General features: G+C 50.3%; 335 protein-coding genes, 8 pseudogenes, 1 riboswitch and 1 other annotated feature (2 of these 345 running past the window's edge). Of the genes and pseudogenes, 169 read left to right on the forward strand and 174 right to left on the reverse strand.

What is annotated here, in order from left to right; genetic code table 11:
• Positions 1–522: the 3' portion of a carbohydrate ABC transporter permease gene (locus RAC89_RS24810; RefSeq protein WP_306616422.1), read on the forward strand. 297 nt of this gene lie to the left of the window's left edge; the window shows 522 of its 819 coding nt (coding positions 298–819); the start codon falls outside the window, past its left edge; it ends in the stop codon at positions 520–522.
• Positions 523–557: 35 nt separating this feature from the next.
• On the forward strand, positions 558–1,397 hold the full coding sequence (locus RAC89_RS24815; protein WP_306616423.1) for a helix-turn-helix transcriptional regulator: 840 nt from the start codon (positions 558–560) through the stop codon (positions 1,395–1,397).
• 50 nt (positions 1,398–1,447) lie between these two features.
• Here RAC89_RS24815 and RAC89_RS24820 read toward each other — a convergent pair whose 3' ends face one another.
• On the reverse strand, positions 1,448–2,383 hold the full coding sequence (locus RAC89_RS24820) for a phytanoyl-CoA dioxygenase family protein (RefSeq protein WP_306616424.1): 936 nt from the start codon (positions 2,381–2,383) through the stop codon (positions 1,448–1,450).
• Between the two features lie 277 nt (positions 2,384–2,660).
• Between RAC89_RS24820 and RAC89_RS24825 the strand changes: the two genes are divergently transcribed.
• From RAC89_RS24825 to RAC89_RS24985, 33 genes are all read left to right on the forward strand, one after another.
• A complete protein-coding gene (locus RAC89_RS24825) occupies positions 2,661–5,069 on the forward strand; it encodes a glycoside hydrolase family 31 protein (RefSeq protein WP_306616425.1) in 2,409 nt (802 codons plus the stop codon).
• 41 nt (positions 5,070–5,110) lie between these two features.
• Positions 5,111–7,321 (forward strand): helix-turn-helix domain-containing protein, encoded by a 2,211-nt coding sequence (locus tag RAC89_RS24830; RefSeq protein ID WP_306616426.1) that lies wholly within the window; start codon positions 5,111–5,113, stop codon positions 7,319–7,321.
• A gap of 612 nt (positions 7,322–7,933) precedes the next feature.
• Positions 7,934–8,932 carry an ABC transporter permease gene (locus RAC89_RS24835; RefSeq protein ID WP_306616427.1) on the forward strand — a complete coding sequence of 333 codons (999 nt, stop codon included), beginning with the start codon at positions 7,934–7,936 and terminating at the stop codon, positions 8,930–8,932.
• Between the two features lie 39 nt (positions 8,933–8,971).
• A complete protein-coding gene (locus RAC89_RS24840; RefSeq protein ID WP_306616428.1) occupies positions 8,972–9,871 on the forward strand; it encodes a carbohydrate ABC transporter permease in 900 nt (299 codons plus the stop codon).
• A gap of 47 nt (positions 9,872–9,918) precedes the next feature.
• On the forward strand, positions 9,919–11,505 hold the full coding sequence (locus RAC89_RS24845; RefSeq protein ID WP_306616429.1) for an extracellular solute-binding protein: 1,587 nt from the start codon (positions 9,919–9,921) through the stop codon (positions 11,503–11,505).
• A gap of 15 nt (positions 11,506–11,520) precedes the next feature.
• A complete protein-coding gene (locus RAC89_RS24850) occupies positions 11,521–12,834 on the forward strand; it encodes an alpha-L-fucosidase (RefSeq protein ID WP_306616430.1) in 1,314 nt (437 codons plus the stop codon).
• A 30-nt stretch (positions 12,835–12,864) separates the two neighbouring features.
• Entirely contained in the window at positions 12,865–15,606 is a 2,742-nt protein-coding gene (locus RAC89_RS24855; protein WP_306616431.1) for a hypothetical protein, read from the forward strand.
• Positions 15,603–17,270: a hypothetical protein gene (locus tag RAC89_RS24860; RefSeq protein WP_306616432.1), complete on the forward strand. Its 1,668-nt coding sequence runs from the start codon at positions 15,603–15,605 to the stop codon at positions 17,268–17,270. The genes RAC89_RS24855 and RAC89_RS24860 overlap by 4 nt, the downstream gene beginning before the upstream one ends.
• A 113-nt stretch (positions 17,271–17,383) precedes the next feature.
• Positions 17,384–20,530, forward strand: coding sequence for a glycoside hydrolase family 2 TIM barrel-domain containing protein (locus RAC89_RS24865; RefSeq protein ID WP_306616433.1), 3,147 nt, complete (start codon positions 17,384–17,386; stop codon positions 20,528–20,530).
• A 73-nt stretch (positions 20,531–20,603) separates the two neighbouring features.
• Positions 20,604–23,306 carry a glycoside hydrolase family 78 protein gene (locus RAC89_RS24870; RefSeq protein ID WP_306616434.1) on the forward strand — a complete coding sequence of 901 codons (2,703 nt, stop codon included), beginning with the start codon at positions 20,604–20,606 and terminating at the stop codon, positions 23,304–23,306.
• A 106-nt stretch (positions 23,307–23,412) separates the two neighbouring features.
• Positions 23,413–25,215, forward strand: coding sequence for a cache domain-containing sensor histidine kinase (locus RAC89_RS24875; protein WP_306616435.1), 1,803 nt, complete (start codon positions 23,413–23,415; stop codon positions 25,213–25,215).
• A gap of 97 nt (positions 25,216–25,312) precedes the next feature.
• Positions 25,313–26,671, forward strand: a complete 1,359-nt coding sequence (locus RAC89_RS24880) for an ABC transporter substrate-binding protein (RefSeq protein ID WP_306616436.1) — start codon at positions 25,313–25,315, stop codon at positions 26,669–26,671.
• Positions 26,672–26,742: 71 nt separating this feature from the next.
• Positions 26,743–27,612, forward strand: coding sequence for a carbohydrate ABC transporter permease (locus tag RAC89_RS24885; RefSeq protein WP_306616437.1), 870 nt, complete (start codon positions 26,743–26,745; stop codon positions 27,610–27,612).
• On the forward strand, positions 27,609–28,430 hold the full coding sequence (locus RAC89_RS24890) for a carbohydrate ABC transporter permease (RefSeq protein ID WP_306616438.1): 822 nt from the start codon (positions 27,609–27,611) through the stop codon (positions 28,428–28,430). The genes RAC89_RS24885 and RAC89_RS24890 overlap by 4 nt, the downstream gene beginning before the upstream one ends.
• A gap of 35 nt (positions 28,431–28,465) precedes the next feature.
• Positions 28,466–30,097, forward strand: coding sequence for a response regulator (locus RAC89_RS24895; protein ID WP_306616439.1), 1,632 nt, complete (start codon positions 28,466–28,468; stop codon positions 30,095–30,097).
• Positions 30,075–31,799, forward strand: coding sequence for a glycoside hydrolase family protein (locus RAC89_RS24900; protein ID WP_306616440.1), 1,725 nt, complete (start codon positions 30,075–30,077; stop codon positions 31,797–31,799). The genes RAC89_RS24895 and RAC89_RS24900 overlap by 23 nt, the downstream gene beginning before the upstream one ends.
• Before the next feature lie 40 nt (positions 31,800–31,839).
• Positions 31,840–32,526, forward strand: coding sequence for an aspartate/glutamate racemase family protein (locus RAC89_RS24905; RefSeq protein WP_306616441.1), 687 nt, complete (start codon positions 31,840–31,842; stop codon positions 32,524–32,526).
• On the forward strand, positions 32,526–33,785 hold the full coding sequence (locus RAC89_RS24910; protein ID WP_306616442.1) for a ribulose-bisphosphate carboxylase large subunit family protein: 1,260 nt from the start codon (positions 32,526–32,528) through the stop codon (positions 33,783–33,785). Before RAC89_RS24905 ends, RAC89_RS24910 begins: the two co-directional genes overlap by 1 nt.
• 5 nt (positions 33,786–33,790) lie before the next feature.
• On the forward strand, positions 33,791–35,224 hold the full coding sequence (locus tag RAC89_RS24915; protein ID WP_306616443.1) for a four-carbon acid sugar kinase family protein: 1,434 nt from the start codon (positions 33,791–33,793) through the stop codon (positions 35,222–35,224).
• Positions 35,225–35,671: 447 nt separating this feature from the next.
• Positions 35,672–36,619, forward strand: a complete 948-nt coding sequence (locus RAC89_RS24920) for a carbohydrate ABC transporter permease (protein WP_306616444.1) — start codon at positions 35,672–35,674, stop codon at positions 36,617–36,619.
• Between the two features lie 11 nt (positions 36,620–36,630).
• A complete protein-coding gene (locus tag RAC89_RS24925; RefSeq protein WP_306616445.1) occupies positions 36,631–37,452 on the forward strand; it encodes a carbohydrate ABC transporter permease in 822 nt (273 codons plus the stop codon).
• 28 nt (positions 37,453–37,480) lie between these two features.
• Positions 37,481–38,935: an ABC transporter substrate-binding protein gene (locus RAC89_RS24930; RefSeq protein ID WP_306616446.1), complete on the forward strand. Its 1,455-nt coding sequence runs from the start codon at positions 37,481–37,483 to the stop codon at positions 38,933–38,935.
• An 84-nt stretch (positions 38,936–39,019) separates the two neighbouring features.
• Positions 39,020–40,843: a cache domain-containing sensor histidine kinase gene (locus RAC89_RS24935; protein ID WP_306616447.1), complete on the forward strand. Its 1,824-nt coding sequence runs from the start codon at positions 39,020–39,022 to the stop codon at positions 40,841–40,843.
• Entirely contained in the window at positions 40,824–42,383 is a 1,560-nt protein-coding gene (locus RAC89_RS24940) for a response regulator (RefSeq protein WP_306616448.1), read from the forward strand. The genes RAC89_RS24935 and RAC89_RS24940 overlap by 20 nt, the downstream gene beginning before the upstream one ends.
• 129 nt (positions 42,384–42,512) lie before the next feature.
• A complete protein-coding gene (locus tag RAC89_RS24945) occupies positions 42,513–43,856 on the forward strand; it encodes an ABC transporter substrate-binding protein (RefSeq protein ID WP_306616449.1) in 1,344 nt (447 codons plus the stop codon).
• Positions 43,857–43,924: 68 nt separating this feature from the next.
• Entirely contained in the window at positions 43,925–44,791 is an 867-nt protein-coding gene (locus RAC89_RS24950; RefSeq protein ID WP_306616450.1) for a carbohydrate ABC transporter permease, read from the forward strand.
• Positions 44,792–44,865: 74 nt separating this feature from the next.
• Positions 44,866–45,675 carry a carbohydrate ABC transporter permease gene (locus tag RAC89_RS24955; protein WP_306617774.1) on the forward strand — a complete coding sequence of 270 codons (810 nt, stop codon included), beginning with the start codon at positions 44,866–44,868 and terminating at the stop codon, positions 45,673–45,675.
• 104 nt (positions 45,676–45,779) lie between these two features.
• Positions 45,780–46,757: an AraC family transcriptional regulator gene (locus tag RAC89_RS24960; RefSeq protein WP_306616451.1), complete on the forward strand. Its 978-nt coding sequence runs from the start codon at positions 45,780–45,782 to the stop codon at positions 46,755–46,757.
• 14 nt (positions 46,758–46,771) lie between these two features.
• The gene (locus RAC89_RS24965; protein ID WP_306616452.1) at positions 46,772–47,761 is read left to right on the forward strand and encodes a Gfo/Idh/MocA family protein; all 990 of its coding nucleotides are present in this window, start codon (positions 46,772–46,774) and stop codon (positions 47,759–47,761) included.
• An 18-nt stretch (positions 47,762–47,779) separates the two neighbouring features.
• On the forward strand, positions 47,780–48,580 hold the full coding sequence (locus RAC89_RS24970; protein WP_306616453.1) for a sugar phosphate isomerase/epimerase family protein: 801 nt from the start codon (positions 47,780–47,782) through the stop codon (positions 48,578–48,580).
• A 58-nt stretch (positions 48,581–48,638) separates the two neighbouring features.
• Positions 48,639–50,090, forward strand: coding sequence for a sulfatase family protein (locus RAC89_RS24975; RefSeq protein WP_306616454.1), 1,452 nt, complete (start codon positions 48,639–48,641; stop codon positions 50,088–50,090).
• 47 nt (positions 50,091–50,137) lie between these two features.
• The gene (locus RAC89_RS24980) at positions 50,138–51,139 is read left to right on the forward strand and encodes a Gfo/Idh/MocA family protein (RefSeq protein WP_306616455.1); all 1,002 of its coding nucleotides are present in this window, start codon (positions 50,138–50,140) and stop codon (positions 51,137–51,139) included.
• A gap of 183 nt (positions 51,140–51,322) precedes the next feature.
• On the forward strand, positions 51,323–52,336 hold the full coding sequence (locus RAC89_RS24985; protein WP_306617776.1) for a C40 family peptidase: 1,014 nt from the start codon (positions 51,323–51,325) through the stop codon (positions 52,334–52,336).
• 70 nt (positions 52,337–52,406) lie between these two features.
• Here RAC89_RS24985 and RAC89_RS24990 read toward each other — a convergent pair whose 3' ends face one another.
• The 4 genes from RAC89_RS24990 to RAC89_RS25005 all read right to left on the reverse strand — a co-directional run bounded on the left by RAC89_RS24990 (position 52,407) and on the right by RAC89_RS25005 (position 56,744).
• A complete protein-coding gene (locus RAC89_RS24990) occupies positions 52,407–52,940 on the reverse strand; it encodes a hypothetical protein (RefSeq protein WP_306616456.1) in 534 nt (177 codons plus the stop codon).
• Between the two features lie 97 nt (positions 52,941–53,037).
• Entirely contained in the window at positions 53,038–55,398 is a 2,361-nt protein-coding gene (locus tag RAC89_RS24995) for an EAL domain-containing protein (RefSeq protein ID WP_306616457.1), read from the reverse strand.
• Between the two features lie 211 nt (positions 55,399–55,609).
• Positions 55,610–56,020: a DUF1259 domain-containing protein gene (locus RAC89_RS25000; RefSeq protein ID WP_284645648.1), complete on the reverse strand. Its 411-nt coding sequence runs from the start codon at positions 56,018–56,020 to the stop codon at positions 55,610–55,612.
• Positions 56,021–56,129: 109 nt separating this feature from the next.
• Entirely contained in the window at positions 56,130–56,744 is a 615-nt protein-coding gene (locus tag RAC89_RS25005) for an acetylglutamate kinase (protein WP_306616458.1), read from the reverse strand.
• Between the two features lie 246 nt (positions 56,745–56,990).
• On the opposite strand from RAC89_RS25005, the gene RAC89_RS25010 reads away from it, so the two are divergent.
• Positions 56,991–58,910: a hypothetical protein gene (locus tag RAC89_RS25010; protein ID WP_306616459.1), complete on the forward strand. Its 1,920-nt coding sequence runs from the start codon at positions 56,991–56,993 to the stop codon at positions 58,908–58,910.
• A gap of 216 nt (positions 58,911–59,126) precedes the next feature.
• A complete protein-coding gene (locus RAC89_RS25015) occupies positions 59,127–62,666 on the forward strand; it encodes an OmpL47-type beta-barrel domain-containing protein (protein WP_373430104.1) in 3,540 nt (1,179 codons plus the stop codon).
• 65 nt (positions 62,667–62,731) lie between these two features.
• Here RAC89_RS25015 and RAC89_RS25020 read toward each other — a convergent pair whose 3' ends face one another.
• On the reverse strand, positions 62,732–64,042 hold the full coding sequence (locus tag RAC89_RS25020) for an ABC transporter substrate-binding protein (RefSeq protein WP_306616461.1): 1,311 nt from the start codon (positions 64,040–64,042) through the stop codon (positions 62,732–62,734).
• A gap of 236 nt (positions 64,043–64,278) precedes the next feature.
• Between RAC89_RS25020 and RAC89_RS25025 the strand changes: the two genes are divergently transcribed.
• A complete protein-coding gene (locus RAC89_RS25025; protein WP_306616462.1) occupies positions 64,279–65,313 on the forward strand; it encodes a LacI family DNA-binding transcriptional regulator in 1,035 nt (344 codons plus the stop codon).
• Positions 65,314–65,417: 104 nt separating this feature from the next.
• Here RAC89_RS25025 and RAC89_RS25030 read toward each other — a convergent pair whose 3' ends face one another.
• Both RAC89_RS25030 and RAC89_RS25035 read right to left on the reverse strand, forming a co-directional pair.
• The gene (locus RAC89_RS25030) at positions 65,418–67,742 is read right to left on the reverse strand and encodes a right-handed parallel beta-helix repeat-containing protein (protein WP_306616463.1); all 2,325 of its coding nucleotides are present in this window, start codon (positions 67,740–67,742) and stop codon (positions 65,418–65,420) included.
• Positions 67,743–67,972: 230 nt separating this feature from the next.
• Complete coding sequence (locus tag RAC89_RS25035; RefSeq protein WP_306616464.1) at positions 67,973–68,857, reverse strand: LysR family transcriptional regulator; 885 nt, start codon at positions 68,855–68,857, stop codon at positions 67,973–67,975.
• A 215-nt stretch (positions 68,858–69,072) separates the two neighbouring features.
• Between RAC89_RS25035 and RAC89_RS25040 the strand changes: the two genes are divergently transcribed.
• Positions 69,073–70,047: an NADP-dependent oxidoreductase gene (locus tag RAC89_RS25040; protein WP_306617777.1), complete on the forward strand. Its 975-nt coding sequence runs from the start codon at positions 69,073–69,075 to the stop codon at positions 70,045–70,047.
• 117 nt (positions 70,048–70,164) lie between these two features.
• Here RAC89_RS25040 and RAC89_RS25045 read toward each other — a convergent pair whose 3' ends face one another.
• Positions 70,165–74,061, reverse strand: coding sequence for an Ig-like domain-containing protein (locus tag RAC89_RS25045; protein ID WP_306616465.1), 3,897 nt, complete (start codon positions 74,059–74,061; stop codon positions 70,165–70,167).
• A 215-nt stretch (positions 74,062–74,276) separates the two neighbouring features.
• Here RAC89_RS25045 and RAC89_RS25050 point away from each other — a divergent pair, with 215 nt between their 5' ends.
• The 7 genes and pseudogenes from RAC89_RS25050 to RAC89_RS25075 all read left to right on the forward strand — a co-directional run bounded on the left by RAC89_RS25050 (position 74,277) and on the right by RAC89_RS25075 (position 83,197).
• Positions 74,277–74,699: a GtrA family protein gene (locus RAC89_RS25050; protein WP_306616466.1), complete on the forward strand. Its 423-nt coding sequence runs from the start codon at positions 74,277–74,279 to the stop codon at positions 74,697–74,699.
• Between the two features lie 393 nt (positions 74,700–75,092).
• Positions 75,093–77,699: a glycosyltransferase family 39 protein gene (locus RAC89_RS25055; RefSeq protein WP_306616467.1), complete on the forward strand. Its 2,607-nt coding sequence runs from the start codon at positions 75,093–75,095 to the stop codon at positions 77,697–77,699.
• A complete protein-coding gene (locus RAC89_RS25060) occupies positions 77,630–78,145 on the forward strand; it encodes a dolichyl-phosphate-mannose--protein mannosyltransferase (protein WP_306616468.1) in 516 nt (171 codons plus the stop codon). The genes RAC89_RS25055 and RAC89_RS25060 overlap by 70 nt, the downstream gene beginning before the upstream one ends.
• Before the next feature lie 32 nt (positions 78,146–78,177).
• Positions 78,178–79,167 carry a glycosyltransferase family 2 protein gene (locus tag RAC89_RS25065; RefSeq protein ID WP_306617779.1) on the forward strand — a complete coding sequence of 330 codons (990 nt, stop codon included), beginning with the start codon at positions 78,178–78,180 and terminating at the stop codon, positions 79,165–79,167.
• A gap of 171 nt (positions 79,168–79,338) precedes the next feature.
• Positions 79,339–79,851 (forward strand): annotated as a pseudogene (locus RAC89_RS31775) (3-keto-alpha-glucoside-1,2-lyase-like domain-containing protein); the annotation flags it as partial.
• A complete protein-coding gene (locus RAC89_RS25070; RefSeq protein ID WP_373430105.1) occupies positions 79,834–81,144 on the forward strand; it encodes a right-handed parallel beta-helix repeat-containing protein in 1,311 nt (436 codons plus the stop codon). The pseudogene RAC89_RS31775 and the gene RAC89_RS25070, both read left to right, overlap by 18 nt.
• A gap of 19 nt (positions 81,145–81,163) precedes the next feature.
• On the forward strand, positions 81,164–83,197 hold the full coding sequence (locus tag RAC89_RS25075; RefSeq protein WP_306616469.1) for a pectate lyase family protein: 2,034 nt from the start codon (positions 81,164–81,166) through the stop codon (positions 83,195–83,197).
• A 102-nt stretch (positions 83,198–83,299) separates the two neighbouring features.
• Here RAC89_RS25075 and RAC89_RS25080 read toward each other — a convergent pair whose 3' ends face one another.
• Positions 83,300–85,642 carry a helix-turn-helix domain-containing protein gene (locus tag RAC89_RS25080; protein ID WP_306616470.1) on the reverse strand — a complete coding sequence of 781 codons (2,343 nt, stop codon included), beginning with the start codon at positions 85,640–85,642 and terminating at the stop codon, positions 83,300–83,302.
• Positions 85,643–85,946: 304 nt separating this feature from the next.
• Here RAC89_RS25080 and RAC89_RS25085 point away from each other — a divergent pair, with 304 nt between their 5' ends.
• From RAC89_RS25085 to RAC89_RS25100, 4 genes are all read left to right on the forward strand, one after another.
• Positions 85,947–87,509 carry an extracellular solute-binding protein gene (locus RAC89_RS25085; protein WP_306616471.1) on the forward strand — a complete coding sequence of 521 codons (1,563 nt, stop codon included), beginning with the start codon at positions 85,947–85,949 and terminating at the stop codon, positions 87,507–87,509.
• 75 nt (positions 87,510–87,584) lie between these two features.
• Positions 87,585–88,484, forward strand: a complete 900-nt coding sequence (locus tag RAC89_RS25090; protein ID WP_306616472.1) for an ABC transporter permease — start codon at positions 87,585–87,587, stop codon at positions 88,482–88,484.
• A gap of 19 nt (positions 88,485–88,503) precedes the next feature.
• On the forward strand, positions 88,504–89,373 hold the full coding sequence (locus tag RAC89_RS25095; RefSeq protein WP_306616473.1) for a carbohydrate ABC transporter permease: 870 nt from the start codon (positions 88,504–88,506) through the stop codon (positions 89,371–89,373).
• 57 nt (positions 89,374–89,430) lie between these two features.
• Entirely contained in the window at positions 89,431–93,957 is a 4,527-nt protein-coding gene (locus tag RAC89_RS25100) for an Ig-like domain-containing protein (RefSeq protein WP_306616474.1), read from the forward strand.
• A 60-nt stretch (positions 93,958–94,017) separates the two neighbouring features.
• Here RAC89_RS25100 and RAC89_RS25105 read toward each other — a convergent pair whose 3' ends face one another.
• Positions 94,018–94,575, reverse strand: a complete 558-nt coding sequence (locus tag RAC89_RS25105; RefSeq protein WP_306616475.1) for a DJ-1/PfpI family protein — start codon at positions 94,573–94,575, stop codon at positions 94,018–94,020.
• Positions 94,576–94,807: 232 nt separating this feature from the next.
• On the opposite strand from RAC89_RS25105, the gene RAC89_RS25110 reads away from it, so the two are divergent.
• From RAC89_RS25110 to RAC89_RS25125, 4 genes are all read left to right on the forward strand, one after another.
• On the forward strand, positions 94,808–96,325 hold the full coding sequence (locus RAC89_RS25110) for a spore germination protein (RefSeq protein ID WP_306616476.1): 1,518 nt from the start codon (positions 94,808–94,810) through the stop codon (positions 96,323–96,325).
• Positions 96,315–97,436 (forward strand): Ger(x)C family spore germination protein, encoded by a 1,122-nt coding sequence (locus RAC89_RS25115; RefSeq protein ID WP_306616477.1) that lies wholly within the window; start codon positions 96,315–96,317, stop codon positions 97,434–97,436. The genes RAC89_RS25110 and RAC89_RS25115 overlap by 11 nt, the downstream gene beginning before the upstream one ends.
• 49 nt (positions 97,437–97,485) lie before the next feature.
• Complete coding sequence (locus RAC89_RS25120; protein WP_306616478.1) at positions 97,486–98,571, forward strand: GerAB/ArcD/ProY family transporter; 1,086 nt, start codon at positions 97,486–97,488, stop codon at positions 98,569–98,571.
• A gap of 119 nt (positions 98,572–98,690) precedes the next feature.
• Entirely contained in the window at positions 98,691–99,830 is a 1,140-nt protein-coding gene (locus tag RAC89_RS25125; RefSeq protein WP_306616479.1) for a response regulator, read from the forward strand.
• Between the two features lie 18 nt (positions 99,831–99,848).
• On the opposite strand, the gene RAC89_RS25130 is transcribed toward RAC89_RS25125, so the two are convergent.
• Complete coding sequence (locus tag RAC89_RS25130) at positions 99,849–102,914, reverse strand: hybrid sensor histidine kinase/response regulator (RefSeq protein ID WP_306616480.1); 3,066 nt, start codon at positions 102,912–102,914, stop codon at positions 99,849–99,851.
• A gap of 276 nt (positions 102,915–103,190) precedes the next feature.
• Here RAC89_RS25130 and RAC89_RS25135 point away from each other — a divergent pair, with 276 nt between their 5' ends.
• The 3 genes from RAC89_RS25135 to RAC89_RS25145 all read left to right on the forward strand — a co-directional run bounded on the left by RAC89_RS25135 (position 103,191) and on the right by RAC89_RS25145 (position 110,638).
• A complete protein-coding gene (locus RAC89_RS25135) occupies positions 103,191–105,209 on the forward strand; it encodes a bifunctional diguanylate cyclase/phosphodiesterase (RefSeq protein ID WP_306616481.1) in 2,019 nt (672 codons plus the stop codon).
• 355 nt (positions 105,210–105,564) lie between these two features.
• On the forward strand, positions 105,565–106,248 hold the full coding sequence (locus RAC89_RS25140; protein ID WP_306616482.1) for a class D sortase: 684 nt from the start codon (positions 105,565–105,567) through the stop codon (positions 106,246–106,248).
• 253 nt (positions 106,249–106,501) lie between these two features.
• Complete coding sequence (locus RAC89_RS25145; protein WP_306616483.1) at positions 106,502–110,638, forward strand: collagen binding domain-containing protein; 4,137 nt, start codon at positions 106,502–106,504, stop codon at positions 110,636–110,638.
• A gap of 88 nt (positions 110,639–110,726) precedes the next feature.
• Here the strand turns inward: RAC89_RS25145 and RAC89_RS25150 are convergent, their stop codons facing one another.
• Positions 110,727–111,869 carry a GNAT family N-acetyltransferase gene (locus tag RAC89_RS25150; protein ID WP_306616484.1) on the reverse strand — a complete coding sequence of 381 codons (1,143 nt, stop codon included), beginning with the start codon at positions 111,867–111,869 and terminating at the stop codon, positions 110,727–110,729.
• 158 nt (positions 111,870–112,027) lie between these two features.
• Between RAC89_RS25150 and RAC89_RS25155 the strand changes: the two genes are divergently transcribed.
• From RAC89_RS25155 to RAC89_RS25175, 5 genes are all read left to right on the forward strand, one after another.
• A complete protein-coding gene (locus RAC89_RS25155; RefSeq protein ID WP_306616485.1) occupies positions 112,028–113,791 on the forward strand; it encodes a cache domain-containing sensor histidine kinase in 1,764 nt (587 codons plus the stop codon).
• Positions 113,788–115,326 carry a response regulator gene (locus tag RAC89_RS25160; protein ID WP_306616486.1) on the forward strand — a complete coding sequence of 513 codons (1,539 nt, stop codon included), beginning with the start codon at positions 113,788–113,790 and terminating at the stop codon, positions 115,324–115,326. The genes RAC89_RS25155 and RAC89_RS25160 overlap by 4 nt, the downstream gene beginning before the upstream one ends.
• 94 nt (positions 115,327–115,420) lie before the next feature.
• Positions 115,421–116,746 carry an extracellular solute-binding protein gene (locus RAC89_RS25165; RefSeq protein WP_306616487.1) on the forward strand — a complete coding sequence of 442 codons (1,326 nt, stop codon included), beginning with the start codon at positions 115,421–115,423 and terminating at the stop codon, positions 116,744–116,746.
• Between the two features lie 103 nt (positions 116,747–116,849).
• Positions 116,850–117,725 (forward strand): carbohydrate ABC transporter permease, encoded by an 876-nt coding sequence (locus RAC89_RS25170; protein WP_306616488.1) that lies wholly within the window; start codon positions 116,850–116,852, stop codon positions 117,723–117,725.
• 105 nt (positions 117,726–117,830) lie between these two features.
• Positions 117,831–118,616, forward strand: a complete 786-nt coding sequence (locus RAC89_RS25175) for a carbohydrate ABC transporter permease (protein ID WP_306617781.1) — start codon at positions 117,831–117,833, stop codon at positions 118,614–118,616.
• Between the two features lie 125 nt (positions 118,617–118,741).
• Here RAC89_RS25175 and RAC89_RS25180 read toward each other — a convergent pair whose 3' ends face one another.
• Positions 118,742–120,652 (reverse strand): beta-N-acetylhexosaminidase, encoded by a 1,911-nt coding sequence (locus RAC89_RS25180; RefSeq protein ID WP_306616489.1) that lies wholly within the window; start codon positions 120,650–120,652, stop codon positions 118,742–118,744.
• Positions 120,653–120,799: 147 nt separating this feature from the next.
• On the opposite strand from RAC89_RS25180, the gene RAC89_RS25185 reads away from it, so the two are divergent.
• The 6 genes from RAC89_RS25185 (at position 120,800) to RAC89_RS25210 (ending at position 129,770) form a co-directional block, all read left to right on the forward strand.
• A complete protein-coding gene (locus RAC89_RS25185) occupies positions 120,800–121,924 on the forward strand; it encodes an amidohydrolase/deacetylase family metallohydrolase (RefSeq protein ID WP_306616490.1) in 1,125 nt (374 codons plus the stop codon).
• On the forward strand, positions 121,878–122,981 hold the full coding sequence (locus RAC89_RS25190; protein ID WP_306616491.1) for a DgaE family pyridoxal phosphate-dependent ammonia lyase: 1,104 nt from the start codon (positions 121,878–121,880) through the stop codon (positions 122,979–122,981). Before RAC89_RS25185 ends, RAC89_RS25190 begins: the two co-directional genes overlap by 47 nt.
• 1 nt (position 122,982) lies before the next feature.
• Positions 122,983–123,738 (forward strand): 2-dehydro-3-deoxy-phosphogluconate aldolase, encoded by a 756-nt coding sequence (gene dagF, locus RAC89_RS25195; protein WP_306616492.1) that lies wholly within the window; start codon positions 122,983–122,985, stop codon positions 123,736–123,738.
• Positions 123,731–124,747 carry a sugar kinase gene (locus tag RAC89_RS25200; RefSeq protein WP_306616493.1) on the forward strand — a complete coding sequence of 339 codons (1,017 nt, stop codon included), beginning with the start codon at positions 123,731–123,733 and terminating at the stop codon, positions 124,745–124,747. The genes dagF and RAC89_RS25200 overlap by 8 nt, the downstream gene beginning before the upstream one ends.
• A gap of 11 nt (positions 124,748–124,758) precedes the next feature.
• On the forward strand, positions 124,759–125,472 hold the full coding sequence (locus RAC89_RS25205; RefSeq protein ID WP_306616494.1) for a GntR family transcriptional regulator: 714 nt from the start codon (positions 124,759–124,761) through the stop codon (positions 125,470–125,472).
• Between the two features lie 248 nt (positions 125,473–125,720).
• Positions 125,721–129,770 (forward strand): FIMAH domain-containing protein, encoded by a 4,050-nt coding sequence (locus RAC89_RS25210; RefSeq protein WP_306616495.1) that lies wholly within the window; start codon positions 125,721–125,723, stop codon positions 129,768–129,770.
• Between the two features lie 66 nt (positions 129,771–129,836).
• Here RAC89_RS25210 and RAC89_RS25215 read toward each other — a convergent pair whose 3' ends face one another.
• On the reverse strand, positions 129,837–131,009 hold the full coding sequence (locus tag RAC89_RS25215) for an ROK family transcriptional regulator (RefSeq protein ID WP_306616496.1): 1,173 nt from the start codon (positions 131,007–131,009) through the stop codon (positions 129,837–129,839).
• 307 nt (positions 131,010–131,316) lie between these two features.
• On the opposite strand from RAC89_RS25215, the gene RAC89_RS25220 reads away from it, so the two are divergent.
• The 45 genes and pseudogenes from RAC89_RS25220 to RAC89_RS25425 all read left to right on the forward strand — a co-directional run bounded on the left by RAC89_RS25220 (position 131,317) and on the right by RAC89_RS25425 (position 169,667).
• A complete protein-coding gene (locus RAC89_RS25220) occupies positions 131,317–132,771 on the forward strand; it encodes an extracellular solute-binding protein (RefSeq protein WP_306616497.1) in 1,455 nt (484 codons plus the stop codon).
• Positions 132,772–132,832: 61 nt separating this feature from the next.
• The gene (locus tag RAC89_RS25225) at positions 132,833–133,789 is read left to right on the forward strand and encodes a carbohydrate ABC transporter permease (RefSeq protein WP_306616498.1); all 957 of its coding nucleotides are present in this window, start codon (positions 132,833–132,835) and stop codon (positions 133,787–133,789) included.
• A 24-nt stretch (positions 133,790–133,813) separates the two neighbouring features.
• Positions 133,814–134,650, forward strand: coding sequence for a carbohydrate ABC transporter permease (locus tag RAC89_RS25230; protein ID WP_306616499.1), 837 nt, complete (start codon positions 133,814–133,816; stop codon positions 134,648–134,650).
• 111 nt (positions 134,651–134,761) lie between these two features.
• Positions 134,762–135,436: an HAD-IIB family hydrolase gene (locus RAC89_RS25235; RefSeq protein WP_373430106.1), complete on the forward strand. Its 675-nt coding sequence runs from the start codon at positions 134,762–134,764 to the stop codon at positions 135,434–135,436.
• Between the two features lie 30 nt (positions 135,437–135,466).
• Positions 135,467–136,495 (forward strand): Gfo/Idh/MocA family protein, encoded by a 1,029-nt coding sequence (locus RAC89_RS25240; RefSeq protein WP_306616500.1) that lies wholly within the window; start codon positions 135,467–135,469, stop codon positions 136,493–136,495.
• Positions 136,482–137,492 (forward strand): Gfo/Idh/MocA family protein, encoded by a 1,011-nt coding sequence (locus RAC89_RS25245; protein WP_306616501.1) that lies wholly within the window; start codon positions 136,482–136,484, stop codon positions 137,490–137,492. The genes RAC89_RS25240 and RAC89_RS25245 overlap by 14 nt, the downstream gene beginning before the upstream one ends.
• 100 nt (positions 137,493–137,592) lie before the next feature.
• On the forward strand, positions 137,593–138,648 hold the full coding sequence (locus RAC89_RS25250; RefSeq protein ID WP_306616502.1) for an SGNH/GDSL hydrolase family protein: 1,056 nt from the start codon (positions 137,593–137,595) through the stop codon (positions 138,646–138,648).
• Between the two features lie 212 nt (positions 138,649–138,860).
• On the forward strand, positions 138,861–139,022 hold the full coding sequence (locus tag RAC89_RS25255) for a GrpB family protein (protein ID WP_306616503.1): 162 nt from the start codon (positions 138,861–138,863) through the stop codon (positions 139,020–139,022).
• Positions 139,023–139,404: 382 nt separating this feature from the next.
• Complete coding sequence (locus RAC89_RS25260) at positions 139,405–139,596, forward strand: hypothetical protein (RefSeq protein ID WP_306616504.1); 192 nt, start codon at positions 139,405–139,407, stop codon at positions 139,594–139,596.
• Positions 139,593–140,099 carry a hypothetical protein gene (locus RAC89_RS25265; RefSeq protein ID WP_306616505.1) on the forward strand — a complete coding sequence of 169 codons (507 nt, stop codon included), beginning with the start codon at positions 139,593–139,595 and terminating at the stop codon, positions 140,097–140,099. The genes RAC89_RS25260 and RAC89_RS25265 overlap by 4 nt, the downstream gene beginning before the upstream one ends.
• A gap of 160 nt (positions 140,100–140,259) precedes the next feature.
• Positions 140,260–140,415 carry a hypothetical protein gene (locus tag RAC89_RS25270; RefSeq protein WP_306616506.1) on the forward strand — a complete coding sequence of 52 codons (156 nt, stop codon included), beginning with the start codon at positions 140,260–140,262 and terminating at the stop codon, positions 140,413–140,415.
• A gap of 41 nt (positions 140,416–140,456) precedes the next feature.
• Positions 140,457–141,257, forward strand: coding sequence for a hypothetical protein (locus tag RAC89_RS25275; protein ID WP_306616507.1), 801 nt, complete (start codon positions 140,457–140,459; stop codon positions 141,255–141,257).
• A gap of 949 nt (positions 141,258–142,206) precedes the next feature.
• Positions 142,207–142,509, forward strand: a complete 303-nt coding sequence (locus RAC89_RS25280) for a hypothetical protein (RefSeq protein WP_306616508.1) — start codon at positions 142,207–142,209, stop codon at positions 142,507–142,509.
• 571 nt (positions 142,510–143,080) lie between these two features.
• Positions 143,081–143,404 (forward strand): DUF7666 domain-containing protein, encoded by a 324-nt coding sequence (locus RAC89_RS25285; protein ID WP_306616509.1) that lies wholly within the window; start codon positions 143,081–143,083, stop codon positions 143,402–143,404.
• Positions 143,405–144,092: 688 nt separating this feature from the next.
• Positions 144,093–144,245: pseudogene (locus tag RAC89_RS31780) on the forward strand (NUDIX domain-containing protein); the annotation flags it as partial.
• Between the two features lie 6 nt (positions 144,246–144,251).
• Positions 144,252–145,076, forward strand: a complete 825-nt coding sequence (locus RAC89_RS25290; protein ID WP_373430059.1) for a MerR family transcriptional regulator — start codon at positions 144,252–144,254, stop codon at positions 145,074–145,076.
• A gap of 88 nt (positions 145,077–145,164) precedes the next feature.
• On the forward strand, positions 145,165–145,929 hold the full coding sequence (locus RAC89_RS25295; RefSeq protein WP_306617785.1) for an SDR family oxidoreductase: 765 nt from the start codon (positions 145,165–145,167) through the stop codon (positions 145,927–145,929).
• 157 nt (positions 145,930–146,086) lie between these two features.
• The gene (locus RAC89_RS25300; protein WP_306616510.1) at positions 146,087–146,785 is read left to right on the forward strand and encodes a response regulator transcription factor; all 699 of its coding nucleotides are present in this window, start codon (positions 146,087–146,089) and stop codon (positions 146,783–146,785) included.
• A gap of 3 nt (positions 146,786–146,788) precedes the next feature.
• A complete protein-coding gene (locus RAC89_RS25305) occupies positions 146,789–147,724 on the forward strand; it encodes a sensor histidine kinase (RefSeq protein ID WP_306616511.1) in 936 nt (311 codons plus the stop codon).
• Positions 147,725–147,905: 181 nt separating this feature from the next.
• Complete coding sequence (locus RAC89_RS25310; protein ID WP_306616512.1) at positions 147,906–148,829, forward strand: ABC transporter ATP-binding protein; 924 nt, start codon at positions 147,906–147,908, stop codon at positions 148,827–148,829.
• Positions 148,822–149,520: an ABC transporter permease gene (locus RAC89_RS25315; RefSeq protein WP_306616513.1), complete on the forward strand. Its 699-nt coding sequence runs from the start codon at positions 148,822–148,824 to the stop codon at positions 149,518–149,520. The genes RAC89_RS25310 and RAC89_RS25315 overlap by 8 nt, the downstream gene beginning before the upstream one ends.
• 124 nt (positions 149,521–149,644) lie before the next feature.
• Positions 149,645–149,980 carry an NAD-dependent epimerase/dehydratase family protein gene (locus tag RAC89_RS25320; protein WP_306616514.1) on the forward strand — a complete coding sequence of 112 codons (336 nt, stop codon included), beginning with the start codon at positions 149,645–149,647 and terminating at the stop codon, positions 149,978–149,980.
• A gap of 588 nt (positions 149,981–150,568) precedes the next feature.
• Positions 150,569–150,883 carry an immunity 53 family protein gene (locus RAC89_RS25325; protein ID WP_306616515.1) on the forward strand — a complete coding sequence of 105 codons (315 nt, stop codon included), beginning with the start codon at positions 150,569–150,571 and terminating at the stop codon, positions 150,881–150,883.
• Positions 150,873–151,100: a DUF6199 family natural product biosynthesis protein gene (locus RAC89_RS31865; protein ID WP_483874688.1), complete on the forward strand. Its 228-nt coding sequence runs from the start codon at positions 150,873–150,875 to the stop codon at positions 151,098–151,100. The genes RAC89_RS25325 and RAC89_RS31865 overlap by 11 nt, the downstream gene beginning before the upstream one ends.
• 69 nt (positions 151,101–151,169) lie before the next feature.
• The gene (locus RAC89_RS25330; RefSeq protein WP_306616516.1) at positions 151,170–151,682 is read left to right on the forward strand and encodes a hypothetical protein; all 513 of its coding nucleotides are present in this window, start codon (positions 151,170–151,172) and stop codon (positions 151,680–151,682) included.
• 219 nt (positions 151,683–151,901) lie between these two features.
• The gene (locus RAC89_RS25335) at positions 151,902–152,624 is read left to right on the forward strand and encodes a metallophosphoesterase family protein (protein WP_306616517.1); all 723 of its coding nucleotides are present in this window, start codon (positions 151,902–151,904) and stop codon (positions 152,622–152,624) included.
• A gap of 211 nt (positions 152,625–152,835) precedes the next feature.
• Positions 152,836–153,855 carry a serine hydrolase domain-containing protein gene (locus RAC89_RS25340; RefSeq protein WP_306616518.1) on the forward strand — a complete coding sequence of 340 codons (1,020 nt, stop codon included), beginning with the start codon at positions 152,836–152,838 and terminating at the stop codon, positions 153,853–153,855.
• Positions 153,856–154,203: 348 nt separating this feature from the next.
• Complete coding sequence (locus tag RAC89_RS25345; RefSeq protein WP_306616519.1) at positions 154,204–154,731, forward strand: histidine phosphatase family protein; 528 nt, start codon at positions 154,204–154,206, stop codon at positions 154,729–154,731.
• 170 nt (positions 154,732–154,901) lie between these two features.
• Positions 154,902–155,375: a GNAT family N-acetyltransferase gene (locus RAC89_RS25350; RefSeq protein WP_306616520.1), complete on the forward strand. Its 474-nt coding sequence runs from the start codon at positions 154,902–154,904 to the stop codon at positions 155,373–155,375.
• A gap of 141 nt (positions 155,376–155,516) precedes the next feature.
• Positions 155,517–155,776 (forward strand) — a binding site (T-box leader).
• Between the two features lie 15 nt (positions 155,777–155,791).
• Positions 155,792–156,310, forward strand: a complete 519-nt coding sequence (locus RAC89_RS25355; RefSeq protein WP_306617786.1) for a DUF5662 family protein — start codon at positions 155,792–155,794, stop codon at positions 156,308–156,310.
• A 213-nt stretch (positions 156,311–156,523) separates the two neighbouring features.
• A complete protein-coding gene (locus RAC89_RS25360) occupies positions 156,524–157,093 on the forward strand; it encodes a GNAT family N-acetyltransferase (RefSeq protein WP_373430107.1) in 570 nt (189 codons plus the stop codon).
• Positions 157,094–157,294: 201 nt separating this feature from the next.
• Positions 157,295–157,378, forward strand: a pseudogene (locus RAC89_RS31785) (hypothetical protein); the annotation flags it as partial.
• Between the two features lie 33 nt (positions 157,379–157,411).
• Complete coding sequence (locus RAC89_RS25365; protein WP_306616521.1) at positions 157,412–157,807, forward strand: NUDIX hydrolase; 396 nt, start codon at positions 157,412–157,414, stop codon at positions 157,805–157,807.
• A gap of 102 nt (positions 157,808–157,909) precedes the next feature.
• A complete protein-coding gene (locus RAC89_RS25370) occupies positions 157,910–158,908 on the forward strand; it encodes a phosphotransferase (protein ID WP_306616522.1) in 999 nt (332 codons plus the stop codon).
• 71 nt (positions 158,909–158,979) lie between these two features.
• Positions 158,980–159,438, forward strand: coding sequence for a GNAT family N-acetyltransferase (locus RAC89_RS25375; RefSeq protein ID WP_306616523.1), 459 nt, complete (start codon positions 158,980–158,982; stop codon positions 159,436–159,438).
• Between the two features lie 307 nt (positions 159,439–159,745).
• The gene (locus RAC89_RS25380; RefSeq protein WP_306616524.1) at positions 159,746–160,669 is read left to right on the forward strand and encodes an alpha/beta hydrolase family protein; all 924 of its coding nucleotides are present in this window, start codon (positions 159,746–159,748) and stop codon (positions 160,667–160,669) included.
• Between the two features lie 63 nt (positions 160,670–160,732).
• A complete protein-coding gene (locus RAC89_RS25385; RefSeq protein ID WP_306616525.1) occupies positions 160,733–160,948 on the forward strand; it encodes a bacteriocin immunity protein in 216 nt (71 codons plus the stop codon).
• A 216-nt stretch (positions 160,949–161,164) separates the two neighbouring features.
• On the forward strand, positions 161,165–161,731 hold the full coding sequence (locus RAC89_RS25390; RefSeq protein ID WP_306616526.1) for a GNAT family N-acetyltransferase: 567 nt from the start codon (positions 161,165–161,167) through the stop codon (positions 161,729–161,731).
• 185 nt (positions 161,732–161,916) lie between these two features.
• A complete protein-coding gene (locus tag RAC89_RS25395; protein ID WP_306616527.1) occupies positions 161,917–162,408 on the forward strand; it encodes a GNAT family N-acetyltransferase in 492 nt (163 codons plus the stop codon).
• Between the two features lie 178 nt (positions 162,409–162,586).
• On the forward strand, positions 162,587–163,402 hold the full coding sequence (locus RAC89_RS25400) for a hypothetical protein (RefSeq protein ID WP_306616528.1): 816 nt from the start codon (positions 162,587–162,589) through the stop codon (positions 163,400–163,402).
• Between the two features lie 39 nt (positions 163,403–163,441).
• Positions 163,442–164,248, forward strand: coding sequence for a metallophosphoesterase (locus RAC89_RS25405; protein WP_306616529.1), 807 nt, complete (start codon positions 163,442–163,444; stop codon positions 164,246–164,248).
• A gap of 805 nt (positions 164,249–165,053) precedes the next feature.
• Entirely contained in the window at positions 165,054–165,392 is a 339-nt protein-coding gene (locus tag RAC89_RS25410; RefSeq protein WP_306616530.1) for a hypothetical protein, read from the forward strand.
• A gap of 184 nt (positions 165,393–165,576) precedes the next feature.
• Positions 165,577–166,002, forward strand: a complete 426-nt coding sequence (locus RAC89_RS25415) for a hypothetical protein (RefSeq protein WP_306616531.1) — start codon at positions 165,577–165,579, stop codon at positions 166,000–166,002.
• Positions 166,003–167,185: 1,183 nt separating this feature from the next.
• Positions 167,186–167,407, forward strand: a pseudogene (locus RAC89_RS25420) (group II intron reverse transcriptase/maturase); the annotation flags it as partial.
• Between the two features lie 205 nt (positions 167,408–167,612).
• Positions 167,613–169,667: a family 78 glycoside hydrolase catalytic domain gene (locus tag RAC89_RS25425; protein ID WP_306616532.1), complete on the forward strand. Its 2,055-nt coding sequence runs from the start codon at positions 167,613–167,615 to the stop codon at positions 169,665–169,667.
• A 721-nt stretch (positions 169,668–170,388) separates the two neighbouring features.
• On the opposite strand, the gene RAC89_RS25430 is transcribed toward RAC89_RS25425, so the two are convergent.
• Together RAC89_RS25430 and RAC89_RS25435 are read right to left on the reverse strand one after the other, a co-directional pair.
• Complete coding sequence (locus RAC89_RS25430; protein WP_306616533.1) at positions 170,389–172,395, reverse strand: methyl-accepting chemotaxis protein; 2,007 nt, start codon at positions 172,393–172,395, stop codon at positions 170,389–170,391.
• 488 nt (positions 172,396–172,883) lie between these two features.
• Positions 172,884–173,654 carry a DeoR/GlpR family DNA-binding transcription regulator gene (locus tag RAC89_RS25435; RefSeq protein WP_306616534.1) on the reverse strand — a complete coding sequence of 257 codons (771 nt, stop codon included), beginning with the start codon at positions 173,652–173,654 and terminating at the stop codon, positions 172,884–172,886.
• A 228-nt stretch (positions 173,655–173,882) separates the two neighbouring features.
• Here RAC89_RS25435 and RAC89_RS25440 point away from each other — a divergent pair, with 228 nt between their 5' ends.
• A complete protein-coding gene (locus RAC89_RS25440; protein WP_306616535.1) occupies positions 173,883–174,833 on the forward strand; it encodes a metallophosphoesterase family protein in 951 nt (316 codons plus the stop codon).
• Positions 174,834–174,935: 102 nt separating this feature from the next.
• Here the strand turns inward: RAC89_RS25440 and RAC89_RS25445 are convergent, their stop codons facing one another.
• From RAC89_RS25445 to RAC89_RS25495, 11 genes are all read right to left on the reverse strand, one after another.
• Entirely contained in the window at positions 174,936–176,444 is a 1,509-nt protein-coding gene (locus RAC89_RS25445) for a glycoside hydrolase family 32 protein (RefSeq protein WP_306616536.1), read from the reverse strand.
• A gap of 3 nt (positions 176,445–176,447) precedes the next feature.
• Positions 176,448–177,431 (reverse strand): carbohydrate kinase family protein, encoded by a 984-nt coding sequence (locus tag RAC89_RS25450; protein ID WP_306616537.1) that lies wholly within the window; start codon positions 177,429–177,431, stop codon positions 176,448–176,450.
• Between the two features lie 23 nt (positions 177,432–177,454).
• Positions 177,455–178,294, reverse strand: a complete 840-nt coding sequence (locus RAC89_RS25455) for a carbohydrate ABC transporter permease (RefSeq protein ID WP_306616538.1) — start codon at positions 178,292–178,294, stop codon at positions 177,455–177,457.
• Positions 178,295–178,307: 13 nt separating this feature from the next.
• Complete coding sequence (locus RAC89_RS25460; RefSeq protein ID WP_306616539.1) at positions 178,308–179,231, reverse strand: carbohydrate ABC transporter permease; 924 nt, start codon at positions 179,229–179,231, stop codon at positions 178,308–178,310.
• Between the two features lie 21 nt (positions 179,232–179,252).
• Positions 179,253–181,061, reverse strand: coding sequence for a GH32 C-terminal domain-containing protein (locus RAC89_RS25465; protein ID WP_306616540.1), 1,809 nt, complete (start codon positions 181,059–181,061; stop codon positions 179,253–179,255).
• Positions 181,062–181,206: 145 nt separating this feature from the next.
• Entirely contained in the window at positions 181,207–182,820 is a 1,614-nt protein-coding gene (locus RAC89_RS25470) for a response regulator (protein ID WP_306616541.1), read from the reverse strand.
• A 7-nt stretch (positions 182,821–182,827) separates the two neighbouring features.
• Positions 182,828–184,609 carry a cache domain-containing sensor histidine kinase gene (locus tag RAC89_RS25475; RefSeq protein WP_306616542.1) on the reverse strand — a complete coding sequence of 594 codons (1,782 nt, stop codon included), beginning with the start codon at positions 184,607–184,609 and terminating at the stop codon, positions 182,828–182,830.
• A gap of 132 nt (positions 184,610–184,741) precedes the next feature.
• On the reverse strand, positions 184,742–186,073 hold the full coding sequence (locus RAC89_RS25480) for an ABC transporter substrate-binding protein (protein ID WP_306616543.1): 1,332 nt from the start codon (positions 186,071–186,073) through the stop codon (positions 184,742–184,744).
• Between the two features lie 138 nt (positions 186,074–186,211).
• Complete coding sequence (locus RAC89_RS25485; RefSeq protein WP_306616544.1) at positions 186,212–186,391, reverse strand: hypothetical protein; 180 nt, start codon at positions 186,389–186,391, stop codon at positions 186,212–186,214.
• A gap of 583 nt (positions 186,392–186,974) precedes the next feature.
• Entirely contained in the window at positions 186,975–193,091 is a 6,117-nt protein-coding gene (locus tag RAC89_RS25490; RefSeq protein ID WP_306616545.1) for a pectinesterase family protein, read from the reverse strand.
• 84 nt (positions 193,092–193,175) lie between these two features.
• A complete protein-coding gene (locus tag RAC89_RS25495; RefSeq protein WP_306616546.1) occupies positions 193,176–193,988 on the reverse strand; it encodes a MerR family transcriptional regulator in 813 nt (270 codons plus the stop codon).
• A 182-nt stretch (positions 193,989–194,170) separates the two neighbouring features.
• On the opposite strand from RAC89_RS25495, the gene RAC89_RS25500 reads away from it, so the two are divergent.
• Complete coding sequence (locus tag RAC89_RS25500; protein WP_306616547.1) at positions 194,171–196,495, forward strand: helix-turn-helix domain-containing protein; 2,325 nt, start codon at positions 194,171–194,173, stop codon at positions 196,493–196,495.
• Positions 196,496–196,545: 50 nt separating this feature from the next.
• Here the strand turns inward: RAC89_RS25500 and RAC89_RS25505 are convergent, their stop codons facing one another.
• The 7 genes from RAC89_RS25505 to RAC89_RS25535 all read right to left on the reverse strand — a co-directional run bounded on the left by RAC89_RS25505 (position 196,546) and on the right by RAC89_RS25535 (position 205,515).
• The gene (locus RAC89_RS25505) at positions 196,546–198,069 is read right to left on the reverse strand and encodes an extracellular solute-binding protein (protein WP_306616548.1); all 1,524 of its coding nucleotides are present in this window, start codon (positions 198,067–198,069) and stop codon (positions 196,546–196,548) included.
• A gap of 95 nt (positions 198,070–198,164) precedes the next feature.
• Positions 198,165–199,667, reverse strand: coding sequence for an extracellular solute-binding protein (locus RAC89_RS25510; protein WP_306616549.1), 1,503 nt, complete (start codon positions 199,665–199,667; stop codon positions 198,165–198,167).
• A gap of 403 nt (positions 199,668–200,070) precedes the next feature.
• The gene (locus tag RAC89_RS25515) at positions 200,071–200,997 is read right to left on the reverse strand and encodes a TauD/TfdA dioxygenase family protein (RefSeq protein WP_306616550.1); all 927 of its coding nucleotides are present in this window, start codon (positions 200,995–200,997) and stop codon (positions 200,071–200,073) included.
• Between the two features lie 26 nt (positions 200,998–201,023).
• The gene (locus RAC89_RS25520; protein WP_306616551.1) at positions 201,024–202,574 is read right to left on the reverse strand and encodes an extracellular solute-binding protein; all 1,551 of its coding nucleotides are present in this window, start codon (positions 202,572–202,574) and stop codon (positions 201,024–201,026) included.
• Positions 202,575–202,613: 39 nt separating this feature from the next.
• Positions 202,614–203,480, reverse strand: a complete 867-nt coding sequence (locus RAC89_RS25525; protein WP_306616552.1) for a carbohydrate ABC transporter permease — start codon at positions 203,478–203,480, stop codon at positions 202,614–202,616.
• A gap of 18 nt (positions 203,481–203,498) precedes the next feature.
• Positions 203,499–204,461, reverse strand: coding sequence for an ABC transporter permease (locus RAC89_RS25530; RefSeq protein ID WP_306616553.1), 963 nt, complete (start codon positions 204,459–204,461; stop codon positions 203,499–203,501).
• Between the two features lie 136 nt (positions 204,462–204,597).
• A complete protein-coding gene (locus tag RAC89_RS25535; protein ID WP_306616554.1) occupies positions 204,598–205,515 on the reverse strand; it encodes a TauD/TfdA dioxygenase family protein in 918 nt (305 codons plus the stop codon).
• Positions 205,516–205,943: 428 nt separating this feature from the next.
• Here RAC89_RS25535 and RAC89_RS25540 point away from each other — a divergent pair, with 428 nt between their 5' ends.
• Positions 205,944–206,924, forward strand: coding sequence for a hypothetical protein (locus tag RAC89_RS25540; RefSeq protein WP_306616555.1), 981 nt, complete (start codon positions 205,944–205,946; stop codon positions 206,922–206,924).
• Positions 206,925–207,097: 173 nt separating this feature from the next.
• On the forward strand, positions 207,098–208,324 hold the full coding sequence (locus RAC89_RS25545) for a multidrug effflux MFS transporter (RefSeq protein ID WP_306616556.1): 1,227 nt from the start codon (positions 207,098–207,100) through the stop codon (positions 208,322–208,324).
• A gap of 99 nt (positions 208,325–208,423) precedes the next feature.
• On the opposite strand, the gene RAC89_RS25550 is transcribed toward RAC89_RS25545, so the two are convergent.
• From RAC89_RS25550 to RAC89_RS25585, 9 genes are all read right to left on the reverse strand, one after another.
• Positions 208,424–208,816, reverse strand: a complete 393-nt coding sequence (locus RAC89_RS25550) for a VOC family protein (protein WP_306616557.1) — start codon at positions 208,814–208,816, stop codon at positions 208,424–208,426.
• A 189-nt stretch (positions 208,817–209,005) separates the two neighbouring features.
• Entirely contained in the window at positions 209,006–209,626 is a 621-nt protein-coding gene (locus tag RAC89_RS25555; RefSeq protein WP_306616558.1) for an NAD(P)-dependent oxidoreductase, read from the reverse strand.
• A 249-nt stretch (positions 209,627–209,875) separates the two neighbouring features.
• Entirely contained in the window at positions 209,876–214,795 is a 4,920-nt protein-coding gene (locus RAC89_RS25560) for a chondroitinase-B domain-containing protein (RefSeq protein WP_306616559.1), read from the reverse strand.
• A gap of 18 nt (positions 214,796–214,813) precedes the next feature.
• Positions 214,814–216,562 carry an S-layer homology domain-containing protein gene (locus RAC89_RS25565; RefSeq protein ID WP_306616560.1) on the reverse strand — a complete coding sequence of 583 codons (1,749 nt, stop codon included), beginning with the start codon at positions 216,560–216,562 and terminating at the stop codon, positions 214,814–214,816.
• A gap of 11 nt (positions 216,563–216,573) precedes the next feature.
• The gene (locus RAC89_RS25570; RefSeq protein ID WP_306616561.1) at positions 216,574–218,583 is read right to left on the reverse strand and encodes a CBM96 family carbohydrate-binding protein; all 2,010 of its coding nucleotides are present in this window, start codon (positions 218,581–218,583) and stop codon (positions 216,574–216,576) included.
• A gap of 56 nt (positions 218,584–218,639) precedes the next feature.
• The gene (locus tag RAC89_RS25575; protein ID WP_306616562.1) at positions 218,640–222,575 is read right to left on the reverse strand and encodes a fibronectin type III domain-containing protein; all 3,936 of its coding nucleotides are present in this window, start codon (positions 222,573–222,575) and stop codon (positions 218,640–218,642) included.
• Between the two features lie 295 nt (positions 222,576–222,870).
• Positions 222,871–223,155 carry a DUF4183 domain-containing protein gene (locus RAC89_RS25580; RefSeq protein ID WP_284645767.1) on the reverse strand — a complete coding sequence of 95 codons (285 nt, stop codon included), beginning with the start codon at positions 223,153–223,155 and terminating at the stop codon, positions 222,871–222,873.
• A 105-nt stretch (positions 223,156–223,260) separates the two neighbouring features.
• Positions 223,261–223,821, reverse strand: coding sequence for a DUF4183 domain-containing protein (locus RAC89_RS31790; RefSeq protein ID WP_373430061.1), 561 nt, complete (start codon positions 223,819–223,821; stop codon positions 223,261–223,263).
• Positions 223,822–223,991: 170 nt separating this feature from the next.
• Positions 223,992–224,504 carry a hypothetical protein gene (locus RAC89_RS25585; protein WP_306616564.1) on the reverse strand — a complete coding sequence of 171 codons (513 nt, stop codon included), beginning with the start codon at positions 224,502–224,504 and terminating at the stop codon, positions 223,992–223,994.
• Positions 224,505–224,815: 311 nt separating this feature from the next.
• Between RAC89_RS25585 and RAC89_RS25590 the strand changes: the two genes are divergently transcribed.
• Complete coding sequence (locus tag RAC89_RS25590; RefSeq protein ID WP_306616565.1) at positions 224,816–225,244, forward strand: SRPBCC family protein; 429 nt, start codon at positions 224,816–224,818, stop codon at positions 225,242–225,244.
• A 60-nt stretch (positions 225,245–225,304) separates the two neighbouring features.
• On the opposite strand, the gene RAC89_RS25595 is transcribed toward RAC89_RS25590, so the two are convergent.
• Together RAC89_RS25595 and RAC89_RS25600 are read right to left on the reverse strand one after the other, a co-directional pair.
• Positions 225,305–226,345 carry a Cfr family 23S rRNA (adenine(2503)-C(8))-methyltransferase gene (locus RAC89_RS25595; RefSeq protein ID WP_306616566.1) on the reverse strand — a complete coding sequence of 347 codons (1,041 nt, stop codon included), beginning with the start codon at positions 226,343–226,345 and terminating at the stop codon, positions 225,305–225,307.
• 241 nt (positions 226,346–226,586) lie between these two features.
• The gene (locus RAC89_RS25600) at positions 226,587–228,071 is read right to left on the reverse strand and encodes an Lsa family ABC-F type ribosomal protection protein (protein ID WP_306616567.1); all 1,485 of its coding nucleotides are present in this window, start codon (positions 228,069–228,071) and stop codon (positions 226,587–226,589) included.
• A 519-nt stretch (positions 228,072–228,590) separates the two neighbouring features.
• On the opposite strand from RAC89_RS25600, the gene RAC89_RS25605 reads away from it, so the two are divergent.
• Complete coding sequence (locus tag RAC89_RS25605) at positions 228,591–229,850, forward strand: MBOAT family O-acyltransferase (RefSeq protein WP_306617790.1); 1,260 nt, start codon at positions 228,591–228,593, stop codon at positions 229,848–229,850.
• Positions 229,851–229,873: 23 nt separating this feature from the next.
• Complete coding sequence (locus RAC89_RS25610) at positions 229,874–231,154, forward strand: DHHW family protein (RefSeq protein ID WP_306616568.1); 1,281 nt, start codon at positions 229,874–229,876, stop codon at positions 231,152–231,154.
• A 122-nt stretch (positions 231,155–231,276) separates the two neighbouring features.
• On the opposite strand, the gene RAC89_RS25615 is transcribed toward RAC89_RS25610, so the two are convergent.
• On the reverse strand, positions 231,277–233,517 hold the full coding sequence (locus RAC89_RS25615) for a methyl-accepting chemotaxis protein (RefSeq protein WP_306616569.1): 2,241 nt from the start codon (positions 233,515–233,517) through the stop codon (positions 231,277–231,279).
• Positions 233,518–233,789: 272 nt separating this feature from the next.
• Between RAC89_RS25615 and RAC89_RS25620 the strand changes: the two genes are divergently transcribed.
• Complete coding sequence (locus tag RAC89_RS25620; protein WP_306616570.1) at positions 233,790–237,395, forward strand: S-layer homology domain-containing protein; 3,606 nt, start codon at positions 233,790–233,792, stop codon at positions 237,393–237,395.
• Positions 237,396–237,485: 90 nt separating this feature from the next.
• On the opposite strand, the gene RAC89_RS25625 is transcribed toward RAC89_RS25620, so the two are convergent.
• The 4 genes from RAC89_RS25625 to RAC89_RS25640 form a co-directional block, all read right to left on the reverse strand.
• Complete coding sequence (locus RAC89_RS25625; RefSeq protein WP_306616571.1) at positions 237,486–237,662, reverse strand: hypothetical protein; 177 nt, start codon at positions 237,660–237,662, stop codon at positions 237,486–237,488.
• A 179-nt stretch (positions 237,663–237,841) separates the two neighbouring features.
• Positions 237,842–238,441 carry a hypothetical protein gene (locus tag RAC89_RS25630; protein WP_306616572.1) on the reverse strand — a complete coding sequence of 200 codons (600 nt, stop codon included), beginning with the start codon at positions 238,439–238,441 and terminating at the stop codon, positions 237,842–237,844.
• 238 nt (positions 238,442–238,679) lie between these two features.
• Positions 238,680–239,513 (reverse strand): RMD1 family protein, encoded by an 834-nt coding sequence (locus RAC89_RS25635; protein WP_306616573.1) that lies wholly within the window; start codon positions 239,511–239,513, stop codon positions 238,680–238,682.
• Between the two features lie 76 nt (positions 239,514–239,589).
• Positions 239,590–239,862 (reverse strand): hypothetical protein, encoded by a 273-nt coding sequence (locus RAC89_RS25640; RefSeq protein WP_306616574.1) that lies wholly within the window; start codon positions 239,860–239,862, stop codon positions 239,590–239,592.
• A 104-nt stretch (positions 239,863–239,966) separates the two neighbouring features.
• Between RAC89_RS25640 and RAC89_RS25645 the strand changes: the two genes are divergently transcribed.
• Positions 239,967–240,782: a carbonic anhydrase gene (locus RAC89_RS25645; RefSeq protein ID WP_306616575.1), complete on the forward strand. Its 816-nt coding sequence runs from the start codon at positions 239,967–239,969 to the stop codon at positions 240,780–240,782.
• A gap of 133 nt (positions 240,783–240,915) precedes the next feature.
• Complete coding sequence (locus tag RAC89_RS25650) at positions 240,916–241,428, forward strand: CBO0543 family protein (protein ID WP_306616576.1); 513 nt, start codon at positions 240,916–240,918, stop codon at positions 241,426–241,428.
• A gap of 127 nt (positions 241,429–241,555) precedes the next feature.
• Here the strand turns inward: RAC89_RS25650 and RAC89_RS25655 are convergent, their stop codons facing one another.
• From RAC89_RS25655 to RAC89_RS25695, 9 genes are all read right to left on the reverse strand, one after another.
• Complete coding sequence (locus RAC89_RS25655; protein WP_306616577.1) at positions 241,556–242,104, reverse strand: DUF3231 family protein; 549 nt, start codon at positions 242,102–242,104, stop codon at positions 241,556–241,558.
• Positions 242,105–242,281: 177 nt separating this feature from the next.
• Positions 242,282–243,376 carry a vWA domain-containing protein gene (locus RAC89_RS25660; protein ID WP_306616578.1) on the reverse strand — a complete coding sequence of 365 codons (1,095 nt, stop codon included), beginning with the start codon at positions 243,374–243,376 and terminating at the stop codon, positions 242,282–242,284.
• Entirely contained in the window at positions 243,367–244,347 is a 981-nt protein-coding gene (locus RAC89_RS25665; protein ID WP_306616580.1) for an AAA family ATPase, read from the reverse strand. The genes RAC89_RS25660 and RAC89_RS25665 overlap by 10 nt, the downstream gene beginning before the upstream one ends.
• A gap of 26 nt (positions 244,348–244,373) precedes the next feature.
• Positions 244,374–244,853 (reverse strand): DUF6530 family protein, encoded by a 480-nt coding sequence (locus RAC89_RS25670; RefSeq protein ID WP_306616581.1) that lies wholly within the window; start codon positions 244,851–244,853, stop codon positions 244,374–244,376.
• Between the two features lie 220 nt (positions 244,854–245,073).
• On the reverse strand, positions 245,074–248,262 hold the full coding sequence (locus RAC89_RS25675) for a hypothetical protein (RefSeq protein WP_306616582.1): 3,189 nt from the start codon (positions 248,260–248,262) through the stop codon (positions 245,074–245,076).
• Between the two features lie 55 nt (positions 248,263–248,317).
• Positions 248,318–249,790 (reverse strand): glycosyltransferase family 2 protein, encoded by a 1,473-nt coding sequence (locus tag RAC89_RS25680; RefSeq protein WP_306616583.1) that lies wholly within the window; start codon positions 249,788–249,790, stop codon positions 248,318–248,320.
• On the reverse strand, positions 249,787–250,860 hold the full coding sequence (locus RAC89_RS25685) for a HEAT repeat domain-containing protein (protein WP_306616584.1): 1,074 nt from the start codon (positions 250,858–250,860) through the stop codon (positions 249,787–249,789). Before RAC89_RS25685 ends, RAC89_RS25680 begins: the two co-directional genes overlap by 4 nt.
• On the reverse strand, positions 250,857–252,503 hold the full coding sequence (locus RAC89_RS25690; protein ID WP_306616585.1) for a response regulator: 1,647 nt from the start codon (positions 252,501–252,503) through the stop codon (positions 250,857–250,859). Before RAC89_RS25690 ends, RAC89_RS25685 begins: the two co-directional genes overlap by 4 nt.
• A 156-nt stretch (positions 252,504–252,659) precedes the next feature.
• On the reverse strand, positions 252,660–253,112 hold the full coding sequence (locus RAC89_RS25695) for a GNAT family N-acetyltransferase (protein WP_306616586.1): 453 nt from the start codon (positions 253,110–253,112) through the stop codon (positions 252,660–252,662).
• 222 nt (positions 253,113–253,334) lie between these two features.
• On the opposite strand from RAC89_RS25695, the gene RAC89_RS25700 reads away from it, so the two are divergent.
• Positions 253,335–254,531 (forward strand): MFS transporter, encoded by a 1,197-nt coding sequence (locus RAC89_RS25700; RefSeq protein WP_306616587.1) that lies wholly within the window; start codon positions 253,335–253,337, stop codon positions 254,529–254,531.
• 131 nt (positions 254,532–254,662) lie between these two features.
• On the opposite strand, the gene RAC89_RS25705 is transcribed toward RAC89_RS25700, so the two are convergent.
• The 9 genes from RAC89_RS25705 to RAC89_RS25745 form a co-directional block, all read right to left on the reverse strand.
• Positions 254,663–256,996 (reverse strand): S-layer homology domain-containing protein, encoded by a 2,334-nt coding sequence (locus RAC89_RS25705; protein ID WP_306616588.1) that lies wholly within the window; start codon positions 256,994–256,996, stop codon positions 254,663–254,665.
• Between the two features lie 682 nt (positions 256,997–257,678).
• Positions 257,679–258,935, reverse strand: coding sequence for an FAD-binding protein (locus RAC89_RS25710; RefSeq protein WP_306616589.1), 1,257 nt, complete (start codon positions 258,933–258,935; stop codon positions 257,679–257,681).
• Positions 258,936–258,961: 26 nt separating this feature from the next.
• Positions 258,962–259,867: an NAD(P)-dependent oxidoreductase gene (locus RAC89_RS25715; RefSeq protein WP_306616590.1), complete on the reverse strand. Its 906-nt coding sequence runs from the start codon at positions 259,865–259,867 to the stop codon at positions 258,962–258,964.
• 123 nt (positions 259,868–259,990) lie between these two features.
• Complete coding sequence (ahpF, locus tag RAC89_RS25720; RefSeq protein WP_306616591.1) at positions 259,991–261,520, reverse strand: alkyl hydroperoxide reductase subunit F; 1,530 nt, start codon at positions 261,518–261,520, stop codon at positions 259,991–259,993.
• An 11-nt stretch (positions 261,521–261,531) separates the two neighbouring features.
• A complete protein-coding gene (gene ahpC / locus RAC89_RS25725) occupies positions 261,532–262,095 on the reverse strand; it encodes an alkyl hydroperoxide reductase subunit C (RefSeq protein ID WP_284645794.1) in 564 nt (187 codons plus the stop codon).
• Between the two features lie 422 nt (positions 262,096–262,517).
• Positions 262,518–263,624, reverse strand: coding sequence for a Ger(x)C family spore germination protein (locus RAC89_RS25730; protein WP_306616592.1), 1,107 nt, complete (start codon positions 263,622–263,624; stop codon positions 262,518–262,520).
• A complete protein-coding gene (locus tag RAC89_RS25735) occupies positions 263,605–264,699 on the reverse strand; it encodes a GerAB/ArcD/ProY family transporter (protein WP_306616593.1) in 1,095 nt (364 codons plus the stop codon). The genes RAC89_RS25730 and RAC89_RS25735 overlap by 20 nt, the downstream gene beginning before the upstream one ends.
• 21 nt (positions 264,700–264,720) lie before the next feature.
• Positions 264,721–266,061 (reverse strand): spore germination protein, encoded by a 1,341-nt coding sequence (locus RAC89_RS25740; protein WP_306616594.1) that lies wholly within the window; start codon positions 266,059–266,061, stop codon positions 264,721–264,723.
• 574 nt (positions 266,062–266,635) lie between these two features.
• Positions 266,636–267,094: a PCYCGC motif-containing (lipo)protein gene (locus tag RAC89_RS25745; RefSeq protein ID WP_306616596.1), complete on the reverse strand. Its 459-nt coding sequence runs from the start codon at positions 267,092–267,094 to the stop codon at positions 266,636–266,638.
• Positions 267,095–267,286: 192 nt separating this feature from the next.
• Between RAC89_RS25745 and RAC89_RS25750 the strand changes: the two genes are divergently transcribed.
• From RAC89_RS25750 to RAC89_RS25780, 7 genes are all read left to right on the forward strand, one after another.
• The gene (locus RAC89_RS25750; protein WP_306616597.1) at positions 267,287–268,498 is read left to right on the forward strand and encodes an MFS transporter; all 1,212 of its coding nucleotides are present in this window, start codon (positions 267,287–267,289) and stop codon (positions 268,496–268,498) included.
• A 346-nt stretch (positions 268,499–268,844) separates the two neighbouring features.
• Positions 268,845–270,449, forward strand: a complete 1,605-nt coding sequence (locus tag RAC89_RS25755) for an extracellular solute-binding protein (RefSeq protein ID WP_306616598.1) — start codon at positions 268,845–268,847, stop codon at positions 270,447–270,449.
• A complete protein-coding gene (locus tag RAC89_RS25760; RefSeq protein WP_373430108.1) occupies positions 270,439–271,389 on the forward strand; it encodes an ABC transporter permease in 951 nt (316 codons plus the stop codon). The genes RAC89_RS25755 and RAC89_RS25760 overlap by 11 nt, the downstream gene beginning before the upstream one ends.
• A 35-nt stretch (positions 271,390–271,424) precedes the next feature.
• Complete coding sequence (locus tag RAC89_RS25765; protein WP_373430109.1) at positions 271,425–272,264, forward strand: carbohydrate ABC transporter permease; 840 nt, start codon at positions 271,425–271,427, stop codon at positions 272,262–272,264.
• Positions 272,265–272,355: 91 nt separating this feature from the next.
• On the forward strand, positions 272,356–274,590 hold the full coding sequence (locus RAC89_RS25770; protein WP_306616602.1) for a helix-turn-helix transcriptional regulator: 2,235 nt from the start codon (positions 272,356–272,358) through the stop codon (positions 274,588–274,590).
• Positions 274,591–274,986: 396 nt separating this feature from the next.
• Entirely contained in the window at positions 274,987–275,982 is a 996-nt protein-coding gene (locus tag RAC89_RS25775) for a zinc-dependent alcohol dehydrogenase (protein ID WP_306616603.1), read from the forward strand.
• A 235-nt stretch (positions 275,983–276,217) separates the two neighbouring features.
• Entirely contained in the window at positions 276,218–276,598 is a 381-nt protein-coding gene (locus RAC89_RS25780) for a helix-turn-helix transcriptional regulator (protein ID WP_306616604.1), read from the forward strand.
• A 91-nt stretch (positions 276,599–276,689) separates the two neighbouring features.
• Here the strand turns inward: RAC89_RS25780 and RAC89_RS25785 are convergent, their stop codons facing one another.
• The 3 genes from RAC89_RS25785 to RAC89_RS25795 form a co-directional block, all read right to left on the reverse strand.
• Entirely contained in the window at positions 276,690–276,821 is a 132-nt protein-coding gene (locus tag RAC89_RS25785; protein ID WP_306616605.1) for a hypothetical protein, read from the reverse strand.
• A gap of 113 nt (positions 276,822–276,934) precedes the next feature.
• Complete coding sequence (locus RAC89_RS25790) at positions 276,935–277,483, reverse strand: GNAT family N-acetyltransferase (protein ID WP_306616606.1); 549 nt, start codon at positions 277,481–277,483, stop codon at positions 276,935–276,937.
• A 161-nt stretch (positions 277,484–277,644) separates the two neighbouring features.
• A complete protein-coding gene (locus RAC89_RS25795) occupies positions 277,645–279,831 on the reverse strand; it encodes an alpha-galactosidase (protein ID WP_306616607.1) in 2,187 nt (728 codons plus the stop codon).
• A gap of 424 nt (positions 279,832–280,255) precedes the next feature.
• Between RAC89_RS25795 and RAC89_RS25800 the strand changes: the two genes are divergently transcribed.
• The gene (locus tag RAC89_RS25800) at positions 280,256–280,837 is read left to right on the forward strand and encodes an MgtC/SapB family protein (RefSeq protein ID WP_306616608.1); all 582 of its coding nucleotides are present in this window, start codon (positions 280,256–280,258) and stop codon (positions 280,835–280,837) included.
• Between the two features lie 286 nt (positions 280,838–281,123).
• Here RAC89_RS25800 and RAC89_RS25805 read toward each other — a convergent pair whose 3' ends face one another.
• Positions 281,124–283,106: a methyl-accepting chemotaxis protein gene (locus RAC89_RS25805; protein WP_306616609.1), complete on the reverse strand. Its 1,983-nt coding sequence runs from the start codon at positions 283,104–283,106 to the stop codon at positions 281,124–281,126.
• Between the two features lie 487 nt (positions 283,107–283,593).
• Between RAC89_RS25805 and RAC89_RS25810 the strand changes: the two are divergent.
• Positions 283,594–283,831, forward strand: a pseudogene (locus tag RAC89_RS25810) (alpha/beta-type small acid-soluble spore protein).
• A gap of 296 nt (positions 283,832–284,127) precedes the next feature.
• Here the strand turns inward: RAC89_RS25810 and RAC89_RS25815 are convergent.
• The 18 genes from RAC89_RS25815 to RAC89_RS25900 all read right to left on the reverse strand — a co-directional run bounded on the left by RAC89_RS25815 (position 284,128) and on the right by RAC89_RS25900 (position 307,609).
• Positions 284,128–284,379, reverse strand: coding sequence for a YolD-like family protein (locus RAC89_RS25815; RefSeq protein ID WP_306616610.1), 252 nt, complete (start codon positions 284,377–284,379; stop codon positions 284,128–284,130).
• A gap of 378 nt (positions 284,380–284,757) precedes the next feature.
• On the reverse strand, positions 284,758–285,981 hold the full coding sequence (locus RAC89_RS25820; protein WP_306616611.1) for a multidrug effflux MFS transporter: 1,224 nt from the start codon (positions 285,979–285,981) through the stop codon (positions 284,758–284,760).
• A gap of 160 nt (positions 285,982–286,141) precedes the next feature.
• Positions 286,142–287,692 (reverse strand): stalk domain-containing protein, encoded by a 1,551-nt coding sequence (locus tag RAC89_RS25825; protein WP_306616612.1) that lies wholly within the window; start codon positions 287,690–287,692, stop codon positions 286,142–286,144.
• A gap of 319 nt (positions 287,693–288,011) precedes the next feature.
• Positions 288,012–288,890 (reverse strand): pentapeptide repeat-containing protein, encoded by an 879-nt coding sequence (locus RAC89_RS25830; RefSeq protein ID WP_306616613.1) that lies wholly within the window; start codon positions 288,888–288,890, stop codon positions 288,012–288,014.
• A gap of 323 nt (positions 288,891–289,213) precedes the next feature.
• The gene (locus RAC89_RS25835) at positions 289,214–290,074 is read right to left on the reverse strand and encodes an alpha/beta hydrolase (RefSeq protein WP_306616614.1); all 861 of its coding nucleotides are present in this window, start codon (positions 290,072–290,074) and stop codon (positions 289,214–289,216) included.
• 178 nt (positions 290,075–290,252) lie between these two features.
• The gene (locus RAC89_RS25840; RefSeq protein ID WP_306616615.1) at positions 290,253–291,578 is read right to left on the reverse strand and encodes a sulfatase family protein; all 1,326 of its coding nucleotides are present in this window, start codon (positions 291,576–291,578) and stop codon (positions 290,253–290,255) included.
• A 58-nt stretch (positions 291,579–291,636) separates the two neighbouring features.
• A complete protein-coding gene (locus RAC89_RS25845; RefSeq protein WP_373430062.1) occupies positions 291,637–292,590 on the reverse strand; it encodes a formylglycine-generating enzyme family protein in 954 nt (317 codons plus the stop codon).
• Between the two features lie 24 nt (positions 292,591–292,614).
• The gene (locus RAC89_RS25850) at positions 292,615–293,154 is read right to left on the reverse strand and encodes a chromate transporter (RefSeq protein WP_306616616.1); all 540 of its coding nucleotides are present in this window, start codon (positions 293,152–293,154) and stop codon (positions 292,615–292,617) included.
• Positions 293,155–293,173: 19 nt separating this feature from the next.
• Entirely contained in the window at positions 293,174–293,821 is a 648-nt protein-coding gene (locus RAC89_RS25855) for a chromate transporter (protein ID WP_306616617.1), read from the reverse strand.
• A 13-nt stretch (positions 293,822–293,834) separates the two neighbouring features.
• Positions 293,835–295,274, reverse strand: a complete 1,440-nt coding sequence (locus RAC89_RS25860) for a sulfatase family protein (protein ID WP_306616618.1) — start codon at positions 295,272–295,274, stop codon at positions 293,835–293,837.
• 59 nt (positions 295,275–295,333) lie between these two features.
• Positions 295,334–296,203 carry a carbohydrate ABC transporter permease gene (locus RAC89_RS25865; RefSeq protein ID WP_306616619.1) on the reverse strand — a complete coding sequence of 290 codons (870 nt, stop codon included), beginning with the start codon at positions 296,201–296,203 and terminating at the stop codon, positions 295,334–295,336.
• 1 nt (position 296,204) lies between these two features.
• Positions 296,205–297,161, reverse strand: a complete 957-nt coding sequence (locus RAC89_RS25870; protein WP_306616620.1) for an ABC transporter permease — start codon at positions 297,159–297,161, stop codon at positions 296,205–296,207.
• A gap of 259 nt (positions 297,162–297,420) precedes the next feature.
• The gene (locus tag RAC89_RS25875; protein WP_306616621.1) at positions 297,421–299,226 is read right to left on the reverse strand and encodes a cache domain-containing sensor histidine kinase; all 1,806 of its coding nucleotides are present in this window, start codon (positions 299,224–299,226) and stop codon (positions 297,421–297,423) included.
• Positions 299,227–299,258: 32 nt separating this feature from the next.
• Complete coding sequence (locus RAC89_RS25880) at positions 299,259–300,281, reverse strand: response regulator transcription factor (RefSeq protein WP_306616622.1); 1,023 nt, start codon at positions 300,279–300,281, stop codon at positions 299,259–299,261.
• 173 nt (positions 300,282–300,454) lie between these two features.
• Positions 300,455–302,704 (reverse strand): glycoside hydrolase family 3 C-terminal domain-containing protein, encoded by a 2,250-nt coding sequence (locus RAC89_RS25885; RefSeq protein WP_306616623.1) that lies wholly within the window; start codon positions 302,702–302,704, stop codon positions 300,455–300,457.
• Positions 302,701–304,356: a sulfatase family protein gene (locus RAC89_RS25890; protein ID WP_306616624.1), complete on the reverse strand. Its 1,656-nt coding sequence runs from the start codon at positions 304,354–304,356 to the stop codon at positions 302,701–302,703. The genes RAC89_RS25885 and RAC89_RS25890 overlap by 4 nt, the downstream gene beginning before the upstream one ends.
• A gap of 11 nt (positions 304,357–304,367) precedes the next feature.
• On the reverse strand, positions 304,368–305,915 hold the full coding sequence (locus RAC89_RS25895) for a sulfatase family protein (RefSeq protein WP_306616625.1): 1,548 nt from the start codon (positions 305,913–305,915) through the stop codon (positions 304,368–304,370).
• A gap of 170 nt (positions 305,916–306,085) precedes the next feature.
• Positions 306,086–307,609 carry an extracellular solute-binding protein gene (locus RAC89_RS25900; protein ID WP_306616626.1) on the reverse strand — a complete coding sequence of 508 codons (1,524 nt, stop codon included), beginning with the start codon at positions 307,607–307,609 and terminating at the stop codon, positions 306,086–306,088.
• 278 nt (positions 307,610–307,887) lie between these two features.
• On the opposite strand from RAC89_RS25900, the gene RAC89_RS25905 reads away from it, so the two are divergent.
• Positions 307,888–308,898: a DUF3231 family protein gene (locus RAC89_RS25905; RefSeq protein WP_306616627.1), complete on the forward strand. Its 1,011-nt coding sequence runs from the start codon at positions 307,888–307,890 to the stop codon at positions 308,896–308,898.
• 601 nt (positions 308,899–309,499) lie between these two features.
• Positions 309,500–310,072, forward strand: a complete 573-nt coding sequence (locus tag RAC89_RS25910; RefSeq protein ID WP_306616628.1) for a hypothetical protein — start codon at positions 309,500–309,502, stop codon at positions 310,070–310,072.
• Between the two features lie 19 nt (positions 310,073–310,091).
• Here the strand turns inward: RAC89_RS25910 and RAC89_RS25915 are convergent, their stop codons facing one another.
• Together RAC89_RS25915 and pckA are read right to left on the reverse strand one after the other, a co-directional pair.
• Entirely contained in the window at positions 310,092–310,535 is a 444-nt protein-coding gene (locus RAC89_RS25915; protein ID WP_306616629.1) for a cell wall hydrolase, read from the reverse strand.
• 150 nt (positions 310,536–310,685) lie between these two features.
• Positions 310,686–312,215: a phosphoenolpyruvate carboxykinase (ATP) gene (gene pckA, locus RAC89_RS25920; protein ID WP_306616630.1), complete on the reverse strand. Its 1,530-nt coding sequence runs from the start codon at positions 312,213–312,215 to the stop codon at positions 310,686–310,688.
• A 206-nt stretch (positions 312,216–312,421) separates the two neighbouring features.
• Between pckA and RAC89_RS25925 the strand changes: the two genes are divergently transcribed.
• Positions 312,422–314,029, forward strand: coding sequence for an ATP-binding protein (locus RAC89_RS25925; RefSeq protein WP_306616631.1), 1,608 nt, complete (start codon positions 312,422–312,424; stop codon positions 314,027–314,029).
• A gap of 22 nt (positions 314,030–314,051) precedes the next feature.
• Positions 314,052–314,765, forward strand: coding sequence for a response regulator (locus RAC89_RS25930; RefSeq protein ID WP_306616632.1), 714 nt, complete (start codon positions 314,052–314,054; stop codon positions 314,763–314,765).
• Between the two features lie 93 nt (positions 314,766–314,858).
• Here the strand turns inward: RAC89_RS25930 and RAC89_RS25935 are convergent, their stop codons facing one another.
• The 4 genes from RAC89_RS25935 to RAC89_RS25950 all read right to left on the reverse strand — a co-directional run bounded on the left by RAC89_RS25935 (position 314,859) and on the right by RAC89_RS25950 (position 318,777).
• Positions 314,859–315,638 carry a class I SAM-dependent methyltransferase gene (locus RAC89_RS25935; protein ID WP_306616633.1) on the reverse strand — a complete coding sequence of 260 codons (780 nt, stop codon included), beginning with the start codon at positions 315,636–315,638 and terminating at the stop codon, positions 314,859–314,861.
• Position 315,639: 1 nt separating this feature from the next.
• On the reverse strand, positions 315,640–317,166 hold the full coding sequence (locus tag RAC89_RS25940) for a tripartite tricarboxylate transporter permease (protein ID WP_306616634.1): 1,527 nt from the start codon (positions 317,164–317,166) through the stop codon (positions 315,640–315,642).
• A 12-nt stretch (positions 317,167–317,178) separates the two neighbouring features.
• Positions 317,179–317,640: a tripartite tricarboxylate transporter TctB family protein gene (locus RAC89_RS25945; RefSeq protein WP_306616635.1), complete on the reverse strand. Its 462-nt coding sequence runs from the start codon at positions 317,638–317,640 to the stop codon at positions 317,179–317,181.
• A gap of 78 nt (positions 317,641–317,718) precedes the next feature.
• Positions 317,719–318,777, reverse strand: a complete 1,059-nt coding sequence (locus RAC89_RS25950; RefSeq protein WP_306616636.1) for a tripartite tricarboxylate transporter substrate binding protein — start codon at positions 318,775–318,777, stop codon at positions 317,719–317,721.
• Between the two features lie 263 nt (positions 318,778–319,040).
• Here RAC89_RS25950 and RAC89_RS25955 point away from each other — a divergent pair, with 263 nt between their 5' ends.
• Together RAC89_RS25955 and RAC89_RS25960 are read left to right on the forward strand one after the other, a co-directional pair.
• Positions 319,041–320,180, forward strand: a complete 1,140-nt coding sequence (locus RAC89_RS25955) for an MFS transporter (RefSeq protein WP_306617794.1) — start codon at positions 319,041–319,043, stop codon at positions 320,178–320,180.
• The gene (locus tag RAC89_RS25960; protein WP_306616637.1) at positions 320,177–320,419 is read left to right on the forward strand and encodes an HPr family phosphocarrier protein; all 243 of its coding nucleotides are present in this window, start codon (positions 320,177–320,179) and stop codon (positions 320,417–320,419) included. The genes RAC89_RS25955 and RAC89_RS25960 overlap by 4 nt, the downstream gene beginning before the upstream one ends.
• Before the next feature lie 225 nt (positions 320,420–320,644).
• On the opposite strand, the gene RAC89_RS25965 is transcribed toward RAC89_RS25960, so the two are convergent.
• Positions 320,645–323,359: a phosphoenolpyruvate synthase gene (locus RAC89_RS25965; protein WP_306616638.1), complete on the reverse strand. Its 2,715-nt coding sequence runs from the start codon at positions 323,357–323,359 to the stop codon at positions 320,645–320,647.
• Between the two features lie 109 nt (positions 323,360–323,468).
• Here RAC89_RS25965 and RAC89_RS25970 point away from each other — a divergent pair, with 109 nt between their 5' ends.
• Positions 323,469–324,218 carry a lipase family protein gene (locus RAC89_RS25970; protein ID WP_306616639.1) on the forward strand — a complete coding sequence of 250 codons (750 nt, stop codon included), beginning with the start codon at positions 323,469–323,471 and terminating at the stop codon, positions 324,216–324,218.
• A 31-nt stretch (positions 324,219–324,249) separates the two neighbouring features.
• Here RAC89_RS25970 and RAC89_RS25975 read toward each other — a convergent pair whose 3' ends face one another.
• From RAC89_RS25975 to RAC89_RS25985, 3 genes are all read right to left on the reverse strand, one after another.
• Positions 324,250–324,501 carry a YolD-like family protein gene (locus RAC89_RS25975; RefSeq protein ID WP_284645850.1) on the reverse strand — a complete coding sequence of 84 codons (252 nt, stop codon included), beginning with the start codon at positions 324,499–324,501 and terminating at the stop codon, positions 324,250–324,252.
• Positions 324,502–324,788: 287 nt separating this feature from the next.
• Complete coding sequence (locus RAC89_RS25980) at positions 324,789–324,935, reverse strand: hypothetical protein (protein WP_306616640.1); 147 nt, start codon at positions 324,933–324,935, stop codon at positions 324,789–324,791.
• A gap of 15 nt (positions 324,936–324,950) precedes the next feature.
• Positions 324,951–331,862 carry an OmpL47-type beta-barrel domain-containing protein gene (locus RAC89_RS25985; protein ID WP_306616641.1) on the reverse strand — a complete coding sequence of 2,304 codons (6,912 nt, stop codon included), beginning with the start codon at positions 331,860–331,862 and terminating at the stop codon, positions 324,951–324,953.
• A 255-nt stretch (positions 331,863–332,117) separates the two neighbouring features.
• Between RAC89_RS25985 and RAC89_RS25990 the strand changes: the two are divergent.
• Positions 332,118–333,663, forward strand: a pseudogene (locus tag RAC89_RS25990) (IS1182 family transposase).
• A 105-nt stretch (positions 333,664–333,768) separates the two neighbouring features.
• Here the strand turns inward: RAC89_RS25990 and RAC89_RS25995 are convergent.
• Both RAC89_RS25995 and RAC89_RS26000 read right to left on the reverse strand, forming a co-directional pair.
• Positions 333,769–335,073: an ABC transporter substrate-binding protein gene (locus tag RAC89_RS25995; RefSeq protein WP_306616642.1), complete on the reverse strand. Its 1,305-nt coding sequence runs from the start codon at positions 335,071–335,073 to the stop codon at positions 333,769–333,771.
• Between the two features lie 28 nt (positions 335,074–335,101).
• Positions 335,102–337,378 carry a hypothetical protein gene (locus tag RAC89_RS26000; protein ID WP_306616643.1) on the reverse strand — a complete coding sequence of 759 codons (2,277 nt, stop codon included), beginning with the start codon at positions 337,376–337,378 and terminating at the stop codon, positions 335,102–335,104.
• 170 nt (positions 337,379–337,548) lie between these two features.
• On the opposite strand from RAC89_RS26000, the gene RAC89_RS26005 reads away from it, so the two are divergent.
• Positions 337,549–338,328, forward strand: coding sequence for a helix-turn-helix domain-containing protein (locus RAC89_RS26005; RefSeq protein WP_306616644.1), 780 nt, complete (start codon positions 337,549–337,551; stop codon positions 338,326–338,328).
• 46 nt (positions 338,329–338,374) lie between these two features.
• Here RAC89_RS26005 and RAC89_RS26010 read toward each other — a convergent pair whose 3' ends face one another.
• The 20 genes from RAC89_RS26010 to RAC89_RS26105 all read right to left on the reverse strand — a co-directional run bounded on the left by RAC89_RS26010 (position 338,375) and on the right by RAC89_RS26105 (position 362,874).
• Positions 338,375–339,532 carry a glycoside hydrolase family 88 protein gene (locus tag RAC89_RS26010; protein ID WP_306616645.1) on the reverse strand — a complete coding sequence of 386 codons (1,158 nt, stop codon included), beginning with the start codon at positions 339,530–339,532 and terminating at the stop codon, positions 338,375–338,377.
• A gap of 407 nt (positions 339,533–339,939) precedes the next feature.
• Positions 339,940–341,817 (reverse strand): rhamnogalacturonan lyase, encoded by a 1,878-nt coding sequence (locus RAC89_RS26015; protein ID WP_373430063.1) that lies wholly within the window; start codon positions 341,815–341,817, stop codon positions 339,940–339,942.
• Positions 341,818–342,162: 345 nt separating this feature from the next.
• Positions 342,163–342,468 carry a metal-sulfur cluster assembly factor gene (locus RAC89_RS26020; protein WP_306616646.1) on the reverse strand — a complete coding sequence of 102 codons (306 nt, stop codon included), beginning with the start codon at positions 342,466–342,468 and terminating at the stop codon, positions 342,163–342,165.
• 14 nt (positions 342,469–342,482) lie between these two features.
• Positions 342,483–343,715 carry a hypothetical protein gene (locus tag RAC89_RS26025; RefSeq protein ID WP_306616647.1) on the reverse strand — a complete coding sequence of 411 codons (1,233 nt, stop codon included), beginning with the start codon at positions 343,713–343,715 and terminating at the stop codon, positions 342,483–342,485.
• A gap of 22 nt (positions 343,716–343,737) precedes the next feature.
• Positions 343,738–343,962, reverse strand: a complete 225-nt coding sequence (locus tag RAC89_RS26030) for a DUF2249 domain-containing protein (protein WP_306616648.1) — start codon at positions 343,960–343,962, stop codon at positions 343,738–343,740.
• Positions 343,952–344,260: a DUF2249 domain-containing protein gene (locus RAC89_RS26035; protein ID WP_306616649.1), complete on the reverse strand. Its 309-nt coding sequence runs from the start codon at positions 344,258–344,260 to the stop codon at positions 343,952–343,954. The genes RAC89_RS26030 and RAC89_RS26035 overlap by 11 nt, the downstream gene beginning before the upstream one ends.
• A gap of 246 nt (positions 344,261–344,506) precedes the next feature.
• A complete protein-coding gene (locus RAC89_RS26040) occupies positions 344,507–344,899 on the reverse strand; it encodes a hypothetical protein (protein WP_306616650.1) in 393 nt (130 codons plus the stop codon).
• 11 nt (positions 344,900–344,910) lie between these two features.
• Positions 344,911–346,302: a sensor histidine kinase gene (locus tag RAC89_RS26045; protein WP_306616651.1), complete on the reverse strand. Its 1,392-nt coding sequence runs from the start codon at positions 346,300–346,302 to the stop codon at positions 344,911–344,913.
• Positions 346,299–346,970 (reverse strand): response regulator transcription factor, encoded by a 672-nt coding sequence (locus RAC89_RS26050; protein WP_306616652.1) that lies wholly within the window; start codon positions 346,968–346,970, stop codon positions 346,299–346,301. Before RAC89_RS26050 ends, RAC89_RS26045 begins: the two co-directional genes overlap by 4 nt.
• A 209-nt stretch (positions 346,971–347,179) precedes the next feature.
• On the reverse strand, positions 347,180–347,476 hold the full coding sequence (locus RAC89_RS26055) for a DUF2325 domain-containing protein (RefSeq protein ID WP_306616653.1): 297 nt from the start codon (positions 347,474–347,476) through the stop codon (positions 347,180–347,182).
• 165 nt (positions 347,477–347,641) lie between these two features.
• Positions 347,642–348,520 (reverse strand): MBL fold metallo-hydrolase, encoded by an 879-nt coding sequence (locus RAC89_RS26060; protein WP_306616654.1) that lies wholly within the window; start codon positions 348,518–348,520, stop codon positions 347,642–347,644.
• A gap of 293 nt (positions 348,521–348,813) precedes the next feature.
• The gene (locus tag RAC89_RS26065; RefSeq protein WP_306616655.1) at positions 348,814–350,577 is read right to left on the reverse strand and encodes a glycoside hydrolase family 2 protein; all 1,764 of its coding nucleotides are present in this window, start codon (positions 350,575–350,577) and stop codon (positions 348,814–348,816) included.
• 20 nt (positions 350,578–350,597) lie between these two features.
• Entirely contained in the window at positions 350,598–352,931 is a 2,334-nt protein-coding gene (locus RAC89_RS26070; protein WP_306616656.1) for a glycoside hydrolase family 43 protein, read from the reverse strand.
• A 10-nt stretch (positions 352,932–352,941) separates the two neighbouring features.
• On the reverse strand, positions 352,942–354,957 hold the full coding sequence (locus RAC89_RS26075; RefSeq protein WP_306616657.1) for an alpha-L-arabinofuranosidase C-terminal domain-containing protein: 2,016 nt from the start codon (positions 354,955–354,957) through the stop codon (positions 352,942–352,944).
• Between the two features lie 22 nt (positions 354,958–354,979).
• Entirely contained in the window at positions 354,980–355,873 is an 894-nt protein-coding gene (locus tag RAC89_RS26080) for a carbohydrate ABC transporter permease (protein ID WP_306616658.1), read from the reverse strand.
• Between the two features lie 14 nt (positions 355,874–355,887).
• Positions 355,888–356,844 carry an ABC transporter permease gene (locus tag RAC89_RS26085; protein ID WP_306616659.1) on the reverse strand — a complete coding sequence of 319 codons (957 nt, stop codon included), beginning with the start codon at positions 356,842–356,844 and terminating at the stop codon, positions 355,888–355,890.
• A 27-nt stretch (positions 356,845–356,871) separates the two neighbouring features.
• The gene (locus RAC89_RS26090; protein WP_306616660.1) at positions 356,872–358,461 is read right to left on the reverse strand and encodes an extracellular solute-binding protein; all 1,590 of its coding nucleotides are present in this window, start codon (positions 358,459–358,461) and stop codon (positions 356,872–356,874) included.
• Positions 358,462–358,576: 115 nt separating this feature from the next.
• Entirely contained in the window at positions 358,577–360,181 is a 1,605-nt protein-coding gene (locus tag RAC89_RS26095) for a response regulator transcription factor (RefSeq protein ID WP_306616661.1), read from the reverse strand.
• Positions 360,182–360,217: 36 nt separating this feature from the next.
• Complete coding sequence (locus RAC89_RS26100) at positions 360,218–362,002, reverse strand: sensor histidine kinase (RefSeq protein ID WP_306616662.1); 1,785 nt, start codon at positions 362,000–362,002, stop codon at positions 360,218–360,220.
• Between the two features lie 17 nt (positions 362,003–362,019).
• Complete coding sequence (locus tag RAC89_RS26105; RefSeq protein WP_306616663.1) at positions 362,020–362,874, reverse strand: helix-turn-helix transcriptional regulator; 855 nt, start codon at positions 362,872–362,874, stop codon at positions 362,020–362,022.
• Positions 362,875–363,016: 142 nt separating this feature from the next.
• Between RAC89_RS26105 and RAC89_RS26110 the strand changes: the two genes are divergently transcribed.
• Entirely contained in the window at positions 363,017–364,528 is a 1,512-nt protein-coding gene (locus RAC89_RS26110) for a sulfatase family protein (protein ID WP_306616664.1), read from the forward strand.
• A gap of 77 nt (positions 364,529–364,605) precedes the next feature.
• On the opposite strand, the gene RAC89_RS26115 is transcribed toward RAC89_RS26110, so the two are convergent.
• From RAC89_RS26115 to RAC89_RS26125, 3 genes and pseudogenes are all read right to left on the reverse strand, one after another.
• A complete protein-coding gene (locus tag RAC89_RS26115; RefSeq protein ID WP_306616665.1) occupies positions 364,606–365,211 on the reverse strand; it encodes a pentapeptide repeat-containing protein in 606 nt (201 codons plus the stop codon).
• 255 nt (positions 365,212–365,466) lie between these two features.
• Positions 365,467–366,201 (reverse strand): class I SAM-dependent methyltransferase, encoded by a 735-nt coding sequence (locus tag RAC89_RS26120; protein WP_306617798.1) that lies wholly within the window; start codon positions 366,199–366,201, stop codon positions 365,467–365,469.
• Positions 366,202–366,252: 51 nt separating this feature from the next.
• Positions 366,253–366,510: pseudogene (locus RAC89_RS26125) on the reverse strand (hypothetical protein); the annotation flags it as partial.
• 216 nt (positions 366,511–366,726) lie between these two features.
• Here RAC89_RS26125 and RAC89_RS26130 point away from each other — a divergent pair.
• The 5 genes from RAC89_RS26130 to RAC89_RS26150 all read left to right on the forward strand — a co-directional run bounded on the left by RAC89_RS26130 (position 366,727) and on the right by RAC89_RS26150 (position 372,358).
• Positions 366,727–368,484: a sigma-54-dependent Fis family transcriptional regulator gene (locus RAC89_RS26130; RefSeq protein WP_306616666.1), complete on the forward strand. Its 1,758-nt coding sequence runs from the start codon at positions 366,727–366,729 to the stop codon at positions 368,482–368,484.
• Positions 368,485–368,611: 127 nt separating this feature from the next.
• Positions 368,612–369,571: a 2-keto-3-deoxygluconate permease gene (locus tag RAC89_RS26135; RefSeq protein ID WP_306616667.1), complete on the forward strand. Its 960-nt coding sequence runs from the start codon at positions 368,612–368,614 to the stop codon at positions 369,569–369,571.
• A gap of 91 nt (positions 369,572–369,662) precedes the next feature.
• Positions 369,663–370,973: a four-carbon acid sugar kinase family protein gene (locus RAC89_RS26140; protein ID WP_306616668.1), complete on the forward strand. Its 1,311-nt coding sequence runs from the start codon at positions 369,663–369,665 to the stop codon at positions 370,971–370,973.
• A complete protein-coding gene (pdxA, locus tag RAC89_RS26145; RefSeq protein WP_306616669.1) occupies positions 370,966–371,964 on the forward strand; it encodes a 4-hydroxythreonine-4-phosphate dehydrogenase PdxA in 999 nt (332 codons plus the stop codon). Before RAC89_RS26140 ends, pdxA begins: the two co-directional genes overlap by 8 nt.
• 130 nt (positions 371,965–372,094) lie before the next feature.
• Positions 372,095–372,358, forward strand: coding sequence for a hypothetical protein (locus RAC89_RS26150; RefSeq protein WP_306616670.1), 264 nt, complete (start codon positions 372,095–372,097; stop codon positions 372,356–372,358).
• 123 nt (positions 372,359–372,481) lie between these two features.
• Here RAC89_RS26150 and RAC89_RS26155 read toward each other — a convergent pair whose 3' ends face one another.
• The 5 genes from RAC89_RS26155 to RAC89_RS26175 form a co-directional block, all read right to left on the reverse strand.
• Positions 372,482–373,009, reverse strand: a complete 528-nt coding sequence (locus RAC89_RS26155; protein ID WP_306616671.1) for a DUF3231 family protein — start codon at positions 373,007–373,009, stop codon at positions 372,482–372,484.
• Positions 373,010–373,057: 48 nt separating this feature from the next.
• Complete coding sequence (locus RAC89_RS26160) at positions 373,058–374,764, reverse strand: GMC family oxidoreductase N-terminal domain-containing protein (protein ID WP_306616672.1); 1,707 nt, start codon at positions 374,762–374,764, stop codon at positions 373,058–373,060.
• Positions 374,757–375,413, reverse strand: a complete 657-nt coding sequence (locus tag RAC89_RS26165) for a hypothetical protein (protein WP_306616673.1) — start codon at positions 375,411–375,413, stop codon at positions 374,757–374,759. The genes RAC89_RS26160 and RAC89_RS26165 overlap by 8 nt, the downstream gene beginning before the upstream one ends.
• 122 nt (positions 375,414–375,535) lie before the next feature.
• A complete protein-coding gene (locus RAC89_RS26170; RefSeq protein ID WP_306616674.1) occupies positions 375,536–376,468 on the reverse strand; it encodes a pectinesterase family protein in 933 nt (310 codons plus the stop codon).
• Positions 376,468–378,393, reverse strand: a complete 1,926-nt coding sequence (locus RAC89_RS26175) for a GDSL-type esterase/lipase family protein (RefSeq protein ID WP_306616675.1) — start codon at positions 378,391–378,393, stop codon at positions 376,468–376,470. Before RAC89_RS26175 ends, RAC89_RS26170 begins: the two co-directional genes overlap by 1 nt.
• 320 nt (positions 378,394–378,713) lie before the next feature.
• Between RAC89_RS26175 and RAC89_RS26180 the strand changes: the two genes are divergently transcribed.
• On the forward strand, positions 378,714–379,400 hold the full coding sequence (locus RAC89_RS26180; protein ID WP_306616676.1) for a hypothetical protein: 687 nt from the start codon (positions 378,714–378,716) through the stop codon (positions 379,398–379,400).
• A 354-nt stretch (positions 379,401–379,754) separates the two neighbouring features.
• The gene (locus RAC89_RS26185; RefSeq protein WP_306616677.1) at positions 379,755–380,504 is read left to right on the forward strand and encodes a hypothetical protein; all 750 of its coding nucleotides are present in this window, start codon (positions 379,755–379,757) and stop codon (positions 380,502–380,504) included.
• Here the strand turns inward: RAC89_RS26185 and RAC89_RS26190 are convergent.
• The 10 genes from RAC89_RS26190 to RAC89_RS26235 all read right to left on the reverse strand — a co-directional run bounded on the left by RAC89_RS26190 (position 380,491) and on the right by RAC89_RS26235 (position 392,844).
• Positions 380,491–383,343: a cellulase N-terminal Ig-like domain-containing protein gene (locus RAC89_RS26190; RefSeq protein ID WP_306616678.1), complete on the reverse strand. Its 2,853-nt coding sequence runs from the start codon at positions 383,341–383,343 to the stop codon at positions 380,491–380,493. The two genes, RAC89_RS26185 and RAC89_RS26190, sit on opposite strands and share 14 nt — an antisense overlap.
• A 55-nt stretch (positions 383,344–383,398) precedes the next feature.
• Positions 383,399–384,184 carry a carbohydrate ABC transporter permease gene (locus tag RAC89_RS26195; protein ID WP_306617800.1) on the reverse strand — a complete coding sequence of 262 codons (786 nt, stop codon included), beginning with the start codon at positions 384,182–384,184 and terminating at the stop codon, positions 383,399–383,401.
• 109 nt (positions 384,185–384,293) lie between these two features.
• The gene (locus RAC89_RS26200) at positions 384,294–385,169 is read right to left on the reverse strand and encodes a carbohydrate ABC transporter permease (RefSeq protein WP_306616679.1); all 876 of its coding nucleotides are present in this window, start codon (positions 385,167–385,169) and stop codon (positions 384,294–384,296) included.
• Between the two features lie 72 nt (positions 385,170–385,241).
• Entirely contained in the window at positions 385,242–386,555 is a 1,314-nt protein-coding gene (locus RAC89_RS26205; protein ID WP_306616680.1) for an ABC transporter substrate-binding protein, read from the reverse strand.
• 107 nt (positions 386,556–386,662) lie between these two features.
• Positions 386,663–388,144 carry a response regulator transcription factor gene (locus tag RAC89_RS26210; protein WP_306616681.1) on the reverse strand — a complete coding sequence of 494 codons (1,482 nt, stop codon included), beginning with the start codon at positions 388,142–388,144 and terminating at the stop codon, positions 386,663–386,665.
• Positions 388,116–389,927 (reverse strand): sensor histidine kinase, encoded by a 1,812-nt coding sequence (locus RAC89_RS26215; protein ID WP_306616682.1) that lies wholly within the window; start codon positions 389,925–389,927, stop codon positions 388,116–388,118. The genes RAC89_RS26210 and RAC89_RS26215 overlap by 29 nt, the downstream gene beginning before the upstream one ends.
• 506 nt (positions 389,928–390,433) lie before the next feature.
• Entirely contained in the window at positions 390,434–391,096 is a 663-nt protein-coding gene (locus RAC89_RS26220; RefSeq protein ID WP_306616683.1) for a hypothetical protein, read from the reverse strand.
• 38 nt (positions 391,097–391,134) lie between these two features.
• On the reverse strand, positions 391,135–391,263 hold the full coding sequence (locus RAC89_RS26225) for a hypothetical protein (protein ID WP_306616684.1): 129 nt from the start codon (positions 391,261–391,263) through the stop codon (positions 391,135–391,137).
• Positions 391,264–391,350: 87 nt separating this feature from the next.
• A complete protein-coding gene (locus RAC89_RS26230; RefSeq protein WP_284645887.1) occupies positions 391,351–391,527 on the reverse strand; it encodes a hypothetical protein in 177 nt (58 codons plus the stop codon).
• A gap of 96 nt (positions 391,528–391,623) precedes the next feature.
• Entirely contained in the window at positions 391,624–392,844 is a 1,221-nt protein-coding gene (locus tag RAC89_RS26235; protein ID WP_306616685.1) for an AraC family transcriptional regulator, read from the reverse strand.
• Positions 392,845–392,971: 127 nt separating this feature from the next.
• On the opposite strand from RAC89_RS26235, the pseudogene uidA reads away from it, so the two are divergent.
• Positions 392,972–394,771 (forward strand): annotated as a pseudogene (gene uidA / locus RAC89_RS26240) (beta-glucuronidase).
• Positions 394,772–394,843: 72 nt separating this feature from the next.
• Here the strand turns inward: uidA and RAC89_RS26245 are convergent.
• From RAC89_RS26245 to RAC89_RS26260, 4 genes are all read right to left on the reverse strand, one after another.
• Entirely contained in the window at positions 394,844–396,121 is a 1,278-nt protein-coding gene (locus tag RAC89_RS26245; protein WP_306616686.1) for an ATP-binding protein, read from the reverse strand.
• A 189-nt stretch (positions 396,122–396,310) separates the two neighbouring features.
• Positions 396,311–397,048, reverse strand: a complete 738-nt coding sequence (locus RAC89_RS26250) for a YheC/YheD family protein (RefSeq protein WP_306616687.1) — start codon at positions 397,046–397,048, stop codon at positions 396,311–396,313.
• Positions 397,049–397,222: 174 nt separating this feature from the next.
• Positions 397,223–398,302 carry a Gfo/Idh/MocA family protein gene (locus tag RAC89_RS26255; protein ID WP_306616688.1) on the reverse strand — a complete coding sequence of 360 codons (1,080 nt, stop codon included), beginning with the start codon at positions 398,300–398,302 and terminating at the stop codon, positions 397,223–397,225.
• An 11-nt stretch (positions 398,303–398,313) separates the two neighbouring features.
• On the reverse strand, positions 398,314–399,084 hold the full coding sequence (locus RAC89_RS26260) for a sugar phosphate isomerase/epimerase family protein (RefSeq protein WP_306616689.1): 771 nt from the start codon (positions 399,082–399,084) through the stop codon (positions 398,314–398,316).
• A 140-nt stretch (positions 399,085–399,224) separates the two neighbouring features.
• On the opposite strand from RAC89_RS26260, the gene RAC89_RS26265 reads away from it, so the two are divergent.
• A complete protein-coding gene (locus RAC89_RS26265; RefSeq protein WP_306616690.1) occupies positions 399,225–400,052 on the forward strand; it encodes an AraC family transcriptional regulator in 828 nt (275 codons plus the stop codon).
• 55 nt (positions 400,053–400,107) lie between these two features.
• Here RAC89_RS26265 and RAC89_RS26270 read toward each other — a convergent pair whose 3' ends face one another.
• From RAC89_RS26270 to RAC89_RS26280, 3 genes are all read right to left on the reverse strand, one after another.
• Entirely contained in the window at positions 400,108–400,920 is an 813-nt protein-coding gene (locus RAC89_RS26270; RefSeq protein WP_306616691.1) for a sugar phosphate isomerase/epimerase family protein, read from the reverse strand.
• Between the two features lie 12 nt (positions 400,921–400,932).
• Positions 400,933–401,931, reverse strand: coding sequence for a hydroxyacid dehydrogenase (locus RAC89_RS26275; protein ID WP_306616692.1), 999 nt, complete (start codon positions 401,929–401,931; stop codon positions 400,933–400,935).
• A 150-nt stretch (positions 401,932–402,081) separates the two neighbouring features.
• Positions 402,082–403,389: an ABC transporter substrate-binding protein gene (locus RAC89_RS26280; protein WP_306616693.1), complete on the reverse strand. Its 1,308-nt coding sequence runs from the start codon at positions 403,387–403,389 to the stop codon at positions 402,082–402,084.
• 243 nt (positions 403,390–403,632) lie between these two features.
• On the opposite strand from RAC89_RS26280, the gene RAC89_RS26285 reads away from it, so the two are divergent.
• Complete coding sequence (locus RAC89_RS26285) at positions 403,633–404,475, forward strand: AraC family transcriptional regulator (RefSeq protein ID WP_306616694.1); 843 nt, start codon at positions 403,633–403,635, stop codon at positions 404,473–404,475.
• 89 nt (positions 404,476–404,564) lie between these two features.
• Here the strand turns inward: RAC89_RS26285 and RAC89_RS26290 are convergent, their stop codons facing one another.
• Complete coding sequence (locus RAC89_RS26290; RefSeq protein WP_306616695.1) at positions 404,565–405,392, reverse strand: AraC family transcriptional regulator; 828 nt, start codon at positions 405,390–405,392, stop codon at positions 404,565–404,567.
• 132 nt (positions 405,393–405,524) lie between these two features.
• Here RAC89_RS26290 and RAC89_RS26295 point away from each other — a divergent pair, with 132 nt between their 5' ends.
• Positions 405,525–407,642 (forward strand): beta-galactosidase, encoded by a 2,118-nt coding sequence (locus RAC89_RS26295; RefSeq protein WP_373430064.1) that lies wholly within the window; start codon positions 405,525–405,527, stop codon positions 407,640–407,642.
• A gap of 143 nt (positions 407,643–407,785) precedes the next feature.
• On the opposite strand, the gene RAC89_RS26300 is transcribed toward RAC89_RS26295, so the two are convergent.
• Complete coding sequence (locus RAC89_RS26300; RefSeq protein WP_306616697.1) at positions 407,786–409,105, reverse strand: ABC transporter substrate-binding protein; 1,320 nt, start codon at positions 409,103–409,105, stop codon at positions 407,786–407,788.
• Between the two features lie 206 nt (positions 409,106–409,311).
• Between RAC89_RS26300 and RAC89_RS26305 the strand changes: the two genes are divergently transcribed.
• Together RAC89_RS26305 and RAC89_RS26310 are read left to right on the forward strand one after the other, a co-directional pair.
• On the forward strand, positions 409,312–410,322 hold the full coding sequence (locus tag RAC89_RS26305; RefSeq protein WP_306616698.1) for a LacI family DNA-binding transcriptional regulator: 1,011 nt from the start codon (positions 409,312–409,314) through the stop codon (positions 410,320–410,322).
• Positions 410,323–410,599: 277 nt separating this feature from the next.
• Complete coding sequence (locus RAC89_RS26310) at positions 410,600–413,041, forward strand: glycoside hydrolase family 95 protein (RefSeq protein WP_306617802.1); 2,442 nt, start codon at positions 410,600–410,602, stop codon at positions 413,039–413,041.
• 85 nt (positions 413,042–413,126) lie between these two features.
• Here RAC89_RS26310 and RAC89_RS26315 read toward each other — a convergent pair whose 3' ends face one another.
• Together RAC89_RS26315 and RAC89_RS26320 are read right to left on the reverse strand one after the other, a co-directional pair.
• Positions 413,127–414,770: a glycoside hydrolase family 13 protein gene (locus RAC89_RS26315; RefSeq protein ID WP_306616699.1), complete on the reverse strand. Its 1,644-nt coding sequence runs from the start codon at positions 414,768–414,770 to the stop codon at positions 413,127–413,129.
• Between the two features lie 128 nt (positions 414,771–414,898).
• Positions 414,899–418,147, reverse strand: coding sequence for a hypothetical protein (locus RAC89_RS26320; RefSeq protein ID WP_306616700.1), 3,249 nt, complete (start codon positions 418,145–418,147; stop codon positions 414,899–414,901).
• Positions 418,148–418,494: 347 nt separating this feature from the next.
• On the opposite strand from RAC89_RS26320, the gene RAC89_RS26325 reads away from it, so the two are divergent.
• Complete coding sequence (locus RAC89_RS26325) at positions 418,495–419,868, forward strand: extracellular solute-binding protein (protein ID WP_306616701.1); 1,374 nt, start codon at positions 418,495–418,497, stop codon at positions 419,866–419,868.
• Positions 419,869–420,252: 384 nt separating this feature from the next.
• Positions 420,253–420,663 carry a DoxX family protein gene (locus RAC89_RS26330; RefSeq protein ID WP_306616702.1) on the forward strand — a complete coding sequence of 137 codons (411 nt, stop codon included), beginning with the start codon at positions 420,253–420,255 and terminating at the stop codon, positions 420,661–420,663.
• A 78-nt stretch (positions 420,664–420,741) separates the two neighbouring features.
• On the opposite strand, the gene RAC89_RS26335 is transcribed toward RAC89_RS26330, so the two are convergent.
• The 7 genes from RAC89_RS26335 to RAC89_RS26365 form a co-directional block, all read right to left on the reverse strand.
• On the reverse strand, positions 420,742–422,253 hold the full coding sequence (locus RAC89_RS26335) for a sulfatase family protein (RefSeq protein ID WP_306616703.1): 1,512 nt from the start codon (positions 422,251–422,253) through the stop codon (positions 420,742–420,744).
• Between the two features lie 21 nt (positions 422,254–422,274).
• A complete protein-coding gene (locus RAC89_RS26340) occupies positions 422,275–423,153 on the reverse strand; it encodes a carbohydrate ABC transporter permease (RefSeq protein WP_306616704.1) in 879 nt (292 codons plus the stop codon).
• A 25-nt stretch (positions 423,154–423,178) separates the two neighbouring features.
• Positions 423,179–424,159, reverse strand: coding sequence for an ABC transporter permease (locus RAC89_RS26345; protein ID WP_373430065.1), 981 nt, complete (start codon positions 424,157–424,159; stop codon positions 423,179–423,181).
• A gap of 15 nt (positions 424,160–424,174) precedes the next feature.
• Positions 424,175–425,716, reverse strand: a complete 1,542-nt coding sequence (locus RAC89_RS26350; RefSeq protein ID WP_306616705.1) for a type 2 periplasmic-binding domain-containing protein — start codon at positions 425,714–425,716, stop codon at positions 424,175–424,177.
• Between the two features lie 176 nt (positions 425,717–425,892).
• Positions 425,893–426,780 carry an AraC family transcriptional regulator gene (locus tag RAC89_RS26355; protein WP_306616706.1) on the reverse strand — a complete coding sequence of 296 codons (888 nt, stop codon included), beginning with the start codon at positions 426,778–426,780 and terminating at the stop codon, positions 425,893–425,895.
• A gap of 220 nt (positions 426,781–427,000) precedes the next feature.
• A complete protein-coding gene (locus RAC89_RS26360; RefSeq protein ID WP_306616707.1) occupies positions 427,001–427,618 on the reverse strand; it encodes a DedA family protein in 618 nt (205 codons plus the stop codon).
• Between the two features lie 84 nt (positions 427,619–427,702).
• On the reverse strand, positions 427,703–428,563 hold the full coding sequence (locus RAC89_RS26365) for an AraC family transcriptional regulator (RefSeq protein WP_306616708.1): 861 nt from the start codon (positions 428,561–428,563) through the stop codon (positions 427,703–427,705).
• A 145-nt stretch (positions 428,564–428,708) separates the two neighbouring features.
• Between RAC89_RS26365 and RAC89_RS26370 the strand changes: the two genes are divergently transcribed.
• The 5 genes from RAC89_RS26370 (at position 428,709) to RAC89_RS26390 (ending at position 434,153) form a co-directional block, all read left to right on the forward strand.
• Complete coding sequence (locus RAC89_RS26370; RefSeq protein ID WP_306616709.1) at positions 428,709–429,971, forward strand: TolB family protein; 1,263 nt, start codon at positions 428,709–428,711, stop codon at positions 429,969–429,971.
• Between the two features lie 68 nt (positions 429,972–430,039).
• Entirely contained in the window at positions 430,040–431,578 is a 1,539-nt protein-coding gene (locus RAC89_RS26375; RefSeq protein ID WP_306616710.1) for a spore germination protein, read from the forward strand.
• A 33-nt stretch (positions 431,579–431,611) separates the two neighbouring features.
• Complete coding sequence (locus RAC89_RS26380) at positions 431,612–432,820, forward strand: Ger(x)C family spore germination protein (protein WP_306616711.1); 1,209 nt, start codon at positions 431,612–431,614, stop codon at positions 432,818–432,820.
• A 3-nt stretch (positions 432,821–432,823) separates the two neighbouring features.
• Entirely contained in the window at positions 432,824–433,057 is a 234-nt protein-coding gene (locus RAC89_RS26385; protein ID WP_306616712.1) for a hypothetical protein, read from the forward strand.
• Between the two features lie 19 nt (positions 433,058–433,076).
• Entirely contained in the window at positions 433,077–434,153 is a 1,077-nt protein-coding gene (locus RAC89_RS26390; protein WP_306616713.1) for a GerAB/ArcD/ProY family transporter, read from the forward strand.
• A 62-nt stretch (positions 434,154–434,215) separates the two neighbouring features.
• Here RAC89_RS26390 and RAC89_RS26395 read toward each other — a convergent pair whose 3' ends face one another.
• Positions 434,216–435,805: a methyl-accepting chemotaxis protein gene (locus RAC89_RS26395; protein WP_306616714.1), complete on the reverse strand. Its 1,590-nt coding sequence runs from the start codon at positions 435,803–435,805 to the stop codon at positions 434,216–434,218.
• 110 nt (positions 435,806–435,915) lie between these two features.
• Positions 435,916–436,004, reverse strand: a riboswitch (cyclic di-GMP riboswitch).
• 179 nt (positions 436,005–436,183) lie between these two features.
• Between RAC89_RS26395 and RAC89_RS26400 the strand changes: the two genes are divergently transcribed.
• A complete protein-coding gene (locus RAC89_RS26400; protein ID WP_306616715.1) occupies positions 436,184–436,495 on the forward strand; it encodes a Dabb family protein in 312 nt (103 codons plus the stop codon).
• Positions 436,496–436,788: 293 nt separating this feature from the next.
• Here the strand turns inward: RAC89_RS26400 and yicI are convergent, their stop codons facing one another.
• From yicI to RAC89_RS26435, 7 genes are all read right to left on the reverse strand, one after another.
• A complete protein-coding gene (yicI, locus tag RAC89_RS26405) occupies positions 436,789–439,122 on the reverse strand; it encodes an alpha-xylosidase (protein WP_306616716.1) in 2,334 nt (777 codons plus the stop codon).
• A gap of 20 nt (positions 439,123–439,142) precedes the next feature.
• Positions 439,143–440,027 (reverse strand): carbohydrate ABC transporter permease, encoded by an 885-nt coding sequence (locus RAC89_RS26410; RefSeq protein WP_306616717.1) that lies wholly within the window; start codon positions 440,025–440,027, stop codon positions 439,143–439,145.
• A 15-nt stretch (positions 440,028–440,042) separates the two neighbouring features.
• Positions 440,043–440,933 (reverse strand): ABC transporter permease, encoded by an 891-nt coding sequence (locus RAC89_RS26415; protein WP_284645926.1) that lies wholly within the window; start codon positions 440,931–440,933, stop codon positions 440,043–440,045.
• 67 nt (positions 440,934–441,000) lie between these two features.
• The gene (locus RAC89_RS26420; RefSeq protein WP_372516758.1) at positions 441,001–442,656 is read right to left on the reverse strand and encodes an extracellular solute-binding protein; all 1,656 of its coding nucleotides are present in this window, start codon (positions 442,654–442,656) and stop codon (positions 441,001–441,003) included.
• Positions 442,657–442,854: 198 nt separating this feature from the next.
• Complete coding sequence (locus tag RAC89_RS26425) at positions 442,855–444,327, reverse strand: response regulator (protein WP_306616718.1); 1,473 nt, start codon at positions 444,325–444,327, stop codon at positions 442,855–442,857.
• Complete coding sequence (locus RAC89_RS26430; protein ID WP_306616719.1) at positions 444,324–446,069, reverse strand: sensor histidine kinase; 1,746 nt, start codon at positions 446,067–446,069, stop codon at positions 444,324–444,326. The genes RAC89_RS26425 and RAC89_RS26430 overlap by 4 nt, the downstream gene beginning before the upstream one ends.
• A gap of 201 nt (positions 446,070–446,270) precedes the next feature.
• Positions 446,271–447,356 (reverse strand): Gfo/Idh/MocA family protein, encoded by a 1,086-nt coding sequence (locus RAC89_RS26435; protein WP_306616720.1) that lies wholly within the window; start codon positions 447,354–447,356, stop codon positions 446,271–446,273.
• Between the two features lie 252 nt (positions 447,357–447,608).
• Here RAC89_RS26435 and RAC89_RS26440 point away from each other — a divergent pair, with 252 nt between their 5' ends.
• Entirely contained in the window at positions 447,609–449,483 is a 1,875-nt protein-coding gene (locus RAC89_RS26440; protein WP_306616721.1) for a DUF2264 domain-containing protein, read from the forward strand.
• A 49-nt stretch (positions 449,484–449,532) separates the two neighbouring features.
• Here RAC89_RS26440 and RAC89_RS26445 read toward each other — a convergent pair whose 3' ends face one another.
• Positions 449,533–450,777 (reverse strand): ABC transporter substrate-binding protein, encoded by a 1,245-nt coding sequence (locus RAC89_RS26445; protein WP_306616722.1) that lies wholly within the window; start codon positions 450,775–450,777, stop codon positions 449,533–449,535.
• Positions 450,778–450,938: 161 nt separating this feature from the next.
• On the opposite strand from RAC89_RS26445, the gene RAC89_RS26450 reads away from it, so the two are divergent.
• Positions 450,939–451,748, forward strand: coding sequence for an AraC family transcriptional regulator (locus RAC89_RS26450; protein WP_306616723.1), 810 nt, complete (start codon positions 450,939–450,941; stop codon positions 451,746–451,748).
• Here RAC89_RS26450 and RAC89_RS26455 read toward each other — a convergent pair.
• From RAC89_RS26455 to RAC89_RS26465, 3 genes are read right to left on the reverse strand one after another with little or no spacing between them, the layout of a single operon-like run.
• Positions 451,735–452,346, reverse strand: a complete 612-nt coding sequence (locus tag RAC89_RS26455) for a histidine phosphatase family protein (RefSeq protein ID WP_306616724.1) — start codon at positions 452,344–452,346, stop codon at positions 451,735–451,737. The genes RAC89_RS26450 and RAC89_RS26455 overlap by 14 nt on opposite strands.
• Before the next feature lie 25 nt (positions 452,347–452,371).
• Positions 452,372–453,781, reverse strand: a complete 1,410-nt coding sequence (locus RAC89_RS26460; protein ID WP_306616725.1) for an MBL fold metallo-hydrolase — start codon at positions 453,779–453,781, stop codon at positions 452,372–452,374.
• Positions 453,782–453,799: 18 nt separating this feature from the next.
• Positions 453,800–455,182, reverse strand: a complete 1,383-nt coding sequence (locus tag RAC89_RS26465) for an FAD-dependent oxidoreductase (RefSeq protein ID WP_306616726.1) — start codon at positions 455,180–455,182, stop codon at positions 453,800–453,802.
• 213 nt (positions 455,183–455,395) lie between these two features.
• On the opposite strand from RAC89_RS26465, the gene RAC89_RS26470 reads away from it, so the two are divergent.
• Positions 455,396–455,707 (forward strand): hypothetical protein, encoded by a 312-nt coding sequence (locus RAC89_RS26470; RefSeq protein WP_306616727.1) that lies wholly within the window; start codon positions 455,396–455,398, stop codon positions 455,705–455,707.
• 57 nt (positions 455,708–455,764) lie between these two features.
• Here the strand turns inward: RAC89_RS26470 and RAC89_RS26475 are convergent, their stop codons facing one another.
• A complete protein-coding gene (locus tag RAC89_RS26475; protein ID WP_306616728.1) occupies positions 455,765–456,115 on the reverse strand; it encodes an HIT family protein in 351 nt (116 codons plus the stop codon).
• A gap of 326 nt (positions 456,116–456,441) precedes the next feature.
• On the opposite strand from RAC89_RS26475, the gene RAC89_RS26480 reads away from it, so the two are divergent.
• A complete protein-coding gene (locus tag RAC89_RS26480) occupies positions 456,442–456,759 on the forward strand; it encodes a transposase (RefSeq protein WP_306612350.1) in 318 nt (105 codons plus the stop codon).
• 11 nt (positions 456,760–456,770) lie between these two features.
• A complete protein-coding gene (locus RAC89_RS26485) occupies positions 456,771–457,625 on the forward strand; it encodes an IS3 family transposase (protein ID WP_306617806.1) in 855 nt (284 codons plus the stop codon).
• 696 nt (positions 457,626–458,321) lie between these two features.
• On the opposite strand, the gene RAC89_RS26490 is transcribed toward RAC89_RS26485, so the two are convergent.
• Entirely contained in the window at positions 458,322–460,133 is a 1,812-nt protein-coding gene (locus tag RAC89_RS26490) for an alpha-L-fucosidase (protein ID WP_306616729.1), read from the reverse strand.
• Positions 460,134–460,150: 17 nt separating this feature from the next.
• Positions 460,151–461,373 carry the 3' portion of a cache domain-containing sensor histidine kinase gene (locus RAC89_RS26495; protein ID WP_306616730.1) on the reverse strand. The gene runs 601 nt beyond the window's last position, so the window shows 1,223 of its 1,824 coding nt (coding positions 602–1,824); its start codon lies off the right edge, out of view — the gene reads right to left on this strand; its stop codon occupies positions 460,151–460,153.

Consider the following 461,373-nt stretch of genomic DNA (forward strand, 5'->3'; position numbering starts at 1 on the left):
CTTCACCGTTTCTTTTACTTCTTCATTATTTTGGGGATCGCCATGCCGGTCAATTTCGTGACGCTTACTAAGGTCATGCAGTTTACGCACTTAAATAATACGCAGCTCGGCATTATTATTTTGCTTGCGGTTCATTCGATTCCGTTCACCGTATTCCTGATCTACGGCTTTATCGGCACTGTGCCAAGAGAGCTTGACGAAGCCGGGATCATGGACGGCTGTCCGCCGTTCAAGCTGTTCTTCCTCATCGTGCTTCCACTGCTCAAGCCTGTGGTTGTCACGGTAGGCATTTTGAATTTCATGGGAGCATGGAATGACTTTGTGCATTCTCTCTACTATTTAAACAGCTCGGACAAATGGCCAATGACGCTGGCGGTTTACAATTTTTTCGGCAGGTACCAGGTGAACTGGAATCTCGTATCGGCGGATATTGTGCTGACGACGCTGCCGGTTATCCTGATTTATCTTATGGGACAGCGCTACATCATTGCAGGGATGACCTCGGGTGCAGTCAAAGGCTAGGTTGTGGGGATTCCGCGGAATAGGAGGGATTGAATATGTTTTTTCACGATCTTCGCATGGAAAAGGAGCTGATCTTCGAGCGCAGGATCGACAGCGATGTGGAGCATGAGCTCCACATGCACGATTTGCTCGAAATCAATGTGCTCCTTGAGAATCGGGCGGAATTCAGGCTTTTGAACGAATCGTATGCCGGCGAGCCCGGGGACGTATTCATCTTTCGCCCGTATGAGCCGCATTACAATTTGACCGTGGACGCCGATAAGCCGATCAAGTGGATTATGGTGCTGTTCTCTCCCTCCATTGTGAGGATGATTCCCTACGGGTACCGACTGCTGTATCCGTTCTACACCGCCGCCTCGGCGCCGCACATTCCTGCGGCGTCCTTCTACGCACAGAGCATTCAAGCGGCGGCGCGCGCGGCCTTCGAGGAGCAGGAGAAGCGGCTTCACGGCTGGGAATCGAAGCAAATGATGCATTTTATCGATATTTTGGTCCATATTTACCGGTATTCCTTAGACTGCTTGTCGGAAAAGGAGCAAGCGGAGATAGAGACGGGCGTGGTGGCGACGGTGGCTTACATTCTGAGGCACATTACGGAGGATATTGATATTCGGGAGCTAATCGAGATTTACGGCAAGGGGAAAACGAATTTTTACACCGGCTTCAAGCAGGCGGTAGGCGTCACCCCGAATCAGTTTATTCACCGGCTGCGAATGCAGATCGCCATGTATTTGCTCAAAACGACGGACAAATCGATTACCGACATTGCCTTCGAATGCGGGTATCATTCCATTCATTATTTCAATAAGCATTTCAAACAGTACCGCAATCTTTCTCCTAGGGAATACCGCAACCGGACGAAGAAGGCAATATAGTGAGGGCTGTCCCGAAGTCTGCGTATGGCGGATACGGGACAGCCCGCCGTTTATCGGGCGGCGTTGAGCGTACGAACCACCTTCAAGTGCTCTCTTTCCGCCTCGGAGTACTGAGCCTGAAGCTGATCCCAATATCTCGGCGGCGTGACGGGGGTGCCGGCAAAGGAAAAGCCATTCTCATCCAGACGGAGAGGGCCGTTCAGATTCGTTGCATCGAAGCCAAGCTCAACCCTCTTATCCAGCATCGTTCGGAGCAGCCGATAACGGTCCTCGCTCCAGCCTGGAAGCTCCTTCGCCCAGGCTTCGGGGGCATAGCTGTCCTGATACACTTCTTCATTCAAGTAATGAATATAGAAGATGCGCCGCTGCCGGTCGGAAGGATTGAAGGCAGAGCCGTGCGGGGTGGAGAGACAATGAAACAGGACATCGCCAGCTTCCATCTCCAGCGGAACCGCACCGCAGCGGTTGTAGAGATCCTCCTCGGACACCTGCTTCAGATCGACGTGCCCGACCAGATGCCGTCCGTGGATCGCCCAGACGCAGCCGTTATCCGGACCCGAATGGTCCAAATAAATATCCGTCGTAAAGTTCGGAATGCCGAACGTCGTCGAACGGCTTCGCGCCCCGTAGGGAGGATCCTGATGCCAGTGGACCGGGGCGCCGGAATTGGCAAGCTTTACGACGAGGGAATCGTTCCAAGGATAGAAGGAATGGCCGATGATTTGCCCGATATTTTCGAGCAGCTCCTGCTTTACCGTGACGGCGAGGAAGATGTCGTCCCGCTGCCACATTTTCTCAGACCGCCAGTAGGTTTGGCTGCCGTCTCTCGTATAGTAGCGGTGATCCGAGCCTGTTCGGGCCACGCCTTCCGCCTGCACGGCGTCCGCCGCTTTTTGCAGCAGCTCCAGCTCCCTGCCTTTGAATAAACCTCTCATGATCAAATAGCCGTTCTTATGGAAATCTTCAATCTGTTCTTGTGTGAGCATTCTTTCACTCCACTCCTTCGCAAAAGGTTCATTGTCAAGCTCAAGGTTATCGTAGCATACGGAACGTGGGGATACCTTTCTAACTTAAGGGATGCATTTGCAATTTTGTTCAGCGTCAGACGTTTCGGACGGCTTTGAACAAAATCACAAAAACGGACATCGGTCCAGACAAGTTTGCCGGTTATGGATTCGTTATACTTATCACATCGATGGATTAGAGGATGCCGCAGTCCTCGAAACGTGTGATTTCAACTTAGGGGGAAGGAGTCTGTTCATTATGAAAATCATTGGGTATGAACGCGGTGAACGAGGCTTGATCCTCGAAACGACGAAGGGACGGATCCAAATTGAGACTTACAGTCCCTCCATTTTGCATATCGTCTATACGCATGAGGAGGAATTCAGTACCAAGGAGAGCTTGGCCGTGGTGCCTGAGGCGTATCAGGGTGCTGAGTGGAGCCTGACGGAGTCTGAAGGGACGATCGAGCTGACTACCACAAGGCTTCAGCTTAGCATTCTGAAAGCAACGGGAGCGTTTCGGTACCGGGATCGGAACGGGCGCCTGCTCGCCAAAGAGCCTGACCGGGGCGGCAAATCCCTCGTAGCGACGGAGGCGGTCCGTTACGTCTATGACGATACCTCGTCGGTAACCACCAGCATGTCGGCCGATGGGGTACGTGTCCAGGCGGAAGCCAAGGACGCGATCGTACGCAAAGCCTACCACACCAAGCTCGAGTTCGAGTGGGCGGAGGGAGAGGCGCTGTACGGGCTCGGCTCGCACGAGGAAGGTATCATGAATTTGAGGGGAACAAGCCAATACTTGTATCAGCAAAATATGAAAGCCGTCGTGCCTATGCTGGTTTCGACAAAAGGGTACGGGATCCTCATGGACAGCTATGGACTGATGACTTTTCATGACGATGCTCACGGCTCTTATTTATGGACCGATACGGATGACGAGCTTGACTATTACTTCATCTATGGACCGGAAATGGGAGAGGTAGTCTCAGGCTTCCGAACGCTCACAGGCCGTGCACCCATGCTCCCGAGATGGGCGTTCGGCTACGCGCAGTCGAAGGAGCGCTACAAGTCGCAGGACGAATTGATTAACGTCGTTAAGGAATATCGGGAGCGACAAATTCCTATAGACATGATCATTTTGGACTGGATGTCCTGGACGGGCAATCTATGGGGACAGAAGTCCTTTGATCCCGAACGTTTTCCTGACCCGGCGGAAATGATGAGAACCCTTCATTCGATGGATGCGAAGCTGATGGTATCCATCTGGCCGATCATGAACAACGACGGTCCGAACCACCGGGAGATGAAAGAGCATAACACGCTGCTCGGTAACCAAGCGACCTATGACGCCTTTAGTGAGAAGGCACGTCAGCTCTACTGGAAGCAGGCTTACGAAGGGTTGTTCTCGCATGGGATCGATGCATGGTGGTGCGACTGTACGGAGCCCTTCGAGGCCGATTGGAAGGGCGAGGTCAAGCCGGAGCCGGAGCAGCGGCTGGCCATCAATACCGGCCGGTCCAAGAAGTATTTGGATCCGGAATACATCAATGCTTATTCCCTGATGCACTCCAAGGGGATTTATGAAGGACAGCGGGAGGTCACGCTGGAGAAACGCGTCGTGAATCTGACCCGCTCCGCTTACTCGGGTCAGCAGCGCTACAGCGCCATCACCTGGTCCGGCGATACGTGCGCCAAGTGGGAGACGCTGCGCAAGCAGGTTCCCGCGGGCCTGAATTTCTGTGCCGCCGGCGTACCTTACTGGACCTCGGATATCGGCGCATTCTTCGTTGCCAAGAAGGAGCAATGGTTCTGGGACGGTGATTATGACCGAGGCTGCGACGACCCGGCTTACCGGGAGCTTTATCTGCGATGGTTTCAGTACGGCGCCTTCCTGCCTATGTTCCGCTCACATGGGACAGATACGCCGAGGGAGGTATGGCGCTTCGGGGAACCCGGTTCCGTAATCTATGATACGCTCGTTACATTTATCAAGCTGCGCTATCGACTGCTTCCCTACATTTACTCCCTTGCCGGTATGGTGACGCTCCGGCACGATACGATGATGCGTCCGCTTGCCTTTGATTTCCGCGCGGATGAGAACACGTACGATATATCGGATCAATATATGCTCGGACCGGCGCTCCTGGTCAATCCGGTGCTGGAGCCTGTGGGCGAAGCTCAGCGCTTCTGCCGGTCCGTTTATTTGCCGCGAGGAACGAAGTGGTATGATTTCTGGAGCGGGGAACAGCACGCAGGCGGGCAATGGGTTAACGCCGACGCAGGTCTGGATACCATGCCTCTGTTCGTGCGCGCCGGCTCGATTGTACCGGTAGGACCGGACGTTAAGCACAGTATGGAGCTGCAGGATGCACCTTGGCAGCTGCTCGTTTATTCGGGGGAAAGCGGAAGCTTCACCATCTATGAAGATGAGGGAGATAGCTATCGGTATGAGCAAGGTCAGTACGCCGCCACAACGATTCGCTGGGATGATGAAGCCTCAATATTGACGATTGAGGACCGGGTAGGCTCGTATGCAGGAATGAATCCCAAGAAAACGTTTCTCGTTCATAAGGTAACGGAAGGGCAGGGCTTCGTTAAGCTTACGGCGGATCCAGTCGGCCAACCGATTATCTATGAAGGAAAGACGGTGCGAATTCAGCTGTAGCTTTGACGGAGCTTGGCCGCGAAAAGGAGGGGAGGAAGGCTGTGAGTCGGCATCAGACGATGTTTTACCGCTTTTTGCTGTCCTATCTGGTGATCCTGCTAATTCCCATTCTTGTTGGAGTGTATGCGTATAACCGGACGGTAGACGTCGTCAGAAACGATGCGGCGCAGCTGAACCTCTCCGTCCTCGAGCAAAGCAAGGACACGATGGACCGGCTGTTTGAAGAAACGCAAGATTTGGTCTCGCGATTATCGATCGACAGTCAGACACAGCTGCTGATGGAGACTGCCAAATCGCCTTTAACCGCGGAATCGATATACGAGCTGGCTCAGCTGCGAACCGGCTTGAGGAAGACGGTGTTCAATAAGCTGATAACCGATGTGCACATTTATTTTGACCAGAGCCGCTATGTTGTTTCTCCGGAAACCGTCAGCAGCGTGTCAGAGATGCCGTTGCGCTTCAATAATTCGCCGTATGGGGGATGGCTGCGAGATATGCTGGGCGGGTCGAACCGGGAGAGCCGGTATATCAGCATCGAGGAATTGACGGTGTACGGGCAGAGCCGCAGCGGGCTGGTTTATGTGAACCCCCTGCCAGCTGGCTATTCAAGCAAGAAGGAAGGCGCTATCGTCGTCTACTTGAACCAGCGTCATATTACCAATATGCTGGAACGACTCGTGATCGGCGATCATGGCTTTGCTTATATTCAAGACTCCGCGGGGACAATCATTTCCTCCTTGCATGGGGAAGGCGGACCTTGGGAGCTGCTTACCCTGCCGAAAGAGTCCGCTAACGGATACACCTTCCAAACCATCCATGAGCAAAGCATGCTGGTCACCTATTCCACCTCCGCACAGAACGGATGGACCTATGTCGCGGCGTTTCCCTCTGAGCTGGTGATGGAGAAAGCCGGCTATATCAAAAGGATTACCTGGACTCTCGTTCTGCTCGCCCTCCTCATCGGGGGCCTTGTCGCACTGTACTTATCTTATACAAACAACAAGCCTCTGCAAGAGCTTCTGATATCGGTGAAGGAGCTCGACGGCATCATGAAGCTGCAGCTGCCCTTCTTGAGGAGATCCTTCATTGAAAGATGGCTGAGGGGAGAGTTCCATTCCTTCGAGGAATGGGAGGCGCACGCGGCCCAAGCGCAGCTGAACGACCAGCAAACGCGATATACAGCTGCCGTCATCAGGATTCATGCCACGAATGAGCGGGGGGAAGTGGACACATATGCTTTCGATGGCGCTCGATACGACAGATCCAAGCTTCTTACCTGCTGTCCGGAGCAGGAGGGCCATCTCCATGAAATAAAGCGGGGCAAGCTGGTCCTTGTGATCCCGGTGGAGGAACGGCTTGGAGTAACCGAAGCCGCCAAGGACATCAGTTGCAGGCTGTCGAAATGGCAGGAGCACCTCAGGAACGAGCTTCAGCTGACGACGGCAATAGGGGTCGGATCCATCTGCGATGATCCCCTGCTGCTGTGCAAATCATATCAGGAGGCGGAGCAGGCAGTGGAAGGGCGTCTCTTGGAGAACCTTCATCGTGTGGTATGGTTTCAAGCGATGGCTGGCAGCTCCTCGTCCTATTATTATCCGCTGGATGTTGAGCTGAAGCTTATGAATCTGGTGAAAACAGGCGATAGGAATGGGCTCGATCTTGTGCTCGAGCAGATTGAAGTACAGAACGTGGAGTACCGCCAACTATCTCTCAGCAAGAAACGGCAGCTGCTCTATGAAATCAGAGGCACGCTTTACAAGCTTTCCGACCAGCCGGAGGGAGGGACCTGTCCATTCCGGGAGGAAGTGGAGGCACTGGAGCGGTTGGAGGAGGAAGGGGAGTTTGACTTCTCCCATCTGGCATCCTTGGCCAGGTCTATGTGCAAGCGAATGGCGAACCAGCAGCAATCGAAGGAGCGGGTAGAGCTGTTCGAAGAGATGAAGCGGATGTTGAACTCAGGCTTTACCGATTCCGGTTTGAGTTTATCGGTTCTGGCCGACCGGTTCCGGCTATCGGAAAGCGCGGCCTCTGTCTTCTTCAAGGACCAGTCCGGCATCCCCTTCTCCGATTATTTAGAGCAGCTTCGACTTGAAAAGGCATGTTGTCTGTTGATGGAAACGACTCTACCGATCCAAGAGATTGCCGTTCAGGTCGGCTACAATAGCGATAAAGCGTTTCGCCGGGCGTTCAAAAGGGTCGTTGGCATCCAGCCGACCTCCTATAGAAAAACAATTCGTGCTGTTGAGCATTAGCTTACACAGGTAGAAAGCCTTGGTACCAAAGTGGGGAATTACCACCGGCATGCCAAGGCTTTTTAGCATGAATGGTTGGAGGTAGTCTATGAGAAAATCCGCCACGCGTCCAACAAGGGATGCAAAGGTGCAAAAGTGCAGAAATCCACGAACCCAAGTGAAGCTCAGAAGAGGATTTGTGAATAGGCATCTTTGAGAATTCATTATGGCTGAAAACGAGAAAATGCCCATGGAATGTTGTATTTACGCAGAAATCTAACGGGCCCTTATCCATATTATGGTATAATTTTGTATTTTTGCAGAAATGAAATGTTCTGTACGCAGCTGAACAGGCCCTTTCACCGGCCGCGCCAAGCATGAAGTTGACCCGAGAGGATGAGGCCAGATAATGCTGCATCCATATCGTTAAAGAAAGGTGTGCTGCTGCTAAAGAATGGTACCTTATCGGCATTGCAGGGGCCCAGCCTAAGGCGAAGGTACCGTGAGCGCTGCGGTTTCGCCGGTGAAGATGAATGGTGTGCAGGGGGAATGAACTGTTCCTTTACGAAAGCGCTCGCATCCTTTACGTTTGGTTTAAGCGCTTTCACATTTGATGCTTGGAGGAGACAGGAGATGAGCATGGTACATGAAACGGGTTCCCGTTCCGCCCTGGCCCGTCCGCGGTGGATGAGCCGCTGGCTTGCCGACTGCCTGACTAGAGCGAAGAAACAAAGATTACTGCTGCTGCTTTTGCTGCCCGGTGTGCTTTATTTCATTATCTTTAACTACATCCCGCTATACGGCGTGCTGATTGCCTTCAAGAACTTTAAGATGCAGGAGGGGCAGAGCTTCCTATCCGCGCTGGTCAGCTCCCCTTGGGCGGGAACCCTTGGTTTGGATCATTTCAAGCAGTTCGTTCAAGGGCCTCACTTTGAAAAGCTGATGGCGAATACGTTTCTGCTGGGCCTTTATTCCATTGTGTTCGGCTTCCCGGCTCCCATCTTATTTGCACTGCTGCTGAACGAGCTGAGACACAAATACTACAAGTCCTTCGTGCAGACCATCAGTTATCTCCCTTATTTTCTTTCCGTTGTCGCCGTGGTCGGAATGATGAAGATGGTGCTTTCGCCGGGAGATGGCATTGTCAACGTAGTGCTGCAGAAGCTGGGTTTTGAGCCGGTTTATTTTATGTCCATGCCGGAATGGTTCCGTACGCTGTTCATTGGTTCCGGGATCTGGACCGGGCTGGGCATGGGCGCCGTGATTTACCTTGCAGCCTTGTCCAAGGTGGATTCGGATCAATACGAATCCGCGGTCATCGACGGAGCAACCCGGCTCCAGCAAATATGGCATATCACCCTCCCCGCGATCAAGCCCGTCGTGATCATCATGCTGATTTTGAATTTGTCCGGCGTGCTGCAGGTCGGCGCTGAGAAAATCATCCTGATGTACTCGCCGCTAACCTACGATACCGCAGATGTGCTGTCCACGTACGTGTACCGTCGCGGTCTGGTGGAGCTGAACTTCAGCTTCGGGGCCGCCGTAGACTTATTCAACGCAGTAATCAACGTACTTTTCTTAGTAACAGCAAACCATCTAGCTAGGCGATTTACTGAGGAAAGTCTCTGGTAGTTCGGTGCTGCCTGCACACAAGGGAAAGGAGTGAAACATTTGGTTAGAGATACGACGTGGAGCTCGAAGGCTCTTGATTTGGTTGTCCACACGATCATGATTCTAGTGCTGCTCATTACCTTGCTCCCTTTACTCCATGTGCTATCCATTTCTTTAAGCGACCCCAAAGCCATCAGTGAAGGCAAGGTAGGGCTATGGCCCGTCAGCGTGAATGTGCAAGCATATTTTACGATTCTGTTTGAGAATGTGCATGTGCCGAGATCCTTTCTGAACTCGGTTCTTATTACAGCGGTCGGAACCCTGCTGAACGTGATGATTACTACGGTTACCGCTTATGTACTAGCCAAGAAAGATCTGCTGTTCAAGCCGTTCTTCATGGCTCTGGCCATTCTGCCGATGTTTTTCAGCGGCGGCACGATCCCGATGTTTCTTCTGGTCAAGTCACTCGGAATGATGGATACCATTTGGTCCGTCATCGTTCCCCAGCTGATCAGCTCCTGGTGGCTGGTCATCATGATTTCCTTTTTCAAAAATTTTCCCAAGGAGCTGGAAGAGGCCGCGCGGATCGACGGGTGCAATGAATGGAAGAGTCTTGTGAGCATCGTACTGCCCTTATCGAAGGCAGGCGTGGCAACCATTGCCTTATTCTACGCCGTCTCCCATTGGAATTCTTACTTTTCCGCGCTTCTCTATTTTCGCAGCTACGACCATTATCCGCTTCAGCTCATCTTACGGGAAATCGTGCTGCAGAACACACTGGCCGACACTTTGGCGGTGCAGGGCAACGTAGAGCTGGCAAAGGACCTGAAGTCTGATCTCACTCCCCAAAGCGTTCAATACGCAACCTTAGTCGTATCGATTGTGCCCATGCTTGCGGTGTATCCGTTTATCCAAAAATATTTCGTTCGCGGCATCATGATCGGATCGTTGAAGGGCTAAGGGATTGCATGTCGCATCAACCAATTTCATGTAAAGGGGTAGGACCTATGCAGCGTAACAAACCATGGACAGCGGCCATCAGCCTGATTGCGGTACTGTCGACGATGATTGCCGGATGCAATTCAGCCCAGGAAAATGCAGGCAAGGACGGGAGCTCTCCGGGAAGCAGCTCGAGCGGAACGGAGAAAAAGCCCGTTGAAATTACGGTGGCCAGCCAAAACAAATACGCACCTAACAAAATACCGAACGCTTACATTGAGGAAGTGGAGAAACGCTTTGGCATGAAGTGGAAATACGAATCCATTCCTTTATCGGCCGGCATGGAGAAATACAATGTCATGTTCGCGTCAGGAGATTATCCGGACTTCATTCCCAACATGAACAGCTTCAACACGGTGAAAAAATGGGCCGCCTCAGGGTATCTGCTGCCGATTGGGGATTACATCGACAAGCTGCCCAATTATCGGAAGCTGTTTACCGAGGAGCAATGGAGGCTGCTGGTCGACTTCTCCAGTATCAACGGCAAGCTGTATACGCTGCCCTCTATTAACGGTGTATCGGATCCGATGGTTTGGATTTACCGCAAGGATGCCTTCGATAAGGCCGGGATTGCGCAATTCCCGAAGACGACCGAGGAGCTTTATCAAGCTTTGAAAAGGCTGAAAGCAGCTCATCCTGATTTTGCCGGTATCGGTGTTCGCGGCGGCTCCGGCAATACGGGTATCAAGGCGCTAATGAGCGGATTCCAGAACGCGTATCGTCTGCCAAAGGACTTAGGAGGCGCAGACGGCTGGGCGGGCTTCTGGAATGATCCGGATGCGGGCAATCAGGTGGTGTTCGGGGCTGCTACCCAGAAGCATCGGGATATGCTCATCTATTTGGCTAAGCTCTATAAGGAAGGGCTTATAGATAAGGAATTTGCTACCTTGTCGGAGCAGCAGTGGACGGAGAAGAGACTGAACGGCAAATATTTGATCGACTTCCAATGGGTCTCACAGGTAGCCGACTTGACCGAGAAGATGAAGAGCAAGCCTGAGGTCGTCTGGGATTACTCCAGATCGCATTTGCAGGCGGGGGCTCAGCCGGGGCTCGAATTCCGTGCCATCCCGGTGGCCCTCTTCGGGCCTGTGTTCAGCAGCAAGCTGGCGAAGCAGCCTGAGAAGCTGGAGGAGCTGCTTAAGTATATCGATTGGTCGTCGACAGAGGAAGGCCAGCTGTTTCACATGATGGGAATCGAGAATGTCACTTACGAGAAGAAGGAGGGAATCGTAGGGTACAAGGAGGGCTTCGACCGCAAGCGGGTCGCTACGGAATATGGCTTCGATTGGTTCCTGAGCAAGAGCTCCGAAGCGCTGAAGGGCGATAAGCTTGCGCAAAAATCGAAGGAAGCCTGGGCCGTCTACGAGAAGCTGCCCTATGTTACCCCTAAGGTCGCTCCGCTGACAGAGGAAGAATCCGGTACGGTCAACGCAACCATGAGCGCAATCAACGATGTGGTGTATCCTTTTGCCACCAAAGCGGTTATGGGGATGCTGGATGTGTCGAAGGATGAGGTGTGGAACAACTATCTGAAGGATTTGGATAAGGTAGGCTTGCAGAAGGTAGGAGACATTTATAAAAAATATTGGAAATAAGGGAGGCTTCCGTTCATGATCGATGAAACTTGCGCTAGCACGGAACCGCTAAGGGGCAACTCCGACTGGTTCGTCCATGACCGGTTCGGCTTGTTTATCCACTGGGGATTGTATGCTCTCGGAGCGAGGCATGAATGGCTGAAGGGCCGGGAGTTCATGTCAAATGAGCAGTATGATCGATACTTCAAGCGCTTTGACCCGGATCTGTACGACCCCGAGCTTTGGGCGCAGACGGCAAGCGATGCCGGCATGAAATATTTCGTTGTGACCACCAAGCACCATGAGGGCTTCTGCCTTTGGGATTCGAAGCATACGGACTACAAGGCTACCCATACGCCGGCAGGGCGCGACCTTCTGCGCCCACTCGTGGATGCTTTCCGCAGCCGGGATATGAAGGTGGGGCTGTACTACTCCCTTCTGGATTGGCATCATCCGCACTACACCGTCGACGTGAAGCACCCGATGCGTTATGACGCAGTCTATGTGGAGCAGGATAAACAGCGTCAGTTTCAGCGGTATGTGGATTATATGCTTCACCAAACACAGGAGCTGCTGACGGACTACGGCAAGATAGACTTAATGTTCTATGATTTCTCTATTCCAGCGGAGGAAGGCTTTGCGGGCAAAGGCAAGGACGACTGGCAAAGTGAGAAGCTGGTGAAGCTGATTCGGTCGCTACAGCCGCATATTTTGCTGAACGACCGTTTGCAGGTCCCTGGAGATATTACGACGCCGGAGCAATATCAGCCCCGATCCGCCCTGCAGATCGACGGGAGACCCGTGGTGTGGGAAGCCTGCCATACCTTCAGCGGCTCCTGGGGCTATTACCGTGACGAAGAAACCTGGAAGAGCGTCGAGGTGCTCGTCAAGATGCTGATCGACAATGTGAGCAAAGGCGGCAATCTGCTCCTGAACGTAGGACCCACGGGACGCGGAGAGCTGGACGAACGAGCGCTGGACCGCCTGAAGGGTATCGGCGAGTGGATGAGGCGGCACAGCCAGTCCATCTATGGCTGCACCTCGGCACCGGAAACGTTCGTTTGTCCCCAGGATTGCCGTTATACCTACAATCCCAAGACCAACCGTTTGTACCTGCACGTTTACAGCTGGCCTTTCAAGAGCATCCATTTGGAGGGGCTGGCCGACAAGGTCGAGTATGCTCAGCTGTTGAATGACGCCTCCGAAATCCGGATGACGCACGGAGCGCGGGAAAGCTCCATGGCGGAGGGAGCCTTCCGCGAGGGAAGAAGCGCGGACTTGCTGACACTAACCATACCCGTCAAAAAACCGAATGTCACGGTACCGGTTATCGAGCTGTTTCTAAAATAGAAATAAAGATACGTAAAGGAGCTCTGAACCATGGAAATGATCCATCTGGCGGTACAGCAAGACGCAGCACTGCGGATCGAATACGGAGTCGGGCTGCTGACGGCAGCACTTCGGGAGAAGGGCCTGGCTTTCCAGGTCGACGAGCCCTGGACGGCGGATACGTACCGGGATCGGAAGGGCTGGAAAATTTATATCGCCAACCGGACGGAATCCGACTTGATCCGTACGCTGGAGGAGCAGGAGGTGCTGTGCTACCATACCCGGGCGCCGGAGGGAGAAGGTTATTATTTGGCCTCTCTCCCGGGGCAGCTCCTTGTCGTTTGCGGCGGCAGTGACAGCGGCACTCTGTACGGCTGTCTGGAGCTGGCGGACCTTATCCGGAGGGAGGGGCGGTTCCCGCTGGATCTGGCCTATTCGGACGCACCTTCCTTCGCTCTGCGCGGTCCGGCGATCGGACTCCAGAAAACCAAAGTAGAGCCGCCGCGCAGGACCTATGAGTACCCGGTTACCCCGGACCGCTTTCCGTGGTTTTACGACCGCTCGCTCTGGGAGGATTTCCTGAATATGCTGCTGGAGCAGCGCTGCAACGTCATCTATTTATGGACGGGACATCCGTTCTCTTCCTTCGTCAAGCTGGACGAATATCCGGAAGCGCTGGAGGTAACGGAAGAGGAATTCCGGTTGAATGTGGAGACGTTTCGTTGGGTGACGGAGGAAGCGAACAAACGGGGAATATGGATCGTGCTTAACTTCTACAACATCCATATTCCGCTGCCCTTTGCGCAGAAGCACGGGCTGGATTTGCATCAGCCGAAGCCGCTGCCGCTGACCGCCGATTATTATCGGAAATCGATTGCAGCCTTTGTCCGCAGCTTCCCGAATGTCGGCCTGATGGTTTGCTTAGGGGAAGCTCTGCAGGGGCATGTATACGGCGTGGAATGGTTCACCCAAACCATACTTCCTGGGGTAAACGAAGGGCTGAAGGAGCTGAACCTGAAGGAGAAGCCTCCGATTATCCTCCGGTCCCATGCCATCCCTGCCGAGCAGGTCATGGCGGAGTCGCTTCCGTTATATCCGAATTTGTATACGGAAGCCAAATACAACGGAGAGTCGCTCACTACCTATACACCGCGGGGGCGCTGGCAGCAGATTCATCGGCACCTGAGCTCGCTTGATTCGATACACATTATTAATGTTCATATTCTTGCTAATTTGGAGCCTTTTCGCTTCGGAGCGCCTTCCTTTATCCATAAATGCATGCAGGCCGCCAAGTATCGGCTCGGAGCGAATGGAATTCATTTGTATCCGCTCTTCTTCTGGGACTGGCCGTATTCTCCGGATAAGACTTCGCCGCGGCTCCGCCAAATCGACCGGGATTGGCTCTGGTATGCCGCCTGGTTCCGGTATGCATGGAGCCCCGTCCGCGATCCGAAGCTGGAGCGCTTGTACTGGATCGGGGTGCTTGCCCAGCGTTATGAGGATCGGGAAGCGGCCGAGGCAATTCTGGAAGCCTATGAGGCGACCGGACAATGCGCGCCGAAGCTGCTTCGCCGGTTCGGCATCACGGAAGGCAACAGGCAGACCATGAGCCTCGGCATGACCATGAGCCAGCTGACGAATCCCGAACGATACCTTCCGTGGAAGGAGCTGTGGGAGTGCCAATCCGCACAGGGGGAGCGCCTCGAGGAATATGTGCTGAGGGAGCTTAGCGGGCAGCCCCATGTGGGAGAAACGCCGATGGATATTGTCGAGGAGGTGGAACGTCACGCGGTCCATGCGTCGAACTCCATCAAAAAGGCGTTAGAGCGTGTGAGCCGCCAACGTGAGGAGGTGGAGCGACTTGCCTCCGATATCGAAGCGATTCGGCTCATGGTGTTCTCCTACACGAAAAAGATTCTGGCGGCAATCCAAGTGCTTACGTATAAGCATACGGTTAACGGACAATTTTTGAGCGGTGTAGACCTTCTGGAGGAGGCCGTTGCTTTCTTGAATGAAAGTCTCGCCAGCTATCGGGAGCTCGCCGAGCTGACGGACGGCACTTACCTCTATGCTAACAGCATGCAGACGCCGCAGCGCAAGGTTCCGTTCCCTAACGGGGAGACGTTTGGGCATTGGCGTGATTGCCTGCCTTATTACGAAGCCGAGTACCGGAATTTAGCGGAGAATGTGCGTCAGCTGAAGCAGGGGATGTTGCCTCAAGCGGTTCAGGATTTCGAGGAAATTACACCGTATGCACCTGCGCCATTCCTTCTCCATACGCAAGGTGCGGAAGCTTACCGGGTGGAGAAGCGTGCCACGGTGTTTACCGACGGGGATCTGTTTATCACGAATCATGCGGAGGAAATCGAGGGGTTGATCGGCGTTCGGTTCAGTCAGAAGGCGGCTGCAGGCGAAGGCATCAGCCTGGATATCGAGTTCCAAGTGCCCTCCCGGATCCTGATCGGCTACTTTAACTCCCCCGATTCCCAGTGGCTTAAGGTACCGGATCTGGAAACGAACACCCATGCCGATGACCGGGGAGGTTTGAGCCCGATCCTTACGAACGGAGTGCAGGTATACGCTTATCCTTCCGTGAATATTCATGCTTTACAATATGAGCCTGGCCGGCATACCCTTGTATTAGGTAAAGGCGCTTATGTTGTGCTTGGCGTGATTACGGCGGACCAGATGCTTCGGCCGAGAACCGTTGGAAATCATCATGTGAGTCTGGAAACGCTTGACTGGCTCTATGAGCCGCAGAAGAACCATTCCAAAGCGGAGGTTATTTCATGAAAGACAACAAGCCTCTCAGGCAGCAGACGAAGCTGGGCCTGCAGGGTACGGTGTTAGGCTTCCTTGATCCTTGGGCAGGAGAAGCCTCCGATCGATTGATGCGGACGGGAACCGGGATGGTATATCCATCCCAGGACCCGAAGCCGGGCAGGGAGGAATTCGTATCCCAAATGAAGAGGCTCGGGGCCGACTTCTATGTTCATCACGTGTTTCCGGACGGAGAAGGGCTGACCGGGCATTCCGAGCTTCTCGAGGACATGGTCCGTTATGACATGGAGGTTTGCCTCGGTAACGAGTACGGCAATATTAACGGTCCTTGGGTAGATGGAACGAACCGGTATGATGTGCCCGACGGTCCCCTCCTTGAGGCAGCCCGAACGGGTAAGCTGATCGGGCTGCTTTACGATGAGCCGGAGCATCTGCAGATCAACGCGGGTCAATATCGGAAGAATCAATGGCTGCCGCATTGGGGAAGCATGTCGGGGCTAACCCTGGAGGACTCAGCCGAGCGGATGGCTTCCGTCATCGCTCAGCGCGTCGAGCACGTTGAAATGCTGTTGTCGCCTCTAGATACAACACCCAAGTCGGGTGCGTTGATCTCGGAGCAGGTTTTCCCAACCTTGTTCCATGTTGCCGCCCGCGGCGGGATGACGCTTTGTCCCAAGGTAATGAAGGAATCGTTCCAGCCGCTGCAGCTGTCTACAGCGCTCGGGGCGGCGAAGCAGTACGGGAGGGATCTGTGGATCTGCGCGGATTTGTGGGGGCCGGATATCGGCCATTGGTTCACGAGGGTGTCCGGGTTTCCGGGGCATTCCCCGGAGGAATTCGCTTCAGCGCTTCGCATGGGCTATTACATGGGACCAACCCACTTATTTACGGAGAACGTCGATGCCTTGATGACCTATGGCCCCAAGGGCTTCGAATTAACCGAATTCGGCGAAGTCTGGAAGGCATTTGCCCTAGATTTCGTGCCTAAGCATCCTTTGCCGTATGACCACAAGCAGGCTTCGGCCGATATTGCGCTTGTCTGCTCTGACGACAGCAATTACGGTCAGCATGCCAGGCTGTTCGGAAGCAGGGAGCAGGAGGCGCCTCACGCCACCTCCAAACTCTTCGAGGCATGGCATCTGCTTAGTCACGGCTCTATACCTGCACACGGCAGCTGCATGCATATCCCCGGCTACGATTTTCCAAGACATAAGCTGAAGGCAGCCGTACCGAGAGAAGCCTTCCCGCTAACCCAAGGCTTGCCTGAACCGCTGTTGCCGGAGGGCATACATCCGCTCTTTTATCCGAGCAATAATGTACTTGTCTACGATGAGTTTGTTTCGGAAGCAGCGCTGGGAGAGCCGAAGCTGATCTTGCTGGCTGGCAGCCGTGTCCCTGCCAAGACCCTGCAGCTGCTTCGGAGAAAGGCGGAGCAGGGCGCTTCGGTCATTGTAGACAAGTCGCTGGTTCCAGCGGAATGGAAGGAATCGAGAAGACTCGGGAGCGGCTCCTGGACGGTCACGTCAAGCTTCTTAAGCGAGGAGGCGAAGGAGGCTGCGAACCCGTGCCTGGGGGATGCGACCTGCTGGAGACAGCGCTTCGGAAGCGCAGAGGTACGCATGTACAAAGGGGATGCAGGCGGGTTTACCCTTGACCTAGAGCTCGTCTGCAAGTAGGGATTTTGAACATAAAAGGTCGGTTTCCTCTATGTACCGCAACCAGCGTCATTAGATATGCTGGGGAGGAGTAGTTACCATGACATCCTCAACCGAGTAGGTGAAGCCGCATCATGACTGCAAGTAATGAAGTGAAAGCAGACTGGCAGGATCTCGAGATCCTATCGAAAAATACGTTGCCTCCGCGTACCCCGTTCATTCCCTTTGCAGATCGGCAAAGCGTGGTTACTGGAGAAGCGGGCCCCCTTCGCGGGGCTTCGCCCTATTATCGTCTATTGAACGGGAAATGGGCGTTCTCCTATGCGGAAGCGCCTTCCGAAGCTCCGGAATCCTTCTATGCTACGGCATATGACGATTCGGGCTGGGATTCGATTCCGGTTCCCTCTCATTGGCAGCTTCTGGGCTATGGCCGGCCTCATTACAGCAGCTGTCCATACCCCTTCCCGATCGATCCGCCGCACGTGCCTACGAGAAATCCCGTCGGATGTTATCGGACTGCATTCCGTATCGAAGATACTTGGCTCGAACGGGAAGTGCAGCTTGTGTTCGAAGGGGTGGATTCCGCCTTTCACGTGTGGGTTAACGGGCAGCTCGTCGGCTACGGCGAGGGCAGTCATTACCATTCGGATTTTCTTATTACCGATTATGTCAAGAGCGGCGATAATGTACTGGCGGTGCAGGTATTCAAGTGGTCAACGGGAAGCTATTTGGAGAGTCAGGACAAGTGGAGGCTGAGCGGCATTTTTCGTGATGTGTACCTTCTGTCGACGGCGCGGGTCAGCTTGCAGGATGCAGCCGTACGTACCCGGTTCGATGATGGAGATTACACAAAAGCGGAGCTGGAGCTTAAGCTCGATGTGGTCAACAGGTCAAGGACGCCTGTGGATTCATATCGCCTGGAAGTGAGCCTCATGGACGGGCAAGAGCTGCTGTGGGAACGATCCGCAGGGGAAATCATCCGGCTTTCCCCAGGAGAAACGGTAAGTATTCGACATAAGGAGCCGGTGGAAGCTCCGCGCTTGTGGACAGCGGAAACACCAAATATGTACACGCTGGTCTTCACCCTGTACGATGCGAGGAATCAGGTGGCGGAAGTGAAAAGGCTTGATGTAGGCTTCCGGGATATCCGAATCGCGCAGGGAAGACTGCTTGTCAATGGGTGTCCAATTACTCTTAAGGGCGTCAATCGTAATGAATTCCACCCGGAACTGGGCGGGGTAATGACGCTTGAGCAAATGACGCAGGATATGGTTCTAATGAAACGTCACAATATCAACGCGGTTCGGCTGTCTCACTATCCGAACGATTCCCGATGGCTTGACCTGTGCGACCGATACGGTCTTTATGTCATTGCTGAAGCGGACCTGGAGACGCACGGCTTCCACTTTGTTGGAGATGAGGGCTTCCTGTCTTCTCATCCGGATTGGAAGGAAGCGTATGTGGACCGTATGGTTCGCTTGGTGGAAAGAGACAAGAATCATCCTTCGGTCATTCTCTGGTCGCTCGGCAATGAGTCGGGCTATGGGACCAATCATGACGCAATGGCGGCGTGGGTTCGACAAGCCGACCCGACAAGGCCGGTCCTCTACGAACGGGCGTACGATGCCGAGGTGGTTGACGTGGTTAGCCGTATGTATCCTTCCGTAACGACTCTTATAGAGGAGGGGCAAAAGGAGGATCCGCGGCCATTTCTTATGGTGGAGTTCGGTCATGCTATGGGGAATGCGGTGGGCAATTTGCAGGAATACTGGGATGCGATTTATCGATATCCGAGACTGCTTGGCGGCTTGATTTGGGAGTGGTGCGATCTCGGGATCCGGCAAGTAACGGAACAGGGCGAAGCATGGTATGCGTATGGCGGCGACTTCGGCGATGAGCCGCACAGCGGACATTTTTGTTTGGACGGATTGGTCTTTCCGGATCGACAAGTCAAGTCTTCGCTATTAGAGTATAAGAAGGTGATAGAGCCGGTGAAGGTCGAGCTGCTCTCTCTGCGAATGGACGAACAGGTCGAGTTTCTGCTTCACAACCGGTATGATTTTTTGCCCCTGTCTCATTTGGCAGGAGAATGGAAGCTGTATTGTAACTCCGTAGTTGTGGCACAGGGAGCCTTACCTGAACTAACCGCTCATGCGGGGGAGAAGCAGCGGGTTGCCCTTTCTCTGCCGGCTCAACAGATGCTTGCCCCAGGCGAGTATTGGATCCATCTTTCCTTCAAGCAGCGCAGCACAACACTGTGGGCCGAGAATGGCTATGAGGTAGCTTGGTGCGATGTGCCTCTCAAGAAAGTGGAAGCGCTTGCAACAAAGCTGGCTTTAGCGGGCATGCCTGCCCTAGAATACCGCATTCAACAGGATGGCTTCGCGATCAAGGGGCTTGATTTTCAGATCCTTTTTAACCGCGAGACAGGGGCTATCGATTCATGGGTTCATCGCGGCCTCGAATTATTACACCAGGGTCCGCACGTGAACCTGTGGCGAGCGCCGATCGATAACGATGTCCATCTGGCCAAGGAATGGCTCAAGGCGGGCTATAACCGGCTAATCTGCGAGCTTCGGCATATTTCTATTGAACCGCAAAGCGATCAGCTGATTCGGGTCCGTACCGAGCATCGGCTTGGAGCCAAGGGGGAAGGAACCTGCTTTAACTCCATGATCAGCTGGTCGGTGTACGGTAACGGGGAATTGCTTGCAGAGGCGCAGCTGATCCCGATTACCCATCCCACGAGGAAGCTTCCTCCTCTGCCAAGGTACGGGCTGGAGCTCTCCATGCCGGTCGCCTTTCACCGGATGAGCTGGTTCGGGCGAGGGCCGCATGAATGCTACGCGGACAGAAGGGAAAGCGGTAGGCTCGGGGTATTCGAGGGAACCGTGCGGGATCAGTTCGTGCCGTATTTAAAGCCGCAGGAGAACGGCAACAAAGCGGAGGTGCGTTGGTGCACGATGACGAACGAGCGGGGAGAGGGTTTGCTTTTCGCCGGGCTGCCTCTATTCGATATCAGCGCGCATCACTATACGACGGAGCAGCTAGGTTCCGTGAAGCACGTTCATCAGCTGACCCCGGTGAATCAGACGATTATAAAGCTGGATGCGGCACAGAGCGGGATCGGTAACCATAGCTGCGGTTATGCCCCTACTTTGGATGACTATCTACTTGACGCGGAACGAACTAGGGAATTCAAGCTCCGCATGAGACCGATCACGATGAACGACGACTCGCCTATGAGGCTTGCGGGCCTGCGGCTTCCTGAAATCCAATGAAGTGTTCGCCACGAATCTACAGAATCCTCAGTTAATAGCCTCTATAATATAAACCGAAACGGAGGTCTTTACGATGACGATCAAAGTCGCAGCTTGCCTGACGGAATATTCGACGAATCCCCTTGGAATCGATACGCTGCAGCCGAGATTGTTCTGGCGTCTTGAATCCGCGGAACGGTCGGCTTCCCAGACCGCTTACCAGGTGCTTGTAGCTAGGAGTAAGGAAGCGCTCGCTCAAGATCAGGCAGACATGTGGGACAGTGGTAAGGTAGATTCCGACCGTTCCATCCACATCTCATATGCCGGAAAGCCGCTTCAATCCGATACGACCTACTACTGGAAGGTGAGGGCGTGGGATCAGCACGGTGAGGCGACCGAGTGGAGCGAGATCGCTTACTGGTCGATGGGGCTATTACAGCGGGGAGAATGGAAGGCCAAATGGATCGGACGAAGGACACAGTCCGGTTCCGAGCTTCAACCATCCCCCTATTTTCGCCGAAGCTTCCGGCTGAAGAAGCCGGTGCATCGTGCTTTCGTGTATGCAACGGCGCTTGGACTCTATGATTTGCGGCTGAATGGAGAGCGTATCGGGGACCGGTTTGCTCCCGGCTGGACGGATTACCATACCCGTGTTCAGGTGCAGGCCTATGACATCACCGGGCAGGTGACACAAGGAGATAACGCCTTCGGTGTGATTGTGGGAGACGGCTGGTATTCCGGAACGGTAGGATTTCTCGGCAGAGCTGTGTATGGCGAAAGGCCTTTTTTCCTTCTGCAGGCGCACATCGAGTACGAGGACGGAACCACCGACCGGATCGTGACGGACTCCAGCTGGAGAACAACTGTCGGTCCGATCAGGTACTCGGACTTTATCAAGGGCGAAGCCTATGACGCGCGGCTTGAAATGGACGGCTGGGACCGTTGCGGCTATGAGGATGGTTCATGGGAAGCGCCGGAGGTTCGTGCTGGCTATAACGGACTGCTGGTGTCGTCCCTTGAGCCTCCGGTCCGGATCACCCGCTCCTTAAAGCCCGTCTCCGTAAGAGCTACGGAAGCAGGCACCTATATCTACGATATGGGTCAAAATATGGTGGGCTGGACGAAGCTGCGGGTGCAGGGGGAAGCGGGAACAAGCATTATCATCAGCCATTCGGAAATGCTGAATCCGGACGGTACCTTATATCTCGAAAATTTGCGAAAAGCCGTACAGCAGGAGCAGTATACGCTCAAAGGGCAGGGCTTTGAGGAGTATGAGCCGCATTTTACATTCCATGGCTTCCGGTACGTTGAGCTGATTGGCTACCCGGGTGAACCGGATCTGGATACCATCGTAGGCCAGGTTGTGCATTCCGATACACCGGTTACCGGACAGCTGGAGACGTCCGATCCCATGATCAATCAGCTGTACTCCAATATTACTTGGGGTCAGCGGGGCAATTTCCTCTCCGTGCCGACCGACTGTCCGCAGCGCGATGAAAGGCTCGGATGGACAGGAGACGCGCAAATCTTTGCCCGCACCGCATCGTATAATATGAACGTATCCCGCTTCTTCACCAAATACATGCAGGACGTGATCGATTGCCAGCAACCTTCCGGCGCGTTTACAGACGTTGCTCCGGATGCAGGCTGGATCCGCCATAAAATGTGGAACACGCGGCTGAATTGGTTCGCTCCCGATAACGCCGGATGGGGAGACGCAGGGGTCGTTATCCCGTGGACACTGTATTTGATGTACGGCGATACCCGCATTCTCGAAACGAATTATGAGGCCATGAAGCGTTGGGTCAGCTACTTGCGGGACCATACTGAAGATTTGATTCGACCCGATTATGCGAACTACGGAGACTGGCTCTCCATTGATGCCGATACGCCGAACGATGTGCTGGCCACGGCCTACTTTGCCTACAGCACACAGCTGCTGGGGAACATTGCAGGCGTGCTGGGGCACAGTGCAGACCAAGCGTATTACGAATCGCTTCACGCCGACATCGCTCAAGCGTTTCAGGGGGCATTCGTCAGCGGAGACGGAAGGATCCACGGTGAGACGCAGACCGTTTACGTGCTTGCCCTGCAGTTCGGGCTGCTAACCGAAGGACAGCAGGGACAGGCTATAGAGCATTTAGCCGCCAACATTCGGGAACGGGGTGACAGGCTGTCAACCGGCTTCCTCGGGGTAGGCTACTTGCTTCCCGTGTTAACGGATCACGGCCGATTGGATGCAGCCTATACGCTTCTGACACAAGAGGCGTTTCCGTCGTGGATGTATTCAATTAAGCACGGCGCTACGACAATATGGGAGAGATGGGACGGCTGGACCGAGGAGAAGGGCTTCCAGACGCCTTCCATGAACTCCTTCAATCATTACTCTCTCGGCTCTGTAGGCGAATGGATGTTCCGCTACATGGCAGGCATCGAAGCCGATCCGTCGGAGCCCGGCTTCCGGCATACGATCATCCGGCCAAGACCGGGCGGACGATTGAGTGCCGTCAAGGCGGCTTACGAGTCTTTGTACGGCAGCATTAAGGTCGAGTGGGCGCTCTCGGAGCAGGGCGCATTGAAGTTGAGCGTGGAAGTGCCTGCCAACACAGCTGCGACCGTATGGATTCCGGGAACGAAGGTTTCCGTCAACGGCAGCCGCCTCGAAACCGGAACGGCTGTGGAAGGCGTCCGTTCACTGAAGGCAGCGGAAGGCTGCGAGCGGTACCGCATCGGTTCGGGCAGCTACTTGTTCGAAGCCGCTCCAACTGGGCTGGCGAGAACACAAACGGCGATCTAAGGACTAATGGAATAAGAACAGTCCGGACACGGAGTTAAGGAGCCATCACGCTCCGGCTCCCGGCTCCGGCTGTCTTCGTTTTCGAGCAAAGGGGAGATATCAATTCATGTGGAATACCCTACGCACCAAGCTTTCCGGCATTAGAACCGTGCTTCTGCTGAGCTACTTCGTCATCATTGTGCTTTGCATCTCCTCAGTCGGTACCCTTTCCTTCTATATTTCTTATCAATCGATGGCCGAACGGGTGGAAACCGCCAGCGCCCAGATGGTTAAGCAGATGGAGAAGAACCTGGATAACGAGTTCCATAACAAACGAAACGTCCTTCTTGCCCCTTATTACAGCCAGGAATATATTGACAGCATCAATGCTTACGCTACGATGGAGGACCAGACGAAGTTTCTGTTTCGCCGCCAGCTCGGCGATTTGTTCCTAAAAGGCTTCACCATCACCCCCATCCCGGATTTTGTCCGGTTCCAAATTTACTACAGCAGCGGGGAGCTGATCAACGGCTCCGACCATCTTCCGCAAGAGAGCCCTTCGAAGGTACGGGAGTCCTCCTGGTTTCAACAGACCATCGCCAAGGACGGCAAAATGCACTTATTCCGTTCAGGACCGAACTCGGAAGCGGCGCAAGAGGGCGCATCCTATTCGACCTCCCTCCTGATTCGCGACTTCGCGAATCCTGTCGCTTACATTATTGTCAGGGCCGATTACAGCCAGCGTCTGTTTCAAAGCATTGAACAAAACGACGATTTGACGGATTCGAGCGAAATCTGGATCTTGGATGAATCGGATCAATGGGTCTACGCTTCGAGCGGCATCAATGCGGCTGGGCCGGACCAGGATATTCTGTCACAAATGAACGGCGAAGGCGGCCGATTCTGGACATCCGGGGACGCCGACCGCAAGCTGGTGTCCTACACCAAGTCGGCCTATTCGAATTGGAAGACCGTTCTCGTCATGCCTAAACAAGAAATTTTCAGCCCGCTTGATCCCATCAAGACGGCGGCTTTCTATACAGGAATTGTCGTATTCTTCGTTACATCGCTGATGTCTCTTTTGTTCGGCCGGTTTATCACCAGTCCTATCCTTCAGCTGCATAAAACCGTGAATCACATTAAGCGGGGGGACTTCTCCATCCGCGCAAACATTGACCGCAGCGACGAAATAGGCCGGATTGCCATGAATTTCAACGCCATGCTGGACGAGCTGCAGAAGCTGATCGAGACCAAATACGTGTATCAAATTCGGCTGCAGGAGGCGCAGCTGGCGGTGCTGTACTCGCAGATCAATCCGCATTTTCTGTACAATACGCTGGACAGCATTAAAGCAATGGCCGACTACCACCAGGTCGACGAGATCGGGGAGATGGTGCATTCGCTTGCCGACATGTTCAGGTACAATACGAAAAGCAGTGACGAAGTGGTTACGCTGGGGGAAGAGCTTGTCCAGATCCGTGCCTATATGAATATCCAAAGAATCCGTTTTGACGACAGGATCGGTTTTGAGCTTCAGATCGATTCGGCTCTGTATGACTTCCCGCTGCTCAAAATGACGCTTCAGCCGCTTGTTGAGAATGCCGTCTCCCATGGTTTAGAGCGCAAGCGCGGGAAAGGGACGATACGCGTTGGAGCCGAGCTGAAGGCAAACAGCTTCGTGTTATCGGTCGAGGACGATGGGCTCGGCATGTCGGAAAGGCGACTGGAGCGCATCCAGGCGGGACTGCGTTTGCCGCTGTACCAGGATGAGCATGCGTATTCGTCAAAAGACGGAGGCATCGGAATCCGCAACGTCCATACCCGCTATGCGATCCGCTACGGGGAGCGATACCGGTTTGATATTTCGAGCCGCAAGGGAGCTGGGACCCGGATTACGATTACCCTGGAGCTGGACGGAAGGGGAAAGTAGGAATATTCAACATCATTGGTCGGTATTGTGAATGGGGTTCATCGAAGCGCTTTCATATAATGGATTTGTAAGCGATTACTATGGAGGGGTTGAAGAGATGAAAGCAATGAATCACGTGAAAAAAGCAGTCAGGCTCACTACACTCTGCTCGATGGCGGCGGCTCTGGCTGCATGCGGACAAACCGGAGGCGGTACGCCTGCAGCGTCGCCGGGCGGCAACCAAGCGCCGGCCACGGCGCCGGCCAAACCGAAAAGTCCGGTCACCCTCAGCTTCGTGATAGCGAATACGGTGGACGCAGCGCCTTTTCAAAAAATATTTCAAGAATACGAGAAAAAAACAGGCAATAAGGTGGAGCTGCAGGCGCTGCCCGGGGGCGACTTCGACAACATGATCAAAACGCGGTTCTCGACCGGAGATTTCCCGGACCTGTTCCTAATGCAGCCTGGCACGAAGCAGAATGTGAAGCTGAGAGCGGAAGAGACCTTGCGTGAATGGTCCGGGGATGCCGATGTTTGGAGCCGTGTCATTCCATCGATGAAGGAGTTTCAAACGACGTCCGCCGGAAAGATATACGGTGTTCCATTCGGCGCCACCGGTGCCTATGGCGTTTTTTACAATAAGGAAGTATTCAAGAAAGCCGGCGTCGAGCCTCCGAAAAACTACGCCGATCTTATTGAGATCGCCAAGAAGCTTAAGGCCTCCGGTGTCGTCCCCTTCTACGAAGGCGTGAAGGACGGCTGGCCGGCGCAAATTTTCTATTTGACCGGCTGGGTTTCGAACGTGGATCCTGCTATCAAAGATGCCGGTGTAGCCAAGCTGGAGAAGAATGAGCTGAAGCTCGCCGACATTCCGGAGCTCAAGGATTTGTTCGTCAAATCGAAGCAGCTGAAGGAGCTCGGACTTTACCAGGACAATACGCTTGCCGGAACGTACGACGAGCTGCAGAATCGGATGGGCGAGGGGAAGGTTGCGATGGCCTTCATGCTGGACGGCATCATCCCGCAGATGGAGAAGAAGTTCGGCAAGGACTTTGTTTCGAATCAAATCGGTTTCTTCCCGTTCCCCTCGGCCTCGGATGCAGGAACCGCGATGATTACTCCGCCTAACCAGCTGATGGTTCCGACGAAAGCGAAGCATGCAGCGGAGGCGGCCGAGCTGATTAAATTCATGATTTCTCCGGAAATGGTCAATCTGTATTACCAAAACCAGCCGGGCATCCCGATTTTCCAGAATGCAACCAGCGAGCTGTATCCTGTTCAGAAAACGGTCAAAACGTTCATCGATTCCGGCAAGGCGAAGGTCAACGTACAAAACCGACTGACGCCAACCTTTGCCGACTTCCAGAAGACGCTGCAGACCTTCTTTATCGACGGCGATGTTGATAAGGCGCTTAAGGAGTTTTCCGGAAACTACGAGAAGGATGGCAAGGCAAAGCGTCTCCCGGGCTTTGAATAAAGAGCGCGTAAGCGGCCGGGGGGATCGAGAACCCCGGTCGTAGAACGCAGGTGGAAGGGAGGAGGAGAAGCTTGGAGAGGCGCAAATACCCGCTATATTTCTCGTTTCCTGCGCTGGCGGTATTTCTGTTATTTTTCATCACCCCGACACTGATCGGGTTCTACTACAGCTTCACGGACTGGAACATCAACGCGGACACGATCCGATTCACCGGACTTGACAATTATCGGGCCTTGTTTGAGGAGCCGAGGTTGAGAACAGCCTTCGTGAATACACTGATCTTCTCCGCTTGCGTGACCGTCCTGCAGAATGGTTCCGGTTTGGCGCTTGCTATGGTTCTGAACGCAGCCTTGAAGCTGCGCAATGTACTGAGGATGATCTTTTTTCTGCCTTATGTCATTTCGCCGATTGTCATCGGATATATTTTCCGCGCCATCTACCATCCGGAGCACGGCATTGTCAACCAAATCCTGCACGGTGCAGGTTTGGCGGCATTAGCTCAGGATTGGCTGAATGATCCGAACTACGCGCTGTATTCCATCATTGTTACCGACGTTTGGCGCGTAGCGGGCTTCTCCATGGTTGTCTACTTGGCCGGACTTCAATTTATTCCGAAAGATTTGCTGGAAAGCGCATCGATCGACGGGGCAGGCTATTGGAGCAAATTCCGGTCGATTCAATTTCCGCTGCTGGCCCCCGCGTTCACCGTGAACGTGCTGCTCTCGATGATCGGCTCAATGAAGGTATTCGAGATGGTGATGGTGCTGACGGAGGGGGGACCGGGCTATTCGACGGAGGTGTTCTTCACCTACATCCGAAGCATGTTCAGCACCGGGGAGTTCGGCTATGCGACAGCCGTTAATTTGATGCTGTTCCTGCTCGTAACCCTGGTAGGACTGCCGGTTCTGCACGCAATGAAGAAGAGGGAGGTGGAGATGTGACCAAGGAACGAGTCGGCTTAATAGTCCTTGAGTTAATCGCCGTGGCTTGCGCGCTGGTGATTATTATCCCCTTCTTTATGATTCTGGTGAATTCCTTCAAGGACATTCGCGAATCGGCGCTTTTCGGATTAAGTCTGCCGTCAACCTGGCATTTCAGCAATTATGCGGACACCTTCTCGCAAGCTAATATTTTTCGGGGCTTTAAGAACAGCATTCTGATTTCGCTCAGCGTTGTCGTCTGCGTTAATCTGCTCGCCTCTATGGCTGCCTTCGTCATTCAACGGCGTGACGACAAGCTGCTCAGGGCCGCCTACTACACTTTTATTATGGGGCTGATCGTGCCGGTATCCATTGTTCCGACCATCAAGCTGATGGGCGATCTGCATATTCGGGGCACGTATTTCAGTCTTGTTATGTATTATACGGCTGTGCTCCTGCCGTTTGCCGTGTTCCTCCTTGTCGGGTTTATGAAGTCCATTCCTCGGGAGCTGGATGAGGCGGCGCTGCTGGAAGGCTGCAGCTATTTCCGGCTGTATTGGCAGGTAGTGCTTCCGCTGCTGCTTACTGTCCTTGTTACGGTAACCATTGTCGTCATGGTTTCGGTGTGGAACGACTTTTTCGGCCCGTTCTACCTCATGACCGACAGCACCAAATGGACGATTGTCCTGCAGATCTTCAATTTCGTCACTATGTACAGCACCAACTGGGGCGTTGTGTTCGCCTTTATGGTCATTGTCGTTACCCCCGTGCTGCTTGTATATTTGCTGCTTCAGCGCTTTATCATCGACGGCTTGACGGCGGGTTCGCTGAAGGGATAGCCGGCTCCGGACGAACGCCTTGGGAGGGGATCGGGATGCATAAGGTCATGATAGTGGATGATGAGAAGTGGATCCGGCGCGGATTGATCCAGTCGATCGATTGGGAGCGGTTCGGGCTGGAGCTGGCGGGAGAGGCCGGCGACGGGGAAGAGGCTTACGAGATGGCGCTTGCCGTCAAGCCGGAGCTTCTCTTCCTGGATATGAGGATGCCGGGTCTTGACGGCAAGCAGCTGCTCGGACTGCTGAAGCACGCTCTGCCCCAGACGGTAACGATAGTCGTCAGCGGCTATTCCGACTTCGAGTATACCAAGGAAGCAATCTGCCAGAAAGCGTACGATTATCTCCTGAAGCCGGTGAAGAAGGAGGAGCTTTCCGCTGTGCTGGACAAAGCGGTGCGCGAGCTGGAACGCCGAAGCCAAGAGCAGCGGACGGGGCCTGCCGGTGCAGAGGAATGGCTCAGCCGGTATTTGCTTCATAGCGGGGATTCGGTGCAGCCGAGCGGCAAAGTCGATGAATGGATGCCTCCGGAGGACTGGCAGGCTGGAGATTATGCCGTTACGGTATGCCGTCCTGATGTCTTCCTCGATACTTGGGAAGAGGCGCGCGCCGTAAAGCCGCTCCTGCTTGAGCAGCTGGAGCGCCACCGGCCCTTCCTGCTTGGGGGCAGCTTGTTATGTACTGCCACCTCTTCTCCCGGTGATCCGAGGGAAACGGTCATTGCCTTCTGCGCCTCCCGGCTGGGGCAGCCGGAGCTAAACCAGCTGTACCAGGTCATGCAAGCCGCGATGCGGCGTGCAGGGGACGGCAGCTACAGCTTTGGGTTTAGCCGGATCAAGCGAGATCCTCTCTTTCTAGGGGAGGCGTACCGGGAAGCTCGGCAGGCGCTTCGCAGCCGGAGACTCTCCGCTTCCGCCTGTGCGCTGTTCTTCGATGAATCTCCCTCCGCGGCGATGAGTGTTGCGTATCCCTTAGAGCATGAGAATGCGCTTTGGCTTGCCTTGCAGTCAGGGAATGGCGAGGCTGCGGCCCTGGAGTTTGACCGGTGGCTTGAGGCTTGTGTTAAGTCATCTTTTACGGTAGAGCAGCTGCAGCACAATACAGTCGTTCTCATCCATGCCATGAACAAGCAGCTGCAAATGAAGGGTTGTCTGCTGGAGGAGATATGCGGCCAGAAGCTATCCGACTTGACGGAGATGGTCCTTCGCCGGAATGATGCCGCTTCCGTGCGGAAGCTTTTCGCTCAGGAGCTGTTTCCCGCCGTACTGTCACACCATCGAAGGTCCTCCGAGAAGCAAAGCGAGATGATCGTAGCCGAGCTTCGCAAGCTGATTGAAACGCAGTACGACCGGCCTTTATCTCTTCACCAAATTGCAGGCAGCCGTTACATGAATCCGGATTACCTGAGCCGGCTGTTCAAGAAGGCGACCGGCACGAACTTCGTCGATTATTTAGCAGATGTTCGTATTCGCAATGCCAAGGATCTGATGCGCATGTCCAACTATAAAAATTATGAGATTGCTCAAAAGGTAGGCTATGAGGACTACCGTTATTTCAGCCAAATCTTTAAGAAAAAGGTTGGCATGACGATCGGCGAATACCGCAGCCGATTCGACGCAAACCTACCGTTAGGAGGAGAACCCCCTTATGACCAAACGCTTCATACCTGATACGCTGATGCTGGAGGAACGCGCCGCCCACGCCATTAATGCGATGGTGGGCATGGCCGATCATGATCACCAGTGCATTCCGTTCTTTGCCGCGAATCTGATGCATAAGCCCGCCTTCATGACTCACGGCGATTGGGATTACGGGTCAAGCCACGGACGCATGATCGACGGATTGATTCTTGCGCGCCACATGTCCGGGGAAACCTTCGGACGCGAAGTGGAGGAGCGGTACCGGGCCAATCTGCTCTCCTTCTTCAAGGAGGACGGCATGAGCTACCGGCAGATCAACCCTACGCGAAGCTGGGAGCCCAACGCCAATCTGATTGACCAGCGTGCAGTGATTCTATCGCTGACGACCTGGTTTATGGAAACTGGCGATCCAAAGGTGAAGGAAGCCGCCGATCGCCATGTCGCTGCACTGAAACGGATTGCTGTGAAAGAGCGGGATGTATGGTATTATCCGGCATCGGAATATAAAGAAGGCGGCTGGCCGTCCGCCAATGCCGTGCAGCTGCGGCTCGCTCCGGATCCCGCGGCCTTCTGCGGAAGGCTTGTCATGCCGCTGCTGAAATACCACGAGCTGACGGGCAATCAAGATGCATTTGAGCTTTGCGAATTTTTCACGGCGCTCATTGTGGAGCGAAGCGGCGTGTTCCTGCCGGACGGCAGCTTCAACGATTCCCTCGCCTATCGCAGCGGCCATTTCCACACGCGGCTCGGTACACTGGATGCCATTGCTCGCTTCGGCGCTTTTACAGGTGACGCCGCCAAGATTGCCTGGGTCAAAAAATGCTACGACTGGGCGCTCACCAAATGTACGGCCTTCGGCTGGACGCCGGGTGATTTGCAGGAGCAAGCCTATGAGCATGAAACGTGCTCGCTGGTGGACCTGATCGCGATAGGGATTACCTTGGCGAAAAGCGGCTACGTTGAATATTGGGGCATCGTAGAGCGGTTTTTGCGAAATCATCTCGCAGAATCGCAGCTGCTCGATTTAAGCTGGGTGGAGCAAACGGACGATAAATCGAACGATATTTTATATAACAAATCGTTCTATAAGGTGGCTGAGCGCACGCGCGGATCCTTCGCCGGCTATTCGGCGCCTAACGATTTTGTATGTGATGTCAATGAAGGGCGCGGGCACACGAACGACCTGCAAATTTGCTGTCTGGGCTCTGGAACACGCGGGCTGTTTATGGGCTGGAGCAACACGATTACCGAGAAGGATGGGGCGGTCAGCGTGAATTTCCTGCTAAACCGCGGCTCCAAGTGGCTCGATGTAAGCAGCTATTTGCCTCATGAGGGGAAGGTTGTGCTGGACGTTCACACCGATCTGCCGAGGCTGCAGATTCGCATTCCCGAATGGGCGGGCTTCACAAAAATCCGATTCGTTCGCGAGCGTAACGGCGAGGTCGTCGAGGGCACGGGGAAGGAGCCGAGCCGCTGGGTCAATAAGCAGTTTCTGCTGTTAGGAGCCGCGCAGGCGGGCGAGAGGATTACCGTGTCATTCCCGCTGAGCTATCGGAAAACGATCGAAAATGCAGTGGGCCAAACGTTCGAAACGGAGTGGCGCGGTGACGACGTGGTCGGCATTACGCCGCAAGGGAAGAAAAAGCCGTTATACAGCGGACGCCAAGTGTTTGATACCGCTCCTATGCGGGAGGGGGACTACCGGAGGCTGGAGAAGGAGTTTGTTTGGTAATGGTTTGTTCAAATATGAAATGGTAGCGGAGGGGAACCTTATGAAAACTGTGGTTGCCGTGTATACCGGCCAAGGCTTGGCGGACCCGCTTAAGGCGGTGTTCCAAGAGCTGCTTCCGGACTGCCGGCTTGTCAATATTATCGATGACAGCTTGATCGGCGACGTTGTAAGGGCAGGGCAGGTTCCTCCGGCTGTGGCTCGTCGATTGACTCAATATTACCATCATGCAGAGGAGCTGGGCGCCGATGTCATTCTCAATACCTGTTCCTCTGTCGGAGAGGTGGCGGATGCCGCCCGCCATCTCATCGGAATCCCCATCGTGAAAATCGACGATGCCATGACGGCGCTCGCAGCGGCGCAATATGAGCGAATCGCCGTGCTGGCGACGCTCCCGTCTACGCTGGAGCCGACGCTGCGTCTGATCCGCAGGCATGCGGATGCGGTCGGACGACAAGTGACGCTGGTCAATGGACTCGCGGAAGGGGCCTTCGACGCACTTGTATCCGGCCGCCCGGACGAGCATGATCGCCTTCTGCTGGAGACGGCCAAACGCACCGCAGAGGAGTCGGATGTGATCGTGCTCGCTCAAGGCTCTATGGCCCGGATGGAAAAAGCACTGGCTGAAGCCACCGGCAAGCCGGTGCTCTCCTCCCCGCGCCTTGGCGTAGAGCAGGTCAAGGAAGTTCTCTCGCACGGCGGTGCTTGCAACCGAAGGGGTGAGGGGTGATGTCTCAGGAGAGGGTCACGGCCATTTATCTCGTGGAGACGCCTTATTCGCTGGAACGGGCTGCCGCCGTCATTGCCGGGGAGCAGTCTACAGGCACTTTCACTGCCGTGCCGGGAGAGACAGATGAGCTGAAGGAGAAGCACGGTGCTCGGGTAGAGCGAATTGAGCCTCTGGGGGAGACGGATCGTCCGTCTCTTCCCGGCGCAAAGACGCCAATCGCCCATGACGGCGTATACCGTCAGGGGCATGTGACCGTGTCGTTTCCTCTGCACAACTTCGGTGCGTCGATTCCGAACCTGATGTCTGCGGTAGCCGGCAATCTTTATGAGCTGCAGGAGCTGTCGGGTATCCGGCTGCTGGACCTGGATCTGCCCACCGCGTTCACAGCGAAATATCAAGGGCCGAAGTTTGGCATTGAAGGAACCCGGAGGCTGGCAGGTGTATGGGAGCGCCCGATTCTGGGCTCGATCGTGAAGCCGAGCATCGGCCTCACCGCAGAGGAGTTGTCCGGGCTGGTCGGCCGTCTCGCCGGAGCGGGCCTCGACTTCATCAAGGACGACGAGCTGAATGCCGATCCGCCTTACTGCCCCTTCGAGGTGAAGGTGAAGGCCGTCATGGAGGCGGTTGACCGGGCGGCGGATCGCACCGGCCGTAAGCTGATGTATGCCTTCAACATTACCGGCGACTACGATGAAATGAGGCGGAATCACGATCTGGTCGTAGAAGCGGGCGGCACCTGCGTTATGGTCAGTATCCTGAGCATCGGTTTAGCGGGGCTCGCTGCGCTCAACAAATATAGTGAAGTTCCGATTCACGGTCACCGAAATCAATGGGGAATGCTCACCCGCTGCCCTCAGCTAGGCATCGAATTCACAGCATTCCAGAAGCTCTGCCGTTTGGCTGGAGCCGATCATCTGCATGTCAATGGACTGAACAGCAAGTTCTATGAGAGCAACGCCTCGGTCGTTCGTTCCATTCTGGCTTGCACGGCACCGCTATTAGGAGGCTATCAGACACTCCCGGTCATCTCATCGGCACAATGGGCCGGAACCGCTCCGGCGACGTATGAGGCAACCGGCTCCGTCGACGTGATGCATCTGGCCGGCGGCGGAATGCTGGCCCATCCGGACGGACCTGCAGCTGGCTTCCTGAGTATGAAGCAGGGCTGGGAGGCCGCCGTGCAGGGCATTCCTCTGGCGGAGTATGCCGCCGGCCACGAAGAGCTGGCGAGCGCGATCCGCAAATACGGGGGGAGCTGATACCGATGGAGGAAGCTATGACGAAGGGGCGGAAGGTTAAAGCTCGACGTCTCCTTTGCTATTACGGCGATGATTTTACCGGCTCTACGGATGTGCTGGAAGCGCTGTTTCGTGCAGGTCTCCGTACGGTTCTGTTTCTAGAGCCTCCGTCCGAGGAAATGCTGGGCGGACGATTCGAGGCCGCCGATTGCTTTGGGGTGGCGGGCATCGGTCGTTCTTTGCCGCCGGAAGCGATGGAGCGGGAGCTTCGCCCTCTGTTCGAAATGCTGCAGCGTGCGGGTGCTGCCGTGTTTCACTACAAGGTGTGTTCGACCTTCGATTCCTCGCCGGACACCGGAAGCATCGGTAAGGCGGCTGAAATCGGCAGAGAAGTATTTATGAAAAAGAAGGGTGGGTATATTCCTCTTCTGGTAGGTGTACCGTACCTTAAGCGCTATACCTTGTTCGGTCATCATTTTGCTGGAGCAGGAGGACATGTGTATCGATTGGACCGGCATCCCACGATGTCGCTTCATCCGGTAACTCCTATGAGGGAATCGGACCTTCGGGAGCATTTAAAACAACAAACCAAGCTGCTAACGTCCCTACTCGATATCGTGGCGCTCGACGGATTGTATCCTGATGTCCGCGGGCGCCTCGAAGCTATCGTACAGAACGAGCAGCCGGATTTGGTGCTGTTCGATGTCCTGGATGAACGCCGACTCGCGACAGCAGGTCGATTGATCTGGGAGCAGGCGGATCAAGGCGAAGGCATATTTGTTATCGGCTCCTCCGGGGTGGAGTATGCACTTACTTCAGCCTGGAGAGAAGCAGGATTGATTCCGGCTGAGGAACGGCTTGCCCCGACGGCGCAAAGCGTTGACCGGCTCCTCGTTGTTTCAGGGAGCTGTTCGCCAATTACGGAAAGGCAATTGAAACGCGCCTTCGAGGCGGGTTATGCGGGGATTCGCGTTCCGGTGACGGAGCTAATGAAGCCGGAGAAGACCCCTGTGGTTATGGAGAAGCTGCGTCAGGAGACGCTTCAGATCCTCAAAGAACAGCGGAGTGTCATCCTTTATTCGGCGGCCGGGCCTGCGGATGCCAGCATCGGGGAGCTGCGGGACTTGCTGACGAGCCGAGGACTGCGTCCAGAGGATAGCAGCGCAATGCTTGGCGCATTGCTTGGAGCGTTGGCCAGGGAGCTAGTCATGGAGGCCGGCCTCACCCGCATCGTTATTGCAGGGGGAGATACGTCGGGCTATGTTACCCGGGAGCTGGGCATCTTTGCGTTGGAATGCAAAGCGACGCTTGAGCCGGGCGGGCCGCTTTGCCGTGCGTATTCCCATCACGCGGCGATCGACGGGCTGGAAATGGTGCTCAAAGGCGGTCAGGTGGGCAGCGACGGCTTCTTCGAGCATGTGCGGCTTGGAGGCAAGCCCGTTAATGCATCGGAAGTATAAATGGTAAGCCAGGTCGCATAAGCGGCCTGGCTATATGGCTTTGCACGATTTGAAGATTACAGGGGAAACGGTGAAGCAGTGCTCATCCCGTCTGGGGTGCAAAGCTGCTAAAGTGCAACAATCCTTAACCCTAAACGAGGTTCAGAACGAGATTTGTGAGAATACGCATCTTTGAGAGATCACAATGGCCGAAACCGAGGCAAATGGTCTTGAAATGTTGTATATTCGCAGAAATCTCTTTGATTTGGATACATTTCTTGGGAAAAGCTGCCTTTTTGCAGAAATGTGCTATTTTAACTGCATAGCGCTTTCCTTAATTGGTATGCGTAATCCGCCCGCATGACCGAATCGCCAAGAAGAATGGCGCAATAGACAATGAAGAAACCCGGTCCTCCCGGTATGATAAAGCTATGCAAGGGATGTCAACGATGGAGAGGAGGGAGGGCTTTGAATAAACACCTGATCCCCGAAGCTGCCGATCCGGTCCGAACCGAAGAGGCCTCCCGGTTGAAAAAGAAACGGCTTATCAAAAAGCATGTGACCGCCTACGCCTTCCTCATTCCCATTTTCGTATCCATGGGACTATTCAAATATTATCCGCTGTTCACCGCCATAGTGAAATCGTTCTATCAGTGGAACGGGGCGAACCTCAATACGTTCCTCGGATGGCAAAATTATGCGAAGCTTTTTCAGGACCCCACTTTTTACGTTTCGCTTAAAAATGCAGCCGTGCTTACGGTGATTTTCGTCCTGATCCAGCTCACCCTGCCGCTTTATGCCGCCATTGGGGTGTTCCACTCGCCTAAGAAGCTGCAAAGTATATACCGGGTGCTGTTTCTGATCCCGATGGTTGTGCCTCACGTGATTGTTTTCTTGCTGTGGCGCTGGATATATATGGGCAACGGAGTGCTGAATACACTGCTGAGACAGCTCGGTTTGGAAGCCTGGGTGCATGCCTGGCTCGGGGAAAGCGCCACGGCCCTCGGCGCCCTTCTGTTCGTCAATTTTCCGTGGATCGGAGGAATCTACTTCCTCATCTACCTGGCAGGGCTCATTACGATTTCCAAGGAATTATTCGAGGTGGGGAGCATCGAGGGAATGAATGCCTGGCAGCGGTTTCTGCATATCGAACTTCCGCTGATCAGGAATCAGATTCGGCTGGTCGTCATTTTGGCTTTCATCCATCAATTTCAGAGCTTCGAGAATGTTCTGGTGCTGACCAACGGCGGACCGGGCTTCTCCACATTAACGCCCGCCTTATATTTGTACAAAAAGGGGTTCGAGTATAATGAGCTCGGCTATGCTTCCGCTATCGGTGTGGTGGTCTTCCTTATTCTTTTCTTGTTTACGCTTACGACGAACCGTTTCATCAAACGAACGGAATCTTTGGATTAGGAGGCGCTCTGATGCGAACATGGTCATTAGGCAGGGCCGTAAACCAAATCTGCCTTGCCGGGCTTCTGATCCTGACGTTATTTCCGTTCTACATGCTGATGATCACCTCATTGAAGCTTCAGGATCAAATTGTCCATCATTTCTGGTACCCGGTGCTCCCGCTGCATGCAGACAACTTTGTGTCGGCTTTTCTGCAAACGGCTCCCTTTATAGGAAACTCGCTGTTGATCTCTGCCGGAATCATCGGTTGTGTGCTGCTCAATTCCACGCTCGCCGGCTATTCCTTCGCGAGGTTCACGTTCTTCGGCAAAGAGCCGTTGTACTACCTGATCCTTCTCCTGATGATGGTGCCGGGCTTTCTGCTATTGATTCCGCAATTCATCCTATTTAAGCAGCTCGGGCTGCTCAATACGTATTGGGCGCAAATCCTAGGCCCCATGGCCGGGGCTTCGGCGCTGGCTACGATGCTGATGCGGACCTTCTTTGAGGGCATCTCCGGAAGCTTGATCGAAGCGGCTGAAATCGAGGGGGCCGGAGAGCTGCGCATTTTTGCCCAATTCATCGTACCGTTATCCAAGCCCGTGATCGCAACCGTAGCCATTATTAACGCGCTGAACGGCTGGAACAACTATATATGGCCGCTTGTCGTCACCTCGGGCAATAGGGTGAAGCCTATCATCTTGGCACTAAGCAATATGAAAGGGCCTTTGGATCAGGTTCAAGGAATCCAGTTTGCAGGGTACGTCATTGCATCGCTGCCGCTGCTCATATTGTTCGTTGCTGCGACGAAGCCGTTCATCAGCGGAATTACCGCCGGTGCCGTGAAAGGCTAACCAATTCTATACGGAAGGGTGCTTGCCCATGAGTATCAAACGTTCCATCCGAAGTCTCATTCCCCTCTGTGTTACCCTGCCCCTGGTTCTTTCCGGGTGCGGTGAAGCTTCTTTAACAGATTCCTCCGGCGGGGACAACACCGGCGGCAGTAAAATCGAGCTTAACGTCATGGTCATGTCGGAGGCGGGCGGCGATCAGACGGAGCAGCAGGTATGGGAGGAGACGGTGCGTTCTTATAGGGAGAAACGGCCGGATGTGGAGATCCGCCTGCAGCTGCAGAACTTCGGGGGCGTCGAACAGCACAGGGCCTGGGTCACGACTCAACTGATCGGAGGAACGGCGCCGGATATTTTTACGACCCGATATATTTGGGATCAGGAGGACTTAAAGAAAGGACTGCTTACGGATCTTACCCCTTACTATACGAAGAAGCAGCCCCATCTTGGCGATAAAGCTTGGTCGGACATTTTTCCCAAGGCGCTGCTGCAGCGGCTGATCGGTGATAACCAGACATATGCCAGCGTGCCTACAAGCGTAGACTCGGTTCGTGTTCTGTACAATAAAAATTTATTCGACAAGGCCGGTATCACCAAGCCGCCGCAAACGTGGAACGAATTCCTCGCCGCGCAGGAGAAGCTTAAGGCGATCGGCGTGACTCCCTTCGGATTTCCAAATACGAAGCCGGGCGATTACAGCTACAGCTGGTCGGTGCGCATCTTGACGGAGGAGCTGATTGCAGGTCAATACGAGCAGCTGGATACGAACAAAAGCGGCTTTATCGAAATCAACGAATATGTGAAGGCCGTAGACGAAGGGACCGTAGACATCACGAAGCCGCCTTACAAGGACGTGTTTCCGATCATTAAGCACTGGAGCCAATATTGGCCGAAAGGCTATAACGGCATCGATTTCGCCAGCTCCTCGGATATGTTTCTGCGCGGCGAAGTCGCCATGGTGATGCGAACCTCAGGACAAAGCAAATCGCTCTTCGAGTCCAAGGCCCGCGGCTTCGAGATGGCGGCTTTCCCGCTTCCTTACTTGACCAAGGAGAATCATCCGCAGGCCCTGGGCAAGCTGATGGAAATCGGCGGCGTGCCTGCAGGGAACCTCGCTATTCCCAAATCCATCAAGCCGGAAAAGCTTGACGCAGCCATTGATTTCATGGCCTATATCACCTCCGCCAAAATACAAGGGAACCATGCGGAGAAGCTGTATCGTACGCCGGCGACTACGACGGCGGAGCTGCCGGATCATCTGAAGGGCTTCGCGTTCGTAGGCGACCCGATGAAGCTGAACATTTACGGCGGCGAGGTGGATAAGAACGTGACCGAGAACAATCAGAAGCTGGGGCAGCTTTATTTGGAGGGCTCGATTCCTTTGGAGACGTACGTAGGTGACCTTAAGAAGGTAATGCAGGCCGGAGTGCAGCAGAAGAAGGAAGAGAACAAATGGAATGCGCAGAATCATTACGGAATAAAGTAATAGACAGGGGATACGGATTGCCTAAAGGGTGACGGGTATCCCCATCTTTGTTCTTCCAGCACACTAAGGACGGAGCCCTTGCCTATGCTAAAGACGAAGATGTTCCTTTCCTTTTCCATGGTATCCTTGTTTATCGTCGGGATCACCTGCGGCATGTTCTACATCAAATATACCCGCGATATTATGCACCAAGCATCCTCTTTATCCTCTATCATCTCCAGGCAATTTTCAGAAATGGTCGATTTGTATATGCAAAATATCGAAGAGCTTTCTCTATCCGTATCGATTTCTCCTGCCGTCCAAAGCGCTCTAATGGATTATAAGAGAGCCGGCGATTCCTTCGAAAAGGAGCTGATCGGCTATAGATTGAGCCCGTTTTTATTTGATTTTTCCTATCCTAAGCCCTATGTTCAAGGCATTTCGATTCATACTTTGGACGGTTATCTGTACTACTATGTCAAAATGGTCGAGAAACATCCCGCCGCTCCTTATCCTCGGGAAAAGCTTCAAACGCTCGTGGAGGAGCTGGAAAGCAAAAAGTTTATTCTGCAAACCTCCGTCAGCGGTGAAGGCATAGGGGAACCGGCCAAACGGATCGTCTCGTTCCACCGGCGCATTCATCGCATTCCTACGCAGCAGGCCATCGGAGTAGCCACGATCCATATCAACGTTAATGCCTTTAAGGCGCTGGCACTCCCGAATCTGCAGGCGGATGAGCTGGGAACCCAAATGACCATGCTGCTCCTGGACGAGCAGGGGGAGATCATTTATGAGAACGGAAGCGTAGGGGGGGAAGGCTCGCGTCCGATGTTCCCTATGGATTCGCTGAAGCCCGGGCAATCCGCAGGCGAGCTGGTGTGGAGGAGCAAAGCTTACTTTTATACTTATGAGGCTTCCGGTTATACCGGCTGGCATACCGTTTCGCTTATCCCGAAGACGATAGTGCTTCACAAGCAGCAGAACATCCGAAACCTGATTGTTGCCGCCGGACTGGTTACCATGCTTCTCGTCGCCTTGGTCTCCTATACGCTGTCGCATCAAATTACACTTCCCCTCCGTAACATGATGCGTAAGATGTCCAGTGTGGAGCTTGGCAATTTCAACCAACGGATGGAGTATACCGGACGGAACGAGATCGGCAAGCTAAGCCGGATGTACAACCATATGCTGGACAGCATCTCGCGTCTCATTCATGAGGTCTATGAGTCCAAGCTGGCGGAGAAAAATGCTCAGCTTGCCGCCCTCCACGCACAGATCAATCCGCATTTTTTATTTAACACGTTAAACATTATGAAATCGATCAGCCGTCTGCGGGGCATCGAGGAAGTGGCCGAGATTTGCGTATCGCTGGCCGGTCTGTTCCAATACAGCATGAAGCAGCTCGACAGGCCCGTCATACTTCTGGAGGAGCTGGCACACCTTCAGCACTATTTCAAAATCCAGCAGCACCGGTTCGGTGACCGTCTGGAGCTTGAATACCGTATCCCGGATTCGCTGATGAAGGCCAGACTGCTGAAGCTGACCCTTCAACCGCTTGTTGAGAACGCTGTTAACCACGGCCTGAAACGAAGGAAATCCGGCGGGAGAGTTCATATCCAGGCGGAGGTGCGGGAGGGTATGCTGCTCCTGACCGTTTCGGACAACGGGGACGGCGTCGAGCCGGAACGGCTTACCGTCTTGCAGCGGTCACTCGGTACGACCCATGCGCTGCAGGGTTTAGAAAGGGAGTCGAGCGGCGTTGGCCTGCTGAATATTCATCAACGGATTCAGCTGTTCTACGGCAGGGAATACGGAGCGTTCATCGAGAGCAACCCCGGCTCGGGAACGACCGTTACCCTTAGGATGCCTTTATCGTTCGCAGAACAAGAGGAGGAGGCTGAAGAGAGCTATGAACATCTTTCTGGTTGAGGATGAATATTGGGCATTGGCGGAGCTGGTTGAGCTGTTCCGGGTCTATGAGCCGGAGCACCGGATATATTCATTCTCCAATGGGGAGGAAGCGCTGGAAGCAGCGGGGGAGATTCTTCCGGATCTCGTGCTAACCGATATCAACATGCCCGGTATGGACGGACTGGAGCTGGTGAAGGAGCTGAACCTTCTGGACCCCTCCATTAAGAAAATGATCATCAGTGTCCATGACCAATTCGAGTATGCGCGGATGGGCATGAAATTCGGTGTCGTGGATTTTTTGGTTAAGCCCGTTTCCAAGGAGGCTCTGTACAAGGCTGTTGATCAAGCGCTGCGGCAGCTGCTGGAGGAAAGGAAGAAAACGGAGGAATGGTTTCATGTCTCCTTGACACGGATGCTGCTCACGCCGGAGCTGCCGTCCGATCCCAGGTTATTAGGCTTTCACGAAGAAGCCTGTCTGCTAATCCTCGTATCCGGTGAGGCTGATGAGGGCAAAAGCCAGCTTACGAATTCGATGCAAACTACCGAGAGGCTGATGACTTTGCTATGCGTTCCTGCCAAGGAGGATTTCGTAAAAGTAGATTTGGACGGCAGGCATAAGGTCTTCCTTAGCAGGGCGGCGGCTTCGCTTCGGCAGGAGATTGTAAAAACCCGGTTAACAGAGTGGGTGGCACCGCAGCATCACGGCCCTGAGGCCTTGCATATCGGCTTTGTTCGGAAACCGGCAGGACAATCTTTGTTCGAAGTCTTGGAACGGCTTAAGAAGCATCTGGAGGAGCACAAGCTGTTTGAATTTCCGACGATCGTATCGATGAACGAGCAGCCTGCGGATGCAGACCTGGGCGGCGTCTGGGATCGCATCCGGATTCTGGAATCGCACTATCGCAAAGGAGAGCTCTCCAAAGGAAAGGATGTCCTCATGCGTCTGCTGAACGAGCTGCGCCGTCATCGTTTGACCAAACGGCAGCTCGATTTGTTGATGAACGACATGTTCTATTCGCTCAAATTCAATCTGTACCGTTCTCGAACCGGCCATCTTCCTGTTCCCGATCTTCATGACGATTCGCAGTTGTTTCAGCATATTTATTACTACGACAAATTGCTTTCTCCCCTTCATGACAAGCTGGTAGAGCTCTATGGGGCGGAGGACAGGAAGGAGGCCAGTCCGAAGGAGCTGATCCCCATTCTGCTGCACCTTATCCATTTGGAATACCGTAACCACATGTCCCTGCAGCAGTTCGCCCAACAGCATCATGTCAGCTTGGGATACTTGTCCCGCATGTTCAAGGAGCAAACCGGGTTCACGTTCTCCGACTATGTTACGGAGCTTCGTATCCGTAAAGCCAAGGAGCTGCTGTGCGGTGGCGCCTGCGGGCTGCAGGAGGTGAGCAGGCTCGTGGGTTACGAGGATCCCAAGTATTTCAGCGCGCAGTTCAAGAAGCTGGTGGGCATGACACCTCATCTGTATGCTAAGCAGGCGATGTCCGCATCAATGGAACCGGAGAGCAGCGAAGGAAAAAATGTCCCCCTCAATCGGTAAAATCGTATGTATTCCCGTGTAAGCTTATCTCCTACAATGAAATTATCATTCCATGGGTACAGCACCCTGGATGCCGGGTGGGCTTCACGGCCGCCTAGGTTAGGTTTCACTTATGGGGAGGGTATTCGTATGAAACGTAAACAAATCGTTGCCTTCATTACTTGCGCAGCACTGCTGTCCACAGCCGCTGCGGGATGCTCCCAAGGCCAGACTACAGGAGGAGGGGCTCCGGGGGACAATAAAACGGCTCCGGCGGATAGCAAGGGACCTGAACTGAAAACGCTTACGTTGTTGACCGGGACGACGGGAACGGCATATCCGGCCCTTCAGGCCGTAGCCGCGGAAGCGGAGAAGAAGCTGAACCTCAAGATCAAATTCGATGTGAAGCCCGACGGAACGGAAGGTGATAACCTGGTGAAGACGAGGCTGGCCACCGGAGAAATGTCGGATATTTTATACTACAACTCGGGCTCGTTGTTCCAGGCGTTGAACCCGGAAGAGAATTTCGTCGACCTCACGAAGGAGCCTTATATGGATAAGCTGCTTGATTCCTTTAAAGTAACGGTCAGCTCCGGCGGGAAGGTATTTGGCGTGCCCGGCGGCTCCTCCAATGTGGGCGGGATTCTCTATAACAAACGGGTTTATAAGGAGCTTGGGCTTACGGTACCCAAAACATGGTCGGAATTCATTGCCAATAGCGACAAAATCAAAGCGGCCGGCAAAACGGCTGTCATCGGCTCCTATAAGACAACCTGGACCTCCCAGCTCTATGTGCTTGCGAACCATTACAACGTTCAGGCGCAGAACCCGAATTTCGTTAAGGACTACACCGAGAACAAAGCCAAATATGCAACGACGCCGGCGGCCCTACGCGGCTTCGAGATGACGGCGGAAACGTTCAATAAAGGTTACATGAATAAGGATTTCCTCGCAACCACTTACGACGGGGCGCTCAAAATGCTGGCGGAAGGCAGCGGTGTCCAATATCCGATGCTGACCCACGCGGTCGATGCGCTGGCCCAGAACTTCCCGGATAAGGTGAACGATATCGGCGTATTCCCGGTTCCAAGCGACAATCCCAGCATCAACGGGTTTACCGTATGGCTGCCGAACGCGCTCTATATTAACAAGAAGAGCAAGAATGCGGATGCGGCCAAAAAGTTTCTGGAGTTCCTGGTCTCTTCGGAGGGCATGAAGATCTATATGACCAAGAGCAAAGCTAACGGACCTTATGTCATTAAGGGCATTAACGTTCCGGACGACGCGTATGAGGGGATTAAAGAAATGCAGAGCTATTTTGACGCGGGTAAAACCGCACCTGCACTCGAATTTGTCTCACCGGTGAAAGGTCCGAACCTGGAAAGCCTGCTTATTGAGGTCGGCACCGGCCAGAAATCTCCCGCCGACGGGGCAAGCGATTATGACAAGGACGTCAGGAAGCAAGCACAGCAGCTCAATTTACCGGGCTGGTAAGCAGCAGAATACCAGTAGCCGCGGTTTCCCCTTCCTTGGGCGGGACCGCGGTTCAAGGAGGGAATGGGATGACCTTAGCGCAGAAGAAGATGTATTCTTACTTATTCCTGCTTCCGGCAGGAGTCATCTACTTCGTGTTCTATTTGCTTCCGACGATCATGTCGCTGTTCTTTAGCATGACACGGTGGACATTAACGAAGTGGCAGTACATCGGCTTTGACAATTATGTCATGTTCTTCGAGGAAACGTCACTGCGAATCGGGTTTAAGAATACGTTGATTTACGCCGTCGTCACCTGCGGGCTGAAGGTGGTCCTGGCGCTGCTCTTGGCCACGCTGCTAACCTCACGGATCTGGTTTAAGGATTATTTCCGCTCGATGGTGTTTTTCCCGACGCTGCTCAGTACGATTGCCGTTGGGATTGCCTTCAGCACGATGATGCATCCGACGCAGGGGGTCATTAACAGCGCTTTGGCCTCCATCGGCATTGAAGGCCCGGACTGGCTCGGCAATACGAAGCTTGCCTTGTACTCCGTTGCCTTGATTGACGTCTGGAAGGGGGTAGGGATCGCCACCGTAATCTACATCGCAGGCATTATGTCCATCCCCCAGCACTATTACGAGGCGCTCCGAATCGACGGGGGCAGTGCTTTCCGAAGCTTTTGGCACATTACGCTGCCGCTTAGCCGGCCTGCAATGAATTCGGTTATTATTCTTGCGTTTATCGGAGGGCTGCGCACCTTTGATTTAATCTGGGCGACGACACGAGGCGGCCCGGGCTTCTCCACGGATCTGATCGCCTCCATTATTTACAAGCAGTATCAGGCGGGCTTTTACGGCTTGGCTACTGCGGGCAATGTGATCTTGTTCATCGGCATCTCGCTGCTGGCCTTCCCGCTGTACATGTTCCTCAACCGACGGGAGGTGGAGCTGTGAGCGGCACCGTTCGAGTATCGCAGTCCGTCTTGGCAAAGCGAAAAGCCGGCGTCCTCTCGTTCTTCAGCCGATCGATGGTGACGCTGGTGATGCTCGTATTATCTACAGTCATTTTTTGGTTGCCCTTTTATTTTGTTATTGTCAATTCGTTCAAATCGAGTGTGAAGGCCGCGGATATGACGATGTCCTGGCCGGATACGCTGCACATCATTGAAAACTATACGGCCGTGCTTACCGCTTCCGATCATATGCTGATCAGAGCATTTTACAACAGCACGCTGCTTACCGTTCTGTCTCTAACCGGTCTTGTCTTTGTCAGTTCACTTGCCGGTTTCGTGCTTCAGCGCAGGGAGCGGAGCAGGGGAGCGGCCACCCTTAACTTTCTCGTCCTCGCGGGTCTCATGATTCCCCCGGCTGTAGTGCCGACGATCTGGGTACTGAATTCCGTAGGGCTGTTCAAGACGCTTCCCGGCTTGACGCTGGTAGAAATCGCCCTTCATTTTCCTTTCTGCGCCATACTGTATAAGGCTTTCACGGCTACCGTTCCGCGCGACATCGACGAGAGCGCGTTCATTGACGGCTGCGGGGGCTTCAAGCTGTTTACGCACATCATCTTCCCGTTGTTAAAGCCGGTTTCCTCCACCATTATCATTATTCAATCGGTCAGCATCTTCAATGACTTTGTAAACCCGCTGTACTTTTTGCCCGGAGCGGAGAACGCAACCGTACAGCTGACGCTATACAATTTCATGAGCATGTATCTGACGAATTGGAATTTGCTTTTTGCCGATGTGGTCTTGATTTCCATTCCACCGCTTATCTTATTTTTATTTTTCAATAAAAGGATCGTAGCAGGGATGACGGCGGGTGCCGTGAAAGGATAAGGAGGTCGTTTGGCGTAATCGCCTATGAAATTGGCGGATTTCACAATGCGGAAAGCGCTGGATTCCATTATGATAAATGTAGCAGGAAATGGAAAGGGAGGAAGATGGCTACTACGCAGGAAGCGCCTGCCTTACACAATTACAAGCACGAGCATGGCGTATTCCGAAGAAACGAAGGAGGATCCATGGTACGCCAGCTGCACAAGGCACAGTTTTTTCATGAAAGTGAATGCCCCTTCAGCATCGGTTCCTATGTTCATGACAAGGAAATTACGGAACATTCGCATGACTTTGTTGAACTGGTGTACTTAGCGGACGGTCAGGCTGAGCATTGCTTCGAGGGACAAAGCTATCCGATCCGGGCCGGCGATGTCTTCATCATCAATCCGGGTGAGGTGCACTCGTACCGGACGATGCCCGGTCAGCGCATCGAGCTCATCAATTGCTTGTTCATGCCTGAGCTGATCAATGAAGCGCTTCTGCGCGAATTGGGGGTTTCCCGCTCCATGGACTACTTCTACGTATATCCCTTTCTCGATGCACGAGAGCGCTTTCACCACAAGCTCAACCTGTCCGGTCCCAAAGCGGGGGAGGTCAGCGCCCTGCTTAAGGCCATGATCGTCGAGTGGGAGCAGCATCGCCCCGGTTACCCGACGGTCATCCGGCTGCAGCTGCTTCAGCTGCTGATCATTCTGTCCCGATTTTATGCCGAGGGATGCAGCCAAGAGCACAAGCCGCTAGAGAAAGAGCGGACGGTTTTGATCCGCAGAATCAACGGTTTTTTGGAGCGGCACTTTGACCAGAAGCTGGCGGTGCCGGATTTATGCGATTTTTTCAATATCAGCAACCGGCAGCTGAACCGCATCTTCAAGCAAGAGACCGGGCTGACGGTAACGGAGCGCATTCATCAAATTCGTATCGAGCGAGCCAAGCAGTATTTGCTGGACGGTCATGAGAAGGTGATCGAGATCGCCCATAAGGTCGGCTACGAAGATCCGTCTTTCTTCACACAGCTGTTTCGGCGCAAGGTCGGCTGTCCCCCGGGGCAGTACAGGGAGCTGTATACCAAATCCAGTTCATAAACGGAGGTAGTGATATGACGTTGCAGGTTGGGGTCGTCGGGGTCGGGAATATCGGATCCATTCATGCGGGGGTGTATAAGGAGCATCCGAAAACGGAGCTTGTGGCCGTATGCGATATTATGAAGGAGAAGGCCGACCGGGCGGCCGAGAAATTCGGCTGCCGCGCATTCTACAGCGTGCAGGAGATGCTGGACAGCGGGATCCGGCTGGACGCTTGCAGTGTAGCGACGAAGGGGGAAGAGAACGGCGGGGAGCACTTTGAACCGACGATGCAGCTGCTCGGCGCAGGCATTCCGGTTCTCGGAGAGAAGCCGATCTCCAACCGGATCGAGGAAGGAGAACAAATGGTCGCGCTTGCCCGGGAGAAGCGGCTTCCCTACGGCGTGAATTTGAATCACCGCTTCACTCCCGCGGCGGAGCGGGCCAAGCGTTGGGTGGAGGAAGGGCGTCTCGGCAAGCTGCACATGATCAACATGAAAATGTGGATCAATAATCCGGTGGAGACCTCCCCGTGGTTTCATTTGCGGGCGCTTCATCCGCATTCGTTCGATGTCATCCGCTACTTCTGCGGCGACGTGAAGCGTGTAGCTGCCTTTATGATGAAGGGAGAGGGCAGAACGATTTGGTCCAATGCCCAAATCATCATGGAATTCGAGAACGGCGCCATTGGCAACCTGGTCGGGAGCTACGATGCCGGACCGAGCTATGGGCTGGAGCGCTGCGAGCTGGTCGGGTCCAAGGGCCGATTCGTGCTCGAGGATGCGTGCGAGCAGCTTACCTTTTATCCGCGGCAAGGGATTGAGACGGAAACCTACAGCTGCCTTGGCGGTATGAAGGCCTTCCCGGAAACGTTCAAGAGCCGTATTAGTGATTGGATCGAGCAGTTGGACGCCAAGGTGCCCTTCGACCAAATCAACGGCTCCGGAGAAGATGCACTTCGGGCTCAATACATTATTGAGGCTGCGATCCGCTCCTTTGAAACATCCAGTATCGTCGAGCTTTAATCATAGGGGGATGAAACGATGATTCGATTAGGAATAAACTCGGTGTTGTTCAAGGAATACGATTTCGCAACCGCAGCTAAGCATATTCAGCTCTGCGGGTACGACGGAATCGAGCTGGCGGCGATTAAAGGCATGTGCGAGCATCTTGAGCTGGAACGTTGGAGGGAGCAAGCCCCGCAAATCAAGGCGATCACAGAGGAGCTTGGCCTTGCGCTTCTCTCGATGGAGGTAGCCTCATTGGATGAGCAGCGGCTTCAGCTGGCATTCGAGGCTGCTCGCGAGCTCGGTATTCCTAACGTAAACGTCGGGCCGGGGGGCAAATCGAACGTGGACGAGGACTTGTCCGCTTCGATCGATAAGCTTACGCGGATGGCGGAGCTGGCCGGTGAATATGGGGTGACCTTGTGTGTCAAAGCGCACGTAGGACAGTCGGTCTACAATACGCCTACTACGCTTCGCGCGATGGAGAGCATTGACTCGGCCGCGTTCGGGATCGATATGGATCCGAGCCATATTTATCGCGCCGGCGAGAATCCCGAGGAAGCGCTGGCCCAGGTGGTCAACCGGGTACGCCATATTCATATCCGGGACTGCAAGGGGCGCCAGGCGGGTCCTGGTCCCATCGAGGCCCAAGCCTGTGGACGCGGAGATATCAACCTGATCGATTACTGCAAGGTGCTAGTGGAGAGCGGTTATGACGGTCCGGTCAATCTGGAGGTGATCGGGGCGAACGGTCATTCTCTCGCACAGCTGTCCGTTGTCGCCGCCGAAAGCCGCGGATATCTGCATGCGGTATTGAAGTCTCTTGGAGCCAGATAAGCTCGCTAAGCTGTAATTCATCTCTAGTTATCAGCCTAACGAAAAGGAGTCCTGTCCGATGAAGAAAAAACGGCCCAACCTGCTATTGCTCGGAATTGACAGCCTGCGGAGAGATCATATGAGCAGCTACGGTTATTCCCGCCTAACGACCCCGCATCTGGATCGATTGAGTCAGGAGGGGGTGCTGTTCGAGCAGCATTTTTCACCAAGCATCCCCACTACTCCGGGGTATGCCTCAATGCTCACGGGAATGGACTGCTTCGGTACGGATGTCGTTGCGCTGCGGCACGGCGGTCCGCTCGGCGAACATGTGAAGACGCTCGCGGAGGTACTGGAGGAGCAGGGCTATAATACAACCTGCGTCGGCTTCACCGGCAACCCTTCGGCACGCGGCTTTCAGACGTATCTGAACTATGAAGCATGGCTGCCGGACGAAACGGGACGCTGTCCCAAAGCGGAGAACCTGAACGAGGTCACGCTGCCCGAGCTGAAGAGGCTTGCGGCTGAAGAACATCCGTTCTTCTTATTCCTTCGTCACATGGACCCGCACACTCCTTATTTGCCTCCGAAACCGTTTGAGCGGCTTTTTTACGGCGGGGATGAGAAAAATCCGAATAATCGCTCCTTGGATGCTTTATATGATTTTAAGCCGTTTGTCGAATATTTCACCTCTTGGTTTCCCGAAGGCTGCACGGACAGTTCGTATATTGATGCTCAGTACGACGGGGCTGTCGCTTACATGGACGCATCCATTCAAGCATTGTTCCGGCAACTGGAGGAGCTTGGTCTGGAGGAGGAAACTTTGGTTGTCGTGACCTCAGATCATGGGGAAACCTTGAACGAGCATGAGTGCTATTACGACCATCACGGGTTATACGAATCGAATTTGGTCGTCCCCCTGATCCTGCGTTACCCCGGCAAGCTTCCGTCCGGCAAGCGGGTAAGCAGCCCCACGCAGATTAAAGACATTATGCCGACCTTACTGGAGCTTATGGGCATCGATACGGACATCTCCTTCGACGGCAGGTCCCTACTGCCGCTCATCCGGGGAGAGGAACGCGTCCCGGAGAGCGAAATGTACATCACCGAGTGCACCTGGATGCGCAAGCATGGCTGGCGCACCCCGGAGTGGAAGCTGATCGTAGCGCTGGAGCCGGATCTGCACTTCAAGCCGGAGGTAGAGCTGTACAATCTGATCCGGGATCCGCTTGAGCTGAACAATGTAGCTGCAGAAGAACCGGAGCTCGTACAGCTGCTGACAGCACGAATGGAGTCGCATATCGCTGCACGAGAGCGGGCGACCGGACGCACCAACCCGATGTACACGAATCTGAACTGGCACGGGAAGGGGTGCGGTCCTTTCACGTCCTCCCAGCAGGCCTATGATTCCATGCAGATTCGTTCAGCTTCCTCGGCAAGAAAGCTGCAGGCCAAGGAGGCGGAGAAGGAAGCGGGCCAGGGAGCCGAAACGGTTGCGGCAGCCCGTGAGAATTCGTCGGAGAAGGCCTGATTCGGCAAGAGCGAACCGGCGAAATAACGAATCGAGGAGAGGGCGAAATGCAGAAGGTTGCGGTTGTCGGGCTGAATAATATCGGGAGGATCCACTGCCGTTCTTACGGTGAGCATCCCGATGCTGAGCTGAAGGCCGTTTGTGATCTGGATCGGGAGCTGGCAGACCGGGCGGCGGCACTGTTCGGAGCGAAGGCGTACTATGACGTGAACCAGATGTTAGAGCAGGAGGAGATCGATCTTGTCAGCGTGGCTACCGGCGGAGTGGAGAACGGTTCCCACCACCATGGCCCGGCGATGGCGGCCATCGCGGCAGGCAAGAGTGTTCTTGTGGAGAAGCCGATCTCCAATGATCTCGGGGAAGCCCGGGAAATGGTCAGCTTCGCGAGGGAAAAGGGGGTCCGACTCGGGTGCAACCTCAACCATCGATTTACCCCTATGGCACGTAAGGCGAAGGAATGGGTCGATGCGGGTGACCTAGGCTCTCTGCTGTTCGTGAACATGAAGCTGACGATAGGCAACGCGAAGGAAACCAGCCCGTGGCTGCACATGCGAGCCCTGCACCCGCACTCCTTCGATGTGCTGAGGTATTTCGCAGGAGATGTCAAGCGGGTTCAAGCTTTCATGACGAAGGCACCGGGGCGCTCCATGTGGTCCACCGCCTCCATCAATCTGGAGTTCGCCTCCGGCGCCGTCGGACACTTGGTAGGCAGCTATGACATGGATAACCGGCATCCGATTGAAGCTTGTGAGGTAGCGGGACATCGGGGGCGCTTTGTGCTCGATAATGTTTATGAGTCATTAACATACTATCCCCACGGACAAGAGGAGCTTCGAGTCTACCGCAACCCCGTGCTTGGTGGCTTTCCAGGCTTCGACGCGACCTTTCGATCCCGTATCGCGACGTTCATTCAGCAGCTCGAGGAAGGGGTCGCTCCCGATCGAATCGAGGCTTCCGGCGCAGACGGGCTAGCCGTTCAAGAGATCATTGAAGCGGCTATTCAATCGCAGCTTGGTGACGGCAAAGTGATAGATGTTGGTCGATGGTAGTTTACATAATAATAGTTATGTAATCTATGAACGTAGAGGCATGGGATACGGCGTTTCGCCGTCCTCCATGCCTCTGCTGCGTGAATTGGCAATATTTAAGGGATTTCTTCCAAACTTGGTTATGTTATAGTAAATATGCCAGCCGGCAAACAACTAGACCAAATGGAGGAAACTGCAGTGAAAATGACAAAGCTCAAAGTCATGCGTTTAACGGCATTCCTATCCACAGCTATAGTGGCCGGGACAAGCTTGATACCTCAAGGACAAGCCTTTGCTGCCCAAATCGGAACTATTGAAGACGGTGTGTATTTCCGCACCGCACCAAATACGGATTCTCGAATCATTCGTATGCTGAAGGAAGACGAGAAAGTAACGATCGTCGAGAAAGTGAACAATTATTGGTATAAGGTCAAAGATAAAAACGGCGATGTAGGCTATGTATCCTCCAACTCTAAATACATAAACGTATCGCAAAGCTCACAGCAGTCTAGTCAGACGGGTACAATCGTCAGCGGTGTCAATATGCGCGCCGGTTCCAGCACGGACTCCCGTGTGATTCGCATGCTGAAAGAAGACGAGAAAGTAACGATACTCGATCAGGTGAACAGCTATTGGTATAAAGTGCGCGACAAGAATGGGGATGTCGGTTACATATCGACAAGCTCGAAATACATTAAGGTATCTGGCAGCTCCTCCGGCGGTTCCTCCGGCGGCTCGTCAAGCGGCGGTTCCTCCGGTAACCAAGGCAGCGCATCGGCCAGAATTGAGAAGGTGATAGCGCTCGGCTACGATTTCTTGGGTACTCCATATGAATTCGGCTCCAATCGAAACAATACCAATACCTTTGATTGCTCTGATTTTGTTCGGCATATCTTCAAGGAAGCAGGCGGTATTACGCTGCCTTCGGACTCGCGTAAGCAAGGCGACTGGGTAAAGGAACACGATACGATTACAACCAATTGGAAGAACTTGAAACGCGGCGACTTGATGTTTTTCATGTCCTACCGCGGAACGGGCTCAGACGATTACCCGAGGTCGAATAAATTAGGACAAAGAATTACGCATGTCGGGATATACTTAGGTGACGGAAAAATGCTGAACACTTGGTCCAACGATTCCGGTGGAGTTCGTGTGGATACGATCGATAACAAGCATTGGGAATACCGGTTTATGTTCGGCGGCAGCGTCATTAAATAATAGGGACTACATAACATTTCATATAAAAGAGCCTGCAGACGTCATGTCTGCGAGGCTCTTTTTCTAATTCCTAGCGGCTCTTTTCTTTGGCGGATAAGGGGTTTCGCAGGTCAAACTCGACTTTGTTGTACCCGTTGCGACCGACGTCCTTCAGGGCACCTTCCTGCCACCTCTGATAAACATAAATAATAAGTGATAAACCGACCATGATCAAGAATACTTGAAAATCATTGAGCCGATTCAGCCGGAACAGCCAGCCCTCAAACAAATAGGGGCTAAGCACAAAGCTCTGCATAGCACCAATGATCACATTCGTTATAAGAAAAATCCAAAATTTACGGTACGTAAAATAAAAAATCCAGATGGTCCCTATGAAAAATACACCGTATACAAAGGAGATGTTGGTGATTTCCCCCCCGGGTGCAATGCTTACGAGCATTTCCCACCAATTAAGAGAATAGGCGATTTCAAAAACGATGGTAACCAGTAGAGCGGTGAAAGTGGCAACGGGAAAATATTTTTTGACCACTTCTTTTTTTAGAAAAAAAAGGGTGAGCCAGGGCACAAGTAATGCGGCCCAAAGCGTGATTACGGTTAGCGACATATGTAAGCCCTCATTTGTTTTTACTAGTAGTTATTTCCATCCCAATAGGAAAATAATCCCTTACGAATGCAAAAAAGGATGTACCTTAAGGCATTGCTTAAGTACATCCTGCTAACGCTTCTTGAATTTGATTCGGCGGAACCGGCTTACTGATATAGTAGCCTTGTATTTGATCGCAGCGGTAGGATTTCAGAAGCTCCAGCTGCTCCACCGTCTCCACACCTTCGGCTACAACGGTCATATCCAGTTGATGAGCCATCTCGATTAGGGTAGAGATGATGACCTGGTTACGCGGGTTATCCTTCAATTGGTCAATCAAGGTTTTGTCAATCTTCATAATATGGATGGGAAGCTGGCACACGTATTTCATCGAAGAGTACCCTGCCCCAAAGTCGTCAATAGAAAGCGTAAATCCGAGTTCACGCAAACGCAGGAAAACATCGATAATCTCATCGAACTTTTCAATGGCGAAGCTTTCCGTTACTTCCAGCTCAAAATGATGCGGGACTGCCTTCTCCTCCATAAAAATGAGCTGCAGTCTCTCAACAAATCCTGGCTCCAGCAGCTGGATACCGGAAATATTAATGGCCACCAGGAGGGACATATCCGGATTCCGGCTTTGCCATTCAGCGTATTGACGGCACGCTGCCCGGATAATCCATTCTCCAATATCGTGAATCAATCCTGAGGATTCAATGATCGGAATGAATTCGTAGGGCGATACGGCTCCTAGCTCCGGATTCGTCCACCGGAGCAGAGCCTCGACTCCAGTCATTTTATCAAGTTGAAGGTTCCACTTCGGTTGATAATGCAAGGAAAGCTCCTTGTTATCGATGGCGGTTTTCAGATGCTGTTCGATCTTCAATCTGCGGGTTCTTACCGTATCAAGCGATTCGGTATACAAGCGATAGTTGTTTTTACCGGCTTCCTTCACATCCAGCATGGCCGTGTCGGAGTAGTGAAGCAAGCTTTCCGCCGTGTCGCCATGCTCCGGATAAAGACTAATCCCAATACTCGCTGAAATCATAGTGCGGCAGCCTTCAAGCTCGAAGGGGGACCCTATGGTTTCCTTGATCACCTGTGCCAAATGCTCTACCTTACTGGCTTTCCTGTTGCGGAAAGTAATGATACAAAACTCGTCTCCTCCCATGCGGCAAAGCACATCGTCTGCATCGATGCAATCCTGCAATCTTTCGGCCGTACTGATTAACAGCAAGTCACCGGCCCTGTGCCCCATCGTATCGTTAATCAATTTGAATCGATCCAAATCAACGAACAATACGGCAAAGGGAATATTGCGGTGTATGTAATCCTCCAAGCATTGATAAAACGCCTTGCGATTGGGAATGCCGGTTAACGTATCATGCCAGGCTTGATAGTGGATTTCCGTTTGCGCCTGCTGAAGAGAAGCCATCATGTGATTGAAGGATCTTTCAAGCATAGTCATTTCATCATTGCCGGATTCCTGAAGGCGAATCGAGAAATCCTGATGATTTTTAATGCGATTCATCCCAATCACGGTGTGCTGAAGTCTAGTAAACAACGTTTTCTGCAGAACGATAATAATAATGAGAAAGAACAGTAAAGCGGAAAGTGCATAATAAACTAAATAAAAGTTGATGCTCCTTTGGGCTTCCTTATATAAGTCGCGGGGCTTTTCAAACTGCAGAACGAGCGCCGGCCGATTCTCAAAGTCGGTAAGCAGGCAGAAGCCGCGGTTTACATCTTCATCCGTTTCCGTCCAGAACAGCGCATCACGTTTGCCGGGCAAGTATACAGGGACAGCTTCGGCAGGCGGACGGTAGGAGGGATCCACCACCTTGATTTGCAAGGGCATGTCCGATTTTTGAGCAATATATTGAATGTAATTTGCATCGAGAAACCGGGCAAACAGCAGCGTTCCCCGAACGGGACCTAGGTTGTCGCTGGTCAAAATCGGATAAGACGCGGCAATGATCGGCTGGCCGTCGATCACCAGCAGCCCTTGCTTTCGAGCCAAGGAATCGGGTTGTTCGAGAAAGGCGGAATGATCCTTTAGCAGCGCATCGATGAACTTGGACGGATAATTCAGCGGCCGGAAGCCTGCATAATCATATGCTTTCGCGAAATAGACCTCCTTCCGGCTGTTCATAAGCAGTACAACGTTCAAACGGCTGGAGGTAAACAAGGAATCCGTGTAGTTTACTGTCAGATAAGGGTCGTTCGGCGTGGGAATGGGTGTTCGGTTAATGAAGCTGTACGTATCGTCCCATCCGGCATAATTGATGGCAATCGCTCCGAGATTCGTATATTCGTCGTAATAGGCAAGTAGGCTTTGTTTCATGCTCTCGTGCATAGTACTGCTTTCCATCTTCTTGTAATTTTCCAGCAGCGTATTTTCGGAAATGAGATAAAGAACGGAGAACAAGATCAGTGTTGTCACCAGTATGTAGAGCATGATTTTCCTGCGTAGCGGCATAGTGATTTCAACCCCCGATGACATTCCATTGATGTAATTGTTGATAACACATTACGTGACTTTTAGCTCATTATAAACGACAAATTATGACAAGGCAATGGGGTATGAGCTGCTTTTGAAAATGCTTCCTTAGAAAGATATAACAACTCGCAGGGGAAAGTTGAAAAGGGGCCAGCCTATGGCAGACCCCTAAATGAACTTTGTGCATCAATTAACCGAGGAAAGCGATGGAACGCTTCGTTTTCCGCGCAAAGGCGATTGGATTGTCGATGGCTTCCCAGTGAATGTACATTAACCTGGGACTATCATTCAACCAGTGATTATGCAGAGCAGTCACTTTGATTCCATTTCTTTGGAGATTGCGAATCAACCGATTGGCCTGATTTTGAAATACAGCTGTTTCTCCCAAGCATAAAGCGCGTCCGGAGCTGTCCAGTGACTCGAAGGAGAACAGCTGATAACGGACTAAAGGAGAATTCGTGCGTCTGCCAAGAATCGTAGCGTTTAATCTTCTGGATCGACTTACAAAGCATACAGGTCCCGGATCGATTTCATGCTCTCCACCTAAAATCCTTGAGAACTGATTGCACAATCTTCTGAAGCGCGGGCTAACGTTAACCATGCTGGTAATCTACCTCCCCATTGTGGATGAGATATTGTATAAGAATAAGGGGGGAAGCGATTGTGCATGAGCCTACACATACCATATTTTGGCATTTGCCCTATTGGGATTAGTAGTACCAAGCCCTGGAAGCAGAAAAGACCGTCGGAAACTGCTCAGCGATCCCGCTCGTCATCACGTCGGCCATCATTAAAGCTCGTGGTTCGACTCGGTCATTTGTAGCGACGTTTTCTTCATAATTTCCGGCAATTCGAGCTGCCACTTCGCTGCTGAGAAGGTTCAGATGCTCATGCATCATAGCAGTCCATTGGGCTCTAGACCAAAAAGGATTGATATTGCTTAGAAATTCGGCTATAGCATCGGCGTTCCTAAACCATCTTTTTTGAGCAGCTTGAGCAGCAACCGTATTTCCCGCCTGAAGCGCTTTGACGAGTTCGGCAGCAATCGTGAGATGTTCCCGAAGCAGCTGGGCAAATTGCGCTGCGATACGTGAGCCGTAAAGAGGCCCAAGGACGGCGGCAAAATCGGAAGGGTTTCTCAGAAGCCTGGCTGTCGTAACATTCTCATCCGGAAGACGCCCAACGATGCTATTTACCGTTAGTCTCGTCCAATACACATGCTGTTCCCATAAAGCCCTCAGTTTTTGGTTTAACTCTACTTTCGACGGTGTCCAAGCAGCAGAATATGACTGACGATGGATAAATGAGATCGGACCATAATTCACTGGCGTAACGCTCCTTTTTACTACTTTCCTTCAGTATATGGGCGAAAAACACAAGTGTGCTATTGCCTTGCATAGGTTTGACGCTTTAATACCAAGGTGGAATAGTGAAACGAAGATATATCGCCCGGTACCTACAGGTGCCGGGTTTTTGTTCATTAATACAACTAAAACGCAACTGGATAGAGGCTTATAGACTGTATTATGATCGAAGTGCAAAGCTGCAATCTATTGGATGCGGAGGAACCCATGATGATTATTGATGGAAGCGGGAATGCGAGCAAGCCCTCAGAAATGTCGCCCGCCGGCGCGGCGCCGGTCCCCGCCCCCGATTTCAGCCGGATACGTCCGGACGATTTCGCCGATGAAGATTACATTTCCCCACAAGTATGGTTGAACGACCGCAGAGGAATCCCGTATTACTTCAAGCACTTTCACACGGTGGCCAATGCAGTGCGGTTGGAGGGGCCTCATCGCGGTTTCGTCGATATTGCGGTGCATCGCAGTCCAGAGCATAACTACCCCTATAATGCGCGAGTACAAGAGAATCACCTCTGGTTTGCTTATTTCTACACCAATCCTTCGTCATGGAATCTGTACTACGGCATGCCCCAGGTCCAATATCGGCTGGAGGCGGTACTGGAGCACCTGCTAACCTTGCAGGGACCGGAAGGAGCGTTCTCCGAGTACAGCCCGGGAGGCTACAACTTGCCGGGAACGTCATTCGCACTGCAATTCCTCGGTCAAACCGTCCGACTGCTGGAGGAGGCGAAGGAGTCTAATCCCGACTTCCCGTTCATTAACGAGAATCTTTATACCAAGGTATTAGATGCGAGCCGTAAGGCGATTGAACACGTCTTGCATGACAGTGCGCATTGGAAGCACGGCACCGGGTTCACCAATCAATATACATTGATGTGGTCGGCAACCGCCGCCTACTTGGCCTTCCGTCCGGATGGGGCAATCGAATCGAAGCTGCGTGAGAGGATGACCGAATCTGCGAGCGCCTTCATCAGCCCTGCGGGATTTTATTATGAGAATCACGCTTTTGATATGAACTACAACATGGGGGTTCATATTCAGAATATGATGGCGGACTATTACTATTTCAAAGATACTCCGTTAGAGCAAGAAATGATCGAGAAGGAGAGCAGATTTATCGAATGGCTGTCCTACAATCTGGTGCGGGAGCCGGACGGATCATTTTTCACTTCCAATGCTGCTGTTTCCGGGCGTACGGAATCCGCTCACTATGAGAGAAAGGATATTCCGTTAGCAGAGAAGCTGCCGCTGGCTAGAGCCTTTGTCAAGTCGCAGGAAGAGGTGGCTTTGGAGATTCAGCAAGCGAAAAGCGAGATCGTGAAGGACGGCAGCTGGCCTAATGTTCCGGAGCTGCAGAGGAAAGGCGGCAGTGCGTTCAATCCGTACGGCCTGTACAACCGCATCTTGTACCGCTATTATCCCACGGAAGCCGAACGTGCGGAGGCGATCGCCAAGCTTCCGTATCTCGCGAGCGAAAGCTTCAACCATCACCGCAGCGACGACCGCAGCGGTCTTCAGTTCACCTACGTGCGGCGACCGGATTATTATGCTGCGTTTAATGCGGGACCGTGTAAGGTGAACGCTCAGGTATTCGGGATCGGGCTGCTATGGCACCCCCGGGCCGGAATAATACTGTCCAGCCAGACCGAAGCTGCATCCATGAAAGCAGGCAGAGGGCTCTCATGGGGCACGAAACATCATAACAGTCCGCGTGTGTACGAGAACGGAGATGTTTGTCCGCGGTACTATGTTGACGGTCAAGAAGTGATGCCTATATGGGGATGCAGCGATATCGCTTCAGGCGATATCGCGATGAGATACGAGCTCGGGACCGAGGGTCAGAAGACCGTTCACTTCGGAGAAGAGAGCATTTCGGTGACCGTCCGACATCCGAACCGGTTCGAAGAATATCTTCCTCTTATGGCTGCCCCGGGGGATCAGATCGACCTGGAGCAAGGCAGTATTGTGCTGAATCGTGGGGATACCAATATACGAATTACCTTCGATGAGGGTGCTGAAGCCGAGCTTGTACCTAGGAGCTTTCACATGTATTCCTATCAAATGCAAATGCTTATACTGAAGGCTAGTCAAACGCTCCAGTATACTATCAAGATGGGATCGCGCTAAGAACGGTCCGAATCAAGACGCAGAATCGATAGCTTACGACTATTTTGAATTCTGTGTCTTACTCTACTTATTATTTTGTAAGCACTTACTTTAACATATATGGCTTGTGCTACAATATCGAAAAGTGCTTTTTACTATAGAAATGAGGTGATTTACTAGTTTAAGGAAATAAAAGAAAAGGATAAGCGAAATGAAATAAAGGAGGCTTGCACGTTGATGAGGATGAAACGGTCCCTAACTTTAATGTCCTTGCTTACGTTATGCATTTCGATCTTGGCGGCACTGCTATCCCCAATTCTCTTTACCCAGCCGGTGAGTGCAGGCGAGGAGCCTGTTGTCGTTGTGGACGAAAGCGCCGATACTTCGAAGCTGTTCTATAAAACAAACAATGTGGCGGTAAGCACAAGCAGCCCGGAGAGGTATGGAGGGGATAACTCCAGATTTTACAAGTCGTCGAGCGGGGAGGCTTATGTGATTTATAAGACTCCGGATGCAGACACACGCATTTGGAGCGGCTTCCAAATTGTGACGTGGTACAATCGAAGCGGTGCTGGTGTCATGCCCGGGGATATGTCGTTCGAGGCTTCGCCTGATCATACAGTGTACACACCAATTCAGGGAGTAACCAAGTCCGTCAGCACGGATCCGTTGGTCGGAGGCTGGGGGAAGGTGACCTGGGAAGCGACGGCTTTGCCGCCCGAGACTCGTTATGTCAAGATTGTGTTCGGAGATACGACAGCGCACCCGAGCAACTGGGCGATTCAAATCGGTAAATCCACTTTGTTCTCGGTATATAACCGGCAGGCGCTGCAGGACGAGATTGACACGTCGCAAACGCTGCTAAGCAGTGCTGTGGTCGGGGAGGGCCCCGGGGAGTACCCTCAAGCGGCGGTTACCGCGTTTGCTTCGGCGATTGAGACAGCTCAATCAGTGAATGCGAATCCTGATGCTATACCGGGCGACCTGCAAGCAGCCTTTACCCAATTGAGGCAAGCCCGCACCACGTTTAAGGATGCCGTCAACATGGCGCTGAACTGGCCTGCAGGGGCCGCTATTACGTCAGCCTCATCAAGTCTCAGTCACATTACGGTCACGTGGCCTGCCGTCATGGAAGCCAATCCATCTTCAAGCGTCGTTTACCATGTATACCAGAATGGCAGCGAGAAGGCTTCCGTTACCGGAACGACCTATACCTTTACAGAACTTAAGCCCCAAGCCAAGTATGAGTTTAGCGTTGTGGCCAGCCTAGGGAATCATGCTTCCAAACCGCTCGGTCCGGCTGTTCTCGCTACCAGCGACATTGGACTCGTTCCGGCTCCTGACTTCAGCTTAATCGACCCGGATGATTTTGCCGATGAGGATTACATTTCACCGGAGGTGTGGGTCAACGATCGCCGGGGGATTCCCTATTATTATAAGCATTTCCACACGGTAGCGAATGCAGTGCGGCTGGATGAGCCGGATCGCGGATTTATCGATATTGTGGTTCACCGCAACCCGGATGATAATTTCCCTTATAATGCGCGTGTTCAGGAAAATCATCTGTGGTTCACCTACTTCTACACGAACCGTTCGTCATGGAATATTTATTATGCCATGCCGCAGGTGAAGTATCGTCTGGAGGCTGTGCTGGAGCATCTCTTAACCTTGCAAAGTCCGGAAGGGGCGTTCTCCGAATATAGTCCGGGAGGCTACAACTTGCCGGGGACGTCGTTTGCTCTCCAATTTCTCGGTCAAACCGTCCGCTTGCTGGAGGAGGCTAAAGCGGCGGATCCCAGCTTCCCGTCCATTGATGATGCGCTATACAATCGGGTGATCGAGGCGAGCCGAAAGGCTATCGTTCACGTTTTAAACGACAGCGCTTTCTGGACCCATGGCACCGCCTATACGAATCAATATACGCTTATGTGGTCGGCGACCGCCGCTTATTTGGCTTATCATCCCGATGCGGCGATCGAAGCGAAGATGCGCGAACGGTTCGATCAATCCTCAGGCGCCTTTATTAGTCCGGCCGGCTTTTATTATGAAAACAGCGGATATGATATGGGCTACAATATGGGGGTCCACATCCAGAATATGATGACGGACTATTATTATTTCAGAAATACCGATCTGGAACAGAAAATGATTATTAAGGAGAGCAAGTTTATCGATTGGCTGTCCTACAATCTGGTGCGGGAGCCGAACGGATCGTTCTTTACGTCGAATGCGGCGGCATCCGGGCGTACAGACTCGGGCCATTACGAAAGAAAAGATATTCCTCTCGCGGAGAAGCTCCCGCTCGCCAGAGCTTTCGTCAAAACGCAGGAGGAAGTTGCGGCGGAGATTGTCAAAGCCAAAAGCGACATTGTGAAGGACGGCATCTGGCCGAATGTGCCGTCTCTGATCTTGAACGGAAACAGCTCCTACAATCCATACGGACTGTATAACCGGATCCTGTACCGTTACTACCCAACGGAGGCCGAGCGTGCGGCGGCGGTTACCCAGCTACCTTACCTTGCTAGCGAGCGATTCAATCACCAGCGTAATGACGATCGCAGCGGACTGCAGTTCACTTACGTACGGCGTCCGGATTATTACGCGGCATTTAACGCGGGGCCGCGCAAGGCAGCCATGCAAGCCTTCGGTCTCGGACTGCTGTGGCATCCGCAAGGCGGCATCATGCTGTCCAGCCAGACCGAATCCTCGTCAGCCTCAACAAACCGCGGATTATCTTGGGGCACGAAGAAGGCTTCGGCCGGCCGGGTTTATGAGAACGGGAATGTGCTTCCGGTCTATCGAATCAACGGACAAACGCTGCAGCCGGCCGTCGGACATGGCGATATAGCGCAGGGCGAGGTGGAGGTTCAATACCAGCTCGGTTCGGCCGGGACGAAATCCGTTACCTTCCTCGAGGACGGTATTTCGGTACAAGTTACCCATGCGGAGCCGTTTGTAGAATATGTACCGATCACGGTAGGAGCGGACGATCAAGTCTCGTTGAGCAGCGGAAGCTTCACGCTCGTACGCGGGAATTCCGTGCTCCAAATTACCTTCGACCAAGGTGCCGTCGCGACTCTGGAGCAGAAGAGCTACCGAATCTATGACAAACGGATTCATATGCTCATGCTGAAGGCTAGCGGCTCATTGTCCTATACGATAACGATGTCCACCGACGATTCGGCGCCAATTACGAAGGCGACTCTGGAGCCTGTCGGCGAGAGCGGCTGGTATACGTCCGAGACTGCGGTAACACTGGACGCGACGGACGAAGGTACCGGCGTGTCGCGTACCGAATACCGGCTGAACGGAGGGGAGTGGAAGCCCTACGAAGGGGCTGTTACCCTCGCTTCCGAGGGGAGGCATGTGCTGGAATACCGCAGCTCTGATCGGGCTGGAAACACAGAAGAGATTCGCACCGCTTCGGTACAGATCGACTTAACGGCTCCGACGATTGTTGTTGTACCGGACCAGGCAAAGCTTTGGCCGCCCAACGGGCGTACGGTGCCGATTCGGATGAACGTGCAGGAGGCTGACCGTATCTCGGGTATAAGCTCCGTTACGCTGGATTCTATTGAAAGCAGCGAACCGGACCCTGAAGGTGCGGCGGAAGCGGAATATGGTACGTACGATACCGAATTCCTGCTGAAGGCGGCAAGAGCAGGCGAGGGAACGGGGAGGGTGTACACCATTACCTATACGGCAACGGACCGGGCGGGGCACCAGAGCAGCGGCACGGCCACGGTCACGATTCCACACGACGCAAGTAATGAATAGTTCAATACACTGCATGCCGAAAAAAGCGTTTGGTCATGTGACCAAACGCTTTTTCCAAACCATTGTTACTTGGGCTTTGCCGCCTTCGCTGCCTTGGCCGTTTCGATGGCTTGGTTGATCTGCTCCTCGAAGCTTCTTAGTGCCGTGTTCGAATCCGTCTTATCCTTAACCATGGTTGCGAAGGAAGTGCCGAAGTCGACGCCGACATCGGTCAGCTGGGAATCCCGCGGCTCCGATGGAGGTGCATCTGGATAATAGAATAGGGCACCTACGTTTTTGCCCTGCCATTCCGGAACATTTTGCCCGAACGCCTTCTTCACGGCAGAGCTCTTAAGAGTGGTTCCCTGTCCATTCTTGGACAGAAGCGTCTGCATTTCCTCGGAGAGCATATAAGCGATGACCTCGAAGGCCTCGTCCTTGTACTTTGACGTCTGGGCGACGAACAGCGACAAGGTAGCGGGCTTGAACCCGACATTCGGCTTCTCCTTCAGGCTTGGAACCGACACCACATCCCAATTGAGCTGAGGGTTGGCGCGAACGGCGCCGATAATGCCGGGATGGCTGTTGACCATGGTTGCGATCGTTCCCTTAGAGAAATCGCCGAGGGGTGCGATGACGGCATTCGGGATATCGAAGAAGCGCTTCAAGTTGTCATACAGCAGCTTGTAGCCGTCATTATGAATAGTTGCTTTGTCTTCCTTCGGATGGAGAGGGCTGAGAGACAGCTGGTTATTCAGCATAATATTGTTGGGCTGCGTTGTAAACCCTTGATACGTAACCGCTCCGTCCGTCCGGGTCAAAGCCCGGGAAAGCTCATACACATCGTCCCATGTCATGCCGTCCTTCGGGTATGCGACGCCAAACCGGTCGAAAATATCCTTATTGTAAAATAAAGCATACTTATTCATTGTTAAAGGCAGGCTGTATAGCTTCTTCTCACTGCTTTGGGCAAGCGTATGGGCCAGCACGTTGGGCTCGATGGCATCCAGATTGAAGTTATGCTTCTTGACCAGATCCTGCAAGTCGTAGTGGAAGCCGTTCGTAATGACCCTGCTTGTGGTAAATGCGGCAGATTCATAAATAATGTCCGGCAGCGTACCCTGTGCGATCAAATCGGCATACTCGCTTCCTTTCCCTCTGTTTATAAAGTTCAAGGTAATATGGGGAAATTTTGCTTTTAAGGCATCCTGGATCGCAGGGTCCAATGTAGCCTCAAGCGTACTTTGCGCGAAATACCAGGTCAGAGTTACCGGATCCTTCGACTTCGGTGGAGCGGGCTCCCCTGTTGATTTGACCGCTTCGCCTCCGCTGCAGCCGGACATTAAAGCAACGCTCAAAAGGCAGCTTACCCAAACGGCTTTTCTCTTTTTTACCATGACAATCAACCTCCGTTTTTCAATAGTGTTCAGCAGGTCCCTGTCAATAAATCTCATTGGTGTCTGTGTCATGCGCGCTTTTCTAAACGAAAACGCTGTCATTTTCCAATTCAGCAGTTCATTCGTTCAGCAGATGAAACGTGTTCTAGCGGGGGATAACGTTATGGTACAATAAAATATAAGCATGATATAGTTGAGTTTTTGTTGAATATAAAATGAAAGGGCATGTGTATCCTATGGCCAGAAAAAAGTCTGTCACTTTGCCTATGTTAGCCGAAAAGCTGGGGTTAAGCGTGTACACCGTATCCAAAGCGCTGCGCGGGCTTCCCGGGATGTCCGAGACGACAAGAAAAGAAGTCATACAACTGGCCAAGGAGCTCGGATATTTGACGAAGGATCAGGAGCGAAGCCTCCTATATGAGGGAATTCCACGGCTCTCCATTCAGCAAAGGCGTTTCCTGTTGGTTACCAGCTCACATTATTCTTATACCATTCAGCAATTGTTCATTGGCTTGAAGGAAAGGATGCTGGAGCTGGGCCACAAGGTTGATATCGTCTTCATGCCGCAGTCGCTGTCACCCGAAGGGTTCGAGGATTGGGCGGAGCAAGAGGGCATCGTGTACTCGGACGGATTGTTTATTGCCCCGCTGATTCCTGAGCCGCTGGAGGCCTTACTGCTTGAGCTGAAGCATCCGCGGGTACTGATTAATTTTCCACCTCTAGGTGCTAAGGTGGACAGTATCATTTGGGATATTCACGAAGCCACCATTCAATCGGTGCATCATTTAATTGCAAACGGTCATCGCAATATCATGTACGTTGGAGATACGACCAAAACCCGAGGGTACAAGCATCGCTGGGACGCATTTCAGCTGACGATGAAGCAGGCAGGCATTGAGGTTGAAGAGAGCAGCCATTTTATCGGGCTCTCCACGATTGATCCGAAGTGGATTGCGACGTTCCAAAGTCATCTTGAGCGCAACAATCCGACGGCACTGATCTGTTCTTCCCAATCGACCAATTTGTCCTGGCTGTTCTATGCCTGCAGCGAAGCCGGCCTTAAGATACCCGGGGATATGTCGATTATCCTTATCGATTACCTGCAGGCCAGCATCGTTCCGGATATTACACGTCCCGTGCTGTTTATGCAGGAGACGGGGTACCGGGCCGCCGACCGAATGCTGTGGCGGATCGCCAATACTCAAATGCCTTACGAGCATATTCGCGTACAAGGCACGTTCTACAATGGGTCGACCGTCAGGAATTTGTGAATGGAAATATTGCAAGCCACAGAAGCCGCCGTACTGATGCCTAGAGGCCGAACCTGAACCGGCATGCTGGTTCAGAGTCGGCCTCTGTAGTAAACAGAAAGCGATTAAGGTGCTTCTACCTTCAACTGATCAAAGTAAAAGCTCCCTGTATGTCCATCGCCAATGCCAAGCCGAACGCCGCCCAGATTGGCCGCAGCGCTGCGGAAGTCGGCATTCGCAAGACGGCGGATCCCGTCCACATACAGATCGAACTTGTCGGTATCGGTATTCATCACCAACAGCAGCTCATACCAAGTACCCGCCGTAAAGCTTTGCAGGGTAGTCAGTGTGGTACCGTTATAGGCCTTAATGGAGCCGGAATCGAAAGCTACACTTATAGCCGGTGTTCCTGAGCCGTCGAGAATATAGGGAGCCATCTTCCAGCCGCCCGTCTGCTCAGGGCGAACCCGAAGCTGAAGGGAGACAATCCCGGCGGAAGGTGCCCATGTTATTTGGGCATTCGTCGTTGTTGCGGAGACGGACTTGCTCAGCAGCACGCTTTTATCCGTCGTGCTCGGCATATTGGCTGTTTGTACACTGCCGCTGCCGGTGGTAACCGTCCATCCTGCAGGTATTGTGCCGGCTGTTCCTCCGTCGAAGTCTTCCTCCAACAGGACGATGGGGGATTCCGTGTAGGCGGAGCTAACGCCTGCTTCGCCCTTGACCGCGGGATCCTGCGTTTCGTTTCCGGACCATAGATTATTCATGGCCCCGACACCAGTCTGCTCGTAGGTCAGAGCTGCACCCGATGCTGTATCGATCGATGATTGGACATTGTTTTGTACACGGATGTACTCGCTATAATTGTCGAGATAGAGACCGGCGACAGGGTAACCCATTGCATAGGCGCTTTTGCTCAAATCATGGATGTAATTTCGATCGACAATCGTTCCGGGCTGCCGGCCCAGCGTATAAATGGCTCCTCCGTCATCGTGAAGCTGCATCACATGATGGATGCGATTGGCGCGGATTCGGTTCTTCCGCATCCCGGCTTCACAATTGCAGCCCGCCTGGCCGCCAAGCTGTATCCCCATATAAGGAGAGTACGAGATCTCGTTGTGCTCGATAACGACGCTTTGAACAAAATAGCCTACTATGCCTATGCCATTCGTATACTGCTGTCCAACGCGCGAGACGGTGTTGTTGCCGATCAGCACCTGTGATGTCAGATCGGTGATGGAAGCCGTTTTGGGGGAACGAAGTTCGATACCGTTAGCTGCAATAGCTTCGAAGGTATTGCTTACAATTTGGCTCATCTTGATCCCATTGCCGAGCTTCAGCCCTGTGGCTCCAAGCTGTCGGAAGGTATTGCTTGTAAAACGGAGCTGGTAGCCGTAAGTGGCCTGGACGCTTCCCGGAACTGTTAAAGAGGTGATAGGGGAGACGGCTTGGGTAGCCACAAGGCCGCTGCTGCTTGGACCGTCCCAACCGCTGTGCCGAAAGGTCAGTCCACTGAATTCGAGGTGATGGATCGGATTCGCGGCCGTTCCGTTCAGCTGCAGCAAGACATCCACAACGGGAGCGGTTACCGTCGCACTTGCCATATTTTCACCGCTCCGCGGCTTGTAGTAGAGGATATTGGCGGAACGGTCCAGATACCATTCTCCGGGGGAATCAAGCATTTCGTAGGCGTTCTCAAAGTGATACGCATTGGAGGTATAGAAGGGAACGGATTTTGTAAAAGCGCTGCTTTGCTCCGGCGAGAGAAAGCTGACATAGGCGTAGCTCGCATCCGTCGTAAATGAAGCGATTCTTAGCCGGTTATGATACCAATGGGGCTGAAGCACCATCTCGACCTGATTGAGATGATTCCATGAAGATATCTCTGCCTTGTTGATTTTGTATTGTCTGGTTGTTACATCGGCGCTGATCGCGTCGTAGTAGGCGCCAAGCGAGTTGGCGTCGGTCAGGTTCGGCGTACGGGCGCGAACGGCGGCCGTCTCTCCTACGTACAGCTGACGGAATCGGGAGGTGACGCCGGTTTTCTTGTAGATGCCTGCTATGGAGTCATGCAGGGTCCAGCCTCCGGTAAGCGATTGTCCTCCCGAGATGACGGGGGTTTCGCCGGTGTAGTTTTTCCAGACGACCCGGTGGCCGTTCATACCTGAATCGCGATAATCGAGGACCAACGAATCTGTAAGCGTATACAATCCGCCGCGAAGCATAACGACAATGTCCCCGGTCATGCTGGGATTAACCGTGCGCACTTTGTCCCTAACCCCTGTCAGGGAACATGGGGCCGATACGGAACAAGCGGTGCCGCTTCCGGTTGGAGAAGCGTAGTAGGTCGCCTGGACGGCGGCTGCAGCAGGAGCTTCTTCCGGCAAAATGCCGACAGAGGCCAGCAGCAGGGCGGCCGTCACGGTAAGACCCATTTTGTTTATCCTCATCCATTTTCCTCCTTCATTTTTTGGTGAATCCGCCGAGAACCCAAGTTCAGATCTTCTTATCGCCTCCCTTTTTCTGGATTAACACCAGTTTATCGTTAACGATTCCAGCCGGCAATCTACAAGAATATTGTATATTCCGTTTTGGCGGAGCCGGAGTGGGGCGTTCCGCTCTCATTATCTCGAAACTATCATCGGGAATATCCGAATCCACAACCGACAATCGTATTCCGTCAGCGCTGTTGATCGAAAAATTGCACAATAAAATCCCGAAATGCAAGCGCTGCTTTTGATAAATAATGTTTATCGTGCCACACTAGAAAAAAGGAGCTTTGGCAGGCAGGGCTATCGATTCCAAGAAGCAGCAGTTCAGCTAATGGCGAGTCATCGCTCTTGTTACATGCGCCTACCAATGAGAGTCCGAGCCCAGCCTTCACCAGACTAATCTTGGCCGCCGGGTCGCTTACCTCACAAACATAATTGGGCTTCATGCCGGCTCTGCGGAACAGCTCGTCATCTCTCACCCGATAGATGTGGTCCTTAGTATACCCAATAAGGGGCTCCCCGGCCACTTCACTAAGATCAATGCGGACTCGCCGTGCCAAGCGGTGTCCTGGGGGAACGGCGATAAACACATCTTCCTTCATCACAGCCTGATCACGCAATCCCGGTCGGGAGAGAGGAAGTGCCGTAAAACCGAAATCGATCCTTCCGGCCTCGAGCAGCTCCTCCATTTCCTCGGCAGTAGCCTGTGTCAGATGAAACTTCACGCCGGGATGCAAGGAAAGAAATGCTCCAAGAGGACCGGTCAGACGATTGACTGTAGGAGTAGCCAAGTAAATGCTTCCCTGCTCAAGGCCAGCCATATCGGCAATTTGCCGTTTCCCTTCCTCCAAAGCGCTTAGTGCGGTCTCCGTTTTCTCCAAAAATATTTTTCCGTATGTATTCAGCCTAATCTGCCGTCCATGACGGTCAAAAAGAGGGACTCCGACAGCTTCCTCCAATCGAGCAATTGTTTTGCTTAGTGCAGGCTGTGCAATATGAAGCTCCTCCGCCGCCCGGGTCATATGTTCAAGACGAGCCACGGTACGAAAATACTGTAATTGAAGCAGTTCCACGACTAAACACCCCTTTATATACTTCAAGGAATAAAGAGCATAATTCAAGATGTATTTTTAATTATAACAAACATCTCCTACAATAATAACCGTACTTGCTGTTATGAATGCAACCATGTGCAATGTTGTCCTAGGGGAGATTCGTTCGGCTCTTATTGTTGTACGTTACTGGACTCATTATGGATAAACGGGGAAAGGACGATCGATTCATGAACATGAGAGCAGCAGGGTTTAACAGGTTTGGGGGACCGGAGGTTCTTGAAGTGATGTTGTTTGAAAAACCGGAACCCGGTGTCGGCGAGGTGCGAGTTCGTGTAATTACAGCCGGTGTACAGCCTGCGGATTGTGCAGTTCGGAGGGGGTGGACACCGCCGGGAGCGGAGTTACGATTACCCGCCATTCCGGGCAATGAATTTGCCGGTATTGTGGATCGGATCGGGGCGGGTGTAACCCATTTTCGAGCCGGCGATGAGGTGATCGGGTTTCGTCTGTTGAATGCTTATGCGGAATATGTAACGGTATCGGAGCTTCAGCTTGTTGGTAAGCCAAAAGGTATGCCATGGGAGGAGGCCGGCGGATTCTCCGCATCGGGACAGACGGCGCATACGGCGTTAGAGGAGCTCCGCATCGCTCCGGGTGAAACCTTGCTTATTAACGGAGCGGCCGGAGCGGTCGGCACTGCAGCGGTGCAAATCGCCCAAGCTCAAGGTGTTAAAGTCATCGGTACGGCAAGCCCTGGTAACCATGCGTATCTAACAAGTCTAGGAGCTATCCCTGTTCCATATGGGGAAGGGATGGCGGATCATATCCGGGCACTTTTCCCTGAGGGAGTTGACGCTATGCTGGATGCTGCTGGCGGGGACGGACTGGTGATTGGCACAGGACTTGTCCATAATCGTAATCGGGTTGGAACGATTGTAGCTTTCGACGAAGCGGAGGTGCTGGGCATTATCGGTATACGAAGCAAACGGTCGGCAGAGAGACTGGCTGCTTTGGTGAAGCTGTATGAGGCTCATAAGCTTCGAATTCATGTCCGAAGCGTGTACCCGCTGGATCGGGCTGCAGACGCTCACCGCGAGGTGGAGCTGGGTCATGGGCGCGGCAAGGTAGTGATCAGGATAGGGGACGTCGACGAATGGCTTCTTCGTAAGAACACTGCCGCTGCCGATACACCGACGCCCTCGCGATGATCGTTCCCTGTGAATCCCGCATCGGTGTAGGAAAATTTTTACTGAATATTAGAAATGTATTCAGACAGCAAAGAAACCGGCTGCCCAAGGAATGCTTGGTGCAGCCGGTTTTGCTGATTATTTGTTATGGCCGTGCCTTGTCGCGACAACCTCCCAGATGAGTGGATCGGCGTGATTACCGGCTAGATCCTGGGCCTCCAGTACGATTCTGTTGCGCCCTTGATGGAGCGATATGACGAACGAATAGGTCAAGTCAGGAAGAACGATGACCGGAATGCCGTCCACAGTGAGTCTTCCGGGCTCACTGAGCTGGCCGACAAGGGTATAGCTTCCTTCCGGCACTTGATCATCCATCCCATTATTGTTCACGCGGGGATTACGGATCGAGATGGTGGGTGCCGTAGTATCGCGCGTCATCGTGAGACTTGCAGGTGCAGCCTGATTGCCTAAGGCATCGACGGCCTCCACTGCAATCACATTCAAGCCTTCGTTCAGCTGAACGGTGTGTGTGAAACGAAGCGCTGGATCTACCGCAACCTCCGTTCCATTGACCGTAACCTGAGCCATCCGGTTCACACTCCCGCTGAGCGTGAAGTATGTTGCTTGGGTTACGGTGGCGCTAGGCGTATCCAGTTGGATTACTAACGGGCTTACTGTCTGTACGGTGGCCGGGGTTGAATAGGTGCCTTCAATGGAGTTATTCACAGCGGCAACAGCATATCGATACGTTCGATCGTAAGCCAAGGTATTGTCCGTGTAGCTGAATTCGTTTTGTGCAGAAGCCAATAGTGTAAAGCGGCCGTTCTCGCCTTCGCTGCGATAAATATGGTAAGAGGTCGCTCCCGCTAGCGGCTCCCATTCGATTCGGGCTGAGTTGCCGTATACTGCGGCGGTAACCCCTGAAGGAGCACCGATGGCCGGTACACCTACCCGAACATCATCAATATATTCATTGACCTTGTGTGTAGCGGATGACAGGAAATCTACCGCACTCAGACTGGCGGCATTCGGCCAGCCTTTGTTCTTATGGAACGGAATTATTCCTGACGATACGCCATTGATAAATACTTCGGCTGACTGGGTTTGCACATTAGCGATAACTTTGATTTTGTACCATGTATTCGGCTTGAATTCGTTATTCGTCGGAAGCGGCGCCGCCTTCCCGTTGCTATCGTCCGATTTTCTATAATAGAAGCAGTAGGAGGTAGGACAGCCTGCGCCGTACCCGGAGAACAGCTCGACATAATGCTTGCCGAACGGCACATCCAAGAGTCTGAGGACGCGAGGGTAATCCGCACCTTCGGTTTGCATAATGCTGGCTTCCGCTATGATCACACCGGTTTGGGCAGGAAAGCTCTTGGATGCGCGAGTTTGGCTCGTGCTGTTATCGTATAAATTCAACAGCTGCTTGGAGTTGTTGCCGGCAGGCGCCGCGGGAACGGCATCCACCTTGACATGATTCAGCTCGGTACCCGGTGTAGGTCTGAAATCATAACCTTCCGGTATGGTTCCGATGGCTGTATCTTCAAAGTCATTATTAATTAAATAAACGGCGGCAGGCATCCCAAGCAGTGCTCCGTTCCGTTCCTCCGAGCTTTCCAGGCTCGGCCCGTTAGCATTGAGTGCTTGGATGACATAGAAGTAGTTGACGCCCGCTTCCACCTCCGCATCCGCATATTCCGTCGCCGATACGGTTGCTACCGTCTTGTAAGGCCCGCCGGGGGTTAAGCCTCGTTTCACTTGATAAGCAGTTGCTCTTTCTGAAGCGGACCAGGTTAGTAGTAAATCATTCGGGCCTCGGGATAATGAAACGTTCGTTACCTTATATGGAAGCGGAGGGAACTTGTTGAACTGAATTTGCGAAAAGAGCGATTTATTATAGTTCTCAATCAGGTTGTTTTCTTTGGCGGCATCCGCCATCAACCCGATGTAAACCTCGTTAGCCTCCAGCTTCATAGAGGAAATAGGAGTCCAGGAGATTCCCTGCTGGGAAATGTAGCCTGTAACCGTATCACCGAACTTCACTATCCTCATATAGAAGGGAGGATTAATGGAAGGCAGCGGCGGCGTCTCGGCAATCGCTCCGCCTTCGGTGTCTCTGCTGTAAAATTCCGCTACGTGACCGTCGCCCCTTACGGCAAGCCCCATGAGCCCGAAGCGGGATCCGGGAGACAGGGATTCCCTGATCATCACACCTGCTTTGGCAAGCGGAGTCGTGTGTGTAATTTTATCAATACGAGCAATGAGTTCACCGTCACCCGTCAGCTTCTGATAGGCATAGTGGAACGACTCGACGGGACCGCTGATGTTGCCTGCACTTTTTACGGTTAGAACACCGTCTTGGAGATTCGCGTGCCCTGGTAGTCCGGGGGAGCCGATATCGACGGAGCTCCAGGGAGAAATATCGCCGGAAGCGTTAATATGGACCGGAACGGCTGACGAATCGGTGGCAGTTCCGCTGTTATCGATGGCCTTGGCCACGAGATAATACGTTCCTTCCGGTACATCCGTCCAAGTGAACTGATACGGCGCGGTGTCGTCTTCACCCATCAGTACGTCATTACGGTAAAATTTTACTTTGCTGATGCTGCCGTCCGGGTCGAACGCATTCGCCTCCACGGCCAAGGTGCTTCCTTGAGCGGATATGCTATTTATAGTCGGCGTGGTAATTCGAACGACCGGATTTTGCGAGCCGATGCTGACGATGGAATTCAAGTATTCCTCCAGATTCGTATAGCCGTCCCCATCCGCATCGGCGTTCCGGTCCGCCGCTTCATTCGGATCCAAGCCCTGAGAGATCTCCCAGGCATCAGGCATGCCGTCGTGATCCGTGTCCGCCGGTGCAGGAGAACTCAGTAATTCCGGCCAGCCACCAACCTCTACAGGACTGTTAATCTGACGTCCCGTTCGATTCTTAATGTCATTAATGATTCGCGCATCCGCGGAATCTCTCTTCGGCAGAATCGCTCCGGCCTGGTCTAGAACAAGCTCATAGGCTTCCTGAGCCGTATGGGTAGTGACGGTATGGAAGGGAACAGGCTCCGAGAGTTTAACATTCCCCGGCTCAAAATCGAATACGCCCGCCCAATTATCCGCCGTAACCCGGGGAGAGCCTTCAATATAGTTACCCTCTATGTACCATCGGCCAACGCCGCCGATATCATCTAGGACAAGCTCCCTTGCATCTAGCACGGTATCCGGGCCGTATTTATTATAATTGTTCACCATGTTGACGTAAGCGCCGTTCCCGCCGTAAGCGGTTTTATAATTCCAGTTGTAAACGATATTGTTTCGGTAGTCCATATTCCGTTTATCTTCTTCCGTTCTTCCTTTAAAGCGGGGGTTTCGGCTGCTGTTGTGAACCAGAATGTTGTGATGATAGGAGTTGTTACCGGCGCCCCAAAGCCCGCCAAAGCCGTGCCTTCCTTTCTCATGCTTCGACATGTGGAGCGCCTCGCCGACGATGGACCATTGAACCGTTAGATTATCGCTTTCTTGCGGGGAAAGCACCTCATCGATTGCCCATGTGATGGAGCAATGGTCGATCATAATATTTTTGCGTTTGTCGATCGTCATCGCATCACCCGCCGAAGGGGTTCGGTCCCCCATCCGGAAACGCATATAACGAATGATAACATTGTCGGCTTTAATATACGTCGAGTGATTGTTCACGCTGATGCCGTCTCCCGGGGCCGTTTGCCCTGCGATCGTAATGTTCGAGCCGGTAATGTTCAGCGGCGAAGCCAGATCGATGTTACCGGAAACACGGAACACAACGGTCCGGTTTCCTTTACTGACCGCATCCCGTAAAGAGCCGGGTCCGGAATCGTTGAGGTTGGTCACCTCATAGACCTCGCCTCCACGACCTCCCGTTGTATACATACCGCCTCCTTCCGCACCGGGGAAAGCGGGCAGAGCGGAGAGGGGGGCTGTATCGGATGCAAAAACGGGTACCGCACCGACAAGTAAGGCTACGGATAATAAGGATGAACAAGCAAGCTTCTTTACCTTCACATGATGCCTCCTTCGCAATTAATTTAATGGAATAATTTACCTTCAATTGAAAATTATACAGTAAATCGCTAGTGCTCATTATAGGTGTAACATTTTATTTTATAGGGCTACTATGCAGAAACTGGTGTATAATGGGTCGTAACTGCATGCCCCCGGCGCTTTAAGGACATGATCAAGATGAGGTGATGGTGTTGGTGTTGCCGGTCTCAAAACAAATGCAAAAGACAGTCCGTCAATTGATCAAATTTCATACCGTCGGATGCCTCAATACGTTACTGGACATTGGTCTCTATTTGATATTAACGAAGCTCGGCGTAGCTTATATGATTGCACAATGTATTTCTTATGCCGGCGGGACCTTGAACAGTTATGCGATGAATAAACGATGGACCTTTCGAACCCAAGCGAACCCGGCACAATATGCCTGCGGGGCCTTATTTCGATTTCTTACACTGAATGCCGTTTCGCTTGGAATCTCTTCCTTGGTGCTAACCCAATGCTTGTATAGCCTGGGTTGGTCTAACGTGACAAGCAAGCTTGCGGCCACTTGTGCCGGGATGCTCCTTCAATTTATCGGCAATAAATACTGGGTGTTTCGTGAACGGAAGCCTGTATTCCAAGATTCCATAAATTCCTAATCTAATGATTATCTTACATTTTTGATTATCGTTTATTTGCTCTCGCAGCCCTATGGGGGCAAGGGATCACGCTGCTTACCCGATCGTTACCGCAGCGAAATTTTCTTATCAAATGATTATGCTCCATGCGAATGCTGCCCCCTCCTACATCCCCTTATCCAGAAACCGATGAAAACCAAGGAAGTTAAATAATGTGTATTGTGAGTAATGATAAGCAAACCTATAATTCGTTATGAAAGGGGATTCATTCCATAATTAACCAACTATAGAAAAGTGCAGAGGAGGGAGATTATTTCCATAATCGGTTTTGTCGGCCTGCTCTACATTGCTTTATATCATGTATTGACTCGCAGAATATCCTATAGCCCAGTGCAAGGGCAAGATGAGCATTCCATGAAAGCACTCTATCTGTATTTGAGTATCGGAATTCTTCTACGCCTTGTTATTGCCGGATTGATCACGGGCTACGAGGCGGATATACAAACCTTTACCGCCTGGGCCCATACCGCCTCAACCCAAGGGTTATCCGCCTTTTATTCTCAGGGAATCTTTGCCGATTATCCTCCGGGTTACATTTATGTACTCTATATTCTAGGTACAATCCGCCGATTATTCAATATTCCGTTCGAGTCAGCCTCCATGGTGATGCTGCTGAAGCTTCCGGCTATTATGGCGGATATCGTATCGTCCTACCTGTTATTTCGGTTAGCAAGAAGGCGGTTTGGCGAAACGGCCTCCGCCGGCATTGCTCTGCTGTACTTATTTAATCCGGCGGTCCTGGCCAACTCCTCTGCTTGGGGGCAAGTAGACTCCGTATTTATGCTAGGGGTTCTTATTCTTATTCAATTTTTAGTACAAAAGCGGCTGTCTGCAGCATTTGTTGCCTATGCAATCATACTGGCGGTCAAACCGCAAGCATTGCTGCTCGGACCCTTACTGTTCATGTATTTGGTACGAAGACGAAGCTTCCAGGGTCTTGCTGCGGCGTTCCTAAAGGGAATCGGGACGTTTGCTCTCATATTCTTGCCGTTCATCATGCAGAAGGGACTTCACTGGATTGTTCAGCTGTATGCGGGTACGCTGTCTTCTTACCCTTACGCAAGCTTGAATGCGTACAATATATGGGCGTTAACCGGCAATAATTTCGCTCCTCTCGATCAGACTTTTCTTTTCGTTTCCTTCCAAGCCTGGGCAATTCTGTTCACTTGTGCTGTCATCGGCTATGCTGCATTTCTGTATGAGAAGGGAGCAAACCGTTCTTTCAAGCTGCCCTTGCTGGGAACGCTGATTCTTACCGGTGTTTTCCTGTTCATGACGAAGATGCATGAACGGTATCTGTACTATGCTTTGCTTCCTTGTCTGTTGAGCTTTATCTATAGCAGGGATCGGCGTTTGTTGTACATTTTCATCGGACTCAGTCTAACGCAGCTGATGAATGTAGCTCAAGTTCTCCTTGAAAGCTACCGGAGGGTGTACTTTATCCCTTCATGGGATCCGCTCCTGATCATAATATCGCTAGCCAACATTGGATTGTTCGCATACCTGTGTTATGTGTCTTGGACCATGCTCCTTCGCGACGATACTAGGCTATTGGAATCCGGAAGGAACAAACCGAGTGTTCCACCATCTGGAAAGAACTCCCCCGGAAGCCCATTAGCGATCCGCATAGTACCCAAGGAATTCAAGCTGCAATGGAGTAGAAAGGATACGTTCCTTCTAGCCCTTTTGGTCTGCGCTTATTCCGTCCTTTCTCTGGTCCAGCTGGGCTCCACGAAGCTTCCGGAGACGTACTGGAAGCCTGCATCGGCAGGTGAGGAGGTTACAATTGATTTGGGCAGCCCCCTCACGATCGACCGGTTGACGCTTTTGCCCGGCATAGGGGAAGGCTCCTTTACCTTGGCCTTTTCTGCGAATGGGCGGAATTGGACGGGGAGCATGTCCCGGGAGCTGACTGTTCCGAACGTTTTCACTTGGCAGATCATGGCCCCAAGCCAGGATGCCCGATATGTCAAGATCAGAGTAGATCGACCGGGCTTCACGCTCTATGAGCTTGCTTTTTATGAACCGGGGCGGAAGACTCCTATACTTGTTGTTGGTGTAGATGAGAGAATAAATACGCTATTCGATGAGCAAGAAAAAGCAGCATATCAGGCATCATTTATGAACGGTATGTATTTTGATGAGATTTATCATGCCAGAACGGCCTATGAGCACACGGTAGGTATGGAGCCTTATGAATCCACGCATCCCCCCTTGGGCAAGCTGCTGATTGCTGCGGGAACGTTACTCTTCGGCATGAATCCCTTCGGCTGGAGGATCGCAGGGGCGGTTTTTGGCATCTCTATGCTGCCGGTCATGTATTTGTTTGGCATGCGAATGTTCGGACAGACGCGGTATGCCTTCGCTGCAACGCTGCTGCTGGGCTTTGACTGTCTTCATTTCGTGCAGTCGCGAATTGCGACGATTGATGTATTCGCAGGCTTCTTCATTCTGCTGATGTTTTATTTCATGTATCGTTATTGTACAACCAGCTTCTATGAAGTTTCGTTACTGAAATCGTTTATTCCCTTGGCTTGGTCGGCATGTTCTTCGCTTTGGGCGTCGCTACCAAATGGATCTCGCTTTATGCCGGCAGCGGGCTTGCAATCCTGTTCTTTCTCTCGCTCCTCCTGCGATACCAGGAATATCGTGAGGCTCGGCGTCAGCTTGAGAGGCGGAACGCCAAGCCCGCGAAGAGAAGGCATGAACCAGTGGAATCGATTCGGCACAAGGTTCAGGTGTTTCCCGCGTATGCCTGTTTCACCATTCTATGGTGTGCAGGCTGGTTCGTACTGGTCCCGGCGATCGTATATGCTGCATCGTATATCCCTTGGTTTCAAGCAGCCAGAACGGGTCGCACCTTATCGGATTTGCTTACTTATCAGAAGCATATGCTCAGCTATCATGCCGGACTACAGGCAACCCATCCCTTCAGCTCGTCTTGGTGGCAGTGGCCTCTGATGAGCAAACCGGTTTGGTACTATGGGGGGACCGAGCTGCCCGGTAACCGCGTTTCCAGTATTGTTGCCATTGGAAATCCCCTCGTGTGGTGGGTGGGACTCCTATCCATGATTACAGTAGCGGCTGCTGCGTGGACCCGTCGTCAATGGATCCCTCTATTTCTGCTCATTGCTTTCTTGTCTCAATATGTCCCTTGGATGTTTGTCGCCCGTATTACCTTCCTTTATCATTATTTGGCCATGGTTCCCTTTATCATTTTAGCCATTACGTATGTCAGCCAAAGACTGATTGAAGCGATTCCAGCTGCGCAGAAATATTTTTATGCTTATTTGACCGCTGTGGCCGCCGTGTTTCTTCTTTTTTATCCGGTACTTACAGGGCTTACCGTTCCAAGAGCGTACGCCGTTCACCTGTTACAGTGGTCTAAGCATTGGATTTTTTTCTGAACTTTCATACTTAAGCGGAGAGGATGAAGACGATGACCGGTGATATTCGTTATTCCGTGATCGTGCCTTTGTTTAACGAGGAAGAGGTACTCCATGAAACGTATTGCCGATTAACAAGGGTGATGGAAACACTCGAGGAGTCCTATGAGATCCTCTTCATCGATGATGGCAGCAGGGATGGAACCAACCGGATAGCTAGTGAGCTTTGTCGGAGCGACCCGCACCTGCGACTCCTAACATTCTCCCGAAACTTCGGACATCAGATTGCTATCACCGCAGGGGTGGATTATGCCCAAGGACAGGCGATTCTCATTATTGACGCCGACCTGCAGGACCCCCCTGAGGTAATGCTTGAGATGATCGCGTTATGGAAGCAGGGATACGATGTTGTATACGGTCAGCGAATCCGCAGAAAGGGAGAGACGCTGTTTAAAAAGTGGACGGCTCGCATGTTCTATCGGTTTCTCCGATCCCTCACAAGCTTCGAAATCCCGGTAGATACCGGAGATTTCCGTCTTATGGACCGTAAAGTTTGCGATACGCTTCGAGGCATGAGGGAGAAGAACCGGTACGTTCGGGGCCTGGTGAGCTGGATCGGCTTCCGTCAGACTGCAGTACCTTACGTGCGCGAGGAGCGCTGGGCAGGGGTAACGAAGTACCCTCTTAAGAAGATGCTGCGCTTTGCCTCTGACGCGATAGCCTCCTTTTCCTATAAGCCTTTAAAGCTGGCGTCTTACTTAGGTTTTTTATTATCGTGCATCAGCTTCCTGTACTTCATGATTGTCCTCTGGCAAAAGCTGTTTACGGATTCCACGGTGACCGGTTGGGCGTCGATTGTGGCTTTGAATTTGTTCTTTAACGGAGTAATGCTTATGATTCTTGGCATTATCGGGGAGTATATCGGACGAATTTATGACGAATCGAAGGGGAGACCCTTGTACATTATTCAGGAAAAAATGGGCTATGACGAAGCCGCTTTGTCCGATCGGAGCCGGTGGAAGGAGAAGGTCGTTCATCTGTAAGGTATATCCTTTGGAGGAGGTGGTTGCATTACTCGATGAATATATGAGCTACAAGGAAGGCGAAAGGAAACCCATTCGTAAGGAGGAATTCAAGTGAAAAGAAACAAACATGTTCGTAAACAAACGTCTCTCTTGATGGCATTGACGTTGAGTGCTTCCTTGTTCGGAAGCATGCTGCCTGTTCACGCCGCCACTTTGTTCAGCGACGATTTCAATGATGGCAATGCTGCGGGCTGGACTACCACAAACGGTTCCTGGTCGGTGGTTCAGGACAATGGGAATTATGTCTACTCCCAATCCAGTACCAGCTCGGAAGGGCGTGCCACCTCCGGATCACAGGCTTGGACGAACTTCAGTGTTTCTGCTGATGTAAAGGTTAGCAATTTCAACGGAAATCGGGTGATTGTCGCCGGGCGTTACAAGGACGGCAATAATTACTATGGTGCGACTCTGAGCGAGTCAGGTTTGGAGCTCCGGAAGAAGGTAAGCGGAACGACGACCGTTCTAACCGCCAAGTCCAAAGCGATCTCGGCGAATACGAACTACCAGGTAAAGCTGGAGATGTCAGGTACGACCATCAACATGTACGTCAACGGAGTGTTGGAGTTAACAGCGACAGACAGCACGATCACGAGCGGTGCCATCGGTTTAATCGGATGGAAATCCATAGCTCAGTTTGACAACGTCAAGGTGGATGATTTCTCAGGTACTACACCTACACCTACACCTACACCTACACCTACACCTACTCCAACGCCTACACCTACACCTACACCTACACCGAACCCCTCATCGGTTATTTATGTCGCTCCGAACGGAACCGATGCGAACGATGGAAGCATCGGTTCTCCGACGACCCTTACCAAAGCGATTACCAGCATCGCTCCGGGCGGCACGATTTATATGAGGGGGGGCACTTATTCTTACTCATCACAAATCACGATTGCTCGTGGCAATGACGGTACCGCCAGCGCGAAAAAATCCATCGTAGCTTACGGCAGTGAAAAGCCGGTGCTTGATTTCTCTTCGCAGTCCTACAACGCTTCGAACGTCGGACTCAACGAGCGAGGGCTTCAAGTGAATGGTCATTACTGGATAGTCAAGGGGCTTGAAATCAAAGGCTCGGCGGATAACGGCATCTTCGTGAGCGGAAACTATAACCGGTTGGAGAATCTGGACGTGCATCATAACCGGGATTCGGGCGTGCAACTCAGCCGGTATGCATCGACAGCCGCCAAGAGCGAATGGCCCAGCTATAATGAGATCATCAATGTATATTCCCATGATAACTTCGACCCGGATAACGGTGAGGATGCCGATGGTTTCGCTGCCAAGCTGACGATCGGACCCGGCAACGTATTTGACGGATGTATCGCAGCATACAACGTGGATGACGGCTGGGATTTGTATACGAAAACGGACACCGGCGCGATCGGTGAGGTTACGATCAGAAACAGTGTCGCTTACCGCAACGGTCAAACCTCGGACGGCAGCTCGACAACAAACAGCGACGGAAACGGTTATAAGCTGGGCGGCGAACAAATTGCAGTAAACCATAAGGTCATCAATTCCGTAGCCTTCGAGAACAAGAAGCATGGTTTTACCTATAACAGCAATCCCGGATCGATTACATTAACCAATAATACTTCCTATAATAACGGGCTGAAATCGGGCAGCAACTTCGCCTTCGATATTGGAACCCATGTATTCACCAACAACCTGGCCTATAAAGCAACGGCGAGCGACAAAACAAGCGGCACCGATGTACAAAGCACCAATGTATGGTGGAAGAACAACGTGAGTACGAACGGCAAAGGTCTCGTTGCCGGCAATACAGACTTTATCAGCCTAACGCCCGCTGTCACGCGCAATGCGGACGGTTCCCCGAATCTCGGCAGCTTCCTCAAGCTTGCGGACGGAAGCGATTTGAAGGGTGCGGGCTTGAACGGCACCGATATCGGCTATATTCGAAATTAACGATCAGGAGGAACCATTCATGAATATAAGTTGGAAAAAAGGAATCGCTGTCCTTACCTCGCTTGTATTGACCGCTTCCTTACTGACCGCGGTGATACCGTCAAACACGGTTCAAGCGGCAACCTTGTTCAGCGATGATTTTAATGATGGAGATGCAAATGGGTGGGCTACAACAAACGGATCATGGTCCGTTATTCAGGATAATGGCAACTACGTTTATACTCAGTCGGATACCGGATCGGAAGGGCGTGCCACGGCGGGAACGCAATCATGGACGAATTACAGCGTAACGGCCGACGTGAAAGTGATGAATTTTAATGCGAACCGAATAATTGTCGCAGGACGCTACAAGGACGGTAATAATTACTACGGCGCAACATTAAGCGCGTCGGGGCTGGAGCTTCGCAAAAAGGTAAGTGGAACAACAACGGTTCTAGTCAGCAAGTCGAAGACGATCTCAACCGACACGACCTATCAAGTCAAGCTGGAGATGTCCGGAACAACTATCAACATGTATGTCAACGGAGTGCTTGAGCTGACGGCGACGGACAGCTCCCTAAGCAGCGGTGCGATTGGACTTATCGGCTGGAAAGCCGTCGTGCGGTTTGATAACGTTCAGGCAGCTGATTTTACAGGCACGACGCCAACGCCTACACCAACTCCGACACCGACACCTACTCCGACACCAACACCAACGCCTACTCCGACGCCACCACCGGCAGGTACTTTAGCGCAATATAACTTGACCGGCTTCTCTGCAGGAAATACGGGCGGGGGGAATGTCTCTGAAACGAATACGGCACTTTACCGAAAGGTGTATAATGCCACCGATCTTGCCCTTGCTTTGAAGAGAAACTCCGGGGTGAAAGTCATTGAGATCATGAACGACCTTAACCTCGGCTGGAATGAGGTTCCCGCTGAAGCAAAGGTAATGCCATTCTCGCAGCATTCCACCGCATTAACGCATCCCAAATTGATTCAAACCGGCGTGAGCAAAATTTACATTGATTCCTTTAACGGGCTGACGATTTTCTCGGCCAATGGAGCGAAGATTAAGCATGCTGCTTTTACGATCAAATATAGCTCCAACATTATCATTCGCAATTTGGAGTTTGACGAATTGTGGGAATGGGATGAGAGTACGAAAGGGGACTATGACAGAAACGATTGGGACTACATCACGGTAGAGGGCAGCACCAGCAAGGTATGGATTGACCACTGCACGTTCAACAAGGCCTATGACGGCCTGGTCGATGTGAAAAAGGGAAGCAACGGGGTTACCATTTCCTGGTCCACCTTCAAAGGTGACGACCTTAGTCCGACCAGCTTCGGAACCCAGCAATTTAATGCACTTGAGGCGAATCGCGCTTCGTATCCGATGTATAATTATTTGCGGACGCTCCTGAGCAAAGAGGATATTATGAAGATCGCTGCCGGACAAAAGAAGGGACATTTGGTTGGGTCGACCGAGTTTGCATCCGATAATGCCGCATTGCAGGTAACGCTGCATCACAACTATTACAAGGATATCCAGGATCGGATGCCGCGTTTACGGGGTGGCAATGCTCATGCTTACAACATTGTTATGGATGCCTACGATGCCCATGAAGCCAGTAAGCTCCTGACGACCGAAATGAAAACGGCCATCACTGCGAAGGGCTTTAAATTTGGCGTAACGAGCAACGGTGCTATTTCCACTGAAGATGGGGCTGTGCTACTGGAAAATTCCCACATTATCGGTGTAATGTCGCCGGTACGAAACAATCAGGCTGATCCTTCAGACCCTAGCTATACCGGTAAAATCCGTGCTTTAGATACGATTTATTCCTTAGACGGTACAAACTTCAGGGGCAGCAGCGATTCAGCAGGCAGCCCGCTTGCACCTGTACCGGCTCCGGTCAAAGTCTTCTCATGGAATGGCTTCAGTACCTTGCCGTACAGCTATTCACTGGATGACCCGTCCACGTTAAAGAGCCGATTGACAGCAGCTGACGGCTCCGGTGCAGGGAAGCTGAACTGGTCCAAAGTAAACTGGCTGAAAACCAGCTATTAACGGATGAAATATCGCGCCGAAGAGCGGGAGCTCAACGGCGCGATATTTTTTTCACGGGTGCATATCTATGCAATTAATCGTATTTATATAAAGAAAAACAACTCATTCCGGTTGTTCCTTCCCCTGTGCAAGAAGCTGGTCCGCCGCTTGCTGATGACGAAATTGCCCTGGTGTTAGCCCGCTGCGGGATTTAAATAATTTGCTGAAGTAGCTGACATTGGCGTAACCGATCTCACGGCATATCTCCTCCATGGAGAGGTGGGGCAGCTTCAATAACTCCATGGCCCGCTTAATCCGGAGCTGGATCAAATAGTCGTTCACGGTCATCCCAGTAGCATCCTTGAAAATTCGACTTAAATAGGACGAGCTGCGCTGCACGTATTCGGCGATCGTATCTACCGATATATTCTTGTTGAAATTCTCATTCATATAATCCGTCGCAAGCTGCAGAGTAACATCCGTCATCTTGGAACGCTTCTCCCGATGATAAGCGATGATCCGGCTGCACATGTCTAACAGGCACACTTCCATGTCCTGTAATGTTTCCGCACGAGCCAGAGCGTCCGCACAGGACGGCCGCTCGCCGAACGCCGCGGACATATCGCCCCCGGCTTGAACCAATGCCTTCACGATTTCCCCGCTCAATTGAAAATATAACTGCTGAATGTTCGCTTTACTCAGTTTCTTTTCAATCACGGTACGGGTGACTTGCCGGATAGCGGCGGTGCACACCTCCATGTCCGTTTGGAGCAGAGCCTGCAGCAGCTTCGTTTCCAGCCCATACGGGTAATAATAAGCTTCTTCCTCCGCCTTCCCAATGTCCAGAATAGAGTAAGGAAGAATTTCGCCTTTGCCAATGTAGATTTTCAGATTGAGTGCTTCCAGCGTATCCTCATAGGCAGCTCTTACCGATGCCTTTCCCGAATAGACCCGGCTGACGGCAATCGTTACGGACAAACCGTAACGTGCAAGCAACTGCTCCTTCAGCTCTTTAGCCTGCTCTAACGGGTAGTCCTCTTCCTCCGATGGAACAGAGAGGAGAATCACCGTCCGTTTATCATCCTTGGCGAAGATCTCGCCATTAACCCGCGCCTCCAGCTCTTCCATAAGCCCGTAATGGAACAAGTGGAAATGGAATGCACCGTCCGGTCCCTTCAGCGGATAAGGCTCCTCAAGCTCCATGGTCAGTACGGCAAACCGGGTGAAATCCACCCGAAGTCCCAACAGCTCCGCCGCGTGCTCCGAACCGCGATCCGAGCCGCTTTTGCCGCCCCCTTGGATCAAATCGTTTAAATATTTCTCCTTAATAGCTGTACGATTATCGGTTAGCAGGGAGTCGACCTTCCGTTTCTCCCTCATCAGCGTCTCCTTGTTGCGGGTCAGCTGCTCAAAGATATGACGGATGAAGCCGGCCTCATCACCCGCAGGCGGGGTTCCCATAGCGTTATCCCGGTCTGTTGACTCGGAGCCGCTAATATACGAAATCACGCTTTGAAGCGGCCGATACAATCTTCTAGATAAATAAAAGGAGATGGCGAAAGCAGCTGTTATATAAATCACGGCCACGACGAATACGATGTACTTAATCCGGTTCATCCCTTGCAGGAGCACAGAACGCTCGGTAATATCGACAAAGCTCCAGCCGGTCAGCCCCGAGGTCGTATAGGAAACGATCCGGTTGGAATCGTCGATATAGGAGCCGCTCCCGGCGGACAGCCGCCCTAAGTCCAAGCGCTTGAGCAAGGCCTCCCCCGTGGCGCTTTCGGAAAACAGTATCTCCCCGCGCGGCCCCAGTACCAATGTGGTACCTTTCTTATTATGGTAATGGCTTAAAAAGTCGGCGAACAGCAGATCCAGCTTCAAATTGATCACAATGGCACCCTCCACCTGACCGATCAACGGCATTTTCTGGATCAGTCCGGCAGCGGGACGGTCCGGGGCGAAGCCGTTCGGCCTCCCTGTGATCCAAAGCGTGCGGGACTCCGATTCCTGCTTCCATACATCCAGCCAGGAGCTGTCCGCAAAGGTGGAAATAGGGGAGGTCTTTACTTCAGGACGTGAAGTCACGACAAGCCCTAAGGGGGCGTAATACAAATAGATGGAGTCGATGTAAGGACTGATTTTTTTCTGCTCCTCTACAAAGCCTGCTAAATCAATCAGGGAACCGACGCTTAATCTGCCGTCGATCGTGTGGTACAAATAAGATTGAGTCATGATCATACCGATGGCTGCATTTTTAATGGCAGCCAGCTCCTTATGAATGAGCTCCTGTTGCTGTGTCAAGATCGACTCGTTGTACCCGATGGAGTTTTGGATGCTGTTGTCCGCCGAGATGGAATAAGTGACCGTAGCGATGAGGATGACAGTGACGACGGCTATAGCGGTCATGGATAGAAGCAGTTTAACGAACATCGTGTTATTGTTGGTTGATCGGTATCTCCACATGGCAATCACCCCTTATCTCCATGGTAGCGTTTGCATAATTGAAGGACATATAGACACACTGACAGGGAAATTATACCATAGTTACGAAATCTGAATAGAGGATGCCCGGAAAACATACGAAAAACAGAATAACATAAACCGTTTCCTACAGGGGTTATGGCCAAAAACATAAATAGAATCGAAATAAAGGATTGTAAAGCTCAAAACGTAAGACTATCGTAGAGATTGTAACCGCTCCCATCACTCGGCCGGGTGCTTTACCAGGATGCGGATCATTCAAACGCGGTACAGGGGGGAGATTCCTTTGCATAAAAGAGTTCAAACGATAAGCTGTGCCGTTCTGTCGGCTAGTATGGCAGCCGGCTTGTTAGCGGGCTGCAGCTCGGACGGAAATGAAAAGACCATGCCCGGTAGCAATCCAAGCGTAAGCTCCGGTTCCGCCAAGCCCGTGGAAATCACTTGGGGCATTCACTTTCAGGCCTCAGGAGTGGTGACCGATTCTCCGGTGCAGAAGTGGCTCGAACAAAAATTCAACGTGAAAATCAAACCTGTGAAAGTGACCGATGCCAGTATCGCTTCCGGAGAAATTCCGGATATTTTCATGCTGGGTGATCCCGCAAACGTAGCGGCCTACCAAAGCCAAGGCGTACTAATGAGCCTTGATCAGAGCATGTTAAAGGAAAACATGCCTGAGTATTATAAGGATATCGAAAAAAACAACGCTCTTTTTCAAACCGTTACCTTCGGCAATAAACTCTGGGCCATCCCCATGTTCATTGACCTGAAGCCGTATGATCTGGCCATGCTGTGGCGTAAGGATTGGCTGGATAAGGTCGGCATCGAGAAGGCTCCCGAGACGCTGGAACAATTCGAGAAGGCCGTCTATGCCTTTGCACAGAACGACCCAGACGGCAACGGCAAGAAGGATACCTACGGCTTGACCGGTACGGCAACGTCGACATGGTCCTCCGGCTTTTATTCCATCTTCGGAGCGTTCGGCGTGGAGCCGACGATGTGGCATGAAAGGAACGGACAAATCATAAATGGCTCCATTATGCCTGAGACGAAGGAAGCCGTGGCCAAGCTCCGGCAGTGGTATGCCGATGGAGTGATTGACCCTGAATTCATAACCGATACACAGGATTCGTACAGGAAGAAGCTGTACAACAACCGGATCGGAGTCATCGAGGAGCAGATTAGCAAAGGGGCGCTTCCTGATTCCTCAACCGTGACGGAAATGAAGTCCTTGAATCCGAACGCCAAGCTGGTATTTACCAAGAACCCGAAGGGTCCCGGCGGCGACGGCTCGTGGGACTGGGGGGTTAAGAGCAACTTTGTCGTCATCGGCAACAAGGTGAAGGACCAGCCGGAGAAGCTTCAAAAGCTGTTTGAAATTTTGCGGGCTCAGAGCAGCGATGAGGAAACCATCAATATGACCAGCCTTGGGGTGAAGGGAACCCATTGGGACTTCGCGGAGAACGGCGCAACCTCCGGTGCCACGAAGTTCTTGGCCGGCTTCGAGAAGCAGGAGCAGCGCGACCAAACCGGCGTTCGTCTCTTTTCGCTCGGCAATATCACGACCCAGACATATCGCGAGAAGTATTCCAATCCGAAGCTGAACGACGCGATCAAAGCCACTTCCTCCGCCCCGCGGTGGACCGATGCGCTTTTGTTCTCGGCACTGCCTTCCGACGCGAAGTATAAGAAGGACCTGACATCACTGATGCAAAAATATTTCGCCCAAATCATCAGCGGGGAGCTGCCGCTCAGCGATTTCGATAAATTTGTAACGGAGTGGAGGGCCAAGGGCGGCGACCAGCTGACCAAGGAAGCCAACGAGATGTACCAGAAGCAATTCAAAAAATAACCCGGGCACGGCTGTTCCGCAAGGCCGGATTAGGCTCTTGCGGGCTTGCCGGTCCGTGTTTCAAGGAAGTGTAGCATGAGAACCATTACCAAGCACGGTGAGCTGCTCGCGCTGTTTCTGTTTTCTTTTGCTTTTTTCTTCATCTTCAAATACGGACCGCTGTACGGCGTGATCATTGCATTTAAAGATTTCCGGGTCGTAGACGGCATTTGGGGGAGTCCGTGGGTTGGATTCCAGCATTTTGCAGAGTTGTTTCGTAATGGCGACTTTTACCGTCTTCTAAAAAATACCCTTCTCCTGAATCTGTATATGCTGATGTTTGCCTTTCCTGCTCCGATCGTTCTGGCACTCTTGCTGAATGAGGTGCGGTCCCGGTATTTCCAAAGATTCATTCAAACGACGATGTATTTGCCCCATTTTGTATCATGGGTCATCATGTCGGGTCTTATCATTTATTTTCTCTCGCCGACCTCCGGGGTTATTGCTGAAATTGTGGGGTGGTTCGGAGGGAAGCCTGTATTCTATATGGGGAAAAAGGAGTACTTTCGAACCATCGTTGTGAGCTCCGCTATTCTCAAGGATTTGGGCTGGGGCTCGATCATCTACTTCGCCGCCTTGTCGGGAATCAATCCGGAGCTGCAGGAGTCGGCTATCATCGACGGAGCGAACCGCTGGCAGCGAATGACCAGGATCAATATTCCGTCGATCATGCCCACGGTAGCGATCATGTTTATCTTAAGTCTGGGAGGTTTCTTAAGCGCAAATTTCGAACAAATCATCAATCTGCTCAACCCGGTCACCTATGAAACCGGCGATGTCATCGATACTTATGTCTATCGTGTCGGTCTGCAGCAATTCCAATATAGCTACACGGCGGCCATCGGCCTGTTTAAGTCGCTTGTGGGACTACTGCTCATATTGGGATCCAATCTCACGGTGAGGAAGCTCAGCCGCGGAGAGAGCGGGTTATGGTAGAAGCAGGGGGAAGTACGTCATGAAGGCAAAACAATGGCAGGACCTTATCGCTCCAGCTATCATCTACGCTATGTTATCGTTATTGGCGCTGATCGTTGTGTATCCGTTTATCCACGTGATTTCGGTATCCTTCAGTGGCCGCGGGGAAGCGCTCCGCAGCGGGTTTCATTTCATCCCGCGGGATTTCGAATGGGCAGCTTATAAGGAGCTGCTGGAGTATCCGTTCATCTGGACGGGCTACATGAATACGCTGTTCCGTATGTCTGCAGGCACGCTCCTGACGCTGCTGGTTACCGTCTGCGCCGCTTACCCGCTCTCGCGTCCCGATTTCCCCATGAAGCGTATTCTGGTGCTGCTTCTTCTCTTCACGATGATTTTTGACGGGGGTATTGTGCCTAACTATTTGTTAATGAAGGAGCTGCACCTGCTGAACTCACGATGGGTCTACGTGCTGCCGACAGCGGCTAATGCTTTCCAGGTGCTTGTGATGATCTCGTTTTTCCGATCCATACCGGACGCGCTGATTGAAGCGGCCCGCATTGATGGTGCTAGGGATATGAGGATCCTGTTCCTCATTGTACTGCCGTTGTCAATTCCGTCGCTCGTAACCATAGGGCTCTGGTCGCTGGTTCACCATATCAACGCTTTTATGGATAATCTGCTGTACGTCACCGATCAGTCCAAATTCGTTCTGCAGCAAGTGGTCCGGCAAATCCTCATTGAAAATAAGCTGGATCCGTTCACGACAGCCACCGATACGACTCCTCCCGCCCCGGAAAGTCTGAAAATGGCTGCAGTCATCGTCTGCACTTTACCGGTGATTGTGTTGTATCCGTTTTTACTTCAATACTTTGAGAAAGGAACGATGATTGGATCGGTAAAGGGCTAGAGCCGGGGGACCAAACGGGTCCCTTTCGGAAGTCCAATTCGACTTGGAGGGATGAAGATGAGAAGAAGAAAGATTATTGTCTTATGGGTCATTGCCTTGCTGCTGTTTTGTTTCCCGTTCACCGGAGCTCAAGCGGGGGAATTCTCGGACTCGGGTGCCACCTATTATGTATCGGTAACCGGAAGTGATTCCAACCCGGGAACACTCGAGGCTCCCTTCCTTACCTTGGAGAAGGCTAGAGATGCCGTGCGGCAGCTGAAGCAAAGCTCCGGGCTCCCTGACGGCGGCGTCACGGTCTATTTAAGAGGCGGCAGCTACAACCGTACCGGCAGCTTCCTGCTGGAGGAGCAGGATTCCGGAACGGCGGATAAGCCGATCAAGTACCAAGCCTATCCCGGAGAATCGGTTCGGTTGAACGGAGGCAAAAAGCTGGAGAAGAGCTGGTTCACCCCGGTAACGGACTCTTCCGTCCTTAACCGAATCATCAGCACGGACGCCAGAGCGAAGGTGCTTCAGGTCGATCTGATGGGCCACGGCATTACCGATTATGGCGTCATCAGCCGTCATGGTTATTACAAAGCAAATGACGTCAGCCAAGTCCCTCCCATGGAGCTGTACATCGACGGCCAAGGCATGACGTTGGCCCGCTGGCCCAATAACGGTACCGTCCAGATGGGAAATATACTTGATCCGGGCCCGACTCGTAAGGACCCCGATCTGCAGACAAGAGGAGGGACTTTCGCTTACACCTATGAACGGCCGGAGCTTTGGACACAAGCGAATGATATATGGCTGGATGGCATATTCGGGTACAGCTGGGAATGGTCGTACAACAAGGTCGCGGCCATCGATACGGCCAATAAGACCATTACTTTAGCTTACGGGGAAATGAGCGGTCTGTTCAAAAATTGGTACCCCGATTTCCATTTTGCTCAGAATTTATTGGAAGAGATCGATATGCCCGGGGAGTATTACATCGACCGGAGCCGTGGCATTTTATATTTCATGCCGACGGCCGCTTTTCAAACGGATGCACCTGAAATTACCGTCTCTATGCTGAAGACACCGCTTATTAATGCCGTTAACACGTCTTATGTGACCTTCGAAGACCTGATCCTAGAGAACGGAAGGGATTCTGCAGCAGTAATTATGGGCGGCAGCCATGTTAGGTTCTTGCATTGTGAAATCCGCAACTTCACGAACGGCGGCGTGCTGATCAACACCCAAAGCAGGTGGCTGTACAACGACTTCGCCAAAGCGACAGGGGTGAACCATGCCGTCATCAGCAGCCATATTCACCATATCGGGGGAACGGGAGTCATTCTAAACGGAGGCGATCGGCTTACCCTGGAGCCGGGCAACAACGCGGTGGAGAACAGTCACATCCATGATTTTGCCTACTACCATAAAGCGTATAACCCCAGCGTAATCCTGACGGGAGCAGGGAACCGCGTATCCCACAGCGAAATCCATGACGCGCCCCATCCCGGAATCCTGATCTTCGGCAACGACCATCTGGTGGAATACAACAACATCTATGATGTATGCAAAACCTTCTCGGACCTCGGCGCGATCTATATGAATCTGGGCGCTTCGCCGCATGAACGGGGATCGGTGATCCGCAGGAATTACTTCCATCACATAGGAGAGGGCAAGGCCGGCGTGCAGGGAGTCTATCCTGACAATTTCACCATGGGATTGACGATTGAAGAAAATATTTTTTACCGGATGGGCAATTCCGCCATTCTTAACAACGGAGGTGCTCATATCCGTACCCGCAACAACCTCTTTATCGACGCGAAAGTTCCGTACGATTACGCGGATCTCTACTTGGGCAGCGGCCCTGACCAGCAAATCTCTAAAAATTACATGCCCCAGTGGAAGGCTCTGTTCGAAAAATATAACAACTTTGCCGGAATGCCGCATTTAGTGAAATACCCCGAGCTGGCAAACTTCTTCACAGAAAACCGGTATTATCCGGACACCAACACGTTCCAGAATAATGTCGTGTACAATCCGACGAAAACGAGAAGCAGCACTACGAACGCGCAAGGGGCGTATGATAAATTCAATCTGGTCCAATACGCGAAAAACTGGATAACGGACCGTGACCCGGGCTTCGTGAATCTAGCAAGCGGTGATCTGAATCTAAAACCGGATGCGGAGGTATTCCAGCAGATCCCGGACTTCCAAGCGATCCCTTTCCATGAGATCGGCATCCACGGCAAGACCGGACCCTATCTGTCTCCGGAAGTGATTCCTGTACAAGAAGTCAAGCTGTACGATGAGAATATCACTATCGGCATCGGCAAATCGTATACGCTGTACTCGGCCGTGCTTCCTTGGAACGCCACAAACCCGAAACTGCAGTATACTTCCAGCAACCCGTCGGTCGTGAAGGTGGATGAGGACGGCAAGCTGAAAGGAATCAATCTGGGGAGCGCGATCGTCACAGCGGTCTCTGCCGACAACCCGATCTTACAGGATGAGGTGATCGTTACCGTCGAGGTCGGCGATGGAATCATGGATTATACGGATTTTGAGAACGGACGGAACGGATGGCCGAGTGATCCGAATCGGAGTATCGTCGAGGTTGACGGAGGCAACCATATGTATAAACTTCTGAAGGGTGCTACTGCACTGAATGAGAACGACTTCAGCGATTATGAGCTGACCTTCACGCTGAAGACCCCGGCTGAAATTCCGGAATTAGCCACATTCTATGTGTTCGACAGGCTGAATCCGAGCGGCAGCGGCGGCAGAATCGGATACCGGAAGTTCGCGGACGGTACCTCCTCTTGGATTCTTTATAATGCGGCTTGGGGTACGGTTAAGCAGAACACGCTTACCACCCAGGATCTTCTCCCGGATACTGTCTACCACATTAAGATGATCGTCAAGGGGGCGGAGATCAGTGTTTACGCCAACGGCAAGCTTAAGCTGAAGGCCTCCGACCCGACATTCAATGCTTCCGGTAAGGTCGGATTCTATGCCGGCGGCTTCAGCTATCTCATGTTCGACGATATCAAGTTCTCCGTTCCCACGACAGAGGTTGCCGGCTTGCTGCTGGATAGGAGCAGCATCAACATGGTAGTAGACGAACGGCAGAAGCTCCAGGTCCAATTCGATCCTTCAGATGCTTCCAACCGTTCCCTCCTCTGGCATTCCATCCATCCGGAGGTTGCCACTGTCGATGCGGAGGGTACGATAACCGCTCTTGCGAAAGGGGAGACCGAGATCATCGTTACATCAGCTGCCAATCAGGAAGCGACAGCTACCGTCCGGATCCTGGTATCGGACATTTTACACTATACTGATTTTGATTCGGGAGCGAACGGGTGGCCGGTCGATCCGAATCGCAGCGTTGTTACGGTGAACGGCAATAAGATGTACAAAATCGTAAAGGGAGCCTCCGCGCTTCATCCGAAGGTTTTTACCAGCTATGATCTAAATTTCAAGCTGAGGACGCCTGCAGCGATGCCAGACCTGGGAACCTTCTACGTCTATGACCGTTCCGCCTCCGGCAGCTCGGGCAAGATCGGATACCGGAAATATGCGGACGGCACTTCCCAGTGGATTCTCTACAATGCGGCATGGGCTGTGCTGCAATCAAAAAATTTAGCTTATGAGGATTTGAGCCCGAATACAGAATATCAGGTTCGAATAAGTGTCGATGGGGCCTCAATTCGGGTGTTTGTGAATGGCGAACTGAAGCTGGAGGGAATGGATCCCAAACACAATCCGTCAGGAACGGTGGGCTTCTATGTGGGCGGCTTCAGCGAATTTTGGTTTGACGACATCAAATTTACGCTGATAGACCGGACCGCCCCCGTGACCACGGCTTCGATGACGCCGGCGACGCCTGACGGTACGAACGGGTGGTATACTACCCCCGTGACGGTTGCCCTGCATGCCTCTGATGAGGGTTCCAGTGTGACAAACAGCGTGTATAGCACGGATGGCGGCGGGACATGGGCGACTTATACCGGCCCCATCACGTTCAGCCAGGATGGCCAATACACGATGTTATATCGTTCTGTTGATTTGTCGGGGAACAGAGAAGCCGCTCAATCCCTAAGCTTCAAGCTGGATAACGGGGTCCCGGTGCTATCCGTCGCTCAGCCTGCTGCCAGAGCCTATGCGGACTCGGAAACCTTGACACTATCCTGGGCAACAGCCGATGCGATGTCCGGCGTGGCGCCCGACAAAACGATCGCGTACCTGGACGGTGTGACTGTGGAGCAGGGATCCGCTGTTCCACTGTACACGCTGCCCTTAGGCTCCCATACGTTTAGGGTAAACGTCAGCGATGCTGCCGGGAATATGCAGGATACTTCAGTAACGTTCTCTACATATGCCGATGTAAGTTCACTAAAGACATTGATCGACGAATTCACTGAAAGGTCCTGGATTGACAATACGGGGATTGCTAACAGTCTCATTCAGAAATTAGATACCGGTCAAACGGAAGCCTTTCTACATGAGGTTCAAGCGCAGACCGGCAAGCATATCCGAACGGAAGCAGCTTTGTATCTACTTCGGGACATCCACGCAATCCTTGCGAGGAAGAGGATGGAAGAATAATAGCAAAGAGGAGGCTGTTCCACTTGGGGAGCCTCCTCTTTTCATACTTTATTGTCAGTTTTATTGGAGCAGCTTGAAAAACTCCCGCATGAAGCCGGGCAAATCCGGCCAAGCATGGCCGGTGACCAATTGGCCGTCCACATGCAAGGCTTCCGGGCCGTATACCGCGCCGAGCCTCTCTACGTCATGGCGGCAGGCCGTATAAGCCGTCATTGTCTTGCCTTCAAAATACCGGGTATCCTGCAAGGCGGAAAACACCTGAGCCGCATGGCATATCGCCCCGACCGGCTTGTTCTCCTCCAGGAAGTGGCTAAGAATTCGCGGAAGCTCCGCATGGTTGCGGATGTACTCCGGTGCCCTTCCTCCAGGGATGATCAATCCCGCATAATCGGCCGGGTTCACATCTGCGAAGGCGATATGAGCAGGCAGCAAATGCGCCGGTTTTTCCGTATACGTCTCCCAGCCCTCCACGAAATCGTGAACAACGGTATTCAGCACCTTCTTCGCCGGAGCGGCAATAACCGCTTCATAGCCTTCCTCCAGCACCCGGAAATAGGGGTAATACACCTCTAATACCTCCGCTGCGTCTCCCGTCAAAATAAGGATCTTCTTAGACATTAACGATTCACTCCTTGGAAATTTATGGGCACCCAACATCTATTATGATATTGTATCAACGGTATTGTAAATGGGTGGGAATTGTCGAAAGTTCCCGGGTCGCAAAAAAGGAGAGAAGCAAGAAGGGGAGACTATCATGAGGTCATATCGTTTTGCGAAAAAAATGTATAAAAGTGGATTAAATACAAGAAAATACTTACATGATCCCACCTTACATCTGGAGACGGAGTTCATGAAGCAAAAAAGAGCCGGAACCGCAAAATCGGATTTGAAAAGTAAATTTAATGACATTAACGAATTATTGAAGATGTCCGCCCGATCCGGCGATTTCATTAGTACAAAAATTTCTATGCCAAATCAACCGATCAGCATCTCCTATTACAAAACGCTAATCGACCAAAAGTTGCTGCAACAGCATGTAATTCACACTCTGCAAACCCGCTCCTTGGATTCTGAATATAAGACTCTTGACGAGATCAAGTCTTGGATTCCCATCGAAAATATAGAAATTACCGACAAGGTCTCGCGCATTCAGTCGAAGCTGCTCAAGGGGTTTGCTCTTGTTCGACTTCACGAAAATGATGCTGCGTTCGCGTTAATTAACGTTTCGAGCAAACAAGGAATGCGAACAAATAACGATACGGAAAATGAGTTTAGCGTTGTCGGCCCTAAGGTCGGTTTTGTGGAAGACATCGATACGAACATTCGTTTATTAAGAGATCAAATCAATATCCCGAACTTGATCGTTAAAGAATTTACCATAGGAAGCATTTCTCAAACCAAAGTGGCCGTAGTCTATATCGATGGAGTGGCCAACGAAAGGTATATCGGGATCGTTGAACAAAGGCTATCGGATATTGATTTCGAGGTCGTATTTGATTCCACCCAGTTGGATCAAATCATGTCCGATAATTCCTTAACCCCATTTCCATTATTTCTATCCACTGAGCGCAGAGACCGGGTGGTTTACGCTTTGATTAGCGGTCAAGTTGCCATCATTAGTGACGGTTCTCCGTATTTTGTAACGGGACCCTCTACTTTATTTGATTTTTTCATTTCCCCTGAAGACTACTATCTTCCTTGGATATTAGGCTCGTTTTTCAGATTGATTCGATTTTTTGGAGTTATCTTTTCACTATTTGCGACATCCATGTATGTTGCCATTACAACGTATCATTATGAGGTAATTCCGAAGGATTTGCTGGGTCCGCTCATTTTCTCCAGACAAAACGTTCCGTTTCCTCCCTTTATCGAGGTGCTTTTCTTAGAAATTACGATCGAGTTTCTTCGCGAAGCAGGAGCTAGGCTGCCAACCAAGATTGGCCAAACACTCGGTATCGTCGGAGGTATTGTCATCGGACAAGCTGCGGTCGAAGCAGCCCTAACGAGCAATATTTTAATTATTATTGTCGCCTCATCAGCCTTAGCCTCCTTTGCGACACCCATATATAAAATGTCGAATACAATACGCTTTTTGCGCTTTCCGATCATTATTCTCTCCGCCATATGGGGAGGATTAGGGATGTTTATCGGAATTGGGTTTCTGCTTGTTCATATCACGCGCTTACAATCACTGGGTTCTCCTTATTCGGTTCCGATTGCTCCACTTAGATTCAGAGACTTCGAAGACAGCTTTATACGGTCTTCTTATCAATTTCTAAATAAAAGACCCAGCTATCTAAGGCCGAAGACAATCCATAGATATACGCCTGATTCTGTTAAGACGAGTAATGATTTCGATGAAGAATGAAGTTGAGGGAGCCATGTTCTACCGTGTAATAAGGCTGCTATTGATCGTATTTTTAAGTATCGGCTTAACCGCTTGTACCCCAAATAATATTGTGAATAAGATTGAACTTATTCAAACCATTGGTTTCGACACCTCAAGGACCGGAGTTAAAAGCACGGTACTGGTTTCCAGATATATGGAAAAGGGGCAGCCGGACCTGCAGCTATTGGACACGGAATCAAATTCCATTTATGATACGGTTCCGAGATTAAATACGAAAACGCCACAGCCCATTGAGTATGGTCAACTAAGGATGGTACTGTTCGGCAAGCATTTTTCGGAAAATGGAGTATCCAATGAGCTTGAAAGCTTAATTCGAGATCCGAAAATCTCATCGCGGCTTCAGCTTGCCGTCGCGGATCGTGACGCTTCGGAACTGATGGAAATCATCCGCAAATCCAAGAAGCCGTATTTTTTATCGGATATGATTGAGCAAAACATGAAGTCCGGGAATGTACCATCATCCAACCTGCATACCTCTTTATTTAACTTTTACGGTGAAGGCCGTGACATGTTTTTGCCGCGGGTTACAGTGGAGCGGGGAAACGTGAAGATCGACGGATTAGTGTTGTTTCGAAATGATAAAAAGGCTGCCGAAATCGACATTAAAGATACTTTCTTGTTAAAGATGCTGATCGAAGACTCGAAGGGCGGAAGCTATATGGTTCCGCTCGAAAGTATCCTAGCGGATTCAAAGCCGAACGAATTTATTCTAGTGAACAGTATTCACTCCAAAGCGAAATATAGCATAAACTCAACAAACTTGGTTCCGACTGTATCCATTCATCTCAGGATGCAGGTGAGTGTAACGGATATTACAAGCAGGATCGATCTGATGTCCCAAGAGACGCTGTTGGAGCTTGAAAAAAACATGGGTTTATTTTTTCAAAGCAAAGCCAGCGCGCTTCTATCATTCTGCAAGAAAAACCATGTGGATCCGATTGGTTTGGGGGATTTCATCCGGAGCAGGTCAACACAATGGAATGCTGAGCATTACAACGAGATCTACTCCGAGCTCACAACCAACGTAAGTGTTGAAGTAAAAATTGTAAATACCGGTACAGGCGAATGATCCATTGAATTCTGTTAGTTATGAAATAAACCGGGGGGTATTTTCTGCTGTGAGCAATGGCGTTCAAGAAAGACACTTGATATCTCCATACCTCATTTTTACGGTTCTGTATGTCAGTATGGTTGGGGTAGGAGTTCTCAGCTTTCAAAAAGAATTGATGAAGCATGCAGGATATAATTCTTGGATTTCCGTGCTTTTGATGGGGGGGAGCATACATATCGTAATATGGATGATATATAAAATTATGTCATCCCATCAAGGTTTGGACGTCACATCCATTCATCAAGCTTGCTTCGGTAAGCTGTTGGGATTTTTGTTGAACCTGGGGCTAGCCGTCTATTTTTTTAGTAGTGCCTTTATCGAGTTTCGCACCTATTTGCATGTTATTCAAGTGTGGGTATTTCCGGTAATGAAGGTTTGGCCCTTAAGTATTTTAATTGCAGCGTTAATCTACTATACCGTTTCCGGTGGATTTCGATCGGTTGCCGCACTCAGTTTTTGGGGGCTGATGCTTACGATTTTTTTTATCATTCCCCAGATACTGCTGGTTTTACCTTATGCACACCCTCAAAACCTGCTGCCTCTTTTTAACCATTCGATAATCGATATTATGCATTCAACCAAAAGCATGTTGTTTCAATTCATGGGAATTGAAGCTCTTCTCCTATTTTATCCATTCATCCGTACACCTGAAAAGTCTCAAAAGTGGGCCCATTTCGCAGTATTGTTTACAACGGGTCTGTACTTGGTTATTCTTACGCTTACGTTTATGTATTTTAGCGAAGGCCAGCTTCGCAAAATTATTTGGCCAACGTTGAGTATGATCATGATATTTGAAGTGCCCGTACTACAAAGATTAGAATACTTAGCTATTTCCGTTTGGATCATCAAAATCATTGCCAATATTTCTTTAAGTATATGGGTAGCATGCCGTGTTATGAAAAACTCTTTGCGAATCAGACCTCGTTTAAGCTTGCTTGGGATTCTTGCCGGGATCCTGGTGTTAACGATTTGGGTGAAGGATAGCGATAGGATTCATTGGTTTTCCGAAAGCTATCAGACTGTCGGGTTGTATTTCATTTACGGTTATATCCCATTACTCTTTGTAGTTACACAAGTTAAGAAAAATCACTAAACCTCCAATCAGCCAATGTTTACTGTAGGTTCCGTTCCAGCTATATATCCACTTTCTTCAAGAATTGATATAATTGGAATAGGAATACAGGATAAAATATTGGGTAATAAGGAGTAATTATGAAAGTAATACTGGTGGATGACGAGAATTTAGCCTTGAGCTACTTGGAATATCAGCTGATAAACAGCGGCTATGGTCCGATTGAAATTATGGGTAAATTCACCAACCCCTTTGAAGCTAAACAATTCGCAATGAAGAATGACAGTCTTCAAGTTGTCTTTTTGGATATCCATATCCCTGAGATAAGCGGACTTGAATGGGCTGAGCAAGCCTTAGAATGGAATCCCCATTTACATATTGTATTTGTAACCGCCTATGACCAATTCGCCATTTCGGCTTTTGAGTTGAATGCTTTGGATTATTTATTGAAGCCCGTTAAGAGGGAGCGGTTAGTCAAAACCCTGCAGCGTGTAGAAGAGCGTCTCCGCGAGGCAACTGCGCCGTTACATCGTAACAAAGCCGGGCTGCGAGTAACCATGCTCCAACAGCTGCTGATCGAGGAAAAACCGGGGCAGCTTTCACCATTACGGTGGCGAACAACAAAGGCTCAAGAGCTGTTTGTTTATTTGCTTCAGCATCGAGGTCAGATCATACGTAAGACAACCCTTGCCGATCTGCTCTGGCAGGGCTTCGAGCCGAATCGCGCGAATTCCCAGCTCTATACGGCAATCTATCATATCCGCAAGACATTAGAGCCGTTTGCACATCATCTGGAAATAGCTAGCACGTCGGAGGGCTACATGCTGTCCCTCCGGGATGTCACATTGGATGTGGAGGAATGGGAAGGGCGAATCGGTGCCAATGTGCCGATTACTGCGGAAACCATCCAAGAGCATGAGCAGTCCATAAGCTTATATAAGGGAGATTACCTGGAAGAATGCGATTATTGGTGGATTGAAGGGGAACGGCACCGGCTGAAGATGTTATGGATTCGAACCGTCCTGCAGCTTGCCTCCTGGTATGCTTCCTGCACTATGTATGACCAGGCCATAGAGAAGTATGCAGAAGTAACTCGGCGTCATCCCCAAACGGAGGAGGCGCACTTTGCCTTGATGAAGTTATATGCCGATATGGGTCAGTCCCAATCGGTACATCGCCAATATGAGCAGCTCCTGAACGTATTGTGGGAGGATCTTGGCGCAATGCCCAGCCATGCCATCACAAATTGGTATCAGCAGTGGAAGAGCAATAAGGAATGAACCTTTGAGGTTCATTCCTTATTTTGGTATTCTAAAGGTTACGGTCGTACCTTGATTCAGCTTGCTCTCTATCTCCAGTCCTCTGCCGTACAGCTGTTTAAGGCGCCGGTTCGTATTGCGAAGTCCAATTCCACCCTGATCGCTTGTCGGGGAATCGAGCGCTTTTCTCATCTGGTCGGTATCCATTCCTACACCATTGTCGCGAACCGAGATATTTATATCATTATCGTGACGGGCTATTTGGATGGATACTATCCCTCCAGAGGAACGGGTTAATAATCCATGTCTAACCGCATTTTCCACTAACGTCTGGATAGAAAGCGGAGGCACTTGAAAATACAGTTCATCCTCAAGCATCCACTGAACCTCAAGCCGCTCCCCGAAACGCTCTTTTTCAATATACAAGTAACTTTGAACAAGCTCAAGCTCACGTTTAACGGAAACCACGCTGTCGGTATTGTGAAAGTCAAAGCTAGTCCTCAAATAGTTGCTGAAATGCTCCAACAACGCCTGCATTCTGGAGATATCTATTGTTCCTAGAGCGGAAATGGTGTTAATGGTGTTATAGAGAAAATGGGGCTGAATCTGGGCTTGCAGCCATGCGGCCTCAATCCGTAACCGCTCTTCTATCGAAATTTTAAGCTCTGTCCATGCACGAACACGGGACTTCAATTCCAGTGAGCTTACCGGTTTGGTCACATAGTCGTTGGCCCCCGATTGGAAGCCCGCTTGGATATCTTCCGGTCGGCTGCGCGCTGTTAACAACAAAATAGGAAGCTCGGAAGCCGAGTATCGTTCCCGAATGATTCGGGCCAGCTCGTACCCGGACATGTGCGGCATCATCGCATCCATAATCAATAAATCAAAATCAGCCTGCTCCAGGTTGGCCAATGCCTCTGCGCCGCTAAGAGCGGTACTGACCTCATAATGCTGTCCGCCAAGCATATCCGACATGATTTGTAAGTTCACAGGATCATCGTCAATTACCATGATCTTAGGCCAGTTTCGAATGAGAGTCTCCGTCATCCCTCCGTGTTCCGGAGAAGCCTCTGCGGCAGCGGCCGACTCATCCATAAGGAATTGCGGGATATATTCCAAGCGATTTGTCTGCTCATCTTCCCCGGACAAAGGAATTGTAAACATGAAGGTCGAGCCTTCACCAAGGATTGATGTCACATGCAGCTCTCCGCTCTGGAGTTCGACAAGCTGCTTGCAAATGCTTAACCCAAGCCCGAAACCGCCATAGGAGGACGTATTTGTATTCCCCTGTTCATAAGGAAGAAACACACGCTGCTGCGTATCTTCGTCCATGCCGATTCCCGTATCGCTGATTTGGATCCGTGCCATTCCGTTTACAAGATCGGCGCGGATCGTAATCCTTCCTTCATCGGTAAATTTAACGGCATTATGCAGCAGATTAAACATAATTTGCGTGAGCCGGTGCTCATCTGCCTTGACAGAGGGAAAGCGATCCGGTATATCCACTATTAATGTAATGGGCTTGCCTTCAAGCAGGAACCGAATCATCTCAACCGTTCCGGAAACAACAGATTGAACCCTTACATTCCCCAAGCGTAATTGAAGGGCTCTGTCCTTCAAACGTACAATATCCAGCAAATCATCTACCATCAGGGACATGCGCCGGGCGACCGAGACCTGCAATTCCAATCTAGTTTTTTGCGCTTCATGGACAGGGTGATTCGGATCGTCCAGCAGATTTTGGGCAATGTTGATAATACCATGAAGCGGATTACGCAATTCATGTGACGTATTGGCCAAAAATTCGTCTTTCACTTCGTTTGCCTGCTTAAGCTCTTCGGCAAGCTCCTTCGTACGGGCAACAGAGCGGAAGAAGCGTTTAAACCAGAAGGCGGCAAAGGCCAGCACCGTGAAAATTAGGTCGAACGGATAATGCATGAGTTCGTAAGAAAAAATTCTGGGACTGAATAGGGTCCAGAAAATATTCATTCCAAGACTGGTGCAGCATATCAGCAAATAAATAACGTCCTCTTGTTTTCTGACGGCGGCCCGAAGAATACTGCTTGAGACGACGACGGATAGAACCAGCACAGCAACTAATAAGCTGCTCATTGTAGGCAGCGTGAGTTTGGATGGGAACAAGGCGACAAAGCCGGCATAAGCTGCGCAAAAAATAGAAAACCAACGGACCGCCGGGATATTTCCGTGTTCCGGGAACATATTCTTAAACAGCGGGGGCAGGAAGGCCATTACACCAATATAAGAAAGCAGCGTAATCTTAACGGTTACCTCGAACGATTGAGGAAACCAAAGAAAAAGCAGCCTGTCGTCTGCCGCTATAACGCTTATCAGAGCACAAAAGATGGTTAGTGCGAAGTAATTCAGCCCTCGATTTCCGGCACCAAGAAAATAGAGCATCAGCGCATACGATGCGTGTACGAATAAGACAACACTCAGCAGCAGCTGAAGGGTAACAGAGAGTAGGGTTCGGTGCTCGACGGCTTCCTGAGTTCCGAATCGGATGGATTTGACGATTCCACCTTCGCCCGCATGGTTGGAAACGGGGATCCATATGTCTAAGCTGCTGCTATCTCTCGGCAAGGTTACGGTATAGGGAATTCTACGGGCCTCGTAGGAGTCGGGGGCCTCTGCAGGAAGGCCTGTACCACCCGCCAGCTTTCCGTTTACATAAACAGCCGAAGCATTTTTAATCCCATTCGTTCGGATACTATAGGAATTTTCTTCATGCTCATCCAGCAGAATACGAAGTCGATAAGTGCCGTAACGAAACGAAGTAATCTCTGAACGTGCCTTATCAAAATAGGCATCCCACGCGCCGGGCACAGCAATATATGAATTATTCCCTTGGTGCACTTGTTCCCGTGAAGCTTCCTCCACAGAACTGACAATCCGATTGGGGTAAAATTCCCACTCGCCGTCTAGAACGATAGTTCGGTCTTTCGGAAGCGTCCAGCCTCGAAGGTCGAGGACTCCTCGCTCCACTTTCGGATGAATCACCGGCTGCTGCAGACTGACCACAGACAAACGCAATGCCGTGATTCCGATAATAAAAACGGTGATGATCAGCACCATCTTCCTTCTCATAAGAACATCATTACCCCAGTCATATAAAATGTGCAAGTTTAGTTAGCCTGAACTGAAATTACCCGGGATTCGTATCCTGGAAAGGCTCATCATATACCCTTGCCCTATTGTACACTCCGAGTTTCTAATATTTCTAGTATTTTTCGCTATGGAAGATTGTCGAGAAATTGTAGAGGTGACTATGGCATAATAAATGAAACCGTCAGACATGCCTCAAGAACTGGAATAGATGGGATCAACTGTTGTGATTGTCGTACAACAGCAGGAGTGAATGATATGCACATCGAGGGCAGTTACAATTATTATATAGTCGCTTTATCGGTAGTGATTGCGATCTTGGCATCCTATTCCGCTTTGAACATAACCGCGAAGATTTCGCATGCCCACGGAAGAAGCCAATTTTTTTGGCTGCTCGCAGGGGCGTTTGTTATGGGTAACGGCGTATGGTCCATGCACTTCGTCGGCATGCTGGCTTTCCATCTTCACGCAACGGTGGAATACAATATATGGCTTACTTTACTTTCCATGCTGGCCAGTGTCATCTCCTCGTTCATAGCCTTCTATATCACCATGCCCAAAAACATCAATTGGGTTAAAATTGCCGTAGGCGGTCTGATCATGGGTGCCGGAATTGTCACCATGCACTACATGGGAATGGAAGCTATGATCATGACTGTCGACCTGTCTTACGACAAGAAGCTTTGGACCGCCTCGGCGATCATCGCTTTTGCAGCTTCTTATGCCGCGCTGTTTTTGTTTCTACGCTTTCGCAGTCAACCGTCGGCGAGTTGGCTTAAGTGGCTGTCTTCTATAATAATGGGTTTTGCTATCTGCGGGATGCACTATACGGGGATGAAGGCGGCCCAGTTTCATGGACACGACGGGATGATGGAGCAAGCCCCTTCCGTTGACATCTTCTTGTTATATGGTGTAACGGTTACTGTATTTATCATTTTTTTCATTTCTTGGGGTGCCATCTATTTTGACAGGCATGTTCTTGAACGAATGGCCTATCAGGACACTATCACCGGTCTGCCGAACCGTAATGAGATGAACCGTTTTTTTGCTATGCATAATGGGAACGAAACGATAGGCATTCTCTTCCTGGACCTCGACCGGTTCAAAGCTATCAATGATACCTTAGGGCATAATATCGGGGATTTGCTTGTTCAAGAGGTTGGTTCCCGATTGAGGGAATTTATTCGCACAGACCAGGTTGCATTCCGAATCGGCGGGGATGAATTCTTGATTATCGTAAAGAACTGCAATCAGGAGCGGGCGGAGATTGTAGCTGACAAAATCCTGAAAAGCATAAAGCAAGTATATTATATCGATGGAAATGAGCTTTATGTTACGGGAAGCATCGGAATCAGCATCGGCACGATTCAGGAATCCGACAAGCTGCATCTGCTCAAGACCGCTGACACGGCGATGTATAAAGCCAAAGGACTTGGAAAAAACCAGTATTGCGTTTACACGGAGGAAATGGGCTTCCAAGAGGTCCGCAGGATGGAATTAGAAAAGGATTTGCAGCAAGCGCTGGAACATAGGCAATTCTATATCGTTTATCAGCCGAAGTGGGATGTGAGAACGAACCGATTATACGGGTTCGAAGCGCTGATTCGCTGGCAGCATCCGAGATTGGGTCTTATTTCGCCGGGAGAGTTCATTCCGATTGCGGAGGAGACGGGACTTATCGTTCCCATGACCAGGTGGACGCTGGAAGTGGCATGTCAGCAAATGAAAGAATGGCAGTCGCAAGGAATTCTGCAGCCGGTATCCGTGAATCTCTCGGTGCGTCTATTCCACTCCGACAGCTTGGCGGAAATGATCGAGCACACATTGAATACGGTAGGCCTTGAGCCGCGGTATCTCGAATTGGAAATTACCGAGTCGATGGTATTTTTCGATATCAACGACATCATACGCCAGCTTCAAAGCCTACGGAACCTTGGGGTTAGGGTTTCCATGGATGACTTTGGTACCGGATATTCTTCCATCGGGCTGCTGGATCGCCTCCCGATTGATGCATTGAAGCTGGACCGGTTGTTTACGAACGATCTGAATACACCAAGCAAAAGGGCTATTATTCATGCGATTATCCTAATGGCCGAAAATCTCAAGCTTGATGTGATCGCCGAAGGCGTCGAGCATCAGGAGCATATCGATTTCCTGACACAGCTCGGCTGTTATGTGATGCAGGGATATTACTACGGCAAACCAATGGACCATCAGAATATGGAGCTGTGGCTGGAGCGCTACAAAAAAACGAAGCATGATTCTATGGATGCATGACATTGTACTAAGCTTGTAACAGTGGAAAAGTAAGTTTCCATTCCATTACCTAATGCGAAGTTGTGATAAGATTATGGTGAATATTGCCCATTTTATTAAGCTAAACAGCATAACGATAATGAACCGGCATGGGAGGTTTGCTGTCACCTTGGAAGGTGTTACCTCTAACGGGCGGACCCACGAATTAGTGGTCGGAGAATGGAATTTGTACAAAGAGGCGCTAATATGTGCAAGAGGGTTTGCAGCATTGTTTCAGTTTCCCATTAAGGGGATCATAGACCAGGCACCGCCCAAACGCTGATGCCCGAACTTCGCGAGTCCATACTCCAAATCAAATGATTGCGGGAAGGTACCCATGAAAAGAAACGTATTGTCTGCGCTTCTTATTGGTGCAGGTGTATTCATCATTGCTTTTCCAAGTATTGTGGAAACATATCATGATCGTCAACAGCAAGCTCTGATTCAAGAGTGGCAGAACGCCTTTGAAACGATTAAGAATGTCGAGGACTCTTCTCTGGAACCAAGTGAAGCTGTTTCACCGCTCGGGGATGATGCAACCGGTACTACCGTTTCCGACGCTCCCGCATCGAAACGCGAACGGGTTCCGTTAAGCGAGAACATGGTCGGTTTGCTGTATGTCGACAAGATCGATTTGAAGCTTCCCATCTTAAAGGGGGCGAGCCCGGAAAATTTGAGAACGACGGCTGCCAGCATTGAAAATACCGGCAATGTCGGTGAAATCGGCAATTTCGCTGTTGCCGGCCATCGTAACCGTACCTTTGGCCGTAATTTCAATCGGCTGGACGAACTCGCACCCGGCGACGCCATCGATGTCGACAACGGAAAAGAGACATTCCGCTATCAGATTACGGAGAAGCTGTACGTTGAACCGCATGAGGTTTGGGTTCTGGAGCCGAAGGGAACGGAGAGGGAAATTACGCTTGTAACGTGCCATCCGGTGGATACGGGTACACACCGCTTGATTATTAAAGGAAAAATCATTGAGAATGTGCAGTATGGAGTTGAGATCGCCAGCTAAATATGCGATTTAATAGACGTGCCGTTTTTTTTCTTCTTGAAAAGAAACGGCTTTTTCTTTTCCTTTTTTGACATTTTTTATTCATTGTAGAGATCTTGTAGAGATGCGTTGGGTACAATCTACATTGGCATCTTAGAGAATGACGTAAGGAAGCTTTGAAAGCGAGTGGAAAGGGAGGGGAACGCCAAAGTATAGTCAGATAAAAAGACGTAATATTCTGGTAGGAGATTGACCGAACGGAGGGAAAGAGCTTTTGAAACGGAAAGGGAATCCTGTGGGTACGCTCGTGCTCACCATTCTGTTCATGCTGCAAACGTTGTTCGGGCCTGTCCTGCTGCCCGCGGCTCACGCCGCCGGTGCGGAAATTACGGAGAACATACTCAAAAATTTGAAGGTAACGATTACGGACCAGCATCAATCCGTAACCGTGTCCGTGTATGACGATCCGCAGGTCGCGCTGCTGAACATCGATTGGGAGCAGAACGCAAAGGTTAGACTGGACTACGATTGGGCACTGCCGAACGGCCATGCTTATACAGCCGGTGACACCTTCAGGTTTCAACTGCCGGAGCAGTTTAAGCTGTTCTCCGGAAGCTTGAACTTCCCGCTGGAAACGGGAGAAGGCAGTGTAGGCAGCTTTGTCGTCAATCATCTGACGAATCAAGCGGTCATGACGTTTAACAACCAAATCGAAGAGCTGGAAAACATTCAAGGCTCCCTTTGGTTTGAAGCGGAATTCGACAAGACCAAATTCCACAACGATGTCACACAGCAGATCGTATTTGATGTAAAAGGCAATACCTTCTTTGCCTTTACGATGCATTTTAAACCGAATGTAGGCAGTACCATTGAGAAAAAAGGTTCTGCCAAGCCAGGTTCGTACAACGCAAAAACGATCGACTGGACCGTTGACGTCAATAAAGTGACGGACGTTGTATACGGAGCGGTCGTGACGGACGAGCTCCCTGACGGACTGACGCTGGTACCGAATTCGATGAAAGTCTTCGAATTGGATGTGAAGCTGGACGGTACCGTTATCCAAGGAGCTGAAGTCAACCCGAACGACTACACGATCGGAAAGACGGCCGGCAACAAAGATTTTACGGTAACCCTGGGGAATATTGCGAAGGCTTACCGCGTTGCCTATTCTACGGATATTGTCGACCTGCAAAAGCTTACCTTCAACAACACGGCAACCTTCTCTCATAACGGTAACCCAAGCGGCGTCAGCAGTACGGCTCCAGTTACGGTACAGAGAGGTAGTCATTTAGCCAAAAAGTCAAGTGAGTATGATAGGGAAACGCAGCGAATCACCTGGGAGATCGAGTACAATTACGACGAAACGGAAGTTACCGTTCCTGAACTGATTGACTTATTCAATACGTCGCAAGAGCTCGTACCGGGTACGATCCAAGTGTTTCCTGTAACCTTGAACGGCAGCGGGAATGCGACGAACGGTGCTCCATTGACAGCTAATACGCATTACACCGTGGATCCCATTGCCGAAAACGATCCGGAAGCAGAGGAGAACCTGCATGGCTTTAAGCTGACCTTCGCCAATGCCCCGATCCAGTCTGCTTACAAGATCATTTATCAAACGCGCTCGATTGACCCGGTGAAAGAACCCGTAACGATCTCCAACAAAGTCACCGAGCTTAATCATGGACCGGGTGTTGTAGGTACAAGGCCGATTCAGCCGCTGGTTATCGAGAACGCCTGCGGACCGATCGATTACGCAGCGCAAACGATCGGCTGGGAAATCAAGCTCCATGGCGGTATCAATGATTTGCCGGCAGGGGTCAAGCTTTCTAATATGCCGGGCGCCAATCTGGAGTTACTCCCGGGAACGCTGGAAATTCGCGACGCGGGCAATACGATAGTTAATCCGTCGGTTTATCAGGTCGTTTATAATCCCGGACTCAACGAACCGTTCACGATTACGTTTTCGAATCCGATCGCCGATAAGTATACGGTGGTTTACAAGACGAAATATGTTGATTTGGCCGGCGGCATCACCAGCTTCACCAATCAGGCCAAAGTAGAGTGGACGGGGCACGAAGCGTATAACAGCACGTACAAATCCGTGACTCGGAACTGCAGCCCTGTAGCGAACGTGCAGAATAACGGGTTTAAGAAGGGCCAGTATAACGTCCAAAACAAAGAAGTTACTTGGGAAGTCGGGGTAAACTACAACAGCATGAATATTCCCGACGCCATCATTACGGATGAGCTGCTCCAAGGGCAGAAGCTGGTGGCCAATTCAATTGAAATCTATCCGATGACAATTCAATCAAACGGCGCTTACGCTGTCGACAAAAGCAATCCAGTGGCTGGGTTGACCAATAACAGCACTGATACGAAGGTCGACATCGGCTTGGGACCGATTAGCACCCCGTACTTCTTGACCTTTAAAACCACGTACAACGGGGCGTTAATTAACGATTCGAAGATATATAACGCCGGCAAGCTGATGAACGGGTCCGTACAGGTAGGGAAAGATTTGACTGCCGATGTAACGGTTCCTCACGGCGGCGAGTATGTATTCAAGTCAGGCACACAGAACGGTTCCAATATCAAGTGGACCGTACATATTAACCGAGGTCTCTCTTATGTGCAGCAGGCCCGGGTGGTTGACAAACCAAGCGCCAACCAGCTTCTGCTTGAAAATACCTTCAAGCTGTACGCTACCAGCATCGCGGCGAACGGTACTGTAACCAAGGGGGCGGAGCTGCCGGCTTCGGCCTATGAGCTTAAGATTCAAACGGATACCCAAACAGGAACTCAAACGTTTGAGCTCAAGTTCAATCAACCCATCGATACGGCGTATATCCTTGAGTACGAATCATTGATTGATGCGGCACATGGAGAAGTCGTGTCCAACGAAATTGTTTTCAAAGGCGAGAACGCCGTTGAAGTTACGAAATCCGTTGAGGATGAGGTTGTCGTTTCCTTCTCCTCCGGCGGAGGAACGGGAAGCGGGATTAACCGGAAGCTAACCGTTATCAAAGTGGATGTTGACAATGCCGCTCTGAAGCTTCCGGGAGCCACCTTCAAGCTGGAGCGGCTAAAGGGCAGTATTTGGGAGGACCGCGGTACCAAAACTACCAACGCAAGCGGAGAAGTCGTATTCGACAAGCTCCTGTCCGGCACGTACAGGCTGACCGAGACCGCTTCACCAGCCGGTTATGTACTGAATGCGATACCGCTCAATTTTACCGTTCTGTTGAGCGATGGCGACAAGACGCTTAAAGTCGAAAACGGGAAAGTCCCACTGCCGGCCGATCGTAAACTTACCATCGAGAAAGTGGACGAAGACAATGCCGCATTGAAGCTTGCCGGGGCCTCCTTCAAGCTGAAGCGACTGGCAGGCGGGACATGGACGGACGTTGCCGTTGGTACGACGAATGCGAGCGGCAAATGGTTATTCGATCAGCTGCAGCCAGGTGATTACCGTGTAACGGAAACTGCCGCACCTGCAGGATATGTTCTTAATGCTTCACCGGTTAATGTTACTATCACAAACAGTGATAAGGATATCGTTGTCGGGAACAAGAAAATCGTTGTCGCTCCAATGACCTACAAGTTAACCGTTGTGAAAGTGAAAAAGGATGACCCTGCGTTCAAGCTTGCCGGAGCCTCCTTTAAGCTGGAAAGACGGATCAACGGGACATGGACCGAATTTGCTGTAGGAACGACGAATACGAACGGTGAGTTGTTATTCGACAATCTGCTTCCAAGCGAATATCGAGTGACGGAAACTGCCGCACCTGTCGGGTATGTGCTTACTGCATCGCCGTTCCATGTGACGGTCACGAACAGTGATATCGGCATTGTTGTGGAGAACGAAGAGAAGAAAGAGCCGACGACTCCTACAACTCCGACAACTCCAACAAGCCCTGCGGAGCCGACCGACTCAACGGATACAACAGACCCGACAAAGCCGACGGCTCCAACGGATTCTGTAAGTCCGACAAAACCGACGACTCCAACCGATTCGGCCAAGCCAACGATTCCAGCGGATCCAACCAAACCGGTTGAACCAACGGATTCAAAGACTCCAATGGAATCGCCAAAACCAACGGATCAGCCGGCTTCGGAAGAGGAATCGAATGAAACTCACACCAATCCGGCGGAGGACACTCCTGTTGGGGAAAATGTTGGCTTAGCTGAAAATGAGTCCAATGTAAAGGATTTGGCTGTCAGTACTACAGACCAGCCGGGTGAAGAGTCCGGTAAATCCAATGTACTTCCATCAAGCCAAGGCGGTAAACCTGCCATGCTTCCGAAAACGGGAGAAAGCAGCCCTATCATTCCGAACGTTATCGGCGGGCTGCTGATCTTCATCGGCCTGGTTATTTTCCTAAGACGTAAATCCGGTCGTTTGGTGTAACAAGCAATGGTATAAATACGATAGTTTTAACAATGAAAGATGCCTCCTTGGAGCGGTTTGCTTCAAAGAGGCATCTTTTTGTTGATCGTTAAACGTAGTTAAGCCCCGAAGCATAAGGGAACGGCACCGGAAACAGCTTGGCCAGCTGCCTGAGCGCGTCCGCATCCGCCTCGAGCTGCGGCTCGGCGTCGAAAACGAGCGAGACGAACTGACGGGCATCCAGCTCCAATGTATGTGTGCCGGCCGATAACCGAACCGCACCTGCTTCGAGCGGCTCAACCCGAACCGATTGGCTGAGCACATCCCAATAAGGCGCAAGCTGGCGGAACAGCCGCTCCGCATTGACAACGAACAGTGTAACGCTATTGTTACGTTCGGCGCTTGGCGAATCCTGAAGCGCTTGCGCCAGTTCGGTATCAAAACGCGAAACAGGCACGTCCAGCTCTGATAGTTCGTATCGTCCTACCGCTTCGGCGAGAAGGTGTGCGACCATTGGGGCCGATCCGGCCCATTCGATAGCAAGCGGACCCCTTTTCGGCTCGAGGCCATCCGGTACGGCGACAACAGCAAATGCGGCAATGCCGTTAGTCCCTTGCTCCTCCGCCACTAATACGCGGTGACGCAGCTTGACGCAGCTCGCAAATGACTCGGCGTTCATCATGCGAGCCAGCTCGGACAAGCTCTGCTCATAACGGATCGTGCGTGCAGAGGCTAAAGCATGAATCCTGAACCAATCGGTCTGCGCAAGCTCCCGTACGGTTACATGGCCTGCTTCATTCGGGTACCGGCTGTTAATTGCTGCGGCGGTCTCCGGATTCAGTGTAAAGTGAGTTACGTTCCCGAACGGGTAACAGCGGGCACGTGTGTAGAGTGAGCGGTCCCCGGAGACGAGCAGCAGTGAAGCACCTGCCGCATCGATATGCTTCTTGACCGCTTCCAGTAGCTGTCCGGCATAGCCCTTGCCGCGATGATCCGGGTGCGTGCACACAGAGCCCAGCGAATAAACGCGAAGCTGTGCGTCCCCAATCGCGATGATCGCAGGCACGACACCCATGAAAGCAACAAGCTCGCCGCTTTCGAACACGCCAAACGACTGCTCCAATTCGCGGGAAAAAACGAGAGGGAACGCTTCAGCCATAGACTTTTGTTCCCCGTCGCGAAAGGTTGCGTCAGCAAGCCTGGCAGCTGCCTCCATTTCTTGCGGACGAACGATTCTGATTTCGGTTGTCATCAAACCCACTCCTTTTTTTCGACGTTGCATCTGTCCAAATAGTAACACCAGAATCGAAAAAAGCAAAAGAAAAGTTTGATTTTATTTAAAAATGTTTGTATATATTAAGGCATATGTGAGCTGGTTCAGTGAATGAAAGTCCACAATGGGGGAATCATATGACGCGCTGGTTAGGAAGATCTCTTCATCGTAAACTGTCCTTTTTTCTGCTTATTTCCATCCTCGTTCCCATGCTGCTGCTCGGCTATTTCTCGTTTACGATGGCTTCTAACGTGACGGAGGAGAATGCGAAGCAATCCGCTATGAGCATTCTAAGACAAATCGATACAAACCTGGAATTTATCGTCCAGGATGCCGAGAACATGTCGTTGTTTCTGATCGGCCACAAAGAGGTGCAGCAGTACTTGAGCAGCGCTGAGGAGAATGCGGTCAAACAGACGCAAATGATCGAATTTTTATCCAATCTCGTTTATTCCAAGAAGTATATTTCCGACATCACTATTTACCCCAAATACATCGCCCACCCGGTATCCAACACGACCATATTCGAGTCCGGGTTACCCGATATAACCAAGGAGGATCCGGGCTATTTCGACAGGCATTCCAAATGGTGGACAACCGTGTATGAGAATCATACCGCCGCAGGTGTAAAACGGGTCATTTCTTTAGTGCGGCCCATTCGCAGCACGAACAATTTTGAGCAAATCGGCAAACTCGTCATCAGCCTGGACGAAGCCGTCGTAGAGCGCATGCTCAAGCAATCCGGCCTTAATGGCGAAGGCTACGCGATGCTGCTAGATCCAAAGGGCGGAATCCTCTCCAGCGGGTCCCGCTCTTCGTTCCGCGGTCCGGTCGAATCTGTGTTGACGGGGCTGATGCCGCTTACACAGATAACAGGGTCCTTCAACTATGGGGACCCTCCTGATGAGAAAACGATCCTCTATCTCACCGTTCCGGGGGTGAACTGGAAGCTGGTCGGAGTCATTCCGCTGGCTGAGTATAAGGCACAGAACCGCTACGTGCTCACCCTTACGGCGGTAGCGGTCGGCATCGCAGGGCTGCTCATCGCGTCGCTTGTCGTTTTTTTCGTGCAGCGGGTAACCCGTCCGCTTCGAATGCTGACGCATTTTCTGAAGGATACCGATCCGGAGGAGCCGATGCAAATGTATCCCGTTGAGTCCATGGACGAGGTAGGGCAACTGGTTCGCAGCTATAACAAGCTGGGCGAACGTATTGAACGACTCACCGGGCAAGTGAAGCACAACGAATCGCTCAAGAAGGAAGCCGACATGCAGGCGCTGCAGGCGCAAATCAACCCGCACTTTTTATACAACACGTTATCTTCGATTCACTGGATGGCGCTGATGAACAAAGATATGAAAACCGCTGAGATGGTCGGCAACCTGAGTGACTTTCTCCGCTTCAGCTTAAACAAGGGAGCCCAGTTCTGCTCTGTCGAGCAGGAGGTGTCTCATGCCCGTCACTATGCGAATATCCAGTCCATCCGCTTCCCCGACAAGTTCGAGGTACACTTCTTTATCGACCCTAGTCTTCACAGCCATATGATGCTGAAGCTGCTGCTTCAGCCCTTAATTGAAAATGCGCTCATCCACGGCATCCAAAAAAAGGAAGGGAAAGGCGTCATCCATGTGCATGCGGTTATGCAGGGGATGCTGATGACGTTCGTTATCGAGGATACTGGTGTCGGCATAGAACCGGGCAAGCTTCAGGACATCCGGGACCGGCTGACTCCGCCGGATGACCGTACGGTTATCGTGCAAGGAAGCTACGGGCTGCGGAATGTGCATCAGCGTCTATTGCTTCATTACGGCCACGAAGCAGGGCTTCGAATCGAAAGCACGGAAGGGATCGGCACGCGTGTCATGTTTACAATACCTGTAACGGAGGAATCCGCATCATGAGAATATTAATCGTCGACGACGAAGTGATTATCCGCACCGGTCTCAGCACCGTCATTAACTGGGAGGAGCTCGGCTTCGAGCTGCTGCCTCCCGCCGCTTCCGCAGAAGAGGCGCTAGTGCGCATTCCTGAGGAGCGGCCGCATATCGTGCTGACCGATATCCGTATGACCGGCAAAGACGGCTTGGAGCTGACAGCCGAGGTGAAGCGGCAGCTTCCGGATACGGAAATCATTATTTTGACCGGGTATGATGATTTTGCCTATGCACAGCAAGCGATCCGCGAAGGCGTCAGCGACTATTTGCTGAAGACGAGCTCCCCGAACGAAATCATCAAGGCTGCAATGGAGGCGAAGCAGCGTCTGCTGAAGCGGTGGGATGCCCAAAAGCAGGATTACATTCAGCAGACGGCTTTTCGGGGAAGCTTGCTCGAGAAGCTGCTGTCGGATGGGGGACTGGACGGGGCCTCGATAGCCCAATTCCCTCAGCTGCTGCCGAAGCTCCGCATGAACGCAAAAGTATTCCAAGTGCTGATCATTGCGGCTTCCGGTTGGGGCGATGCAACGAATTACGCAAGTGCGCTTCATTTTGCTGTGGACAATATGGCCGCGGAGCTGCTCGATTGTGAAACACTGCTTCGCAAGGATTACGTGGTCATCGTCCTATCCAGTGATGCAACCATTGACATGAATAAAGTTAAGCTGGAGCTTGGAAGAATCAGCCGGAAGCTGAAATGTAAGCTGTTCATCGCCGCCGGCTCGAGCGTGCATACGCTCTGGGACCTGAAGATATCATATAGCGAGGCGTCATTCGCTTTTACATTCAAAGGTTTCCGGGGTCAGGAAGACTATGTCACCTACGATGATGTGAAAGGGAACAAAGGCGGAAGAACCATATGCTCGCAAGAGGAGGAGGAGCAGCTCGTTTCCCATCTCAAATCCGGCAGTGCCATCGAGCTGAGGCATTGGGCGAATCAAATGATCGAAGCTCAGCTTGCTGACCCGGCCGTAACGCCTGCCTCACTGCAAGCCTTTACGGACTCGATCGTTATTTCGGGACACCGCTGGTTGGAACGGGTAACGGCGGCACTCGGAGGCGAGGAGAAGCTGCCTGAACAGCTGATGACGGACTCGCACGAGATGTCGGAAAGGCCGGAGGAGAAGCTGTTCAAGCATCTGCAGTCGCTGATGGATAAATACCATGAGCTGCTGGCGGGGGAGAGGGTCTCGTATATAAAGCGAGCAATAGCGTATATCGGCGACCATCTGGACAAGAACGTAACCTTGCAGCAGGTCGCGAAGCATGTGCATTTGAATCCGAATCATTTTAGCGAAGTATTTAAACGGGAGACGGGTCTGACTTATATTGAATTTGTTACGCGAGAACGCATTCGCCGGGCGATGGAGATGCTGGACGATTCTCCGATCAAGATCAGCGAGGTGGCGCGGCGTGTCGGATACGAGGATGTCAAATATTTCAGCCAATTGTTCAAGAAGATTTCGGGGAAAACGCCGTCGGAATACCGAACGAAGTCCTGAATATTATCCCCCCTGCGTCCGAAGTTTATCCCCTGCCCAGAAATATACAGAGCCCCTATACTAAAAATGTAACCACACAAGGGAGGTCTCGCTAATGAAAAGAACAGTAAAAACCGCTGCAGCTCTTACACTTACGACATCGCTGCTTTTGGCCGGATGCGGCACGAATAACGCCGATACAGGGAAAACTGCCGAGGGGGGCAAGGGGGAGAAGGTCAAGCTCTCCATCTGGCACAACTATACAGGTGACGATCAGCGTGCAAAGACAATGCGTTCCATCATCGAGCAATTCCAAAAGGACCACGCGAACATTGAGCTTGACGTTCAAGCAATTCCTCCGGACGGCTACAGAACACGTCTGAAAACCGTTGCAGCCGCAAACGAAATGCCTGATCTGTTCGTGATGTGGCCGGGTGTGATGACGAAGGAATTCCAAGCAGGCAACCTATTGCAACCGATCAATGCGCTTCTGGACAGCAAGCAGGAGTGGAAAAACGGCTTCCTGCCGGGCTCCTTCGACGGCTTTACAATTGACAATAACATCTATAGCGCGCCAATGGCATTGTCTCCTACATCGATTTTGTACTACAACAAAACGATTATGGAACAAAATGGGGTACAGGTGCCGAAAACTTGGGACGACCTGCTGAACGCCGTAAAGACGCTGAAGGAGAAAAAAATCACACCGATCGCTTTGGGCAACAAAGCGGCTTGGCTCGCGCAATCAAGCATCCTTAGTTCGTTAGCCGACCGCGTTACCGGCACCGAGTGGTTCTTGAAAGCGGCTGCGCAGAACGGTGCGAGCTTCACTGACCCGCAATTTGTGCAAGCGCTCCAATACTTACAGGATCTCGGCAAGGCGGGCGCCTTCCAGGAAGGCTTCAATGCAATCGATAATACGCAAATGGAGCAAATGTTCGCCCAAGGTAAGGCTGCGATGATGATTGACGGCGGCTGGGCGCTGACGAACTTTGCCGCAAACGCCTCCAAGGAAGCGATGGCCCAAATGGGTGCAACGGTTCTGCCTTCTATACCGGGCGGCAAGGGGGATCCCAATACGCTGTCCGGAGTCGTAGGTACCGGTCTTGGACTTAGCAAGAACGTTACCGGCGCTAAGAAGGATGCCGCGTTCGAGCTGATGTATGCGATGGCGGGTCCGGATGCGCAGAAGCGGGTACTGGAAAGCAACCAACTGGTCAGCTATAAGGTAACGCTCGATACGAGCAAGGTCACACCGATTTTCGCGGAAGTATATAAGCTGGTTAACAGCGTAAGGACGACACCCGTTTACGATGGAGTATTGACCTCTGCCGGAGCGGAAGCGGTTAATAACGGCATACAAGAGCTGCTGATGGGCGGCAAGCCGGCCGATATCGCTAAGAAAATTCAGGACGCGCAAGCCAAATCGCTCGGTAAATAACTCAGGCGATCCTAAGCTCCAGCCCCATTTTGTCGCGGTTTCAGCTTTCCTTCTTCCGAGGGCTTGCTGAAACCGTTCTACCTTTAACGAAAGGAGCAGCTTTATGACGACTTCCGCCCGCATGAGGGGTTTCATCACCCTAGGACTTCTTCCCGCATTGCTCTTATATTTGGTATTCGTCATTGTCCCAGTTTTTTGGTCGGCGTACTATGGCTTATTTGATTGGAAAGGCATAGGCGCAGCAAAATTCATTGGCTTCGGAAATTACCTGGAGGTTCTTCAGGATCCTATATTTTGGCTTTCCTTCAAAAACAACATGCTTGTAGTGGCCGCCTCGGTTTTCGGACAAGTGCCGATCGCACTTCTTTTGGCATTATTCCTGCTTAAAAATACATGGTTCCACCGGTTTATCCGTTCCGCTGTCTTTATGCCGATGGTGTTGTCCTCGGTTGTCGTAGGTATTATATGGGGTTACATTTATCACCCGGAGATCGGTATTCTGAATTTCCTTCTGGAGCGTCTGGGACTCGGCTCGTGGAAGCAGCAATGGCTGTCCGATTCGCGAATATCGATGTATGCACTGATGGTGCCGATTATTTGGAACTATATTGGTCCCTATCTGATCATGTTTATTGCCGCCTTGCAAAATATATCCAGCGAAATTGAGGATGCGGCGAAAATCGACGGTGCCGAGAATGCGCGCAAGCTGTTCTCCGTTACGCTCCCCATGATTTGGGATACGATCAAGGTCGCGGTCGTGCTCTGCATCTCAGGCAGCTTGAAAGCGTTCGATCTGATTTATATTATGACAGGCGGCGGGCCGGCGCACTCGACGGAGCTGCTCGCCTCCTATATGTACAACAACACGTTTTCGATTTACCGGTTCGGTTACGGCAGCGCCGTGTCCACTACCATAATATTGCTGAGTCTGATCTTGATTGCAGGCAGCCAATATTTGATGAAACGAGATTACCGTTAAGAGGAGGCTCCGATAATGAAAGCACACGTTCATTCCGTAAGGGCATCCTCCTTGAACAGGACAGGAAGCCTCCGCAACTGGAGGGTCGGTGCCGCCAATGTTCTGATGGCGATATACGCCGTGGTCACGCTATATCCGCTGCTTTGGCTGTTCGCCAGTGCACTGAAAACGAACGACGAATTTTTCTCCCGTCCGTTTCAGCTTCCTACCGTTTGGCAGTGGGAGAACCTGTCACGGGCCTGGAAGGTATCCGATATGAGCACAGGCATGCTCAACTCCGTGATCGTGACGTTAGCGTCACTTGTGCTGACACTCGTGATTGGGGCACTTGCCGCCTATGTGCTCTCGCGGTTTCAATTCCGCTTTAAGCTTTTCTACATGGGCTTGTTTCTGCTTGGCATGCTAATCCCGATTCACAGCACACTTGTTCCCTTGTTCATCTTGATGAACAAGGCGCATTTGCTGAACACTTATTGGGCGTTAATCCTGCCTTATACGGCGTTCGAGCTGCCCATTGCGATATTTATCGTACAGGCTTACATGAACACGTTTCCGAAGGATATTGAAGAAGCAGGAATGATAGACGGGACCGGCTATTGGGGCATTTTCACAAAAATTATGCTCCCGTTATCCGCTCCGGCGCTGTCCACGGTGGCGATCCTGGCCTTCTTGCGCTTCTGGAACGACTTCTCGTTTGCGCTTGTGTTCATCAGCAAGCCGGCGTTAAAAACGCTACCGCTCAGCTTGTCCGTATTCGCCACGGGTTATATGACCGACTACAAGCTGACCATGGCCGCTTTATCTATTGCTGTGATCCCGACCATCATTGTCTACCTGATCTTTCAGGAGCACATTATGAAGGGTATGATCGCAGGGGCAGTTAAGGGGTAGGTTCTTAAAATTATACAGCCTTTGTTTGATCCTCTGATCAGACAAAGGCTGTTCGTTTTCCATTGGCGAATCTTTACGATTTGAAAGCAAAAGGGAACCCGTTTCTCAACGGGCCCCCCCAATATTTAGAATGGGTTCATGACATGGAAGAATACGTTCGGCGATGCCATCCGGTAATAATAACTGCACCAGCCGGTACCCTTGTGGTTGAACCGGTTGACGGAGCTGTACACTAACCGTTGCTGCTCCAGTTCTTCGATTCTATCGATGCGGCCCTCGACATAATCGAGCAATCGGACTGCCGCCGTATCCAACCGGCTCACTAACCCGCCATAGCGGATGTCGAGCACCTCCCAACCGAACGGCTTGAACATCCGGAGCCACTGGCTGCGATGGGCTTCACGCAGTTCCCGGACGGCGGCCGTTATTGCGGGCAGCTCATCCGTCGCCGCACGCCGCAATGCTTCGGTGTCCCGTGCATCGTAAGCCCGCTTCAATTCGATGCCGACCTCGCTTTTGCGCTTCAGGACGCCACACAGCTTCTGTGGAACCTCAAACACGTAATCCAGCTCTGCGTCCTTGTCACGACGGCTCAAGATGTCTTGCTCCAGCTTAGCGTAGTGGCGCGACATCTCCAAGCCCTCGATCTGTTTGTCGAAGAGCCCTAGCAGCACGTCCTGGTACAAAAGAAACTTGGATGGATTGCTTTGCTTCCGGTTGTCCGGCTCCGAGCCTGGCGTTTCGTCCAAGTACTTGAGCCGTAAGAAAGCATCTGCATCGATGCCGGTACAAAACTTGACTCGCTCGGCAAGATACCCGGGTTCCGGCTGATCCTCCAAGTAAGCATGCTCCGCGTAAAGCTGCAAGCCTAGGAGGGCAGCGAACGGATTGCCCTCCATTCCGTCATCGCCCCACATGGTCGCGTACACCTCTCGGATGCCTTCCCGTTTGCATATCTGCAGTGCAGTGTCCGAGGCCTTCAGCGATAAGCCATAATTGACGCCGAACGTATTGAAGATCCAGACCGCGCCGGCAAATACCAAATTACAGCCAAGAGGGCGATGCTTCGCAATCAGCTTCTCGTAATCCTCCTGCTCCGTATGGACATAATCCCAATACACCATGTCTACATCCTTGGGGATGCTCCGCGCCATGTCCTCCGGTATGTTCGTGTCTTCATCGTAATATTCACTGCCGTTCCCGGAGGCAAGCTTCAAGAACATATCACTCCACATCATCGGCTTTAAACCACGGCGACGGGCGCTTTCCAGCACCTGTTCCAGATGTCCCGTCATGATCTCGAAGCGGTTCTTATACCCGTTCCGGTCCAAATATTTGCCCCGGCCCAGCTCTTCCGCTTCGTCCATGCCGATATGGATCTTGCGGCTGCGGAACGGTGTGCTGGCTGCTTCGATCATGCGGTCGACAAGCTGGTCAGTCAAGCTTTCGCCTACAAGCAGCGCGCCTTTCGTATCCCGGTAGTGCGACACCGGCTCCCACTTTAGGAATTCCTCCAAATGCGCTAACGTCTGGATGCTCGGGAACGCCTCAATGCCAAATTGGTCAGCGTAATCGTCAATTTCCTTCAGCTCTTCCTTCGAATATCGGCCCCGCATATAACCGAAATAGGGCTCCCCGTCGATCTCATAAGTGTCCTCCATGTACAGCATAACAGTATTTAGCCCCATCAGAGCCATCTTATTCAGCATCTTTTTCAAGCTGTCAACGGTCAACACGCCGTTGCGCGACAGATCGAACATCGGTCCGATCGTATCGAACTGCTGCTGCTCCCGGATCCGAAACGGATGACCCTTGGAGCCGTACTGCAGAAGCAGACCGAGCCCGCGGAAAAATTGATGCTTTCGTCCATACCGAATACAAGCTGATCCTCGTTCAAGGGCAACCTCCAGTTCTCCACCTGAAAGCTCTATCCGAACTGGTAGACCGTCCTCCGCTTCGGTAAACCTCAATTCTTGAGACAATGCCTGAATTCCAGGCCGTAGAGCGGCCAAATCCCCATCCCAACGTAGCTTCATCTACATATCCTCCTGAAAAATCATTCGATTTCGCACCAAACATTATAACGTTATATTGTTTTTTTCAATTTCTATGCTAAACTAAGATATAGGGGAATGCAATAGGTTTTAAGATTTTCATTATCGTTTCAGAAGGGGGTGAAATGTATGCACGATCGGTTCGTCTTGCGTAATTTGAAGCTCGTGAATGGGGAAGAGATAGATATCGTCATTTCCGACGGGAAGATTGCTCAATTGGCGCAGGCGGGATGCGGAGAGGGAAATGCTGTTATTGATTGTTCCGGGCAATACGTATCGAGCGGGTGGATTGACCTGCATGTTCACGCCTTCCCGGAGCTCGAGCCTTACGGTGACGATATCGACGAAATCGGAATCAAGCAAGGAGTAACCACGATCGTGGATGCCGGAAGCTGCGGAGCGGACAGGGTTGCAGAATTGGCAGCCAGCAGAGCGCGCGCCCGTACCCACATGCTTGCGTTTTTGAACATTTCACGCATCGGGCTGGAACGTATTGACGAATTATCCAATCTTGCATGGATCGATGAAGCCAAGGTGCTGCAGGCGGTTCAAGAACATAGCGAGTTCATCGTAGGATTAAAGGCGCGTATCAGTAAAAGTGTGGTCTGCGACAATGGTCTGGAGCCATTACACAGGGCGCGGGCGCTGTCGAAGATCACCTCGCTGCCGTTAATGGTACACATTGGTTCCGGACCACCCGGTATTGAGGAGATCCTTCCTTTGCTGGAGACAAAGGACATCATTACCCATTATCTCAATGGAAAAGCGAACAATCTTTTTGATGACGAAGGTAAGCCGCTGCAAGTGCTGTTGGATGCGATCGGGCGCGGCGTTCACCTGGATGTCGGCCACGGCACAGCAAGCTTCTCCTTTAGGGTTGCCGAAGCGGCCAAACGCCATCGGATCCGGTTAGGTACGATCAGCACCGACATTTATCGCGGGAATCGGTTAAAGGGTCCGGTGTATAGTATGGCACACGTTCTCTCCAAATTTCTTTACCTCGGCTATTCGCTCGAGGAGGTAATTGCAGCGGTCACCACCTATGCGGCCGAGTGGTTGGGGAAGCCCGAGCTGGGCTGTATTCAAGAGGGAGGCGCCGCAAACTTGACCCTATTTAAAGTTTGTCATGAGACAACGGTGCTGCGGGATTCCGAAGGGGAGCAGCGAATATCGGATAGGAGAATAGAGGCCAAAGGAGTTGTTATTCATGGCGAGTTCATTAAATGCCAAATACGGACTGAAACGAGTCATTAATGCAAGCGGACGGATGAGCATATTAGGCGTATCCGCACCTACGGACACTGTGATGAATGCGATGAAGCAAGGCGGACAACATTATGTGGAGATCGCCGATTTGGTCGAGAAATCCGGAGAGTATATCGCACGGATTCTCGGATCGGAGGCAGCGGTCGTCGTGAACTCGGCGTCCAGCGGCATTGCGCTGTCTGTTGCCGCAATCGTGACCCAAGGCCATAAGCGCCGCAGCGAGCGCCTGCATCAAGATCCCATCGCCAAGAATGAGATCATTATCCTGAAAGGGCATAATGTGCAATATGGCGCGCCTGTGGAAACCATGGTCTACTTAGGAGGCGGAAAGCTAGTTGAGGTGGGTTACGCCAATGAAGGAAAAGCCGAGCACATTGAAGAGGCGATTGGGGAAAACACGGCTGCCATACTTTTTGTTAAATCGCATCACGCCGTACAGAAAAATATGATTTCCGTAGAGGAAGCTTGGGAAATCGCGCAGCGAAACCGCATTCCGCTTATTGTTGATGCCGCGGCGGAGGAGGATCTTCAGAAGTATGTTACCTGCTCGGACCTCGCGATCTACAGCGGCTCGAAGGCCATTGAAGGCCCGACCTCAGGCATTGTCGGCGGCAAGCGGCTTTACATCGATTGGCTTAAGGTTCAGCTGCACGGAATCGGACGAAGCATGAAGGTTGGGAAAGAAACTACGTTCGGACTTCTTCAAGCTCTGGATGAATATATGGCCAAAGAAGACCGCAGCGAGCAAGAGAAAGCAGCGCTGAACACTTTAATGCCGTTGGCGGATTTGGACGGGGTGCAAGTTACCGTTGTCCAGGACGAGGCGGGCCGCGCCATATTTCGTGCCCGGATTCAGATTGACCCGGTGAAATCAGGCACGACCGCCAAGCAGGTTGTGACGGAGCTTCGGGATGGTGAGATCGCGATCTATACACGTGATTACGGCGTGAGACAAGGCTATTTCGATATCGATCCACGTCCGCTTCAAGGGGACGATATGCAGGTCATTGCAGCCAGAATTCGTGAAATCGTAGGAGGGAAGTAAGATGGCAAGCTTAGCGAAGCGATTGTACAAAAACAGGGCTGCCTTAAACGTTCTGGCAAACAGCGTGGAGAATGCCAAGGAGGTATTTGAGGCTGCGGAGGGTTACGTGCTGATCGGCGTGCTCTCGAAGGATTACCCGACAGTGGAAGCTGCCGTAGCAGCCATGAGGGAATACGGCCAAGCGATCGACGAAGCGGTTTCGATAGGGCTTGGCGCCGGCGATAATCGTCAGGCAGCTGTCGTCGCAGAAATCGCAAAATATTACCCGGGCAGCCATATTAATCAGGTCTTTCCAGCCGTTGGGGCTACGCGTGCAAACCTGGGTGGCCATGACAGCTGGATTAACAGCCTGGTGTCTCCGACCGGCCGCCCCGGTTATGTCAATATTTCGACCGGCCCGGTTAGCGCCGCGTTGAACGAGCATGCAATTATACCTGTGAGAACAGCCATTGCCCTTGTACGCGATATGGGCGGCAATGCGCTTAAATATTTCCCAATGAATGGCTTGAGCCGTGAAGATGAGCTGCGCGCCGTCGCCGAGGCTTGCGGGGAGGCGGGCTTTGCACTTGAGCCGACGGGCGGTATAGACAAGGATAACTTCGAAGCCATCCTGCGCATTGCGCTGGAGGCGAACGTACCTCAGGTCATTCCGCATGTCTATTCCTCCATTATTGACAAAACCTCCGGCAAGACGATGACGGAGGATGTCCGCTACCTGCTGGATAAGATGAAGAGATTGGTTGATCGTTATGGCTAAAAAAATCGCAGCCTTCGGTGAGGTCATGATGCGTCTGCAGGTGCCGGGCTATGAGCTTCTGTCGCAGGCGAGCCAGCTAAGCTATTCTTTTTCCGGTACGGGCGTGAACGTAACCTCGGCGCTTGCGCGCTTTGGGCATACGGGCTACCTAGTGTCCACCTTGCCGGCCAATCCCCTCGGTGACGCCGCAGCGGCATATCTTCGCAAGCTAGGAATCGCTACTACTTTTATGAAGCAGAGCGGCAAATCCATTGGGATGTACTTTTTGGAAAATGGGTTCGGTACACGACCAAGCAGAGTCACGTATACGAACCGGTTGGAAAGCAGCTTTAATACTGCACCGGAAGACACGTACGACTTTACCGCCATTGCCGGACAGCTGGATGTCGTCCATTTTTGCGGGATAACGCTTGCCATGAACGATACGGTCCGTGCTCAAATGAAACGCTTCGCACAAGCGGTCAAAGCCCGCGGAGGAACCGTTGTCTTCGACTGCAATTACCGGCCTTCGCTTTGGGGGGAGAACGGCTATGCGAAGGCGAAGCCTCATTACGAAGAAATGCTGAATTGGGCTGATATCGTCATGATGAATGAGAAGGATGCGATGTTCATTCTCGGTATGCCCACATACAAGGAATCCCGCAGAGAGCAGCTCATTCATTTGATTCCCGCCGTCGCGGAGCAATTTCAAATTGCCGTCATTGCCGGCACGCACCGTTCCATTAATGGCGACAACACGCATTCTTTGCAAGGATTTCTGTATAAACATCAAGGCTTTGCCTTTTCAAACAAGCTCACCTTTCCTGTCTATGATAGAATAGGGGCAGGAGATGCCTATACGAGCGGAATTATTCATGGGGAGCTCAGTCAGTATTCTCAGGAGAAAGCCGTCAACTTCGCAGCGGCGGCCGGCATGCTGGCGCATACCATTGCCGGCGATACGCCGATGTCGTCCGAGAGCGAGATTCTTCGAGCCATGACAGAAGCCGTAGGCGATGTAGAAAGGTAGCGGATGCAGCAGTGAGTTTATCTCGAAAAAGCAAACCTTTGTATTTGCAGATCAAAAATATTATTAAAGACCGGATATTGCACGGGGTGTATCCTATTGAGAGCAACATTCCTTCCGAGCCCCAGTTAGAGCAGGAGTTTGCCGTCAGCAAAATTACCATTCGCAATGCCGTTAGCGAGCTTGTACAAGAAGGCTACTTGGAGAAGAGCAGCGGCAAAGGTACGAAGGTCATCCGAAATACGTCGACCTCCAAGCTTTCCACCTGGAAACGTTTCACGGAACTTTTGGTCGAGGAAGGCCATAAAATTCAAAAGCAATTACTGCGAACGGAAGCGGTAAGCCATGAAGAGGGGACGCTGCTGCACCGATTATTCGGAGAACGCAGCCTTCGCATCGAGCGGCTATATTTGCTAAACGGCGCGCCTTATATTCATTACACACATTATTTGACCCTGCGCAAGGGGGATATGGAGCTGTCCGATCTGGAAGCCCAATCGTTATATGGATTGCTTGAGGAAAAGGACGTTCCCTTAGCAAAGTTTCGGGATCAATTCACCGTTGCTTTGGCTCCGCCCTTTGTGGAGCATGCCTTGCGTGTGGAAAGTTCTACGCCGTTATTAAAGCGCACGCGCTATTCCTATGACGATACCGGGGAGCTTATCGAATTTAGCGAAGGATATTATAATACGGAAATGCAGCAATACATCGTGGATTATGATGTTTAGGTAAGATGAATGGTTACAACGGAAATGAGCTCTTCCCAAGCGGGTTTGAGCTCTTTTTTCATAGCTTCTGACGCCCGAAGGCCCCATAAATATTTAATAATACGGATTGCAGGAAAATAATTACATGGAACGAATATATACTTTGTAATAAATAAATCAATTGGATTAATAAAATGAAAGGAGTCATGGAAGAAACGCATTTTATATTACTTTGCCGTAAGCAAATGAATAAGGAGATGAGAAATGCCTTGAGAAAATCATTGTTAACCCGCTGCTTCACTTGTTTGATGGTATCCGCCTTGACCGCGGGCACCATGATACCTTTGAATACCCAGGTATCAGCCGCTTCATCAATCGTCAAGAGTTCTTTGCCGGCAATGTTAATTACCGAGCTAGTCCCCGACTCGGGTGGAGATGTGAGCGGGGAGGATCCCTTCGAATATGTTGAAGTATACAATAACAGCGATCAGCCGATCGATTTTAAGGATTATTCCATTCTCTACCGCTACCCCGGAGAACCGGGAAACGACCTGTTCTGGCGACCCTATACCAATGAAACCATTATCATTCAACCAGGGCAGGCCATGGTGTTCTGGGCGGTGACGCCAGCTGGAGAGACGAAGACAGTGGCGGATTTTAACAGTCATTTCGGGACCTCATTGATTGAGAACAGGGATATTGTCCGTATACCCGGCGGTTTAAACAATTTGCGGGAGCGTACAATTGTAGTAGCCACAAACACGGGACATGATATCGTCCGGGCCAGCTATAACCAAGGGGTATTGGACACGCAGACGGATATGGGCATTGTGTACGGTGCTCCCGCGCCGGGCAGCCTCGATATGCAAAAAGTCAGTGCCAAAAGTGCACCGGCTTCGCCTGGCACCTTATCTCCGGGGCAAGCTCCCGCAGAGCCGGTTCAAACGATGCCTGACTCGATAGCTCCGACGATTCGTGATATCTCGAATTTGACGGGAATCGATCTGATTCAACCGATCGAGCTTACTGCGGAAGCAAGTGATGACCGGCTGCTCGCCAGTGTTGCACTGCATTATAAAACTAACAAGACGACAGATTTCAAGAAAGTTCTCATTGCCCGCAGCGCGGACGGACGATTCCGCCACTCGCTCGAGATGATGGAATGGTTCGCAAGTCCGACGCTGGAGTACTATTTTTCCGCCTCGGACGGCACGAATGCAGTATCGACCACGCCCCGTACATTAGCATTGGCCGGCAACGAAAAGAGCCCTTCACTGAATGTAAAGCATGATGATGTCCTGACAGGGGAACGTACGTTGATCGGATCGGCAACGGGCTCGACCGAAGGCATGGGCCTGGCCATCGACGGTGCGCAGGCATCTCCTCTCGAGAAAGCGATCGAGAAGACCGCCTATTTTGTATTTGAGGCGGATGATATCGACAAAGGGCAGAACGTGATCACAATGGGAAGTGAAACCTTGCATCTCATCCCGTTCGCAACCTCCGATTATAAAACCATCGTCGTCCCTGTACGACCTGAGCTGTTCCGTTATGGGCAATCCAATGCAATCGCGATCCGGGCCGGATCGGTTACACGTCCCTATTACGAAGATCAACCGGAGCCGGGCTTGGATGACTTCAATATCCGGAATGTACGTCTGGTACTCGCAGACGGTACCGTAATACGAGATCCTAAATACGCTAACCCTGCAACTGTGCTGGATATGGGGGATAACGGCCGTTTCCTGCCTATCGTCTACTTTCAATTCGCAATACCCGCTGCTTATTGGAAAGGATCAGCGTATCGTTGGAACACGCTAGCCGTCCCTGATGGCCGTCATACCGTTGAGGCCGTAATGCCGGACGGAGGTCGTGTTGAGGCGAATGTCATTGTGGATAATCAAGGACCGGTCTTCACTACGAACATGGTTAACGGAAGTGCTTATAAAGGTGCATTCGTTATTCAAGCACAAGCAATTGACGCCGCTTCGGCTGTAGCTTCCTTTGAGGCTGCTTTGGACGGAACGGCCATCCGGCTCCCCTATGCGACTTCCTCCGCGGACTTGTCGCCCGGTGAGCATGTGCTCACCTTAAAGGCGGCGGACCTCGCAGGCAAAAGCAATGAGCAAACAATTCGATTCACAACTTCTGAAGAACATCCATTACAGCCTCTTCTTGTGAAGCCTGTCAACCAAGCGGAGGATGTCGCCACGGAAGCCGTTCTACAGGTGTCGGTATCCGATCCCACCGGTGATCCTCTCCAGGTAGGATTTTATCAAGGAAAGCGACTGAATGCGGCCGATTCCAGAGTAACCGTCTATTCCCATGCAGCGGATGTAGAACCACCGTTATCGTTGTCCCTTCCGGGGGAAAATCAGCTTACAGGCCAGGATAAATCGGCGATAGGGGCTTCGGATAATCAATATTTCACCTCGGAAGCAACGGAACAATTTCCGTACCAACGCTTTGCCGTGGAGGTTGGTAACGGCACGGGTGCCGGCGATCTCATCGAGCTTCGTTGGGAAGGCCATTCTTTAAAAGGCCGCAAGGTCGGGTTGTATGCTTGGAACTTTGCAACCGGCAGATGGGACTCCCTTAGCGCGGTCGTCGCATCGTCTGAGGAGGATTTTACTTTATCTGCAAGCTTCGATGCGGGGGATTATGCTCGAGACGGTATGGTTCAAGCTTTGGTGCAGGATGAAATTCCTCGTCGCGACCAGTACGACTTTACGATCGGATGGCTGCCGGATACGCAAATTTATGCCGAAATACTTCCGGAGTATTTTGAATCGCAGGTGAATTTCCTTCGGGACGCTAAAGAATCCATGAATATTCAATATGTTGCGCATATCGGTGACATTGTGAATTCCGCCGGTATTGAGGGGCAATGGGAACGTGCCGACCGTTTCATGAAGGTGCTGGAGCAAGCCGACATTCCTTACGGTGTTGTAGCGGGTAACCATGACGTATTCGACGGCGGTGCTACCTCGGAGCCCAACTATTCCGCTTTTTCCAAATGGTTCGGAGCGAGCCGTTTTGAGAATAAGCCCTTTTATGGTGAATCGTACAAAGACAACCGAGGTCATTACGACCTCATCTCAGCCGGTGGCAACGATTTCATTTTCGTGTATATGGGCTGGGGAGTGAACAACGAGGACATGGACTGGATGAACAGTGTGCTGAAGCAGCATCCGGATCGCAAAGCAATTATTGTTGTTCACGAGTATTTACAGAACAATGCCGCCCGTTCCGCCACCGGGAACAAGATTTACCAGGGAGTAGTCGTTCCGAACCCGAACGTCGTCATGGTCTTGAGCGGCCATTTTACCGGCAGCGCACTTCGCACGGATCAGATCGACGATAATAAGGATGGGAAACCCGACCGTAAAGTATATCAGATGCTGAACGATTATCAGGGCATTCCCAATGGCGGAGACGGATATTTGAAGCTGCTCCATTTTGATACGGAATCGGATACCGTGTACGTGAATACCTACTCTCCGATGCTGGAAGATTACAATTACTACGAGCCTAGCAAGGATGAATTTACGCTTTCGCTTGAGCTTGCCCCGCAAGTGAAAAGAGTTGCCACAGATTTGTTCGAAGTGAAGGTGTATTCGAACGATCAGATCGGTATGGTTGAGGCGAACAGCGGTATGAATGCGGAAGTGGTTTGGAATGGATTAAAGGGAAGCCAAATGTATGAGTGGTACGCTCTAGCGAAGGATGGCTTCGGGGGGACAACGTATTCGGATATCTGGTCGTTCCGAACCCGCCTCACGGTTCCCGCACCGGAGCTGCCGAAAGTCCAGAAGGTCACGGCCACATCCGCGGAGCTCCTTTGGAATCCGGTTCAGGCATCTGACGGTTCGAGTGTTACGTATCTTGTGTATGGAAATCACGGGACCGCCGCTTCGGTTACTGACCATGTATATAGCGTTATCGGTCTGCAGCCGGATACAACGTATACGTTCCACATTACCGCTGTGCATCCTTCGGGTATTTCCTCAAGTCCTAGCGCGCCTGTGACCTTCACAACGCAGATGAACCTCGACGCGCTTCAGGAGGGGGTTCAGCGCTTCATTTCTGACGGTAAGCTGCTGCACCCGCTCTCGAAGCAACTGGAGCAAATGCTTCTTCAAGCAGAACACCATGATCAGAAGGGGCAACGGGACCAAGCTGTGAAGAAGCTGGAGGATTTCCTTAAGCACTTGAACAACCAAGGGCAAGAGAAGCATATTACTCCAGATGCGATGCAGTGGTTAATCCGGAAGTCACAGGCATTGAAGCAAATATGGCAAGGTCAGTACAATCCGTAAGAAAATAGCAGAAAAACGAAGATCCGCATCCAGCAGCTGGAGCGGATCTTTGCATTGTATAGGTCATTATAAAGACAATTGATCAATAGGAATTTTGAACACATTCTGCAGTACCAGTCCAACGGCAAGAGCGGTACCGTCGGGCGAATCTTCTTTGTGAATGAACGCTAAGCTCCGGCACGTTTCGGGTACATTCGCAAGCACTTGCGCCTCCAGCTCACTGATCAATACCGATCCCAAGGCCTTCAGTACACTTCCTGTAATTAATACACGATCCGGGTTCAACAGTGTAACCGTATTGGCTATCGTATTCGTAATAGCCGCCATCAGGATACCCGCCAGCTGCACGGCCTCCGGTTCCTCCGAACGCAGCCGTTCTGCAAAGGATTCGAGAGTAACCCCGATATTTTTACCTATCCCATGGGCTGAAGCGAGGGTAGTCAAGCAGCCTTTCCCCCCACAATAGCAAGGGTAGTCGAAGGGAGCGGAGAATGTCTTAATATGTCCTACTTCGCCTGCCACGAAGCTGGATCCCGTCACCAATTGTTTCTCGACAACAATCGCGCCCCCGATGCCGCGGTCGAATTTGAAGGTTACGTTATTCCTGGAGAGGGCCAGAGAACCGCCCATGTTTTCATTGAGAGCGAGCAGGTTGGTGTCATTCTCTAAATAAACCGGTACGGTAAATTCCTCCTCAAGCAGCTCCCCAAGGGGAATCCGTTTCCAGCCAAGGCCGGGCGAACGAAGCAGCATTCCTTGACTCGAGTCGACAAGCCCATGGACACTGACGCCGATGCCCTTCAGCTCGGAGGTATTCGGTACTTTCTCCACCAGGTTGTTTAAAACACCACGTACCACTCGCAGCAAGTCTTCCTCGGACGAGTAGCCATTCTCCCGAAGCTCGAACGAGGCTAATCTTTCATTCCGAAAATTATAGAGGGCCCCCTTGGCGGAAGATCCGGATAATTCCAAGCCAATAGCACAGTACCGGGAAGCGCTAATTAACAGAGGGACTCGTTTGCGCCCGCTTCCGCTCTCTAGTGCCTGGGGCTCGCCCTCAATGATTACCTTGTCTTGTAAAAGCCGATTTACGATATTCGTCACCGTTTGCGTGCTAAGTCCTGTTTTCTGGGCAAGCTCAACACGGGATATCGGGTATTCGGAGAAAATCAGATGCAGCACTTTTTGCTGATTAATGGATTTTAACAGGGTATGGCTTGTGGACTTTACATTGGACATGGTTTGGCCTCTCTCCCTAACACACGGTACGAATCGGGTCTCTTACCACTTAGTTTATCATTCTCGCAGTCTACATGAAAAGACGTACTTTGTCGAAACATTCTTATTGATTAGATAGAAAAATAAGGATATTATATAATAAATATAATTGATTTATTATCCTACAGGCAAATTGTAACCGCATTCATTCATTTGATACTCTTAAAACTTTACATTGTGAATACAATTCCATGCAAGAGAGATAACAATTTACCTGTAGAATGATTAATAAATCAATTGATTTTACTAATTCAAAGGGGGTATCACAATGTCCAAAAATTATGGAAAGCTCACGATTTTAAGCTTGGTAGTCGCATTGTCCTCATCTGTACTTGCCGGGTGCGCCGGGGGGGCGCAAGAACAACAGCCGGCTCCCCAGCCGGGCACGAACTCGAAGGCGGAGGTCTACGATAACGGTCTGCCTAAGAATGATAAGGTAACTCTAAAGGTCGGATTTTTCATGGGGGGCTATGGGCGGGAATGGTTCGATTATGCCATCAAGTCCTTTACAGCGAAATATCCCAACGTCTCGTTCGATGTGACCGCTTCGGCGGACATGAAGAATATCCTGCAAACCAAAATCTCCGCAGGCAACGATAACGATATGTTTGACTTCTTCAATACTACGCCTCCAGCTGGAGCTTCCGGCATTGTATCGCTTGCTGAGGCTGGTAAGCTGGAGCCGTGGGACGATTTGTTTGACCGCAAGCTGCCGGATGCATCCACCAAGTCCTTGAAAGAGATGATGTTGCCGGGAATGTTCGAGTCGTTCACGCGTGTCAATGGGAAAATCTATGAATTTGCGACGGCAAGCTCCTTTGGGGGATTATTCTATAATAAAACGCTTTTCGAAAAAAACGGCTGGAATCAGAGTCCAAGAACCTGGGCCGAGTTTAACGAGCTTCTGGAGAAAATAAAAGCAACCGGCGTGAGCCCCATTACCTTCCCGGGCATTCATCCGAATTATTATGATTGGGCATTCGGGCCGGCTAAGCTTTTCGAATTAGCCGATATGAAGGGCGGCGCAGATAAGGCGATTGAAAACTTCAAAACCTATACCGGTCCTCAGTATACAAGTCCGGAAAGCCTCGAGCATTGGAATCGACTCTATGAGCTCGGCAAGAAAGGGTACTTTCCTGAAGGCCTGCCGGCTTTAACCCATACCCAATCCCAAATGCAGGTGATCCAAGGGCAAGCGGCTATGGTAGCGACTGGAAGTCACGTAGAGAACGAAATGAAAAAGTCAACGCCGGAGGATTTCAAGTGGGGCTTCATGGCCGTTCCATTCGTAGAGAACAAAAATCAAAAGATCTGGGTAAGAAGCGGTATCACGAACTTCCAGTATCTGTGGGCCGGCAAACCGGATTTGAACAAGAAATGGTCGAAGGAGTTTATCCTTTGGTTAATGACTTTGGAAAATCAGCAATTTGCTGCGGAGAAGTCCGGTGCACTTCCGATGCGTAAAGATATCATCGACGATGCAAGCAAAGTCGTCAAGCTGTCAAGCTCGGCTCAAGCGATCCTGAAGTACATTAAAGAAACCGATGCACGTACGTATAAAGCACACAGAACCATCAGCATCTCCGATCCGAACCTTGCCAAGGCGACCAAAATGGTGGAAGAAATGACAGTTAAGGTCGTTCTCGGCAAACAGGATCCGAAGCCGACTCTGGAGGAAGCGGAGCAGCTTCTGCAGAAAGCGGTGCAAGCCCAGAAGAAATAATCGGGTGACGGGCGGAGAGGCTCATCTCTCCGCTTTCCCTCATGATAGGAGTTGAATTCTTTTGTCCGATCAGGTCTCCACTGTACTGAAAGATCAGCGTACCTTGCCGTCCCGCAAGCTGGGGTTGGATAAAGCAAGCACGCAAAAGTGGCTGTTTCTTATTTTGGCCATCGTCCCTCCCTTTGGCGGATATCTGCTTTTTACCCTGTTCCCGAACATCTTATCCGTGTACTACGCCTTACTCGATTGGGATGGGCTGACCGAGCCCAAGTTTGTCGGCATTCAGAATTTCGTTACAGCATTACAGGACGAATATGTATGGCGTGCTCTGGGTCATAACGTCATTTTTATGATTACCATTCCTGTCCTGGTTGTCCTCATCTCTTTGCTGCTTGCCTATTTGGTTACTTACAAATCGTATTTCGAGAATGAGTTTTTGAAGATACTGTTCTTTTTTCCTAACGTTTTGTCCATCGTGGTGGTCGCTTTGCTCTGGGCGTTCATTTACGATGGCACGTATGGCTTGCTTAATGGTGCTTTGAAGCTCCTTGGTATGGATATGAAAAACTTTTATTGGCTTGGCAGCGAAGACACGGCGATTTGGGCGCTCATTCCGCCATGGGTATGGGGGGGCGTAGGCTTATATGTAATCATCTTCGTCAACGCAATGACGGCCATACCCAAATCGTTATATGAATCGGCCATACTTGAGGGCGCTAATCATATGACCCGTCTATTCTCCATCACGCTTCCTCTGATCATGCCTGTGGTTCGGGTAAGTGTACTATTCCTGGTTGTAGGAACACTCAAAACCTTCGAGCTCGTTCTGATCATGACGAACGGCGGTCCTTCCGGATCGACGGATGTCATCGGTCTCTATATGTTTAATCTTGCTTTTGGGAAAGAGTATATTAACTACGGTTACGCATCGGCTGTCGGTATGATCCTCTTCGTCATCTTGGTTACGGCGAAGCTGCTGATGGATAAATTTTTGCCGAACCGGGGTGTGGAGTACTAGTACGGAATAGAGGAGGGGAAACGCTTGAAAGAAAAGCGAACGTTCATGGACGTCATCTGGCGTCTGTTATTATACTGCTGGGGAATCACCATCTTGTTTCCGCTCATATGGGTTTTCTATGAATCTCTCAAAACGAATCCGGAATTTTTCAAGGATTTATGGAGTCTGCCCAAAAAAGCACAGTGGTCAAATTACGTCATCGCCTGGACGGAATACGGCTTCGGTCAATCGCTGCTGAATACGCTTTATTATGTAGGCGGAAGCCTGGTGCTCAGCCTTTTCTTCACAACGCTGAACGCCTATGCTCTTACCCGGGTAGAGTTCAAGGGGAGGAGCTTGATCTGGGGCTTGATCATGCTTTCCTTATTCCTGCCTGGTATTAATGCACTGGTTCCCCAATATGTTGTCATGAGAGAGCTGGGATTAACGAATAGCCTGACCGGCTTGATTCTGCTGTCTTCATTAGGGGAGAGTGTATTCTACTTAATGCTTCTTGGGGGATTTATGAAGTCCCTGCCGAAGGATTTGGAGGAAAGCGCGCACATCGACGGAGCTTCGATTTTTCAAGTATTCTGGAGGGTCATTGTGCCCTTGTCCACACCGGGGATTGTCACTGTAGCCATATTCAAGTTTCTGGGGTATTACAACAACTTTATGGGACCGTTCATTTATTTGAGCGACCCGAAGAAATATACCATTGCCGTGCAAATGTATCAAGCCAACAAGATGATGGAATATACGACGGACTGGGTAACCTTGTTTGCCGGTGTTAGTATCGCTATGGTTCCTTCAGTGATCGTATTTATCCTATTCCAAAAAATGATCATGCAAGGCGCGACATTAGGGGCAGTTAAAGGATAGGTTTCTTTATCCGTTTTTGGCCTTAGAGGAGACGAATGAAACGATGGCAATGGCAAATTATCGCTTCTTGCACTTGATTTAGACGGCACTACCTTAACAGATGATAAAAGGATCACAGAACATACTCGTCGCAAAATCTATGAAGCCGTCGACGCAGGGGTGACGGTCATTTTCTCCACAGGACGTGGGCGGCAGACGGCAGGGCAACTCTGGGATGAGCTCGGGCTTAACGCTCCCATGGTGCTTCTGAATGGAGCGGAGCTCTGGAAAGGTCCCAAACAGGTGTGGGAGCGGCATTTTCTTAGCCGTGAGGAGGTTCGCCAGCTGCACGCCATAGCAGTTAGAGTCAATGCCGGCTTCTGGGGCTACAGTGTCGAATGTCTTACTGGGGATAAGGACTGGACGGACGCGATGTTTGATTTGGACTGGATGAAGTTCGGCATTCGTCATGAGGATTCGGATGTTCTGAACGAGCTTCGCGACCAGGTTCGGGCCCTGGGGTCCCTAGAAATCACAGCCTCCGCATCCATTAATATGGAAATTTCAAGAGTAGGGATTACCAAGGAGTACGGAGTACGGAGGATATGTGAGTACCTTGGAATCGAGATGGAGGAGGTCATGGCGATCGGCGATCATCAGAATGATTTGAAGCTTATTCGAGCAGCGGGCTTCGGAGTGGCCATGGGCAACGCTGAAGAAGTAATCAAGCTTGCGGCGGATGCCGTGACGACAACCAATGAGCAAGACGGAGTGGCGACAGCGATAGAACGCTACTTATTCGGATAATCAATTTACATTTATGAGGAGTGCTGCAACATGAAGATTGCTGTGGTCGGCTGTGGAACGATGGGCCGTACACACGGGGCGGAGCTAGCCAGAATGCCGGGTGTCCATTTGGTTGGGTTTTGTGACATTCAAGAGGATGCTGCTCTCTTGCTTTCGAAAGCATATGAAACAAAGGCCTATTCTGATTTTGATCAAATGCTGGCAGAAGCAAATCCCGATATCGTAGATATTTGTTTGCCTACGAATTTACATAAAGAGTATGTCCTTCGGGCGGCTCGGAAGGGGAAGCATATCATTTGTGAGAAGCCGATCGCTATGGCCCCGGAGGATGCGGAGGAAATGATCGAGGAATGCCGGAAGCAAGGCGTCCGATTGTTTATAGGACATGTGGTGCGGTTTTTCCCGAGCTACGCGGACATTCGCCACAAGGCTGAACAAGGGGTCGTGGGCCGTCCCGGTGTACTTCATGCAAGACGAATGGGCGGACATCCGGGACTAGCCAAAGACTGGTACAACCACAGTGACATCAGCGGTGGAGTCATCCTAGATCTGATGATTCACGATATTGACTTTGCCCAGAGTATCTTCGGCAAGGTTGATTCGGTTTATGCTATGCACCGTAAGGGCGAAGGTCTGGAATACGCATTGGTTACTTTGAAATTTGAAGGCGGGGAAATGGCTCATCTAGAAGGGTACTGGGGCTATCCTGGGCCGTTCACGACCAGCGCCGAGCTTGCCGGGAGCGGAGGCGTCATTCGCTTTAACAGTGAGGAGTCTCTATCGATTCGCGTATGCAGGAAGACAGAGGCCGATAGCGAAGGACCGACGGTTGCCGTTCCGAAAAGCCCTACAGTTCATAGCCCATACTATCTTGAATTGGAGCATTTCATTGCATGTCTCCGTTCCGGACTTGAGCCGACGGTAACGGCAACGGATGCACTTAGCGCACTGCAGATCGGTCTTATGGCTATAGAATCAGCGGCGACGGGCCGTCCCGTGAAAATGAAAGAATATCGCAGCAAAAGGAAGGGAGAGGAACGTCAGCATGTCAAACATTAAGGTAGGGATGATCAGCTTCGCACACGGACATGCGGGCGGCTTTTTTGCACAGCTGCAGCGTTTGTCGGGAGTCGAAGTAACGGCTATTGCTGATGTGAATCGCTCCAGAGTAGAGCGTTACTTGACGGCGGATGAACGCATCCGGTATTATGCAGACTACCATGAACTGCTTCGGAGTGATTGTGATGCCGTGATCATCTGCTCTGAGAACATTCATCATGCAGAGATGACGATCGCCGCAGCGAAGGCGGGAAAGCATGTGTTATGTGAGAAGCCGTTGGGTCTTTCCATTCGTGAGATGAATGAAATGATCGATACCTGCCGAAGTTATGGGGTCCAGCTGATGACGGCGTTTCCTTGCCGGTTTCTTCCGGCCGTAATTCGGGCCAAAGAAGCTATCGAACGCGGGGATATCGGAGCGATCGTAGCGGTCAAGGCGACGAATCGCGGCACGATGCCGGGCGGCTGGTTTGTAGAACCGGCGCTATCGGGTGGCGGGGCGTTACTGGACCATTCCGTCCACGTTATGGATCTGCTGCACTGGATTCTGGACAGCCCGGTAAAGGAAGTTTACGCCGAGTCAGGGACGCTATTTCATGACATCCCTGTAGAGGATGCGGGCTTCGTTCACGTAACATTCGCGAGTGGGGCCTTTGCCTCCATTGATACCAGCTGGTCACGACCGAAAGCGTTTCCTTATTGGGGAGATGTCACATTGGAGATTGTCGGTACGAAAGGACTACTCTCCGTCGATGCTTTCGCACAAATCAACGAAGTGTATAGCGACGAAAGCCTCAAACCTAAGTGGAGCTACTGGGGAGACGATATGAACCGCAGCCTAGTGAAGGCATTCGTTCAAGCGATCCGCATGAACGAAGAAGTCCCCGTTACCGGGGTCGACGGTATGCGATCCACACTCGTAGCGTTGGCGGCATACGAGTCCGTACGCAGGGGATCGCCCGTTGCATTGGACGAAGCCTACGATTTCAATGGATAGTCCGTCCTAACGAACATAACGATACCGATGATAGGGAAGGTGAAAGTCCTTGGCTGAGCCAACACGGCAAACAGGGAGCATATCTCATTTAGATGAAAATATGAGGGTCCAAGAGCTCACGGGGGATCGCATGCACTGGTATTCCCCTCTCGAAGGAAACTTTCACGTTGCCGGATTCGCTTGGCTGCAGACCGATCGTGTTTATCGTCGGCTTCCATTGAAGCCCGAGGTTATGGTGCGGCCGGCCGTGAATGATCTCGCAAACTGCACCTCCGGCGGGCAAATCCGCTTCCAAACCGACTCCAGAAAGGTGTCCGTGCGAATCCGGCTTACCGGTGTTCCGGATATGTACCATATGCCTCCTACAGGAGAGGGAGGCATAGATGCGTACATTGGCATACCCGGGAGTATGGTCTACGCCGGAACGTCACGTTTCCCATCCGGTCAACTGGGTTACGAGAGTGAGCTTTTCGCTGGCTTGACGAACGAGGTACGCCAATTTACTCTCAATCTGCCCTTGTACAAGGGGGTCGAAGATATATGGATCGGTCTTGAGCCCGGGGCGATCGTCACTGCGCCTGCGCCTTATGATTCCAAGGAGCGTATCATTCTTTACGGTACCTCGATTACTCAAGGAGGCTGCGCCTCGCGTCCCGGCATGTCCTACTCCAATATCCTAAGCAGGAGAATCAACCGAGAGTTCATCAATCTGGGATTCTCGGGGAACGGCAAGGGGGAGCCGGAGCTTGCCCAGCTTGCTGCGCAAATTGGGGACCCTGCCTGTCTGGTTCTTGATTACGAAGGTAATTGTAGCACGGAGCTTTATTGCCGCACGTTACCTGAGTTTATTAGAATCTACCGGGAGGTTCATCCTTCCATCCCGATCATGGTAGTTTCCCGTATTGCGTATGGCACAGAGGCGCATAAACCGGAGGTGCTGCGAAGTCGATTGGAACGCAAGCAATTTCAGTCAGACCTTGTGCAACGGCTCCGTGAAGCGGGAGATACCTTGTTATTCTCCGTGGATGGATCGGAATGGCTAGGCCCTGAGCCCGCGGAAGCTACTGTAGACGGTGTGCATCCGACGGATCTCGGCTTTATGATGATGGCGAACGGCTTGGAGCCAATCCTTCGAGATATACTTACGATGAGGTGATTAACTTCAGTCAATAACCGTGAAGAAAAGGAGGCAGCCGGAATGACCGGTTGCCTTTTCTTCGCTATGTTTAATCCTACACATGTAGAAGCCGGCGCGATAGTAACCGGTGGCATTACTGCGACACCGGGCAGTATAATTCCATTTACTGTGGTACAATATGGGAAATCAGGAAATCAAAAACGGAGTGTCGTTTTGAAGCAAGAAGTTGCATGGGGAACGAAAAGTGGCCTTTCGAATACCAGCAGGAAGAACTAAAAATTAGGGAAGTATTGGCGGCCAAGCCCATTATTGATTTTATGGTCGGAGTAAGTGATTTAAAAGAAATTGAAGCATTTATTGAACCTTTAGCATCTAATGAGGACCAAAGCTAAGGAGATATTTGGAAATTCTACAAGATGAACGGATTGTTTGAGGGATATATGGGAATAACTGTATCTGTATCAGCTAACTATTCCTCAAAGGATGATTGCAATGTCCCTCGCGGTTCTGTCTTTAATGGCATGGATTGTGATGATTGTATTCGCGATTGTACCCAAAGGGTTAACGCTTAGGGAAATGGTTTTTCTATACTTCGTGATAGTAATCTTAACTATTACTCTATTTACTATACTTGATGTCAATTTGAACTGGGTTCCACTCACTCGAAGAGTAGAAGGTTCCTTTGCCATGTATATCTGTCGTTTTATCGTAATTCCTCTTCTAGTCCTGATGGCCGCATGTGTCCTCCTTTCACACTTAAAAACGAAATGGCGAGTGGCATTATCAGCGATCATCGTAATGGTATTATCCGGGGCAGACCAGATTTATTTGGGGCTTGATCTCATGGAATATGCGAATTGGAATGTATTCTATTCCGTTCTGATGTACGGGATATTTGTGGTCCTCATTTGGCGGATTGCCCATTGGTATAAAGGACTGGATAAGGAGGTCTCAAGTAAATCTTGAACGACATTCAGTACGATCATTCTTCTTTCAATATGAACGAGTGGTTTATCGTCATTGCACTCTTCTTTGGAGCCTTGATGGTGTTATGGCTGCCACGACGTTTTTCAAAAAAGACGGCCGGCGTATACCTCATGTGTGGCGTGTTTTGTGGCTTTTTTTTCGATCATACATTAAGTGTGCTTCCGGTTAGTTATTATGTAATTAATGATACTTCCCACTTTGAAGTGATGGACTTTTTTTCTCATGTGATGTATGCACCATACAGTTTTCTTTTCTTTTATCTATATGACTTATTCCACGTCAAACCGCATAATTCACTGGTCTACATTCTGGTGTGGGCATTTGTAAGTGCTGGGTTCGAGCGGTTGAGCGTTATCATTGGGATTTTTCATTACGAAAATGGATATAGCATCTATTATTCTTTCGGAATTTATTTAATGGTCTTAAGTCTTTGGGTGACTATATATCATGTCTTGAAAAATTATGGAGACAAACAATTTTAGCTTTTTCGGCTGTTTCATGAGGGAGCAGATCGCCGTGTCGGCAGCTGCACCCTGGTTCGCGTTAGAAGTGAACGTATTCTCACGCTAAACGAATGGACAACGGCTACACATGCACAATAAATAACTTTAGGTCAACCAAGATATAACGGGAGATGGTACCATGACGGCTTATGAGAAACCGCCCTTGACCATGAACGAAATCGAAGAAGTATTGCGTGACCATCTCGGGCCTGGTGCGGCAGAGATTACGCCGATGTCCGGCGGAAATTTGAGCAGCGTGTTTACGAAAGAATCGAATTTTATACAGATCATTTAATTGAAAACCCGTTTACCGGTTATAAAGTAGATGTTATGGGAGTGAGTACACTAGAGGCCTACGCTGTTGCATTTGAGGTTTTCGTTTCTCATTCTATGGAAGATAAAAAGAAAATGAATTTCAAACTAAATGGTTTACCCTACATTGAGTTGATTCCAATACCAGGACCAAATAATTCATTTAGTTTTTCAATTTCAGATTTACATATTGATGATTTCTTTAATGATGCTTGGGGAAATGCTTTTGACACCTTCTATAGTTTGGAAAAGGAACGAATTATGGATGCAGTAAACCTTGAACTTCAGGAACTAGCCCTACAGGAAGTTATGCTTATGGCCGACCGAGAGCGAAAGGAAAAGATTAAAATAAGTAAGAAGGAAGTCCAGTTGCAGGCGATAGAAGAACTTGTAGATGCGTTGCTTGATCAGGATACACGGATACTTACATCTGAGGAACCGGACAACCGACTCACAAAGATGGATTTCTTCTTTAGAATGCCATATAAAATCGATCCTCGTGTAGTACGCATTAACAGTGTAAAAGTCATTAAAAAGGGTGATTTGGAGTACTTTCTCGCTTACCCAACAGGTTCAGATGAAAAAACGGGCGGAGTATTCCTAAACCCTTCACATACACTAAAATCTATTATAGAAAAGCTAATGCCGTTTTATCCTATAGAGTTAATTACAGACGTAAATCATCAGGGCAAGAGAAGCGCAGTTAGCCTACGTATCTCGAATCTTATCGAACCAAATGAGTATGATCGTGTATACATAGATCAATTAAGTAATATATTGAAAAGCTTGAAACATTCATTGATAAATGATGAGACTTTAAAATGATATCTTCAAAAGACACTGCATACCACTTATCAGACTTTAACCACCACGGGACGATGCTTTATAGAAGATAGTGAATGGGAAAGGAGATGCGAATGTGAACCGAGGACGATATGGCTTAATTATTGCAGAGGACAGAGAAAAAGCGAGAGAAAATTTAATAAGGCTGATCTTGCAGTGGACGAAGATATGAGAAAAAGAGACTGTCATTCTCTTATGATAGAGGTTATTGACTCGGGTAATCCAGCCCTTCCGGAGAGGATTGTATCCTGATGTGAACCAAGTTCTAAACTAAAAGCACTCCAAGGCAATGCCGAATCGAAAAACAGAACGAGCCTACCGAGGCTGAATTGATGCAAGAAGCTGACCAGATACGTGCCAGTCGGGAGCGACGTCTATATGGAAATATATTATAGCCGTGAAGTATTGCCCGCGCGTAGTCCACGGATTTTCAAATGTTTAATTTCGCGTCTCGATGGATAAATTATACCATATAGAGTATTTATGGCGATTAAATAAATGGAAAAGAGGACAGCAAGTATGGGGGATTCCTACGTCTTTGGTGGTGGTAGCATACTTTTTTCCCGGAGCATCGAAAACGAAACCGGACGGAAGTGATCGGTTTAGAACTGACATGATGAGAGTAAGAGAGACATGGAAAATTCCCTTTGTGGAGTTAAATCCAATAGAATTAACTCAACAAGAAGCAAATGAAATTAATTTGCAACAATGAGATATAGATTGTGCTAATCCTTTCTTAGCTAGTACTTCAGGCGCAAATAACCCCGCTCGCGCACAGATGGCCCGAAGAAGATATTGGGATGATGTTAAACTCAATCTCTTTGGGAATTGGATCTCTCTTTTTTATGTACCCTTTCCTATATTTCCAGACGGTAAAACCATTGGATGTGCGTATTCTCAAGTCGGAAACCCTGTATATCATTACATTATTATGACGGAGGATTCGAACAAACCGGAAAATCAAAGTTGTTTGGCACATGAAATTGGACATATTCTTTTTGGTACGGTTCCCGGTCAAAATAACCATGATCCAACCGGTCCAGAAACTCCAACGTTAATTCAAAATGATGATGGAACTACAACTACAATCTTGCCTAGACATAGTTTGAAACCAGATAATGTGATGTGGTCGCCATCTGGAAACAATACTGTTATTGAACCTAGTCAGCGTGAAAAAGCATTAAAATCGAGAATACTAACGTCTATAACACCGCCAGATGTATGGGATAATTGATGGCCAGTATAATTAGATTACATAAATTAATATTGGACTCGCATTCTTGTTCAATTCAATGGAGCACACTTTAGTTTACGGCTTGGTCTACAGGTATTTATGAACTCAGCGATGATAAGACAACAGAACGGCTCCCATATGGCGTCAAACGGAAGAAAGCACTAAAGTTAACAATTGAAAGATGCCGGCATCCGCTGACTTACTCTTACATTAGTCTACAAAGCGGACGCACTGGCATCGAAAATCGAAACACATCAATGAAAAAAAGCAGTTCATCCCTAGCGGAGAGGAGCTGCTTTTTTGCATTGTTCCACGGGAGGGGAATCGGCTGCCAGGACTGAAATCGTGTTAGACTGGAAAATAAAGTTCTAGACTAACGCGGCGGCGCGAACTAACGGGTGCCGCGCAGGGGGCGCCCACAGGGTTGCAAGAGTTTTTGCAACTTGTACTCAACTTGTCCGGACTTTCTTGTCACTAATGAATGGATGTCTTATCGTTGGTTGGACTCTGATCAAAGGAAGCAGTTTCAAAAGTAATATCGCTGCGGAACACACAAGGGGGATAGTAACTCATGTTTATCAATGCAGTGAACAATAAACTATCGTCGAAGAATTTCCAAAGTTTTAGTTTCGAAATAGGTGGAACGTACATCCATGACAAAGGATATCATTTTGTAAAAGATGATCCGTCAATCATTTTTGGGCACCCTGGATTTGAAAATCCAAATGAATTTAGATATCTTGAAGTTGAGCCTTTAGAAGAACCTTACGAACCTTATAATGATGGGACCTATATAGCCAGAAAGATAAAAATAATAAGGGAAATACCAATTGGAGAAATAAGAGTGATGACTAAAAATAAAGGTTGGTTTAATCAAAATAATGATGGATCTTAGTATTGAAGAAGGCATCTGGTTTGGATAATTTGGAGCTCGCCGTTGGCTGTGTTGTAGAGGAGAATTCCTCCCCCGGTTCATCAACTTGTCCAAAGTCTACTTTAAGTCAACTCTGGCATCTGGGATCATACCGGTGAAGCAAAAGGGAAATGAATTTTTATGTGGCACCTATAAATTAGGATTAGTAAATGAATGGAATTTCAAATTAATCTCCATTGATGAATCCTCAGTACGCGCCTTTTGTAGTGGAAGCATTCAACACATTAGAGTAGGTCATAGAACGGCAAGCCCTAGTCATCCATCCTTTGAGATTGAATTCAGTACAAAAAAAGAAAAATGACATGTGGCAAATAGTTTCCGTTCGGCGATATTCTTAGCTTGGTTGAATAACTACTGATTGTTAGCTGCTACAGGCAATATAAAGTTACTGGAGGGCATAGGCTTAAAGGTCGAGAGTACAAGACCTTACATACGAGCCGCAGCGCCGGTATTATTGATGGGTCATAATTATCACAGAACTCAGTAGTGAGTTAGGGAATTCTTCTTAAACTAAAAATCAATTTTAATAGCGCATTTTAAGCTTATTGGAAGGTATGCCTAAAGGAATTTGCTCGTAAGATGGCCGCGGCCGTTAAGCTAACGGGAGGATAGTTTCAATTGTCTTTAACCAGCCCAATAAACCGGATGGATTGGTCCTGGTGGCAAGGTTGATTTTCCTGAAAGCCTCACTGAGGGGGCTATTCGAGAGGTTTGGGAAGAGACAGGGTTAAAGGTGAACGATTTAGTTTACAAAGGTTTAGATGAATACGTGGACCCGAAAAAAAAAACTCCGAAAAGGGGTGTTTGGATGTTCAAGATTGGAGCGTTTGCGAAACTGAGCGGTGTGACGGTGAAGACGTTGCGCCATTATGACGAACTCGGCTTGTTAAAGCCTGCGCGGGTAAATGAAGAAACGGGTTATCGTTTTTATACAGCGGAACAGCTGCTAACCATCCGTCGCATTGCAGGGTTCAAAGAGCAGGGCTTAACACTCGAGATGATGCGACCGCTGCTGGCCGAACGTGCCACTCTGATGCAAGTGGAGCGTACGCTGCTTGAGAAGCGGAAGGAGCTGGAGCTCCAGATACAAGAGGCTCAGAGACAAATTGCTGAGGTCGATGATCGCCTCGTGCGTATTGAACGGCATGCAGCGGCTGCAGAGGAAGGTATGTTCTCGTTTCGAAGTGTGGAGCCGATTCTCGTCGCTTCCGTCCGGGAGTTATTGCCGAAAGGCCAACTGTGTCTGCTGCTCGATGAACTAAAGCAGTATGTCCGCTCACATGGCGAAGAGTCGGACAGGGAGATGACGATCGTATGGCATAGAAGGGCCAATTGCGATGAAGAGCCTTCGGACATCGAGGTCGCTATTCCTATTTCGAAATCGATCCCTATTAGCCGCAGAGTGACGATTCATGAATTGCCCGGCGTTAAGGAAGCGGCTTCTTATATCCATCAATGCGACCCGTATAAAGATAAGTGCAAGGCAAGTGAGGCGCTGCGGGCATGGATCGCTAACCAGGGCTACCGTCCGATCGAGACGATTCCGGTCCGGGAGATTTATCTAACGGCAGACAAAGATATTTATGGCCAGTTGCGAATCGCTGAGGCGGTCGTGCCGGTTGAACGGATCTGAAAAGAAATGGGAACCACTCTTGACTCTCCCCTTATGGGGAGGGTTTATCATAACATTAACAAATAGATAAGGAGTGGATTACATGAATATGAAGCGTTTAGAAGGCCGAATCGCAGTCGTCACAGGAGCTAGTCGAGGGATCGGGAGAGGGATCGCACTGCGCCTCGCAGCTGAAGGTGCTCTTGTCGCCGTACATTACGGCACACGGAGGGACGCGGCGGAGGAGACGATCTCCGCGATCGAAGCAGTAGGCGGCTCAGCCTTCGCCGTCGGCGCAGAGTTGGATTCCCTAGGCGGAATCGATCAGCTCCTTCAGAGCTTAGATGAGGAACTCATCCGCAGGACCGGCAGCATCCAATTCGATATCTTGGTCAACAATGCCGGCATCGGCACATCCTCGTCATTTGAAGAGACGAGAGAAGAGGACTTCGATCTGCTGTTCGCGGTCAATGTCAAAGCGCCATTTTTCCTCGTCCAGCAATCACTCGGACGCTTGCGTGACGGTGGTCGCATTATTAATATCTCATCCGGAGTGACACGCATTGCCTATCCGCATATCATGACCTACAATCTAACCAAAGGCGCTCTCAATACGTTCACCTTGCACCTGGCACAGCTTCTGGGTCCGCGGGGCATCACCGTGAACGCAGTCATGCCCGGTATCGTCGATACGGACGTCAACGCGTCTTGGCTGCACACGCCTGATGGCCGTAAGTTTGCCGTTGAGATGTCGGCGCTTGGACGTATCGGAGAACCCTCAGATATCGCGGACATCGTCGCCTTCGCAGCGTCGCCGGACGGCCGATGGATAACGGGACAGATGATCGATGCAACCGGCGGTTCACATTTGTAAGCTATGTTAGGAAAAGAGCTAATGTGGGCGAAAGAACAGCGTGATCCTACTTCCACAATGTGTTAAAATTGAAACAAAGTTTCTTTTCCCAGGTGATCGGCACTTCATCATCCTATAAAGCGTATCAATCAGAGCATGCTTAGGAGGAATTTAAGATATGCCAAAGCGAATTCTGCTCGCAGAGGATGACCATGAAATCACCCAGTTGATTGAAAGTCATCTAAAACAGGAGAATTACACGGTTTTTTCGGCTCTTGACGGCGAGGAGGCTGCGGCTTTTATTGAAAAGGAGACGGTCGATTTAATATTGCTTGATTTGATGCTCCCCAAGATCAACGGCATGGATTTGCTTAAACGAATCCGGGAATCAAGCGTTGTCCCCGTCTTGATTATTTCTGCAAAAGGTAGCGACCTCGACAAGGCGCTAGGCCTTGGCTTTGGTGCGGATGATTATCTAAGCAAGCCATTCTCCATGATAGAATTGACCGCTAGAGTGCAGGCTGCGATTCGAAGGGCGACGCAATATACGCAAACGGAAAGCAAGCCGGCCGATCTGCCTACGATTTCGTTTAAGGATCTCATCCTCGATTTACATATGTTTTCCGCGAAAGTTAAAGGAAAGAGCGTACGGCTTACCTTAAAAGAATTTCATATTTTGAAGCTGTTTCTAACCCATCGGAGCAGAGTTTTCACTAAGGAGCAAATTTATCAACTGATTTGGGAAGACGATTATTACGGGAACGAGAACGTCATTAATGTTCACATCCGGAGACTACGGGAGAAAATCGAAGAGGATCCGTCAACCCCGCAATATATTCAGACGATTTGGGGAATCGGATACAAGATGGGCGACTAGGATATGGTTCTTCTATTATTAATCATAATTGGCGTATTGGCAGCTATCATTGGCTGGCAATTTGTTGCCCAAAGGAAATTCAAACAGAATATCCATGAAATTATGCAGAACATCTCAGACATCATTGAACATGAAACGGCCGAGAAAGTGCTGGTTCCAACCGACCAGGACACGATTCGGCAGTTGCTCATCCAGATCAACCGTCTCCTGGATTATAACCAGAAGATCATTGCGGACTATGCCAAAACAAAGGACAGCCAGCGGAAAATGATCTCCAATATGTCCCATGATTTGAAGACTCCGCTGACCATCATTTTGGGTTATACAGAAAAACTGAATCAGGCGACAACGTTGACCAGGCAAGAAGAACGGCAGATTCATGTGCGGCTGAACGATAAAGTGAACAGTCTGATCGCATTGGTCAATCAATATTTTGACCTTGTCAAGATCGAATCGGAAGACTACGAGATCCCTTTAAGCAAACTATCCCTGAGCGAGGTTTGCCGGCAGAGCGTGCTTGAGTTTTATGACCTGCTAATGTCAAAGAACCTTCGTGTCGAGCTTGAAATACCTGAACGCCCCTTTTATATCCTTGGTAACGAGCATGCCCTGCATCGAATATTAAGCAACCTAATATCGAATTCCATTCGGTATGGAAGTGACGGAGGAGTTTTTGGGTTAACGGTTCGGGATGAAGGAGAATTCGTTGCCGTTGACGTTTGGGACCGGGGCAAAGGAATTGCAGAGATGCACCAGGATCGCGTATTCGAAAGGTTATATACCTTAGATGATGCCCGAAATCCGCAATTTCAAGGAAGCGGGCTGGGCCTTAGTATCTCAAAACGTCTAACGGAGGAAATGAAAGGGACGATCCGTCTAAGCAGCTCGCCTTTTGAGAAAACGACCTTTACCTGCAAGTTTAAGCAATTAACTTATTAACGTTTTATGAGATGTTCTGTTGCTGCTGAACATCTCTTTTATTTTTGTTTTAAAAGTGAACAGAAAGCTGTTCCATTCTTAAGAAACAAGTAAGGAATGGGAAAGAAAAAACTCGATTCTGTAGTCTATGATAGAAAGTAGCAACAGGAAGTGCAGTGAAACCAAGGGAGGTTCAGATAAAATGAATACGGTCATTCGAACTTTTGAACTGACAAAAGCAGTAAAAGGAAGAACCATCGTATCCAATGTCAATCTTAACGTAAAAAAAGGCGAAATCTACGGCTTGCTGGGACCTAACGGCGCTGGTAAAACCACGATTATGAAAATGCTCACTGGGCTCATCATTCCAACCTCAGGAGAGATCATGCTGTTTGGCAAGAAACTTGTCGAAACCTCCAAAGAAAGCTTGAAGCGCGTTGGGAGCATAATTGAATACCCAATCTTTTTTGAGCACCTAACGGCAATGGAGAATCTTCAGATTCACTGTGAGTACTTGGGCTTTTATGATAAGAAGGCTATTTACCAAGCGCTGGATCTGGTTCAATTAAAAGGAATCGAAGATAAAAAAGTGAAGGATTTCTCACTCGGCATGAAGCAGCGTCTGGGGATTGCCCGAGCCGTGATTACTAAGCCGGAGCTGATCGTACTGGATGAACCGACCAATGGATTGGATCCGATAGGCATTAAAGACATGAGGGACCTGATTCGAACGCTAAACAAGGAATATGGAATCACGTTTCTCTTTTCCAGCCATATCTTAGGGGAAATTGAGCAGGTCGCGGACAGAATCGGCGTCATTCAGCAGGGACAATTGATCGATGAGGTGTCATTGTCAGACATTAGACAGCGGAGGACCGATTATATTGAGCTTGTAACTTCGAACGTGCAAAGATCAGCTTTTTTACTGGAGCAGGAGCTTCATATTTCCAATCTAAAAATCGTACAGGACAAGAGAATCCGCATCTATGATGCAGGTATCTCTACCGGGCAAATCTCAAAGCTGCTCATTTCGCAAGATATTGAAATCGAAGAGATCCGGAAACATACTAGTACGCTGGAAGACTACTTTTATCATCAAATCCAAGGAGGAGATAAGCTTGCTTAAGCTGATTGAACTCGAATGGAGAAAGCTAGAGCAGAAAAAAGTGATCGGTGAAGTTATGATTTATTGGGTCATTCTTATGTTTTTGCCGGTTTTCTTTCTCGAGGTTGTGTTTACAGATATGCCGACGGTTCGTTTTGGCGAGAGCTACGCTGCAGCGATTGAACTGATGTTGCCGATCCAGATGGGGTTCCTTTTGTTTGGAGCGTCTTTAATCAATCATGTATTTATTGAAGAGTATAAGAAAAAAACAATGGCTCTTTCCTTTGGATACCCTCTAAGCCGACGAAGACTCGTTATGGCGAAAGTACTGTTTATCGCATTGGCGGTTTTCTTTGGTACGCTAGTATCCTTTGTGCTGGCGGGTATCACGACCTATGGGCTTGATCAGGTACTTGATGTGATTGATGGGAAGCCGACGGCAGCAGACCTGATAACTTATGCAGTCCGGATGATTATTCATTCCATTGTAGTCGCGCTCGCCTCGTTGATTCCACTATTTTGGTTTGGGATTTGGAAACGGGCGGTCATCCCAACGGTCATTTGTGCCATTACCCTCATGCAGTTTCCAAATTTTCTTGGTCTTCTTCGGATCACGCTGAATCCGGATCTGCTTTATGCGGCACTTAGTCTTTTAGGTGTGGCAAGTGTCTACTTGTCCGTTAAACTGGTAAATAAATTGGGGGATCTGTAGTATTGCAAGCTGATCCCGCACATTGGATCGTACCATGGTAGTGAATGGGGAATAGGATCCCGTGTTCGCCAATCATTTATTTACAGATAAATAAATTTTTTTGGATTTATGGGAGGAAGCGTTCATGAAGGCATTTGTGACAGGAAGTACGGGACTGTTAGGTAGCAATCTGGTCAGATTGTTGGCGCAGGAAGGTTGTGAGGTGAAGGGCTTAGCAAGATCAGCTTCTAAAGCAAAAATGCAGCTCGGAGATACAGATGCACAGATCATCACTGGCGATATCAATGACCCGGATACTTTTGTTTCGGACTTATCCGGCTGCGACGTCTTATTTCACACGGCAGCCTATTTTCGGGAATCATTCCAATCGACGAAAGATCATTGGCCCATGTTGGAGGAAACCAATATTAATAATACATTGAACCTGTTCGAAATGGCAGTTGAAAAGGGCGTCAGTTAGAAGAGGAAGTTCCTAACTTATTGAGGGCGGGTTTGCTTATCGTTATGCTCCCTGTATTTGGAATGTTAATTAGTTTCTTTGTTAAATACAAAAGGCATGGGTACGGTTGGATTCTTAGTCATTTCGTACTTTTCACAATGTGTGCATTATATTTTACTAGAATACTCGAAACAAGAGCGTTCACTAGTTCTGCTTATAATTCGTTGGCATTTGCGACGATGGGGATTGTCTGGGCTATAAGCATCTCCTTTTTAGTTATGGGTCTTCTCGAAATAAGCAAGAGGAGTATAAGCAAAAGTGATTAAGCTATCGGAGAACGTTAGTTCAACTACAACTGATGAAATCAACAATATAGAAAACTAAAGCAAATCAAAGAAAAAATAAGCTTGTTCCACCCGGATTCGAGCTTGTTTTTTCAGTGTTCCACGGAATGTACATCCGCCGCCAGGAGCTTGCGCTTTTTCTCTATAAGGGCTTGTGCGGCCTTTAGTGAATATGTTAACTGCGTTCATTTTTTTGGGTAGCTTCCAGTGGGCCGTGGTACAATATGGAAAGATAATAACTACTTTCCGTAGGATGTGTTCCTAGATGTTAAACAATCTCAAAAAGCTGCAGACATGGTACCTTTCGCAATGCGACGGTGATTGGGAGCATATGTATGGAATCAGAGTCTCAACCGTTGATAATCCAGGATGGTATGTTGAAGTCAATATTGCTGGAACGACCCTTGAAGGAAGGTCCTTTGAGAGCATAAGAATTGATCGGGAAGATAGAGACTGGATCTTCTGTAGGGTAGAAAATAATACCTTTATAGGCGCGGGTGGTCCCTCAAATTTGGACGAAATTCTGGGGGTCTTTAATAGTTGGTCATGTGACAATAGTGGGGGCATAAATGGTAGATAGAATACTGTTCACATTTTTTGTATTACCGATACTAGCTTGGGGCTTATTAAGTGTACTCAATCCACAACTAGCACTGAAATATACATTGGGCAATCTGTTTAAGAATGTGCAACCCAATTCAGACTATATTAGAAACACTAAAGTTTCCGGAATTGTATCAATAATTTTCGGGATATTCCTAGTTTTTTGTATTTTTTCTGGGGGCTTTGGACTATGATTCCGCGTCCAATAATGGATGCTATGTTAACTGCTTTTGCCCGGTAATAGAGAAAGGTGATTATACCTAATGACAACTATTCAGTTTCTTCATGAGAAATTACTAAATTCAAATAAGCCTTTAAAATATTCGATTAAGGATATCGACGAATTTTTGAAGACCCAATATAAAGCAGTAGAGATTGGAATAGAAGAGGTTGACGATCTAAAGAAAGACCCTCTTGCGAATTTCAATAACATCGTGAAATGTTATGAAATCTCGAATGCTGAAGTATTAAGCTGTTCGTTTTCTCCAGATGAGGTTCGTATTCAAGGTGAGATAGAACGATGTAACATGGCTTATCCGCCACCTGCTAATGAAAAAGAAGCAATGTGGCAGAACATCCAACACGGGAAACTACTGCGAGTAGTCCTAGAAAGTGAGGATGGGCATATCTTAAGTGGCTTTACGATACAAGGACTATGCGAGAAATTAATAGATCAGTTATTCATCTTTAGGGGAATCGACAAAAGTGATTGTGTTCTAGGTAATTCCATATACGAAGGATACTTGAAACTTCTGCACAAAGCCGGTTATATCTGAGTAAGATTGCGTCCGACATCGTGGGATATGTCAACTCCATTACGTTAACGGCGAACGATAGCGCAATAACTAGGGTGCGGATCGCCGCGCGGCAGCTGCTCCATGATTCGCGTTAAGCTAAAGGACAGATTTGCGGAAAGTTATCAATTTAACGGAAGGATAAAGGAACTGTTGCATTGATATCTAATCCAAAACTTAAACGTAGTGTTGGAGGTACAGATGATAAAATTAGCTGTAATAACTGATATTCATGGAAACAGCCCCGCATTAGCGGCAGTACTTCATGATATTTCTTCTAGGGGTGTTGATCACATTTATTGCCTGGGGGATGTGGTCGGTATTGGACCCAATTCCAACGAAGTACTTGAATTGTTATTGTCACGAACCGATGTTTCTTTTGTTATAGGTAATCATGATGTAGCGGTAATAGCCGCTTTTCGTGGTCAGGAGGCTCCAGAAGGGCACCAAAGTATACGGCACCATCACCAGTGGTTGGCCGACCGAATCAACCCAGTGTACATCGAAGTGATGAGTAAATGGACAAAGCAACTAATCATTAATCATTTCGATAAACAACTGCTATTCACTCATTATCATCTCACCCCAGATGGCTGGTTTATGGATATTGAAAAGAACCCGACAGAGGAGAATTTAGATCGACTTTACAACGAAACCAATTATAAACTGGTTTGCTTCGGACATCATCACATTGTCCATGACTTTGTTGCAAGCAAAAGAGCTTATTTTAATCCTGGTGCATTAGGATGTTACGACAAACCGCTTGCAAGATACGGTATTGTTACATTAACAGAGAATGCGTTCAACGAAGAGTTAATCGAAGTGCCCTACGATAATACGGAGTTTTTGCAATCTTATCATCAACTGCTGGTACCCGAACGGGAATTTATTCTGAAGATATTCCATGGTGGGCAATTGGCGTAGAAGCGATTTGTTGCACTAACGGGAGAGGTTAGTTCAATGATTTTAAACAACTTTATTTCTTGCCCAGCCAGCACCATGGGCCGGGTTTACTGCGTTTCTTGCGGCCATTTTAAACAACTTTATTCTCAGGGAAACAAGAAGACCTTTCCAAAATCAAGAAGAATCGCTATTATGTATACGAACAGGCATTCTATCTCTGGGGGTAAAGCATATGGGTTTCTTTAATGAGTTGGACCAATACACAAATGAAATTAAAAATCGTATTGCTGCTTCGGCAGCTGCAATATGCGTTATGAAAGATAACAAAATCGTACATGAATGGTACTCTGGATTTCACCATTTCCATAATGGTGCCAGGAAAGTGGATGAACTTTCTCAATTTAATGTTTATTCAACTAGGGTTACATATGTTGGTCTTGCCGCTGCTATCGCCATACATGAGGGTGCAATAAAAAGCCTCGATGAACCAATTAGAAGCTATCTTATGAATTATGACAGCGAAGTTCTCGGTAACACAACAATAAGGCATTTAGTTACAAGAACAACAGGCTTACAATTCCAAGGAAACGGCGTATTACGTAAGTTTGAAGAGGGTATGTCCTTCGAAGGGAAAAGGCCTGAAATATTGGCATCTATCATTAAGAATGCCACAGGAAAGACTGTTGCTGAAATAATAAATGAACGAGTTTTCAAACCACTAGGTATGACTCAAACCGAATGGAGAACCGCTGGTAAGGAGACTTTAGTGTGTGATATTAATGATCCCAATAGCTACCCAACTTTAAGACTTGAATCAAATGAAGGTAGTGACCGTAATCTCTATGTAAGCGCAAGGGAACTTGCCCTATGGGGGAACTTACATCTTAATGAAGGGTCCTTTCAAGGGAATCAGATTCTTCCCAAGGAATTATTTGAATGTGTTACGTCTGTTCTGACCCCTTCTTCGTTAGCGCCTCACTTACCTAGGCTTGGATCTTTTTGGTGGATTCAAGATAAGAATGTCACAAACTCTGAAATTGGACCCGAGCTTCCTGAAGGGACTTACCAAATTCTCGGTGCGTCAGGTTGTTCATGTACTGTTATACCTAAACATAAAGCAGTGGTTGTAAGGATGACAAATAGTCTGTGGACTTTTGGAGGAAAAAATGGATTTGATTATATCTCAGATATTCAACGGTTCGGCAACCTCAGTGAGATGGCGTTAAATCAATACTCTAAACTCACTTACTGACTTAACGGGATACGATAGTTTTCATAAAACAATCAGACGAGACTGACTGCCGGTAAGATCGGCGGTCTCATTAAGTTAATGGGAAACGCTAGTTCAATCATCACGTTACTATTTGTTTTGTCCGGATGCCTAAGAGAATGCAGATGGCAGTTGGGGAATCTTCGGAGGCGGCCCTGGTATTGGGGCCTCCCTGCAATTTTACTTAATTACGTATAACTCTAGTTAGACGAAATCGTTTAAACGGGAACATATGTATGCACGATAGTTGAACCAAACCAGGGAGCAGCCGCGCTGCTCCTTAAGGGCGAATAGATTAATACAAAAAATGGATATGTGAGGAAGATTCTAATGACGCAGTTTTATCTCATTCGCCATGGTGAACCTCAATGGGACATAAATGAAGAGTATAAATTAAAGGGGCATGGTCGGGATTTGGTACCTCTTACGAAAAAAGGAGTTAGCCAAGTTACTTTGACAGCAAAAGACAAACGTTTAAGAGAAGCAGAAATTATTATTTCTTCTCCATACCCAAGAGCACTTCAAACGGCTGCTATTTTATCTAAGGAACTTGGTTTAGAAATATCGGTTGAATTCGACTTAAGGGAATGGCAACCGGACTTAACATTTGAATATGATTCGTTGCAAAGGCTTAAAGAACTTGGGGATGATTACGATGCTAACAGTGGAATCTATCCTCCAGGTGTAACTAAACTTTGGGAGTCCAAGGAACTTCTGAAGAACCGGATAGAGAAGGTAATTGATAAGTACCTTGAATATCAAAAGGTGATTATTACTGGACACGGCATGGCTTTTCGTACCTTGGTAGGAGAAATAGGCGAAATTCCACATGCTTCAATTATTGAGTATTACAAATAGAAGTAAGTAGCAGCATTACGCTAAAGGGAGACGATAGTTTAATCCTACACAAGCTGCCGCGACAACGACCGGCAGCTTTATTGCGCTATCGGACAATATACTGGAATAAAATGTTACTATTTGTTATGCGTTCATGAGAGTGAATAAGAACTTAACGCGGGGGCGATTACTTGATACAAATAGCTAATACATCTGAGGATGTAGAGTACATAATTGAAGCACATCGAAGAATCTACACAGATGAATTCCAATATGATTTTGACTTTGTCAATTTTATTGCAGATGCTATATCTGAATTCTCAAATAATCGTTGTGAGGGAATGGATAACATTTGGCTATTAAAGATTGAAAATGACCCTAAAGGGTCAATTGTCATTATGAAATATGAAGAAGGTACAGCTCAGCTGAGATGGTTTTTAATTGAATCAGAATACAGGAATATGGGCTATGGGAAGCCCATGCTACAGCGTGCTATCCAATTTTGTAGTGATGCAGGATACAAGAAAGTGTTTCTTTGGACTAATAGTTCATTAAAAGCAGCAAGGGTATTATATCAATCGGTTGGTTTTGAAATAGTCAAAAGTAGAACCAGAAAACTCTTGAACCAAGAGCTTATTGAGGAAAAGTGGGAGTTGCTTTTATAAGTAACCCATTCTAACGAGGAACGTTAGTGGAACAATCAAGGGAGCAGTTCACCGCAGCTGCTCCCATATTACATTGAAGTAACTGGAGGATACTTGCACCATTAAGTATTTACAAACCCATTTCCCAACTGGTAAAATTACACAAATGCGGTGACGGGAAGAGTAAATAAGTTGTACTTTAACAGAGAGCTCCGGTAGATGAAAAGGAGTAAAGGAGAACTTATTGAACCAAGACCCTGAGCATCACATCGGAACTTGAGCCATTCAGGGGATGGTGTGACAGGAGCTCCTGTTACAGAGCTAGAGTATTACGCATGCACTGTTATGCCGTACTCGATAAGGCTCGTCTGAAGACAGAGTAGCGAACTGGGGTGGCACGACGACGAAATCTCGTCCCCAAGAAATAAATCTTGGAGGTGGGATTTTTTATTTTTTTAGTTATTGAAGAATTCTGTAGCCTTGAGAATCATAGGGTCTTTTCATGTGGAATGAAATATATTCTGGAGAGGAGTATAAATCCATTGATAAGGGCTTACTGGAGGTATTTTCTATATATCCTTAACCACAAACTTAATGTTCTGATCGAATGTTGGAAGGAGGGTTTGTATATCGAGGGTATTATTCATGATATATCTAAATTCTCACCAGCTGAGTTCTTTCCCTACGCCAAAAAATTTTATTCTGGAAAACCCTTAAACCAAGAGGATGAGTTAAATTGGAAATATGCCTGGCTCCGCCACCAACGTAAAAATAAGCACCATTGGGAGTATTGGGTGATTAACCCCAATACAAAGGAGGCATTGCCCATGCCAAAGAAGTATGTAGTCGAGATGGTGTGTGATTGGCGTTCCTTTTCAAGAAAATGGGGGAGAAAAGTAAAAGAGTCTAATCTAAACCTTATAGATAAAATAGTGGTTCATCCGGAAACGAAATGAGAGCTTGAACTTCTGACATCCACTCAACGGAATCCATTGAGCTAACGGCGAACGATAGCTCAATAATCAGGGAGCAGTTCATTTCTAGTAGCTGTTCCCTGTTTTCATTGAATTAACGGCTAGATTTGTTCAAAAAAATTCATGTTGATGGGCCATCCAGAACATGGTAATATCTATTCAATTTATACATTGTTTTGGGGGGACGCCATGTCTATTAACCCAATATTGCTTTCATTTCCTGAAGAGTTTGAGACTGATCGATTAATTATTCGAGCTCCTCGATGGGGGGATGGTTCCCTCGTGAACGAGGCAATCCACGAGAGTGCAAGTGAGTTGCGTCCTTGGTTGCCCTTCCTAAGGCACCTCCCTTCAGTTGATGATTCAGAATCGTATGTTCGCAAAGCCAGACTTAACTTTTTGGAGCGCACAGATTTGGTTTTACACATAATAGATAAGCTAACAGGGGATTTTGTTGGAAGTAGCGGGCTGCACCGTTTTGACTGGAATGTTCGGAAATTTGAAATTGGTTACTGGCTGCGAACATCGCAAACAGGAAAAGGGTTAATGACCGAAGCAGTTATCGGAATCACCAATTTTGCAATAAATACCCTTGAGGCGAATAGAATCGAAATACGATGTGATCGGCGAAATGCGTCAAGTATTCGGGTTGCGGAGAGAGCTGGTTTTATGTTGGAAGGTACACTACGTAATCTAAGTTTAAACGAATCAGGTAACTTGACGGATATAAAGGTATTCTCCAAGGCTAAGGGGTATGAATTCTGAGAAGGAGGATTCCGCTAACGAGTTCATTCTACGGCTGGATAGCGAACCGCCAGGTATTGTTGGCGTAGTAATGTTAAGACTTAGACCTACTGGCTTTGCCTGATCAGAGCGAGAAATAATTTACTCGCAACATGTATTTAAAGGCCTGCAGAAGTAAGATAAAACTGGCTATAGATTTCCTTATGAGGGGGTGGATTGTTATTGAGATACAGCTTTTGTCCCAAATGTGGGGGGGCCCTGCGACTTAACGAGAAGAAAAGGCTGGTCTGCAGCGAGTGCGGATTTGTTTTTTATCAAAATCCTACGGCAGGCGTAGCTATGATCCTCATTCGAAACGGCAAGGTGTTACTTGGTCGAAAGCGTGGGCGCTACAGCGGGCAATGGTGTGTGCCGTGTGGTCATGTGGAGTGGGGAGAGGACGTGTATGAGGCGGCGAAGCGTGAAATGCAGGAAGAGACGGGGCTGCACATAGAGCTTACCTCCCTTTATACTGTCTGTTCCCTTTATGGTGAGCCGTACATAGGCACTGAATGGTATAATCCCGAACAGCAGAGCGTCATGATCTGGTTTATGGTTAAAGTGACCGGCGGCGAGCTTAGTGCGGGAGACGACATCGACCAAGTGGGCTACTTCTCTTATGACGATCTCCCCCGGATCGCTTTTCCCGCACACGAAATCGTGATTCGCAAATTGCATGAGGAGCAGTTCATATAACGAGCTGCAACTGAATTTCGGGATTTTTACGCGCTGGCTTTGCGCTAACGGCGAGCATACTACACTGAAATGGAAGAAATTAGGGAGAAGGGTGGATAATGAATGGACCCTCGTCAAATTGAGATTTTATGTAATGAATTAGGGCTTGGTAATATAGCAGTAGCCCCTACTGCGTTATCTGGCGGTTTATTACATCGTATGTATTCAGTACAAACCACCTCAGGTAAATATGTAATCAAAGCGTTAAACCCGGAAATTATGAGCAGACCAACGGCTATGCAAAACTTTATTAGGTCAGAAATTATCGCTAATCGTGCTGCAAACTATGTTCCAGCTCTACCAGCTAAGAAGTTTAATGGAGTTTCTGTACAACAAGTGGGTAAGCAATTCTGTCTCGTATTTGAATGGACGGATGGCAAAAACCTAAAGCCAGGCGAAATAAATACGGATCATTGCATAATAATGGGTAGCATTCTTTCGTCTCTACATACTGGGGATTTTTCAGACCTTGGGATAATGCTTAATTCCTCTGAAGAACGGGAACCAACTAATTGGAACTTCTATTTGTATAAAGGGCAACAAAGTAATGCAGAATGGACAGGTTTATTGTTACAAAACATTGAAATGCTTTATGATTGGAGCGCCGAAGCGATAAATTCTGCCAAGCAAATTTCATCAGACATGGTCATTAGTCATGGAGACTTAGACCCAAAGAATGTTTTGTGGGATGATAAACCAGTCCTGATAGATTGGGAATGTGCAGGATACAGAAACCCTAAACAAGATTTAATTGAAACGGCTATTTATTGGTCTGAAAGTGAGTCTGGCGAGATTAACAAAGACAAATTCTTATCTTTCATAGATGGTTATAAAGGAACAACACAGGACCAAATTCATGCCAACTGGAGAATGATATTGGCAAGTGGATTTTTAGGGAAGTTGGACTGGCTAGAATATAGTCTGAAGAGGTCTTTATGGATTGATTGCACGGATCAAGATGAACAGAAAGCTGGGACTGAACAGGTTGCTGGAACTATACTAGCTATTAAGCGATATGCAGAGGAAATTAATAAAATTGAAGAATGGCTAAAAGGAATATAATTGCTCGGTAGATTACGCTAACGAAGAACGTGGCCTAAAAATAGTCAACGGTATCAATGGAGGATAAACCGATGATGATAAAAGAAATTAATGATATGTACAAAGAGCAAATTAAAGATTTTCGAGGATCAATTATCATATCCAGAGGACAAGTACATTCGTTAGATAAATTGCCAGGATATATTGTATTAATCGATGATGAAATAAGGGGACTACTAACATATAACATTTGTAAAAAGGAATGTGAAATTGTCTCTCTTGACAGCATGGTTGAGGGGCAGGGTATAGGGACTAAACTGATCGATTTAGTTATTGAGAAGGCGAAGGCAGTTAACTGTCAACGAGTTTGGTTAATTACATCAAACGACAATTTAAAAGCTATTCGTTTTTATCAAAAACGGGGTTTTGACATAAAGGCAGTTCATCAAAATGCGATCACTGAAGCAAGAAAAATAAAGCCTTCAATTCCGATGATTGGATTCGATGGGATACCTGTTCGTCACGAGATTGAATTTGAAATATTATTATAATGTTGAAGCTGCGGGTAACGAATGGCTTCATTACGCTATCTTGGAACGAGTTCAACTACCGGTTGCTGGATCAAGAAATGGATGGAATAGAAAACAAGAGCATATTAAAGAAAAAATAAGCTCGTCCTGCTTGGATTTTGAGCTTATTATTCAGTGTTCCACGGAGGGCCAATCGACCGCCAGGAGTAAATTTGGACAGATCCGTGGCTTGCGCTTTTTCGCTATAAGAGCTTGCGCGGCTGCTTTTAGATGATATGTAAACTGTTATTTTATTGGATGGTAAATTTTTATTAATTAAAGGATATTTATGGAAAACAATGAATTTATTCTTATCGATGATTCTTATTGCAAAAAATCGCTACAAGGAGGGTTAGTGGTGCCGGAAATTAATAAAGAAGATGGTTTCATTTTGCATCAAGAACGTATCGAGCTGATACCAAGCTACCACTCAGATCACACTGAGGCATTTCGTCTTTATTACCGAAGTGACGGACTCAAAGTAGTTGGATTTATTGTAAAACCCAAAGAAATGACGGGGAAGGCACCGCTATTAATTTATAACCGCGGCGGCGCTGAAAATCGCTCGTTGATAGAAACCAGGCATCTATCAACGTTTTTTTCTTTTTTAGCGAGAAAGGGATACGTTGTTATCGCCTCTCAATACAGGGGAAATGATGGAGGGGAAGGATACGACCGTTGGGGTGGCGATGATATTAATGATGTATTGAATCTTGTAAATGTAGCAAGGCAATTACCTTATGTAGATATCGAGCGGAAAGTTATGCTCGGTCAGTCAAGAGGTGGCTTAATGACGTATTTAGCGATTAGGAAGCCGCTAGATCTTCGAGCAGCCGTCATCATGAGCGGACCGACTGATTTGGTTGATCTATACCATAAACGCGATAAAGAAATGAAGAAGATTCTGGAGCGATTAGTGGGGAAACCCAATATAGACGTCGATGAGTACAAGTTACGCTCGCCGATCGAATGGGCTGATGAAATCAATGTCCCGTTACTGATTATCCATGGCAGGAACGATAAAATGGTTCCTGTAGAGCAAGTCAGAGAATTCGTACAAAATTTAAAGGTGCTTAATAAAGATTACAAGTATGTTGAATATCCTAATGGAGACCACTACCTTAGAGATGAGTGGAATGAAGTCAGGAATGAAATAATCGAGTTCTTTAATAATAATTTAGAGCAATCAATGCGGCTGCCGCAAGAAAGATAGCCTGCTTTTTTGTGTCCAATAATGGATGCTATGTAAACTAGAGTATCCGGAAAGGTGATATCTATGAAGCACCAGTTGAGTAAAGAAGAAATGATCGATTTAGTAAGAAAGATAATGAATTCTGAAGGATCTGAAGCAGAAATAGATATTATGATTGATCTCCTCAAAAAAAGCGTGCCCCATCCAGAAGTAAGTAATTTAATATTTTGGAATGAAGAAGAATTAACACCAGAACAGGTTGTTGAGCAAGCTATAAGTTATAAGCCAATACAGCTATAGGGTAGCCGTTTAATTGCGTCCGACTTCGTGGGATATGTCAACTCCATTACGTTAACGGGAAACGATAATTCAATCACACCACGGCAGCCGGCCAACTGATCGGTTGCCGTTTGCCTTGAAGTAACGGTAAGAATACTTATAACCAAAAGTAACCAACCAGATGCTAAGATTTAGGTTAAAATTTAATGAGTATCCTTAATAGTTGGAGGTATGCCCATGCGAAATATAGATTACAGCAACTATTTTTGGCAAGATGAAGAGATAAGGTTGCGTGCGATACAACCAGAAGATTGGGAAAGTCACTATATCAATCGATTTGATACACCTGCACGGCGCCTTCTAGAGTGTGCAGTTGAATTGCCACCAACGTTCGCAGAAGCAAAATCTTTTATAGAGCGATTTTCTGACTTTTCGTCAAACCGTCTTATGTTTACCATTGAAAATTTGGATGGTGAAAATGTTGGTGGAATTAATTTAAACAGTATTGACGAAAGAAACGGTACGTTTAGCATTGGGATCCAAATTGACAGAGATAATCGAGGGAAGGGTTACGGTACTAGGGCCATAAATATACTCTTAAAATATGCTTTCTTTGAGCGCAGGCTTAATAAATTCAATAATTTCGTTCTTGAAGGGAACGAGGCCTCGGCTGCAATGCTTAGGAAAGTAGGATGTGTTCAAGAAGGAGTACGTCGCCAAGTGTACTATACCAATGGAAGATATTATGATTCCATCTTGTTTGGATTGACCAAGGACGAATATGTTGAACGACTTCAGCTTTGAACTAACTGCGAACGATAGCATCATGACGAACAGTCATCCGGCAACTTTGATGTCTGTGAACCATCGGGGTGGTTTAGGCAGAGTTGTATACCAAGATAGTGAACAATGTTTCATTTAATATTTAGATTATCAATAACAATCATACATAGATTCAAATTTTTAAACAGAAAAGAAGGTATTGACTGATGAATTCGTATACAATCAGACCAGTAACAGAGCAGGATACACCATTTTTGTGGGAAATGTTGTATGAATCTCTATATGTCCCAGAAGGTCAAATACCCTTTAACCGAAATGTGATTTATGAACCCTTCTTATCTAAGTATGTGGAAGGTTGGGGTAAAGAAGGAGATCTGGGATTCATTGCAGTAAATGGCGATGGCCTCTTATTGGGCTCAATTACTGCACGATTTTTTATTGAAGACAAAAAGGGATTTGGATATGTTAGTAATGACATACCAGAACTAGGCATGGCATTAAGGGCGGAATATCGAGGAAAAGGAATTGGAACTGCATTATTAAAAATGCTTATCAATGAAATGAAAGAGAAAGGGATAAAGGGAGTATCATTAAGTGTAGACCCAGGTAATTTGGCAGCAGTGAAATTATATCAACGATTCGGTTTTATAAAAGTTGGAATGTTTGATACATCAATAACTATGGTTGCATACCTTTAAATCATTGAGCTAACTGGGAACGATAGCTCAATCAAGACGCGGCTGCTGGCATTATTCGGTAGCCGCGTTAAGCTAAAGGGCAGATTTCTGCAATAGGAGCTTTTATTGGTAATGACCAAAAGATGGATGGATATGGTAAAATCTTTGTAGGAATTTTACATGGGGGAATTACATGCCAGTGAGTAAAGTAGAGTTTCTAGAGAATGTAAAACTATTGATACAAATGCATTCCGTTGGGCATCTCGGTGGAGAGGTAATGCCTGAGGATGTTCTTTTAGGTATTGTTCCCGATGAAGAATTAATGAACGTGTTGACTCTTGGGATGTCTCTAAATTATCAAAGAAACTCCTACGCGTTATGGCAGTCGATTGTACAAGCTTATACCGATGTTAACTCCCGGTGGGTGTTTAATCCAAGTGCTGTCTGCAGGGGTAGCATAGACGATTTACGAACCGCGCTGATAAATCACCGTGTTGCTCTACAACCCAATCGTCACCCGGAGATTTGGAAAAAAGTCGCAAAGGGAATCGCTGAATCTTCTCTTAGGGGAGATGTATTTGGATTAATCGATTCAGTTCAATTTGATATCGCTGCTTTAAAAGAGATTATGCAGATTAAGAGGAAGTCTGAGTTCCCTTATCTTTCTGGTCCTAAAATCTTCAACTACTGGTTATATGTTTTGGAGTCATACACTGCAGTCAAGTGGAAATACCGTAATCTTATTACAGTAGCTCCTGATACACACATCTTACAGGCAACCGTAAAATTAGGACTTTGTTCTCCGGAAGTATTAAACGGGTCGGCAGAAGATAGACAAACGGTTGCCGAGGCGTGGGAAAAAGCACTTTCCGGTAGCGGATTGTCCCCAATTGATGTACATACACCTCTTTGGTTGTGGAGCCGTGCAGGATTTCCTGTACTGTCTACAAATGTGTCGCCGTTAACGGGAAAAGATAGCTTCATAAGATCCAGGGCGAGGCCGACGCAGCCTTGAGGTGTTGAATATTGTATTTAATAACAGGGAAGCACTCTGATGAAAGGAATTACTGGAATGGTCTTCATTATGTTCTTAATTTTCTTCGTGTTTTTTACAATTCAAACTTTGTGGGTAAAATGTTCAATCCATAAACTGGAGACCTCATCCCGGGTCAGTCTTACAGTCGTTCAGTTATCTGACCTGCATGGTCGAATACAATTTATCAACGGTTCATTAAGCAGCATTGTAAACAAGGTAAATCCTGACTATGTCTTTATTACCGGAGACCTGGTTTCAAAGAAAAGTCAAATATACAACGTATTAAGGGAAATTCGCAAATTAAATTGTCCCAACATATATTTTGTTCCGGGTAATTATGAGCGAGAAGGATTAGTTGGATTCAGAAAAAAGTTGTATTCTGATGAAGAGTACAGTTTTATATTGCGAAGCCTTCAAGAGCAAAACGTTTCTGTATTATCGAACAGCGGGACACAATTAGAAACCAATCAAGGTAAGTTTCTATTATATGGCTTTGATAACTCCATATATGGAAATGAACGACTGACCTTAAACATTGAAGAATTAAACTATGATTATTTTATAATGCTCGCACATTCTCCCAATATTATAAACTTTATTGAAGAAAAAAAACTCCCTTATGATTTGTTATTAGTAGGGCACACACACGGAGGCCAGATAAGGTTTCTGAATCGAACTATTGGAGCATATAAAAATTACCATGTCGGGCTTAGGAAGTTAGACCAACGTAGAAACTTTTACATTAACCGGGGCCTAGGTACAGTGAAGATTCCTATCAGAATGGCATGTTTCCCTGAGATTGCAGTTTTTAAAATTGGGTTCTAATAGAGAACTAATGGTCAGCCGTTAAACTAACGAAGAACGATAGCACAATAAATAGGGGAGCAAATAGCCGCTGCAGCAGCCCCCTTATTTCAGCAAGCGGACCTGTGCCGCAAGTGGCTTCTTTTAGCTGATGGGAAAGTTTGCGTCCTATTAATCCCAAATAGTCCTATAATATTAAAACGCACTGATCACCATTTCAGACGATCAATGTTATCCTTGAAGGATTTATCCTCTGAATCATTTTCTTTTTACAAGAAACGCGCACCCGTCGTATGCGGATAGAATGTAGATGATGCGCGGCCACCTGCATCGCAGAGCGTTAACCTCGTCGGCTGCTGGGCGCACACAAGGGGAAAGTTCGATTCTGGCTCTTCTCGTGGAGATTCCCAGAGCGGCCGATCAAATAACCATGGGGCGACCGCTTCTCAGATTTCGTATTTTAAAATACTGGCTCAAATCGTTTTAGAATTTGCGGGTTTTTATGTTATAATTTGTAAAGCGGGCAGCTTCAGATCACTACTGCTTTCGCCTTTATCACCGTCTTTGATGCAGGGTTACTGTTAGGTGGCAACTCAATCTATGGTTAAAATGGGGTTAGGTAGATGCCCGAGGTAAACCAAGGGAAGTATGTGACAACTCGGAAAGATCATACGTGTAAGCGGTGCGGCGGCGTGATCCCGAAGGGTTCTAAAGTATATGCAACATCCACATACAAGCTTCTAGGGTCTAACTGGACCATATCACGTACACCACTAACCGATTATTATCATGAGGTTGGTAGGTGCAGATAGGGAGAAAATTCTTAATGATTTTTAAAGAAAACTTAGGTTCTTACTTCCATTTATTGAATGGCAAGTATAAGCGATTAACCCGCCAATTTGAAGCCGATCTCCCAGAATTTCACTCTCAAGATGAGGCATTTCATTTCTTCAAGCAGCTCTTTGGTGAGGACATCAAATTGAGCGACATCGATCTCGTTGACGGTCAAAAGCTATATCATTACACACTGGTTGTAAATCGCCCGGCATATGAAACAGGTATACAAGATCTTGAAAAACAAGGATACTCGACCGGTGTTGATTTCATGATGGCAACGCATGAGATTCAGATCTATGAAAATGGGAGACTGCATATCACATTTTAGGGGAGATAGGGCTAAATGAAGGGTAGAACTAGCCGGCTCCTACTTTGACCCCATCGATAATAGTGCCTCATGATCCGGTGCAGAATGCAGGCAAGCCTCGATGATACCTTACTGTGCTGGATGGCTTGGGAGCCGAAGCAGATGAGTATACGTTCTTTGAGCAATTCGATAGAGAGGAAAATATATGACGACAAATTGTAATTGCTTTTTGAAGGTAGAAGAGTGGGCTTACGATGATTCTATTGGCTATTGGTATGCCGTTAGATCATGCGAAACATGCGGTTACTACTGGGAAGGGCCGGATTATTCGAAGTCAAATCCTAACATACACCCAACAGACGGAAAAATAGGGAATAAGTTTTTCAGAATCCAAGATTCGTACGATCCAAAGGAAAGAGAGTACTTCCATATTTTTTGTTATGATGAACAAAACCGGTATGGTGCCCCCGTTAAATTAAAAGAAGTCGAGGATATCTATCAGTTTTGTGAGCTGAATAAGTACTCCCACTCTGCGATCCGAGTAATAGACCCTACTGAAGACGCGATTACGCTAGAAGTTATTAATGGTAAATATGTATTTCCGGAGGAATGGAAACGATTTAACGAGTAGTGAATTCCCAGGAGAATAATTGAAAAAGATGCTTATAGACTTACGGAGGCGCCGCATTACGTTCGCCGATTCGTTAGCAGCGGCGCCGGCGGAACGGAGCAAGGCATGCAGCCGATGGCAGGGAAGACAGCGGAAGCGGGATTGTCGGACTAAGCAGTATTTACTCTTCATTTCTTCTAAATTACGCATAACTCTAGTTAGACGAAATCGTTTAAACGGGAACGTATGTATGCTATTCTGTATATACGCAGCACACATTATTTAATGTCATTAACAATTACACAGTCATCGGATTATACAAGCCGGCTTCTATAAATATTTGCTGGGGTGTTTGCCCTCTTTGATAAGCTTTTAAAGCACTTAGTTCAAATTCTGGCGAATACGTGATCGCCTTGTCTGACACATGCAGTACATTTGGATCGCTTCTAGCTGTCTGATCTCAAGCGGCGTAAAGCGACGTCTGTTCATTGTGGACTTATTGCTTTCTGTCATTTAAACCTCGCTCCTCTCTGACAACATCCATTATAAACGGAAATGACCCAGAGGGTGGGCACTTTTTTCAAAGTGTCCACCTTCCGGGTCACAGTTCAAGGATAACAGCCTTACGCTTTTATTTCCGTAAGCGTGCAACGGTTGGCGATCCGCACCTTAGGCGATGCCAATCTCACCAGGCTTTAGGAAGGATGGATCGTACACTGAAATTGGTCGACTCCAACAAAAAGTAATGAACCTGAGAACAGAGAGGGCCAAGGCGGCCCTCTCTGTTTTTTGTGTGTACGCCCAGCATGGGCGTCATCTTTAGGGTGAAAGTCCCGAACGGGGGCTGGCGAGCGCCTACCGTTAGCCAAGGGCAAGGGTGTCCGTCGTGAGGCGGAATCTGAAGGAAGCCGGAGGCAAATGCACGGGCCAAGGTACACGAACCCAATTGGAGGCAGTGTCAGTCGGATGAGTTGCCACACCACAACGAAATCCTAAGCCGCCAAGGACTGAGGCTGTAAACTTGGGTGGTCGCGGGCAGACAGATGGCGTTCTTATCTGGGGAGGCCTGCGGAGCACGCGAAGTCACTTCGTAACCGCGGCTGAGAAGCCGCGCTGAATCCGCAGGAGTCAGCAGAGGCCATAGTACGGGTAGTACGGGACGCCGGAAACCGGAAGGGCCAAACCGAAAGGAGAGAGGAAACCGATGCGTTCGTATGAAGAGCAACGACAGCAGAATATCTCGCAAGAGAGCTCGCGGCAAAGAGAAGCGGTGAAGCCGTCAGGGTATGCCGGAGTGCCGAGTTCTTCGTCGGCACAAGTCGCCCCTTCCCCTCGCGAAGTACAGAGCGACTTGTTAGAGAAAATGCTCGAGGGAGAAAACCTTCGGCTCGCCTACAAGCGAGTGGTTCAGAACGGAGGAGCGCCCGTGTGAAACGCGCATTGTCGGAGTATGGACAGGGGAAGATGGTTTCGACTTCCTAGGAATGCATCATCGAAAGACGAAAGCTGAGACATCCAAAGGCAAAGTATACTTTATTTTCTGCCCTTTACTTTGACCCCTGGGCCCGCCTTTTCAAATAAAACCGATTTTTCTATACATCGGACCTTCATTTTTTTGACGCAACCGGCACGTGTACTTCCGCAGAACGTTTAATCTGGATAAACAGCCGCTGCAGGCAAATCTCAGGATCTCGGCCGACGATTATTACAAGCTGTACGTCAACGGGCGTTTTGTAGGCCAGGGTCCGGCGCAAGGCTATCCCTTTCACTATCCCTACAACGAATGGGACCTGATGGAATATGTAACGGCAGGCAATAATACGGTGGCTGTCCATGTTTATTATCAAGGTCACGTGAATCGGGCCTATAACAGCGGTGACTTGCGCATGGGGATGATTGCCGAGCTGTCTACGGAGCAAGGAATCGTTCTAGCCTCCGACCCTTCATGGAAATATATGATTGCCGGGCAGTACGGCACATCGGGGACGATCGGCTACCACACGCAATTCCTGGAGGATATCGATCAGAGGCTCTGTATCCGGGATTGGCACATGCCAGATTATTCCGATACATCCTGGGCATTTGCGGCGGTCAAGGAGGATGCGGATTACATGCTTGTACCTCAACCTACACCGGCTTTAGACGTGTACCGCAAAGCGCCGGCAAGTGTCATCGAACTGGAGGCAGGGCGTTATCTGATCGATTTCGGACAAGAGCTTACCGGTCAATTTGAGCCGAAGGCTTGCGGCAAACCGGGACAGCAGGTGGAGCTTCGCTTCGGGGAAGAGCTGGACGGTGAGCGTTACGTCAGATATGAGATGCGCTGCAACTGCAGGTACGTGGAAACCTGGACCTTGTCGGGACAAGAGGATACGCTTGAGCCTTATGAGTATAAAGCGTTCCGATATGTTGAGGTGATCGGGCCTGCCGGGGTGATCCGGCCGGAGAGCTTTACGGCGATCGTCCGCCACTACCCGCTGGATGAAAAGGCCTGCCGCTTCGAGTCAGAGGACCGGATGCTGAAGCAAATATGGGATATGTGCAAGTTGGGTGTACAATTATGCGCGCAGGAAAACTACGTCGATTGCCCATCCCGCGAGAAAGGGCAATTTTTGGGAGATAATACGATCATAGGGCACACCCATATGTACATCAGCGGAGACTTGCGGCTGTTTCGTAAGGCAATCCGCGATTTCGCGCTTTCGGTTCAGGTTTGCCCCGGGCTGCTCGCCGTTGCCCCCGGTAATTTTATGCAGGAGATTGCCGATTTCTCTCTTCAATGGCCGATGCAGCTTCTGAACTATTACCGTCACAGCGCAGACCTCGAATTCCTGAAGGAAATGCATCCTGTTGCAGAAGGCATCCTCACATATTTCAGGAAATATGCACGGGAAGACGGACTCCTTGAGAACGTGAAGGAAAAATGGAATTTGGTCGATTGGCCGGACAATCTGCAGGATGGCTACGATTTTCCATTAACCCGGCCGGTAAGTGACGGATGCCACAATGTCATCAATGCGTTCTACTATGGCTGTATTCGAACGGTCCAGGAGATTCGGGATATTTTGAACGTTGCTTACGAGGATGAGCTGCCGGCGCTTAAGCAGTCTTTTGCTGCTGCCTTCTACCGTTCCCAAGAACGATTGTTTGCGGATTCCACGAGCTCGGATCATTGTTCGCTTCACGCCAACATTTTCCCTCTGCTGTTCGACATGGCGTCCGCCGAGTCGGTGGAATCCATTGTTTCACTGATTGCACGAAAAAAATTGGGTTGCGGTGTGTACATGTCCTATTTCCTTCTCAAGGCACTTGCTGTCCATGGGAAAACAGAGCTGATCTATGAGCTGATCTTGTGTGAGGATGAGCGTTCTTGGGTCAATATGGTGCGCGAAGGGGCGACCTCGTGCTTTGAAGCCTGGGGCAAGGATCAGAAGTGGAACACAAGCTTGTGCCACGGCTGGGCGAGCTCTCCGATCCCAGTACTGATTGAGGATATTATCGGCCTGAAGCCGACGAAGCCGGGCTGGTCAGAGATTCAATTCGCCCCGCGAATTCCGCAGGGGATGAAGGATTTTCAACTGGGGTTTCAAACGCTCAGCGGGTCAATTCGTATTGATTACTCAGCCGACAAGCTTGACATCCATGCTCAAGAGGGGATTTCGATCATAGAGAATAAAGCTGTGTAACCCCCGGTCAGAATATGCGGCAAATACCTTTTCAAGTAACGGTGCTGTTGGGGTCTGGGGTTACAATGGTCAAAGCAATTTAGTCTGTCTGCAGAAGAGAGTGAAAACATATATCGACCTGTTCAGATCGATATTAGTAATGTAATATCTATAGTTTCTAACGGCTACAATGTACTATTCAGATAGATGATCAAAACAAGAGAGTTTATTACTCCTTCTAAATTAAAATAAACATTGATAATATAAGAAAGAAACCTACTATGATTCAGTAGGTTTTTTGTTTTTTGTTTATTGGTAAGAATGGAGTTGGTCCATCTAATCGGACAATGTTTATGTCGTCCGACAGCATAGGTGATATATGAAGAGCAGATGGCCAAAGTGCCAAATTAGGTTACATAATGCATATTATAGGACTCTGTAGATGGATATCATAATAACGATTTCGTCTAACTAGAGTTATATGTAATTAAGGGAAAATTTGGACCCACAGCAACGGGCTGTAGGTCGCACTACTACCTCCTTGCAAGTCACCCTTCCATTTCCAAATCCATTGGCAGACATAGCTGATCCATGGTATATTGAATAAACAAAGAAACCTCTCCTTTCAATGGTTGCTCGACACTTCCATTTTACCAAGGATTGGTTTCTTTTTGTTTTACAAAATTGGGAAAAAGGGGCTTCCCCCGTCATCTATGATGACTTTTGGGACAGCCCCTAGAGTTTACAATTTGAAACGACTCACTGACTCATTCAGCTCATCGGCCATTTTTGACAGTGCATTGGCTGAAGCAGTTACCTCTTCCATAGAAGCGAGTTGTTCTTCTGTGGCTGCCGATACGGATTGCGTTTCTAAGTTATTTGCTGCTGCGATATCAGCTAATGAATGAATACTGGTGACCATCCCGTTGATGCTGTCGGAAATATACTGTGTATTTTGCTCTATTTCTTGGACTACCTGGGAGACGGAGGAAATATCCGTAACGATTTCCCCAAACAATTGACCTGCATAGCTGACCGCTTCCGCACCGGTCTCAAATTCCCCGGCTACCACGTTCATTTCCTCTTTTGCCTTCCCGGCATCACGTTGAACAACAGATATGAGTTCGGATATTTGTTTGGCTGAGTGTCCCGTCAATTCGGCTAATTTGCGAATTTCCGCAGCGACAACCGCGAATCCACGACCCGCCTCTCCCGCACGAGCGGCTTCAATGCTTGCGTTTAATGATAAAATATTCGTTTGCTGAGCAATACTTGAAATCATGTTCACAATGTTACCGATTTCGATGGATCTCGCGCTCAATGCATGAACACTTGCGGCCAGCACATGAAGGGTTTGTCCAACACTTTCCATCTGTACCACCGCATTCATCACCGTATGTTCCCCTTGCTTAGCTTTAGAAGACGTAACTACTGCTGAAGTTGCGGCTTCTTTGGTTCTATCTGCGATGGCGCTGAGTGTGCCGCTTAACCCGTCAATCGTTTGAGCCCCGTTTTGGATGTTGGTAAACTGTTGTTCAGCGGCCTCCGCCAAGGTTTGAGCCGATCCCGCGATGTGTTCCGTCACCTTAGAGCTTTGTTCGGCTCCGGCCAAGAGCTGCTGTGAAGAAGCAGCAAGCTGATGGGATGTTTCATAAACTTCCAGCACCATAGACTTAAGCGATGTGACCATGGTATTGAAGCTTACCCCAGCCTGTCCAATTTCATCCATCCCCTTAACGGAAGTTTGGTGGGACAGATTTCCCCCTGCGACGATGTCAATTGAATGCTTCAAATGAACAATCGGCTTTGACAGTCGAGAAGAGATGATATAGGAAGCGATCAAACCGACAATTACGATCATGACGGATATGAGAATGGCTTGGTTCCTTAAATCATAGATCGGTCTGAGTAATTCATCCTCTGGGGCACTAAGTACAAGCACCCAATTGTTCGCTACTTTGTGATAATACCCCAGTCTATTTTGACCGTCTAAGCTAAACGTTAGGATCCCTTCTCCTCCTTTAGTACCATCCGTAAATGCGTTTGTGAGTTCGGTAACATTAAGGTCCTGTACGGTTGATTTCATAATGTTTTCTTTTACCAGGTGATAAATCATCTTGCCGCTTGAATCAAACAGCATGGCATATCCCGTTTGCCCAAATTTCGCTCTCGCTACGGTGTCGGTGACTTCCGCAATAGGTAAAGAGGCAGTGAAGCTGCCGACCACCTGCTTATCCTTCATTAGGGGACTGCCTAAGATAACGGATAAAGAGCCGTCAACAGTGGAGATCACTGGGTCTGAGATGGTTAACTTTCCTTGGGCCAAGTCTTTCATGAACGGACGGGCCGAAATGTCGACAGGGGCTCCCTTATGATTCGTACTGAGCTTACCTGTTAATTCATGAGTAAAAATAATAGCCGTCAGCTCAGAATTTTGTGCTTGAGCTTCCTTTACATACGCTAACTGCTTAGCTGAGTCCCCGTAGTATTGCGAGCCACCCTTGGCGATAGAATGCAATACAGATAAATTCGAGTTTAAAAATGCATTGAGCTCATTGGCAACGGCCTCCGCTTCAAGGTGAACATCTACCCTGATAGCCTCATTTACAATCCTCGCGCTATTCTCATAATTCAAAACGGATAAGACAATTAAGCTAATGACTAACAAGGAACCCGTAAAAGCAGTGATCCGCATGGCAATGCTTTTGAATTGAAAGCGCATCCATTTGTATTTGTCTCTTTGAAGCACATTTTTTCCCCTTTCAGTAGATGAAATCGTTAGATGATACTAGGGAAAAAGCAAACGTTCCGCTAGTAAAAATTAGCAAAATATAACACGATCATTATATCTAAACTTGTCGCTTTCAGTCAATATATGTCGAAATGGAATATAAGAAAAGCTTCTATCGAAGCCCTCTCAGGGATGTACATTCGTGAGCAAGAGGTAACTTTTCTTGAAACATTAGAATCCTTGAGCTCCGCTCAAAACTTATAAATTCTAATGTTATAAGAAAAGCTTCTATCGAAGCCCTCTTAGGGATGTACATTCGTGAGCAAGAGGTAACTTTTCTTGAAACATTAGAATCCTTGAGCTCCGCTCAAAACTTATCTAATGTTATCAAAAAAGAACAGCCCCCATTCGCATGGGAGAGCTGTTCCAGTTCCTTACACCTATAATGGGATCGAACCGGGGGGCCTCCTTTAATGGCCTTAGGGAACTTTTGCGTCGACGCTTCCTTAACGGCTGATCCTCCCTTCGATCCCAAGGGCCGAGAACGTTTCCAGCCATTCCTCTGGACAACCCGGATCGGTTATCAGCATCGAGACGTCCTCAAGCTTAGAAATTTTTGCAAAGGTGGATTTGCCGAATTTGCTGTGATCTGCAACGACAATGGCCTGCTCGGCTCGCTCCATCATTTTTCGTGATATAACCGCTTCCGCCAAATGATAGTCGGTAATACCGTCTGCCATTGAAATGCCGCCTACGGAAATAAACGCTTTCGTTACCTTAAATCGATCCAGCAAATGTTCCGTTAACGACCCCGTGGCCGCATGGTACTGCAAATTGATTTCTCCACCTACGAAAATCAAGTTGCCCTTAAACACTTCCATAGCAAGATTTAAAATCGGAACGGAATGCGTAATGACCGTAAGATTGTGGCGGTCCTTTAGATGCGGTAAAATTTCGATCGTGGTGGTACCGTTGTCGAGCATAATCGTTTCGTTGTCTTCCACCAAAGAAGCGGCAAGTTTGCCGATGGCGGCTTTCTCCTCTTTTCTCATCTGGGTTCGCTTGAGAAAGGGAGGCTCAACCAGCTCCATTCGTATTTTTACGGCGCCTCCGTAGACCTTGCGAAGCTTTCCTTCCTTCTCAAGCCTGTCCAAATCACGGCGAACTGTCTCCGTTGAAACGTTAAGCAGCTGTGACAGATGATGTACCTGTACTTTTCCTTCCGTATTAAGTCGCTGCAGGATGGTCGACCTGCGATCCTCGTAAGTTAACGACATCAGAGCCCCCAATGACGAATCTTATAGAAATGATGATGTTTTTTGTTGTTTTTAATAGTTTAAGATTTCGAATATTACCTGTCAATATCTTCTGTTTCTCGAAGTTTTCAGTTAAAAAATTCGATTGACACATTTTAAGGAAACATTATACAATTGTCAGAAATCAACACGATGCCACACGAAAACATATAAATACGCCATGAACAATAAACTCGGAGGTTGCTGCTAATGCGTCATTCACTTGCTTTCCGCCAAGACGGCACGTTTACGATCACACAATTTACCGATATTCATTGGAAAGACGGAGGCCCAGCGGATCAACGCTCACGACGGCTTATGGAGATTGTGCTTGATGAAGAAAGACCCGATCTTGTTGTATTCACCGGTGATGTGATCTATACCGGCGACGTCACTCCGGGGAGGCCTGTATGCGATAACCCGGAACAGGCCTTACGGGAGGCCGTTCATGCGGCGGAAGTCCGTAACATTCCATGGGCGATCGCCTTCGGCAATCACGATACCGAAAAGGGCATATCCCGAGAAGCGCTTATGGAAATCGTCCAGTCCTTACCATATTCCGTTACTGAGCGGGGGCCGAAAGAGGTGAGCGGCGTAGGAAACTATGTACTGCACATTGAAAATGATAAAAACTTGCCCGCCGCAGTCCTTTATTTTTTCGATTCCGGGAACCTTTCCCCAGTTCCTCGGATTCAAGGCTATGACTGGATTCGCAGCGATCAGGTGCAATGGTACATGGCCGCCTCCCGTAAGTTACGCGAGCGTAACCACGGAAATGCGTTACCTTCACTTGCTTTTTTCCATATTCCGCTTCCCGAGTATAGAGAAGTTTGGGATACGAAAGTTTGCTACGGCAACAAATTTGAAGAAATAGGCTGCCCGCGCGTGAATTCGGGTTTGTTCGCTTCCATGGTTGAAATGGGAGACGTCATGGGTACCTTCACCGGCCACGATCACGTTAACGATTATTGGGGCGAGCTGCACGGCATTCGGCTCTGTTACGGCCGGGCGACGGGTTATAATACATACGGAAGAGAGAATTTTCCGCGCGGAGCGAGAATGATTCGGCTGCACCAAGGACAAAGTGACTTTGAGACATGGCTGCGCCTTGACGATAACACTGTCATTCGCAACCAGCCCGAGCATCTTCCGGGTGTTTAGCTCCGTAATTGATGCCTAGTTATTATAGATAAGCAAAAGCCAGGGACTGTTTTCCCTGGCTTTAAGTAAAACTAGTTTAACAAGATGATGCCCGATGTAAATTTATACATTATCCCAGATGGAATGTAACCGCCATGCCGTAAGTTCCAGCAGCTCGGCGTTCCCATTTCGTGAAACGAGTTTTACACCTAATGAGCTGGGATCCGGATAAATACGATTCGTAATTGTTCGTTGACCATCGTTTGCAAACAGTTCTATAGAGGAACGGTCCAGGAAAATATGCAGCTTGATTCGTCCATCGTTCATCGGCTGCAGATCAGCCTCACTGATACCCCCGTCTCCCTTACCGGCACGGGTACGGTCCATCTTAAGCTTTCGTTCGGCTGCGGAATAGACGATTTCCGTGAACTCCTCCTGATTCGTCGAGGAGCGGACCTGCAGGCCGAATTCAGCTTCAGCTCCTGATGCACTTGCATCAAATATGGCCACTATTTCCAATGCATCCCCGAGTAATCCGTCAACGAGAGCTACGGTATCCGAAGCGAACGTTCGCCGGCTGAGCTCGTACCGCTCACCGCGCAGTGACTGCAGTTCCTTCACCGGTACCATCCGCAGCGTACCGTCCTCCGACAGCTTCAGCTCCCGGGGAAGGGTAAATGCCCCCATCCAGCCTTCCTCCTGCTCCGGCATCCTCGCTCCCCAAATGTTCATCCAGCCGATCAGAATTCGCCTGCCTTGATGGTCCAGGAACGTCTGGGGTGCATAGAAGTCGAAGCCGTAGTCAAGCCGTTCGGATGTGCTGTACTGCAGCTTGCCCGTGGCGTAATCCATAGTGCCGGACAAATACATCGTCTTGGTTGCTCCCATATTCATAGGTGAGATGACTAGGACATGCCTATCTCCATCTCCGAGCGGAAACAAATCCGGGCATTCCCACATGTTGCCCATTGTGCCGTCGCTCTCAGCGGCCACCCCCATATAGTGCCAGCTTCTCAAATCCTTCGATGTATAAAGCAGCGCCTTTCCCAGGCCGTCCTTCCCATATCCGAGCACCATATACCAATCCTCGCCGCGCTTCCATACCTTCGGGTCGCGAAACCCGAAGCCGCCCTCCGACGGCGGTCCGGAAATCACCGGATTATCATACGGCTTCTCGAAGTGTACACCGTCCTTACTTGTCGCAATGCACTGTACTTCCTCGGGGCTACGGCCATCCACATGTCCCGTATAGATCAAGGTCAGAACGCCATCCTGTTCAATCGCGCTTCCCGACCAGCAGCCATAGCCCCCCTCCGTACCCAGATCATATTCTCCCGACGGAGCGATAGCGACTGGAAGGTGCTCCCAGCGGACTAGGTCGCTGCTCTTGGCATGTCCCCAGTACATTGGCCCATGCTGCGGCTTGTAAGGATAATGCTGGTAAAACACATGATATTCCCCTTGATAATGAATGAGTCCGTTCGGATCGTTCATCCATCCTGCCGGCGGCATCAAGTGGTAGTGCAAGCGAAAGCCGTCCTGCGGTATCGCCTTCGACAGCTCTTGAAGCGCTTCATTCGCCGCATTCACCCGTGCTCGATGAGACCCTGGCAATTCAATTTGGTTAGTCATGAGTTATAACATCTCCTTCATTTCATGATGTGCCGATAGGAGGTCGTGAATCTCATCTGGTCCGGCCAAGGCCGGAATGGCGCCCTTGCGCGTCGTTGCCAAAGCGCCCGCCGCATTGGCAAAGGCGACAGCCTTGAGCAGATCCCCTTCGCTCCACCCGGGGATCGGCTTCTTTTGCTCCAGTACCTGGTAAAGAAAAGCCCCCAGGAAGCCGTCCCCGGCTCCCGTCGTATCCACAACCTTTACGGGAAATGAGGCGACGCCGCCCCATAATTTCTCCGTACAGTAATAAGCTCCACGAGGTCCTGCCGTAACCAGCAGCAGGCTGATCGTGTATTGCTCGATGAGCTGCGCCGCTCCGGTTGCCAGCTCCTCTTCCCCTGTCAGAAAGCGCAGCTCCTCCTCCGAAACCTTCACCACGTCAGCTAAGGCTAAACCTGCTTGAATCGTCTTCCTCGCGTGGTCGATATCCTTCCATAGGGAAGGTCGCCAATTGGGGTCATATGAGATCATCGCTCCCCGGCTCTTGGCTCTTCGAACGGATTGCAGGGTAGTACCGCAGGCCGGCTCGGAGGTCATGGAGATGGAGCCGAAATGGAAAATGGCGGTATTCTCCAGCAGGGACGGCTCTACCTCCTCATATTGCAAAAGTTGATCGGCCCCCGGCTGGCGACAGAAATGAAACGAGCGGTCTCCGGTCTCATCCAAGTGAACGAAGGCCATCGTCGTATGTGCTTCGGCTGTGGTCACCAGCCCTTGAACCGATATGCCATAACTTCGCAGCGCCTCATTTAAATAGACTCCAAAGGGATCGCTGCCTACCTTTCCGACGAATGCCGCTTTCCTGCCAAGCTTCGACAGTGCCGCGGCAACATTGACGGGCGCTCCACCCGGATTGCGTTCATAAAGCGGCTGTCCCGCTTCCGAAAACCCTTGGGGTGTGAAGTCGATCAAGCATTCGCCCAGTGTTACAATATCGTATTTCATGTTGATAGCCTCCATTATTCTCTTTATCCTTTAATGCCCGACATGGTGATCCCTTGGATGTAATAGCGCTGAAGGAAAAGAAACAGCAGCAGAATCGGCACCGTAGAGAGCGTATTGGCAGCCAGCAGCTTGGACCAATCCGTGCCTTCCGTAGAGGAAAGGGCGGAGATGGCTACCTGGATCAGCTGCTTTTTGTTGTCGTTAATGACAATCAACGGCCAAAGATAGGCATCCCAGTTGCCTAAGAAGGTCACAATGCCAAGCGTAATCAGTGCAGGCACCGCCGCGGGAAGCATAATGGTCACGAATGTCCGCGGTAAGGATGCTCCATCGATTCGCGCCGCCTCCAGAATTTCATCCGGGATTTCCGCGAAAAATTGCCTCAGCATGAAAATTCCGAATACAGAAAGCATGGAAGGAACAATGACGGCCTTGTAAGAGTTCAGCCATTCCAATTTATGCAGGAGCAAATAGTTCGGTACAAGCGTCACTTCCCCGGGAATAATCATCGCTGACATAAACAAAGCAAACAGTGCCGGCTTCAGGCGAAATCGGAGCTTGGCGAAGGCGAATGCAGCCATCGAGTTAATGACTAGTACCGCAGCGGTGATGACGGCAGCAACCCAAAACGTATTGCCGATATAACGGAGAAACGAGGTGCGGGCGCCGAACATGACGTTCTCATAGTTTTTCCATGTAAAATCGATGGGGATCAGCATGTGGATATTCAGAGTAGAAGCATATTTGAACAATTCCTGATAGGGGCGAAGCGATCCGAATACCATCCACACAATAGGGAGAATCGAGACCGCTGCGCAAAGCAGCATGACAGCATATTTGACAACTAAGAGCGGTTTTTTCATGGTTTCCTTCCCCCTATTCCTCGGTATCCTCTCTAAAGAGCCTCATTTGAATGATGGAAATCGTTAATACGATGGCAAACAACACCAAGGCGGCAGCAGTCGCATAACCCATTTGCATCTGCTGGAACGCAAGCTTGTAAATATAAAATACGACCGTTTCCGTAGAGCCGTTCGGCCCTCCGTTCGTGAGCACAAAAACCAGTCCGGACAGCTTGATCGCATCGATCGTGGTAATAATAACGACAAAGGCGATAGTCCGCTTCAGCAGCGGAAGCGTGATGCTGACAAACTGCTGGATTTTGGAAGCCCCGTCGACCCTTGCCGCTTCGTACAGATCCCCCGGAATGTTATTTAAGCCTGCGAGGAAGATAATCATGAAAAATCCCGCAGCCTTCCAAATCCCAAGACCAATGACGCCGTTCATCGCCGTTTCGGGATTGGATAGAAAGCTCGTAATGGGCAAGCCCACCGTTTTCAATATCGTGTTCAGCAGACCGAACTCTTTATTGTAGATTAACTTGAATACAGTAGCCGCCACGCCGGTAGAGATGACCACCGGGATAAAATACGCGGTCCGGAATAATCCCGTCATCCGCGCAGGCTTCTGTATCAGCAGGGCAAGACCTAAGGAAATGATGGTTTGGATCGGTATCACCACGGCGGCAAAGTAGAAAGAGTTCTTCAAGCTGTTGTGGAATGCTTTGTCATGCCATAAGGCAATATAATTGTCCAGCCCGATGAAGGACTTCTTGGATGCAACGAGCGAGTAATTCTGAAAGGAGATGATGAACGCTTGAAGCATTGGGTAGAAAACAAATACAATCAGTAAAAGCAGCGCAGGCAGAATGAACCAAAGAGCGGTCGTTTGCTCGTGTCGATGAAATCGCTTGGCTGCTCGCTTTTCTTTTGTCGCCGACAGTGTAGTAGGTATTTCCATGACGTAGCCCTTCCCCCAGGATTATTTTTTTTCAAAAACAAACACATTCAGAACGCTGGCCACCGAGCCGTCTCCCGTAACAGCCTTGATCTCCGCTTCTCCGGCTTTCAGTCCGGTTACGTCGGCGTTCGTTATCCCCGTTCCCTTCACAGCGGCAATCTCCGGATCACTGCTTTCCCACTTCAGCTCCTGTACCGCCGACAGGGGAATCACCGCAGCCTCCACCTGTCCAGTCTGACCGACCTCGACATCCAGAACGGGCTGACTCAGCACTACGCGGAGCGGAGTTGTTCCGCTCGGGTCCTCATCGCGCCATATGGACTTCATGGGATAATAGCGGAGCTTCTCCAAGGTAACTTTACCCTCCGAAACGAAGAACTCCAATCCATTGCTAACGGCATTCGGGAACAGGATAGACGAAACCACGGCTTCGCCGTCATTGGCGAATACTTCTAATGTCGATTCATCCACGAAGAAGCGAAGCTTAAGCTTTCCTTCATGTGGCTGTACGGGGGCCTGCATAATCTCGGCAAAGCCGCTTTCGAAGGAAGAGATGCCTGATTTCGTACGGTCAACCGTAAGCTTCGAGGCGGCGGCATCGTAGCCGACCAGTGTCTCTTGCCCTAATCCTGTCCTAAGCTTGAATCCGAACCTCGAGCCGCTGCCCACAGTAAATTCTGCCTCCAGCTCATAAGAGGTTCCCTTCATTCCGGCAAGGGGATTGCGACCGGGAACCAGCTCCTGCCGGGACAGCTGGACAGCTTTGCCGCGCAGCTTCGTCAGCTCTTTGACCGGAAGCTGAACGAGCTTAAGGCCGGTCCCCGGGATATCCCGCAGCCTCAGCTCCCGCGGGATGGATAAATTGCCTTTCCATGCGGCGGTCGGCATCTGGAACGGATATCTCCAATTCGACATCCACCCCGTCCAGATTCTCCTGCCGTCCTTAGCGGGGATATCGGAGAAGGATACCGCTGCGTAGAAGTCCTTGCCATAGTCGGTCCATAACGTTTGATTCGGTGGGTTCTCGTTTTTGAACGTCTTCCCGTCGAAGGCGCCGACGAAATATTGGGCGGTGGAGCCCTTCGTTACGGTGTTATTTCCAATGGAAACGGCAAGTACCCATTTCTTCTCCTTCTTGCCTTCCACCGGCAGCTCGAACAGGTCCGGACATTCCCATACCGCCGCATGTGAGCCCTGACCTAGGCCGAATTCGCTTTGCAGCTTCCACTCCTTCAGGTTTGCGGAGGTGTAGAACTGGACCTTCTGATCCACCGAGACGACCATGACCCAAGAGCGGGTGGGCTCATGCCAGATCACTTTAGGGTCCCTGAAATCCTTCAGGCTGGGATTAGGAATGACAGGATTGCCTGCGTATTTCGTCCAGGTCCGTCCCTTATCCGAGCTGTATGCGATGCTCTGCGATTGCTCCCCGTTCTTGAAGTGAGTAAATATCGCAACCAGTCCGGGCTTTCCCTGAAAAAAAACGCTCGTATCTTTCCAATCCACCACGGCGCTGCCCGACCAGATTTCACCGAGCGAGTCCCGCGCCAGCGCTACGGGCAGATGCTCCCAATGCAGGAGATCCTTGCTCACCGCATGCCCCCATTGCCCGCTGTTTTGATAAAACTGGTGATACTCCCCGTCGTAAAACACCATGCCGTTCGGATCGCTCATATGGCCTGTCGGAGGCGACAGATGATATTGCGGGCGGAACGGCTCCGTATAATGATTCGGCTCTTTGCTTCCCGCCGCATCCGTGCAGCCCGATGCCAATATACTGAAGAGGAGCAGCGTACCCGCCGATGAACGTTTCATCTTGTTACTCCACATCTTGAATCTCCTTCGCCAATGGTTTCCCTCATTGTATCGAAGTTTCTCACGCATTCATTTCAATATGATCAGAAATTTTGTTTTAACTTGCTTATGCATGACGAAAAAGCCCCACTCCTGGGTCTAGGAGTGAGACTTGATGATGCTATTCCTGTCCGAGAAGCTCTTCCCGGTATTCCTTCGGACTCATGCCAAAGTACTTTTTGAATGCGGTGCTGAAATAGCTGGAGCTGGAATAGCCTGCGATCGTGGCAATATCCGTAAGCTTCAACCGCTTTTCCTTCATCAGCTCCACTGCCTTATCCATCCGCAGCTTCAATACGTAATCGCTGAAGGTGAGCCCGGCATTTTGCTTGAACAAGCCGGACAGGTAAGTTTCATTGATATGGAACATTTCAGCTAAGGAAGACAAAGAAAGCTCGTAGGAGAAATTCTCGTCAACGTACCTTCGGACAGCTTCCGCGAGCTGCTGGCCCTGGGAGAACCGGGTCTTCCTGACCTCTTCCATAACCAGCTGCGCCAGCTCCTCCAGCTGCTGAAACACTTGCTCTTTGGAGCTTGAGTCCCTGACAGCCATTTGGCAATTCCATAAGTGCCTCTGAAGGGAAGAGTCGCCGATCTCGAATTTTTTGGCAATGGTACTGAACAGCAGGATAATTCGAAACGTAAGGAAGGTGAAGGCAAACATAGGCGTATCCGAACCGGTGTGAAAGATCGTTTGCAGATGCTTCTGTAACCCCGCCGTATCCAGTCCTTCGATCGCTAGGGTCAGCTTGCGTTCCATGTCGGGAGACAAGGAATGCTCCAGTCCGGAGAGCGGCTGCTTCCCCCCGGGAGATTCGACGACCGTTCCTTGACTCCATGCCAGCATGCAGGAAGCATAGGCATCCTTCCACTTGGCTAACCCATTCACGGATTCCCCCATGCCGATAACCGTTTCGACGCGAAGGTACTGTTTAATATTGCGCCGCAGCTCACCGGTCAGCTCGGCAGCCGCCTCCCCTTCATCCTTCCCTCCCTCTCGAACGATGAGGAAATACATCATGGAAGGGTAATGATAGTCGTATAAGGGATAGACCTGCGACCATGGCTCCACTGTTTCCCTACATACCATCCCGAAGGCGAGGCCAAGCAGATCCTTGCGTTCGCTCCAATCGTCCAGTCTCCCTTTCGGTATTCTCATTTCTACCACACAGAACCGGACGTGCAGCTCATCCGCAGCCAAGGCGCCCAGCTGCAAGCGATGCAATCTTTCCTTCATGTCTGATAAGCTGGACCACTCCTCCTTGACAAGCTTCCAGATCATCTGCTCCTGAAGCGTTCGCCAATGCTCGCTGTTTTGGATTTGGTCCAGCCGCTCGGTTTGACTCTTCGTTTGGTCTTCCTTCAGCTCATCGGCCAGCTTGCTAAGCAGTACGGTTAATTCGCTTCGGACGACCGGCTTCAGCAGGTAATCCTTGACGCCGTATTGAATGGCCGCCTTCATATATTCGAAGTCGGAGTAGCCCGACAAGACCACGATTTTAATGTCGGGATATTGCTTCTTACATTCCTTGATGAAAGCGATCCCGTCCATTTGCGGCATCCGCACGTCGGAAATGATCACATCCGGCAGCGGCTGCTTCTGAAGAAGCCTCAGCGCCTCCAGTCCGTTCGACGCTTCGCTTTCGATCCGGTAGCCCGCGGCAGCCCAGTCAATCTTCGCTTTGATGCTGTTGCGTACCCCTATCTCATCGTCAATCAGCATGATCTTGTACATGTGTAAATCACCCCCTTATCAACGGAAGCTGGAGAATAATTTCCGTACCTTGTCCCTCTGCAGAATGAAGGATGAACTCGAACTCGGGCCCATAGTTCAACCGGCAGCGGGAGAGGACGTTGCGAAGCCCAATGCTGTACCCTTCGTTGTTAAGGATTGCGATGAAATCATCCTTGCTTCCTTCCTCCTGCAGAAGGCGGATCTGTTCCTCGGGCATGCCGATTCCGTTATCGCGCACGGACAAATACAAATGGTCATCTACTATTGATGAACGGATGCACACCTCGGCAGGCCCGTCCTTCTCCAGGCTGTATTTTACAGCATTCTCCACAAGCGGCTGCAGGATGAACTTGGTGATCAGCAGCCTTCTGCTCTCCTGATCCTCCTGTACCTCCATGCGCAACCGTTCCCCATGCCTCAGCCGGAGGATAAATAGATAATCGCGGATGTAGTCCATCTCTTCACCGACTTGAACCAAATCGCTGTTCAGATTAAGCGAATACCGCATCATTTTCCCTAACGCTTCCGTTGCATCCATGACAAGCTCTTCCCGCTTTGTTGCGGCCAAACCACTGATGATCTCCAGCGTATTGTTGTAAAAGTGCGGGTTGATCTGCAGCAGCAGCGCTTTATATTCCGCGTTTCTTCTGCGCAGGTTCATTTCATATTCCGTTTCGATCAAGTATTTCAGGCGCTGCGTCATTTGGTCGAACACGCCGGCCACGTAGCCCACTTCGCTGCCTTTGACGGGTAAATCCTGCATAAGACCAAGTGCGGTGGCGAACTCCCCACGCTTCACATGCTTCATAGCGAGAGCCATTCTGCTGAGAGGTCTGGTAATACCGTAGGAAAGCCGGTAGGCTACGGCCAAGGCAAGCAGAAGCAAAAGCGCGCTGACGAGAACGATCATCTGGCGCGTCTGATGAATCTGGGCATACAGCTCCTCTTGAGGCACGGTGCCGATGAGGGTCCAATTTTGCCCGGCAAGCTGGCGAAAGAAGATCGAGTAAGTAATTCCCTGATGCTCGATAGGAAAAACACCGCTTGCCTGCAGCGGATAGCGAAGCTTCGCTTCGACTATGCCGATCCGGAGCAAATCCTGTTTAACGGACAAATCTTGATTCAGGATGCTTTCCCCATTGTCCGCGAGCAGAAACACCTCGCCTGTTTTCCCAAAGTGGATTTTATCAATCGCATTGCGGAGCAAGGAAGTAGGGTAATTCACTTTGAGAACGCCTACGTTACGCAAGTTCTGCAGATGCACCATAGGAACAATCAGACTGTTCACGTGGCGAGAGCGCAGCAAATCATCCGCCTGGTCAGGTTCTTTATGTGCTGAAGTCCATCTCCTGCCATCGGATGTATAATCTTTATACCAAACGCTATTCAAATAAGTGCGGTCTTGCGTCCAAATACCGCCCCCTTCCTTAGCAAAGGCAGAGAGTGTAATGCCGTTCGAGTTGTTAATGGTATACGAGGATAAGTGCTCCCGCATTCTTTGCTTGGCCATAATCTGCTCTTGCACGGCTTGCCCCTGTTGGAGAAGCGTGGCCGCCCATTCTTGCGTTACTCTGCTGCTCATCGCTTGATTGCCGATATCCTCGACCTGCGTCAGCAGTGTGTTCACGTGGGAGGCGAACTGTTCAATCGTCTGCGAGGCTGAGGATTCTACGGAGGCTTGAATCAGCCGGGAAGATTGCTCGCTTAGAAAATAAGCCATCGCAGCGAAGGGAATAATCATGAGAATGGAGAAAGCCGTCATCAGACGACTGCGTAATGAGTAAAACACCGGACAGCCCTCCCTGCAATTGCATTAGTAAGCTAAGTCGATATTGAAGAGTTACGTCCATTATAGCAGAAAGAGGCGTTCAACAGGTTGAACCGCCTCTTCTGTATCGTTTGTCAGCCGGAGCTAATTAGCTTACTTCTGCATTCCCAAATCCGAGTAGGCCTTGTCGATCTTCTTAATAGCTTCGGCGGTGGATGCATCGATATTTCGTTTGCCGATAACCACTTCTTCAAACAGCGTTTTCACGGCCTCCGACATTTGAGGGAAGATCGGCGTGATCGGACGAGGTCTTCCGTATTTCTGATTTTGCACAACGAAGACGTTCTTCGGATATTGGTTCAACTCCGGAAACTCCTTCGCAGCCGAATAGCGAGACGGAATGTCCTTGGTCATGGTGCTGTACGCGATTTGTCCTTCCTTGCTGGTGACATAATTGACAAATTTCCAAGCCTCATCCGGGTTTTGGCTTTTGGCTGAAATGCCGAGCGCCCAGCTTCCGTTGGCTACCGCTTGCTTCGTTCCCTTTGGCAATGGCGCAATGTCGTAATCCTGACCCAGCTTGAAGTTCGGGAACTTATCGGCGAGGTAAGCGAGCGACCAGGAACCGTCCACGGTCATGCCCAGCTTCCCGTTCGGGAACGGATCCGGCGGATATTCCAATGCGGAAACACCGTGCTTGTTGTACATGTCCGCATAAAACTGCAGTGCTTGCTTCGTCTCCTTCGAATCGAGAAAGCCTTTAGACGTTTTGCCTTCCGGGTCCATGATCTCCCCGCCGAATTGCCATAAGATCGGATATTTGAAATAAGCGGTAGCTCCCGCGTTGTTAAAGCCCTGCGCCGGATCGATTCCGAATATCCCTGCCGCCGGATCGTTAATTTTCTTCGCTGCCTCCAATACCTGCTCCCAAGTCCAAGGCTCATCCGGATTTTTGGAAGGAAGCGGGATGCCCTTGGCTTCGAACAGCTTTTTATTATAGAACAGCGCTATCGACGATTCCGTCAGAGGTGCCATATAAATGTCGTTTTGGTACGTATAAGTGGCCAGCGTCGATTTGGGGATATCTTCCATGTTACCGTCCGCTTTGAAATAAGCCGTCAGCGGCTTGAGCGCCCCTGCATGCGCGTAGGAGCCTAATGTCGGAGCGTCGAGCGCCATAATGTCCGGCGGGCTGCCTGAAGCGATGGAAACCCTGAGCTTTGTGTCGTAATCCGAATATGGAATTGGAGTCATTTCGACCTTAATGTTGGGATTTTTCTCCATAAAAGAAGCGACAAGCTTGTCATAAGCTGCGTTTTCCGTGTCATTCCCGGAGTTTCTCCAGAATGTGAGCGTTACTTGCTTATCCTTGCCCGCGGTTGCGTTGCCGCCTGTAGTGCTCTGGTTGCCGCCTTGATCCGAGCAGCCTGCAAGCAAGCTAACCGCCAGAATGGAGGCACAAACGATTTTCAATTGTTTCTTCAATTCCTTTCCCCTCTTTTCTGTGATGGTGAACTTCTTAACTGAATCTTAGCAAAAGGAAAGGCGGAATAAATTCATTATTCTCTGTTCCTTACTTTCAATTTGATTGTGACAACCTTTGGAGCGGGAAGCAATATTTGTTCATAAAGAAATCATTCCGGCCGTCACCGCCCATTTGAACAAGGAAATCCGCCGGGACAGGCGGAACCTTTCCCGGCGGATACCTTCGTTGTTGTTAGAGCTGCTGCATGCCGTTAATGCCAAGGATGCTGCCAGCAGGATGGACATGTCGGACAGCGATACTTTGTTGACCAATTTCATTTGAATATCCTCGCCTACTAATGTGAGTATACTAGATACCTAAGTATGCCGTCTTGCCTTGTTTTGTCTTACCACGACTTTACATCGTTCATGACAGGTGCTTTCCGGTATTACCCCCTTAACCGTTTTTCCCCTTTTTTGCCTAATTGCCTGATAAAGGTTGTCCCTCATCTACCCTTAAGAGAACCAACCATCAGCCCTTGCACAAAGAATCGTTCTGTCCATGATGCGGACCATCATGAGCCGTAGCGGCACCAGATTGGGGTTGTCGATTTACAGCATCGCCGGAAACCAGGCGTTCTCCCAGTGTAGCGAGTGCAGGCGTTGACAGCGGCAGAATGATCCGGAAGAAGATGGTCCACTCGAAAGGACTCAAGAGGTCGGATGGCTTTCGCTTGCCCCTATTTTGCTTAAGATGACCACGGAGCAAAAATGACAAATAGCCGGGCAAGGATGAACCCCTGTCCGGCCATTTTTTCCACGAACTACAGCGTGATTTTGCACTCCAAACGATCCTTTAATTTCTAAGGCACTTGCGCATGGTTTCGAATCTCTACGGTGCCAAGTTCAAACGCCAGGACGATCACCGTTTGTTCACCGGTGATATTGGCCTTTGGCTGGGAGCTTCCTTCCTGCTACCCGGGACATCGCCGGCAGAATTTCTGCCCGGATTGTTGTCCCGGTTGTCGTGGTCGGTTTTTACCGTTACGCTTGGGCCGATGATACTCCAATTCCCAGCTGCATCCGCAGCTTTCACCGCATAGGTGTATTCGGTGTCCTTAACCAAACCGGTGACATTGAAGGTGTTCACATTGCCAAGAGAAGCTATTTCCGTGTACGTAGCGCCTGTCACCGTATAAATATTGTAGCCGGTCACTCCGACATTGTCGGATGCACCTGTCCAGGTTAAGGTCAATCCGGTTTTCGTTACATTGGACGCAACTAACGTTCCATTGGTCCACACAGGAGCTGTTGTATCCGGTGTAGGATTTGTAGTTCCGGATGTCACTTCAACACCGTCAACAACCAATTTGATGTCGCTAAAGGTTATATCCGCATTACGTGCGACAAACATACCTACGTATACGTAATCCGAATCGATGCTTGTGAGTTTAAAATCAAACCCTCCGGTGATAGCTGCTTCATTTCCAAACTTTGCTGCATAACCGTCTGAATTGCCTGTAATAGAAAGACTCACGGTATCTCCCTCAGAAATTGGGTTTACAGCGGTTCCACCCTGGGTAAGTATGCCGCTCTTTCTGGCGAAACTATTCCAGTATCCTCCTGTCGCTGCCTTTGTGAGCTTTAAAGGTGCTGCTGCGACATAATCACCCATAGTCGAGTTTATATAAGAATCGATATACATTTCGTCCCTGGCCATCAGACCAAAGGATACTTGATCATTGAGATCAAAGCGATTGATTTTAGCTTTTGCTGTTAGAGCAAATGTACTGTTGGCAGGTACTTTATAATAGTACATGGCAAATCCATCCGTACCGCTGGCTATTTTCCCTTTATTATTTGCTACTGCAATATGCATGTTTCCATTGCTGTCTGTTTCGAGGATATGATTTGCAGGACTCGGACTACCGCCAACATCGCCGAATACCGTCCCTTTCCAAATACCATGATCACTCCACAAGGTACTTTGCGGCAATTCACCGGTATACTGCGGTTCTTGGTAGTTAGGATTTGAAACTAACGTATCTGCTTTTGTTGGCGCTGCGGCATGGATCACATGCTCTGCAAGTCCGCTTACACCTAATTCTTTGATTGCATTTGTTACAAGATATGCATTATATTTACCGCCCCAGATATTGGTGTGTGTATTATCCACACTTGACGGCTTCGAAGACGTCCATGCATGCAGATACAGCGATTCACTCGAGCCTAATTGGTCATATAGATTTTTGGTCAATGCAGTCATATCAACTACCGGGATATTCAACGCTGTTCCCAAATCCCTAATGGCCTGCGGGTAATCTCCGCCTGCAAAATCCCCGGTCGTTGCCGTAATATGAAGATTTGAATGACTCCACACCCCTGTATCGGTCCTTCTAACAATAGGTGTAGTAAGTATTACTTGAGTTCCCGCCGCCTGAGCCGGTTTGATGTAGTTTTCATATAATGAATTCGCAAACGAGCCTTGATCCAAATAGGTTCCGTTCGGATTTGTATACCTTTCCGCTTCTGGTTTTTCATCATTATGGCCAAACCCGATGAGTAAGTAATCTCCGTTTTTCATTCCGCTGAGCAAGGTCCGATACTCCGGATTGACGGTATAGCTCTTGGAGCTTCTTCCTGACAAGGCAAGATTTTGTATGGTGAAGGAGCCATCCAGATAATTTCCAATCTGAGTACCCCATCCATACCTTGGATAATAGTAATTATCCGCAAAAGAGCTTACGGTCGAATCCCCGACTATCCAAATCGTTGAAGCAGGAGTATCTTTTGCTGTAATAGTCAACTTTATTGTAACTCCTGCGGCAAAGCCATCTACTGTTCCGTGAACGTCCATCGTTCCCACCTTTGTAGTGTCAACCGCATCCCAGGTGACACCAACATCCTTTTGAGTTCCATCACTGTATACTGCTGTTACCGTTTGCGGAAGCGCAATCGTTCCGCCTTGTATTACTGTCTTATCTGCAGGCTGTACGATTGAAGTTATGATTGGTTGTTGCGATGCAGCGGAAAGAGCATCAATAAGGGCCTGCGTCTCACCGGTCCAATACGTATTTAGCTGATTTGTATAATTACCGCCTGCATCAGGGGTAAATACATTTACTTTACTGCGTGAATCCACTTCAAATTGTACGCTATTCTTACTGTCTACGCCACCTACTCTTACAGGTGGGATAACGTAGTTAGAGATGTTAAATCCAAGGCCTTTTATTTCGTTAGCAATGAAGCCGCCGTTATAAAAACCTCCGATTTTATTATTATGAGTTGAATCTGCAGGAACCATGATGGCCTTTGCTGAAGGGGAGCTTCCATTATTTGCTGCAGGATCATTCTTGTATGCCTTCTCAAAGGAAGCTTTGGTTAACTCAAACATACCAATAACTTGAACTCCCTGCTCCTCACCTAACTGTTCAACAGCTCTTACATAAGCATTATTGGAAGTCGTAATCGTTCCTGTTGTGGCATCCGTAGCATCATGATGAGGTCTTATTGTGCCATCCGCGATAAAATACTGTCTTGCGACTGGGGTAACTAAAACAGGTGTTGCCCCCGCATTTCTTGCTACATCAATATACTGCTGCAGATACCACTTGAAGGTACCGCTTGTATATGGATAGTATTCTGTGCCGTACTGTGCTGCAAGAGTGGCCGGAGTTGGTTCTTTCACGCCCGGATTTGAAGGATAAATGCCATTAGCATCCGGTTCTCCCATAGAAACAAATCTCTCTAAGAGATATCCTTGTTGATTTGCCGAATCGTTATGTCCAAACTGAATCAGCAAATAGTCGCCTGCTTTAATAGTATTAGCAATTTTATTAAGACTTCCCTCATTGATAAAGCTTCTTGAGCTTCTGCCTCCGTTGGCATAGTTGACAATATTCACTTTATCCGAATTAAAAAAGCTCTGTAAATATTCCCCCCAGCCTCCGGTATCTGATGTCGGACCGTAAGTCTTAACCGTTGAATCGCCTGCTATATAAATATTTACACGCTGGCCATCCGGAATTTCATTTCCTCCGCCGCCCGATGACCCAGCTCTAACCAGATTGTCAAGCTGAATAGACATCGGTGTGCCCTTTAAACCGTTTACGGTTTCCGGCGTAACAACGGCCTTGATATAATAGCCTACATCGGCGCTCGTCATTTTGTAGGTTTTGGAAATATACGGTGTTGTTGCATGGATCAACGTCTCCGTACCATCCGGACCTACCCGGTACCACTGAAGTAAAGAACTGTCGTTTAAGTTATCATTAGGATTATTAAATTCATAACCTAAGCTAATGGTATTTCCGGTGTAAGGGATATTGATATCATCATCCGTTGTGAAGAAAGGAGCAATTTTAAAAGTTGGCGCTAACCCACTGTCAGCTGTATAAAATGACGGCGTCCAACCTCCAAAATAATCGGCAATATGGATTGCGGCTGCTTGCGCCTCAGTTAACACGGATGCTCTTCTTTGGGATGTATCTACTGCTGTACCGTTATAAGTTGTATTGTATTCTGCAAAATGAGCGTTTTCAGGCGGGCCGCTCATATCCGTCCAGCCTCTGGGGTCAATGATGGAACCGTTCTGAAGCTTGGTATTCAAAAAGGTTACTCTTGCACCTGCTCCCCAAGGTCTCCCGAAGAAACCTGAAGCCTGCATAAGTTTACCGCCGGCGGTCACTGCACTGTTCCTAAATAGATATCCATAGGATGCCGTATCCCTTGCCGCTGTAATATAACCGCCTACAGCCTTGTCACTGTAACCGGCGAAATTCAATGTTACATTATCAAATACTACATTGCCATCGCCAAATATATAGTCTGTGTTGCCTTCTATAAAAGAGTTCTTGAAATAACTGCTATTCGTGCCGCTTCCGCCTGTGTAAAGTGTGTCCTGGCTTCCAAGGAAGCTGCAATTCACGAACTCTGCACGGTTTCCCTCGATAATTATTGCTGCGGCTCTTTCTGTAGCTGTTTTCGAAGTAACATCAGTAAAAGCCTTTCTGTCAACATTAATCGTACTTGCGGATGGTATATTGGCAAGCTCCACAACATCTGCTATTTCCTCATCCGTCATATATTTATTGAAGGAATTTTCAAATATTATGTTTTGAGCCTTGAAGTCGGTAGCCGTACTGGTGAGATAAACGGTACCCCCCCATTTACTGACAATATTTTTGGAATACTTATCAAATGCATTCTCTGCGTTATAGAAACCATCGGCTCCGGCGCTGTAATATTTATAACCGATTCCGTAATACCACGTAATTTTAACCTGTGTGCTCGGATCGCTGGTTGGATTTGGATTCGCATTTACAAGTGTAATATAGGGGGTTTTGATGATAAGCTGTGCCCTGTATACACCCGGTGCGATATGAATGGTGATTCTATGAGCTTCATCTGTCGGGTTCATTCGGGCTGCAGCAGCAAGAGCATCTTTCACTGTACTGAAATTATTCGTCTTCGAGCTGTCGCCAACATACAAATCCGAAACCCAGGCAAGCGGCTCTGGAGCCGTGTTGTTAACAAACAGAATATCCTTTGCGGTATCCTGCCCATTCATAAACACGTGGGAGCTTGTGCTATAATTTTCGGAACTAACAGCCGAAACGCTGTACGCACCGTCTCTAAGACTTACCGTATATCCTCCGTTTGAAACGGTCCCGGCATACATGTATCCATCATCCACATTTGTAAATGTAATACTTGAAATTTGAGCTGTAGTGGATAATCCCTGGAATAAACCTGTTGCAGTATGTACCGCCTTTTTAGCAACGGTAATATCTTGAACGGTGTCAACGCTTACATTAATGCTGCCGCCATCCACGATTTCATAATCGTTGACACCTGAAATAACGGCTGTATATGGTACTCCATCCTGAACATCAGCTGCAAATGTCATAGCATTAGTATTTACTGCAGCTGTAACCGGTGAAGTGAGGCTACCTGCTGGAGGAGTAAATTTGATTTGTAATTTACTTACATCATAACTGCCGTCGAAGCCCTTAATATTACCGCTTATGTTGACCAGCTTGTTTGCCACAACATCAAAGCTAACACTTTTTCCTGCCGAAATATCAGAAATGGATGTACTTACAACCTTGGTTTCATCGGAAATTCTGTAACTGGTTATATTCTTGAAAGTTGTAATATAATCAAAGCCGGCAGCAAGCACTGCGTTAAAAGTATTGTCAGCATTCACATCTACGGTTGTCATATCGCCTGTTTTCTGATTCGTAAAATGAAGTGCGTAGCCTGGAGAAATATCACTGCCGTTTACATTCACAATCCCACTTACCTTGACTCCAGGCGTTCTAACAACCCTTTGGAAATATGGCTTTCCGCCAGCACCAGCCGTAACATAAATTTGATAGGATCCGGAATATTGCGCTGTGAATTCAACCTTCTGTGCAGATGTAGTAAAAGCAGCCTTACTATCCTGAACTTGTGTAACATCCGGCTTTACTGTTACGGTTGTACCGCTTACACTGATGGCCGCGTGAACCATGTGAATGGTTTCATCCCCATTGCTTGTTCCGCCATAAACCGTAATTTTATCTCCTGCCATAACATTATCAACGGTCAAAAATCTTCTCCCGGTACCTCCTGTACCATTAGCGTAATAAGCTCCGTTTGCGTTATATCCATCATCATAGCTATGCTTTTGAGTTCCCCAGAACCCAGAGGAATTTATACCAACGGTAGTACCATCTGACTCATAATAGTATGACCTATCGCTTGTAACCGGATTGGCTATCGTTACATCTCCAAATGAAGTGGTTACAAACGTACCGGATTTAATCGTCGTTTTACTGTTAAGAACTTCCGCTGTAATATGATTGTTGTATAAATCTCCCGAGGTTTGGATTCCTCCAAAATCCCAAATGTCAACTTTCCGGTCGTTAGATGTTTCACTGGCAAATACACCAACGTTGTTAAAGGTTAAGGTGAAAAACATGAAGAAAGTCAGTAATGTGCTAATCGCTTTCCTTGACTTCATTTGAGAGCTAATTTGCGGCTTTTCCTTCTGCACGTATCAGTTCTCCCTTCAATGTATTGTGTGTCCCTTGCGATGGTTATTATAAAGGTTGACACTATGTCATAGTCAATAAAGCGTTTACACTTCTGTTATGGGAATACCAACTAAAACGTACTGCATTTCCTGGTTATCTTCTATCACATTGGCAATGACAATTCCAATAATATCCCCATTCATTTTCAAGTTATGGTCCTTCATATACTTAGTAGGTTCTTTCAGCAAATCATCTTTTACGTTTCTTTCCTTATTTACCGGGAATTTAGCGACACTAATGAGGGATTTCCGTTGTTCATATCTTTCCGTATATTCATTCTCTTTTATTTGATATCTATCCAAATGGGCCGTTTTAATAGCCCAACCCGCATTTAGAACGATACGGTCTTTTTCTACATCTTCTTGTCTAATCAGATACATTCGCACGACTTCCGGCGACGAGTATAAATAATCCTGGATGGCTGTTATTCTTTGGGGTTCCGTCAATATTTTATCCCCGCTTTGATAAAGTACATAGGAAAGAGCGTTGCAATCCCTTATGTAGCATAGTTGTTTTATTTCATCGGCTTTTTTCATGAGAACCAAATCATCTTTAAGTCTATGTCTTAAATTTGTTAAATAGCTAATTTGCTCGTCAAACTCCTTCATTCGCTTCTCGTATTCAGAGATTAAGCCTGCCATATCGCTGTTCTTCATATTTGCTATTTCGATATGTGTAAAACCATACTTCCGTAATAGTCTGACATTCATGAATGTCGATAGATCATCTTCATTGTAGTATCGATAATTGCTGTTTTCAGATCTTTTGGACGTGATATAGCCCATCTTTTCATATCTTCTAATTGTATTTGTTGTAACGTTAAGCAGAGTGGCTAATTCACTGATCTTGTATTTCATAAACAGCCCCCCATCACGATTTCAATTATCTTACGCTGCTTCCTATTATATCCTCATATGTTGCAGCATGAAATACTTCCGCTCATGTGCCATGGAGACCAAGTATGAGTTGCTTTTATATTCCAATGAAATTTATAATATCGATAGACCCGGAGTAAACTTGAGTAGGAGGCCAGGCCGGCATGCGTACTGCCTTATTACAGCGAATGAAGCTATGGTTCTCTTCCAATGATTATGCGAAGCTCGCTGCTCTGTGCTTTGCGTTAGTTTCTCTTCCCCTAATTACCTTAGGTCTCTTTTCATACTTCAAATCGGCAGGAATGCTAGAGAGCAATGTAAGCCGGGAAAAGGTGCTCCACATTGCCCAAATCCAATCCAATATAGAACAAATGCTGAAGACAATCGAGCTTTCCGCTACGCATTTCTTGAGCTCCCAGTCCTTGAAATCAGCCTACTATGAGCCTTTATCCCCTATTCAATTCGAAAAATATAATGAGATAAAATCAGAGTTGAGCCATCTCCAGACGATGGACAACAAAATTACCGATATAGCGATGTACAGTGGTGAGGGCAATTGGGTGATTAATAACAGCGGTCTTTACCGGCTGGACACGTATCCGGGGGCATCTATGCTGCTTCGTATAGCCGAGCAATCGAATGCGACCGAGTGGAAGGTCATTTCCGGGGGAAACGATAACCGGCTTGGATGCGCCGCTAATACTGTTCATTTGGTTAAGAAGCTGCCTTTAACGGCATATGAACAAACCGGATTATTCCTTGTTACGGTCCCTTCCTGCAATCTACTGGATACTCTATCGTTTGACCGTTCCTCCGAATCGGTATTAATTCTTGATAACACGAATCAGGTATTCGCAGGGGAAGGCCAGCTGTCCGACGCGCTCAGAGCTCAAGTCGCACAGGCCGTTATGTCGCAGTCGGGGCAATCGTTCACAGGTCAGCTTACGGCGACCGTAGACCGTGTGAATTACGCGATCACGTATCGTAAATCCAGCTATAACGGCTGGACCTATGTATCAGCGGTTCCTCTCAATCACTTGCTGAAGCAGACCCGAGAAATTGGCTGGTTCACTGTTACTCTTTGCTTGTTGCTCTTAGCTTTCTTTATTTTCTTATCGTGGAGATGGTCCAAAAAGCTTTATCTCCCTATTGTGAACCTGTATAACCTCTTGGCAAAGCAAACTAATGAAACCAGGCAAGCCAAGGGAGAGCTTCACTACATCGGTGATCAGCTGCAGAGGCTGCTGCACACCAAAACGGAGCTGGAAAGCAAGCTTTACGGGCATTTGGAGCAATCCAAAACACTGTTTATGGTTCGCTTGCTGCAAGGTCATCTAAAGGAAGCGGAAATCATAAGAAGCCTGACGTCTTTAAGGATGGCACAACCGGCTTCGCCCTATTTCGCCGTTGTTGCCGTTAGGATCCACGCCTTGGAGAAGGCGGGTTACGAGGCGAAGGACCACGATCTCCTCCTGTTTGCCATCAACAATATTGTAGGAGAGCTTATCCCGTCGGAGAAAAGACTGCATCCTATTGTTTTAGCAGATACCCAGGTATCACTGATCTTCAGCGATCATTCGGAGAAGGAAGCTTTCATGAGTGAACTGAGCGCTTTCGCTGCGCTTATTTCCAAGACAGTTCTTGAATACTTAAGGCTTGAGGTTAGTATCGGCATTAGCAGTCCCGGGGCTGAATGGAAGGACGCGCACCGGGTGTATCAAGAGGGAATGGAAGCGTTAAGCTTCGGAAGCCGTCTTAATGAAGGGCATGTCACGTATTTTGAGGACCTGGGTGAGGATCACGCCCTTCACTATTCCTTCCCGCACTTAATAGAAGCTGAATTGTTCGATGCCATTAAGCGATTGGATCAAGAGTCCGTAAAAGAAAACCTTCAGTTGCTGATAGAGGATGCCTTCCCTCCGAATAGTAGCCCCTCCGCACCTTATCCTTTTGTGCTGAACCGGCTTTTGATCAACCTGCTCGGACTTATGCAGAGCTTGGGGATTCGTTCGGAGCCGACCGGGGACGAGCATCATTCGATGTTTGACAGGCTGTTTGAGCTGAGATCGGCCGAAGAGGCCGAGGGCTGGTTCCGTACAACATTGATAGATCCGCTGATGATGCAGATCCAAGACCGAACGGAATCGAGACACCAGCTTATCACGAAACATATGGTACAAATGATACAAGAAGAGTTCGAAACGGATTTATCGATCGAAACCTGCGCAGAACGTCTGCATTACAATGCAAACTACTTAAATTCGATATTTCGCAAGGAGATGGGTCTGCCCTTTGGGGCTTATCTGGCCCAATACCGGCATCAGATGGCCAAGGTGTGGCTGGCCGAAACGACGATGTCCGTCAAGGAAATCTCGGAACGGCTGCGCTATAATAATTCCCAAAATTTCATCCGCTCCTTCCGCAAGGCGGAGGGGGTCACTCCCGGCAAATATAAAGAGTCCCTAGGTACGGAGCAAAGTAACGAATGATCCCTAAAGCACCGCCCTCTTAGGAGGAGCAGGTGCTTTAGAATGCTCAGCTACATCTTCAAAACTGATTTGCCATACTCGACGGTCAGCTCTTCCGTCATGCGGTCTCCGCCAAGCTTGCGCCATTTCTCCACTTCCTTCCGGAATCCCTCCTCATCAATCAGCCCGAGAATATACCGGTAAGTAGCGTCAGTGACGATTTTCTGGAGTTCTGTGCCCTTTTCCGCCTGAGTAGGGGATATGAGTCCCGCTGTAGGGTCATACACAGCTATGCTCTGGTTATCCAGGATAAGCCTGTCCACTTTAGCCTGCAACGCGTCGGTCTGCTTCCACTCCCAATAACGGAAGTTGATAGGCCTTAGCACATTCATATACGGATTTAGCTCGCTCTCCCTTAACGCTCTCGTCTCTTCATGCAGTTCTACAGCTCTCTGGCCTGCCCGTTTATAATGTCGATCCTCCACACCATAGGTGACAAGGTTATATACCTCCTCCGTCAATAACCGATCGAAGAACGTAAGCAGCTCGCGAAGCTCGGTTTCGCTCTTTACGCTTGATTTAGGAAAAAGGTAAAGCCCTCCGAGTCCCGTCGATGCCCATATCCGATCACCTTTAGGCCCGCGAATGCGGTTCAGCACCTCCACCTCGGCTTTTGGATTGAACTTCTTTAATCTATCTCGCGTCGTCGGAGCGAACAAATTGCCGATCATGATTCCCCCTTGACCTTGATAAAACATCTCTTCCTGCTGGGACTTGCTTGTCACGGAGAAATCCGGGTTTATCAATCCTTCTACATAAAGGCGTCTCATGAATTTCATGGTATCCAAATACTCTTTGGTCATGAACTCCGGTATCAGCTTGCCGTCCGACACCCCCCACCCGTTCGGTGTACCGAAATAGGAGGAGAGGTTCTTAAATGCGCCATAGATCAAATCGTTTCGATCCACCAGACCGTAGGTATCCTGCTTTCCGTTCCCGTCGGGATCGTTCTTAGCAAAGGCTGTCATGACTTGGTACAATTCATCTATGGTCCGCGGTTCCTGCAGCCCAAGCTTATCAAGCCAATCCTTCCTGTATTGTATTCCCTGGCGTGATACCTCCAGCTCCCAATACAACCCGTACACTTTGCCGAAGTAAGCGCCGTTTTGCAGAAGGTCCGGCTTCAAATATTTCATTAGGTTTGGATAATCCCGTAAGTAGGGAGCGATTTCCCAGAATACCCCGGAACGAATCGCGTTGACAACAGAGGTTGACTTCAAATCGGTTGCCATGACCTGTACGATCTTAGGCAGCGTCCCCGTTACAATAGCGGCATTCAATCGGTCCGTGTAAACATTGCCTGGAACCCAAGTAAAATCCAGTTCCGTATTCGTCTTCTCCTCCAGCAGCTTCTCCACGAGCTCTTCCGGAGGGCTGCTTCCATACAATATGGCCATCATAGTGATGTTGGGGATTTGACGTTGTTCTTCTACAGCGTTTAATTCTCCGCCGCCGTTTGAAGAACAGCCTGTGACGGCAAGCAATCCGCAAGCGGCTGTGAGGAGGGCCCTTCGCTTTTTTCCGCGGGTAAGCATAAGCATCTTCACCTCCGCTGATGGTTGTTTCAGTATATTATAACAAATTGAAAGCAGACAGAAGGAATGAATTCCCCTCCGTCTGCTTCTATAGCTTATTTTTTCGTTGTGACCGCCTTTAGCGCGGCATTGTATTCCTCCATCATTTTTGCTCCGCCTTGCTCCTGCCATTTCTTTACCGCCGCTTGGAAGCCTGCCTCATCAATACTGCCCAACATATATTTGTAGCTTGCATCCTTGATGATCTCCTGCAGCTGCGCGCCCTTCTCGATGAATGTCTTTGACTCCAAAGGTGCGGTGGGATCGTTAATGGCAAACTTGGTAGCCTCCGCCGTAAGCTGGTCCGCCTTCTCCGCAACCGGCAAGCTGTACACCTTCGGTTTAATGTTTGTAATCCTGGCCAGAGTTAATCCCATATAGCCTTGAACGTCCTTCTCTAGAAGCTTGGCATCCGTGACCGGCTGCACTTTTCCATCCTTCATGTTATAATGCGTGCCTTCTACACCGTAAAACATCAGGTTGGCAATTTCGGGATCAAACAGCTTATCGCAGAAGGCGAGGATCTGTTTCAGTTCTGCCTCGTTCTTCACCGAGGACTTAGGGAACAAAATGACGGTGCCATAGCCCGGTACAGCCCAAACCCCAGGCTTGCCGTTCGGTCCCACAATGCCGTTTACAACATCATACTGAGCTTCTTTAATCGCTTGCTGCGTCTTGGTCTGCATGGTTTGTACATCCGGCATGGAACCGATATAGACTGCCGATTTGCCGTTGTACATCATACCCTGCTGATCCGCTTTACTCGTTACCGGGAAATCCTGGTTAATGAGCCCTTCCTTATGAAGACGTTTCACAAAGTTCATCGTATCCACGTACTCTTTGGTCATAAACTCGGGTACCAGCTGCCCATTAACGATTCCCCAATTATTCGGTGTTCCAAACCAGGAGCTTAACGTTTTGAAGGAGCCGTAGATAAGATCGTTTCGATCGGCTAATGGAATGGCTACACCGGATTCTTTAAACTTCTTGAGCATGTTATAGATGTCATCCGTTGTTTTCGGAGGCGTGATGCCGAGTTTGTCCGCTAAATCCTTCCGATAAATAATCCCTTGCCGCGTGAGCGGTACCTCCTGATATAAAGAGTAAATTTTTCCCTCAACGGCAGTATTCTTCAATACATCTGGGTTCAGCTTGCTCAGGTTCGGATAATCCTTGAGATATGGACCGATTTCCCAGAATTGCTGACCTTTTATTGCATCTTTCACATGGGTAAAAGAGGCCTGGTTACCAAGAAACGAAATTTGAGGCAAAGTGCCCGTCGCAAGCGAGGCTTGAAACTTCTCATCATAAGCGCCGCTCGGTACGAACTGAATATCCAGCTGAGTATTGGTCTTTTGTTCAAGAAGCTTCTCCAGCGTGTCCGAGGGAACCTCCGGTGTATGCAGCACTGCCATCATACTAATCTTTACGGGTTGGTTGGCTGCGCCTCCTTCTTTGACTGCAGAGGGAGCTTTGTCACCGTTTCCACAGCCCGCTGCGAACAAGATAGAAGCTAATGTGATTCCGCCGATACTTTTCCATCTCTGATTTCTTTTCATTGCTTGACCTCCAGTGAATTCGTTTATCGGATGCACAAGCCTTTCTTTTTTGTCTGAGAAAGCGGCTCGTCTTGCATCCCCTGTCTTTAACTCGGTTCCACATTTACATTCTACAAGCGGCCAACGCTTGGAGGATATAATCATGTTCGCAGAACGCGTATCGATGAAACCGCCGGAGATAATCAGCAATGCAGATTTGGGATGTACGGCTTTGATTGCTATGAATATTTTATAATGATTTCCCCCGCCATGAACAAAGATAAACCTTTATCTTATGAAATGATTATCCGCTTACCATGACAATGAACAGCCTCATCGAACAATGAAAAACGACCAGCCGAAACCTTGACTGGTCGTTAAAGCAGATAACGACTTGTTGGCTGTCGGTATCCCTATTAGTAGTTCACCAGGGTCTGTCACCTACAATAGCCACACGCTCCGCTACCCTGCGGTTCGGGAAATAATCCGATGCCGCGTAATGCTGTGTCGCTCTGTTGTCCCAAAAGGCAATGGAATTGGGCTCCCAGTGAAACCGGACCTGAAATTCCGGCAGCTGAGAATGCCGGAACAGATAGCCGAGCAGCGATTCGCTCTCCTCCGGCTCCAATCCGACAATCCGTACCGTAAAATTCGGATTGACGTACAGTGTCTTTCTGCCCGTTTCCGGATGGGTACGAACGACCGGATGCTCCGCTGCGGGGAATTCAGCCTGACGCTGCTCCAGCTCCTCAGGGGACAGCCTGACGCCGAAGACGTGGGTGAAATCATGAATGGCCGTTAAGCCGTCGATTCGCTGCTTCACATCGTCCGGAAGGTTATCATAAGCGGCGGCCATGTCGGCCCACAAAGTATCGCCGCCCAAAGGGGGAACCTCCTTCACACGGAGAATCGCACCAAGGGCGGGTGTAAGCCTCCAGCTTACATCCGAATGCCAATTGTTCTCATGGCCCGCTGTTTTGTCATTTTTGGCGAATCGCACGACATCCTCTGAATTGCCTTGCGGCAGAAAAGGATGGGTTTCCAGCTCACCCCACAGACGGGCGAAGTCCCTCTGCTGTTCACTCGTAATATCCTGATTCCGGAAGAAAATCACCTTCCATTCCAGCAAAGCCCGGTTCAGCTCATGGCGAAGCTCAGGAGATACGGGCTGGCGCAAGTCAACGCCCTCAATTTCGGCGCCGATCAGCGGCCCTAAAGGCTTTACATGAAACAGCGTGTACGGCTTCTCTTCCGTTCCTTCCGGCAGGCGTCGGATGATACGGGGTCCTCCCTTTAGTCCTCGATCGGGAATCTGCAGCGGTCGCTCGTAATTGGTAACAGTTTCTGTCATAGAACATTCTCCTTTTTCATCTGTATTTATTTTTTAGTACCTTGTTTCTTGTATTCGTCGCTGATTTCTTTCAGGATCTTGTCACCGCCGGCTTGACGCCACTTTTGGCCGAGCTCGGCAATCCCCTTGTCAACGTCAAGCTTGCCGTTTAGCAGGTTTACAAAGTACTGGTTATATACTTCGTTCACCGCTTTGCCGAATTCAATCTCCGCCTCGGTCTTCTTGGTTACCAGATTCGGTACGAAATATTGGGAGGCCACCTTGACCGAATCGAGTGCCCGCTCAATTCTGGGCTCAGTTTGCGGCAAGTAGTTTTCGTCAATCGGCCAGGTGACGTTACCCCAAGCGAGTGGATGTGCCCAGCCGTTCCCGGCGAAGCCGTCCTTTTCCCGTTCCGCCTCAATGTAGTTGATTTTGTCTCCCTGCTTGGTGTAATGAACACCTTCGATTCCTAACTGCAGAAGATTGCGGCCTTCCTTGGATAAAAGGAAATCGATAAATTGGGCCGCCTTTTGCGGATTCTTCGACTTCTTGGTGACACCCGTAAAAAGGGCTGATTTCGAACGTGTAGCCATTCCTTGTTTACCCTCCGGTCCGGCAGGAGGCGGCGCGTAGCCGAGCTTTCCTTGCGGATTGACCTGCTGTAGGCTGCCTTCAATACGGCTTACGTGCCGGAACAAGGGTCCGTCCATGAGACCGGCTTTGCCTTGGAAAAACTTCTGTTCCTTGGCCGGACGGTCATAAACGATAAACTCAGGATCTATCAGCTTCTCCTCGTACCATTTTCTAAGCTCCTGAATTCCTTTTTTGAAGGACGGATGCTCGAAGCGTGGAATCACTTCCCCCTTTTCGTTCAGAGCATAGTCGGCATAGGGTAGACCGTGTGCGTACAGAACAAAATCGAATGCCGTCAACAGGTCTCCGGCATTAGGCTTATTGGTGATATAACCGAAGGTGTCGGCCTTGCCGTTTCCGTCCGGGTCTTTTTCCACAATGGCCTTCAGCGTGCTGCGAAACTCCTCCAACGTTTTGGGATGTGCAAGCCCCAGCTTATCGAGCCAATCCTGCCGGAACTGTACGGTGTAGTTGGATTTCTCCGCTCCGCTGACGAACGGATAGCCGTAATATTTCCCATCCACCGCCGTCCATTGCAGGCCATTGTCCAGTTTGGCTTTCAACGCCGGCGTATCCTTCAGGTAGTCGTTCAGAGGAAGAAGAATGCCTTCCTTGATCCACTGGGATACCGAGGCCGAAGGGTACTGGGTGGTTACGACATCCGGAAGATCGCCGCTGGCAATCGCTACGTTGATTTTGTCATATGAAAACTCCGGTACGATTTTGACCGTCAGCTTGATGTTCAGCCTCTTGTTAATCTCCGCGATGATGCGGTCATTAGGTACCAGCGGCTTCGCCCCTTGATCCCCGGTCGTCAGATACACAAGCTCATACGGCTCATTCGGGCCGGCCGTCCTCGTTGACGCCTGGTTCTGGTTCGAGCATCCGGCTGCAATGACCAAGACGGCTGTTCCTAAGCCGATAACCCGATTTCTCTGTTTAGAAAACTGTGATTTCTTCATCTTTCTTCCTCCATGCAAGGTTATATTTTTTTGAATGAATTACTCCTTGACCCCGCCGATTAAAACACCGTTAACGAAATATTTTTGGAAAAAGGGATAGATCAGCATGACCGGAATCGTCGCCGCCATGACCGTAGCCATCTTGATCGACGGCCCCAGCAGAAACAAGCTGTCTCCACCGCCGGAGTACGAGGACTCGTTCTCGAACAGCATGCTCCGCAAGAACAGCTGAAGCGGCCAAAGATCCTTATCGCTGATGAAAAAGATGGCATTAAAAAACTCGTTCCAACGGGAGACCGCATAAAACAGCGTAATGGTGGAAATCGCCGGCATGGATAAGGGAATGACGATTTTGAAAAGAACTCCTAAATCATTGCAGCCGTCAATCCGCGCCGCGTCGATCAGACCGTCAGGCATGGAGTGGAAAAAATTTCTCATGATGATCAGGTTATACGTGTTCAATGCACTTGGAATGATTAACGCCCAAACGGAATTCATCATTCCCAGGCTTTTCACGATAAGGTATGTCGGGATGATACCTCCGCTGAACATCATCGTAAAAACAAGGAGAAACATAATGACGCGATGCCCCTTCAAGTCAGGCCTGGAGAGAGCATAGGCTGCCATCACCGTCAGAATCATATTGAGTGCCGTACCCACAACGGTAACGAACAGAGTCACCCCGTACGATGTCCACAGCTCCTTCATGGAAAATAGGTAGGCATAAGCCTCGAGCGTAATCGATTGGGGATAGAGATGAATGCTGGCACGAAGATACTCTTCAAGCGAAATGACGGATACGACCAGGGTGTCCCAGAAGGGATAGACCGTGATAACGGCCACTATCGCTAGGAACACGATGTTGAACGAATCGAAAAGCCTTCCTGCCGCACTGGTGCGGTTCATGGTCTTTACCTCCTTTTGTCAATAAACACCTTGTTCTCCCAGCATTCTCGCAAGCTTATTGGCAAGCACAAGCAGGGCAAAATTGATAATGGATTTGAACAATCCTACGGCTGCCGCAATGCTGAATCTTCCTTCGGTCAAACCAATGCGGTATACATAAGTGTCGATAATATCCGAGACGCTGTATACGCCGGGATGGTAAAGCACGAAGATTTGCTCGAAGCCGGCCTCCATAATTCCGCCCAACCGCAGAATGAGTACGAGTATGACCGTGCTACGGATCATCGGTATCGTCAAATGAATCAGACGCTGCCAGCGATTCGCCCCATCGATGACCGCCGCTTCGTACAGCTGAGGGTTGATCCCCGCCAGAGCCGCCATATAAATAATAGTGTTCCACCCGAACTCCTTCCAGATCATCGAAAATACGAGCGTGCTGCGAAAATACGATTCATCGCTTAGGAAGCCTATCGGCTCAATCCCGGCCGCCTTCAGGAGGTTGTTGACCATTCCGTTGTCCGTAGACAGCAAATTGATCAAAATTCCCCCCAGAATAACCCAGGAGATGAAATGCGGCAGGTAGATCACCGTTTGAACCGTTTGCTTGAACAGCTTTGCCCGAACTTCATTTAACAGTAGGGCAGCGATAATCGGTGCGGGAAACCCGAAGGTGAGCCGGTAAAGGGAAATAATGATCGTATTTCGGATGACCTGCCAAAACTTATCCTGTGTAAACAAATACTCGAAATGTTTAAAGCCGGCCCAGTCGCTGCCAAGAATGCCCTTCGTAATACTGAAATCCTTAAAAGCAATGACCGCCCCGTACATGGGAATATAATGAAAAACCAAATAGTAGAGCAGCGCCGGTGCCAGCATCAAATACAGATATCGATTGAACCAAACGTACTGCAAAAGCTTATGTCTGCTGCGGACCCTCTTGCCCGGCAAGGGCTTGATCTTCACTGCAAGCTCGTGACTCACGATCTATTTCTCAACTCCCTTGGTGTTCTTGATTCGGTAAAAAAAAGACACAACATCCCTGCGGAATGCTGTGTCTCCGGTAATCCGGTCAACGATGATAACGAAGTATAGATAAAGGCATGTATCCTTTGATGGTTTAGGCCGATTCCTCTTGCTCTGAGCCCGGCCGCCTTGTTACGCTCTTCCGTCCGTCGATGCTGACCGGGACATCACCGGCTACGGTAACACGGCGCACGACCCGATGCTGATTGCCATAATCATTGATTGCATAATGCTGGGTTGCCCGGTTATCCCAAATCACGACATCACCTGCAGACCAGCGCCAGCGCACCGTGTTCTCCAATTTGGTTACGTGACTTTGCAGCACCGCGAAGAGATGTGCGGAATCCTGTGAAGGAAAGCCAAGAAATTTCTTCACAAAATGACCGAGAACGAGAGTTCTTTCTCCTGTTTCCGGATGCACTCTGACTACCGGATGCTCGGTTTCATAAACCGTCGAAGCAAAAACCTCTTTATGCCGTTTGAGTTCTTCAGGGGTCGCTGACTTCCGCCCGGATGCATAATCATAGTCGTTTGTGTGCAAGGCCCATAACTGATTGGCAAGCACCTTCAGTTGTTCGGGTAATTCCTCATAAGCCGCCGCCGTGTTTGCCCATACAGTATCTCCCCCGCTTTCCGGAACTACGACGGCCCGCAGAATGGAAGCCTTCGGATAGTCTGCGACGAAGGTTACATCCGTATGCCAGGAGTCCGCACGGCCGCCGTGGTTGGAGTCAAGCTCCAACAGGTAGCCGGTGCCTTGCCTGATTGGAACAGTTGGGTGCGCCACCGGTTCCCCGAACAAGCTTGCTAACGCTTCTTGCTGTGCATCATCCAAATGATTCTGCCCGCGGAAGAATAACACCTTGTACTTCAGAAGCGCCTTATTTAACTCTTCTACTACTTCGGCGCCGAGATCCGCCGATAAACGAATACCTGTGACGATCGCCCCGATTTTTCCGGCAGCCGGCTGGAAATGAAGTCCGCTTTTGTTTTCTTTTACAAGTTCGCTCATGTTTTTTCCTCCCTAATGGATAAGTAATGCAAATGATTGTATCCCGCATGATACCTTGTCGGGCCCCCAACGAAAAAAGGAGACGCAACACTTAGTTAAAAGTGCGGTCTCCGGTTGTCCGGTAGATAATATATAATTCCGATATGTTTACTGCACTTTGATAATAACATGTAGGCAGTTACCCGTCAACCACCTTTTTCCAATGATTTTAAGACACCTGGGTAGGTTAAAGTACAATTCCCTACCTTTATATGATGAGCAAATGTCCATATTTGAACAAATGATTCTAAAAACTACTTCATGGAATATAATTACATCGACATCAACCAGACCGACAACGGTCGATTCTGGAAGCTAAAAGTGAGCACAGGAAGGGAGGGAACCGGACGCAGTAAAAGCAAAATATGATTTACTGGGAGGTTCTATTGATGATGAAGAACATGCTTACTAGAACGGTTAAAAAGACTTCGAGAACCGGCAGACGGTTTATTCTCTCCGTTGTCCTCCTTCTCTGCATAGTGATCATGATACCCGTCTCAGCTAGTGCGGCATATTACAACACCTACTCCACCGTAGCAACGCTGGGCAATGCGAATGATTGTTACGTCGCACAGGGATTTGCCGTCGGTTCTACCTACACTTATTCCGTAAAAATAAACAATGATGAAACCAAGGCTGTCATTTACCGCACCAATATGAACGACGGAACCACTGCACTCATGACAAACGGCGACAACGGGACCACCTACGCCACTTATCTTGGTCATGCCAACGATGTGGTGCTCAGTACAATCAACGGGGAATATTATATGTTTGTGGTCACCATGAATAAAGGCAATATGAGTCTCGTGAAACTAAAATATGTTGGGGCTACCTATTACAAGGTTGGTAATTACACAATTCAATACAATAGTGCAGACGCGTCAATGTCGGGTGTGAAAATTACCAGCAAAGACGCCAACAACATCTATTTCCTCTTTAAATCCGGTAAAAACTTTTACAAGGGCACGCTTCCGCTGACTGCAAACAGCGGTACCATAAATGTAACCAGCGCCTTTAGCATAAATATTGAAGATGCGCTGGTAAATGGCAATACCGTTTCTAACATCACATCATTTGCGTTCCAGGGCTTCGGTTATTACAACAATTCGATATATGTACCGATGACCTATGAAAACGTCAGTATTGTACTTGTTTATCGTAATATATCTTCTGCCACGGGTACAATTTATGCAGATAACAACCTGTCATTCCGCATTACTTCTTCTACCTATTCGGATCTTTTTGAGATCGAGAGCGTCGGTATCGCCAACGGGGATAAACTTTGGTTCAACACCAATCGAAGAACAGCACCGGGTGATACCGCTAACGACGGCGTGCATTATTTCAACAACTACAGTGCCTCCTAGATAACAGTGGAAACCGTTTCTTTTACATGAAGTTATCTCCTATCCATTCAAACTCCATGTCATGTTTTTTTCACCAAAACTGTTGTCAAAACGAGTACAGTTATGATATGGTGTAACAAACATAGAGAGAAGAATTCCGGATATGGAATGAAGACATAGGAGAAACTTATTTGATGACTAACAAGAACAGCCGAAATACCGTTAGACTTGCTTTGCTCCTTGGTTTATTTTCGACACTTGGACCTTTTACCATCGATATGTATTTGCCCGCTTTCCCTCAAATTGTTCAGCGTTTCGGGACGACAGCATCCCTCGTCCAGCTCAGCCTAACCGCCTGCTTATTGGGGCTTGGCATCGGACAGCTGGTTATGGGTTCGCTTAGCGACGTCTACGGCAGGCGGAAGCCGCTGCTCATTTCCATGGTAATCTATGTTGTGGCAGCTTTAGCTTGCGCAATCTCACCGAATATTTGGCTGCTGATTCTATCACGGCTAGTTCAGGGGTTTGTTGCGTCGGCGGGTATCGTTATCTCCCGTGCGATTGCTCGCGATTTGTTTAACGGTCACGAGCTTACCAAATTTTTCTCGCTTCTTTTGCTTGTCGGAAATTTGGGCCCGCTTGTGGCGCCGGTTACCGGAAGCGGTGTTCTAGCGCTCACAAGCTGGGTCGGCGTATTTATTGCTTTGGCGCTGCTTGGAGTTTACCTCCTTGCCATGACCAAATGGAGTCTCCAAGAAACGCTCCCTGTCGAGCGGCGCAGTCCCAGCAATTTCACTCAGCAATTGCGAAACTATGGAACGCTTCTGCGTGACCGCTCTTTTACGGGCTATATGCTCGCGCAGGGGATCATGATCGCGGGGGTATTCGCTTACGTTTCCGGTACTCCTTTTATTTATCAAAATATTTACGGAGTTTCCCCTACGGTATTTGCCCTGTTGTTCGGATCCAATGGCATCTCCTTGATTATCGGTTCGCAATTGGTCGGTCGAATGGCTCACCGTGTGTCGGAGCAGACCTTCCTCTTGTTCGGTTTAGGGCTTGCCGGCGCAGCCAGCATCGCCGTTTTATTGGTTGCGATGCTCCACGGACCGCTCTACGCACTCGTTATTCCGCTCGGTTTCTTCGTAGCGGCCATCGGTATTACATCCACGGCTGCTTTCCCTCTTGCGATGGAGAGCCAGGGCCATATGGCCGGCAGTGCGGCAGCACTGATGGGAGTTATCCCCTTTTTGCTTGGTGCAGTCGTTTCTCCGCTGGTCGGCATTGCTGGAGAAAGCACGGCTGTTCCACTCGGTGTCATTATTTTGACAACAAGCGCGGCAGCGATGCTGTCCTACTTTCTTTTAGTAAAACGAGTTTCGATGAAAGAAACAAGTGGAGCAACTAGGAAACATGGATAAATAAATCGAAGCGGCCAGACACTGATAGCGAGGTGTATGGCTGCTTTTTATATTGTATTGCACTTCCATAAGCCAGCGGACGCAGGAGCTAATAAAGCTTCAGGGAAGGTTCACTTGCCAGGAAACGCCGAACCTATCCACGACCCAACCGAATTTTTTACTGAATCCATAATTGCCTAGTGGCATTAAAACCTTGCCTCCTACAGGCAAATCTTCATATAACCTGTCCATTTCATCATCCGTATCGCAAGTCACGAAGATTGAGAACGAAGGTGTGAAGGTAAAAGCATGCTTAACATGACTGTCAATGCACATGAATTCTTGTCCTTTTAAAGTAAAGGTTGCTTGCATGACACTCCCTTCAGTACCTGGTCCTTCCGGTCCATAACGGACAATGCTTGTCACGGATGAATCCTCGATCAGCGAAACGTAGTAATTCATGGCTTCTTCGGCGTTACCTTCAAACATGAGAAACGTTGCGACTTTTTTCATATCCTACAGCACCTCCTAGTTGGGTCAGGTTTTTATACAGTACCAATATGCTGCTGAAATGCCTGTTTGCCATCATTGCTCTGCCGGGCACCACATTTAATGAAAAAGGTCGTTCGACTATGATGCCTATCTTAGTATTGCCTTTTTTTGGTGTGTGCTATGTGATAACTATCAAAGCTCTAGATTGTTCTAATAAGCGATGCCAACCCTGGTGCGGTTATATTCTGCGCTGTTGATTTGGCGGTAGGCGAATTCTGCCGTATCTGAGACCGATATCGAAGTTCCACCTTCCGGTAAAAAATCGCTTTCAACGCGATAAGTTCCAAGCCTATCTCCATTGGGCAAGTAAGTAGGACATACGATCGTCCAATCCAGCTCTGAATGTTGGAGCAGTTCATAGACACGACGATGCTCTTCTGCTGCAAATGTGCTTCTCCGGAGGGATTCCGATGACTGATAGCGATACAGATCCGGATTCGTTCGGCTGCGCAGAATGCCGGCTGTACCGACGGAGACGATCCGCCGTATCCCCTGCTGGTTCATCTCTTGTATGACTACATTCATCGATTCCGACAGAGTTGTTGCCCCGTCCGTCCCCAGAGAGCTGAACACTGCATCGGCACCTTGCATGGCAATTCGTATATCATCCTTGTTTATTGCATTACCTTGGATAACAGTCAACCATCCGCCGGTAACCGCCAGCGTATTCGGTTCGTGCACTAATGCAACAACTTCATGCCCATCCCGAAAAGCATCGGCAACGATCCGGCTGCCGACGCGGCCAGTGGCGCCCAGAATCAACAGCTTCATTAAATAACCTCCAACGCTCACGACTGTTCATTATTTAGTTATTGTATCACAGAATCGTTCCCAAAAGGGCGCAGCAAAGAGAGGCATCCCGTGGTTCTTCGGCACTCTCGAATTCCGAAGCCTGTTGCCATTCGCTCAACCAAGCCTTCATTCATTTTCGCATCGGAAGGGCCTTCGCTTCCCTATTACACGGGAAAAGCCCTTCGCTGCGGACATGACGTCCGGAGCGAAGGGCTTTGATGCTGTAAGCTAATTCGGAAACCGGATCGGCTCTGCCAGCGGCTGCATACCGGTGAAGCTATTCCACACGAAAAGCTTCACATAGTGTCCTGTTACTTCTTCCGGCAAGTCGAAGCCTGCCCCGAGCCTTACCGATTGCCCGGCAGCTACCGCCTGCTCGGCAAATCCGATTCGGCTGACCGAATGATCCGGCCGATAAAGCGCCGCCACAAACACGGCATTCTCCGAACCGCCCGCAGCGACATTCTCCAGCGTTGCCGACAACCGCAGGAAGCTCCCTCCGTTCAGCGCCGTAACTGGGAGGCCATTCAGATCCACCGCTTGGAATTGTACAATTCGCAATGCCGGCACTTGAGGCTGCCCGCCGCCGGCACTCCGGAGGATCTGAAGAACTGGGTGCCTGCCGCTATTGGCCTCTTCCTTCGAATAAATGTTAACGTTGCCGTTCTGGCCGATGGTATCTGCAATCATCAACGTTGCCCATCCGTCGCTTTGGGCGCGGATAAAGTCAGATACGTCGACCGAATATTTCTTGATATCTGCGCTATCAATCGTGAAAGAGCCTAGCAGAAAGGCCGTCTCTCCAACTCCAGCCACGTTCACCAGCTGCTCCTCCCGATTCGGTGCGTTGTTCCACGTCAGCTCTGATTCCGTCCAAGCATCATTAGTAATGCCGAATACTTGAAGCGTCACTGCCGTTGTATTGCTCCCTGTTCGTGCGTGTACCTCGAAGGAAGCTTGCTCGGCCTGATGCGCATTCGTTACCGGGAACTTGAAATAGGCTATGCGCCCCTTGGTTCCATCCTCGCTTCGTTTCACATTGAAAAATTTGAACCAGTTTCGATCAGCTGCATTCGATGCCGTTTTGTCCGGATCCTCTACCCCATAATTTGAGTCCGGCCGTTCGATATCGATTTTAGCGTCGTGTGCAGCAGCAACCGTTTCCGTTTCCCCGGGCTCTTCTCCTCCAGGCAGTGTATTATCCTGCAAATTAACTCCCGTATTGCCGGCAATCGTATTGCCTGTCATGGTGACGCCGGTACCAGCGGATAAGAGCACGCCGTTCGTATTCGACGTGATCAAGTTATTTTCAATGCGCACATCCGTCGGAACGCCTGCTCCCACGCCTCCCGCACCCGGGTCGCCCGGATCCTGCTCAAGAACGATACCCCAGAAGCCGGTCGCCGGGTTGCCCGTGATCGTGTTGCCGCGAATCACAGTCCTCGGCCCGTTCTGAATCAAAATCCCTCGTGAATTGGCCGGTTCTATCGTGCCGCTAATTGTATTGGACTCGATTAACGTATCCGGAGACCCCATATGAACCTTAATACCCTCGCGCGAATTGGAAATGGTATTGTTGACAATGTGGTTAAAAGGTCCTGAAGCGTCGTGATTGCTTGGCGCTGTGCCGCCTGTGTTGCCAAGCGCGATACCGGCCCCTGTCAGCACCCCGGAAATCTGGTTGCCGTGAATTTTATTCAAGTATTCATCCTCTCCGTGCAGGTCGATTGCATCCAGCCTCGAATCGGTGAAGACGTTGTTACGGATTTCATTGTTATGCGCGTAATACTGAATAATGATGCCGTGCCGCATGTAGGGTCCTACGAACGTGCTGTTCTCTACAACGTTGTGGCGAGTATCGTTGGCATAGCCAAGCCGGTCCGTTTTGGGAATGCCCTGAATGGAGACGCCATAGCCCGCACCGCCCCCGCCAACGTCGGTCATATTCTGAAACCGCGCATTACGGACTACAATATCGCGGCTTTTGCTGATTCTGACGCCCATCTTCTGGAACTTTTCTACGGTGACTCTATCAATCGTTATGTTATAAGAAGGCTGGCCAAGACCGTCCTCCAAGACGATGCCGTATTCCGGCCCCCCTCGTTCAGGGTTGTTGACTTGATGATTCGTCGAGTAGGTTCCGCTAAAGGTCGACGTCAGGGTAAGATCCGAGATAAGGATATCACGCTTAGCGTAACCGCTGATCATCTTGCTATTGGAGGCGCTTCGGTCAAAATGGGATCGCAGGACGGTGCCCGTTTGGCTCTCTCCCCGTAAATGGACACCATTCTTCAGACCGATATGCGACGTTCCGTCGTTCGGCAGCGTGCCGATCAGATCGTAAACACCAGTAGGGAAGTAAACCTCATCTCCAGGTTGCGCAGCTTGAATCGCCGCGTGGATCGCCGGCACGTCGTCAAGCCCATCGTTAGGTACGGCGCCGTAGACGGTAACGTTAATCGTTGTGCCCGTAACCCTGCTAGGCACATGCAGCGGGTACGGTTCGCCGTTCGCCTTGAACATGCCGGCCACAGTGTAAGGCGGCACATCCTCCCGCACCTCTGGCGGCGGAGGGCTCAGCGGTAGAAGCACAGGATTACCGCTCGAGGAAGGCCCATAGATGTGTACGACCGTCAAGCTGTTCCATGCGTTAGCTGTATTACCGTACCCGACAATACGAACATAACGCGCTTGCCGATCGGCGAAATCGAAGGGCTCAAGGTTCAACGTCGTACCCCCGCTCTCACCGGAGAAAACCTTTTCCCAAGCGCTGCCGTTCTGGGATACCTCGATGTCAAATATCGTACGTCGGGCATTACCGCTGTGGAACGCGGCACCAATATAGCTGACCGTCTTGATCGAGCCAAGATCGAACTGGATCCACTCGCCTTGCCGTTGACCGTCGATGATGGTACTTTGCGCAGACCACCGGGTCGTCAGGCTGTCATCGAGCACATTTTCCGGAAAGTTGCCGTCATGGCTGCTTGCGCTTACCTCTGCAATGTCGTATTTGACGGCGGTTTCCGCTGGTGGCTGTTCTTCGTTGTCCGACGAACCGTTGACCGGTGCCGGTATTTCGTGCGCGCCAACATGCAGGGCTGAGCTTCGCCCGCTGTCTTCCGTATAAACGAACGGATAGGAGCCGGCTGCCGCGTTCAGCGCCGGACTGTTCGCGCCCGGTCTGAATTCACCCTCCCATAGGACGAGCAACGGATCGATTGTCCGAATTTGGCTGTCGGTGGCTATGATCCCCAGCTCGGCGCTTCCCTTCGGATACATGATATTGCCCTGCCAGATGAAGCCCTCCGTCAGAGCGGAGCCTGTTGACTTGAAATCAACCAGAGTATTCCGATCGCCAACGACGATATTATTGGCGAACGTTATATTTTGCGGCGGTCTTGTGTAATTGTTGTTGTTGGTAAAGCCAAGCTCCAGGTGATAGCGGTTGTTGACCAATGTATTATGGGCAATGACAATATTCCGCGGACGGAAATGCTTCGACAGATCGGTGGTGGACCCGTAGTCCGCGTCACCGTTCGTAATCGTTATCGGGGCATCCCATTTCGTACCTGTCAGCCCTTCAAAGTAGTTGTTAAAAATTTTATGATCATCCCCGTAAACGCGAATGCCGCCGGTCCCTGTTGGATTGCCGTTCTGGTCGAGTCCTTCGCGGTCATTGCCGAGAAACCGGTTACCGTATACGAGCGTGCCGTTCCCGTGCCGCAGCGACAGCGTGCCGAGAGATTCCTTGAACGTATTGTAACGGATCGTATTGCGCCCGCTCTTGACCGAAATGATTTCAGGATCGGAATCCGTCCGTTCAAAAAGGTTGTGCTCGACCGTTGTGAAAGAGTCATACAGCGACAGCTTGCTTTCTCCGATACGGATCGGCTCCGATTCATTCGTCTGTCGTGGCAGTGTGTTTCGGAACGTATTGTGATCGATCCGGTCGTATTGGGAAATGCCGGTGAAGCCCGGATTGTCGCCGCCGATAACGATAAATTTACCTGTGTCCAGCTTGTTTTCGAAAATGTTATGGTCGATTCGGTTATGTGAGCTGTTCGCTCCATCAATTTGCACCCAGGTCGACGAACCCGTATGCGGTGGATTATGGAAGACATTGTTTGTTAGCCGCACGTGCCGGTTATTCGTCAATCTGGCTGCATAGCTTCCTTTGTTCTCAAAGAGAAAACCATCCAGAGTCAAGTAGGAGGAGCCGCTAATGTATAAGGTGCCTCCCGTGATGACCGCCATACCCTGCTGCAGCGCCTGAATACGAATGGGCCGATCCTCCGTTCCCTGCTTGTTGGAAATGGAGGGAAACGTATAGCTTCCGTTAGCGAGCTGGAGAAAATCGCCGGGTCTAAGGTCGTTGATAGCGGCCTGCAGCTGGCTATTGTTCGTAACCGTTATGGTTCGATCGCCAGGGTCTGGCGGGTCCGTACCCGGGTCTTCCGGACCCGGGCCACCGCTCCCTTCTCTTGTTACCAGCACGTCGTCATAAAGCGCTGTATTCCCCGCGTAACCTGAGCCGCTGTTGTTATACAACCCAATCGCCCCGCGGGTTAAAGCAGCATCTGTCGCTTGAATGACCAGCTCCCCGTTCACATACCCTTTCAGCTCAGAGCCGTTCAGGGCAAGGCGCAGCTCATAAACCTTGGATTCGTCAATTGTGCTGCTGACCACTACAGTCGATAGCGTCGATTCGGAATTGTTGATGCGCTTGGTCAAGAGCACATCGTCCTTCGTAGTGCTTCGGCGAATCAATAATGTGTAATAATTGTTTTTATCCACATATCTTGCTGCAATACCAACCCGTGCTGTGCCGGTCGTCGGCGTCCCGGTCAGCATGACCTTGGCGGAGACAGCGTAATCCGCCCAATTCATATCGCCCCGCGATACCACATACGTCGTTCCTGTCGCGTTCTGCCTCAGCATAGGCGACTCCCGTGTTTCGAGATCCCATACACCGTTGCCGGTGCCGTTCGACCAGACGGACCCTACCGGGCTGGACGGGTAGCTGTTGAAATCATCCTGAAGCAGAACAACGGATTCGGCGCGAGCAGGAGCAGCAAACGGCAGGGGGAAACCCGCCAGAACAAGAGCGGCGGCAAGAAGTATTCGCACCAATCGGGTATATCGATTCATACTCGCAACCCCTCCCCATTAACGGTTAATAAATTGCAGCTGCACAAGCATTCGTTTTACCATGACAGCTGCTTCCGCCCGTATTGCGTGAAGCTGCGGAGCGAAGGAGCCGTCGGGCCTGCCGCTTACGATACCGTCCTGCACGGCCGTTGAAACAGCTAATCGCGCCCACTCGGATATAGAGGCAGCATCGGTAAACTCATTGTCCGTGCCCTTGGCGGAGCCGGCTTTTCCTACAACAGATATCGCCCTTACAATCATCACTGCCGCTTCCTCTCGAGTAACTGGACGCTGCGGTCCGAAGCTGCCGTCTTCGTACCCCGAGATAAGCTTGTATTTGGCTGCCGTTGCCACGGACGGCGCAAACCAGTCGCCAGACTGAACGTCAGAATAAGGAGCAGCAACGGAAGCGGTGGTAAGTCCAAGCGCCCGGACGAGCAGAGCCGCGAATTCGGCTCGGGTCACCTGGCCGTGCGGAGCAAACTCGTTTGCGGATACACCGTTTACGATGCGCTTTGAGGCAAGCATCTCAACGTCGCCTTGAGCCCAGCTTCCATTCAGATCCGCGAATGACTTGGGCATCTCGATAACAGCGTATATGCTGTTGCCGTTGCGCTTCAGTACGGCATTCCATTGTCCGTTGGTCTTCACAAATACGGTCGGTACAAACGCAAATTCTTTGGTTGCCGGGTCGTAACGCAAGCCGGTGGCCGCTGCCGGGTTAACCTCTCGAAGTAACGGCACGCTACGGTTCACATACTGGCTGCCAAAATCGTTCCATTCCACAGTTTGGCCGCCGCTTGTCATCGTCACCTTGTACTCGATCGCGGCTGAAGCAAGCGTCGGTCCGAACACCGCGTTGATATCCTTCTCCACCGGAGCCGGTGCCCTTCCGACGGCGATACTCAGCCGGCCTTGCGGATCCATTCTACCCGCCAGAGCGGATAAAGGAAGTTCATATGTGCCGCTTCCTGTCGCGACAGCAAGGGACGCGGTTGCATGCTTTTGGGCAAGGCTTTCGAGTACGCTTAAGGGCAGCTGTACATCGACGGACTCGTATGCGGATACATCAATCGTTAATACATGATTGCCGCTGCTGATCCAATTGATCGCCGGACCGAAGGCTTCGCCTGTCAGTACGATAACGGCCACCGATTGGCCGTCTGCACGCTTTGCTTGTTGGACGGCTGCCTCATTCGGCCTTACAATCGGCTCTTGCGGTCCAGCGCCTCCGATACCGGAGCCGCCACCGCCGTTGCCGGAGCCGCCACCTCCGTTACCGGGATCGCCACCTCCGTTACCGGGATCGCCACCTCCGTTGCCGGGATCGCCACCTCCGTTACCGGGATCGCCACCTCCGTTGCCGGGATCGCCACCTCCGTTGCCGGGATCGCCACCTCCGTTGCCGGGATCGCTACCCTCTGTTGGCGGAATGACGAACGTCGTTGTCTGCACCTCAGTTACTCCACTGCCCCCGACCGTAACCCGATAAGTGCCCTGGACACTCGGATGGGGACGGTACGTGAAGGTGTAGGTTCCGTTCTCTCCGCTGGCGGTCTGGTCCAAATAATCGATCGTTCCAGCCGGAGATGTAACCATCACCGTCACCTGCTTACCGGCTCCGGAGGCAATCGTACCCGATATCGTCACCTGTCCGCTGCCTGCGGCTGCAGAAGCCTGCACGCTCACCTGCGCCGCCAGAGCGGATACCGGAAATACCGGGCAAATGAGCAATAACGAGATGCACAAAGCGTATAACCTTTTCATCGTATTCCTCCTCATGGGTGATCGAAATAGGTTCGGATATGGTACAGTTCCTCCGATGACCCGTTGGCAGCATCCCGCACGGACACCTCGACCGTATAGTCGCTATCGGATGGCTCGAACTGACCGTTCCACTTAAATTCCGCAGTGCTTCCCGCCCTAACCGTTCTGCGAACCGAGCCTCTCAGCACCTCCTCTTTGTCCGCATTGGACTTCAGGACCCGGAATTGCATAACGGTGTCGAACGAATCCACTGTCAGATTTTCGAGCATCCCACGCAGTTGGATGAACCCTACCCCATCCAGGCTGACCACCCGGTCGCCGGAGAGCGTGTGGAACGATACGTCCCTGACGAGCAGAGGGTAAATGGGCATTGCCGCTACCGGTACGCTGAAGCCGCTTTCGAACGCAGCATTACGAGCGCGCACCTTATACGTGTAGGTTGTGTCGTTTACAACATCTGTATCGGTAAACTCGAGACCCGCCGTCTGGCCGGTAAGAGTGAAGCCGCTTCCGTTATCGCGATAAACCTCGTAGAGCGTCGCTTGATTCGACGCGTTCCATGTTAGGTGTACCCGCTTACTGGAGGCCACTGCCGCAAGTCCCTCTGGTACGGCGGGTGTTTGGAGCTCTTGTATGGTCAGCATCAGGAGCGGCGGTTTATCGAGAGCATGTTCCTTGGTGGCATAGTTCGCCCCCCTGCTCACACCGGAGCTCGATTGCATATAAAAGCTGGCAATCCCGTCCGTCTGCCCGCGTACAAACTCAGTGGCTGGAAACGAAATATAGGTTCCGACGGCATCCGCATTCACTCTAAACTGCCCGAGCGGCACACCCGTCTCCTGAGGACGGTTTGCATCGGTGATGGTCCCTTCCTGCCAGGAATCGTCTTGAATGCCGTAAAGCGTGACATCGTATCCGTCCGCCGGCGTACTGCTTTCGAGTGCGGTTACGTAAAGCTTCACCGCTGCATGCTCAAGCATTCCGCTATATTCAGGGATAGGAAACTTCATGTATGCACGGCGTATATCCGAGCCGGACGAATTGCTCTTCACGTTCATTGTAGTCTGTGAGCCGAACGGTCCGCTGCCAGGCCTCGTATAGGAATCAGCCGCTGCTTCAGTAACCAGCTGAAGCCCAGGTGCCGTAACGGTTACAGGCTCGCTGAGCGGCGAAGCGTTACCGCTCTCGTCAACGGCCAAGACCCGATACACGTAGCTGTTCCCGGGGTTAAGCCCCGTATCGGTGTAGGACGCTGCAGCAGCCGTTCCTCGAACCGCCCCGTCCCGGTAGACGGCGTAGGTCACGGTTCCCGAATTGTCGGTGGACGGCTGCCAGGTCAACGTTACGCTGCCTGGCCCCGACCATTCCGCTTGAGGTGTACCCGGTATGGTAGGGGGCAGCGTATCGGGCTGCGCCCCTTGCCAAGCCTTGACCATCAGCAACGGAGGAAAGGCGTGCTCTTTGGTAGCATAGTCAGCGCCTCTACTCGCTTCAACTCCGCGAATGCGGAAGCTGACCGTGCTATCTGTCTGGCCCTTAATAAAGTCGGTTACATCCGCTGTTACATAGCTTCCGACGCTCGACTGCGTCACGGTTACGACTCCTAGAACCGTTCCCTGATCGGCAGGCGCGTTCGCGTAGGTCATGCCGACTTCGCTCCAGCCGTCATCGGACATGCCGCGAATTTCGATCTGATACATTCCTCCTGCTGATACAGTAGCTGATTCCATGGATACAACATATAGCCGCAGCTCCGCCTCGTACACACTGCCAATCACGGAGGCAGTATCAAATTTCACGAAAGCGTCCCGGTTCTCCGTTGTCGTCCGCTTCACTTTCATGCGGTCATTCGCTCCATATTTCGTGTCTGCGGTTGCGCCCCCTTGGACCCATGTATCCGCAGATGCGCTCAAGCTATACTCGAGAGAGGGAACACCTGCTTCAGCATGAGCCTGCTGAGGTGCTAAGGCTATATTCAGCATCAACAGCATGCTGAGAAGTAACATCATTGATTTGCGCATCGCTACTCTCCTTTCGACATGCGGCACCAAATCGCCGAATATCCGATCGGCCCGCCTCATGGCATCACCCTCGTTTCCGCTAGCGGCTCTAATCCCATGAGCTCGTTCCATACAAATATGCGAAGCTTTAATCCGTCCGAATTATGCTCAGGAATCGACAGACCTGCAGCATACAAATCTGTCTCCCAGCCCGAAATATCCCCGGTCACGGCCGAGATCCGAAGCGTTCGGCCAGCGCCGTCCTCCAGGGCAACGATAGCGGTTGCACGGCGGGCTTCAGGCGAATTGTTCGTCAGCGGGACCGTGATTTCCAGCCAGCCGGATGCAGGCAAGCCTTCCACCGGCTCTCCCGCCGCATTCTTCATGAGAACGGCCCCAACCGTGACAGCCGGCAAGGAGGATGCAGCAGTCCCGTACACCTCGATCTCGGAAATACTGTTCCAGCCGCTGGACGAATTGCCGTAGCCGAGCAGGCGAACATATCTGGCATTGGCTTGGTTTAACTCGTAAGCCTCGAACCCCGAGGTCAAACCGCTTGTTTCCGCATTCGAGATGACTCGCGTCCAATTCGTGCCGTCAGCCGACACGTCGAGGCTGAAATACGACTTGCGGACTTGACCGCTGTGATAAGCGATTTTGATATGGCTCAGACTGCGGATTGCCCCCAGGTCGAGCTGCAGCCGCTGGGCTGTTCGACTTCCGAGTGTGCCTTGGCTCAGAGCAGACCAGCGTGTAGCGAAGTCGCCATCCACTACATTACCGGGTACATTCCCGTCATGCTCGTCAGCAGTTACCGCAATGATGTCAAGCTTCTCCGTCCCTGTTCCTTCACCGAGCGCAGCGAACTGCCAATTGGACAACGCCGATCGGTTCCCCGCCGCATCATACGCTTTCATCGCCATGAAATAAGTACGGCCCGGCAGCAGCGGCTGCACCGTTACCGATTGAACGCTGCCTGCGGACAAGGGGGTGGGAACGGAAGTCACTCGCACAGCAGACTCGAAATTATCCTCTGTAATAGGATTGGTGCTGTAACGTAGATCATAGCCGGCCGCTGTACCCACATAGCCGTCATTGCCTGTCGCTGTCCACTCCAGCACAACGGAATCAGCCGATGCAGACACTACACGCAAATCGGTGATGGCTGCCGGCGGAACAACATCCTCCGCTATTGGCATAGTCAAGGCTGCCACGTTGGATAACGCCGCCACATTCCCGGATTCATCCCCCGCGCGTACTGCAAAATAGTAACTCGTATTTGCAAATAATCCTCCGATTTCGAAAGCTTCCACTGTTCCTTGGGATCCCGGTGTCGGCTCCCCGGCGGCCTTCACAGCCTCATCCCAGTTATCATCTGTTATCGGGCTCGTATGATAGCGTACATCGTAGTAGTCGGCTGTGCCCGTTGATCCGCCGTTGCCGGGTGCCGTCCACTGGAGCCGCACTCGTTCCGGGGAGACCACGTCTGCAGACAAATCAGATACCGCTCCCGGCGGGACCTTATCGGTAACTCCTGCATCCTGCAGCAAGAGTACGAATTCAGCCTCTCCCGCGGTCGTCTGAAATGCAACGAAGCTACCGTTCACTACGAATGCCGCCGGTTCCGCATTCAATAGAACCTGCTGTACCTGCTTCCCGGCGGGAACACGCAGGCTTACCGCCGCACCGCCCTCCGGTGTGAAGATTCGACCTGTGTGACGATCTCTACGGCTCACATCCGCTGCGACTGTTACCGGAGCTGAAGCACGCAGCCATTCCGTATTGCGGTAACGCAGCGAGCTTGCCTCCCGAACCATGTATTGCAGAGGAAGCCCGGAATCCCTTACATAAGCGAATGAGCCGTTGCTCTCCACATGCCCGACTTGAGCGTTGCCGTTCCCTCCCTTCAACATGTAAGTGTCCAGATTGCCGTCTATCGCTACCGTTCCGCCCGTTCGAGTGCTGTTGCTTAGATCTTTTACTTCCGGAAGTGCCGCTGCGATAGGCATCGGGATAAGATTCTGCAGGAAATCCGCAGCTGCCGCTTGTTTACTGGCTTCCACGTAGCCTTGCACGGTGTAGTCATCCTTCACGTACGACACCTCTCCAGTCCGGTCCGTGAAGGCAGCATTGTCAGCAAAAATCCAAGCGCCCAGCTTCGCTGCCGAACCGTAGACACTGTTCGGGTAAACCCATTGACGGAAGCCTCCGCTTCCGCTCATTGCGCCTTTACCGCCATGGACATATACGCTGAAGTCTCGTGGTGTCCCGTTACGGCTTCGGAGTTGATCAGCAATGACGAAATATTGCTGGCCCGGAAACGCCACCGCACGGTCCATATACCCCAGGCTTTCACTGTCAGGCGGAAACAGCAGCGGGCTCTCCCCCTTGGTCGTATCGTTCTGAATGTCTATGAAGCGAGCCGACTTTTGTTGAAAATCAAAAAAATCGGTATCCATGCTGTACAATGAGGGCGGAGTTTCATTCTGCGCAAAATCAACCGGCCACTTGCCGTCCAATGTCGCAGTATTATGAGCGGGCGCGGTCCGATACCAGGTTCTCCGCTCCGCATCACCGTACGCCGAACGTGAATAGCCGGCATCGCTGGCCATCATCTGGTTTTCGGCATGAATAATGTAGCTCAGATGGTCAAAATGGTTATGGTTGTCCGCCTCGGCTACACCTTGAAACAGCAGATATCGGCTGGAAGGATCATTCGTCAGCCAGTTGTTACGGAAGATGGTCTGCCCGCCCTCGAGAAAGAAGCTCGTTCCTGTACCTGTAGGGGCTATGGGTTCAATCGAAGGCTCGTAGGTCAAATATTTGTCCAGATCCATCGTGTCGTCGTAGCTTGCGCCTGTATTGTTGCCGAACTCACCGCCCCACGGCGATGTATCCGTTGTCATATACCGCCATTGGAACAGATTGCCCCATTTGGCGTCCGGGTGGAGCGAAGTATGGTCTTCCTCCGTCATGAACTGCCCTGCTACCGTGTGAAGAAAATTGTGGCGCAGGAAGGAATCCGCGAAGTTTGGCATCCAGCCTTTGTTATTAGAAACGTGAAATTCCCAAAGAAAAGCTGGCTTGAACAACCGGAATTGATCGACGCCGGACACATTCTTGTAATGGTAAAGGAACGGCACAAAATTGATGTGCGAATAAATGTAATACTGGGAGCCTTCCCGATAGATACCGTCGGAGCTGAAGAAATAGGACAGGTTCGAGTTGGCCGACTCCAGTGCTTCTTTAAGCCAATCGGATGGCGAATTCATTCCCGGCTTTGAATAACTGGACAAGGCTAGCGCCAGCGAGCCGAGTCCCCAGGCAGGCTTCGAGCGATGGTTATGGGGACGCGGCCCCCATCCTCTGTCATTCCCGCCATCGACACGGATCCAGATATTGTCATACAGCGTCTGCGCCTCGAAGGCGAGACGGTCACGGATCTCGGCGTCCTGCTGCGGGGTCAAATGAGGCTGCATCCAATCATAGGCGGCAGCGAAGTTTTGTGCCCAATTAGCCCGATAGGTCTCATCTATGGGCGAGCTCGATACGTTCGGATCGATTTCCGCACACGTATAAATGGGGCCGTCGTACGCACGCAGCAGCGCTTGAACAGCCCTTTCTTTGTGTTGCTCATTGCCCTCCATTAAGTATAGGAACGCATTATACTTCGCGATACGGGCCATGTCTCCGTAATAAGCATGAACGACATTCCCGAACACACATCCCGGCGCTTGCGGAAGCTCCATAGTTAAGTAAGGGCTGGTTCGAATCGAATTCCACAAGGACGCCGCATAAGGATCAGCCAGCCGCTTGGCATATAACGCTCCGACCCCTCCCGTGTCAAACCACAGCTTCGGATGCGACTCCTGCCCGGGCAGCACAGGCGTCGAATCCGCCACAAAACCGCTGTAGCTTTCGTAGTTGACTGACGCCTGCACAGTCGATGCCGACGCAAGCACTTGAACGATGGCCAATAGGAAACAGATCGTCCGGAATATCGGTTTCTGCAATTTACTCACTCCCCATTCGTATATGTAAGCGCTTTAAAATCAGCTTTATTTTACTGGATATATGTGCCAAAGTGTGATGCGCTAACTTTATATGGAGTTGTGCTTATTTTAGGTTGGCATGACAAACCTTTAATCACCTTTTCGTGTCCGTCCCTCAGCTTGAGAGTTGCGTTACAGCTTCATTTAATACAAATATTGTGATGGTAGTCTTCATGTAAGAGGCACGACCAACGAGCATAAATAAAAACAGAGAGAACATGTCCCCTCTGTCTTTTTCCGAATACAGTTTAATTTTTTAAGAGACTATGAATTGCACGACGATTGGAGTTCCTCCATCAAGAGCATCGCCGCCAGGAATGGTTATGGTTGTGGTTGTTACGGAGGAAGTATCGGCTGTTTGCATAATACCGTTAATATACAGGTTGTAATAATTGTACGTGCCTGGAAAAGCCGTGGCAGCCGCACCGGCATCGTTCGTAAAAGCCGTAGCAGCAATTGCAAACGTAGCCCCGGTACCGGTCCCTGCGCCTATTGTTGAAGTATATCTTCTAGTGTTTTGATAAGGAGTAACAATTGGCATCCTACCTCACCTCCCTTCTTGATACAACATATTCGATTGATTCATAGAGGTGAGGGCTTATAGAAACTGATATAAATGGAATCTGTTTGCCTTCCGGTTACTATATTAGGTTACTAGGACCGAGAATTGAACGATTTCCAAAGTCAGTGGCGTACCTTTATAGATACTCATACCATCTGGATACAAAGTCAGTGCATTTGGACTTATATTGTATGCGTTGCCGGCCTGCATAATCCCATTAATAAATAAGTTATTATAGCTATTGGGACCAAGACCTTTGAAAGAAGTTACTATATTCCCCATATTATCTACGAACAGGTCAGCGGGAATATTCAAAGGGCCTATAGAAGTCAAATCCTGACTAGCGTTATAATAGTATCTATACACCACCGGAATGATAGATACATCTGGGAGAGGCCCCGCCGGTCCTTGTGGGCCAGGTGGACCTTGTGGACCTTGTGGACCTTCATAACCCAATGGACCACGCGAACCCCGTGGCCCTTTCGGACCTGGAGCACCCCTTTTTCCTTGTTTACCTCGCGGTCCCCTGGAACCACGTTTCCCCTTTCGTCCAGGAACCAGAATGCAAATCACTTTGGTTACCCATTTCCTTCGATTTGACTTTCGTTTTTTTAGGTTCTTTTTACGGAGTTGTTTACGTTGCATTCTGAAGCAATAAGTGCACTTCAAATGACACACCTCCTTTACAAACAACGGTTACCATTTCTCATTCAATTCTTATGCTATGTGTTCGACAGATTTAGGGCATGGATATTTATCCATTATTTTCCATTTGGCGAGATGTTTCTGGTAAAATAGGCATCCGCTCCATAACATTATTCTGATGAAGCGCTGCAATAATTGCTTTGAGGCTTAGTCACGAATCCCGTTGCTTTTCTTATTTTAAAGACTTTAATCAACTGATCCTTCAGAGAGGCATTACATGTAACCTCAATAATAACCTCGCTTTTGCGGCTGGAGGAAAGCTTTAATTTCTTCTTGTTTAACGCTAATTCGATGATCAATCCCAAAAAGAAACCGCCTGCCAGGCCCAGTAGCCCCCAAATGACCGGTCCCCAGTACAACACGAATCCATAGATAGCTCCAAGAACAGCTAAGATTGTTCCGCCCATCATTGCCCCGTCCAGAATGCTTCTGCCATCGACACGATGAATGGAATCAACGATATTTACTTGAGACTCAAGGTTTTCCAAAGGCAATGCGACGATATTGCGCGGTGGAACTCCCAGCTCTCCCAAATCATGGATTGCCATCTCCACGAAGGGCGAATGCTCAAATGTGGCAACGATTTGAACGGTATCGGTTTCATTTGTGTTTAGGTGTGCCATGTTTGCAGCCCTCACTCTAAGGTATCGAATTTGTTCAATATCATACAAAGTGTTGTTTTCATTTACCGATGCGTATGCCTGATAATATCTTTCCTTTGGAATAGCGAGCTTTTATGTTACCTGACTGAAAATCCTGATTTGGCATAGGTTTTCTTCTCCTGCCGCTGGAAATCTTTATGTATTTTCATCTGAAAGGATTAACGCACATTGAATCTACTGCTGGCCGCTATCCTATCTAAAATTTACTAGCATCCCCCCCAAACCAAATGGTACAATTATCCATAACCACAAATAAAGTGAGGCGATACATTATGGAATCAAGTAATCACGTGACAATAACAGTAGAAACGACAGTTAATGCCCCCGTTGAACAAGCATGGGAATATTGGACAGAGCCGCGGCATATCACGAAATGGAGTTTTGCCTCCGAGGACTGGCATGCACCTAGTGCCGAGAATGATGTAAGAGTTGGCGGAACATTTGTTACTAGAATGGAAGCCAAGGATGGAAGCTTTGGATTTGACTTCGGCGGAGTTTATGATGAAATAAAAGTTAACGAGCTTATTGCCTATACGCTTGGAGATGGAAGAAAAGTTACGATCAACTTTATTAGCCAAGACAACAATACTAAAATTATTGAAACATTTGATGCAGAAGGAACCCATTCCGTTGAGCAGCAGCAAGCAGGCTGGCAAGCATTCCTAGATAATTTCAAAAAATATTGTGAAATTTCTAAATAAGGATAACATAAAGCCTTCCGGGAGGAAGGCTTTTGTTTTACTTTTTTATCCATATTCATTTCATTTCAAATACTGTTTACCGTAAAGCTGTCCGCATGCCGCGTTAATGTCCGATCCGAATTGCGTTCGGATGGTCACTTTGATCCCTTTTGACTTCAGAATCCGAACAAAGCTTTCGATCCGCTTAGAATCCGACGTCCGGTAACTTTCTGGAGTAACTTCGGTTGAGTTATAGGGAATCAGGTTTACGTGATAAAGATGTTCCCCTGGTCCCCTACCCCGTAACAACTCGGCAACCGCTTTCGCATGCGCCGTCGAGTCATTGACTCCTCGGAGTAAAAGATAAGCAATATACACCTTCCTCCCTGTATGTCGAATATGATGATCCAACAAACGGAGGACGTCTCGGATTGGAAACCGGTCGTTGATCGGCATCAGCTCACTCCGTTGATCGTCAAACGGCGAATGCAGAGAAAAGGTTAGATTGACTTGGGGATACTCCCTTGTCAGCTTGTCGATCCCCGGCAACAAACCGATGGTGGAAATCGTAATTCGTCGATGCCCTAATCCAAAAAGGCCTGGATCGGCCAAAATATTCAAAGCATCAAAGATATTCGGGTTGGCTAGCGCCTCCCCCATACCCATGAATGAGACACTGTCTAAGCTGTGACCATTCAAGTGAAAGTAAAGCAATTGGTCGGTAATTTCGTCGGCCGTCAAATTTCGTTTCAGACCTATCGTACCGGTAGCACAAAACCTGCACCCAAACCCGCAGCCGCACTGAGTGGAAATACAATACGATTTCCACCCATGCTCATATTGAAGGCGTACGGCCTCAATATGTTCATCGCCAGCCACAGCAAACAACACCTTGCTGACCTGACTCGATGTGAGTTCCTTTACCGGAAAGATGCTGCAGACCCGCGGACCCATCGTCTCCATCAATGCTTCACGCAGGGATTTGGGCAGTATGACCATTCGTTCGAACTCGCCGATTTTCCCCTTGAAAATCGCTTCTGTAATTTGTGAATATCTATATGAGGGTTGCTTCAACTCGGACAATACTTGGCGAATCCTTTCATATTTCGAGACTGGCTTCATGTCTTCTCCTTACCGCCGGAGAAAACGTACCAAAGCAGCCATTAGCCAGCGCCTTAACTACGTCATTATCCAATTACGAAGAGAAAGCACGATGCATTTGCAGACGGATCGCTACGTGCATTTATCGATATAATGGTACTTCTCCGGCATTTTGTTTTTGTGAACCGCATCCTTTGAAATGAACCGGTTCACAAAATCATCTACGACCTCAATCATCATCACTTTCATCCTCCAGGAAGGGTTAGTCTGTAAGTTCTACAATCTTTGTCGCGATATGCTTGCAAAATTCGCTGTCATGCTCCACGAAAAGGATTGTCGGAGCGTGCTTCAGAAGCAGCTCTTCGATTTGAATTCGAGAAATGACGTCGACGAAATTCAGCGGTTCGTCCCATACATGCAAATGAACCTGCTCGGAGAGGCTTTTCGCGATGAGCACCTTCTTCTTCTGGCCGCCGCTAAAAGATGAGATGTCCTTTTCGAATTGCAAACGCGAGAAATCGAGCTTCCGTAAAATCGATTTAAACAAGCTTTCGTCAATCCCGTTGTTTCTGGCGAAATCCGACAAATTGCCGCGCAAATGCGAAGTGTCTTGCGAAACGTAGGATATTTTCAATTGGCTCCCGATTCGTAACGCCCCGGAGTAAGGGATATCCTCGCCGCAGATCAGTTTGAGCAAACTGGATTTGCCTGAACCGTTGGGACCGGAAAGCACAATGCGATCCCCTTGCTCTATAGTGAAGCTGACGTCATGGCAAACTTTCTTCTCGGCATAATGAATCGATACGCGGTCAAGCTCGACAAACTGGTGTTTGTGATACGTCAGTTGTGATATTTTCAGGCTTTCTGAGCTTTCGACGTTCTTAAGCAGCTGAGATCTATCCTCGATTGCGGATTGTTGTCTTTGCTCTATCGATTTGGACCTCTTCATCATTTTGGCTGCCTTGTGGCCGATGTAACCTTTATCTACCTTGGAACCGGAGTTGCGAGTCCCGTTTTTTGTTTTTTCCACTTCGTGCGACCAATTGCTCGTCCGGTTGGCCGCATCGGACAACCGCTTGATGTCCTTCCTCAGCTTATCGTTCTCGGCGAGCTCGAATTGGTCCTGCCGTTGTTTGTTCTCCCACCAATCGGAAAAATTTCCTTTCTGGATTTCGATATTGGTCTTATTGATCGCAAGAATATGGTCCACGCAGTTATCCAAGAACGCCCGGTCGTGCGATACCAGAATAAATCCGCTCTTATCGTTCAAATAATCGCTGACCAGCTTTCGAGCATGAAGGTCCAGATGATTGGTAGGCTCGTCGATGAGCAAAAAGCTGTTTTCCTTCAAAAACAGGGCTGCGAGCAGCACCTTCGTTTGTTCACCATTGGACAAGGTCCCAAACGGTCGATATAATACCTCCTCCGTCACTTTCAAAAGCGACAGCTCACGCAAAAGTTGCCAGTGCTCGTAATCCGGATAGATGTCGGTTACGATATCAATGGTATTGTGCTCTTTGTTCTCAACGTGGAATGGGAAATACTCGAAACTGACGTTTGCCGATATGGTTCCACTGTACTCGTACTTACCAAGCAACAGATTGAGAAACGTGGTCTTGCCACGGCCATTCCTCCCGGTAAAACCCAACTTCCAGCCAGTATCCATTTGAAAACTAACGTTCTCAAAAATGTTGTCGTAATTGCCTTCATAGGCAAACGTAAGGTTCGTGACTTTAATCAATGACATATTGGACCTCCAATCAAAAAAAATAGAGCTACAAGAAAGTTACCTTTCTTGTAGCTCAAAAAATACGGATAATCCACCCCCGGAACAAGGGAGATTACAATATATTTAATGAGTGAAAAGAATAAGGTAACTTTCTTGCCAATAAAGAATAAAACAATCCGCTTTATTCTTTAAACCAGGCAAGAAATATTACATTATCCTCTTCATCTCCATTCGTTACGTTTAGCGATATCTTATCATATCCTTTTCTTTATTTCAACGTTCCATAAAATGGTTATCTAATAATAAAAACCAACGAATAGATTCGGAACGATAGTTACAATAATATCCATATACGGTTCCGATGAGGTGTGAGCAATGGTCTTCTCCAGCTTAGTCTTCTTGTTTGCCTTTTTACCATTAGCACTGATTTGCTACTACTTCTCACCCCCAAGGCTTAAGAACCCTGTACTTCTTCTGTTCTCGTTAGTTTTTTACGCATGGGGCGAGCCGCTTTGGATCATCGTTCTCTTGCTTAATGTGCTCCTTGGATGGTGCGGAGGTCTGCTCCTGGATAAGCAAGGCGGCGGTCACTCAGCTAAGAGGAAGGCCATTCTTGCCATCTCCATCCTGTTCCAAGTGGCGCTGCTGTTCCACTTCAAGTATGTGCCCTTCCTTTTGGAATCGTTGGCTGCACTGACCTCGATAAGAATACCTTATGAGGATCCGGGACTCCCAATCGGCATTTCCTTTTTCACGTTTCATCTCATATCGTATCTTGTGGATGTATACCGCGGTGAAGCGCCGGCGCTGCGCTCCTATGCCAAGCTTCTCCTCTATATCGCCATGTTTCCGCAGCTTGTGGCTGGCCCCATCATTCGTTATGCCGACGTGCAGCAGCAACTATCCCGGCGCACCGTCACGTTAGAGGAGTTCAGCTATGGTATCAGCCGCTTCGCGGTCGGTTTGGGGAAGAAGGTCATTCTCGCAAATGCGTTGGGGGAGCTGTCGCCTCTGTTTTTGGACGGCAATCTTCAGCAGCTTTCGCTCGCAGGGGCGTGGTTCGGTATTGTGCTGTTTGCTTTGCATATTTATTTTGACTTCTCGGGATACTCGGACATGGCGATCGGTCTAGGTCGAATGTTTGGCTTCAAATTTAAGGAGAATTTCGATTACCCCTACATCTCTAGGAGCGCTACGGAGTTTTGGCGACGCTGGAACATCTCCGTTGGACGTTTCTTCCGAGATTATGTCTACATCCCAATGGGAGGCAACCGGCGCAGACCGTGGCTGAACCTGTTTGTCGTGTGGTTTGCGACGGGCTTATGGCATGGAGCAAGCTGGAATTTCGTGCTTTGGGGATTATACTTCGGAGTCTTGATTGCACTGGAAAAAAGCATTCTCCTACGGTTCCTCACAGCAATGCCCAGGTGGGTATCGCACTTGTATTTTATCGCAATCGTACTGATCGGTTGGGTGTTCTTCTATTTCGAATCCATGACACGGGGCGTGTATTATTTGCGAGTTATGTTTGGATTGACGGCAGCACCGTGGATCGATGAAGAGCTGCTGATTCATGTTCAGAATAACGCCGTTTTGCTGATCCTGGCTCTTATTGGATCTACCCCGCTGCCAGCTGTGCTGCATGATACCCTAACCTCGGGGAACAGGCCGCCTCCGCTTGTTCAAGGGGTATATCGGCATGCGCTGGTTCCCGCGGTATGCTTTACCTTATTGGCGCTATCCGCATTGCTATTGGTTGGCCGGAGCTACGTACCGTTTTTCTATTTCCGATTCTAGGCGTAAGGGGAGGTTCACAAAAGATGCGCACCGGTTCGATTCTGCAAATTTGTTTGTTCCTCGCCTTCCTGGCGGTCGGAGCTTCACTGTCTGTACCCTTCGGGAGAAGCGCAACCCTCTCAGAGATGGAAAATCGCGCCTTAACCGTTTTTCCTGAACTAACGGCACAAACACTATGGTCCGGAGCGTATTTCCGTCAGCTGGAAAACTTTATTGCCGATCATGTCGCCTTCCGGGATAGGCTCGTAGATGTCAGCAAACTCGTCCTATCCTGGCGCGGCTTCGTAGGCCGGGAGCAGACGTCGATCATAAGCTCACAGGCAAATAATACGTCGGAAACTGCTGTTAAACCGGAGCTGAAGCACACAGTCGAACCGGGTGTGACACTGCCGCCTGCTATTCTACCGGCAGAGACGGAAGCGGAGCCTGAGGTTAAGGGACATGTACTGGGCAAGGTGCTCATCACGGGAGACCGGGCTATGAACCTGTTTACCTATGATTCGGAGGCGGGACGGGCCTATGCCGATGTGATGAACCGGTCGAAAGAAGTGCTTGGAGTCCCTGTGACCGTGCTGTTAGCACCGACGGCGGTGGAGTTCCTTACGTCAGCTAAACTTAAGAAGCTCTCCTCCTCCCAGCGGGAAGCTGTAGAGGCTGTGTATTCACGCCTCCACCCGTCCATAGCAAGGGTTGATGCGATAACTGCGCTTCAGCCGTACGCCCGTGAAGAATTGTATTTTCGCACGGATCATCATTGGACAGCAACGGGTGCTTACTATGCCTATTCAGCCTACATGAAACTCCGAAACGAAACGCCTTTGCCTCTAAGCAGCTATCGGGTGGAGAAGATATCAGGCTTTCTGGGGTCGCTCCATGCTGCCACGAAGAATCGGCAGCTGGGAGACAATCCGGATACCATCACGGTTTACCATCCACCGGTGCAGACGGAATACACCGTTCATTATACCGGGCCATTGACCCTGCCTCTCCTGGATATGGGCCATGCGACACGCAAAAACAAATACCGGATCTTCCTTAGCGGGGACCGCCCCTGGGGTGTGATCCGAACCGATGCGGAGCGCACGAAAAGGCTCCTAGTGGTGAAGGACTCTTACGGGAATGCCTTTATCCCCTTCCTTACGGCACATTATAAGGAAATTTATGTGGTCGATCCGCGGCAGTTTGATCGGAAGTTATCCGAATTTCTTCGGGAACATCCCGTGGATGAGCTGCTGTTTTTGAACAACGCAGAGGTTACTATGGACGGGGGATTCGCTGAGCAGCTGAAGAGACTGGTTGAGTAACATATTGTTGACTAACTTAAGGGATAAGACTAGGAAAAAGGCTTCCATGCATTGAAGATAAGCGTATGAGCGTATCTTCAACGTAGGAAGCCTTAGGTTTTGTAGAAGCTGTCGATTGAGGACTATACGGCAAACCCTTTTAGAGAATCGTTCAGCTTGGCGGACAGCGCTTCAAGCGCCTTCGTCGTTTCCACCAAGCGGTTGCTGGAATGATATTGCCGGTCCACCAGTCCTGCGACGCCTTCCGTTGAAGCAGTGAATTGCTCCGATAAAGCGCTGACCTGCAGCAGCATTTCATTTAATTCTTGACCGGCCTCCACCGATATTTGCAGAGAACCCCAGACCTCATGAAAGCGCTCGGCGAATTGCTGCATGGAAAGCATCACCTTCTGGAAGATCTCCTGAGAATTGTCGGATGCATTCAGCTGTCGTCTGAAGATCGGCATCGACTCCGAGACCAGCTCACTGGTCTCTTCCATATAGCTATGGATCCGCTCGATGATTTGCCCGGCTGATTCGATGGAGTTATGCGATTGTACGGCCAAATTCCGGATCTCCCCCGCGATGACCATGAAGCCTTTGCCCGTTTTTCCCGAAGAGGCAGCGACAATACCCGCGTTCAACGATAATATATTAATCCGCTTCGAAATGCTCTGCAGAAAATCCATGACGACGGAGATAGACTGTGTGCTTTCCCTCAGCCGTTCCATCTTTTGATTCAAGTCGGTAATTTTGGCTTCGACGATCTGGCTTTGCTCCGAAAGCACCTGCATCGAGGAAAGTCCTTCGTGACTTGCAGCTTCCATCTGCTCCGAAGCCTGCATCATATGCGTGTTTTTCTCTATGACGTCATTCAAACACTGATGCAGCTTTCCAATCAGCACACCGCTTTTTTCGGCGTCGCTTGCCAGATTACTTGCGCCGATTGAAATCTCGTTCATAGTGGAGGCGATTTCTCTTGACGCCGACTCGTTCGATTCAACCAGTCCGCGAATTTCTTCCGTGGAGTGGAGCAAAAGATTGGCGGACTGGCTTGTGCTGCCTACAATCCCGTTAATCCGATCCATCATACTATCAAAGCTTGTCCCAACAGAGCCGATCTCGTCGGAACGGCGAAATTGCAGTCGAACGCCCAGATCGCCTTGCTCGGCAAGCTGCATCTTGCGCTGTGCGATAATCATCGGCTTCCCGAACGTAAGGTAACCCCACCAGCCGAGAAGGCAAGCCGCAATTACGGAGCCGCCGAGCAAGTAATAGAATCGCTCCAGAATCTTCTGGGCATCCTCCAGTAATTTGGTTTCCGGTATGGCGCCAATCAGCGTCCAGGGTTGATTGCGCAGCGTAGTGCCGGCCAACAAGTATTTGTTTCCCTGGGCATCGGTATAATCTGCGATCCGGGTGTCCTGATTGGGGGAATGCTTCACGGCGGCCGGATCCCCGAATTCCGCCTGAGGGCGGTTTGTGAAATAAGTTGTTCCGTCTTGTCCTATCAAATGAATCTCCCCGATGCCGCCGAAGGTGATCGGGCTCAGCATTTTTTCGAAATAGGATAGCTTGAATTCCGTGACGATGACGTCGGCCCACACGAGGTCCTCTGGACTCCAAAAGGCTCTTGCCATGGCGAATACCGTTTCGGGAGCCTCGAACAAAAATGAGCCCTTCTGCGGTTTGGAGAAAACGACTTTGCCTTTAGCGGCGACGGCTTCCTGAACTAGAGGCAGCTGGTAAGGATTCGCTTTTGCCTTGTACGCTGTAATACTGCTGATTTGAATCTGATCATCTCCGTTGTGGCGAATCATCGAGGAGGAGAACACCATATCCGAATTCGTCATGACGGAGCTTTGCATGTACTCCCGAAACGCCTTGTCCGCTTCTGTTCTCAGCTTGTTCAGCTCGGTTGACTTCTTTAACAGCTCTGTTTGTTCCGATTCGAGCCGGGTTAGCGCAATCGGCTTCGGCGTGTTCGGCTTCAGCTCCGAGTTCACTTTTTCAATCTCGGCTTTTATGGCGGCGAGACGCTGCAGCGTTCTCTCGTATTCCGCCAATTCAACCGGGCTGTCAGGAAGCAGCTTGCGGCGCTTTTCCGTCAAAGCTTGATTGTTTACTGCGAAGATGACGGTGTTGTTGAACACACCCTCCATTTGCCTCTCCCAAAGATCGACCTGCTTCGCGGCGTCGCGGGTTACTTGGTCGGCGTTGTTCCCGACCTTTTCTTTCAAGGCTTGCGCAGAGATGCTGTATACCAGCCAACCGGATAAAGCAAAGCTCGCTACTATACTAACGAGAAAAGCAAGAAACAATTTAAATCCGATCGAACGAAGCCGCACCCTCGAGGTCTGTGCCTTCCGAATCCAACGGAGCATCGAACTAACCCCCTTATTTTATTTTGAAAGCCATTATGCAAAGATGCTTGAGATTGTTAAATAAAGCGCTTTCTTTTTAAATATAACCTAACCTATGTGAAGATAGTGTGAATATTTTTCGTGTAAATCCGTCAAAAAATGGGCGTTACCAAAAATTACAAAGTAAAAATATATTTTAAAATCGACAAAAACCGACATTATTTTGTTACATTTAAGAAGGTAGAAATAGATTACATAAGCTAGCTAGCTTTATGACAACCGGAGGTGTGTGCGTGGTTAGATTTAAGGGTCGTGTATTGAAAGTTTTGTTGACGACAACGGTGGTTCTGCAGATTACAAATGTTCTAATCACAGACGGGACGCATAGTGTTCACGCGGAGGGGCCGGCGGATCCAGCACCGGTCGTTAATCCGGTCGGAATGCCGAACGGAAAGAAGGTGTTGTTTGACAACACCCATGGCCAAACCGCAGGTGCAGCGGACTGGGTCATCGACGGTGGATTTTCCGATTTTGCCAATGGGCTTGCTGGAAGAGGCTATTCCGTAAAGGAATTACGCAAGACAACGCCGATTACACTCGCTGACCTCCTAGATTATGATGCGTTTGTGATCGGTGAAGCTAATATTCCGTACAAAGCATCGGAACAAGAGGCAATGGTCCAGTATGTCCAAGGTGGCGGCAGTATTTTCTTTATCGCCGACCACTACAACGCAGACCGCAACAAAAACAGGTGGGATGCTTCGGAAGTGATGAATGGGTACCGCCGCGGCGCGTGGGACAATCCGGCAAAGGGCATGACTGCCGAGGAGGCCGCCTCTTCCGCAATGCAGGGGGTGCAGAGCTCGGACTGGTTATCCGATCATTTCGGCGTACGCTTTCGTTATAATGCACTTGCCGATATTACTACCGGTCAAATCATTGTCCCTCCGGATCAGTCCTTCGGGATAACACAAGGCGTGAGCAATGTCGCGATGCACGCTGGCTCAACGCTTGCCATTACAGATCCTACCAGGGCAAAGGGCCTCATCTACTTGCCGCAAACGAACGCAAAATGGGTTAATGCCGTGGACCAAGGCGTATACAATGGCGGCGGCATGGCAGAGGGTCCTTACTCCGCGATTGCCAAGGCAGGTGCGGGAAAGGCAGCGTTCATCGGCGATTCCTCCCCTGTGGAAGATGAAACGCCTAAATATTTACGGGAAGAGACAGGTACTTCTAAAACTACCTATGCAGGGTGGAAAGAAGAGCAGGATTCCACTTATCTCCTCAATTTGATCGACTGGTTAACGACGGATGAGCCGAACATCACAAGTTTGGATCAATACCCTGGACTTGAGCTTGATCAGCCGACCCCATTACTGCCTTTCGAGAATCCACCCGATTCTACGGAGCCGCAGGCAGAACCGTGGGCAGCACCCGCTGCAGGCTATAAATGGTATGACCCGTCTACGTTCAAATCGGGTTCTTACGGTTCTGCTGTTGCTGTGACGAATCCGACTTTCTCGTTTGTATCGCAGTCGCCGATGCCAAGCAATGAGCAGGCGTTCCCGGTACGTGTTGTTATCGACAATATGGCTCCGGGCGCTACCTTATCGAACCTCAACGTTGGGGCTTATAATCCAAGCGGCGGAGCGCAGCTCGGTATGATCAGCCTTGACGGCGGTGCAACCTGGCCGACAAGCCCAGGCTATAGTGCTTCATTTGCCGTTACTGCTAACGCTAAGGGGCATGCCGTTAGAGAGGTACTGATAAAGCTTAAAGGCACCCCTGCCTCCGCTAACTTCCGGATCAGGCAGGGCTCAAACGCTTTACTGACAAAGACGGTGCCGGCCGACGCCACTGCACAGCCGCAGGAGCTTCCACCGGATATCCCGCCGGTCAGCACGATCGTTATGGCAAGAAGTAAAGCGAGCGGTACGACCGTCAGCATCGAAGGGATAGTGACTACGCAGCCTGGAGCATTCGGTGACCAGTCGTTCTACCTGCAGGATTCTACAGGAGGAATATATGTTCCCCAAAATACGACGGGTTATAACATTGGTGACAAGGTGCTGGTCAGCGGAGATTTGACTTTGTTTAACGGCGAACTGGGGCTTGCAAGCATCCACCACTTGGCAAAGACCGGAACCGATGCCATTCCTGTACCCGAGACGGTTACTTCCCTGCACGCCTATAACCAAGGGCAATTGGTATCGCTGGATCAAGTTGTCATCCAAACTTTGAGCGACGCAGCACCCGCCGGTTCTTTTGAATTTGATGCTGTCGCGGCAGACAGCACAACAACACGAGTACGAGTTGATGTACGAACGGGCCTTTCGAAGGATATTTTTCTACAATCGTATGGACTTGGGGATAAGGTAACAATCTCCGGCGTTGCTTCTGTCGATAATAGCACGTTCCAGCTGAAACCCCGAGGACTAAGCGACTTCGTGCAGATCTTGCCTGCAAGCCCCTCGGTCGGCGGAACGGGCAATTCGTCGGGAAGCGGAAATGCGCCGGCCAGCACTGTAACCGGTCTAACCATTTCGACCCTAGAGGGACCTGTATATGCAGGGAACTCCAAACAGCTCTACGCGAATGCCCAACTATCGTCGGGTTCATCAATGGATATAACTTCGTCGGCAGTATGGGAATCCAGTTTACCCGGAGTGGCCACTGTGTCCGGAACAGGTATTGTTTCCGCACTCAATGCAGGGACAACTGTGATAACCGCCACATATGAGGGGCATTCGTATCCTTATTCATTACAAGTTCTGCCTGCATTAGGGACGAATCCAAATCCATCGCCGACAGTCACGCTCGCAGGTCTTAACGCAACGCCGGCAACTTTTACACAAGCAGCAGGGTATCCTTCAGGCAGTACGGTCATCCGGGCAGTCTATCATGACAACTCGACTGCAGTGATTTCCAACCAGGATGTTATTTGGAGCTCCCAGAACGCGAATATCGCTTCCGCTAGCGAAACCGGCATGATTTCTTTCAACTCCGTAGGGTCTACCGTGATTACAGCTACTTACGGCGGACAGCAGGTGTTTATCTCTGTAACAGTACTTCCCGCGGAAATCTCGCCTACGGTATTTGTTCCGGAGGAATCGTCGTCCACATCCCAGGATGCATTAACCCCGGCTCCAGTACGGACCGCACCTGTATTACCCGCAGCTCCGGCAGTTCCGCCAGGTCCTGGGGCATCTATAAATGCTGGTGCACCAGATAAGGCACAGGCCGGTACTCCGATATTCCGAAATGAGATTACCGTGACAGAGAAAGTAGTCCATTCCATTAGGACCAATGTAGCCGAATCGTCCACGGAGGAGAAATCCATACCGGCGGATACGGCAGGGCATTGGGCTGAAAAGACGGTTGGCATTTTCGTAAAGCTGCATATTATCGAGGGCTATGAGGATGGGACAGCCAAACCGGATGCGACGATTACCCGTGCAGAATTTGCTCAGATTATTTCGCGCGTATTCGATGTCAACAGCTCCGCTCGCCCAGTAGTCATGAATGATCTAAGCGGTCATTGGGCCAAGAACGCCATCGAGAAGCTGGCTCAGTCGGGTGTTCTTAGCGGTTATGGCGACGGTACCTTCCGTCCGGACAAGGCCATTACCCGAGAGGAAATGATAATAATTCTCTCCCGTTTAGTCAACTTGAGCGTCGTACAGAAGGACGAGAGCAAGGGCTTCTTCAAGGATCTTCAGGAGTCTTATGCGGAAGAGGAAATTAAGAACGCGGCTGAAGCAGGCATCATCAACGGGAAGCGTGAGGACACGTTCGACCCTAAGAGCGCATCCACACGCGCAGAAGCACTTCAAGTGATTCTTAACACGCTTAACTTGAATCCTGAAGTGAAGACGCTTCTCGACACGATGAAATAAGCGCTGGAGGTGCGACGGGGCTGATAACCCCATCTCCTCTCACAGAAGTGAACATTTTGCCCTTTCGCTTCCCTATGGAAGTCGGAAGGGCTATGTTTGCGTCCGGGAATTTACGTCCGTTTCATTTATCATGTTCGGTTCAAACCCTTTTGCGGCTTCCACAAGATTTCCCTCTGTATTTAAAACAAAGCTGGTTGGCTGCAACCCAAAGCTATCTACGTCACCTACCGCTGCCTTCCCCGTTTCGGGATTGTTATCTTTCGCCATTTGTCAAATCTCCCTTCTTGATTTTTCCCTAATGGATAGAATCCCCAATCATCGGATCTAATTATGTAATTCCTCCTCAATACAACAGATACGTTTTGTATCCATAACATTACGTCAATTCCTGTCGGCCCGTGTTCCCCTCTTTCCATAAGCACGCTAGTGCAAAACAGCCTGCCTCTCTAAGAGGTAGACGTTCGCGGAGTCAGGACACCTTCGGGGCTGCAAGCCAGATGCTTACGCCGGCTTCGATCCAGCAGCGGGTATTTGAAAAGCAGCCCCTCGTACACCGGCTGAAGCTCGGGATGCTCCCAGAAGTCTTTTGGCGTAATCAGTCCGGCAGGACGATCCCATAAGCCAACTCCCGACTGCTGCAGCACCTGCGCCACAAATTGCGAGCAGAAGTACGCATGCCGCGGCGCCAGCTCAATCTGCAGTAGCACACCTAGTAATCCGATCAGATTGTACCGATACCGGTCTTGATTTTTCCGAAAGATGTGAAGGAGCCGTTGGATGTTGTCTCGTTGTCTTTCTGTGATAGAGAGTCGCAAAAGTGCACATCGGGTATTGGGAAAATGAGCATAAGTTCCTTCAGTAACGGTCTCTCGGATGAAACCGCCTGACCAAGGATTGGTCGGGTGTTTACGCCCGAAGCTGTAAAGCTCCTCCAGCTCAGCATCCAAAGCAAGCGAAGCGTGCGTGTAGGGAGACGCCGTGCAGGCTTGAATCATTTTTGCAAATCTCGTCCCCGTCGCCGTCAGCAGAATATAAACCTCACTCATTTTTCATCCCCCCTTTCGTGCTGCATCCTCTTGCCTGAAGGAATCGGTGTTAACGCTCCGGCACTGCGCATCTACTTCTCACCGTTCAAACCAACTGTCACCATTGTAGGTTCCATTTCTTAACAGAATGGTAGGGGAAATCTTAATAAGTTATTAAATTAGACTCCGGCTGCAATATTCATATCAACACTACAAAAAAACAAGGGCAGGTCCTGTTTTGGACTCTGCCCTTGCTCTTTCATAATAAACCGATGATCTGCAGCACAGTAAGAATAACCTCAATTACAATGAGAGTCACTATAACCCATTCCACGAACAGTCCGCGGATCGAATGACTGATATTCGAGAACCCCTCCAAGATGTGATAAAGAGTATCCGTCTTGTTCTTGAGAATTTTATATCGATCGTTTAATTCGAAAAATTCCAGCATTTTGTCATAAAGCTCATTAGCCGAGCTGTTAGTCCACGTGATCTCCGGCTTATCCAAAATCATAATATAGGCAAGTGTATTATATTCATGGCGTACAATTCTTGCCGTCATCCTCGCCAGCTCCTTGTTGCCAATGCCCAGCTTCCCCCTCTCCAATCTATCGATCATCGTTTCGAGGTTATCCTGGATATTGCTTAGCTGCTCCTCCGTCTTTTCCAGTGCAACGGATTTGGCCAATACGGTAGAGATCAGCTCGGGATAAAAGCTTTCATATTCAGGAACCGCCACGAATTCATCCGTCATTTCAATGGTATCGGCTACCTCCAGATGCAGCCGGTAATCGTCCGTATAATGAAATACGGATTGGAAGTCGATGTCATTTTCAAACGTATGTATAAACTTTAAAAAGCTCGTTATTTCTTTATCACCGGTATGGTTGATGAAGACAATACTGCCGAAGGAAAACACAAGCACTTGCTGCGTCGGCCCTATTGAATAATTCATAATGGACCCAAGGAGCTCCCCTTTTAGCACTAGTGGCTGCTCCCATGTATATCTTTTGGGAATCCCGCAGTGGATTGCGATTTTATTCAGGTCAATTTCATTCGTAATCGCTATTGCTTTAAAGGTAATATCTTTCATTCTCACGACTCCGTTCGGTCAGGCTTCTACTTCATTGTTAGTATTACCATGACCTGCCAGTTCGCAAACCATCAAGTTAGCTTTCATGGCTTCGGACCATGAATTGCTTTAGGAGAGCCTGGATTTGTTCCATGACCATTCGTTCTGAATCCGTTTTAACAAAAAAGCAGTGCCGGCTCCAGTCAAGAAGAAGAGCGGCCCCCCTTATATCTCCATTCTTTGCTTGCTCTACAGCGGCCAGTACCTCCGTTTCGCTTGGTACTCTTTGATGTTTGCGGTAAAAGCCAACCATTTGGGATACGGAATGATAATTGTACTTCATTGTCATAATGAGATCACCAGGACTCATTCTAGCACTTTATTGCCATAAGAGCCTTGTCTAATATATTCCATCAGATGATTATGCCCTGCCGAGGCCGTATAACAGACGAAATCGGATACATAATATAATCCATGAAAAGAAAATATTGCACACTTATTACAGTCACGTCGCTTAGTCTCTTGTTCTTCGTTAGCCAGTCCGCAGCGGCCATTGCACCTGTAAGCCCGAGAGCGGAGGCTCCCCCTGCCACAAAGTGGTCTTATGAGGGGGTAACGGGGCCTGCGCATTGGGGAAAATTAGACCCGGCCTTTGCCGTATGCGCTAACGGTAAAGAGCAATCTCCCATTTCCGTTGATCCGCAAAAAGTAACCAAACTAAAAAACAAGGAGAGCATCCAGTATCATTATCAACGCACTTTGTTTACTGTAATGAATAACGGTCATACCATTCAGGCAAACGACCCGTCCGGCTCTAACTCGATTGTCCTGGAAGGGAAGCCTTATAAGCTGCTGCAAATGCATTTTCATAAGCCTTCTGAGCACGAAATAAACCGTAAACCGTATATGATGGAAGGCCACTTGGTTCATCAAAACGCAGAAGGAAAGCTTGCGGTGGTGGGTTTTCTGATTGAGGCAGGGAAAACAAACGAAGAGCTAGCGGAAATGTGGAATAAACTGCCGAAGCAGCAAACGGAATCCGATATCAAACTCGAACGAGAAATCGATTTGAGCCGCCTGCTGCCTGAAGATCGGACGAGCTATCTATATAACGGATCCTTGACCACTCCTCCTTGTACGGAGGGGGTGAGCTGGATCTTATTAAAGCAGCCGATTCAAATGTCAAAAGAACAAATTGAGGCCTTCGGTGCGATTTTCCCGGACAATCATAGACCCGTCCAGCCTTTGAATCAAAGAAAAGTGATAGAGAACGAAGCAAATCGGAAGTGAAAAGATAACTGTAAAAGCCGGCCGTGATGGCCGGCTTCCTTTTTGAACTATGGTTCCCCCGTTTAGGGCACAAGTATGGTTCCCTGAATATATGGCAAGACTTCAAGGTAAAACCCTTAAAGGATATGACACCATGTATTTACTCATTGTCGTGTTGGTTTATTGCCTATTCGCCAAGATATTCATTGATTGGAAACGATGGAGGGAGTTCTACCCTACCATTCAGTTTTATATCATTTGCAACCTGCTGTATAACCTCATCTTCTATCAGCATACGCTGTGGGCTTATAAGGCGGTCACCGTCAGGTGGTTAAATCATACGCTCATTGATATCGCATTTTCATTCTTCATTGTCCCGGTTGTTCTCATGATCTACCTTCAGTATTATCCCAAAGGAAGTAAACAATTTTTTTATGTATCGATGTGGGTAGCCTATTTCACCTTTTTAGAATATCTCTTTTATCTTAAGGGACTTTTTATCTTTGCTAATGGCTGGAATATCGGTTGGTCTGCCGTATTTAATATCATAACCTTCAGCATCATCCGCATTCATCATCGGAACACGCTTCACGGCTTGATCATATCCGTTCCGATCGTTGTTATCCTTTTATTTCTGTTCCACCCAGCCATACACGAATTAAAATAAAAGGGAGTGAAGCCGGCGAATGGAGATATTGTCCACTCCATTGTTCTTTATTCTCTTGTTAAGCACCTATCTGGCGATGGGCTTTTACCTATGGAGTCGGAGAAAGTAAAGTGTAGATCTAAGTATGTTACGCATGCGGGGAACCTGACGGGACAAAGAACGGCGGAACCCGAATCCAACCTCGTTTACGCATCACTTGCTTTAATTTCCCGGAGAAACTAATCTTCTCGGTCTGGAACTCGAGAAACATGACACCTACATCCGTACGAATCGATTGAGTGACGATTGTGGCGGCTTGCATGATCAGGCTTGCGATTTTCAATGATAACTCGTTAGCAATGACATCATCCGTTAATTTGGCGCCAAGCGGCACATCACGCGGTTCTGAATGAGGCAAATCTTCAGGCGAGGGAGGCAAGGATATCCCTTCCTTCAGCAAAAATTTATGGAGCCGTTCTCTCTGACTGTTTCCAAGCTGCAAATCTTCTTCAAGCAAAGACTTTAATTCACGGTCTGTGGTAGTGTTGATACCGTATTGTACGGAAGTTTTGGCTAGTTCAAGTCCTGCCAGATAAATCCAAGACCCCATCACTTCCCCGGCATGAAGCGGCTGGTCATCTTTTTCAGCTACCATTGCTTTTATAGTATCGATTGTTGTTTCAAGGATATTTGTCAATTGGTTAGCCTCCCTAGATTGGTAATTCATTAATATTGTTTTGCGTCGTGCGCTTTGCTATTCAATTATTTTACACCGAAACCGAGCAGGGAATGTACGGCTGACAAATACCCTTAAAAAACAACCTATGGAATAAATCAAAGGGCACGCTTAGCGCTGCCTTCATTCCTCATCCTCTCACAAATACCTGGAGATATACCGTACCATTTCCGCAGGGAATCTGTTTAAATCCGTAATATTCAAAAATCGTCCGTCCCCGTATATACTGCCGATGATCTCCTTGTCTTGACCTATGGCAGCAGCCACAAAACGTACACCTTTTCGTTCAAATTCCGCCATAGTTTGCTTCATGTCTTGAGCAGCAGCCTCCCCGGTATAGGACTCCATGGCTTTCGGTTGACCATCACTGATACTGATGAGCAGCTTTGTCTGTCCTTCGGCTCCCGCCAATCTGTCAGCCATGATCCGAAGTGCCATTCCGTCCCGATTGTTGTTTCTGGCACTTATCCCCATTAACCGATACCGATCCCGGCGATCCGGTTTCGCAAAATCCGCATAGGAAAAGATCGACATCTGCTCCAGCCGAGATACATCCGCTGTATCACCGGAAATAAGAACCGGAATATCACATAACATGCAAAACTCATAAATTGCGATTGCAGCTCGCTTCGCAGCTTCCAGCCTCCCCGCAGCTATCATAGATTTGGATTCATCGACTCGAACACCCACAACCAAAGAGGGAGAGTCCGACGGCGGAAGCTTCCTGGAAAAATATCTGAAGTCCAAATAGCCCAGACTTTCGGCTCTAAATTGATTGCCATAATAGTGACGGCCTGCAAAGTCCGTAGAGATTTCATGCTCAATGAGCGGTATGGTTTTACGGGCGATTTCTCTTATCACAGGTAGAAGATTCTTGCTCATGCTTTCATACTCTTTTTGATTTTCCGGCGTATAATCCGGACGGTGAACGATAAGCTTTACGTTGTTATGAATCGAATGAGCGACAATTTCTCTTGCTTCCTTGTTCAACTGCTTACGGAATGCCTTTTCATTCTGCTTGTTTTGGGCCTCTTTGTTTTGTTCAGTAGACACAGCGAACGAAACATGGTCGCCAAACTCACTTCGTATCCCCTCTTCAGACTTATCAAAATGGATACTTTGGTTGCTGGAGTTCTCGTCACTCTCGGTAGACTTTACTAGCGCGATCCCCTCCACGTTGTCATCCGTTTGCGCCTCTTTATATTCAAGCTCTTCCGAAGTGGTTACATCCACCGTCCCGAGAATTCGTTTTTTTTTAATCCAGCGTCCAGTTCATCCAGTTTTGTCATCAGTCCGCGAGATTGAATGGCTTCTTCCAACATCTTGATTTCTTCCGGATCAGTAGTGATTTTGTAGATTACTTTATGATACAGAGAGTCTTTCACGGAAATCCCTGCAGAGACGGCATCCGTCCAGTAGAAAAAGGACCGCATCCCCGCCACACCTTTGATCGCATTGGCTTTGGCTGTCTGATCCAGAACGATGATGGTGTCGGCCAATATTCCCAAAACGGTCTGATCCTGAAATCCCACCTTCGCGATCGCACGTTCGATCATGACCTCCTTGGTCGGCATATCCATCTTTTCTGTGTGTTGGATTCGGTCACGCAATGCTTCATTTAAGGGTCTGGTTCCTGAATAATTGCGATTTGTCGTAACCACGACAACGAAATCGGGATGTCTGCGGATGATTTCCGTGGGAAGGTTGATACTGCCGTCAGGTTCCAGTGCGGAGTTAAGAGCCATAAGAACAGCTGCATCGCGGATGACGGTCGGCTCCTGGATTTCTAACAGGTACCCGTTCTGATAGGCTCTTACAATTTCGGACGGATAGAAACGATACTCCACCGGAGATGGTTCCGATTCATCTGACGCTTCATTATTATCCGATGTGATGACCGGAAGAATTGCACCTATCACATCAGATTTGTCCATATCGGCAAAGCAAGTTACTTTCGTATACGGCAATCCGAACTCTGCCGATAACGCCTTCGCCAATTGTGTTTTCCCTGATCCTGCATCTCCTTCCAGCAAAATAGTTGAGATTTTCATCTCCTCTTTGCTCCAATTCCGTTTCACCTCTTTGCAAATTCGCTTCTCTGCAGCACTAACTTTATGAGAAGAAGGCTTTTTCCACACTAGAGCTTGTTCCGTCTCTGACAATTGTCTACCCGGAGATAAAAGATAGGGTTTGTTCTCATTCACAGTGCTCACCGCCTTCCCCTTATTATTTAATATCCCAGTTCCTTCAAAATCCCGGACAGCGTACGCAATCTCTCACCGATCATTTCTCCGTCATCGCTTAAAGCCTGGTGAAACAACCGAATATCCTCGCGAATCTTTTCATTTTCTGTACAAATCGATACGTTCATGGCTCCCCCTTGAATACCAATGCGATCAATGGCAGGCTTCTCAGGATTGTAAAGATGCTCATAAATATACGCTTCCTGAAAGTATTCCAAAGATCTGCAAATCAGTATGGATAGATCAAGAACACGGTGGAGTGGCATTTCCTCAGATTGTTCAGACCACTTCTGGTCGGTACATCTCCAGATCCTCGCAGATAGTTCAGCCTTTCCTCTGCCGTTCCCCGTTGTTAAACCTAAGGAAAGACCTTTCGCATCGGAGTGACCTGTATGACGTCCGTCGATCTCATGATAGTTATCCGTAATAACAACGGACTTATGGTTGTGTAATGATTGTATCTTCATCGTTTCCCCTCCGTGAATGTCCAAAGATTATAAAACAAAATCTTTCTCAATAGACATTATATATTTTTGTTTGTTTATTAGCAATCATATATTTATTTTGTTTGTTTTAAGATAGAAATTGGTATCATAAGAAAAAAGAAAAAGCCTCCCGCAGCTACGCAATTCGTTGCTGTGGGAAGCTAAAGTCCATATTTACCTATAGATAATTGGAGGCGATCCATTATCTCAGCGACTGAAAATACTGTCCAATCGTGTGAAACCCATCCTTATAGCGCTCCTGATATGTCGGCTGGCTCCAGGTTTTCCATGGAATGGTCCAGGGAGCACGGTTCCCTTGCTCCGGCAGACTGCCGAGCAACGCCCCGTCCCGATCCAGGGCCAATATAGATACCGCTATGCCCTCCGACCGCACTGTCCGAAGCATGTCCCTCCCCAGGCTGACGTTAAAGCTGCGCGGGTCGTCGATGACCGTGCCTTGGGTCGGATCCGATACAAGCAGGCGGCCCCATGGAATTCGGACCGATACGCGGTTTCCTTCCGAGTGCCAATGATTGGCCGAGTTCGTAAGCGGTCCGAACTTCAGCTTGCTCGACTCCTCGTACTGCGCCTCGATGCGGCTTCCGTCCTGTCTCACGCGCTTCTTCTGAATCTCCGTTCGCATGACCTCGAAGTGTCCTTCTTCTGCCGCCTGAGAAGCATAACGTCCTGCCGTCATGTTGTAGGAAGGTATGACCTGAAGCATCCCTGTATCTGTGCCGCTCAGCACCAACTGAAACTCCATGCCCGATGGAGCCGTCTCCGGCCGGGTCGGCGCATATTTGTGCTCGCCGCGAACGCGGTCATACGTATCCAGTCCGATGCGCAGCTCATGCTTCGCCGGGTCGAACGGCTCCTGCAGCTTCAGGTCTATATAAAGATACGAGGCGTCAGATCGAAGCTCCGCTCGCTGCACTATTCCTTGCTTAGCTTCCGCAATAGCGCCGGGAACGGTTGGCTTCACCGATTCCATAGCTACCAGCCCGTAATTTTGCTCCGGGTCGATCGCGTTATGCCACAGCACGTGCCGATCGTACGGGATCATATAGGGTTCGGTTACCCATGTTTTCTTTGCCCACTCGTCAAGCCACTCAAAAACTACACCCCCAGCATAGCCTTCCCGCCGGATCGCCTTCAGCATGCGAACGATGCCTTGCCCCTGCTGCTCCTCGGTCATACCGCCATGATTATAGCCGTCAGGGTTGGAATGTGCATTGCCCATGCCGGTAGCAAGCCCGAATTCCGCCACAAGCGCCGGATATTCTTGGTGCATGCGCATGAATTCCTGCAAGTAGCCGCCGTAGCGAAGCCGTCCCTCTTCGTCGTGATAAGCATCGTACGCGACTTCATTGTTCATGAAATCCGGATAATTCGGATAGATGTGATAGGCTCCGAACAGCCCGGCCTTCATCTTCGGTCCATGCTTCAAATGCCGGATATCGACCGTCGCACTGTCGTTGAACTCCTGCGACTTCATCCCCTGCTCGTTCCACTCCGACGTATGCTCGATAGGATCCAATGTCGGCCAATTCACGACGGCTACAGGGTGCTGCCAGCCATACTTCTTCTCCTCGTAAGTGAGCGCATAATCTGCGCTGGCGGCTAGCCATGCTTCCGTCGGACTCGCTCCTGAGGTCGTCAAGTAATCCCCCTGGAAAGAATATCCCGGATTGAGTTTATCCGTCGCCTTCACTTCCTCCGGCTCAAGCTCGCGCCCCACCAGATAGCCCAGCACATATGACGAGACATCGCTCCGATATTCGCCGTAGGCTCGACCTTGCCGCGGCGGGATGGAAGCTTGTCCGTGTATGGCATCGATAACACGCTCCATCTCTAACCGATACTCCGTCATATAGGCAGTCGACAAATAGTTATGATTCTCCGGGTTCTCTTCCGGCCAAATTTCCTGCAACAGCCAGATCTTCCGCTCCGGATGCAGCCCGTTATAGCGTTCCAACGCTCGATAGAACGGCGGAGGCAGCAGCGTATAGACGCGAATGGAGTTAGCATTTAGCTCCCCCATACCCTCCAGCCACCGGTAATACGTCGCTTCATCCTGCGGGAACTCCGTAAACCACTTACCCGGCAGCGCTGCTCCCAGATTAACACCCTTCACGAACATGTCGGACCATGTATCTCCAGTGAACGTCTGAAGCATACGTCCCTGTGTCCGCGAAACGAGCTTGGCGCCCTGCGATACATCCGGAGCAGAAGCGGCTGCCGGATTATGGCTTGACTTGCGCTGCTCCGCGTCGGCGAGGATACCGTCCATGAGTCCCACATAGCTGTGCCAGAAGAAGGAATTTTCGTTGCCCAGCGTATCGCGTGTAAACCAGCGCTTCAGCTTGGAGAGTCCCGCATAGTGATAATAGTTCGGGACAGCCGAATGGTCGGCATAATCGCCTGCAAAATAATACGTCGCATTCGCTCCGAACGCACTGCGCACGACGGCTGGAAACCTTAGCGGAATACCCTGTTCAGCCAGCTTCCTTGCGCCAGCCTCAGTCGCATCAAGCGAGTACTCCGCCAACACCTTGCCGCCGCTCATGGGCTCAGTGATATCGAACCAGTAATTGTAGTAGTGAGAACCGGAAAGGCCGGTCAGCTTGCTGCCTTCTTCTGTCCACACATACCGGCTCCCCGCCGCGCCGATGTCCTTGCCCATCTCCAGCACCACAATATCGTCCTGTTCCCCTACGAAGAGAAAGCCGGGACCTTCAAAGCCCCACTTCCCTCCATGTTTACGTTCATACGAGGCTATCGCCCAATTCGGCACCTCACCGCCCGGCTTCAGGTCGGGAATGTAACGGCCCATCCAACCGCTCCAGCGGACGCGCAGCAGCTCGTACAATTGCTCCCGTTCCGGATCCGTCGTCGGACTGCCGAATGCATTGAATTCGGCTATGAAGGAAACCGGCTTCTTAGAGGACAGAAAGGCTCGGAACGCGGCCACATCCTCCTTCGTGACCCCGCCGTATAAGCTCTTGGAGCGGTTGCCGTCCGGATGGTGCCCAAAGAACTCCTCTTCATAGACGCCATAGGCATCCGTCATATAGAGAAGATCCGTTGACGCCAGACCTTGAGCGTCGGGTAAGGGTCGAACCTCATATTGCCTGTCCGCTTGCGGATGGAAACCGTAATAGTCCTGTTCGTAGTTGAACTTGCCCCCCTCCGCTTTGGTAAGCTTCCGATGGTTCAACAGCCACATCAATCCCTTATGCTCCCTATAAGATGTGTCAGGGACCGTCTTATCATATATCGTCACCACCAGTGACCTCTCCTCTTGGATCATCCAAACGATCCAAGGCAGCGCGATCAGCAGCAGCAAGCTTACCGCCGCCCATAACGGGCGCGGGAGCCCTTTTCTTCTCAAAAGCGCGCCTCCTTCTTGCAGTTATTGTGTTTGTAAGCTTTGGAGCCTCGATTCATTATCCGGGCGGTGCTGTGCTCTTGCGCGAATCCATTACGCCGGCCTTGCGCGCCATATCCCCCCAGCCGTGCTTCTTGCCTCTGATTGCTTCGAAAAGTCCGATTAACCGCCACCAGGTCATGATCGGGCGGTACCAGAACGTCTCGGACGCCGAATAGAGAAACAAGCGGATCAAGTGCGAGGGCAGCGGATATTTGCGCATGCTCCACTCCTCAAGCAGCACCGCGCCCATGGAGAGGAAGGAGCCGTAAATGAGCAGCGCGACGAACAGAAGCGCGGCCATCGGATAATACACGTCACCGAGAATCACATTGATCACTACGTTGATATACCCTAGCAACTCCACGAGCGGCCCAAGCAGCTCTACGAACAAATAGTAGGGCATCGCCACCAGACCGATGCGGCCGTATCTTGGATTCAGCAGCATTTTTTTATGCCGCCAGATGCTCTCGAACAGCCCCCGGTGCCATCGGGTACGCTGCCGCTTGAGCACGGCCATCGACTCCGGTGCTTCCGTCCAGCAGACCGTATCCGGGATGTAGACGATCTTGGCGTTGCTCTTTCTCTCGCGGATCAGGCGGTGAAGCCGGACGATCAGCTCCATATCTTCGCCTACCGTACCGACCTCATAACCCCCTGCAGCGATTACCCAATCCTTGCGGAACACGCCGAACGCGCCGGATACGATCAACAGCACATTGTATTTGCCCAGAGCAATGCGCCCCATGAGGAAGCCGCGCAAATATTCGATCACTTGCATAATCACAAGCTTGTTGCGAGACAATCCGATCCGGTCTGCGGCCAAATGCCCGCTGACGATCTCGCTGCCGTTGGCAATACCGACGCTGCCGCCGGTGCAGATGACCTCTTCCCCCGGACGCGCCTCCATAATGGGCCGGACTACCTTCAAGAAAGCATCCTGCTCCAGCACCGTATCGCCATCCAGTGAAACGAAATAGGGATACTTGGACAAATTGATGCCTGCATTGAGCGCATCCGACTTGCCGCCATTCTCTTTGTCGATCAGGAACAGGTTCATGTGCATGCGAGAACGGTAAACCCGCCGGATGGGCTTGACCTCCTTGCGCAGTCCGCTCCAGACGATCTTGCCCTTCATTTCTACCATATCGAATTCCGCTACGACCCTCTCGACGGTGCTGTCCTTCGAGCCGTCATTGACTACAATAATTTCGTACTCCCGATAGTTGATGCTGAGCAACGAGCGAATACTGGAGACAATGCCCACTTCCTCGTTATACGCAGGCACGATTATGGATAGCGGCGGCGTAAAGGCGGAATTCAGCGCATCCTCGTAGACAGCGGCGCCAAGTCCTCTCTCCGCGCGAATCTGTTTGGCCGATGCGAAGAAAAGCAGCATATAGAAGACGGATACGCAGATGACATAAACCATCAAGAGCACATTCAATCCATCCAACAGCGAGTAAAGCCACTCTGCATTGCCTAAATTCATTCCATCGCCACCAGCCTTTCCACAGCCATTTCCCTTGCATAGCGGTCCGGGTGCTGCTCCGCAATTCGCTGGAGCGTCTCGGGGCCATATTTAAATCTCGAGATCGATTTGGCGGTTTCGATTCGCACCAGATAATGGCTGTCACCGATCCAGTGCTCCAGGTAGGGGAGGAAGCGGTCATCCCTCAGGCTGCCCATGAGCCGAATCGTCATCAGTCGTTCAAACCAAGCGGCAGGCGAGCTTTCGTCAAGGCGAACGGCCAAGGCCTCTAACGCTTCATCACTCATCCAGCCGAAGTTCGCAATTCCCTTTAAAGCGCGGATGCGCTGTTCCCCATCCTCTGAGATCAGCATGCGTTCGAACAGCGAGAGCACACTCTCCGTCCTGGCGTTGCGGATGCGCAGTACATCCAGCAGATGTCCCTGCAGCCGTGAAGGTAACGAATCATACCTCTCCGCGAGATGAAGCAGCGCGGATTCCGACAAGACCAGCAGCATCTGGCGAATGACAAATACGGGAAGCTCCCGCCTGTCATCCGTTAGCCAAGCCATTGCCTCCTCCCGCTGAAAAGCGGCTATAACCCGGCAAATCATGAACCACTCCTGCTCGTGCAGCTTCTTGTTCTCCGACAGCTCCAGCAGAAGCGGCGCGACCTCCGTCATCTTAAATCTTACTATGGAGTACATGGCATTCATTCGTACGGAGCGTTTCTTGCTCCTCAGCTTCCGGCGAAGCCTTTCCGTTAAATACGTATGAGCATATTCGAGAATATAACCGTGTTCGGTTTGGGAACGGGTCAGCTTCTGCCGATGGAGCAGATAGCGCTCGTAGATATCGTACTGCAGCTCAGTCCGCGGAACGGCCCGCCTGGAAATATCGCCGGCCACCAAATACCGGTCCATTGCGGACCCTTCCGCGGCGATCTCCTCGAGCTCTCGCTTCTGAAGCGCGTCCTGTCGCAGCGTATATAGCTTCACGACGAGCAAATACAAGAATAATAAGATCAGCAGCGTAACGATGCCAAGCGTGGCATAGAGGGTGTAGCGTAACACTTCCTGGACGTCCGTCATTTCACAATCCCCCGAATAAAGCGACGGATGCGCGCTTCCAGCTCCGGCAGGCTGAACGGCTTGGTCAAATAGTCGTCCGTGCCTTCCTCGAGCGCGGTGACGACATCCTGATCGGCGTCGACCCCCGTGAGCATCAGGATTTTGTATCGGCGTCTGTCATAATGCGCCCGAAGCCGTCGCAGCACCTCCATGCCGTTCATCTTCGGCATCAGCTTATCCAGAACAATCAGGTAGCTGCCAGGCTGGTTATGCCATGGATCCTCGAAGAACAGCTCGCCGTCGGCATACACTCGCAGATCGATCTGTACGTCGGCCCCACCGATATCCCTAAGCTGGCGGGCCAGCAGCTTGCATAGCAGCGGGTCATCGTCGATGATAGCCAGCTTTATCGCCGTCTGCTTCACGGCTACCGCCTGCTGCGTCTCGAAGCTCCGAACCGTATTGCCGCCCTCTCGCTTCGCCTGCTGCAGCGCCGCTTTCGCCCTCTCGAGCCAAACCTCCGGCGCCTCCCCAGAGGGGCGTATCTCCGCCACGCCTACCGACAAGGTGCGCGAGAATGTCCCTTTCGATGTCTGAAGCCGACTTTGCGCCATGCGGTTGACCAACGCCTCCGCCAATTGCTTACCTCGCTCTTCGCCTGAGAACCCCGTCAGTATGTAGAACCTGTCGCCATAGTCGCGGAAAAGGACGCTGCCGCTCCCGCCAATCTCCTCGGCCAACTGAACGAACTGGTTCAGCAGCCGGTTGCCGTGCATGTGTCCGTAGGTGTCGTTTACATCGGCGAAGCCGTCGACGTCCGCGCAGAGCAGGGCAAACGGCTGCCCGCCGCTCGCTTCCGCAGTTACCCTGCGCTGCATTTCCATAGGATAAAAACCAAGCGTATAGGCTCCGGTCAGAGGATCCCGTAGCAGCAACTGCTTCAGCTGCTGGCGTCTAACCAGCAATCGCCGCAGACGAGGCACGAGTTCCTCCAAATCGACAGGCTTCGGGCAGAAGGCGTCGCCGCCGCCTTCATAGCATCGAATGCGCGTCGCCTTATCGTTCTTGCCGCTCATCATGACGATCGGGACGAAGCTCACAAGCGCCTGCTCGCGGATCGTATCCATGATCTCGAAGCCGCTGGTATCCCCCAGTACCGCATCCAGCATGACGCAGTCCGGCCGCATCTCGAAGAACAGACGAATAGCCTGCTCGCCATCGGTTGCGGTCACAACCATCCAGCCCTCCGCCTCCAGCGCATCCTTGATCAGCTGCAGCAGTGCCGCATCGTCATCTATTAATAAAATAACGTGTTCCTTTTCCCTGACGGCTTCCCGCACCACGTCGGAAGCTTTTGCGGCAGGAAGCACGGCGATCCCGGCCTCCTCTGCCGGATACCCACCCGCTTTGGTTTCGTCAGCCAATGAGAGCAGCCCGCGAAGATACGCCCCAAGCTCCTCCTGCGGCCACTGTCGATCGCTCTCCTCCTCAAGCTGCTGCAGCAGCTCGCCCGCAACCTCGGAGAATCGAGGCAGCCCTATCGTACCTGCCGTTCCGCGTACGGAGTGCAGGAGGCGGTAAACCTCGCGGTGCGGTATAGTTGCAGCACGCTGCCCCGCTTGCAGCCAGGCGGTCGTCGTTTGTTCCAGCTGTTGTAAGAACATGAGCTGATACTTATTGAGCAAACGGAAGCACACTCATTTCTACTTGTAGATTAGAATGATTTCATTATACTAGCAAACCCGACGGATGAATATATGCCGCTGGGACGAGTCGAAATTTGGCACAATTTGTCTGAATCTCCATGGGTGAAATCCCTTCTATAAATCCTGGGAAAGTCGAATCATATCTCTACAGCGTATCCCGTTCTCATAGATTTCCTCCGGATAATGTCTGGTGAAGAAATCCATATCAATCCCAACTATTCTGAAACCGCACTTTTGATAAAGGGCTAATTGTCCTAAGCTCGAATTTCCGGTGCCAACCTCTATTGTTTTAAAGCCCTTCGAAGCAGCTGTTTGAATGGCATGCTGGACCAGCTGCTTCCCAACACCTCTGCCATGCATTGGCTCCGTAACGGCAATGTTAACCAGTTCAACCGTTGCAGGTCTTGTAGATAAGAGCACGTAGGTTCCAATCATTTGATTGTCAGCTTCGGCTATATAACAATCCCCTCTTTCTACATAGTCCTCGATAAGCTCTTGCGAAGGGTCTGCTAATAGCAATAGTTCCATCGGATAGTTTTCATTACGCTCTAGTTTTCTGATTTTCATTTATTTATCACCTTTACAAATATTGTCATCAACGCTCTGAATGCTAAAGAATTTCGGCCTTACTGTCAATCACCGTAAAGAAAGGCAACCGACACAAATTTTTAACGTAATAGGGTTGCTTATTTTCACGATAACACAAATAATAGGATTCATGCTGTCAGACGCGAGTAGGAAAAAGAATCATTCCGGCATCATGAAATCGTTGAAAGGAACAGACATCCAATGGAATTACTACAACCAGGAATTAGGGAAAAGGCTGCCCGCAGCTCGTCTTCCCTCGCTTTATTGTCTTTAACTGCCGGCGCATTTGCGATCGGCATGACCGAATTTGTTATTATGGGCCTGCTGCCCAATGTCGCCGAGGATCTGCACGTGAGCATTTCGGCCGCAGGCCAGCTTATCACGATGTATGCGCTGGCTGTTGCCGTCGGCGCTCCTTTATTGACCATGCTCACGCACAAAATCCCGCAAAAAAAACTGCTCTGTTTGCTTATGGGTTTATTCATTCTCGGAAACGTCATATCGGTGATCGCCCCGAATTATGCAGTCTTACTACTCGCCCGGATGATCACTGCCCTGACGCACGGGACGTTCTTCGGTGTCGGGGCCGTCATTGCATCCAGCCTCGTCTCTCCCGAGAAACGGGCCGGCGCCGTGTCCATGATGATGGCCGGCCTCACCATCGCGAATATTATCGGCGTTCCTCTCGGCACCTACATCGGTCAGCATTGGGGTTGGCGCGCCTCCTTCGGCTCCATTGCCCTAATGGGAGCCGTAACGCTGATTGGCATCCTGGCCTTTATCCCGCGGCTCAAGCAGGATCCGCCCTCAAGCGCATTGCAGCAGTTGGCGGCACTGCTTAACCGAAAGCTGCTCGTTTTCCTGCTCATCGCGGTACTGGGCAACGCCGGTCTTTTTTCGGTGTTTACCTACATTACGCCATTGCTTGTTCAAATTACAGGGTTTGCCGAGCATAGCGTCACCTGGATCCTGATTCTGTTCGGCTGCGGAGTAACTGCCGGCAATATCATCGGCGGAAGGCTGGCGGATTGGAAGCTTATGCCTTCCATACTTGGTATTTATTTTACCATTTGCGTCATTCTGACGATATTTACCTTTACCGTACATCATCCGATCGCCGCTATCGTTACGATCTTCCTTTGGGGGGCTGCTTCCTTCGCGGTATTCCCGGGGATGCAGGTGCGAATTATGAGTTTGGCTCGGTCAGCGCCAGCGCTGGCATCCACCACAAGCCACTCGGCGGGCAATTTAGGCAACGCGACGGGCGCTTTTATCGGTGGCATGGTCATCCTTCATATGCCGATGACCTCGCTCCCTTGGGTCGGCGCCATGCTGGTTGGACTTGCCTTGCTGCTTGGCATCGCTTGCTATATATCGGATCGTAAAGCTTCCACTTAAAATCAAAGGAGCTGCCTCAAGTCGTTCAATTGAGACAGCTCCCCTCATGGTCTTTTTTTTTATATAAAAAAGGAAGCGTCCCAGAAGTAGAAATACTACTTTTGAGACACCCCCACGAATACATAACAGTGCTATTCTAAGGATTCGTTCAGGCTGTTCAATGCCTCTTTGATAGCCGGGCTTAAACGATAGGTGTTGATGATCGTTTGGATCGATTCGGCACGTGTTGCTCCACCATTTGGGTCAAACGTTTGATTTGTCTTTCCGGTAAAAATCCCCAGGGCGGTTGCCTTTTTGATTGCATCCGCACCATAAGCTTGGTCTAGATCGGTAAATTGTACATTCGAGGAATCGCGGTTAAGTATAAGGGCGTTTAATACACGTGTGATCATGAGCGCCATTTCTTGGCGGGAGATCGTTTGTTCAGGCCGGATCGTACCGTCACCGTAACCGGACATGACACCAACGCTTACAAGCTTCATTAAATATTCAGATGACCAATGGCCGTTAATATCATGGAATTCAGAGAAGTCCTCCGGCCTGATGGTAACCGCTCTTCCTGCCATATCAACAAAACCTCTTGCAATCATGGCTGCAAATTCCGCACGTGTAATTGGGACATCCGGTTCAAACGTTCCATTAGGGTACCCATTAATAACCCCAAGCTTGGTTAATTTTTCGACGGATGGAATCGACCAGTGCCGGTCAACATCACTATACTCTATTTTATTAAGAACAGCGCCTTTGCTGAGGATGTCAGCCGCCCTTGATTGCACACCGGAGATGACATTGTTATCTGTTCGCACAACCTGGCTTCTAAAGATATCGTTAGGATCCTGGAAGGGTTCGTTCGATTTCTCCGGAGTTCCCGGCCTTTCCGGATTGGCAGGTTCAGTGTTTATCGGCTTAGGAGCCTGTTCCCCGCCTGTAGCTACGGGAGCCGCGGATGGCGAGCTTTCCGCCTCGGAGGTAGGTACAGGTTCGCTAGGAGGGTTACTATTAACTCTTCCCAGTGTAATTGTCCCCGAATCGACGCTTTGCCCTGCAGGCACCGTCACACTCTTACTGTTGCCGGCAAAGCCCGATGCACTTGCTATGATCGTTTGATCCCCTGCCGCAACATTGGTCAATTCAAAAGCGCCCAGCGCATTTGTTGTTGTGCTGACCTGTCCGATGCTGACAGATGCTCCGCTGATCCAGCCATGATCCGTACCGTAAACTCGACCTGTTACCGTCCCCGTCGTTTGTCCGGGAGGATTGGTCGGTGGGTTTGATGGTCCCGACGGAGTTGATGCCCCCGGAAAAACCAGCAAATAATGAGTATTCGTAAGCGTTTCATCCATAGCCGAGACATAGTGCTGCGGGAAGAAGAAAGGATAGATAACATAGGACCCGCTGGTCATAATAATGTTATTATCGTGAACAGCAAACGCCTTGGCAGTATATGTAACTGTCATCCCGGTATCCGATGCACCCCGAGGTATGTCGAAAGTAATCGTCTTATTGACCTCATCAATCACACCAGCATGATTATCAAGTGCTAATGAAGTAATCGTTCTATCCTTAATCAGATACCTAACGTTCACAAAGTAGTCCCGAGTACCGGAGATACCGTCAACTCGTACGGTAGCTGTTAATTTAACCAGATGATCCAGATCATCCATAGTTCGGTACACATACCCCAGCGGAGAAATAACAGACGGCTCGCTGGACACCCAAGATACGGACGAGGAATATTTGCCGCCAATAGGTAACGTGATGCCTCGGCTTCGAACCCCCTCAGCAGTATCCCCATTCTCGAATCGGATCTGTAGTTCATCCAGTGCTTCACGAAGCTTGTCTTCTGCTGTTGGTTCGGCTTTTACAACATTGACCGTAAATTCTTTAGTTACCGGAGCCTCGGCACCGGCGGAAAGTGTAGCTGTCAATGTGACTTGCTTATCGCCCCCAACATAAGGAGGTCGTTTAACAACACCCGTGTTAGAAATAATTGACGTGTCGGATGAAGCCCATGTAATAAAGGTACTGTTCAGCATAACGGGTAATGTAACGCTTGACTGGACATTATCTTTGTTTTGTCCAGCCGAGAAGGAAATTTGGAGTGTTTCTTTGGTATTCTGTAAGCTGTTGTAAGTATCCCATGTTACTGTTACCGGGAAGGAGGCAGATGTTTTGCCATCCCGGGCTGCAGTAATGTTCGCAATACCTTCCGTTAGGCCTGTAACAATACCGCCCGAAGACACGGTGGCAATAGCTTCATTGTCCGAATGCCAAGTAGCAGTTGTGCTGATATCGGTAATTGAAGCATCCGTCATCATGCCATTGGCGGTTAACTGAACCCCTCGGTTAGGTGAAAATCGGGTGGGTCCAACAATGTAAATAGAGTTTGCTGTAGGTGCAGCTGCCAATGCGATGTTAGTGTCAAGGTAAGTAAACACCGGAACACTCAGCATTGATGCCACCATAGCTGGAACTAACAAGCTTGAAACCAATTTCGATGCTCTTCTGCGTAGTCTCAATGAAATACACCCCAAAAATTATTATCTACTTTAGGTCAATAATTGCGTGTGAAAATCCTAAATAATACAGATACGATTAGATGAATTCTTTTTATAGACCTTTCATTGTAAGTTTACCTCGCCTCCTAATCTTCTTGTTGAATACATTTTACATGTTACATCATTCTACTTTTTTCGACAACTATAATATCACATTACTGCATCCTGTGACGATATAAAGATATTAACCCTTCATTTCGGGACCTTCTTCCTATATTTGAAACACCTATAAAGTCCGTAAATAAATATCACCGACACTACTATCGGTGTAATTTCAGGAAGCATGATTAGAGCAATGAGAACATCCTAATACAGTAATAAATCCAAAATTCCAAACACAAAAATAGAAAGAAGCAGGGTTTGAAATTTATTGTAAATAAGATATATACGTGTGGGTAAGCTCCCTATAAACCTCATGTAAACAACCTCTTCCCGGATTCGTTGTACAAGCAGTACGAAACAACTTTCATATAGTTACAATTATCATTCCATCTGCACCTCTACTCTTCTATGGGTACATTATGTGGGATCGGAGGTGTAAAAATAACAAAAGCCGGCCATTGCGGCCGGCTTTTTGCGTTATCAATAGTTACATCAAATACTTGCTCAAATAATCGTTTCGGAACTTTCCGTGCGGGTCGCATTGCCGGACCAATTGTTGAAATTCAGGCAGCTTACTATATAGCGATTGCAGCCTTTCCGCCGGCATGGTAAACAATTTCCCCCAGTGGGGGCGGGCATTGAAGGGGGCCAGCTGGTTTTCAAGCAGCGGCAGCACTTGCCGGACCGCTTCCCAATTCGGTTTCCATGTAAAGTGGATCCCGACCGAATCCTGTTCGTAACAAGGACTCATCCATAGGTTATCTTGAGCAATCGTACGTACCTCGGAAACATATAGCAATGGCGATATGGAATCCCTTATACGGTCAATTTCACATAATGCCTGATATGCATCTTGCCGCGACACGAAATATTCGCTTTGCAGCTCTTCTCCGGCGCTTGGTGTGAAATCCATACGGAAATGCGGCATTCGTTCGTGCCATGGTCCTGGAATACCCAGCTGTTCGGTACAATTCTCCGCGGTACAGCCCGGTACCGGATGCCTATGGTTTGCAGCCAGTGTCGCCCCGAAAAAATCCTTCTCCGCAGTACCGGAATCGGGCTCGCCCATTCTCCGCTTTTGCCAAACCTGGTTGAATATCGGTTTTTTCCAATCCGTGAATAAGCTGACGCTATAAGCGCTGGAGAAAATTTCGTCAAAATTCTCTTTCAGCTGTGCCAGAGGCAAGTTCTCGTAGACGAATTGCAGCATATCAAATGCCGGAACGACATCGAAGGTCATCTTCGTCACTACGCCCAATCCCCCCAAATTCACCACGGCCCCGGCGATGCCCCTATCTTCTAGATCACGTGAGAACATGACGGTTTCCCCGTCCGCATTGACCATTTCAAGCGAATGCACGGCGGTAGCTAAATTGCCGTTTCGATCACCGGAACCATGTGTCGCGGTGGCACATGCGCCCGCAACGGTAATGTGCGGTAGCGAGGCCAAATTATGCAGCGCATAACCGTTATCGTGAAGATATCGACAAAGCTCCCCGTACCGGATTCCGGCTTCGACCGTTACCCTATGATGTACTCGATCCAACGTGATTACCCGGTTCAGCTTCTGAAGAGATACAAAGCTGTCGGTTGAGTCGGCAATCCCGTTAAATGAATGACGTGTACCAAGCACCTTGATATGTCGGCTCCGCGCCACCACTTCTTGAAGCTCCTCGACATGCTCGGGAACGTGCAGCTTCGACGTACTGTACCTATAGTTTCCTGCCCAGTTAATCATATCCATCGGTTACCTCCTTCTTTCTTCTTCCATTAACTTCGGCCAATCGTAGTGCTTGTCCAGGCTTCGTAACATTTCGCAATAGCACTCATGTCCTCCGCCCCCCAACCGCTGTTGCATGCAATTTGAAAAATTTGCTGCACAGCCGCTTGCATCGGCACCGGTACCTCCAGCGATTCCGCCAGACGGCCCGCAAGCTTCAAATCCTTGAACATCAGCTGAGCCATGAATTGTGCGGAGAAGTCACGCTGCAATATTTTGGGGCCCTTCATCTCGGCCATTCCGCTTCGTCCGCCTCCGCCGGAGAGCACCTCGAGGAACAGCTCCGGATCGCCGCCGGATTTCTGAACGATAGTCAAACTTTCCGCAAGCGCCGTCAAGTTCGCAGCAACAAGCATGTTATTGGCCAGCTTGGCATTCGCCCCCGATCCGCTTGGGCCCATGTATACGGCTTTCTTGCCCATCGCTTCAAACAACGGTGAGCAAGCTTCATAGGCTTCTTGATTTCCGCCTACAATAAACGTCAGCACACCCTCCATAGCCTGGGGTTTACTGCCCGTAACCGGCGCATCCAGCATCTCAACGTCGTAGACGGCAAGCTGTTCAGCCAGCCTTTGGCTGGTAACGGGGTAGATTGTACTGCAATCCACCACTATGCGCGGCTTGCTCTTCTCGGATTCCTTGCAAGCGGTGAGAATCCCCTTCTCACCTAAATAGACTTCCTCCACGGCTTGGTCATCCGTCAGCATGGTGATGACGATCTCCGCTTGTGCAGCGGCTTCTTGCGGAGAAGATGCCAATTCTACATTGGAAAGGGTTTCAAATTCCCGCATTCTATTCCGGTTACGATTATAAACAATCAGGGAAAAACACGCTTTATGCAAATTCATGGCCATCGGCTTCCCCATGGTTCCCAATCCGATAAATGCGATTTTCATTGATTTAGCCTCCTGTCGTCTGAATGGTCTTTGCATATTATCTTCTCTCTCCAAACAAGGAAATCCTTCAAGCGCTTAGACAGAAAAACGCCCCGAAAAAGGGACGTTTAACATTACATTCTATTAATTTCGAATCAAGTAATCGAATGCGCCTAAAGCTGCGGTTGCGCCCGATCCCATAGAGATAATAATCTGCTTATAAGGGCTGTTCGTGCAATCTCCCGCGGCAAACACGCCGGGTACGCTGGTAGCTCCGTGACTATTCACGACGATCTCGCCCATTCGTGTGCGTTCCACCGTATCGCCCAACCAATCCGTATTAGGTACAAGTCCGATTTGTACAAAGACACCCTGCAATTCAATATGCTGAACGGTCCCCGTATCGCGTTCGATGTAAGAAATCCCGTTAACTTTGTCCGTACCGGTAATTTCTTTCGTTTGTACGTTCTTGAGAACCGTGACATTCGGCAAGCTGTAAAGACGCTTCTGAAGCACAGCATCCGCTTTCAGCTCCGGCATAAACTCAAGAACCGTAACATGGCTCACAATGCCGGCAAGATCAATCGCCGCCTCAATACCTGAGTTACCGCCGCCAATAACCGCAACATGCTTGCCAGCGAATATCGGGCCGTCACAGTGGGGGCAATAAGCCACACCTTTGTTCTTGAACTCGGCTTCGCCCGGAACGCCAACGTTGCGCCAGCGTGCCCCCGTGGAAAGGATAACGGTCTTGCTCTTTAGTACTGCACCGTTCTCAAGCTCTACCTCGATAAAGTCCTTTCTTTCGAGACGCTTGGCACGCTGCAGCTTCATCACATCAATTCCGTATTCTTTCACATGTTCTTCGAGGCTTGCTGCGAGCTTAGGACCTTCAGTGTATTTGACGCTAATAAAATTCTCAATACCTACCGTATCCATTACCTGACCGCCGAAGCGTTCCGCGACGATACCTGTGCGAATGCCCTTACGTGCTGCATAAATGGCTGCACTGGCCCCTGCAGGACCGCCCCCTACAACCAATACGTCGTAAGGCTCTTTGTCAGCAAATTCGGATGCATCCGGAGTATCGCCGAGCTTCGCAACAATTTCCTCCAGTGACATCCGGCCGCTGCCGAAGAATTCGCCGTTCAGGAATACGGACGGCACAGCCATTACATTTTTACTTTCGGCTTCTTCTTTAAACGCCGCGCCATCGATCATGGTATGGGTAATGCCCGGATTGAGAATGCTCATCAGGTTTAGGGCCTGAACGACATCAGGACAGTTGTGGCAGCTCAGACTGATGTAAGATTCGAAGTGATATTCGCCGCTGATGCGCTTGATCTGCTCGATTACGCTCTGCTCAACCTTAGGAGCTCTTCCGCTTACTTGCAGCAGTGCTAGCACAAGAGAAGTAAATTCGTGCCCTAAAGGAATACCGGCGAAAGTAACGCCGGTATCTTCCTGGGGACGATTCACACTAAAGCTAGGAGTTCTCGGTAAGGAAGCCTTCTCTACCGTAATTCGGGGAGACATGCCGGCCAGTTCATCCACCAAAGCCAGCATGTCAACAGATACCGCATCGGACGCTGCGCTAACCTTAAGTAGCACGTCCCCTTCCATAAGCTGAAGGTATTGATTTAATTGTGCCTTAATATCCGCGTCCAGTATCATGTCGGTGCCCCTTAAATTTTGCCTACGAGATCAAGGCTTGGCTTGAGTGTTGCAGCGCCTTCCTGCCATTTAGCAGGGCACACTTCGCCTGGGTTGTTACGAACATACTGAGCTGCCTTGATCTTGGTAACAAGAGTGCTTGCATCGCGGCCGATGCCGCCTGCGTTAATTTCAACGGTTTGGATGACACCGTCCGGATCGATGATGAAGGTGCCGCGATCAGCAAGACCGTCGGACTCGATCAGCACATCGAAGTTACGGGAGATCGTGTGGGATGGATCGCCGATCATCACGTAAGTGATTTTGCCGATCGTTTCGGAGGTGTCATGCCATGCTTTATGTGTAAAGTGAGTGTCCGTGGAAACGGAGTACACCTCAACACCAAGTCCTTTCAGCGTTTCGTACTGGTTTTGAAGATCCTCCAGCTCGGTCGGGCAAACGAAAGTGAAGTCTGCAGGGTAGAAGCATACAACGCTCCACTTCCCTTTGAAATCCGCTTCCGTAACCTCAACGAATTTACCATTGTGATACGCTTGTGCTTTAAAAGGTTTTACTTCTGTTCCAATAAGAGACATATTCCATTTCCTCCTAGATATAGTTTTGTAAATAGTTTAACCATAAATATATAATAACACGTTTTGGGAATAAATTCATGAAGGAACGATGAAGACAGCATGAAACCTTGATGAAGATATCATGAAGGTTTCATGAAGATGTCGTCGTGACGGATTAATGCTTAGTCAACATTCCTAATTACCTTTAATACAGCTAATTTTTGAACAAAATTGCTTGTAGCCATTCCAGGATCCCCACAAGCAATTTTTACATTTGAGAGGTTGTTTGGGTAAATAATCAACAAACTCCCTGACCACTTTCATATGCAGGCCTAACCTCCATTGCTTACATTTCGAATACCGGATTAATATAACCATTGAAATCCAGAAATATAATTTTATGGATGCACACTCAGGAGTGAATTGACCAACGGACAAGGTGACTAGCTAATGACCCCCGTACTGGTAATATTCACATGGGGGATGACCTCGAATTCAGCCGATGGGTAAAGCTCCTGCCATTCGTCCCAAGCCTTTTGCCGATCCCAGTTCTGCGCCCTATACCGCAATCCGAATCCAATGGGGTCAACTTTAGATTGCTGCAGCTTCTTGAGAAATAACTGAACCCTCTCCTGTACGGTCTGTTCCGCCAGCTTTTCCAGATCATGTAACTCATCGCCTCGGAAATGGGTTTTCGATGTTTCCTCAATAATCCCGCTTATCTTTAACCGTACTTTGATTTTCAGTTTGCCGTCAGCCTGAGGAACGATCGTGAAAAGGCTCCTTACATTCTCTGCTGCAATGACAAAGAAATCATTGCCTTGGTTGACTCTGATGTCGTATTTCCCGGTCCCCTGGTAAAACGTATTGAATATTTTCGTTTCACGCGGTGTAAGAACAAGCTTTTGTTTCTTTTTATCCAGCAGCGAAACACGATTGATCGTTAACTGGTTGCCTCCACGCGGCTCAAGCACCGGCAGTATAGGGTCGATTCCACGCTCGGTTAGCCTTCTCCGGAAGTCAAACATATACTCGGAGACGACATACCCCGTTTCCGTTCCTGTCTCTCCGAAGAACATAAACAGCATATTGGAAGGCAGCCTCTCGGTATTCGGCTCCAATTTAATCACATCGATAGCTCTGGGCCTTCCGATCCCCATCCAGGCAATTTGCTGAACGTCTCTTCGCCGGAAGAACCAGTCGCAAATTTCCTGCATTTCACCTTTTTTGGCAATACCCTCGCCAATGATAATCGCCTTCATATGGCCGAGATCCAATTCCTTATCGATTTTGGACTTGACAATACGCAGCGCTTCAGCAATTGAATCGTTCTCCTCTGTTACCAGAATCGAATTATTAGCGCCAAATTTCTCTTCGGGGCTTGGAATAGCAAGACGGATCGTAACCATGTATTTGCGTTCCTTGTTCACGGGCTCATCAATAGCCATGGAGACCGCAAAAAAACGTTTATCGATGTCCTTGAAGCCGCACCCCGTCAGACCGCCGCACAAGATGAGGCATAGGGCAAGTTTACATGCTATCCGCTTCATGACGTCTCCTTCTTGCAGCAAAGTAGATAAAAGCCACTAGGACAACTTCACTGGCCAAACGAACAATAAGCCACACCCGGCCCAATTTAAAAATGCTTTTCTCATCCAGCATTACCCCAATGAAGATGACGGCAGCTCCCAAAACAGCAAATACTAAAAATCGGATTATGGTCCCCCGTGTACTTTCCGCTTTGACCATTGAAGTCAACAATTGGTTAGCCGCGTGCCAATGCACCCCAATGCTAATGGCGGAGATCCCGGTATAAAGGACGATAAATATGTACATGACGCGTTCGACGATGCCTAATTCAATGCGCATGGAATCTGCTGTGCTAACCCAGGGATATGTGTAATCCCCCACACCGTCTGCCCCATGAAACCCAATGGGTATGTAGAATGATGTAAGGAGGATACCTAATCCCAAAAGACCAAACATCCAGATCCGCTTGGTTTCCACCGGCTTTTGAAACACCTTGTTAAAGAACACCATATTGAGGTAGCCGCTGAAAATATAAGTGGCTGCGGACAAGGTCTCCAACCCGGGTGGAGTAAAGATATGACCGGTTGTGGCGATCACCGAGTCATACAGGAAGGCTCTATTAATAAAAGATTTGGCGAAAATTAATGTGATCAATGGTACATAGAGAAACAAAACGATTTCAACGGTATACAGAACGTTTCGTGATTTACGGGTGGCAATGTACCAGCCGACAATTACAAAAAGCAGGATAATCTGCCAGATGGGATTATCGGGGTTGACATAGCGGATCGTAATATCCGCAATGGCATAGATCGTGATAACCCCTGCAAAAAACCATAGCAGGAGACAGTAGACCTTAATGAGTGCTGCCACCTTTTTTCCCATCATTTGCTCTAATATTTGAGGCAAATCCTGTTGAGGGAGGTGCGCTAACGATTTCATTAACGTATACATCAGCAGGGTTCCGATAGGAACGGAAATCAGCATGGAGGATAACGTACCGCTGAATCGGTACTCGATCAGGGTTTGCGGTACATAGCTGATTACGTTAGTCAGCATATTCAGCAGAACAAGATAATAAAAGTACCGATTCAACGGCGCGCCCCCTCTCGCAAATCAATTGGTCTTTTCTTTGGCGCTCCTTAAGAAAATTTTCAAGTAGGGCTGTCCGAAGCTCTCTTGATCCGCCATGTAGATGATCACTCCCAGGAAGCTTAAGACTAGACCCGGCAGCCCGAATAACGCAGTCATAAATAAGATTATGTATCGGAAGACACGGATACTGAAATGCATCTCGGTAATCGGAATGACAAAGTTGGTGATGGCAACGGCAGCAACGATAATGATCATGATGTTGCTGACCAGCCCTGCTTGCGTTGCAGCCTGCCCCAAGATCAGACCGCCTACGGTTGTAGCCGTCGGCCCGATCGTTTTGGGCAGCCGAATACTTGCTTCCGTCAGAAGCTCCATCATAAGCAGCATAAACAATACTTCTATATAAGACGGGTATGGCACCGGGGCCCGACTCCCCGCTATGGATAAAGCAAGCTGAACACGCAGAAGTTCCGGGTTATAGGAAGTAAACGCCACATAGAAGGAAGCGAGCGTTAAGCTAGCCAGGAGACCAAGGTACCGCAAAAACACCAGGAAGCGGGTAACCCAATAATGCTGATAGAAATTGTCAATCCCTGCCATAAAATCATAAAAAACAACAGGCACCACAATGCAAAAGGGAGTGCCTTGAATCAGCACGGCTACCTTTCCCTGCGCTAAATTAAAGACAACCCGATCCGGTCTTTCCGTAACCATCATCGTCGGAAGGATGGAGCGTTTCGTATTGTTTAAATGCAGCTGAAGCTGCGCGGCCGCTTGGATGACGACACTTTGAACTCGGTCCAACCGCTTCTTTACTTCTTTCAGTACCTCTTTATTTACAAGCTTTTCGTCATATGCAATACATATAGGTGTTCGCGATAGGGTACCTACCTCCATATTCTCCGTTACCAAAGAAGGTTGATTGTACCGGAAACGCAGTAAATTCACATTAATGCTCAGATCCTCGCTGAAGGCGTGCTTCGGGCCTTGCACTGTATTCTCTACGGTTGCTTCGCCGAAGCTCGTATTTTCATTTTTGGCGGCATCAATGAGGATGACTTCTTGATTCACTACCAGTACGGCGGTGCCGCGTAGCATGGCTTGCACAATCGACGGCGGGTCCGGCAGCTTTTTTAAAGTGGTCAGCGCTTTGACATATTGGCTGTAATCGTGGAGAGACGGAAACTGGGTAAAAAATGGGATAATATACTGATCATGAAGCTTTTTCTCGTCGGAAACGCTTTTCACATAATATAACCAAACACAATTCCCTTGAAATTCGAGCTTCTGATCAACGAAATCATCGGAAGACGATAGCTGCTGAAGAAGATAGTCCTGTAATCTCTTTGCATTTTCATCCATTTCAACGACTCACATTCCTCATTTTTGAATATTTTCCCCCTTCCGGCCGTGATTATTCCACAATAAGTCAGCCCAATTGAATTATAAAAGAAAAAAGGGGGTGTCCCATAAGTAGAAATTCTACTTCAGGGAACACCCCGTTTCTTTATGTGGAACTAAATTTCGCTTGAAATAGTGGAAGGCGGAAGCCTATCCCGCCGAATTTGGAGCTCCTTTGGCTCCCACTGCCGCTTTCTTGAGTAAATTATGGGCAAGACTAAGCAGACCTACCTCGATGTTGACTTTAGGGAGACCTCTAAGAAGAAACCTCCGGAATCCTCGATTCTTGTTCCAAGGTACAATTCATACAGAGATCGCTCCTTATTGGTTATGGTAGGTGTTACTTCCATTTTACCAAAATTGAGCGATCTTTTCTTATTTACGTACCCCAAAAGGGATAACATCTAATCTATTGACGGCAACCAAGTGTTTGAGCTTAGGCTGAAGGTATTTTCCCACGACCACCGATAAGATGGTCATATTTTCACGGACTTATGGGACAGCCCATACATGATATCCCGATAGGAAACGCTTCTTAAACGGGCTTGGGAGTTGGGGTCGGCTTGGCATAGCCTGTCTTGTAGTTTAGATCAATCATATCCCGGATTTCTTTAGCCGATTTGCCGTCCTTCAGCATGCGTGCCGATTCCACCGCAATATTGAGACAGACGCCGCAGCGGGTTCCATGATCATCCCATACGACGGACCCGTCCGGGTTGATTTGTTGAACGAAGCAGTTCATGTTGCTTTTATGTCCCGCACTTTCGCCGCAGCCGCAGTAGCATGGAATCCATTGAAGCAGATCTGTGCTTAAACCCGCGATTTGATAAGCTAAACGGACTTGGTCCGGCTGCTTGTCTAAAAACGTCGGAAGTGCCTGTATCGAGGCTGTTTTTTCCTGGATATCATGATTGGCGTGACTGTCGTGTTCTAGCTTAGCCGATTCCTTACTGCCGCATGCGACCAGTGTCGCTAAGGATAATCCGATCGCCATTAATTTGAAGGAAGTTTTCAACAAAGCTCACCTCAGCATTGGAATGGCACTACTATATCACAGGTCGTCCGGCGAAATCATAGAAAATGCGAAATGTTCACGAATTGCACAAGAAAAAGAAAAACCATCCTAAGGTCATTCTGTGCTAAACTGTTGGGGTATCTCAAGTTACGAAAAAGGATGTAGATCCCCATGAGTTATTCTTGGAAGCGTAATCTGGCGATGTTGTGGCTCGGTTCTTTTCTGGTCAGTATGGCTTACTCCATTTCATTTCCCTTCCTGCCGATATTTCTGCAAAACGATCTTCATATTACAGAGCATCTGGAAATTTGGACGGGGATCATCTTCGCCGTTACGTTCCTCGCCAGCTCATTTATCGCTCCCTTCTGGGGCTCCTTGGCGGATAAATACGGGCGAAAGCTCATGATGCTCAGGGCGGGTCTATGCTTATCCCTCGCCTATTTTCTGTACTTTCTCGTCCAGACCCCCTATGAGATGTTATTTGCAAGAATCCTGGAGGGTCTGCTCGCGGGATATATTCCGTCGGCAATCGCCTTGGTAGCCACCCAAACACCGGAGAAGCACGTCGGTTATGCATTAGGGATCATCTCCACAGCAGGTGCCTCCGCTTCCGTGATCGGACCCTTACTCGGTGGCGTCGTCAGCCATTGGGCTGGACCTCGTGAAACCTTCTTTGTGGCGGGCGTGATGGTTCTGGCAGCGTTCGTCATCGCATTCCTTTGGGTGAAGGAGCCTCATTTTGTTAAATCGGAGAAGAAGCGATCTTCGGTCTGGAGTGATCTTAAGGAAGCTGCCGCGAATCGAAATTTAATGATGATTTTGCTCTTGATTTTTATTACTTCCACCTCCATCATGATTGTCGAGCCTCTGCTGACGATCTATGTGATTCAGCTGGGCTCAAGTGAATCATCCGCATCCTTGCATTCAGGCATCATTTTCTCCGCAGTGGGAATAGCCACATTAATTGCCGCACCGGTCTGGGGAAAGCTCGGCTCACGACTCGGTAACGGGAAAGTACTGTTTGTCGGACTTCTCGGCGGAGCCGCGGGTAATGTCCTGCAGATCGCATTCACTCACTTGGTAGGCTTCGGGGTGTTGAGGTTCGTCTATGGGCTATTTTTTGCAGCGGTATTTCCGGCTTTAAACGCATCCATTGTCGAGAATACACAACCTGAGTTCAGAGGCCGCGCTTTTAGCTTGAATCAGACTGCTAATCAGCTGGGTCTCGTCATCGGGCCCCTCCTTGGAGGCATCCTTGGCAGCTTGCTTCCCATTCCATACATTTTCCTGATTAATGGAATAATGCTCTTCGTAGTGGCGATGCTGATGAAGCTCCCGCAATTCTCATTTTACAAAGCTCGTGTTAAGGAGATTTCTTCATAAGCTCCTTATTGTAACTGCGAAACGTTCCTCCCCGTTACCGGCCTATCATGTGGAGGAATCGTTTCGCTTCTTTTTTGCCGTTCATGTAATTACTCGAACCTGCGCATCTCATTATTTTCTACCGCCTTAGCATTTTCTACATCATCCAAAACCTAGATATATCAAGGGTTTCGACCATGTCAGATATGCTATAAAGCGAAAATACGAAGCAAATATAAAACGCTTTCTTTACGTTGGGAAAGGTACCCACTATATTCGAATCAAGGTGCTGACGATACAGTCTACCTCCCCGGGAGTACGACATACGATCAGCTTCTTCGCTCCAACAATCTAAGGAGGTATACAAATGAAACGTAAATGGGTCAACTCCATCATGACGGCTTCACTTGCTGCTGCAGTAGCTGCAGGCTGCAGCGGCGGCAACACAGCGAAGGAACCTGCCGGAGGAACCAGTCCTTCTCCTGCCCCGGCATCGCCTGCTGCAAATTATGGGGATACCGGAGGTCTGAAGCTTCCTATCGTTGATAAGCCTACAACGCTTACTTGGATGCTGGTCAGCGATACCCCGAACCTGAATGATTCTATGGTAGTGAAGGAGATTGAGAAGCGTACAGGCATTAAACTCGATATTCAGGCCTACTCCTCTCAGACCTATAAGGATAAGCTGAAAGTCGTCGTTGCTTCCGGCAAGCTCCCCGATATTTTCCACGGTCAAACGGTCGCGGAGTTGAACAAGATGGGGGCTCAAGGCGCCTTAGCTCCAATCAACCCTTATTTGAATGAACTGCCTAACTTTAAGAAGCTGTACGTCGACAATAAAGAAAACAACTGGGTCATGAAGTCCTGGTCGGACGACAAAAACAATATGTACTCCTGGCCGATCTACGGCCTACAGCGTGATGTCAACCATGGCTTCTTGTACCGTAAGGATATTTTCGATAAGCATGGAATCAAAGAATGGACGAACACCGAGGAATTCTACAACGCGCTCAAAAAGCTGAAAGAAGCTTATCCTCAGTCCTATCCTTACGCATCCAAGACGAAAGAAACGATTTTCCGCGATTGGTCCTATGGTTGGGGACTCGGTGGAACTAGCTTCCCTGCAGCCTACGATGAAAAATCGAAAAACTGGGAGCTTGCTTATACGCAGCCTGAGTTCAAAGACATGCTCGACTTCATGAAAAAGCTGTACAACGAAGGACTGATGGACCCTGAGTTCGTAACGGACACCGATGCTTCGTGGACAGCCAAGATGACCTCCAGCAACAAATCGTTCGTTACCTTTGACTGGATCGGCCGTCTCGACTCCTTCGCCAATCAAGTAAAAGCACAAAATCCGGAATACAACCTCCGTTACGGCAATCCTGTAGGCCCGACCGGCAAAATCCGCAGTCTGCCGAAAATCGATAACTGGGGTATCGTCGTTTCCAATAACAAAAACAAAGAAATTGCTCTCAAGCTGCTTGATTACTTAACAAGTCCATCCGGCTCCTCTCTTATTACCATGGGGATTGAAGGCGAAACCTTCAAAATGGAAAACGGAAAGCCTGTTTATCCGGAGCTGAAGGACCTCCCGCTGATTGATATTAAATCTCTGGAGAAAAAGTACGGCATGTGGATTGAGGGAATGTATCTGCGTCCGGACAAGCGCAGCGTGTATTACAACTTCACGGAGAAAGAGAAGGAAGCTCAGGATAAGATCATGAAGGACAACAAGTTCGAGCCTGCCGACCCGGTTCTGAAGTTTAGTGACGATGAGACCAAAACACTCGCTGAGATGAAAGTATCTCTGGAAAAAGCCGCCAACGAATTCGCAACGAAATATATTATGAAGAAGGAATTCGGCGACGCTCAATGGAAGGAATGGCTGCAAAGCGCGGATAAGCTAGGCGCAGCAAAGTTTATCGACGCCTATAACGCAGCACAAAAACGTTACGATGATGCCAAGTAAGCAAGGGGGCGCTCCGACGCTTCCTACCAGAGGGCTCTCATCGACATGGCGGCATATGAAACGGGATCGGCAGCTGCTTCTTTTATTCCTACCTTGTATATTGTTCTTTATTATCTTTCGTTACGGCCCGCTATACGGGATGATCATTGCCTTCAAGGATTACAATGTGTATCAAGGCATTCTTGACAGCGAATGGGTTGGGCTGCGGCACTTTCAGCGATTCTTCGATAGTCCTGATTTCTGGTTATTATTCAAAAATACGTTTCTGCTCGGAGTATTTACATTGCTATGGGCATTTCCTTTCCCGATTCTCTTTGCCGTGCTTCTTAATGAGGTTCGGCATATGGCCTTCAAGAAAACGGTCCAAACCTTCAGCTATTTGCCGGCTTTCTTGTCTGTGGTTATCGTCAGCAGCATGATTATTGATTTTCTCTCGCCAACCCATGGATTGATTAACCAGGTATTAAAGCTGATGGGCTTCGACGGTATCTATTTTCTTGCTGCGCCGGAATGGTTCCGTACGGTGTACGTATCTACCGAAATTTGGCAGCATATGGGCTATGAAGCGATCATCTATCTGGCGGCTATCGCAGGCATCGACCCTACTCTATACGAAGCGGCCAAGGTAGACGGGGCGACACGTACGCAAATGATGAGATACATCACCCTCCCAAGCATTATGCCGACGGTCCTCATCATGTTTATCATTAAGGCGGGTGCTATGTTCCGAATCGGTTACGAGAAGGTGCTTCTCCTTTATAATCCGATGACTTATGAGGTCGCGGATGTGTTCTCCACTTACGTTTATCGTAAAGGTCTGCTCGAAACCAACTACAGCTACGCTTCTGCGGTCGGGATGTTCGAAGCTCTGATCGCTCTGGTCATGCTGCTGATTTCGAATCTGATTAGCAAGAAGGCGGGAGGGAAAGGACTATGGTAATAAGTCGCAGAAGTTCTTCCGGCACAGGGTTCACGATGTTCGATGCCCTCCTGGTCTTTCTTTTAGGTCTTGTGGCGATTGCGACGGTTTACCCCGTTCTGTATATCATAGCCATCTCGTTTAGCGACACGGCCAGCATTGTCCAGAATCAAGTGTTTCTATGGCCTAAGGGCTTCAACATTGACGCCTACATTCAGATTCTGCAGGATCCTAGAATTCCAAGAGCTTATCTGAACACAGTGCTCTATACCGGCGTGGGAACGGCGATTAACCTGCTGATGACGGCTGTTGCAGCTTATCCGTTGTCGAGGCCCGGCTTTTTCGGGCGGAAATACTTCATGATTGCGATTGTGCTGACCATGTTTCTGAACGGCGGGATTATTCCTACGTATCTGATCGTCCAAAAGCTCCAGCTGATTGATACGATGTGGGCGCTTGTATTGCCCAATGCGATATGGACCATCGAGCTTCTCATTCTCAAGAGCTTCTATGAATCGATGTCCGCATCGCTTCGCGAGTCGGCTGTTATGGACGGAGCCTCGGAATACCGGATTTTGTTCAGCATCATTATTCCGTTATCCAAACCGGCGCTGGCATCCATCGGTCTGTTCTACTTCATGGGGCATTGGAACAGCTTCTTCCTCCCTATGATTTATTTGAACGATTCCGATTTGTATCCGCTGCAGGTCGTGCTTCGGGATATGCTCATCTTCGATAGCGCCAAGGAAACGGGGATTGCGGAGCACGCGGCGCTTACGCCACAGGCTATGAAGAATGCAACAATATTTTTATCTATGATTCCGGTGCTTATCGTTTATCCGTTTGCGCAAAAATATTTTGCCAAAGGAATTATGCTCGGTTCTGAGAAGGGATAATTCAGCAGTTGGTCGAATTACACATAAGTATTAGACCGATGAACTATTCCAGGACGTGGTGGTGAAGACTCGCATGCCAATGCTCAGAATCATGGCCAGTAAAGGAATGCTGCGAATCTTTTGTGCGCTGCTTCTTGTTGTCGTCATCATGTTTCTATCGAATTATATTGTTTATAAAAACTCGATTCAGAGCATTTATAAGCAAGTGAGCGAGAATAACAGGCTTGTGGTCAATAACGTGATTCGCTCGTTCGATAACAGCTTCAAAAAAATAAATGATATCATTTATTCCGTACAAATGCTGCCTTACAATGCGTGGGATGAGATTGATAGCGGGTCGATTGATATGCATGACGCCTATATGATGCAGAAAAATATCGGCACTTTAATCTCCTCCGTCAACTACATTGAGGATGTGGTTGTTTTTCACAAAAACTCTTCTTTGGCGATCACATCCACCGGCACCATTCATTTACCTGAGCTGTTTGCAATCAAGTACATTCATCCGATTTATAATGCTGAGTACTGGTACTCCCTTGCTTCCTCCGAGCACCCGCTCAAGATGATGCCCACACAATATTTCGGCAGAAAAACGGCGGGCGCGGAGGCGCCGGGAAGGAAGCTTCTCACGGTACTCGGCAACAATCAGATCTCCGAGCTGAACATTATGGTGTTCATCGATCTGCAGAAGCTGCTTAGTGAGGTAAACCAAATTTCTATGATGCAGGGGACCTCCCTGTTCCTTCTCGATGAGAATCAGACCATGATTCTCAACACAGAGGATGATTGGAATATGGTTGGACTTCTGAGCGACCTGAGAATCGACGCAGCCCAGGAATCCACGGTACAACGTAAGGATTATGAATACTACGTGTTTAAATCCGAGTATAACGGCTTTACTTATATCAATAAGTCGCCAAGAGAATTCGCCAATCTGGAAGCCGTCTCTACGACCAATCAATCCATTATGCTGGTGTCGATCCTAAGTGCGATCGCCCTCTCACTTTTACTAAGCCATTTCTTATATAAGCCGGTGCAAAATATCCTCAAGCTGTTCGGGGGGCGGCTGGGCACGGGCCCCGACTATCCCAACATCAAACGGGAGATTCTCAGGTTACAGGAAGCAAATGACGAGGCGCAGCGTCGGCTCGCATCAGTCCATGAGGACATGCGCAGGAACTACTTTCTGAGGGCGCTGGACGATCACTCGGATTCGCTGGAATTTGAGCTTCAAGGCCGATCCTACTTTGGGGAGCTTCTTCCCTTGGGACAGTTCATTATGCTGTCGGTCACTTTTCGACCCAAAGAGGATCAAGTGAAGCATTCCCATGTATCCCCGGAGGAGCTTCTCGATTGTTTGCAAACGGGCTTAAGCCAGCGGCTGGAGCATGTCGTCCTGTTTCATGAAGCAGGCCTTACCTTCATCGGGCTCATCAGCCTGCGCCAGGCATCTCATAAAGAAAACGCGATGAACCGGGTCCGCAGCTTCCTTGTGAGTCTGCAGAACAAGTCGTTTCAGAATTTTGGCATCATTGCAGCCGCCAGCCGGGTTTATATTTCAAAGATCAGCAATTGTCGTCTTGCCTACAAGGATATTGTTCGCTGCTATTCCGAGCGGAATCTGACGGATGAGGGTCCCTTGTTTGACATTCAATCGATACGTCCGTCATTCAGAGTTCACTTAGCCCCTCAAGAAATCGAAAGACTTTCCTATTCCATCATGACAGGAAATAAATCCGAAGCGGAGCGGCTCGTATCGGAGATGCTGGACGCCAACCTGAAGCTGGATATCCAGTATCATCAGCTGTTATCGATTGCCGAAAGCATCTTCTACGGCATGATGAAGCATTTTCCTTCATCTACTCGCCTCCCTGCGCAGCAGCAGGAGCTGGAAGCCACGTTCAGGAGAAAGCTGGAGCTGTCCGTTGACTTCAAGACGGTCCGAGAGCTTCTTGTTGCCTCGGCCCGCACCATTGCTTCGCAGCATGAGGAGACTCAGACCAATAAGCTGAATCGTGCGGCGATTGCCGAATACATTGACAAGCATTACATGGATAATCTCCATTTGGAACATATGGCGGAGCTGCTGGAGACGAGTCCGAAGTATTTCTCCAACTATTTCAAGAAGCATTTTGGAGTTAATTTTGTTGAGTACTTGAATAAAGTACGCTTGTCCAACGCGTCCGAATATTTAAGAAAAACCGATCTTTCCATTACGGAGATCGGAGAACGGACCGGATATCTAAATGCGACTACCTTCACAAGCACCTTCAAAAAATATTACGGGGTGTCGCCAAGCGAATATCGTAAAAATCCGGCGATGTAAAAAAACTTCTATCGATTAAATCTGATGTTATAAGAAAAGCTCCTATCGAAGCCCTTTCAAAGTAGTGCATTCGTGTCAACAAGGTAGCTTTTCTTGAAACATCAGAATCATTGAGCTCCGCTCAAAACTTATAAATTCTGATGTTATAAGAAAAGCTCCTATCGAAGCCCTTTCAAAGCAGTGCATTCGTGTCAAATAGGTAGCTTTTCTTGAAACATCAGAATCATTGAGCTCCGCTCAAAACTTATAAATTCTGATGTTATAAGAAAAGCTCCTATCGAAGCCCTTTCAAAGTAGTGCATTCGTGTCAACAAGGTAGCTTTTCTTGAAACATCAGAATCATTGAGCTCCGCTCAAAACTTATAAATTCTGATGTTATAAAGAAAGGACTTCATCATGAAGACAGTAGCTGCACAGCATGGACATATACTCGTCCTGGACAAAGAGCCCCCTGCTCTCCTGCCGGGGCATGTGATCGTTCGTACAGAATTTTCGGCGTTAAGCCCTGGGACGGAGCTCTCCATGGCCAAAGCCTCTAAAGAGAGACCTGTCTACCTTGGCTACAGCGCCGTTGGCATTGTGCAGGAGGTCGGCGACGAAGTGCAGGGCTTGCGGCCCGGTCAGCGAGTAGCATGCTATGGCGCTCCTTATGTTCATCATGCGGAGCTAATGTCGGTGCCGGCGAATTTGGCGGCGGTGGTTCCGGAGCATGTTCGACCTCAGGAAGCGGCGTTAGCGGGCCTGGGAGCCATAGCCGTCCATGCACACCGGATCGCCGACCTTCGTTTCGGGGAATCCGTCGTCGTAGTAGGGCTTGGTATCTTAGGCAATTTGATTGCCCAAATAGCGAATGCCGGTTCGATGGTCACGTACGGTTACGATCTCAATCCCCATCGCGCGTCGCTTCTTCAGAACTGCGGTGTCCGCCATGCATATTGCAAGCGCGAGGCGTTAGAGAAGCAGATTGCCGAACAGAGCCGCGGGGTAGGCGTCGACTGTGTGATGTTATGCGCCAGCGGCAGCGGCCAAACGCTGATCAACGACGCCATGCATTGGCTGCGTGATCGCGGCAAGGTTGTCATTGTAGGCGATATTACGGCCGAATTCTCACGCAGCTTGATGTTTCAGAAGGAGGCTCAGGTGCTGATCTCGCGTGCCGGCGGACCGGGAAGATATGATGAGTCCTATGAGCGCAACAATCAGGATTACCCGATCGGTTATGTGAGATGGACGGAAGGACGGAATATTGCCGAGTATATCCGGCTGCTTGCAGACCGACGCATTCAAGCGGCTCCGCTTCTTACTGGAACTTATCCGCTGGAACAGGCACAAGAAGCCTATGCCGGTTACAGTAAGGATGGCAACACCATCGGAACCTTACTTCAATATTAAACTCAGCCTGACGGAGTTTTCTCCGGAGGGCTGTTTTTGTTTCGGCTTGACCCCCTGCAGAAACGTTGATATAAATAAACTAGACTCTGTTCAGTCCACCTTTGAAACAAATGGAGTATGTAAGAACAATTTTCTACGGGATCAGCATACATTCGGGAAGAACGCAATAGAGCTATTCCCTGTTGTGAATTTTCAACATAGTTTATTATAAACAACAATGTAAAGGAGCTTCTACATGGATGCATCTAGTAAGCCCACCAATTTCTTAGTCAAGCAAAAGGCGTTTCTGAAAATGTATCTTTTTACTCTCATCGAACGTGATGATCTGTATGGCTTACAGTTCCAGGATACCTTCGAGGCTGAGCTGTCCAAGCACGGTTATCGTCCCTCCCACTCCGATATCTACAAAATCCTGCATGAAATGTACGCGTCTGGATGGGTGACCCGAACCGAGGAGCTCCGTTCGAAGGACAAAGACGGATTCCAAAAGGTCATTTACTACCGATTTACCGATGAAGGGCGCCGGCAGGCCCAAGCTTATAAGAAGCTGATGAAAGTCGAGCTTGAGCGGTGCATCGGACTTCTACAAAAAGCCCTGCAGGATAACTACTCCTAAGCGGCAACATAGCCAGCCCCATTTATTGAAGCATATATTGCTTCAATAAAAAAACCAGATCGGAGACTTACACCGATCTGGCTTACGCACATTATTTAGGAGCTCCTGCTCCTTTTTCTTTCTCTTCCATATCCTTCTGCTGCTGTAAAGCAGCGGTCAATGCTTCTTCCCCTTTTTGCTGCATTGCATGGAGAGCATCCTCTATACTTTTCTTTCCATCCATAGCGGATTGAATTTCCGTATTGGCTGTGCCCATGAATGTGCTATATAAGCCTTGCGTTACTGGTAATAAATCACACTTTTGTCAGCGTAACAAGAAAAAAGCCCAGGATGCCGCTATTTGGCCAGCCCCCAAGCCTTTTTATGAAAATGGGTGATATGCCGGAACAGCTCCTCACCTTCTTCAGGCATTTTGCTCCCTTCCCGCAGATGAAGATACATCGCTTGATATGGCTCCGGAACCCAGATGTATTCGTGGACATACTCGGTTAACGTGAACCCGGCCTGTTCCCAGAAGCGGCGACGGGCAGGATTCGTTTCTCCCTCGTCCGACTCGATTTCCAAGAGCATTCCCTTCATTCCCTGCTGCACGGTCCATGCTTTAAGCAGTTCTAGAAATCGCTGCCCGATCCCTTGTCCCCTCAGCTCATGCCGTACGGCAAGATAGTCAATCAGCAATGCATCAACCTCTTTGATGGGCGCGGATATTGCCATCGCCTGAACCTCGTTCTTCTCCACGGCAAGATGAAGGTAACCAGCATGCTGTTCAAGCAGCCGCCGTATGATAAGATCACCTTTTCTTCCCGTGGGAAAAGCTTCCCGGTAGATCGGCTCCGCTTGCATCCAGCGTTCCGGATCCCAGTGATTCATAGTGACAAGCTTCATGAACGGACTCCTTCGATTTAGATAATCAGGCTTTATTGATAGGCCGTTGATATCCCATCATGTTGCTGACCTTCTTTATCATACACCGAATACAGTATTAAAAGAAACATCCCCCTGCGAACACTCTCATGCTCGTTCAGGCGGATGTTTCCTCTGAAGGCTTAGATTGCTTTAAAGCGGAACAGCTTGCTGTCAAAATCGCCATGCTGCCTCGGCAGGCTTATCCCCGCGTACATCAGCTCGTCCCCGCCATAGATCTCTCCCGTTTCCGTATCCCGGTAATCCCGTTGCGGATCAAGGCCCTTCAGCTTTAATCGGCTTAACGGCTCATTCGGCTCCGCAAGCACCCGGAAGCTGCAAGCGAGCACATCTTGACCGTCCTCGGAAACAAACATCCAGGCGGCATCGTTTTGCTCGAAGGGGCTCAACAAGCGATAAAATTTGCCATACTGTACGAACTCACGAAGCTCTTTATAAAGAGCCACCTGCCGCTTGGCGAGCTCCCTTTCCTCCGGTGTAAAGGTGCTTACATCCAGCTCGTATCCGAAGTTCCCGCTCATTGCTACATCGCCGCGCATTTTTAAGGAAGTGACTCGATGCACCTGATGATTGGGAACAGCAGAGACGTGAGCTCCCATGCTGCTAATCGGATACACGAGGCTGGTGCCGTATTGTATCTTCAAGCGTGTCACCGCATCCGTGTTATCGCTGGTCCAGGTTTGCGGCATATAATGGAGAATGCCTGGGTCGAAACGGCCGCCGCCGCCCGAGCAGCTTTCGAACAGTACATCCGGAAAGGACGACGTTACCCGTTCCATTACATCGTAAAGTCCCAGCATGTACCTGTGGGCCGTCTCTCTTTGACGTTCCGCAGGAAGCAGTGCCGAACCGATCTCCGTCATGTGACGGTTCATGTCCCATTTCACATAGCTGATCGGCGCTCCGGATAAAATCCTCGATACCGACGCAACAATATAATCACAGACATCCGCGCGGGATAGGTCGAGAATCAGTTGATTGCGCCCCTCGCTGCGGGGACGGTTCGGCACATGCAGGCACCAATCCGGATGCTTGCGGTACAACTCGCTGTCCGGAGAAATCATCTCCGGTTCGAACCACAGACCGAACTGCATCCCCTGTTTCCTAACCCGCTCTACCAGATCCTCCAGACCGTTCGGGAGTTTTTTCCGGTCCACTACCCAATCGCCCAGTGAAGAGCGATCGTTGTCCCTTCGGCCGAACCAGCCGTCATCCAGCACGAACAGCTCGATTCCCAGCTCACTGCCTGCTGCAGCGATCGCTTCGATTTTATCCGCATTGAAATCGAAATACGTCGCTTCCCAGTTATTAATCAGAACTGGTCGAGAAGAATCGCGATACTTGCCGCGGCACAGCCGGGTACGGTACAGGTCATGGTACGTGTGCGACATCCCAGTCAGTCCGGTTTGGGAATATACCATGACAACCTCGGGCGTTTGAAAGGACTCTCCTGCCTTTAGCAGCCAGCTGAAATCAAACGGGTTGATTCCCATCGATACGCGAGTGGTATGGAACTGGTCCACCTCAACGGATGCAAGGAAGTTTCCGCTGTATACAAGACTGAAGCCGTATACATCACCGGTTTCCTCCGTGACTCCCTTCCCTAGCAGGGCGATAAACGGATTTTGTTGATGGCTGCTTGCTCCTCGACGACTCTCAATCGATTGCGTCCCCGAACGCAGCGGACGGGTTTCCATGTACCGTTCTCTAGCCCATGCCCCGGACAAGTGCAGCAAATCATATTGGTCATGCGGAAAATCGACACTCATGCTAAGCGCGCGCTGAAGACGAAGCGGTTCAGCACCTTGATTAGACAGCTTCGCGCTCCGAGTCACCACATTTCGCTTCGAATACGCCGTGTACGAGAGAATCACTTGCAGGCCGGACAGCTTGTCCTCGAGCACAATGTCCAGCGTATCCGCTTCTTCCTCTCTTTCCACATAGGTAGAGGGTAGTCCGGGCAGCGCCTTCTTGCCGCTTTCAATCGTGTGCGACACATACTGAAGATCAGTAATCGTCGTACCGTTCTCCAGCTGCACCTGATATGCCGGCTGGCGATAATCGGAGTTCCCGTACCCCGGATATTCCAAAGGAATCGTGTCTAGGGACAAGTTTTGATTCTTAGGATTATAAACCGGCGAGAATGCCCGCTCTCTAGCGTGCACCGCATGGGCCGCCTTCAAGGAACGCAGCTTCGGTCCCCAATATACGTGACCTAAATGGCCGGACGGAAGCACGTGCAATACATAGCTCATATCTCCCGCCCGCAAATGAAATAATTGCTGCTCTTGATCATATAGAATGGACATAGTAAGCTTTCACCTCTAAAAAAGATAAGATCTATGTGTATCTTACCTTAGCGGCTCCTCGATACCTATGGAAGGATGCAGGAACCGCATGGAGAAATGTAGTGACTACAAGTCAAGTGAAAAGTAAATAGTCGTTCTGTGCCCGATGAATTTTCTGGGAATATGATATCGCATTTTATTGCGTCCTATAATATTTCTTATGTATACTGTTTTAGCTCAAGTTTAAAGGTAGTGCCTTTATAAACTTGAGCCCTTTAAATCACGCCTGCTCACTCTGCAGGTCATTTACCATCACATCAATGATGTTCTCTGGAGAGTTTCAATCCATGCCCTGGAGGGCATTCAGTTGAGATATGGCAAATCTCTCTTTCTGAATTATCTTTTCGCATTATCACAGCTGTAGTTTTATGCGGATTGATAGGCTTTGAAAGAGAAATGGAACAATCACGCCGCGGGTTTTAGAGCACACATCCTGGTTTGCGTCGGGGCGGCTTTAATTATGCTGCTTTCGACTTACGGCTTCTCCGAATTTGCTTATGAGGTAAACGTGAGGATAGACCCTGCCCGCTTGGCTGCACAAGTCATCAGCGGGATAGGATTCCCGGGGGCAGGTGCAATACTCCGGAACGGGTTAACGGTTACCGGGCTTACTACGGCCGCTTCGATCTGGGCAGTTGCCGCAATCGGACTATCCGTAGGTGCAGGCTTTTTGTACGGTGCGGGGCTCGTGACAGTTGTCGTTCTTTTCTGCTTGTTTTTATTGAATAAATTCGAGAAGTCGTTCACCAGAAACCAGCGGGTACATCATTTGTCCTGTAAAATCAAAGATACACCGGGTTGCATGAGCAGCATTATAAGGGAAATGGAAACTCAAGGATTAAAAATTAAACACATTTATATTCAGTCTGAGGAGGCCGTGGATGACGGGAGCGCAGGACAGCGTAATACGCTGCTCCGGTTCACATTAACGGGCATTGATCCGGGCCAAACTGGCACATTCGGTTGACAAAATATCGAGGCTGGGCGATGTTTTAACGATTGATTACGGCTATTTGTCTGGCCGGGCTGCTGCCGGTGCACAAGACAAGACCGCACGTATAAGCAGAACCTAGCGAACATATGGCTGCTAGATCCTTTCCGGTTTAAATCCGGAATAGAGGCCAATCGGTAAAACCGGCTTCCACCCTGAGTTGCTGGCTTCACATCAGGACTCCCTAACAGGTACTTATAAACATGACAAAAATCCTTCATTGCCATGAAGGATTTGGTTAAACTATGGTTCAGTAATGAAATTACACTGTTGTTTTAAAGTTTGCGACGGAGTCGTTCAGCTCTTCGGCTAATTTAGCCAAGCTTTGAGATGTTGCTGCTGTTTCCTCCGACGCCGCAGCAGCCTCTTGGCTTGCAGCTGAAATGCTTTGAATGGAATTCATTACTTCCTGCGTTTGGGCGGATTGCTCTTCACAGGCTGCCGCGATCTCGGACACCTTATTTTCTGTCTGTCCGATCATAGAGATAATATTTTCGAAGGCTTTTCCGGTTCGCTGCGACTGTGTCACACCTGAATCCACTGCCTTTACTACGTTCGTGGTGTTTTCTTGCATCCCTTTTATAATCGAGGTGATTTGCTTCGTGGCTTCACTGCTTCGCTCCGCCAATTTTCTCACTTCGTCCGCTACTACTGCGAATCCGCGCCCTTGATCGCCCGCTCTCGCTGCCTCGATGGCGGCATTCAGCGCCAACAGATTTGTCTGATCCGCGATGTCGTCAATGACCTCAATGATTTCACCAATTTGATTCGAATCCCGCTCCAGCAAGGTTACCTGTTTGTTGACCTCTTCCATGCTTTTAATGGAGCCTTCAACAACTTGCCCTCCTTCACGAGCTATCGTATTTGTACGGACGGCTAATTCAGAGGTTTCCTCTGCATTCGATGCTACTGTGCCGATAGCTGCGCTTAGATCGGAGAACAACACCTGCATCGTTTGAGCCGCTTCAGCTTGGAATGCGCTGCCGCTAGCGATCTGTTCGGTTGTTGCAGAAATTTCTTGACTGGCTGCTGCGACGTTCTGAGAAGATTGCATCACTTGGCCAATCATGCTGCGAAGACCCATGCTCATGGTATTAAACGATTGAGCAAGAATTCCAATTTCGTCTTTACGGTCGAGATAGGTATCAGCCATTTGCTGAGTAAAGTCACCCTTAGCCATCGTATCAGCCATCTCGGCACATGCAACGATTGGCTTAACAATGCTGTTGGTTAACAAATAGATGACTCCAGCTATAATGAACAGTACAACGATTCCGGCAATCGACGTATTGATCAAAACTTTCGTCGAAGCTGTTGTTACTTCCTTTAAGGGAACAACGGTAGCCACAGACCAAGGAGTCTTTGAGGCTCCGATGCCGATAGGCGTAAAATGCTTATATTGCCCATTCGCATCCGTGATGGTAAGCTCTTTGCCTTCTTTGATAGCCGCAACGGCGGCAGGTACTGTATCGTCTCCTGTAAAGACCTCAGCATAAGGCTTACCGATCCTTTCTTTGAAGGTCGACGTAAGAATTCGAGAATCATTGGAATAAACACCCGCGAACCCGGTCTCATACAACTTGAATCCATCGACCATTTCCTGTAATGCATCCATACTCAAATCCACGCCGACAACACCGACTACTTTGCCATTTGCATGTATCGGTACAACGGCAGAACTCATTAGCATGTCCTTACCCATTAAGTTATACAAGTAAGGATTGAGAAGCGTTTCCTCTCCGCTGTTTTTGGCCAGCAAATAATAATCGCCTGTACCCGGTTTTTCATACCCTGTAGAGATATTGAACTTTACTTCAGTCCCTGAACGAGACCAAGCGATATTCATACGACCATCAGAGTCCTGATTTGGTTTCCCCGCATATTTGGCATCCTCGCCGTCAAAGGCATTCGGTTCCCAGAGCGTCCAAACTCCCAAAAATTCCTGATGGTTTTCAGCAATATTCTTAAGCATCGCGTTAACAAGAGCACGATCCGTTTTCCCTTCTGTCTTCATAGCTTCCATTGACTCCGCCAGGTTACGGGCGATATCCATTGCCGTTGCAACATCCTTTTCGACCTTCGTTGCGATGAGACCACTAGATGCCGCCGTTAATTCATAGGCTGCCTTCAGTGCCGACTTTTGACTGCTGCTCCCCACATAAGCTACCAATCCACCAAGTGTAATCAAGATAAATCCTAAAATGGTCAAGAGCATCCGTTGCTTTAACTTCATTTTCTTAAACATATATTTCCTCCTATACTATAGCCAAACCTCTTAACTAGGACTTCGGAACCACTTATCTAATGATAAAATGTCTAAATATGTAGATAAACTTACTACAAACAAGTCCAATTTTCAAGAGAACGCAAAAAAAATGCGGGGGGACGTAAATTTCACAGCTCATGCCTGTGGAAAACTTGCACAACCGCATATTTTTTTACGTTTTGGTTCTTTATGTCTAAGAGATTTATTGACCGCCGCCCAGCTCTTTCTTCAGCAGCCATTCCCCCCATGTAGCCGTCACGCCGCATCGATAAAAGGTCCCAATCAACACCTAGCCCCATGCCTCACGGTAATGGAGTGGTAACAAGCACCTAGGACGTTAGAGGAGATTGTTCGGGGGAAGAATATATTATCTCTAATACATATCAATGGAGACTTCTCAGGGAAATAGTGTGGGGACGATTATTGTACGAAACAAAATAAAACTGCATGTAGAGGTATGACAAACATGGCTCAAGGACAAAGCGGAAACAACAATATCTTGGTAGTCCCTCAAGCTAGACAAGCATTAGAGAAAATTAAATATGAGGTGGCCCAAGAGTGGGCATTCAAATTCCTAAGGACGGATACTATGGCTATAGGGCCACACGGGATACCGGCGCGATCGGTGAACACATGGTCCGTCGTAAGTCCAAATCGCCGAGCAGCACTTTGCAAGAACACGCTTCCCCACTAACATCGCTTAATGGGGATCGTTGTTTTTGTTTACAATTTGAAACGACTCACTGACTCATTCAGCTCATCTGCCATTTTGACAGTGCATTGGCTGAAGCAGTTACCTCTTCCATAGAAGCGAGTTGTTCTTCTGGCTGCCGATACGGATTGCGTTTCTAAGTTATTTGCTGCTGCGATATCAGCTAATGAATGAATACTGGTGACCATCCCATTGATGCTGTCGGAAATATAATTTGTATTTGCTCTATTTCTTGGACTACCAGGGAGACGGAGGAAATATCCGTGACGATTTCGCCAAATAATTGGCCTAGTCCCTTGGATAATCAAGGCTCATAATATCCAAAAATGATACCTTTACAGTTTCGTTTCCCTTATTTATATGGATTTTACCAGTCCTTGAATCCAAATGTACGATCTGACCCCGGAGCTGTTCTTCCCAAGCCCAAATGGTTAGCAACACTTCTGATTTCTCATGTAATGCTTCATTAATTTGATATGTTAATTCCTCTAAAACAAATTCGTCCCATGTCGGTCGTTTAGGTATCTTTCCTTTTGCCACTATCGACGTCCTCCTAAACCTATGGTTCGATTCTAGGATAGGAAAAACTCTTTAAGAAAAAAGTGGCGTAAACTTAAAATACTTAATAAATTCCTGCCTTTTCCGGCAATTTCATCTTCACCAAGCGCTTCCTATATCTTTTAGGCATGTGGGACATGCGCAGACGGGGATGGATGCGCCATTCGACGGCTGCCGGACGCCCCAGTGTCTCCGAATAGAGTGGGGCGGTCCATTGATGCAGAACAGACGGATCCAGTGTATCATCCAGTCATCGAAGAATGGGAATATAAATGCCTCCACAGTGGAACTTCAAAAGCTCTCCGTAACTGATTAAAACGCAAACAAGGCTGCTAATCCCGGCAGCCTTGTTGGTTTATGTTACACGTTCTGCCGCATCCTGATCAGCAGCAAGTAGCAAAGTACGGAGCTGGAGGAGGTGACGGCGATCAAGATCGCGAGCGGCAGCGCGGATTCTCCGCCGCCGATTCCGGCGAGCGGCGAAGTAACCGCCCCGAACAGCAGCGACAATACACCCAGCAATGCAGCGGCACTGCCGGCGTTCTTACCCTGATTTTGCAGCGCCAGCGACGAGCTGGTCGGCCCCACTACTCCAACACTCGATACGATCAGAAAGAAAGCCGGCCATACTCCGGGGATCCCGGCACCGGTCAGCACCATGGCGAGCAGGAGGATCCCCCCTGAAGCCGCAATGACATAGCCGGCTACCAGAAGCTTGATTTCAGGCACTCTTCCCACCAGCCTGCCGATAACCTGCGAGGCAAGCACGAAGCCGAAGCCGTTGACGGCGAAGATGAGGCTGTACGTCTGCGGCGATACGCCGTAAATATTTTGCAGAACAAAAGAGGAACCGGACAAGTACGCAAAGAGTGCGGCGGTAACGAACCCGGAGGAAAGAGCAAAGCCCATGAACTCCCGGTCCCGGAACAGTGAGCCGAAAGTGGTCAGCGTCCGGCCGATACCCCCTGCGGACCTGCGGCTCGGAGGCAGAGTTTCCTTCAGCCCTAACAAAACGCTGAAGAACAGCAGTATCCCGACGATGCAAAGCACGACGAATACGCCACGCCATGACGTAAACCGCAGCAGTTGTCCCCCGATGATCGGCGCGATAATCGGCCCGGCCCCATTGACGACCATCAGCATCGTCATGAACTTGGTCATCTCCGTACCGGAAAACAGATCCCGCACTACCGCCCTGGAGACAACCATTCCCGCCGCTCCGGAGAAGCCCTGCAGCGCCCGCAGCCCGATCAGCCACCAAATGTTCGGGCTGAATGCGCACAGAAGCGAGCATACCGCATACACCGCCAGTCCGAGCAGCATGGGAGCCCTTCTTCCCTTGACGTCGCTAATCGGTCCTGCCAGTAAGTTGCCGAGAACAAGACCAACTAGGTAGAATGTTAAGCTGAGCTGCACATACGATTCCGTCGTCTGAAACTCGCTCACAACGGCGGGCAGCGCAGGTAAATACATATCGATGGTAAGCGGCCCCATCATCGCCAACGAGCCGAGAATCGCGACCAAGGTCGCCTTCGAGGGTTTGCTCACGTCGGCCGGGTCTTGTAGGGCTTCTTCCTTATTCATTGTTAACATACTCCTTTACTCCGATGTATAAGACGTAAGTAATGAGTGTAAACCATATCCGGCCAATTGCCTAGTTCCCTGTTCATCAACCCCGGAAACAAAATAATGACTTTCCTACAGTAAAGACCATGTCGGAGACACGGTCTTAAGTGCAATAATGCTATTTTTCATACAAATTAATTCGTCTCAGCATATGGCGGTTGTTGTCAAACAATATGATATTCCCGCGGGTATCCATACTAAATTTGGTTGGGCTTGTGAGACTGATTTCCGTTGAATTGCCCATGAAAAGGGGCTTATCCGCGTTCTGTGGCTCCGTATCATCATATGAGCCGGTTCCGGGATTCCAAAGCCCCCGCTGATAGGTTAACTGGTCCAGCATGACGTACGGTTCAATCTTACCATGGATATCTATGCGATAGAACCCTTGATGATCGTGTACATAAAAGCTGCCGTCTCTTGATGAAGCTTCCAGGATTTCTTCCAGGCTCACCGTAGCTACCTGTGTAATCGTATCGTTCGGTTGGATACGGAGAATACGCTTGTTCGCTTTATCGAGCAAATAAGTTTGTCCTTCCCATACCGTGGAAACGAGTTGGCTTAGCTTGGCTTCTCTAGGCATAAAGCTTGTTGTGACAGATTGATCTTTTCCAACAGTATATACCTTGTTCTGGTAGCTATTGCTGTAATATACCTTTCCATCACTAGTGGTTGAGAAAAAATTGAATTCACCGAATATATCTTCCTCTTTGGAATAAGTGATAAGCTCAACCTCTGGAACAACCTCGAAAAAAGCGAAGCTTACCGATTCGGATGAGATCCCCTGCTGTGTGACGTTAGCGTACGTGTATACTTTGTCCTTCAACTCATCATAATATAGTCTTTGCGGATTCAGCTCGAAATACAGCAGCTTCGATTCACCGTTTTTCTTAGTTGTGTAATTGAAATTGAATTTCTCGGTGAGCATGATGTGCGGGTTCAATTGCTTGCCCTCGGCCGACCGGTACATCGAAATGAGATGTCCGGTTGCTGACGAGCGGTCCCTACTGATATCCAGTGTATAGATGTTGTCATTCTTATCTACTGTAAGATCCAGAAATTCCTTTGCTGCCCTGTAGCTGATCGTATTGCCCATTACAATTGGAATAGTGCTGTACTGCGTGTCCCGCTCCGTTAAATTATCGACCGTAGGTCTGCTCAGCTTCTTTTTCGCGGGAACGAGGACGGGGGAGGATTTCTTTATGCTTGTGATCGTAATTACCTGCGAGTTGTTGTCGTAGGTCACCGTCTGCTGGAGACTTTCGCTAATGAAGCGAAGCGGCACCAAGGTCGTGCCCTTTATGATTGTGGCCGGTTGCTCCAATGAAAGGGAGACACCGTTCACACGTGCCTCGGAATGAGCCAACGTTAGCTGAATGGTTGTCGCATCCTTCTGTAGAGTAACCGTCTGTGTCAACTCATCCCATGACACCCTTGAGCCTAAAGCCTCCGCAATAAATCGTAATGGTACCATCGTAACACCATTTTGCAAGATGGGACTTGTTTCTAGTGTAACGGCATTCCCACGGACTTGAGCAGTTTGTTGATTTAATTTTAATGTAAGTACCGATGGAGCGTCGGGATTATTAAGGGCATGGGCATAGGAAGGCAGGAAACAACAAAGGGAAAGTCCTGCCAACAAGAATTTGCGGAATCGTTTGGTTTTCTTCATTAGAATCTCCCGTGTTTACGTAATATTACCAGTTTACTAGGAGAAGTGCCAAACTGCAATTTCTAAATCAGCACTGATTCGGATCCTGATGGGTCTTATATATGCTAAAAAAACAGCGGCACCCTTGGACCGAGATATCAAAGTCCAAGACTGCCACTGGATTATTGCGTAAGCCTCTCGTTGATATGCGCGCGCAAACCGAGCAACCAACCCGCTTCTACTGGGTGCTCGGTCATCGTCAGCGGCCGGTCGGGCAGCCTGACCATATTTGGAGCGAAAGCCGTGCTCTTGCATTCCGAGGGAGCCACTCTTTTCCTCGCTAAGCCTTACAGACCATCAACAGATTGCCGTCCGGATCGCGGAAGGCGAACCAGTGATCGTACTCGATTTCGGTGACGAGCTCTGCGCCCTGCTCCTTCATATACTTATACGAGGCAGCGAGATCGTCCGTCAGCAGCATGAAGCCCGGGGTTTGGAATGTCGGCGGACCGCCGGGCTCTTTACCGCCCCACATCGGCATTGTATCCAAAATGAGTCCAGACCCTTCAACAGGAATCGAACACAGATGACCGTTCGTTATACGAACGGATTCGACGGGAATCCCTAAAATCCGGCAATACCAATCCCTAGCCTTCTCGATATCGCTGACTGGAACGAATGCCGCACCCGTCCGTTTCAAGAGCGGCGTACGCCTAGGCTGCTCCTCCCGATTCGCCTTGGCTTCCGGTTGTCCCTCCGTTCTGTAGCGCTTGAGCAAAGCGGAAACATCGATGCCGTCAATCGTCAGTCCTTCGATGTTGCACCCTTCGATGCGAACGCCGCTGAGATCGGACAAAGATATCGTGCTGCCCGTCAGCTCGCACATCTCGAATCGAAGCGGACGCTGTCGCCCCTGATCTTCCCGGTAGGCCGGGTGCCCTTTCGGCGGCAGGCCGATATTGTGGATATAAGCCCCACCTAGCTGAGCCCCGTCGATTTCCAGGTCTGACAGGTTGGCATCGGTGATGAAAGTCCTCGACATATTGACGTCCTTGAAATGCGCTCCGCTCAAATCCGCGCATGCAACACGGAAATTGGGCAGCGAAACGTTGCGGAACGATACTTCCTCCGCACGGCAATTTTCGAACTCCGCTCCTGTAAGGCTGGAATTCCGTACCACGACTTTTTGCTTGTTCTCCCGCTGATCGATAATCTCCATTTCTTCTCCTCCTTCAATAACTCGTGGACTAGTAGGCTGACAAGCGGTTGACGTCGCATTCATCGGACATTGCACTCCAACAAAAATTTCATTTTGGTGGGTAGAACGGCAACAAACTGTATCATCTTGCGGCATATGCGATGTCATATGCGAATATATATTCGCAATAACAATTTCTACGCAAACCAATTTTTTCCTTCCGTTCATATGTAAAATATTTTTCCGCCACTCGGGATTGCTTAATTCCGTCCCGCCCTTTTGTAATTAACGACAGAAGGAGCAGCTGCCGCGGCAATCTGCTCCCTGGATCAAATATCGGTAACCTAGGCAATCTCTATCACCGTTTCCAACCAGCTTCGGCATGCCGCAGTCCAGCTTTGCACCGGACCTTTGGTCGTCCCCATGCCAAAACCGTGTTGTCCCGCTCTATACGCATGCAGCTCGGCGGGGACGCGTGCTTTTCGCAATGCAAGATAGAAGTTGACACTGTGTTCTGCCGGGGTTATCGTGTCATCGTCAGCAACCATAATAAATGATGTTGGCGTATCTTTAGTAACCAATTCATCGGTACTGTATTTCTTCAACACTTCCATAATTGGAGTCGAGCGGTCCCGTCCGTCGTTTGTGTTCCAACCCCTCAAGGAAATACAAGGATAACATAAAACCAGAAAGTCGGGCTTTGCACTGATTTGATCCACTGAATCGATAGGTTCATAGATTGTTCTGTCGTAACAGGTACCTAGAGCAGAAGCGAGATGACCGCCCGCAGAAAATCCCATCACTCCTACTTTTGCAGGGTTGATCCCATATTGAGAGGCCATGCTGCGCACTAGCCTGACGGCTCTTTGCCCATCCTGCAAAGGAACATCGAGCGCCTGTTCATGTCCGTCGCCCGGCATTCTGTGTTTTAGAACAAACGCTGTGACACCGAAGGAATTCAGCCATTCTGCGATATCTGTGCCTTCCAGATTAAACACCTGTCTACGGTAGGCTCCCCCTGGTATTACAATAACGGCAGCTCCGTTAGGCTTTTCCGGGATAAAGGGAATGAGCGACGGTGCAGTTACTCCCTTAATCACCCTTTTATAGGTATGCTCCCAAGGCTCTTCAAAAATGATCTCTTCCATGTGTACTTTCTCGGATCCCGGGGCCTTGCCCGGGAACAAAAAGATTTCATTTTCCATGAATCATCACCATCCTGCCTAAATCATAACATTTCGTCAGGACTATGGCCAAGGATAGTATTTGATACAGTCTTGGTCAAACAGACGTTAGATACCACAGATGAAGCGTGGTTTGCTTCGAACTGGACTCTCCGATGCGGCAATACGATTATAGCAATTCAGCCTAAGGCGGCTGCGGTTAAAAGCCCATCTTGATCCATCCGCTTTCCTGATCGATGATAGGTTCTCGCGAGAATCCCCCGGTAGCTTCCCACCATGCTACGGCCCGTTGCCGGAGCTCCGCACGCTGCTCCTCTATCTGAGGCTGCCCAGCGATATTCCGAACCTCGTCCGGATCGTTCACCAAATCATACATTTCCTCGAGGTTCTCCTCAAGATAATATACATATTTATACCTCGAGGTCTGAATGCCAACCATCGGATGGCGTCCCCAATAAGCCTTATAGTGTTCGAAGAACACATGCTCCCCCGTAAGAGGCTCCGACCGCTCCATAACCGGCAGCAGTGAACCTCCTTCACATTCCTCCGGCAATGGAATGCCCGCTGCATCGAGCAATGTACCGGTAACCGCTGCGGTCGAGACGAGATCGGGGATGACCTTCCGTTTGGATTGCACCCACGGCACATATACGATCATGGGCACATTATATAGCTCTTTGTAAGGAAGTACGCCCTTCAGACGCAGCCGGTGGGCCCCCTGCATATCCCCATGATCACTAGTGAACAGAATCGCCGTATGCTCCATCATTCCCTTTTCCTCCAGCCTATCCAGCAATCGTCCGAGGTAGGTGTCCATAAGCGCAACCAAGCTGCGATACCGTTGAGCGTCCCGGCGTACCAGCTCCTCCGTCAGCTCCGACTCCCCTTTGGAGGAACGCTCCCGCTGAAACGGCGGCTTCCCCGACAGATCGTCGGAGTAGAATGTGTTCGGAACCGGCATCTGCTCCAGCGGGTATTGTTCCGCGAAGCGTTCGATTAGCTCGAAGGGCTTGTCAACCGGCGTATCCGGATGCGGCATATACCAATTCAGCTTAAGGAAGAACGGCTTGCTCCCGCAATAATCGTCCAAATAATTTAGCGCTTGCGTCGTCGAAATTGCATCCTTATTGCTGTGGAACCGCGGATCATCGTTGGCTCCGCCCAGCTCAAGTCCATCTAGTCGGTAATCCGTTACGGCGAAGTCGTGATCAGCCGGCGATAAGCCTAAATGCCATTTGCCGAAATACGCCGTCTCATAGCCGGCCTTGTTAAATTCCTTGGCAATCCCCCAACCCTTGGGATCCAGTGTATGACCGATCTGATAGACCCCTACTTGATGCGGGAATTTTCCGGTCATCCAGCTCGCCCTCGAAGGCGAGCATTGCGCCGAGGTGCTGATTGCCCCGGTGAAGAGTACGGAGCGATCAACCAGACGATCGAGATTCGGTGTATGATAGCTTGGATCCATACAGCTCATCGCATCGATCCGCTGCTGATCGGTAGAGATCATAATAACGTTTTTCACTCGTTACGCCCCCTAATTTCTTAAGATAAATAGAACGGTTCATAGAAGCTTTGCACAATCACTCTGCTGCATCCGCCGCTACTCGAAACCCGATATTTCCCGATGAGCTATCGGGTGTATTCGACGTACGAGCAGCTACACGATATCGATTGCAATAGGACTTATGGCATAAATAAGAGCCTCCGCGCATCACCTTTGACTCCCCGTGACCCGGCCCTTTCGGATTCACGGCTACATCCTTACGGTGAAAGTCTCTGCTGAACCAATCGGCACACCACTCCCACACATTCCCGGCCATTTGATACAGACCATACCCGTTCGGAGGAAACGCATGAACAGGCGCGGTGCCGATGTATCCGTCGCCGGCGTTGTTTTTCTCCGGGAACTTGCCTTGAAAAATGTTGCACATATGCATTCCACTCGGTTTCAGAAGGTCACCCCAGGGATATTTCTTTTGCACAAGCCCGCCTCGTGCCGCATACTCCCACTCCGCCTCTGTCAGCAGTCGAGTGCCCGACCATTTGCAATATGCCCTAGCATCATTCCAGGATATGTGCACAACCGGATGATCCGGCCGATCCTCCATGGTAGAGTCCGGTCCCTCCGGCCGTCTCCAAGAAGCTCCTTCAACGTTCCACCACCAAGGTGTGCCTTGGGACACCTGAGTAACCTTGGCAGCCGCAGTAGCGAGCAGGTGGAACACGAACGACCAGCCGTATCTCTCCGCATCCGTCACATAATCCGTCGCTTCTACGAAGCTCATAAACTGTGCGTTCGTCACCGTATACGGGCTAATAGAAAAAGGGTGTACCGTAACACTGCGGATGGGCCCTTCTCCGTCCGAGGGGAAGCCCTCTTCGTCCTCAGTGCCCATCAGGAAGGTCCCCCCCGGCAGCCTAACCATATCTAAGATTTCTGCGGATTTGCTCCTAGATGAGAAGAATGTCTCCTGCTTACCAATGGTAGTTACATTGCTCGTTCTGGATATGGAGCAGCAGGACCTTTTTTCCATATGAACCAACCCTCCTCCATTATCTTAGCTGTACACAGCAATCCCTGTGAGCCCTGAGATCATGATGACGAAGAACGGATGCATCTTGAATCTCAAAAGCGCCAGCAAGGAGCAGGCGAAGAAAAGCATGGCGACGAGCGTCGCCCCGTTCAGCTCGCCGATGATATGGTTACTGATAGCAAAGCGGACGGCTCCATAGAAGATTAATCCCGTAACTATCGGCCTAAGTCCGTAAAATGCAGATTGAACCCATCGGTTGCGGTCGATCTTGCTGAAAAAAAGCCCTGCGAGAATCACAATAAGTAACGATGGAAGCACCATACCCGCTGCAGCGAAGATGGCTCCCGGCAGCTTCGCGACCTGGTAACCCACAAAGATCGCGCTGTTCGTTCCAATCGGACCGGGAGACATGCCTGCTACCGCAATGACGTCGGTAAAATCCTGTATGGTCATCCAGCCATGCGCGGTCACCTGCCGTTCGATGACAGGTATCATGGCATAGCCTCCACCAAAGGAGACGAACCCGATCATGAGAAATGTGATAAATAGCTCCCAATACATCATAGGAAGCAGCTCCTTTCGCCTAGATGCCGTCGCCAACGTAATAATCCGTATATTTATATCGTGGTGCTCCAGCCTCCTCCGTATGCTCTTCATCGTCTAGGGGCACCTTCATACCCAGTCTGTTCTTCAAAACGACGAGTCCTATTCCAAGCAAAGCGCCTGCTACGATTATGAGGATCGGGTTCATATGTCCGAACAGCATAGCGATCACCGTACCCATCACAATCATAAGCGTTGTTTTGTCCAGAACGGCAGTCTTGCCGATTTTGATGCCCGCATAGACGATTAAGGCGACGGTAGTTGCACGTATGCCCTGGAAGGCAGCCACGATCTTGGGATGATGCTGCACCTGCAAGAAGAGGATACACAAGGCGATAACAATAAGAAAGGTCGGAAGCAGCACCCCGGTCATTGCAGCGAGAGCACCGGGAATTCCTGCAATGCGGAAGCCGACGAAGGAGGCCGAATTAATTGCGATAGCGCCAGGAATCGACTCGGATATAGCGAAGATGTCCGCAATATCCTTGTTTTTGACCCACTTACGCTTCTCCACGACCTCACGCTCAATCAACGGTATCATCGCATAACCTCCGCCGAAGGTAACAGGACCAATCTTGAAGAAGGACCAGAAGATCTGTCCAAGCAGCAGCCAGGATATGGGTTTCATGCTCTGGCCTCCCTTATTCCACCACCGGAAGCGCCGTAGCCTCCTTAGGCACTGGCCACCGCTCCGGCTCGGCCACATCAACGATGTATCCCCACTTGGACAACAGCCGATGATGCTCTACCTTGGCGGTATGCTTCTCAACAATCGCCGGGATATTCCACGATTGATACAATGTGTCACGGAGTGACTGTGCGATATCGGTACGATCGGCGGCCAAATTGTTCAACTCACAAGGGTCGGCGCTCAGGTCGAACAGCATATCATGAGAATCGAGTGCTGCATACGAAACGTACTTCCACTGCCTCCAACGAAGCATTCTGCCCGGCACCGGCTTGCCGTCCACATTCGCCATGCATTCACTGATAACATAACGATCGGACTCAGGTCCTCCGGCAATCAGCGGCTTCAGACTGATCCCATCCGGTCTGGGCGGTGTATCTGCACCGGCGAATTCGCACAGCGTGGGACCAAGGTCCATGATGCTGACCGGCTGCGAGACGCGGCGACCTGCGATGACCCCATGACCGGAGATCATCATCGGGATCGCAGCCGAGCCCTCGTAGAAGGTGCTCTTTCCGAGAAGTCGCTGTTCTCCCGCCTGCTCCCCGTGATCGGACATATACACGAACACCCCTGGCCGCCCGCTTCGCTTGAGATACTCCCGCCACGCGCTTCGCACCTCGCCGAGCTGCCCATCAATCGTCTCGATCATACCGAGGTACGCAGCCCGAACCTTGATCAGGTTCTCCTCGTTCAGCGCTTGGAACTGTTCGTGCAGCTCCTGCAGTGCAGGGTGCCCGTTCTCCCGGTAGAACGAATCCGGGACTCCGGCAACCGGCTTGTAATGCTGATAAAGTTCCGGCGGCGCCACGAACGAATGATGGGGGCCGTAGGTGCCGACAACAATACATTGCGGCTTGTGATGCTCCTGCTGCAGGTACTCCAGGGCAGCCCTGATGACGGCCTTATCGTACTCCAGCACGGGAGAGGTGCCTCCGCCGACGATCTTCAGGCTCTGGTTCGCCATCGTGCCGACGTAGGGTCCGAGATCCTTACGGTGCGGTCCGTAGCGTCCCCAATAGAGAGGCGTCATCTCCCCCATTATCCGCCTTGTGAAGCCATGGCGCTGGTCATCTCCGAGAAAATGCATCCGACCGCACAGCACAGTCTCATAACCCGCAGCGGCAATACCATGGAGGAACGTCGCCTGATCACCGCCGAGGGCGCCGTTGTTATCGTAAACGCCGGTTTTTTCCGGCAGCTGTCCGGTCAGCATGGATATGCGGGAAGGGACGCACAGGGGACATGACGTATATGCAGCCTCGAACACCGTTCCTTCCTCCGCTAACTGGTCCATATGCGGCGTCCGTACCGTATCATGGCCGACGTAGCCTGCATATTTAGCATGGTGCTGATCACTCAGAAAGACAAGAATATCGGGGCTCTGGTTCATCTTCATATCTCCTTTTTAATGTTATACCTATTCGTCTGCTTACCCTTGCTTACCCTTGCTTACCCCTTGACCGAACCCATCAGCATTCCCTTGTTAAAGTACTTTTGCAGGAAAGGATAAACTACCAGGAGCGGCACTGCGGTAATCAGGACCGCTGCCATCTTCACCGCCGGAGTATAAGAGTAGCCCCCCGCATCATCGGACATGCCGGAATCGGTCTCGATCAGCATTTGACGCAGGAACACCTGAAGCGGCATGTCTTGTGAGTTATTTAGGAACAATATGGCATAGAAGTAAGTATTCCAGTTGTGAACCGCGTAAAACAGGGTGAACGTCGCCACAGCAGGCATGGACAATGGCATGACGATTTGCCAGAACAATCTCAGCTCCGAGCAGCCGTCGATCCGTGCCGATTCCTCCAGCTCCCCGGGTATATTCTGAAAGAAGCTGCGCATTACGATAAGGTTAAACGGTGCGATCGCGCTGGTCAGATACAGTGCCCAATAGCTGTTAAGCAGCCCAAGCTCCTTAACGACCAGGTAGGTTGGGATCATCCCCCCGGCGAAGATCATCGTGAAGAGCACCATAAAGTTCATCGTACGACGCCCGCGCAGCCAGCTCTTGGAAAGTCCATAGGCCATTAGGCTCGTCAGCAGAATGTTAATGGCAGTACCGGTAACCGTAATGGTAACCGCATTGCCGAAAGCGGTCTTGAAGTCTGCATTGCTTAACAAATAGCCGTAAGCCTCGATCGACCATTCATGCGGGAAGATGAAGAATCCGCGGGACATAATCTCATGCTCCGTTGCGAAGGAGCTGGAGATGACATAGATGAAAGGGACTGCGATGATAAGGAGTGACAAAACCATAATCCCATAAATGAGGGAGCTGAATACAGGATCCTTTCCGCGTGCGTCGAATGCGTTCATACTAATATACCCCCTCTTCTCCAATTTTCTTGGAGAGCTTGTTGGCGAGCAGAATCAGGGTCAGACCTATCGCCGATTTGAACAAACCTACGGCAGTGGTGAAGCTGAACTCCCCTTGCAATACGCCGGCCCGGTACACATACGTATCGAACACGTCGGAAACGGAAAGGTTCAGGGAATTTTGCATCAGATAAATATGTTCGAAGCCGATATCCATGACATGTCCCAATCTGAGAATAAACAAGATGATAATGGTTGCACGCAGCGCCGGGAGCGTAATATACCATAGCTGCTTCCACCGATTTGCTCCATCTACGACAGCTGCTTCGTACAGCGTCGGGTCAACGGAGGCCAGCGCCGCTAGGAAGATGACCGCGTTCCAGCCAGCTTCCTTCCAGATGCTCTGCAGGATATATACAATACGGAAGTAATCCGGGTCGGTCATCAGTTCAATTCGCTCAAAGCCGGCATTGGCGAGACCCTTGTTGATGGCACCGTCCTGCGTGGCGAAGAGGATGACCGTAATCCCTACAACAACCACCCACGACAGGAAGTGCGGCATGTAGACGGCGGTTTGGACGAATTTCTTGAACCAGGCGATACGAACTTCGTTCAAGACAACCGCGATCAGGATCGGAGCCGGGAAAAACAAGAACAGGTTCAGCGCACTCAGAATCAGTGTGTTGCTCAATAGGGACCAAAAGTCCGGCTCACTGAACAATCGCTGGAAATGGGCGAAGCCAACCCACTCACTGCCAGTGAAGCCCGCGAACGGACTAAAGTCCTGAAATGCAATAATGATGCCTCCCATTGGCAAGTATCGGAAGATTAAGAAAAATAATAACCCTGGCAAGATCATGAAGTATAGAGGCATCCCCCGCTTCCACTCCTTCCAGGCTGCGCTGCGCTTCACCTGCGCCTTAGGTCGGACAAGCTCGACTGTCGATTCTGCTCGCATAATTGTTCCCTCCTGTAGTGTCATTACCTTTGCTATGTCCTCATCATAAGCGCAGTAGCCGATTTCGTCGTTACACAATCCTCTGATTTCTAAACCTCCAGCTGCGCTATAACATTTCAGTCCCCGCTCGAATGATAACAGACATAAAAAAGAAGCCGCTTCGATAGGCAGCTATCAAGGCGGCTTTATTGCGTCTGAATCTTGTGTTAATCTAAAAATCCTTAGTAACCCCAGCCACACGGTTTCGTGAGGTTTTGTTTCACTCGCTGCGATAGTGCAGCGGGATCCGGATCGATACGACGGTTCCTCGTCCCGGGAACGAATCCAGCTTCAGTCCGTAGCCCTCGCCGTATTTCAACAACAGCCGCGCATGGACATTCACAACGCCAAGCGATTCACTGCGAATAAATTCCTGCTCGTTCGCGTGTTCCGATATCAGCTTCAGGTGTTCCTCTATTACCGCAAGCTTCTCTTCCGGAACACCGTCGCCATTATCTGCAATCTCAATCACAAGATCATCCTTATCGTCGTATGCGCTGATCAGGATCGCCGCATCTCCGGCCCTTGGCTCCACCGCGTATTTCACAGCATTTTCCACAAGCGGCTGCACAGACAGCTTGACGAGCAAGCAATTATGGAATTTCGGATTCACGGTGATGCGGCTAATGAACTTTTTAGGAAAACGAATATGCGTAATCTCGAGATATTTTTCAAGGATGGAGAGCTCCTCCTTCAGCGTAACCTCGTTGTCCGATATCTTGGCGGTATACCGGTACACATCAGCCAAATTTCCGGCCATGCTCACAACCAGATCGTCGTTATTAAGGTATCCGATGCTCTTAATAACATCCAGTGAATTGTACAGAAGATGCGGATTGATCTGATTCTGCAGCGCTTGAATATAGGCTTCCTTCTGCCTCAGTTTCATGTGCACCTCGCGAACCTTCAGATCCGATATCGTCTCCATTTGCTCATTCAGCTGGTCCACCATCTTATTGAAGCTGTAGTTCAGCTTCTGAAATTCGTTCTCGCCCTGCCGAATCTCTGTACGTGTCGAGTAATCACCCTGTGATACTCGGTTCATGTTGTACTTGAGATGCAGCACCGGCCGAACGAACAGATTCGATACCATCGGCACCACAAGAATGACCATCACTGCAATCAAAACAAAGGCAACCAACGTCGCATTCCGCGCTGAATACAGCCCGCTGGCCATCTCGTCGAACGGGACCATCGCTACGACGCGCCAACCGAGCACCTTGGAGCTGCTGGTGGAAACCAGCATTCGCTTGCCGTCCAGCTCCTGGATGCCGACTCCCCCCTCTGCAGGTACGGCCATCCGCCCTAGCGGCGTATCCCCGAGCTTGCGGCCGAGCCATTCCGACCTGGGATGATATACGATCGTATCCTCTGTCGAAAGAATCATGAATTGCCCCGATTCGCCCAAACGCGAGCGTTCCAAGGTGGCTTCAATCTCCTTCAGAGACAAATCCATGACGAAGAAGCCGACGGGCTCCAGCGTTGCATTGCTGTATACCGGATTCATCATCGAAATGACCGACATTCCCGATTGCTGCGGATAAGTGATCTTATGAGTAGGTACGAGCACCCGCTGCTCCGAAAACGGAATGGTATACCATGGCTCGGTCGTGTAGTCCGTAACTATGGATTGATAGGTTCGGGAGGAGAAGATTCGCTTGTCCAGAGAAATCAGGAAGATCCCCGTGATTTCATTGTAATTGAAGGATACATGGCGCCGCAGCAGCGATTCCATATCCTCTAAATCAAACGGGGTTAGCCCCTGATTCCCCTCATACCATCGCTGTATAAGCTCGTCCTTAAGCAGGGCTTTGGTCGTACGCGATAGCTGCTCGAAGTAAAATTCCAGATGGTGATGCAGCCGTTTCGTCGCCTCATCGGTCACGGTGTGGAAATCCTTTACAACCGCATTGCTGTAATTGATATGGGAGATCATGCCCATGAGCACCATCGACAGGAGACTGATCGCCAGGAACAATATAACCATGCTGACCTTGATCGGAAATCGATGCCAAAATTGTCTCATAAGTGCTACCTTCTTCTCCGGGATGACGATGCTTATATCCCCATTCCCTTGCGGTATTCGTTGGGGGACAACCCCGTAACATTTTTAAAGACCCGGTTAAAATAAGGCAAGGAGGAAAATCCGACCATATCGGCAACCTGGTAAATTTTCAGGTCCGGTTCCAGCAGCAGCTGTTTGGCCTTGTCGATACGAACCTTATTCAAGTAGTTGACAAAGGAATCACCGGCATGCTGCTTAAACAACGCACTGAAGTGGGATACGCTGAGCCCTACGTAATCTGCAATCTGCGTGAGGCTGATCTCCTGCATATATTTCGTCTCCGCGTAGTCGCAGGCCTTCTTCATAACAAGCCGGAAGGATCGCTTGTGCTGCTGCTGCTGCTGTCCAAACTGACACCACTGTTCGACAAGCTGCTGGACATGCCGCTTCAGCGCTTCCTCTGTATGCTCATTCGCAGGAGCGCTTCGTTCCAGCTCAGGGTACGTATAGTCGAGCAGGTCTTTCAGCTTCCCTGCCAGCATGCGCAGCAGCCCCAGCTTCGTGCTCGGATGACTGCTTCGGTTTTTCTGAATCGTGGCGACCAGCTGCGCCTGTTCCGTCACCGCCTGCTGCGTATCCATGGAGGGGATTCGCTCAATAAACTCCTGGATGCGCATCAGCTGGTCATGAGCCGGATGCAACAGCTCCAACCGCTGCAGCGAACGTTCAAGCGCCTCCTTCAGCGCGTCCTCACGCACCGGCTTCAGCAAATATTCCGAGACGCCATACCGAATGCCCTGCTGTGCGTACGAGAAGTTATCATAACCGCTTACAATAATACTCACTATGGGAAATTTGATCTCATCAATCTTCTTGAGAAGTGACAGTCCGTCGAGCTTCGGCATCATGATATCGGTGATCAGCACAGTCGGACAGAGCTCCTGTATCAGGTTCCATGCCTCCGCACCATCCCCGGCTTCTCCGGTTACCTTGAAACCGCCGCCAATCCGGTCCACCATCTCGACGATCCCGCTTCGGATCCAATGCTCATCCTCAGCCACCAGTACGTGATACATTTGATGCCCCCTTGATCAGCGCTCAGCTACGGGAGCCGAACGACCGGATATCGTTATCTAGCTTCACTATAGCGAGCCGGGCGGACGGCTGTCAACCGAACCAGCCGAGCCGTTGCCGCATTGGTATAACTAAATGAAAACAACCCTCCATAACCGAGGGCTGTCGTCATCCTTTATCGTACTGCTTCCTGCTTGCCGGAGCCTTCATCCAAACCGAACAAACCGTTCAGTTCGGCGATGACCTCCTGCGGGTACCCCATGGAGAAGAGGAAGCCAAGAATCTTCCGGATCGGCATCCCCAAGAACAGTGGATACATCGGATTGTCAGAGCTAATATTCAGCTGCGCCATGACACGCTGCACCTTAGCCGCATGGCGGTCGTCCCGCATCCACTCCTGCAGGGAATGCAGCAGAGTAAGCGGCTCACGCACGTCCTCCGACGCAGTGTACGTTACCTTCTCGAGCAAGCGTATGTCCCGGGAAGACGCGCCCACCTGAATTTCGAACTCGCCCGATTCTACTGCGAACCGTCCCAGATGCTCGACGTAATGAGAGAATGCCCGCTCGTTCAGCTCGATCTCCACCGACCTGGTTTCACCCGGGGCCAGATCAACCTTAGCGAAGCCCTTCAGCTCCTTCAGCGCTTTGGGCACAGAGGACTTAATGTCCCGGACATAGACCTGCACGACTTCTTTGCCCGAACGAGCACCCACATTGGTCACATCTACCGTTACCTTCAGTACATCGCCATCCGTCAGACGGGAGTTGGATAACCGAAGATTCGAGTACTCGAAGGATGTATAGGACAATCCGAAGCCGAATGGATACTTCACGTCCAAAAGTTTGGTATCGTAATAACGATATCCTACATAGATGCCTTCTGTGTAGACGACCTGTTTCACATTGCCCGGGAACGACAGGTAGGACGGGTTATGCTCAAGCGCCAGCGGGAATGTCTCCGTCAGCTTGCCCGACGGATTTACCTCTCCGAACAATACATTCGCGATCGCCGAACCGCCGGCTTGACCAGGCAACCAAGCCTGCACAATCCCCTTTACCCGGCTTTCATACTTACCGATGTCTGTAGCTGAGCCGCTGTTCACAACGACCACGACATTCGGGTTGATCTTGGCCACTGCCTCGATCAGGCGTGTATGGCTTACCGGTAGGTTCAGGTCCTCCCGCTCATACCCTTCGCTCTCAATGATCTCCGTCGTGCCCACGAAAATGACAACTGCATCCCGGCCCGCCGCAAGCGTGCAAGCTTCCTTCAGGAGCTCGTCGCTGCCTTTCTCGTCATAACCGGCGCCATAAACGGTGTCTGCGTATTTGGAGATCTCCTCCAGCGGGCTATCCAGCATCGCCGGATTCATATGGGAGCTGCCGCCGCCCTGGAAGCGCGGCTCCTTCGCGAACGCACCGATTACAGCTACCTTCGCACCCTTGGTCAGCGGCAGCACGTTTCCGTCATTCTTCAATAATACGATAGCTTCCTCCGCCACCCTGCGCGCCATGCCATGATGCTGCTCCACATCAATGGAGCTGACATCCCGCTTATTCTCCAGTACGCGCGCAATGACTCCGAGAATGCGGCGGACATGGTCATCCAGCTGCTCATCGGTGATCTGTCCGTTACGGTACGCCTCCAGCACCTCCGCACTGCGGGCGCCTGGTCCCGGCATTTCCAGGTCTAATCCGTACTGAACCGACGCCACCTTATCTCCTACCGCTCCCCAGTCCGACATGACCAGCCCCTCGAAGCCCCATTCCTGCTTAAGCACACCATTCAGGTATTTGTCATTGTTCGCCATATGCGTGCCATTCACCTTATTGTAGGAGCACATCACCGTCCACGGCTTCGCCTCCCCGACTACCATCTCGAAGGGCAGCATATACAGCTCGCGCAGCGTTCGTTCGTCCACCTCGGAGCTGACGACCATCCGATTCGTTTCCTGCTCATTGGCGACAAAATGCTTGATTGACGTACCCACCCCGCCGGACTGCACACCCTTTACGAACGCATTACCCATGCGGCCGGTCAAATAAGGGTCTTCGGAAAAATACTCAAAATTGCGTCCGCCCAGCGGCGAACGTTTGCCGTTCATACCGGGTCCGAGTAATATGCCGACATCGTAGTATTGGCATTCCTCTGCAATGACGGCACCCATCTCCTCAATCAGCGCTTCGTTCCACGTTGCCGCCATGGCCGCTTCAATGGGGAAGGCGGTCGCCGGCTGCGTATTCATCAGCATCTGCCCTGGGTTCGTACCCATGGACAGCCTTAGTCCGTGCGGACCGTCGGTTAGTATAATCGACGGAAGCCCTACACGCTCCACTGCCTGTGTTGTCCAGAATGAGCCCCCGGCCAGCAGGCTGATTTTTTCCTCGATCGTCAATTTTTCCATGATTTCTTGAATATTCAACTGAGATCCACCCCTTCGTGAGTATATTCCACAGCAAACGAAGCATTCACCTCATCACTGTCCTTGTAGCCAATACGCACCGCCTTCGCACGCAGCACGAGCGAGCCCTCGGGCAGTACGATCGGACCCGTGTACAGCTTCCACCTCGGTTCCTCGCCTTCATCCGTCGTGTAAGCGATCGATGCGCCTTGTGTGGCGCAATGCAGCAGCACCGCCGTCGGCTCCGCATAGCTGCCTTCCTTTGCAGGGATCAGCCCCGGCAGCCCGCTATTGATCGGGATGAAGAGCGGCGCCGCCGTCTGCGGCTGCTGTCCGCCTGGCCACATCTGGGTGACCATCTGCGATTCAGGCACATCTCCCCACACATCGTACTTGGCACGCCAAGCATCCAGCTCCGTACGCATCCGCTCCAGCGTAGTTCGGTACGCAGGGTCCCCGGCTAGATTGCGAGTCTCATAGGGATCCTCCTCGCAATCATACAGCTCCTCCGCCGGCCGTTTCGTTTGCATAAGCAGCTGCTGCTTCTCTTCAAGCTCTCCGGCAAGCTGCAGCCTCCACAGCTCCTGGAACATCTGATGCTGGTGGCTAAAGCGGATCCATGGCAAATAGGGCATCTCCGGATGGTAATTACGAATGTACTTGAACCGCTGATCCCTCACCGCACGGACCATATCATACGATTCGTCATAGCGGTCGCGGGTCGCGAAGATAAATTCCCTCGTCTCCGCCTCCGCTCCGGCGAACGGCCGGCCCGCCAGATGATACGGCCGCGTCACCCCGGCAGCCGAGAGTACCGTCGGTCCGAGATCGAGCAGGCTGACCAATTGCTCCGACACCTCTCCGGGAGCCAGCACCCCCGGCCAGCGTACGATGAGCGGAACACGGATACCCGCATCGTAAGGCCAGCGCTTCGCTCGCGGTAAGCCCTCCCCGTGATCGCTCCAGAGGAATACGATCGTGTTCTCCGCCAGTCCATCCTCCTCCAGCTGCTTCAGAAGCTCGCCGACATAGTGATCCGCCTCCTCGATCAGATCGTAATACCGGGCCAGCGACTCCCGCGATTTCGGCGTATCCGGAAGATAGGGCGGCACTTTCACCTGATCCGGGTCGGTGATGAGCGGACGTTCCGTTCCTTGCTCCGGGTGCAGCATCTTACGGAACAAATCGCCCCACATGCTGCTTTCGTGGGTGAGGATATGGTTGAACACCGCGAAGAAAGGCTGTCCCGGCGCCCGATGGCGCCAATGGGCCTGCTTCCCATTCTCATCCCATGCGGTCAGCGGCGACTCAAAGTTGTAATCGGTCTTCCAATTGTTCGTACAATAATAGCCGTCGGCCCGCAAATATTCCGTAAATGTCTTGACGTAAGCGGGGGGTACCGCCAGGTAAGGGGTCGGCAGCTCCGGTGTATTCGGATTCACATGCTCCGTTCGCATATGATGTGTCCCAATGGAGGTCGGGTACATGCCGGTAATGACCGCGGATCGGCTGGGGGAGCAAACCCCCGCCGTCGCGAAGGCATTGCGGTACAGCCGCCCTTGCTGAGCAAGCCTATCGATATTCGGTGTCCTGGCAAGCGAATCCCCGTAGCAGCCGAAGCGGGGACTCGTATCCTCCAGCGAGATCCAGAGAATATTCGGTTTCGTGCTCATGGCAATTCCCCCTACTTCTTCATCATTTTGGCGCTGATTCGAGCCATCATCTCACCGTAGAAGGCGCTTGGCTCCTGAGGGAATTCATTCGGATGTCGGCGGACCAGCTCCGGCACGAGCTCGCCGCGGCCCGTTTCCTCCAGCCGTTCAATGTAATTTTTCAAATAGCCTCGCGCGTGGAACGGACCTCCTTCTTTAATAACCGTCCACAGTGGATCAACGGCATCGGTGTTTTTACGCATCGCAGCATCATGCCATTGGTTCAAATAGTACACAGCCTCACGGCACACTTGCGGATACTCGGCGGCTACATTGTTCTGCTCCTTCGGATCCTCCTTCAGGTTGAACAGCATCTCCTCGTCGAACAGATGGAAGCCGTCGTGATACGTACGGATGTATATCCAGTCACCGAACCTGACACTTCGCTGCGCCACATGTGCACATTGGGATACAACCAGGTAGTCATGGCCGCAGTTAGTGCCTTCCTTCAAAGCTTGAGCATAACTCGACCCGCTCCACTCAGGAGCGGCCGGTCCGCCAAACATCTCTGCAAATGTCGGCAGCAGGTCGAGATGGTAATGCAGCCCCTCGTCCACAATTCCCTGCTTCATACCCGGCCAGCGGATGATCATCGGAATGCGGCAGGTGCCTTGATCCGCCGTGGCGTGCTCTCCGTAGATGCCGAGCTGTCCCATGTTCTCGCCGTGGTCGGCGGAGATCAGAATGATAAGGTCCTCCATCACACCCTGCTTCTCGAGTGCTGCGAACAAACGGCCGAGATGCTCGTCCATATAGCGGATTCCGCAGTCGTAGCCGTCGATCATGCGTCTCATGTCATCCATGTTCATAATGTCGCCAGGATAACGAGGGAATACCGGGCTGGTCGAATTCGTGTAGGTTTTCTCCCGATAATCGATATTCAGCTCATGCACGCTGTGGGAGCCTGCGAGCTTCTTATGCCTCTCAAGCACCTCCTCCGTCAGCCACTCCGGCAGCGGATCGTTCTCGAACGGATTGCCGAACTCCGCAGGTGCGCGGTATGGGGTGTGCGGATCCCAGTAGTTGATGTACAAGAACCAATCATCCTTCGATGCATTGCGCTCAATCCAATCCAGCGCCGTAGGGGTAACTTCCTCCGCGGATTCGTTGCCATAGCCTCCCGTGTTCATGATCTCATTAAAGCCTGCGTAAAAGTGGAAGGTGGAATGCCGCTGCGGGAACGGACTGATCAGCACCGTGTTCAGATTTCCTACGAGATTCAGGTAGGAAGGAAGTGAGCCCCCGCGTGTCAGCTTGCCCATGAGCTCACGCTCGCGTCCCTCCGGCTTCATATCCCCTGCCGTACCGCCATGTCCGACAAGGCCATTGTTAATACCAAACTTGCCGCTCATCAGCGCCGTCCGGGACGGGGCGCAGGGAGCATCGGAGGTATAATAATTCGTAAAACGCACGCCTTCCGCGGCGATACGATCGATATTCGGCGAAGTGTTCCGTTGGTAGCCATAACAGCCAAGGTGATCCGGGCTTGTAGAATCCAAATCAAGAAACAATATTCTCATTCGTTTCAGCTCCGTTTTCTCAATATAGTAAGTGCAGTCAAGTCTTCCTCTTCATCATATAGGGTGCGATTACATTCGTCGTTATCCGATTCTCTGATTCCTGATACAATCGTATATGTGCAAAAAAACTCCCCTCAGCCTAGGTGCTAAGGGGAGTTTAAGCAAATTGCCTATTCCTTGTATGACTTGTTGATTTCTTCAATGATCTTGCTGCCGCCGTTTGCCAGCCAGTCCTGGGATGCTTTCTCTATCGCGGATACCGGCTCGCGGCCCATGATGATCTTGGACACGGTCTCCATGAACTTCACGTTCAGGTTCCCTCCGCTTCGGTTGAAGGTCTCGGACTCCAGTCCCGCTGCAGGATTCGGCCACTTGAACTTCTCGTTCATCGCGAACATGTCACGCATAACCTTGTGGTAGGCAGGGTCCTCCCATTTGTACATCTGGATCCCCGGATCGAACGGACGGAGAATCCAGTTATTGATCAGATTCTGACGGTCCTTGTCCGCTGCCTCGAGCTTCTCATACTTATCATTGGAAATCTTCTTGTAATGGACGCCCTCGATACCGTGCTTGATGAAATCAGAACCCTCTGGGGACAGGAAGTAATCCATGATCATAAGGATACGGCGCTTCTTCTTCTCGTCGATCTTGTTGTTGATGACCTGCTTGTAGAGGATGTCAAAAGTAGGTGTTGCCGTCAAGCCTGTCGGTCCCTTTGGCGGCTCAATCGGTGTGACGACACCGGTCGGAACGAGCTTCTGGACCGCTTTCTTCGTGTTGTTGTAGTCGTTCGGGTTCAGGATGGTGAAACCTACCTTGTTCCCCTCGAACTTCTCAATCGTAGAGCGAACCTTGTTTACGGCAAAATCCTTATCCAATACGCCTTCATTGTACGCCTTATTCATGAAGGTCATGAAATGTTTCCACTCCTCCACCTGCGTTTGGTAAGGCACCAGCTTGCCGCCTTCCTCCTTCCATAGTCTCGACAAACCGAAGCTAGCCTGAAGAAACTCAATATCCCGAAGCATATTTTCCGTTGGATCGATGTAGAAGGAGAATCCGATCGTATCCTGCTTGCCGTTGCCGTCCGGATCCTTTGTTGCGAACGCCTTCGCAACTTCATAGAACTCATCAACGGTCTTGGGGGAGGACATCCCCAGATTTTTTAGCCAATCCTCGCGAACCGCATACGAATCCCTCGCTTCCGTGAGATAGTACGGGATCCCGAGTACTTTCCCTTTAGGATTAAGAACCGTCAGAGGTCCTTGCGGAATTTTCGCGAGATTCGGATAATCCTTCAGGACCGGTTGAATGTCGTAGAACAGCCCCTGCTTCTTCCACTTATTGAACTCAGGGTGCAGGATGTAGAAAACGTCCGGAAACTCATTGGAGGCCGCCAGAACGTTCAGCTTCTCTTTATAGTTTGCGAAGGGCACCCATTGAATCTTCAGGTCGACATTAAATTTCTTGTTGATTTCTCGAATCATCGGATGATCTTCCGGCCAGCCCCCGCCTTGGAAGGCTTGAGACATCCAGGTAATCGTCAGCTTTTCACTAATATCATTCACGTTCCCGGAAGCTGCAGGCTCTCCCGCCTTTGGAGCCGTTGCACCGGTCTCCTGCTTCGAACAGGCAATGACACTACCCGCCGCCAGCATCAGAGCGCAAAGCATAAGAAGCTTTTTCTTCATTTCTATCGTTCCCCTTTCCAATGGTCAGCTTGTTGTGTTGTTGCCTCTTTATCATAGGGGATTTAAGCGGATATCGCGTTACACGATTCTCTGAAATCTTATCCTATCAAAAAAATAAGAGTACGCCAACAATCGAACGAATCGATTATGAAGCGGCATCCTTGATCGGGTGGATCAGGAATCCTCGCTTGTATCAATGGAAATGAAAAAAAAGAAATAATTTGAACGTATAAGGGGAAATGTAAGTTCAAATATTTTAACAACAGGAGTTGTATTCAATGGCAGGTACTCATGTAGTGGGATTGTCGTCGACTGAATTATCATCATTATGGACATCCTATATTAATGATAGTATTTCGGTATGTCTTTCCAAGTATCTACTGCAGATTACTGAGGACGATGAAGCGAAGGCGCTTCTTGAACAATCGTTAACTTTAGCTCAAACTCACTTGCAAACGATTCAACATCTTTTTGAAAAGGAAACGTTCCCTATCCCTATTGGTTTTTCTGATGCTGATGTTCATGTTTCAGCTCCCCCTCTCTTTTTCGATCTCTTCCCTCTGAGCTATGTTTATGCCATGAGTCGGATTGGCCTGACGAAATATGCCATGTATCTGTCTAATGTTGCTCGTGAGGATGTAAGAAGCTATTACACACAGTGTCTGCACTCCACGGCCGAGTTGTACAACAAATCCGTCACGCTTATGTTAAACAAGGGGATTTACGATCGACCGCCGATGATTCCTTATCCTGACCATGCCAGCTATATAAAAAAGAAAGAAAACTTCCTGTCCAAGTGGTTCGGGCCTCAGCGACAGCTAAATGTAATGGAAATTTCCGAAATGTTCTTCAATATTGAGAGAAACTACTTCGGACTGATCCTTCTTACAGCATTCATTCAAGTGGTCAAGGACGAGAAGATCAAACGCCTTTTGATAAGAGGCAAGGAAATGGCGACGGAACAAATCCAATTTATCAATGAAAAGTTTATACAAGACGATTTGCTCGGAACTATTATGGTGAATACGGAAGTTACGACATCAACGGTATCTCCTTTCTCTGACAAATTAATTCTTACTCTTATCAACCTGCTTAATTCCGCTGCTCTCTCTTTTCTTGGAAATGCCATCTCGATGACTACTCGTCTTGATTTGATTGGGGAATATTCCAAGCTTATGGTTGAGGTCATGCAGTATGGTAAAGATGTGACAGATCTGCTGATCGAAAGGGAATGGCTGGAAGAGCCTCCTCAAGCCCCTAATCGAAAGGAGCTTGCCGGGATAACATAATAAATCGCGTCTGCTTGGGACAGAAATGCCAAACTTTGTCCCAAGCGGACGCTTTATTTTGCAAGTTATGGAATAACCCTGTGAATCGAAGATCACACTATCCCTAAAAAACTTTGTCTTGGGGGAAGTGATTACGAGTGGTTTTAGGAACGTATCTAGTTGCGACGTTGATTGTCGTCCTCGTTTTCGCCTATCTTCCGAAACGGCTTCACTTACTCGAGCTTTGGTTCAACGCAATCGTCTTTATTTACTTATATACATATCTGTTCAGCATCTTCACCAATATGAAACTGGTATCCTTACCCATTGAACCGGATAAACTCGCTGCATCGGTAACAGTCCGCTTCGTATTGTTCCCAATTCTCATCCTGCTTTTTTTAGAAATTTTCGTTAGATCCACTCTGCGAACTGGTTTCATAGTGCTTATTCTCAGCGGGGTGGTGCTCGTTTTTGCTCAACAAATATTTCGTTGGACAGGCATAATTCAGTATACCGAAGCGGGAAATTATGGGTCCTCCTTCGCCTGGTTCGCGATGCTGGGAATGAACGCGTGGTGCATGTCCGCATTTCGACGAATGATCCGGAAGGAGCTGAAACCGTCTTGAGTTTTCTGCCGTTTCCGAAACACTTCGACGCCAACGAGTGGTTTATCATCGCTGGACTGCTTGCCGGGTATGGAGCCGTTCTGCTGCTAAAAAAGCAATTCCCCTTGCCGGTCAGCCTGTTGATCATATTATTCGGCATTACCGTCCCTAAACTATGGGACGCGACTCTAGCCGTAAAGCCGTTCGAGCTATACGACATTAACGATTATCCGATGCTGGAAATGTCGGACGTTTTCCTCCACCTTGTTTACGGTCCTTTCGCCTATATGTTTGTTTACGTCCATTGTCGGTTTCGCATTAAAGGGTTGCCAACCGTCGCTTGGATTATTGGCTATTCCTTGCTCGGTGTCGGGATGGAATGGATCGGAGCGCTTGCCAAGGTGTACACTCACAAGCAATGGAACTATCTTTACTCTTTTTTCATATACGGTTGTCTTCAGGGCTTGCTGCTTGTCTTCTACCGCCAATGGCTTACTAGCTATATACAACCCCAAAAAGAGAACGAAACAAAAAAAAGACCAAATTTGCGTCGCGGAGATAGACACAAACTTGATCCTATAGTTAAATAAAGCCTGCCCGCTCTAAAAATCAAAATGTGCTATATACTTCTTCACATTCTTCTGCGGTCGGCTCATAGAAGCAGTGAAGCTTGTAACGTCCTACGTGCGGTTGATTGTACCATGTCGGAGGACAGGGCTCGGGAGCTTCCGCCGTTCCCGGACGAAAATACCATAGAGAGAATTTAGCCGGCCAATACCGCTCCCCGTTGACCGCACGCCGCGCCAGACGGCGTTCTTGTTCTCTTGCTTTTTGATAATACATACCATGAAGCAGCGCTTCAAACGCATGAGGCTGGTTGATCATTTGAGGGATTGTCCGGATTCCTTTAAAATCGGAGCAATTCGCTCTGATTCGGTTAATGCCAACATTTCCAACCAGGAGCATACCCTGCTCGCCCTCGCCCACTGCTTCGGCTCGAAGCAACCTTGCCAACATGTCAATATCTCTGTCCCTGGCTTTTACGACCGCCATCGGCTCACCTCTTTACATTGTTCTAGACAAATCATATTGTGGGCGATACGGATGTATGACATAAATGTTGGAATTTTGTTGGGAATGTCGAAGGTGATGGAATCAAGGCAAAAAGGCCTTCCGAAAAACCTCATCGGAAGGCCAATCCTTTTATGCTTCGAATTTTCGGAAATTTTCGCGGAACCGTGCGGCAAGCTCCGCAGCTTTCACATCGTAAGCCGTCCCGTCCGACCAGGTCGATCTAGGCAGCAGCACCTCGTCAGGAACGCCGGGAAGCGACTCGGGCAGGCTCAGGCCGAACATCGGCTCCTCCCGGAATGAAGCCTGCTCGATGCTGCCGTTCAGCGCGGCGGTTACCATGGCGCGGGTGTACGCGAGCGGAATTCGTTTGCCTACCCCATACGGCCCGCCGGTCCAGCCCGTATTGACCATGTACACCCGGACTCCGTGCTCGGAAATTTTATGTCCCAGCATGTTGGCATATACCCTTGGCGCAAGCGGCAGGAAAGGCGCTCCGAAGCAAGTCGAGAAGGTAGCTTCCGGCTGGGTAACGCCGCGTTCGGTACCGGCCAGCTTCGAGGTGTAGCCGGAGAGGAAGTAATAGATCGCCTGCTCCTTCGTCAGTCTGGCGATCGGCGGCAGTACCCCGAAGGCATCGGCTGTCAGGAACACGATCACCTTCGGATGCCCAGCCGTTGCCTGCTGCAGGGCTCCCGGAATATAGTCGATCGGATACGCCGCCCGCGTATTCTCCGTCCATTCCGCACTGTCGTAATCCGGCTCTCTTTCTCCTTCCTTCAACGCAACATTCTCCAGGACGGTGCCGTAACGGATCGCCTGATAAATCTGGGGCTCTTTCGCTTCGGTCAATCCGATGCATTTGGCATAACAGCCGCCCTCGAAGTTAAATACGCCGCGGTCGGACCAGCCATGCTCGTCGTCTCCAATCAATAGGCGGCCCGGATCTGCGGATAAGGTTGTTTTGCCCGTGCCGGATAGTCCGAAGAAGAGTGCGACATCCCCATCTTCTCCTACATTAGCGGAGCAGTGCATCGGCAGTACGCCCCGTTTTGGAAGCAAGTAATTCAGTACGCTGAAAATCGACTTTTTCATCTCACCCGCATACTCGGTTCCACCGATAAGAACGACCCGCTTTTCGAAGGAAATGATGATGAAGGTTTCCGATGCTGTTCCGTCTTTTTCCGGATCGGCCTTTAGACCCGGGAGTGCCAGGACGGTAAATTCCGCACGGTGGCGCTTAAGCTCCTCCTCGGTCGGACGAACGAACAGCTGTCTTACAAACAGATTATGCCAGGCATACTCGGTGACCACCCGAATCGGCATCCGGTACTCCGGATCGGTCCCGGCAAAGCCATCGAAAATATACATCTCCTCACCCGCCATATAGTCCATGGCTCTCAGGTAGAGCGCTTGGAAATGCTCCGGTGAGATCGGACGGTTCACCGTCCCCCAATCTATGGAATCGGTTACAAGATTCTCTTGCACAATATATTTGTCCTTAGGCGAGCGACCTGTATATTTCCCTGTCAACACTCGGAGTGCTCCATTGCTCGTAAGCACCCCCTCCATACGGTGCAGTGCCGCTTCTACGAGCTGGGCCGTCGATAAATTGCGGTGAATCCTCCTAGGCTCTCTTACATCCATGCTTCGAATCGCCATCGTAACATTCCCCTCTTCCCATGTTTTCTATTAATAGAATACACTATATGCATATATGACGTACTGTTTCGGTGATTTTTTCTATTTTGTTCATTTTGTTCACGGCAGCTTCCACCCTTTTGCTATGGAAGCGAATACATTTTCTTAGTACAATGGTAGGAACGCAGTAAAAACCTAAAAAACTTCTAAACCTGGTGAGGAAGCTTATGCATGTAATCAAAAAATCCAAATGGAGCTTACTTACACATATCGTTCTTCTGATTTCGATCGTTGTCTTTGCCAGCATGGCTCTTTCCGGTGCTTTATTCGCCTTATTGCTCGATCAGATCGTAACCCGCTATGTCGGCCAGCAAGCGCTCACCGTAGCCAAAATGACGGCTATGGATCCCCGTATCGTAAAAGCGTTCGAGTCTCCGGACCCCTCATCGGTGATCCAGCCGATTGCAGAGCAAACGAGACTCTCCACCGGTGCAAGCTATGTCGTGGTGGGTAATAAGCAGGGCATCCGGTATTCTCACAGCAATCCGGAGCAAATCGGCAAAGAGATGGTCGGGGGCGATAATGCTCCGGTGCTTTCGGGAGAATCTATTATCTCCGAGGCCGTCGGTTCATTAGGGCCGTCCCTTCGGGGGAAAACTCCCGTCCTGAATGCGGACGATGAAATCATCGGGATCGTCTCCGTAGGCTTCCTATCGAATCAGATTGACGATCTGGTCGAGGGATATCATTGGAAGGTGGCCAGTCTTAGTTCACTGATGCTGATCGTAGGCTCGATCGGGGCTTATTTTACCGCAAGAAGGATCAAGCAGCTGATCTTCGGCCTTGAGCCGGAGGAGATCGCCTTTCTTTTCCAGGAAAAGAATGCGACACTCGAATCGATTCGTGACTCCATCGTTGCGGTCAATCTGCAGGGTGTTATTGTCACGATGAACCGGACAGCTCGCGAGATGTTACAGAAGCATCAACTGGCCATTGGGGATATGCTTACTCCGCAGCCGCTGCGCAACGCCATGGAGATCTGTCTCGTCACCAAGCAGGGCTACAGTCAGCAAAGAGTGACTTGGGGGGCTGAGGTATATGCCATCCATGTCGAGCCTATCCTTCATGCCCATAGGGCCGTGGGTGCCGTATTCACGCTCTACACCGAATCGGAGATCGAGAAGCTGACGGATGAGTTTTCCAAGATCAAAGCCTTCTCCGACAATATGCGGGCACAAACCCACGAATATCTGAATAAGCTCAACACGATCTACGGGCTTCTTACCCTAGGTCATTATGACAAAGCGACGGAGATGATCGCCGAAGAGGTTAAGGAGCGGCAGGACATAATCGAGTTTCTCGTCAGCTCGGTGAGGGACCCGCTTGTCGCCGCTTGTCTGCTTGGCAAGACAAACCGTGCTAAAGAGCTCAAGGTGCAGCTGGAAATCGATCCGGACAGCGAGCTGATGGATGTCCCGGCGGGTACGGACACGAAGACGATGGTCACCATCATCGGCAACCTGATCGATAACGGCATGGAAGCGGCACGTGAGCATCGCAGGAACGAAGCCGTCGTGCGGGTATCGTTCACCGACCTCGGCAATGATATCATATTCGACATCGAGGACAACGGTCCGGGAATCCCCCGCGACAAGGAAGACACCATCTTTATCAGCGGTTACTCCTCCAAGCCGGGAGAGAACCGCGGGCTCGGCCTTGCGATTGTCCGACATGCCCTGCATTCAATGAACGGGCATTTGTTTATCAACACCAGTAAGCTCGGCGGCGCGCATTTTACCGTCGTATTTCCCAAGATGACACCAACGACACTCTGATTGGAAGAACGAGGTGGACCTGATGACAGATCAAAGCATAACCGTCATGATCGTTGAGGACGATCCCATTGCGGCGAAAATTTATGAACAGTTTGCGAGCAAGCTGAATCAATTTCGGATCATCGCGAAAGCCAGCACCGGCGAGCAAGCACTCGAGCTTCTCCAGGCCTACGTCCCCGACTTGATCCTGCTCGATGTGTTTCTGCCGGACATGAACGGCATTGGCCTGCTGAGAACCTTACGGCAAAAGCATCAAGGCATCGACGTCATTCTGATTACGGCAGCCAACGATACCGAAACCGTCAGCGGAGCCATCCACGGGGGGGCTTACGGATACATTATCAAACCCATCATGCTTGATAAGTTTACTGCCACACTCGAGCAATATGCCGCCACCTCGGCACAGCTCAGAAGCGGGCAAACGATGGAGCAGCACGAGGTCGACCGGTTGTTCCGTCCGTCGGGCCGGCTCATGTCGCAGCAGGCCGTCAAAGGTACGGCCGATGCGAATATGCTTCCGAAGGGAATCGACAAATTGACGCTGAAGCTTGTGAGGGATAAGATCAGATCGCAGACGGAGCCGCTCGGAGCGGACGAATTCGCGGAGGCGGCCGGCATGAGCCACTCCACGGTCCGCCGCTACTTGGAATATCTCGTCTCGGTGCACGAGGTCGAGGTTGAAACGATATACGGTACAGTCGGCCGGCCGGAGCGAAAATACAAATGGGTGAGGTAACGGAAAGCCGCCTCCTGCTTCACAACAAAAAAACACGTAGGGATTGACGAAGCGCACCGGCTTCCGTCAATCCTTACGTGTTTTTTGCACCCGTTACCCTTTCACCGCCATAACCATCCACTCATCAATTTGGATCTTCAGAATTTCACCGCTGTCCGAAAGCTGCAATCCCACATATTGCTGCAAATCTGAGTCAGCACGCAGGAGATATTCCTCCACCCGCTTCACCTGCTCCTCAGAAGCAGCCGTTCTTCGCACCCAAGACGGGAAATCAAAGGTCTTCTTTCGAAGCCGCTCCTTTGCCGCAGTGAAACCGTTCAGGGCAAACCAGCTCTTCCACGTCTCGACACTGTGGCACTCCCCGTGGCTCTCGTCGCGCAAACGCTCGACCTCGTTCACGAAGTGTCCGATCCGTTCGTCCCCTTGCACCACGTTGTCAATCAAGATAAGCTTGCCTCCCGGCTTCAGAACACGCGCCGTTTCCTGTATGAACCGTTCCGCGTGCGGAAAGTGATGCGCAGCGATCCGGCAGGTTACGGCATCAAAGCTCTCGTCCAGAAACGGCAGCTTCTCCGCATCCGCGGACAGAAACCAGACGTTTTCGCAGGATGCCTGTACATGCTTCTGCGCGGCGCCCAGCATCTCCCTAGTGAGATCCGTAGCGAAGACGTATCCCACATGAGGGGCAACCGCCTTCGCCACATGCCCTCCACCCGTTGCTACATCCAGCACAGTCCAGGATGGGTCAGGCACAAGCCATTCCAGCAGGAGTTCCAAATCTTCCCCCTGCGCATGGGAGACGCTGCTCACATATTTTTCGGCATTTTGGCCGAAGACCTGCCGGACGGCTTCCTTCACCTTCTCCTCTTCCATGTTAACCCTCCTCGTTGATAAGCACTTTTTTCCCTCTCATTCGCAGAATAAGCGGAATCGTTACCCAAAGCAAGCCGATAAGTAAGAAGGCCAAGGAAATCGGCTTTTGGAGGAAAATCATAAAGTCACTGTTCGAAATCGTCAGTGCCCGGCGCATGTTGTTTTCCATCATTGGCCCCAGGATCAGTCCAAGCACCATGGGGGCGATAGGGAAGTCATGTTTGCTCAGAAAATAGCCGGCTACACCAAAGCCCATGATTAGCATAAGGTCAAGAATCGAGTACTGCACGGCATAGACTCCAAATACGGAAAACGTAATGATGAGTGGAATCAAATATTTGGCAGGCGTTTCAATGACCTTCGCGAACAGCTTCACCATCGGCATATTGAGCACCAGCAGCATCAGATTGCCGACGAACATACTGGCAATGACCCCCCATGCCAGCTGCGGATGATCGGTAAAGAGCAGCGGGCCCGGTGTAATATTATACATGATAAATGCGCCCATCATGATCGCCGTCGTCCCGGAGGACGGAATTCCCAGCGTCAGCAGCGGAATCATGGCGCCCCCGGCAGCCGCGTTATTGGCGGATTCCGGTCCGGCTACTCCTGCTATTGCGCCTTTGCCGAATTTGCTTGGATTTTTACTCAGCTTTTTTTCCATAATATAAGAGAAGAAGGAGGCAAGAATCGCTCCGGCACCGGGAAGCAAGCCAATGAAAAAGCCCAGGATCGAGCCGCGGGCAATCGGAGCCGCACTATCCTTCAGATCCTGCTTGGTCGGGATAATCCGAGAGATCTTGGCGACTTCGCCGTCATTGCTTTCCCGCTCGAGAATCGTCTTAAAGACCTCGCCCAAGGCGAACATTCCTACGGCAATCGTCAAAAATTCCAGTCCCTGATACAGTTCAGGAATATTATAAGTAAAGCGGGCTACGCCCGACACATTGTCGATTCCGATCGTAGCTAGCAGAAGTCCTGCCGCTGTCATAATCAGCGATTTGGTCATCGATTTGCCGGCCAGTCCGCTGATTGCCAGAAGTCCAAGCACCATTAATGAAAAATATTCGGCCGGGCCGAAGGTAATCGCAACGGCGGAAAGCGGTTGAGCAAGAAAGATCAGGCCTAATAGAGCAACAACCCCTGCGGCAAAGGAACCGATCGCAGCAATGGACAACGCAGCGCCTGCCCGCCCCTGCTTCGCCATTTGGTAACCGTCAAGCGCGGTCACCACGGAAGAGGACTCTCCCGGCGTATTGAGCAGAATGGACGTCGTGGAACCGCCGTACATGGCGCCGTAATATACACCTGCAAGCAAAATGATCGAGCTTGTAGCCGAAGCCTCCGCGCTCATGCCCGCGGTTAAGGTACCGGTGATCGGTATTAGCAGCGCCACCCCGCTCATCGGACCGATTCCGGGCAGGACGCCGACACAGGTGCCGATCAATACACCCAGGAACACGAAGATGAGGTTGTGCCATTGCATCGCAGTAGATAACCCGTTTATCAGAAAATCCATGGTAGTCATTAGAGTTCCCCCTTACGATAGGCCTAACCAAGCCGGTAAGCCTGGAAGCGTGCCGTCCATTACTTCTACAAACAAATAATACACGCCGAACGAAAATCCGCCTGCGATGAGCAGCGTAATCCAAATTTTTCCCCGCTCCATGGTCTGAAATCCAACAAGCAGGAACAGAAATGTCGAGATGACATACCCCAGCTGTTCAATGAATAACCCATACAGCACTGCGGCCGTAAAAATAATTAGAAACCTCTTGTAATCCAGCTTCTCCTTTGTATTCGTCTCCTGCCTATAGCGAAACGTCTCCACAATAAGACGGATACTCAGCAAAATTAAGATAATTCCTAAAATAAGCGGAAACATGTTAGCACCGACATTGCTGCCGTAGGCACTCTCGGAAATTCTTGTGCTCTCGGCAGCAAAGCCTGCCCCCATAGCCAGAAAGACGATTCCGGCGTAACGGTCGAAGCTCTTGCTCATATGGATCCCTCCCTTATCTCTACTGATTCAGAGGAAGAAGTGCGGCTGAGCTGCGCCTCTTCCTCTGATCCTGCCGTATTATTTCAGCATGCCGAGCGGACCGAGAATGTCCTTGATGAGCTTCTCCTGCTGCTCGAGGAATGCCTTAAAGTCGGCGCCATTCTTGTAGCCGTTCTCCCAGCCGTTCGCCTGAAGCTCTTTCTTCCAGTCCTCGCTGTCCGTAAGTGCCTTCAGCTTCTCCTCCCAATACTTCACAGCATCGGCCGGCATATCCTTCGGCCCGAACAGCCCGCGCCAGATAGTGAACTCGGCATCGATTCCCTGCTCTTTATAAGTAGGAATGTCTTTGAACGAACCGGAAAGTCTGGACGGAGCAGATACGCCAAGCACCTTCACCTTGCCGGCCTTGAGGTATTCACCCAAGCCGGAAATATCTGTGGCCAGTACCGTTGCATTCCCTCCCAGCAAAGCGGTCAAGGCTTCGCCGCCGCCGTCATAGGAAACATACTTGATGGCCTTCGCATCCACCCCGGCCTTGACCGCAGGCAGCATCGCGATCAAATGGTCCTGAGAGCCCGGAGCCGAACCCCCTGCCAGCGTAATGCTCTTCGGATCCTTCTTCATATCCTCCATCAGCGATTTCAGATCGTTGTACTTCGAGTCGGCTTTGACAGCGATCGCCCCGTAGTCCTTCGTCAGCTGTGCCAGCGGCGTCAGATCACGGAACGAATAAGGGCTGTTGCCTTCCTTCTTCAGGTTGTTGATAATGATCGGCGAGGAGGGCAAGAACAGCTTGTAAGCGTTGCCTTTATCCTTAGTAACGAATTCCGCCATGCCCACTGCCTGACCGCCGCCCGGCTTGTTCTCTACCGTGATCGTTTCGGAGACCAGCTTGGTGCCCGCAGCTGCCTTGGCGAGTGCACGTGAAGTCAAGTCCAATCCGCCGCCTGCCCCGGAAGGTGCCATGATTGTGATCGGCTTCACCGGATAATTCGATTTCGCTGCTGCCGGAGCTGCATTGCCTTGAGAACCGTTCTTCGCTGTGTCGGCCGGTGCTGTCTTGGCGCCGCATGCGGCGAGGCTTAATGCGACCGCACCTGCTACGAAAGCTGTAACCCATTGCTTTTTGAAATTCATAAGAACCCTCCTGTGCATTTATGTGATAGCGTTTTCATTTGGTTGACGACTTCATCCTAGCACACAAAATTCACAGGTCATAGTTTACGAGCATTTTTTCAATTGTTCCGATTTCCGTCATTTTTATCATATTTTTTACGAAGCGCCGGACTAGGAAACCGCTCTCATTTGGAGCTGAATATGTTATAATCGCACCATTCCCGGATTCCTGTTTAACTACCTAGAGGGGGTGGCCGTTTATTTTATTAAGGACCGTCATTATCATCGTATTCAGCTTTCAGGTGATGCTCAATATCACCCGTCCGCTCATCCCGCTATTGTCTTCGGACATGGGCGCCGGGATGGCCGATATCGGCCTTCTTACGGCAACGTATGCGTTTTTCCCTTTGGTATTAGCCATTCACATTGGCAAAATCGCGGATTATGTGGGGGACCGGCTCCCTGTTATCCTGGGAACGGTCGGCATTACCATAGGAGTCGGTATTCCCTTTTTCGTAACGGAGATGTGGGCGTTGTATGTGTCTCAAGCCATCGTCGGTGTCTCGCAGATCTTTATTAATGTGTCTTTGCAAAATGTCATCGGAAATGCCGCAACCAAGGAAAACCGGGATCATTACTTCAGTATGTTCAGCATGTCCGTAGCCTTGGGCGGTGTCGTGGGGCCAGTGCTGGGAGGGTACCTGGGAGAGCATGTCTCCTATCCGTTCGCCTTCGCCGTTGCCTTTGGGCTCGGACTTATCCCCATCGCCTTCTCCTTCTTCATCCCTAAGCTGGAAAGGAAAAAGCAAGCGACCGGGACCGCTTTCAACGCTATGCAAGGGTCTGTCTTCTCCCTGCTAACGATTCCGCTGCTGCGTAAGGCGCTGTTCTCCAGCGCGCTTGTATTGTATTCGAGGGATATCTTCGTCGCATACTTTCCGCTGTACGGGGAGGAGCTCGGGCTGTCGGCTTCGGTTATCGGCTGGATCATCACGGTGCAGGGCATTGCCATGGTGCTTGTCCGCTTGTTCCTGTCGAGGCTTACAGATCGTGTAGGACGAAGCAATGTGCTGCTCATCTCGATTCTAATGGCCGGTGCAGCCTTTGTCTTGGTACCTGTCTTCGGACAAGTGCCTCTGCTTATGCTCATTAGTGCTTTGATGGGCTTCGGACTCGGCTGCGGACAGCCGCTGTCCATGACGACAACGTATAACGCTTCACCCAAATCCAGAACCGGAGAAGTGCTTGGTCTTCGTCTTGCAACGAATCGGTTATCGCAGATGGCCGCCCCGCTGCTTTTCGGCGCCCTCGGGTCGTGGGCGGGCCTTGTCGCCATCTTTTATATTAGCGGTCTATGCTTGATAGGGGGAGCCGTACTAACCCGGTCGGGCAATGATGAGCTATACCAGGAGGAACGAACATGAGTGGAATCGGGACTAGAGCAATTGTAGAGATCAACCAGGCGGCAAGTCAATTTGAATCGAGCATCGTGCTGTGTATTGACAACAAGTTTATTGACGTGAAAAGTATACTCGGGCTGACCTTTACCCTGATTAGCAATCATGAATATCTCCTCGAGATTCATGGGCCGGATCAGGAAGAGGCGTCGAGAGTGATGGCGGATATTTTCGGAAAACACGGACTTCAAGTGCGCGTTCAGTAATAGTAGTCGCCGCTTATGCAGAGGGGCTGTCCCTTAAGTCCTTGAATATATGACCATCTTATCGTTGGTCGCGGGAAAATACCTTCAGCCTAAGCTTGCACTGAAGCTATTTTCCCACTGACTCGCAGATGAGTCCTATTTTCAAGGAACCTAGGCCAGCTCTTTCGGGGTAGGTAAATGATGAAAACCAAGTAACCTGCGACGGTACACGTCGTCGGGTTACTTTTATTGCCTATGAGATGGACCACTTCTAGAATGAAGAGCAAGACCATCGTCCAACACCTGCACAAACCCGCTCGTTCCGTCCACCCGGATATAGGCACCGTCCTGAATCAATTCAGTAGCCCTCTCGATACCTACCACAGCCGGTATGCCGTATTCGCGGGCGATCACCGACCCGTGAGTCATCATACCGCCCACTTCCGTTACTAGTCCGACAATTGAAGTAAACAACGGAGTCCATCCGGGGTCCGTAAAGGGCGCGACTAATATTTCTCCTGGATTCAGCTTGGCTTCCTCCGGTTGCAGTATGATCCTTGCTACTCCTTCTACAACCCCCGCAGAAACCGGCGTTCCTAACAGTGCCCCTTCCGGAGCTTTCACATCGCGGCGCTTCCCGGTAACGATTTCCCCTTCGCTGGTTATCACACGGGGAGATTTCAGCTTCTGATGGAACTCATGCTGCCTTTTCCTCTCTTCTACGATGTCTTGAATATTGTCGCAATCGGAATAACGGTTTTCCAGCAGTGCGATCATTTCCTCCAAAGAAAAAAAGTAGATATCCTCTTGCTGCACTAATATTCCTTTGGCTACAAGCGCATTCGCTTCCTCTAATATAGCGCGTTTGTATATAGATAAAATTTGAACAAGCAAAAACTTGTGATGCTCCCTCATCCCCAATAGATTGCGGTACAGCTTTACCAAACGGGACACCCATCGTTTTTCAGAAAAGCCGAACTGCGCGACAATCTCCTTTGCTGCCTTATCCGCATCAAGCTCGCCTTGCTTGAATTTCCTGCGATGTTCCCCGTAAGACGCCGTTCGGATGTTGCTGAGAATCATAGGCACGAGCTGCGTCGGATCCTCGCTCCATCGCGGCTTTGTAATATCGATTTCACCAGCGCACCGCATCCCGTATTTCCGCAGAAAACGGGCTAGTTCGTACTGAGCCTCGGCTCCTCCGGGGATCTTGACCAGCTCTTCATAGAAAGTATCGGTGCCTGCTTTTTGCAAATAGGCGACGACTTCAGGATACGATCTGAACTTATCGGCAAGATCGCCTAACTCCAGGCCAATTTCGGTTGTCACATTCCCAGGCAGGGACTTATACAGTTGACTTAACAAAGAAGCGCCGCGTTGATCCCCGACCTTATCTTTCAGCTTCCTTTCGAGAAATCCGGAAGCAATCACTCCCGTGATGAAGTACACGACAATTTTCGATAGGACTCCGGCCAGCATTTGTTGCATACCTTGCCGTATCAGACGAACCCGGTCCGCACCCGAAGCCGCCATGATGCTCTTCTCGATTTCCATAACCGTGTTTTCCATAAATGCTGCAGCGTCTCGAGAAGCCTTCTCGGGCTCTTTAAACAACAAGTTGCTTACCACTTTCGCGGCTACGGGGATGACAATCGGCGCCATTCTCCCCATGACTCGTAATCGATCCCTAATCGGTACGGACACAGCCCGAAATGCATCGCGTTCCATCAACTCCATTACCGCAGATGCCATTAATTCATCCATACCCTTCATAACCTTGAGAATTCTGTTACGAACAGGTTTCATTGTAAGAATACCTGTAACATCGGCAAACGCCCTTCCGCCGGCTTCCCTTATGATAGGATTATCCTGGGATGAAGGATCCTTTTGAAAAAAACTGGGCGCGTAGCTCAAGATCGATATGGCCAACGGCTTCATAGGGTCGGTCATCATTTGTAAGTAACCGAAGTTGATAAATATGTGCAACCGGTCGTCAAAAACAGGCGGTACCGGATAGAGAGACGTAATCGGCCGGCTCTGAAGAATATAAAATTTGCCTTCGGCTAATCCCCACTCGATGTCTTGCTCCGAACCGTAGTAGGCTTCGATTTTCCGACCCCATTCGGCCAGTTCAACAATTTCACCGTCGGACAGAGCTTGCCATTGTTGCTTTTCAGGAGGCACGTCCTTAGTAACGGTCCCTCCTTCGGGAACGGAATAGATCGCGATTTCCTTCTTCGAAATATTCTTCTTGACGATTTTGCCTGAACGAACCTGGTACAAATCAGGTGTAACCAAACCGGATACAAGGGCTTCCCCAAGCCCGAAGCTTGCATCGATGGATAGGGTATGACGTCGGCCCGTAATGGGATCAGCGGTAAACATAACCCCGGAAGCCTGAGGAAAAATCATCTGCTGAACCACAACCGACAAAAACACCAACCGGTGGTTATATCCATTCTTGGCACGATAGGAGATAGCCCGGTCGGTGAACAAGGAGGACCAGCACTTCTGCACAGCGCCAAGCACTTGCTCCAGCCCGCGCACGTTCAAAAAAGTATCCTGCTGGCCGGCAAACGAAGCTGTCGGCAAGTCCTCCGCCGTAGCACTGGATCGAATGGCATAGGCTTTCCCCTTGCCCATGTGTTCCCACGCTTCGGCAATGGACGATTTTATATCTTCAGGAATAGATAAAGAGGCAAGATGATCACGAATCCGTTGTCCCCATAAACGAATTTGTACCAAGTCATCATGAGCGACCCGATCCAGCCGATCGAATAGTTCGTCCATCTCTTTACTGGTTTGGATGAACTCGCGATATGCGGCAGTGGATACGCAAAATCCTTGAGGAACGGGCAGCCCCGCCTTAGTCATTTCCCCAAGGTTCGCGCCTTTTCCGCCCACATAAGGCAGATAGGACTTGTCGATTTCATTGAAGCTCAATACATATTTCTCTACCATTGGATACCACCTCATTTCAAGGTTAGCTTTGTTTGTGTCATAGCGGATATCAACAAGCGGTGCCTTTGAATAAAGTGAAGCAACTCTTTCATGCAAAGGAGAGATATGTGTGGCGGGGAAGCAAAGGATAAACCAAGCTATATTTCTCTCGGCGGTCGTTATGCAGGCTTTGCAGCAATACAAGAAAGAGGGAACGCCTGTGCTGCCAAGGGGCTATCGTTATATTGCGGCCCTAGGAGGGAGAGGCCATCCTTATCTTGGATTCATCATCCAGTCTTCTACCAAGGTGATCGTTGCCTTCCGCGGAACGGAAAATATGCAAGATGTACTATCTGATCTAGATTGGCGTCAAGTGAAATATCCTTATGTACCGGCGGGCGGACAAACGCATAGAGGGTTCACTGATCTATATACCAGGGCCGTTAGAGTTATGCTGCTAAAACACCTGCGTAAGCTGTATTCTCCAGGGAAACGTCTGATTATCACAGGTCACAGCTTAGGCGGAGCGCTCGCCACGTTATGCGCCCCTGATGTGACTGCGCATACCGGGTTCAAACGACCTTGGGTCGTTACCTTCGGATCGCCAAAGGTAGGAAACCCCGCATTTGTGGCGGCATTCCACCGAACGGTAGGCGATTCCCTACGTGTCGTCAATACCTCCGACATCGTGCCGCGCTTCCCGCCGTCCACGACTAGCTTAGCATACCGAAATATCAGGAGACCGCTCTACATTCGATTCTCTGCAGTAACTGCTGTAGGGCGGCACAAAATCCGCTCGTATTATCGCGCCTTGGCTGCGCTTTCCCCCGTATATAGCAACAGGATGTGTAAGATGAATCCGCATTTTTGTAACGCATAGTGCTCTACTCGGAACGGGTGGCCACTGCGAGCTAATTCCTTGGATAATCCAGACTCATAATATCCATGAATGATACCTTAACCGTTTCGGCCCCTTTATTTACATGGACCTTACCGGTCCTTGAATCCAAATGTACAATCTGGCCTCGAAGCTGCTCTTCCCAGGCCCAAATGCTTAGCAGCACTTCCGATTTTTCATGAAACGCTTCGGAGATTTGATTTCCTAATTCCTCTAATACAAATTCGTCCCGGGTGGGCCGTTTAGGTATTTTTCCTTTTGCCATTACTGACGTCCTCCTAATTTTTTAATAACAGCCTGTTAAGAGATCGTCAGACCAGACCATTGTAAAGTTAATTTATATAACTACTAGTATACTACCTTACTTCCGGTTACGGATAGGGGCATGATCAACCTTATCCCAACACCATAAAAGGGCTGTTCCTGCCCTTTGCGAAACGAACCATCTACGAGAACGCAGGAGGATGGTCAGATCTTAAGGATGCAGGGAACAGCCCTGATGGACTTGCATAGCATCAATGGGTTGCTATTTCAATCGGTAATTCACGTCCGTTACTTCGGCCTGCAGACGAGCACAGGAATCGGTGAGCCCGGGCGAAATACATACTCGCAAAACATTTCGCCTCCGGATATCGCCGTTTCAAACTGCAGCGGTTCATGTGAGGTGATTCCAGGTGCACAATACGCTTTTTTCTTCAATTCCACTTTCCTCCTTTACTCCTCTATCTGAGAAATCGTCCCATTGGCAAAGTCGATGACGTGAATCCATTCTCTATTCCCAGCTCGATCATAGCTGCGGAACTCAAACGTCCAGACCATTTCGTTCGCCTTCAATTGAATCGGTTCCTTGTACTCGACCCATGGACCGCCATTGGCGCGAGTTTCGATCCGGCTGATTCCAGAGTCTGCATCTGCAGCGGTCAAGGTGATGATAATGCCTTCGACATAGCTGCCATCCGGTGAGAAAACCGGCGCGATGTCAAAGCTCGTCACCGGAGGCGTAACATCGGTTACGTTATAGGTCACAGTAACCGGTATGGATGCGGCCTGCAAGTAATCGACCGCTTCCAGCTTGACTTCATAAGCCCCTAGGGCCGAGGTATTCTCAAACCGAGCCTCTTGCTTACCTGCCGGGATCACCTGCGTATAACCGAAGGTCGATTCACCAGGCTTTCGAAGGGAAACCCGTATAGCCTTCAAATCAGCGTCCTCCGGATCCGTCCAAGTAACCGTTAAGCCTCCTTGAACTGCCAGTATTGCGGTCTGTGTCACGAGCTGAGGAGGAGTATTCACCGGCTTCACAGGTGCCGGTAGCGTAGAACCGATAAGAGTAATACCCTGGGACTCCCTTCCCCCCGTCGCCGTGGATACGAGACGAATTGTATAGGCTTTACCAGGCTCCAGCCCGGTGATAGAAGCAAAGCAGCTGCCGCGCTTCACGGTTTGCTCGCCGGCTGGCGAGGATGCCCCCTGGGCGGTCCAACGAATGGTGACTGCATCAAACTCCACATCGTCTGCTTCCTTCCAGCTTAAGCTGATGGCATTCGTGCCGCCAATGAGACTGACCTCCGATACCCCCTCCTGCACGGCAGGCAATCTGTCGGCTATCATAACAGAAGCTTCGTACGGTTCGGTCATCGGTCTGCCTGCGTAGCTCAGCACCATCGGATCCACAACAACACGGTAGGTTTGCCCTGCAATGAAGGTGCCTTTAATTTTGAATTCCTTCGACAGGATTTCTCCCTCAGGATTCCGTTCCGGCTGTAATGGTTCTACCTGAATGGAGACCGGCGGCACATCCGAACCATACACAGACTGAAGGACTGACACGGTTTCTGTCGTCACTGTTGCCGGCTGCATATAATGGCTGAATCGCAGCAGCAAGAAGCTTGAGCTGTCCTCTCGCCCTTGACTCACCTTCTCAACCTCAGGCGCTCCATGTGAGAAGAGACCTACGTTTACGTCATAATGAGGCGGAAGCACTTGAAGCTCTTGGCTGAAGGCTTCCTCATAGCCGTCTTTACTAAACCTTACCTTCCATAGACCCTCAGGCACATCCCAGGCGTAACGCCCTTCACGATTGGTTGAGAGCGGATTTATCTGTCCGTATAGATTGGAGTCCCAAACCCGCCAAGTTCCATCAGAAGGTTCCCGGAACATCGCCGTGGCAGTTACCCCCTCCAACCGGTTCGACTCCACTGCTTCATAGACGAAACCGCTTGGGTCGTAAATCCAGTAAGGATCCGCGATCGGATCATCATCCGGCGGCGGCTTCGTTGGATCATCCGGTCTGTTCGGATCATCCGGCTCATCCGGCTCCTCAGGATCCTCTTCATCCTTATCACATTGGTCTGCCGCAACACTTGAGTATTCTTCAAAATGATTCTTCAATTGGTCGTATCTGTTCTCCCAGTCATTCATGGCGAGATAACCGACGCCCGTCGTTGTGGCGAGTACAGCTGCCCCGCCAATAAGGCCGATACCGCTGTAAGCCAACGCCATGCCTGCCAGCTGCATCATATACTTGGCGATCAGGATACCGAGCAGCTCCTGAGCCAATTCCTGGGCTTTGTTGACAAACCGTGTTCCCGAGCCGGGAGGAAGGCATTCCGCGCCGGTTACGTTATCCAGGAACGCGTTCATATCATTCATTTTTTGCTGAAAATCGTATCCGTTGAGAACTGCACCGGCCAATCCCAGCCCCGTACCCGCTCCCGGGGTTTTAATATTGATCCAGAAATGCCCACCGAAGTTGACGTACCCGACGACCGGAGGACCGGACAAGGCTTGCGTATCGCCTCCGAATGCCGTGATGATTTCACGCGCCTTCTCAACCGGAACCACAGCGCTAAACTGCGCCGTCGAGCCGCTATAGGAGAATTTCAAATCATATACCTCCGGAGAGCCTGGCGGAACCTGCGGAGGCGTGTAACCCTCTGCCGGCGAATGCCAGAACTGAACATCCACCTTCTCATCCGGATAATCCTTGGAGCTGATGGAGACAGGATTCACATACTGCCTGCCAGGCACCTCAGCCAGCTGGGAGCGCAGTGTGCTTCCGCCGTCCTGAAGCACAACGGCATCCAGCTTTCGCAATTCCGGCGGCATCGATTTTAAGATCTCTTCCTCAGTTGCCGATGCCGCATAAGCCGATTTCTTCACCCCATACGAAAGGGAGATGAGTCCCAGGCTTTGTTGACGGCTGGATTTGATCCCTTCGAAGCGCCCGCTGAGCGGATTTCTTGCCAGAGGCACCTGTTCTCCGGCAACCTTGAGAACAACATTCTCAATCCGCTCCGGCACGTTAAACGCTACGGAGAAGGAAATCGGCGAGCTTGGTACGATACTCATCGGCTGACGCGCAACACCGTTCGATAAATCAGCCGTCATTTGGTTATGGCCGTTCTTCATGACCAGATGCAGAGGAGCGGGCTCGAGCGGATCGTATTTGACGAAGGCCGTCTCGGAATAAGCTTCCTTCTCATCCGTTATTGATTTCGCCTTCAGAGCATGCACATTGGCCTGGGCCTCGGAATCAATCAGCGTTATGGTGCTAAACCAGTACCCGCCTGCCGAGGCGATGGTCTCCGCAACCTGCTGCTGGCCGTCGAATACGAGTATCCGGCTTCCCGGAACCGCACGCCCGTCTACGGTAAACGTCTTCTTCGCCACAACAGACGGTGCCCGCAGGCTAAGCTCCGTTACCGGTATCAGAGCGGATCCAATGGTCTCTACCTTTCGCGAACCGGCGGCTTGATCGAAGCGAATGCCCAGCTCCGCGTTCAGCATATCACTCTTGGCTTCGTCAAGCTGGAGCTGGTAAACGATCGTTCCCTTGCCTCTAGGACCTATTGTTTGAGGCAGCTGCACCTCATGAGTATGTGCCGAAACCGGAACACTTACGGCCGGCTCACCATTCAGCATAATGCTTCCGGCAACTAAAGATGCGCCTGCTGGAATCTGCAGCAGCAGCGTACCATTCACAACCTCCTGATTCGAACCGTTCTCATAGGTGCCTCGAAGCCGGATTCTTGAGCCCTCGGCCACCGGAAGGTCCAACGCCTGCAGGCTGTTCCCTGCAGCGTTCTCGAATATGCCTCCGCTGGTAAGCATAACGGTGCCTAAATCAACGGTCGATCCTTCGATAGCGGCAAACGATTTTTCCGCCCTAAATAATTTTGCGCCGCTATACATGTGAAATACCGCGATGTAATTTCCCGTCCGCGGCAAGCTGCCCCGTATTTTCCCCCAAGCAACGCTCCCGGTGCTAACGATTCTCCCCTTGCCGCCATTCGAATCCGCCTCATATAAATTCATGGTAATCGGGCCGGATGGCAAAGGCTGCTCAGCGGTAAGCGTGCCGGTAAAGGCCGATGCTTCAGCTATACGAATTTCCACACTTGCTTTGTAATCCTCATCCAGCACAAGCGGTTGACAGCTCGTCGCCATGACACCCAAAACATCGATTACGCATGCCTTAAACGCTTGACCGGTATAGCCCGTTGCGACGATCGTATTGGTTGTGCTCCAATGATAGGCGCGTGAATCATTCGGATGATACAAAGCAGGCTGGAAACGGGTGACCAATGGATAATTCAAATCCTCTTTTCTCCATTCCTCTCCGACCCTTTTCGTATACAAATCCACATGAATCTCCGCTCTTTTTTCCTCAAGCAGAACGATATCCCAAGGTATATTCTCCGTGACCGTCACGGTTTGGTCCGGTTTTGCACGAAGGGTTGTATTTCCAGTGATTTGTACTGCATTAACCGTCGTGACACCTAGCGGCAGCCGCGCGGAGTACCTTCCTTGGTCGTCCGTCACCGACACTTCACGAATCCCTTCCTGCGTGAAGGTAACATTAACATTCGGAACGGGAGTCCCATCCGACTTTTTCACCGTACCGTTAATCGTACCGTAACGCACCTCGGGCTGAAGGGTAATCTGCATATTCCTTTTGTTGACATCAACCACAACAGGAGGCATAGGCTGATAAGGCCTTGGCAGCTGTACAGTTACAGCAATTTTCTCACTGACACGGACGACGTCCCGCAGCTCCGTTTCCGCTCCCGGCTTCACACTGGCTACTGCCAGGACGGCTGTAGGGTCGTCGGCACGGGTGATGGTCAACGGCACCGTACGCAGCGGCGCTTCGGGGTCTTGCGTTATCGTTATGCGAAGCGTTGCCGTCATTCGGGCATCAAGCGTCAAATGGTGCTTGACTCCTTTGGCTGCATTGACCTGCAGCAGCTCCCCTAACAGCTCTCCATCGGCTGCGAGGAGGGATACCCGGTAATCCTCCGCATCCGGCAGCGCCATCTGATAGAGGAATTCAGAGTCTACGGCCGATTGCGCTCCCGTACGCTTAGCGTCGCTCCAGGCAATCATACGAGATCCGGCTAACGCCGCCCTGACGTCCTCATTGGCAAGGTTGCCGATCGATACTTGAAGCTGTGCGGAAACGGAAGACGGCAATCCCTCAGCAGCCATAGGAACCATGATTCCCTTGCTGTCCGCAACGCGGCCGACAAGGGAGGTGACCTCGGAAATGCCCTCAGCCAGCTGAAAGCTCCCTGTGTACGAGCCCGGTGCCGCTGTACTCTCCGTCAGGATAAGCTCCGTACTCTCCGCCACGTTCCCCTTCTTATAAGAAACGGTAGCTCCCGCCTGTCTGCCGGGCACCCCGGTAACGGTTACCGATACCGTCCCGCCAAACTTCAACTGCTGCCTTACTGTCATCGGCGCATTCCATTGCACCTTTTGGATCGGCTTCTCCCCTTGGGGCTGGGAGCTGCACTCCACCGGGCATACAGTAAAGGCACCATCAATAAAATAACCCATCGGGTGGCGATGACCGGTATACATGGCAAGGAAAGCAGCCTTACTTCCGTTATTAGACAATGCGCTTGCATAGGAATAGGAGGCCGGATTGCTCGCCTGTTTGGTTTCGCCAGTCGCAATGTCAAGCCATATCAGTCCGTTGGCGTTGGTTACAAAGTTATAAGCGCTTAGCGTAACTCGTTTACCGTCGCCGGAGATGATCGGATCGTCGTACCAATAATCGCCGTTGTTCTCAATGAGAATTCGGCTTTTTTCCTCCCCGCTCGCCAGCCGGTCATACAAATAGATGACGCCGAATTCGTTATACACAACATACCGTCCGTCATCACTAAGGCTGACTTCATCATATCCTGAAGCGAAGGTTTGGGCTTCACTTGGTTTTGCAAGCTCCATGAGGTAGGTCTGACCGCCGCATTCTCCGCAGCCATGCTGAAAAACAATATGCTTGCCGTCACCGGAAATACGAACATATTCGATGTGATACCATTCAGGCGCTTCTTGCAGCACGTTGGAAAGATCCACCTTGGTAACGGCACGGGTTCTGCGGTCATAAATGAAGATATCGAGCGTATCCGGCGTGTCATTCTCTACAAGGTTCGTTGCGTTGGATAGAAAAGCAATCAAGTTACCGTCATCACTAATGGAAGGACTTACGGAAAAATCATTCGGTATCTCCCCATTGGCCAAGGTTAAAGGGGTTAACGCATCCGAACCCGGATGTTTGATGAAAATCTGATATAGGTCATTAAGATCCGCTTGAATGGCCATAACAGAGCCATCCCCGTTAATAATCGGGCGATAAGGATTCATCGCTCCAACCGGGAGAGGAATATGCTGAATGGTATTCTGCACTAGATCCCGTAAATATAACAGCGGATTTCCCGTAGGGAGCGTACCCGGAACCAGATTATCTGCATCGGATAGAAAGAGTGCTTTTGTCCCGTCTCCGCTTAGAGCGATCGAAATCGCATTCCCGTTGCCCGGTACGCCTTCCGCGCTGGCATTGATAAATTGCTGAGTCGAATGAGGGGTACCCGCATCAACGGTTTCTGAATTGGAGGAATTTCCTGCTGCATCTATCGCGCGAACTTGATAATGAAATAAACTGACCGACGGTAAATTGGAATCAGTAAAATGCCGGTCCGTTGTCTCTGTCAGACGGATGTTATCACGGTATATCTCGTACTTCACCGTGTCCGTATCATTCACGGGCGATTCCCAGTTCAATTGGATTTGGTCATTGCCTGAAGTTGTCCATAATACCTTCGACGGGGCCGGAGGAGGAGTTGAATCTTTCCGCACTTGAACCAGATTCGATTCGGAGCTGACTTGACCGTTCAGGGCTGCCGTAGCGGTGAATTTGTACAATTGTTCCCAAACCGTCGGAATGCTAAAGGAGAATTTCCCTTCCGCGTCCGCCAGGGTGGATTCCGTCCTTGCCGGAGAGCTTTGGTATGTAATCCTTACCGTCACCAGCGAGCCGGGTACGGCCGTACCGCTTACCGTCACTGCGTCCCCATTCACGGCTGGCGGCAGCTGATCGAGTGTTGGGGGCGGCGGGGCAGTCAAATAAACCGATCCCGTTACACTTTGCTTCCCCTCATAAACCGACTGCGTTATCGTTGCTTGTGGGCTTAGCTCCTTCAGCCATTCGCCCAGCATCGCTTCCGCTTCCCTGCTGTTCGCATGTATTGCCGTGGGCGGCAATAGCGTAACGGCGAGGGAACAAATCAGCGTGATAGGGATCGACTTGCGGAACCAGCGTTTCCACATCCTAGACTTCATGTTCATCCTCCCATTTGTTATGATACCATCTGTATCATTATATCCGATACAAAAGGTATCGTCACTCGTTTTTTTGCATTTTGTGGCAGATTTCACATAAAGCCCGGTACCGATCCGCGTGTAAAAGAAGGGGCTGTCCCAAAAGTCATCATAGATGACTAAGGGAAGCCTCTTTTTCTCATTTTTGTAAAACAAAAAGAAACCAATCCTTGGTAAAATGGAAGTGTCGAGCAACCATTGAAAGGAGAGGTTTCTTTGTTTATTCAATATACCATGGATCAGCTATGTCTGCCAATAGATTTGGAAATGGACATCCCCCCACGTCACATAGCGCGAGTTATTAATAATTTCATCAATCGTTTGGACGACCGCTTGTTTACATCTGCGTATCCCGGAGGCGGTCGGGATAGCTACCATACGAAGATGCTAACGAAAATCATTGTATATGCTTACTCGCAACTCATTTACTCGTCTAGACAGATCGCTAAAGCTGTACGCGAAAACATCCCATTCATGTGGCTGGCAGGTCGTCAGCAGCCCGACTTCCGCACCATCAATCGTTTTCGTTCCGAGCGGATGAAAGACCAGCTTGAGAAAATCTTTGCAGGAATTCTGCAGCTGCTTGTGGCCGAAGGCTACATCAAGCTGGAGAATTACTTCGTTGACGGCACGAAGATTGAAGCCAACGCAAACCGGTATACCTTCGTCTGGGGAAAGGCTGTCAAGAAACAGAAAGCCAGACTGGAAGAGAAAGTGAAGCAGCTCTTTATTGAGATTGAACAGCAGGAGATTCAGGAAGATAAAGAGCACAACGGCAAGGACCTGCTCGAGCTGGGTGAAGATATCGACCTAACAAGCGAGAGCATGGAGGAGGCTTTAATTATGTTAGAAGCCAAGCTGAAGAGTGAACCAAAGAACAAAACGGTAAAGAAAGCGGTACGGCAGCTGCGTAAGGATTTTGTTCCCCGCCAGCGGAAGTACGAAACTCAGCTTCAGATCCTTGGCGAACGAAATAGTTTCAGCAAAACGGATCCAGATGCGACGTTTATGCGAATGAAGGAAGACCACATGCGTAACGGTCAACTCAAGCCCGGCTACAATGTACAAGTTGGCACAGAGAACCAATTCATCGTAGGTTACTCCCTCCACCAACGCCCGACAGATACACGTTGCCTCATCCCGCATCTTAACAAGGTAAAAGAGACGATTGGTCGCCTTCCTAAAACCGTCATCGCCGATGCGGGCTACGGTGGCGAAGAAAATTACGCGTACCTAGAGAAAGAAAACATGGAAGCGCTCGTGAAATACAATTCCTTTCATAAGGAAGTCTCGAAGGCATGGCGAAACGATGTATCCCGCTTAGAGAACTGGACGTATAAACTGGGTATGCCCAAACGGAAGAACGCTGCATTTTATTAGGGAGAGCAAGAGCAAGACCGATAGTGGCTACGGGGTCAAGCTAAGGATCTACCGGAGTGAGAACTGTGAGGGGTGTCCGTTCAAAGAGAAATGCACCAAGTCTGAACGCAGCCGCGAAATAAGGGTCAGCTTGGAGTATCTTCGCTACAAAAAAGTAGCTAGAGAAAAATTAAGAAGCGAAGATGGACGCAAGCTCTCCGTTCAGCGAATGGTTGAAGTGGAAAGTGTGTTTGGACAAATGAAAAATAACCGGGGATTCCGGAGGTTCCTGCTTCGTGGCCTGCCAAAAGTAAGCCTAGAGGTCGGGTGGCTTTCGCTTGCCCATAATTTGCTTAAGGTGATGGCCACGGAACAAAAAAGACAAGTAGCCGGGCAAGAATGAGCCCTGTCCGGCCATTTTTATCACGAAATACGGAGTTTAAAAAAAGAGGCGGTCCCCTCGAGTAGATTTTATGCTACTTTTGGGACAGCCTCTTCCCCCATAAATCTACTTCAGCTTCGCAGCTTCCATCTCCTTTACCGCTTCCTCCTCCGACGTGCGCAGTAAGGTGTTCAGATCCATATCTCCGCTTGCCAAGTCAACAAGCTTCTTCGTGTAGGCGGCTGAGACATAGCTGTCATATAGAGATTGCACCGCGATCGGCGCGAAGGAGCTGTACAAAGCGGACTTTACATTCTTGTCTTTAAATTTCGTTTCCTGCGCGAACGCCTGACGCACCGCATCGTTCTTGACGACCGGAAGCGTTCCGGTCTTTGATACGGCGAGCTGGAACTCGTCGGAGAGAAGGTATTGAATGATCTCCATCACTTCGTCTTTATGCTGGCTGATCCCGGAAACGCCAAAGTAGGTCGGGTAAGCCTGCGGATGCATGCCCGGTGCTTCTTTGTAGGTAGGATAAGACACAACGTCCCAATTAAGTCCCGTTACGTCCTGGGTAACATGTACATTGGCCAGACCCGCCAGCATGGCCGCATCCCTGGTCTTGACGAAGTGATTGACGCCGGGAATGGCCTTGATCTCCTGCAGCTTCTCCTTGTAGCCGGAAGGCTCGGACATCCTGGTGAAGATTTGGAACATTGCCTTCCATTTGTCATCCTGAAGCGTCGGTTTTAGCGTTTTGGGGTCAATCTTCGTAACGGAGAGCGGGCTAATGTCGAAATAGTGACCCAGCGATAAGGCTAATCCGATGTACTGAACCCCTCCCTCCGTTCTTGTCAGCTGCCTGTTCAGCTCAAGCACTTCATCCCAAGTCATACCGTCCTTTGGGTACGATACACCGAACTTATCAAAAAGATCCTTATTGTAGTACAAGGACATGGTGTTGTTTACGACAGGCAGCGCATACAATTTCCCATCTGACATCTTCCTCATCGCATCCAGCATGGTAGGCTCGATTCGACCGGTATCGATGTTATGCTTTTTGATCAAATCGGTCATATCCATATGAACGTTGTACTGCAGTGCTTTGGAGAAGGCGGCGACCGATTCCCAGATCATATCGATTTGCTGTCCCGAGGTTAAGAGATCCGGGTAGTCCATGCCCTTCACCTTCTGAATATAACGAATGGTATGCTGCGGAAACTTCTGTCGAATCGCGTTGCCGAACCGATCGTTGAATGCTTCCTCCGTCCATCCGCTGGACGAGTAGATGACAAGCTCCGCCGGCTTCGTCACGATCGCTTCCGCCTCGTTCGTCCCGTCTGTTTTTGCTATTCCGCCGGTTCCTGCTGCATTGCAGGCCGACAGCATGGCAGCTGCCAGCACCAAAACTAACGTTCGCTTTCTTGTCATCTTGATCCCGCCCTTTTTGTTTTTTTAATTACACGAGACGGACGAGCCGAGCCGCACCTGCTTGCAGCTCCAGCTCCAGCATACCCGAAGAGCCTTCCCATAGCGCTTGCCCAGTGGAGATGTCGACTCCGCCTCCATTACCGGTTAGCCGTAGCGTTTCGTTCGTATTCCCCAGATTCGCCGCGAGCACGTAATCGTACCCATCCGCCCCGCGTACACGAATCCCTCGTACAAGGCCGCTCTGATGAATAAGCGGTGCAATGGAGTCCTGCGATTCGGCATAAGCGCCTGTAGCCTCAGCGCCTTCCCCGGCTTTCAGGATAAAGCCTGCATCGACAAGGACCTGGCGGGCATCGACGGATTGCAGCCCCATCTCGCAGGGAGCACAGATCTCATCGGCGTACAGCATGCCTTCGAGGCCGATGTTCGTTAGCTTCTCCTTCAGACCGATCTGCCTGCGTCCGGGGCGATAGATCGTCAGCTCCTTCGCTCCATAAGCTGCGATGACGCCCAGCTGATCATCTATGTTCAGCCATGGAGACCCGGTGCGGACAAGCTGTTCGCCGCTGCCTTCGCCTGCAAGCTCCTCTCCTCCCTCCCTATAATGGTAGGACCGTACATTCCCGTTATACAGATCGTTCGGCATTAGGAGATGAAGGCCCTTCACCTGACTTACGTACACTCTCTGCTCTAAGGCTTCGGTATGCTGCAGGAGCAGCATATGGGTGTTGTCGGGCAATGCCGCACACACGATCCGGCTCCTCGCAATCGGATGATCGCGTTGTCCTTCTCCGAGCAGTCCTAGCGTATGGATTTGCATGCTTCCCCAGGTAAGGAAGCCGCCCTCGAACATTTGACCGGTATGCTGCTCCAGCCGCTGCTCCGTCACACGGCCAAGTCCTGTCAGGCGGACGGATAAGTTCTCCTTCCATTCCGCCATGTCGCTGCGGCCGGGCGGGAGGCAGAGTCCCTGGGGCTTCTCGGCGGATTCCCAAACCCAAGAAGCAATTCGCTTCTCGCTACTATGAAGGTAAGCGCCGTGGTACTCGTCATGCCAAGCGCGGCCTGCCGCTTCTTTGATCACAATCGGCTGCCGCTTCTCCTCTTCTTTCCCTGATCCCGGCAAGGTCTCGCCCTGCCCGATGAGGGGCCTCCAGGCCAATCCCATCGATAGCGCCACCGCGCGGTCAGACTCCAGCCGAGTATAGTAAAGAGGGGACTGCTGCTGCAGAGCGCGGCCTCTGCCTGACAGGAAGGAACCGTCACCATTTGCATCCATCTCACGACGAACGATTTGCAGCCACCCCTCCTCGAAACGGTCGCAATCCGGATCGTTCAGCAGGTCCTTTATCATGTGCCACATCGGAATGGCATATTCCTGGCAATACGTATACCTCATACGGGTATCGCCGCCGATCCGCAATAGGCGTCCGTCCCGGAACGTACAGAGCTTGACGAGCTCCCACAGCTCGTTCATATGATGATAGAGAGCTTTAGGGGCTTTCGAGCCGCGGCGCTTACAAGCGAAATGAAGCATTGCCATGTTCGATAAACAAATTACCATATAACCCACGTTCAAATACCCATGGTGATTGAGCGCCATCGAGTCGAAAAAGTTAGCTCCGATAAATCGTTCTGCGACGCTCTTTCCATCCTTCAGCGTCAGACTATGAGCATCCGAGGGAACCGAGATGGAATTAATAAAAAATGACAGCGCTTTCTCTTTATACTCCGCAGCCCGCTTGCAGTCTGGAAATAGCTCCGCCGTCCGATGCAGCAAAGCACCGTTCCATAGATTGCTTTCCGGCTTATTATTGCCGTCCTTGTTGTATAATCCGCCGACAATGGTGTAATGATCAAGCAGCCAATCACTTTCCGAGATGAGCACCCTTCGAAGCAGAGCACGATCCTCTTCCTCTAGTTCGGGCTCAAGTGCCTCCACCCCATGCATCATCCGCTCTACGCCAAGCACGCTGATCCAGGTATGCCCCCACTGGGTGCCATCCGTGCACCGGTAGTCGCCTTCGATATGCGTATGGAGCGAGTAGCGTAAGAGCCTCAGGGCTTCCGACTTTAGCTGCTCCCTCGGAATACCGGAACGCTCCTCATTGTAGCGCGGATCAGCAGCCGTTACGGCGAAGGCGGCAAAGGCCTTTTGGTTCGTTTGCACACCCCACGTATTCTCTCCGGTACCGTAGCAAGCAAGCTCCGGCCGGTCCGGGCAGCTGTACCTATAGGACTGAGCACTGCCTACCCATCGTTCAAGCAAATTCAAATACAAGGAATCTTTGCCATCTGTTGTCATGCTCGCACCTCACGGATTCGTCATTACTTTAATAATTATTTTGTTTTATAATAGTATTGTATCAGCTTCAATATAAGATAAGCATACATAAAACTCGGTTTTGTTGTACGATACTTGGGTTTATGTCAAGAATGCTGTAAGCGCTTTATAATAACGAGGGAGATGGACACATGCTTACCGTCGAAAATGTGAAGTACATGAACTACGCGAATACTTGGGGCGGGTATGAACCGATTGCGGATATTCCGCATCATCTGTTCATGTTTATGGAGAAGGGCTCCTGCACATATTGGATTGAAGGAAAACGATACGTTGTGTCGCAAGGCGATGTGCTATTTATCGGGGAAAGGCTGGCTAGAGGAGCTGAGGCTGCAGTAGAAGCCCAATCCAAGTATTCGGTCCATTGGACCGGAGACGGACTTTTTCAGCATTTTCCTCAATTGAAGGGACAAGTAGTTGTATTCAAAGCTGCATCGCTTTACACCTACCTGAAACAAACCTATTCTCAAATGCATCACATTTGGGCGAAAAAGGACATGTATTATAAAACGCTTTGCGAAAGTATGCTGCTGGAGCTTGCCGTACGCATTCATCAAGAGCATGCCCTACAGCAAAGGTCAGGGAAGCAGGCGCGTGTCGTTCAACAGGTGCGGGAATATATAATGGAATATTACCGCGAGCCTCTATCGATCGAAGAGCTTGCCCACCATGTAGATCGCAACGCGTCCCATGTCATCACAAGCTTCAAAAAGTATTACGGTATGGCTCCATTGGAGTATATGCATCGAACGCGGATTACGAAGGCCGAGGAGCTGCTTCTGACGTCCGACGCCAAGATCGAATCGATTGCCGGCGAGCTTGGTTACTGTGATGCCGCTTATTTTAACCGCATGTTTAAGAAGCTGACAGGCATGACGCCGTCAGCTTATCGCAAGCAATTGGAATTGTAATACCGTGTTGCCTTCTTCGAAGGTGATATAATCAATCCCTTCCTTGTTACCAGTACATATCCCAATCCCGAGTGAGTCTAACCAGCGCTTCAAAAAAGAAGTAATCTCCCCATATGGTGCATTCGTCTACGCCGTGGTTGTCGGGTAAAGAATATACACCGTGCAGCAGGAAGCCTTCCGCCTCCGGTCGATCTATGCTCATATAATTCTTGATTAGAGACTCCAGGATATAGAGAGACCCTTTGGTAAAGTAATGCTTATCCGGGTCAGAGTCCTCCATCGACTTAGCCAATTCCAGCATTCCGCAAACCGCGATCGCCGCAGCAGAAGAATCCCGTTGTACATTTTTTTCGGTAAAGACATGGTCCCAGGCACACACCCCATCCTCCGGAAGGTGCGCAAGAAAATAATGGCTCAATCTTCTGGCCGTTTCCAGGAATTGACGATCCGCCGTGTATTTGTAGGAAATCGGAAACCCATAGATCCCCCATGCCTGTCCTCTTGACCAGCAGCCTTCGTTGGAATATCCCTGCCCTGTAGCAGCGCGAATGAAATCACCGGTCGTCGGGTCAAAATAGCAAGCCTGTATTATCGAGTCGTCTTTTCTAACGAAATAATCGGCAGAATTCCGGGCATGCGAATAGGCGATTTCCCCATAATAACCGTTCCCTGTCTCTTGGGAAGCCCAAAATAACAAAGAAATATTCATCATACAGTCAATAATGACCCTTACTTCTCCTTGCCGATTGATAAATTGGCTGATCAACCCCGGCTTCGTATTACGGGCCGCCAGGCAGTCCGCTGCTTTCAAAGCATATTCCCTGGCATATGTATTACCCGTAAGCTTATGAGCGGCAACACAGGAGAGCGAATATAAAAATCCCAGATCGTGCGTATCGACTTGGTTGTTCTCGAATCTCCACAAATAAGAATCAAGTTGTTCTTCTGCAGCCGCCCTATACTTCGCGTCGCCTGTTATTTCGTAGGCAAGCCAATGCATGCCGGTCCAAAACCCGTTGATCCAATGAGTATTCAAAATCGCAGGATAGATCGTATTTTCCGTATGGGGCCCCGGAAATTGATTCTTGCTGAAGCGCTGCATATTTTTGTCCAGCCTCGCTATCACCCATTCGATAACATCGGCAATCGCCTCACTCGAAAGCAGTGGAGAGCGTTCATATTTGTCAATGCGTTGTACAGGCATCGGTCATTCCTCCTGATCTCAAACGAATGAAAGACTTATCCTGAACTATAACAAAGATATATATATCGTTGTTGCGTGATCGTATAACGCTGTTGCTGTTTGATATTAGGAGGACTGTCATAACGATTGTGATAGGAGCCGTTACCATCACACTTCTATTTGTCAATCTAGTTATCACGTTGATCACAACTTACCATAAAAGGAAATAGGACCGTCCCCACTTCAGCAAAGTGAACGGTCCCCTTCCCACCCTATTGGAGCCTGCCCCCTTGAAGGGCGACTATTGATGCGGCCCGGGTTCGTTAGCAGCGATCCGGGTCTTAGTCTATTCAAAGGTTAGAGCTCTTATACATCCATTCCAGACAATAGAGAGAGAAAGCCTTGCGGCTGTCCCCCATCCATTTGGTTTAAGGTGTCGTATAAATAAGGGGCTGTGGTGACGCAGCCATACCGGTGCCAAGATAGTAGCTTGTGTGAGGCGGCTGGTTGTAGGCGACGTTTTGCCATGCAATACCGAGGCGGTAGACCGGATCATGCATCAGCGTATGGATCTTGATGCTGGTGACGTCCGTGGTCGTATAAAGCCTTAGAGCATTACTGTCCGTCGTTCTCCAAATCACTTCTTCACGCCAATCCCCCAGAAGATCAGCCTGGAGAGAAGGATTGCCTTTTGTGCTGTTGTTAGAGCTTGTACCTGTAGCTGTGAGTAGTCTTGTCAACGAGTTGTTCGAATAGTTCCACTTGTCGATTTTCCCAGTTCCGCCGGTATGGTCCAGAAGCTCACGGGACAAGTCACCGTCCCACCAGATGGCGAAATTAATGGAACCCGGATTGGAGCTGCTGATTTGCGTGCCTGTTACGGTATGAAGACCAACGCCTGACGCCCAGAGCTCTGCCCCTCTGTAGCGGGGATCGATATCGGCGGCCAAGCCGCGACCGGTATCCGCACCGGTATTTTTGCCCCAGAGCACTTGCCCGGTCTTGGCATCGTGTATTTCGGCGCCATATTGTGCGGAGGTGCTCTCATGAACCCCGAACACTTCCAAACCCGGACGATCCGGATCCAAATCGCTGAGATGCATAGCGTCCCCGTGACCGAGCCCCGTGTTGTACAGCTTCGCACCGTTATCGTCAATCCCCAGAGAGCCGTAATGAATTTCGTCTTTGCCGTCACCGTCGGTGTCCGCCACACTGAGATTGTGATTGCCTTGACCCGCAGTTCCGGTATTGGTGGAGCTATTGCTATCAAATGTCCACCTTCTGGTTAGGGTGCCGTTGCGCCAGTCGTAAGCCACGAGTACAGTACGGGTGTAGTAGCCGCGCGCCATGACAATGCTCGGGCGAACGCCGTCCAAATAAGCGACTCCGGCCAGGAAACGGTCGACTCGATTGCCGTAGCTGTCGCCCCAGCTGGATACGGTGCCTCTTGGGGGTTCGTAGGCGGCAGTCGTAAGCGCCTTACCCGTTTGACCGGAAAAAACCGTCAAATACTCGGGACCGCTCAGGATATAACCGCTGGAATTGCGGTAATCCGCACTTCCGTTCCCAATCGTAACACCCGTACCGTCGATAGTGCCGTCAGCTGTTTTGCACACAACCTCCGCTTTGCCGTCCCCGTCAAAATCATAGACTAGGAACTGAGTGTAGTGGGCGCCCGCCCGAATGTTTCTTCCAAGGTCGATTCTCCAGAGGCGCGTTCCGTTCATCTTATATGCATCCAGATAGACATTCCCTGTATAACCGGATTGGGAATTATCCTTGGAATTGGACGGGTCCCATTTGAGAACGATTTCATATTCGCCGTCTCCGTCCAGGTCGCCTACGCTTGCGTCGTTGGCGCTATAAGTATAGGCTACGCCGTCCGGCGTCGTACCTCCGGCTGGCTTTTGAATAGGGATATCCTTGTAATTGGTTCCCCATACGGCAGCGGCAGGGGAAGCCGTTTGTTCCACGCCGTTCACAATGGCACGCACTGAATAGCTGGAGCTGGCGGTGCCGGCTGCATCCTGATAATTGGTGCTGTTTGTAATCGGAGTAGAATTGACCTTCGTACCATTTCGGTACAAATTAAAGGAAACCGCACTCGATTCCGTACCAAGCAATCGCCAACTGATGTAAACGCCCGTATCGGTCTTTACCGCCACGACTCCCCGGCTCAGCTTCTCCGCTTGACGCGCCGATGCGGCCCATGCGGCCTGCACAGGGATGAAGCACGATGCGATAATAGAGGCAGCAAGTACAAGGGGAGCAGCCATTCGCAGCTTGCTATGCGTGTTGTTACTCATTCATAATTTCCTCCATTCGATTAATGTAGGGAAGCACAAATATAGATGTCTCATTTCCTCCTTTCTTTAATGAATACGCTTACTTAATTTTGGAAGCTGCATTGCTTATTGGTTGCACACCATATCGGCTTCCCTAAGAAGATCTTATTTGATTCCGTATGGTAAAATAAACCAAATAAACCGATATGATTGTTCAAAAATCAGTGATTTCTTTTATTCACCAATAATGTTATATATTTCTTATTCTAATCAGAGCTCTTCCTATCACGCGTACAAAAAACCTCCAAACGCGATAGCGATTTGGAGGCAGAGGGGCAGCATTTAACGATCCGCTGAAATTTTTACTCAAGCATTCAATTGAGCTTTAGCCGCCTCAGTCATCATTTCGGGAGACCAGCGCGGTTCCCAGACAAGCTCCACCTTTACACCTTTTATATCCTTCTTCCCTTCCAAAGCCCGTCTAACTCCTCCTACGATCGTATCATGCAGGGGACAGCCTGGTGTTGTCAGCGTCATACGGATAGCCACATCTCCATCGGATACGTCAATACGGTAAATTAAGCCCAGATCCACAATGTTGACCCCTAGCTCCGGATCAAGTACCAGCTTTAAATGCTCACGAATATGCTCGGCAGTAGCTAGTGTTTCCATACAAATCACTCCCGTTATCTAGTAAATACCTTCACAACCAAACCTATATAAAACAAAGAAAAGAGAGATACTATCGAAATTCCGGCTGCTGCAGCTTGGGTGATGGAAAAGCCCATCCCAAGGATAGCGATGCCGAGGCCCAAGGCCATACCAAGCATGCCTCTATGCACAAGCTTTTCATCGATCATATCTGACATCACCGGTATATCCGGTTTGCCTGCTTGAGGACCATATTTATGCGTCCACCAGAGGAAGGGTACGATTTTGGACAGATACCCTAGAATCGTCATGGCGACCCAGCCCCACAGGTAAACCCATCCGGCAAGAAGCACCCAAGTTGAGCTCCATAAATGCTCCGGTGAAATCAACCATACAATAAAGATGCAGAGGGAGAATACAAATAAAACCCGAGTACACCAAATGGTCCATAAAATTCCTCGGCCCGGCATAGGCTTATGGCGATGCTTCCGGATCTCGACGATATAATGGTCATAAACGAATAGAGCGGTAACTAACAGAAGAATACTTACTCCCATAAAAAATGTGTGGAGCTGCAAAAGAAAGGTGACGGCCCCCAAAAGGACACCGGCATTCCAAAGGCAGGTAATTATGTGCTGTGGCCTCTCAGCAGCTCCATGAGACAAGTAGAACATAGGAAGCATTTTGTAGCTAAAGCCTGTAATCAGGAGTCCGAACCAGCCAAGCGTCCCCACCCAGATGTGCGCGGAGAGCAGCTGCTCGTGCACCTCTCCCCACAGGTTAAAAGCGAAATTCAATCCCATCGCGGTGCCGAACACTCCCGTAAGCACCAAATAACCTATGGAGCACGCCGTGCTCACCGTGATGGGATTCCACTGCTTTGCGCCACGCAAAGTATGACCCACATTCCAAGCAAACAGCAGAATCCCTATGAACGTTATGGAAGCGCCGACTGCAATCCAACCCGTATTCACACGGAGAAACCCTGTGAGAAGAAGAATCGACCCTACTGTAAAAAACGCGTAATGAACATATCCTAGCATCCGACTGTGAATTCTTCTTTGCAATACGACATCGATGAGCTGATACACAGCCCCCATCGCGATCATGGTTGCCCAATCCAGCACGAGCAGATGAATTCGAAACCAACCGTCGGGATTCCGCGGCGGCTCCACAACCCATGCCCCGAAGGTAAATAAAGATAACAGGTGAAATAAGACGAAGCTAATGACGCCGGTTGCGATAAACAGCAGCGGTAGTCGTATCATGGCCGCTCTCCTTCCATACAAGCTAACGCTTGGTAATGGTGATGATTGCGGAACCGTCTTCCCGGGAGTCAACCGTATAGTCGTATTTCAAGCTCCTCAGCTCCTCAATCAGAAACATAGGGACACGATCGTTGTGGATGATCACCTGTCCACCCCTATCCATCTCTTTAAGCGCTTGGAGTGTCCGCATCATCGGTTCAGGAGGCTGCAGCCCCCTGTTATCCAGTTCAATTACTCTATTGTTCATCGACTGCTGCCTCCTCTACGTGTTCGGCAAATGCCCGCAAGGACAACGACGCCAGCCTCACCTGTGCCTCTTTCCCTTTGGCAAACGCTGCGATCCAATGATCCTCCGCTTGTTCTTCTACCTTGTGCGTGTAGCCCTTGGCTTTCATAAACCCTAAGAGAGGGGTCGGCTTAAAGGTAGCATGCAAAACGAATAGATCGTTCGGCTCCAGACAATCCACTACATTCATAATTTGTTTAAACGGCTCCAGCTTTTGTCTTAAGTAAGGCCTAACGTCAAGCTCCACGATTTGTCCCATTCTCTTCATTCCCTTCATCACTGCGACCATATTTACCTGCGTAGTACATCTGCATGCATCTTCTCATGAGAATGATTATCAGCTACAAATACAGTGTAAGGGATTATCAGAAGCAGCTGTGTGATTGCAGTCACAAGTGGATAAGCTAATGATAAAATCATGCTCGTCTGCCTTCGGTCACAACAAAAAAAGGACTACGCTTCAAGTAAATTGGATCCACTTGAAGGACAGCCCTTGTTCATGAGGTTACTCTTCTTTTTCAATAAAAAACGAATTGATGACAAAGAATAGGAAGGCCAACAGGAGAAGCGAGCCTCCTGCAATGAAAAATATAAGAACGAATGTTTGATTCAAATGAAAGGGGTTATGGTTATACATCCACATGCCTAAGGTGAGTCCAAGCGCTCCCGACATGCCAAGAAGGCTGTGAATCGTGACAAGAATTTTGTGGCGGATGCTGTACACCCGGTAAAAAATGCCCCACGCAAAAACGGACAGCCAGCCTACCAGCAAAATATGGGCATGGATAGGACGTAGTGAATAATCCAAGCGGCCCGCCATATCCGAGCCGATGAAGGTCCCGATAAGTCCGAATATCGCTGCAAAGCGAATTAAGCGAATACTCCATTTCTTTTCCATTTTGAAGCCTCCTAGATTTCATGAATCAAGCGGGGAAGAGAGACGATAAATCGATTGCCTTCACCAAGCTTGCTTTCCACTTTGATTTCTCCCTGATGGAGGGTAACGATCTGATATGCAATCGATAGACCGAGGCCGGTGCCCTGCTTCCTCCTTGCTTGATCCACCCGGAAAAACCGGTCAAATACCTGAGAAGCCGCATCCGGCGAAATCCCCATTCCCGTATCTTTGAAGGATACCTCAATCCTCGTATCCGTGGTGGTCAGCCCGATTTCGATCGTACCGCCGGGCTTATTGTATTTTATCGCATTGGTCAGCAGGTTCTCCCATACATTCTCCAGAAGCTCCTCGTCAGCACGAATCCAGGTCGGCGCCAGATGATAAGAAATGTCAATATCATCCTCCTCCAGGCGCCATCGATACTTTTTCACTACCCGTTTTACTTGCTCGTTGAGTGAAAAAGCCTTGAATTTCATAGGATAAGCAGCTTGGTCTAGGGATGTCAAAAGCAGCAGCTGTTTCGTTAAACTGGACAAGCGATTGGCTTCCTGATCAATAACGGCAGCATACTCGATCCGCTGGGATTCCGTTAAAACAGGCGATTGCAGCAGCCCGGCATAGCCCTGAATGTTCATCAAGGGAGATTGGAAATCGTGCGACACGTTGCTAATGAATGACTTTCTGGCAAGATCGTTATGCTCCAGCTGCTTCTGCATCAGATGGAAGCTCTGGGAGAGCTGCCCGATTTCATCCTTCCTTTCAATATGGAGGGGGTAACCGAAATTGTCCTTTGTGATCTGCTTCGTCGCCTCTGTTAATTGAGAAATGGGGCGGGTTAATTGTCTAGCTAACCAGATCATGCCCAAGATATTGACCACAGCGACGGCAAGAAGAAACCCCACTAGCACCGTATGAATGTCGGACGACATCCATCGGATTTGCGGACGGATAAATAATCCGTAATGCTTGGCGCCGTAGCTGAAAGGGACGCCGACCGTATTCTTCAGCTCATTGGCAAAATGTCCGACCATAAAGTTATTGCTGGGAAAATCGGAAATCCCATGATAAATATCCCCGGCCGTAAGAACGCGCAAGGCTTCCTCAGGTAAGCTGTTCCGATCGAAGGGCGCCCCAAAAAAGAACTCCTCCCCTTGCTCTCCGAGGACATAAATCTGGTAACCGAGCATGGCTACGGAATGGAGATAGCTTTCGAAGCCATTTTCCACGGGATGCATTTCCTTCAGAACATGGACGATCTCTTGCGCAATGGCGACATTTTGCCTATCACTTTTGGGTTTCGTCACTTTCATGTAATACACGTTGGAGAGAACGAACCCGATCACAATGCTGACGGCTAAAATACACAGCGTCGCGACGATAAATTGCCTGTATAGGGTTTTCATTTCGATTCCTCTAGCTTGTAGCCGATGCCGCGCAAGGTATGGATCTCCACACGGGCATGATGCCGCTTTAATCGCTCGCGAATACGATTAATGTGCGTATTGAGTGTCATTTCGTTACCTTCATGATCGCTTCCCCAGACATATTCCATTAGCAGGCTTCGCGGCGTGGCTTGATTCACCCTGGACACCAGCAGGGACAGCAGCTCAAATTCCTTTAATGGCAAAATCACGGTTTCTTCGTCGATGGTGACCTCATAATTTTTACGGTTGATCAAGATATTGCTCACCCGCAGAGTGTCTTGGATGGACTGCTGGTATCTTCGGACGATAACGGCAACCCGGAAAATCAATTCCTTCGGCTCGAAGGGCTTTACGATATAATCTTCCGCTCCGGCAAGAAATCCTTTTTCCTTATCGTCCAGCTGCCCTTTGGCCGTAAGTAGAATCACAGGGATCTGCAGGTCCTGACTAAGGGCCCGGGTCAAGTCGAACCCGTTCATGCCAGGCATCATGACATCTACGATCGCCAGATGAATCATTTTCCCGTCAACGAGCTGCAAGGCTTGTTCTGCATTCCCAGCCAGAAGTACATCATAGCCTTCCCTTGTCAGATGAATAAAGACAAGCTGTTGAATGAATGGGTCATCATCCACGACCAGTATATTCATGCACAATCCCCCGCTTTGTTTATTGGTTATCTCCTAATTATGACGTACCCGTTTGTCTTTTTCAAAGTACCTCATCCCTCCCTACCGGTTGTTACAAGTATCATAACGAATTCATATAAATTCAATATCAACTTTGTGTGGCGATATAAAGAAAAAAAGCCGAAGGAGCAACACCCCCGGCTTATCTATGTAAGCATATGTTTGATCGACTACCCTACCAAGCGCATCGCCTTATCCAGGGCCCCGGTAGCCCCGAAGCCGTCATGATACCCGATTTTCTTCCCCAGCTTGTCCGCCAGCTCCCGGACGGCCCACATCGAAGAATGCTTGATGGCGCCTTTTAGAACGATTATGACATCCGCTCTGTTAATCATGTGCATGAAATGGCGCTCCACCGAGCCCCCGCCGGTCTTACCGTTATGATGCTCGACAATAACGCCCCGCTTTTGACCCAGCTTCTTGAATGTGTCCGTTTGGCTGCCCCCAATGATCACCACGGTTTTCATGCCCTATTCCCCCTAACCAAAATATGAGTCACTTACTATTATCATAATCATAATTACAATAATGTCAATTGGATTAGTGGGAATTAATGACGTGGATGACCGTTGTTATGAAATCAGGCCACTGCTCCTACGCAGCAGCCTATCGATTTGAGTATGTATTATCGGTTATTCCGCACCATCGAGCCGCTCGCTTACATACAGCAGCCTTTCTCCTACAGCCATCATCTTAAACTTCTGTTCAGGGTACTCGCGCAGCAAATAATCTACAAAGTAAGAAGGATTGTCCGCATTGAATGGGTATACGTCATAATGCATCGGAATCACTAGGTCTGCTTCCATAGCCACGGCAAGATCCGCCGCGTCACGGAAGCCCAGATTGCCGACGATGTTCATCTGGGTGCGCTTCACATCCCGGCCGTTTATCGGCAGAAGCGCTACATCAATTTGGCAAGCTCTGAGACGGTCCGCCAGTCCCGGATAGCCGATCGTATCGCCTGCATGATAGAGTGTGATTCCGCCCATTCGCACAACGTACCCCAAATATGGATAGTTTCCGTCCGAATCCACATCGAATTCTTCGTGCATACAGGGGATCGATTCAACCTCCATTGCTCCCAACCGCAGCGTCTCATGGACAGTGGCCCCGATGATACGTTCGGGCTCGATACCGCATTCCTGTAATAAATGAACGATGGGGACCGGACAAATAAACATCGTTTGCCGTGACGCGCTGTGAATGGCTTTAAGGGTTACCGGATCCAAGTGATCACCGTGATAATGGCTCACGAAGACATAGTTCGCATGAGATATTCGTGCCGGGTCTAATGGCGGAGCGAACGACCGCTTCCACAAGGAATCGGATTCGTCCTCCACGGTGATACCCGATAGGAAAGGGTCGAAGTAACATACGATACCCGCCCCTTTAACAACCACCGACTCCTGCCCCAAATGCCAAATGGCTACTGCTTCGTCAGGCACGACGGTGTTTTCGATCTGCTGAATCAGCTGCTCCCCTTCACGGTATACTTTGCGTGTTTTTTGCATTAGCGCTCTCCCCTTGCTCGGTTCTTATTGTGGAAACGGAAGCTTTATTGGTCGAATTTGTCCTTTCCCATCTCTACTTTTATAGTTCGCCTAAGAAGGGAAAGACTCCTTCTTTCGTTATCATCATCCACTCCGCAGCCGTTTCGGGGATCCAACGAACGTTTGACGTCGGACGTAACGAAAAATCACCATCCTTAGAGCTGGATCGGCCCATAAGAAGGTGATTTTTTGCATTCCTCAGGAATCGGCTTCACAGTGAGGTGGTCGAGTAAGCTTGCGCTGTAAGAGAGACGTCACATAAGATTAATCTCCCTGATTTTCTCAATCGGTACCTTTGGTTTGCGATCCTCGGTTAGTACCCCATTCACTTCCTGCTGGACGTCGGTGATTTGCGTATAGCAGTACCCGACGATATAATCCGTCTGCTTGATGGCTTCATGAATACCGCGGAACCGTTCAAGGAACGCTTCCTCTGAATCGACCTGCCCGCCGTAGCCCCAGCCCTTATCGGACTCGAAGGCGATCCCGCCAAATTCGCTAATGATTACCGGCTGTCCCTTGTAGCTGTAGCCGTCCGCAAAGGCGTATTTCCACTGGTTGCAGGTCTCCTCGTTGTTCACGATTTCATCCTTGCTCGCATAACGCTTCAGGAATTGCTCCTTCTTCTCCACATAATCGTGCAGTGTCAATATATCGGATACCGTATGCTCCCAGCCGTCATTTACGATCACAGGCCGGTTTGGATCAAACGCCTTGGTCAGATGATAGATCGCTTCAGTGAACTTTTGCTGCTGACGATCCTTATAAATATTGCCGATCCCCCACGATTCATTGAATGGAACCCACGTGATAATGGAAGGATGGTTATAATGCTGGCGTACAATCTCCATCCATTCCGATGTAAATTTATGCACCGCGTTATCGTTAAATTCGAACGTTGCCGCCATCTCCGACCATACAAGCACGCCTTTGACATCGCACCAATACAAGAACCGTGCGTCCTCCACCTTCATGTGCTTGCGGACGCCGTTATATCCCATCTGCAGAAGCAGATCGATATCCTCAATCAGTGCCTCCTCGGAAGGCGGCGTCAGATGGCTGTCCGTCCAATAGCCTTGATCCAGTACCAGCCGCTGATAGATCGGCACATTGTTCAGCAGTACTTTGCCCTTTTCGATCGATATTTTTCTCATACCGAAATAGGAGTAGACATGGTCAATCACGACGTCGTCGCGGTATAAAATAAATTCTACATCGTACAGATTCGGACGGCCTGGGGCCCAGTAGCAGCGTTTCCACGGTCCGTTCATTTCGTGAACGAGATCGACCTCCAGCGAAAGCCACGGGCGATCGATGGTCAGACTCGTCTGCTTGACCTGGCGTCCCTTCATGCTAATTACCGTTTCCAGACGAAGCCGGCCGCCGGCATGCAGTTCGCCCTTGACCTGATAATCGAACCGAACGGAAGAGGCATCCAAATCCGGTGTGATTTTCACCGAATCGACGTACTGCCGCTCTACATACTCAAGCCAAACCGACTGCCAAATCCCAGTCGTCTGCACATAGAAGCATTCGAAGTTATCGTCCACCCAGCGCTGCTTACCGCGAGACTGCGTGGCATCCTTGCTGTCCTCGACCTTCACCGTGAGCTCATTGGGTGACCCGATCGTCACGTAAGGCGTGATATCGAACGAAAATGCCGAATACCCGCCCTGGTGCCTTCCGACATGCTCCCCGTTAACCCATACGTCGGCAATGTAATCGACCGCTTGAAAATGCAGGAGAATGCGTTTGCCCGCAGCTTCCGAAGAAATGTCCAGCGTTCTGTTATACCAGACGAAGGGGTGGTGAGCCTCCTCGCCGATGCCGCTCGCCTTCGTCTCGTAAGTGAAGGGGACGATGATTCGTCGGTCTCCGCCGAAGCTTCGATGCCACCCTTTGGCAACACCTGCGCCTTCATCGTCGAAGCCGAAACGCCACTCGCCGTTCAGATCGACCCACTGATCCCTTACGAACTGGGGTCTTGGATAATTTTTGATATATTTCTTGGTTGTCATCTCGTTCTTGTCCTCCTTGCTTAATCTCGTGTTACCGTTAGCGGCGAGATCGTCCAAGCCGTTGATACGCCCTTCAGGCCAACGCGGCCGAGCAAAAATGCGTTAGGGTCCGTCCACTTTATCATGGGTTCCTTGCCGTCCCCGTCGAATACCGCAAGGGACGCCCCCTTTAGCTTCACTGTAAACCTTCGAGTTTGACCTGGAGTAAAGGCCAGAGAAGCGGAGGCTTGTTCCGCTGATTTCTCGTAGCTGACTTTCGTTAAAGCAACCCTTCCGCTTCGAAACGAAAGCGAGTAGCCCATAAATGCATCCTTGACCTGATCCTTAAACTCGGATTCATGGGTCGTCCGCAGCAAGATTCCTATCTCTTCTGTGGTCGCTTCTTTGAGAGTCACGTCGAAGCTCACGGTATAATCCGTCCAGCCGGCATCACCGCCGAACCGATTCAGGACCCCCACGCTCGTCGGCTTGATGACGGACTGCTCCGGTACGGCTGCCGTCAGACTCGCTTCCACGTACCGAAGGGTGATTTCACCCTTCACTCGGCGCAATGACAGCCATGCCGGCCCTTGCTTCAGCCCGAACTCACCTAGCGGTACCTTCGTCCACTCTGCACCACTTGCGAATAATGCCGGATCCAGCTTGATCTGCTTCGTTACGCCATTGATTTCGATCTCCAGCGTGGAGCCCGCCGAGGTTTTGGCAGCATTCACCGATAGCAGGTAGGTACCGTCCTGACGAAGGTTAACCGGAAAGGCGAGACCGTCTCCCTTACCGGGCAGCACTACCGCATCGCTTCCGTCGGGCGTGATTCCCGTACGGACGACCGGATTGCCTTCACGAACGCCATGAACGGCTTCCATTGCGCCGGGTAGCGGCTTCATCGCCCTCCCATCACTGCTTCCGCCTGCATCATTAGAGAAAGCTGTGTAGCGCAGCTCCGGCTTCCCCCCTTGCGGCCAAGCATAACCGATGCGGCCAGGCTTCGCAGCCAGGGAGGATTGCTCTATCTGGAGCAAGCCGTCCCAGAAGAGCTTCGTGCCGGTGCTGTCCGATTCGATACGTATCGCGTGGAGCTTCGTCAGATCGGTGCCTTTCGGCAACGGCTTCCTTGCCGCAGCTGTCTCCACGCCGTTTACCTGATCGATCAGCACAAGCTCCATCTTTGCCTCGTCCACACGAGCTGCGCGGTAGCTTCCCGAATCTTCATATGCAAACACGGCATCCAGCGACGAAGTGCGCCCACCGGCAGCAGCATCGCCCAATCGGAAATTGTATTCCGCGGTAAACCGGCCGTCGGTTTCCGTTCGCGCAAGCAAAGCCTCGACACCTTCAGTTAGGCCGGTTCTCTCCCACTTGACTTCGGACGGCGCCTCACCTGGAACATCCCGAAAATCCGGGAGCCGGGGTGCTTCCTGCGGAGCCCCGTGCGTCGGTCCAAGCACGGACATCTTGTCTCCGTTGAAGACCAGTCGATCCAGATTCATCCTTCGAACGGGAGGCCCCTCCGCCGAACGGCCGACCAGGTTATGATAAACGATGTAATACGAATCCAAATCAGGTCCCATCACCGTCGCGCTGTGGCCTAGACCGTTAAAATCATTGGCGGTGGAGATCAGGATCGGGTTGTTCTCCGGTATGGTATAAGCTCCGATAGGTGATTCGCGATTCACTCCGTAATTGACCCGATACCCTGTACTAAACACGTGATTTCCGGTATAGGTCATGAAATATCGTCCGTTCCGCTTGATGATCATGGAACCTTCCGTCCAATGCCCCAGCGAAGTGTTCAGCTGTTTGCCCGGATCGATCGAATACGGATCGCTCATCGTACTGGCCATAATGCCATCGAATTTGGCGTGGGTAAAATACCATTTCCCATCGTCATCGATAAAGACGGAGCCGTCGATCGTCAGTCCCAGATTGTCGGTTTTCTTCACGAACGGTCCTGTCGGTTTGTCGCTTTGCAGGACATAATGCCCTTTGCCCGCCGGAGAGGTATACATATAGAACGACCCGTTCCAATATACGACCTCCGGTGCATAAGCACCTGTGCTTACCGGCTCCTCGGTAACCAAGCCCTCATAATGCCAATTTACAAGATCGTCGGAGCTCCATGCCTTAATCCCGACTCTCCGGTCCTTCGTACTGCAATAAAGATAATATTTACCGTCGTAACGGAGAATGTAGGGATCTCCGATGCCGTAGTCCTCCCATTCTTGGCTCAATACAAATGGATTCTCGTATGTCTGACTCAAGGTTACCGCCATACGGTTCGTCTCCTTCTTTCCCCACTGGAGCTGGGCACCAAGCAGGATGGCCACAAGAAAAGCACACGCAGCCGCTGTATACATCCAACCCCTCTTATCGAACGATTTCCAAGACATAGACGGACGCAGCCTTCAAATGACAAAGGACTTGGCTATGGGCGAACGGCAATTCATGGACAGTACTGACAACCGCATCCGGTGCATGCACACTGTTGATAGCTTCGTAATCCTCTGCAGTCAGCTCGAGCAAACGAGCCGTCCCGGATGCGGCAAACCCGTTCAGCTGCACTTCGGTTACGGTTTCCTCGAGACTCCGGTTCACAATAAAGACCGTCAGCTTGTCTCCAGGCTCATTCGTACATGCGACAACATCCAGGTTCGGCAAATGATCCATCTCCGGAGCTCCGGGCAATGGGCTCTTGACCTGAAAGCTGCCGCATTCAGCTTCACTATGAACCACATATCCCAAATCCCGGTTTGCATACATGGTCATCACATGATAGGTCGGTGTACCGTATACGGTCAATGGTTTTCCGCTGGAGCCGGAAATTTTACCGCGGAACTGATCCGCGTAATAATCCCCAACCCGGATACAGCCGCCAAGCCAGCCGTTGACCAGGTCGGAGAAGCTGCCGATCTCCACCATGTCGCTATTTCGAATAAATTCATTCAAGTTGGCCGCATTCGCAACCGCCGCTTCGAGCGTATGTTCATTCGGAAGGCCCTTGCGGATGGTATTCGGATAGTACATTGTGTTGTACTCTGTAATGGCCACCTTCAGATGGGCATAACGCAGATCGGATGCGAACATCTCCCGCAATTGACGAAGGGATTCCCTCGTCCATTCCGGATAGGAGACAATCGCCTTATAACGCTCTTCTTGCGGCGTACTGCGATTCATGCCGAATCGGTTGTATCCGTGATACAGGTGTAAAGTTAAATAATCCATATGTTCAGCAGCTTGTTCCAGCAGAGGCTTATTCCACTCCATCTTGGTATCGCCGCAAGCAAGCAGCTTAATCTCGGGATCGACGGCCTTCATGGCCTTAGCAAACCGCGTATACCGCCCGGCAAACCGCTCGGCGCTGCAATGCCCGACCTGCCACGGGCCCCAAACCTCGTTGCCGATCTCCCAATACTTCACGCCATACGGCTCTGCATGGCCATTAGCAGCCCTCAGCCTCCCCATCGGCGTATCGGCATCGCCATTGCAATATTCCACCCACTCGGCAGCTTCCTCGGGCGTTCCCGAGCCGTCGTTTACGCAGATGAGCGGCTCCACCTTCAGCTCACGGCAAAACTGAATAAATTCATCCGTGCCGAAATACTTATTCGTCCATCCGCCCCATGCTTCATTGATCACACAAGGCCGTTCATACTCGGGACCGACAGCCTGCCGCCAATGGTAGGCGCTGATATAATTCCCCGCAAGCCGCATCATGCCGGCATTCAAGTCTCTGGTCAAATCCACGACTTCCTTGCGAACATTACCTATGCTGTCGGAAGGCAGAAGCGAAATATGATCCAGCCATAACATCCCCGTGGATACGTGATCGAGCCAGCGCTCATGCTCCGAAGGTACATAGATCCGGAACTCCGCGCGCTCGCAATCCCTCAGGACCGGCAGACGAGCTTCGTAATGCTTCCAATAATGACTCGCCAGATCGATCCTGACCCGCCCAAGCACTTCTCCGCTCATCTGATCCACAATCTCGGCAGCAACGTATTTGATTTCTACGGAAGCTCTCGCATAAACCGCCAAGCGGTAGCCTTCCTCGTCTTTTTTGACGGCAACGGCCTGGCTGATGCCCGCGTAGCCATCATCATCGCTGTAGATGCGAACCATTTGACTGTGCCCGGAATGAAGCGTTGCAGCGGGTTCAAGAGCATAAACCGTGCTTTTCCCGTTCGTAAACGGTCTCCAGCTTCCGGAAAGTCCTCTAAACGGGCTGTCCGTGCTTTCAAAATCCATATCAGAAAGAGGATACGCCAACATCGCTTCCATATGGTCACGGATATCCTCCACAAAATGTCCGAATAGATAAGGGTTGATTTTACTTTGTCCGACCTGATTCACATTCACCTTTATCTTAGCTGTTGATTGCGCCATGTATACTGATCTTCCTTCCGCATTAACCTTTTAATGAACCGATCATTACGCCTTTCACAAAGTGCTTCTGCACAAACGGATACATCACGAGGACCGGCAAGCTGGAAATGATGATGACGACATATTTGATGCTTTCGGCGAGCAATATTTTATTTTCCAGCCCCACATTACTGTCCACGGCATCCGCCTGACTGACCATCAGCACCTCACGCAGCACGAGCTGGAGCGGGTATAACTCCTTGTTGCGAATATAAATCAAGGCATTGAAGAACGCATTCCAATGGCCGACCGCGTAAAACAGAACCATCACCGCCAGAATCGGCTTGGACAGCGGCAGGATGATATGGGTGAGCAGCTTCCAGTTAGAACAGCCGTCAATATGCGCGGCCTCCTGAATTTCCCACGGGATGCTCGATTGAAAATAGGTTCTCATGACAATCAAATTATAGGTAGCAATAGCTCCCGGTATGATGAGTGCCCACATCGTATTCACCATCCCCAGATTTTTCACAAGGAGATACGTTGGAATCAAACCGCCGCTGAAAAACATCGTAAGAGTGATAAAAAACATAATGCCTCCGCGCAAGGGCAGATCCGGTCTTGACAGCGGATAGGCGGCTAATATCGTCATGAACAGATTGATCGCTGTACCGACAACCGTATATAGTATGGTATTGGCGTATCCGTTCCATATTTGTTCGTTTTCAAATACATTCTTATATGCCTCTAAAGTAATTTCCTTCGGCAGCAAATACACCTCGCCGTTCAGCACTAATGCCGGATCACTGAAGGATGCGCTTACGATGAAAAGTAACGGGTAGAGCACCACAACTAAAATTAGTGCGGCCAATGTGTTGACGACGGCGTCGAATACGACTTCTTCCGACTTCCTTTTCTTAAGCGTTTGTTCCTTCATCACATGGACCCTCCTTACCATAAGCTAGTTTCAGCCTTTTTGCGGGCAAAACGGTTCACAAGCATTAGCAGCGCCAGGTTTACTACGGAGTTAAACAAGCCTATTGCCGCCGTGTAGCTGTATTCCCCTTTGAGAATACCTGCCGAATACACGAAAGTAGAGATGACATCGCTGGATTCCAAATTTAAATTATTTTGCATGAGCAATATCTTCTCAAAGCCGACATTCATGAAGTGACCGACGTCAAGAATGAGCAGAATGACGATGACCGGCAAAATCCCTGGAAGGGATACGTGCCAAATGCGCCGAAGCCGGCTGGCACCATCCATCTTGGCCGCCTCATACAGCTGCGGGTTGACTCCGCTTAGAGCTGCAATGTAGATAATCGATTGCCAGCCCATATTTTGCCACACGTTAGACCCGATAAAGATGGCCTTAAACCATTCGGCCGTATCTAGGAATCGAATCGGATCCCCGCCGAACGCTTGGATGATCGAATTGATAGGACCTCCTCGCGGAGATAGAAACAGCATCAGCATGCCTACCATGACCACCACGGAAATAAAATGAGGGATATACGTCACATTTTGTACGATCTTGCTGTAGGTCTTACTGCGTATTTCATTAATAAGCAAAGCCAAAAGGATTGGTATAGGAAATGCGAACAATAAAGAGTAAAGGTTAATGGATATGGTATTCCACAGCAGTCTCCAGAAATAGTAGGATTCGACAAACCGCTCAAAATGCTCCAGCCCTACCCATTTGCTTCCAATGATCCCTTTGGCCGGGCTGAAGTTTTTAAATGCGATTTGCAAACCGTACAAAGGCCCGTAATGGAACACAAGATACCATACGATAGGAATAAGCAGCATCAGGTAAAGATCATATCGGCCGAGCATTGCTTTAAAGAGGCTGGAGCGCCTCGATTGGGATCGAGACGCAACGCCTGCTGTACTCACTGTACTTTTCATCTGTAGCCCTCCAACCAGCATGCGGTTCTATTTTTGCTTTTTGAGGTTATCGTATGCGTCCTGGTACAGCTTTTGCAGCTCATCGATTTTCATCTTCTTCAAAGTAGCCTGGAACTCTCCCCACTTCTCAAAGCTAAGAGCCCCCGCAATGAACTTGGTGCTTTGCTCCTCATAATACTTATCGATATCATTGCGCAGCACATTGACCTTCTGTGCCGTTGCTTCGTCGAACATAGGAGCTGCATAGCGAATTTTCGGCATGTACGGATCCAGCTTCTTCTGGGCTTCCTGCACCTGCGGCGGATTGATGAAAGATGCTACCTTCTCGCTGATCAGATGCGGCGCTCCCCCTCCGGCATATGGGGTGATCTTGGCTTGAGCTCCATTGCTCGATGCCAGGAAGGCATCTGTATAATAAGGAATGCCGTTACGCATTTCATAATGCTCGCCTAGACGTCCGAATCGCAGCAAGGTGGACCCTTCGTCGCCGAAGAAATAGTCGATCCATCGCATCGTCGCTTCCGGATGCTTGTTCACCGAGGTTATGGCGAATGCACCAAAGTCTCTTGGAACCGGGGCAGCGAGCTGCAGTCGGTCGCCATGCGGTCCTTTGAACGGAGCAATGCCTACATATTGATCCGCCACTTTCCCGTCCAGCATCGGATTGTTCGTCTGATCAAAGAAGAGGCCGGTATTTCCCGTGCCTTGCTTGGCTAAATACTGGGCTTCCTTCTGCGTGAACAGCTCCGTATCCAGCAGCTTTTCCGAATACAGCTTGTTCAAATAGACCAATAGCTCTTTATTCCGGTCGCTGCCCATCCAAATATTTACTTTGTCATTCTCCAGGTTAATGTTATAGCCAAGCTGGAAGTCTAATCCGAAGGATCCGGCCATGATAGGCACAATACTCAGACCGTTCCGCGCCGTCATAGGAAGCTCGTCTTGCTTGCCGTTGCCGTTAGGATCCTTATCCCGGAATGCCTTCAGTACCTCGTACAGCTCATCGGTCGTTTCCGGCTCCTTGAGGTTCAGCTTCTTCAGCCAGGCTTGATTGATCCATCGTTTATCGGTTCTAGCCGCGCCTACGGATACGATCCCCGGTATGGCATAAATATGGCCCTCCGGCGTGGTGATGGCCGAACGGATCTCAGGGTAAGTCTCCATCAGCTTTTTCAGGTTCGGAGCATAGGAATCGATCAGCTTCTCGAGAAGGATTAACTGGCCTCCCGCTCCATAGCGTGTTGCCTCCAAAGGAGTTAATTGCGAACGGTATAAAGCATCAGGGAGCTCATTCGATGCGAAGAGTAGGTTCTTTTTCTCGGCAAATCCGTCCGTCGGCGCCTCGATAAATTCGACCTGAATATTGCTCATCTTTTCGTATTCCTGAAACACCGGCATATCCTTGAAAGGACCGTTGGATGGCGCAATTCTAGTGAACATCTTCAGCTTTATCGGTTCTTTCACGATGGGAAAGCCGGTCTGGGCTACGCCGCCTTTGGCCGCATCCGCTGCCGATTTACCCCCGTTCTCCTTACCCGGATCCGAATTACATGCCGTAAGCGTCAAACCGGATACAACCAAAGTGGAAAGCAATACTGTCCCCCAATTTCTTTTCATGCTCTGTTCCTCCGATCAAGATGTGATCCCCCTCAGTAGTAAGCGTTTTCTAAGGGCTGATTCTATTATAGAAAACGCTTACTACTCGATGGTTCCAAATTTATGACTTTCCATTCTACTTTTTTGACAGTTTCAAACGATCCAAGTATGCCTGCGGTGTCATTCCTGTGATGGTCTTAAATACTTTATAAAAGTAAGTGTGATTCAAAAAGCCTACTTGGCTGCTAATCTGTTTCAAGGAGCCTGCTCCGGATTCCATTAGTGTGCAGCTCGATGTAATTCGTAAGCGGTTTAAATACTCTGTAAACGTCATTTGCATCTCCTCTTTGAACAATCTGCTCAAGTAGGATGCATTCAGATTAATGGCATTCGCTGTGGTTTCGAGCGAAATGTCGGATGCATAATGTTCCATGATGAATTGAAGGGCTTGTGAAATATGACGTGAGTAGCGTCCGCCCGCATGCTGCTTTTTGGCGGCCCCGACAACGCTTGCAAATCCGTCTTTCACCCACTCCTCCAGCTCGGCGATACTGCCGGCTCTTCCAAGCTCGCTTCGCGACGGCATAAGCTTGTTGTCTTCGTAGGATGCATTAGGAAAATGCCGTTTGATCGTCATCTCAGCAAGATGAAGCATTTCACTTACCATCATTTGTACCGGCATGGAGTAGACATGCTGACCTTGTAACGCAGCAAAAATCGTTGAAACGACTTGGTTGATTCTTTCTTCATCCAGCTGCTCCAGAAAAAGCAGCAATTGCTTCTGCTCCTCCATAAACAAGGAATCCCGCTGGATGGATGTGTTCGTGTCCCGATACAGCATGTCGTTCATTTCCTGGTCGGCTTTGCGGTAGCTTAGCCCCAGCTGTTTTATATTTCCATAGATCGCCCCTATGGTGTAGATGCATTTCAGGTTAAGGAATTTGAATAAAGAATGGGCTAGACTGCTCATGGCATGATTGATTTGGGTGGTCACCGAATGCTCGCTTCGATCCTCTGAAGAAAACAGGACAATAAACCTTCCTTCCCCGACGTAAGCTACCGTTCGGTTATGGATGTCGCCAATCGCCATCTGCATCACATCCGTTGCTTGCTGCACGAACCGATTCTTCTGTACATCAGCGAGCGTTTCCGTCAAAAGCAAAAAAGGAACGATTTGTACCGCTGCGGTTCCATAAATCAAGGCATCCGCATAGAGCTGATTGTCCCGTGCATAAAACTGCAGCTCCTCTCCGGCGTTCGGTACATCCCTGGCTATGTTAGCTACGAACTCCCGATGAATCACGGGACTAATCCGTTCCAGCATTCTGGTTTGAGCATTGCGGGCCTCATGCTCCCGTTCCTCATATTCCAAATCTTGAACTGCTTTCTTCAGAAGCGACAAAAGAGAAGCCGCGTTCAGCCGATGCTTAAGCAAATAGTCCATAGCTCCGTTCATGAGACAAGCACGAACATAATCGTAATCGTCAAAGCTGCTCAGCATGATCATTTTGACTTTGGGGAATCTCTCTTTCATGATGCGGCTCAATTCCACCCCATTCATGACCGGCATACTTACGTCCATGAGCACGATATGCGGTGTAAGCCGCTCCAGCATAGTAAGAGCCATCGAACCGTTAAGCGCTTCACCGCATAGGGTGAATCCGTGCTTTTCCCAATCCAGCATGCTCTTCACGTCGTTGCGTGCCAAAGCCTCATCGTCTACCAATAATACTTGAAACATCCATCATTCCTCCTGACTATTGCGCCTAAGCTTCTACTAGCTGTCCCCTTCGATTTCTTGGTGTCGTTCTTCCCCCTGCAGCAATGGAAATCGGATTTGCACCATCGTATACAAATCAGGCTCACTATAGACGAACACGCCGTAAGGCTCTCCGTGCTGCCGGACGATGCGTTCATGCACGTTGCGGACTCCCATTCCGCTGAAGCGGGTATCGGTCTGGCCTTTTCTCTCTACAAACAAAGCGTCCATTTGCTCCTTCGACATTCCCTTGCCGTTATCCCTGACTTCGATTCTCAGTTCTTTGTGCTGCTTATAGATTCGAATCAACACCAAGCCCTCATGCCCCGCGGAAGCGATTCCATGAATAATGGCATTTTCCACAATAGGCTGCAGCATTAGCTTTAACACTCTGCATCGCAGCAGCTCCTCCTGTTCCATTTCAACGTTCAAATGGATAGGCTCCACATATTTATATTTTTCAATATTGACGTAGCTGTGTACATATTGCAGCTCCTCCTGCAGCGAAAGGTATTCGTTCGTGTTCCCCAAGACGCCGCGCATAAGCTCGATCAAGGATTCGGATACCTCCACAATATTCGGCACCCCGTTGAGCTTGGCCAAATACTTTACCGTATTCAGCGTATTGTAAAGAAAATGGGGCCGGATTTGTGCCTGCAGTACGGCAAGCTCTGCTTCACGCTTCTCCCGCTCGGTCTTCATGATCCCTTCGAGAAGGCGCTTTAGCTCCTCTACCATCCTTTTAAACACCTGATAAAGCTGGCCTATTTCATCCTTCGTCTGAATTTCCTGCGGCGGCAGCGTCAAATTGCCTTCCATCACCCGCATCATCATCGCTCTTAGCATTCGTATATTTTTGGTCATTCTCGAGGAAACCTGCAGCGTACCGATGACGATAATAATAAACACGATCACGGCTACTTCGGCTAATACATTGCGGATCCTCACGGTTTCATTCAACAGCGATTCCATAGGAATGAGCGCAAGTGTGGACCATCCGGTATAATCCGATTTGCGGCTAATGACAAGGTAAGCCTTTCGATCAATCACCCTTTCGACCGAAGCGCTCGATCCGGCCAGCTCCTGATTTAGTTTCATGATCGTTTCCTTGCCGATAGCGCTTGTCTTGGGCTGATAAATGAAATCGTTCTTCTCATCTACAACATACAACATACTGTCAGGTGTAGGCTTCACATCATAAATCTTCTTAATAAGCTCGTCGGTAAGATCGAACATGACGATACCGATTGCTTTCCGGTTATACCTAAGCTCGCGGCCAGTCACAATGGAGCTGCTGCCCGGTTGATGAAAATAAGCTTGTCCGGAGCCATTCTGCAGAAAATACTGCATCATCGGTGTTTGAATTACGCTCTTATCGAGCCAAGGGGCACCGACGTAAAACACCTTCCCGTTCAGTCCAATCACCGCTACCCGTGAAATATGCGGCTTATACGCGATCACGGCGGACAAGAACTCCTCGATCCGTTTTTGCTCCTGGAACCAATCAAAGCTTGGTTCCTCCGTATCGCTTTGCAGGGTGGCAAGCACCGTATTATTGGTAGCGACAACCGTATTTAAACGTCCGATTTCCTCCAGACGGAGATTTAAGGATTCGTCCGCTTGCCGTATGCTTTCCGTAACGGAAGTAAACGCATTATTTTTGACGGTTTCTCTCATAAATAAATATACGATACTGGTCACGGCAACGATTCCAATCAGAGTAACCAGACTAAACGCTACAAAAATTTTCCCCTGTATGCTCCCACTGGGAGACATCAGCTTTTTGATGGAAAATAATTTCACGACGGACCCTCCAATTCTTATATATACTTCGCCCCATACTCGGTTGGTGCCGTTCCATAGTATCTTTTGAAGGCTCTGGAGAAGGAGTAAAGCTCCGGATACCCTGTTGACAGGGCGATTTCCGTCACGCTCAGATTTGTGGTTTGCAGCAATTTGGCTCCAAGCTCCATTCGCAGCCTATGTATGTACTGCATAGGGGATAAACCGGTTATTTTGGTAAAAGCCGTCGTGAAATGGGAGCGATGAAGCCCGAACATCTCGGCTAAATTCTCCACTTGAAGCTTTTCCGTATAATGCTGATCGATAAATTCTTTAGCGCTCTGAACCCAAAGGGTTGTATTCGAAGCCCGGCGCCTATCGTTTTTGCTGGAGAGCTCGAGTTTGTTGAATAAGTAATATAGATCGCTCTGCAATAAAAACGTGTATTTGGTGGAATGAGATACCTGAGAGAGTACCCTTTGCAGCGAAGTTTGAGCTTCCGCCGTGAGAATGCCTCGGGCATAAGGCAGGGCCACGGTCATTCCAATGCCGGAGAGGATCTGGGGTAGCTGGGGCCCGTCCATAGCCAGCCAATGAAGCCGCACAGCCGGGCGATCCTCCGACAGGGAATAGTAGGTATACGGTTGATGCGGAAATAAACAGTACAAGTCTCCGGCCTCGAGCTCCACAGCTTCGTGATCACCATAGAGGAGCTTGACTCTTCCCTCTACTACAAAATGAAGACTATACAGCTCTATGATCTTGGGTCCTACGAAATAGTGGGGCTTGGCTATATTACGCCCTGCTCGAACGATCCAAACGCCCCCTGCCTGCTGAAGAGCAGATGGCTCCATATACCAATGATCCGCATACTCTTGCTGGTATTCTTGCATGCATTTTGCGCCCCCTCGCGTCAAATTCCGTTATAAGTAGTGTAATAGAAATAAAACATGCTGACAAATGAAACATGGTGTCATTCCCATAGAAATACATTCAGACTATTATAAACATATACATGAAAGGAGGCTGTATCCTTTGACAAAACCCAACATTCTGCTAATCACTAGTGACCAGCAGCACTGGAATACGATTGGTGCATTTCATCCCGAGCTATCCACTCCAAGCCTGGATCGTCTTGTACGGGAAGGAACCACCTTCACCCGGGCCTACTGCCCTAACCCCACCTGTACCCCTACTCGCGCATCCATCGTCACAGGGATGTATCCGAGTCAGCATGGAGCATGGACGTTAGGGACAAAGCTGCTGGAGGACCGGCATACGGTCGGCGAGGACTTCATGAAAGCCGGCTATCGAACGGGGCTGGTGGGCAAGGCACATTTTCAACCTTTGCGGGGAACGGAGGAATATCCTTCGCTGGAGTCTTATCCGATACTTCAGGATTTGGAATTTTGGCGCGACTTCGAGGCTCCCTTCTATGGCTTCGATCATGTGGAATTGGCACGCAATCACACGAATGAAGCCCACGTAGGCCAGCATTATGCGTTATGGATGGAGGAAAAGGGCTGCAGTAATTGGAGAGACTATTTCCTTGCGCCGACCGGGACAATGGATCCTTCGATACGACACAAATGGCCTATTCCGGAAGAGTTTCACTATAACACTTGGATTGCCGAGCGAACCAACGCGTTATTGGAGGAGTACCGAGAGAACGGAGAAAGCTTCTTCTTGTGGTCAAGCTTTTTCGATCCGCACCCCGATTACCTGGTACCGGAGCCGTGGGATACGATGTACGATCCCGACAAGCTGACGATCCCTCGTGTAACACCCGGGGAGCATGAGAAGAATCCCCCGCATTTCGGAATGACGCAGCTTGACAAACCGGATTTCTCCTATCTTAAGGAAAGCGGTTACGGCGTCCACGGCTATCACTCTCATACGAGGCTGCCGGAGTCGGAGCGTAAACAGATTGTCGCAACCTATTACGGCATGATCAGCTGTATGGATAAATATATCGGCCGCATTCTCGATAAGCTGGATGAGCTTGGATTGGCTGAGAATACTATCGTTGTCTTCTCAACGGATCACGGTCATTTCTTCGGACAGCACGGTCTGCAGCATAAAGGGGGCTTCCATTACGAGGATTTGATTAAAATTCCTTTTATCGTGCGATACCCGGGCAAGGTTCCGGCCGGAGCACAGTCGGATGCGATTCAATCCTTGGTAGATTTGGCTCCTACCTTCCTCTCGCTGTGCGGCTTGCCGATTCCGCACGGAATGACCGGAGTCGACCAAAGCGAGGTTTGGCTTGGACAGAAAAGTCAGGCGAGAGACCACGCGATTTGTGAATTCCGCCATGAAGCGACGACCATTCATCAAAAAACCTATGTCGATCGGCGCTACAAAATAACCGTTTATTACAACCAAACGTATGGGGAATTGTTCGATTTGCAAGAGGATCCCGGTGAAATCAACAACCTTTGGGACGATCCGGCTTCGGCGGGCTTGAAAGCGGAGCTGCTGCTCAAATATATATGGGCCGAGCTCGGCAAGGAGCCTCTGCCGATGCCGCGAATTTGGCACGCTTAACTTAGGATACCGGCTTCAAGCACATACGAAAGCTGCAGCACCGTCAATTTCAGGCGGACTGCAGCTTTTTCCATTTCTTAGTCGATTTTTGCCCCATAGGAGCGCAAAAACAAGATGGCCTGCTCGCGGTCCACACGGACGCCCTTGACATCCAGCGATTTCAAGTCAACGCCTTCCAGGATCGCCCCGCGCAAATCGGCTCCTGCCAGCTTCGTTCTGTTCATCAAAACCCGTGTTAGGTCGCTCCCCCTCAGATCTGCCTTCTCAAGTACGGCATCCGACAAATCGGCCTCATAAAAGCGGACTTCCCGCAGATCCTGCTTGTTTAACCGGGCATGACGTAAATTCGTGTAGGACCAATCCCCTCGTACTAACGTAATGCCGTCCAGCTGGGCAGAGGAAAAATCCGATCCGGTCATTTTACAATCGGTAAATCGGGAAACGAATACATTGGCTCCGGTAAAATTACAGTTTTCAAAGGCCGTCTCCGTATGAATCGAAGCGTTCAGAAGCGCACCTCTAAAGTCACACTCGATGAAGCGGCAGCTGGTCGTAGTCATTTCTTCCATAAGAGCGTTCGTGAAGCTGCACTGCTGGAAGATGCAATGGGACAGCTCGCCAAGGCGCAGATCACGCCCGCTGAAATCCGCCCTATCGTACGTTTGGCTCTGGTACTGATACAAATGAATGCCTCCTTTGATCCCCTGATGTTCTCCGGAAAGGAAAGATATTGATTACTATACCATACTCCTGTCAAGAACCTGCATAAACTAGGTAGGTTGTCAAGAAATTAATTTTCACTTGGCTATGTTATATTTTAATGTTGATGTTCAGCCAAAAGAAAAACCGCCCTTTTAGGCGGTTTATTCAGCTAAAGTTCCCCGCTAGAGTTCCATAAAATCGGAAGAGTGTCGCGTGCTGCTTACTGATGGTTTGGCTCAGAGCTTTTCGGCAGATATAATTAAAAACATGGGTCTTCGCAATTCATCCTTCATTTCAGGAATATTTTGCAGCATTTCCTCGGAAGGAATTGGTTCTTTCACCGCTCTAATACTGAAACCTGCGTTAATTAAGTTATTAATATACGTTGAGAACGTTCGGTGATATTTTATCACATTATCAGTTAGAAATGATGTTTCACGAACCCCCTCATTTTGGTAGGTATCGACCGCCCAATGCATACGATTTCTTTGGTCATCATAATACCAATCTTGTTCGGCTCGGGAGGTAAAAATTGGATGTTCAACGGAAAATATAAATACACCTTTAGCTTTTAGGCAACTATATACCTTGTTGCAGATAGCTTCAAAAGACTCAATATAGTGAAAGGCTAATGAACTGATAACTACGTCAAATTGTGCTTCTGAAAAATTGATGTCTTCAATCGGCAATCTGATAAACGTAATCAAAGGGTCATCCGTCAATTCACGGGCTTTTTTAAGCATTTTCTCGGATATGTCTACTCCGACCACTGAACTTGCTTGCTGCTCACGGGCATATCGGCAATGCCACCCAAAACCGCAACCCAAATCCAGGACACTCTTATTTCGCAAATCTGGTAATAAGGCTTGCAATATATGCCATTCCCCTGCGCCTTCTAGACCTTTCACTGAACGTGGCATTTTTTCATACGCCGAATAAAAATTCACATCATCATACTTGTTTTGCTTCATCATTCAGACACCCCTTACATGGTTCGTATTCCATATTCATTATGATACACTCTAAATCCACTTACTAGGTGAAACACTTGTATAATCAAATTTAGTATCCTTCACAGAAAACAGGCACGAACATACTAACATATTCTTCTTATTCGCGGTTGTGTTTTCAAACTCCTTGCTGTCCAGATAGCGGTAATGTGCCAATTCCTTTAGATTCGCATAGGAACTGAACGCACGCCAGGAATCCGGTCAAAACGCGTTGGAACTAGACAGGTGAGAGCCGATTTCTTCATCTAGTTTCGTTGTGCGAATGCGTCCACACCGTGTCCGCTGGAGAGGACTATTCGTATATAGTTTCCTTTACTTAAAAATAAGTGCTTGCTGTATAATAAAGAGGATTGTTCCATTTTGCAACAGATAATTCTATATCAGAGCTAGGTGAATCGATTGAAAATTAAAGTGTTGGCAATTGCACCATACCCCGGATTGAAAGAACTGCTGGAAACGATAGTAAAGGATGATCCTCGCATCGAAATGAATATAGAAGTCGCCGATCTGCAGAACGCATTACCTATCGTGATGAGTACCAAAGGAGATCGCTACGACGTGATCCTGAGCCGCGGGGGAACCTCTACCCTGATCCGCAGCCATGTCTCTACGCCGGTAGTGGACATTCCGGTTTCCGGCTATGATATTTTGCGCGTGCTCACGTTAGTGAAGCATTCCAACAGCAGGGTTGCTATCATCGGTTTCCCGAACATTTGCCGCGGTGTAGCGGAAGTGTCCAGTCTGCTCGATTTTGATATTCCCATCTATTCCGTAGAGCATGCCGGCGAAGTAAGAAATGCGCTGGAGCAGGCGTTCGGGCACGGTGCTCAGATCGTCCTCGGCGATGTGGTGACGGTAAATACGGCCGAAGAGATGGGCTATAACGGCATTCTTATTACATCCGGGAGAGAATCCATTCTTGAAGCGTTGGCCGAGGTCAGGCGAATGTACGATGTCGTCAACAAGGCGCAGGAAAATGAACGATTGTATGAGCTGATTCTCGGTAATCACCGGACCGGAGTGCTCGCCATCGACGATCAAGGCGAAATTCAATATGCCAACGCGGCGGCATCCGCCTTGCTCGGCTATGACCAAAGCGTTATCCGGGGCATGAAGCTGTCCGGGATAGATCCCGCGTGGAATAAATATATCGATGATTTGAACCGTATGGGAGCATCCGGTGAACCGGTGCCGTCCAAACGCCTTCAGCGGAGAGGGATGCATATTGAGATGGTCGCTCCCGCCGAACAAGGTGAGCTTGGCTTCCGCTATTTGGTGTATATGTATCCCATCGAGCAGAGCGGAGTGAATCCCGCACTTGCTTCCTACGAGGTCACAGAACGCATCGCAGCCTTCACTCAGGTGATGGGATCGAGCAGCGTGATTCGCAAGGTGGTGTCCCGTGCCCAGGAGCTGGCAACCGGCGATAGTCCTGTTTGGATTGGAGGCGAGGCCGGTACAGGCAAAGCCTTACTGGCTCAAGCGATTCATTCGGCGAGCAGCCGTCGGAATGAGCCCTTATACATGATCCCATGCCATCAGCTGAATGATCAGGAGCTAGATGCGCTTCTGTTCGGCAATGCTTCGTACCCCGGACTTTTGGACAAGGACTTTGCGGGTACCGTCTGCCTCACCCATATAGAAGAGACGAGTCAAGAACTTCAGGGCAAGCTGCTTGCAGCCATCCGTTCCGGTCTCCAAGCCCGGTTCATCGTCACGGCGTTGCTGCCCATCAAGCAATTGCTTAAAAAGGAGCTGCTAAGTCCCGATTTGGCCGATATCTTCAATGAAACCAGCCTGTATCTGCCGCCGCTGCGGGAACGGTTGGAGGATATCGATGATATCGCCCGCGTGCTGATCGCAAACTATAATTCCCGGTTTGGGCGGCAAATCGTTGGAATTCGCAGGGATGTATTAGAAGATCAACTTATGAATAAGCTATGGCCAGGAAATATTCAACAATTAAAGCTGGTGCTAGAGCACATGCTCTCGGCAACCGTCGGCCATTACATCGGCATGGAGGAAGCCGAGAAGGGCTGGCTTCAGCTGAAGGAGACGCTCCGGACCGAGGCGGCGCGGCATACCGCGACCCTGAACCTGTCCGGGACTTGGGAAGAAATTGAACAAAGAATTTTACTCGCCATCCTTCAAAAGGAAGGGATGAACCAGTCGCGGACGGCACAGCGATTAGGAATCAATCGGTCCACGCTATGGAGAAAACTCAAAAATGTGTTGCATTATTAAACACATGTAGTATTGATCCTTTTATGAAAGCCGTTTTATAATAAAGAAGCCGAGAAGACATCTAAACACTGTTGCATTTTGCAATATTATCGTTTAAGAGCAATCTATTATTCTAGGAGGATACACCATGAGAATTAAAGCATCCATTGAGAAAATTCCCGGCGGCATGATGATTGTACCGCTCATTATCGGAGCGATCATTACCACATTGTTCCCTAATATGGGGAAAACCTTCGGCTCCTTTACCGGAGCGCTGATGACGGGCTCATTGCCGATTTTGGCGGTGTTCTACGTGTGTATGGGATCTACGATTAATTTCAAGGCAACCCCTTATATCTTAAAAAAAGGGGGAACCCTTCTCGCCACCAAGATTGTTACGGCGATCATCGTCGGCTTTATTGCCGCTCAATTCCTGGGCAACGGCATGATCAGCGAGGGCTTCTTCGCAGGCTTGTCCGTGCTTGCCATCGTCGCAGCGATGAACGATACCAACGGCGGGCTGTACATGGCGCTTATGGGGCAGTTCGGTAAGAAAGAGGATGTCGGCGCCTACTCCGTGATGAGCTTGGAATCAGGTCCTTTCTTCACCATGATTTCACTCGGTATTGCCGGACTTGCCGCCTTCCCTTGGCAAACCTTCGTCGGCGCCATATTGCCGCTGATTGTAGGGATGATCCTCGGCAACCTGGATAAGGACATGCGTGAGTTTCTCGGCAAAGCCGTTCCGGTACTGGTTCCGTTCTTTGCGTTCGCGCTCGGTGCAGGTCTGAATCTGCAAACCGTCTGGAAAGCAGGCTTCTTGGGCATTCTGCTTGGTGCCGGAGTCGTTCTAATAACAGGTCTTACACTGGTGCTGACGGACCGTCTCATCGGCGGCAACGGAATTGCCGGTATTTCCGCTGCATCCACTGCAGGTAATGCTGCCGGAGTACCAGCAGCTGTAGCTGCGGCGAATGCCGCTTATGCTCCGCTCGTTCCTTCCGCTACCGCATTGGTTGCTTCTTGTGTTATCGTAACCGCCATTCTTGTACCGATTGTCACCGCTTGGTATGCAAAGAAAATAGGAGTCAAAAGTCAAATCGGATAGTTGACATCGACTTGGGTTCGTCCCGGAGCATTCGTTTCCGGGACCTTTCCACGCCCTGTAAAACTAGATTTGGATGGGAGGAGTCCTATTTATGAAACATATGGCTATCATCGCCGACGACTTGACCGGAGCCTCCGACTCCGGTGTGCAGCTTGCCAGAAAAGGCCTTGCCACGCAGGTCATCTTTGATTTATCTCATTTTTCAGCCGATGGATCCGGTGTGGAGGCTGTAGTAATCGATACCGATAGCCGTTCCGTTGCGCGGGAGACGGCTTACCGCCGCGTGAAGGAAGCCGCGGCCCAAGTCAAACAGCTCGGGTTCCAGCATATTTACAAAAAAATGGATTCAACGCTACGAGGAAATCTGGGTATTGAAATCGACGCTGTGATGGATGAAATACCATTTGATTTTGCCGTTATTGCCCCTGCCTTTCCGAGGATTGGCCGTACGACCTTACAGGGCGTTCACCACCTGAACGGTGTGCCCGTTCACCGGACGGAGATTGCGAATGATCCGAAGTGTCCTGTTTTGGAGTCGGATCTGGTGAAGCTTTTCTCCAGTCAATCGAGACGCAAGGTGGGACTGATCCGTCTGGAAACGCTCCGTGCCGGAGCGGAAGCCTTTACTTTTGCCATTAGGAAGCTTCTCCAGGAAGAGACGGAGCTTATCGTATTCGACGCAGAAACCGAAGATGATATGAAGCTGATTGCCGATCAACTCTCATCGAGCGGATACCGCCTTCTGTGGGCAGGCTCCGCAGGTCTTACCGACTATTTGCCCGAAGCACTTTCTTTACCCGTAGGCTCTGTCCGTTCGGAAGCTCCCCCTGCTTCCGGTCATCCTGTACTGCTTGTAGCAGGGAGTATCTCCACAGTGACACGGGCTCAGGTCGCCGTTTTCAATCAAGACCCCACGGTGAACGGCGTCGAATTCAACACGGTCAAGGGTGTGGCTTCAGAAGACGGGGCTAAGGAGGAAATGGACCGTTGCTTTGCTGAGCTGACGGCCGTTTTATCCTCCGGCTCCGATGCCTCTCTATATGCCAGCTCTTCACCGGAGGATGTTCGATTGTCCCAGGAAGCAGGGGCTGCCCGAGGCATGACCTCCACCGACGTTTCCAACCGGATTGCTTCCCTGCTCGGTCAAGTCGCTTCCCGATTGATACAAGAGGCCAAGCTGCAAGGTGTGATTTTGACCGGAGGAGATACGGCGAAAGGCGTTTGCAAACAGCTGAGCGTATCCGGCATTCAACTGATACAAGAAGTGGAGCCCGGTATCCCGTTAGGGAGGCTGATCGGTGCGAATCCCCTCTTGGTGGTCACGAAAGCAGGAGCCTTTGGAAATGAAAACAGCTTACTGCATGCCAAGCATGCGCTGAAGGGAGAGCCAACCAATGAATAAACCGATTATTGGCATTACCATGGGAGATCCGGCAGGCGTCGGACCTGAAATTATTATGAAATCGCTGAAGGATGCACAGCTGTACGAGAGCTGCAAGCCGTTCGTTATCGGCGACGCCGTCATTTTGGAGCGCGCGGATCAATTCGTTCGCACCGGTCTGCGTATTCATAAGATCGCCTCTTTATCTGAAGCGCAATTTCAGCCGGGAACGGTGGACTGTTTGGACCAGGGGCTTGTATCGGCCGATCTTCCCATCGGTCAAGTATCCGCTGAGGCGGGCCACGCGGCTTTCAGTTATTTGAAGAAAGCGATCGAGCTGGCTAACGCGGGAGCCATCGACGCCATTTGCACGGCTCCGCTGAACAAAGAAGCCCTTCATAAAGGCGGACATATTTATCCCGGTCATACGGAGATTTTGGCTGAATTAACCGGTACTGAGGATTTCTCCATGATGCTGTCCGCTCCTAAGCTGAAGGTCATCCATGTAACTACGCATGTAGGCATCATTGACGCCGTACGCATGATCAATCCCGAGCGGGTCTATAAAGTCATTCGCATGGCGCACGAAACGCTCCAAAAGGCCGGATATGCCGCGCCGAAAATCGCGGTTTGCGGGATTAATCCGCATGCCGGCGAGAACGGCCTCTTCGGCTATGGCGAAGAAGAGGAGAAGGTTATTCCCGGCGTAAAGCGGGCGCAGGAGGAAGGCATTCAGGCGTTCGGCCCTCTGCCGGCCGATACGTTATTTTTCCGGGCAACGCGCGGTGATTTCGATATCGTTGTCGCCATGTACCACGATCAGGGACACGGTCCTATCAAGGTCTTGGGGCTGGAGGCCGGCGTCAATATCACGGTCGGCCTGCCGATCATCCGCACCAGTGTCGACCATGGAACGGCATTTGATATTGCTGGCAAGGGAATCGCGGATGAGCAAAGCCTGAAGGAAGCTCTTAGACAAGCCATTGAGCTTGCACCAAAGCGCGAACAGTAAATCCGGCAAGAAAAGGCTCATTCTGAGCCTCCTTCTCCCCACAACTTGGATAATGTGAATAATTTCAGGATCACTTTGGAACTTTATAGAAGGTGACACTTTCACTTTACTAAGGAAGGTAAGAACAAAGATGAATACAGGCGATCTCATGCAAACACTGACCAAAGTGCAAAATTTGCTCGGCATTCCTGACGATACTAGGGAGAAAACCTCCGATTTGATCGGTCGGATGTCCAGAACGGATAACGGCGCTGCCGCGGATTACCGTTCGGAGCTGCAAAGCATTTACTCCGCCGTTGCTCAGTATGTTGACAATCAAGAAAGCAGTGAAGAAGCAATTCAAGTAAAGCAGGAGCTGGGGCACCTGGTTCATGGTTATCAAGTCACAACGTAATAACAAGGTGCTGGATTGCAGCAAAAGGAGGGCTTTTCATCGGGCCCTCCTTTCCTATCTTCAGCGAAGCCTAAATAAGCCCCTCCTGCTTCCGTTTCGGAAGAGAAAGGGCTCAGCCGGCGTTCAAGGCTTGTAATAAGGCGGGACCTTCAACCATCCCTTTTGCGCTAATAATTGCCTGAATGGGATCGCAAAGGCCATTTTTTTCATTTGGTATCTGGCGAACATGGCGGCGATATCCGGACGTACGGCTTCCGTCATCCCCCGACAAGCATAGTTGATCCCCAGCACTATATTGAAGCTGAGTAAATTGGCCATTTCCTCATCAGACAGCTTGGAGCCTTCCGGAATGCTGCGAAAATCTCCAAGAGGCTTCGTATGGGAGTCCTTGGGCAAAGGGATCCCTTCCGCTTGCAGGAATTGAATCAGCTCCTCTTGAATCGGTTTATGAACCGACTCAATCACCTCTTTCAGCTTCTCCTTCAGCTCGGGATCCTGAACGGTATTGTATGAAACCTGCTCCCCATGCATGGTCTCCTCCGTGGCACTTAAATAAAACCACAAATTCATGACTTCCCCGACATGTAACGGAGGCTTCTCGCCATCCAGAAAAGGCTTAACGGAATCCGCAATCAGCTCTAGAATATTCATTGCCTACACTACCTTTTTTATTTTTATTATGTCGTCATTTCCTCCTTTTTAACCAAAATATCTCTCCATCAGCTTTTCGGCGGCTCGCGTAGCCAGGGCTTGTGTCGTCAGCGTAGGATTGGCGCCTCCGATCCCATTTACATGAACACTGTTATCTGCTATAAATAAGCGCTTCACCTGGTACGCTTCACAGGCTTCATCCACGACAAACCCCATTCTCATTGTGCTTTCGATATGGATCATGAGGGCAGCCGGCAAATCCGTACGGAGCACCTTGGAAGCACCGGCTTTCCGAAGAATCTCTACCGCAATGGCTACCAGCTTGTCGCGGTTTCTCCTGCCTTGTTCCCCTGGTAAATAAGAAACTCTCGGAATGGGGCCATGCTCATCTTTCAGAACAGGGTCCAGTGTAACCCCGTTACGGTATTCCACTTCATCCTCGGCAAAGATGACGAGCGTGAGCGTTCTACGGTAGTTTTCCATCCAGCGCTGAAGCTCTGGTCCTGCGATACGACCTTGGGCATAGGGAGTTATTTCTGCTAGAGGATTGGAGAAAGCGCTGTATCCCGCTTGACTCAGTCCAAAGGTCATAGAAGCGGTCAGCCCGGGACTAAGCCCGGTTACGATGATGGAACCTAAGCCGGGGTAATCCAGTCTTCCTCCGGAGGAATGTCCAACGAAAGGATTGCAATCCGGACTCCCCAATATGGATAGCAATACTTTTTCATCGAACATACCGGTCACCCAGTCAAAATAATGGTTTACCATCCCTCTCCCCACCCAAGGGTTGCCGGGTAAGCCGGAATTCAGCCAAAGCCTGGGACTTTCGATTGCGCCCGCAGCCATAACGACGGCTTTAGCTCGAAGCTCCACCATTTCGCCGGTCCACGTATCGCGTGCATTTACGCCTACGGCTCGTAAATCCTCGGAGGAACCCTTCTCCGTTAATATGCGGGTTACGAACGTATTAGGACGGATGGCTACGCGGCCCGTTTGCAAGGCCAGCGGTACATAGCTCACATTGGTTGATCGTTTTGCGATTTTATCTACCGACGGCCCATGCGGACAGCCGTTAATACAATGTCCGGCAAGCGTACACCCCGGCATCCATGACAGCTGCTCCAGCGAATAGTCAGGATGGGTCAGATTTCTGTTAGGCCGCAGAATTGCATTCGGCTGCGGGCGATAACCGGGACTCGTCACATTTAACGTAGGGATGAGCTGCCAGCCTGCTTTTCTGGCTCCGTAATAAAACAATTCTTCCTTAGAGGTTGAAGGCGCGAATTCTACAGGTAACGTCGCTTCGACCTTCTCATAATACGGAATCAGCTCGCGATAAGAGATCGGCCAAACGCCGTCGACACTTATAGGGAAAGCACGGGGACTATTCGCAAGATAAGATTGTGTCGTCCCTCCCACCCCCGAGTTTTGCCATATAAATCCTCTTTGCCTTATATTCCTATGCCAAGGAGCGCGGCTTCGATCCGCTGGCCCCCAGCGAAGCTTCCCCATGATCAGATTGTTCATATCATCTTCGTACTTGGTGTATTGCTCTTTGAAAAGAGAGATATTCAAATCTGTCGCGTCGGAACTGACGAGCCCTCCTCGTTCCTCGTTTGGCTCAGGCCATCTCGCATTTCCGTACCAGGGACCGGCCTCCAGCACCAGGACACGTAAGCCCTTCTCCCCCAGCTCCTTGGCTATGACAGCTCCGCCGCCGCCGGAGCCGATGACGATTACATCCGGATCATTCATTCGGCATTCCCCTTTTATCATGAGGGTATTCTAAAAGAAATCCACGCAAATCACGGTAGCCGAACGAAACGCCCGGGTAGCCGGCAACCCTCCAGCCAGGAGGAAAACCCTCCAATCGGCGGTCTGTCGGAGGAAATCTGCGAGACGTTCCGTACCCAACCCATTCGGAGTAGTAACCGAACATCGTCAATTGATGCAAGGAATCCATCATCGTTTGAATAAGAGCAGGATCGTTCCGGTAAGGAGGAACTAACCATTGGACAGGCAGCTCAATACGATCTATCAGGTCCAGTGTCCTCAGCCTATCGATTCTGTCCAGAGAAGCGAAGCTCCCCCAGGAGGAATGATAAGATGGCCAGCCGGTCTGCGACAGTCCCCGATGGATTAGCTCATTGGCTCCGGTATCAAGCAAGTGCGCTGTTGCCCATGATAACGGAGGAGGCTTATTCGCGGGGTCCGCATCGATCGGAATGAATTGGGAGGAATCCAGCTCATCGATAACATAAAGCTCGATCTGAAGCTGGGCAGCCCCAGGGATAACCTTCACCCCATAGAGCAGCGTGGGAGGAATGATCGCATCGACTAAGGCTTGAAAGGTTTTGTGGGTATACACCCTCCATAAATCATGACTTCTATACGCTGACAGCATCTTATCCACCACCCAAAATCCGGATGCTTTCCCTACGTATACATATATTGTCGAATTGCAATGAATATGTTATAGATGACAAACAGCCCGTTCGAAAATGACGGGCTGTTCCACGGAATATGCTAACGTGCCGGCTCCCAATCCAACACCTTCCGTGGTGTGTACTTAAGTGCCTCTTCATCGGATAACTGCGCTCGTGTATCCGTCTTCAGCGCTCCGGGGCCTGTATTCCGATATTCAAAGAATCGGGCGTCTTCCGCTTTGAAACCTGACATGTCCGTCCAGCCGGCAGCATGAATATGCGCTCCAAGCTCACTATCCCTCACAATGACTTGACCTATGGCATTGGGGTCGCCTCCCGGATGCCAAGGTCTACCCAAATAAACCGTCCCCGCCGGTGCATCACTTTGTAGACGGCAATTGACAATGAGAAAGCCATAGGGCTGCGTGATCGGGGTACTGGCCGCTGTTATGTACCCATTATTACTTGCGGAGCCCCGGCTCAAGGAAACGATATCCGAATCCTCGAAGACCGCACGAGCTCCGCCGAAAATAAAATCAACATCCCCTTCAATGTAACATTGATAGTAATATTGGCTGCCAGAATGAGCGTAGAGCGTATCCTGATGACCAAGAAACCGGACCTTATGGAAGCTCATTCGTTCTCCTCTCGCGTATACTGCCACTGCTTGGGTTCCGCTTGTTACAGCATCGCTTCTCCGAAATGTATTTTCCATGGTCAGGTTTCGGGCAGAAAAATCATGTCCGTACAGGAACACGCTGGCGCTTCCTGTCGTTCCGTAATTTTCACCTTCCCGCTTCTCTTTGCCTGCATAATTGTCATAGGTCAGGATTGTTTGCTCCATGCTTTCTCCGATCAAGGAAATGAACGGTTTGTTCGCCGGCACCGTGATCACTTCCTTATACACCCCGTTCCGGATGTAAATCTCAACCGGCTCCTGATTGTTTTCCGGCACGGCTTCAATAGCCTCGGACACCGTGACATAGTCTCCCCTGCGGTCTTGGGATACGACAATTCGTTTCGTTCCGGTCATTAGTGAGCTTCCTCCTTTATTGGCATCGTATGATTCTCCGCATGGACAGGCTGTCCAAGTACCCACATAAAATAGAGTGCCTTAGCCGCTTTCGCACGGGTAACCTTGGTTTGCGGCTCAAGCTCGGTGCCATTGATCATCCTTCCCCTGGCGATGCCTTTCTCGGACCGGATGAGGCCAAGTTGGTAAGCCGCTTTGACTTTGGCAGCCAACGAAGGATGGATGCTGTCGGTATCTGTTAGCTGCTCATACGAAACCAAGGGGTCGTATTGCACTCCTTGTACGCCCGCATCCAGATTCGGATCATAGCCCGAATCGCCCGGTCCAAGTGTTTGGCCGTTATAGTCCGTCATATACCCGGGCTTACTTGTGAATCTTGCCTGGTAAGCGTCATACAGTATTGCTCCCATGGTTTCCCGGGTTAAATCCCCACGGGAGTACTCTGTGCAAAAAGAAGGGTTCAGGCCCATAAGCTTGCTTAAGGCATCAACGAATTCGCTCACCTGTATCGTCCGCTCCGGCTGGAAGCAGCCGTGATCGTCTTTATGCAGGACATTCAGCTGGATCAGTTTTTCAATTTGGTTCCGATAATACGAGCCTTCCCCCGATGTCGTGTCGCAAGCCATTTCCGGAAAAATATCCGACCAACCCTTTGATTCAATGGCTCCCTTCACTTCTTCTTTCAGAAAAGAATATAGCTCTCCGGCAGTCGGATCGCCATCCGCCGCTTTGCTTGCCAGTTCTGTAACAACCATTCGGGCAAATTGCTTGGAAAGCGCCTCCTTATAGTGCGTACCGTCGATTTTCTGTGCGGGGTGTCCGTTCGCGTAGCTGCCGTCGTTGGTCTTACCGGGGGTTTCGCCCGCTTCAATCGACATGTAAAGAGCCGTGGTCGACTCCACCCCGATTTGGTTATAGTACTCCAGGCTTGCCGTATTCAGATCCAGCACGGGAATGCCCGCTTCGGCACCTATCCTTCTCAACACATCGGGAAATCTACGTGAAGTAAAAGAGTTGGTATACCTATGGCCCGGCTGAGCATTCCCCTTGATTCTTGACATGGGAGTAATGAGAACCGGAATCATGCCTCTTGCACGAATGGCAGGAAGATACAAGTCGAGAAGATAACGTTCGTACATGTCTTCCGTAGAGCCTCTGCCGAACCGGCGATGCTCATCTTCTCTCTCATCGTTATGCCCGAACTGAATGAGCACATAATCCCCTATTTTTCCTGTCAGCAAAATATCGTTCCATCTTCCCTCCGCATAAGCGTTCCTGAAGGACCGTCCGCCCATGGAGTAATTCACGACCTTCGCTTTGCTTTCATTGAACAACCTGGGAATAACCTGGCCCCAGCCGCTCATCGGAGCTTCTTCGAAGGTGTAGGACTTCACAGTAGAATCCCCCAGAAGGAAAATCGTAGGGGCCTCCTCCTCGGTCCGCACCTCCGGGGATATCGGCCTAAGAACAATTTCCTCCAAGCCGACAGGCACCCCTGTTGTCCTCGGTTCGATTTCAATATCCAGGTACTCTCGTCCGTTACAATAGCGATAAGACCATTCATTCCCGCTCATCACCGCCGGATACTTGACCGGAATCAGCTTGGCCGCATCCCAGTGCCCGCCCTCCAGAATACGTCCGGCTTGCATACCGGAAACCGAAACGTACGCGTCGGAAACATCCGAAGTTGTCCTTACGATAATTTCATAAGCACCTGGAGGGACCTGAATCCGAAAGGCTATGCCGTAATGATTATAGTTTTCTTTCTCAAAGCCCTCTTCGGTATAGAATTCAGGTTCATAAATGACAAACCCATTTCCATCCGATCGAATGGTCTCTGTATGTACTTCTCTTGCGGGTAAGGCACAGGTTTCTCGGATAAACCCGTACCCCACCGCCTCATCGTACAGGGGAACACCTTTCATTGCATCAAAAGGAACACCTATATACCCCTCCTTGGAGAGGCTGGTAAAATTAAATTTGTAGTCAGTGCGCATGCCTATTCCTCGCTTACCGATGTATTATGCCGCAGTTTTGCTTAATCCGCATTACCAGATCTATAGTAACTGAATTCTTGACCTTCACCTACTACGATCCTTGCCGTTTCATCAGCGAACTTTGCATTTTTTGCTAAAATCTCATGGACATGCAGGCAATGGAAGAAAAGTCACAAGCGATATTCGTCCTACTTCCGCTCCAGCGAATGGCTTCAGGCAACCGATCCAAGGGGTCTTCATCCATAGTAATGGAAGCAGACTTAAACCAAACACAATCGGGGAGCAATCATGGGGGACTGAGCGAGGAACAAATTGTCCAAATTGAGAATTTGGTACATTCCGATCAAGGAATGAGTGGTACTACGGTGATAACGGAAGAAGAAGGCGAAATAAATAACGATCTTGCCGGGATAACAGAAGACCAGAAGCTCGCACGAGAAATCGATTCCCTCCGCGAACAATTCTCGGATACGCTGCAGGACATGTCGGATATAGAAATTGCAAAGATCATGTCCGAAATCGACGGATTACTGAGCAGTGAGAACGAGGAGGAGTGCACAGGAGCCTCCTATCTCACGGATTGGTATGCCAAATATTTATCTATGAAATCCGACCTCGAACTAACCCTCGGAGGAGTGCTGCTTGCTGCGATTCAGGACGCCAAGAATGAAGCGCTGAAGGATAAGAGCCTTGAAGGACTTAAAGGGTTGCTTCTTTTGATGCAGAGCATGAAGGGAAAAGTGAAAAAAATGGGTACAACGCCGAAAAGCTCCCCGGCTGAGGAAGGTTCGGATTACTCGAAAAATATCCAAAAACTCTCGAGGTTCGTTGAGGAGATGAAGCGCGTACTCGGAACTCATGCCAAGACGGAAGATTGGGATGCGCTTAACAGCACCGGCTTTTTATATCTGTTGAACAATGTTGGCGACGATTAAGTGTTTCATCATTGTCATGGGCAAAAAATGAAGCAGCTCCGCCTCATGTTAGGCTAATGCCAGCCTGAGGGGAGCAAGCTTGCTTCTGTATATGCTGCGTTAATATCTGGAGCCCGTGAAAGCTCAAGCGGGTCCTCCCCCATCCGAATGAATAATTTTATCAAATGTAACAAATATAATAATTATATGCTTTTCCATTTTTATCATCCGCATGCCATAAGAACATGGGAAAGGCGAGCCTTCATGAGTTACTCATCCTATTGGTATTTAGGTTTAAGTTTCTTAAGCCTATGCATTCTTATCTTTGTATGTTTCAAGAAACGTGTGCACCCGAGCATTTTTATGTTCCTTATCATGGTACAGGTGGCTTATCTCATCGAAACGGTCATTTACATTTTTGGGGGAAGCTACGAATATCATCCCCATTTGCTTAAAAACAACGAACACTACGACAGTAACATGGGTGCGCTGACCTCCAATATGTTCATCATCCCAACGCTCGCAACCTTTATCTCCGCCTTCCGTCTACGCTGGGTATGGATTTTTCTCATTATCGGATTGATCGCCGCTGTAGAGCTGCTTTTCGTGAAGCTGCAAATATATACATTAAAATGGTGGCGAATTCAATACACTTCCATCGGTTTGATATTTTATTTTGCGGCTGCGAAAGTAATATACCCGCACTTACTAAGACCTGTAAAAGGCTGGATTCATTCGTTATACCTAATCTTGTGCGTTGGTCCGATCCTGGGAACCCTTCATATTCTCCCCATCATGTTTTTTATGAACCGTACCTACCATCCCGGTTGGTATAGCGATGTCGCCCGCGATACAACGGCATTCTCCTCGATTTATTATTTGTTTGGCGCCCTCGCGGTAGTAGCGCTTGTTAAGCTCAAGGGAATTCGGCGATGGTTGAAATTCGCCTTGCTGATTCTCGTTTACTCAACGGCAACCATCGCACTAGTCCTTGCGGGAATACTCGAAATTCACGCACCTTGGGATCCAGCGTACTATATTATATTTCCACTACTGGTGTACATCATTGCGGAAGCCATCAGTAATCGATTATCCGCAGGTCCGCCTGCCGTCACTTCAAGGTGACCGTAGTGGACTCAGGTCCGTATCCATAATTTTTCCCTTGGCTTCTGTAATACGCTCTTACCTGAAATTGAGTTCCCGGAGCGCAAGGGAATGCTACCCTAAAGTTCGTTTCAGCCTTATCTCCCGTAAAGCCGATGCGTTCAAAAATCGTTCCCGCCTCGTTCTCCGTCACGGGAGTGCGCATCCAGATCGTATACCCTGACACATTCCCGTGAGCGGTATTCCACGTAAGCTGTATCGCACCGTCCGCAAGCCTGTGTGCGTGAAGCTCTATAGCGCCCGAAGGAACCGGCATAATCGTCACCCGGGTTACACTGTAAGCGGAGCCGTCCTTAAGCCTGACCGCTACGGTTACAATCGTTTCTTCGGAAACCTCAGGCGCGGTATAAGCTCCCTTCTCTGTAATCCATCCTGCTTCAGCCGTACCTCCAACCACACCGTTTACCAGCCACTCTTGTGCCGCATCACCCTTATCCGCAGATAAGCCCCATGACGTAAAGCGGTAAGTGAACCCTCCCTTCATGCGAACCGGCAGGCGGTGCCGAGGATGCTCATCCGGAGACGATGTATGCTGCGCTTCACGAAGCTCCCGCGGCCATAACTCCAGCCCGGAGGCTGCCCGGAAACAGCCGAGTTCGGTAGCGAACCACAGGCTGGCCAGATTGGCGTAGCCGTAGAACTCCCAATATTGAAACTGGGGGTGATCGTTAGAGCCGGAGATGCAATTAAATCCGTTACAGACAGCCCCCGGGTACGCCTTCCCGACGCTGTCGGGCAAATATTGCTGGGAAGGGATGTTGCTGGATAGCCCATAGATGGCTCCGACTCCAAGCGGATTCATTCCTGTAAAATAATAAGCATGCTCCCAACCGGCATCGACCCATGACGAAACGCCAAATCGTTTCCCCGCCTTCATCATCAACGCTCCATTCGCAAGCTGATGGAACATACGGCCGATTTCCCCATGGTATTGATAGCTGAGCGTCCCCTTCTGACGAATCAAGCCGTTACGGCCCACCTTCATCGGCGTAAGTCCGTAGACATTTTGCTTAGAAATGGCCTGCAGGTAGTCCCGGACGTAGACTTGGATGGATGCGGACCAGCGTTCCGCAGACGGAGCAGCCGGGAACAGATCGAGCAGCCGGAATAACCCCTGATAGATCCACGGAATGATCATAATCTCCTGCTCCGGCTTTTCTCCCCACGGACTTCGGGTTTCACTGTCCAGAGCGCTGAACTTGCCGTATCTTGGCGTCGTACCTGCCCATGGGTCCAGCTCCGGATGTGCGATATACCGGTACCAGCCCTTCGCTTGAACCTCAGCGTCCCCATGCCATTCCGTAACTTGGAGTCCGATAAACCGATTCGCTTCCGCTACCGCGGTCTCACGGTAATGATCCTCACCTGTCATCCTGTATAATAACGCGTTCAACCACGCCCAAGCACTTAAGGAATACTTGTGCGGATACGGTCCGAACCGCCGTTGAATGTTTCGGCAGCCCCGGATGACAAGCTGCTTCACCCGCTCGAAGAATTCAGGATCTTTGTCATAGTACAGCAAGCAGGCTTCGGCCGGACCCAGCAGCAGCGACGTGTGAATCACCTCTTCATTGATCACGCTATATTCATAGGCATTCTCTTCTTGATCCCGTATCGGATCGATCAGCAGCCCTTCATCTCCACTTTCGAACAGACCGTCGGTGCCGTAATGAATGTCCGGTGTACGAATGTGCAGGCCGTGCTTCAAGAGACCGTCCTTTCCCAAGAAGGACAAAACTCCGTCAAGACCCCATCGCACCTGGTCATAAATCCAATCGGAGCTATCCCAATATGGCTCGGTATGCTTCAGCATGCAATATTGAGCGACAAGAAGGGAGGCGTTCGCGAATCGCCGCAGGTCATCACCGTCAGCGAAGCCCTTCCCGATATATCGATAGCTGCCGTCAGCGGACTTGGCATCATCCCATCGTACCGCTATCGTGTCCCCGTAATCCCCGACAATGCTATCCTCACCCACACGTCTGGCGCCGAAATACTGCAGGGCGATCAGCCTCTGGTATTCTCCCCACAGGTCGGTTTGAATGCGAAACGTCCGGTAAGATCGATCGTTTCCGATGCGAATGAAATATTCTCCTTCGTCCGTCCAATCTGTGAAATCACCCGTCTGTACCCTGCCGAAATCGTCCTCTACCGTCTTGAGGCGACCCATGTACACGACCCTGTTCTTTGTTACATCAAATAGCTCGAAGGTGTCCGCGTTCGTCGAACCATCATATAGGTAGACTACCTTCTTTTTATGCTCCGGATGATACCCGAACTGGGATACCAGCACCTTAACGTTCGGATCGAAATCCGCATTCTTGCGTACCTGCTCCAGTACGGGTTCACCGGAGCTTCTCGGCGCTTCATATGCTGTCCCCGGAGGGTACAGCTGAAATTCGGATAAGCTGAGCCAGGCGTCACGGAAGAGGATTCGGACTTTGCGTGCGAAGACAGCTTCATGAAACTCCAGAGTCACAGGCTTACTATATTCCCTGGAATGAAAGCCGCCGGGGATGGGAAGCCATTGCTCCCCTGCTTCGTATTCCAGCTGAAACCGGACGCCATCATCCGGCGATCCCGTTCGCCAGAAATGAAGCACGGCGGAGCCGATCCAGCCCGCGTGCTGTAGTTCGACTACAAACCAATGAGGCCCTGCATGGTGACGGCTGGGGAGCCACCGCTCCGCTTCCGAGATAAGCCCCGAAACGGCCTTAGAAGGAAGGTAAGGATTCTGAAACGAGCTTGCCGCGACCGATTGATTCAACGCGAGATTCGCTTTCGAATAAGTAGGATTCAATGTTTTCAGCTCCCTTAAAAAGAAGAAGACCCCACCGGGGCCTCTTATGTGTTCATTAGCCTTTCACAGCCGTACCGGAAATGCCTTGAATGATATATTTTTGTCCTGCTAAAAAGACGGCAATCATCGGAATAATCCCCGCAGAGGTGGCGGCCATCATCCCGTTATAATCGATGTTATACTCGAGGATGAAGTTCTGCAGACCGAGCGGGACTGTGTAAAGCTGGCGGTCGAGCAGGAAAACCAAGGCATTCTCATAATCGTTCCAGTGCCAGGAGAAATCGATAATCGCAAGGGTGGCCAGGGCCGGTTTGGCCAGCGGCATCATCAGCTGCCAATAGATTCGAAGGTGTCCGGCTCCGTCAATAAAGGCTGACTCCGTGATGTCCTTCGGGATCGAAAGAAAAAATTGACGAAGAAGGAATACGCCGAAGATCGTGAAGAGACCCGGTAATATTAAGGCCCAATGCGTATTGTAAATGCCGAGCCAGTTAAACATGATAAATTTCGGGACGAACAACACCTGGGGAGGTACCATCATCATGGATAGATAAATCAGGAACAGCGTCTCCCTCCCCTTGAATTCGATCCGCGCGAAGCCATATGCTGCCAGCGAGGATAAGAGTGTTGCCCCGACCATGCAAATTAGTGATATTTTGAGTGAGTTCAAGTAGTAGGTAACAAAGCTGTCTTTTCCCGACCACACTTTCAGATGGTGATCCAGCAGCCACTGGTCCGGTATCCACTTGATGGGATAAACGAAGACCTCTGCCGGTGACTTGAAGGAGGTCGTAATCATCCAAAGAAACGGGATGACGGTGACGATAGCCAATCCCATCATTACTACAGTCAGGAGCAGCTTTCCCAAGGAAAATCTTCGCAGTCCGGACGGGGATGGCAGAGCCAGTGCTTGACGAGTTACTCGATGTTCCATGTGCTTACCCCCTAGATTAATAATGCACCCACCGTTTTTGTCCGACCCACTGCAGTATGGTGATCAGGAAGATGATCGCGAACATGACCCAAGAAATCGCGGAGGCATAGCCCATCTCGTAGTAGCGGAATGCGTTGTGGTAGATGAATAGCGACAGGACGTTGGTGCTGTTCCCCGGTCCGCCTTGCGTGATCGCTTCAATGAGACCGAATGTTTTCATCGAAGAAATCAAGCCTGTAATGAGCAGCAGGAAAGTCGTCGGGCTGACGAGCGGAAAAATAATGCTCCATGTGGTCCGCCAGCTGCCGGCCCCATCGATTTTGGCTGCTTCCAGCAGCTCGGAAGGAACCTCTTGGAGCGCTGCAAGATAAATGATCATGTTATAGCCGAGCATGAACCAAACCCAGATAATGTCGATGGCATACATCGAGGTATCCATAGTGGAAAGCCAGCCGGGCGGATTCTCGATCCCCAAGGCACGGAGCATCATATTAATCGGGCCTTGCCCAGGCTGAAACAGCAGCATCCACACGAAGGCAACGGCCACACCGCTGGTAATGTAGGGCATAAAGTACAAGGCGCGAAGCAAGCTTTTTAAATACACGCTCCGATTGAGTATTAACGCCACAAAAAAGGCGATGAGCATGGACACCGGCACGGACGCGAGAAACATGGCGGTATTTTTCAACGCTACATAAAATACCTCATCCTCAAACAAACGTTGAAAGTTACGGAGTCCGACAAATTCATAATCGGGATTCGAGTACTGATAATCCGTCAGCATAATCACAAGAGAGAACAGCGCGGGAATGATGAAAAATACGATGACACCCAGCATATTCGGCAGGATGAATAAGTAGCCAGCAAAGGTCTGCTTCTTTGCCCAATTCATGGTCACCAGCTCCCTCCTAAAGGAAAGAGGAAGGACGGAAACCCATCACTTCCTCCGTTATGATCCAAGTGTTTATTTCTTATTTTTGGAAATATAATCGTTATGCCGCTTCACAATGCTCTTCATCATATCATCGAGGGACTGAGCCTTCAGGAAATATTTCTCATACTCCTCGCGGCGAATGTCCATGACCTGCTGAGGAAGCTTTGTATTGTACATCGGAGTTTGCGCCGCCATGACCTTATTCAAGGAATCCAGATCATACGTACCGCCATTCTCACCCACGAGCAGCTTCAGCGCTTCGGTATAATTGGCGTCCTTGGATGCCGGCATACGGCCGCCCGGCGCCATTGGGAGCATTCCGCCGTCCGCATACCACTTCAGGAATTTCCAGGCAGCTTCTTTGTTCGGCGAATTGGAGTTGATGGAGATGACATCTCCAAGTCCTCCCAGGTAGCGGTAGTCCTTGTCATCCGAAACTCTCGGAGGAAGCGTGAAGGCGATCTTGAAGTCACGCGGATTGTCCTTTAAGTTGTTGGCGGTACGGAAAATGAATTCCCCTGCTCCCAGCATGGCCGATTCGCCCTTCAAGAAGGAAGTCTCTACCGGCATCTTGGTCGTCAGCTGTTCCCCCAGCGGCACCATGGATTTATCCGTATGCATCATGTTGAAGTAAGTCTCGAACACCTTGCGGGTATCCGGCGTATCCAGGTTCGAGGTACCGTCCGCCTTGACATAACCTTTCGCATCAATCGGACCGTCCATTAGCCCTGTGACCCCGGAGAGATGGATTAAGTATCCCCAACGCTTATCCTTCTTCAGCTTCTGAGCATACGTTTGCAGATCGTTCAAGGTCCAGTCCGGCGGCGGAACCGGCAATCCCGCTTCATCTAAGGCATTTTTATTGAGCCATACGATGTTTCGCGACTTCGTGGTAGGCACCCCGTAGAACTTTCCATCGACTTTCCAATCGTTCGACATCGGCCCGATTTTCTCTTCAATGTTGTAATCCTTGAAGGTGCTAAGATCCAGAGCCTTCTTGGCTGTCACCCGGCTCGACAGCATGGATAAGGAGTAGTTAACGAACAGGTCGACCGACTGTCCGGAGACAAGTGCCGTATCCAGCTTTAGGTTCCCGGCATCATCGTTAACGAAGCGTTCGTACTTGACTTGGATGTCGGGGTTCTTGGCATTCCACTCATCGACAACCTTCTGCGGCCCATTCTCCGCGGGTACCCCTCCCCACATCGTCAGGTTGACAACCTTTTTGGAAGCTTCGCCTTGCCCCTTGCCCGCGGCCTCCTCGGACTTGCCGCAGCCGGCCGCCAAGCCGGCTACCAGCACGGTGGACATGAGCGCGATCGTTGTTTTTTGTATTTTTTTCATGTGGGACCCTCCCTGTTTGATGTGATCTGGTTTTTTTCTACACCTTTACTTTATCACCCGGTCACCACATATCGAAGGAACGATCGTCTGTTGTTATGAAACAAAAGTCAGCTTTTGTGTTGTACTTGCTGACGATAGGCGCTTGGCGTCATTCCCGTAAGCTTACGGAACACCTTGGCAAAATAATTCTCGTGGGCAAACCCTGCCTTATAGCTGATTTCCGCGATCGGCCAGTCCGTATGCTCCAAATAAGCTCGGGCTTGCTCGATGCGGACTCGCTGTATAAAGCCGACAATGGTTTCTCCCGTTTTCTTCTTAAAGACTCCGCACAAGTATTTATCATCCATCGCCGCCAGCTCGGCCAAGCCGGTTACCGTGATTTCGGAGGCGTAGTTGCTGCGAATATATTGAATCACCTTGTTGATTTCCGGATGGTCGGTAACTTCGACGCTCTGCTCATGCCAGCTGCGGATCGATTTATCGATCTCGAGCTCCACGACGGTTTGCAAGCCGTCATGTGATATGGCAAGGGGAGCTTCGTTGGAAATCGACGGGGTTCGCCCGGTGATGAGCGCGAACAGCTTGACCAACCGGTCCGCCGCCTCGAGAACCAAGGCCGATGGCTGTCGTGCACCACGGAATAATTCCCACAAGCGGCTTACCTGCGCTTTGCAGCTATCTGCTTGCTTCTGCTCCAGGCAGCGAATCACTTCACGCTCCAGCTCCCAGGTTGGAACGGCTGCGATGGGATGATCTGAAGGGATCCCCACTCCGAATACGCCTGTCTTCCCGGCATACCATTGCTCATCCGCTCTTCTAATTACGTGCTCCCACACGTTCGGTAGGTCGACTGACGGATAGACGCTCGCATAGACGGCGACTCCTTCCTTCCAAGCCGGTGTATTTGCCTTGAAAGCAGCAGCGGGCGCTGAAGGGGGCAACCAGTAGAATACGGTCGTCTGTCCCTGCTTGTGGAACAGGTTGAGATGAGGTGCTGCCTCAGCTCCGACGATGCCTAATGCAAGAAAGGCATCCAGGGTAAAGCTTGGCTTCCCATGAATAAGATGAATGATTAAACATCTTGACGATGGAAGCCCCGGCGCCATAGCCGGCCCTGACGGTAAAGACTGTTCGTCCTTCCACGAATTCAGCAGCCGGCTCCACAGATTCTCATATACCTCCTCCATCTCCCTCGACCAAGAGACGGTTTGCTTCCTTAGCTCCTCATCAACCTTATCCAGCACTTCGCTTATCTTCTCGGGAGACAAATACAGCTTAAGAATATAATTAGACGCGCCGAACTCGAGCGCTTGCTGCACATACTGAAAATCATCCATAACCGACAGCATGACAAACCGGCAGGTATGCCCTTCGCGGCGGGCTTGCTTAAGCAGCTCGACCCCATTCATCCGCGGCATCATAATATCGGTGACAACAAGATCAGGCCTGTATTTGCGAATGAACTCGAGGGCTTCCTCCCCATGATCCGCTTCTCCGATGACCTGAAAGCCCTTGCTTTCCCAAGGCATGCTGCTGCGTATCATGCGGCGCACGAACGCTTCATCTTCCACGAGCAGTACGGTCCACATCGAATGTTCCCTCCTCTTGGTATGGTGCCGATATGAGCAGCGGTATGCTTATTGTGACCAGTGTGCCGCGATCCGTTTCCGGAAACGCAATGGCTGCCTTTTCGCGAAAAAGCAGCTGCAGCCTTTCCTCCACATTACGCAGCGCGATCCCATTCCCTCCCGATTTCCGAACGGAGCCCGCTTGCGCTGCGGAGCGCATCCCAACCCCATTATCATGTACTTCAATTTGCAATAGGGATTCTTCGATGATGGATGCGCGGATCGTAATGATGCCTTGCGTATCCATTCCGGCGAAGCCGTGATAAATGCAGTTTTCGACCAACGGCTGCAGGCAGAGCTTAGGGACTAAGGCAAATCTGAGCTCATCGTCGTACTCATAACGCACCTCGAATTGGCGGTCGTACCGGTGCTGCTGGATATAAATATAGCTGTCTACCAACTCGATCTCTTGCTCCCAGTGAATCAGATCCACATCAAGTCTCATGCCCACGGTCAATAGACGGCCGAGGGATTCGCATACCTGCGGAATTTGCTGCTGCTGCTGTGTGTCCATCGACATCCATTTGACGGTATTCAGTGTGTTCAAAAGAAAATGCGGATTCATTTGAGACAACAGCATTTGAAACCGCATCGCTTCTTTTTGCCGTTCTTCCACCTTCAGCTTATGAATGAGCTCGTCCATATCGTTGACCATGGAGTTAAAGCCTTGCACGAAGGTTTGAATTTCCCCCATATATTGCTCCTCCGGGAGCCGGACCTTCAGGTTGCTCTGAACGATTTGGGTCATTTTCTTGCGAAGCTGCTGCAGCGGTCGGGTCATGGTGGAAGCGATAAGAAACGTGATCCCGATAAATAAAATCGCAATCCCGAAGGAAGTGACATAAAAGGTTCGCTGCAGCGCATCGATTCGGCTGAACATTACCTCCGTCGGTATGCTTTTGACCATATACCAGTTTAATCCGGCAATCCGGATGTAGGTGTAGAAATAATCATCCACCTGGAGCGATCCATTCGGGCGTTGGTATGCCTCAAGCTCCTTAATGACGGGATCCAGCTGGCGGTTCTCCCCCGTTTGGGCTACGGGAACCAATTGCTCCGAAAGCAGAGTGTAGGTCTCATTATTGCCGTTCACCGGGTTTGCATTACGAAACCAGCTGTCGAAATCGACACTGATTTTGGCAACGGCATAAGCGTCATTTTCCACATTGCGAAATGCCCTGGCCGTCGAGATTAGCGGTCTTCTCGCGCTTGAACCCGCCTGGGTATAATTGGGCTCCAAGAACCACTGCCCGTACGTATCCCCTTGCAGGCTGCCGATTGCCCAATTTGAGCTCATTAGCTCCTTATGCCGCAGCGGTGCTACAGGAGAATAGGAGGAGTACGCATTGCCGAACCTATCAAGCAGAGTGTAGTACACGTAAGAATTGGAAATAAATAGACTGTTATTGATCGCTTTCAGCTTGCTTTCCATCATGGTCCATTGATTGAACACCTCATAGCTGTCGCCGAATAACGGATTTTGCAGAATGGCCTTTGCCGTGTTATCCTGCTCGATCAGATAGAAGGTTTTCTTTGCGACACTAAGCAGCTCTTCAAAGGATCGGCTCATTCCCCTCATTTGCTCCAGATTTTGCGTGCTGACCTGCTCCCTTAGCAGGACCTCCATATTCCTGAAGTTTATCGCGCTTATTGTAAAGAACGGCACCAAAATGAACAAAATAAAAGCTAAGAACAATCGGTTCTTTAGCGTGGAGGGCACCAGCTTCGTCAACCAAGACGGCATTCCATCCCATCCTCCATTCGATTTTTGCTACCTCATTTATTCTATACGACCAAACGAATCCCTTTCCGGCAAGATTAGTAAACAAAAAAGCAAAAATACGATCTCCACAGTCATTCCGGATAATAGATAGTCTTATACAATAGTTTCACCGAGAAAACGGCAAGACATGTCATGTTGAGTTGAAAGCTTTTGTGCTTCATGCTCGGCTAATAGCATATGTGCGATTACAGATATTCATAGGGCCAAAATTCTTGTGAATAATGGCAGATATGCGACTAGGCTGTTCTGATGACTTGGTTTTCTCACTTCATACTCCGCCTAATAGCAGATATGCGATTACAGATGATCAAAAAGGCTGTACACGCTGTATAGCTGCAGATTTGCGATTAGGCGTTTTGGCAAACACCAAAAAACCAAGGAGCTAAACAAATACACGCTGCTTAGTTCCTTGGTTTTTCGACTCTTCCCCTTTAATGACGATACGCCCGTTAGCATCGAACTGATATTCACAGCGATAAGCTGCGAAGCTCCTTCAAACAAGCTTCAATGCGTTCAGGAATTGCAAGGGAAAGTACCTCCCAGCTGACAAACTGATCATCGGTCAACGTATAGGGGATGAACTCCATGGAAGGGATAAAGCCCTCCGAGAATAAATACTTCTCTACGAGAAGGTCTGTCCCTTCGTCCTTTTCCAATACCCCTTCCATCGGTCCTGTAATCAGCAGGCCGCCTACGCCGGCCCGTTCCTTCGTTGCTTTCCGCAGATCCGGTACAAGCTCAAACAGCTCCGGCTTCGGAAGGAACGCATGCTTGCCCGGCTGGGAGTACAGCCTGACATGTGTCTCCTCCTCCAGATTGCTGCGGTCCGGCAGCAGGCCTTTAAGATATTTTCCATGAAAGCTTGCTTCCGCATCAAGCACTTCCCCGTATCGCCCTACGTAGATCCACACATGCTCCAAATCATACATGTGCTGAATATCGTAATCCCAATAAAGGGCATACTCAATAACAGTCGCGCCCGGATAATCCTCCCAATAGAAGCTTCTGCGGAAAGACGGAGAATTATCGCCCTCTTTCAAAAACGTTACACCCGTTAATGCAGGATAGAACGGCTCCTTCCGGTCAAAGGACAAATAGGGAGCGTATTTTCTGGCAAGTTCCATATTCATAGAGGGATCCTCCTTCCATAAGTGCAGCATTCTCTCAGTCAAGATGAGAGCGTGGCCCGCTTCCATGCAGCCATGGTCGTACCGTGGTCGATATCATAACCTAAGTATACGGGTGCTCCCTTCAAGGCGTCAACGGGCGGCATCCCAGCACTTGAGTGCGACATCATCACATGCCTCCTCATGTCCTTCCATAAGAAAAAGACCGGCTGCTTATCGCAACCGGACTTTGTAGTGAGCATAATTACCGCAGGGATTTAGTCCCCTTTTTCCACTGCTGTCTCCATGGATGTGTGACGCTCGCCAGTCACTCTTTTTGCCGTGTTGGAAGCTGCGTCGCCGATAACATCGAATGTGTCGCTCACGACGTTCGCACCTTCCTTGGCCGCGTTCTTCGTCTTATCCCATACCGAATTGTCTTTATCGTTAGCCAAGAGAAACACCTCCGTTTCTTTACTCACAGCTCCATGCTGCGCGTTTAGAATGCCCTACGAGGAGGCTAATTATGTAGGATCTCCATTCCGCTTCTATTAGTCAGAACTTTCACCCTTCGAATTTCGATATTGCGAAGGCGTCACACCCTCCTGCTTCCTAAACACACGGGCAAAGTACGAGGGATCCTCAAAGCCGAGCTTCGATGCAATCTCTTCAATGGGACTACGGTCCAGCCTAAGCCGTGCTTTAGCTTCCCGGACTCGCAGCCTATTCAGAAAATCCGTCAACGTATATCCTGTTTCTTTCTTGAATTGCCGGGAGAGATGCGCCGGATGAACGGTACAATAACGCGCTAATCCTTCGAGCTCAAAGGGCTGCCCGAGATGCACCTCCAGGTAACCGACCGCTTTCTGGACGAGAGCCGAGTACCCTGCCAGCGTATATTCTCTCACTAAGCTGCAATATTCCATGCACATCTGCTCCACCAGCCTTTGATGCATGTCCAAGCTTTCCAAACGCTCGATCTCAATCGCAAATTTCTCAGATAAATGATGCAGAAAGAAAGGAGGTACCTTCCCCTGCTCGGCGGATATTCGCAGAATCGTGTTTAACACGATGAGTCCGTTTTTGAGCGCCCTGAGCGGCCTCCCGGGATAACGCTCGGAGAAGTCGAACAAATCCCGTGATTTCAGTAACGACTGTTTGAGCCTAGCAATGTCCCCAAGCTCGACCGCGTGCATCATTTGCTTCTCTAGGTTGTATCTGAGCTCAATCAGACCGGCATACCCCGGATCCGGCTGATCCATCGCCTCCTGCAGAGAAGCTCTCCGTTGTCCGCTTTTGACTGCATTGGCTTGGCGTACGTCTATATATTGCAATGAAATCTGAGGAATCTCGCCGATTCGGTGCACAATACTCGCTATGCTCCGGATTTGAGAATTCCCCATAAGCTTCAGTCCTCGGAAAAAAGCTTCCAGAGCGATCTTCTCGCTCTGTTCGATATTCGTTCCATATGTTAGCTTGGATAGTTCGGGCAGATGTGTCAGAAAAGGGCCGGCTGCAAAAAGCATGTTCTCTCCTCCCTGTTTCCATAACGCTGCAACGTAAGAGAGGCCATGGACATTCGTATAGACGGAAGCCTGGTCCGGATTTTTTCGCACTGCGCACAACATTGCCCAGAAGTCGGCAGCCTGCAGCTCTTTGAGAAGCTCAGGCAGTGAAGCCCTTTCGAAGGACAGCTTCAGACCGGCTGAGTCATCCCAAATGTAGGTATTCAGATCAGTTAAGTAAAATACGGTCGTTCCGGCTGAAATCATATTCCTTCGTCTGCCCCTCCATGCTAATTTGGCCCTACAAATGCTAACCGAGTATTATAAACTCCATTCAAGTTCTAAGTATAATGTAATTATGTTAGCGATTTCAAATGAGATGGGAGAGGGATTTATGTTATACCCTATCGTTACTGAAACAAGAGGAATTCTCGATTTAAACGGGATTTGGTCATTTAAACTGGACACCGGCCATGGTTTTGAAGAAAAGTGGTACGAAAATAAGCTCACCCATGCCATTTCAATGGCTGTTCCTGCCTCCTATAATGATGTCGGTGTAAGCGCAGATATCCGCAATCACGTCGGGTGGGTGTGGTACGAAAGGGTATTCACGGTGCCGGCTATGCTGTCCTCCGAGCGGCTGGTATTACGTTTCGGCGCTGTCACCCATACAGCGAAGGTTTATATCAACGGAGCCTTGGTGGCGGAGCATAAAGGAGGCTTCACCCCCTTCGAAGCGGAGATCCAAGATGTGATATTACTGGGCAAAAACCGCATAACCGTAGCCGTTAACAATATCGTCGATGAAACGACCCTGCCGGTTGGCAACTATAAAGAACTCGAGGTCGAAGGTATGGGGAAGATCGCGCGCAACAGCCCTAACTTCGATTTTTTTAACTACGCAGGTATCCACAGACCTGTCAAGCTATATACGACACCAGGCGTCTATATCAAAGATATTACGGTAGTTACGGATTGGCAGGGTACTATAGGGATTGTCGATTATGAAATCTTCTTGGAAGGGCAAGCTGACGTAAAGACGAGCGTCATCGATGAATCCGGCGGGGTCGTAGCGTAGTTCGAGGGCCACAGGGGGCAGTACCGGATCCCGTCGGCAATACTTTGGGAGCCGCTTAATGCCTACCTCTATACGCTCCGGGTTGAGCTTCATCAGGATGGAAGTCCGATTGACGTCTACGAACAGCCCTTTGGCATCCGGACGGTGGAAGTGAAGAACGGCCAGTTCCTGGTCAACCGGAAGCCTTTTTATTTCAAAGGCTTTGGCAAGCATGAGGATTCCCCGATCCATGGCCGCGGCTTCGACGAAGCGGTGAATGTGACGGACTTCCGATTAATGAAATGGATGGGCGCCAATTCGTTCCGCACCGCCCATTATCCATATTCCGAGGAGTTGATGAGGCTCGCAGACCGGGAAGGTATCGTTGTCATTGACGAAGTGCCTGCCGTCGGGGTTCATTTGAATTTTGGCGCAACCATGTTCGGGCAATCCGTTCGACGGAATACCTGGGAGCATATTGGAACCTTCGACCACCATAAAGATGTCATCCGAGAACTCGTAGCGCGCGACAAAAATCATCCCTGCGTCGTAATGTGGTCGATCGCCAACGAGCCCGCCTCCGAAGAGGAAGGAGCTTATGAGTATTTTGAACCGTTAGTGAAATTAACAAGGGACTGTGACCCGCAGCAGCGTCCGGTTACCATTGTTACGCATATGTGGTCCACACCTGATACATGTAAAGTGGCGGAGCTTGTTGATGTATTAGCGTTAAACCGCTACTACGGCTGGTATGCTGAAGGAGGCGCTTTAGAGATCGCCAGGCACAAGCTGCGTAAGGAATTTAAAAAATGGACCGAACGTTACCCGGGTAAACCGATTATGATGACAGAGTACGGGGCAGATACGGTGGCCGGCCTGCACGATGTCGATCCGGTGATGTTCACGGAAGAATATCAAGTGGAGTATTTGCGGGCCAATCACGAAATATTCGATGAATTTGTCAGTTTCGTTGGGGAGCAAGTATGGAACTTCGCTGATTTTAACACAAGTCAAGGGATCCTTCGCGTGCAGGGCAACAAAAAAGGAGTTTTTACCCGGGAGAGAAAGCCTAAGGCCGCGGCGCATGAGCTGCGTCGAAGATGGTCCGCGATTCCGGATTATAATTACAAAGGGTGAGCTGTAATCTCTGAACCGGCTGGGAAAAGAAAAACCGGTCCGCTCCCGCGAAGGGAAGTGAACTGGTTTGCTTCAGCTGGCTTGTTCGCCGGATGCTTCGAGTGGGAAACGAATCGTAAACGTAGAGCCTTTCTTCATATGACTCGAGACCGTCAGCTTGCCGCGCATCATTTCTATGATTCGCATAGCGGTCATCATACCAAGCCCGGTACCCTCCCGCCCTTTAGTAGTAAAGTAAGGCTCTCCTATGCGAGATAATTGCTCGGTCGTCATCCCTTTGCCTGTATCGGCGATCACAATAACAAGCTCCCCGTTTTGCAGCTTTGTTTCTATGTACAAGCTTCCGCCGTCCGGCATGGCCTCAATACAATTTTTAGTAAGGTTCAGCAAGCATTGCTGCAGCAGTTGCGGCTCGCCTTTAATAAGGTACGATTCCAATCTCGATTCGATTTCTACGCAGTTCATGTTTGCGAGCGGGCTAATGATATGAATTGCCTTTTGCAGCTGATCCTTGATATCCATATTTCCAACATTTTGTACGGCCGGCTTGGAAAACGTCAAGTAATTTTGAATGATGTCGTTCGCCCTGTCGATCTCGCCGATACAAATTTTTAAAAACTGGTTTCGTTTTTCAACGGGTATTTCCGTTTGCTCCATCATTTGCAAAAAACCTCTAACCACGGCAAGCGGGTTACGCACTTCATGAGAGATGGAGGAGGACAGTTGGCTGACCATCTCCATTTTCTCGGCTTTGATCACTCGTTCGCCGATCAACATATTTTCGTGAAACACCTCATAGATGTAAACGACTATAGCGGTTGTGAACACCGTTAATAGCAGATACGAAATAACAAAAAACAAATTAAATGCAACCTGAAAAATGACGATGGAAACAGTTAAAGCGAGTACGGCGGCGAACATGGAAACGGCATTCCCCAGGATGAGTTTATGACGTCTGGATGCGTTTACATAGTGTTTAGTCAGTAAAATGATAACTAACAGAAGAATAGTACAAACGATAATGGACGCCGAGGCCCCCGAACCGCCGAGCCAAAACCACCGGAACGTCAGTGTGGCGGCAACTAAAAATATGCTTCCTGCAACTCCCCCGTAGAGCCCTCCGAGCACAACGGCAATTAACCGCAAATCATATATGTAGCCCTCGACAATTGTGATGGGGAACATAATACAGCTGATACTGGCAATACCGGCAGATATAAGTTGAACCCACTTTCTTTTATGCAAATTAGCCAATCCGTTAAATCGATTGATGTGCATAAACATCGGTATGAACAATAAGAAAATAATAATAAACAGAACATTTAACAATAACGGTTCGAGCTCGTCCAAACCTATATACCCCCGTCTGCATTGTCAAGTAACACTATAAACATAACCTATTTGGGTTATAAATGGTACTACAAATTCAACCCGGAGAATGCAGCAGGAAGCTTAAACGGCCTGGAATAGGAAATCCGTTGTTGAACAAGAAAAAAGACACCCTGTTCGTGTGTCTTTCGCAAGTTTGCTTTATGGCGTTTACCTAGTGCCCCCCTTGCTTTTATGGAAGGCTGCGAGCTGTTTTATCTTTCGGTAAGACTCCGGCTCCTTTAAAAATAAATTATGCGCAGGCACCCTCGGATTGGATTCGATAAACCACACCTTGGCCTTCCGGTCCAGCGCCAGATCATATCCGATCTGCCATTCATATCGTGTTCGGCTATAAATGCGGGTGCATAAAGAAGCTAGCCGAATAAGCTCTTCCTTCTTCCTTGCAGCCTGCTCCCCGGTAAGTCCTAAGGACTTCTCCAGTGCTTTGTTTATGGACATAACAGAGCCTTTGCCTCTGGCAACATTGGTTATTACACTATCCACGCCAGCCACTTTAGCGACCATTCCGATACATATCCAGCGGTTCCTTTGGTCTCTCATCATCATCACGCGAATATCGAAGGGTCTGCCGTTGATTTGGGCAAGTTGAATAGCCTGCTGTACAATGTGAGGCCGACGGGATAAGTGCAATTTCTTATACAAGGCATGAATGGACGAAACGGATTGCGGCTTCCCTTTGATTTTAACGAAAGAAATGCGGTCTTCCCCCTGCCAAACCTTAACGATTCCTATTCCGCGACAGCCTCCATCCGGCTTAATAAACACTGTGCGATAACGCTGCAAATACTCCCTCAGTCGTTCGGGATTGCAGATCGCCGTGCCAGGCAAGTAGGCTCGCAGCTTTGGCTCCCGTTGAAACATACGGTGAAAACGTATTTTTCCCAAGTACAGCTCCTCCTCGGCAGCATGGACTTCTTTTACGGTAATGTATGACTAGGAATGGTTCCCAGCAACGGCAACTGCCTAATGGACCCAAATATTGGCAATCGGTATGGAATGTCGTCGTCAAACAAACACGGCAGCCCTGGGCATTATAGCCACCCCGGACTGCCGTTCAAATTACCACGATAATCGAATTTCCCTTCCCGTCTCCGCAGACTCATAAATCGCCGTCAAAATCTTTATCATATCTACGCCTTGCGACGGCAGAATGATCGGCTCCTCACGGCCAGCCAAGCAGTTGATAAAATGCTTGATGTTCTCTCCATGTGCATCTACCTGGCGGTTCTTGATGACCGGCTCCACATTGGTTAATTGCCCAGCTGATTCCGAGAAGATTTGCGCCTGTCCCCGTTTGAGGCTTACCCCAGCCTTCGTTCCCCGCAGCTCGACGAAATTAGTCTCTTCTCCGATGTTGGAGGCCCAGCTGAATTCAATCTGAAGGGTGGCGCCATTATCAAATCGAATGAAGCCCGTGGCCAAATCCTCTACATCGAAGGTACCATCCTTCTGACTTTCTCCGAATGAGCTGTGGATCGAATCCGACAGCTCGCTGCTGGCAAACTTCGTGTACACCGCACCGCTGACAGCTACCGGCTTCGGATTGCCCATAAACCACATCGCCACATCGATAAAATGAACCCCTAGGTCAATGAGCGGTCCGCCCCCTGACAGCTCCTTCGTTGTAAACCATCCGCCCTTGCCGGGAATCCCGCGTCTACGTACCCACCCGCAGCGACCGGTATAGATTTCTCCGGCGTTCCCCTCCGCAATATATCGCTTTAGAAATTGGGCACCCGGCGTGAACCGGTTGTTTCGCATGGTCATGAGCAGCTTTCCGCTGACTGCGGCCGCATCGGCCATCTTTTGGGCTTCCTGTGGATTCACGGCATCCGGCTTTTCGCAGAAAACATGCTTGCCGGCCTTAAGCGCATCAATCGCAACGATGGAGTGGTACAGGTTGGGCGTACAAATATCGATAATCTCTATATCCTCCTGCGAGCGCAGCATCTCCTTGTAATCTCCATACGCTTTCGATTGGTCCAAACCGATCGATTCGGCGATGCCTTGCGCACGCTCCAAATTCGTATCGCATACCGCCACGATTTCCGTTTCCGGATGCTCCATCCAGGTCTTCATATGCGCGGTCTTAAATATGTTCCCTGTTCCTACAATGCCTACCTTCCACTTTTTGCCCATATTGGATCCCCCTATCGTTTCATCTTTAAAGCGTCAAACTGCTTGCTCAAATGAGCCAGGCTTGTCCGGACGCATTCCATCGGATCGGACTTGCATACGTCCTGCTCGACAACGTACCATTCAACACCGGAGGCTTCCCCCCATTGCAGAATCGAAGTGAAGTCGATGGTGCCGGTACCGACCGGAGCGAAGGACTTCTCTGCGTCGTCCGACATGTCCTTCAGGTGAATGATCGGCATGCGGCCTACGTACGGCTTAAGGAACGACGTCACATCTCGTCCGCCCCTCTTGACCCAGTAAACATCGATTTCCGCGAGAATGTCGTTCTCTTCTGCCGGCTCCAGTAAATACGACAACGCGTCCCTGCCGTCAATGCTCGTATCAAATTCATACGCATGGTTATGGTAGCTGAGACGCATGCCCTTCGGCTTTATCCGTTTGGCTATCGCGTTCAGCTCCTCTTTCGCAGCGATGTAGCCTTCCGTGCTTCGAAGCTCCTGTATCATACTTGAGCACACAAGATCCGGTGTACCGAACAACTTGGCCTCCTCGATAGCCTGAGCTGTATTCTCTGCCAGAAATTTGTAGCTATAATGCATACCGGCTACGCCGAGACCGGTTTCCGAAATAACCGCTTTCAATTCTAGAGGATCATAATCATGGAAGCCTGCGAATTGGACTCCGTCATATCCCATTTGACTTATTTCCCGAAGCACTTTCGGAAAATTGGACTTGCACTCTTCTCGCAATGTGTACAGCTGCACGGCGATGTTGTTCTTCACTGCCATATCACTCCTTTGTATGTTGTTAAGTAAAGTATAATAAGCGTTCAATTGGATAGGAATGACTTATTCAGCTACTCTTGACTTATCTTGCATAATGTTGTTTTGTAATCATAACAACCCCATAAGGAGGCGAGAGTATGGGCTTATCCGAAGCCACCCTTCACCATGCGGGATACTCGCAGCACCGCAAGCCGTATTATAGTAGAAAGAAAAGCCAAATAACCGGATTTCTGCTCCGATTGCAAGTGAAAGGGACATGTAAAGCAAGCCTTAACGGAACCTGGTACCCTTTAAAACCGGGAGATCTCATCCTTTCAAGGCCAGGAGAGTCCTATCAATTGATGATCGACTCCGAACCGTCGGACAACGGCTCGTTGCCGATTGACAGCGCCGATTACTACTTGTACTGCTCGGGAACATGGATCGAGGACAAGTGCGGAGCAGGCTCCTTCCCGGAGCATGCAAGTATTGGGGTAAGTGATGAGGTTGTATCCTTATGGCGGCGTATCGTCTATGAGAAACGGAATATTCGGGAAGACAATGCGGAGCTGCTGGATTATTTGCTTCGGGTGCTCTACCTGACCTTGGAGCGCGCCGTTCGCAACCGGGTCACAGGCACCGCAAGGAATGATCAATATCTGCCCTACCGGTTAAAACAGTATATTGAGCTTCATGCTACGGAACCGCTAACACTTAAGGAAATCGCGAAGCAGCATGATATCAGCGTTTCCACCGCATCGCATATATTCTCCAAGACGTTCGGGCAATCCATCATGCGGTATGCCGTCAATGTTCGATTAACCATCGCGGCGGAACGTTTGCTTGTGAGCGATATGAGACTCGAAGACATCGCCGAAGCGGCAGGCTTTAACAGCTATCCCTACTTCTGCAGAGCCTTTCATGCCCGATATCAAATGCCGCCGAGCGCTTATCGTTCGCGACGTTATCGATCAACAGACCTTTGAGGATCAGGAAAAAGCCCACTCGGATGAACGACTGGGCTCTGATTGCTGCTTCGGCTTATTCGGTTAACTGCCTCATATAGTGAACATAGTGCGGGAAGACGATTGACGCGTCCTCGAGGTCGGGATGCCACTTCTTTTCCCACTCAAGTGTGTAATAACCGTCATACCCGCGGCTGCGAAGGAGACCGATCATTTCTGCCAGCGGAATGCTTCCTTCCCCCGTACGGCAATATTGGAAAGGCCTCTTGCCGTCCGGCGTCAGCCGGGAATCCTTCACATGGGTATAGTGGATCCATGGTCCCAATGCGGCTAGTGTCTCTTCGGGGGACTCACCCAGCACCCTGTAGGGATGGTGCAGATCCCACAGCACCCCGATCGCGTCGGGATCCAGCTGTTCCATAACCGCCTTCACATCCGTGCAGGAGGTCCAATCATCATGCGTTTCAAGCAGAAGCTTCACTCCATATTCCTTCGCAATCGTCCCCAGTATATCGAGGTGAGCCACCATCGCAGCTACGGCTTCGTGACGGCTTACACTCCCTATGCCGCCTCCGAATACGCGGATGTAAGGCGTTTCGAACAGCGAGCACAATTTCGCATACGACCGGATTTCCTCTATATTGGCATCCAGATCACCGGCCGAAAACGCCTTTACCGAGCTGGAGAAGCAGGATACCGTCAGCCCCGCATCCTTTATTGCCTCCTTGGTGCTGCGGGCGAATTCTGCAAACTCCGGCAGCTTATAGAGTTGGAGCTCGCCGTTCAAGCCCCGGAAATCAATGGCGTCGAAGCCGTACTCGGCCGCTCTCCCGATGATCAGCTGTAGATCCCAATCCGGACAGCCCAATGTGGTAAACGATAATTTCATCTGCAGTCCTCCTTAACGATGGGTCATTCGTAAGAAACGCTCCTCCGTTATCCCCCGCAGTACAGGGAGTCCAGAGGCAAAACGGGCCAAATCCTCCACCACCATCGCCCCCAGCTGTGCCTTCCAGTAGCTCGAGAAAGCTCCGATATGAGGCAGGCAAATCACATTCGGCAGCCTTAGCAAGGGATTCTCCGCCGCTAGCGGCTCTTGATGATATACATCTAACGCTGCATGGATTCGCCCGGAGGACAGCTCCTGCCACAAGGCCTCCTCTTCCACCAGCGCCCCCCGGGCGGTATTCACCAGCAGTGCGCCGTCGGGAAGCAATTGAAGCTTCTCCCGTGTTATCATTCCCCGTGTGGCGGGAGTCAGTGTATCGTGAAGGGATACGATACGGCTCTCGCACAGCAGCTCCTCTAAGCTGCACAAGGTAACGCCAAGCTGCCGCGCTTCTTCTTCGCTGCAATAAGGAGAAAACAGCCTGATGTTCGTATGGAAGCCGCGAAGTAGTTGGATGACCTCCCTCGCCACCTCACCAATGCCGACAATGCCTACCGGCTGTCCGTATAGACCGTTCACGGTCCCCCCGTTTCCTCCCCAGATTCCCGAGCGAAGCTGATCGCGCAAGCTGCAAATATTCCAGGAGCCTGCCAGCATCAAAGCAAGGGTAAGCTCAGCCGTCGATTTCGACAAGGCCATGTTGGCATTGACCACCGTGATCCTCTTGCGGAAGACAAGGGGATCCACGTAGGGAATAAGTGTACCGGCGGCGTGTCCGATAAATTGGAGCTTATGGGCCCCAGCTACAATCTCGGCAGTCAGCTTCGGCGAACCCCATGAAGTCAGTACCGCATCGTAGCTGCCTATATCCTGCAGCAGCTGCTCCGCTTCATAGGGCTCCCCTGCCGTCACCCAATCCACATCGGAAACCTTATGCAGTCTACTGACCACCTCGTCGGAGAAAAATAACTCGCGGAGCTCCTTCTTCCATATCGTTACCAAGGTTTTCATGCGATGGCCTCCTCTCCCCATCTATATTTTAGCATGACAACGGCTTGCCCCAAAGGGATACCTTTTGTCTTTACTTGTCGTTTCTTTATCCGCAGGAGGCCAAAAAAAGACCATGAATCCGCAATCCAAGCGAATTCATGGTTTATTGAATTATTTCTTTGCCTTAGCGCTTTCCGCCGCCTTATTCGCCGTCTCCTCTATGGTACGGAACAACGTATTAAGATCCGCCGTGCCAAGGGCCGCTTCATGAACCGCGTTTTCGTAAGCCGGCTGAGCGTCGCCCTCGACCATCGACTTCGCCGGAAGCGGAGCATACTTATTATGGAACACCGCGCTTAGGTTTTTGTCCTTATGCTTGCTGTCCTCGCCGAACTGCTTCTTGATCGCGTCGTCCTTAAGCGTCGTCATCGTTCCTCCACGAACCTGCTTGGTCTGGTACTCCTTGCCGGTCAGGTATTTAATGACAGCCATCGCTTCGTCTTTATGCTTGCTTTGGGCGGTGACGCCCCAGTAGAACGGATAAGCGGAGGAGCCGACACCCGGCAGATCGCTAAAGGTCGGCAAGGAGGCGATATCCCAGTTCATTCCCTCCGCACCTCCTGCGGCCCAGTCCAATTGAGACAAATAGGCGAACATGGCAAGATTTCTGTCTTTGAGGAAGGCGTCCTTATACGGAAGCTTGTTCTTCAACGTGCCCATCACAGCCTTGTACCCTGCATCGGTCGAACCTTCGATATAGTACGTTTGATATACCTGCTTCCACTTTTCGTTGGCGTTAATCGTCGCCTTGTCCGTCTTCGGATCCAGGAACGTGAGCGAGTACTGATTCGCCCGAAGCGTATGCGCCGGCGACGCGACAAAGCCCAAATATTGCTTACCGCCCTCATTTCGGGTCAGCTTCTTGGCCAGGTCGTGTATTTCATTCCATGTCATCCCGTTTTTCGGGTAAGACACTCCGAACTTATCGAAAATATCCTTGTTATAGAACAAAATAACATTTTCCGTCGATACCGGGAGACCGTAAATGCCGCTGCCGGACATCGCCCTCGCATAATCGATCATCGTAGGCTCGAACGCGCTGATATCGACATTGTGCTTCTTAATGAGGTCGGACATATCTGTGGCGAGGCCATATCGGGTCATCGTGTGAAAAAAGTTAACGCTTTCATAATAGAGGTCGATATGCTGGCCTGCGGAAACCAATTCATCAATGTTGGTGCCTGTCCCTTTTTTAATATATTTAAGCTTGATTTCGGGAAATTGCTTTTCGATCGGATCGGTAAACTTCTGCTTGAATTCCTCCTCCGACGTAGCTGCCGTCGAATAAACCACCAGCTCAACCGGTTCCTTAGTCTGCGCCGGCTTCGGAGAATCCCCGGGATTCTGGGCCACTTGGCCGCTGCAAGCGCTTAAAATAAGGAGACTGGCTGCGGAGAATACAAAACCCTTTTTCAACATAAAAACACGACCTCCTTCTCAATATGCAGCACTTTATGAGTCGGGCTCATGATGCATGTTCTGGAAGCGATTGTTTTCTGTGTGCCGTTGTTATACTTCATGATAGCATACAAAAAAACAAAAATTCTTTGCGTTATTCTCCTATTTTTTTGCTTTTTTTGTCTCATTGAGCCATTCGGAAAGCTTCCTTGTCTCCTATCCATGTGGTACGATGAAGCTAATTAAGGTCACGGGGGCTGACACATGAGCGACTTATCCATCGTCAAATATGCCATTGAGGATAATGATTTTTCCATACATTACACGAATTTGGTCGGCCAGATGCGCGGCCCCCATGCGCACCCTTCTTATGAAATCTTGTATGTGATGGAAGGGGAGCGCATCTTTTTCCTGAACGAAACGGTGTACTTGCTCCAGAAGGGCGATATGATTCTGATTAATCCGAACGATCCTCACCGGTCGACAAGCTCGGAAGCGTCGAAATGCGAACGGATTCTGGTCAATTTCACCGATGCGTTCATTCAGCCGGAGCTGGCACGAGCCCCGATTAACTTGCTTCCCCAGGAGCGACCCTCCCGCATTTTTCGGTTTTCCGTGAATGAACAGGCGGCCGTTGAGGAGCTGCTGCGAAGAATGATTCACGAGTGCCAAGGGCAAGAGGAAGGCTGCTCCGCCTTTGTACGGGCAAGCCTCACACAGCTGCTGGTTCTTATGCACCGGAACGAAAGGAAGCAGAGCCAGCGCTTTGCCCATTCCTCTCACCCCATGCATCAGAAGGTTTCCGAAATTGCCGCCTATGTAGTTGAGCATTATGCCACCGGGCTGACGCTGAATGATGTGGCGAGGCGCTTCTATATCAGTCCGTCATACTTAAGCCGAATATTCCGCAGCATTACCGGCTTCCACTTCAAGGAATATCTTCAGCTCGTACGCATTCGTGAGGCCAAACGGCTGCTTCGGGAAACGTCAATCCCGATCGGTGCCGTTGCGGAGGCGACCGGCTTCGAGCATACGGCCAATTTTAACGTAACGTTCAAAAAAATAACCGGCTCTACCCCGGGACATTATCGCAAAAGCACGCGTTAGGGCAGATAGAAGCGGCCCGGGGCTCTGCCAAGCCCCGCGCTCCACGTTGAATGCCGAAAAAAAACGGATCCTGCAATTCTATCCACCTATCACCTCATGCCATTAAGTCTGCGGAACGTTTCCGGACTCATGCCTTCGGCATTCCTAAACAGCGTGCTGAAATAGCTTGGTGTATCAAACCCGACTCTGCGTGCGATTTCTCCCACCCGGGCATCCCATTCCTTCAGCATAAGCTCCTTACTTTTATTAATTCGCAGCCGGTTCAAATATTCGATCGGGCGGCAATGCACAATCTTGCGGAACAAAAGACATAAATGCTGGGTCGACACGCCAAGCAGCTCCGCCAATTCCTCAAGCGAGATTTTGCTTGCGTAATGCTGTTCCATATAATTGAAGACCGGCGTAAGCCGCATATAATTTTGTTCGATGGACGGCTGATGTACGGTAATGCACTTCGTGATATCGATCAGCAGGCTGTATAACAGCTTCGAGCATTCCATGCCCGCGAGAGGCTTCTCGGATAGGGCGAAGGTAAGCGCTGCCTTCATATGATGCAGTATCAAGTCATAGTTCGTAATCCGGTAAACGCCCGACCGTGTCAAACCCGCCAACAGTGACATGCGTTCTGCTTGCTCCCCGCTGAAATTCAGCCAATAGATCTCCCATGGCTCCCGAATGGCCCGATATTCATGAGGCTCGTCGGCCTTCAGGAAAATGCCCATCCCCGGCTTGACGCTGCAGATTTCCCCGCCCAGCTTCAGCTCCCCTTCCCCATCAGTGCAGAACAGCCATTGCGGCAGCGGATAACCCTTAGGCCGGATGATGGTTTCCTGGCTGGTCCAATAGCCTGCGCCGCACATATAGACGGGCAGCTTCGTTTCCAATTCGGAATGCATAAGAAATGCGAAGCGCTGCATAACCCGCCCCCTCCCTATCTAATGTGAAAATCGTTATAGAAATATGAAAATCCGTTTCTATATTCAGGGAAAATCCCGCGTTATAATGGATTATATACTAAACGGCAGTTCATTGCCTCAACAATGCAGCTTATGAATTTCGTTTATACCCTATTAAAGAGAGGAACGATTGCTTTGACCGTCAAGCACCCTCCTATCAGCAGCAAGCTGCCCGTGTTTATGCACGGGGCTGATTACAACCCTGATCAATGGCTTCATGAGCCTCACATCTTAAAGGAAGATCTTCGGCTCATGAAGCTGGCTGACTGCAATGTCATGGCCGTGGGAATTTTCGCTTGGAGCCGTTTAGAGCCCGAGGAAGGCCGGTTTACCTTCGAATGGCTGGATGAGGTGCTCGATTCGTTCGCAGCGAACGGGATCTATGCCTGGCTGGCAACCCCCAGCGGTGCGCGGCCTGCCTGGATGTCGGCCAAGTACCCCGAGGTGCTGCGCGTAACGGCGAATCGTCACCGAAATCTTCACGGCCGCCGGCATAACCACTGCTTCACCTCACCCGTTTACCGCGAGAAGGTCGCCATTATGAACACGAAGCTGGCCGAACGGTATTCGCAGCATCCTGCAGTGATCGGCTGGCATATCTCGAACGAGTACGGAGGCGACTGTCACTGCAATTTCTGTCAGGCAGCCTTCCGGCAATGGCTTCGCACAAAGTACCAAACACTTGATGCTCTGAATCATGCGTGGTGGAGCTCCTTCTGGAGCCACACTTATACCGATTGGGAGCAGATTGAGTCCCCGTCCCCCATTGGAGAAACGGCGGTCCATGGGCATAACCTGGACTGGAGGCGCTTCGTTACGGATCAAACCGTCGATTTCTGCAAGCATGAGATTGCACCGCTCAGAGCACATAATCCCGGACTGCCGGTAACGACCAATATGATGTACAACTTCTCCGGACTGGATTACCGGAAGTTCGCCGACATCCTGGACGTCATCTCTTGGGATGCTTATCCTACCTGGCACAACCGCCAGGATTCGTCGGATGATACCGTGGCCGCTTGGTTTGCATTCAACCATGACTTATTCCGCTCGCTGCAGGGTAAGCCGTTTATGCTGATGGAGAGCACGCCAAGCCTGACGAACTGGCAGCCGATCAGCAAGCTGAAGCGTCCCGGCATGCACCGGCTTTCTTCCCTGCAGGCAGTGGCGCACGGCTCCGATACCGTACAATATTTTCAATGGCGCAAAAGCCGCGGCTCCAGCGAGAAGTTCCACGGAGCGGTGGTCGATCATGTCGGACACGAGCATACACGCGTGTTTCAGGACGTGGCATCGCTAGGACAAACGTTATCTCGTATAACGGAAGTCATCGGAACCACGACGCCGGCGGATGCGGCCATCTTATTCGATTGGGACAACTGGTGGGCGGTGAAGGACGCTCAAGGGCCGCGTACCCAGGGAATTCATTACGAGGACACGGTGATGCAGCAGTACAAGGCGCTTTGGGAGCTCGGCGTGCCGACGGATATTATCGGCTCGGGGGACGATTTCTCCAAGTACAGGATGCTTATCGCTCCCATGGCATACCTGATGCGTCAAGAAACCGGCGAGCGGATCGAAAGATTCGTTGCGAATGGCGGCACCTTCGTGGCCACCTATTGGAGCGGCATTGTGGACGAGAATGACCTGTGTCACCTTGGAGGGTTCCCGGGACCGCTTCGAAAGACGCTTGGCATCTGGGCGGAGGAAATCGAAGGTTTGCATGACCACGACCGCAACGGCATCGTCCTCCAGCCGGGCAATCCGCTTGGACTGCAAGGCGGGTTCGAGGTTCGGGAGCTCTGCGAGCTCATCCATCCGGAGGGAGCTGAGGTGCTGGCGGTATACGAAGACGATTTTTACGCCGGCCGCCCGGCTTTGACGGTGAATTCGCTTGGCGCAGGCAAGGCTTATTATTTGGCCGCTCGTGTCAGCGATCCGCAGTTTTATAAACTCTTGTATACCGAGCTTGTGAAGCAAGGAGGGATTCGCCGCGCCTTGGATGCAGACTTGCCGGAAGGCGTAACGGCGCAGCTCCGAACCGACGGGGAGCACGACTACGTGTTTCTAATGAACTTCAGCGGGACTGAGCGGGAAATCGCTTTGGATGATCACTCGTATACGGATGTAGAATCCGGGCAAGCCGTTCCGGAACGAATCCGACTGCCTTTGTATGGCGTTGCGATGATAAAAAGGAAAGCCCTATCTTAACAAAAAGGTGCTGTCCACTAAGTAGATTCTCTACTTTAGAGGACAGCGCCTTTTTGATTCTTCTCCTTTACGTCCCTCCACCGTCGGAACCGCTTAGAACAATGGATACCGGACTTTATCCCGATCGTTGGAATCCCGATCCGCTACTTACGGGCATCGGCAATTGATTTATTGACCAGTTCCTCCGCCTCTCTCAAGATGGAGTTGATGTCCGATTGTCCGGTCGTCACCCATTTCTTGAATTGTGAGCGTACGATTCCATAAGCGGCGGCATCATATTTAGTAATGAACTCAGGCGGCTTGGCCGGCTTGTTTTTGACAAAGCCAAGACGGTTGCGGGTTTGCAATATTTCCTGACTTTTCCCGAAAAATTCCTCGTTAATCTTACTGTCCTTCAGTACCGATGTGTTGCCGAGCGAAGCGATTTGCTTCTGCGCATCCTCAGATAGCATCGCGGACAAAGCGGCGAAAGCTTCGTTCTTATGCTTGCTCGTCGACGTTATCATTCGTACGCCTCCATCCACCTGGGTCGTTGTATTAGGAGCCTCCGCGAAAGAAGGTAGAGTGACGACATCGAAGTTCAGCCCCTCCTTTACCGCATCCGGAAGCCTCGAAAAAATCGAGCTGGTGACGTACATGGCGAGCGTTCTGTCCTTCAAGAACTGGTTCAAGCCTTTGCCATACGTAGCTGTGTCCACCTCGTTGCCGGGAATGCGAAAAAATCGGGCGTAATTCTCAAACAGCTTTTTCCAGCCGTCGTTATTCACAATCGCTTTGTTCGTCCGGGGATCAACTACGGATAAGGACAGCTGGTTCGCTGCAAATTGGAATGAATCCTGGAAATCAAAGCCGCGGTACTTAACGGCACCGTCCGATCGGGTAAGCTGTCTCGCCAGATCGTATACCTCATCCCATGTCATACCGTCTTTAGGGTACGGAACGGCAAAGCGGTCGAAAATATCCTTATTGTAATACATCATGACGACATTGCCCGAAATGGGAATCCCCAGGAGCTTGCCGTCACCGGAGGTTTTACGGACCGTGTCCAGCACAATCGGATCGATCCGGTTCAGATCCATATTGAATTGTTTCACATAGGGATTCAAGTCCTCCGTCAGGCCCAATTCCTCGTACTTAATAATCGATGCGATGGTGTCGTTAATCATATCCGGCACCTCACCCGCCGTAATCAACTCCTCTATTTTTTTCTCATTTTTGATCTGGCTCATCGTAATATTCGGGTACTTCATCTTCACGGGCTCCGCGACCAGCTTCTGAAACAATTCGTCCGACATGCTCCCGTACATCGTCAGATGTACCGGCTCGGAAGTGACAACAGGGGAATTTTTTGCTTTGTCAGCGCCGTCTTGTTGCAGGGAGCCCTCTCCGGAGCATCCTTGTAAAACAGCAGCCAGCAACACGGCAGAAAGCGCCAAGCTGCGGCTTTTTTTAATGACGACCATACGTCGCACTCCTCCTTCGTTTTTATAAACAGGATGATAAATGTAACATTTCTGTAATGTTTCTTTACTTATCATACGATATACTCGATCCCAGGATCAAGAAGAATTTGACAAAATGGCTTTTTTCTTTATATTTAAAAGAAAGTTTGTGTTCGTTCAAGCATCAATAAGAGATGAAACAACCTATGAAACAGGAGATGTTCCACATGTCTAAACTCGATGAAGTAGCCAAGCTTGCCGGTGTCTCCAAGGCTACAGTTTCCCGTGTAATCAACAACAGCGAAACGGTTTCCCCAGCAGCCAGACAAAAAGTTCTGGATGCGCTGCAGGCCCTACAGTTCCAGCCTCATGAGCTGAAGCGCTCTTCGAGCGGCGGCGGGAACGGAGTTCTGGGGATGATCCTCCCTTTCGGCAAACAAATATGGGGGCACTCCTTCGGCATCGAAATTTTGGCGGGAGCAGAGGAAAAGGCGTTCGAGCAGGATTGCCTGATTCTTCTCGGCAACTCTAACGGCGGGCGGGAAACGGCCCTTACGGGCAGCATGATTGGCCGCGGAATCGAGGGGCTTATTGTGATGAGCTCGGAGCGGGGGCAGAGGGAACATCTGCAGCAGGTGCAGGCGCACGGCATCCCCCTTGTGCTTGTTGATCAAAAAGTCGAGGGTCTAGGCGCCCACTTAGTCCGAGGTGATAGCTTCATGGGAGCGGTCACTTTGATGACGCACCTCATTGGCCTGGGTCATCGGCGGATAGGGCTCGTTTCACCGAACAAACACTACACCTATACCGAAAGAATAAAAGGGTACCGGTATGCGCTGATGGAACATAACATTTCATCGGATGCGCGGTTCGAGGCACTGGAAAGCGAAGAACAGCCGGCGGCAGGTTTACTAAGCCATATGCTTGACGCGGACGAGCGGCCGTCTGCCCTTTTTGTCACTTCGCCGGGCATGCTCGGGACGGTCATCAGCGTGCTGAATCAGAAGAGGCTCCGTATTCCGGATGATATTAGCCTCGTGACCTTCGACGAATCTTACACCGCGCTGCCGGAGGAATACAAAAACTTTTTTACGTCGATCAATCAGTCGGGCAAGTTAATCGGAACCATAGCCGTAGAGCTGCTGTTCCGTCAGCAGCGCGACCCCCAGCTGGAGCCTCAGGAAATCGTGCTGCCGGGTACGTTTACAGCCCGCCGTTCCGTCCGTCCGCTGCTGTAGAGTACAGCTTTGCTCCACCACTGGAAGCGGCCCTCTCACCGAACTTGGAACCTGCCAGCGGCGAAGCCATTCGTCGCTCCTGTTTCGCCTTCCCCCCCTTCTCTCTCGCCCCCGGCAAGACGTTTCACTAAGCCGCACACCTGCCCGTTCCCAACAAACTTAGCCGTTGTTTAGAAATCTTTTACAATTTTCACTTGTATCCGAAAGGGGATTCATTGTATCATTATTTGAAATGTTTCAGAAACATTTATTTTTTACAACAGTAAATGTGGAAAGGATGAAGGCGATGGCCATCACACATCTGGGCGGCACTGAGGTACCGGCGGTACACAAAAGCCGCAGCCATCTGATGTCCATGACGAAGCCTGCCGTAAGATGGCAGGACGCGCTCCCCGGAGGCAACGGGACATTGGGTGCGCTCGTCTACGGAGGCATAGCGGAGGAAACTGTATTAATCAATCATGAAGCGCTGTGGTACGGTGGGAAAACTACGGCACTTCCGGACCTATCCGTTCATCTGGCGGGGCTTCGAGAACTGCTTGCCGCGGGAAAGTACGCGGAAGCGAACCGTTACTATTCGGACAAAATGAAGGAAGCCGGGTATAAGGCGGCGACAGCCAAATATCAGCCCGGGTTTGGTCTGAAGCTGTTCTCTGGGGTTGATGGCGCATTTCGCCAGTACAGGAGAACGCTCGATATGGAGACCGGCGAAATCACCGTGGAGTGGACGGATAACGGTATCCGAAAATCACGGCGCTTGTTTGTTTCCCGCCCGGACGACATGGTTGTTCTCTCCATCCAGTCGCATGGCGCCTCTCTGATGCCTATATCCATGCAGTTGATTCTGCACGATGCGGTTCAGGCCGAGATGCACGGGTTCACTCATGAGTTCGCCGCGGAGCAGCATTATTTGCACGCCTGGGGCCGTCATGAGAATGGTTCGCCCTTCTGCTCGGTCGCACGGATTATCCCTATCGGCGGGGAGAACGAAGTACAGACGGACCGGTTGGTCGTAAACCATGCCAGTGAAATCGTCATTCTGCTCAAGATGAGCGCCGCGTCTGGAGACGAAGCCGAACGCGAGCGGCTGAAGCGACTGCTGGACAGCTCCCCCGTTGACTATGATGCACTGCTTGAACGCCACTCTCTCGAGCATCGTGCACTGTTTCTCCGTGCCGGTATTGATTTGGACGTCGGGGAAGATAGGGCTGCCTCAAACGAGCGGCTACTGTTAACCGCATATGAAGGCGATGCTCCCACTGCTCTCGTTGAACGCATGTACGACTACGGCCGCTATTTGCTTTTGTCTAGCTCCAGGCCAAACGGGCTGCCCGCCAACCTCCAGGGAATCTGGAACGGGGACTATACACCCGCGTGGAGCTCCGCTTTTTTTAATAATGAGAACATTCAAATGAACTATTGGCAGGCGCTATCGGGTAATCTGGCTGAGGCTGCCGCACCCTTCTACGATTTCTTTGATTCGCTGGTCCCGGACATGCGGCGGAATGCGAAGTCGTTTTATGGCTGTCGGGGAATTTTAAGCCCGTTGTTCGCATCGCCGGAATCGGGGCTGAAGAAGAACCTGCAGCCCCATGTGGTCTATTGGACGGCGGGCGCGGGATGGCTGGCTCAGCATTATTTCGATTATTGGCTATTTACGGGGGATGTATCGTTCTTACAAGAGCGGGCACTCCCCTTCCTGAAGGAGTGCGCTTTATTCTACGAAGATTTCTTGATCGAGGACGAGAACGGCAAATGGCTTTTCTCCCCTTCCAATTCACCGGAAAACCATGCCAACGGCTCCTTCGAAGGGTGCGGCAAGCTAGCTGTTTCTTTAAACGCAACAATGGATGTGGCGATTGCGCGCGAGGTACTCAGTAATCTGTGCGAAGTATGCCGGAAGCTCGGAATCGAGGCGGAATCGCTCCCCCGCTGGGAAGCGCTTCTGCAGAAGCTGCCGGATTATCAGGTTAACGAAGACGGGGCCATGCGGGAGTGGCTGCACCCGGATTTTAAGGATAATTACCATCACCGTCATCAATCGCATATATATCCGCTGTTTCCCGGGTTTGAAATTACGGAAGAAACGAATCCCAGCCTGTTTGAAGCGTGTCGCATTGCCGTAGAGAAGCGGCTCATCATCGGATTAAGCCAGCAAACAGGCTGGTCCCTTGCCCACATGGCGAACATTTACGCAAGACTCGGTGACGGAGACCGGGCGCTCGAATGCCTTGATATTCTGAGCCGCTCCTGCCTCGGCGACAACCTTTTCACTTATCATAATGATTGGCGTAACATGGGCATCACCATGAATATGGGCCGGGCACCGTTCCAAATTGACGCGAACTTCGGCTGGACCGCCGCTATGCAGGAGATGCTGTTGTTTTCAGCTAAAGGCCTTATCAAGTTGCTGCCTGCTCTTCCGAAGCGCTGGATGAAGGGGGAATTCCGGCAATTCCGCTGCCGGGGCGGGATGACGGTCTCGTTACGCTGGAACATGGCTGAGCGGCATCTTGTCGTCACTCTTGCCTCCGATACGACGCAGCAAGTGGAGATCCGGTTTCCCGGGGAGATCGAGCGGATCGAAACCGATGGGCATTCGGAAATACTCACTTCCACAAGAGGGTCTCGTTATCGGCTCGTGAAGCTGAACGAAGGCATAACAACGACTTGGAACGTAACGTTACGCCCCTCTGAGCAGTCCATGGATCTTGATTGATGTAAGGCGAAAAGAAGGGCGGCCCGATTGCTTGAAAAGCATGGTTCGGTCCGCCCTTTGTTCCATCTGTATGCAAGTACGCAAGCTAGTTTGAGCTTACTTCGTAGATAACGGCTTCATGGGGTCGCATCCGTTCCGGCAGCGTCGGACGATCCCAGCCATAGTTGGACAGTACGACTCTCGCAAGGGCGGTTGTGAACACTTCCGAAAGCGGTGATGTGTCCGTCTCCCCGTCGTGATGGTTCAGCACCACCAGCCACTTTACTCCGTTCCACGAACGCAAGTAAGCGTAGAGCTGCTCATGCCGCGGCAGCAGATCCTCGTAATCGCCGTAAACCATCACATGGTTATTCTTACGCAACCGAATCAGCTGCTGATAATACTTCAGCACCGAATCAGGGTCCGCAAGCGCGGCCTCGACATTGATCTCTCGATAGTTCGGATTGACGGCAATCCAAGGCGTTCCCTTCGTAAAGCCCGCCTGATAGGAGCCGTCCCACTGCATAGGCGTGCGCGAATTGTCCCTGCTCCGCGGCTGCAGCTCGGCGAGCACCTCGGCTGCGGCTCTTCCCTTGCCGACCTCTTCCTCATACTTGTTGCGCATGGCGATATCATTGTATTCCTCAATCGTTTCGTACCGGACCCCGGTCATCCCGATCTCCTCACCTTGATAAATGTAAGGCGTACCCGGCAAGGTATGGATCAGCGTGGCAAGCAGCTTTGCCGATTCCACCCGGTATTTGCCATCGTTGCCGTATCGCGTCACTTGGCGGGTATGATCGTGATTGTTCAGGAAATGGGAATTCCAGCCTCGGCCATAGAAGGTCCGATGCCATTTCGATTGAATCTCCTTGTAGCGCAGCATATCCCAGCTCGGCATTTCGTCCGCGATTTCGAAGTGAAACAGAGAATCCAGCTCGTGCCGGCTCTCGTCCACATAGAGCAGTCCATCGGGCGGCGTGGCAAAGGCGACCTCGCCCACGGTCATAATGTCGTAATGCCTCAGCACCTGCTCGTGCATCTCCTTGAGATAGTCGTGAACACCGGGATTGTTGGTCAAATAACGTATATCGGAAGGGTCGCCGACATCCGAGAAAACCTCCGGCTTGGCCAACAAAGCGATAGCATCCAATCGAAAGCCGTCAATCCCTTTATCCAGCCAAGAGCGCATCATTCGGTATATCTCCCGGCGTAAAGCATCATTGCGCCAATTCAAATCCGGCTGCTCCACCGCGAAGGAATGAAAATAAAACTGCTCCGTTCCTTCATCCCATTCCCATACGGAGGGTGCAAAATACGAACGCCAGTTGCTTGGCGGCTCCGAGCTCCCGTCCCTTCCGTCGCGCCAAATGTACCAATCCCGCTTAGGGTTGTCCCTGGAGGAGCGCGCTTCAATAAACCAGGGATGCCGATCGGAGGTATGATTCACAACCAGATCCATAATCAGCTTCATGTCCCGTTCGTGAACGGCGTTGAGCAGGCGCTCCCAGGTATCCATGGTACCGGCTTTGTCCATGATTTTCTCGTAATCCGAGATGTCATACCCGTTGTCACGATCAGGAGATTCATAACACGGATTGAGCCATATGACATCGACGCCCAAGCTTTTGATATAATCGAGCTTTTGAATGAGTCCTTCCAGATCGCCGTAGCCGTCTCCGTCGGAATCGTAGAAGCTTCTCCAATACACTTGGTACACCACAGCTTCCTTCCACCACGTTCGCTTCATGAGTCACCTCTTATGCTGCTTTTTATTCCTCTTAGTATTGGTAAATGCTGCATGAACTATGCAGCCCAAAAGAAAGGCAGTCGCCCCCAGGATCGATTCTCATCCTGAAGGCAGCTGCCTTAGACACGTTACAAATGGGTGGCTAGTTTCTTGAGCAGCTGCGCCTGCTCTACGGATAGCTTCTTCCCGCTCTGGGCGTCGACCTCGTTTAAGAAGGCTTTAAGCATCCCAGCTTCGGCATTCGTATTGCCGCGTCGCTCCGCCTCCTGAGCGTTCAACAGCTTCTGAGCAAGCGATTCGGCAGCCCCGGGATCCGCTGCGGCAAATTGCCGCACCAGCTCGGCTAAGCCGTCGTAGTTCACAACAACCTGGAAGCTGAAGGTCGCTGAGCCTACGTTGCCGGCCTTATCCAGAGCAGTAACTGTAACCTCGTGGCTTCCAGGCTCGAACGCATAAGCCGGCTGCGATGTCAGCGGTCCCGCACACGGGTTGCTCGCCAAGCCCGACAAGTTATCAGAAGCCGTACAGCCGATGTAAACCGCCTGTGATACCGTATATGCCGGTTGTCCCGAGAATTGGATCACCGGCGCCGTCTTATCTATGCGGATATCCAGCGTACCCGGCGTTTCGGAAATGCCCGAGAAGTTCATCGCAGAATAAGTTACGGTAGTGACGCCTTCTTGAGTAATCGGGAACTGTACTGCATTTCCTTTCACCGTAGCCTTCTCGATCGGCTGCGCGCCTGCGGCGGAGTACGTGATGGAGTAGGCGCGGTTCGCTGTAATGGCTACCGTTGCGTCGCTGTTGATCCATCCGAACTCATTCGGAGACGGGTTTAACGTAACAACCGAGGTCGGCGCGATAGGATCCTTTTCATTTACGAAGAAATCGTCATAGTAAGCCGTTGCGATGTTATACCTTGAGGTTACCGCAATCAGTCTGGCGTAAGCCGCATTCGCTGGCGCCTTGCCTTTAAGGGTGACTTTCTGCCACTGAGCCAGACGAGTTTCGTCCAAATGCGTCTCGAGTGTCGTTAAGGTAGCGTTGTTCTTGTCGAAGAAGCGGAACATGAAGCCCGGCTGCCCGGATTCAATGTATATTTGAACCCCAGCCTCATACTCTTCTCCCGGCTTGACGGTAATTTTATCGCTTTGGACGGCAACCGAGGCAGTCCGCAGCGTATCAATCGTCTTCAAGCTCTTCTGGCCTTTGAAGCTTCGCTCGCTGCTGACCTCATACCGGTAGCCTGACCCGGTTGCAAACAGGGGGCTCCAGCCCGGAATGGCGCCATTGTTGAGATTGTCTTCCAAGCTGTAGTTGCTTACCGGAACCGGTACGCCCGGCGGAAGCTCTACCACCTCGCCGTCGATTTCCATCCGATACAGAATCGTGTTCGTCTGCATATCGGTAAAGTACAGATGGCCGTCCATGCCCAAATCAAAGCGCGAAGTGTCGGCAAGCGTCCGGAAATCCAGCGTATCCGGGTCGATAACCGTCAATTTGTTATTGAACAGAACATAAAGTAATCCGTCCTTGGACCAACGAAGCGGATGATGCGCCCACTGGCTGAAATTCAGCTTCGGATACAGCTTCTTGCTTTTCACTACTTCGTAGGTATTCGGATCAATGGCAAAAATAAATTCATAAGACGCTCCCCAGATCAAGCCGTCTGGTCCTGCGGCCAGATCACCGATAAAGATCGGCTTATCCAGACCGGGCACACGCAGTGGAAACTCGGTGATTTTTTGTTCCTTTTCGACATCCCAAACGAAAATCTTCGCTTCCGCTTCCGACGGCTCGGATCCTAGTCCTCCGCGAATTGTCGTGGAGCCGAAGATTTTTCCATTATGGAAGGTCATGCTAAGTACGCTTTGGTTTTGAACGATATTGCGGTGCACTTCGGTTTCCCCGGTTACAGGATCATAGATCGTCATGGAGCCGCCCAGGTTGCCGTAGCTGGCGATGGTGGAAATATACAGCTTGCCTTTATTATCGCTCGTAATATTGACCAACCGTTCCTGATCGTTGCCTAGTACCACCAGCCGCTTCGGATTGGTTGCGCCGGGCTCCGCCGTCAGGTCATATTCATACAGTCCGCCTTCGGGATAAACCCCCATGTATACCTTATTGCCGACCGGGTATACGCTGTCCGCCTGCCCGATGCTAAACGGTTTTGCCGTTTTATCGGTCAAATTCACGAGAGACGAACGGGCTTGGGAGCCGGTTGTAATGATTTGCGTCGGCGAGACGCTTTGCAGCCGGTTCACCACCCCGGGGAGACCCGGAATGACCGGAGGATACAGATGCACCTGCTTCGTTTCGATATTCATAACCGTCACGCCGCCGTCGTATCGAACGGTGACCAGGTTTTTACCCGGAAGCAAAGGATTATTGGGGAATTCAACCCAATCTACACCACGAAATCCGCTGCCGTATTCCATGCCGGTCAACTCAACCTGATGAGTGGTTAAATCGAACGTTTTCAGCTTTTTGTCGGACATATAATAGAGCTTGCCGTTCAAGGAATCGGTAGCATGAAGTCCGGTTACATTATCCAGTACGACATCAAGCCAAGCTTCCGTTTGGGTATCATAGATGAACGCTTCTCCCGGGATGCCGCTTCCATCCGTATAACGGGCGAGCAAGTATCGATTGTCTACCGTGCTTAAATCATACACTGTGTCTTCCTTGACTTGTAGTGAGCCGGCAATATTCGTCTTCTCTCCGGTTGTCACATTGACCTTGACGATTTGGCGGTGCGCTGTGCCCGCATAGATGTTGCCGCCTTGATAAGCAATGGAACGAACATATTCCTGCGCCGTATCGCCGATCATTCGGCCGTAATCTCTAGTTTGCTTTGTGACCGGGTCGTACTGAAAAACCTTACCGCCCGGATACGTCCCCACATAGACGCGGCCTTGCTCATCGGTCGTAATGCTGTTAGGCACCGATTGTCCGTCGAACTGGGCGACTTGCACGGGAGTTTTGGTCACAGGAGAATAATGCCACAGTCTTGCGCCTCCACCGTCTGCTGCGAGGTAAAGCGAGCCGTCGGGGGCAATCGTGTGCGCCCAGGAGCTCTCGGAAGGAGCGAGCGGGAGGCTGCGCAGCAGCTTGTAATCGTCCAAGTCGATTACGTTGAGATAGCCCGGCTTTCCCTTAGCAGTAGCATAAAGCACATTGCGGCCGTCCTCTTTGCCTGCCGTACCGTTAAACACCGCTACGGTATAATTATTGGGAATAAGGAGCTCCTCCGGATTTCCGAAGGTTTTCTGAGACAGCTTGCTCTCCGCGGCTGCAGCCCCGCCGATCCAGCCCGTAATGGCGAGCAGACAGCACATCATGACCGTCAAACCGCGAAATATTCCGTTGTTCATTAAACAACCTCCTTATACAAGTCAGATTCCTCATAAAATAACGAATGCACTCAACTTATCCTTGCCTTTTGACAGAAAAAATGTAAGCGCCATCATAGTTGTTGGTGAGTAAAAGGGATGGTTTCCTCCTTTGCGATAATATTCCAAAGGGACAACCATTGGGAGAGGGTATTTCTGGATGTTGTGGTATCCTTTTGGTTCCTATACTAGACCATGAAAATGGGGCTGTCAACGAAAATTTCCGTATTTTTCCGGAAATGTGGTATCCATGTGGTAACCTAATTGTTCACAAAGTGCAGGTATGGTATAATATGCGAAAAATGGGTTCTTCGAGGTTAGGTGATGGAATGAGCGGTAAACCGGATCGTATCACGTTTCAAGGACGCATGGATGACATGCTGACGACGCTTCGTACGGAGATTGTGAACGGCCTTCGGCCGAAGGGAAGCTACCTGCCGTCCGAGATTGTACTCGGAGAGCAGTTTCAAGTGAGCAAAAAGTCCGTGCGCAAGGCATTGGACATTCTCGTTAACGAAGGATTAATTACCAAAATTCCACGGGTAGGGAACCGGGTGTCCCCGCCGGACACGCCCCCTGTAACGACGCTTAGATTCGGCATCTACCCTTCCGTGATGGAGCAGGATTTCCTTCCCGAACTGCTGGAGCGTTTCTACGAGAAGCACCCTCATATCCGGGTGGAGACCGTTACCTTACCCTACACCAAATACTCGCACTCGATAAGAGCTTATCTGGAGCAAGGCTTCCTGGATGCGTTTACTTTAAACAACCGCAATTTCATGGACATGCAGGAAGCCGATGCCCTTCAGCTGCTGGAGCCCCAATCGCCGCTTGCCGACCAGCATCCGTTCTTGGCCGATCTGTTTACCGAACAAGGTATTCTTTACTCGGTCCCCCTCATGTTTTCGCCGATCGTGCTTTGCTACAACAAGGATTTGTTTAAGCAATGCGGCCTGCGGGAGCCTAACAGCGGATGGACGTGGAACCGGCTCCTCGAGAATGCGGCGGAGATCAACCGGCAGACGGGTATTATCGGCTTCTTCTCACATATCGAATCGTTGAACCGGTTCCCTATTTTCCTGCTGCAATCAGGATTTCGGTTTGCGAAGGATGCATCCGGCTACCGGTTCACCGACCCGGAGCTTTGGGACATTCTTCACTCCTGCCGCAGTTTGTTTCATCAGCAGGGCTTTTTGCCGGCCTTTTTGTCCGAAGGAGACGGGGATGCGGAAAGACTGTTCAAGCAGCAGAAGGCAAGCATGATCATGACCAGCTACTACGGCCTCCAACTGCTGAAGAATCTCTCTTTCCAGTACGACATTACACCTTTGCCCTATAGCCTGACACCCAAAACCTTGCTGTTGGCTACAGGCATTGCCATCAATCGGTTCTCCAAACAGAAGGAAGCGACGCGTCTGCTCGTCCGGTTTCTGGCATCGGAACCGTCCCAGCGCCTCCTTCATCGCAGAACGCTGAGCCTTCCGGCAAATATCGCCGCTGCCGACGATTCCTCGGTGGATGGACCGGACCTGCCGTCCAGGTACCACCTTTACAGGGAGATCGTCCCGACCTTTGCCGATTACAGGGATTTGAACATCAGCATGGAGGCGCTTGACGGCTTTGGCCAAGAGCTGAAGCTGTTCTGGGCAGGCCTCGAAGAGCCGAAGGCAATCCTGGAGCATATGCAGTCCGCTGTGGAATGACGAGAATCTGTTACAATGAAAAAACACCTTACGGTCCGAGGATATCGTCGGTTTCCGTAAGGTGTTTTCAGCATTCCGATCCCGGTAAAAGCCAACGAGTGATAGGCGGACCCCCTATGATACCATATCACCTCGTCACTCCAGATTACCTTAAGCTTAAGCAGACATTCCCCCCTATTGCTCCCGATTACCTGAACCCACCGAGTCAGTTGTTATTATCTTTATTAATTGTAATAAATTTATTACGTTAAACCGCGTTAAAAAAACAAAATAACTTTTTACAAGTATTCCTTGACAGGAATATTCCCGTTAGGGTATATTTAAAATATCAAAACGAGCTGCTGCTGCAGCAACATCTGAATGAATCAGGAGAGTGAAGAAAAGATGAAAAAGAACGTTCTTTATTGGATTTGTACGGTATTCATGATTGCCTTAATGGGAGTGGGGGCCATCCCCAATATGATGTCCTCCCCGGAGTCGGTTGCCTTCTTCGAGCATCTCGGCTATCCGGCGTACCTGCTCCCCTTCCTCGGCGTCGCCAAGCTGCTCGGGTCCATCGTTATTCTCATTCCCGGATTCCCGCGGATCAAGGAATGGGTGTACGCCGGCTTCGTTTTTGATTTAACGGGGGCGCTGTATTCCATTATTTCCGTCGGTGACATCAACTCCGGGCTGTTCGCATTTGTACTTGGCTACCTTGCCATCGCAGGCTCGTATATTCTTCATCATCAAAGAATCCAATCTCGTGCGAACGCAATACAACTAACCACAGCAGCATACGCAGGTGCGAAGTAATTCCAGCCGCCCGGCAGGCAAAAATAGAACCGGTAAGGCATATGAAGCCCTACCGGTTCTCTCTGTTTTGGACTATTCCTATCCAAGAGCCTTGTACCCTTGATTATCATAAAAAAACGGCCCTCGCGTCCATGTGCATGCCAAATGCATGAGCAGCTCTGCCGTCATCTGCTCCCGGATTTTTGCGTACGACTCTTGTTCAAACAAATTCGTCCACTCCGCCGGGTCGTCCGTGAGATGGTATAGCTCGCCTTGAAGCTCGTTCAATCGGGTTATGGCGTCCTTCAGATGGCCCGGCAAATAGAGGATCAGCTTCCATTCCTTCTTGCGCCACATCAACGCCGGTGCCGCAAACAAACCGTCCTCCGTCTTTCTATGAAATTCGCAGAAGGTTCCGCCGCGACGCTTTTCCACGAGGAGATCGAGCCCCGGCAGGAGGGGGCTGACCTCTGCCCCTGCCATGGAAGCAAGTGTCGGAACCAGATCGATCAATTCAGCCGGCCGTTCATCCACTGTGCCCCTCAGCGAATCGGGAAGCGCAGAGCCCGAAAGAATGAGAGGTACTCTTACGCTGCTGTCATACAGGCAGTACTTACTGAAGCGATGTCTTCTTTCCCCCAGCATTTCGCCGTGATCGGATACGAAGACGATGAGAGCGTTGTCCAGCACCCCCTTTTCCCGCAGCCCGTCCAAAACTTGACCGAAATAATGATCCAGCCATGAGCAGTTGGCCCAGTACCGCAGCGTCGTCCTCCTTCTTTCCGTCGGGCTAAGCCCCTCCCATACCTTCCGCCTCTCCCAGTACCCGGCGTCGGATCGGCCGTCTCTCTCCCCGCCGCTTGCCAGATGAGTTCCTTCCTCTCTTTCCCAAGGCGGTTGATCTATGTCCGGTATATCCTCCAAACGATACCAATCCTCAAATTCCTTAGGCACGTTGAAGCCTGCATGAGGCTTAAGGAAAGATAAGTAGAGAAATAAAGGGCGGGAAGCATCGATGCCGGATTGAATAAATTGTTTGCATTTCTCGGCGACCCAGCCGTCCCTGTGCTGATGCATCGGCACGCTGCTGGTACAGCCTAGATATCCGTTCGCATTTTCCTCCCCGCTGCCGTAATCACGGGTTTCCAGCGAATATGCTGCAAGCCCCTCGGGATCATCGTCTCCCATCATCATGGCATTCGTCTCATAGTGCCCGCTGTTTCGCGCTAAACCGACAGCCCTGACCTCGAAGCCTCGAGTAGGCGGACACGGATTATGGAGGCCGTGATTCCAATGGGTCTTTCCGAACCCGGCCGTTTGATAGCCTGCCTTTCGAAGCAGCTCCGGCAATGGCTCCACCGGCAGCTTATCCTCGAAATACAGCCCGCCATGATTGGTTCTCACTCCCAGCTGTGAGGGGTATAGACCGAACATCATGGAGCTTCGGCTGGGGACACACATCGGTGCCTGGCATACCGCCTGACTGTATACAATGCCCTCATCCGCAAGCCGGTCCAAGGTCGGCGTCTTGATGCTGCTGTTAAACCGTCCGATGCAATCCCACCTCTGCTGGTCCGTCATCAGGAAAATGATATTAGGTCTGGTGTCCATTGTGAAACTCCTCCTTGGCAATCAGCCTTTGATGGAACCTACCATTGCGCCTTTGGCAAAATGCTTTTGCAAGAACGGATATACGATGACAATCGGCACGGTAGCGATGATAATGGCCGCCATCTTTAACATTTCCGAAGGCGGAGGCTGTGTGGAAACGTCGTTCGCATCAAGCTCTGTATTTGACGCGCTGAGCAGCATATTTTGTAAAAGCACCTGAATGGGCCACTTCTTGGCGTCATTAATATATAGTAACGCAGAGAAGAATTGATTCCAATACCCGACGGCGTAAAATAAGCCAAAGGCAGCAAGTGCGGGAAGAGATAACGGAAGGATGATCGAGAGCCAGGTCCGCAGCTCATTGCTCCCGTCGATGGATGCGGATTCGTCCAATTCGGAGGGGAGGCTGTCAAAGAATGCTTTCATCAGCAATACACTCCAGCCGTTGGCTAGCGTGGGAATAATAATCGACCCCATGCTGTTCAGCAGTCCCAGCTGTCTCACCAGCATGTAGGCCGGAATCATCCCAGGGCTAAACAATATGGTTAACAGCACCATTAGCTGGACCTGCCTGCGTCCTCTCATTCTTCGTCGGGAAAGAGCGTAGGCTAATGCCGAGGTTACCGTAAGAGAGCAAGCTGTGCCGACGACGGCCAGAAATGCGCTGTTACCGATGGAACGGACGAACGCCTTTGCCGAAAGCAAGTAACGGTAGGAATCCAAGCTCCATTGATCCGGCCAAAGAACCCATCGTTTTTGCAGAAATTCAGCCGGATCCGTCAAGGAAACGATGAGGACGTAATAAAATGGGAAGCACGTCAACAGCGCCAGTAAACCAAGCACTGCTGCATTCATGCTACGAAAGAGCAAATCTCCCCAATCCGTGTTCTTCTTTTTCATCACAATGACCTTTCCCCCCTAACGACTAAAAGACCCCGTCCTGCCCAAGCTTCTTGGCCAGCTTATTGGAAGCCAGGACAAGGACTAGCCCTACGACCGACTTAAACAATCCGATGGCCGTGCTGTAGCTGAATTGGCCGCGCCCAATGCCGATCCGGTATACATAAGTGTCGAACACTTCCGCCACATCGGAGACGGCACCGTTATACATCAGGAATATTTGCTCGAACCCGACATCCATGATGTCCCCAAGTCTTAAAATCAATAATATAATGACAACCCCTCGTAAGGCGGGAAGGGTTACATGCCACATTTGGCGGAATCGACTCGCACCGTCCATGCGGCAAGCCTCGTAAATTTGCGGATCGACTCCTGCAATGGCCGCCAGGAAAACGATAGTCCCCCAGCCCGCTTCCTTCCACATGGACTGCAGCGTCACCAGCAGCCAGAAGCCGTCCGGATTCGTAAGAAAATCCTTTCTTTCCAAGCCCGCCGCTTCCATCATATGATTCAAAAGCCCCTCACCCTTTGCCAAAAGAGTGAACGTAAGTCCCGTAATGATGACCCACGATAAGAAATGCGGCAAGTACAGTACCGACTGAATGATTCTCTTATACACGACATGATGCAGTTCATTAAGCAATAGCGCGATAAGAATAGGTAACGGAAAGAACAGCGCCAGATTCAGAAGATTGATAGCCATCGTATTGCGAAACAGCAGCCAAAATTCAGGTGTTTCAAAAAAGGTGCGGAAATGCTCAAGTCCTACCCATGGGCTGCCAGCCACTCCAGCAAGCGGAGAGTAGTTCTGAAAGGCGATCACCACTCCCCACATGGGAACATATTTAAAAATCACAAAAAACAATATACCCGGCAGCGCTAATAGATAGAGATACGGTTCGCGGCGTAGATCACGGATCAGCTTACGGAGGTACGTTTGCCGCGGAGGCACGGTCCGCAAGCGGGAGCCGTCGGTTCGGACAGGAATAGGATCGGATGACATCATGATGTTCCTCCTGGATTATTGGCCGCTTCGTTTCTGATAAGCCTGGTTGATCTCTTCCGTAACCTTGGCGAATTGCGGATCCGCCTTAGCTTTGGCGACAAATTCATCCCAGGCGGCAATCGGTTCGCGCCCGATAATGATCTTGGCTTTTAAATCGGCGATGCGTTTTTCCAGATCCGGAAGCAGCTTCTGAGCCGTCTCGGAATAGAGTCCCACCCCAATATCGGGCACGTTATGCTTAATTCGCTCGCCATCGACCTTCTTGCTTATTTCCTCAAATTCCTTTAATTCCTCATTGGCCGGCGGAGGATTTAAGGCAGGGTCTATGGAGTTGACAATTTGATTGAAATCGGAGGCGTTATCCGCAATGAGCTTGTCGGGATTGACAACCTTGACACCATTCTGATTAGTGTAATGGACACCTTCAAGGCCAAAGCGCTGAATGGAAGACACCTCCGCTGTCAACCAGGTATCCACCAGCTGGAGAATCCGTTTCATTTTGGCTTCCGGGACCGTTTTGGGAATTGCCAGAATCCCGTTAAAGCCCGTTCCCTTCGGAACAAAGCCATTCAGTGCAGCTAGCGGATAAAAGTCGGCCTGTTTATAGGACGGAACGATTTTTTTCAGATCAGGAGCATACACCTTAGGGCCCGTGCCCGTTTTATCAATGACCGCCCCGGCCTTGTTGCCTTTATAATAATCTCGAACCTGCGTCGTTTTGAGTGATAGTTGATCCTCGGGAAGAAGCTTTTCTTTATAAAGCTTGGACAAGTATTCCAACGAGCTGCGAGTTTCAGGTGAAAACGGCGTGTAGATCAGCTTGCCGTCCGTCTTCTTCCAAGTGCCGGCCGCTCCATTGAAAATCTCTTGAAAAACGCTCGTTAACGTATCGATTCCCGTAGACAACCCGAACGTATCCTGTTTGCCGTTACGGTCCGGGTCTTGCTCTTTAAATGCTTTCAATACATGATAAAGCTCATCGGTTGTTGCGGGCGGCTTAAGGCCCAATTGATCGAGCCAATCCTTGCGCAGAATCAGGAAGGATACGTCATTCGCATCTCTCCCCCGCGGAATGCCGTAGTTTTTACCGTCCTCCAGCTTCGTCAGCTCCCAAGCCACGTCCGGAATACCCTTTTGCAAATTCGGGTAATCCTTGATATAGGGTGTAATATCCCAGAAAGCTCCCTGCTTTACGAGAGTCCGAAAGGAAGTGCCGAACGGATCGCTGATAAAGGTAATGTCGGGAATTTGCCCAGATGCCAGTGTAATGTTCAGCTTATCGTTATATACATTATTGGAAATCCAACTAATGCTTAGCTTGGAATTTGTTTTCTTCTCGATTTCCCGCTTGATGACATTGTCATCGGCCGCGGGCGGGGTGCTCGGTGTAATCGTCATAATACTGACCTCAAGAGGGCCTTCCTGACCGGCATTCGAGCCCGCTGCGGCCCCTTCTTTCCCACTCCCGCCTGCACCGGTTCCGCATGCCGTGATGGCCAGCATAGCTGCTTGAAGCACAATCAACGTACCGACGCGATTAAATTTGGTAGATTTCATGAAACAACACTCCCATCCATTTATCCAAGTATTTCGCTTGGTTTTATAAGTTTTATTGTTGTTATCATCATAACGCATATTTTCCGTCTCGTTTTGTTCGATTGAGACCTAAATCCTGCCGATTCGGACTTAATAAAATTCAATAAAACAAAAACCGATAGAAACGGTTTCGGTTTCTATCGGTAATTCGTTTGTTTACGATAGCTTCTAGGCGTGCAGCCGGTATGCCGGAAGAACAGCCGGCAGAAGAAGGAGGAATCGTGAAAGCCGACGGCCGTGGCGATGGAATCGATGCTTTTGCTCGTTTCCAGCAGCATTTGCTTGGCACGCTCCATTCGAATTTCCTGCAGTGCGGTCGAAATGCTTTTTCCCTTTTCCCTCCCGAAAATTCGTTGCAAGTGTCTCGGGCTTATCATGAATTGTTTGGCCAAGTCTTCCGCTGTAATTCTCTGATCAAAATGCTGCTCGAGATAAGTGCAAACATTCCTCACAAGAATCTCGTATCCGACCGTTAGCGGCTTTAGCGACGGCTCCGACGGCGCGCTTTGATTTCGAATGTTCCGAGAGAGCTGAATCAGCAGCTTAATTAACAGATGCTTCACTATGACCTTTGAACCACTTTGGCTGTCCTTACATTCCTGAATCATCTCCTCCAGCAGAGACAGAACGGCGGATGATTCCTTCGAACTGAGCGATTGCCGACGCGGCAATCGTGTACCGGGCTTATACATCGGCAGGATATAGGGTAACTCCGCCAGAGATCCCGGTTCATCCGGCAGACAGGAGATGAGCGAATCCATCGGAAAGAGACAATTGACGATTTCCAAACTGAATTTCTTAACCTCGGGGAACGAGTGCACTTCACCGGGCATGATTATGTAAACATCTCCTGCACGTATTTCATAGCAATCATGTTGGATGATATGTTTCCCCTGGCCGTGTATAACGTAAACCAGCTCAATAAAATCATGGCAATGCTCTTCAAAAAGATTATGCTCGCCATGGGAGGAACGCTGCGCCCAAACAAGGTTCCCGTCCTTCTGATAATCTGAAAATCTCTTCATTTGCACAGTGGGCTCACCTCTATGTACGGGATAAGATTTATGCATATAAGGCAAAAAAAGAAGACACCTAACTTGTAACGACAAGTCAGGTGTCTCCAGTGGTCTGGTCGACAATGCAGCATTAATTCCTATTCATTTTGTCGGATTAACTTGATTGTTTAGATACTATCATCGGCCGTACACCGGTGTCAATACATTTCTACTAAGGTACCCGACTGCCTTATTCGGGGCGGATCCCTTTTCTCTTCCTCACTTGAACGATGACAAATAAGACAAGAAGCACGAGCAGAAGTCCGTATATGAAGTTGGAGTACACATCCATATAGTGAACGATCGATTCCCAAGAAGCGCCGACGGCTGCACCCAGGTAGATCAAAACAGCATTCCAGATAAGGGAGCCGAGCGTTGTGAGCAGCAGGAAAGGCACGATCTTCATGCGTACGGTACCTGCCGGAATCGAAATAAGGCTTCGGATCAGGGGCACAAATCTACATAGGAATACCGCCCAAGTGCCGTATCGCTCGAACCAGCCGAAGGTTCTGTGAAGATCCTCCGCGCTCAGCCGGAGAAAGCGTCCATAACGGGTAACGAGTCTCTCCAGTCTGCTCATGTCAAGCAGCCGACCTACGCCATAGAGGAGAACGGCGCCGACCACCGAGCCGAGTGTAGAGGAAACAATGACTCCCCCCAGCGAGAGCTCGGATTGCGTTGTCATGAAGCCGCCGAAGGTTAATATGATCTCCGACGGAATGGGAGGAAATAGGTTCTCTAGCGCAATTAACAGAAAGACGCCGACATAGCCGTATTCGTTCATGATTGAAGTTATCCACGTTTCCACAATACAGGTAACACCCCAATATTCGCATATTCAAACTGCTTCTAGCATCTATACGATAGGGATGGGCCTACGTTGCAAAAATTTCTAAGACGGGAAAATAATGTCCTTCCGGATCCCCCTCTTCTCGCGGGCGAGCCACGCTCCCGGTGTTACCCCCTCCAGCTGCTTGAAGATCCGACTGAAATGCTGAACGGTCTTGAAGCCCGCCTTCTCTGCAATTTGCTTGAGCGTGTAGTCCGAATACGCCATCCACTCTTTCGAGCGTAGAATCCGAATCTCCCGTTGATAGCCGGCAATAGTGCAGCCTCGGTATTTCTTGAACAGCTGCTGCAGATGGTGCCCGCTATAGCCGAGCTGTGAGGCCATCTCTGCAATGGTCCAGGATTCCAGCGCGTGCTGCTTGATCCATTCCTCAATTTGTTTGGCAGCGGCATAGGAGCCTTCCGTCGGAAGAGTGTAAGGACCTGGAATCACGGTGTGGCCGCTTCGCTGATTCTCGGGAGATGCTTCATACGCTGCTCTGCTCAAGCGGTACAATATTTCCACCAGGTGGAGACTGGCCAGCTCCCTGTAGTAAGGCTGCTGCTGTGCCCCTTCCCTGCGGATCCGGTCAAGCAGTTGTATGATGTCTCCGCTTACCTGAGGAATTCGTGCCGGCAGCCTGCTCGCCGCTTGCTCCAGCTCGGAAGAGACAATCTCAAATTTGATATCGAGGGTTTTCACTTTCGTAGAGCGGTCTGCCGTTAGCCCGTGAATCACTCCAGGCTGCAGACAGTACAAGGTCCCGGCCTCCAGCGGGTATACCTCCTCCCCGCATTGAAACACCCCTCTTCCTTCCGCCGCCCAAATGAATTGATAGAACGTGTGGTTATGCGGCCGGAGCCGTCTTCCTTTATCATAATCGTAACGCGCCGTCCATAAAATTTGTACACCGTAACGCTGCATGGAGCACTCCCCCATTGGATTAGGTGATGGTTCCTCCATTATACAGCATATCCCTTTTAGGTAAGAAGAGATACGTTATAGATAAACCTCACGCTGAAGGAACCCGCTATACTTAAGGTAAACCAAACGGAGGAGATGATGACCGATGATCATCAATCATTTGTTTCCTAGGTATACCGAATTTGATCCCAAGGTTCCTGTATGGTGCGTGACCCCGAAAGGCGGCGGACTTCACCGCTTCTTCGACACATCTCCAGTCAGCCCCTCCGGCCGCTACTTGGCGGTCCTGCGTATGCCCGATCAACCGCGCCTGAATTTGCCGGGAGAAACCGCAGAAATTGTAGTGATCGACCTTCACACGGCGGAAGAAACGGTTGTTGCCGATACGAGAGGCTGGGAGCCGCAGCTTGGTGCCAACCTGAACTGGGGCGCGGACGATGCATCGCTCTACTATAATGATGTAGATACGGCAAGCTGGGAGCCGTTCGTTACGCGCCTGAATCCTCTGACAGGCGAGAAACGCCGATACGAGGGCTCGATTTATCGCACTTCGCCCGATGGAAGATGGATCCTCTGCGCCAACGCTGCGGCCATGCGCAGGACCCAGTTTGGTTACGGCGTGGTGCTCCCTGATGAGCTCGTTCCGCGCAACTTCGGCTTCCGTGCCGATGACGGATTGTACATTACCGATACCGAATCCGGCAATCGCCGGCTGCTGGTATCTCTCGCCGAGGTGATGGAGAAAGCGCAGCCTCTTATCGATCGGGATGCCTACAGACACGGAGAGCTGTATGGCTTCCACTGCAAGTTCAACCCGCAAGGAGACCGCTTGCTCTTTACAATGCGCTGGTTTCACTCCGAAGAGGCCGAGCCATGGAATCAGATCAGCAAGCGATTGGCCTTCTGGGTAGTGACGCTGAAGCCGGACGGAAGCGAGCTGCATGTGGCTGTCGGTCCGGAGCAATGGGTGAAGGGCGGACATCACATCAACTGGTTTCCGGACGGAGAACATCTTTCAATGAACCTCGCGCTCGATGGAGACAGAAAGCTTAAGCTGGTGCGGGTAAAATACGACGGCACGGGCTTGGGCAAAATCACGGATGCCGTGCCGGGTTCAGGACATCCGACCGTTCATCCGGACGGGCGTCATATATTGACCGACTCCTATGAGAAGGAGCCGGTTGCGTACGGAGACGGGACGGTGCCCCTTCGCTGGATTGATCTTGCGACCGAGACGGAGCAAACGCTGGTTCGAATCCGCGTCGCTCATGAAGGAGCCAAGGCCAACAATGCGCTGCGTGTGGATCCCCACCCTGCTTGGGCACCGGACTTCAGGCACATCGTTTTTAACGGGTACGTCGATGGAGATCGGCGCGTGTTTATCGCGGATTTAGGCAGTGTCCTGTAAGCATGCATAAAATAGCCTTCCGCGGGGCAACATGCTCATAAACCATTTGCTGGAAAGGACCCTGAAGTATGCTGCGACGCTTGTGGAAACGACCTCGCAAGAGCTCCTCCACCGCTCCCGGGACGTCTGATCCGGCTGCTGCCTCCGATTCGCTCGAAGCTCTTCTGGACGCTAACTTGCATTTCATCCGAAAAACAGTGGGAAACAGCAGCGATATCGTCATCCGGGAAGTGGTTATCGGCGTCGACGGCATGCTGCGGGCAGCCATTATCTATACCGACGGATTAGCGGAATCCAAGCATGTCCTGGAGGCCCTGATGCTGGATGCAAGAGTAGCGAGGCTGGACGGTAACGATACCTTGGAGAAGGATCCGATGCGCGTCTTGATGGATTCCACTCTTGCTATTGGCGAGACGGAGAAGGTCCATACGTTTGACGGCCTATTCCATGCGGTCCTGTCCGGGGATATTGCCATACTCCTGGACGGTCAGGCGGCCGCACTGATCGCCAACGGGAGAAATTGGAAGGAGCGCAATGTTTCCGAGCCTGCCTCTCAAAGCGTCATCCGCGGACCGCGGGAGGGCTTCACGGAATCCATTCGAACCAATACGGCATTGATCCGACGTAAAATCAAGGATCCTAGGCTGTGGCTGGAAATGCGGCTCATCGGCAGGATCACTAGAACGGATGTAGGGATCATGTACATCCAAGGCATTGTGAATGAGCAGGTGCTGAAAGAGGTTAAGCAGCGGCTGGACGGCTTAGATATCGATTCCGTGCTGGAGAGCGGAACGATCGAGGAGCTGATCGAGGATAAGGTGCTGACGCCTTTTCCGACAATGATCAATACGGAACGCCCGGACTCGGTAGCCGCATCGCTGCTGGAGGGCCGGGTAGCCATACTTGTGGACGGCACACCCTTTGTGCTTGTGGTTCCGGCGTTGTTCTCGCAATTTTATATCTCGAGCGAGGACTATTATCAAAGGGCGGATTTTGCTACACTCATCCGAATCCTGCGCTACCTTTCGTTGTTTATTACCCTGCTCGCACCTTCGCTTTACGTGGCCGTAACGACATTTCACCATGAGCTTCTTCCTACGCAGCTGCTTATCGGTTTGGCCGCTCAGCGAGAAGGGGTTCCTTTTCCCGCTTTTGTTGAAGCCGTGCTGATGGAGATTACTTTTGAAATCCTGCGTGAGGCGGGCGTCCGAATGCCCAAGACCATCGGACAGTCGGTGTCGATTGTAGGCACGCTGGTGATTGGACAGGCCGCTGTAGAAGCGGGACTCGTCTCCCCTGCCATGGTGATTGTGGTGTCCATTACAGCGATATCCAATTTTGCGATTCCATCATTTAATATGGGCATTTCCTTGCGACTGCTGCGCTTTGTATTGATGGGGCTTTCGGCATCGTTCGGCTTATACGGTATTACGATCGGCTTAATCGCCATTGTGCTTCATTTATGTCAGCTGAAGTCATTCGGAATCCCGTATTTGTCGCCGTTTGCTCCTCTTCAGCTGGAAGAACAGAAGGATACCATATTCCGAATGCCCATGCGCTCCATGTTCTCCCGCAAACAAGGAAAGTCTGCTGACCGGCAGCGATAACTCCGACAACGCCTTAGCAAACAGAGGGATTCGATGAACAAACGTCTAGCGGTGTTGATCATATGGCTTAGCGTTATTTGTGCGGCTACCGGCTGCTGGAACCGGCGCGAGCTGAATGAGGTGGCCATTGCCTTGGCTCTAGGATTGGATAAAGTCGAAGGGGGCTACGCAATTTCGGTACAAATCGTAAATCCGGGAGAGATCGCCCCCAAGGACCGGGGAGGCAAGGGGATTCCCGTTCAAACGTACACGGAGACCGGCAAGACGGTATTTGAGGCGTTGAGGCGCATGACCACAAAGTCCCCGAGGAAAATGCTTATGTCCCACCTAAGGGTTGTCATTTTCGGAGAGGAGCTGGCCAAGGAGGGGATTAAAGGGACGATTGATTTCCTTTCTCGGGATCATGAGTTAAGGGCCAACTTTGCCATTCTCGTTTCTAAGGGTTATTCCGCTGAGCGAATTCTAAGGGTGTACACCATCCCTCAGGAAGTCATTCCCGGAAACAAGATTTATAAATCGTTAGATGCCGTCGAGAGATCTTGGGCTGCAGCCAAAAAGGTGACCTTGGATGAACTTCTGGAGGATCTGACGAAGGAGGGCAAGCAGCCTTCCTTGACGGGCGTTACGTTATCCGGGCATGCGGGACCCGGAAATATCGAAACCAGGGAAAATGTAGAACAAATTAAAATGATTACCAACATCAAGCTTTTCCAGCTTGCCGCTTTTAAGGGTGATAAGCTGATCGGCTGGCTCACGGAAGAAGAGAGCAAGGGCTACAATTATATTCTTGGTCATGTAAACAATTCCGTGGGGCAGATTCCTTGTCCGAACGGAGGCCAATTGGCCATGGAGTTCATCCGGGCAAAGTCGAACGTGAAAGGAGCATTTCGTCAAGGCAAGCCGAGTATCGCTGTAAACATCCAGCTTGAGGAGAACATCGGAGATGCCTCCTGCGCTATTGATTTGACGAAGACCGAGACGATTGAAGAGCTGGAAAAGCGCTCCGAGGAAGTTATTCGCGGCTATGCTGCATCGGCGGTTCGTAAGGCGCAGAAGGTGTTTCAGTCGGATATTCTCGGCTTTGGAGATGTACTTAGCAAAACCGATCCCCAAGCCTGGAAGCCGTACGCGAAGGATTGGGATCGCGAATTTCGGAACCTGGAGGTCAACATCCAAGTGGATGCCAAAATTCGAAGACTCGGCACAACAACCAATCCAATCCAAGTCAAGGGCGGGGAATAAGTCATGTGGTCGCTGATCGGGATTATCGCTGCAGCAGCGGGAATCGTTCTTGTGGAGGGACCCGCATTATGGCGGAGTAAGGATACGAGAGAATTTCTGTGCTTTTCGCTGCTGCTGCTCACCGGGCTGGGTCTTAGTACGGCCGAAACGCTCCAGTGGAAGATCCCGAATCCGCTGGATGCTGTTGCCTTTGTCTTTACACCCGTAAGCGATATGCTGGAGCGATTCTTACAATGACGAAGCGGGGGCAGGTTCGATGATGGTGTCTGTTCGTCAATTTACGATACTTGCCATGTTCTTTACCGTGGGAACCACCATTCTAATCATTCCTGCCGGACTTGCGGCAGTTGCGGGCAACGATGCTTGGATGGCAGCAGTTCTTGGCTCTTTGGTTGGATTGGCAATCGTCCTCTTCTTTAATGCCGTCGGCAAACGGATGGAAGGGATGACGTTTGTTGAATATACGCATTCCCTTTATGGACCGGTTGTCGGAACAGTACTCGTTTTTCCCTTGATTTTCTTTTCTTTTATCGGTTCGGCTACCTTGTTATCCTATATCGGAAATTTCGTAACGACACAGGTTATGCCGGAAACACCGATCCAATTCATCAACATACTGTTTGCTGCGGTTGTCATGATGGGCTTGCGTTCCGGACTCGAGACGATTGCCCGGGCGGCGGAGGTTTTTTTTCCGTGGTTTATCATGCTTTTCATGATTTTCGTTGTCCTTATCATTCCGGATACCAAGCTCTCGAATCTGGAACCGGTTTTGAATACGAGCTTCCCCTCCATGGCCAAGGCTGTCTTAGCTGTAATTGGTACGGCATCGCTTCCAATGGTCGTGCTGCTGATGTTCTTTCCCAAGCACATACGCCATAGGGATCGGGCAAGGAGAGGGCTGCTCGTCGGATCGGCCGTCGGCGGCGTTGTGATTGTACTAATTACCTTGCTGTGCATCGCGGTAATGGGGGCGGAGAGCACGGCCCGGCAGCAGTACCCAAGCTATGTGCTTGCCAGGAAAATCAGTATCGCCGATTTTTTTCAGCGCATCGAGTCGATCTTGGCAGGGATCTGGATTCTCTCGATTTACTTCAAAATTACATTGTACTCCTACGCGTGTGTGACGGGACTCGCTCAAACGCTGAAGCTGAAGGACTACCGTCCGCTTGCTTTGCCCTTCGGCATGATCCTTGTCGTCATGTCGCTTGTCGTCTATCCCAATGTCGTGTATATGGCCGAATGGGACTCGACCATATATCCGCCGTATGCTGTAGCGCTCGGCTTCTTGTATCCCTTGTTGATCATGGCGCTGGGGGCTTTCAAGCGGAAATAAAGACGCGAAAACAAAACGTCCGCTTCCAAGAAGAAGCAGACGTTTGTTCATTCGGCACCTTCTTAGCTTAGTTTGAAGGCGGCTACCATATTTTTTAATTCGTGCGCCAGCTGAGCGAGGGATTGAGAGGTGGATGCCGTCTCTTGACTGCTGGCTGCCGCTTCCTCCGTCGCAGCGGAAATTTTCTCGATCGACTGCAGCACCTCCGTCGACTGAGCCGCTTGCTCTTCGCAGGCTGCTGCAATCTCGGATACTTTGCTCGCCGTGTCGTTCACGACAGTCATGATGGTTTGGAAGGCTTCACCCGTTTGCCGCGAGGCTACGGTACCCTCATTCACAGCGGAAACGCTTAGCTTGGTATTTTGCTGCATCCCCTTAATAATCACGCTGATTTGCTTTGTCGCTTCACCGCTTCTTTCGGCAAGTTTCCGTACTTCATCGGCAACGACGGCAAAGCCGCGGCCCATTTCACCCGCACGAGCGGCTTCGATAGCTGCATTCAGAGCAAGCAGGTTCGTCTGGTCCGAAATATCTTCAATTACATCGATGATCTCTCCGATTTGGTTGGAGTCCGCCTCCAGCAGCGCCATTTGACGATGGATCGATTCCATGCCTTGTACCGATCGGTCGATAACTTTCCCTCCATTTTGCGCCATGGACATGGTTTCCTCCGACAGCTCGGCCGCCTGCTCCGCACTGACGGCTACCGAGTTAATGGCTACGGACAATTCTCTGAACAGCTCGTTGATCGCTTGCGCCTCCTGAGCCTGTTCATTGCTGCCAGTAGCCACCTCTTCGGAGCTTGCCGAAATCTGTTCGGCTGCTGCAGCTACGCTTTCGGCCGAAGCGAGAATACCGCCTATGGTTCCTCTCATGCTCTGAATGGTATGATTCAGCGCCTCCGCCAATCTTCCAACCTCGTCCCGGGATTGAATATCAGCGGTTTCACGCAAATCACCATGAGCTACCTTATCCAAGATACCTAGAACACGATTGACCGGACGGCTGATCGATTGGGAAATCAAATAGCCAAAGCCGATACTTAATAGCAGTACCGCTAAGAATACGATAATCATGACATTACGAGCCGAATAAAAAGCGGCTTTGTTCTCATCGTTGATCGCTTTGGCCGTCTGGGAATTATACTGAATCAGATCGTTCATGATCTTATCCCGCTGCTCCTTCAAAGGCCCCACTTTATGTAAATAGATGGCATACGCTGCTTCATTATTGTTTTTTTGCGCCTCAGCAAGTAATTCCTTGCGCGCATCTCGATATTTCTGGTGGACGGGGTTGTATTTTTCAACCAAATCCTTCTCCCCAGGATCAAGCTCGGTTTGCAAATAATCGTTCATCAGCTTATCGGTGTCCGCGGACGCTTGATTGATCTCATCCAAAAGCTTATCGTTCATATTATCGTCCGTTGTAATCATCAGCTCAAGTAAGTTGGCTTCTTGTCGATAGGAAATGGTTTGCATCGCACTTAAGTATTGAATCGGCAGCAGCTTGTAATTATACATTTCTTTCGATGCGTTATTCATTCTTGACATGCCTGTGTAACCGATAATGCCGACGGTCAGCAAAGCTATCACACATAACAGAATCAAAAGATTGATTTTTACGCCGACCTTCAGATGTTTCATCATTTCCATGAATACCCCTCCGTTTGTCATGTTTGTCTTTTTGTCTGTTAGTGAGCTCATTCCGATCAAACCACCAAAAAAAGCCGCCTCTAATGGGCAGCTCTTTCCACGATCCCCCCAATGGTTGCCCGGCTGCCATAGCATAGCATGCTGCGTTAGGCCCGAAGCTTTGCGTCCTTGACTTTCGACAAGTTTGCCCTTTTCAATGGCATTTCTACATTTTACGACAATTATCGACCTTTATATTAGGAATATAGCATTAAATTCCTTGAAAATAAATGGTAAAGTTATGGTATTTCTTTAACTCGTCTTGCCGGTTCCATATCTCATCTGCTAGGATGAATTTGGAAGGAAGGTCCAACCTATCGTACGGGAGAGATGTTAATCATGTCTATGGGTAACGGCACGATACGCCATATGGCGGTTTTTACACTAAAGCATTCCAAGGACGCGCCGGAGACGGCTCGATTTCTTGAGGACGGCTACCGCATTCTAACCGGAATACCCGTTGTGAAGAACTTCGAGGTGCTGCGCCAGATCAGCCCGAAGACAGACTTTGATTTCGGCTTCTGCATGGAGTTCGACTCTCAGGATGACTATACCGCTTACAACGAGCACCCTGATCATGTTGCCTTCGTCCAGGAACGTTGGCTAAAGGAGGTCGCTCGATTCCAGGAGATTGACTTCATGAAGGCTTGATTGCAGCTTGCGGAGATACTGCCGGAGGTTGTCACCAGATCTGTAAAGTGGTGATTTCATCTTACGTTCTGCTTGAAGGGCACAATTTTGTGCCGTAAAGTGATTTTTTCACGTTTCATCGTGCTTCTGCATGTGAAACCTGGGCGCAAGGTCTGTGTTAGGTGATTATTTCGCCTTACACGCTTTTCGCCCGAAAATCTGTGCGCCTTAACGTGATTTTTTAATGCTACGCGCAAAAAAGGACTACTCCTCAAAGCCTGAACTACATAGGCCAAGGAATAGTCCTTCTTTCATTACTCTGATTCTTGCAGGAGCACTCGTGCCCGAACCGTCTTCCCCCATGCGGGAATGCGAAGGCTGCTGCCTTCCACTACGGCCTCCAGCCCTTCTACAGCAGCGATTTCTCCCATCCCCTCAAAGGCAATCGTAAGCGGCTTGCCGCTGCCTACCAGCTCAAGCAGCAGGCTTGCTCCTTCCCGGCTCACCGAAGCCCTCAGCTCAGCTGCGCCTGACACATCTCGTACCACCGTGCCGGCCGTACGGCCGTCCTCCAGCTCATACACCCGCAGCTCCACTTGATCGGCATAATCGTAGTCCGGTCGCGTATCCACCGCACCGAAGGCGATGATGCTGTTGGGCCGGACGAATAATGGCAGGCTGAGAAAACCGTACGTTTCCTTACGCCATCTTCCACCTTCCATGGTTTCCCCTGACAGCAAATGCGTCCAGCGTCCTTCCGGCAAGTAATAGCTTACTTCTCCTGCCTCACTGAACACCGGTGCCACAAGAAGCTGCTCTCCCAGCATGTACTGACGATCCAGGAACTCGCAGGTCGGATCGTCCGGGAACTCCAGCAGCATGGCACGCATACACGGCAGCCCCTGCTCCGCAGCCTGCGCCGCCGTCTCGAACAAGTACGGCATCAGCCGGGATTTCAGCTTCGTAAAGAGGCGCGTGACCTCCACCGCTTCCTCGTCGTACGCCCAAGGTACACGGTAGGACTTGCTGCCATGCAGTCTGCTGTGACTGGACAGCAAGCCGAAGGCCAGCCAGCGCTTGAATACGTGCGCCGGCGCGGTTGCCTCGAAGCCTCCGATATCATGGCTCCAGAAGCCGAACCCGCACAAACCGAGCGACAGACCGCCCCGAAGACTTTCGGCCATGGACTCGTAATCCGCGTAGCAATCCCCGCCCCAATGAACCGGAAATTGTTGACCGCCGACGGTCGCCGACCGCGCAAATACCGCCGCTTGCCCTTTTCCCAGCTTGCTCTCCAGCACGCCAAATACCACTTTATTGTAAAGAAAAGTGTAGTAATTGTGCATTTTCACAGGATCGGAGCCGTCATGATAAATCACGTCAGTTGGGATGCGCTCGCCGAAATCCGTTTTGAAGCTGTCCACTCCCATATCAATGAGTCCCCGCAAATAGCTTGCATACCACTCGCATGCCTCCGGATTGGTGAAATCGACCAGCGCCATGCCCGGCTGCCACAGATCCCACTGCCATACGTCTCCGTTCTGCCGCTTCACAAGATATCCGTTCCGTAAGCCCTCCGCAAACAACCGGGACCGCTGCGCAATATATGGATTGATCCAGACGCAGATTTTTAAGCCCTTGTCTTTCAAGCGCTTTAGCATGCCCTGAGGATCCGGGAACACGCGGTTATCCCACTGAAAATCCGTCCAATGAAATTCGCGCATCCAGAAGCAGTCGAAATGAAACACATGGAGCGGCAAATCCCGCTCCGCCATACCGTCGATGAAGGAATTGACCGTTGCCTCATCGTAATTGGTCGTAAAGGATGTGGAAAGCCATAAGCCGAAGCTCCATGCGGGAGGAAGCGCGGGTTTCCCGGTCAGCCCTGTATATTTGCCCAGAACCTCCTTTACCGTCGGGCCGTCGATAACGAAATATTCCATTGACTCGCCCTGGACACTGAACTGAACCTTCTTCACCTTCTCCGAGGCGACCTCAAAGGAAACCAGCTCCGGCTGATTGACGAGAACACCGTAGCCTTTGTTCGTAACATAGAACGGAATGTTCTTATAGGCCTGCTCAGAGCTGGTGCCCCCGTCCTTGTTCCAGATGTCCACGACCTGACCGTTCTTCACGAACGGCGTAAAGCGCTCTCCGAGTCCATACACCCATTCGCCTACGCCGAGATCCAGCTCCTCCCGCATATAAGCCGACCCTGCGGCATCCCGAATATATGCCATCGATTTCGCGCGGCTTCCGGTGATCCGCTCCTCCCCTCGAAGGAAATCGACCGCCCAGTCCGCTCCCTTCCGGATCCGGACACATAAGCTGCCGCTGGTCAACCGGGCTTCCTGCTCGTTTTCTTCAATCACCGTGTAGCTCCCGTCAGCTGCCGTCAGCTCGAATGCCGGCCCCCGATCGAGAATCCCCTCATGATGAATCAGCTTCACACCGATTATGCCAGGCATGGGAGAGTGGAACCGCACCGTCAGCAGCCCCGTATCCAGCATGCTGGATCGGCTCACAAGCGGTCTCGGCGAGACATAAGCCGTCAGCCCGTCCTCTCTCCGTTCGATCTCATGAGCCTGTACGGCTCCCAGTACTGTCAGTCCTTCCCGCAATAACCAGTTGCCATCCGTAAATTTCATGCCGTAACCAACCCTCTCTCTTATTCCTTTACCGAGCCTAGCGTAATCCCGTGGATGAAGAAGCGCTGCAGGAACGGATAAATAATTAATACCGGAATCATTGCGATAAAAATTTTGGCCGCATTCAGCGTCCGGTTGGACAGCTCGCTGAGCCGCTTCAGCTGCTCCGTATCCATGGTACTCGCATCGATCACGACGACCAGCTGTTGGATGTACGTTTGCAGCGGATATTTATCCGCCTTTGACATGAGCACCAAGCCGTTAAAAAACTCATTCCAGTGGTACACGATGCTGAACAGCGTAACGGTGGCAAGCACCGGCACGGCCAGCGGGATGAACAGCTTCACCAGCATGTACCATGGTCCGGCCCCGTCGACAAGCGCCGCCTCCTCCAGCTCCTTCGGCAGGTTGCGGAAGTAGTTGACAACCAGAATGACGTTAAACATCGGCACACTGTGTCCGAGCACAAGCGCCCAGATGCTGTTGATCAAACCAAGCGATTTCACGGTTTGGTACCAAGGAATCAAACCGCCGTTGAAGAGCATCGTGAATACGAGAACCCACATCAGCACATTGCGAAGCGGCAGCTCCTTGCTCGTTTTGGACAAGGGATAAGCCATCAGAACCGTTACCACAAAGCTGACGCCGGCCCCCAGCACGACCCGCTGAATCGAAATCCAAAAGGAATTGAAAAATTTGCTGTCGCCCATAATCTCTTGATAAGAATTGAGGTTGAAGCCCACCGGCCACAGCTTCACAAGACCGGCCTCAGCTGCTGAATTGGTGCTAAGCGAGATGGCGAGCGTATACCAAAGCGGCAGCAGGCATAGCAGCGCAATGCCGACAAGCAGTACCACCAGCAGCCCATCGAACACCCTGGAGCCAAGCGTTGCTTCTCTGACCATAGCCATGCTCCTTTATTAGAAGATACGATAATTAGCAAACTTTGAAGCGAGCGCGTACGAAATGATGATCAGCAAGAAGCTGATGACGGATTTGAACAGCCCCATCGCTGTAGCCAAACCATACTGCAGGTTAACCAGCCCCGTACGATACACCCACGTATCAATAATATCGCCCGTCGAATACACAAGCGGATTATATAAGTTGAAAATTTGGTCAAAGCCGGCATTCAACACGTTCCCGAGGCTCAGCACCGCCAGAAGCACAACCGTCGTGACAATGCCGGGAATCGTTACATACCAAAGCCTTTGCAAGCGCGTAGCCCCGTCAATGGCTGCCGCCTCATAGAGCGAGGGATTAATCCCCGTTAAAGCGGCGAGATAGATGATCGTATTGAAGCCGAACTCCTTCCAAACATCGCTTCCGACAATTAAGAAGGGGAATAAATCCGCCCGGCCGAAGAACAGCACCGGTTCGCCCCCGAAGGCCGTTACCAGATGGTTAACCGGTCCTTGATAAGCAAAGACATCCAGCAGGATCCCCGAAAGAATGACCCAGGATAAAAAATGGGGCAAATAAACGAGCGTTTGAATCCAGCGCTTCAGAATGGCCATTCGCAGCTCATTCAGCATCAGAGCGAAGACCATTGGAACCAACAGATTGGCGATGATCTTCATCACCGCAATATTCAGCGTATTGAATATTACCGTACTGCTGTCACTCAGGGACATTAAATATTTGAAATTTTCCAGTCCGATCCATTCGGAATGCATCATACCAAGGCCCGGGTTGTAGTCCTGGAAAGCGATCACGAAGCCGAACATCGGTACAATGCTGAACAGCGTCAGCCATACATATCCCGGCAGAAGCATGAGATAGTAATGCTTGGCGAAGCCTTTGGACTTCATGCTTCAGCTCACTCCTTCTCTGTCATCGAATGGCGGCGCCGACCGGCGGCCGGCGCCCGCTTGCTTATTACTGCTTCGCTTGCTCTTCTACCTCTGCCGTAATCTGGTCGCCGCCCTGCTTCTTCCACTCCTGAACGAACGTGTCGAACGAATCGATCGGCGCCGCGCCCATAATGATCTTCAGGAAAGCTTCCTTCTCGAGCTTGTCGAGCGTAGGCCATTTGGATTCCATCGTCTTTGTCATGGAATACGTCAGGCTATATGTCCTCTTATACGGCTTTTGCAGCGCGCCAATGCCTACGAACGTAGAATACATCCGCTTCCATACACCGAAATCCGCATTCGGATTCCAATACTCAATATCGATCTTATCGTACGGCTCCAGCTTCACCTTCTTGACGTTCTCCGCATCCGCCTTCAGCAGCTTATAACCCGGCAAATCCATATCCTCCGGTTTCTTCGTGCCGGCAAGCACTTCCTTCATCATTTTGTAGGTGACATCCATTTCATCCATCGGTGCGAAAACGATACGAAGCGGGTAGTTATCCAGCGACACCTTCACGTCCATCTTCGATTCGTCGCGCAGCAGCAGGTTCTCCAGCTTCAGCGCCGCTTCCGGATGCGCATAACCCTTACGGACAACCAGGAACTTATTGGACGGCGTCCCCATATGCGGGGTAAACTCGCCGCTTGCATCGAGCGGGGCGGTATATGCCTGCCAATTCGCCTTCGGATCGTTCTTGATGGCATCGCCCAGCGGACCGTAGCCTCCCCACCACATGCCAAACCAAATGCCGGCTTTACCGCTCTTAATCAGCTCCGCCGAGTCCTTTCTCACGCTGATTTCCTTGTCGATCAGCCCTTTGGCGTACCAATCGCGCAGCTTCGCGAGCGCGGTCTTGGTCTCCGGCAGAATCGAGCCGTACACCGCTTTGCCGTCTTTATCCTTCAGCCAGAAGCCGGGATACGCATGATAGGAGGAAAACACCGGATCGAAGCCGTAATTGTTATTGTTCGGAGCAATAAAGTTCGCATGCAGCAAACCGCCGGATTGCGGTCCGACGATTCCCATCGTATCCGCTTTGCCGTTGCCGTCCGGGTCCTGCTCCACGAACGCTTTGGCAACCTTCTCCAGCTCATCGATTGTCTTCGGCGGCTGCAAGCCGAGCTTATCCAGCCAATCCTTGCGAATCCACATCAGATGAACCATATCGGACTCCGTGGTAACGTTTGGAATAGCCAGCATTTTCCCGTTAAAGGTGACTGCCTTCATCGCCAAGCCTTTGGTGGAGTCGATGATGCTCTTCACGGCTGGAGAGGCATAATTCTTATATACCTCGGTTAAATCCGCCAGCTGGTTCGCTTTCACCATCTGCCGCAGCTGCGTGTCGTTGACGATCATGGCGTCCGGCAGATCATTGCTGGCGATCGACAGATTCACCTTTTGATCGTAATCTTTGCCGGTTGCCGCCTGCCAGGCGTTCTTCACCTCGACGTTCAGCTGCTCTTTGACATAGCGGGTATATTGGTTATTCTCTGTGCTGTCTCCAGGCGGAAGCGTCTTATCGGAGGGATTGACCTCCTTGCCGATGTTGATCGTAACCGCTTTCTCGTATTTCCCGAACGGATCCCCCGGAGCGGAGCTCGATGGCCCGGCTTCCTTCGGCGTGTCTCCCTTGGCTTGATCCTTCGTCTCGCTGCAGGCGGATAAGGCAACCAGCATGGCAGCCAGCAGTAACGGAACCGCTTTCTTAGATTTTCGCAATGGATTCCCCTTCTTTCGTTTCATGTTTCGTTGCTTCTTACTCTTATAAAGTATCACGAAAGTGCCGATCGGACGGATAGAAAGCGGTTACGGCTTCTGTAGGAGAAATGACCGGAGCGCCGGGCCGGGCAGCCCCGGGATATGACATTGATACACCTATTTACCTGACAGCTCTCTACCGGTCTCCTGAACGCCGCGATGCGTTTGCCGGTATTCACTGGGCAGTATGCCCGTGTGCTCGCGAAAGGTACGACTAAAGTACTTTTCGTCCGAATAGCCGGTCTGCTCGGCGATCCAATGTATCGGCTTATGGGTATACAGCAGAAGCTCCTTCGCCTTCTCCATGCGGATATGCCGCAAATAATCGTTAAATGTCCTTCCGATCACATCCTTGAAGCATTGGCTGAAATAGCCGCGGCTCATCGTGACCCTTCGGGCCATATCCGCCGCCGTCACGGCTTGATCCAGCTCTTCATGCATCAGCTGCTTCGCTTTCATAACCGCCTCGACCACTTCCTGGGAATAAGTCGACCGCTGGAGCGCCTGCCGGATGTGATCTCGTGTCGCCTGCAGCCAGCTTACGGTATCGTGCCAACAATAAAGGGCATCCGGGAACGGAATGGGGGGCATGCCGAGAGGCCCGAACAACCGGTTCCACTCATCGATTAGGGAATAGAGCAGTCCGATCAGCTTGACTTCCGGCAGCCGAAGCTGCTTCAAGCCCTCTACCAGCTTCGTAAACACGGTATCCTGTCGAACCCAATCCGGGGTTGACCAATCCGCTTTGGCCAGCGTCAAACTCTCCTCGGCCTTACCGGCAAGCAGCTCACCGTCCTTTAAGGCGATCCCCTCCTTGTCTTGTGTCACGACCTCGCGGATCAGTGCTTTATCGCCAGGTGCATAATCATAGAAAAAATCCCTTTCCCGATAGCGCTGCAGCCAGGCTAACGCGTCCTTCCGCGTTACTCCCCGAAGACCATTAAGCTCAATCAAGGACCAATCCTTGCCATCCTGCAAAGCGGCGGCCCAGTGCTTTACCAATCCTTCTCCCGCAGCGTCATCGGCCGGAAGCCAGAGATACGTGTTCAAGCCTGCTTCGGATAACGTACCGCCGGAAAGTGACGGTCCCAGCTCCGTCTCCTCCAAAGCTTTCGCATGCTTCGGAGCAAGCAGCACATAGCCGCGATCCGTCAGCCATTTCGCATCCCGCCCGTTCCGCGGATCCGGCGTCACGGAACCGCTGCCCTCCCGTATTCTCTCAGCGATTCGTCCCAGCACTTGGTCGAACCGCTCCTTCTCCAGCTGAACCTTGGCAATGTAGTCGATAGCTCCAAGCCGCAGCGCCTCCTGGATATATTCGAAATCCTGGTGAAGCGTCAGGACGACGATGTGAACATGCGGATAACGCTTGCGCACCTCCCGCATCAATTCAATGCCCGACATCACCGGCATGGCCAAGTCCGTCAGAAGCAAATCCACAGGGTGACTTCCCATGAATTCCAGCGCCTTTTCCCCGTGATTCGCTTCCCCTACCACCTCCATGTCGAACTCAGCCCAAGGCATGGCGGAGATTAAGCCCTTTCGAACCAATTTGTCGTCATCGACAACCAGCACTCGAATGCTGCTCATGCGATTTCCCTCCCCTGATCTATCGGTATCGTTACATAAACGCTCGTGCCCTCGCCTACCGTACTTTCAATGACAAGCGACGCCGTCTCGCCGTATTGGCTTTCCAGCATTCTTTTGACATAGTTCATACCGATTCCCATCCCGACCTTACGATTGTCCGCTTCCTTCTGCGTAAGCAGCTGCCGGATCGTTTCCTCTGTCATCCCGGCTCCGTTATCGCGAATCGATATTTCCATTAAATCTCCGGTCCGCTTCACATCCACCTGGATGTAACCGTCGTCATGCAAGCCGTGATACAGTGAATTTTCTACAAGAGGCTGCAAAATGAACCGCGGCACAGGAGCCTTCAGCACCTCTTCATCCACATGAATGCGCACATCGAACTGGAAATCGTAGCGGATCTGTTGAAGAATAAGATATTGCTGCAGCGCATCGATTTCCTCCTGCATCGTAGCCGTCTGGCCCAGCTTGCCGAGATTGTAGTACAGCAGTTTATTCAAGGAAAGGACGAGCCGATCGATTTCGTTCTGCCCGTTCATAACGGCCAGCCAGTGCACTGTATCCAATGAGTTCATAAGAAAATGAGGGTTGATCTGATACAGCAGCTTCTCGACCTCCAGATCGATACGCCGCCTCTCCTTCTGTTCCACCTCAGCGAACAGCTGCCAGATTTGCTCCTTCATCAGCCTGAATTGATGCAGCAAATGATCGAACTCCGGAATTTGCGTCCGGATCGGCTCCGCAGGCACAGGGGCTTGCGACATTTGTTTGATTTCCTTTTGAAAGTCGCTGAGCGGCCGGTACACCATTTTCCAGAGCAGCCAGGCGAGCAGCAAACTGATGCCGAGGAAGAGAAGCGAGAACAGCAGAATCTGCAGAAACCATTGGTTCATTTCCTTGTTGTAATTGGCCTGGGGGATGATCGTCACCATACTCCAGCCTTGATTGCTGACCTCCTTGAACCAATAGTGCCCTTTCAGCGTACCCGAGGTGCCGCCGGCAAAATCTTCGACGGTCGTATGCAGCGGGAAGAGGCTCGGTGATTCGCTATAAGCAATTCTCCCGTCATTATCCAGAAAAATGTGCGACAGCCCATCGACAAACAGGTCGTTATCCAAAATCGTCTGCGTCAAATGAAAGGCCGACTCGATGTATACGTAAACGTCGTCGCGGCTCGGAAGATCGACCTTCCGCATCGCCGAAAGCACATATTGATTATCGAAGCTGCTGTTGCTGATGTGAGGTCCATAGTAGGAAATTTCGTAGTATTGCGCCAAGAGGGGGAGCTTGTTCGGGTCGAAGCTGTTGCGTACCCCCAGATTTTCGAAGAGGAAGCTGTGGTCGTTGCGAAAATAGTAGAATGTAAGTCCGATCGACGGATTCGTGAAGGTAATGACACGCAGCTGCTCCTTCAGCTCGTCGGTCAGCCCGTAACGGTCATACGGCATTTCAGCCTCCAGCAGCTCTTCCAGCTTCTTCCCCGCGGTTCCTTCGAAAGCAAGCTGCTGCGATACATGGTTTAGGTTGCTGATCGTGCTTTCCAGCGACATGCGAACCTGCTTCAGATTGCTCTGGATCCCCGCTTGAATTTTACCTGTCAGAATCGAGTAGATCGTATAATACGAGATCGAGCCAATCGTTGCAAAAGGGATCAGCACGCTGATCAAGAAGATTAAGGTAATCCTTCTTCGCAGTGTCAAGTAATCGTATAGAGCTGATGTTACCTTACGGGGCCGGGCCATTCGTAGGTTCCCCCTCTAGCATGGAAGTAGGTCAAGCTTAATTGTTCATAATGTTATCACAATCTTCGAGGGAAAAACTATCATAACTTGAAGCCGCTAACAAAATGATGCGTTTGCCTCAGTGTCTCCTCCTGGACAATCCCACTAAAAAAGAAGAACAAGCGGCTTTGTTATTCCGCTTGTTCTTCTTGCATTGTATCTCTATTCCATCCAGGGCTGTCGCTCGCTTGTGACCGTCATACCGCTCTCAAGCGCTTTGCCAAGCAAAAGATTGAGATAATGGTCATGCGAAGCCTCCGCCAAGGAATAAAAGCTTTCGCCGCCATTCACGTAATCGTGCATTTTGCGGAGGCAGGTGGCGATCGCGAGCTCATCGTCCGTCAAGCGCGCCGGGACGAATTCGTTGGAATAAACCCACGCCTCGCCCAGCAAAATACCCTTGAGGTAATAGCCCTCAAGGTTCCCGTTCTCTCCTGCATTCATTCTCCGAAGCTCCGTTTGAACGGGCGTATGAAAGTTATGAAGATAACGTACGGTATCGTTGTGGATTTCCCCGCGGGTACCCCGAATCAAAACTCGCGGGGACCGGATCCACGAGAAATACTGATCTCTGGTAAAATCGAATACTCCATGTTTATCCGGAAACTCGAACCAAGCGATATCTTGGTGTGTGGGAATAAGCTCCTCCCGCTGCGGTTCCCCCCCGCGGTCCGGTCCTGCCGTAATGCGTGAACCGAACCGTTTGGCAGTAATCCTTACCTCATCGAAGCCTACACCCAAACACTTGCGAAGCAGCGCAATCCCGTGATAGCCATGAGCCAAGCTTACTTGGGCATGCGAAATCTCACCGAGCTTTCCCGACCGGACGATGTCCAGGATCGCCTGATTTCGCGGCTGAAACGGATATTGCTCTGCGACCTGAATTTTCGCCCCGGCGTCAGTGAACTTCTGGAGCTCGATCAAACCGGACAGATCAGGCGCAGGAGGCGTCTCCGACAGTACCGGTACCCCACGCTCCGAAAGCTCGGCAATATATCCGGGACACGCGGCCCAAGGAACAGACAATACGATAAACGAGGGATCCGAAGCTTCGAGCATCTTATCCAAGCTGCGGTAGGTCCGTACTCCAAACATGCTTTCGATCCGTTCCCCTTTTTCCGCATCGCGAACAACCATTCCGGCGACCTCGAACCGGGAAGGGAGAGCTTGGGCAATGCGAAGATAAAACTCAGCCCTCCAGCCGCCGCCGATAATACCGAATGTAATTTTATGCTCCGTTTGACTCATTACTCAGCACCTGCCTTTACAAATGTTTCTGCATCCTTTAACAATATTATTAACTCAAGATTTTACCTGTACATATTTCGTGCATCTAAGTCATTTTAGCATAGCTAACCGGAGAATCCCTATAGATAACGCTATTTCGACGTTCTTTTCGTCAATTTTTACTTGTTTCCCGAAATGTGATTTTTGCAGCGGCTTCTGCGTTATAATCATCACTATCATTCATTTCATTTACAGCCAGGAGGCTTTACCATAATGCTGCATTCCCATTTACCGATTGCACAAAATCCGTTGAAAACAAAAGAGGATTTACGCATTGCTTTCGCTCAATTGACCGATCCATTAAAACCTTACTACAGCAAGGGCTTCGCTCGGCTGCACCTGGGTCACAGCGGTGCAAGCTATAGTTCCGATGTTGCGGGGTACGAAGGCTTTTCACGAATTCTCTGGGGACTTATCCCTCTGCTAACCGGCGGGGGGACCTCGGAACTCACTGAAATATATAAGCAGGGCATCATCAATGGCACCAACCCGGACCATGAAGAATATTGGGGTGCCGCAACGGATTATGATCAGCGCTCTGTCGAGATGGCCGCTTTCGGATTTGCTCTTGCACTGATTCCGGATACATGTAAGGAATGGCTGAACCGTGCCGATCTTGACAGACTAGCGACGTGGCTGCGGTCCATTAACGAAAGTAAGCTTTGGGACTGCAACTGGCTGTTTTTCCGGGTATTGGTTCAAATCGGCTTTAAAAAGGCCGGGCTGCCCTACGATAAAGAGCTCATCTTCCGTACGTTGGATGAAATCGAGCGCTTCTATCTTTCCGAAGGCTGGTATGCAGACGGAGTGAAAGGTCACAGCGATTACTATGTTCCGTTTGCACTCCATTATTACGGGCTGCTCTACGCCAAGCTCATGGAAGATGAAGATCCGGTGAGGTCCCGCCTGTACAAGGATCGCGCCGCACAATTTGCCAAACAGTTCATTTATTGGTTTGCAGAAGATGGTGCCGCTTTGCCTTATGGCCGGAGTCTTTCTTATCGGTTCTCACAATCAGCCTTCTGGGCTGCGCTGATCTTTGCTGAAGTACACCCGTTCCCTCTGGGAGTAATGAAAGGAATATTACTCAGAAACCTAAGGTGGTGGTTCCGAAAGCCGATATTTAACAATGACGGCACTTTAAGTATCGGCTATGCGTACCCTAACCTGGTTATGGCGGAAAATTATAATGCTCCTGGCTCGCCCTATTGGGCTTTGAAATCATTTCTCCCCTTAGCATTACCGGATGATCATTCGTTCTGGCATGAAGAGGAGCTGCCGTTGCCCGCAATGGAAAACCAATCGGTACAACAAGCCCCCCATCTTGTCATATGCCGACGTAATACAACCGCGGGAGCTCATGTCCTTGCTTTTAATTCCGGGCACTTATCGACGAATGAACATACGCATACTTCCGCTAAATACGAAAAATTCGTTTACTCTACTTTTTTCGGATTCAGTGTACCCAGAGCGGAGTGGGGACTTGCCCAAGGCGCCTATGACTCTATGCTTGCCTTGAGCGAAGGCGATAACTTATATCGGGTAAAGAGAAGATGTGAAGAAATATCCGTTACGGAAGAAGGGATCTATGCAAGATGGATGCCTTGGAAGGATGTAGAGGTGCGGACCTGGATCATTCCGGGAAGCCCCTGGCATGTGAGGGTCCATCGGGTGGAAACGGCTAGAGATTTGGATGCGGCGGAGGGCGGATTCGCTCTGGGTATGGAAGCCGATTCGAATGCAGCAGCATCCACCGGAATGGTTCAGCAGCAATCGGAAGATGGGCTGATTGCACAATTCGGCAATGGGATCAGCGGAATAAAATTATTATACGGCAGTGGAAGCTTAGAGTTGATTTATCCGAACGCGAATACGAATTTGATCCATAAGCGAACCGTCATTCCGACGCTAAGGGCTGCACTGCAAAGGGGGACTCACTGGATCGCCACTGCCGTATTCGGCGAACCATTCAATGAGACATCATTGAAGCTTTGGAGCATGCCTCCAAAGTCCGAGCTTCGCAGCGAGCATCTTATCATTACGATGCCGGGCGACACGAAGCCGATTTTTCAACAAAGAATCGGTTAACTGCAGAAGGGCCGCCCGAATGGGCAGCCCTTCCGCCTTCTCCTCTATGCTATTTCTTTTCAGCCTGGACGGCTTTGTCGATCTCCTCGTCGAGCTCCCTAAGCGCCGAGTTCACATCCTGCGAGCCCTTCAGCAGCTCGTCGAATTTCTTGGTAGTCAGAGGCTCGGCGATTTCCCTGTATAAGTAGGTCGGGTATTTCACCGGTTTGCTTTTGACAATACCGCCTACGTTCTTGCCGCTCAAGGAAGGGTCGTTCTGCCCGAACACCTTCTGAACGGCATCGCTGGTTAACGGGGAGATGCGGCCGGCCTTGGACACGTTCATCTGCACCTCATCCGAGGTCAGCACCTCCATAACTTGAAGCACCTGATCCATATGCTTCGTTGTCGGAACCGCTCCTACCATATAGACCGTCGAATTCCCATAAATATTCGGTCTATCCTTGTAATACGGATGCTGGACAACGTCCCAGTTGAATCCTTCTTTCTCCGCTTCCTTAAGCCGGGAGAACAGGTTCGTTTCATTCAGCATCGCAATCGAACGATCCTTAATAAAACCGTTGACCCTGTTCTTATTCGCGTCCTTCGACGGCTCGTTACCGGGAATGGAGTAAATTTGCTTCCCGAGCTCGAACACGCGCTTCCAGCCTTCGCTGGACATCATCGGCTTCTCCGTTTTGCGGTCGATATACTCCAAACCGAGAGGCTGGGCCATTCTGACGATGCTGCCTAAATCCCATCCGCGGTACTGGATGCCGTTGTCAAGCCGCGTCAGCTTCTTGGCAAGCTCCAAGGCATCCTCCATGGTCATGCCGTCCTTCGGGTACGGGACTCCGAATTTATCAAAGATATCCTTATTGTAGTACAGCGCATGAAATCCGGTTTCGATCGGGAGACCATACAATTCCCCTTTTTCGGTTGCGGCGTATTGAATATCGTCCAGATAGTTTTGGCCGAATCGGCTCAGGTCCACTTTATGCTGCTGAAAAAGCGGCTTCATATCCATGGTAAGTCCGCGCTCTTTCAACCCCGGCATATTCCCGTTAAACGAGAGGTAGAGGTCGGGCAGCTCGCCCGATGCAATGATCTGATCGTAAATCTTAAACGTGTTGGCGCTAACCAGCTCGAGCGTAATATGGGGGTACTTCTTGGTGACCGGTTCAATATACAGCCGTGTAAATTCGTCGTTAATGGGAAGGTGAACGGCAAACTTAAGTGTAACAGGCTGTGTGTTTACTTTCTGTTCCACTGCCGTCGGCGTGCCTTCGTTTCCGCTTCCACATCCTGCTGCCATTATCATCATAGAAATTGCCAACAACGCTGTCCGAGTTTTCAACGACTATCCACCCTTTCTATGCAAGCGCTTACGATTTCATATTACACAGCAATTTTTTTCTTGAACATACAGCAATCATTCATGTAGAATATACTTTATTTCATATAAGGAGCCAAACTATGGATGCGCCTGCTTTGTGGGATCAGACTCTGCTAATGGTTTCTCATGCTTACTTCGAACGGAAAGAAAAGTTTGAAATGAATGCGGACTCGTATCCCGTTTGGGTACTGTTTGCCGTTGAAACGGGCAAATTCCGGTTCCGGATCGGAGCGGAGAGGGGGGAAGCAGGTCCCGGGGAACTAATTTACTGTCCGCCGGGGTTGACGTTTTATCGCGAGATGGTGTCTCCGCTAGGGCTTCATTACATCGGCTTCGAATTTGCAGGCAGTCCGTTGCCCGAGCCGCAGCCGCCGTCCGTCCTCTCCCTTCCGGCGGACGGCAAGCGGCTGGCGTCGAACTTCGCTTATTTGCGAAAGCTTCATCTCGCAGTTGATCCGCGCAGCGCCCTGCGCAAGCAAATGATCCTTAATGATATATGGCAGCTGAGCTGCGAGGTGTGGGAAGGAGAGCACCGGCAGGATGAGCTGTCACGCCTCGCGGATTCGGAGGATGCTCTGATGAACCGGGCGGCGGAATGGCTGTACCGGCATGCTCATAGTCCTTTCGGCATGAGCGAGCTGTCCCATATGCTCGGACTTAGCCCCGTGCAGTTTACTCGCCGTTTCCGCAAATCGTTCCGCATGACCCCGTCGGACTTCGTCCGGTCGCTGCGCATCCGCAAAGCAGCCGGTCTGCTGCTGGATACCGACTTGACGCTGAATCAAATCGCTTCCCGCTGCGGCTTTGAGAACGGCTTCTATTTAAGCCGCGTATTTGCTCAATCCATGGGCATGAGCCCGTCGAAATACCGCGAGCTTAACCGCGTTTAACGGCATTTCCGGATGTTTCGGGCAAGTGCTTCACGCAATCATATAGCAAATAATCCCACTTCCCGTCTTTTAGCGCAATCGTCGTTACGGAAGTATTGCGCAGCTCGTCGCCGGTGCTCTCGTCCTGCATCAGCTCCTTCAGGGTTTGACCCAGAAAATAGCCGTGCGTGACGACGAGCACCTTCTTGCCGGCATACCGCGATGCGATATCCTGGACAAAGCTCTTACCGCGGGCGCGCATGGACTCATGAGTTTCCTGGCCCATATCCAGGTCTCTCCAGTTCTCCCCCCACCGCTCGATCCGTTCCGATTCGATGGTGTCGGCGATTTTGCCTCTATCCATTTCCCGAAGGCGTTCATCGAAGAAATCGACAGGCCGGCCGAGTGCAGCCGATATGATTTCCGCCGTCTCCCGGGCCCTTCTAAGGTCGCTGGAAATAAACACGTCCCAGCCTTCCTCGGAAAGCCGCTTCGCAACTAAGGACGCTTGTGCCCTCCCCGTTTCATTCAGCGGATTTTGCGTATGGCCCTGGGCTCTTCTCTGAATGTTATGATCGGTAATGCCGTGTCTCACGAAAGTAATGGTAGTCAAGGCCATCGTATATCTTCTCCTTCTTGAATGCTTACACCGCTGCACTTGCGGCGGCAATAATGGATGTTACCGATACCGTCTCCCCTTTTTGCGGATAATAAACATTCACGCCTCTGGTGTCTTGCGACTCCGGATAACGGCTGTGCAGCGTAATGACCGCTTGGGGCGAGATTCGCTCGATCATGTCGGAGATCGCCTCGGGGTGAGCGTGACCCCCGTTGGATAACGAATGGCCGGTGATGCCGTATGACTTAAGAAATCGCGCTACGTCGGCATGATCGAGCTTTACACTGTAATCCGATTGAATGAAATGGGAACGGTCTTGCCTATCGCCGAGCGCCTCCAATTCGATCATATGGGCAAGATCGGGGAATTTAAAGAAATACACATATTCCTCTTTCCGTTCGGCCATTTCCTCCAAAGAGACCGTCTCATACGGGAGCTCCCGGTCCTCCGTCACGGTTGCGTCGACGATACGGATCGGCACTTCCAGAGCCGGGTGGTCCCGCAAAATTCGTATGCCTTCACGGTTCGCGGTATGCCAGATGATCGCTTGTGATGCTTCCATGGCGACCTTTCTCCCTCGCTCCGTCGCGATGGCGATCATGTTGGCCATTCGCTCCAGGTCGCGTGGCGACATCTGCAGATACACAAGTCCGTCCGCACCGCCTACGATTTCCGAGTAACGGTCCAGCAGCTCATCCTCCGTCATCTGGCGGGAAGGCGCTTTGACCGGATCGGAGGGAAGCCGTGTTCCTTCGGTTATCAGCAGATCGACCCGGCTCTCACGGCATAGATCAATGAACCGGTCAATTCGCTCCGGATGTTTGCCTTGACGGCGCCAATCTCCCGTATAAGCGATTTTATAGGTGCCGTCGTTAAGAATGATGCCCGCCGCCCCCGTCGCATTATGGTCCATCTCGACGATTTGCATCGTAAATTCCCCGAAATCGATGACGCTCAAATCATCACACGCCGTGATCTTGGCCTTCGTATCAGCACAATGGCCGCCGGCCACCATTCCCCGGAATAACGAATAAGCGTCATGGTTCATATAAACCGGCATATCCGGGTGGACAAACGGAAGCACCGCCATATGATCCGTATGCATATGTCCGATAAACAAACGGACCTGCTCATATTGCGGGAACTCGCAGTCCCCCCACGCCCGCCGCACCTTGGTGAAATCAAGTCCCTTCAGCTGCCCGGGGTCGTACAGCTCCGGCAGCGGCGCAGTCATTCCGCCGAGCAAATACTGGCGCAGCTCGCGCCCCGGCGTGGCGGCTACCGGCTCATAAAGCGTCAGCTGTTTAGGAAACAGCAGGCTGCTGTGCTCCACACCGAAATCGAACAATACGGCCTGCTTCCCTTTGCCGAAAAGCACCTGAACGCCTCCGGATTTGGCGACGCCGCCAAAAAAAGTCAACTGTCCTTCCTGCAAGATTACCGCCTCCTAAAGTTATACTAACGAAAGTATGGCACCGTACTCGCGTAATTTGTGTCTTATTGTTTGGACATCCACATCTTCGGGGGCAATACGGTTCTGTGCAGCCAAGGCGGCACCGATTCCTACGCCTTCGCCAACCGCCATACAAGTCGGCATGACCCGTGAAGAGCCGAACACCACCGGATCGACACTGATGCAGCGTCCGCTTAGCATCAGCCGTTTCACATCCTTGGCAATCGTCGCCCCGTAGGTGATCCCGTAAGGACCCGCCAGCGACCGGATCAGGGTGGAATCCCCCGAGCCGCTGTGAATATCGATGATGTACGATCCGAGCGCTATCGTATCCTCCGGAATGACACCGTTGACAGCCGCTTCCTCGCGGATCATCTGCTTGCCGATAATGCGCCGTGTTTCACGAATCCCCAAGAACGGCGCAATGGAGGACAAGTAAATCTGTTCAAAGCCGGGGATATGTTCTTTTAGCATAGTAATGAGCGGGATGATTTGCAGGTTGGATTCGATCTCGCCTCTGCTCAGCTCTTCAAGCTTAGTGCCGTCGAAGTTCAGGATGCGAATGCAATTTAATGCAATGTACCCTTCCCTTGGCAGGTTAATATAAATAATCGTATCACGGTCGATCGGGCACTTTCCTTCTTTCCGCAGCCTCGAAATCGTGTTTTTTAATCCCACGAACACATGGTTTTCGCTGGCCCGCAAAAACTCGGCCGTATATCCGGGACGAATTTTCATAGAGGATCCGTGCTTTAGTTCTTCCGGATGATCCTGCAGGAAATCCATAAATCGCTCCAGATCGAAGCCCCCCACGGTAAACATAAGCGTAGGCGGCTGTGTTTCTCCATTCGCGTACTGCCCTTTTTCGTACTCTGCTCCGGCCATATAGGCAACATCGCCGTCACCCGTCGCATCCACAAACACATCGGCGAAGATTTCGATTTCCTTGCCTTTTCCTTTTACAATAACGGATCTTAGTTCTCCGTCTTCCACATTCGTCCCGATAATTTCACAGTGTAATAAAGGCTTTACACCATACTGCTTGATTTTTTCAAAAACGACGATTTTCATTAAATTGGGGTCTATTACCGTCGTTGAGTTATGTAACGGGCATTCTCTATGCCCGAAGGAGCCCCCGAGCTCGATCAAACGATCCACCATCTCTTGAGGCAGCCCGCCTGTGACCTGACGTCCTTGAGCATCCAGGAATGCCAGCAAAGGCAGACCGATGGTCATATTGCCGCCTAGAAAGCCTTGACGATCCACCAGGATGGTCTCCGCCCCTTCACGCGCAGCGGCTATTGCAGCCCCCACCCCTCCGGCGCCGCCGCCCAGCACCAGAACCTGCGTTTTGATTACTTGTCTTATTGAACGGTTTTCCATACTGCACCTTCTCCCTTTTCATGTCACGGAACGTTCCGTTTCCAGCACAATTTCATTATAGTAAGGGGATCTGAGGCTGAACATGCAGTATTCATTCATGAGGGATGCATTTTGTTTCACTTCAAAAGCTCCTAAGGTGTACAAGACATTGTGAGAAGCTTTATACTTTACTTTAGCATAGATAACCTTTCTGAAGGTTAAGGAGGATAGGGAATGAGCCCCAGAGTTGAACAAGCCTTGAAGATCGCTTTACAGAACTGGAGCTCCATGGCTCGGGCGGATCACGAGGATTCGGAAACGGCAGCGAACGCATTTGAAGCATCCTTTTATCGTTTCATCGACGCCGTACGGGAATGGGTTTCCGGTTTAGAGCCGCCTCCTGAAACGATTGAAGCCTTCTTGGAGCTGCCCATGGTGCAAGAGATGATTGACCTTCTTCCAGCGCCGCTCTATCTAAACTTCGAAACCGAGGCCGAGCTCATTGTACACAATCAGCTTCGAGTCGAAGAGGATAAGTACGATTAACGGATCCCTGTGCGACAAAGGCAGCCCATCGGCTGCCTTTGTGTATGAAACGCCTTGTTATCCGCTGAGTGGTTCACCGTAGAACACATGAAAATGAAGATGCTTGGAGTCTTGGTACCTCCCCAAATTTGTCAGCACCCTGCATGCCCCATACTCGGTCTGCACTTGTGATGCTACCTTTTTGACCACATCCATCAGCTCCAGTAATAGCTCATTGTCTTCCGGTTCCAGTGTTAGTAGAGAAGAAATATGCTTCTTTGGAATCGTAACGATGTGAACAGGATAATACGGACGAGTGTGATGATAGGCAAGAACGTTAGGCGTCTCCATTACCTTCTGTACCGATGTACGACCGCTTAATACCTCATCGCAATAAAAATCCTCCGTCAAATAGATCCCTCCGCTCATTTGGTTAATCCCTCTAAACCATCTTAACTCATAATTACAATGGATCCATTAGGTTTAGTCAATATGTACGAATCAGCAGCAAATCATGCCGGCTTTGTGCTTAAGCTCCCCGCATTGTGCTAAAGAACAGCTTGCGAGCCGGATTGCGAGGAAACTTCGAGGCGCACTCTGTAAAGTTTCACAACAGCACAAATCGAGCTTTGGCAGTGCAAATCTGCTTGCGAATTCTGCCCATTAAGATGATTTCTGCAGCTAGAATAAAAAGTGGACACATCGTTAAGTGAAGTTAGATAATTAACTTAGCAAAGAACAATGAGGTGTCCACCATGGGAAATCAACGGCAGCGTTACAATGAAGAATTTAAAAAGCAGACAGTCAAATACGTACAAGAACAGACCAAGACGGTGCCGGAAATCGCGGCGGAGCTGAACATTCCGGCAGGAACAATCCACAACTGGATGTCTCAGTACCGTTCATTTGAAAATGAGCCGCTAGCCAACCCGGAAAAGCTTCGTCAAATGAAAGAAGAATTGGCAGCAAAAGAACGCGAAGCCAAGAAAAAAGATCAGGAGATAGCCGATCTCCAAGAGGAGCTGGCCATTTTAAAAAAGGCTCTGCACATCTTCAGCAAAGAAAAGAACTAAGGTTCCAGTTCATTGAAGATCACCGCTCCGAATTTCGAATGGAGAAGATGTGCAAAGTGCTGCAGGTATCCAGGAGCGGGTTTTACAAGTGGCAAACGGCTACAGCAAGTGAGCGAGAGAAACGGAAGACGATGGTGATGGAGCGGATTTCCTACCATTTTCACGACTCTTATGGAAGATATGGCAGTCCCAAGATCACCCGTTTACTATGGGCTGAACAGTTTAAGATTTCAGAGCGCACAGTCAGTCTCTACATGAAGGAGCTAGGGCTGCGTTCGTGCGTTTCTCGTAAATTTAAGGTACAGACAACCGACTCTAACCATGATCTGCCTATTGCTCCAAACATCCTGAATCAGGAATTTGATGTGAAAAAGCCAGAGAAGGTCTGGGTAGCAGACATTACCTACATCCCTTGCCGAGAGGGCCGATTGTACCTTGCCAGCATCTTAGACTTATGCACGCGTGAGATCGTCGGCTGGCGCCTTTACGATCGAATGACCACAGACTTAGTTGTAGACACGTTACAAGCCGCCTATGAGGCCAAGAAACCTCGGAAAGGGCTCATCCATCACTCAGACCGCGGTTCACAGTATGCCTCAGATGAATACCGTAAGAAATTGAAGGCTTACTCAATGAAAGCCAGCATGAGCCGAAAAGGGAACTGCTATGACAACGCTTGTATCGAGTCATTTCACAGCATATTAAAGAAGGAGCTTATTTACCGCACCAAGTTTAAAACGAAGCAGCAGGCTTATGAAGCCATTTTTCAATATATTGAGTTCTTCTACAACCGTAAGCGAATCCACAGTGCAATCGGCTATGTATCGCCGGTTAAATTTGCTGCGCGTTTTAAGAAGCCTGCTTAAGCGTTCACTTAACGGAGTGTCTACTTTCTTGACAGAGGTCCATTCATAACGTTACAAGGAGCATTACCGGCCCGATATAAGTGCCAGACGCCTATAACGCGATTTTTTCATCTTAAGGTGGCAGATGAACACATATTTGGAACAATAAGGTGATTTCATAACGTTACAGGGAGCGTTACCGGGCCGTGTTAAGCACCAGACTCATTGTAACGCGATTTTTTCATCTTACAGTGGCAGATGAACACATATTTGGAACAATAAGGTAATTTCATAACGTTACAGGGAGCATTACCGTGCCGTATTAAGCGCCAGACGCCCTGTAACGCCATCTATCTGCACAGGTAACCAATTTCGAGCTGTGCATTTAATTCGAGATCAACAAAAGCCCGTTTTTTTGCGCCTTCGTGTTGCCTATGCCATTGGGTAACCTTAACTTCGGGAATGTGGGGAGGTACTCCTGCTTTTGTATACCGAATAACCTTATTCCACAAGGGCTTTCTAATTATGAAATAACTTCAACAGCACAAATCGAGCTAAAGCAGCTCTATTTTGCTTATGATTTCTGCCCATTTGCATAATTCTATGTAGGCTGGTATAAGTACAGGTTGAACGTTATAGCTCCGGCTGTGGACAATGCCTAAACAAACTAAAAGAGACTGCCTCTAAGGCCCGAAGGCCGAAGGCAATCTCCTTCTCTCACAAACGCTCCAAAATCAACTGCTTAAAGCTCATCAGTGTCTCGCCCGGAATCGAAACCGCACGCAGCTTCAGCTCGTATTCACCGGCCTGCCCGATATCGACACTCCCCAGCTCCACAGGAGCAAACTCCTGCAGGCCTCCTGTTGCGGCCGCATGGCCAACCAGACGCTGCACAGACCCGTCACCGACGAAACCGGCACCTGCCAGTGCTACGGACAGCTCGAACGAGCCTGCTCCCCCACAGGAATCTGCCGCAATTACAGCTGTAACCCGGTAACGGCCCGGTCCGTTCGCGCGTACTCGCCAACGGGCCTCGTCGTCGAGACTGTTCCACGCCACCAGATTATCCCGGCCCTTCTTCCCCGTATCGTAGCGCAAGGTAGAACCTCCGATGTCGGCATCAAAGGCGCCGAGTATGTTCGGGTATTCCTCCTCGTACAACAGCGGCAGCGGGTTCGTCTCGCAATCGGATGCAAGCTCCAAGGCAATGACGGGAATGACCGCGGCGAACGGCTGCGAAGGAACAGCAAGCACGATGTCGTCCGTTCCCGCCCGCTCTATGGCAAGCGGAAGGCGCTCAGGGTCAGCGAGGGCATACGCCTGCTTTACAGTACTTCTTATACCGGGCACGAGCAGTCTTCCGTTCTTCGGCCAATCGAACACATGCAAATATAAGGTCCGCCCTTTCCGCGTACAACGACCCCACGGGGGCTTGCCAATCGGACTGCGGGTCGTGCCATATACGGCCTCTCCGTTCGTATGCATCCAGTCCCCAATGGTCTTCAGCAGCTCTACCGACTTCGGATCGAAGGCTCCGTCTCCTGTCGGACCGACGTTGATGACGAAGTTCCCGTTCAAGCTGAGCACATCGAGCATCTGCCGGAGTACGGCCTCCGACGTCTTCCAATTGTTATCCGCCGCCTTATATCCCCAGGAATCATTAAGAGTTGCGATTGACTCCCAATCCTGGCGAGGAACGCGCACATGCGGCTGATTGTCCGACGTATTGCCGTAATCGCCGTAGGGCTCCATATAGACACGTCGGTTCACAAGACAATCGGGCTGTGCCTTCCTAACCTCTTCCACGAACGCAGCCCCCTGCTCCTCCGTAAGCTTATGGCCGCAGTCAAACCACACCAGACCTATCTGTCCATAATTTTCCAGAAGCTCACGCACCTGAGGCTGGGCGAACGTTCGAAGGTAGCGCTCATAGCGCGACCGCTTATCTTCATCGCCGATCCACGCCGAGACCTCGTCGTAAGCGCCGATATTGCCCGGGTAATCCCAGGTGTTGCCTTGCGAATCCGGATGATGCCAATCCATCGAATGCGAGTAATAGATACAAAGCTTCACGTCCTCTTCGCGGCAGGCATCCGCCAGCTCTTTCAGCGGGTCGCGTCCGAACGGCGTACGCTTTACAATGTTGTAGTCCGACACGCTGGAGTCATACATCGCGAAACCCTCGTGGTGCTTAGCGGTGAAGATCAGGTACCTCAAACCTGCCATCTTAGCTAGCCGCACCCACTGCTTGGCATCGAATTGCTTCGCCTGAAAATCGTCTGCAATTCGCTCATATTCATGAATGGGAATTTGCGCCCGCAGCATGAGATGCTCGGCATAGGAGGCCTTTACCTCCTCCCCTTTCCATATGCCGCCCGGCAACGAATAAAGTCCCCAGTGGATGAACAGGCCGACTCTCGCCTCCCGCCACCAAGCCATCCGGGCGTCATGTGACGCATCTGCGTCAGTTGCTTGGCTCCCCGGCCTCTCCGAGCCGGCGTTATCCATTAAATCCTCTTGCTCCGTCACTTTGACTCCCTCCGATTCTATGGAAATGGAACGGGCTCCGATTTAGGCATGAACATCGTTAGCTTCGTTCCTTTGTCGACCTCGCTCTCGATCTTTAAGCCGTACTGTTCGCCGAACACCATCTGAATGCGCCGATGAACGTTAACGATCCCGATACCGCCGTATCGGGCCGCACCGCCTTCCTTATCGATCAGACGGTTGGTACCCAACTTCTCTCGCAGCTCTTGCAGCTTCTCTGCGCTGATGCCCGCACCGTTATCCTCCACACTGACCCAGAATAAGTTCTCCTGCTCCCCGGCATCAATCCGAATGAAGTGATAGTCTTCTACCCCTTCGGGAAAGGCATGCTGAAACGCATTTTCCACAAGCGGCTGTAAGGTCAGCCGGACCATGTTATGCAGCAAATAGTCCGGGTGTACAGCAACGTCGATTTCGAATTCCCGCCCGATCCGGTGCTGCAGCACCACCAGGTAATGCAGCACATGCTTAAGCTCGTTCGCCACCGTAATTTCCTCCAGATTCGTTTGAACGGAATAGCGCAGCATGTAAGCCAGCGCCTTCACAATCTCGGTAATCTCCTTCGAATCGCGGATTACGGCGTAGCAAACAATCGTTTCGAGCGTGTTATATAGAAAATGCGGATTGATCTGCAGCTGCAGGGACTGCAGCTCAGCCTTCTGCCGCTCCATGCGGCTCTCCTGATCACGCAGCTCCGCCTGATAAACCTTCTCAACCATCTCTGAGAGCCGGTTAACCATCAAATTATAACGGCTCATGAGCTCCACGATCTCATCGCGGTATTCCGGGAGAGGAATGGTCGCCCAGTTTCCCTTCTCCGTTTGACGCATAACACCCTTTAGTGCACGTATCGGCCCTGTAATCGATCGGCCGAAACGGATGGCAAGCCATAAGGCGAGCGCCAAAGTAAAGCAGCCGACTACCAGTGTGGTTGAACGGATCGTCGCGGACGGCTTATGCAGTTCCTCCAATGACATCGAGACCACCAGCCGCCAATTGCCGTAGCTCGAGCGTCGGCTCATGAACATCTGCTCCTTGCCGTTGACATTGGCGCTGAACGCCTGCGGACCGGAGGCCAGTACATGCTCCCGAATCGAATCAGGTACAGCCTGTCCGATCAGGGTATTGTCCGGATGATGCACAAACTTGCCCTCCTCATCGACGATGAAGAAATACCCGGTCTCTCCAAGATCGATTCCCTTCCACAGCTCGGATAACTCAG

It is taken from the genome of Paenibacillus sp. GD4, assembly GCF_030846225.1.
Taxonomy (GTDB): Bacteria; Bacillota; Bacilli; order Paenibacillales; family NBRC-103111; genus Paenibacillus_G; species Paenibacillus_G silviterrae.

What these genes read in the sequence shown, in the direction of transcription:
- RAC89_RS24815 (WP_306616423.1), top strand. Translation starts at nt 558, where the DNA reads ATGTTTTTTCACGATCTTCGCATGGAAAAGGAGCTGATCTTCGAGCGC.
- RAC89_RS24820 (WP_306616424.1), bottom strand. Translation starts at nt 2,383, where the DNA reads ATGCTCACACAAGAACAGATTGAAGATTTCCATAAGAACGGCTATTTG.
- RAC89_RS24825 (WP_306616425.1), top strand. Translation starts at nt 2,661, where the DNA reads ATGAAAATCATTGGGTATGAACGCGGTGAACGAGGCTTGATCCTCGAA.
- RAC89_RS24835 (WP_306616427.1), top strand. Translation starts at nt 7,934, where the DNA reads ATGAGCATGGTACATGAAACGGGTTCCCGTTCCGCCCTGGCCCGTCCG.
- RAC89_RS24845 (WP_306616429.1), top strand. Translation starts at nt 9,919, where the DNA reads ATGCAGCGTAACAAACCATGGACAGCGGCCATCAGCCTGATTGCGGTA.
- RAC89_RS24850 (WP_306616430.1), top strand. Translation starts at nt 11,521, where the DNA reads ATGATCGATGAAACTTGCGCTAGCACGGAACCGCTAAGGGGCAACTCC.
- RAC89_RS24855 (WP_306616431.1), top strand. Translation starts at nt 12,865, where the DNA reads ATGGAAATGATCCATCTGGCGGTACAGCAAGACGCAGCACTGCGGATC.
- RAC89_RS24860 (WP_306616432.1), top strand. Translation starts at nt 15,603, where the DNA reads ATGAAAGACAACAAGCCTCTCAGGCAGCAGACGAAGCTGGGCCTGCAG.
- RAC89_RS24865 (WP_306616433.1), top strand. Translation starts at nt 17,384, where the DNA reads ATGACTGCAAGTAATGAAGTGAAAGCAGACTGGCAGGATCTCGAGATC.
- RAC89_RS24870 (WP_306616434.1), top strand. Translation starts at nt 20,604, where the DNA reads ATGACGATCAAAGTCGCAGCTTGCCTGACGGAATATTCGACGAATCCC.
- RAC89_RS24875 (WP_306616435.1), top strand. Translation starts at nt 23,413, where the DNA reads ATGTGGAATACCCTACGCACCAAGCTTTCCGGCATTAGAACCGTGCTT.
- RAC89_RS24880 (WP_306616436.1), top strand. Translation starts at nt 25,313, where the DNA reads ATGAAAGCAATGAATCACGTGAAAAAAGCAGTCAGGCTCACTACACTC.
- RAC89_RS24895 (WP_306616439.1), top strand. Translation starts at nt 28,466, where the DNA reads ATGCATAAGGTCATGATAGTGGATGATGAGAAGTGGATCCGGCGCGGA.
- RAC89_RS24900 (WP_306616440.1), top strand. Translation starts at nt 30,075, where the DNA reads ATGACCAAACGCTTCATACCTGATACGCTGATGCTGGAGGAACGCGCC.
- RAC89_RS24905 (WP_306616441.1), top strand. Translation starts at nt 31,840, where the DNA reads ATGAAAACTGTGGTTGCCGTGTATACCGGCCAAGGCTTGGCGGACCCG.
- RAC89_RS24910 (WP_306616442.1), top strand. Translation starts at nt 32,526, where the DNA reads ATGTCTCAGGAGAGGGTCACGGCCATTTATCTCGTGGAGACGCCTTAT.
- RAC89_RS24915 (WP_306616443.1), top strand. Translation starts at nt 33,791, where the DNA reads ATGGAGGAAGCTATGACGAAGGGGCGGAAGGTTAAAGCTCGACGTCTC.
- RAC89_RS24925 (WP_306616445.1), top strand. Translation starts at nt 36,631, where the DNA reads ATGCGAACATGGTCATTAGGCAGGGCCGTAAACCAAATCTGCCTTGCC.
- RAC89_RS24930 (WP_306616446.1), top strand. Translation starts at nt 37,481, where the DNA reads ATGAGTATCAAACGTTCCATCCGAAGTCTCATTCCCCTCTGTGTTACC.
- RAC89_RS24935 (WP_306616447.1), top strand. Translation starts at nt 39,020, where the DNA reads ATGCTAAAGACGAAGATGTTCCTTTCCTTTTCCATGGTATCCTTGTTT.
- RAC89_RS24940 (WP_306616448.1), top strand. Translation starts at nt 40,824, where the DNA reads ATGAACATCTTTCTGGTTGAGGATGAATATTGGGCATTGGCGGAGCTG.
- RAC89_RS24945 (WP_306616449.1), top strand. Translation starts at nt 42,513, where the DNA reads ATGAAACGTAAACAAATCGTTGCCTTCATTACTTGCGCAGCACTGCTG.
- RAC89_RS24950 (WP_306616450.1), top strand. Translation starts at nt 43,925, where the DNA reads ATGACCTTAGCGCAGAAGAAGATGTATTCTTACTTATTCCTGCTTCCG.
- RAC89_RS24955 (WP_306617774.1), top strand. Translation starts at nt 44,866, where the DNA reads ATGGTGACGCTGGTGATGCTCGTATTATCTACAGTCATTTTTTGGTTG.
- RAC89_RS24960 (WP_306616451.1), top strand. Translation starts at nt 45,780, where the DNA reads ATGGCTACTACGCAGGAAGCGCCTGCCTTACACAATTACAAGCACGAG.
- RAC89_RS24965 (WP_306616452.1), top strand. Translation starts at nt 46,772, where the DNA reads ATGACGTTGCAGGTTGGGGTCGTCGGGGTCGGGAATATCGGATCCATT.
- RAC89_RS24970 (WP_306616453.1), top strand. Translation starts at nt 47,780, where the DNA reads ATGATTCGATTAGGAATAAACTCGGTGTTGTTCAAGGAATACGATTTC.
- RAC89_RS24975 (WP_306616454.1), top strand. Translation starts at nt 48,639, where the DNA reads ATGAAGAAAAAACGGCCCAACCTGCTATTGCTCGGAATTGACAGCCTG.
- RAC89_RS24980 (WP_306616455.1), top strand. Translation starts at nt 50,138, where the DNA reads ATGCAGAAGGTTGCGGTTGTCGGGCTGAATAATATCGGGAGGATCCAC.
- RAC89_RS24985 (WP_306617776.1), top strand. Translation starts at nt 51,323, where the DNA reads ATGACAAAGCTCAAAGTCATGCGTTTAACGGCATTCCTATCCACAGCT.
- RAC89_RS24990 (WP_306616456.1), bottom strand. Translation starts at nt 52,940, where the DNA reads ATGTCGCTAACCGTAATCACGCTTTGGGCCGCATTACTTGTGCCCTGG.
- RAC89_RS24995 (WP_306616457.1), bottom strand. Translation starts at nt 55,398, where the DNA reads ATGCCGCTACGCAGGAAAATCATGCTCTACATACTGGTGACAACACTG.
- RAC89_RS25000 (WP_284645648.1), bottom strand. Translation starts at nt 56,020, where the DNA reads ATGGTTAACGTTAGCCCGCGCTTCAGAAGATTGTGCAATCAGTTCTCA.
- RAC89_RS25010 (WP_306616459.1), top strand. Translation starts at nt 56,991, where the DNA reads ATGATGATTATTGATGGAAGCGGGAATGCGAGCAAGCCCTCAGAAATG.
- RAC89_RS25015 (WP_373430104.1), top strand. Translation starts at nt 59,127, where the DNA reads ATGAGGATGAAACGGTCCCTAACTTTAATGTCCTTGCTTACGTTATGC.
- RAC89_RS25020 (WP_306616461.1), bottom strand. Translation starts at nt 64,042, where the DNA reads ATGGTAAAAAAGAGAAAAGCCGTTTGGGTAAGCTGCCTTTTGAGCGTT.
- RAC89_RS25025 (WP_306616462.1), top strand. Translation starts at nt 64,279, where the DNA reads ATGGCCAGAAAAAAGTCTGTCACTTTGCCTATGTTAGCCGAAAAGCTG.
- RAC89_RS25030 (WP_306616463.1), bottom strand. Translation starts at nt 67,742, where the DNA reads ATGAGGATAAACAAAATGGGTCTTACCGTGACGGCCGCCCTGCTGCTG.
- RAC89_RS25040 (WP_306617777.1), top strand. Translation starts at nt 69,073, where the DNA reads ATGAGAGCAGCAGGGTTTAACAGGTTTGGGGGACCGGAGGTTCTTGAA.
- RAC89_RS25050 (WP_306616466.1), top strand. Translation starts at nt 74,277, where the DNA reads ATGCAAAAGACAGTCCGTCAATTGATCAAATTTCATACCGTCGGATGC.
- RAC89_RS25055 (WP_306616467.1), top strand. Translation starts at nt 75,093, where the DNA reads ATGAAAGCACTCTATCTGTATTTGAGTATCGGAATTCTTCTACGCCTT.
- RAC89_RS25060 (WP_306616468.1), top strand. Translation starts at nt 77,630, where the DNA reads ATGCTCAGCTATCATGCCGGACTACAGGCAACCCATCCCTTCAGCTCG.
- RAC89_RS25065 (WP_306617779.1), top strand. Translation starts at nt 78,178, where the DNA reads ATGACCGGTGATATTCGTTATTCCGTGATCGTGCCTTTGTTTAACGAG.
- RAC89_RS25075 (WP_306616469.1), top strand. Translation starts at nt 81,164, where the DNA reads ATGAATATAAGTTGGAAAAAAGGAATCGCTGTCCTTACCTCGCTTGTA.
- RAC89_RS25080 (WP_306616470.1), bottom strand. Translation starts at nt 85,642, where the DNA reads ATGTGGAGATACCGATCAACCAACAATAACACGATGTTCGTTAAACTG.
- RAC89_RS25090 (WP_306616472.1), top strand. Translation starts at nt 87,585, where the DNA reads ATGAGAACCATTACCAAGCACGGTGAGCTGCTCGCGCTGTTTCTGTTT.
- RAC89_RS25095 (WP_306616473.1), top strand. Translation starts at nt 88,504, where the DNA reads ATGAAGGCAAAACAATGGCAGGACCTTATCGCTCCAGCTATCATCTAC.
- RAC89_RS25100 (WP_306616474.1), top strand. Translation starts at nt 89,431, where the DNA reads ATGAGAAGAAGAAAGATTATTGTCTTATGGGTCATTGCCTTGCTGCTG.
- RAC89_RS25105 (WP_306616475.1), bottom strand. Translation starts at nt 94,575, where the DNA reads ATGTCTAAGAAGATCCTTATTTTGACGGGAGACGCAGCGGAGGTATTA.
- RAC89_RS25110 (WP_306616476.1), top strand. Translation starts at nt 94,808, where the DNA reads ATGAAGCAAAAAAGAGCCGGAACCGCAAAATCGGATTTGAAAAGTAAA.
- RAC89_RS25115 (WP_306616477.1), top strand. Translation starts at nt 96,315, where the DNA reads ATGAAGAATGAAGTTGAGGGAGCCATGTTCTACCGTGTAATAAGGCTG.
- RAC89_RS25125 (WP_306616479.1), top strand. Translation starts at nt 98,691, where the DNA reads ATGAAAGTAATACTGGTGGATGACGAGAATTTAGCCTTGAGCTACTTG.
- RAC89_RS25130 (WP_306616480.1), bottom strand. Translation starts at nt 102,914, where the DNA reads ATGAGAAGGAAGATGGTGCTGATCATCACCGTTTTTATTATCGGAATC.
- RAC89_RS25135 (WP_306616481.1), top strand. Translation starts at nt 103,191, where the DNA reads ATGCACATCGAGGGCAGTTACAATTATTATATAGTCGCTTTATCGGTA.
- RAC89_RS25140 (WP_306616482.1), top strand. Translation starts at nt 105,565, where the DNA reads ATGAAAAGAAACGTATTGTCTGCGCTTCTTATTGGTGCAGGTGTATTC.
- RAC89_RS25150 (WP_306616484.1), bottom strand. Translation starts at nt 111,869, where the DNA reads ATGACAACCGAAATCAGAATCGTTCGTCCGCAAGAAATGGAGGCAGCT.
- RAC89_RS25155 (WP_306616485.1), top strand. Translation starts at nt 112,028, where the DNA reads ATGACGCGCTGGTTAGGAAGATCTCTTCATCGTAAACTGTCCTTTTTT.
- RAC89_RS25160 (WP_306616486.1), top strand. Translation starts at nt 113,788, where the DNA reads ATGAGAATATTAATCGTCGACGACGAAGTGATTATCCGCACCGGTCTC.
- RAC89_RS25165 (WP_306616487.1), top strand. Translation starts at nt 115,421, where the DNA reads ATGAAAAGAACAGTAAAAACCGCTGCAGCTCTTACACTTACGACATCG.
- RAC89_RS25170 (WP_306616488.1), top strand. Translation starts at nt 116,850, where the DNA reads ATGACGACTTCCGCCCGCATGAGGGGTTTCATCACCCTAGGACTTCTT.
- RAC89_RS25175 (WP_306617781.1), top strand. Translation starts at nt 117,831, where the DNA reads ATGGCGATATACGCCGTGGTCACGCTATATCCGCTGCTTTGGCTGTTC.
- RAC89_RS25180 (WP_306616489.1), bottom strand. Translation starts at nt 120,652, where the DNA reads ATGAAGCTACGTTGGGATGGGGATTTGGCCGCTCTACGGCCTGGAATT.
- RAC89_RS25185 (WP_306616490.1), top strand. Translation starts at nt 120,800, where the DNA reads ATGCACGATCGGTTCGTCTTGCGTAATTTGAAGCTCGTGAATGGGGAA.
- RAC89_RS25190 (WP_306616491.1), top strand. Translation starts at nt 121,878, where the DNA reads ATGGCGAGTTCATTAAATGCCAAATACGGACTGAAACGAGTCATTAAT.
- dagF (WP_306616492.1), top strand. Translation starts at nt 122,983, where the DNA reads ATGGCAAGCTTAGCGAAGCGATTGTACAAAAACAGGGCTGCCTTAAAC.
- RAC89_RS25200 (WP_306616493.1), top strand. Translation starts at nt 123,731, where the DNA reads ATGGCTAAAAAAATCGCAGCCTTCGGTGAGGTCATGATGCGTCTGCAG.
- RAC89_RS25215 (WP_306616496.1), bottom strand. Translation starts at nt 131,009, where the DNA reads ATGTCCAATGTAAAGTCCACAAGCCATACCCTGTTAAAATCCATTAAT.
- RAC89_RS25220 (WP_306616497.1), top strand. Translation starts at nt 131,317, where the DNA reads ATGTCCAAAAATTATGGAAAGCTCACGATTTTAAGCTTGGTAGTCGCA.
- RAC89_RS25240 (WP_306616500.1), top strand. Translation starts at nt 135,467, where the DNA reads ATGAAGATTGCTGTGGTCGGCTGTGGAACGATGGGCCGTACACACGGG.
- RAC89_RS25245 (WP_306616501.1), top strand. Translation starts at nt 136,482, where the DNA reads ATGTCAAACATTAAGGTAGGGATGATCAGCTTCGCACACGGACATGCG.
- RAC89_RS25250 (WP_306616502.1), top strand. Translation starts at nt 137,593, where the DNA reads ATGAGGGTCCAAGAGCTCACGGGGGATCGCATGCACTGGTATTCCCCT.
- RAC89_RS25255 (WP_306616503.1), top strand. Translation starts at nt 138,861, where the DNA reads ATGGGGAACGAAAAGTGGCCTTTCGAATACCAGCAGGAAGAACTAAAA.
- RAC89_RS25270 (WP_306616506.1), top strand. Translation starts at nt 140,260, where the DNA reads ATGACGGCTTATGAGAAACCGCCCTTGACCATGAACGAAATCGAAGAA.
- RAC89_RS25280 (WP_306616508.1), top strand. Translation starts at nt 142,207, where the DNA reads ATGACGGAGGATTCGAACAAACCGGAAAATCAAAGTTGTTTGGCACAT.
- RAC89_RS25285 (WP_306616509.1), top strand. Translation starts at nt 143,081, where the DNA reads ATGTTTATCAATGCAGTGAACAATAAACTATCGTCGAAGAATTTCCAA.
- RAC89_RS25290 (WP_373430059.1), top strand. Translation starts at nt 144,252, where the DNA reads ATGTTCAAGATTGGAGCGTTTGCGAAACTGAGCGGTGTGACGGTGAAG.
- RAC89_RS25295 (WP_306617785.1), top strand. Translation starts at nt 145,165, where the DNA reads ATGAAGCGTTTAGAAGGCCGAATCGCAGTCGTCACAGGAGCTAGTCGA.
- RAC89_RS25300 (WP_306616510.1), top strand. Translation starts at nt 146,087, where the DNA reads ATGCCAAAGCGAATTCTGCTCGCAGAGGATGACCATGAAATCACCCAG.
- RAC89_RS25305 (WP_306616511.1), top strand. Translation starts at nt 146,789, where the DNA reads ATGGTTCTTCTATTATTAATCATAATTGGCGTATTGGCAGCTATCATT.
- RAC89_RS25310 (WP_306616512.1), top strand. Translation starts at nt 147,906, where the DNA reads ATGAATACGGTCATTCGAACTTTTGAACTGACAAAAGCAGTAAAAGGA.
- RAC89_RS25320 (WP_306616514.1), top strand. Translation starts at nt 149,645, where the DNA reads ATGAAGGCATTTGTGACAGGAAGTACGGGACTGTTAGGTAGCAATCTG.
- RAC89_RS25325 (WP_306616515.1), top strand. Translation starts at nt 150,569, where the DNA reads ATGTTAAACAATCTCAAAAAGCTGCAGACATGGTACCTTTCGCAATGC.
- RAC89_RS31865 (WP_483874688.1), top strand. Translation starts at nt 150,873, where the DNA reads ATGGTAGATAGAATACTGTTCACATTTTTTGTATTACCGATACTAGCT.
- RAC89_RS25330 (WP_306616516.1), top strand. Translation starts at nt 151,170, where the DNA reads ATGACAACTATTCAGTTTCTTCATGAGAAATTACTAAATTCAAATAAG.
- RAC89_RS25335 (WP_306616517.1), top strand. Translation starts at nt 151,902, where the DNA reads ATGATAAAATTAGCTGTAATAACTGATATTCATGGAAACAGCCCCGCA.
- RAC89_RS25340 (WP_306616518.1), top strand. Translation starts at nt 152,836, where the DNA reads ATGGGTTTCTTTAATGAGTTGGACCAATACACAAATGAAATTAAAAAT.
- RAC89_RS25345 (WP_306616519.1), top strand. Translation starts at nt 154,204, where the DNA reads ATGACGCAGTTTTATCTCATTCGCCATGGTGAACCTCAATGGGACATA.
- RAC89_RS25365 (WP_306616521.1), top strand. Translation starts at nt 157,412, where the DNA reads ATGATCCTCATTCGAAACGGCAAGGTGTTACTTGGTCGAAAGCGTGGG.
- RAC89_RS25370 (WP_306616522.1), top strand. Translation starts at nt 157,910, where the DNA reads ATGGACCCTCGTCAAATTGAGATTTTATGTAATGAATTAGGGCTTGGT.
- RAC89_RS25375 (WP_306616523.1), top strand. Translation starts at nt 158,980, where the DNA reads ATGATGATAAAAGAAATTAATGATATGTACAAAGAGCAAATTAAAGAT.
- RAC89_RS25380 (WP_306616524.1), top strand. Translation starts at nt 159,746, where the DNA reads ATGGAAAACAATGAATTTATTCTTATCGATGATTCTTATTGCAAAAAA.
- RAC89_RS25385 (WP_306616525.1), top strand. Translation starts at nt 160,733, where the DNA reads ATGAAGCACCAGTTGAGTAAAGAAGAAATGATCGATTTAGTAAGAAAG.
- RAC89_RS25390 (WP_306616526.1), top strand. Translation starts at nt 161,165, where the DNA reads ATGCGAAATATAGATTACAGCAACTATTTTTGGCAAGATGAAGAGATA.
- RAC89_RS25395 (WP_306616527.1), top strand. Translation starts at nt 161,917, where the DNA reads ATGAATTCGTATACAATCAGACCAGTAACAGAGCAGGATACACCATTT.
- RAC89_RS25405 (WP_306616529.1), top strand. Translation starts at nt 163,442, where the DNA reads ATGAAAGGAATTACTGGAATGGTCTTCATTATGTTCTTAATTTTCTTC.
- RAC89_RS25410 (WP_306616530.1), top strand. Translation starts at nt 165,054, where the DNA reads ATGATTTTTAAAGAAAACTTAGGTTCTTACTTCCATTTATTGAATGGC.
- RAC89_RS25415 (WP_306616531.1), top strand. Translation starts at nt 165,577, where the DNA reads ATGACGACAAATTGTAATTGCTTTTTGAAGGTAGAAGAGTGGGCTTAC.
- RAC89_RS25435 (WP_306616534.1), bottom strand. Translation starts at nt 173,654, where the DNA reads ATGTCGTTAACTTACGAGGATCGCAGGTCGACCATCCTGCAGCGACTT.
- RAC89_RS25440 (WP_306616535.1), top strand. Translation starts at nt 173,883, where the DNA reads ATGCGTCATTCACTTGCTTTCCGCCAAGACGGCACGTTTACGATCACA.
- RAC89_RS25445 (WP_306616536.1), bottom strand. Translation starts at nt 176,444, where the DNA reads ATGACTAACCAAATTGAATTGCCAGGGTCTCATCGAGCACGGGTGAAT.
- RAC89_RS25450 (WP_306616537.1), bottom strand. Translation starts at nt 177,431, where the DNA reads ATGAAATACGATATTGTAACACTGGGCGAATGCTTGATCGACTTCACA.
- RAC89_RS25455 (WP_306616538.1), bottom strand. Translation starts at nt 178,294, where the DNA reads ATGAAAAAACCGCTCTTAGTTGTCAAATATGCTGTCATGCTGCTTTGC.
- RAC89_RS25460 (WP_306616539.1), bottom strand. Translation starts at nt 179,231, where the DNA reads ATGGAAATACCTACTACACTGTCGGCGACAAAAGAAAAGCGAGCAGCC.
- RAC89_RS25465 (WP_306616540.1), bottom strand. Translation starts at nt 181,061, where the DNA reads ATGTGGAGTAACAAGATGAAACGTTCATCGGCGGGTACGCTGCTCCTC.
- RAC89_RS25470 (WP_306616541.1), bottom strand. Translation starts at nt 182,820, where the DNA reads ATGTACAAGATCATGCTGATTGACGATGAGATAGGGGTACGCAACAGC.
- RAC89_RS25485 (WP_306616544.1), bottom strand. Translation starts at nt 186,391, where the DNA reads ATGAAATTGGTCAACAAAGTATCGCTGTCCGACATGTCCATCCTGCTG.
- RAC89_RS25495 (WP_306616546.1), bottom strand. Translation starts at nt 193,988, where the DNA reads ATGAAATACAAGATCAGTGAATTAGCCACTCTGCTTAACGTTACAACA.
- RAC89_RS25500 (WP_306616547.1), top strand. Translation starts at nt 194,171, where the DNA reads ATGCGTACTGCCTTATTACAGCGAATGAAGCTATGGTTCTCTTCCAAT.
- RAC89_RS25505 (WP_306616548.1), bottom strand. Translation starts at nt 198,069, where the DNA reads ATGCTTACCCGCGGAAAAAAGCGAAGGGCCCTCCTCACAGCCGCTTGC.
- RAC89_RS25510 (WP_306616549.1), bottom strand. Translation starts at nt 199,667, where the DNA reads ATGAAAAGAAATCAGAGATGGAAAAGTATCGGCGGAATCACATTAGCT.
- RAC89_RS25515 (WP_306616550.1), bottom strand. Translation starts at nt 200,997, where the DNA reads ATGACAGAAACTGTTACCAATTACGAGCGACCGCTGCAGATTCCCGAT.
- RAC89_RS25520 (WP_306616551.1), bottom strand. Translation starts at nt 202,574, where the DNA reads ATGAAGAAATCACAGTTTTCTAAACAGAGAAATCGGGTTATCGGCTTA.
- RAC89_RS25525 (WP_306616552.1), bottom strand. Translation starts at nt 203,480, where the DNA reads ATGAACCGCACCAGTGCGGCAGGAAGGCTTTTCGATTCGTTCAACATC.
- RAC89_RS25535 (WP_306616554.1), bottom strand. Translation starts at nt 205,515, where the DNA reads ATGAGCGAACTTGTAAAAGAAAACAAAAGCGGACTTCATTTCCAGCCG.
- RAC89_RS25540 (WP_306616555.1), top strand. Translation starts at nt 205,944, where the DNA reads ATGATGAAGAACATGCTTACTAGAACGGTTAAAAAGACTTCGAGAACC.
- RAC89_RS25545 (WP_306616556.1), top strand. Translation starts at nt 207,098, where the DNA reads ATGACTAACAAGAACAGCCGAAATACCGTTAGACTTGCTTTGCTCCTT.
- RAC89_RS25550 (WP_306616557.1), bottom strand. Translation starts at nt 208,816, where the DNA reads ATGAAAAAAGTCGCAACGTTTCTCATGTTTGAAGGTAACGCCGAAGAA.
- RAC89_RS25555 (WP_306616558.1), bottom strand. Translation starts at nt 209,626, where the DNA reads ATGAAGCTGTTGATTCTGGGCGCCACTGGCCGCGTCGGCAGCCGGATC.
- RAC89_RS25560 (WP_306616559.1), bottom strand. Translation starts at nt 214,795, where the DNA reads ATGAATCGATATACCCGATTGGTGCGAATACTTCTTGCCGCCGCTCTT.
- RAC89_RS25565 (WP_306616560.1), bottom strand. Translation starts at nt 216,562, where the DNA reads ATGAAAAGGTTATACGCTTTGTGCATCTCGTTATTGCTCATTTGCCCG.
- RAC89_RS25570 (WP_306616561.1), bottom strand. Translation starts at nt 218,583, where the DNA reads ATGCGCAAATCAATGATGTTACTTCTCAGCATGCTGTTGATGCTGAAT.
- RAC89_RS25580 (WP_284645767.1), bottom strand. Translation starts at nt 223,155, where the DNA reads ATGCCAATTGTTACTCCTTATCAAAACACTAGAAGATATACTTCAACA.
- RAC89_RS31790 (WP_373430061.1), bottom strand. Translation starts at nt 223,821, where the DNA reads ATGCAACGTAAACAACTCCGTAAAAAGAACCTAAAAAAACGAAAGTCA.
- RAC89_RS25585 (WP_306616564.1), bottom strand. Translation starts at nt 224,504, where the DNA reads ATGGCACACCTAAACACAAATGAAACCGATACCGTTCAAATCGTTGCC.
- RAC89_RS25590 (WP_306616565.1), top strand. Translation starts at nt 224,816, where the DNA reads ATGGAATCAAGTAATCACGTGACAATAACAGTAGAAACGACAGTTAAT.
- RAC89_RS25595 (WP_306616566.1), bottom strand. Translation starts at nt 226,345, where the DNA reads ATGAAGCCAGTCTCGAAATATGAAAGGATTCGCCAAGTATTGTCCGAG.
- RAC89_RS25600 (WP_306616567.1), bottom strand. Translation starts at nt 228,071, where the DNA reads ATGTCATTGATTAAAGTCACGAACCTTACGTTTGCCTATGAAGGCAAT.
- RAC89_RS25610 (WP_306616568.1), top strand. Translation starts at nt 229,874, where the DNA reads ATGCGCACCGGTTCGATTCTGCAAATTTGTTTGTTCCTCGCCTTCCTG.
- RAC89_RS25615 (WP_306616569.1), bottom strand. Translation starts at nt 233,517, where the DNA reads ATGCTCCGTTGGATTCGGAAGGCACAGACCTCGAGGGTGCGGCTTCGT.
- RAC89_RS25625 (WP_306616571.1), bottom strand. Translation starts at nt 237,662, where the DNA reads ATGGCGAAAGATAACAATCCCGAAACGGGGAAGGCAGCGGTAGGTGAC.
- RAC89_RS25630 (WP_306616572.1), bottom strand. Translation starts at nt 238,441, where the DNA reads ATGAGTGAGGTTTATATTCTGCTGACGGCGACGGGGACGAGATTTGCA.
- RAC89_RS25635 (WP_306616573.1), bottom strand. Translation starts at nt 239,513, where the DNA reads ATGAAAGATATTACCTTTAAAGCAATAGCGATTACGAATGAAATTGAC.
- RAC89_RS25640 (WP_306616574.1), bottom strand. Translation starts at nt 239,862, where the DNA reads ATGAGTCCTGGTGATCTCATTATGACAATGAAGTACAATTATCATTCC.
- RAC89_RS25645 (WP_306616575.1), top strand. Translation starts at nt 239,967, where the DNA reads ATGAAAAGAAAATATTGCACACTTATTACAGTCACGTCGCTTAGTCTC.
- RAC89_RS25650 (WP_306616576.1), top strand. Translation starts at nt 240,916, where the DNA reads ATGTATTTACTCATTGTCGTGTTGGTTTATTGCCTATTCGCCAAGATA.
- RAC89_RS25670 (WP_306616581.1), bottom strand. Translation starts at nt 244,853, where the DNA reads ATGAAGATACAATCATTACACAACCATAAGTCCGTTGTTATTACGGAT.
- RAC89_RS25680 (WP_306616583.1), bottom strand. Translation starts at nt 249,790, where the DNA reads ATGAATTTAGGCAATGCAGAGTGGCTTTACTCGCTGTTGGATGGATTG.
- RAC89_RS25685 (WP_306616584.1), bottom strand. Translation starts at nt 250,860, where the DNA reads ATGACGGACGTCCAGGAAGTGTTACGCTACACCCTCTATGCCACGCTT.
- RAC89_RS25690 (WP_306616585.1), bottom strand. Translation starts at nt 252,503, where the DNA reads ATGTTCTTACAACAGCTGGAACAAACGACGACCGCCTGGCTGCAAGCG.
- RAC89_RS25695 (WP_306616586.1), bottom strand. Translation starts at nt 253,112, where the DNA reads ATGAAAATCAGAAAACTAGAGCGTAATGAAAACTATCCGATGGAACTA.
- RAC89_RS25700 (WP_306616587.1), top strand. Translation starts at nt 253,335, where the DNA reads ATGGAATTACTACAACCAGGAATTAGGGAAAAGGCTGCCCGCAGCTCG.
- RAC89_RS25705 (WP_306616588.1), bottom strand. Translation starts at nt 256,996, where the DNA reads ATGGTGGCATCAATGCTGAGTGTTCCGGTGTTTACTTACCTTGACACT.
- RAC89_RS25710 (WP_306616589.1), bottom strand. Translation starts at nt 258,935, where the DNA reads ATGGATATGATTAACTGGGCAGGAAACTATAGGTACAGTACGTCGAAG.
- RAC89_RS25715 (WP_306616590.1), bottom strand. Translation starts at nt 259,867, where the DNA reads ATGAAAATCGCATTTATCGGATTGGGAACCATGGGGAAGCCGATGGCC.
- ahpF (WP_306616591.1), bottom strand. Translation starts at nt 261,520, where the DNA reads ATGATACTGGACGCGGATATTAAGGCACAATTAAATCAATACCTTCAG.
- ahpC (WP_284645794.1), bottom strand. Translation starts at nt 262,095, where the DNA reads ATGTCTCTTATTGGAACAGAAGTAAAACCTTTTAAAGCACAAGCGTAT.
- RAC89_RS25730 (WP_306616592.1), bottom strand. Translation starts at nt 263,624, where the DNA reads ATGAAGCGGATAGCATGTAAACTTGCCCTATGCCTCATCTTGTGCGGC.
- RAC89_RS25740 (WP_306616594.1), bottom strand. Translation starts at nt 266,061, where the DNA reads ATGGATGAAAATGCAAAGAGATTACAGGACTATCTTCTTCAGCAGCTA.
- RAC89_RS25745 (WP_306616596.1), bottom strand. Translation starts at nt 267,094, where the DNA reads ATGGCGATCGGATTATCCTTAGCGACACTGGTCGCATGCGGCAGTAAG.
- RAC89_RS25750 (WP_306616597.1), top strand. Translation starts at nt 267,287, where the DNA reads ATGAGTTATTCTTGGAAGCGTAATCTGGCGATGTTGTGGCTCGGTTCT.
- RAC89_RS25755 (WP_306616598.1), top strand. Translation starts at nt 268,845, where the DNA reads ATGAAACGTAAATGGGTCAACTCCATCATGACGGCTTCACTTGCTGCT.
- RAC89_RS25760 (WP_373430108.1), top strand. Translation starts at nt 270,439, where the DNA reads ATGCCAAGTAAGCAAGGGGGCGCTCCGACGCTTCCTACCAGAGGGCTC.
- RAC89_RS25765 (WP_373430109.1), top strand. Translation starts at nt 271,425, where the DNA reads ATGTTCGATGCCCTCCTGGTCTTTCTTTTAGGTCTTGTGGCGATTGCG.
- RAC89_RS25770 (WP_306616602.1), top strand. Translation starts at nt 272,356, where the DNA reads ATGGCCAGTAAAGGAATGCTGCGAATCTTTTGTGCGCTGCTTCTTGTT.
- RAC89_RS25775 (WP_306616603.1), top strand. Translation starts at nt 274,987, where the DNA reads ATGAAGACAGTAGCTGCACAGCATGGACATATACTCGTCCTGGACAAA.
- RAC89_RS25780 (WP_306616604.1), top strand. Translation starts at nt 276,218, where the DNA reads ATGGATGCATCTAGTAAGCCCACCAATTTCTTAGTCAAGCAAAAGGCG.
- RAC89_RS25785 (WP_306616605.1), bottom strand. Translation starts at nt 276,821, where the DNA reads ATGGATGGAAAGAAAAGTATAGAGGATGCTCTCCATGCAATGCAGCAA.
- RAC89_RS25790 (WP_306616606.1), bottom strand. Translation starts at nt 277,483, where the DNA reads ATGAAGCTTGTCACTATGAATCACTGGGATCCGGAACGCTGGATGCAA.
- RAC89_RS25795 (WP_306616607.1), bottom strand. Translation starts at nt 279,831, where the DNA reads ATGTCCATTCTATATGATCAAGAGCAGCAATTATTTCATTTGCGGGCG.
- RAC89_RS25805 (WP_306616609.1), bottom strand. Translation starts at nt 283,106, where the DNA reads ATGTTTAAGAAAATGAAGTTAAAGCAACGGATGCTCTTGACCATTTTA.
- RAC89_RS25820 (WP_306616611.1), bottom strand. Translation starts at nt 285,981, where the DNA reads ATGAATAAGGAAGAAGCCCTACAAGACCCGGCCGACGTGAGCAAACCC.
- RAC89_RS25825 (WP_306616612.1), bottom strand. Translation starts at nt 287,692, where the DNA reads ATGAAGAAAACCAAACGATTCCGCAAATTCTTGTTGGCAGGACTTTCC.
- RAC89_RS25830 (WP_306616613.1), bottom strand. Translation starts at nt 288,890, where the DNA reads ATGGAGATTATCGATCAGCGGGAGAACAAGCAAAAAGTCGTGGTACGG.
- RAC89_RS25835 (WP_306616614.1), bottom strand. Translation starts at nt 290,074, where the DNA reads ATGGAAAATGAAATCTTTTTGTTCCCGGGCAAGGCCCCGGGATCCGAG.
- RAC89_RS25845 (WP_373430062.1), bottom strand. Translation starts at nt 292,590, where the DNA reads ATGGAAAAAAGGTCCTGCTGCTCCATATCCAGAACGAGCAATGTAACT.
- RAC89_RS25850 (WP_306616616.1), bottom strand. Translation starts at nt 293,154, where the DNA reads ATGATGTATTGGGAGCTATTTATCACATTTCTCATGATCGGGTTCGTC.
- RAC89_RS25855 (WP_306616617.1), bottom strand. Translation starts at nt 293,821, where the DNA reads ATGAAACCCATATCCTGGCTGCTGCTTGGACAGATCTTCTGGTCCTTC.
- RAC89_RS25860 (WP_306616618.1), bottom strand. Translation starts at nt 295,274, where the DNA reads ATGAACCAGAGCCCCGATATTCTTGTCTTTCTGAGTGATCAGCACCAT.
- RAC89_RS25865 (WP_306616619.1), bottom strand. Translation starts at nt 296,203, where the DNA reads ATGAACGCATTCGACGCACGCGGAAAGGATCCTGTATTCAGCTCCCTC.
- RAC89_RS25870 (WP_306616620.1), bottom strand. Translation starts at nt 297,161, where the DNA reads ATGCGAGCAGAATCGACAGTCGAGCTTGTCCGACCTAAGGCGCAGGTG.
- RAC89_RS25875 (WP_306616621.1), bottom strand. Translation starts at nt 299,226, where the DNA reads ATGAGACAATTTTGGCATCGATTTCCGATCAAGGTCAGCATGGTTATA.
- RAC89_RS25880 (WP_306616622.1), bottom strand. Translation starts at nt 300,281, where the DNA reads ATGTATCACGTACTGGTGGCTGAGGATGAGCATTGGATCCGAAGCGGG.
- RAC89_RS25890 (WP_306616624.1), bottom strand. Translation starts at nt 304,356, where the DNA reads ATGAGCACGAAACCGAATATTCTCTGGATCTCGCTGGAGGATACGAGT.
- RAC89_RS25895 (WP_306616625.1), bottom strand. Translation starts at nt 305,915, where the DNA reads ATGAGAATATTGTTTCTTGATTTGGATTCTACAAGCCCGGATCACCTT.
- RAC89_RS25900 (WP_306616626.1), bottom strand. Translation starts at nt 307,609, where the DNA reads ATGAAGAAAAAGCTTCTTATGCTTTGCGCTCTGATGCTGGCGGCGGGT.
- RAC89_RS25905 (WP_306616627.1), top strand. Translation starts at nt 307,888, where the DNA reads ATGGCAGGTACTCATGTAGTGGGATTGTCGTCGACTGAATTATCATCA.
- RAC89_RS25915 (WP_306616629.1), bottom strand. Translation starts at nt 310,535, where the DNA reads ATGGCGGTCGTAAAAGCCAGGGACAGAGATATTGACATGTTGGCAAGG.
- pckA (WP_306616630.1), bottom strand. Translation starts at nt 312,215, where the DNA reads ATGGCGATTCGAAGCATGGATGTAAGAGAGCCTAGGAGGATTCACCGC.
- RAC89_RS25925 (WP_306616631.1), top strand. Translation starts at nt 312,422, where the DNA reads ATGCATGTAATCAAAAAATCCAAATGGAGCTTACTTACACATATCGTT.
- RAC89_RS25930 (WP_306616632.1), top strand. Translation starts at nt 314,052, where the DNA reads ATGACAGATCAAAGCATAACCGTCATGATCGTTGAGGACGATCCCATT.
- RAC89_RS25935 (WP_306616633.1), bottom strand. Translation starts at nt 315,638, where the DNA reads ATGGAAGAGGAGAAGGTGAAGGAAGCCGTCCGGCAGGTCTTCGGCCAA.
- RAC89_RS25940 (WP_306616634.1), bottom strand. Translation starts at nt 317,166, where the DNA reads ATGACTACCATGGATTTTCTGATAAACGGGTTATCTACTGCGATGCAA.
- RAC89_RS25945 (WP_306616635.1), bottom strand. Translation starts at nt 317,640, where the DNA reads ATGAGCAAGAGCTTCGACCGTTACGCCGGAATCGTCTTTCTGGCTATG.
- RAC89_RS25950 (WP_306616636.1), bottom strand. Translation starts at nt 318,777, where the DNA reads ATGAATTTCAAAAAGCAATGGGTTACAGCTTTCGTAGCAGGTGCGGTC.
- RAC89_RS25960 (WP_306616637.1), top strand. Translation starts at nt 320,177, where the DNA reads ATGAGTGGAATCGGGACTAGAGCAATTGTAGAGATCAACCAGGCGGCA.
- RAC89_RS25965 (WP_306616638.1), bottom strand. Translation starts at nt 323,359, where the DNA reads ATGGTAGAGAAATATGTATTGAGCTTCAATGAAATCGACAAGTCCTAT.
- RAC89_RS25975 (WP_284645850.1), bottom strand. Translation starts at nt 324,501, where the DNA reads ATGGCAAAAGGAAAAATACCTAAACGGCCCACCCGGGACGAATTTGTA.
- RAC89_RS25985 (WP_306616641.1), bottom strand. Translation starts at nt 331,862, where the DNA reads ATGAAGTCTAGGATGTGGAAACGCTGGTTCCGCAAGTCGATCCCTATC.
- RAC89_RS25995 (WP_306616642.1), bottom strand. Translation starts at nt 335,073, where the DNA reads ATGACAAGAAAGCGAACGTTAGTTTTGGTGCTGGCAGCTGCCATGCTG.
- RAC89_RS26000 (WP_306616643.1), bottom strand. Translation starts at nt 337,378, where the DNA reads ATGACAACAGATGGCAAAGATTCCTTGTATTTGAATTTGCTTGAACGA.
- RAC89_RS26005 (WP_306616644.1), top strand. Translation starts at nt 337,549, where the DNA reads ATGCTTACCGTCGAAAATGTGAAGTACATGAACTACGCGAATACTTGG.
- RAC89_RS26010 (WP_306616645.1), bottom strand. Translation starts at nt 339,532, where the DNA reads ATGCCTGTACAACGCATTGACAAATATGAACGCTCTCCACTGCTTTCG.
- RAC89_RS26015 (WP_373430063.1), bottom strand. Translation starts at nt 341,817, where the DNA reads ATGAGTAACAACACGCATAGCAAGCTGCGAATGGCTGCTCCCCTTGTA.
- RAC89_RS26020 (WP_306616646.1), bottom strand. Translation starts at nt 342,468, where the DNA reads ATGGAAACACTAGCTACTGCCGAGCATATTCGTGAGCATTTAAAGCTG.
- RAC89_RS26025 (WP_306616647.1), bottom strand. Translation starts at nt 343,715, where the DNA reads ATGATACGACTACCGCTGCTGTTTATCGCAACCGGCGTCATTAGCTTC.
- RAC89_RS26030 (WP_306616648.1), bottom strand. Translation starts at nt 343,962, where the DNA reads ATGAACAATAGAGTAATTGAACTGGATAACAGGGGGCTGCAGCCTCCT.
- RAC89_RS26035 (WP_306616649.1), bottom strand. Translation starts at nt 344,260, where the DNA reads ATGGGACAAATCGTGGAGCTTGACGTTAGGCCTTACTTAAGACAAAAG.
- RAC89_RS26040 (WP_306616650.1), bottom strand. Translation starts at nt 344,899, where the DNA reads ATGGAAAAGAAATGGAGTATTCGCTTAATTCGCTTTGCAGCGATATTC.
- RAC89_RS26045 (WP_306616651.1), bottom strand. Translation starts at nt 346,302, where the DNA reads ATGAAAACCCTATACAGGCAATTTATCGTCGCGACGCTGTGTATTTTA.
- RAC89_RS26050 (WP_306616652.1), bottom strand. Translation starts at nt 346,970, where the DNA reads ATGAATATACTGGTCGTGGATGATGACCCATTCATTCAACAGCTTGTC.
- RAC89_RS26055 (WP_306616653.1), bottom strand. Translation starts at nt 347,476, where the DNA reads ATGAAAACCGTGGTGATCATTGGGGGCAGCCAAACGGACACATTCAAG.
- RAC89_RS26060 (WP_306616654.1), bottom strand. Translation starts at nt 348,520, where the DNA reads ATGCAAAAAACACGCAAAGTATACCGTGAAGGGGAGCAGCTGATTCAG.
- RAC89_RS26065 (WP_306616655.1), bottom strand. Translation starts at nt 350,577, where the DNA reads ATGACAACCAAGAAATATATCAAAAATTATCCAAGACCCCAGTTCGTA.
- RAC89_RS26070 (WP_306616656.1), bottom strand. Translation starts at nt 352,931, where the DNA reads ATGTATACAGCGGCTGCGTGTGCTTTTCTTGTGGCCATCCTGCTTGGT.
- RAC89_RS26075 (WP_306616657.1), bottom strand. Translation starts at nt 354,957, where the DNA reads ATGGCGCAATCAACAGCTAAGATAAAGGTGAATGTGAATCAGGTCGGA.
- RAC89_RS26080 (WP_306616658.1), bottom strand. Translation starts at nt 355,873, where the DNA reads ATGAAGGAACAAACGCTTAAGAAAAGGAAGTCGGAAGAAGTCGTATTC.
- RAC89_RS26085 (WP_306616659.1), bottom strand. Translation starts at nt 356,844, where the DNA reads ATGAAAAGTACAGTGAGTACAGCAGGCGTTGCGTCTCGATCCCAATCG.
- RAC89_RS26090 (WP_306616660.1), bottom strand. Translation starts at nt 358,461, where the DNA reads ATGAAAAGAAATTGGGGGACAGTATTGCTTTCCACTTTGGTTGTATCC.
- RAC89_RS26095 (WP_306616661.1), bottom strand. Translation starts at nt 360,181, where the DNA reads ATGTTTCAAGTATTATTGGTAGACGATGAGGCTTTGGCACGCAACGAC.
- RAC89_RS26105 (WP_306616663.1), bottom strand. Translation starts at nt 362,874, where the DNA reads ATGCAAGAATACCAGCAAGAGTATGCGGATCATTGGTATATGGAGCCA.
- RAC89_RS26120 (WP_306617798.1), bottom strand. Translation starts at nt 366,201, where the DNA reads ATGAAGCAAAACAAGTATGATGATGTGAATTTTTATTCGGCGTATGAA.
- RAC89_RS26130 (WP_306616666.1), top strand. Translation starts at nt 366,727, where the DNA reads ATGAATATAGAAGTCGCCGATCTGCAGAACGCATTACCTATCGTGATG.
- RAC89_RS26135 (WP_306616667.1), top strand. Translation starts at nt 368,612, where the DNA reads ATGAGAATTAAAGCATCCATTGAGAAAATTCCCGGCGGCATGATGATT.
- RAC89_RS26140 (WP_306616668.1), top strand. Translation starts at nt 369,663, where the DNA reads ATGAAACATATGGCTATCATCGCCGACGACTTGACCGGAGCCTCCGAC.
- pdxA (WP_306616669.1), top strand. Translation starts at nt 370,966, where the DNA reads ATGAATAAACCGATTATTGGCATTACCATGGGAGATCCGGCAGGCGTC.
- RAC89_RS26150 (WP_306616670.1), top strand. Translation starts at nt 372,095, where the DNA reads ATGAATACAGGCGATCTCATGCAAACACTGACCAAAGTGCAAAATTTG.
- RAC89_RS26155 (WP_306616671.1), bottom strand. Translation starts at nt 373,009, where the DNA reads ATGAATATTCTAGAGCTGATTGCGGATTCCGTTAAGCCTTTTCTGGAT.
- RAC89_RS26160 (WP_306616672.1), bottom strand. Translation starts at nt 374,764, where the DNA reads ATGAATGATCCGGATGTAATCGTCATCGGCTCCGGCGGCGGCGGAGCT.
- RAC89_RS26165 (WP_306616673.1), bottom strand. Translation starts at nt 375,413, where the DNA reads ATGCTGTCAGCGTATAGAAGTCATGATTTATGGAGGGTGTATACCCAC.
- RAC89_RS26170 (WP_306616674.1), bottom strand. Translation starts at nt 376,468, where the DNA reads ATGACCGGAACGAAACGAATTGTCGTATCCCAAGACCGCAGGGGAGAC.
- RAC89_RS26175 (WP_306616675.1), bottom strand. Translation starts at nt 378,393, where the DNA reads ATGAAAGGTGTTCCCCTGTACGATGAGGCGGTGGGGTACGGGTTTATC.
- RAC89_RS26180 (WP_306616676.1), top strand. Translation starts at nt 378,714, where the DNA reads ATGGAAGCAGACTTAAACCAAACACAATCGGGGAGCAATCATGGGGGA.
- RAC89_RS26185 (WP_306616677.1), top strand. Translation starts at nt 379,755, where the DNA reads ATGGTACAGGTGGCTTATCTCATCGAAACGGTCATTTACATTTTTGGG.
- RAC89_RS26195 (WP_306617800.1), bottom strand. Translation starts at nt 384,184, where the DNA reads ATGATGGGATTGGCTATCGTCACCGTCATCCCGTTTCTTTGGATGATT.
- RAC89_RS26200 (WP_306616679.1), bottom strand. Translation starts at nt 385,169, where the DNA reads ATGAATTGGGCAAAGAAGCAGACCTTTGCTGGCTACTTATTCATCCTG.
- RAC89_RS26205 (WP_306616680.1), bottom strand. Translation starts at nt 386,555, where the DNA reads ATGAAAAAAATACAAAAAACAACGATCGCGCTCATGTCCACCGTGCTG.
- RAC89_RS26210 (WP_306616681.1), bottom strand. Translation starts at nt 388,144, where the DNA reads ATGTGGACCGTACTGCTCGTGGAAGATGAAGCGTTCGTGCGCCGCATG.
- RAC89_RS26215 (WP_306616682.1), bottom strand. Translation starts at nt 389,927, where the DNA reads ATGCCGTCTTGGTTGACGAAGCTGGTGCCCTCCACGCTAAAGAACCGA.
- RAC89_RS26220 (WP_306616683.1), bottom strand. Translation starts at nt 391,096, where the DNA reads ATGAATATGGAACTTGCCAGAAAATACGCTCCCTATTTGTCCTTTGAC.
- RAC89_RS26225 (WP_306616684.1), bottom strand. Translation starts at nt 391,263, where the DNA reads ATGATGTCGCACTCAAGTGCTGGGATGCCGCCCGTTGACGCCTTGAAG.
- RAC89_RS26235 (WP_306616685.1), bottom strand. Translation starts at nt 392,844, where the DNA reads ATGATTTCAGCCGGAACGACCGTATTTTACTTAACTGATCTGAATACC.
- RAC89_RS26255 (WP_306616688.1), bottom strand. Translation starts at nt 398,302, where the DNA reads ATGGGCAAAAAGTGGAAGGTAGGCATTGTAGGAACAGGGAACATATTT.
- RAC89_RS26265 (WP_306616690.1), top strand. Translation starts at nt 399,225, where the DNA reads ATGGGCTTATCCGAAGCCACCCTTCACCATGCGGGATACTCGCAGCAC.
- RAC89_RS26270 (WP_306616691.1), bottom strand. Translation starts at nt 400,920, where the DNA reads ATGAAATTATCGTTTACCACATTGGGCTGTCCGGATTGGGATCTACAG.
- RAC89_RS26275 (WP_306616692.1), bottom strand. Translation starts at nt 401,931, where the DNA reads ATGAAAACCTTGGTAACGATATGGAAGAAGGAGCTCCGCGAGTTATTT.
- RAC89_RS26280 (WP_306616693.1), bottom strand. Translation starts at nt 403,389, where the DNA reads ATGTTGAAAAAGGGTTTTGTATTCTCCGCAGCCAGTCTCCTTATTTTA.
- RAC89_RS26285 (WP_306616694.1), top strand. Translation starts at nt 403,633, where the DNA reads ATGAGCGACTTATCCATCGTCAAATATGCCATTGAGGATAATGATTTT.
- RAC89_RS26290 (WP_306616695.1), bottom strand. Translation starts at nt 405,392, where the DNA reads ATGCAGCGCTTCGCATTTCTTATGCATTCCGAATTGGAAACGAAGCTG.
- RAC89_RS26295 (WP_373430064.1), top strand. Translation starts at nt 405,525, where the DNA reads ATGAATTTCGTTTATACCCTATTAAAGAGAGGAACGATTGCTTTGACC.
- RAC89_RS26300 (WP_306616697.1), bottom strand. Translation starts at nt 409,105, where the DNA reads ATGGTCGTCATTAAAAAAAGCCGCAGCTTGGCGCTTTCTGCCGTGTTG.
- RAC89_RS26305 (WP_306616698.1), top strand. Translation starts at nt 409,312, where the DNA reads ATGTCTAAACTCGATGAAGTAGCCAAGCTTGCCGGTGTCTCCAAGGCT.
- RAC89_RS26310 (WP_306617802.1), top strand. Translation starts at nt 410,600, where the DNA reads ATGAAGGCGATGGCCATCACACATCTGGGCGGCACTGAGGTACCGGCG.
- RAC89_RS26315 (WP_306616699.1), bottom strand. Translation starts at nt 414,770, where the DNA reads ATGAAGCGAACGTGGTGGAAGGAAGCTGTGGTGTACCAAGTGTATTGG.
- RAC89_RS26320 (WP_306616700.1), bottom strand. Translation starts at nt 418,147, where the DNA reads ATGAACAACGGAATATTTCGCGGTTTGACGGTCATGATGTGCTGTCTG.
- RAC89_RS26325 (WP_306616701.1), top strand. Translation starts at nt 418,495, where the DNA reads ATGAGCGGTAAACCGGATCGTATCACGTTTCAAGGACGCATGGATGAC.
- RAC89_RS26330 (WP_306616702.1), top strand. Translation starts at nt 420,253, where the DNA reads ATGAAAAAGAACGTTCTTTATTGGATTTGTACGGTATTCATGATTGCC.
- RAC89_RS26335 (WP_306616703.1), bottom strand. Translation starts at nt 422,253, where the DNA reads ATGGACACCAGACCTAATATCATTTTCCTGATGACGGACCAGCAGAGG.
- RAC89_RS26340 (WP_306616704.1), bottom strand. Translation starts at nt 423,153, where the DNA reads ATGAAAAAGAAGAACACGGATTGGGGAGATTTGCTCTTTCGTAGCATG.
- RAC89_RS26345 (WP_373430065.1), bottom strand. Translation starts at nt 424,159, where the DNA reads ATGATGTCATCCGATCCTATTCCTGTCCGAACCGACGGCTCCCGCTTG.
- RAC89_RS26350 (WP_306616705.1), bottom strand. Translation starts at nt 425,716, where the DNA reads ATGAAATCTACCAAATTTAATCGCGTCGGTACGTTGATTGTGCTTCAA.
- RAC89_RS26355 (WP_306616706.1), bottom strand. Translation starts at nt 426,780, where the DNA reads ATGAAGAGATTTTCAGATTATCAGAAGGACGGGAACCTTGTTTGGGCG.
- RAC89_RS26365 (WP_306616708.1), bottom strand. Translation starts at nt 428,563, where the DNA reads ATGCAGCGTTACGGTGTACAAATTTTATGGACGGCGCGTTACGATTAT.
- RAC89_RS26370 (WP_306616709.1), top strand. Translation starts at nt 428,709, where the DNA reads ATGATCATCAATCATTTGTTTCCTAGGTATACCGAATTTGATCCCAAG.
- RAC89_RS26375 (WP_306616710.1), top strand. Translation starts at nt 430,040, where the DNA reads ATGCTGCGACGCTTGTGGAAACGACCTCGCAAGAGCTCCTCCACCGCT.
- RAC89_RS26380 (WP_306616711.1), top strand. Translation starts at nt 431,612, where the DNA reads ATGAACAAACGTCTAGCGGTGTTGATCATATGGCTTAGCGTTATTTGT.
- RAC89_RS26385 (WP_306616712.1), top strand. Translation starts at nt 432,824, where the DNA reads ATGTGGTCGCTGATCGGGATTATCGCTGCAGCAGCGGGAATCGTTCTT.
- RAC89_RS26390 (WP_306616713.1), top strand. Translation starts at nt 433,077, where the DNA reads ATGATGGTGTCTGTTCGTCAATTTACGATACTTGCCATGTTCTTTACC.
- RAC89_RS26395 (WP_306616714.1), bottom strand. Translation starts at nt 435,805, where the DNA reads ATGGAAATGATGAAACATCTGAAGGTCGGCGTAAAAATCAATCTTTTG.
- RAC89_RS26400 (WP_306616715.1), top strand. Translation starts at nt 436,184, where the DNA reads ATGTCTATGGGTAACGGCACGATACGCCATATGGCGGTTTTTACACTA.
- yicI (WP_306616716.1), bottom strand. Translation starts at nt 439,122, where the DNA reads ATGAAATTTACGGATGGCAACTGGTTATTGCGGGAAGGACTGACAGTA.
- RAC89_RS26410 (WP_306616717.1), bottom strand. Translation starts at nt 440,027, where the DNA reads ATGGTCAGAGAAGCAACGCTTGGCTCCAGGGTGTTCGATGGGCTGCTG.
- RAC89_RS26415 (WP_284645926.1), bottom strand. Translation starts at nt 440,933, where the DNA reads ATGAAGTCCAAAGGCTTCGCCAAGCATTACTATCTCATGCTTCTGCCG.
- RAC89_RS26420 (WP_372516758.1), bottom strand. Translation starts at nt 442,656, where the DNA reads ATGCTGGTTGCCTTATCCGCCTGCAGCGAGACGAAGGATCAAGCCAAG.
- RAC89_RS26425 (WP_306616718.1), bottom strand. Translation starts at nt 444,327, where the DNA reads ATGAGCAGCATTCGAGTGCTGGTTGTCGATGACGACAAATTGGTTCGA.
- RAC89_RS26430 (WP_306616719.1), bottom strand. Translation starts at nt 446,069, where the DNA reads ATGGCCCGGCCCCGTAAGGTAACATCAGCTCTATACGATTACTTGACA.
- RAC89_RS26435 (WP_306616720.1), bottom strand. Translation starts at nt 447,356, where the DNA reads ATGAGTCAAACGGAGCATAAAATTACATTCGGTATTATCGGCGGCGGC.
- RAC89_RS26440 (WP_306616721.1), top strand. Translation starts at nt 447,609, where the DNA reads ATGCTGCATTCCCATTTACCGATTGCACAAAATCCGTTGAAAACAAAA.
- RAC89_RS26445 (WP_306616722.1), bottom strand. Translation starts at nt 450,777, where the DNA reads ATGGCAGCAGGATGTGGAAGCGGAAACGAAGGCACGCCGACGGCAGTG.
- RAC89_RS26450 (WP_306616723.1), top strand. Translation starts at nt 450,939, where the DNA reads ATGGATGCGCCTGCTTTGTGGGATCAGACTCTGCTAATGGTTTCTCAT.
- RAC89_RS26455 (WP_306616724.1), bottom strand. Translation starts at nt 452,346, where the DNA reads ATGGCCTTGACTACCATTACTTTCGTGAGACACGGCATTACCGATCAT.
- RAC89_RS26465 (WP_306616726.1), bottom strand. Translation starts at nt 455,182, where the DNA reads ATGGAAAACCGTTCAATAAGACAAGTAATCAAAACGCAGGTTCTGGTG.
- RAC89_RS26470 (WP_306616727.1), top strand. Translation starts at nt 455,396, where the DNA reads ATGAGCCCCAGAGTTGAACAAGCCTTGAAGATCGCTTTACAGAACTGG.
- RAC89_RS26475 (WP_306616728.1), bottom strand. Translation starts at nt 456,115, where the DNA reads ATGAGCGGAGGGATCTATTTGACGGAGGATTTTTATTGCGATGAGGTA.
- RAC89_RS26480 (WP_306612350.1), top strand. Translation starts at nt 456,442, where the DNA reads ATGGGAAATCAACGGCAGCGTTACAATGAAGAATTTAAAAAGCAGACA.